Raw genomic sequence first — 461,373 nt, forward strand, 5'->3', positions numbered from 1 at the left:
CGGCCTCTTCGCTTACCAGTTACAAGCTGGGGAAAGCGAACTGCGAAGCCTCATGGCTGGCACGCTGCGGCCAACGCTGGGTAATGGCCTTGCGACGGGTATAGAAACGCACACCGTCCGGGCCGTAGGCATGCAGGTCGCCGAACAGCGAACGCTTCCAGCCGCCAAAGCTGTGATACGCAACCGGCACCGGCAATGGAACGTTGACGCCCACCATGCCGACTTCGATCTCATCGCAGAACAACCGCGCCGCTTCACCATCGCGAGTAAAGATACAGGTACCGTTGCCATACTCGTGATCGTTGATCAACTGCATCGCCTCTTCCAGGCTATTGACCCGGACGATGCACAGCACCGGCCCGAAGATCTCCTCCTTATAGATGCGCATCTGAGGAGTCACACGATCGAACAGGCAACCACCGAGGAAGAAGCCCTCCTCGTGCCCGGCCACACTCAAGCCGCGACCATCGACAATCAACGAAGCACCCGCTGCCACGCCGTCTTCTATATAGCCACTGACCTTGTCACGATGCTGCCCCGTCACCAACGGCCCCATGTCCAGCCCACAGGATGTACCCGCGCCAATCTTCAGCGCTTTGATCTGCGGCACCAGCTTGGACACCAGGGCATCCGCCACCTGGTCGCCGACACACACAGCCACCGAAATAGCCATGCAGCGTTCCCCGCACGAACCGTACGCCGCGCCCATCAGTGCGCTGACGGCATTGTCCAGATCGGCATCCGGCATCAGCACCGCATGGTTCTTTGCCCCGCCCAGCGCCTGGACGCGTTTGCCGCGCCGAGTGCCCTCGGCATAGATGTACTCGGCAATCGGCGTCGAACCGACAAAACTCAGCGCCTTCACTTCTGGCGCTTCGATCAGTGCGTCCACCGCCGCCTTGTCGCCGTGCACCACGCTCAATACGCCCTTGGGCAAACCGGCTTCCAACAACAGCTGGGCGATCAGCAGCGTCGAACTCGGATCGCGCTCGGACGGCTTGAGAATAAAGCAGTTGCCGCAAACGATCGCCAGCGGATACATCCACAGCGGCACCATCGCCGGAAAGTTGAACGGTGTGATACCGGCTACCACCCCCAACGGCTGGAAGTCTGACCACGCGTCGATGTTCGGTCCTACGTTACGGCTGTATTCGCCCTTCAGGATTTCCGGCGCTGCGCAGGCAAACTCTACGTTCTCGATGCCCCGCTTGAGCTCACCGGCCGCGTCTTCCAACGTCTTGCCGTGTTCTTCACTGATCAACTGCGCGATGCGCGACTCGTTCTGTTCCAGCAATTGCTTGAAACGAAACATCACCTGCGCACGCTTGGCCGCCGGTGTACTGCGCCAGGCCGGGAAAGCTGCCTTGGCAGCGTCGATGGCTTGCTGGATGGTCGCGCGATCAGCCAATGGCACCTTATGGATGGCCTGGCCAGTGGACGGGTTGAACACATCGGCAGTGCGAGCGCTGTCGCTCAGCAGTTCGCCATTGATCAAATGCGGGATGAGACTCATGGGGACTCCAAAATTATCCACAGGCGCCCGCGACCGGACGCCTGTTATTGAAAGCTATATAGAAGAGCGGATCAGTCGAGCTTGTTCAGCACTTCACCGACCGCGTCGAACAGGCGATCCAGATCCTGCGGCTTGCTGTTGAACGTTGGCCCGAACTGCAGGGTGTCGCCGCCGAACCGCACATAGAACCCGGCTTTCCACAACACCATGCCGGCCTCGAACGGACGCACGATGGCATCGCCGTCGCGCCCGACGATCTGGATCGCGCCGGCCAGGCCATAGTTGCGAATGTCGATGACGTTCTTCGCGCCCTTCAAGCCGTGCAATGCATTCTCGAAATACGGCGCGATTTCGGCCACGCTCTGTACCAGGTTTTCCTTCTGCAGCAGGTCCAGCGCCGCCAGGCCAGCCGCGCAAGCCACCGGGTGCGCCGAGTAGGTGTAGCCGTGGGGAAATTCCACCGCGTACTCGGGTGTCGGCTGGTTCATGAAAGTCTGGTAGATCTCGGAACTGGCAATCACCGCGCCCATGGGGATCGCACCATTGGTGACTTGCTTGGCGATGCACATCAGGTCCGGCGTCACGCCAAAGCTGTCGGCACCAAACATCGAACCGGTGCGACCGAAACCGGTGATCACTTCGTCGAACACCAGCAGGATGCTGTGCTGGTCGCAGATTTCCCGCAGGCGCTTGAGGTAACCCTCTGGCGGCACCAGCACACCGGCCGAGCCAGCCATCGGTTCGACGAACACCGCAGCGATGTTGGAGGCGTCGTGCAATTCGATCAGCTTCAGCAGCTCATCGGCCAGAGCGATCCCGCCCTCCTTCGGCATGCCACGGGAATAGGCATTACTGGCCAGCAAGGTGTGGGGCAAGTGGTCGACGTCCATCATGGCTTGGCCGAACAATTTGCGGTTGCCGCTGACACCGCCGAGGCTGGTGCCGGCGATGTTCACACCGTGATAACCACGGGCACGACCGATCATCTTGGTCTTGGTCGCCTGGCCCTTGAGGCGCCAGTAGGCGCGGACCATCTTCACCGCGGTGTCGGCGCACTCGGAGCCGGAATCGGTGAAGAACACATGATTGAGATTGCCCGGGGTCAGGCTGGTGATTTTTTCTGCCAGTTGGAACGACAGCGGATGACCGTACTGGAAACCCGGCGAGTAATCGAGGGTACCCAGTTGCTTGGCGACCGCTTCCTGGATTTCCTTGCGCGTGTGCCCGGCACCGCACGTCCACAGGCCCGACAGCGAGTCGTAGACCTTGCGCCCCTTGTCATCCACCAGCCAACTGCCTTCGGCAGCCACAATCAGGCGCGGATCGCGCTGGAAATTGCGGTTGGCGGTGTAAGGCATCCAGTGGGCATCCAGCTTGAGCTGGCTGGCCAGGGAACCGGCAGCGTGTTCGGGCATGTTCATCGACAAAACCTCGCAGGTCATAAGCGACAGGGGATCGAAAGCGTTCTTGCAGCTAAATTGCCACGGCGATAAAGTCGGTGAAATCCAACTTTTGTAACCTTCAGTCGGTGGATCACTAAACTATGAGCGTTCGTCGTCCCGATCCACTGGCCCAGGTCAGCGACTTTGATATCCGCCTGCTGCGCATTTTCCGCAGCGTGGTGGAATGTGGTGGATTTTCCGCCGCTGAAACCGTGCTTGGCATCGGCCGCTCGGCCATCAGCCAGCAGATGAGCGATCTCGAACAACGCCTCGGCCTTCGTCTGTGCCAGCGCGGGCGCGCGGGGTTTTCCCTGACCGAGGAAGGCCGCGAGGTGTATCAATCGGCGTTACAACTATTGAGCGCATTGGAGAGCTTTCGCACCGAGGTCAACGGCTTGCACCAGCATTTGCGCGGTGAATTGACCATCGGCCTGACCGACAATCTGGTCACCCTGCCCCACATGCGCATCACCCACGCCTTGGCGCAATTGAAAGAACGCGGGCCCGACGTGCAGATCCAGATCCGCATGATCGCCCCCAACGAAGTCGAGCAAGGCGTGCTCGATGGGCGCCTGCATGTCGGCGTAGTCCCCCAGGCCAGTGTCCTGTCCGGGCTGGAATATCAACCGCTGTACAGTGAACGATCGCTGCTGTACTGCGCGGTCGGGCATCCGCTGTTTTATGTCGATGACCAGCAGCTCGAAGATGCTCGCCTAAACAGCCAGGACGCCATCGCCCCCACGTTCCGCTTGCCCGCCGAGATACAGGCCCACTACCAAGCGCTCAATTGCACCGCCAGCGCATCGGACCGCGAAGGCATGGCGTTCCTGATCCTCACCGGACGCTACATCGGTTACTTGCCCGATCACTACGCCAGCCTGTGGGTCCAGCAAGGTCGGTTGCGGGCACTGAAACCTGCGGCACGGTTCTATGATTTGAGCCTGGCGTCGGTCACGCGCAAGGGGCGTCGGCCTCACTTGGTGCTGGAGAGTTTTCTCGAAAGTCTGGCGGCCACCCGCTGATCCCATGTGCCCCTTCCTTTGTGGGAGCGAGCTTGTTCGCGAGGGCGGTGTATCAGTCGCCCCCATGCTGAATGCCCCTGCGCTATCGCGAGCAAGCTCGCTCCCACAGGTGTTTAGCCAGCTTTTAGTGTGATGACACTTGTCGGATTGATGCCGGTGCGCTATCAACGCATTTGCTTGCCCACAGACCCAGCCCGGAAACGCCCATGACCTTTGAAGTCCCTGCCCACGGTGGCAAGCCCACCAGCCGCATTCGTCAAAAGAACGAAGAGACGATCCTCAAGGCTGCCGAAGATGAATTCGCCCGTCACGGGTTCAAAGGCACCAGCATGAATGCCATCGCCCTCAAGGCCGGGCTGCCCAAGGCGAACCTGCATTATTACTTCACCAATAAGCTCGGGTTGTACGTGGCGGTGCTGAGCAACATCATCGAGTTGTGGGACAGCACCTTCAATACCCTCACCGCCGAGGATGATCCGGCCGAAGCCTTGACCCGCTATATCCGCGCCAAAATGGAGTTCTCTCGTCGCCAACCCCAGGCCTCGCGCCTGTTTGCCATGGAAGTGATCAGCGGTGGCGAATGCCTGAGCGAGTATTTCAACCAGGATTATCGCACCTGGTTCAGTGGTCGGGCGGCCGTATTCCAGGCCTGGATCGATGCCGGCAAGATGGACCGGATCGACCCGGTTCACCTCATTTTCCTGTTGTGGGGCAGTACCCAGCATTACGCCGACTTCGCCACGCAGATCTGTCGCGTGACCGGTCGCAGCAAGTTGACCAAGCAGGACATGATCGAGGCTGGCGACAACCTGATCCGTATCATTCTCAAGGGCTGCGGCCTGACACCGACCCTCTAAGATCGCCATGCCTTTTACCCTTGCCGGCTTTTGCGAATATCGCGAAGAAATTCGCAAAAGCCGCTTCATCACGTTCGCCGCGCCCATCAGCAGCCCCGCCGACGCCCAGGCCTTTATCGACCGGCACAGCGACCTGAATGCCTCGCACAATTGCTGGGCCTGGAAACTCGGCGACCAATACCGCAGCAACGACGATGGCGAGCCGGGAGGCACCGCCGGGCGGCCGATCCTGGCCGCGATCGAAGCACAAGCGTGCGACCAGGTCGCGGTGCTGGTGATCCGCTGGTACGGCGGGATTCAACTGGGTACGGGCGGGCTGGCCCGGGCTTATGGCGGCGGCGCGAACAGATGCCTGCAAAACGCCGAGAAAATCGAATTGATCAGTCGCGTGGCGCTGCGCTGTTCCTGCGGGTTCGCCGAACTGGTCCTGGTGAAACTGCGTGTCGCCGAATGTGGCGGGCTGATCAATGAAGAGCGCTTTACGGCCAATGGCGTCGACCTGCAGTTGGCCGTGGGTGAAGCGCAAATCGAAACATTGCAAACGCAACTGGCCGACCTGAGCCGGGGACGGATTCTGTTAGGGCGTTGAGTTCAAACGCTTGCAACCTTTCTGGGCGCCGCGCAATCGTTCAACTTGCCCACATCCACTGTGCACCCGACTGTGGATAACCTGAGCACATCCCCCTGTAACCCTTCTGTCATGCGGGTTTGAGAGCGTTGCTCATTTTTCATCCAAAGTCCTGTCCAAGCGACAAATCCATACACAAAACAACCGCTTGCAACGGTTTATCACCTTTAGAAGAAAGCCTCGCAGTGCTTATGCCCGAGTTTTCGGCTTGCGCACAATAACTGTGGAGCAACCTGTGGATAACCCGTTCATGGCTCCTGCCACCCCAAGAAGCGCATGGCTCGCAGCCGCTTGTTCAATTTTTAACCACCCATTTCAGGGCAAACCGATGCCTGCACCCAATCCGCGCGCGCCAAGCCGGTGCAAAATGTTCCTATGGCGGGTGCCTAGGCCTCACGCAGAGGGCTCTAGCGAGAGGGCTGGAGCAATTTCCTGACCTGATGGCCAGGAAATTGCTTTATCCACAGGCATTCCTGTCATCGGCCCGAGCCTGTCATGTCCAACCCCGATTCCATCGCGCGCCTGCAATTGCGCAACATCAGCAAACGCTATCCCGGTTGCCTGGCCAACGACGCCATCGACCTGAGTATCCAGCCCGGCGAGATCCACGCCCTGCTCGGGGAAAACGGTGCGGGTAAAAGCACCCTGATGAAAATTATCTACGGTGTCACCCCTGCCGATTCGGGTGAGGTGATCTGGCAAGGCCAGCGCGTCAACCTGCGCAACCCGGCCCAGGCCCGCAGCCTGGGAATCGGCATGGTGTTCCAACATTTCTCGCTGTTCGAAACCCTCACCGTTGCGCAGAACATTGCCCTGGCAATGGGCGCGGCAGCCGGTACGCCGGCGCAGCTGGAACCCCGGATCCGCGAGGTTTCCCGGCGCTATGGCATGGCGCTGGAGCCGCAGCGGCTGGTTCACAGCCTGTCGATTGGCGAGCGGCAGCGGGTGGAGATCATTCGCTGTCTGATGCAGGACATTCGCCTGCTGATTCTCGATGAACCGACCTCCGTGCTCACACCCGTTGAAGCCGAAGAACTGTTCGTGACCCTGCGCCGACTGGCGAGCGAGGGCTGCAGCATCCTGTTTATCAGCCACAAGCTCGGGGAAGTGCGAGCGTTGTGCCACAGCGCCACGGTGCTGCGCGGCGGGCGGGTGTCAGGGCATTGCACGCCGGCACACTGCTCGGACCGGGAGCTGGCGCAACTGATGGTTGGCGAAGCGGCCGGACTGATCACGGATTACCCCAAGATCAGCGCAAACAAAACCTTCCTGCAAATCAACAAGCTGTCATGGCACAACCCGGACCCATTCGGCTGCTCGTTGCGGGAGATCGACCTGGAGGTGCGCAGCGGCGAAATCGTCGGCATCGCCGGGGTGGCGGGCAATGGTCAGGACGAATGGCTGGCGTTGCTCAGCGGAGAAACTCCGCTTGCCCGCCAGCAAGGCGAAACGATCCGATTCGACGGGCAACCCGTGGCTCATCTACGCCCCGACGCCCGTCGCCGGCTCGGGCTGGCATTTGTCCCCGCCGAGCGTCTGGGCCATGGCGCCGTGCCGCAATTGAGCCTGGCGGATAACGCCTTGCTCAGCGCGTTCCAACAGGGCCTGGTCAGCCACGGACTGATTCGCCGCAGCAAGGTCGAACACCTGGCCGAGGAGATCATCCGTCGCTTTGGCGTGAAGACACCCGACACTAAAACCCCAGCGCGCAGCCTCTCGGGAGGCAACCTGCAGAAATTCATTCTCGGTCGGGAAATCCTGCAACAACCGAAGCTGCTGGTGGCCGCTCACCCGACCTGGGGCGTGGACGTCGGCGCGGCGGCGACCATCCATCGCGCCCTGATTGCTCTGCGCGATGCAGGCGCGGCGATTCTGGTGATCTCCGAAGACCTCGACGAACTGTTCCAGATCAGCGACCGCCTCGGCGCCTTGTGCGGTGGGCGTCTGTCGGCCTTGAGGCCTACCGTCGAGACCCGGCTCAGTGACGTCGGCGGCTGGATGGCCGGCCAGTTCGACGCCCCTCAATTCCCTGCCCCCGCACCGGTTTAAACGGAGTTCTCCATGCTGCTTTCTCTCGAACCTCGCGGCCAGCAATCGCGCCTGATGCTCTGGTGCTCACCGCTACTGGCCGCCGTGTTGACCCTGGCCTGTGGCTCACTGCTGTTTATCGCCCTGGGGCACGATCCGCTGCAAACGCTGTACACCTTGTTGATCGCCCCGATCAGCGATCTGTACGGTGTGTCCGAGTGGTTGGTCAAGACCCTGCCGATCCTGCTGTGTGCCCTCGGCCTGGCAGTGGCCTATCAGGCGCGAATCTGGAACATCGGCGCTGAAGGCCAGCTGTTGCTGGGCGCCCTGGCCGGCAGTGCCTTGGCAGTGAACATCATCGACATGCAAAGCCGCTGGGCACTGGTGCTGATCCTGCTGACCGGCACCCTGGCCGGCGCCGCCTGGGCCGGGCTCACGGCGTGGCTGCGCACGCGCTTTAATGCCAATGAAATCCTCACCAGCATCATGCTCAATTACATCGCCCTGAACCTGTTGCTGTTTTGCGTTCACGGACCGTTGAAAGACCCAGCGGGGTTCAACTTCCCCGAGTCGGCAATGTTCGGTGAGGCCAGTCGCCTGCCGTTGCTGCTGGAGGATGGTCGGGTCCATGCCGGGCTGTATTTCGCCCTGCTGGCGCTGGTGGCCGTGTGGGTGTTGCTGCAGAAAAGCTTCGTCGGCTTTCAGATCAAGGTGCTGGGCCTCGATGCCCGCGCCGCCGGTTTCGCCGGTTTTCGCCAGAAACCGTTGGTGTGGCTGGCGTTGTTGATCAGCGGGGCACTGGCCGGGCTGGCCGGCGTCTGCGAAGTGACCGGGCCGATCGGTCAACTGGTGCCGCAGGTGTCGCCGGGCTACGGCTATGCGGCAATTACCGTGGCGTTCCTGGGGCGCCTCAATCCCATTGGCATTCTGTTTTCCAGCCTGTTGATGGCCCTGCTGTACATCGGTGGCGAGAGCGCGCAGATGTCGCTGAACCTTCCCCAAGCAATCACCCAACTGTTCCAGGGGATGATGCTGTTTTTCCTGTTGGCCTGCGACGTACTGATTCTGTACCGACCACGCCTGAACCTGCGCTGGGCCCGGCGCACCCGAACCACCGCCGTGCAGGCAGGAGCGCTGTGATGGATATCGACCTGTTGAGCAATATTTTCTACGCCATGGTCCGCTGCGGCACACCGTTGCTGCTGGTGGCCCTGGGTGAACTGGTCTGCGAAAAAAGCGGCGTCCTCAACCTGGGCCAGGAAGGCATGATGCTGTTCGGTGCGGTGATCGGTTTTATCGTCGCATTCAACAGCGGCAATCTCTGGCTCGGCGTGTTGCTGGCGATGGCTGCCGGCATGCTGCTGTCGGCGTTGTTCGCGCTGGTGGCGCTGGTATTCAACGCCAATCAGGTCGCCACCGGGCTGGCGCTGACGATTTTCGGTGTGGGCCTGTCGAGCTTTGTCGGGGCAGCCTGGGTCGGCAAGCCGTTGGCCGGGTTCGAGCCGCTGGCGATTCCTTACTTGAGTGACATTCCACTGATCGGGCGGATGCTGTTTGCCCAGGACCTGCTGGTCTACCTGTCCTTCGCCCTGTTTGCCCTGGTGGCGTGGATGATTGTGAAAAGCCGCGTCGGGTTGATCATCCAGGCCGTCGGGGAAAACCCCGATGCCGCCAGCGCCATGGGCCTGCCGGTGCTGCGGGTGCGAACCCTGGCGGTATTGTTTGGCGGCGCCATGGCCGGGTTGGCCGGCGCCTATCTATCGCTGGCCTACACGCCGATGTGGGCCGAAAACATGAGCGCCGGGCGCGGTTGGATCGCCCTGGCGCTGGTGGTATTCGCCAGTTGGCGGGTGTGGCGCCTGCTGCTGGGCGCCTACCTGTTCGGCCTCGCCAGCATCCTGCACCTGGTGGCCCAGGGGTTGGGCCTGGCGATTCCATCGAGTCTGCTGGCGATGCTGCCGTATGCCGCGACCATTGTGGTGCTGGTGCTGTTGTCCCGGGACGCCGTGCGCACCCGGCTGTATGCGCCGGTGTCCCTGGGGCAGCCTTGGCAGGCGGGGCATTGATACAGACCGCGGCGCGTCTATCGCGAGCAAGCTCCCACACCGGCCGGCAGTTCCGACTCAGGCCTCCTGTAGGAGCGCGCTTGCTCGCGATGAGTCTCGAACAGGCAATACCTGAACCAAGCCCCACACCACTTCGAAAAACAGGAAAACCCACAACACCGCATTGGCCCCATGAAGCAATGCATACAGCATCCAGGTTGCAAACAAAAACCGCCCCACTGCGTCATAACGCCCATACAGCGGCTGTGGGTCCCGAATTCGCAGCACCGACCACACGCAGACAATCGAACCCAGCAGATTCACCATCAGCACGTGCGCCGGCGCAAACGGCGGCAGTTCTCCAGGCAGGTCAAATAGCTGAGTCATGCTCGTCAACACACCATGCAACGCCGCAAAGCTCCACGGCGTGGCCAGCGCAGCCGACACGATAAGGTCGTACCAGGCACTGCCGCGCACCACCCGGCGATATTGCGTCAAAGTCCACATACAGCGTGCTCCAGATAATTGGGAAGCAAAGAGGCTAAAGCCTGGGGTATGCTCCAAGGTCAAGCCCTGCGGAGACCCAACATGCGCATCGGTGAACTCGCCCAAGCCTGCGCCGTCAGCCGTGACACCCTGCGCTTCTACGAGCAGCGTGGCCTGATCGCGGCGCAGCGCAGCGCCAATGGCTATCGCCACTACCCCGCCGATATGGTGCAACTGGTGCTCTACATCAAGACGGCCCAGCGCCTGGGCTTTACCCTGGGCGAGATCGGCGCCAGCGTCGCCGCCCTGTGGCAGGCGCAGGACCCCGACTGCGCCGTGACGCAATTGCTGCAAGACAAACTGAACCTGATCGAAACCCGGATCACCGAACTCGACGCGTTGCGTCACGAGCTGAAACAACGGCTGGGGCAACGTTGTCCATTAAATCCGTGACCTTCTCACTCAAGGATGCCTTCATGAATTCGGCAAAAAACGCATTGATCATCGGCGCCTCCCGAGGCTTGGGCCTCGGCCTGGTGAAGACACTGCTCAGCGATGGCTGGAACGTGACCGCCACCGTGCGCAACCCGCAGCACGCAGAGGCTTTGAAGGCCCTGGGCCCGGTGCGGATTGAAAAGCTCGACATGGACGACCAGCAAGCGGTCATTGCCTTGAGCCAACAACTCAAGGGCGAGACCTTCGACCTGCTGTTCGTCAATGCCGGCGTCAAGGGCCCGGACAACCAGAGTCCAGGCGGCGCGACGCTGGCCGAAGTCGGCCAGCTGTTCTTCACCAACGCCGTGGCGCCGATCAACCTGGCTCAACGCTTTGTCGGCCAGATCCGCGACGGCAGCGGCGTGCTCGCCTTCATGAGTTCGGTGCTGGGCAGCGTGACCATGCCCGACGCGCCGGAACTGGCGCTGTACAAGGCCAGCAAGGCGGCGCTCAACTCCATGACCAATAGCTTTGTCAGCCAATTGGGCGAGCAGGCATTGACCGTGCTGTCGCTGCACCCGGGTTGGGTGAAGACCGACATGGGCGGTGAAGGGGCGGACATCGATGTCGAGACCAGCACTCGCGGGTTGATCGACCAGGTGAATGCCTTCGCCGGCAAAGGCGGACATCACTTCGTCAACTACAGGGGCGAAACGATTCCCTGGTGACCACTCCGATAACCTGTGGAACACCAATCCCCCTGTGGGAGCGAGCTTGCTCGCGATAGCGGCTCACATCCAACCTCGATGTCGACTGACCTGTCGCTAATCGCGAGCAAGCTCGCTCCCACAGTTGATCTCGGTTGGGCGCTGGAAATGTGCCAGGCAACCTGAGTAAACTCTGCACCTCGCCCCCCAAAGGGCGACCCTGGATCAGCAGACAGGGCATCACTGAGCTGGCTAACCTGAACCCACTTTCAGAGGAGCCGGCCACCATGCCTGCGACCCGTACCTGGTTAAAAAATCCCCGCGCCATTTTCACCGCCAACGACCTCGATGCCCGTGGCGGCCTCGTCCTGCAGGACGGTGTGATCGTCGAGCTGCTGAGCGCCGGCCAGCAACCCGCGCAGCCTTGTGACAACCTCTTCGACGCGCGCGAACATGTGATCCTGCCAGGGTTGATCAATACCCATCATCACTTCTATCAGACCCTGACCCGCGCCTGGGCGCCGGTGGTGAACCAGCCGTTGTTTCCCTGGCTGAAGACCCTCTACCCGGTGTGGGCGCGGCTGACCCCGGAAAAACTGGCCCTGGCCAGCAAAGTGGCGTTGGCCGAGTTGTTGCTGTCGGGCTGCACCACGGCGGCCGACCACCATTACCTGTTTCCCGAAGGCCTGGAAAATGCCATCGACGTGCAGGTGCAGAGTGTTCGTGAACTGGGCATGCGCGCGATGCTGACCCGCGGTTCCATGAGCCTGGGCGAGGCCGACGGTGGCTTGCCGCCGCAGCAGACCGTGCAGCAGGGCCAGGTGATTCTCGACGACAGCCAGCGCTTGATCGCCGAGTACCACGAGCGCGGCGACGGCGCGCAGATCCAGATTGCCCTGGCGCCCTGCTCACCGTTTTCGGTCACGCCGCAGATCATGAGCGCCAGCGCCGAGCTGGCGGAAAAACTCGACGTACGCTTGCACACGCACCTGGCCGAAACCCTTGATGAAGAAGACTTCTGCCTGCAACGCTTCGGCCTGCGCACCGTGGATTACTTGGACAGCGTCGGCTGGCTCGGCCCGCGCACCTGGCTGGCCCACGGCATTCATTTCAACCCGGATGAAATCGCCCGTCTCGGCGCTGCCGGCACCGGCATCTGTCACTGCCCAAGTTCGAACATGCGCCTGGCCTCGGGCATTTGCCCGACCCTGGACCTGACCGCCGCCGGCGCTCCCGTGGGCCTGGGGGTAGACGGTTCGGCGTCCAACGATGCCTCGAACATGATCCTGGAAACCCGCCAGGCGCTGTACATCCAGCGTCTGCGCTACGGCGCGCAAGCGATCACGCCGGAGCGCGTGCTGGGCTGGGCGACCCGGGGCTCGGCGCAACTTCTCGGGCGCAGCGATATCGGTGAATTGGCGGTGGGCAAGCAGGCCGACCTGGCGCTGTTCAAGCTCGACGAGCTGCGCTTCTCCGGCAGCCACGATCCGATTTCCGCACTGCTGCTGTGTGGTGCGGATCGGGCGGATCGGGTGATGATCGGTGGGCAATGGCGAGTCATCGACGGGCAGGTCGAGGGGTTGGACTTGAAGGGCTTGATTGCCGATCACAGCCAGGCGGCGCGAGAATTGATCGCCGGCACCTGACCGGACGCCATCGCGGGCAAGCCTTGCTCCCACAGGTCTCGCGGCAAGGTTGCCCTCATAAACCCCCACCATTCACTGTGGGAGCAAGGCTTGCCCGCGATGCTCTTCTAGAGCCCCAGCAGGGACAACATGATGAACGTCGCGAACAACACAAAATGGGTCATGCCTTCGATGGCATTGGTTTCGCCATCGTTGAGGTTGATCGCGCTGACGATCAGGGTAATGAAGATCATCACCGTCTGCACCGGGGTCATTGCCATCTGGAACGGCTGGCCGGTGTAGAGGGCCATGGCCTCCATCACCGGCACGGTCAGGATTACGGTGGACAGCGAGGCGCCCAGCGCGATATTCACCACCGACTGCATGCGATTGGCCAGGGCCGCGCGCAGGGCGGTGAGGATTTCCGGTGCGGCGGAGATGGCGGCCACCAGGATCGCCGTGACCACCGGCGGCGCACCCGAGCCTTCCAACCCCAGGTCGATGGCCTTGGACATGACTTCGGCCAGGGCGCCGATCACCACCACGCCAAACACCAGCGCGCCGATGGAAAGCGTCAGGCTGATGGGTTGCGGTTCGTTTTCCACCGGTTCTTTCTTGCGACGTTTTTCCGGATAGCTGTAGCTGAAGAAGTAACTGTGAGGCCCGACCTGCATGCGCAGGAACAACGTGTACAGCACGATCATCGCGCCGATGGTAAAGGCCGAATACATTTTCCAGCTCTCGCGGGGAATGAACTCGGGCACCACCATCGATACGCCCATGGCGGTGAGGATCATCACGCTGTAGGTGCGCGCCGAATCGTCGTTGTAAGCCTGCTCGCCATGCTTAATCCCGCCCATCAGCGCCGCGAGCCCGAGGATGCCGTTGATGTCGAGCATCACCGCCGAGTAGATCGTGTCCCGCACCAACGTCGACGAAGCCTCGTTGCTCATCATGATCGCCAGGATCACCACCTCCACCAGTACCGCCGACAGCGTCAGGATCATGGTGCCGTAAGGGTCACCGACCTTTTCCGCCAGCAGTTCGGCGTGATGGGCCACGCGCATGGACGCCGCGACGATGAAACCGATCAGGACCAGGCCGCCGGTCAACGCCACCACCTGCCCGCTGCCCAGCAGCCAGTGCTCCAGCGGATAGGCGATACACGCGGCGATCAGCGCCAGCAACAGCAGTTTTTCTTGCTTGAGCAAAGTGAGCATCGCAGGCCTTTCACCATGGGCGGGGTCATGTGCTACTGACTATAGGGGGCGGTGAACGTTTCGTTCGGTGTGATGCACCAGGGAATGGCGGGTGGCGGGCGGGTGCACCTTTATCGATCCGGACGGCCTCATCGCGAGCAAGCTCGCTCCCACAGGTTGTGCACTGTCTTTGTGGGAGCGAGCTTGCTCGCGATGGCTGCCTCGAAAGGATCGCAGGTTTTGTTGTCCTGTTGGTCAGCATTTTGCATTGGTGCTGCACAGCCAACCTCACAACAAAATGGAGTTCGAGTTCATGCACAAACGCCCCTTGAAGAAGTTGCTTTGCGCCGTCGTCGCCGCCGTCGGCCTGGGCGCCGGCCTGAATGCCAGTGCCGCCGACCCGCTGAAGGTCGGCTTCGTCTACATCGGCCCGATCGGCGACCACGGCTGGACCTATCAGCATGAACAAGGGCGTAAGGAGCTGGCGGCGAAATTCGGCGAGCAGATCACCACCAACTACGTGGAGAACGTGCCGGAGGGTGCCGACGCCGAGCGGGTAATCCGCAACATGGCCAAGGACAAGTACGACCTGATCTTCACCACCTCCTTCGGCTACATGAACCCAACGCTCAAGGTCGCCAAGCAGTTTCCCAAGGTGATCTTCGAACACGCCACCGGCTACAAGCAGGACAAGAACCTGGGCACGTACCTGGCTCGCACTTATGAGGGCCGCTACGTCGGTGGTTTCCTCGCGGCCAAGATGACCAAGACCAAGAAGATCGGCTACGTCGCTTCCTTCCCGATCCCGGAAGTCATCCGCGACATCAACGCCATCCAACTGGCCCTGAACAAGTACAACCCTGGCACCGAGATCAAAGTGGTGTGGGTCAATTCCTGGTTCGACCCGGGCAAGGAAGCCGACGCCGCCAACGCGCTGATCGACCAGGGTGTGGACGTGGTGTTCCAGCACACCGACAGCCCGGCTCCGATCCAGGCCGCCGAGCGACGCGGCGTCTATGCGGTAGGCTACGCTTCGGACATGGCTCACTTCGGTCCCAAGGCGGTGCTGACGTCCATCGTCAATGACTGGGGCCCGCATTACATCCAGGCGACCCAAAGCGTGCTCGACCATAGCTGGAAATCCCAGGACTACTGGGGCGGCCTGAAGGAAGGCACGGTGAAACTGCCGATCAGCGACCTGGTGCCGGCAGCGGTCAAAGGCGAAGCCGAGCAGATCATCGCCGACATCGAGAGCGGTGCCTTCCACCCGTTCACCGGCCCGATCAAGGACCAGGCCGGCGTCGAGAAAATCCCGGCGGGCGCGAGCGCTACCAACGCGGAACTGGCGTCGATGAATTATTACGTCGAAGGCATGAAGGCTGAGATCCCGAAATAAACCCCAGCCCAAAAACCAACCCAAAACCCATTGTGGGAGCGAGCTTGCTCGCGATAGCGGACCGACATTCAACATTGATGTCGACTGACACACCGCTATCGCGAGCAGGCTCGCTCCCACAAGGGGCTCCATTTCAAAGTCAGGAAAGCAGTATGAACAGCCTTCCCATTATCGACATCAGCCCCCTCTACACCGACGATGCCAACGCCTGGCAATCGGTCGCCGAACAGATCGACCGCGCCTGCCGCCAATGGGGCTTTTTCTACATCAAGGGCCATCCCATCAGCCCGGCGCGCATCGCCGAGATACTGGGCTGTGCCCAGCGCTTCTTCGCCCTGCCCGTCGAAGAAAAACTTAAGATCGACATCACCCAGACCCGCCACCACCGTGGCTATGGCGCTGTCGCCACCGAACAACTGGACCCGACCAAACCCAGCGACCTGAAGGAAACCTTCGACATGGGCCTGCACTTGCCGGCCGATCACCCCGACGTGCTGGCGGAAAAACCCCTGCGCGGTCCCAACCGCCACCCGGATCTGATGGGCTGGGAAAACGTGATGGAGCAGCATTACCGCGACATGCAGGCGCTTGCCCAGACCCTGTTGCGGGCCATGACCCTGGCCCTGGGTATCGAACGGGACTTTTTCGACACCCGCTTCAACGCGCCAGTGAGCGTGCTGCGCCTGATCCACTACCCGCCCCGCGACACCGCCAGCAGCGCCGAGCAGCAAGGTGCAGGCGCCCATACCGATTATGGTTGCATCACCCTGCTCTACCAGGACGCCGCCGGCGGCCTGCAAGTACGTAACGTCAACGGCCAGTGGATCGATGCGCCGCCCATCGACGGCACCTTCGTGGTCAACCTCGGTGACATGATGGCGCGCTGGAGCAACGACCGTTATCTGTCCACGCCCCATCGGGTGATCAGCCCACTGGGAGTGGATCGGTACTCGATGCCGTTCTTTGCCGAGCCGCACCCCGACACGCTGATCCAATGCCTGCCCGGTTGCCAGGATGACGCGCACCCGCCAAAGTATCCAACGACTACCTGCGCCGAATTCCTGCTGTCGCGTTTCGCCGACACCTATGCTTACCGGCGTGAGTCGCTCGCCGTGTAGTGGATCAGCCGGTCAGGTTTTACCCGACAAGGCGGCCAGCGCCTGTAGAATGCCCGCCATTGATTCGCTGATGAGAAAAGACCATGTACGACTGGCTGAACGCCCTGCCCAAGGCTGAACTGCACCTGCACCTGGAAGGCTCGCTGGAGCCCGAACTGCTGTTCGCCCTGGCCGAACGCAACAAGATCGCCCTGCCCTGGAGCGACGTCGATACCCTGCGCAAGGCCTATGCCTTCAACAATCTGCAGGAATTCCTCGACCTGTATTACCAAGGCGCCGATGTGCTGCGCACCTCCCAGGATTTCTACGACCTGACCTGGGCCTACCTGTTGCGTTGCAAGGCGCAGAACGTGATCCACACCGAACCGTTCTTCGACCCGCAGACCCACACCGACCGTGGCATCCCGTTCGAAGTGGTGCTCAACGGCATCGCCGCCGCCCTCAAGGACGGTGAGCAGCAACTGGGCATCACCAGCGGCCTGATCCTGAGCTTTCTGCGCCACCTCAGCGAAGAGCAGGCCGAAAAAACCCTCGACCAGGCGCTGCCGTTTCGCGACGCGTTCGTCGCCGTCGGCCTGGACAGTTCGGAAATGGGTCATCCGCCGAGCAAGTTCCAGCGCGTATTCGACCGCGCGCGCAACGAAGGCTTTCTGACCGTCGCCCACGCGGGTGAAGAAGGTCCACCCGAATACATCTGGCAAGCCCTGGACCTGCTGAAGATCCAGCGCATCGACCACGGCGTGCGGGCCATCGAAGATGAGCGGCTGATGCAGCGGATCATCGACGAGCAGATTCCGCTGACCGTGTGCCCGTTGTCCAACACCAAGCTGTGCGTGTTCGACGACATGTCGCAGCACAACATCCTCGACATGCTCGAGCGCGGCGTGAAGGTAACGGTGAACTCCGATGACCCGGCGTACTTCGGCGGCTACGTCACCGAGAACTTCCACGCGTTGCACACCCACCTGGGCATGACCCAGGACCAGGCCAAGCGCCTGGCCCAGAACAGCCTGGATGCGCGGCTAGTAAAACCCTGAGCCTCACCGAATTCCTGTGGGGGCGAGCTTGCTCGCGATGGCGATGTATCAGTCGATATCAATGTTGAATATCGGACCGCTATCGCGAGCAAGCTCGCTCCCACAGGGGATAGTGTTTAATCGGCGACTGTCGCTTCGCTCAACTCCTCCAACGTCTTGCCCCGCGTCTCCATTCCGAACAACCAGACCACCCCCGCCGCTACGGCGAAGCACAGTGCGCCCAGGGCGAACACGCCACCCTGGCCGGTGATGGGAAATACCAGCCCGGTCACCAGCGGGCCGAGCAGCGAACCGACGCGACCCACCGCCGAAGCAAACCCCGAGCCGGTGGCCCGGGCCGAGGTGGGGTACAGCTCTGGCGTATAGGTGTAGAGCACCGCCCACATGCCGAACAGGAAAAACTGCATCAGCAGCCCGGTGCCGATCAACAGGCCGACGTTGCCGCCAAATACCGCGCTCTGCCCATACAGAAACGCCATCGCGCCACCGCCCAACAGCGTGATGACGCACACCGGTTTGCGCCCCCAGCGCTCCACCAGCCAGGCCGCCATCAAGAAGCCGGGAATCCCGCCCAGGGAAATCAGCACGGTGTAATACACCGACTGGGTCACCGCGAACCCCGACTGCTGCAACAACGCACTGAGCCAGGAGGTCAGGCCGTAGAAACCGAGCAAGGCAAAGAACCAGACGCTCCAGATCATCATCGTGCGCTGGCGATACAGCGGTGACCAGATCTGCGCCAGGGCCGAAAAGAAATTACCCGGCGTACTCTCAACCCTTGGCAAACGGATCGGCTCCGGCAGGTCGCGACGCCCCAGCGAGGTCCGGACCTTGTCTTCGATTCGCTTGAGCACCGTGTCCGCTTCATCACCCCGACCGGCCTGTTCCAGCCAGCGTGGCGACTCGGGAATGAAGAAGCGAATCGCCAGGACAAACACCGCCGGCACCGCCAGCACCAAAAAGATGTCGCGCCAGCCGATCACCGGCAGCAGGAAATACGACAGCACCCCCGCCGCCACGAAACCCAGCGGCCAGAAGCCATCCATCAAGGCGATGTAGCGGCCCCGACGCTTGGCCGGGATCAGCTCCGAAAGCATCGACTGGGCAATCGGAAATTCCATGCCCATGCCGATGCCCAGCAGGATGCGAAACAGCGTCAAGGTCTCGATGTCCTGGGCCGTGGAGCACAAGTAACTGGCAATGCCCCACAACACGATGCTCCACTGGAACACCGGCTTGCGCCCGAAACGATCGGCCAGCATGCCCGACAGCGACGCCCCCACCACCATGCCGAAGAAGCTCGAGCTGGCGAGCAAACCGGCCTGGGCGGTGCTCAGGCCGAACTCGGCTTTGATCGATCCCAACAGGAACGTCATCATCGCCAGGTCCATGGAGTCAAAGAAAAACGCCAGTGCGATGATGATGAAGATGACCCGGTGGTAACCGCTGATGGGTAGCCGTTCCAATCGTTCCGCCGCGCTGTAGCCGTGAGTGTCCATGCTGTCTCCCCAATCCGATAATTCCCCGGACCGAGTGTGCGCGAACCTTGCAGGCAGTTATTGCTGGATACGACCTGCCGACAGCCCTGAGCGACGCATCAGGCGCGTTCCCTAGATTGCCATCTCCACCGTGTCCTGCCGGGCGAACCGGTGGATTTCCTGCTGGCCGAGCGTCGTCACCTGCAAGGCTCGCGAATCGTTGGGCAAGGTCAGCCAACCCGACTGCATGAACAGTTGCAGCAATGCCGCCCCCAGCGCGCCCCCCAGGTGCGGACGACGCTCGCTCCAGTCCGGGCAGGGACAGGCAATGCGGGCGTTGCGATGGGCCAGGGCCTGGATGAACAGGCCACGCTCGGCCAGTTGATTGGCGCCTTTGTGGGTGACGATCACCCGTTGCTCGAACTGCTCGATCCACCCGGCATCCAGCAGGCGTTGATACGCCGCCAGGGTGCCCCCCAGGTGATCGTCGCAAAGCCTGGCCCGCATCAACGAAGCGGGAGCCGACGGCGCCTTGGTGGGCATGACTCGGCGCTTGAAGACGTCTGGAATCTGCCGCGGCGTACTGACCAGCGTCGCGCTGGCCAGCGCTTCGACGGCAGCGCCGATTTCAGGTGCTGCCAGGCGGAAAAACCGCTTGCGGCCCCGGGCTTCGACTTTCAACAGGCCTCCGGCGGACAAGCGCCCCAAGTGCGCGTTGGCCGAGGACGGCGACAACCCGGCGAGCAACGCCAACTCCTCGGCCTGGCGGGCCGTGCCGTCCATCAAGGCCCACATCATTGCGCTGCGCTTGGGGTCAGCCAGCAGCGTGGCGATCTGGCTGATGCAAGGTGCATGTTCCATGTATTCACTCCCTGTTGAATCATTCGTCTACTGCTCTGGCGCAGGCGGCCGCTAGTATAAGCGGGGCGGTCGAGCTTTCCTGTCCTCCGGAAACCTTTGGAGGCGATTGTTGCTGAGGGAAAATTCTCTATTTGCCCGCGACTAATGGCCGGCCCCCGTCGAGACCGGAAAACGAGCCGTCAACTCACCGCAGCGGTCCTGGAGCATGTCCCGTAAAAGGTTGATGGGCTTGCTTAATTGCGCCCGGTGGGCACACAGCAGATTGAGGGGCGCGCGTTCGCATTGCAGGTGCGGCAAGAGGATTTTCAAGCGCCCGGCCAGCACGTCGGTGGACACATCCAGCCACGATTTATAGGCAATCCCGGCACCCGCCACCGCCCAGCGTCGCACCACATCGGCGTCGTCACTGAAGCGGTCGCCACTGACGGTCAGGCTCACTTCCCGTTTACCGTCATGAAAACGCCACCGGTCATGGACCCGACTGCCCAGCATGTACAACAGGCAGTTGTGCTGGGCCAGTTGTTCCAGCTGATGGGGTTCACCCTGACGAGCCAGATAGTCCGGCGATGCGCACAACACCCGGCGGTTATCCGCGGCAATAGGCAGGGCGACCAGGCTCGAATCTTCCGGATCGCCATAACGCAAGGCGATGTCCACCGGTTGCTTGAACAGATCGGCCATGCGATCGCCCAGCAACAGCCGCACCGTCAGCCCGGGGTGCTCTCGCTGGAACGCATCCAGCCAGGGCAGCAGCAGGTTGCGTCCCAGGTCCGATGGGGCGGACAACTGCAACACCCCACTGACCTGATCCTGGCCGCTGGTCAACAACCGTCGACCTTCGTCCAGGCTGCTCAATGCGGCCCGGGCATAGTCGAGAAAGCCCTCCCCTTCAGCCGTCAGGCGCAGGCTACGGGTGGAGCGGGCCAACAGCCGCGCGCCGAGGTGCTGCTCAATGCGTTTCAATGCGGCACTGGCCACTGCCGCCGACAGGTCCATGACCCTGGCCGCCGCCGAAAGACTGCCCAGGTCTGCCGCCCGGACAAACAACTGCAGGTCATCGAAGCGAAGCATGACGCCTCCATTATCAAAAAAATATTGAAAGAGCCTGTTCTTTTAGCCGGTTTTATCTCGACGATAAATAGCTAAACATGGCCTTCATCGAACTCATCTCACGGAGCCGCTTCATGAAAGCCATCGCCTACTACCACTCGTTGCCCATCACTGACCCGCAATCGCTCCAGGACATCGAGCTACCGGAACCGGTCGCCGGTCCCAGGGACCTGCTGGTGGAGGTCAAGGCTATTTCGGTCAACCCGGTGGACACCAAGGTCCGCCAGAACGTCCAGCCCGAAGACGGCGCAGCCAAGGTGCTGGGCTGGGACGTGGCCGGCGTGGTCAAGGCGGTGGGCAGCGAGGTCACGCTGTTCAAGGCCGGGGATAAGGTGTTCTATGCCGGCTCCATCGCCCGGGCCGGCGGCAACAGCGAGCGACACGTGGTGGATGAGCGCATCGTCGGCCACATGCCCAAGACCCTTGGTTTCGCCGAAGCGGCGGCGCTGCCGCTGACGGCCATTACCGCCTGGGAGTTGTTGTTCGAGCGCCTGCACATCCAGGAAGGCCAAAACGATCTGGGCCAGAGCCTGTTGATCGTCGGCGCTGCGGGCGGCGTGGGTTCGATCCTGACGCAACTGGCCAGCCAACTCACCGGGCTGAAGGTGATTGGCACCGCGTCCCGTGTGCAGACCCAGGATTGGGTGCGCAGCCTGGGTGCCGACCTGGTGATCGACCACAGCCAGCCATTGAGCGAAGTGTTGAAAGAAGCGGGCCAGCCCCAGGTGACGCACGTCGCCAGCCTGACCCAGACCGACCAGCATCTGGACCAGTTGGTCGAAGCGCTCGCGCCCCAGGGCAAACTGGCGCTGATCGACGATCCCAAGGCGCTGGACGTGACCAAGCTCAAGCGCAAGAGCCTGTCGTTGCATTGGGAGTTCATGTACACCCGCTCGCTGTTCGAGACGGCCGACATGCTTGAACAGCACAAACTGCTCAACCGCGTGGCCGCCCTGATCGACGCAGGCACACTCAAGACCACGGTTGGCGAGCATTTCGGCACCATCAACGCCGAGAACCTGCGCCGGGCGCATGCCTTGCTCGAAAGCGGAAAATCCAAGGGCAAGGTTGTGCTCGAAGGTTTCTGACTGCGCTGGGCAGCAGCCCTGCAAACATGCCTGTGGGAGCGAGCTTGCTCGCGATGGGGCCAGGTCAGGCAACATTGATGTCGGCGGGTCTACCGCTATCGCGAGCAAGCTCGCTCCCACAGGTGTTGCATTAACTTGCGACTGCACCGTCAGTCCGAGAATTGACTCTTGTCACAATTGCGATCGCATTCGGGTCTACACTCGAGGCCTTTGCAACGCAATCTTTTCGTGAGGAGGTCAGCAATGAAGATCCTGATAAAAGAAGTGGCAAGATCCCAATGGCAAGTGCGCCTTGACCAGCACGTCGTCACCTTCCGTACCGAGGCTGAAGCCCAGGCCTTCGCCAACACCCTGCAAGCGCGGATCCTCGCGCCCCATCATTTCCCCGAACAGCAGCAGCGCGCGGCCGGCTGAGTCAGCCCTCGTGACCGGCCTGGGCCAGCGCCCGGGCATTTTGCAGGCGACGGGTCAGCATCGCTGCACCCACCACCAACAGCCCGCAAAGGCTGATGACCAGCGCCATTGGCACGGCGGTGCCGTCATGCAGCGCTGCCACCAACGCGGCTGCCCCGGCGGCCACGGAAAACTGCAGGCACCCCAGCATCGCCGAAGCACTGCCGGCCCGGGCGCCCTGCCCGCTCATGGCGCAAGCCGACGCGTTGGGAAGGATGCAACCCAGGCTGGCGATGCAAATGAACAGCGGGACCAGCAACGGCCACAACTGCACAGGTTGCAATGAACTGACCGCCAACAGGCTCAGCCCGGCAATCAGGTAGACCCATACCGCGCGGCTCAGCAGGAACGCCGGGCCGCGCTTGGACAGCAGCCGGGCGTTGACCTGGGCAACCAGGATGAAGCCCGCCGCGTTGGTGCCGAACAGCCAACCGAAATGCTCGGCCGGTACCCCGTAGAGCTTGATGAAAACGAAAGGTGAACCGGCGATGTAGGCAAACATCCCAGCGATAGCGATGCCCCCCGTCAGCGCATGGCCGAGGAAGACCGCGTCGGTCAATAACCGGCCATATTGGCGCAACGCCCCCGACAAGGGTTGCCGAGGCACATAGTCCGGCAAGCTTTCCGGCAGCCACAAGGCCACCGCCGTCGACGCCACCGCGCTGAACACGGTCAGGGCAATGAAGATTGACTGCCAACCATGCAGGTTCACCAGCAACCCGCCCAGCATCGGCGCGAGAATCGGCGCCAGGCCCATCACCAGCATCAACTGCGAAAACACCTTGGCCGAACCCACCGCGTCGCATTTGTCGCTGACCACTGCCCGCGAGATCACCATCCCGGCGCATCCCCCAGGGCCTGGACGAAGCGAGCGCCGATCAGCCATTCCAGGCTCGGCGCGTAGGCGCAGGCCAGGGAGGCCAGGGTGAACAAGCCGACGCCGGTCAGCAGCGGAATGCGCCGCCCGAACCGATCTGCCACCGGCCCATAGGCCAGTTGCCCAATGGACAAGCCGAGGAAATAAGCCGCCAGGGTCAACTGAATGTGTTTTTCATCGGTACCGAAGGCCGTGGCCATCGCCGGAAAGGCAGGCAGGTAGAAGTCGATCGCCAAGGGACCGAAAGCGCTCAAGGCGCCAAGAATCAGAATGGTACGAAGGTTCATCGGGCGTCCAGCTCAGGCGTCGTTCGACAGCCCGACAGTCTAGCCGTGCCGGGCGCTCTTGAACATTCCGATAGGTCGCTAACGATTAAAAAATTCAGGCGACACTGGCCTCGTAGCCTTCTTCCTTGATGGCCTCGACCACGGCATCGGCCGGCAACGAACTCTGGACCTGGACAGTCTTGCTACCCAGGTCGATGCGCACGTCGGCCGCCGGGTCCTTGGCCTGGACAGCCTGGGTGATGGCTTTGACACAGTGACCGCAGGACATGCCCTGGACATTGAAAGTTTGCATGAGATAACTCCTTGGGATTGAGGTTGCCAGCAGTCTCAAGCTTGCCATCATGGCAAGGTCAAGTTCTGACAACAACTGCCGGGCTGGCAATCGGCATCGCGCTCAGCCAAGCTGCACACATCAAGGATTTAACACCGGAGGTTCAGCCATGCGCTGGTCAGCGTTCAGCCTGTTTTGCATGCTCGGTTTTTCAGCGGTGGCGCCCCAGGCATCGGCCGCCGGCGAAGACTACGGCGTGTTGATCATTTCTCGCGAGCGCCTGGAAGTGGCGACCAATTGTGAAATCGGCATCTACATCCAGGATCAGCTCTCGGCCAGGCTGTTCCAGGAGCAAAGCACCTCGTTCAACCTGCCACCGGGCGAGGTTTCCTTGCGCCTGAAACTGCTACCGGGGCAAGCCCCGGGTTGCAACCCGGGCATGCTCGCACCGGGCTCGCAGACCATCACCCTCAGGGCCGGCGACATCTTGAAGTTCCGCATCGCCATGAATGATCAAGGCATGTACCTCAAGCAGGCTGGTCTCGGTTACTGACACACCACACTTAATTGTGTGGCTGCGAGCCACTGTGGGAGCAAGGCTTGCCCGCGATGAAAACACCACGGATTTCCGGGTGACCGCGGCGCCTGGATCGCGAGCAAGCTTTGCTCCCACAACACCAGCTCCCACATCAGAGATGCGTTCAAGCTTTTCGATTGGCGCTTGACCTTGCCCGCATGGCAAGGTTGATCCTGTAGTCATTCACTACAGGGAGCCTGACCAATGTCCGAATCCACTACGTTCGATCTACCGATTGCCGGCATGACCTGCGCCAGCTGCGCCGGGCGGGTCGAGCGGGCCTTGAGCAAAGTCACCGGTGCCAGCGCCGTCAGCGTCAACCTGGCCACTGAACTGGCACGTGTCAAGGCACCCGAAGGCAGCCTGCCGGCCCTGATGCAGGCCGTCGAACAGGCCGGCTATAGCGTCCCCGTGCAAACCCTGGAACTGAACATCGACGGGATGACCTGCGCCTCCTGTGTCGGCCGGGTCGAACGGGCGCTGGGCAAGGTCGACGGTGTGAACAGGGTCAGCGTCAACCTGGCCAATGAGCGGGCCCACCTCGAGCTGCTCGGCCAGGTGGATCCGCAAAACCTGATCGATGCGGTCAAGCGCGCCGGCTATGACGCCACTGTCTGGCAGGCCGAACAGCCCGCTGACATGCAGGCCAACCGTCTGAACCGTGAACGCCTGGTATTGGTACTGGCGATCCTGCTGTCCGCGCCGCTGGTGCTGCCCATGCTGCTGCAGCCGTTCGGCGTGCATTGGATGCTCCCGGCCTGGGTGCAGTTCGCCCTGGCGACGCCGGTGCAATTGATCTTCGGTGCACGTTTCTACGTCGCCGCGTTCAAGGCCGTGCGTGCCGGAGCCGGGAACATGGACCTGCTGGTGGCCCTGGGCACCAGCGCCGGCTATGGCCTGAGCCTTTATGAATGGGTAATCGCCCGCCCTGGCGGCATGCCGCACCTGTATTTCGAAGCCTCGGCCGTAGTGATTGCTCTGGTACTGCTCGGCAAATACCTGGAAAGCCGCGCCAAGCGGCAAACCGCCAGCGCCATCCGCGCCCTCGAAGCCTTGCGCCCGGAACGGGCGATCCAGGTGATCGATGGCCAGGAACGGGACGTTGCCATCAGCGCCCTGCGCTTGAATGACCGGGTCCTGGTCAAGCCCGGCGAACGCTTCCCGGTGGACGGCGAAGTACTGGAAGGCCAGAGCCACGCCGACGAAGCGCTGATCAGCGGCGAAAGCCTGCCGGTCCCCAAGCAGCCCGGCGACAAAGTCACCGGCGGCGCCATCAATGGCGAAGGCCGACTGCTGGTACGCACGCTGGCCCTGGGTACCGAAACCGTCCTGGCGCGCATTATTCGCCTGGTAGAAGACGCCCAGGCCGCCAAGGCCCCGATCCAGAAACTGGTGGATAAAGTCAGCCAGGTGTTCGTTCCGGTAGTGCTGGTGCTGGCCCTGGCGACGTTGATCGGCTGGTGGCTGTACGGCGCGCCGCTGGAAACCGCGCTGATCAACGCCGTCGCCGTGCTGGTGATCGCCTGCCCCTGCGCCTTGGGCCTGGCGACGCCCACTGCGATCATGGCCGGCACCGGCGTGGCCGCGCGCCACGGGATTCTGATCAAGGACGCCGAGGCCTTGGAGCGTGCCCATGAAGTCAACACCGTGGTATTCGACAAGACCGGCACCCTGACCTCCGGCACGCCGCGCATCGCCCACTCGGCCGCCCTGGAGGGTGATGAAGACGCGCTGCTGAAAATGGCCGGCGCCCTGCAACGCGGCAGTGAGCACCCTCTTGCCAAAGCCGTGTTGGACAGCTGCGCCGAGCGCGGCCTGGACGTGGCGGATGTCCGCGACAGCCAGTCCCTGGCTGGACGCGGTATCGCCGGCAGCCTCGACGGCCGCCGCCTGGCCCTGGGCAATCGACGCCTGCTGGACGAACTGGGCCTGGAGCCCGGCTCGCTGGCCGAGTCGGCACAGGCCTGGGAAACCGAAGGCCGCACGTTGTCCTGGCTGATCGAACAAGGCGCGACGCCTCGGGTGCTGGGCCTGTTCGCCTTCGGTGACACCCTCAAGCCCGGTGCACTCGCCGCAGTACAGGCCTTGAATGAACAGCACATCGCCAGCCACTTGCTCACCGGCGACAACCAAGGCAGTGCCCGGGTAGTGGCCCAGGCGCTGGGGATCTCCAATGTCCATGCCGAGGTATTGCCAGCGGACAAATCCGCCATCGTCCAACAGTTGAAGCGCCATTCGGTGGTAGCGATGGTGGGCGACGGCATCAACGACGCCCCAGCCCTGGCCGCCGCCGACATCGGCATTGCCATGGGCGGCGGCACCGACGTGGCGATGCATGCCGCGGGCATCACCCTCATGCGCGGTGATCCGCGACTGGTGCCGGCGGCGCTGGACATCAGCCGCAGGACCTACACCAAGATCCGCCAGAACCTGTTCTGGGCGTTCGTCTATAACTTGATCGGCATCCCCCTGGCGGCGTTCGGTTTTCTCAACCCGGTGCTGGCCGGCGCGGCCATGGCGCTGTCGAGCGTCAGCGTGGTAAGCAACGCGTTACTGTTGAAGTTCTGGACACCCAAGCAACTGGAGGACAAGCGATGAACATCGGTCAAGCGGCCCGCCAGAGCGGCCTGAGCGCGAAGATGATCCGTTATTACGAATCCATCGGCCTGCTCAAGACCGCCCATCGTACCGACAGCGGCTACCGGATCTACGGCACCGATGACCTGCACACCCTGGCCTTTATCAAACGCTCCCGCGACTTGGGGTTTTCCCTTGAAGAGGTCGGCAAACTGCTGACCCTCTGGCAAGACCGCCAACGCGCCAGCGCCGACGTCAAGGCCCTGGCCCGGCAGCACATCGAAGAACTGAACCAGAAAATCCGCGAACTGGCCGAACTGCGCGACACCCTGCAAGACCTGGTAGAGCACTGCCACGGTGACCACCGCCCGGATTGCCCGATCCTCAAGGAACTGGCGTCGGGGTGCTGCCAAAATTGATGCCCCACCACTAATCCCCCTGTGGGAGCAAGGCTTGCCCGCGATGGCATTGGCACATTCAGCATCAATGCAAGCTGACCCACCGCTATCGCGAGCAAGCTCAGCTCCCACAGGGGATTTTCGGCGGTCGCCGGATTTGTGTGGGAGCAAGGCTTGCCCGCGATGGCATTGGCACATTCAGCATCAATGCAAGCTGACCCACCGCTATCGCGAGCAAGCTCAGCTCCCACAGGGGATTCGTGGTGGGGTGGCTTTTGGGGCTCACAAAAAACCCGGCCATGGCCGGGTTTGTTGTCAGCCGATCATTGCATCCACGGCGGCGGTGGTTCTTCGGTCTTGCCGGGCGGGGCATCGTCGGCGGCGCGAACGGCTTGGCGGCGTTCCTCGTCCAGGCGAGCGGCCTCGATCTCACGCATGATCCCGCCGACATCCGCCAGTTCTTCCGGCTCGTCGAACTCGCCGGTCAGCACGCTGGCCGGGTGCAGGGTGCCGGCTTCGTACAGCGCCCACATTTCCTTTGCGTACTTGGTGCGCTTGAGTTCCGGGGCAAACCGGCCGAAGTAGGACGCCATGTTGCCCACGTCCCGCTCCAGCATGCTGAAGGCATGGTTGTTACCCGCAGCATCCACCGCCTGTGGCAGGTCGATGATCACAGGTCCAGTTGGCGTGAGCAGGACGTTGAACTCCGACAGGTCGCCGTGCACCAGACCGGTACACAACATCAGCACGATCTGGGAAATCAGAAAGGCGTGATATTCACGGGCCTGGTCCGGTTCCAGCACCACATCGTTCAGACGCGGCGCGGCATCGCCGTACTCGTCGGCAACCAGTTCCATCAGCAGCACGCCTTCAAGGAAGTCGTACGGCTTGGGCACGCGTACACCGGCGCTGGCCAAGCGGAACAACGCCGCCACTTCAGCGTTCTGCCAGGCGTCCTCGGTTTCCTTGCGCCCGAACTTCGAGCCCTTGGCCATGGCCCGGGCCTGGCGGCTATTGCGGACCTTGCGGCCCTCCTGATACTCGGCCGCCTGACGAAAGCTTCGCTTGTTCGCCTCCTTGTAGACCTTCGCGCAACGTAGCTCGTTACCGCAGCGCACCACATAAACAGCTGCTTCTTTACCACTCATGAGTGGGCGCAGCACCTCGTCGACCAGACCGTCCTCGATCAGGGGTTCAATGCGTTTTGGAGTCTTCATCAGCTTTTATTGTGGGTCCTTTATTACCAAACACGCGAATGACAGTCGTTATACGGCAATCCTTCCTCCACGGGGAGGGGTTGCCGACCTATGAACCTGTGATGCACACAATGTGCCGGATCACTCGACCGAGCCGAATCATAGCCGAGACCGAACCTGGCATTGCTAATTGAATGCCCAGGCATTTGCGACAAGAGCTGACAGTCATGTCTACCGTCGGTTGTAGGAGAGTGCGACGACTCAATGCTTGAACAGTTCCCCCGGCGTAAACCCGAACATCCCCTTGAACGCCGCAATGAACGCGGACGTTGAATCATACCCACAGGACAACGCGGCGCTGGTGACGCTGTCGCCCTGCTCCAGCGAGCCCAGGGACGACAACAAGCGCATGCGCTGGCGCCAGGCGCGAAAGCTCAGGCCGGTCTCGCGCTGGAACAGGCGCATCAGGGTTTTTTCCGATGTGCCCAGGCGCTCTGCCCAGGCGTGCAAGGTGACGCTCTGCTCAGGCTGTTCGATCAACTCGTTACACAGCCCCAGCAGACGGGGATGTCGCGGCAGCGGCAGGGAGAATCCCACCTCCGGCAGGGTTGCCAGTTGGTCCAGCAACACCTGCACCAACCGTTGTTCCGGGGTCTCGCCTTGCGGGTAATCGACCGGAAGCTGACAGAACACCTTGATCAACTCACGGGCCAGTGGCGTGACTTCCAGCACCCGACAGCGTTCATCGGCCCAGGGGCAGGCGTGGCGATGCACATACAGACTGCGCATTTCCGCCCGGGTGGAGGTCACCACCTGATGTTCGAGGTCGGCCGGGATCCAGATGCCCCGTTGTGGCGGGGCAAAAAAACTACCCGCGGCGGTGTGTACGCCGAGAACGCCACTGATGGCGTAGGAAAACTGCACCCAGTCATGACGATGGGCTTGCGTCCAGGAACCGGCACTCAAGCTTTCGACACGGGCGTACAGCGGCCTCGGCAAATGCGCCAGATCGGGAATGCGACGTTCGAGCTGTTGGTGTCCGTTAGGCGGCATTGATTGGCCTTATGTCGCAAGACGACTGATAGGGACGACGTTAGGCTAAGTCGACTTTTCTTACAACTTGCGGTGCCCTATGCATATCCTCAGACACCTCAAACGCGTGGTGACCGACTGGTTCCTGTGCGGCATGTTGCTCGCCACGCTGTTGGCGTACTTCTTTCCAACCTTTGGCGCCACGGGCGGGGCCATGCATGCCGAATGGGTGGTCAACATCGGCATCTTCGTGGTGTTTTTCCTGCACGGGGTCAACCTGTCCGGCGAACAGATCCGCCACGGCTTGAAGAACATCCGGCTGCACGTGATGGTGCAGGGTTTCACCTTTGGCGTGTTTCCGTTGCTCTGGCTGATCAGCCACTGGCTAGTCGGCAGCCATGTGCCGGCGCTGCTGATGCTGGGCTTCTTCTACCTGTGCGCCCTGCCCTCGACCATCTCTTCCTCGGTGGCGCTGACCGGCAGTGCCGGCGGTAACGTGCCGGCGGCGATTCTCAATGCGAGCCTATCCAGTGTATTGGGAGTTGTCCTGACCCCGTTGCTGGTCAGTTTCGTGGTCGGCAGCGGCGCCGGTGGCATCAACCTGGGTTCGACCCTGCTCGACCTGTGCATGATGTTGTTGCTGCCATTGGTATTAGGGCAGTTCCTGCGACGTTGGCTGGCCGGTTTTTTTGGCAGGTACAAGCGCTACACCAGCATCATCGACAAACTGGTGATCCTGCTGCTGGTCTACGCGGCGTTCTGCAACTCGATGGTGTCCGGCATCTGGCAGCAGCAGGGCCACGGCGTGTTACTCAGCGCCGTGATTGGCAGTGCCGTGCTGCTGGCAATCATCTTGTGGGCGACCACCCGCACCGCCCGAGCGCTGAAATTCAGCAGCGCCGATGAAGTTGCCGCAGTGTTCTGCGCCAGCAAGAAATCCCTCGCCGCCGGGGTGCCCATGGCGGCGTTGATTTTTGGCAACCATCCCGGCCTGGGGCTGATCCTGCTGCCGATCATGATCTATCACCCGCTGCAGTTGATCGTCTGCTCGATCCTCGCCGAGCGCTACGCCAGCCATCACCGGGAACTGGCGTCGCGCCAGGACGGCGCCGTCCTCAGCGCTCGATAATCGCCGTCACGCCCTGGCCGGCGGCGGCGCAGATGGAAATCAAGCCGCGACCTCGCCCGGCGGCATCGAGCAACTTGGCGAGGTTGGCGACAATTCGCCCGCCCGTGGCGGCAAACGGATGCCCGGCGGCCAGGGAACTGCCCTTGACGTTCAACCGGCCGCGATCGATGGCCCCCAGCGGCGCGTCGAGGCCCAGGCGGGTCTTGCAGTAGTCCGGGTCTTCCCAGGCCTTCAGTGTGCACAACACCTGGGCGGCGAACGCTTCGTGGATCTCGTAGTAATCAAAGTCCTGCAAGGTCAAGCCGTTGCGTGCCAACAAGCGCGGCACGGCGTAGACCGGGGCCATCAACAGCCCTTCGGCGCCATTGACGAAATCCACCGCTGCCGTTTCACCGTCGCGCAGGTACGCCAGGATCGGCAGGCCTCGGGCCTTGGCCCACTCTTCGCTGCCCAGCAACACCAACGAAGCGCCATCGGTCAGTGGCGTGGAATTACCCGCGGTCAACGTGCCCTTGGCGCTTTTTTCGAAGGCCGACTTGAGGGAAGCGAGTTTTTCCGGGGTCAGGTCCGGGCGCAGGTTGTTGTCCCGGGTCAGGCCAAGAAACGGTGTCATCAAGTCGTTCTGCCAACCTTCGGCATAGGACGCAGCCATTTTCTGATGGCTTTCCAGGGCCAACTGGTCTTGCGCCTCCCGGGGAATCTGCCAGGTCTGGGCCATCAATTCACAATGTTCACCCATGCTCAGGCCGGTGCGCGGCTCGTTGATGCGCGGCAGGTCGGGGACGAGGTGCTGGGGACGCAATTGCAGGAAGGTCTTGATCTTGTCGGCAGTGGTCTTGGCGCGATTGGCTTGCAGCAGGATCCTGCGCAGCCCTTCATTGACCGCGATAGGCGCATCCGACGTGGTATCCACGCCGCCGGCAATGCCGCTGTCGATCTGGCCCAGGGCAATCTTGTTGGCCACCAGCAGCACTGTCTCCAGCCCGGTGCCACAGGCCTGTTGGACGTCATAGGCCGGCGTCATCGGTGACAGCCGCGAACCGAGCACGCATTCACGGGTCATGTTCATATCCCGGGAGTGCTTGAGCACCGCACCGGCAGCCACCTCGCCAATGTGCAAGCCATGCAGGTTGTAGCGTTCGATCAGCCCCTCGAGGGCAGCCGTCAACATCGCCTTGTTGCTGGCGGTGGCATAGGCCCCGTTGGAACGAGCGAAAGGAATGCGGTTACCACCAATGATCGCGACGCGGCGTAGCTGTGCCATAAAGAACTCCCCTGTAGGTCTAATGCACTAAGAAAACTCAACCGCCCCCTGTGGGAGCCGAGCTTGCTCGCGATGAACGATGACGCGATCGCCCTGAAAAACGCGGTGCCTGCATCGCGAGCAAGCTTGGCTCCCACAGGGTTTCGGTGCCCTGGAAAAAGCGCTTTCGCTCAAGCTTAGGCTTTATCTGGCCGATCGAACGACTGATTGCCAATCATGGTCCACACTTGGAACCTCATCAGCCGGAGTGTGTTCCATGTCTGACCGTTATATCGACTTCGCCAATTCGCCCATTGGCCGGCGCATGGTCGGGTCCCTCGGCCTGCCATCGCCGGTACGCCTGGAACGCTGGCAGGCCGGGCGCCTGCGGCCGATCGAAGGCGCACTGCTGCTGGGCGGCGGGCCGTTGACCGAACAAATCGGCACGTTTGCCAAACGCCTGACCGACAGCATTTTCATCTACGGCGGCGAGCCGACGCTGGCCACCGAGTGGATCCCCGGCCACGGCCCGAAAATCAAGGCGGTGGTGTACGACGCCAGCCATTTGGCGCAGGCCGACCAGCTCAAGCAACTGCGGGAATTTTTCCAGCCACTGATGAAAAACCTCGACCACAGCGCCCATGTCGTCATCCTCGGTCGCGCGCCAGAAAGTCTTGCCGACCCGTTCGCCGCCAGTGCCCAGCGAGCGTTGGAGGGTTTCAGCCGTTCCCTGGCCAAAGAGTTGCGCCTCGGCGGGACACTGCAATTGCTGTACGTCGGCGACGGCGCCGAAGCCCAGCTGGAAGGTGCGCTGCGGTTTTTCCTGTCGCCCAAGAGCGCCTTCATCTCCGGTCAGGTCATTCGCCTCAACGCCTGTGACACCCAAGTCCAGGACTGGACCCGACCGCTTACGGGGCTCAAGGCACTGGTCACTGGCGCAGCCCGCGGGATCGGCGCCTCCATCGCCGAAACCCTGGCCCGCGATGGCGCCGACGTGATCTTGCTGGACGTCCCGCCAGCCAAGACCGACCTCGACGCCCTGGCGGCACGCTTGAGCGGACGTAGCGTCACGCTGGATATCTGCGCCGAAGATGCCGCCGCCCAGTTGATCGAACACCTTCCCGACGGCGTCGACATCGTGGTGCACAACGCCGGCATCACCCGGGACAAGACCCTCGCCAACATGACCCCGGAGTTCTGGGACGCGGTACTGGCCGTCAACCTCAACGCCCCGCAAGTGCTGACCAAGGCCCTGCTCGACAGCGGCACCCTGCGCGACAACGGCCGGGTCGTTCTGCTGGCCTCCATCAGCGGCATTGCCGGCAACCGTGGGCAGACCAACTATGCGGCGAGCAAGGCCGGGTTGATCGGCCTCGCCCAGGCCTGGGCGCCGCTGCTGCAGCCACGCGGCATCAGCATCAACGCCGTGGCGCCCGGTTTCATTGAGACGCGCATGACCGCCGAGATTCCCTTCGCCTTGCGCGAAGCCGGGCGACGCATGAGTTCGCTGGGCCAGGGCGGTTTGCCCCAGGACGTCGCCGAAGCCGTCGCATGGCTGGCGCAACCGGGCACGGGTGCCGTGACCGGGCAGGCCCTGCGGGTATGCGGGCAAAGCCTTCTGGGAGCGTGACCATGACAATCCAATGGCATGAGATCAGCAGCCCGCCGTCCATGTCCGGGCTGTATTCAAAAGCGGCGACACGGCGCAAGGTCACCGGTACGACCCTGCCCGAGGAAGGCCTGCGGCAAATGCTTCAGGTCGATCCGCAACGCCTGGCGGCCTATCGCAAAGTCTGCGGTTTCACTGACAACGGACTGCTGCCGCCGACCTATCCCCACGTCTTGGCGTTTGCCCTGCAAATGCAATTGCTCACTGGCCGCGACTTTCCGTTTCCGCTGTTGGGGCTGATCCACTTGAGCAATCGCATTCGTGTCTTGCGGCCCATGGGCGGGGTTGGACAGGTGCGGGCAAGCGTCAACGTCGAGAACCTGCAGGCCCATCCCAAGGGCGCGGTATTCGATCTGGTGACCGGCCTCGACGATCAACTGGGGCCGCTATGGGAGGCACGCAGCCAAATGCTTTGCAAAGGTGTCCAGCTCGACGGGGCACTTGTGGAGGATTCACCGCAGGCCAGCCGACCCTTGATTGAAGTCGCGCACTGGACTGCACCGGCGGACATCGGTCGGCAATACGCCAAGGTGTCTGGCGACTACAACCCGATACACCTGAGCGGCATCAGCGCCCGGTTGTTCGGCTTCCCCACCGCCATTGCCCATGGCCTGTGGAACAAGGCCAGGACCCTGGCTGCGTTGGATGACCACCTGCCCGAGGCCAACATCGAGATCGATGTGACCTTCAAGAAACCGGTGCGCCTGCCCAGTGAGGTCACACTACTGGCCAGCGCGGCGGGGTCCAGTGGGCAACTGCAACTGATGGGCGCTGGAGGTTTGGAGCATATGGTAGGAGAGTGGCGGCCGGTGGCCTGAACAGAATGACGGCCTCCACACCCATCCCCTGTGGGAGCGGGCTTGCTCTCGATAGCGCTGGGTCAGCTTGCATGGATGTTGAATGTGCCGCCGTCATCGCGAGCAAGCTCGCTCCCACATAGGCTCTCGAGTGTCCACAGATCTGACGTCCGCCGCCAATCCCCCTGTGGGAGTGGGCTTGCTCTCGATAGCGCTGGGTCAGCTTGCATGGATGTTGAATGTGCCGCCGTCATCGCGAGCAAGCTCGCTCCCACATTGGCTCCCGGGTGTCCACAGATCTGACGTCCGCCGCCAATCCCCCTGTGGGAGTGGGCTTGCTCTCGATAGCGCTGGGTCAGCTTGCATGGATGTTGAATGTGCCGCCGTCATCGCGAGCAAGCTCGCTCCCACATTGGCTCCCGGGTGTCCACAGATCTGACGTCCGCCGCCAATCCCCCTGTGGGAGTGGGCTTGCTCTCGATAGCGCTGGGTCAGCTTGCATGGATGTTGAATGTGCCGCCGTCATCGCGAGCAAGCTCGCTCCCACATTGGCTCTCGGGTGTCCACAGATCTGACGTCCGACGCCAATACCCCTGTGGGAGCGAGCTTGCTCTCGATAGCGCTGGGTCAGCTTGCATGGATGTTGAATGTGCCGCCGTCATCGCGAGCAAGCTCGCTCCCACATTGGCTCCCGGGTGTCCACAGATCTGACGTCCGCCGCCAATCCCCCTGTGGGAGCGAGCTTGCTCGCGATGGCGGTGTGTCAGCTTGCATTCATCGTGAATGCACCAAGTTCAACGCGGTGGGTAGTTGGCCAGGATCCGCCCCACTGTCTCGCGCACAGCGGTGTCACGGTCAGCCGGGTTGGGGGAATTGCTGAGCAGTTGTTCGTCACTGCCACGCCACACCAGCTTGCCGTCCTTGCCGTCGAGCAGGTCGATCTGCACGGTGGCGACCTTGTAGCTGATGTTGCGGGTTTCGTTGTGCATCGGCCCACCCCAATAGCCATTCCAAGGGCCGCCCCAACCACCGCCGTAGTTGGTGGTGACCTGCTGTTGGCGATCCTCGACGATCAAATAGGCCTGGACCAGGACATCGCCATGTCCGCCTGCCGCAGCCGGACGCAGGCCACGTTGGTCGAGTTGATCGGCAACCGCCTGGCGGATCCGCTGTTCGGTCAGGTCGCTTTTGATGCGTGGGTCATCAGGACGATATTGCAGCGCCGGGTCTTTCCAGCTCCAACTGCGATACGCCGCGAAATCGCGGCTGGTGTCGAAATCATGGTTGACCTGGTTAGAGGCACAAGCGCCCAACAACAGGGTGAAGGCCAGTAGAACAAGACGGCGAAACATGGATTTTCTCCGTTGCGAAATCAACTAGGAGGATACGCCGACATGGCTTTTTCCACCGCCTCGCGTATGGCGTCGGTGCGCTCGCTCTGGCTGCCCCGCTGGCCGGTCTCGGCGCTGGCGCTCCACACCGGTTGCCCCGTGCGGGCATCGAACAGATCCACCCGCACCACCACGACCTGCTCCTGATACGTACGCACCATCGGCACCGGATGGTACATGCCATAACCCGGACCATAGCGGTCATGACGGTTATAGCCGCCGTAGTAACCGGCATCATAGTCGTCCCGGACCTGGCGCAAGCGGGTTTCCAGGCGCAGTTCGGCGCTGACGAACAGGTCGGCGGGGCGGTTGTCATGCAGTGGGCGCAGGCCACGCTGGTCCAGGGCATTGCTCACCGCTTCGGCCACCTGGGCCGAATCCGCCCAGGCAGTGCCCGGTGGCAGGCGCCCGTCGCGCCAGGCCCAACTGCGATAGCGCCCGTAGTCACGGGGCGGCGCAGGGTAAGCGCTGCGGTCGAACACCGTGGCGGCCTCCGGTGGCGCCGGCGGCAGCGGATTGGACGTGGCGACATAGGGGTTGCTGCCCTGGCAGGCCGCCAGCCCCAGGCACAGCATCAACAACCCTGAACGACCTTTCATTTCGCGCTCCGGTCACACTGGACGGCAGATCCAGTGCAGATAACGTCCCAACCCGGCAAACGCCGGATGGCGACGGTGGGCCAGTTCCATTTCCAGCAACTGCGCAAGCTCCACCCGGCCCTGGAACTCCACCGGCATATAGTCATGGAAAACCCGCACGCCACTCTGGCTTTCGACCTGCCACAGGCCTTCAAGTTGCGCCGCCAACTCTCGCGGATCAAGAGGTTGTTGCGGCGTCAGGCTCTGTTTTTCGCCAGCCATGGCATTTTTGCGCAACTTGCGAAAATGCCCCTTGAGCAGGTTGCGATAGACCAGCGCATCGCGGTTGTAGAACGCCAGGGACAACCAACCGCCCGGAACCGTGAGTTGATGCAGCACCGGCAGGATAGCGTGAGGTTCGGCCAGCCATTCCAGCACCGCGTGACACAACACCAGGTCGTAAGGCTCGGTGAGCTGGCCGAGCAGGTCCTGCCACGGCGCCTGGATGAACGTGGCGCTCTGGCCCGCCTCGGCAAAACGCTGGCGGGCACCTTCAAGCATGGGTTCGGCAGGCTCGGCCAGGGTCACCTGGTGACCGCGCTCGGCCAGCCACAACGACATGTGGCCCAGGCCGGCGCCGATGTCCAGCACGCGCAACGGACGCTGTGGCAAGGTTTCCAGCAGATCGGCCTGAAGCACTGCCAGGCGGATCGCGCCCTTGGCCCCGCCGTAGATTTTTTCGGCAAAACGCGTGGCGAGCTGATCGAAATGACGGTCGCTCATTGGCCGAACCGCCGTTCGCTGTCGGCCAGCTTGCTGCGCACCACGGCGTCCATGTCCAGGCCCAGTTCGCTGCAAAGCAGCAACAGGTACAACACGATGTCACCGACCTCCTGCCCGGCGTGGGCCAGTTTGTCCGCCGGCAACTGGCGCGACTGGTCCTCGGTCAGCCACTGGAAAATCTCCACCAGTTCGGCCATTTCCACACTGGCAGCCATGGCGAGGTTTTTCGGGCTATGGAATGGCCGCCAGTCGTTACGGTCACGAATGGCATGCAGGCGTTCGGTCAATTCAACAAGGTTCATCGGGTTCTCCTGAGTGCGCATAGCTTCAGGGGGATGACCAGGGAAGGCAAGAGTCTCGGTACGAAGCGACGGTTTGCCCCATAATCGAACCAACCCGGCCGCCACAGCTCCTACAATCAGGAGCCAACGGCTCAACTCAGATCCCCTCCCATCAGGATGCACATATGCAGGCAGAAAGCTTTTTCGAATGGCTCGGCCAGGCGCTCGGTTCGGTGATCCGTTTTATCGTCGACCTGCTCAGCGGTCTCTTCAACACCCTGGCCAATGCCGGCGGCAATTTTGTCGACGGGCTGTCACGCACCCTGGGCATGGACACCTCGATCATCAGCATCATCGCGCTGATCCTCGGGTTGATGCTGCTCTACTCGGCCATCCGCGCGTTCATGCGGGCCTCGATCGTCATGGGCATCATCTGGCTGGTGCTGGGGTTGTGGTTGTTGAGTTGGATCATTCACTAAAGCCGGGATCGATACTGCGCCAGCCCCCCTTGTGGCGAAGATGCTCTGTGGGAGCAAGGCTTGCCCGCGATGAATATGAGGCGGTTTCCCGGGGAACCGCGGCGCCTGTATCGCGAGCAAGCTTTGCTCCCACCGAGCGGCGCCACAACGAGTCCGGGATCCCCTGGAGAATGATCAAACAATAACCCGCTACAATCGCGCTCCATCAAGGAGCCCGCATGTCCAACCTGACCACCGACTGGCGCGACCGTCTTACCCATCGCCGGGTCTGGGCGCTGGCTGCGCCAATGATTCTCTCGAACATTTCCGTACCGCTGGTGGCCTTGGTGGACAGCACCGTCATCGGCCATTTGCCCCATGCTCATCAGCTGGGCGCCGTGGCGGTCGGGGCAAGTTTGTATACGGTGCTGGCGTGGGCCATGGGTTTCCTGCGCATGGGCACCACGGGGTTCGCCGCCCAGGCCGCCGGGCGTGGTGATGGGGCGGCGTTGCGACAAGTGTTGCTGCAAGGACTGTTGTTGGCCATAGGGTTGGCGGTACTGCTCGGTGCCGTTGGCGTGCCATTGAGCGACGTGGCGTTGCACTTCATGCAGCCGTCCGCCGAGCTCAACCAGTTGACCCGTGACTTCTTCCACACCCGGCTCTTCGGCTTGCCGGCGGCGCTGGCCAGCTATGCGTTGGTGGGCTGGTTCCTCGGCGCCCAGAATGCCCGCGCCCCGCTGGCGATCCTGCTGGTCACCAACCTGGTCAACATCGCCCTGAACCTGTGGTTCGTGATCGGCCTGGACTGGGGCGTGACCGGGTCGGCCCGGGCGTCGGTCATTGCCGAGTGGACCGGCGCGCTGGTCGGCCTGGCCCTGGCCCGCAACACCCTGCGCGCCTGGCCCGGGCAGATCGCCTGGGCCGCCCTGGGGCTGTGGCAGAGCTGGCGCCCGCTGCTGGCGGTGAACCGGGACATTTTCATTCGCAGCCTGGCGCTGCAAGCGGTGTTTTTCCTGATCACCGTGCAAGGCGCACGCCTGGGGGATGCGACCGTGGCGGCCAATGCCTTGCTGCTCAATGGCCTGTTGCTGACCGCCCATGCCCTGGACGGCCTCGCCCATGCCGTCGAAGCGCTGTGCGGCCATGCCATTGGCGCCCGCGACCGCCTGGCGCTACGCCGATCGCTGGTGGTGGCGTGCGGCTGGTCGTTGATTGCGAGCCTGGGCTTTGCACTGTTGTTCCTGCTTGCCGGCCACCTGTTCATCGACATGCAAACCAATATCCCCGACGTGCGCGATACCGCTTACCACTACCTGCCTTACCTGGCGGCCCTGCCGCTGATTGCGGTCTGGAGCTACTTGCTCGACGGGCTGTTCATCGGCGCCACCCGTGCCCGGGAAATGCGCAACGGCATGCTGCTGACCCTACTGCTGGTGCTGCCCATTGCCTGGGCGCTGCAAGGAATGGGCAACCATGGGCTGTGGATCACCTTCCTGCTGTTCATGGCCCTGCGCAGCCTGACCCTCGGCGCTTTCGCCTGGCACTTGCAGCGGCACGACCGCTGGCTCGGCGCATCAGCCCTCTAGCGTTCAATCCTGGCTGCCCTGCCAGCGCCTGCGCAGATGCTCGAACCGCTCGCGCTGCGAATCACCCACCAGGCCTGGCACTGGCCGGGCATCGGGGTATTGCAGGCGCAGCCACAGCCAGTCATCGAGCACCGCCCGCTCGGTAAACCCCAGCGTCAGTCCCTGCTGCAAATCTTCCCAGAGGAGACGGTAATCACGCCCGGTGGCACGGGACCATTGCCAGGCGTGACGTTCCAGCAGGCATCGTTGCAACTGGTCCTGCTGTCGGTCGCTGAGGCCGTGCTCTTTCTCCAGCGCCGCCACCGGCAGCCCCGGGTTGGACAGTTGTTGCCAACCCTGGCTGCCGATCGCCCGGTCGGCCCAGGTGCCACCAAACCAGCGCAACAGGCTGATCGGGCCCAGCCAGCAACTGAGCTCTTGAGGGTCGCAACCGTCGAAGAAATAGCTGGCGATGTGCGGGTTGTAGTAGCTCAACAAAGCTTTGTGGTGCAGGCCTAGCGTCACCGTTAGCATGCGCCGCAGATGCGCCAGCAATTGCCCGGCGGGCGATGGGCTGACCAACAGCAGCCCCGGCCAGGAACGTGGGTCCAGGTGACAGAGGCTGACCAGCGCAGGCGAGTGGCGCAGCTCCACCAGCAGCGGACCGTGCTCTCGCAGCCCATGCAGCTCGGTACCTTCAAACAGGGCAAAGCAACGCACCTTGGCGAACTGCGCGTGCACAAGCTGCGCAGCAGCAGGCGCACTCGGTACGTCGAGCAACAGCCATTGCGGAGCTGATCCGGGCAGGGCAGCGGCACTCATCGGGCAACGCCCGCGCCGCGCCCCACGAGCGCACGGCAGGTGCATAGCGGTTGGGCGCAGGGGCTGAAAGGCCCGCCTTCGGGCAACAAGCACAACAAGACCAGCGGCTCGGCATCCCGGATTGCAGCCAACAGGAGCGGATCGGCAACGGATGGCCCATGTGTTTCGCCTGTGGATGACTCCTCCACAACCTCGACTGGGGCAGGCGCATTCAGAAAGGCACTGATCATTGGCCGATCCGGATCGCCTTCGATAAAGCTCACCAGCACCTCGGTGCCGTCACTCAAGGCACCCGCCACGCCCTTGGCCAGTTCGGGCGCCAAGGGCAGCCAGCAATGACTGGGGCTGGAACCTTCGCCCTGGTAGAGCCAGTCGAACTGCACCGCCACGCGCCCCGCTCCCAGCTCCGACGGCTCGTCCACCGTCACGACCCAGCCACGTTGCCGGCTCACCATGCGCGGTTTTGCCGGGACCTCGTCCGGCATGAACAGCACGCCCCGGGGAATGGCCTTGAAATGATTGCCGTACACCCCCGCCTGTGCGCGATGCTCGACCTTCGTCAGCAGCCAGCGCCGGTTCCAATCGGCAAACGGATGGGCCGTCAGCGTCAGCACCTGACCACCGTGCAGGCTCATCAAGTCGCTGCGCCCCTGGGCGACCTGCTCCCCCGACACATCGGCTTGCACACTGAAGGACCGCACCGCGGCAACCGGGTCGTCGTCCGCGTAGACCGCCTTACCGGCAGCGGGAAAACTGTGCGGATTATCAGCGAACACCAGGCAATGCTCGTCCCGGGTGTGTTCGAAATGAAAGTGGATACCCGCCTGGGCGCATACGCGTTGAAGGAACTGCAAGTCCGATTCCCAATACTGGGTACAGAAGTCCTGCGGTGGATAATCACCACTTAAGTCCAGGCACAGGCTGCGACCACTGATGCCATGGGCCTTGAGCACCTGGCGAATGATCTGCGGCACCGAGCGGGCGCTGAAGACCCGCTGGCTGAAGCGCTGCGCCAGACAGGCCAGCTTCGGCCCGATGCGCACCCGGCAGCCGGCGCCATGATGGTGTTGGACCCATTCATGAAGCTGCCCATGAATGCCCCGGCCTGGGGCCCCGAAACTCAACCAGACGCTGCGGTACAGCAGGCTCGCCAAATCCAGGTTCGCATCGGGCAACAACAGCTGCGCTTCATAGACGAAGGGCTCGCTGATCGCTTCGCTACCCGTGAAGGCCACGACGTCAACAGGCTCGGGCAGACCGGCTATCTCCAGACGAAAGGCTGGCTCGCTGGCTGGATCGGACATCGGCGTTTCTCTACAGGAGGGGCGGTCGGGGATTCTCGCCGAGAGCCATGGCCGAGTAGAGGGGCCAAGTACAAGTTAGGAAAGGGACTACACGAAATAAGGACATCGCCGGTTAAACGCACCGGAGGGAGAAAATAGCCGTGGCGTAAACAAAAACGCCCTCCGGAACTATCCGAAAAAACCCGCAACATGCGGTGTCTTTTCTGACAGCTCCGGAGGGCGGTGCCGATCAGTTAAAAGGGTGAGCCTCGCCACAAAAGAAATCCTGTGCTGGGCGAGCGCTCACTTCCCATCAAGAGGACAGATAGGACGAACGCGTCAGCCCCAGGCGCAAGGCATCGAGGAACTGGGTACGTTCGGCGGCGCTGATGCGGGCGCTGGCACACTTGTCGCGGTAGTGAGTCATCAACTCCTCCGGCGACAGGTGCACGTAGCGCAGCATGTCCTCGATGGTGTCGTGGGTTTCGATACCGGCGTGGTACACGCTGCCATCGGCGTTCTGGTAGATGTTCACCGAGTCGGTGTCACCGAACAGGTTGTGCATGTCACCGAGGATTTCCTGGTAGGCGCCCACCAGGAAGATGCCCAGCAGATAGTCTTCATCGGGTTTGAGCGCGTGAACCGGCAGGCTGGTCTCGATGCTCTGCTCGTCGACGTACTGCTTGATCTTGCCGTCGGAGTCGCAGGTCAGGTCTTGCAGCACGGCGCGGCGCAGCGGCTCTTCGTCCAGGCGATGCAGCGGCAGGATCGGCAACACCTGGCCGATGGCCCAGGTATCCGGCAGGCTCTGGAACACCGAGAAGTTGCAGATGTATTTGTCGGCCAACTTGTCGTTGAGCTCATCCAGCACCTGGCGGTGCGAGCGCTGGCGCGCCTTCAACGAGTTGTGCAGGCGACGGCAGACGGCGAAGTAGCACTGCTCGGCCAAGGCTTTTTCGGCCAGGGTCAACTTGCCGTCGGCATATTGGGTCGCCACGTCGCTCATGTAGTGGGTGGCGCGCCAGTAAGTCTCGGTGACCATCTCGATATCGGTCGGGCCCAGCAGGTCGACCAGCCATTGCACGGTTTCCGGCAGCTCCTGCTTGTTGTCGATCACCGGCACGTCGTCGTTGTGTTTCTCGACGTCGGTCACCTGTACTACCAGCATGGCGTGGTGAGCGGTCAGCGAGCGGCCGCTTTCGGAAAAGATGTTCGGATGCGGCAGGCTCTGGGCATCGCAGAACTCCTTGAGCATGCCGACCACGACACCGGCGTAATCGTCCATGTCGTAGTTGATCGAACTGGCATTGCGCGAGTGCGTGCCGTCGTAGTCCACGCCCAGGCCACCGCCGACGTCAATGTGATCCACCGGCAGGCCAAGGTTGCGCAGCTCACCGTAGTAACGGATCGCTTCCTTGAAGCCGTGCTGGTAGTCCGCCAGGTTGGCGATCTGCGAGCCCATGTGAAAGTGCAGCAGGCGAATGCCCTGGTCCAGGCCAGCCTCGCGGAAGCGCTCGACCACCGACAGCAGTTGCGCGGCCGACAAGCCGAACTTGGACTTCTCGCCACCGGTATCGGCCCACTTGCTCGACGCCAGGGACGACAGGCGCACGCGCAAACCGACCTGTGGCTTGACCTTGAGCGTTGCGGCCTCTTCGATCACCAGACCGACTTCGGACTCTTTCTCGATGACGATGAAGACGTTGTGACCGAGCTTCTGGCCCATCAGCGCCAGACGGATGAACTCGCGGTCCTTGTAGCCGTTGCAGACGATCGTCCCGCCCTTCGGTGCCAGGGCCAGGACCGCCAGCAGCTCCGGCTTGGAACCGGCTTCCAGGCCGATGGAGACGTTCTGGGTGGCGATGATGTTCTCGATCACCGCTTCCTGCTGGTTGACCTTGATCGGATAGAGCGCGGTGTACTTGCTCTGGTATTCCAGGCGCGCGATGTTGCTGTCGAAGGCGCCGGTGAGCTGGCGCACACGGTCTTGCAAGATATCGGGGAAGCGCACTAGCAAGGGCAGCGACAGGCCGCTCTGGCGCAACTGGTCGACTTGCTCGAACAGGTCGATGGGCGAGCTGTCGGGACCGTTCGGACGGACTTCGACGCGACCGGCTTCATTGATCGCGAAATACCCGGCCCCCAATGGCGAATCCCGTAAACACTGCGGCTGTCCGCAACTGTCCATTGGCTGCCATCGTCTTTGCGTGTGCGTCGTACGGACATCGAAGTCCCCTATAAAGAAGTCAAAATGCACCATCCGGTCGGAGGCTGGGGCAGTCTAGAGAGTGAAAATGACGAATTGCCTGTTAGCAAGGTAGACCCTGCTCCCAGCGATGAGTTTAGAAACCCGTTCTTAACAGGCTCTGTGAAAACCATGCGGGCGACCTCGAACGTGGGGTTCGGGTCAAGCCGAGGGTGGTTTTCACAGAGGCTGCTAGCCGCCGGATTTCTTTGCCTTGAAGCCGTGCTTGACCAGTTCCGCCAGCAGCAGCTCGACGTGATCGCCCTGGATCTCGATGATGCCGTCTTTCAACGCACCACCGGTGCCACAACGTTTCTTCAACGTGGTGGCCAGCTCCTTGAGCGCGTCTTCGGCCAACGGCACGCCGGTGATCGTGGTCACCGTCTTGCCGCCGCGACCTTTGCTTTCACGGCGCACGCGCGCAATGCCGTCACCTTCAGGGATGGCGGTCTGTTTGCAGATGCAGGCATCCACCGGCTGACGGCAATCAGGACAATGACGACCGGCGTCGGTAGAAAATACCAGGCCGCCCAGGGCGGCGAAGGATGCGGCTTTTTTGGCCACCGGCAATCCTCTTGGGAGGACAAAGACTGGTCGAGGGGGAACATGCCTCGACCGCGAAACCCCACTCAGGCAGGGGCAGCGCTACTGGACCGCAGACACGGTTCAGCTTGAAAAGTCGCGCAGTGTAACGGCAAAAAGCCGACTTGCTAAGGGCCAATCAGCGCCAATTTACAGCTTCTTTGCGACGCTGCCGCCATGGACCCGCAAATAGCGTTCAAGCGCCGCCAGAGAGTCCGGGCAGTAAGGCTTGCGCTGGATTTCATCGAGCACCTGCTCAAGGGGCAGGAAACGCGCTTCGAGGACTTCTTCAGGCTGCAGGACCAGAGGGCCGTCCCACACCGCCGAGAACGCCGAGCACCACAGGCGACTGCCAGGGTCTTCGAAATAAAAATGGTCGTGGGCGGTCAGTTCCACGCCGCTCACGCCCAGCTCTTCCGCCAGCTCACGGGCAGCCGATTCGGCATAGGTCTCATCGGCCTGCACCATGCCGCCCGCCGCCACGTCCCAGAAACCGGGGTAAATGGCCTTGCTCAGGGTACGCCGATGAACACACAGCTCACCGGACGAATTGAACAGCATGATGTAGGTGCCGCGGCCGATCAGGCCACGCTCACGCAGCTCTGAACGCACCAGGCTGCCGAGCAGGTTGTCGTGCTCATCGACCCACGCAATCAGCTCGGCATCCGAGGCCACTCGATGAGCGACCTCCCGGGGGCTTTCGCTCATGAATCAACCCTGGTTCAGCAGTTGCCGCAAGTCGATGACCGCTGCGTTGGCTCGGGAAATGTAGTTGGCCATGACCAGCGAGTGGTTCGCCAATACACCGAAGCCGCTGCCGTTGAGGATCATCGGGCTCCAGACCGGTTCCTGGGACGCTTCCAGCTCACGAATGATCTGCCGCACGCTGACCGTGGCGTTCTTTTTCGCCAGGACATCGGCGAAATCCACTTCGATGGCGCGCAGCAGGTGGGACAACGCCCACGCCTGGCCACGGGCCTCATAGAACACGTTATCGATTTGCAGCCACGGAGTCTCGACCACCTCTTCGTCCACCTGTGGCACCTGGCCCGGGGCCGGAACTTCGGTTTTCAGCGAGGTGTTGAGCTTGACCCGGCCAACGCTGGCTGACAGGCGCTGGGACAACGAACCCAGGCGAGTGCCGACATCCCCCAGCCAGTTGTTCAGGTTGTCGGCGCGGGCGTAGAACAGTGCGCTTTTCTGGCTCGGGTCGGACAGGCGCGCCTGATAGCGGCTCAGGGAATTGATACCTTCCTGGTACTCGGACTCGCTGGAGGGCAGCACCCAACTGCGGTTGTCGAAGTTGAAGCGCGGCTCGGCCTTGGCCAGGTCGGCGTCCTCGGCGGACTGCGACTGGGAACGGGCGAAGTCCTTGCGCAGGGCACGGCTCAGGTCGCGGACCTGCACCAGCACGCCGTATTCCCAGCTCGGCATGTTGTCCATCCACAGGCCAGGCGGGAAGCGGTCGTTGGAGATGTAGCCACCCGGCTTGCTCAGCAGGGTCCCGGCCACCGTCTTGAGCGTTTCGACCGTGGTGTAGCCCACCACCATCTGCCGGCCATCTTTCTCGGCCGCGGCCTGGGCGTTCTGCTGCACAGGGAACAGCGCGGGTTCCTGGCTCCAATACCAGCCGACGGCAATGGTCACCAGCAGGTAAAGGCCGATCAGCGTCGCCAGTGCGCGGCTGAAAAAAAGCCCACCCAGGTAGCTGCGGGTGTCCGATTTCGGCTCGGCGGCACGTTCAGGCGCGCTGCCCGCGCGGTTTTTCCAGTCCAGCATGGTGATATCCCTTCAATCACTTGAGTTCTCGGTTCGACCACAACCCTACGCCATCGTGCCTGATTTGAAACGCGATAATGCGGCGCCAATCATGCCGGGTGCGACAGGGCAATCGAACAGCACTATAAAGGAAGCGTTGCCATCGGCCTATGAGACTGGCCAGTCACAAACTGAATTTCGCGACTGGACAGAATATTGACGTATGACACTCATGCAAACGAAAAGAGGTGCTAGCATAGAGCCACCAGTCGATCTCAGCATGCACCCTAACTAGTAGTCAGGATATGACCGAGCCAGAAGACCCCAGCCGTGAGCGCCTCAAGCACCACTTTGCCCAGCGGGTAATTCACCAGGCTCGTCAGATCCTGGAGATTTGGCAGCGCCTGCAACGCAGCGAGTGGTCAAGCACCGACCTGTCGGAACTCAGCGAAGCCAACCTGCGCCTGCTGCGCTTTGCCGAGCGCTTCGAACAGCCCGAGCACTCCCAATTGGCCCAAGGCATCAGCCAATCGCTGCAAGCGGTGGACGCCAATCGCGGGCGCCTGAGCAGCCACCTGATCACCGAAATCAACCGTTTGATGCAGCGCTTGTCTCGTACCGGCCTGCGCCATGGCGACCAACTTGAACAAACCTTCCTGCCGCCGCTGCGCAAACCCATCTACGTGTTGCTGCAGGACCATGACCGCGCCGAGCGCCTGGCCAAGCAGTTGGAGTTCTTCGGCCTCAGCGCCCAGGCGCTGGACAGTGTCGCGGCGTTCCGCGCCTCGATGGTCGAGCGCCTGCCGGCGGCGATTGTCATGGATGTGGATTTCAGCGGCCCCGGCGCTGGCCTGAAACTGGCCGCCGAAGCCCAGGAAGGCCTGGAGCAACCGCTGCCGCTGTTGTTCTTCAGCCTGCTGGAAACCGACACGCCGACACGCCTGGCCGCGGTGCGCGCCGGTGGACAGGAATTTCTCACCGGCACCCTCGAAGCCTCGAGCCTGCTGGAAAAGATCGAAGTGCTGACCTGCGTCGCCCAGTACGATCCGTACAAAGTGCTGATCATCGATGACTCCCGTGCCCAGGCCATGCATACCGAACGCCTGCTCAACAGCGCCGGCATCATCACCCGCACGCTGATCGAGCCGATTCAGGCCATGGCCGAGCTGGCGGACTTCCAGCCCGACCTGATCATCCTCGACATGTACATGCCGGCCTGCACCGGCACGGAACTGGCCAAGGTCATTCGCCACAACGACCGCTACGTCAGTGTGCCGATCATTTACCTGTCCGCCGAAGACGACCTGGACAAGCAACTCGACGCCATGAGCGAAGGTGGCGACGACTTCCTGACCAAGCCGATCAAGCCCCGGCACCTGATCACCACGGTGCGCAACCGTGCCGCCCGGGCCCGCAATCTCAAGGCGCGGATGGTGCGCGACAGCCTCACCGGGCTGTACAACCACACGCACATCCTGCAACTGCTCGAAGACTGCAGCTTCCGCGCCCGCCGCGAAGGCAAGCCGCTGAGTTTCGCCATGCTCGACATCGACCATTTCAAACGGGTCAATGACAGCCATGGCCACCCCATGGGCGACCGGGTGATCAAGAGCCTGGCGCTGTTTCTCAAGCAGCGCCTGCGCAAGACCGACTTCATCGGCCGCTACGGCGGTGAAGAGTTCGCCATCGTCATGCCCGATACCGATATCGATGCGGCCTGCAAGGTGCTGGATGAAATTCGCCAGCGCTTTGCCGAAATCCACTACCCGGCCCAGCCCCATGATTTGTGGTGCACCTTCAGCGCCGGCGTGGTGGAGATGAGCGATGACTTCGACAGCCTGATGATGGCGAGCCAGGCGGACGAGGCGCTGTATCGCGCCAAGCATGCCGGGCGCAATCGCGTGCAGGCAGCCAGGCAAAGTGCCACTTTTTCATCGGAATCCACCGATTCGGTCATAAACCTGTAACCCAAACGCAATAACTTCAGGCACTTACGATTCTGCCCTGGGTAGACCCCTGATGCGCCTGAAGTTGCTGACCAATCTCAACACCCTTCTTTTAGTCGCCGTATGCCTGGGCCTCGGGGCCACGTTGTGGTGGTCGCAGATCGCCTTGGAGCGCCCCTATCTGCTGATGGAACGCTACCTGGGTCTGTCGCGGCAGTTTCAGGCCGAGGTGGCCCGCAACATCGAGCAATACCTGAACAGCGGCGATGCCCTGCGCCTGAGCGCCGCGACCCAGGCCCTGGAAACCTTGCGAAAGGAACTCGATGAGTTCCCGCCGGAGCTGGCCAGGACCCTGCGCCCGAGCCTGTCCAACCTCGACAGTTTCAGCAAGACCGACCTGCTGGGCGCCGGCAAACTGGCCGGTGATCCTCAGGCCCTGCTGCTCCAGGCCGAACGTGAGTTGAGTGCCAGCCTCGACCAGCTTGCCCAATACGCCCAGGGCGCCCCGGCCTACTTGCCACCGCTGTTCGCCGCTTCGCAGCACTTGGGCCGGCTTTCACTCACCCGAGACAAACTGGTCAGCAGCGGCCGCAGCGAAATGGCCGCCGACGTCGAGCGGGAGCTGCAGAACATCCGCACCCAGGCCGCCCAACTCGATGGCCTGCCGCTGCTCGGCGTGACGGCCAGCAGTGAAGCCGCCGGCGATGATTTCGCCGCGCTGATGGGCCTGCAAACCCAGGAAAAAACCGCCGCCGAAGATGCCGGCATCGCCCTCAAGCGCGAACTCAACAGCCTGCTCGGCCGCTACCCCTCCGAACTGGGACGCACCCGCGAGCTGATCCAGAAGCGCAGCGAACTGAGCAGCGCCACGCACTTGAAAATTACCGATGTACAACAGGCGATCGATGCCATGGAGCCTGCGGTTCGTGCTCAACATGGGCAGATCCAGGGTGAGGTGCGGATGATCCAGGGGGTGATGATCGGCCTGATCCTGCTGATCGCGCTGCTCATCGACACTTTGCAACGCCGCCTCGCCCGGACCTTGACCCACCTGGCGCCAGCCTTGTCGACCTGGGCGGAGGGCGATTTCAGCCGCGACATCCATGTGGGCGCCAGCAACCGCGAGTTGCAGGACATCGAAGCGTCGCTCAATCGGCTGCGGGCTTATCTGGTGGATCTGGTGGGCACCATTCGCGTCAACGCCGAGCAGGTTGCCGGCAGCAGCCGAGCCCTGGCCGAGTTAAGCGGCGAGTTGCACGGCGGTGCCGAGGACCAGGCCGGCGACACGGCGCTGATCCGCGACTCCCTGAGCGAACTGGAAGCGACGATCCAGCAAGTGGCCGGCGATGCCAGCCAGGCCGCCGACGCCAGTCGCAGCGCCGGGCAGGCGGTGGAGCAAGGGCAGAAAGTCATCGGCCTGAGCCTCACCGGCCTGCACGCACTGGTGGGGGAAGTGCAAGGCAACGCGCAGATGATCGAACAACTGGCCGAGGAATCGGCCACCATTGGCGGCGTATTGACGGTGATTCGCTCAATCGCCGACCAGACCAACCTGCTGGCCCTCAACGCCGCCATCGAAGCGGCCCGCGCCGGGGAGATGGGCCGGGGCTTTGCGGTGGTGGCCGAGGAAGTCCGCTCCCTGGCCCAACGCACGACCGGTGCCACCGCCGAAATCCAGACACTGATCGCCCGCCTGCAACTGGCCGCGCGCCAATCGGTGGATGGCATGCGCGCCCAGGTCGAACACGCCGAAGCCACCGCCAACCAGGCCCAAGCGGCCGACGGTGCGCTGGATGAAATCGTCGGCGCCATCCAGACCATCGCCGACACCGCCGTGCGCATCGCCGACGTCACCGCCCAACAGAGCGGCGCCGTCAGCGAAATCCGCGACCACAGCGAACGAATCCACCAACTGGGCGGCGACAACCTGCTGCGCATCGGCCAAGGCCGGGAACAGGGTGACAACCTGCTGGTACTGGGCGGGCGGCTGCACACGGCGGTGCAGGCATTCCGGGTGTAATCGACAGCGATCCCGACCCCATTTCCCTGTGGGAGAGAGCTTGCTCGCGATGGCGGTGCATCAGTTTGCATCAATGTTGGATGTGTCGCCGTCATCGCGAGCAAGCTCGCTCCCACATTGATTCGGGGGGACTCGGGAACTGATGTTCACCGCGAATCTCCTGTGGGAGGGAGCTTGCTCGCGAAAGCGCCGGGTCAGCTTGCACCGGTGTTGAATGTACCGCCGTCATCGCGAGCAGGCTCGCTCCCACATTGATTCGGGGGACTCGGGAACTGATGTTCACCGCGAATCTCCTGTGGGAGCGAGCTTGCTCGCGAAAGCGCCGGGTCAGCTTGCACCGGTGTTGAATGTACCGCCGTCATCGCGAGCAGGCTCGCTGCCACATTGATTCGGGGGACTCGGGAACTGATGTTCACCGCGAATCTCCTGTGGGAGCGAGCCTGCTCGCGATGGCGGTGCATCAGCGTGCATCAATGTTGGATGTGTCGCCGCCGTCGCGAGCAAGCTCCCACGAGTTCATTTCCGTCGGGATGACCGGATCACGGGCCAGGGTCACAAATTTCGCGCAAACATCGGTCATCGTGCTGGCTATTGCAGAGAACTGGACAGTCATAAAGGCTTTGCGGCATAGTCGCCAGGTTCTGATACCTGCTCACAGATAACAAGGAACAGCAGATGGCGACCCTATTGGTCCTGCATGGACCCAACCTGAACCTGCTGGGCACCCGTGAACCGGGCGTCTACGGGGCCGTGACCCTGGCGCAGATCAACCAGGACCTGGAGCAGCGGGCCCGCAACGCCGGCCATCATTTGCTCTATCTGCAAAGCAACGCCGAATATGAATTGATCGACCGTATCCATGCCGCCCGTGGCGAAGGCGTGGATTTCATTTTGATCAATCCAGCAGCTTTTACACACACAAGTGTCGCATTACGTGACGCGCTGCTGGCGGTGAGCATCCCATTCATCGAAGTGCATTTATCCAACGTGCACAAACGCGAACCTTTCCGCCATCACTCCTACTTCTCCGATGTAGCGGTGGGAGTGATCTGCGGCCTTGGCGCCAGCGGTTACCGACTGGCTCTGGAGGCCGCCCTAGAGCAGCTTGAAAGACCGGCAACGGCTTGAACAACAAGCGTTAAACGCCCCTGACCGACCCTTGGGAGTTGATGATTCATGGATATCCGTAAAGTTAAGAAATTGATCGAATTGCTGGAAGAGTCCGGCATCGACGAGCTTGAGATCAAGGAAGGCGAAGAGTCCGTACGCATCAGCCGCCACAGCAAGACCCCTGCCCAGCAGTTCTATGCACCGGCACCGATGCAGGCTCCAGCCGCCGCGCCTGCTCCAGCAGCAGCCCCGGTTGCCGCCGCAGCGCCAGCCGCACCGGCGGCACCAGTGCTCAACGGCACTGTCGCTCGTTCGCCAATGGTGGGCACGTTCTATCGCAAGTCTTCGCCATCCTCGCCGTCCTTCGTTGAAGTCGGCCAGACCGTGAAGAAAGGCGACACCCTGTGCATCGTCGAAGCCATGAAGATGATGAACCACATCGAAGCTGAAACCAGCGGTGTGATCGAGTCCATCCTCGTCGAAGACGGCCAGCCGGTTGAGTACGACCAACCGCTGTTCACCATCGTTTGAACCGCGGAGAGCCTTTGATGACTGCGAAGTTGGAAAAAGTTCTGATCGCTAACCGCGGTGAGATCGCCCTGCGGATTCTGCGTGCCTGCAAAGAGATGGGCATCAAGACCGTCGCCGTTTACTCCAAGGCCGACAAAGAACTGATGCACCTGGGCCTGGCGGACGAATCCGTCTGCATCGGTCCGGCGTCGGCTGCGCACTCCTACCTGCACATCCCGGCGATCATCGCCGCTGCCGAAGTGACCGGTGCCACCGCCATTCACCCTGGCTACGGCTTCCTGGCGGAAAACGCCGACTTCGCCGAACAGGTCGAAAACTCCGGTTTCGCCTTCATTGGCCCGAAAGCCGACACCATTCGCCTGATGGGCGACAAGGTTTCGGCCAAGCACGCCATGATCGCAGCGGGTGTACCGACCGTTCCGGGTTCCGACGGCCCGCTGCCTGAAGACGAAGAAACCGCTTTGCGCATCGGTCGCGAAGTCGGTTATCCGGTGATCATCAAGGCCGCTGGCGGCGGCGGCGGTCGCGGCATGCGCGTGGTACACAAGGAAGAAGACCTGATTTCCTCGGCGAAACTGACCCGCTCCGAAGCGGGCGCGGCGTTCGGCAACCCGATGGTCTACCTGGAAAAATTCCTGACCAACCCACGTCACGTCGAAGTCCAGGTGCTGTCCGACGGCCAGGGCCATGCGATCCATCTGGGCGACCGCGATTGCTCGCTGCAACGTCGTCACCAGAAGGTTCTCGAAGAAGCGCCGGCACCGGGCATCGACGAGCAGGCTCGCCAAGAAGTCCTGGCACGCTGCGTCAAGGCCTGCATCGACATCGGCTACCGTGGCGCCGGCACTTTCGAGTTCCTGTACGAGAACGGTCATTTCTACTTCATCGAAATGAACACCCGTGTTCAGGTGGAGCACCCGGTCTCGGAAATGGTCACGGGTATCGACATCGTCAAGGAGATGCTTAGCATCGCCGCTGGCAACAAGCTGTCGTTCACCCAGGATGACGTGGTCATCCGCGGTCACGCGCTGGAATGCCGGATCAACGCCGAAGACCCGAAAACCTTCATGCCAAGCCCAGGCACGGTCAAGCATTTCCATGCCCCGGGCGGCAATGGCGTTCGCGTCGATTCGCACCTGTACAGCGGTTATGCCGTTCCACCGAACTACGATTCGTTGATCGGCAAGCTGATCACCTACGGGGCGACCCGTGACGAAGCCATGGCGCGCATGCGCAATGCGCTGGACGAAATCGTGGTAGACGGGATCAAGACCAACATCCCGCTGCACCGCGACCTGGTCCGTGACGAAGGCTTCTGCAAAGGCGGCGTCAACATCCATTACCTGGAACACAAGCTGGGCAGCCAGCACTGACGTTTCAAGTGATGTAGAAAAGACCCCGGTCCATTGGCCGGGGTCTTTTTTTGCCTGCTTGCAGGATGCCGATCAATGGATCAGCTCAGCACGACCGTGGGGAATGCATGGGCTTCGATCTGCGCCGCAGTCGCTGGCCTGCCCTGGACAGTGCTGACGGCACCAGTGGCATTGGCGACCAGGGGATCGCTGCGCAAGCGCGTCATAAACCCGCGCGCGCGTAGCGACACCGGATCAGAGCTCTTTTTCGCACGCGCCAACACCGGTATGTAGTAGCGCTCGACCTGATTCCGAGAGGTCTTGAACACCGAGGTGACACCGCTGCGCAGGTCTAGCGACACGCCGTAGGTATTGCCGAAGCAGGAAGAATACGACCAATGATCCCAAGTGGGTCGCAGGCCCTGGCGCCTCATCACCGACCTGACCCGCCCGCCAATGTCGGCGCCCGTCAACCAGTCCCCGCCTACCAGGGAGACACGGATGTCCCGCGCCGTTCCGCCCAGGCGCTGGGTGATATCGCGAAGGCTGCGCTCGATCAGCGCGCGGATATTGTGATCGAAATGGATAACGGCCCCCGCCTTGGTGGCCGGGTTGTACAACGACGCGATCACGCACGTCTGCGCATTCAACGAGAACAGATAGTTGTCCGCCGTCGCCTCACTGAACCTCGCCACCACGGCCTCGCCCTGCAACGCACCCCTCGATACATCCGGGAAGACATGACCCGCAAACGCCTCGCGCAAATCACTCACTCGCCCAAGGACAAGCGTTTGCTCATTGCCCCCCTTCAAGCCGACTGAGTTGTGCGTCCATTGGCCATTTCCCATTCTGCGGATGGGCAGGTTGTACAGAGCGCCGGGGCGACTGGCATCCACCAGGCACAAACCGCCGAAATGAGGATCTTCCTTCACCTGGTAGTACTTGCCCCTGCTGCGTATGAAATAAGTATTGAGCGGCTGCGATGCACTGGACGGGCTGCGATAGGTCCCCTGGTAAATGCCCTCTTCGGTCACCCGCTCCAGGTTCTCGGGGGTTTTGCTGACCGCCTGTTTCGGCTTGAAGCGCATGGGCTGGATGATCGGTCCGGTTTCCTTGGCCATCAGCGGCGTCATGCGTTTCAAGCGCTGCCCGGACAATGGCATGGACTTCACGACAAGCTTCAGGCTTCTGGCCGCAGGCCCCAGTATCGAAGCGAGGGGTCCTGCTCCCAACGCGGCGAACAGTCCCCCCCAAGAGGCCATCAACCAGTGGCCCAGCGCGCTCTCCGTATCCCCCTGCCCATGCGCCTGGGCAGCTTGCTTGACACTGGCGGCAATCAAGGTTGCATCCAGCAGCAGAGCAAAGGGCGGATAAACCAGGCACACCGGCGCCGATGCAAACAGCAACCCCTTGATAACCTGCTGCCTGATCACTTCGGCACGGCTCTGGGTGACGTCTTCCACATCGGTGACAGCCCGCTCGATGTAAGCATCGAACTCTGCCTGGATATCGCTCACTCGATTGAACTCGCGCAACGTATCGACGCCGATGTTCGCCGCCGCCAGAGCCATCAGTGAACGCCTGACTGCCGTACGGGCACCGAGGCCGACCCGCTCCAGCACGTAGTCATGCAGGCGCGCGGCGACCTTTCCGGGAAAGTCCTGGTAGCGGCGAAACGCGACACCGTCCGGAGCGTCAGGCGTGTACAACCAGGACGAGCCCTTCGGATCGAAGTAGGTGAAGACGTAGACGCCCAGCACGATATGACCGCCAACGGAAAACCTGACCACCCCTTCACGCTGCACGACAGCCCCCGAATACACCGGACCGACCACCGGCATCGCTTCACTCAGGAGGGTGACTTGTCGAGTGAGCCACCAGAACTCAGTCGCGCTCAACTGGAACTGGCCCATTGCGACACGCAGGTCACGGTCCATCCGGGTCAGCAACAGGTTACGGTAGGCATTGCGACGCAGGGTGTATTCAGTGGCATGGGCGTCGAGGAACCGGGCACGGATCTGCCGCGCATACTGCTCACCCACGTAGGCCCGCCGAAGATAGGACGCCAACTCCGCACTGCGGACCTGCCCCAGGTCCTGCCCCATCGACGAGCGCACGCCTTTTCGCGGATTGTCGATGCCCCAGTTGTCGTCATAGCCGTAGATGGCCAGCTCCAGCAGGCTGGCGACTTTCGTCTTGCCATCGGCCAACCCCGGGCTGTAGTCGATCAGCACCGTTGCAGGATCGACGCCCCCCTGCACACCTTTGCTGCGCATATAAGGGGCAATGGCTTGCGTGACGATACGCTTGGCGAAATCCACGAAAACTTCGTAGCCCTCCATCTGCTGGCTGAACACCTCCTGGTGAACCAGAAGCTCCTGGCTCAGGCTGCTGATGTTTCGCCGGGATTCAAGCGGCAAGGCGGCGTACCAGCGAGGCGACTCATCCGCCTCCACCTGTGCCAGGTTGTTGTTCAGGCCCATCGCAACGAGGTCTTCCAGGCAAGCCCTGAAACCGCTCACCGCCCCCCGGGGATCCTTGCTCGAATCCCAGGTCATCGGCTTGTCCACCACGCTGGCAAAGTACTCCCGTGCCCCGCTCCGCTCGACTGGAGAAATACGCTGCAGCAAGTACGCGCGACCGGCTTCGCTACGGGTCCATGTGCCCATTTCCACGCTGACGGCCCATAACGAAGGCAACTCGATCCACTCCTGACCATCCGGCTTGTCGGGGGCATACAGCAGCAGGTCGCCTTGCAGGTCCTGACGATAGAACAGGAGAAAATCGGCGCAACGCAGAGCATTCGCAAGCACCACGCAACTGACCCGCCAGGCGCTAGTGGCTTGCGCCGGGACCTCGCTCTCCCACAAGGCTTTGACCGCCTCATGGTTCGCCTGCTTCAGGTGACCCGCACAGCGAGCAACGAATGCGCTTTGCTGCAGCCGGGCCGTGAACCAATCGAGCAGGGCGTCTTTCAGATCCCCCCGAGCATACGGTTCGTGCAGCGCTCGCCAGTACCCCGCCGGGGCATCGACGTCCGCCAGCAATTGGCTCATGAATGCGGGTGTAAGCGGCTGGTTGCGCAGCATGGCGCCGTTTTCCACCAAGAACACCGAAACGGCATCCGGCCTGACCGGGCCGGCTGCCAGCAACTCACTCAGGCTATGGGTGCGCACCGGCTGGCCCATTACACTTCGCCACTGCAATTGCACCCGAATGCTGTCAGGTTCGACCTCCATGTCCAACTCATGCCTGACATAGTCCTGGGCCAACTGCCGGGCGAACGCCCGCAATGACCCCAGGCCCTCGAGCAACCTGTCTACCAGCACCTGCGCCTGGGTGGTTCGGTCCTGGAAAAGCTCGAGTTGCCTACGGTCAGCTTCGCCCAGCCCCCGCAACCAGTCAGGCAGTTGCGAACGGGCGAGCGCTTGCAAACTCTGACGCTGCGATGCGCTCGCCAATGCGACCAGCTCGCTCATCCGACGCCAGCCCTCCTGAAGCTCTTCAAGCTGGCCCCGTAGCGCATCAACGTCCAGACCTGCCAATCGGTCCGGCTGGAAAATCATGACGACGTCGGCCATGTGATCTTCGAGCCGTTGCTTGATCAACTCCATCAAAGAGGCTTCGCCCTCGACCATTCGCCAATGCCGTCGCAGATAGGCCCGATAATGGCTGACAAGGCCCGAAGCGATGCTTTCCACCACCTGGGCGATGACTTCCTGGCGCTCGACCGCCATCCCCCGATCAGCCGCGTCGGGCCAACGGTAGGGCGCGTCCCGCTCTTCGTCGGGCATGACAGGCTGCTGGTCGATCAAGCGTTGCAACACCGTATCGAGCAGGGTGCCGATGAAGTGCGGATCGATGTTGCCTTGGTAATAATGGGTGCGCAGTTCGACCAGCAGATACTCCTCCAGCACCTCCAGCACGCTCATCTGGGCTTGCAGTCGAGGGTCGATGACTGCCTGCCAGCGCGTCAGTTTTTCCAGGACGGCTTGTACCGTTGCCGCCTGCGGGGAAGATATCGACTCCCTGCCGCTCACGTTTCTTTGCCGCTCGGCCGTGTTGTCCATCACATTCCTCCCTGTTGTGTGGACCCGCACCTTATCCGCCCGCCAGCCTCCCCATGTCATACATATATATATCGAAACACCAACCTGGACGGCGCATGACTCGCTTATCCACTTTGACGGCGACCTGGCGTACACTGCGCGCCTTTGCAGCCCCGCGCTGCCCCCCTGTAGATTTTTCCAAAGGTGCCCGCCATGCCTTGGCTGCAAGTACGTCTGGCCATCAGCCCGGAACAAGCCGAAACCTACGAAGACGCGTTTCTTGAAGTAGGCGCTGTGTCGGTAACCTTCATGGACGCCGAAGACCAGCCGATCTTCGAGCCGGAGCTCAATACCACCCCGCTGTGGTCCCACACCCACCTGCTGGCCCTGTTCGAAGGCGGCACCGAGGCGGCCAGTGTGCTGGCCCATCTCGAACTGCTGACCGGCAGCCCGCTGCCCGAGCATCACAGCGAAGTGATCGAGGACCAGGACTGGGAACGCAGCTGGATGGACAACTTCCAGCCGATGCGTTTCGGCCAGCGCTTGTGGATCGTCCCAAGCTGGCACGCCGCGCCAGAGCCGGATGCGGTCAACCTGCTGCTGGACCCGGGCCTGGCGTTCGGCACCGGCACCCACCCGACCACCGCACTGTGCCTGGAATGGCTCGACGGCCAGGACCTCAAGGGCTGCAACGTACTCGATTTCGGCTGCGGCTCGGGGATCCTGGCGATTGCCGCGCTCCTGCTGGGCGCCCGGGAAGCGGTCGGCACCGACATCGACGTCCAGGCCCTGGAAGCCTCCCGCGACAACGCCGGGCGCAACAACATCGCCGAAGGCCTGTTCCCGCTGTACTTGCCGCAGGACTTGCCACAGGTCCAGGCCGACGTATTGGTGGCCAACATCCTGGCCGGCCCGCTGGTGTCCCTGGCGCCGCAACTGTCGAGCCTGGTCAAGCCGGGCGGACGCCTGGCGCTGTCGGGCATCCTCGCCGAACAGGGCGAAGAAGTCGCCGCCGCTTATGCCGCGGACTTTGACCTGGACCCGATCGCCAATCGCGATGGCTGGGTGCGCATCACCGGACGTCGGCGCTAGAATGAGCGCCTGTATCCACCGGATTGCCGCATGACTGACAGCTTCGTCACCCAGTGCCCGCATTGCCATACCCGTTTTCGCGTCAGCCATGCTCAATTGAGCGTGGCCCGCGGGGTGGTTCGTTGCGGCTCGTGCCTGCAAGTGTTCAATGCCGCGCGACAGTTGCTGGAACAACGCACTGCCAAGCAAGCGGCGCCTGTCGTCGCGCCGACCTCCACGCCTGCTGTCGAAGCCCCGCCCCGGGCGATCAGCCAGAAACAGTGGAGCGCCGCCGAGCTGGATCTGGATGACCTGGACAAGGAGCTGGCACGCCTGGAACGCCGCGACAATCGCGCGCCAGGAAATACCGGCCGGCGCCGGGAAGACAACCTGAGCGCGCAACGCGACTCGCTCTCCAGCGAACAGCAAGCCTGGCCCGACAGCCTGTACAGCGAATCTTCCAGCGAGCGTGCCGAAGCCGTCCTCCAGGACCCCATCGAACCGTTCGAACCCCACGAACCGGCCAGACCGCCGCGCACCGAGCCATCCCTGTCCCTGGCCCTTGAACCCCTGGAGCCGGACGACGAGCCTGTCGCCACGCTCCATCTGGCGCCGGACGACGAGCCCGACGAACACCTCGAGCGCCTGTCTGCCACCGACGACCACGACGACGAACCCGAGCAACTGGCGCCATTGCGCAAGTCACGGGAACGCCAGGAGCCGGGGATACGCGCCGAAGCCCTCCACGACCTGGACGATGACCCGCTGCAACTGGACTGGCGCAAACGCCGCTCGCCCTGGGGCCGACGCTTGTTGTGGATGTTGCTGATATTGCTCGCCGCCGCAGCCCTGGGCGGCCAGTACATCGCCTACCATTTCGAAGAACTGGCCCGCCAGGACCAGTACCGGCCATGGTTCCTGCAAATCTGTCCGACCATCGGCTGCGAAGTACCGTCCAAGGTCGACATCGCCAAGATCAAGAGCAGCAACCTGGTGGTGCGCAGCCATCCGGAGTTCAGCGGTGCCCTGGTGGTGGACGCGATCATCTACAACCGTGCGCCCTTCTCCCAACCCTTCCCGTTGCTGGAACTGCGTTTTGCCGACCTCAACGGGCACCTGATCGCCAGCCGTCGCTTCAAGCCCGGCGAGTACCTGGGTGGCGACCTCGAGGACCGCGGCGAAATGCCGCCCCAGACACCCATTCACATCGCGCTGGACATCCTGGACCCTGGCGCCAAAGCGGTGAACTACAGTCTGAGCTTCCACTCCCCCGAATAAAGCCGGCCAGGGTCGGCCAATTGACGGCAGCTTTCTGACTGACCCCACCCAGACCAAACCGCTGGCGATAACAAAATAGCTGTTCAGATTTTATCCAATTCGATCTTTATCCAGTCATCGAGAGCGGGTATCATGCCAACCCTTTTTCGAAGTCTCATGATCCGGCCCCACTTCAGGGAAGTCCTATGTCGGCGGTACGCATCGGCCCATATACATTGCAGAACGGCCTGATTCTCGCCCCTATGGCGGGGGTCACCGACCAGCCCTTTCGTCAGCTGTGCAAGCGACTGGGTGCTGGATTGGTAGTTTCGGAAATGGTCACCAGCGACATGAGTTTGTGGAACACCCGCAAATCGCGTCTGCGCATGATCCACGAAGGTGATCCCGAGCCCCGCTCGGTACAGATCGCCGGTGGCGACGCACAGATGCTGGCGCAAGCGGCCCGGGCGAACGTCGAGCTGGGGGCGCAGATCATCGACATCAACATGGGTTGCCCAGCGAAAAAGGTCTGCAACAAGGCCGCAGGCTCGGCACTGTTGAAAGATGAAGCACTGGTCACCGAGATCCTGCAGGCGGTCGTCGCCGCAGTCGATGTGCCGGTGACCCTGAAGATCCGCACCGGTTGGGACCGGGAGAACAAGAACGGGCTGGTGGTGGCGAAGATCGCCGAGCAGGCGGGCATCACGGCGTTGGCGGTCCATGGCCGCACCCGTGCCGACCTGTACACCGGCGAGGCCGAGTACGACACCATCGCCGCGATCAAGCAGGCGGTGTCGATTCCGGTGTTTGCCAATGGCGACATCGACTCGCCCGAGAAGGCCCGGTACGTGCTGGACGCGACCGGTGCCGATGGCCTGTTGATCGGCCGGGCCGCCCAGGGGCGGCCATGGATTTTTCGTGAGATCGAACACTTCCTGCGCACGGGTGAAAAGCTCGCGGCGCCGCAATTGTCCGAGGTGGAACGTATTCTGCTAGAGCATCTGGCCGCGCTGCATGCCTTCTATGGAGAAGTCATGGGTGTACGCATTGCACGCAAGCATGTGGGCTGGTATCTCGCAACCCTGCCGGGCGCCAGGGAGTTTCGCGCCTGCTTCAATCGTTTGGATGGTACGCAAGCACAATGCGCCGACGTTCAGGCTTTCTTCGCTGAACGTTACAAGAGCCTGACAGGGGACGAAGGGGTGGCCGCATGACGATGATGACCGAGACTTTAGTGAGTGGAACAACACCCGTGAGCGACAACGTGAATTTGAAACAGCACCTCAATACGCCCAGCGAAGAAGGCCAGACCCTTCGCGGGAGTGTCGAGAAGGCGCTGCACAATTATTTCGCCCACCTTGAGGGCGCTGCCGTCACGGATGTGTACAACCTGGTGCTTTCCGAAGTCGAGGCGCCTCTGCTCGAAAGCGTGATGAACTACGTCAAGGGCAACCAGACCAAGGCCAGTGAGCTGCTGGGCCTGAACCGTGGCACCCTGCGCAAGAAACTCAAGCAGTACGATCTGCTGTAAGCATTCAATCAAACCAGAAAGGCGCCCGCTAAAAACGGTCGCCTTTTTTGCTGACTTCCCTTGCTTTTGATGGAAATTGAAATGACCGACCAGACCACCCGCCTGCCGATCCGCCGCGCCTTGATCAGCGTCTCCGACAAGACCGGGATCCTCGAATTCGCCCGCGAGCTGCAACAGCTGGGCGTCGAGATTCTTTCCACCGGCGGGACCTTCAAGCTGCTGCAGGACAACGGCGTTGCCGCAGTGGAGGTCGCGGACTACACCGGTTTTGCGGAAATGATGGACGGTCGGGTCAAGACCCTGCACCCGAAAATCCACGGCGGGATCCTGGGCCGTCGCGGCATCGACGATGCCATCATGAACGAACACGGCATCAAGCCGATCGACCTGGTAGCGGTCAACCTCTACCCGTTCGAAGCCACCATCAACAAGCCCGGCTGTGACCTGCCGACCGCCATCGAGAACATCGATATCGGCGGCCCGACCATGGTCCGCTCGGCGGCCAAGAACCACAAGGACGTGGCCATCGTGGTCAATGCCAGCGACTACGCCGGCGTCCTGGAAAACCTCAAGGCCGGTGGCCTGACCTACGCCCAGCGTTTCGACCTGATGCTCAAGGCCTTCGAACACACCGCAGCCTATGACGGCATGATCGCCAACTACATGGGCACCGTGAACCAGGCGGCCGACACGCTGTCGACCGAAGGCCGCAGCGAATTCCCGCGCACCTTCAACACCCAGTTCGTCAAGGCCCAGGAAATGCGCTACGGCGAGAACCCGCACCAGAGCGCGGCGTTCTACGTGGAAGCCAAGCCGGCCGAAGTCGGCATCGCCACTGCCACCCAGCTGCAAGGCAAGGAACTGTCGTTCAACAACGTGGCCGACACCGACGCCGCGCTGGAATGCGTGAAGAGCTTCGTCAAGCCAGCCTGCGTGATCGTCAAGCACGCCAACCCGTGCGGCGTGGCGGTAAGCCCGGACGCCGAGGGCGGCATCCGCCAGGCCTACGAACTGGCCTACGCCACCGACACCGAGTCGGCTTTCGGCGGCATCATCGCCTTCAACCGTGAGCTGGACGCCGAGACCGCCAAGGCCATCGTCGAGCGTCAGTTCGTCGAAGTGATCATCGCCCCTTCGGTCACTGAAGAAGCCCGCGCCATCGTTGCCGCCAAGGCCAACGTCCGCCTGCTGGCCTGCGGCCAATGGTCGGCCGACCGTGCGCCGGCCTGGGACTACAAGCGTGTCAACGGTGGCCTGCTGGTCCAGAGCCGCGACATCGGCATGATCGGCAGCGAAGACCTGAAAGTGGTGACCCAGCGCGCCCCGAGCGAGCAGGAAATCAACGACCTGATCTTCGCCTGGAAAGTCGCCAAGTACGTCAAGTCCAACGCCATCGTCTACGCCAAGAACCGCCAGACCATCGGCGTCGGCGCCGGCCAGATGAGCCGCGTGAACTCGGCCCGCATCGCCGCGATCAAGGCTGAACACGCCGGTTTGCAGGTACAGGGCGCGGTCATGGCTTCCGACGCGTTCTTCCCGTTCCGCGACGGTATCGACAACGCGGCCAAGGTCGGTATCACCGCGGTGATCCAGCCGGGTGGTTCGATGCGTGACAGCGAAGTGATCGCCGCTGCTGATGAAGCCGGCATCGCCATGGTCTTTACTGGCATGCGCCATTTCCGTCACTAACATCGATCAAATGTGGGAGCTGGATGTGTGTGGGAGCAAGGCCCTGTGGGAGCAAGGCTTGCCCGCGATGCAGGCAACTCGGTCCATCAGGCAAACCGAGGTGATGCTATCGCGGGCAAGCCTTGCTCCCACACAGCCTTGCTCCCACACCCGCTCGCTCCCACAGAAAAGCACCCCCTGTGGTGCTCAACAGAATTAGCGTCATCCGAGGTTTTTGAAATGAATGTTTTGATCATTGGCAGCGGTGGCCGTGAACACGCCCTGGCCTGGAAAGTGGCTCAGGATCCGCGTGTGCAGAAAGTTTTCGTGGCACCGGGCAATGCCGGCACTGCCATCGAAGCCAAGTGCGAAAACGTCGCCATCGACGTGCTGGCCCTGGAACAACTGGCTGATTTCGCCGAGAAGAACGTCTCGCTGACCATCGTCGGCCCGGAAGTGCCGCTGGTCGCCGGCGTGGTCGATCTGTTCCGCGCCCGTGGCCTGGACTGCTTCGGCCCGACTGCCGGTGCCGCGCAGCTGGAAGGCTCGAAAGCGTTCACCAAGGATTTCCTGGCGCGTCACAAGATCCCGACCGCCGACTACCAGAACTTCACCGAAATCGAACCGGCCCTGGCGTACCTGCGCGAGAAAGGCGCACCGATCGTGATCAAGGCCGACGGCCTCGCGGCCGGTAAAGGCGTGATCGTCGCCATGACCCTGGTCGAAGCCGAAGACGCCGTGCGCGACATGCTGGCAGGCAATGCCTTCGGCGACGCCGGCTCCCGGGTGGTGATCGAAGAGTTCCTCGACGGCGAGGAAGCCAGCTTCATCGTCATGGTCGATGGCAAGAACGTCCTGCCAATGGCCACCAGCCAGGACCACAAGCGTGTCGGCGACGGCGACAGCGGCCCGAACACCGGTGGCATGGGTGCCTATTCCCCGGCCCCGGTGGTGACCGCCCAAGTGCACCAGCGCGTCATGGACCAGGTGATCTGGCCGACCGTGCGCGGCATGGCCGAGGAAGGCAACGTCTACACCGGTTTCCTCTATGCTGGCCTGATGATCGACAAGGCTGGTAACCCAAAAGTCATCGAATTCAACTGCCGTTTCGGCGATCCTGAGACCCAACCGGTGATGCTGCGCCTGCAATCGAGCCTGGTGCTGCTGGTCGAGGCCGCACTGGCCCAGGCACTGGACAAGGTCGAAGCCCAGTGGGACCCGCGCCCAAGCGTCGGTGTCGTATTGGCGGCTGGCGGTTACCCGGGCGACTACGCCAAAGGTAGCGCAATCCAGGGCCTGGACGCCGCGGCCCGCCTGGAAGGCAAGGTCTTCCATGCAGGCACCGCGTTGAAGGATGGGCAAGTGGTCACCGCCGGCGGTCGTGTGCTTTGCGCCACCGCCATGGGCGCCAGTGTCGACGAAGCTCAGCAGCAGGCCTACAAGCTTGCCGCCGAGATCGACTGGGAAGGTTGCTTCTACCGCAAGGACATTGGCTATCGCGCCATTGCCCGCGAGCGTGGCGAAAATCTGGAGTAACCCAGCCATTCAGCCAGGCAAGGGTCTGCGGCCCTTGCCTGACTGTTCCGGCGCCGCGCATAGTTATAATCTGGCATCAACCTACGAAGGGATTTCGCCGTGCGCTGGCTCAGGATTGCCATAGGCCTTACCGTCACCTTGCTGACGTTGCTCTGCATGCTCCCGGCCCAGGCCGCGCCAGGCAGTGGCTGGGCAGTATTGCTCGACGAACAGGGCGACCTGACGCTGAGCGACATCCGTTCAGCCCGCTACACCAATCAATTCAGCCCCATCGACCTGGACCGCCTCAAGGCCGCCGAGCCCGACGGGGCATTGTGGTTGCGCTTCCGCCTGGCCCCCGACCGGCATGAACAGATCCTGCGCATCTTCGCGCCCGACCTGTCACGCCTGAACCTCTACGTGCTGGACGGCGATGTTCTGGTTGACCAGCAAATCAGCGGCAATGCCATGCCGCACACCGAACCTGTGGTACCCAGCAGCGATTTCATGCTGCCCCTGCCACGCAGCGACAAATCGCTGGACGTCTACCTGCGACTGTCCTCGCGCCATGAACTGCGCCCCTACATCACCTTGCAATCGGCAGTGGTGGCCGCGGCCGATCAGAACCAGACACTGATCTATGGGTTGCTGTTCGGCTGCATCACCATGCTGGTCCTGCACAACCTCACCCGCTATGCCTACACCCGCTCACGCAGTTGCCTGTGGCTGGCCGCCTGTGAAGGACTGCTGATGCTCAGCCTGGCGCTGTTGCTGAATTTGGGCGGCCCTTGGCTACCCGACTGGCCAGCCGTCCAGACGCCCGGGGCCTACCTGGCCTTGCTGCTGACGGCGCCCTGCGGCCTGATGTTCGCCTACCGTTTCTTCGCGCCCCTGGGGCCGCACCCGTTGAATCGGCTGCTGCTGGGGGACATCGTGCTCGTCATGCTGTGCAGCCTGCTGCTGTTGTTCGTCAACACGCTGCCGCTCAATATCATGACCTACGCCCTCGTGGCCCTGGCCGGCCTGAGTATGCTGCTCGTCAGCGCCTGGCACTGGCAAAAGGGCTACCGCCCGGCCCGGCTGTTCGTCGCGGCCATGGTGGTCTTCAACCTGGGCACGCTGATCATCCTTCCGGCACTGCAAGGGCTCACGGAGGTTCCTCCCCAAGGCTTGATCATCACCCTGCTGATCTTCATCTGCATCAGCGGCCTGTTGATGAGTGTCGCCTTGGGCGAGCGCCAGCGCTCGATCAACGAAAGCCGGTTCAGCATCAGCCGCGACCTGGCGGCGAGCAATGCCGAGATCAATGCCAAGGCCGAGTTCCTGGCCAAGATCAGCCACGAGATCCGAACTCCGATGAACGGCGTGCTGGGCATGACCGAGCTGCTGCTGGGTACGCCGTTGTCGGTCAAGCAACGCGATTACGTGCAGACGATCCACAGCGCCGGCAATGAACTGCTGACCCTGATCAACGAGATCCTCGACATCTCCCGGCTCGAATCCGGGCAGATCGAACTGGACGATGTGCAGTTCGACCTCAATGCACTGATCGAGGATTGCCTGAGTATCTTCCGTGCCAAGGCCGAACAGCAGAATGTCGAGCTGATCAGTTTCATCCAGCCCCAGGTGCCGCGAGTGATCAGTGGCGACCCGACGCGACTGCGCCAGGCGCTGCTGAGCCTGCTGGAAAACGCCCTGAAAAAGACCGACGAGGGCGAAGTGCTGATCGTCGTCGCCCTCGACGAGCGCAGTAATCAGCCGCGCCTGCGCATCGCCGTGCAGGACAGCGGGACGCCGATGGACGCTGAAGAGCGCGACACCCTGATGCATGCCGAGCTGCACAGCAAGAATTTCCTCTCGGCCACGCGCCTGGGGGGCAACCTGGGCCTGGTCATCGCCCGCCAGCTGATCGTCCTGATGCACGGAGAGTTCGGTATCAAAAGCGGCAGCAACCAGGGCAGTACCTTGTGGCTGACCTTGCCGCTGGATCCGGATCGTCTCGAACACCCGACTTCCGACCTCGATGGCCCGCTGCAAGGGGCACGGGTGTTGATCGTCGACGACAACGACACCTGCCGCAAAGTGCTGGTGCAGCAGTGCAGCGCCTGGGGCCTGAACGTCAGCGCGGTGCCCTCGGGCAAGGAAGCCCTGGCGCTGCTGCGCACCAAGGCGCACCTGCGCGATTATTTCGACGTGGTGCTGCTGGACCAGAACATGCCGGGCATGACCGGTATGCAACTGGCCGCCAAGATCAAGGAAGACCCGAGCCTGAACCACGACATCCTGTTGATCATGCTCACCGGTATCAGCAATGCGCCGAGCAAGATCGTGGCGCGCAACAGCGGGGTCAAGCGCATCCTCGCCAAACCGGTGGCCGGTTATACCCTCAAGACTACCCTGGCGGACGAGCTGAACCAGCGCAACAGGGGTCAGGCGACGAATGTGCAGGTTAACGCCGGCCCGCCCGTGCCAGTGAAGGTGCCGAGCGATTTCCGCATTCTGGTGGCCGAGGACAACAGCATTTCCACCAAGGTCATTCGCGGCATGCTCGGCAAGCTCAACCTGCAACCCGACACCGCCAGCAACGGCGAAGAAGCCCTCAAGGCCATGAAGGAACAGCGCTACGACCTGGTCCTGATGGACTGTGAAATGCCGATCCTTGACGGATTTTCCGCCACCCAGCAACTGCGCGCCTGGGAAATGGGCAACCAGCGGACCCGCACCCCCGTGGTGGCACTCACCGCACACATCCTGGCCGAGCATAAAGAGCGAGCACGCCAGGCCGGGATGGACGGGCACATGGCCAAGCCAGTGGAGCTGTCGCAGTTGCGTGAGCTGATCGAGCACTGGGTGGCCCAGCGTGATCAGCAGAACAGGTCTGCGGCGCACACATCCTAAGCGGTGACTGGACGGGCAACGGGCGCTGCCGTTCCGTTCAAAGTTCCAACGCATGCAGATGGCGGACTGTCTCGCTCATCACCGCGGCCGCGACTTTTTCTCTGAACGCTGCGTAGTGCAGCGTGCTGAATGTTACGACCGCCATTTCTTCCAGGCTGTTTTCCACCACCTCCTCTATCGGCCAGAACAGAAATCCCGAGACCGTTCTGCGGGTGCGGAACTGTTTATGGTAGAGGCCTATTTCTATTCTCCCGGCAGACTTGGCCGTGCAAGGGATCACTTGGAAGAATCCCATATCACGCAGCAGGCTAGTTCTCTCGAATACCTCAAGCGCATCGGGACTCTGCCTCAGGGTTCCTAACGCCTGGCGTGCCTGCCGGGAAAAACGTTGATCAAATGACCGGGATACTTGCCGCAAAACGCTGTCGGCCATTAACCCCTGCCCAGCCTGTCCGGCACTGACAGGGCGCGCCGAATCCCAGCCCAGATACCTGAGTTTATTCCTGTAGTAGTCAAACCAATTGCCGACCAAACCGTCCTTGTAGGCCGAACGTGTTGCCAGTTGCGCGTACAGGTTGCTCAAGTAGATATCTTCTCGATCCTGGAGGGACAGGCCCTCATCGAATGACACGATACTCCCGCCCACCACGGCAGCGCCCGGTGTGCCACTGCGGCGAAGTACCTGCCCATTGACCGGTTGCCTCCCCATGTCATTCATAAAGACACAGCCCCCGTCACCTCTTGCTCGACCGCGTCGGAAATATCAAAGATGTTCTGGGTAGCCCTATCCCCCAGTTTCTTGATAATGGCATCGCGAACGGGCGCATAGAGTGCATCAGACAAACTCGCCTGGAAGCACCGCAATTGAATTGTGCCCGGTACAGGATCGGTGGAAAAAAGCGGCCCAAGAGGATTGCCCGTAATGTGCCCGGCCTCAAACTCCACGCAGACACTGTTCAGCACAGGCCCGCGCTGGGCCAGGATGACTTGCAGCCTGACCCTGCACGGCTCCGGGGACCTAGGGCCTTGAACCCGCTCGCGCAATCGTTCAATGGCCGGCAAGCTGCAGGGTAATTGAGCGACACGATTCAACAGGCGCGTGAATTCAGTCACTTTAGTTTGATCAACATACGCCGCCATTCGCTTTTCCACCCAAGACATCATGGCGTATTTCGATGGGGTATCGAGCGTAAAGTTGTCCCACATTACTGCTTTTTGCAACCAACCATTCTGCAATACTTCCCGGTATGCCCCATACCATTCACCCGACGACGCAAGAGCCGGATATTTCTTGTCGGCTACCAGTTGCGCAAACAATACCGAATTCATTACATCGCACTTCTCCTGCTCCAGCATATCCGCTGACAACAAGACAACCGCCCCGGCATTGATAAAAACCGAACAATGATCACTCATTATAATTACCTGATTCGCTAATGGATGGCGACCACTGTGTAGTCGCCAAGGGATCACCCGAGATTAAATCTCATACTCTTCGATCTTTTTCTGCGCACGATCACCCAGCCTTGCAATGATCGTGGCTCGGGTACGGTTAATAATTGCCGGCACCATGGTCATGTGACACTCGCCGCGATACAGATCGACCGAACTGCTGTCCCAGTCCACGAACAGAATCCGGGTCTGATTCGTCCGGTTGATGAAACGCACGGCGCCCAAGGCCAGCATCACTTCACCCTGTGGGGTTTCATGACAGGTCGCCACACCAAAGCCACCCGCACCGGACTCCCTGATATTTTGATCAAACAGCTGAAGTGGCTTGCCACTGCTTTGCAGCGCAGCAATGGCATCACCGGCCACTTTAAGCATGAGCAGCGAGGTGGGGCCGGGAACTGCGGCGGCGGCCACGGCCGAACCCAGGACTCTCAACACCAGTTGATCCATCTTGAAGCTCTTGCCAGAGGCCGCAACCGAGTCGTAGTAACGTTGCAGGATAGTCCAGCCGCAATCCTGCATGACTTGAAGGAACAGTTGATACCATTCCTTGCCTTGTTCATCCCGCGGGTATTGCCTGTTAGCCACCAGCGACGCAAACAGATAGGAATGCTGGATATCCACCTGATTTTGCTCAGTCATGCCCGAGACAAATGCCAGGATACTTTCCCCGACAATCGAAGCACGGTCCGGTTTTTCCACGGCCGCTTTATATCCGACAGAATTGATTGCGACAGTGCGCGAAGAAACAAGCACGTTTTCCGGCATCACGTCATAAGTAGTCAGCCGATCAAGACGATCAGCCAGCGTTAAAACCGAATCAAACTTGACACTCATAGAATATATCCTTTATTCAATTAGAGCCCTCCATGGGCCCGAGGGAATAAAATGAGCCAACGCACCTCAGGCAACAAGTTCAAAACTGTAACCACACATAATGCCCGCCACATTAAAAACTCAACGACAGTTCGCAATAAGGCGAAGCTTTTCGGCATTTGAAAACTTCATGTTCACCGCGAGCCGACAGACACCTCGGCGCCTGATAAACTCCACGGCAATTTCATTCGTCGTGAGCTTCGACCATGCTCCATGTGCTGTTCAGCGTTTACCTGAAGATGCTGGTGCTCTACAGCCCTTTCTTCGTGTTGTCGTGTTTTATCGGCCTGACTCGCGGTTATTCACGCAAGGAACAACGCCGCCTGGCCTGGAAGGTCGCGACCGCGACGCTGGTGTCCAGCGTCTTGCTGTACCTGTTCGGACGGGTGATTTTCAGCGTGTTCGGCATCACCGTGGACGCGTTCCGTATTGGCGCTGGCAGCGTGCTGTTCATTTCGGCACTGGGCATGGCCCAAGGCAAGTCGGCCGTCCAGACTGACAGCGTTCAGCAGGACGTGACCATTGTCCCGCTGACCATTCCGTTGACCGTCGGCCCCGGCACCATCGGCGCCCTGCTGGTGATGGGCGTGAGTCAACCGCACTGGGACGACAAACTCATGGCGATCATCAGCATCGCCCTGGCCAGCTTCACCGTGGGCGTGGTGCTGTACCTGTCCAGCCGCATCGAGCGGATTCTGGGCGACCAGGGCCTGCAGATCGTCAGCCGCCTGATGGGACTGTTTGTCTGTGCGCTGGCCGCGCAGATCATCTTTACCGGGGTCAAAGGCTATCTGGTGCCGTAGCAAGGCCCGCGATCAACCCACCTCATTGATTTCCACCCCAGACGATTCGTCCGACAACTGTTTCAGCGGGACGCCGTTCTGAACGTTCTGCTGGGTGTCCAAACGCTGGACCAGGGCCGAAACGGGATAATGTCGATTCCCGCCAAAACTGAGCAGGGCTTCCCCACGCAAGTTGATATCGGCCGCATACACCTCGCGAACAATCACGCTGTGCCCACTGTCCGGATCAATGATCACCAGGTGTTCCTCGACGCGACTGAGCAACAACTGGTCAGGCTCATCCAGCTCCCAGATCAATTTGCCGGGGATGGTCGCCGTGCTGCCCAAGGCATGCCGGCAGTCGAGGATGACAGACTTGACCCGCCGCCAGGCCGCTTTTGACAGCCGGTAACTCACCGCGCCTTGCCCCATGCGCAGGATCAGGGTCGTGACATCATCCGGCATCAGCGCCAGCAGATCGTCGATCTTCATGTCCTGGCCCTCGACAACCAGCACCTCGCCTTCGCGCTGGACATAACTCAGTGGCCCCACGTGCCCCGCCTCCGGCAAGGTCAACAGCTTTCCATTCGTGCTTTCATGCAGTAATACCTGGGTCTGGCGTTGGGTTCCCAACAACTCGAAAGATTGCGCAATGGCGGTCCTGGGAACCCGGATCATACGTCCGGTCTTGGCGACGAACCATGTCAGGCTACCGGGCTCCTCCACCGACAGCAGTGCCCTGTGAAACGCCTGGGTGGTCAACTGCCTGAGCCCCTCTTGCACCCGGCCATCTTGAGCGAGCAGCCATTGATGGGTAACGCCGGCAATCGAGGCTGGCTCCCGGTCTCGTAACGCGACCACCACCCCTTCGAATGTCACGCCACGCAACCCTGCCCCTTCAACCGCCAGCTCGACAAACTGCCAGGGCGCCCACTCACGCTGCGCTCTGGGTAGCGCATTGGCCTGCAGCAAGTGTGAACCCTGACCAAACGCCACCTCCAGTTTCTGCGGATCGATAAAGGCCTGACGATAGACGTCACCCCTCGAAACATCGAATAACCACGCCGCCTCGCCATCCGGGGTAGCGCCGAGCAGGCGTACTTCCTTTGCGTCGCCCAGTCCCGCCAGCAACAGCCTGTTGCCGACGTACCAGGCACACAACTTGGCGTCTTCGTTGAAGTTGCGCAAACCGATAAGGGCAAAGCGCTCGCTTGCGTATCGCCGGGCCAGCGACTCCAATGCCTGCCACCAATGCCCCCGATCCTTGAACCACGCCTCGTTCACGCCGCCCAGCGCGAGGTCGCCCTGGCTCGTCAGGTTGAAGAACCGGCCATCGGATGTCAGCGCCACATAACCGCTCTCGACAGCGATCACATTCTCCAGCCTGTCGGACTGCAACCACCTGTTGGACCACTGCCCCTGGCCCGCGACCAAGGTTCGCTGCCTGCGGCACAGCTCCTTCGCGAGCCGGTCATACACAACAAACCTATCGCTGTCGTCCGCCAGCGGGAGCAGCGTCAGGTCCGTCATGTTCTTGATCGAGTCGGCCCAGCCACGGGGATGGCCACGTCTCGACGCAGGACGAATAATCAAGCCGTCCTTGTGGCGAACCCAGGCCATGTCCCGTAACTGCGCATCGCTCTTCCAGCAGACCGAAACGAAGGGGGCCGGTTGCCAATTGACGGTGGCAAAGGTGTCCTCGTTGCGAACAGACGGGACAAAGGGGTAATCGCTGCCCAATACCTCAGACCAATCGGCCAGTGTCTCGCTGGCGCTGAAAATGGACTCCAACGCCGGATCCAGATCCCGTGTGACCGAACTGAGCAGCAGTTGCCCTTCGTGGATCACATACACCAGTACATCGCGGGTCTGATCCTCGCGAGTGAGCTGCTGCACGACATGGATCACCCCCTGCGCATCCGCCTCGACACGCTGGATGATGGCGGTCGCATTCCTTGTGCTGCGCAACCAATAGCGATGGCTCATCAACCCGGTGACCGCGTCGGCTTGCCAGATGATCAGATTCTGTGGGTCGTAGAAATAGCAGGCGCCGCCTACCACCGCCCCCAGCACCGCCCCATCGACGCCCGGTAACTCGTCGCGAATGAACAGGAAACGGTCATCCTTGGCGTCATACCAGGCCGTGACGTAGCGAGGCTCGTCCGGCTTCTCGAACGGCACCAGGTAACGATGAACCGGCGTATACGGCATTGCCAGGCGATGCTGCCTGGCAAGGGCCCTGAAGTGCTCCTGTAACGCCTGCCGATCCATGCCCGCAGGTACATCCTGCTCGACAACCACGAGCTTGCCCGCCTCCACCTTGAACACTTGATTCTGGGCGATCCGCAGCAGCACGTCATGACGCCCCGTTCCAGTGAGCGTCACCTGGACATCACCGATGAACAGTCTCGTGTAACGCTCGAGCCGGATATCACTCTCCTGGGCCCAAGGGGCGTCCAACACCCAACTCGAGTTCAACGGGCGCGTCGTATCCAGGGTCAGGCTCACGCCGGGATGGAGCACCACCGCACAGCGCTTGCCGGCGCCCTGGATCTCATAGGTGATTTTTCCGTGCCAGCTCGGCGGCAGCACGGGTACCACCAGCGAGCGATCGACGCCATCGAGCAACACCTTGAGCACCGTCGGCCGATAATCCGGGACCAGGCGATAAAGGATGTAGTCACTGGGGAAGGAGTAGAAGGAAAACAGAAACAACCATCCTCCCTGCGCCGTCTTTTTTTCCAGGCGCCGTGCCGTGTCGAACCCGGTGTCATGGCGCAGCCTGGCGAAGGGCAATGCCTTGTACTCGTAGCGGTAACAGGTTTGCGGCGTGCAGGGCAGGACGATGGCCGAGCCTGTCGGTGGCGTGAATCGAGCTCGACCTGGCAGATTCAGCTGTCGACGGATATCAATCGCCCGCTCGTAATCGTCATCGAAGGTGGGCACCCCGAAATGATCGCGCAGCGGGTACAGTTTGGGGCTGTCCAGCATCAACTCGGCGCGGGTCAGGTCCAGCGTCTGCACGATCAGCGACGAACGCGGCAGCCATGCAGCACCGCTGGCATCGGACCGATAGGGCTGGAGATGGGCGGTTGCCACTTCATCGAAAAACAGCCCGACTTGCTTGGCTTCTTCGGCAATGGTGGCGAAGCCCTGGGCCAGCGCCGCCACCCCCACCGCCAACCCGCCCAACATCACGGCAGCACCGCCCAACAACGCTCCAGCGGTGGTGGCACCGGCGGCGTAGGCGCCCACCGACAACATCAGGCTGGCCGAGTCGAACGCCAGTTGAGTACCGAACTGAGCACGTGCAACGGCGTTTTGTGCAGTCGACAACTGGTAGATGTCGAACCCGACATTCGCCAGTTGCAGCAATCCTCCGGTCGCTTCGCTCACGCTGCTCCCCACTGCCGCCTTGACCACTGGCGCAACGGTGTGGGCAATCAGTTTCTCCTGGGCCAGTGCCTGTCGAACCAGGCCGACCAAGCCGGCGATATCGGCCACGTTGCCATGCACCAACTGCGCGTAATTGACATAGGCATGCAAGCGGACCGCCAGGCTCAGGGGCCGATCAGGCCCCTCTCGGCCCCGCAAGGCGTTCATCAGCGCTTGTATGGCGAAGCCGGCGTTCAGGGTATGGACGCTGCCCACCTCGGTCGGATCGCTCGCTATGGAGGGTCTATTGGCCAAGGCTGAAAAACGTTCCGAGAGGTAGTTCTTTATCCGCAAGAGTCGATGGTCGTTCGTGACGGCCCGCACCAGGTGCTCCGGATTTGCAGGATCGATCAGGCTTATCCGGTACGATCCGTTCGACATGACCTCCAGGGTTTCGAACAACGGCACAAAGTGGGGGGCCAACTGATTTGTCTGCCGAAGGCCGCTCGTCACATGCTCAATCTGCTCGCCCCACCAGTGACCATCCAGCACCAGCAGGCAGTTGCCCAGCCGCGGATTGCTCTGCAGCGACTGCCCACGAGCGTTGATCAACCGCTGCCGGACAGGACGCTGCACGTGGCCGGGCAACGCGCCAGGCTGCAGCAGTTTCGAGACCTGGACGGCACCCGCCAATGTCATCCGCGACACCCGCGCGCCGTCCAGTTCGATCAGGTCGAACGTCGGGCGCGCCGCATCGCCATACGCCGCGTAATGACTGGCCATCTTCTGCTGGAGGAAGAACTGCTCCAATGCCTGCCTGAACCGAGTCGAATCCTCGAATTCGAATAGCCCAAAATTCGGATCGTAGAAGTGATAAGTGCTGCGCTCGCCTTCCAGGGTCTTGGCTACCAGCATCGCGTGATTATCGGAATTGAGCATCAGCGTGCTGGTGGCTGTCCTGGCTTGCAGAATGTCCACGATCGCATGCAGGTCCGAGCGAGCCAGCGCACTGCCGACATCGCCGATCTGCACATCGCGCAACGACTCCACGCACTGTACAAAGGTCGCCGAATCGCTGGCCCCCGGCTCGATAACCCCCAGGTAGAAGCGCTCGCGCAGGGTGTTGACCGCCGCCTTGCCCTCCGACAAGGCCGCCGCCATTGCCAGGGCCAGGGGATAACAACGTCCGCCGACCCTGTCGCCTTCGCCCTGGAGCAGTAGATCCTGGGGCACCAGCTTGATCGTGTCAGCTTCGAAATCGTCCAGGACGGTACCGAGGCGCTCCACGATCCGGACACGGTATTCCAGCTGCGCCACCTGCCGGATGCGGGCCACCTGCCGGCCCCATTGGCGCAGTGTCAAAGGTTGTTCCAACGCGGCTTTCTTCAGCCCCAAGGCCGTTTCGTCATGGCCTGGCGGATCATCGGTAGCGCTGGCAAGCCCGGCCAGAAAGGCTGGGGCCTTATGCTGATACAACGCCTGCTCAATCGTCGCGTAGCGGCCAGCGGTGCCATGGGTAGCGAGGTTGTTGGCCAGGTTATCCAACTGCGGGCGAACCGCGTCGAAGCTGCGATTATCCAAGGTCTTCGCACCGGTCAAGGCACCCAGCAGCAAGCGTTGCAGGGGGCTCAGTTGCGCGACTTCGAAACGCCCTTCGGCAAATTGCTTCAGGAGCTCGGCGATGGACAACTGCCGCGTCTTCGCGTCACCCAACGAAGCAGGCGGCAACACATCGACGCCTTGGGCGAGAATCGCCTGACGCTCATCAAAGCCCAGCGGTATGGCCTTGTCGAACGTCACCACGCCGTCATGGCTAAGATTCATGCTCTGCTTGAACGGCTCACCCAGCTCATCGGCCAGGTGTTGCAACAGCTCGGTGGACAGCACATACCGCCCCTCGACCACCGGCCAGCCGTCATCGAATTGGAGGGTGCGATATTTGAGCAACTGCGCCATCTCACCCGCATAACGCGCCTTGAACTGACCCTCTTGCCAACGTTTTATCTCATCGTTGAGCCATTGCCGGGTGTCACTCTGGTTCTCTTTCCAGGAATGATCCAGCTCCTCCTCGGTGGCGCTATTGACGGTGCCGATGGCGGCAATGGCGGCCCCCTCCCGCCACTGTTCAGCGGTTCGAGGCGTAAAGTGTGCGTTCAGGTACTGCGCCAGGCCCTCACGCATGGCGCTGGGCCCGGTCAGATAGATCGTGCCTTCGCTCTGGGGACGGATGCCATCGCTGTAGTAAGCGGCGGCCGCCTCGACCAGAAAAGCGGCGCCCATTTCCGCTTCCGGCGGCAACTCATGGAACGCACCAAAAACCTGCGTCGCGGCCTGCCGCGCCAGGCCGCTCATGGCCTCGACATCGGTGAGGGCCACATTGTGTTCGTCGGCCAGGCGCGCGGTGGCATCGACGATTGCATAATTGCGCCTGAAACGCTCGAGTACGCTGTTAAGCATCGCCGCCCCTGGGTGGGCCATCAGGAAGGCGTTGCTCAACGAGTTTCGTACCGTCACGGCTCGCAGCTCGTATGGACGAGCCAGGCGCTGCGCTGGCGGGCAGAAAACGCGGTTCAACTCGGGTCGGCTTCTGGCGAAACGCTCGAGTGCATCGCGATGCTCGGCCGGGATCGCGCTGGAATAATCCGTGTATTGACCGCGCAAGGCCTGGCGGCCAGGCATCCATTCGGGATTTCGATCAAGCAACAACTGCAGCACGCCCAGGCGTGCGTCGGTCTTGAACCCGCGAATGTCCACCTCGCCCAGCGTGTCCAACAGGGGCGGCAGGTGATCGATATCGACGTAGCTGCCACCCTCGCTGAGCAAGGCTTCGATCCGCACGATATCGGAGCCACCCGCCAACATGCCGCGCAGACAGATCTCGCGTTCGTAGATGTCCCGCAAATGCAACGGCGCTTCACCGGGGGCAACGTCGCGCAGTGCCAGGCCGTCCCCAACCAAGGCCATGAGGCTGAGACGGTTTGCGTTCATCAAGGCCTTCAACCGTGCCTTATCCTGCCCATAGGCCCGAACCAGCAGATCGATTCTCGCGTCGTCGGCGCTGGCGCCGCTTTCCACCGCCTTCTTGATATGGGCGTACATCTGCTGCTTGAGGACGATGGCGCGCTCTTCATAACGGTCGCCCAACACCAACGCATCGCGGCTGGCCTGTGCGCCATTGAGCATGGCATCGGCCTTGGCGGCTTCGACGATGATCCGGTTGGTTTCATGGGCCAGCAGCGCGTCGCTGTCGTACCAGAGGTTGAGGCGATAACCCTCTGCGCCCATCACCTTTTTCCAGACATTGATGTAATCACGCTGAATCGCCCCGACGCCGCCCCCGAGCCAGACAAAATGCAGGATTTTCGGCACCTCGCTGGCCGGCAGTTTCAACTGTTCGAAACTGTTGTGCAGACGCGTTTCGAACCCTTCTATCTTGTTATACGTCTGCACCAGTTCCGCAGCCCTGGCGCCCTCCGAATTCAACGGACCTGCGGCACGACGAGGCCGGCTACTTCCCCGCAAGGCGCCTACCGCCTGCTTGAGCAGCCCCAGCGGTTCCAACATGCGTGGCGAATCCAACAAGGCGATACAACCGAAGTAATACCGAAGCACCGCATCATATTGTTCGGAGCCCTTGTAGGAAATTAATGCCTGTTCAAGATCCTTGAGTTTCAATAACCCCACAAAATCGACGTAGTTATCCGTCGGTGAAAATTTGGATTCACTCATAAACAACACTTCCATTTATTGTATAGAGACAAGAAAAACTTCACGCATCCATGCGCGGCCGGGCCATTGAGGGCTGGCTACCTGGCTAAAAATGCCAATCAACTCAAACAACAGTTCTTCCCAATGGGCGGGACAGAAACATAACGGTCATTGACACGCAGCTCAACTAACAAGGAATTCAATAAGTTTCAAATCACTCAGTGTTCAAGCTTGTTTCTTCACCACACAATAAGTGCAGTACGGGGAAGTTTTTATCCAAGCAGTCATTGAACAGACTTGCCCATGCAGAGGCCAGAACATCATGGGCTCAGGTGACGGTGGCCCGAACAGGCCACCGGGTTTGATCAAACAGGTTTGTTGCCATACCAACGCGGTGTGTACACCCAGTCGCCACCCTGGGCGCGTGGAAATACGCACGTGGTGGAGGAGCCGATCAGCACCATGGTGCGCATGTCCACTTGATCCGGGGTCAACTGCCCCAGGGTCGTGACACGCAGGGTCTGCCCCGGACGACCGATATCGCGACCCAGCACCACTGGCGTTTGCGCGGTGCGATGTTGCCCGACGATCTCCAGTGCCCGGCCCAATTGCCATGGCCGGGACCGGGAGATCGGGTTGTAGAAAGCCAGGGCCAGGTCGGCTTCAGCCGCGAGATCCAGGCGTCTTTCGATGATCGACCAAGGCTTGAGGTTGTCCGACAGCGACATCACACAGAAGTCATGCCCCAATGGCGCACCGGCCTGGGCGGCGGTGGCCAGGGAGGCCGAGACACCCGGCAGGACCTGCAAGTCGACGTTGTGCCAATGGGTATCCGTGGACTCATGCAATGCTTCCAGTACCGCGGCAGCCATGGCGAACACGCCCGGGTCGCCGGACGACACCACCACCACGGAGCGACCCTGGGCCGCCAGTTCGAAAGCATGGCGAGCCCGCTGCATTTCTTCGCGGTTGTCGGTGCAATGCTGCACCTGATCAGGCCGGAAGGGCCCGGCCATGCGCACGTAGGTTTCATAACCGAGCACATCGTTGGCACGGTCGAGTTCGGCGCGCACCGCCGGCACCATCAACTCGGCAGCGCCCGGGCCCAGGCCGATCACCGCCAGGCGCCCGCGCGCACGACCGATCTGCTGCGGATCGAGGGGCTGCTCGGTCACGGCGATAGCATGACTACCCATGACCTGTAGCGATGCGGGTTGACCGAGGGCGTCGCTCAGCCACGTTTCGAGGTTGCTAGTGGCCGCAGCAAAACGCAGCGGCACCCCTAGCGCCGAAGCCGTTTCGTGCAACTCGGCACGGGCCATGTCGCTGTCCGCCGCCAACAGGCACGCCAGCGACTGCACCGCGAGGTCAGCCTGTTCCAGTAGCGCGCCGATGTCCGGCGACGCCCCTGCACTCAACGCCACCAGCACATTGCGCGGATAAATACGCAGCTCATCCGCCGCTGGTGTTCCCGCCGCACTGTCGATACGGATCGCCAGCCGCGCCTGTTCATCCTCGGGCAACTGCGCCTGATCCAGCCACGGCGCGGAACCGTCGATGCGCACCGATTCGCCGGCCAGCAGGTCGGACACAAAGCGCTTGCCCTGCTCAAGGTCGCCGAGGCTGTAGCCGCTCGGTGGATTGAGCAGGCAAGTGCCAAAACGCAATTCGCCGCTGGTGGTGATCGCGGGGGCGACTTGCAACGCCGCCGCAATGTCACGGGCCATGACGTTGACGCCACCCAGGCCACCGAGCAGCGGCACCACCGCGCTGCCATCCTCGGCCACCGCCAGCACCGGCGGCTCGACGCCTTTTTCCAGCAGCAGTGGCGCCAGGGTGCGGATGACGATGCCGGCCGCGCACAGGGCGATGATCGGCGAACCGTGTTGATAGAGCTCGCGCAAGGTCGCACCGAACTCGAGGTACTGACGGTCCGTGTCCTCGACCCGCCCGGCCAGGCCGTGGATCACGGCTTCGGGATAGAGCTGCTGAATCCGTCGGGCCGTGGCAAGGCTGCCCGGGCCGAGGATGACGATGGCCGGAGCGCTGGAAGTCATCAACCCTGCCACCGTTCGCCCGGCACGATGATCAGCGAGAAGTACGGCGACGACATCGGCTCGACTTCATCCAACGGCACGATTTTCTGGTTGGCCATGGTCGCTCGCTCGACGTACAGCGCTCGCCCGTCCATGCCCAGCTCCTGAAGCACTTGGCGAACCTTGGGAAAATTGCGCCCCAGCTTCATGATCACCGCCGCATCGGCATCGGCCAGGCGCCGCTTGAGATCGTCGTGGGGCAAGACGCCGGAGAGCACCGACAGGCTCTGGTTGCGATAGACCAGCGGCGCACCGAGCACCGAGGCGCCGCCGAGCATCGAGCACACACCGGGAATGACTTGGGCCTCATAACGCTCGGCCAGGCGATCGTGCAGGTACATGTAGGAGCCGTAGAAGAACGGGTCGCCCTCGCAGATCACGGCCACGTCGCGACCGGCATCCAGGTGCACGGCCAACTGTTCGGCGGCCGTGTCGTAGAAGTCGGCGATCACCTCTTCGTAGGACAGCGGCGCCGGCAGCGCTTCGGTGGTGACCGGGTAGACCAGTGGCAGCAACGTCTGCGCGTCCTGCAAATGCGCCTCGATGATGCCGAAGGCGTTGCCCTTCTTGCCCTTGGCGACGAAGTACGCCACCACAGGCGATTCGCGCAGCAGGCGCAGGGCCTTGACCGTAATCAGTTCCGGGTCACCGGGGCCCACGCCGAGACCGATCAGACGTCCAGACTGCTGCATCATTCAATCTCCGTAGCGAGGGCGTTGACGGCAGCGGCGGCCATGGCGCTGCCGCCCAGGCGGCCCTGCATGATCACGAACGGCACGCCGCGGCTGTTGGCCGCCAGCATCGCCTTGGACTCGGCGGCACCGACGAAGCCCACCGGAAAACCGAGGATCAGTGCCGGTTTCGGCGCGCCGGCATCAAGCATTTCCAAGAGATAGAACAGCGCGGTCGGTGCGTTGCCGATGACCACGACGCTGCCTTCCAGGTGCGCACGCCACAACTCCAGCGCCGCCGCCGAACGGGTGTTGCCCAGCTCCAGGGCCAACGCCGGCACGCGCTCGTCGCGCAAGGTGCAGATCACCGGATTGTTGGCCGGCAGGCGCGCCCGGGTCACGCCCTCGGACACCATCCGCGCATCGCACAGGATCGGTGCGCCGGCGGCCAGTGCCTGGCGCCCGGCCGTGCCCGCGCCCTCGGAAAACTGCAAGCCATCGATGGCCTCGACCATGCCGCAGGCGTGGATCACCCGCACCGCGAGTTTTTCCAGGTCGGCCGGAATGCGCGCCAGGTTGGCTTCGGCGCGGATGATCGCGAAGGAGTTGCGATAGATCTCCTGACCGTCGCGGATGTAATCAAGCATCAAGGGGGCTCCGGGGGCGAGCGTCAAGCCAGTGGCCGAGCGCTTCAATAGTCAGATTGTGTGCCTGCAACGCGCCGAAACCCGGCAGCGTGGCATCGCGAAAGTACAGGTCATAACGACCGGGGGCGACCGCCAGCAAGGTGACGGGCGCGATATGGGCCGCCGCGCAGGAACGCGGACAGCCCGACAGATGAATCTTCAGGGCATGGCCTTGGCGTTGCAGCAGCTCGGCCAGTTGGCGGGCGTCGGCCTTGGTGTCGGCCAGGGCTTTACCGCAGCCACTGGAGCCGGTGCAGGCGATGAGCTGTGCCAGGGGCTGATCGACCGAGCACAACAGGCCCAACCCCTCAAGTCGCGCCAGCACTTCGTCGGCGTCCTCGCGGCGCACGTTGGGCAGCAGCAGGCTTTGCCAAGGTGTGAAGCGAAGGCTGCCGTCGCCCTTCTCCCGCGCCAACTGCGCCGCCCCCCGCAGCATGACCGCATCGAGCCGGCCAAGGGGCGCTGCGGCACCGACGTAGAAACGGTCGTCGTGCTGGGGATGAATACCGATATGCAGTCCGTCGATAGACCCGTCCCGTTGCCAATCCAGGCAAGTTTGCAGCGACACGCGGCGGGCCAATCGGGTCATGAATTCATCGGTGGGGATTTCAGCCAGCAAGTGACGCATGCGGATCTGGTCCGGGCGGGCCAAGTCGAGAAACAGCTCCAGCACCGCCACCATCAAGGCATGCCCCTGGGCCAGGGGCACCCTGCCCGCCGGTTTATCCAATGGGGAACCGGCCAAGCCGAAGGCCAGCCAAGGCTCGCCATCACGGACCAGGGCCGACAACCACAGGTCGTGGTGATGTTCGAGCATCGCCAACGCTTCCCCACCGTCCAACTGCACGGCGAACTTGGCCGACAACTCAGGGAAGCGTTCATGGGTTTGCAGGGTGAAGAGGATCTGGGCCGCCAACGGGCGGGTGTCGAACAGCATCTGCCGGTCGATCCCGGCCGAAGGGCTGAGCATCAGGTTGCGCACGTCATCGCCGGCCGCCTTGCGCGGGCCAAGCCCGGCGGCCAGCAATGGCTGGATCAGCGCGTCGTGCCCGGGACCGATCCCACGAATTTGCAGGTTGGCCCGGTTGGTCGCCTCGATCACGCCCCCGGCAAACCGCTCGGCCACCGACGCCACGACGTCGGCCTGATCCGCCTGGATGGCACCGCCATCGAGCTTGATCCGACAGATCCCACCGTCCAGCGCTTGGACGACACGCAGCAACCCCGGGCAACCGGAGGGGCGTACGACGTTGGAGGATGGATGTTCGTTCAAGGGAAAACCGACAAATAAGACACGCCGCATCGGCGAAGGACCGCCATTATGCCTGCTTTGCCGGGGGTCATGAAAAGCTTGCCGGTCGGATTGAAGCGAGAGGGCTCAAGAACGCGGGCTGCCTGATCCAATGAGGTTGTCTGTTATGCCGCCATCGCGAGCAAGCTCGCTCCCACAGTTTTGATCAGGTTGTGCGCGGATTCTGTGTCCACCCCAAATCCCCTGTGAGAGATTCTGTGTCCATCCCCAAATCCCCTGTGGGAGATTCTGTGTTCACCCCAAATCCCCTGTGGGAGATTCTGTGTTCACCCCAAATCCCTGTGGAAGATTCTGTGTTCACCCCAAATCCCTGTGGGAGATTCTGTGTTCACCCCAAATCCCCTGTGGGAGCGAGCTTGCTCGCGATAGCGATCTGACGGTGAAGATGATGTTGCGCCAGGCGCCTGATCCGCCGGGGCGCGGTATGATGGCGGCCCGGTTCGCGGCGGCAACACGCCTGTCGATCAACCCAATTATTCGAGGAACAGAGATGACCCCCTGGCTGACCATAGTGGGCATCGGTGAAGACGGCTTCAAGGGCCTGGGCCGAACGGCTCGCCATGCCTTGTTGCGGGCGTCACGCATTGTCGGCAGCGACCGGCAACTGGCGCTGCTTCCGCTGTGTATCCGTGGCGAACGAGCGCTGTGGCCCAGCCCGTTCTCCCTGGAGCCGCTGCTGGCGCGCCGGGGTGAACCGGTGTGTGTGCTGGCCAGCGGCGATCCGATGTTCTACGGCGTGGGCGCCAGCCTGGCGAAACAGGTGCCAAGTGATCAGATGCTGATCATCCCCGCGCCCTCCTCCTGCTCTCTGGCCGCGGCGCGCATGGGCTGGCCGTTGCAAGAGGTGGTCACGCTGTCGTTGGTGGCGCGGCCCCTGGCGGTGCTCAATGGGCATTTATCCACAGGCGTCAGACTGTTGCTGCTGAGCAACGATCGCCACAGTCCCGCCGCCGTGGCGACGTTGTTGCGCGAGCGGGGATTCGGCCCGAGCACCCTGACCGTGCTGGAGCATTTGGGCGGTGCGGCGGAACGACGGATCGACGGTTGCGCCGCGCAATGGTCCGATGACACCGTCGCCGACCTGAACCTGATCGCCCTCGAATGCCGGGCCGAACCGTCGACACAACGCCTGTCACGCCTGGCCGGTTTGCCGGACACCGCCTTCGAGCATGACGGCCAGTTGACCAAACGCGACGTGCGCGCCATCACCCTCGCCCGCCTCGCCCCGACGCCCGGCGAACTGCTCTGGGATGTCGGCGCCGGCAGCGGTTCCATCGGCATCGAATGGATGCGTGCCCACCCCAGTTGCCGGGCCCTGGCCATTGAAGCCGACGAAGGCCGCCAAGGCTTGATCGAACGCAACCGCGACACCCTCGGCGTGCCCGGCCTGCAACTGATTCGCGGCAAAGCCCCCCAGGCGCTGGAAAACCTGGAGCGACCGGACGCGGTGTTCATCGGTGGCGGCGTCACCCGTGAAGGCGTGCTCGACGCCTGCTGGGCCCAACTCAAACCCGGCGGTCGGCTCGTCGCCAACGCCGTGACCCTGCAAAGCGAAACGACCCTGATGCACTGGCGCGAACGTCACGGCGGTGAACTGACCCGCATCCACATCGCCCAGGCCCAGCCATTGGGCGAGTTCGACACCTGGCGCCAGGCCTTGCCGATCACCTTGCTGGACCTGACGAAATCTCTCGATGCGTGACGAAACCGCCGAACAACCCGCCCCCTTGCGCAGCGGCCTGACCACCGGCAGTTGCGCCACGGCCACCAGCCTGGCGGCCGCGCGATTACTGCTGCGCGGCACCGAAGCCGATGCCGTGGAAATCGTACTGCCCAAGGGCAAGCAGGTGCAGATGCGCCTGGAGTTCTGCCGACTGACCGAACAGGGCGCCGAAGCCGGGACGATCAAGGACGCGGGCGATGACCCGGACGTGACCCACGGCGCGCTGTTGTTTTCCCAGGTGCGCTTGATCGCCGAGCCCGGTGTACGTTTCGTCGCGGGTCGCGGCGTCGGCACGGTGACGCGACCAGGGTTGGTACTGAACGTCGGAGAACCGGCGATCAACCCGGTGCCGCGCAAAATGATCAACGACCACCTGGGTCGGCTGGCCGAGGAAAGCAATTACGCCGGCGGTTTCGAAGTCACGGTCAATGTCGAGGGCGGCGAAGCCCTGGCGCTGAAAACCATGAACCCACGGCTGGGTATCCTCGGCGGCTTGTCGATCCTCGGCACCAGCGGCATCGTCCGGCCGTTCTCCTGCGCGGCCTACATCGCCTCGATCCACCAGGGCATCGACGTGGCGAAAACCAACGGCTACCTGCACATTGCCGCCTGCACCGGCAACGCCAGCGAAGACACCATGCGCCGGGTCTACAACCTGCCGGAAATCGCCCTGATCGAAATGGGCGACTTCGTCGGCGCCGTGCTCAAGCATGTGCGCAAGGTGCCGGTGGAAAAACTCAGCCTCTGCGGCGGCTTTGGCAAAATCAGCAAACTCGCCGCCGGCCACATGGACCTGCACAGCCGTCATTCGAGCATCGACCTGCCACAACTGGCCGAGTGGGCCGCCGCCATCGGTGCCGATGAGGCGTTGCAGCAAGGTATCCGCGCGGCCAACACCAGCCAGCAAGCCCTGGCAATGGCCAGCGCCACCGGCATCGCCCTCGGCGACGCGGTGTGTGAACATGCGCTGGCCTTCGCCCGCAGTGTGGTACCGGCCGGGGTCCAGGTCGAAGTCTTCGCCATCGACCGCCAGGGCGGGATCGTCGGTCACGCCGGAGCCTTTCAATGAAACGCATCCTGCTGCTGGGCGGCGTCACCGAAGCCCTGGCTATCGCCCGCACCCTCGGGCCACAGCACATCTACAGCCTGGCGGGCATCGGCCGCATCCCCACCGACCTGACCTGCGAAGTACGGGTCGGCGGCTACGGCGGCGTCGAAGGGTTGGCGCACTTCATCCGCGCCGAGGGCATCGACCTGTTGCTGGACGCCACCCACCCCTACGCCGCCCAGATCAGCCATAACGCCGCCCAGGCCGCACGCGCCTGCGGCATCTCCTGTTGGGCCCTGCGCCGCCCGGTCTGGCAACCCCGGCCCGGCGATGACTGGCGTGAAGTGGCCGACTGGGCCGAACTGATCCAAGCCCTGAAACCCTTCCACCGTCCCCTGTTCACCCTCGGTCGCGAACCGCTGCAACACCTGCACGAAATTCCGCCAGGGCAATTCTGGACCCTGCGTGCGTTGGATGTTTATCCCGGCAATGAACGCTGCGAAGTGATAGGTGCCCGTGGGCCGTTTCACATCGAAAGCGAGCGTGAACTGTTCGAACGGCGACGGATCGATGTGCTGGTCAGCAAGAACAGTGGCAGCACGGCTACCGAGCCCAAGCTGGAGGTAGCGCGGGAGCGAGGGGTGCCGGTGTTGGTGTTGAAACGGCCAGTGTTGCCGGGGGTGGATCGGGGGTTTGGGACGGTGGATGAGGTGTTGCAGGGGCTACGGCAGTTGGCCTGACTGCCTGTTCTGTTGCCACGCCAAAAACAACAGATGCGACTCCCTGTCAAACGCTGTATCAGGATTGAGGACCGCTTCGTCGCACAGCGAGGGTAAGCTTCCCCGCGACAACAACACTCACTCGACGATCTGTTGCTACTGTTAACACCAGCCCTGCGACCCTACACCGCACATGGCTTTTTTACTTCTCACCCCCGATCAGGCTAAATACCGCCACCTGATCGCCCATCGAGCGGATTGCCACATGTCCCGACAACGGCTTGCATTTGCCTGGATCGCCTGCTTCGCAGTGCTGTTCAACATGCTTGCCATGCCGCTTTCCGGCAGCGTTGGCGCGATGGCGAATGCGCAGGCCCAGTCGCCGGCCGACCAGGTGTTGTGGGGCAGTTTCTGTTCCGCCAGCGGCACGAAGATGCTGGCGATTTCCTTGGGCAAACTCGAACAAGACACACCGCAAAAAGACAATCACTCGACGATGCAGCATTGCTGGTGCTGCTCAGGTTCAGCGCCGTTGGTGGCGCTCGCCGGGCATGTCCCGCAGTTGTATCTGGATGCACAGTTGGCCCATCGCGGTGCCGTCCATTCAACGCTCGACAGCCCCACGCCACGCCAGCAATGGCCCAGCCTCAATCCCCGCGCTTCGCCTCTGGCTTGATTCTTCCCGCATAAAACTGCGCCTTGAATCGTTCCGGAGAATTGCCATGTTGAACAGACTTATCCTGCTGGCTGCCCTATTGCTTCCCACAGGCTTCGCCCAAGCTCACCAGTACAAGGTGGGCGAGCTTGAAATCGCCCATCCGTGGTCCCAGGAGCTGCCGCCCAACGCACCGACCGTGGCCGCGTATTTCGTGATTCACAACGGCGGCACCACCGCCGACAAACTGCTCAGCGTCGACTCGCCGATTGCCGGCAAGGCCGAACTCCATGAGCACGTGATGCAAAACGACCTGATGAAAATGCAGCCGGTGCCCGTCGTTGATATCGCCCCCGGTGCGACCGTCACCTTCGCGCCGATGGCGTATCACGTGATGCTGCTGGACCTGAAGGACCGCAGCCTGCTCAGCGATGGCAAACGCTTTGCCATGACCCTGCATTTTGAAAAAGCGGGGGATGTCACGGTCGACGTCGCGGTGCAGAAAAAAGCCCCTGACGGCACCAACACGCACATGCACGCCCAGTAGACGTAGCCGTCCGTGCAACCGCTTCGCACCAGGCCGTCCATGCCCCGCCGTCAGCCCATGAGCCTGACACGCGGCAGCTGGATCAGCCTGTTCGCCATGCTGATGATCTTTATCGGTCCGCTGATTTCCCAGTCGATGCCGATGGATCAGCGCATGTCCATGCCTGTGTCCATGAGCATGGAGATGAGCATGGACATGACGGCGCACGAAGCGCCGGCAGCCAAACATTGCCCGCCCCAGGGCGAGCATCATGCGCTTTGGGAAAAATGCGGTTATTGCAGCCTGCTGTTCAATTGCCCCGCGCTGCCTGGCGGTCACACGTTCGCGGTCTTCGACACACCTCACACCAACACCTACACCAGCCCCTCCCCACGCCTGGGCCATGCCCGGCCAGCGTTTTTCCCCGGTGCCCGCACCCGCGCACCGCCCCTCGACGCGTAAGCCCGACACTTACCTCACCCCGGTCGCACAAGACAGCTTCAGGCTGCCCGACCGTGTCGTCTACGTCTGTTCGATGGAATCATCATGTCCAGGTTTTCTGCTGACATCGCTTTGGGCGCTGCCCAGGCTCGCTGCTCCCTGAACGAGCCACGGGTTCGTTTACGCCAAACCGTTGCCGCCCTGTGCGGACTGCTGCTCACCCCACTCGTACTCGCCGATGAGCACGACCATCACGACCATCAGGTCGAAGAACTGAGCCCGACGGTCATCACCGCCATCGCCCCCAGTTCGCCCCTGACCGTCGTCACCAACCCCAAGGACCCGCGTCAACCGGTGCCGGCCAGTGACGGCGGCGACTACCTCAAGACCATCCCTGGCTTCGCCCTGGTACGCAACGGTGGCACCAACGGCGACCCGGTGTTGCGCGGCATGTTCGGCTCACGGCTGAACATCCTCACCAACGGCAGCATGCTGTTGGGTGCTTGCCCAGGCCGGATGGATGCGCCGACCTCCTACATCTCGCCGGAAACCTACGACAAGCTCACCGTCATCAAAGGCCCGCAAACCGTGCTCTGGGGCCCCGGCGCATCGGCCGGGACCGTGCTGTTCGAGCGCGAGCCGGAACAGTTCGGCGAGCTGGGCACCCGGGTCAACGCCAGTGTGCTGGCCGGTTCCAACGGTCGTTTCGACAAAGTGGTGGATGCCGCCGCCGGTGGGTCGCTGGGGTATGTACGGGTGATCGGCAACACCGCGCATTCGGACGATTACCGCGACGGCAATAACGACAGCGTGCCGTCGCGCTATGACAAGTGGAATGGCGACATCACCCTCGGCTGGACGCCGGACGCCGATACCCTGCTGGAGCTGACGGCCGGCAAGGGCGACGGTGAAGCGCGATACGCCGGGCGTGGCATGGACGGCTCGCAGTTCAAGCGCGAAAGCCTCGGGCTGCGTTTCGAGCGCTCGAACATCGGCGAGGTGCTGGACAAGGTCGAGGCCCAGGTCTACTACAACTACGCCGACCACGTGATGGACAACTACACGCTGCGCACGCCGTCCGGCACCGGGATGATGGCTGGGCCCATGGCCTCCAACGTCGACCGCCGTACCCTCGGCGCCCGCGTCAAGGCCACTTGGCGCTGGGCCGACGTGCAGTTGATCGGCGGCCTGGACGCGCAGACCAACGAGCATCGCCAACGCAGCGCCATGGGCGTGGATACTTACAAGGACCTGCCCTACACCAAGGACGCCGACTTCCACAATTACGGCGTGTTCAGCGAGTTGACCTGGTACGCCGCCGACCGCGACAGGGTGATCACCGGCGCCCGGCTCGACCGTGCCTCGGCCAAGGACTACCGCCAGAGCATCGGTTCCGGCATGTCGGCCCGGCCCAACCCTACCGCCGATGACACCCGTGCCGACACGCTGCCCAGCGGTTTCGTCCGCTACGAACACGACCTGGACGACAGCCCCACCACCCTCTATGCCGGCGTGGGTCATGCGCAACGCTTCCCGGACTACTGGGAGCTGTTCTCGGCGAACGTCGGCCCCAGCGGCTCGCTCAATGCCTTCGACGCGATCAAGCCGGAGAAAACCACCCAGCTCGACTTCGGCCTGCAGTACAAGAGCGAAACCCTCGAAGCCTGGGCGTCGGGTTATGTCGGGCAGGTGCGCGACTACATCCTGTTCGATTACACCCCCGGCATGATGGGCACCACCTCCCGGGCCGAGAACATCGACGCGCGGATCATGGGCGGTGAACTCGGTGCGGCCTACCAGCTGACCGAGCACTGGAAGGCCGACGCCACCTTGGCCTACGCCTGGGGCAAGAACAGCAGCGACGGCAGCGCCCTGGCGCAGATGCCCCCCCTGGATGCACGCCTGGGCCTGACCTACAGCGAGGACCGCTGGAGCGCCGGCGCCTTGTGGCGCGTGGTCGCGGCACAGAATCGTGTCGACGAAAACCGCGGCAACGTGGTGGGCAAGGACTACGGCAAAAGCTCGGGCTTCGGGGTCTTCTCGCTCAATGGCGCTTATCGCATCAACAAGCACTGGAAGGTCAGCAGCGGCGTCGACAACCTGTTTGGCAAAGCCTACGCCGAGCACTTGAACCTGGCCGGCAACGCCGGGTTCGGCTACCCGGCGAGCGACCCGCAGGCCATCAACGAACCGGGGCGCACGCTCTGGACCAAGGTGGACATGAGTTTCTAAAAGCATCGCGGGCAAGCCTTGCTCCCACAGGTATTCCATTGCTGAGGGAACACAACTTGTCCCACAGGTATTCCATTGCTGGGGAGCACAACTTGCCCCACCGCAATGACAAATACTGTGGGAGCAAGGCTTGCCCGCGATCGGTTGCCCCGCAACCGAAAAACATAACAACCCCATTTGCCCTGCGGAGCGCTTTGCAATGAGCCAACCGAAACCCAATTTCTACAACCTGGCCTGGCGCTGGCATTTTTATGCCGGGCTGTTCGTGGCGCCGTTCATGGTGATGTTGGCCCTGACCGGGATCATTTACCTGTTCAAACCGCAACTCGACCCGTTGATGTACGGCAGCCTGTTGAACGTGCCCGCCGGCCATCACACCCTGGCGGCGGACGACCTGCTCAAGCAGGTTCGCCAGGCTTACCCCGAAGCTCAGGTCAAACAGTACTTGCCTCCGGTCAATGCCGAGCGCAGTGCGCAATTCGTGGTGATCGACAAGGGTCGGGAACTGAATGTGTTCATCGACCCATACCACGGTGATGTCCTCGGCGAGCAGGATGCGAAGAACAACCTGCAAGCCATGGCCCGGGCCATCCACGGCGAACTGCTGATCGGCACCGTCGGTGACCGGCTGGTGGAAATGGCCGCCGGCTGGGGCGTGGTGCTGGTGGTCTCCGGACTGTACCTGTGGTGGCCGCGCGGGCAATCGTCGGCCGGCGTGCTGTGGCCGCGCTGGAGCGCGCGCGGGCGGCTGTTCTGGCGCGACCTGCACGTGGTCGTCGGTTTCTGGGGCGCGGCATTGCTGCTGGTGATGCTGCTCAGCGGCATGACCTGGACCGGCTTCTGGGGCAAGCAATACGCAGACCTCTGGAACCGCTTCCCGGCAGCGATGTGGAATGACGTGCCCAAGTCCGACGTCGAGGCCGGCAGCCTCAACAACGCCCACCGCCAGACCGTGCCATGGGCTGTGGAAAACACCCCGATGCCGATGTCCGGCGACCATGCCGAGCACATGGGCCACGGCGGCATGCATGAAGGCCCCGCCGCCCCGACGGTCAGCCTGCAAGCGGTGCAGGACATCGCCACTGAACGCCAGGTCACGCCCGGCTACAGCATCACCCTGCCGACCACGGCCAGCGGCGTGTTCACCGTCGCCGTGTTTGCCGACGACCCGCGCAACGACGCCACGCTGCACGTGGACCAGTACTCCGGCAAGGTCCTGGCCGATGTGCGCTGGGAGCACTACGGCGTCGTTGCCCGTGCCACCGAAACCGGCGTGATGCTGCACGAAGGCAAGATGTTCGGCCCGCTGAACCAGATCATCGTGCTGCTGATTTGCCTGATGATCCTGCTCAGCGCCGTGAGTGGCCTGGTGATCTGGTGGAAGCGCCGGCCCCAGGGCAAGTTCGGCGTACCGCCGCTGCGTCACGACCTGCCGACCTGGAAGACCGGGGTGTTCATCATGCTGGCCCTGGCGCTGGTGTTTCCGTTGGTGGGGGCTTCACTGGTGGTGGTGTGGTGGCTGGACCGGCTCGTCACCCGGCTCAATCGCCAGCCTGAGATTGCCTCATCTTCAAACTGAAGCCAGTGCGTTAACGGAAGGCGGCGCGAAAGCTCTACAATCGCGCCCGCTTTCCAAGCTATAGACACCCTCCCTTGTGGGAGCGAGCTTGCTCGCGATGGCGGCACCACTTCAACAAAGATGCAAGCTGAACCAGCGCTATCGCGAGCAAGCTCGCTCCCACAGGGGATGTGCGCGCCCCCAACGACTTGAGTAGTTTCATGACCTCGCTAACCCTCTCCCACCTCGCCTGGACGCCCCTGGGCCATGGCCACTGTCATCACCAGTTCCAGCTGCGTGACGTGACGTTGCAGGTGGCGGCCGGAGAGTTTGTCGGGTTGATCGGGCCCAACGGCAGCGGCAAGACCAGCCTGTTGCGCTGCGCCTATCGCTTCAGCCGGCCGGAACAGGGCGAGGTAAAACTCGAGCATCACAACGTCTGGAAGCAGTCCTCGCGCTGGTGCGCCCAACGCATCGCCGTGGTCCTGCAAGAGTTTCCCGACGCCTTCGGCCTGACGGTGGAGGAAGTGGTCGCCATGGGCCGCATGCCCCATAAAGGTCTGTTCGACGGCGACAATCATGACGACCGCCGGCGGGTGCTCCAGGCACTGGAATCGGCCGGGCTTGCCGGCTTTGGCGACCATGCATTCGCCACCCTCTCGGGGGGTGAGAAGCAACGGGTGATCCTCGCCCGGGCACTGGCCCAGCAACCGCAGTTGTTGATCCTCGACGAACCGACCAATCACCTCGACCCCCACTATCAATTGCAGTTGCTGCAACTGATCAAGGGCCTGGGCATCGGCACCCTCGCCAGCCTCCATGACCTGAACCTGGCTGCCGCGTTCTGTGATCGCCTGTACGTGATCGAACACGGACGCATCGTCGCCAGCGGCACCCCCAAGGACGTTCTCACCGTCGAGCTGTTGCGCGAGGTGTTCGGCATCGACGCCCTGGTGGATGAACACCCGCTGTCCGGCTACCCACGAATCACCTGGATAACCCAACCATGACCTTGCGTTCCCTGCTATCGCTTGCCCTGCTGCTGGGCAGTACTCACGCCCTGGCCGAGGCCACGCGCTACCCATTGACGATACAAAGCTGCAACCGCCAGGTGGTGTTCAACGAGGCACCTCGGCACGCTGTCAGCCATGACATCAACATGACCCAGATGATGCTCGCCCTGGGCCTCAAGCCGCGCATGGTCGGCTACAGCGGCATCAGTGGCTGGAAATCGGTGACGCCCCAGATGGCGAAGATCCTTGATGGCCTGCCGGAACTGGCGGCCAAGTACCCGTCGGTGGAAACCCTGCTCAATGCCAACGTCGATTTCTTCTTCGCCGGTTGGGACTACGGCATGCGGGTGGGTGGCGACCTGACCCCGCAGACCCTGCAACCGCTGGGCATCAATGTCTACGAACTGACCGAATCCTGCGCGTTCGTGATGAAGCGTCCAGCGGCCTCGCTGGAGGACACCTACAACGACCTGCGCAACCTCGGGAAGATCTTCGACGTGCAGGATCGCGCCAACGCGCTGATCGCCACGATGCAGGCCCAGGTGGCCGAAGTGCGCAAACACCTGCCCACCCAGCAACCGCGCGTGTTCCTGTACGACAGCGGCGAAGACCGCGCCATGACCTCCGGGCGCCTGGGCATGCCCCAGGCCCTGATTGACGCGGCCGGTGGGCGCAATATCCTCGATGACGTGGAAACCAGTTGGACCCGGGTGAACTGGGAGAACGTGGTCGAGCGCAACCCGCAGGTCATCGTGATCGTCGACTACGGCGAAGTCAGCGCCGAGCAGAAACAGCAATTTTTGTTGAACAACCCGGCCCTGCAATCGGTGGAGGCGATCCAGCAACGGCGCTTCATTGTGATTCCCTACGTGCAGGCCACGCCTGGCATCGATAACGTGCTGGCGGTGCAAACCCTGGCCCAGGGTTTTCGCGGCCAATGAACGGTCGTCGCTATGGCGCCCTGCTGATGCTCCTCGGCGCACTGCTGCTGGTGTCGTGCGTGGTGTCCCTGGGCTTCGGGCCGGCGCGGGTGCCGGTGACCGTGGTCTGGGACATCCTGCTGAACAAGGCCTTCGGTGCGGGCGAGGTCCATTGGACGCCCGGCCAGGAACATATCGTCTGGCTGATCCGTGTTCCGCGACTGTTGCTCGGTGCCTTGGTCGGCGCGGGGCTGGCGTTGATCGGCGCGGTGCTGCAAGCGGTCACGCGCAACCCCCTGGCCGATCCGCACTTGCTGGGCGTCACCTCCGGCGCGACCTTGGGAGCGGTGATCGTGGTGTTGCATGTCGGTGAGATCATCGGCCTGCTGACCCTGCCGCTGGCGGCGTTCATCGGCGCACTGCTGAGCATGCTGCTGGTGCTGACCATCGCTGCCCGCCAGGGCCGCCTGGAAAGTGATCGGCTGCTGCTGTGCGGCGTGGCGGTGTCCTTCGTGATGATGGCGGCGGCCAATCTGCTGTTGTTCCTCGGTGATCATCGCGCCAGTTCGGCAGTCATGTTCTGGATGCTCGGTGGCCTGGGCCTGGCCCGCTGGGAACTGCTGGCCGTGCCGGCCGCCAGTGTGGTGCTGGGACTGGTGTTGCTGCTGGGCATGGCCCGACCGTTGAACGCGCTGATGGCCGGCGAGCAGACCGCCGTGACCCTGGGCCTGAACGCGACGAAGGTGCGGCTGTGGATCTTCTTGATCGCCTCGCTGATGACCGGCGTGCTGGTGTCCATCAGCGGTTCGATTGGTTTTGTCGGGCTGATGGTGCCGCACATTGCCCGGCGTCTGGTGGGCGCCGAGCATCGTCGGTTGTTGCCGGCCTGCGTGCTGCTGGGCAGCCTGTTCCTGGTGTGGGTGGATGTGGCGGCGCGGACGCTGATCGCCCCCGAGGACTTGCCCATCGGTGTCGCTACCGCCGCCATCGGCGGGTTGTTCTTCATCGGCCTGATGCGCCGCCGCTGAGCGCTACCTGACTTGCCAAACAACCTGTGGGAGCGAGCTTGCTCGCGATAGCGGCAGATCAATCAGATCAGAAGTGACTGACACACCGCCATCGCGAGCAAGCTCGCTCCCACAGGGGACTTGCAACCCTCTCGCCCTAATGTGGCGCACCTCCTCGCACCAGTCCCCGCAATGCGTTCATTCATGGTGCATTAGCTCGCGGGCATCCCACACCAACCCCGCATTTCCAATGCCTTTTGCCGACCGGGCACACCCCTTGCAAAAGCGCTTTCAGCGTTTGCATCTGCCCTCGAAAAAAACTCAAAAGACCACGGAGATCGCACCATGAAGCGTCGTAGCTTGATCAAGGCTTTTACACTCTCGGCAAGCATTGCCGCGATGGGCATGGCCTGGACCGTACAGGCCGCCGAGACCATCAAGGTCGGCATCCTGCATTCGCTGTCCGGCACCATGGCGATCTCCGAGACGTCCCTCAAGGACATGGCGCTGATGACCATTGATGAGATCAACGCCAAGGGGGGTGTGAACGGCAAGAAGCTTGAAGCGGTGGTCGTGGACCCGGCGTCGAACTGGCCGCTGTTCGCCGAAAAGGGTCGCCAGTTGCTGACCCAGGACAAGGTCGCGGTGGTGTTCGGCTGCTGGACGTCGGTGTCGCGTAAATCGGTGTTGCCGGTGTTCGAAGAACTCAATGGGCTGCTGTTCTACCCGGTGCAATACGAAGGCGAAGAGATGTCGCCGAACGTGTTCTACACCGGCGCCGCGCCGAATCAGCAGGCGATTCCGGCGGTGGAATACCTGATGAGCGAAGAAGGCGGCAGCGCCAAGCGCTACTTCCTGCTGGGCACCGACTACGTCTACCCGCGCACCACCAACAAGATTTTGCGCTCGTTCCTGCACTCCAAAGGGGTGGCGGACAAGGACATCGAAGAGGTCTACACCCCGTTCGGCCACAGCGACTACCAGACCATCGTGGCCAACATCAAGAAGTTCTCGGCCGGCGGCAAGACCGCGGTCATCTCCACGGTCAACGGCGACTCCAACGTGCCGTTCTATAAAGAACTGGCGAACCAGGGCCTGAAGGCTACCGACGTACCGGTCGTGGCCTTCTCGGTGGGCGAGGAAGAACTGCGCGGCATCGACACCAAGCCACTGGTAGGCAACCTGGCGGCGTGGAACTACTTCGAATCGGTGGATAACCCGGCTAACAAGAAATTCGTCGAGTCCTGGAAAGCCTACGCCAAGGCCAAGAACCTGCCAGGCGCCGACAAAGCCGTGACCAACGACCCGATGGAAGCCACCTACGTCGGCATCCACATGTGGGCGCAAGCGGTGGAAAAAGCCAAGTCCACCGACGTCGACAAAGTCCGCGAAGCCCTGGCCGGCCAGACCTTCGCCGCACCGTCGGGCTACACCCTGACCATGGACAAGACCAACCATCACCTGCACAAGCCAGTGATGATCGGCGAGATCCAGGCCGACGGTCAGTTCAACGTGGTCTGGCAGACCGAAGGCCCGATCCGCGCCCAGCCTTGGAGCCCGTTCATCGCCGGCAACGACAAGAAGCCTGACTATGCGGTGAAGAGCAACTGAGCCCATGGGTGTCGGCCCGAGCATGACGCTTGGGTCCGACACAAACCCCTGTGGGAGCGAGCTTGCTCGCGATAGCGGACTCACATTCAACAATGCGTGACTGACCCACCGCCATCGCGAGCAAGCTCGCTCCCACATTGTCCGCGCAAGGCGACTCTCTATGCCCACCGCCCTTTACCGCCTCATCCTCGCCCTGGTGCTGCTGTTGCCACTGGGAGCCCACGCCGACGACGCCGAAGACTTCGTCGCCGCCAACCCGACCCAGCAGGCCAAGCTCCTGGAAACCTGGGCCGCGCAGCCGGAGCCTGAGCGTGTCGAACTGATCAATGCCCTGCAACAGGGCCAGTTGACCGTCGACGGCCAGCCCAAGATCCTGCGCCTGAACAACCGCCTGCGCGGGCTGATTGAAACCGCACTGGCCAGCCATCAACTGCTCGCCGTCGATGCTCGCGTACGTTTGGTTGCCGCGCAGCAATTGCAAAAAAGTGCCCGCCCGGCACAACTGGCGTTTCTCGATCGACAATTGGCCGGCGAGCAGGACGAAGATGTACACGCCGCCCTGAGCCTGGCCCTGGCGAACCTGCAACTGGTGGACGCCAACCCGAACGTACGTCTGGCCGCCGTCCGGCTGCTGGGGGAAACCGGCGATCCGCTGGCCCGCACACGCCTGGAAGGTCTGCTTGAACCCGGCGTCGAAACCGATGCCGCCGTGCGCACCGCCGCTGAAACCAGCCTCAGCCAGGTCAAGCGCAAACTCCTGGTGGGCGAGTTGCTGGGCCAGGCCTTCAGCGGCATGTCCCTGGGCTCGATCCTGCTGCTCGCCGCCCTCGGCCTGGCAATCACCTTCGGCCTGCTGGGGGTGATCAACATGGCCCACGGCGAGATGCTCATGTTGGGCGCTTATTCCACCTACGTGGTGCAGTTGCTGTTCCAGCGCTTCGCCCCGAACGCCATCGAGTTCTACCCGCTGATCGCCCTGCCGGTGGCATTTTTCATTACCGCCGCCATCGGCATGGCCCTGGAGCGCACGGTGATTCGCCACCTCTACGGGCGCCCGTTGGAAACGCTGCTCGCCACCTGGGGCATCAGCCTGATGTTGATCCAACTGGTGCGCCTGGTGTTCGGTGCGCAGAACGTCGAAGTCGCCAACCCGGCCTGGCTCTCAGGCGGGATCCAGGTGTTGCCGAACCTGGTGCTGCCGTACAACCGCATCGTGATCATCGCCTTCGCGCTGTTCGTGGTGGTGCTGACCTGGCTGTTGCTGAACAAGACGCGCCTGGGCCTGAACGTGCGCGCGGTGACCCAAAACCGCAACATGGCCGCCTGCTGTGGCGTGCCCACCGGGCGGGTGGACATGCTCGCCTTCGGCCTCGGCTCCGGCATCGCCGGGTTGGGTGGCGTGGCCCTGAGCCAGATCGGCAACGTCGGCCCGGACCTGGGCCAGAGCTACATCATCGACTCGTTCCTGGTGGTGGTGCTCGGCGGCGTCGGCCAGTTGGCCGGTAGCGTGTTCGCCGCGTTCGGCTTGGGCATCGCCAACAAGATCCTCGAACCGCAGATCGGCGCGGTGCTCGGCAAGATCCTCATCCTGGCGTTGATCATTCTGTTCATCCAGAAGCGTCCGCAAGGCCTCTTCGCGCTCAAAGGACGGGTAATCGACTGATGAACCAGCCCCTGATGCTCACGGCCACGCAAAAGGCCGGTCCCAAAGTTACCCTCGCCGTCGGCGCGGTGATCCTGGCCGTGCTGTTGAGCCTGCCGCTACTGTCGCTGCTGGCGGCGGACAATCCGCTGCAAGTCTCAGCGTATACCCTGACCCTGGTGGGCAAGATTCTCTGCTACGCCATCGTCGCCCTGGCGCTGGACCTGGTCTGGGGCTACGCCGGCCTGCTCTCCCTGGGCCATGGCCTGTTCTTCGCCCTGGGCGGCTACGCCATGGGCATGTACCTGATGCGCCAGGCCGCCGGCGATGGCTTGCCGGCGTTCATGACCTTCTTGTCGTGGACCGAGTTGCCCTGGTACTGGGCCGGCACCGACAGTTTCCTCTGGGCCATGTGCCTGGTGGTGCTGGCGCCGGGTTTGCTGGCGCTGGTGTTCGGTTTCTTCGCCTTCCGCTCGCGGATCAAGGGTGTGTATTTCTCGATCATGACCCAGGCCCTGACCTTCGCCGGGATGCTGTTGTTTTTCCGCAACGAAACCGGGTTTGGCGGCAACAACGGCTTCACCAATTTCCGTTCGATCCTGGGCTTTGGTATCACTGAGCCGGGCACCCGGGCGGTGCTGTTTTTGGCCACGGTGCTGTTGCTGGTGGCGAGCCTGTTCATCGGCTGGCGCCTGGCGCGCAGCAAGTTCGGCCGGGTATTGACCGCCCTGCGTGACGCGGAAAACCGCCTGATGTTCTGCGGCTACGATCCCCGTGGCTTCAAGCTGTTCGTCTGGGTGTTGAGCGCGGTGTTGTGCGGCCTGGCCGGGGCCTTGTACGTGCCGCAGGTGGGCATCATCAACCCCAGCGAAATGTCGCCGACCAACTCCATCGAGGCTGCCGTGTGGGTCGCCCTCGGCGGGCGCGGCACGCTGATCGGGCCGTTGCTGGGCGCCGGCGTGGTCAATGGCATGAAGAGCTGGTTCACCGTGGCCTTCCCGGAGTACTGGCTGTTCTTCCTCGGCGCGCTGTTCATCGTCGTGACGCTGTATCTGCCCAAGGGTGTGATCGGTCTGCTGAAGAAAAGAGGTGAACAATGAGAGTGACAGCGAGTGCCGAATTCATGCTCGAACCCGCTTTCTTTCCGCCGCAACCCAGCCAGGACGCCGGCAGCAGCCGCGACGCCATCGGCCTCGGCCAAGCAGCTGGCGTGGGCCTGAACACACGCCACGGCACCATCCTGACCCTGGAAGACATTAGCGTCAGTTTCGACGGCTTCAAGGCCTTGAACGCTTTGAACCTGTACATCGGCGTCGGCGAATTGCGCTGCATCATCGGGCCCAACGGCGCCGGCAAGACCACGCTGATGGACGTGATTACCGGCAAGACCCGCCCCAGCCATGGCAAGGCCTGGTTCGGCGAAACCCTGGACCTGACCCGCATGAGCGAAGTGGCGATCGCCCAGGCCGGCATCGGTCGCAAATTCCAGAAGCCCACGGTGTTCGAAGCATTGAGCGTGTTCGAGAACCTGGAACTGGCGCTCAAGACCGACAAGTCGGTGTGGGCCAGCCTGCGGGCCAAACTCACTGGCGAGCAGCACGATCGCATCAGCGACGTGCTCGAGACCATCCGCCTCACCACCTCGGTCAACCGTGCCGCCGGGTTGCTGTCCCACGGGCAGAAGCAGTTCCTGGAGATCGGCATGCTGCTGGTGCAAGACCCGCAATTGCTGCTGCTCGACGAGCCGGTGGCGGGCATGACCGACGCCGAGACCGAGTTCACCGCCGAGCTGTTCAAATCCTTGGCGGGCAAGCATTCGCTGATGGTGGTGGAGCACGACATGGGCTTCGTCGGCAGCATCGCCGACCACGTGACAGTGTTGCACCAGGGCAGCGTGCTGGCCGAAGGGTCGCTGGAACAGGTGCAGGAAAATGAGCGGGTGATCGAGGTGTATCTCGGTCGTTGAGGCGACCGAAGCTGGCTTTTATGTGGGAGCGAGCTTGCTCGCGATAGCCATTGAACACTCACCATCATTGCTGACTGACCCACCGCTATCGCGAGCAAGCTCGCTCCCACAAGGGACTTGAGGAGAATCTGGAAGATGCTGCAAGTCGACAAATTGCACCAGTACTACGGCGGTAGCCACATCCTGCGCGGCCTGTCTTTCGACGCCAAGGTCGGCGAGGTGACCTGCCTGTTGGGGCGCAACGGCGTGGGCAAGACCACCCTGCTCAAATGCCTGATGGGCCTGTTGCCGGCCAAGGAAGGCGCGGTGAATTGGGAAGGCAAAGCCATCACTACGTTCAAGCCACACCAACGGGTGCATGCCGGCATCGCCTACGTGCCTCAGGGCCGGGAGATTTTCGGGCGGCTGACGGTGGAAGAAAACCTGCTGATGGGCCTGTCGCGGTTTCCCGGCTCCGAAGCCAAGGAGGTGCCGGCCTTCATCTACGAATTGTTCCCGGTGCTGCTGCAAATGAAACAGCGCCGGGGCGGTGACCTGTCCGGCGGCCAGCAACAGCAGCTCGCCATTGGCCGGGCCCTGGCCAGCCGTCCACGCCTGCTGATCCTCGACGAACCCACCGAAGGCATCCAGCCCTCGGTGATCAAGGAGATCGGCGTGGTGATCAAGAAACTGGCGGCCCGGGGCGACATGGCGATTTTGCTGGTGGAGCAGTTCTACGACTTCGCCGCCGAGCTGGCCGATCAGTACCTGGTGATGTCCCGGGGCGAGATCGTGCAGCAGGGCCGCGGAGAAAACATGGAAGCCGAGGGTGTGCGCGGGCTGGTTACGATCTAGTCTGTAGCGTCCTGACGATAATCAGAAATCATGAATCTACCTGTCTCTTCATTGACACCTTCGGCCCTCTTCACCCCCAGCTGGCATGCCGAGCTGGAACTGGGTTACGCCCGATTCGGCGATTGCACGCGCCCGGTACAGCGTCGCCATAAAGGCCCGCTGCGGGTGCAGAAGCACTTGTACGCCGAAGGCCCCGGCGTGTGCCAGCACATCATTGTCCATCCGCCCGGCGGGATAGCCGGCGGTGACCGGCTGGACATTTCAGCCCATGTCGGCCCGGGCGCCTGGGCGCAGTTGACCAGCCCCGGCGCGGCCAAGTGGTATCGCGCCGCCGGCCCGGCGTACCAGCAGTTGACCCTGAGCGTGGCCGCCGGCGCGACCCTGGAATGGCTGCCCCAGGAAACCATCGTCTTCAGCGCGGCCCAGGCCGAACTGAGCACCAGCATCGACCTGCTGGGCGACGGGCGCCTGTTCTACTGGGACATGGTTGCCCTCGGCCGCCCGGCCAGCGGCGAGCGGTTCGACCTGGGGCATTTTCAGTCGCGCCTGGACATTCGCCGCGACGGCCAGTTGCTGTGGCATGAACGCCAGCGCATTGTGGGCGGCGATGGATTGCTCGACTCGCCCATCGGGTTGGGCGGCGATCCGGTGTTCGCCACGTTGTTGGTGACCGGCGAAATCGACAGCGAGCTGCTGGAACAATGCCGTTCCCTGGGCCATGACGTACGTGGCGACCTGACCCAATTGCCCGGCCTGGTCGTGGCCCGCTGTCTGGCGAGCGAAGCGTTGCTGGCGCGGGGGTGGCTGATTGCATTGTGGCGTTTGCTCAGGCCTGCATTGCTGGGAAGAGAGGCCATGCCACCCAGGATCTGGAGTACCTGAATCTGCTTTTCTGTGGGAGCAATGGTGTGGAAGCAATGACTTTCTGTGGGAGCAAAGCTTGCTCGCGATGAACGATAACGCGGTCCTTCTGACCAACCGAGTCGCGGCAATCGCGAGCAAGCTTTGCTCCCACAGGCTCTGCTCTCACGGGTGTTGTTCCCACAGGCCCGCTCCCACAGGGGAATGTGTTTACCGCAAAATTTTTCTATCTGCCCTTATGGATTGCACATGGACCTGACCCCACGCGAAAAAGACAAGCTGCTGATCTTCACCGCCGGCCTCGTCGCCGAACGACGGTTGGCCCGCGGCTTGAAGCTCAACTACCCGGAGGCCATGGCCTATATTTCCGCGGCCCTGCTCGAAGGCGCCCGTGACGGCCAGACCGTCGCCGAGCTGATGCACTACGGCACCACATTGCTCAGCCGCGAGCAGGTGATGGAAGGCATCCCGGAAATGATCCCGGAGATCCAGGTCGAGGCGACGTTTCCCGACGGCACCAAACTGGTCACCGTCCATCAACCTATCGCCTGAGGCGCGTCATGACCTACGCCATTCGTAACGCGCTGCCCACAGACCTGCCGGCAATCCGCGAGATCTACAACGATGCGGTGCTGAACACCACCGCCATCTGGAATGAACAGCTCGTGGACTTGGGCAATCGCCAAGCCTGGCTCAGCGCTCGCCAGTCCCAGGGCTATCCGGTGCTGGTGATCGTCGATGGCGAGCAAAACGTGCTCGGCTACGCTTCATTCGGCGACTGGCGGCCTTTCGACGGTTATCGACACACCGTGGAACATTCGGTGTACGTGCGCAACGACCAGCGCGGCAATGGCCTGGGCCCAAGGTTGATGGCGGCGCTGATCGAACGTGCCAGGACCTGCGGCAAACACGTCATGGTCGCGGCCATCGAAAGCGGCAACGCGGCCTCGATTCGCCTGCACGAGCGGGCCGGTTTTACCGTCACCGGGCAGATGCCCCAGGTGGGCATCAAGTTCGGGCGCTGGCTCGACCTGACTTTCATGCAATTGATCCTCAACCCCGGTGCCCCGGCGCCTGCCGTCAACAAGGAGTGAAAAACCAATGAACGCTGCCCAGTTGCGTCGAGTCCACACCGAAAGCTTTGCGCACTATCGTCAAGGCCTGATCGATCTGTTGCTCGACGCCGTTGGGTACGGCGCCAGCGTGGGGTTCATGGCCGATCTCGATGCCGTTCAGGCCCGCGCCTATTTCGATGAGGTCCAGGCCAGCCTCAACCAGGGCCACCTGCTGCTGTGGGTGGTGGTCAAGGATGAACAGGTGCAGGCCAGCGTCCAGCTTGCCCTGTGCCAGAAGCCCAACGGCCTCAATCGCGCCGAAGTGCAGAAGCTGCTGGTCCGCGGCGAGGCCCGCCGCCGGGGCCTGGGCCAGCAATTGATGAGCGCCCTGGAGCTCGGCGCCCGTCAGCACAAGCGTGGCCTGCTGTACCTCGATACCGAGGCCGGTTCCGAGGCCGAGGCGTTCTACCGCGCCATGGGCTACATCCGCGTCGGCGAACTGCCGGACTACTGCCAGAGCCCGGACGGGACCTACACACCGACCGCCATTTACTACAAGACTTTGGGGCAACCGCAATGATTCCAGGGCAATACCAGGTCCGGCCTGGCGACATCGAACTCAACGTCGGCCGCCGCACGCTCACGCTGAACGTCGCCAACAGCGGCGACCGGCCGATCCAGGTCGGCTCGCATTATCACTTTTTCGAGACCAACGACGCCCTGACCTTCGACCGCGCCGCCAGCCGAGGCATGCGCCTGAACATCCCGGCCGGCACCGCGGTGCGCTTCGAACCAGGCCAGAGCCGCGAGGTGGAACTGGTGGATCTGGCCGGGCATCGCCGGGTGTTCGGGTTTGCCGGGCGGGTCATGGGCGACCTTTAAGTCATGGGGGCCTGCACGGACCTCATCGCGAGCAAGCTCGCTCCCACATTTGACCGCGCTTTCCTGTGGGAGCGAGCTTGCTCGCGATGAGTGAGCGAAGCGAACGGTTCCGAAATCAATTGAATCTCAAGGCAAGCATATGAAAATCTCCCGCCAAGCCTATGCCGACATGTTCGGCCCCACCGTCGGTGACAAGGTCCGCCTGGCCGATACCGAGTTGTGGATCGAAGTGGAAAAGGACTTCACCACCTACGGCGAAGAAGTGAAATTCGGCGGCGGCAAGGTGATTCGTGACGGCATGGGCCAGAGCCAGTTGCTGGCCGCCGAGGTCGTCGACACCTTGATCACCAACGCGCTGATCATCGACCACTGGGGCATCGTCAAGGCCGATGTCGGCCTCAAGGACGGGCGCATCGCGGCCATTGGCAAGGCCGGCAACCCGGACATCCAGCCCGACGTGACCATCGCCATCGGCGCCAGCACCGAAGTGATCGCTGGTGAAGGCATGATCCTCACCGCCGGCGGCATCGACACTCACATCCACTTCATCTGCCCCCAGCAGATCGAAGAAGCGCTGATGAGCGGCGTCACCAGCATGATCGGCGGCGGCACCGGCCCGGCCACCGGGACCAACGCCACCACCTGCACCTCCGGCCCATGGCACCTGGCGCGCATGCTCCAGGCCGCCGATGCCTTCCCCATGAACATCGGTTTCACCGGCAAGGGCAACGCCAGCCTGCCGGAGCCGTTGATCGAACAGGTCAAGGCCGGCGCCATCGGCCTGAAGCTGCACGAAGACTGGGGCACCACCCCGGCCGCCATCGACAACTGCTTGAGCGTGGCCGACCAGTACGACGTGCAGGTCGCGATCCACACCGACACCCTCAACGAATCGGGCTTCGTCGAAACCACCCTCGCCGCGTTCAAGGGCCGCACCATCCACACCTACCACACCGAAGGCGCTGGCGGCGGTCATGCGCCGGACATCATCAAGGCCTGCGGCTTCCCCAATGTGCTGCCCAGCTCGACCAATCCGACCCGACCGTTCACCCGCAACACCATCGACGAACACCTGGACATGCTGATGGTCTGCCATCACCTGGACCCAAGCATTGCCGAAGACGTGGCCTTCGCCGAAAGCCGCATCCGCCGCGAGACCATCGCCGCCGAAGACATTCTCCACGACTTGGGGGCGTTCTCGATGATCAGTTCCGACAGCCAGGCCATGGGTCGCGTCGGCGAAGTCATCACCCGCACCTGGCAGACCGCCGACAAGATGAAGAAGCAACGCGGCGCCCTGCCCGGCGACGGCGAAGGCAACGACAACTTCCGTATCAAGCGCTACATCGCCAAGTACACCATCAACCCGGCGATCACCCATGGCATCAGCCATGAAGTGGGCTCCATCGAAGTGGGCAAGTGGGCCGACCTGGTGCTGTGGCGCCCGGCGTTTTTCGGGGTCAAGCCGACGCTGATTCTCAAGGGCGGTGCCATCGCCGCCAGCCTGATGGGCGACGCCAACGCCTCGATCCCGACGCCGCAGCCAGTGCACTACCGACCAATGTTCGCCAGCTACGGCGGCTCGCGGCACGCCACCAGCCTGACCTTCATCAGCCAGGCCGCCGCCGAGGCGGGGCTACCGGAGCAGCTTGGGCTGAAGAAGAGAATCGCCGTGGTCAAGGGTTGCCGCGATGTGCAGAAGACCGACCTGATCCACAACGACTACCTGCCGAGCATCGATGTCGATCCGCAGACCTATCAGGTCAAGGCCGATGGGGTGTTGCTGTGGTGTGAACCGGCTGACGTGCTGCCGATGGCGCAGCGGTACTTTCTGTTTTGAATGGAATGAGGACCTGAGAGCAAGCCTTGTGGGAGCAAAGCTTGCGCCCACAGGTTGGCGCTTGCTCATTGACCGTTTTTCACTCCACCAACCGCCCCAACCGCTGCTTGAGCATGCGGTTTTCGCTGCGCAGTTGCTGCACTTCCTCCAGCAGGTCCAGCGCCAGGGCGACGCCTTCCCACTCCAGCTCCAGCTCGCGGCGCAGCTTGGCCGCACGGCGGGCCAGGACCAGTTCGTAGTCGGTGAAACGCCAATCCGTCGGGGCCGCGCCTTGGGGTTCGAGAATGCCATGGGCGACGATCTCGATCACATGGACATCCGCCAACGCGGCGGCCTCGCAGAATTCCGTCAGGGTCAGTTCAATGATCGGGTTGTTCATGGTCTGCTTCTCCCAATGCTTTAACCGTCGAGTGTAGGCGCTGTCGAATCAGAAATTTTCCCGCGGATCGAACGCAGCCTTCTTCGCCAGTTCCGCCCACAACGCCTTGACCGCCTCGTCGCTGGCCTTTGGCATCACGGCCTTGAGCTGCACGAACAGATAACCGCGCTCGCCGGCCTTGTTGCGCAGGCCGTGGCCCTTGGCGCGCATGCGCTGGCCGTTCTGGCTGCCGGCCGGGACCTTGAGGTTGATCTTGCCGGTGAGGGTCGGCACCGCCACTTCCGTACCCAGCGCCAATTCCCACGGCGCCAGGGGCAAGGTGATGATTAGGTCCTGGCCTTCGACGTCGAACTTGGGGTGCGGCGCGAAACGAATGGTCAGGTACAAATCGCCATTGGCACCACCACCGATGCCCGGCGCACCCTGACCCTTGAGGCGGATGCGCTCGCCGTCGGTCACCCCCAGTGGAATCTTCACATTCAGGCTTTTGCTGGTGTTGCTCACGTGCTGGCCGGCCGCGTTGTACTGCGGCACCTGGAAGCTGACCTTTTTCGACTCGCTCGACAGGGACTCTTCCAGGAAGATCGGTAATTCCATTTCCACGTCTTGCCCTCGACGGCCGGCGCTGCGACCTGACTGCCCACCACCGAAACCCGGCCCACGATTGCCAAAGATCGAACTGAAGAAGTCCGAGAAGTCCCCGGTGTCCTGGCCGCCAAAACCACCACGGCTCTGCCAACCCGGCGGGCCCTGGAACGGCTGGCCGTGCTGGCCGTAGCGGCGCAGGTCGTCGTATTCGGCGCGCTTGTCGGCGCTTTTCAGTGCTTCATAGGCTTCGGAGACGTCCTTGAACTTGGTCTCGGCGTCCTTTTCCTTGCTCACATCCGGGTGGTACTTGCGCGCCAGTTTGCGATAGGCGGCCTTGATCGTGGCGTCGTCGGCCGTCGGCTCGACGCCCAGGATCTTGTAATAGTCTTTGAAGTCCATTGAAGGATCACCATCCATTATCGATATAGCACCGCCATGCACAGCATGCTCGTGGTACAAGCCCCGGAGTTTGACCAATCTCAAGGTTTGTGACCGGGCGGCGCATCAGAAGTTTATCGGCAGCCGGTCGCGGTTCTTGTGCTCGCCCTGTGGCTACCAGGCCCATGCCAGCAAGTTTGGGGGTAAAAGGGCCGCTTTCAAGGCCAAGGTTTGTGAATTAGCGGATAACCGGCCTTCGAATCCGCGCCGCACTGACATACACTGCGCGGCCGTTTTTTCAACTGGAACCCGAAAGACATGAAAAACGCATCCCCGGCCCGTGCCTGCGGCATCGACTTTGGCACGTCCAACTCCACTGTCGGCTGGCTGCGCCCCGGCATGGAAACGTTGATCGCGCTGGAGGACGACAAGATCACCCTGCCTTCGGTGGTCTTTTTCAATCTCGAGGAACGTCGCCCGGTGTATGGTCGCCTGGCCCTGCACGAATACCTGGAAGGCTACGAAGGCCGGCTGATGCGCTCGCTCAAGAGCCTGCTGGGCTCCAAGCTGATCAAGCACGACACCAGCGTGTTGGGCACGGCCATGCCCTTCAAGGATCTGCTGGGGCTGTTCATCGGCCAGCTGAAGAAACGCGCCGAAGCCACCGCCGGTCGGGAATTCGAAGAAGTGGTGCTGGGGCGCCCGGTGTTTTTCGTCGACGACGATGAAATGGCCGACCAGGAAGCGGAAAACACCTTGGTAGACGTCGCCCGCGCCATCGGTTTCAAGGAAGTTTCGTTCCAGTACGAACCCATCGCGGCGGCCTTCGACTATGAGTCGACCATCGAGAAAGAAGAGCTGGTGCTGATCGTCGACATCGGCGGCGGTACCTCGGACTTCTCCCTGGTGCGCCTGTCCCCGGAGCGTCGCACCCACGACAACCGTCACGCCGACATCCTCGCCACCGGTGGCGTGCACATCGGCGGCACCGATTTCGACAAACAACTGAGCTTGCAGGGTGTGATGCCGCTGTTCGGCTACGGCAGCCGCATGAAAAGCGGCGCCTACATGCCCACCAGCCACCACATGAACCTGGCGACCTGGCACACCATCAACGCGGTGTACTCGCAAAAATCCACCCTGGCCCTGGGCAGCATGCGCTACGACATCGAAGACACCGGCGGCATCGACCGGCTGTTCAAACTGATCGAACAGCGCGCCGGGCACTGGCTGGCGATGGAAGTGGAAGAAACCAAGATCGAGCTGACCCACGCCGTCCAGCGCCACGTGCCGCTGGACCGGATCGAACCAGGCCTGAGCGTGGACCTGAGCCGGGCCTTGTTCGAGTCGGCCATCGACGGCCTTCTGGAGCGGGTACGCGGCAGCGTCACGCAGTTGCTCAACGATGCCAACGTGAGGGTCGATCAGGTTGACACGGTGTTCTTCACCGGGGGTTCCAGCGGCATCCCGGCGCTGCGCAACAGCGTCTCGGCGATGCTGCCCCAGGCGCGGCATGTGGAAGGCAACATCTTCGGCAGTATTGGCAGCGGGTTGGCGATCGAGGCGATGAAGCGCTACGGCACGCAGGCCTGACCTGACACCGAGGCGCCAGCATCGCGAGCAAGCTCGCTCCCACAGTTGACCGGGTTCTTCAGAAGGAATGCGGTTGACTGTGGGAGCGAGCTTGCTCGCGATGGCGTCAGATCAGACGCCACACCCACCGGATCAAACCATCCCCACCTGTTTCAACTCACTCTTGAGGTACGCATAGTAGATCGGTCCCGCCACCACCCCGGCAGACCGAAGGCGGCTTCGAACACCAGCATCGCCATGAGCAATTCCCAGGACTTGGCGCTGATCTGCCCGCCGACGATGCGGGCGTTGAGGAAGTATTCGAGCTTGTGGATCACGATCAGGTAACACAGCGCCGCCACGGCGACCCAGATCGACAGCGACAAGCCGACAATGGTGATCAGGGTATTGGACATCAGGTTGCCGATGACCGGCAGCAGCCCCAGCAGGAAGGTCATCACGATCAGGGTCTTGGTCAGCGGCAGCTTTATCCCGAACAGCGGCAACACCACCGCCAGGAAAATCCCGGTGAAGAAGGTGTTGAGCAGGGAAATCTTGATTTGGGCGAAGACGATGTTGCGAAACGCCTTGACCAGCAGGTTCAAGCGATCGAACAACGCGGCCGCCAAGGGCTTGCGCTTGGTCAGGTCGGGGATGCGCTGCAGGGCAACGATGGCCCCCAGCACCATGCCGATCAGCAACGTCACGAACATGTGGGCCGCGTCCTTGCCCACCAGTTGCAACTCGCTCAGGTGCTTGCTCATCCAGTCGCCAATCGCCACCCGGAACTCAGCGGCGCTGGCCGGCAGGTAGGCGTCGATGAACGGCGGCAATTGCCCACGGGCGCGATCGACCACGGTCATGAACTTGTCCAGGGACGCGCCTGGGTTTTCCGCCTCATGCAGCAGGAAACTGAAGGCACCGGCGAAGATCAACGTCAGCACACTGACCACCAGCGTGCCCAGCAACGCCACCGCCAGCCAGCGAGCACGACGGCCTTCGATCAATCGTTGCAATTGCGGGGTGAGCATGTTGACCAGTTCGAACACCAGCAGCCCGGCCAGCAAGCTCGGCAACAGGCGCAGCGGCAGCACCAGCAACAGCCCACCAAAAATGATCACCCAACTGATCACCAACAACACATGACGCTGAGAAAACGTTGGCATACAGCCTCAGGACAAAACGGCGTGAAAGGATCGGCAGTCTGCCAGCGATCCGCTGGCAGCACTAGGCATTGTGTCGGCCGACCTTGGTCGCAGTTCAGGGTTTTTTTGTAACTTTTGCGCCGCCCCCATCGCGAGCAAGCTCGCTCCCACAGTAGATCAGTGGTGCCCGGTCCATTGTGGGAGCGAGCTTGCTCGCGATAACGCCCATGGATTCAACGCTTATTTGTTCTTCAGGCAATCACTCATGAACGCCTTGCGGGCGTCCCCCTTCAGGGCCTGGGTGGTCGCCGTGGCGTTGCAGGTCTTCATGCGTGCCTGAGGCGTGCTCGGCGCAGCAGGGGTGGCCTTGAGGCAGTTACTCATGAAGGCCTTGCGCTCGTCGCCCTTGAGCGCCTTGGCGGTAGCGTCGGCGTTGCAGGTGGTCATCTTGGTCTGCTGCGCCGTCGCGGCGAAGCCCTGGGAACACAGCAGCAAACCGATCATCAATAAAGGGACACGAAGCATCTTCATGGTGGTTCTCCTGACTGCCACACGAGGGTGTGACGATGAAATGCAGTGTAGACAAAGCCTGTTACATCTTCACCAGGTTGTCCCGCACGGCCTGATCTACCGCCATCGCGAGCAAGCTCCCACTATGAACCGAGCAACACCAATCTACTGTAGGGGCTTGCCCGCGAAGAACGATAACGCGGCCCAACGGGCTACACCCCGGCCGCCTTCAACCGCTCGGCATGCTCGACAAACAAGCGGATCGGCTCGGCCCCCTTGCCCACCAGCCCCAGCGATTGGTTGACGATATCGAAGTGGTCCAGCGGATAGTCATCGCCGATGACAGTGCCCAGGTGCGAGCTGTAGCGTCCGACCATGCCGTCGCATTGCCCCGCCTCCCTCACAAACGTGCGAGCAAATAAACGGCAGCTGCGGTGAGTGCCGTCGAACAGGTTGCGCCCCTTGTCGGTCTTGCCCGGCTGCAAGGTGCCGGACCACGAGTAATAGCGCACGCCATTAACCTCTTCCGGCCCCTGCCCGCCCCAGATCTGCGGCAGGCCCTGTGGATAACGTTGATTGAACAGCGCCACCCCGACGCTGGTCAGGGAGGCATGGGAAGCGTGGATATCCACCGGCAGCTTCGGCCCGCGATAGCCGGTGTCCAGCAGGCTCATCAGGGCGTTGATCAGGCGCAGCACGGTACTGAGCACACGCCCCTTGGCACTGTCGGCCGGGTAGTGGAGTTGCAGGTAATCCGCCAGTTCGGAGCCGTGGTTGGGGCCGGCCACCGAGGTGACCGACGCTACCAGGTCCGGGCGTTTGGCGGCCGCATAGCGGGCGGTGAGGCTGCCCTGGCTGTGGCCGATCAGGTTGACTTTCTGCGCACCGGTTTGCCGCAGGATCTCCTCGATCCGTGCCAGCAACTGCTCGCCGCGCACCTCGGAAGAATGCAGCGGCGAAACCTTCACCGCCACGACGACGGCCCCGCCGCGACGCAACGCCGAAACGATCCCATACCAGTACGGATACAACACCAGGCGTATGAACCCGAGCATACCCGGGACCAGTACCAGCGGATAACGAGTGGCGCAGCGTTGCGACATGGCGACATCCTTGTGATCGAGAGGAGTCATCATCAGTACTGATGATGACCCGTCCATGACACCCGTGTCACTGCCATGGACCCGTGGTCAAAGATTGCGCCCGTTGTGCCGCGCAGCAGCCCTTTTTCAAAAAGTCCGCGCCAGCGCCAGCAAACGCTCCTCGGCTTCGGCGCAGGACAACGCAAAACTGCGCTCGGCCGACTCTTCGCCTTCTGCCGCCACCACCGTCACATCGGTGATTCCGATAAACCCAAGGACGGTGCGCAACAGCGTGTCGGCGTGATTCATGCTTTCCAACTGGCCGCCAGGCCCGAAACCGAAATCACCACGACTGGTCACGATCAGCGCCTTCTTGCCCAACACCAGCGGCTCGTAGTTCGACACGCCATTATCCAGGCTGTGGTTGAACGTCAGCCCGATGCGCACGATCTGGTCGATCCAGGCCTTCACGCCGCTGGGCACGCTGAAGTTGTGCATGGGCGCGGAGATCACCAATCGGTCATGGGCTTGCAACTCCTCGACCAAGGCATCGCTCAGGGCCAGGTCCGCTTGCATGATCAACGGTCGAGCCTGGGGTTCAGGGTAGAACGCCGCAGCGATGAACGCTTCGTTGACCGGCGCAATCACTGTCCGTCCGACTTCGCGACGGGTCAATCGGGATTGCGGATGGGCGGCCTGCCAAGCCGAAACAAAGCCCTCGGCCAAGCGCCGGGAATGAGAACGCTCGCCACGGGGACTGCCATGCACCACAAGAATCTTGCTCATCTGAATTTCCTTTTATGCGGCTACAATCAACACTGCTTGTGCCTTGCAGCTTGAAGCTCGTAGCCGCTGGCAGACAAATGAGCGTTAGTTCATCTGGATGAGTTAGTTTCATCCATCGCACTTCAGGAGATTCAGGATGTTCGCCAACCTGCCACTCAACGCCCTGCGCGCCTTCGAGGCAGCAGCGCGGCTGCTCAGTTTCAAGGCGGCTGCAGCGGAGTTGTCGGTGACGCCGACGGCGGTCTCCCATCAGATTAGATCCCTGGAGACGTGGCTGGGGCTGGTGCTGTTCGAACGCCTGCCACGCCAGGTACGCCTCACCGACGGCGGGCAGCGCCTGTTCCACAGCCTGCACGGGGCATTGCTGGAGGTAGCGCAAAGCGTCGACACCCTGCGCCCGCAACGCAGCACCAGCCACCTGACACTGTCCACCACCGCCGCGTTTGCCGCCCTGTGGCTGGTGCCTCGCCTGGGACGCTTTTATGCGCGCCACCCAAACATCAACGTGCGCCTGGATACCCATTGCGAGGTGATTGACCTGCACCAGGACGCCAGCGTCGACCTGGTGGTGCGCTATAGCCTGGATGCCTACCCGAACCTGTACGGCATGTGCCTGTTTGATGAAAGTTTCGGGGTCTACGGCTCGCCTGAACAGGTGGCCCTGGCGGCCCGGCAGATGCCGACGCTGATCAGCGTGCATTGGCACAACGCCAAGCTCTACGCCCACGGTTGGGATGCCTGGTGCGCCCAGGCCGGGGAAACCTGGCTCACCCGGCAGCCGTGCATGCGCGAGTACGACGAGGAGCATTACGCCTTGCAAGCCGCGATTGCCGGACAAGGCCTGGTGCTGGCGAGCAATATCTTGGCTTCCGAAAGCATCGCCAGCGGCTTGCTGGTCGGCTACCGCCCAGACATCCAGGTCAATGGCGCCGGCTACAGTGCCCTGTGCGTGCCAGGCCGCGAACGCCATCCGCCGGTGCGGGCGTTCTTCCAGTGGCTAGGGGAGGAAGCGCGACTGTCCGGCTATGCGCTGAAAAACTCGGTAAAACTTTTTCAGGACCGTGTCACTCAGACTTAGAGCGATCGCGCCATCAGAGCGTGACGCCCCCACCGGATCAGCCTCCAGGAGAACGAGATGAGCGACATGCACTTATCCGATGTAACCACCCTGCGCGAACGTGCACGGCAGAACGTGCAGAACGGTGCAGTGACCGAAGGCTACGGCGCCGATCGGCAGGAAGTTGTCCGCCTGCTCAACGAAGCGCTGGCCACCGAACTGGTCTGCGTGCTGCGCTACAAGCGCCACTACTTCATGGCCACCGGCCTCAAGGCCAGCATGGCGGCCAGCGAGTTCCTCGAGCACGCGAATCAGGAAGCCGAACACGCCGACAAACTCGCCGAGCGCATCGTCCAACTGGGCGGCGAGCCGGAGTTCAACCCCGACCTATTGACCCGCAATTCCCACGCCCAGTACGTGGCGGGCAACACCCTCAGGGAAATGGTGTACGAGGACCTGGTGGCCGAACGAATCGCCATCGACAGCTATCGGGAAATCATCCAGTACATCGGCGAAAAAGACCCGACCACCCGGCGCATCTTCGAAGACATCCTGGCCCAGGAAGAAGAGCATGCCGATGACATGGCCGATATTTTGGCCGACCTCTGATACCGTTATCGCGAGCAAGCTCGCTCCCACATTTTGACCGCGTTCTCTCAGACACAACACGGTCCCCTGTGGGAGCGAGCTTGCTCGCGATAGGGCCAGTAGCCTCACCACAAGAATTGGCTCCCACATTTCGACCGCACTTTCAGACACAGCGCGGTCCCCTGTGGGAGCGAGCTTGCTCGCGATGGGGTCAGTAGCTTCACTGCAAGAATTGGCTCCCACATTTCGACCGCACTTTCAGACACAGCGCGGTCCCCTGTGGGAGCGAGCTTGCTCGCGATAGGGCCAGTAGCCTCACCACAAGAATTGGCTCCCACATTTCGGCCGCACTTTCAGACACAGCGCGGTCCCCTGTGGGAGCGAGCCTGCTCGCGATGGGGCCAGTAGCCTCACTGCAAGAATTGGCTACCGGGTGGGCTTGACCGTCACCGGCGCCTTGCCCGCCTTCATCTGCTCCAGCAACGGCGCGCACTGGTTTGGCTCACCGCCGCTGGGCGCTACCAGCGCGAGCAAGCCGGCGGCCGGTGCAGCGATCACACCCAACGCCACCATCCCGGCGCCGCGCAGCATCAGCGGCACTGCCTTGACCCCGGCGGCGGGCTTGGCGAACGGGCCCCGGACGTACAACGGCGAGCGCAGGGAAATCAGGCGCCAGCCCTTGGACTCGGGGGTGACAGTCAGGTCCAACTGTTCATTCGCCATGTTCGCCGTGCCGTCGATGTAGATGATCGCGTTCTCAGTGTCGAACACGAACAGGCGCGTGGTCGCCAGGCCCGTCTTGATGTCGAAGTCAGCCGCCGCACAGTTGATCTTCACTTCTTTGTCACCAAAGATTTTCCCCACCACGTAGTTGCCGACGTTCAGCCCCGCCAGCTCCATCAGCTCACGACTGATGGCGCCATCGTTGATCAGCATTTTCAGTGTGCCGTTGGAAGTGCCCAGCAACGCCGCCACCGAATTGCCGCGCCCGGTGATGTCGGCATCGCCGTTCAGTTCGCCGAAGCTGGTTTTCATCGGTTCAAAACCGGGGAACAGCTGCTTGAGTTTGAAACCGCGCGCCGTCAGCTTCGCCTGGCCCTCAAGGGGCTGGGTATGGCCGTTGAGGCGAATCTGCGCATCGAGGCGGCCACCGGCCACGCCAAAGCGCAGGGGCTCCAGGCTCAATTGCCCATCGTTGAGCACCAGATGGGTGTAAAGGTCGGTGAACGGCAACTGCTCGCTATGGACGATGCGTTTGCCGGTGAACTCCACATCGGCGTCCATCACGCTCCAACGCTCGGTGCGAAACGCTTCCACGGGCAAGACCTTGCCCGTCGGCTGCTTGCTGGCGCCGCCCCGGGCTTTTTGCTCGGTATTGGAGTCGGCACCGATCAGCGGCGCCAGGTCGCTGAACAGCAGTTGATTGGAGACCAGCGCGCCACTGAGTTTTGGCCGGGGCTGGCTGGCGAGATAGGCCAGGTCGCCATGGATATCGCTGTCGCCGATCTTGCCGTTGAACGCCTCATAGCGAAACAGCGCCCCACCCGGCTCATGCAGCTTGGCAATCAAGCGGCCATCGGTGGCATAAGGCGGTGAATCCGGCAGGGTCACGCCGGTCAGCGGGTAGAGATGGGCGAGGCTGTTGCCGGCCAGTTTCAGGCGCAAGTCCAGGGCCCCGAGGTTCAGCGGGTCGGTGAGGGTGCCGGCCAGTTCGATGCGGGTCTCGGCGATCTTCGCCTGGGCCTGGAGCGGAAAGGGTCGGGACGCATCCTGCAATGCCAGCAAGCCGCCGACCTTACCCGAGCCGGTCAGACTTTGTCCGTGATACTGCCCGTTGACCTTGAAGGCGAACGCGTAGTCCTGCGGTGTCGTGCCCTGGTCCAGGGCTTTTTTCGCAGCCTTGTCACCGACGATATCGCTGAACGGGATGGGTTTGCCCAGAGGGTCGATCAACAGGTCGAGGCGGGTCTTGAGCGTTTGGTCGTCAAGGGTGACGTGGCCTTTGTCGAAGCCGATCGCACCGATGTCCACCGCCCAGCTGGACGGCTCGGCGTCCGGGTCTTTCGGGTCGAACTGGAAGGTCCAGTTGGCGCGCCCGTCGGCCAGGCGTTGCAGGTTGGCATCAGGCTCCGTCAGGTCAATGCGCGGAATCGCCACCCGCCGGGCCAGCAGCGCCAAGGGCGAAATACGCAACTCAACACGCTTGAGCGTGACCATTTGCGGGGTTTTCGACCAGTCCGGGTTACCCAGGCTCACATCCTCGGCCACCACATGGGGCCAAGGCAACCAGGCTCGCCAGCCCCCTTCCTCTGGCTCACGCTGCCAGGCCACCGCCAGGTTGCCATTGATGGCAAAGGGGCGGTGCAACTCCTCGGAAACCTTGGCATTGAGCGTGGGCTTGATGCGGTTCCAGTCGAAGAAGGCGATGACCAGGACCAGCACGGCCAGCAGGACAACAAGGCTGGCAAAGCTCCAGGCGAGGATTTTCGAGGTGCGCGTCATGCACAAAACTCCTGATGAACAAATCAGCGTGCGCAACTGCGACGCCTTGGAAACACGAACCAGCAGTCGGCACGTTATGAAGGGTTGGACTGGTAGAACGACCAACAGGTGCCGATGAACGGTACAAAAAAACGCAACAATCCTGACCGATCAGCCAACAAACTGTTACCGCACCCGCACTTTTGCGAGGCGTCGATGGGTACAAAATACCCACCGCAGTGCAAATCCGCACCTCGGAAAGGCCCGTTCTAGAGCCTTCGCCCCGAACAATCAATTCCGTTGATTATTACCATTGCGTTTATGAACTTTTATATCGACTTATCGAGAGTAGCATTGCCCACGTACCCACTTTATCGCCCTCCTGAGGAGCAACGATCATGAAACGCCAATTACTGATGAGCCTTTCCCTTTCACTGCTGGCCTCGACTGCCTTTGCATTGCCAGCTTCCGAACAAGCCACGCCCCAAGTCAAGGACAGCCACTCTGTCTACAGCCAAACGGTTGCCGAGGGCGGTCGCGATCGTCTGGAAGAAAAAGGCCTGGCCGAGGACGGTTATGACCGTACCAAGCAGGGCGACACCGTGGCAGCTGACGGTTCCGACCGCACTCCTGGCCAGACCCTCGCCGCTGACGGTTCCGACCGCACCCCTGGCCAGACCCTCGCCGCTGACGGTTCCGACCGCACCCCTGGCCAGACCCTCGCCGCTGACGGTTCCGACCGCACCCCTGGCCAGACCCTCGCCGCTGACGGTTCCGACCGCACTCCTGGCCAGACCCTCGCCGCTGACGGTTCCGACCGCACTCCTGGCCAGACCCTCGCCGAAGGCGGTGGTGATCGCACGATCGAACGCAACGGCACAGTGAGCTGAGCCCATGGTGGCCTCAAAAAAAGCCCGATTCCTGCAATCGGGCTTTTGACTTTTCAAGCCTTTCGTTTTCCCGCCCGACCCCTCTCTACCGTTCGACGTCGGCAAAGCCGATTTGCTAAAGTGCGTCGCTCCCGTGAATCAGAAGCCAGCCTTGCAATGCTGCCCCGCGCCGAACAGAAACAACAGACCCGAATTGCCCTGATGGACGCAGCCCGCCATTTGATGGAGTGCGGCCGGGGGTTCGGCAGCCTGAGCCTGCGGGAAGTCGCCAAGACGGCAGGCATCGTGCCCACCGGGTTCTACCGGCACTTCGACGACATGGATCAACTGGGCCTGGCACTGGTCTGTGAAGTCGGCCAGACCTTCCGCGAAACCATCCGCCTGGTACGCCACAACGAATTCGTCATGGGCGGCATTATCGATGCCTCGGTGCGGATCTTTCTCGATGTGGTGCAGGCCAACCGATCGCAGTTCCTGTTCCTGGCCCGCGAGCAATACGGCGGCTCCCTGCCGGTGCGCCAGGCCATCGCCCAACTGCGCGAAGACATCAGCTCGGACCTGGCAGCCGACCTGGCCTTGATGCCCAAGTTGCAGCACCTGGACCTGGCCGCCCTGGGTGTGATGGCCGACCTCATCGTCAAGAGCGTATTCGCCACCCTGCCGGACATCATCGACCCACCCGCCCAAGCCCTCCCCGAACACCTCACGCCCCAGGCGAAGATTACCCAGCAACTGCGGTTCATCTTTATTGGCCTCAAGCATTGGCAAGGGCTGGGTAGCACCGAATAACCCTGGTGCCCCCTTGCTCCCACAGGTTGTTTTTGCACCGGCATCAAAATAGTGCGCGACATCTCATCGCGCACCAACATGACACGCAATCCGCCCTATTCTGAAACGCCATCCCAGCTATTTCCTACATCTCTTTCGGTTGGCAAGCCCCTTGCTCTAAACACAGCACTGTTCATTGCTGGAAGCACTCCGATGTTGGTGATTCATCGCAGAATCGACACTCAACCGCGCTGGGACGCCGAGCTGCACCTGACCTTTGACGCCCGCAGCAAAAGCCGCCTGCGCTGTTTCAGTGCCGAGGGTGAAGACGTGGGATTGTTCCTGGAGCGAGGCCAGCCGCCGCTGTACGACGGTGAATGCCTGCAAGCTGAAGACGGGCGCATCGTGCGCGTTTGCGCCCGCGCCGAACAACTGCTGCATGTCACCTGCGCCAACGCGTTCGAGCTGACCCGCGCCGCCTATCACCTGGGCAATCGCCATGTTGCCCTGCAAGTGGGCGATGGCTGGTTGCGCCTGCTGGACGACTACGTGCTCAAGGCGATGCTCGAACAACTGGGCGCCCGCGTCGAACCCATCGAAGCCCCGTTCCAGCCGGAACACGGTGCCTATGGCGGCGGTCACCATCACTCCCGGCACGGCGACGAAGATTTCAACTACGCGCCGCGCCTGCATCAGTTTGGCGTGCGCACATGAACCCGGCCTGGGCGCTGCTGCGTCTGGCCAGCCCGCAGTTGCCGATTGGTGGCTACAGCTATTCCCAGGGGCTGGAGATGGCGGTGGACAACGGCCAGGTGAAGAGTCCCGACGACGCCCGTCGCTGGATCAGCGATCAACTGCTGCTGAACCTGGCGCGTTTCGAAGCGCCCTTGCTGCTGGCTCACTGCAGCGCAGCCGCCGCTGACGATTGGGATGCCCTGCTGCTGCATTGCCAAGCGCACCGCGCCAGCCGGGAAACCCGCGAGCTGTATCAGGAGAGCCGGCAGATGGGCTACTCATTGCAGCAACTGCTCGCCGGTCTGCCAGAACTCGACCTTGCCGCCCGGGACTTTCTCCAACAGCGCAGCGAGCCGCACCTGGCGCTGTGCTGGGCCATGGCAGCGCGCGCCTGGCACATCGCGCCCCAGGACGCCCTCGCCGCCTGGCTGTGGAGCTGGCTGGAAAACCAACTGGCGGTGCTGATGAAAACCCTGCCCCTGGGCCAGCAAGCCGCCCAGCGCCTGACCAGCGAACTGCTGCCGCTGCTGCAACAAGCCCAGCACGAGGCCTCGAACATTGATCCTGACCATTACGGCAGCGCCGCATTTGGCCTGTCCCTGGCGTGCATGGCCCATGAGCGCCAGTACAGCCGTCTGTTCCGTTCCTAGGAGACACTCATGAATACACAACCTCTGCGCGTCGGTATCGGCGGCCCGGTAGGTTCCGGCAAGACCGCCCTGACCCTGGCCCTGTGCCTGGCTCTACGTGAACGCTACAACCTGGCCGTGGTCACCAACGACATCTACACCCGCGAAGACGCCGACTTCCTGGTGCGCAACGAGGCCCTGGCCCCGGAGCGGATCATCGGCGTGGAAACCGGCGGCTGCCCGCACACGGCCATTCGCGAAGATGCGTCGATCAACCTGGAGGCGGTGGACCAGTTGAACCGGCGCTTCCCGGGCCTGGACCTGATCCTGGTGGAATCGGGCGGTGACAACCTGTCGGCGACCTTCAGCCCGGAGCTGTCGGACCTTACCATCTATGTGATCGACGTCTCGGCCGGTGACAAGCTGCCGCGCAAGGGCGGTCCGGGCATCTGCAAATCCGACCTGCTGGTGATCAACAAAATCGACCTGGCACCCCTGGTGGGTGCGTCCCTGGAAATGATGGACAGCGACACCCGACGGATGCGCAACGGCAAGCCCTTCGTCTTCAGCAACCAGAAGACCGGCCAGGGCCTGGACGACATCATCGCCTTCATCGAGCGCCAGGGTCTGCTGACCGCCGCCTGATCTTTCCGACTGACCACAAGGAAGCTTATCCATGACCTTCAAACGCATCCTCGGGGCCCTTGCCCTGCTGCTGACCCCAGCCTTGGCCTTTGCCCATCCCGGCCATGACGACAATGGCTTGATCGCCGGCCTCGGCCACCCCATCGGTGGACTCGACCATTTGCTGGCGATGTTGGCGGTCGGTTTGTGGGCCGCACAACAACAAGGTGCCGCGCGCTGGGCACTGCCATGCACCTTCGTCGGCACAATGCTGCTCGGCGGCCTGCTGGGCTTTGAAGGCCTGGACCTGCCGGCACTGGAAGGCGCGATTGCCGCCTCGGTGCTCGCCCTGGGCCTGGCGGTGGCACTGGCGGTGCGTCCGCCGTTGAGCCTGGCGGTCGGTGCAACCGCACTGTTTGCGCTGTTCCATGGTGTGGCCCATGGCTTGGAACTGCCGGACATGTCGAGCCCGTGGGCCTATGCGGCGGGATTCGTCGCAGCGACAGCGGCGCTGCATGGTGCCGGGTTTGCCCTGGTGCGGGTGTTGCCGCGAGTGGCAGCGCCATTGGTTCGATTGGCCGGGGCAGCTTCGGCGGCGGCAGGGGTTTGGTTGCTGGCGGGCTGACTTTTCAGCGCCTGCCGGGCCGCTATCGCGAGCAAGCTCGCTCCCACAGTTTGATCGCGTATACCGCCCCCTGTGGGAGCAAGCCTGCTTCCACACTTTGATCGGGTAAACCGGCCCCCGTGGGAGCCAGCCTGCTTCCACACTTTGATCGGGTACACCGGCCCCTGTGGGAGCCAGCCTGCTTCCACACTTTGATCGGGTACACCGGCCCCCGTGGGATCCAGCCTGCTTCCACACCTTGATCGCATACACCGGCCCCTGTGGGAGCGAGCTTGCTCGCGATGACGGACTTGCAGGCGCCATCTCTCTGGAGTCGGTCACTCTGCTACCATGTCGCGCAATCGCCCCCAGCCGTGACGACGTCCGCCAATGCCCGATGCTTCCCGCCCCGCTCCCCAGCCCGAATTGACTGCCCTGTTCGCAACGGTGCGTCAGCATTTTCACGATGTGATCGTGCCAATGTGGCAAGGCCCGGGCTGGAATGCCGAACTGGCGTTACCCTATGAATCCCTCGATGCCGAACATATACCGCTACCACCCCAGCGCTACCGCGCCATGGCCTGTGCGCGGCAGTTGTATGTGTTCGCCAGCCTGATCGGCGAAGTGCCCCAGGCCGAGGAACGGGCCGGTGCACTGTTTCGCTCACTGCAGCGTCATTTCCACGACGCCGAGCATGGCGGCTGGTTCTACAGCATCGACCCGCAAGGCGCGCCGCTGGACACTGGCAAAGACCTCTACACCCACGCCTTTATCCTGTTCGCCTGCGCTCATTACTGGGGCAAGGTCCGCGAACCGCTGGTGGAATCGGTGCTCAACGCGAGCCTGGAGGTCATTGCCCAGCGCTTTGCCAGCGCAGACGGTCTCTACGACGCCAGCCTCAAGCGCGATTGGTCGACGACCGGATCCGGCCCGTTGCAAAACCCCTTGATGCACCTGGCCGAAGCGTTCCTCGCCACCCTTTCGGTCCGCGAAGACGCCAACGTGCGCCAAGCGTTGCTGAGCCTGTGCGACGGGATGTCCAAGCATTTCATCGAGCCGCAGCAACGCGTGATGATGGAGAAGCCGCTCAAGGCTGTGGATAACTGGTTCGAACCGGGGCACCAGTTCGAATGGTATTACCTGCTGGCCTCATCGCCCTTGTTGCGCAACGGCAAGTTGCACACAGCCCTGGAGCACAGCTTTGGCCATACCGAACAACGCGGCGTCGCCCAGGACTCCGGCGCTGTGTGTGCGATGCTTGCCTTGGGATCCCAGGCCGCCCCACGCGATGCCACCCAACGTATCTGGGCCCAGGCGGAATACTTGCGGGCACTCACCTTGCGCCCGGACAACCAGGGGCTGTTGCTGCGTCAATTGCAGGCGCTGCAGCAGCATTTCCTGCATGCCAAGGGCTGGAACGAATGCCTGGACGCCGACGGCATCGTCAGCCGCCGGGACATGCCGTCCACCACGCCGTATCACCTGCTGACCTGCTATCGCGGGCTCGCCGATTATCTAGGCTGATCGGCAAATCGCTATCGCGGGCAAGCCTTGCTCCCACAGGAAATTAGACAGCCCTGCTCCCTTGGGACAAATCTGGCCGGTGGGAGACAGCCCTGCTTCCCAGAAATAAATCTGGCCGGTGGGAGCAAGGTTTGCCCGCGATAAACGATAACGCGGTCTTATGCCTTGTTGCGCTCAATGGCAAACCCGGCCCAGGTCTGGCTCACCGGCATCAACTCCAGGCTGTTGATGTTGATGTGCGCTGGCGCATTGAGCACCCAGAAAATCGTATCGGCGATGTCCTGTGGCTGGATCGGCTCGGCACCGGCGTAGGTAGCGTTGTAGCGGTCCTGGTCGCCACCGAAGCGCACCAGGGAAAACTCGCTTTCGCACAGGCCCGGCTCAATATTGCTCACCCGCACGCCCGTACCTTGCAGGTCGCAACGCAGATTCAGGGAGAACTGCTTGACGAACGCCTTGCTCGCGCCATACACGTGGCTGCCCGGATACGGGTAGTTGCCGGCGATGGAGCCCAAGTTGACAATCCCGGCCCCACGGCCGTGGGCGATCAGGCGCGGCAACAGCAAGCGAGTGCTGTAGATCAGCCCTTTCACATTGGTGTCGACCATGGTGTCCCAGTCATCGAGGTCGCACTTGGGCGCCGGGTCAACGCCCAGGGCCAGGCCGGCGTTGTTGATCAGCCCGCGCAATTTGGCGAAAGATGGCGGCAGGTTGGCGATTGCCTCTTCCATGGCCTTGCGGTCACGCACGTCCAATACCAGGCCATGGACTTCGGTCTGCTTCGACAGCTCGACACAGAGGGCATTGAGGCGTTCTTCACGACGACCGGTCAGCACCAGTTTCCAACCGGCCTCGGCAAAACGACGGGCACAGGCTTCACCAAAACCGGACGTCGCGCCGGTAATAAACAGGGTGTCAGACATCGTGTTCTCCTTGTTTGAACTTCAACAGCCATTAAATGGAAATCGGCCCACAGCATGCCCGCCCTGGCACGGTAGGGGCAAGGCTTGCACACGGCTTTTGCCCCACAACTGCTCATAAAACAACCAATCAACGCCAGGCCTTGTCCAACAAGGGCCGCAGCCGGTTGCCCGTACCTTATCCACAGGCACGTCCACAGTAATCGGGGGCAAGTGCAAAACCCACAAGCCGCTGTGCATAAGGCTTTGCGGGATATTTGGAAAATTTTTTCGCTTGACCCTGCAACTGAGGTTGTGCAACGCAAGTTATCTGCTATAAGCCAACGCGACATGGGCGATGGCTCCAAGCCAGTAACGACGGTACTCAGCGCGGTCTTTCCAGAGTTTAATCACAGACTTATCCACAGGCTTGTTCACCGTCTTTCGAGCCCATTGCGGTGTTCATAAAAGTGTTGACAACAGCCACTCCCGCTTGACTAAAAACGCCTGATCAAAAAACAACCACACGCCTGAAAGCCACGTATTCAAAGGCTTGCAGCCAGCTACTCCCACGTTACCCACAGCCAGTTCCACAGCAAACGGGGACAAGTCAAAACCGTGACAAAACAACTATTTGCGGCGACTTTATGTCGCGGTTTCGCAGGGGGTCAGGATTGTTGTCCACAATTCTTGAAAACTGGAAATCCCCCCTGTGCGAGCTTGCTCGCTATGCGGTCTGGCATTCAGCATTGATGCAAGCTGACCCGAAGTCATCGCGAGCAAGCTCGCCCCCACATTGGACTTTCCCACAGGGTGAAGGCGGGTTTGGAAAGAGAGATAAAAAAACCGGCGATCACTCGCCGGTTTTTTCATTGCAACAACCGCCTCAATGCCCGCCCAGGTACGCGTTGCGCACTTCCTCGTTGGCGAGCAACTCCTTGCCTGTGCCGGTCAGGCGAATTTCGCCGTTGACCATCACATAGGCCCGGTCCGACAGCCTGAGGGCGTGGTTGGCGTTCTGCTCCACCAGGAAGATGGTCATCCCGGTGGACGCCAGCTCACGCAGGGTGGCGAAGATCTGCTTCACCACGATTGGCGCCAGCCCCAGGCTCGGCTCATCGAGCAGCAGCAACTTTGGCCGGCTCATCAATGCCCGGGCGATGGCGAGCATCTGCTGCTCGCCGCCGGACATGGTCATGGCCCGCTGGTTGCGGCGCTCCTTGAGCCGTGGAAACAGCTCGAACATGCGCTGCATGTCTTCACTGGCGTACTTGTCACCGATGGGAATGGTGCCCATCAGCAGGTTTTCCTCGACGGTCATGTCCGGGAAAACCCGCCGCCCTTCCGGCGACTGTGCAATGCCGTTAGAGGCAATGTAGTGCGACGACTTGTGGGTAATGTCCACGCCCTGGTAGATGATCTGCCCGCCCGCGGCACGCGGCTGGCCGAAGATCGACATCAGCAGCGTGGACTTGCCGGCCCCGTTGGTGCCGATCAGGCTCACGGTCTCGCCTTCACCAATGTGCATCGAGACTTTTTTCAGGGCCTGGATTGGCCCGTAGAACACGTCCAGCTCCTTGAGTTCGAGGATAGGTCCACTCATACCAGTTCCTCTTCATCGGCACCCAGGTAGGCCGCGATCACCTTCGGATCGTTGCGAATCGCCTCGGGACCGCCCTCGGCGATCACGTTGCCGTGGTCCAGCACCACGATGTGGTCGGAAATGCTCATTACCATGCCCATGTCGTGTTCGATCAGCACCACGGTCAGATCGTGCTCGTCGCGCAGCAGCCGGATCATCGCGCTCAGTGCTTCGGTTTCCTGGGGGTTGAGGCCGGCGGCCGGTTCATCGAGGCAGATGATCTGCGGACGCGTGCACATGGCTCGAGCGATTTCCAGACGCCGCTGCTGACCATAGGAAAGCTCGCCCGCCAAGCGGTTGGCGCAATCCACCAGGTCCACCACTTCCAGCCAATAGAAGGCATGGTCCAAGGCGTCGCTTTCGGCCTTGCGGTAGCCCTTGGTGTTGAGGATACCCGCCACCATGCTGCGGTTGACCCACATGTGCTGGGCCACCAGCAGGTTTTCCAGCACCGACATTTCCTTGAACAGGCGAATGTTCTGGAAGGTACGTGCCAGGCCGGCACGGTTCACCAGATGGGTGCCGCCGAACATCTTGTAGTACAGCCGACTGGCGAAGGACTTCGGCGACACGAAATCAGTCGGGCGAAACGCCTCGCCCAACAGCTTGATGACGTTGGTTTGCTCGCCACGCACGTTGAGCTCGATCTTCCCGCCCGAAGCCTTGTAGAAACCGGTCAGGCAGTTGAACACCGTGGTCTTGCCCGCACCATTGGGGCCGATCAGGGCAAAGATCGAGTTGCGTTTGACTTGCAGGCTGACGTCGCTGAGGGCCCTGATGCCACCGAACTGCATCATCAGGTTTTCAACTTTGAGTACGACTTCGCTCATGGCGCTACCCCCTTGCGCGGCGTCACCCCGGTACGGCTGATACGGATCAGGCCGCGAGGACGCCAGATCATCATCAACACCATCAATACGCCGAACAGCAGCACCCGGTATTCAGAGAAGCTGCGCAGCAGCTCCGGCGCCACGGTGAGCACGAACGCGGCAATCACCACGCCAACCGTCGAACCCATGCCGCCCAACACCACGATGGCCAGGATCAGCGCCGACTCGAAGAAGGTGAACGAAGACGGGTTGACGAAGCCTTGGTAACTGGCAAAGAACACCCCAGCCAAGCCCGCCGTGGAGGCGCCAATGGTGAAGGCCGAGAGCTTGACCAGCACATGGTTCAGGCCCATGGAGCGGCAGGCGATTTCATCCTCGCGCAAGGCTTCCCAGGCACGCCCGACTGGCATGCGGGTCAGGCGATGCTTGATGTAGAGCACCAGCAGCACAACGATGAACAGCACAATGTAGATGAACAGGAATTTCAGGTTCGGGTTGTAATCGATACCGAAGAACTCATGGAACGGCACCCCGCCATCTTTCGCTCTTCGACCAAACTCCAGGCCGAAAAAGGTAGGCGACGGCACGGGCATGCCATTCGGTCCGCCGGTAAACGACAGCCAGTTGTTGAGTATCAGGCGAATGATCTCGCCAAACCCCAGGGTCACGATGGCCAGGTAGTCACCGTGCATTCGCAAGACCGGGAAACCCAATATGCACCCCGCCATCGCCGCCGCGATGGCCGCCAGTGGCAGTACTGTCCAGAACCCCAGCCCCAGGTATTGATAGCCCAGCGCCAGGCCATAGGCGCCGATGGCGTAGAACGCCACGTAACCCAGGTCGAGCAGCCCCGCCAGGCCGACCACGATGTTCAGGCCCAGGCCCAACAGCACATAGATCAAGCCGAGGATGACCACCGTGAGCACGTATTTGTTGGCGAAAAACGGAAACACGATGGCAATCACGATCAACGCCGGGATGATCCAGCGCAGGCGCGACTTGTAGTCCGGTGGCAGCACATGCACGCCGGAGCCGGTGCTTTCGAAACCCTGGAGCACCTTCAACCCCTTGGGCGTTTGCAGGAACAGGCTCAAGGCAAAGCGCCCGATCATCACGATCGCCACCAGCCAGCCAACGCGGGCCGGCTGCAGGTTGAAGCTGTAGCCGTCGAGCACCACACCGACAATCGGCCCGAACACGATCAGCGAGATCAGGCCAGCCAGAATCGCGTCGATGACGCTCTTTTTGATATCAATCGATTTATTGGCAGCAGACATACTTATACCTTCGCCACGAGTGGGCGACCCAACAGGCCTTGGGGACGGAAAATCAGAATCAGCACCAGCAGCGAGAAACTGAACACGTCTTTGTAGTCAGAGTTGATCAGACCGGAGAACAGCGACTCGGAGATGCCGAGGATGATCCCGCCGAGCATTGCCCCAGGCAGGGAGCCAATGCCGCCGAGTACCGCTGCGGTAAATGCCTTGATGCCAATGATGAAACCGGCATAGAAGTCGAACGTGCCGTAGTTCATGGTAATCAGCACACCGGCCAGGGCCGCCATGGCCGCACCGATGATGAACACGTAGGAGATGACCCGATCGGTGTTGATCCCCAGTATCGAGGCCATCTTGCGGTCTTGCTGGGTGGCGCGGCACATGCGTCCGAGCTTGGTGTACTTGATGATGTAGGTCAGCAAGGCCATCCCGGCGAACGCGGCAATCAGAATGAAAATCTTGGTGTAGGTGAGCTGGACGAAACCGCTGCCGATGTCGACGCGCATGGCGCCTTCGAGCAGTGTCGGCACGCCCTGTTGGCGGGCGCCCTGGCTGATCTGCGCGTAGTTCTGCAGGATCAGCGAGATGCCGATGGCACTGATCAGCGGTGCCAGCCGGGTGGAGTTGCGCAGGGGTTTATAGGCGACGCGTTCGATGACCCAGCCATAGACCCCGGTGACCACGACCGTGAACACGAGGGTGCCGAGGATCATAAGCGGAAAGGATTCAATACCGAAGTAAGCCAGCAGAGCCAGACTGATTGCCGCGAGGTAAGCGGAAATCATGTAAACCTCGCCGTGGGCGAAGTTGATCATGCCGATGATGCCGTAGACCATTGTGTAGCCGATGGCGATCAGACCATAGACCGACCCGAGGGTCAGGCCATTGATCAGTTGCTGCAGGAAAATACCATCCATAACGCAATCTCACGCAGTGAGAACCTGCACACCCTGAGGTGTGCGGTTCTTCTAAGGAAAATACAGATCTACGTCGGAGCAATGTCAGCCACGACCGGCGCGCGGCCCTTGGAAACCGGGGCTTGCCCGGTTCCAGAGGAGGCGTGGACGGTCGCTTCGGCCCTTACTTCTGTTTTTCCAGCTGGTGGTATTTGCCTTCCTTGTCCCACTGGTAAACCACGTAGTCGGAGACTTTCAAGTCGCCCTTGGTGTCCCATTCCTTCTTGCCCATTACGGTCTGGACCGAGTTGGCCTTGAGCCACTTGGACGCGTCTTCGCCCTTATTGGACTTGGCGCCATTGAAACCGGCGGCCAGGGCCTGGACCGAAGCGTAGGCGTACAAGGTGTAGCCTTCCGGCTCGGTGCCGTTCTTGCGGAACTCTTCAACCACGGCCTTGCTGTCTGGCAGCAGGCGCGGGTCGGCGCCAAAGGTCATGTACACGCCATCGACGTATTGCGCGCCGCCGGCAGTGGTGACCAGTTCGTCGGTCACGATGCCATCGTCAGACATGAACTTCACGTCCTTGAGGCCTTGCTCGCGCAACTGGCGAACCAGCGGACCGGCTTCCGGGTGCAGGCCACCGAAGTAGACCACGTCGGCACCGGCCGCACGGATCTTGGTCACCACGGCACTGAAGTCTTTTTCGCCACGGGTCAGGCCTTCATACAGCACCGCGTTCACGCCGCGCTTGGCCAACTGTGCCTTGGTGGCATCCGCCAGGCCTTGGCCATAGGTGTCCTTGTCGTGCAGCACGGCCACCTTCTTGCCCTTGAGCACGTCGACGATGTAGTCACCCGCCACGATGCCCTGCTGGTCGTCACGACCGCACATGCGGAACATCGCGCTCAAGCCGCGCTCGGTGACTGCCGGGTTGGTGGAGCCCGGGGTAATGGCGATGATGCCAGCTTCGTCGTAGACCTCCGAGGCCGGGATGGTGTTGGACGAGCAGAAGTGCCCGACCACGCCGATCACCTTGTCCTGGTCAACCAGGCGGTTGGCCACGGCCACGGCCTGCTTGGGTTCGCAGGCGTCGTCACCCGCGACCAGTACGATCTTCTCACCGTTGACGCCACCTGCCTTGTTGATGGCATCGGCTGCCGCCTGGGCACCTTTCATGTACTGCTCGCCAAATGCAGCGTTGGCGCCGGTCATCGGCCCCGCCACACCAAATTTCACATCAGCTTGAGCAAACGCAGAAACACCCAGCGCAGCTGCCACTGCGAGGGCCAGGAAACCTTTCTTGTAAAACGTCTGGGACATGAGGTGGTGCTCCAAGGTTTTTTTTAGTTGGCACTGCGACTTCATTTCACTGAAAAGCTCAGAGCAAGGGCCGTGCCATCGGTTTTTTATTCTGAAAAAAGTCGCTGCTTTATTGTTATTTCGACTGTTTCGAGCCCTTTTTCATAGGGCGTGCAACCGTCTAAACCGCACGAGGTGCAACCTTTTAATTAAATGGGTGAAACCCTCCGTGAGCCATCATTGCAACCATCGCACGAAACGGCGTGCAACCAGTGTGTAACAACCCACGTCACCGAACTGCACACTGTCGGTGCGCGATTGCTACAACCCGCACCATAACAGGCTAGACGCTACGCCGAAAAACGCGGGTTCCAGCAACAATTTTCAACACTCAAATGACGATCCGCAGGCACTGGCCCGCGTGATACAGCGAAAAGCCCGCCTCATACAGGCAGCTGCGCAACCCCACCCCGGCCAGTGGCTGCATGGGTGTGAACGGGATGGGCAGGGCCTGGGCATTGCCGTGGCACAGGTAGTCGGCGAACGCCTTGCCGACCACCGTGCCGGTGGTCACGCCCCGGCCGTTGTAGCCGGTCACGGCCACCAGCCCGGGGGCCGGCTCGAACAGACGCATCAAGTGATCGGGGGTAAAGGCAATGCAACCGGTCCAGGTGCACTCCCACTCCACCGACTTGAGGTAAGGAAAATAGTGCTGCTGCACCCGATCGGCCCAAGCCTTGAGGAACCAGGTCGGCTTGCGGTTGCCGTTGCCCAGGCTGCCCAGCAGCAAACGGCCGTCCTTGTCCCGGCGGATGCTGCTCAACACCTGGCGGGTATCCCACGAGCCCTGCCCGCCCGGCAGAATGCGTCGGGCAGCCTCGTCGGTCAGCGGGACCGAGGCGACCTGATAGTAATAACCGGGGAAGAAATTGCGCCGCAGTTCGGTCCAGTCGCCCTCGGTATAGGCGTTGGACGCGATCACCACCTGCTCGGCCAGCACCGAACCCTGGGCAGTCTGCACCGACCAGCGCTGGCCTTGGCGTTCCAGGCGCGTCACCGATGAATGGTCGAACAACTGGCCGCCAAGGTCCGTGGCGGCCTTGGCCAACCCGCTGGTGTAGGCCATCGGGTTGAGCGTGCCGGCGCGACGGTCGAGCAGTGCCGCAGCGATTTTCGACGTGCCGGTGGCCTCGACACAGGCCGGGCCGGTGAGCAATTGCACCGGGGCACCGCGGCGCTTCCATTGTTCTTCGCGACTGCGCAGGTCGGCCTCGCCCCGGGCGTTATGGGCCATGTGCAAGGTGCCTTCGCGGCGCAGCTGGCAATCAATGTTGTATTTATCGACAAGACTGAACACCAGGGCCGGCGCGGCCCCCAGCATGCGGTTGAGCTGGCTGCCCACCGCCTCGCCGAACCCGGCCTCGATGTCATCCGGCGGGATCCACAGGCCGGCGTTGACCAACCCGACGTTACGCCCCGATCCACCATTGCCCGCCCGATGGGCTTCCAGCACAACCACGCGCTTGCCTTGTTCGAGCAAATGCACCGCTGCCGACAACCCGGTAAAACCCGCACCGATAACGCAGACATCGGCCGTGACTTCACCGGTGAGCACGCTGTTTTCAGGCCTTTGCGGCGTTAGTTTTTCCCACAGACATTCTTCGCGTAACGGCATTGCCAGACTCCGAAAATGAAACCCAACCACTACACAATTCAGTGCGGGAGCGAGCGTGCTCGCGATAGTGGTGGGTCATTCAACATCCATGTCGACTGATCCACCGCCTTCGCGAGCGAGCTCGCTCCCACAAGGGTCCTGCATTGGCTTCAGTCGAACGTAATCCCCTGGGCCAACGGCAACTCCAGTGAGTAGTTCACGGTGTTGGTCTGGCGGCGCATGTAGCCGCGCCAGGCGTCGGAACCGGATTCGCGACCGCCGCCGGTTTCTTTTTCACCACCGAATGCGCCACCGATCTCCGCGCCGCTCGGGCCAATGTTGACGTTGGCGATGCCGCAGTCGCTGCCCACCGCCGACATGAATTGCTCGGCTTCACGCACGTCGGTGGTGAAGATGCAGGACGACAGGCCTTGAGGCACGGAATTGTTCAGGTGCAAGGCCTCGGCAAAGTCCTTGTAGCCGACCACGTACAGGATCGGTGCGAAGGTTTCGTGGCGCACCACATCGCTTTGCTCGGGCATCTCGACGATGGCTGGCGAGACGTAATAGGCATTCGGGAACTGGTCTTCAAGCTGGCGCTTGCCGCCAAAGACTCGCCCGCCTTCGCTCAAGGCCTGCTCTAGTGCATCCTGCATGTTGTCGAAGCTGTGCTTGTCGATCAGCGGCCCGACCAGGTTGCCTTCCAACGGATGGCCGATACGCACTTTCGAATAGGCGGCCTTGAGGCGGGTGACGATTTCTTCCTTCACCGACTCGTGGGCAATCAGCCGGCGCAGGGTGGTGCAACGCTGGCCGGCGGTGCCGACGGCACTGAACAGGATGGCGCGCACGGCCATGTCCAGGTCGGCGCTCGGTGCCAGGATCATGGCGTTGTTGCCGCCCAGTTCCAGAATGCTGCGGGCGAACCGCGCAGCGACCTTCGGTGCCACTTCACGGCCCATGCGGGTGCTGCCCGTGGCGCTGATCAACGCCACACGCGGGTCATCCACCAACGCTTCACCGGCATCGCGACCGCCGATGATCACCTGGCTCAGGTACGGGGGCGCGTCGCTGAAATTCTTCAGCACACGCTCGAACAGCGCCTGGCACGCCAGGGCGGTGAGCGGGGTCTTTTCCGACGGTTTCCAGATCACGGCGTTGCCGCACACCAGCGCCAGCGTGGTGTTCCAGGCCCAGACCGCCACCGGGAAGTTGAAGGCGCTGATCACGCCGACCACGCCCAGCGGATGCCAGGACTCACGCATGTGGTGGCCCGGACGCTCGGAGGCGATGGTCAGGCCGTACAGCTGGCGGGACAGGCCGACGGCGAAGTCGCAGATGTCGATCATCTCTTGCACTTCACCCAGGCCTTCCTGGGTGATCTTGCCGGCTTCCCACGACACCAGTTCGCCAAGGTCGGCCTTGTATTCACGCAACAGGTCGCCAAATTGACGCACCAGCTCGCCGCGACGTGGGGCCGGCACCTGGCGCCACAGGTCGAAGGCGTGTTCGGCACGGCTGACCTGCTGCTCGACTTCAGCCGCGCCTTCCCAGTTCACGGCGCCAATACGGCTGCCATCAACGGGCGAATGCACCGGTTGTGTGCCGTTCTGGTACAGGGCCGAGTCGACGCCCAAGCGATCAAGCAATGCAGCAACCATGGAAATTTCCTCACACGAAAGACAAAAGGAGTGGCAGCCGGACGAATGCGACTGATCAGACCTGTAGTTGTAGCTGGCTCGAGACTTGCCAACAAACGACCTTTAAGCGAGATATCATTCCGTTTATTCATGCTGGCCATGACCGGATAAGCAGCGCCACAAGAAATAAGGCCTCATATGCTCAACAAACGCTATTTGCCGTCGATCACGGCGCTGCAATGCTTCGAAGCGGTGACCCGCCACCTGAGCTTCACCCGTGCCGCCGAAGAGCTGAACCTGACCCAGAGCGCCGTCAGCAAACAAGTCGCGCAACTGGAGGAGCTGCTGCAGCACTTGCTGTTCCGGCGCGTGCGCCGACGCTTGCAGCTGACGCCCGCCGGTGATTTGTACCTGGGGGAAGTGCGAAAAATCCTCACGCAGGTGGAGATGTCTACGCACTACCTGCGCTCCTACGGTGGCGACACCGAAGTCCTGCGCGTTTCCACGCCTCCGACCTTCGGTGCCCGCTGGCTGGTCCCACGCTTGAAAGGCTGGCGACTGCGGCATCCGACGATTCACTTGGACCTGTGCAGCGAGCAGGAGGCCGATGACTTGCTGCAAGGGCGCAGCGACCTGGCGTTCTATTTCGGCCACGGTTCGCGACCCGGCACCGAATCCCTGAAGCTGTTTGGTGAAGAACTGGTGCCGGTCTGCGCGCCCGGCAGCCTGCCTGCGCAGCCTTTCACCGACCCGACCCAACTGGCCGAGCTGGTGCTGCTGCAAAACGCCTCGCGGCCCCAGGCTTGGCACGACTGGTTCGACCACCAGGGCTACCACACCGAACACAGCTACCACGGGCCGCGTTTCGAAACCTTCTACATGTGCATTCGCGCGGCCCAGGTCGGCTGCGGCGTCGCCCTGCTGCCGCGGTTTCTGGTGGAAGAAGAACTGGCCGACGGCAAACTGGTCATCCCCTGGCCCCACGCGATGCCCAGCACCAATGCCTATTACCTGGCCTATCCGGAACATTCGGCGGAGGTGCCCAAGGTGCGGCTTTTTGTGGAGTGGATGCTGGAGCAGATCGAGCACGCGGATGCACCGTAGGAGCTGCCGAAGGCTGCGATCTTTTGATCTTTCTCTTGAGATTCGATGAGCGGGGGAAAGATCGCAGCCTCGCTTCGCTCGACAGCTCCTACGCACCCTGCAGGGAGGATAAATAGCTTTGCCACAGAAAATACTGGCAATACCCGCCCCGGTTATGCGCCACTAGCCGCCTCACTTAAAAACCGCTGCATCCCGCTGCCCGCCGCAGCGGCCTGTCTGGAGATGCCCGCCATGAGCGAGAGCGTATTTGCCGATCGTATCGTGCAGAACCTGCTCGACACCGACTTCTACAAACTGACGATGATGCAGGCGGTGTTGCACAACTACCCCAACGTCGAAGTCGAATGGGAGTTTCGTTGCCGCAACAGCGAAGACCTGCGCCCCTACCTGGCGGAGATCCGCTTTCAGATCGAGCGCCTGGCCGAGTTGAGCCTGAGCGCCGACCAGTTGGGTTTCCTGGAGCGCATCAGCTTTCTGAAGCCGGACTTCCTGCGGTTCCTGGGCCTGTTTCGCTTCAACTTGCGCTACGTGCACACCGGTATCGAAAACGGTGAGTTGTTCATCCGCCTGCGCGGGCCGTGGCTGCACGTCATTCTGTTCGAAGTGCCGCTGCTGGCCATCGTCAGCGAGGTGCGCAATCGTTATCGCTATCGTGAAATCGTCCTGGAACAGACGCGGGAACAGCTTTATCGCAAGTTCGACTGGTTGAGCGCCAACGCCAGCGCCGAAGAACTGTCCGAACTGCAAGTCGCGGACTTCGGCACCCGTCGTCGTTTTTCCTTCCGTGTCCAGGAAGAAGTGGTGAACGTGCTCAAGCACGACTTCCCCGGGCGTTTCGTCGGCACCAGTAACGTGCACCTGTCCCGGGAGTTGGACATGAAGCCCCTGGGCACCATGGCCCATGAGTGGATCATGGCCCACCAGCAATTGGGCCCGCGGCTGATCGACAGCCAGATCGCCGCCCTCGATTGCTGGGTACGCGAGTACCGAGGCCTGCTGGGGATCGCCCTGACCGATTGCATCACCATGGACGCCTTCCTCAAGGATTTCGATCTGTTCTTCGCCAAGCTGTTCGACGGCTTGCGCCATGACTCGGGCGACCCGGTGATCTGGGCCGAAAAAGCCATTGCCCACTACCATAAGCTCGGCATCGACCCGATGAGCAAGACCCTGGTGTTCTCCGATAGCCTGACATTGCCCAAATGCCTGGAGATTTTTCGGGCATTGCGTGGTCGCATTAATGTCAGCTTCGGTATTGGCACCAACCTGACGTGTGACATTCCAGGTGTAGAGCCGATGAGCATCGTGCTTAAAATGATCAGCTGTGATGGGCAACCCGTGGCCAAGATTTCAGACGAGCCCGGCAAGACCCACTGCAAAGACCCGAATTTCGTCGCCTACATGCGACACGTTTTCCAAGTACCTGCCGCCCTTTCTGACACATCAAGCAAGGAGTGAATTCATGCAAGCCGTACAGCGTGAGATTGCTGAACAGCTCAAGGTCCAGCCGCCGTTCGCCGATGACGCCGCCCTCAAGGCCGAAATTGCCCGTCGGGTGAGCTTTATTCAGGATTGCCTGGTCAACTCCGGACTCAAGTCCCTCGTGCTGGGCATCAGCGGTGGCGTTGACTCGTTGACCGCCGGGCTGCTGGCCCAACGTGCCATGCGCGAACTGCGGGAGAAAACCGGTAACGCCGCCTACAAGTTCATCGCCGTGCGCCTGCCGTACGAAACCCAGTTCGACGAGCATGAAGCCCAAGCCTGTGTGGACTTCATCGAACCGGACGAGCGCCATACCGTCAACATCGGTCCGGCGGTCAAGGCCTTGGCCGATCAAGTCGCGGCGTTCGAAGGCAAGGCAGCGGTCTCGCGGGATTTCGTGCTGGGCAATACCAAGGCGCGGATGCGCATGGTGGCGCAATACACCATCGCGGGCACCGAGCACGGCCTGGTGATCGGCACCGATCATGCCGCCGAAGCAGTGATGGGTTTCTTCACCAAGTTCGGTGATGGCGCTTGTGACTTGGCCCCGCTCAGCGGTTTGGTGAAAAACCAGGTCCGGGCCATCGCCCGTGACTTTGGCGCGCCGGAGTCGCTGGTGGAAAAAGTCCCCACCGCCGATCTCGAAGACCTGTCGCCAGGCAAACCGGACGAAGCGTCCCACGGCGTGACCTACGCCGAGATCGATGCATTCCTGCACGGCCAACCGATTCGCGAAGAAGCGGCCAGGATCATTTGCGAGACCTATCGCAAGACTGAGCACAAGCGGGTGATGCCGTACGCCCCGTGACCGGCAATCCCTGTGGGAGCTGAGCTTGCTCGCGATAGCGGTGGTTCAGCTTGCATTGATGTTGAATGTGCCGCCGCCATCGCGAGCAGGCTCGCTCCCACAGAGGTTCCGGGGTATTGGCAGACTCTGCATTCACCACAGATCCCTGTGGGAGCTGAGCTTGCTCGCGATAGCGGTGGTTCAGCTTGCATTGATGGTTGAATGTGCCGCCGTCATCGCGAGCAGGCTCGCTCCCACAGAGGTTCCGGGGTATTGGCAGATTCTGCATTCACCACAGATCCCTGTGGGAGCTGAGCTTGCTCGCGATAGCGGTGGTTCAGCTTGCATCGATGTTGAATGTGCCGCCGCCATCGCGAGCAGGCTCGCTCCCACAGAGGTTCCGGGGTATTGGCAGACTCTGCATTCACCACAGATCCCTGTGAGAGCTGAGCTTGCTCGCGATAGCGGTGGTTCAGCTTGCATTGATGTTGAATGTGCCGCCGCCATCGCGAGCAGGCTCGCTCCCACAGGAAATGCGATTATTGGCCAGACACAAAAAAGCGCCCTGCACGGGGGCGCTTTTTTTGTGCCTGTGAAGTGATTACTTCAGGGTAACGGTGCCTTTCATCATCGAGATGTGGCCCGGGAACGAGCAGAAGAAGCCGTACTTTTCAGCGGCGTCCAGTTTCGATACGTCGAAGGTCACCGAGTCTTTCTCACCGGCACCGATGATCTTGGTGTGGGCGATGATGCGGGCATCACCTTCCTTCAGGTAGTTCTTGTCGATACCGGCGCCCAGGCCATCGGTGGCGATCGGCTGCATGTCAGCCTCTTTGCTCAGCACCCAGTTATGGCCCATGACGTTTTTCGGCAAGCTGCCCGAGTGAGTCAGCTCAACGGTGAACGTCTTGCAGCTCTTGTCGATCTCGATGGCCTTGGTGTTGAAGGACATCTGGTCGGTCGAATCGATGGTGGTCTTGCACTCCGCTGCCATCAGTTGGCTGCTGGCCAGCGTCAACAGGGATACTGCAACAAGTTTGGCAAACATCGTGAATCTCCAAGGCATGGTTAACAAAGTTCTATCAAAGGGGAAGACTGCCTGAATTTCAGACAAGTTCCTATGACCTGAATCAAACATTGTATACAACTTAAGGCTATCAACCTGATGGACACAATCAACCAGTCAGAAGCATGAAGGCTCTCTATCATCGGCCCCATACCCACCCTGGAGTACCGGTCATGAACCTCAACAGCCTGTTATGCAGTTTGCTCGCCGCCTACGCCTGTGGCGCCAGTGGTACCTACGAAAAGCCTCAACGCGAGGTTTAATCGCTTTGCGCAACCCAGGCCAGGCTTTACTCTGGATCGGTTACCGATCATGGAGTAAAGCATGTCCATCGCGTCTGTTTGTGTATTTTGCGGCGCCAGCACCGGCACCGATCCAGCGTATCGTGAAGCGGCGCAGGCCCTGGGCCGGGCGCTGGCGCAACGGAAATTGACCCTGGTCTACGGCGGCGGGGCCGTCGGCCTGATGGGGATTGTCGCCGACGCGGCCCTGGCGGCCGGCGGCGAGGTCATCGGCATCATCCCGCAAAGCCTCAAGGACAAGGAAATCGGCCACAGCGGCCTGACCCGCCTGGAAGTGGTGGACGGCATGCACGCCCGCAAGGCACGCATGGCCGAACTCAGCGATGCCTTCATCGCCCTGCCCGGCGGCCTCGGCACGCTGGAGGAGTTGTTCGAAGTCTGGACCTGGGGCCAGCTCGGCTACCACGGCAAACCGCTGGGGTTGCTGGAAGTGAACGGTTTCTACAGCAAGCTCACCGGTTTTCTCGATCATATCGTCGGCGAAGGCTTCGTCCGCGCGCCCCATCGTGACATGCTGCAAGTGAGCGAATCAGCGCAGAACCTGCTCGATGCGCTGGACGAATGGCAACCGTCAGTGCAGCCGAAGTGGACCGAACAAAAACCCAGCTAACGGCTCGGCCCCGATACAGGGCAGAATATGCGCCGCTCAACCTCACCTTCGACCCCAGAGGATCGCCCATGGCCAAACCCAATTATTCCTTCGCCAAACGTCAAAGAGACTTGGCCAAGGAGCAGAAGAAAGAGGAAAAGCTGCAGCGCAAGAAAGCCACAGCTGAAGAAGAAGCCGCACTGACTCCTGATACCGAAGGCGAAGTGGCGGCAGAAGATGATGTTGATGCACCGAAAGATCAGGCGCCCGACGCCTGATATCCCCAGGGCCCGATGATCCAGTCCGGCCCCCCGGTTCCGTGTCCAGGGCCGGCAGTCCCACTGCCGGCCCTCACAATCCCAGCGCCTTGATAATCGACAGGCGATAGCCTGCAGGTAGATTGGCCGGCAATTGGTCCGGCTCGAACAACCCGATCTGCTTGTGCTCATGGCTGATCATCGGCACGAAACCGCCCAGCAACTGGCAACGGTACGTGGAGATGAAGACGTGCTTGCCGGGAATGACCTCGAACAAGTACGAATCCAGCGGCTCCTCCACGCGCACCTCAACCGCCAGTTCCTCATCGATCTCCCGTGCCAGGCATTGCGGCGCCGTTTCGCCCAGCTCGATTCGTCCACCGGGCAGTTCCCACTCGTCCCGTTCGTTGAGCATCAGCACGACCAGGCCTTCGGGGGATTGCAGCACGCCTTTGATGGAAACCGGGAACATGGGAAAACCTCATCATTCATATGACACCCAACCTGTGGGAGCGAGCTTGCTCGCGATAGCGTCGTGTCAGTCAATGAACATGTTGACTGTAGAGTCGCCATCGCGAGCAAGCTCGCTCCCACATTTCTACACAGTGTTCATGGCTCCAGCGGCATCACCGTCACCCGCACCTCGGGATCATGATTGCCGCCCCCCAGGATCACCCCCCGCAACGGCGACACATCGGAAAAATCCCGGCCCCAGGCCAAGGTGATGTGTTCCAGGGCCGGCTGGACGTTGTTGGTCGGATCAAAGTCCACCCAACCCAATACCGGGCAATACACCGAGACCCAGGCATGGGACGCATCGGCGCCAATCAGCCTTGGTTGGCCGGGTGGCGGCTGGGTCAGCAGGTAGCCGCTGACGTAACGCGCCGCCAGCCCGCGAGAGCGCACGCAGGCCAGCATCAAGTGGGCAAAGTCCTGGCACACGCCCCGCCGCCGCTCCAGCACCTCCACCAGCGGCGTGGCCACCTGGGTCGCCTCGGCATCGAAGGTGAACTCCTCGAAAATCTTTTCCATCAGCGCCCGCACGCCAACCATCAGCGGTCGCCCCGGCGGGAAGCAGCTCTCGGAAAACTCGACGAAGCTGCGCTTGAGGTGCACATAAGGTGACTCGAAACGAAAACGGCATGCTTGCAGCAATGGCGCCGCAAGTGGCCGGCCGCTGTAGGTCAGCGCATTGCTGGTCGACTCCCAGGCCGGAGACAGGTTGAAGTCCAGTGCGGGGCGAGACAGCACCTCGACGCTCAGGCGAGCATTGACCAGCAGCTCGTCGTGGGGGCGCTCGAAGGCCAGGCGGGTCAGTGGGTTGCCAAACACATCCTGCTCATCGCGACGGGTCGTCGGCTCCGGGCTGATCAGCAACTGCTGTTCGGTGCAACGCTGCCAGTCACAGGCGCGCGGCCACAGATGGGCAAGCTGCTGGGCCAGGGACACTGGGCTGTCGTAGTGGTAATGGGTGTCGTGGAGGATCTGGTAACGAGCGTTCATCAGACGGACACCGTGCGTTGGCTGACGTCATCGACGTGGGCGAAATGACGCAAGGCCAGGCGATCGGATACCTGGCCACCGACATCGGCCACTTCCTGCAACAGGTCGGCCAGCCCATCAAGCGCTGCGCGCAGACTGGCTTCACCAAACAGGGGATTTTCCAGGCAACGCAGGTCAAAGCGAGAAAGACGCGTCACCAATTCTGGCAAGGCCGTTTCCTTCGGTGCGCCAAAATCGTCGTTCAGGCGTTTGAGCGTGCGGGCCACCAGCTTTAACTGGAAAAGCACCGCATGGGGGTTCTGTTCGTCCAGCAACAACAGGTCCATCACCGGGATCAGTTGCGCCACCGCCAGGTAGCGCGAACGGTAGGTGATGCTGCTGTTGCCCAGTTCCAGCAGCCACTCCAGCCCGGCCTGGTCGAAGACTGCATCGCTACGCAAAAACGCCGCCAGGCTGCTGCTGAGGAACTGCAAGCGTTCCAGGCGCCGGCCCATCATCAGGAAGCGCCAGCCCTCGTCGCGGGTCATGTCGTCCAAGGCAAATCCGGACAACGCCGCCAGGGACATCACTAGCCGATTGAGGAAATCCAGCAACTCACCGAAATCCGGTTCCTCGGTTTCCAGCTCCATCGCTTCGCGCTGCAACTCCACCAGCGCCTGCCAGTTCTCCCGGGACAGCTTGCCGCGAACCTGCGAGGCCGCCCACTGCAAGCGCTGCAGGTTGGAGCGCAGGCTGAACGACCAATCGTCCCCCAACAGCGCCGCCAGCAAACGCTCGTGCAGCTCGCCCTCTTCAGGCAGCAGCATCAGGCTTTCGCCCAGGGACACCGCCGACGCCAGGGCCTGCGGGTCATCGCCATCGACATAACGCCCCAGCATGATCCGCAGCAGCCGCGCGCTGTCGTCGCAGCGTTCGCAGTAACGGCCGAACCAGAACAGGTTTTCCACCACCCGCGAAGGCAGGTACGGATCGCGTCGAACCAGGTCGTGGACGCCTACGGTTCGCTGGGCCGTCCACTGTTCACCGCCGGGCGCCTGCTCGCCCAACACCCACGTATCCTTGCTGGCGCCGCCACGCTGCATCGACACCACTTCGGCGTCGGCCTCGGCGGCCACGCGGGTCAGGCCACCCGACAGCACCCGATAATCATCCTTCCCGGACACGGCATACACGCGCATGCCAATGGCCCGCGGTTGGATGTGCCCGTCTTCGGCCTGCCAGACCGGGGCCTGGGACAGTTGCGCCAACTCCTGGGCGACATAAGCATAGGGCCGAGCCTGCATGCGCGCCGCCAGTTGGCCGCGCTGCGCCTCGTTCAGGTCCCGGCCGAACACCGGGGTGAAGCTTTGGGAAGGAAACGCCGGCTTGATCAAGAGTTGCGGCAGCTTTTCCAGGGCCTGGGCCAGCACCGGCGGCTCACCGCACCACCAGGTGGCGATGGACGGCAGTATCAATTCCTCGCCGAACAGATACTGATTGATCTTCGGCAGGAACCCCAACAGGCCCGGAGACTCCAGCACGCCGCTGCCCAGGGCATTGGCCACCAGCACCCGGCCCTGGCGCACCGCTTCCAACAGTCCCGGCACGCCGAGGGCTGAATCGGTGCGCAGCTCCAGGGGGTCGCAGAAATCGTCGTCGAGCCGACGCATGATGGCGTGGACCCGGCGCAGGCCGCTGAGGGTCTTGAGATAGACCGTGGCGTCCCGCACGGTCAGGTCGCCCCCCTCTACCAACGGATAGCCAAGCTGGCGGGCCAGATAAAGATGCTCGAAATAACTTTCGTTGAACCGCCCCGGCGTCAACAGCACCACCAGTGGTGACTCACCGTCGCTGGGTGCCTGGCGTGCCAGGGTTTCCTGCAAGGTGCGGAAGAACCCGGACAGGTGTCGCACCCTCAGGTCGCGATACAGCTCGGGGAACGCGCGGGAAACGATCATGCGATTTTCCAGCGCATAACCGGCCCCCGAAGGCGCCTGGGTCCGATCCGCCGTAACCCACCAACGACCATCGGGCGTGCGCGCCAGGTCCACCGCATACAAGTGCAGGAAGCTGCCGTCCGGCGGCGCGATGCCCTGGCAGGGCCAAAGGAAATTGTTGTGCCCGAATACCAACTCTGCCGGCAGCAGCCCTTCGCTGATCAGCCGCTGAGGCCCATACAGGTCGGCCAGCACCGCATTGAGCAGCCGCGCACGCTGGGCGATCCCGGCCGACAGATGTTTCCATTCCTGCGGGTCGATCACGTGGGGCAGCAGGTCCAGCTCCCACGGCCGGTCGGCGCCCTTCGGATCGGCGTAGACGTTATAGGTGACACCGTTTTCCTGGATCTGCCGGGCCAGCAGCGCCTGGCGCTGGATCAGGTGAGCCGGCGTGCTGCGCTGCAACTGATCGAACAACCGCCGCCAGTGCGGACGCACCGCACCGTTGTCGTCCAACAGTTCGTGATAGGTGCCCGTCGTCAGCGGGTAACGGTCAAGCAGGTCAGGCATGGAAAGCTCGGCAGACGGCAATAAAAGGTGAGACTAGCGCAAGCGCATGACGCCCGGATAGGTGGAGGAGTGTGACCAGACGCTGGGGCGAGCCCCGTAGGAGCTGCCGGAGGCTGCGATCTTTTGATCTTTCACTCCAGACTCAAGTGTCTGGGGAAAGATCGCAGCCTCGTTTCACTCGACAGCTCCTACACAGCGCCTACGTTGAGGCGCCCTGAAAACGTCGCAGATCGAGCGTGAGCGGAAACTCGTCATCCATGGCCAGGCTGGGTATCGGAAGTTTCCCAGGTGTGTGTCCGAGACGGAAGAAACGCGCCATCCGCCGGCTCTCGGCCTCGTTGGCATTGACCGGCAGGCTGTCGTAGTTGCGCCCACCGGGATGGGCCACGTGATACTGACAGCCGCCCACGGAACGTTGCATCCAGGTGTCGAGCAAATCGAAGACCAACGGCGCATGCACCGGGATGGTCGGTTGCAGGCAGTTGGCCGGTTGCCAGGCGCGGAAACGCACCCCGGCGACGAACTCGCCGACCCGGCCGGTGGGTTGCAAGGGCACGGGCACACCATTGCAGGTCAGCAGGTAGCGTTGCGGCGCCAGGCCGCTGAGCTTGACCTGCAAGCGCTCCAGGGAGGAATCCACATAACGCACGGTGCCGCCCACGGCGCCCTCTTCCCCCAGCACATGCCAAGGCTCGAGGGCTTGGCGCAATTGCAGCTCGATGCCGCTGACCGCGTAATCGCCCACCTTGGGGAAGCGGAACTCCAGGTGCGCGGCGAACCACTCGGCCCGTAGCGGGTAGCCGGCGGCGTTCAGTTCATGGATGACGTCGGCAAAATCCTGCTCGATAAAGTGCGGCAACAGGAAGCGGTCATGCAGCTCGGTGCCCCAGCGCGCCAGTTTCGCTGGCGCATAAGGCTCACGCCAGAACCGCGCCACCAGCGCCCGCAGCAGTAACTGCTGGGCCAGGCTCATGCGGGCGTGGGGTGGCATCTCGAAAGCACGCAACTCCAACAGGCCGAGACGCCCGGTGGCGCCGTCCGGCGAATAGAGCTTGTCGATGCAGAATTCGGCACGGTGCGTATTGCCGGTCACGTCGATCAACAGGTTGCGCAACAGGCGATCGACCAACCACGGTGGGCATTCCTCGCCGGGCTGTGGCATTTGCGCGAAAGCGATTTCCAGTTCGTACAACGCGTCGTTGCGCGCCTCATCCACGCGAGGCGCCTGGGAGGTCGGGCCGATGAACAATCCGGAAAACAGGTAGGACAACGACGGGTGGTTATGCCAATAACTGATCAGGCTGCGCAGCAGGTCGGGACGCCGCAGAAACGGTGAGTCAGCCGGTGTCGCGCCACCCAGCACGAAATGGTTACCGCCGCCGGTGCCAGTGTGCCGGCCATCGATCATGAATTTCTCGGTGGTCAGTCGGGTCTGTCGCGCTTCTTCGTATAAAAATTCAGTGCGCTCGACCAACTCGTCCCAGGTCGCCGAGGGTTGCACGTTGACCTCGATCACACCCGGGTCGGGGGTGATGCGGAAATTGCCCAGGCGCGGGTCGCTCGGCGGCTCGTAGCCTTCCAACAAGACCGGGCAGTGCAACTCTTCAGCCGTTGCCTCGATGGCACTGACCAGTTCCAGGTAATCCTCGACCCGCTCCAGTGGCGGCATGAACAGGTAGAGCCGGCCATCGCGGGCCTCGGCACAGAAGGCGGTGCGGGTCAGCCAGTCGGCGGATTTGTCGATCTCCGGGACACGCTCCTGCTCGGCCGCCGGCTCGCCGTGACGCGCCAGTTGCTCGGTGCCGGGCAACTCGGGCAAGTCCTGGTTCGGATCGGTGGGATGGATGAACGGGTACTCGGCCGCCGTTACCCAAGGCTGGGACGCCAGTGGCAGTCGATAGCCCAGGGGCGAATCCCCCGGCACCAGGCGGCAGTGGTTGTCGCGCAGGTACCAGCGACCGCTTTGCCATTGATCGCCCTTGGCGGTACGGGCCAATGGCAGGACTTGGCCGATGACCTTGTCCAGGCCCTGGCTGAAGACCTTGCGCAACCGTGCACGCTCCAGGGCGTCCTCCAGGCGCGGGTCCTGGGCCGTGACATTGGAAGGCAATGCACCTTCGCGCCAGAGGTAATAGAAGTTGTCTTCGTAGGCCGGAAACACGAATCGCGCGGGAATTTTCAAACGCTCGGCAACGCTCGCCAGGAAACGCCCGGCCAGTTCGCCATCGGCGCCGTAGTCCTCCTGCTCATCGGCGATCAACGCACTGTTGTGCCAGATCGGCACCCCGTCGCGCCGCCAATAGCAGTTGAGCGACCAGCGCGGCAATTGCTCGCCGGGGTACCACTTGCCCTGGCCGAAATGCACCAGCCCCTGGGGCGCATAGTGCTTGCGCATGCGCTGGAACAGCTCGGCGGAGAGCCGGCGCTTGTCCGGCCCGAGGGCGGCGGTGTTCCACTCGGCACCGTCCGGGTCATCGATGGAGACAAAAGTCGGTTCACCGCCCATGGTCAGGCGCACGTCGCCCTCCAACAGGTCGGCGTCGATCTGGCGCCCCAGTGCCTGGATCGCCAGCCACTGTGCGTCGGTGTAAGGCTTGGTCACCCGCGGCGCTTCCCAGACCCGCTCGACGGACATTTCGTGGCTGAACTCACACTCGCAAGGCTCCACCAAGCCGCTGATCGGGGCCGCCGAGGACGGATCGGGACTACAGGCCAGCGGTATGTGGCCTTCACCGGCGAACAGCCCGGACGTCGCATCCAGGCCGATCCAGCCGGCACCGGGCAAGTAGACCTCGCACCAGGCATGCAGGTCGGTAAAGTCCACCTCGGTGCCGGACGGGCCATCGAGGCTTTTCACATCGGCGGTCAACTGGATCAGGTACCCAGACACGAACCGCGCCGCCAGGCCGAGGTTGCGCAACAACTGCACCAACAGCCAGGCCGAGTCGCGGCAGGAGCCGGACGCGTGCTCCAGGGTGTGCTCCGGCGTCTGCACGCCGGGCTCCATGCGGATCAGGTAGTTGATGTCTTCGCTCAAGCGCTGGTTGAGCGCCACCAGGAAATCCACCGCCGGCAATGGCGTGCGGTCGATGCCGTCCAGATACGCCTGGAACCTCGGCGTCAGCGGCAGGGTTTCCAGGTAGGGCGCCAGCTCCTTGCGCTCATCGGCGGCGTAGGCGAACGGGATCTTTTCGGCGTAGGGCTCGAGGAAAAAGTCGAACGGATTGAACACCGCCATTTCCGCCAGCAGATCGACCTCGATCCGCAGCTCCTCGGTTTTCTCGGGGAACACCAGCCGCGCCAGGTAGTTGCCCTGGGGGTCCTGCTGCCAGTTGATGAAATGCTGCTCGGGCGAAACCTTCAGCGCATAGGAAAGAATCCGCGTGCGGCTGTGGGCCGCCGGGCGCAGGCGAACGATCTGCGGGCCGAGTTCGACAGCGCGGTCGTAGCGGTAATGCGTGACGTGATGCAATGCGACATGGATCGACACGACGTGCCTCCTGCGAGCCTGGGCGTTATCGAAAGCGGCGCAAGACTTATGCCATGCAGGCAGGCCGGACACTTTCTTTGTCTACTCAAGGCAGTAGAGCACTAAAAACGCGCGATGCCCGTATTCATCTGTAAAGGAATGCACATAAATGCGGCGCGACCGGCGTGAATCGACTCAGCGACGCGGGCGGGAAGCCTTGGCGGCCTGGATGATCAGCGCGCGTTGGCGGCGGATGTCGACGAGTTTGCTGCGCATTTCCCGGTGGCGCTTGCTGTTGAGCAGTAGCAGTCCTAGTAACGGAAACAATAGACCTGTCATATAGACGATGGGATGCGGCTCGTAACCATAAGTGGGAACGACCGTGAGGAAGCAAAGCACGTAGAACGCGACGATCACCCGGAAACCCCATGACCGCCCTCGAATCATTACAAAATGACTCAAAGCCAGGACTGTGGCCAGCGTCAACGCTGCCAGAAACGAATATTTCGCCCGTTCCGGACTGCCTCGAAAATAAGTGCTCGACGCCAACGAAATCGACGCGGATAAAGCGAAACAGGCCAGAAAAAAAGCACAGATGAAGGTTGGAAAATAATGAGCGAGGAAAGCGCCCAAGGAAGACTTTCGATCCATTATTCAACTTCCCCACATAGATCTACGGCGATTGTCCGCTGCCTGTTACCGGGTGATGCCTAACGGGATTTGTGCTTGGCGATAGCGGCTCGGCGCCGGTAACGGAAAGTCCCAACACCACCGCCAATGGCCACACCCAGTGTGGACGTGCACGCGCAAATTCATCGCTGTTCTCGCGAGGACCTGCTCAAAGCTTTCCTCAGGGATTCGCGCTGATGACGAATCTCGACGAGCTGCTGGCGCATCTCCCGCTGCCTTGCGCTTTGCAATAACAACAAGCCAAGAACAGGGAACAGTACCGCCAAGCCGTAAAGCGCTCGATGGGGAGCGTAGGCAATCATTGGCAGTACAAACACCAGACAACAAACAAACACCCCAACCAGCAACCATACCCAGCGCGGCCGCCCCCAAAGGACCATCAGGTTACCGTGCGCCACCAACAGCGTAACCGCTGCACCCCCAGCATGATGTAAGCACCGCTTTGAGCTAGAGGCCACGATCGGAAATAGGTTATGAAAGCCAGCGAGATAGCCAAGGCAACTGAAATGTAAGCCGCAAAAATACCGGCAATAAACCCAATAAGATGTCTTTGGAAGAAACCTCGAAGTGTAAGTTCGTTGTTCATTCATCAAACTCTTCGTACAGGCCAATAGCGATAGTCTTGACATTGCCTGATAGGGCGCTCCCGCTCAGCCCGATAGCGGCCCCAAGCGAATCCTTGATTTGGGTAATAGTGCCGTGCTTGAGTTCGGCGGCCGTGAAGCGCTTGGGTAACTCACCGGCAAGTTGCTTCAGCTTGAGCATTTTTGACGTCAAACGAGGATCATTGATACTCAACAATTCCTTGGTCAGCTTAGCCCGCTCCTGTCGATTCAAGCCCCGCAGCACCTCACGCAGAGTTTTACCGGTAGAAGCCTTGGCAACCCTTACCATTTTGATTGTCGTCAACGCAGAGGCTCCCACGCCGACCAACGAAGCGGCATCCAAGCCGATTGAGGCGTTTTGGTACCACGCCTCACTGTCGAGCCAGTCATTCGTTTGGGGGCTGGCAATTTCGAGGCTGGTGCGAACAAGTCCATTGACGCACTGGAGGCTGCTCGCGCCCGCCGCTGTCCAGGCAATTGCCACCATCACACCACTGGCTCCGGCACTGAACGGGACCAGGATGGTTCCACTGGCAATCACGACCCAGCTGATTACCGCTCCCGCACAAGAAAGTGTCGTGTTCACCGCCTCAATGACTAGACGCGACTCACGTGGATTGCTCTGTACCTGCTGGGCAAATTGCTCCGGCGCTATATATTTCTGCGCCTCGCGCAAGATGATCCGTTTGGGCTTGATGCTGCAAATCGGCTTGAACTCACGCAGAGTCACTACATTGAACTCAGCATCGATATACACCACACCCGCGCCAACGATGCTTGGATCGGCATCAATGGCGGCGAACAGGCGCGACAGGTTGATTTGGCTATCTATGCGGCGACGGGCCATCAACTGGGAGAGGCTGTTGTCCATGCCGATGCCGGGTAACGGAGTGCTCATATGAATCGTCCTTGAGAATCGGAGGGTGCATCGTGACCAAGGCAGAACTGTGGCGAGGGGATTTAACTCCTCGCCACAAGAGGTTTTTTGCCTACTGCGGGGCATGGCCGGGCGCCACGATAACAAACGGCCAGCACCCTCGCTAGAAAGCAAAACGCCAGCACTGAGGCTGGCGTTTTACGTTGTCGCTCAAGGATCAGCGCGGCACGACAGGCTTGCGCGCCGGTTTCGGGCCTTTGCCCTTGGCGGCGTCCTTGCGTTCCTTGGCGGCCTGCTGGTTGCGGGCGAATGCCGCGGCCTTGGCTTGCTCGCGCTTGTCCCACGAGTTGCCGCCGTCGCTGGCGCGCGGTGGCAGGCCGGTGTGCTGGGTCAGGATCTTGGTGGTTTCCTTGCCCACCTTGTGGCTGCCGGCTGGCGTCGAGTTCTTGCGACGAGCGCTCTGGTAGCTGTCGGTGGCCGGCTGGTGCAACGGAATCAATTGGTTCTTGCCCGGCCCGATCAGATCGGCCCGGCCCATACGGGTCAGCGCTTCACGCAGCATCGGCCAACCCTTGGGGTCGTGATAACGCAGGAAGGCCTTGTGCAGGCGGCGCTGCTCCTCGCTCTTGACGATGGTCACCGCGTCGCTCTTGTAGGTGACCTTGCGCAGCGGGTTCTTGCCCGAGTGATACATGGCGGTCGCCGTGGCCATCGGCGACGGATAGAACGCCTGCACCTGGTCGGCGCGGAAACCGTTGCCCTTGAGCCACAGCGCCAGGTTCATCATGTCTTCATCGGTGGTGCCCGGGTGGGCGGCGATGAAGTACGGAATCAGGTACTGCTCTTTCCCGGCTTCCTTGGTGTACTTCTCGAACATCCGCTTGAATTTGTCATAGCTGCCGATGCCCGGCTTCATCATCTGGTTGAGCGGGCCTTCCTCGGTATGCTCCGGCGCGATCTTCAGGTAACCGCCGACGTGGTGGGTCACCAGCTCCTTGACGTATTCCGGCGACTCGACCGCCAGGTCGTAACGCAGGCCGGAGGCAATCAGGATCTTCTTCACCCCAGGCAAGGCCCGGGCGCTGCGGTACAACTGGATCAGCGAAGAATGGTCGGTGTTCAGGTTCGGGCAGATGCCGGGGAACACGCACGACGGCTTACGGCACGCGGATTCGATTTCCGGGCTCTTGCAGGCGATGCGGTACATGTTCGCGGTCGGGCCGCCGAGGTCGGAAATGACGCCGGTGAAGCCTGGGACCTTGTCGCGGATCTCTTCGATTTCGCGAATGATCGACTCTTCGGAACGGTTCTGGATGATCCGACCTTCGTGCTCGGTGATCGAGCAGAACGTGCAGCCGCCAAAGCAGCCACGCATGATGTTCACCGAGAAACGGATCATCTCGTAGGCCGGGATCTTCTCCTTGCCGTACGCCGGATGGGGAACACGTGCGTAAGGCATGCCAAACACGTAGTCCATTTCTTCGGTGGTCATCGGAATGGGCGGCGGGTTGAACCAGACATCAACTTCGCCGTGCTTCTGCACCAACGCACGAGCATTGCCCGGGTTGGTTTCCAGGTGAAGCACGCGGTTGGCGTGGGCGTAGAGCACCGCGTCGCCACGAACCTTTTCCACCGATGGCAGGCGAATCACGGTTTTGTCGCGGGTCATTTTCGGGCTTGCCAGGATCTGCACGACCTTGGCTTCGCTCGGATCTTCAACCGGCCCTTTTTCCTGCTCGATGGCGCAGGCCTGGGTGTCCTGGGTGTTCACGTACGGGTTGATGATCTTGTCGATCTTGCCCGGACGGTCGATGCGCGTGGAATCGACTTCGTACCAGTCTTTAGGCGTATCACGACGGATGAAGGCCGTACCGCGCACGTCGGTGATGTCTTCGATCTTGTGGCCGTAGGACAGGCGCTGGGCGACTTCGACGATCGCCCGCTCGGCGTTGCCGTAGAGCAGGATATCGGCGCAGGCGTCGATCAGGATCGAGTTGCGGACACGGTCCTGCCAGTAATCGTAGTGAGCGATACGGCGCAGCGACGCTTCGATACCACCCAGCACGATCGGCACATGCTTGTAGGCTTCCTTGCAGCGCTGGCTGTAGACCAGGCTCGCACGGTCCGGCCGCTTGCCCGCCATGCCACCCGGGGTGTAGGCGTCGTCGGAGCGAATCTTCTTGTCAGCGGTGTAGCGGTTGATCATCGAGTCCATGTTGCCGGCCGCGACACCGAAAAACAGGTTGGGCTCGCCAAGCTTCATGAAGTCGTCTTTGGACTGCCAGTTCGGCTGGGCAATGATCCCGACGCGAAAGCCCTGGGCTTCCAGCAAACGGCCAATGATCGCCATGCCGAACGACGGGTGATCGACGTAGGCGTCACCGGTCACGATGATGATGTCGCATGAATCCCAGCCGAGCTGATCCATCTCCTCCCTGCTCATGGGCAGGAACGGCGCCGGACCGAAACATTCGGCCCAGTACTTGGGATAGTCAAATAACGGCTTGGCTGCTTGCATGTCGATAACCGGTATAAAAGATGAAAAATCGCGGGCGCGGAATATAGCACAAAAAATAACCAATTCCGACGGCTATGGTCGGAAATTGGTGGCGCACTGTGGGAGCGAGCTTGCTCGCGATGGCGGTGTAACTGTCAGCACATGCGTTGAATGGGCTGTCCCCTTCGCGAGCAAGCTCGCTCCCACAGGTTATTCGTCGTCATCAAAATTGTAGCTACCCGGCGCCAAGTTCTCGAAGCGGGTGTATTTACCGATGAATGCCAGGCGGATGAAACCGATCGGGCCGTTCCGCTGCTTGCCGATGATGATTTCGGCGATGCCCTTGTGCTCCGTCTCCGGGTGATACACCTCGTCTCGGTACACGAACATGATGACGTCGGCGTCCTGCTCGATCGCTCCGGATTCCCGCAAGTCGGAGTTCACCGGACGCTTGTTGGGGCGCTGCTCCAAGGAACGGTTCAACTGGGAAAGCGCCACCACCGGGCAGTTGAATTCCTTGGCCAGGGCCTTGAGGGAACGAGAGATTTCGGAGATCTCGTTGGTCCGGTTGTCGCCGCTGGAACCGGGGATCTGCATCAGTTGCAGGTAGTCGATCATGATCAGGCCGACCTCACCGTGCTCACGTACCAGGCGACGGGTCCGGGCACGCATTTCCGACGGGCTGATACCCGCGGTATCGTCGATGAACAGCTTGCGATCGTTGAGCAGATTGACCGCCGATGTCAGGCGCGGCCAGTCATCGTCTTCCAGTTGGCCGGAACGGACCTTGGTCTGGTCGATACGCCCCAGGGACGAAAGCATACGCATGATCAGCGATTCGCCTGGCATCTCGAGGGAGTACACCAGCACGGCCTTGTCGCTGCGCAGCACGGCGTTTTCCACCAGGTTCATCGCAAAGGTGGTTTTACCCATGGACGGACGGCCGGCGACGATGATCAGGTCGGACGGTTGCAAGCCGCTGGTCTTCTCATCGAGGTCGGTGTAGCCGGTGGACAGGCCGGTGATGGCGTTGTCCGTGTTGAACAAGGTGTCGATGCGGTCGATGGCCTTGGTCAGCAGGTCGTTGACGCTGACCGGGCCGCCGGTTTTCGGCCGGGCCTCGGCGATCTGGAAGATCTGCCGCTCGGCTTCGTCAAGGATCTCGGCGGCGGTGCGGCCTTCCGGGTTGAAGGCGCTGTCGGCGATCTCGGTGCTGATGCCGATCAACTGGCGCAAGGTCGCCCGCTCGCGCACGATCTGCGCATAAGCCTTGATGTTGGCGACCGACGGCGTGTTTTTCGCCAGTTCGCCCAGGTAACCGAGGCCGCCGACCTGGGACGTCTGGCCTTCCTTGTCCAATTGCTCGGACAAGGTCACCACGTCGATCGGCATGTTCTGATCGGCCAGCTTGGCGATCGCACGGAAAATCAGGCGGTGGTCATGCCGGTAGAAATCGCCGTCGGAGACTTGATCGAGCACGCGTTCCCAGGCGTTGTTGTCCAGCATCAGGCCACCGAGCACGGCCTGTTCGGCCTCGATGGAATGCGGAGGCACCTTCAGGGCAGCGGTTTGCAGATCGTATTGCTCGGGAGCGGTGATTTCGTTCATGGCCACTTCTGGTTATGAAAATCAGCAATTGCAGAAAGACAAAGGGCACGACCTGTAAACAGGATCGTGCCCGATGTTACCGGCAAGCACCCGAGGGTGCCAGCCGACAGGTGTTGCTTAGGCTGCTACCACGACAACGCGTACGGTGGCTTCAACTTCGGCGTGCAGGTGCACGGCTACGTCGAATTCGCCTACGTTGCGGATGGTGCCGTTCGGCAGACGAACTTCGCTTTTCGCAACTTCAACGCCAGAGGCGGTCAGTGCGTCAGCGATGTCGTGAGTACCGATCGAACCGAACAGCTTGCCTTCGTCGCCAGCGGTGGCAGTGATGGTCACTTCCAGCTCGGCCAGTTGGGCAGCACGGCTTTCAGCCGAGGTTTTACGGTCTGCGGCAGCTTTTTCCAGCTCAGCACGACGCTCTTCGAACGCAGCCAGGTTGGCAGCGGTCGCAGCGGTGGCTTTGCCGTAAGGCAGCAGGTAGTTACGACCGTAACCGGCCTTAACGTTTACTTTGTCACCCAGGTTGCCCAGGTTGGTGACTTTTTCCAGAAGGATCAGTTGCATGTGAAAATCCTCTAACTTTTAACCTTCACCGTTCGCGTTGTCGGCGTCTTTCGGCGCCATACGACCGCGAAAATCAATCAGGCTGTCAACGATGGCCATGACCACGAGCAACGGACCGAGCAAGTGCATGAAAGGCAACAACGTCACGTACATCCCCACCAGCCAGAATGTGGCCAGTCGTTTCTGCGCCACCAGCCCGTGAATCAGGGCCAGGCCGGCGAAGACCAGCGGTACACTGCACAACGGCAACAGGATCAGTGCATGCAACCCGAAAAACGGAGCCACACACATGACGGCCAGCAGTGACAGCGCCACGCTCTTGGGGAATCGGATGGTGCGAAATTCGCGACCGAAACCACCGGGGTTATACAACGACGCCTGCCAATAGCGCCCAAGAATCAGGCACAGCACGCTAAAGATCTGCGACGATAACGCTATCGAGATGATCATCAGCGGAGCGCTCATGGCGGTGAAAAACGCCTTCTGGTCTGCCGAGAATGTCTCGTAGACCCCACCCATCGCCAGCGGCAGGACGTCCTCGAACGTCTGCGCCAGTGACTCGATGAAGGAACTGAATACAGTTCCCAGGCTCACCGCACACAACAACCCCACGGCCACGCTGCAAAGCAGCACGCGGTTCCAGGTATGTCCGGCGCGCAGAACCAACGCCAGGCCACAAGCCCCGAGCAACACCAGGAGTGTTGTCGGGTCCTTCAGGAAATGCCAGCTCACCAACGCTGACAGCAACCCGATACCCAGGACGCTCAAGGCGTCCGAACCACGCCGCAGGAGCACAAGGCACCCAGCGGCAGCACTCAACCAGAACAACAGCGGCAACGCCGCGGATCCGGCCACAACCAACGTGGCCTGCACACGTCCCCGCATGATGAAGTCAGCTAAGGCGCGCATGCATTCAATCCCTTACTACTCGTCGACTGCCCGGTCTCAGCGGCCGTGGCTGTCGGTGTAGGCCAGCAGGGCCAGGAAGCGGGCGCGCTTGATAGCGGTGGCCAGCTGACGCTGATAACGAGCTTTGGTACCGGTGATACGGCTTGGAACGATTTTGCCGGTCTCGGATACGTAGGCTTTCAGAGTGTTGAGATCTTTGTAATCGATCTCTTTCACGTCTTCAGCGGTGAAGCGGCAGAATTTACGACGACGGAAGAAACGTGCCATGTGATTGGCTCCTTAAAAGGTCCGTGGATTACTCGTCAGCGTTATCGCTGTTGTCGCTGTCGCTATCGCTGTCATCGCCATCGGCGCTGTCAGAGTGCTCAGGACGGTCGCGACGCTCACGGCGCTCACTGCGGTTTTCTTCAGCCTTGAGCATCTCGGATTGGCCGGTGACGGCTTCTTCGCGACGGATGACCAGGTTACGGATCACTGCATCGTTGTAGCGGAAGTTGTCTTCCAGCTCGGCCAGGGCCTTGCCAGTGCACTCAACGTTCAGCATCACGTAGTGAGCCTTGTGAACATTGTTGATTGCGTAGGCCAGTTGACGACGGCCCCAATCTTCCAGACGGTGGATTTTGCCGCCGTCTTCTTCGATCAGCTTGGTGTAACGCTCAACCATGCCGCCGACTTGCTCGCTTTGATCCGGGTGGACCAAAAAGATGATTTCGTAATGACGCATGAATGCTCCTTACGGGTTGTAGCCTGCCGCTCAAAAACGGTCAGACAAGGAGTGAATGACACTTATGGACTTGTGGACGCTAGACACATAAGTGCCTGCCATCACAGCAAGGGGCGCAATTGTAGAGAAGGGTCGAGGACGGCGCAAGGCAATTGGTGATTATTTGAACAATGGCCGATCCTTGCCCTTGCACAAAGCATTGTGGGAGCGAGCTTGCTCGCGATAGCGGCGTACCAGTCAACATGTCTGGCACTGATACTCCGTCATCGCGAGCAAGCTCGCTCCCACAGGGACTTGCTTGGGCCTTACTTTTTCGCAACCGCCTTGACGCTGCGCTGGCGCAGCGCTTCGAACAGGCACACGCCGGTCGCGACCGACACGTTGAGGCTGCTGACGCTGCCGGCCATCGGCAGCTTGACCAGGTAATCGCAGTGCTCGCGGGTCAGGCGGCGCATGCCCTTGCCTTCGGCCCCCATGATCAGGATGGTTGGGCCGGTCAAGTCCTGGTCATAGATGCTGACTTCGGCCTCCCCCGCCGTGCCAACTACCCACAGGCCGCGCTGCTGGAGCTTTTCCAGGGTGCGCGCCAGGTTGGTCACCGCCACCAACGGAATCACTTCCGCCGCGCCGCAGGCCACCTTACGCACTACCGGCGTCAAGGTTGCCGACTTGTCTTTAGGCACGATGACCGCCAACGCACCGGCCGCATCCGCCGAACGCAGGCACGCGCCAAGGTTATGCGGGTCAGTCACGCCGTCCAGCACCAGCAACAGGGGGGCGCCTTCGGTGCGATCGAGCAGTTCGTCGAGCATCGCCTCACCCCAGACCTGGCTCGGGCTTACGTCCGCAACCACACCCTGGTGAACGCCTTCGACCCACACGTCCATTTCACGACGCTCGGCCTGACCGATGGCAACCTTGTTTTGGGTGGCCAGTTCGACCAGCGCTTGCACACGCGGCTCGCTGCGACCTTCCGCCAACCACACTTGCTTGACACGTTTAGGGTGGTGACGCAGCAGTGCTTCTACGGCGTGCACGCCGTAGATTTTTTCCAGACTCATGACTTGGCCTTAGGTTTGCGCGACCCACCGCTTTTCGCTGGGGCCGAACCCGCTTTTGGCGGGCCTTTACGGTGTTTACTTGGCTTGCTCGACGGCTTTTCCGCCCCGTGGGACTTTCCCCCAGACGCCGCTTTACCACCGCTTTTGGCGTCGTTGATCAACTGCTGCTTCAACTCGCGGCTCTTGCGCAGTTCAGCATTTTTCGCCGCAGCGTCGCTGGGACGGTAGGCTTCGGGAGCCTTGTCCTTGGCAGACGAACGGCGACCGGCCTTGGCCGGCTCAGGCTCTGCGGTTTTTGCAGGAGCACCTTTACCCTTGGTCGCAGGCGCTGCGGTCCCGCTGCCACGCTTTTTACGGCCAGTCGGTGCTTCGGCGGGCTTGTCAGACATTCCGAAGTCGATCTTGCGTTCATCGAGGTCGACGCGCATGACCTGCACTTCCACGGTGTCGCCCAGACGGAAGCTGCGACCGGTGCGCTCGCCCGCCAGGCGGTGGTGCACAGGGTCAAAGTGGTAATAATCACCCGGCAAGGCGGTGACGTGCACCAAGCCCTCGACGTAGATGTCGGTCAGCTCGACAAACAAACCAAAGCCGGTCACAGCAGTGATCACGCCCGGGAACGATTCGCCCACGCGGTCTTTCATGAACTCGCACTTGAGCCAGTTCACCACGTCGCGGGTGGCTTCGTCGGCGCGGCGCTCGCTCATGGAGCACTGCTCGCCCAACTGCTCCAGGGCCGCTTCGTCGTACGGATAGATCCGTGCCTTCGGAATGGTCATGGCACCGGCACGCTTGACGTGCGGGGTGTTCTGCTTGGAATGGATCACGCTGCGGATCGCGCGGTGCGTGAGCAGGTCCGGGTAACGGCGAATCGGCGAGGTGAAGTGGGTGTACGCCTCGTAATTCAGACCAAAGTGGCCCTGGTTGTCGGCGCTGTACACCGCCTGGCTCAGGGAGCGCAGCATCACGGTCTGGATCACATGGTAATCCGGACGATCCTTGATGCTGGCCAGCAGTGCCTGGTAGTCCTTCGGCGTCGGGCCTTCCTTGCCTTTGTGCAGGGACAGGCCGAGCTCGCCGAGGAAGGCGCGCAGTTTTTCCAGACGCTCCGGCGGCGGGCCGTCGTGCACGCGGTACAACGCAGGAATCTCGTGCTTCTTGAGGAATTGCGCGGTGGCCACGTTGGCCGCCAGCATGCACTCTTCGATCAGCTTGTGCGCATCGTTACGGGTCGTCGGGGTGATTGCGGCGATCTTGCGCTCGGAACCGAAGACAATCCGGGTTTCCTGGGTCTCAAAATCGATCGCGCCACGCACGTGACGGGCACCCAGCAACACCTTGTACAGCGAGTACAGCTGCTTGAGGTGCGGCACCACGCCAGCGTATTCGGTACGCAGGGCCTTGGCTTCACTGGTCTTCGGCGCTTCCAGGATGGTGCTGACCTTGTTGTAGGTCAGGCGCGCCTGGGAGTGGATCACCGCTTCGTAGAACTGGTAGTCGGTCATTTCGCCGGTTTTGGAGATGGTCATCTCGCACACCATGGCCAAACGGTCGACTTTCGGATTCAGCGAGCACAGCCCGTTGGACAGCTGCTCAGGCAGCATCGGGATCACGCGCTCAGGGAAATACACGGAGTTGCCGCGCACCTGGGCTTCGTTATCCAGGGCCGAACCGATCTTCACGTAGCTGGACACGTCGGCAATCGCGACGAACAACTTCCAGCCGCCGGAGAACAGGCGCAGCTTGCCTGGCTTGGCTTCGCAGTAGACCGCATCGTCGAAGTCGCGGGCGTCTTCGCCGTCGATGGTGACGAACGGCAGATGGCGCAGGTCGATGCGTTTTTCTTTATCTTTCTCTTCAACTTCCGGCTTGAGCTTGGCGGCTTCCTTGAGCACAGCCTCGGGCCAGACGTGAGGAATGTCGTAGGTGCGCAGCGCAACGTCGATCTCCATGCCCGGCGCCATGTAGTTGCCGACCACTTCAACGATATCGCCCTGTGGCTGGAAGCGCGCAGTTGGCCAGTGGGTGATTTTCACCTCGACGAACTGACCCACCTTGGCGGCGCCATTACGGCCCGGGGTAATCAGCACTTCCTGCTGAACCTTCGGGTTATCCGGCACAACAAAACCGATACCACCTTCTTCGAAGTAACGGCCAACGATGGATTCGTGGGCACGGGACACCACTTCCACGATCACGCCTTCCCGGCGACCACGACGGTCCAGGCCGGACACGCGGGCCAGGGCCCGGTCACCGTCGAACACCAGGCGCATTTGCGCCGGGCTCATGAACAGGTCGTCGCTGCCGTCGTCCGGGATCAGGAAACCGAAGCCGTCACGGTGACCGGCGATGCGGCCCAGGATCAGGTCGAGCTTGTCCACCGGCGCATAGGTGCCGCGCCGGGTGTAGATCAGTTGAGCGTCGCGCTCCATGGCGCGCAGACGGCGGCGCAGGGCTTCGAGCTGGTCCTCGGTGGTCAGACCGAACTCTTCGACCAACTGCTCGCGGCTAGCAGGCGAACCCCGATCGGCGAGATGCGCCAGGATCAGTTCGCGGCTAGGAATAGGGTTTTCATATTTTTCCGCTTCACGAGCGGCCTCGGGATCGAGGGACTGCCAATCGGCCATTAGAGAGTTTTCACCTTGTCTATATGCGGGTTAGTTTGGCATAGGCTTAATGAAACGGGAAATTTCAAGCATCCGATCGCTTTTCTAACGTCATTTGGCCTGCCTTTGAAGCCCGGAAAAGCACCACTCGTGAAATTTAGCGGTTTTTTTCTCGGCAGGGGTTTACAGTTAAAAAGACGCTCCGTATAGTGCGCGCCATCGACGACGTACACACGACGCCGATATTGCCCAGATGGTGAAATTGGTAGACACGCCAGCTTCAGGTGCTGGTGACCGCAAGGTCGTGGAAGTTCGAGTCTTCTTCTGGGCACCAATTTCGAGCAACAGGTCAATGGCCTGCTGGCTCAACAAAAACCCGCGAAAGCGGGTTTTTGCATTTTCGCCCCCTGGAATTGCGCTGGGCAATTACTAAAACAAAAACAGGGGTTTACAGATCAAAACGCGCTCCGTATAGTGCGCCACATCAACAGCGGCAACGCTGAAGATGCTGCCCAGATGGTGAAATTGGTAGACACGCCAGCTTCAGGTGCTGGTGACCGCAAGGTCGTGGAAGTTCGAGTCTTCTTCTGGGCACCAATTCAAGTTTCAAGGTTGCGACCTTGAACATCACAGAAACCCGCGAAAGCGGGTTTTTGCGTTTCCGGGGCCCGGAAACGGACGCGAAAATAGCTGAGCCACCGAAATCGCTATCGCGAGCAAGCTCGCTCCCACAGGGATTCATGCCAGACACAAAATCTGCACCCACTGAAAACCAACTGTGGGAGCGAGCCTGCTCGCGATGAGGCCAGCCCAGCCGCCCGATCAAGCCCTTCCACAGGGATTCATGTCGGACACAAAATCTGCATCCACTGAAAATCAACTGCGGGAGCGAGCCTGCTCGCGATGAGGCCAGCCCAGCCGCCCGATCAAGCCCTCCCACAGGGATTCATGTCGGACACAAAATCTGCATCCACTGAATATCAACTGTGGGAGCGAGCCTGCTCGCGATGAGGCCAGCCCAGCCGCCCGATCAAGCCCTCCCACAGGAATGTCGGACACAAAATCTGCATCCATTGAAAATCAACTGTGGGAGCGAGCTTGCTCGCGATGAGGCCAGCCCAGCCGCCCGATCAAGCCCTCCCACAGGAATGTCGGACACAAAATCTGCATCCATTGAAAATCAACTGTGGGAGCGAGCTTGCTCGCGATGAGGCCAGCCCAGCCGCCCGATCAAGCCCTCCCACAGGGATTCATGCCGGACACAAAATCTGCATCCATTGAAAATCAACTGTGGGAGCGAGCTTGCTCGCGATGAGGCCAGCCCAGCCGCCCGATCAAGCCCTCCCACAGGGATTCATGCCGGACACAAAATCTGCATCCATTGAAAATCAACTGTGGGAGCGAGCTTGCTCGCGATGAGGCCAGCCCAGCCGCCCGATCAAGCCCTGAACTGCCCCAGGCTCGCCTTCAACTGCGCCGCCAAACTATCCAACACCTTGCCACTGGCGGTGGTCTCGACCACGGCCTGGGCCGCCTTCTCGGCCTGGGCATGGATGGTTTCCACCCGTCCGCGCACCGCTTGCGCGCCCTGAGCCTGATGAGCCGCGGCCTGAGTCGCCAGGCCGATAGCTGCATGCACCTGCTCTACGGACGCCTGCACCGACTGCTGCAATCGCGCGCTGTCTCGCAGCACCAACAAGCCCTCACTGGCCTGGCGCCCGGCCTGGCCGATAGCGGCCACCGCCTCGCGAGCCCCCTGCTGCAAGGCCACGATATGCGCCTGAATATCGCCCGTTGAGCTTTGGGTCTTACTCGCCAAGGCCCGCACCTCATCCGCCACCACCGCAAACCCGCGCCCGGTTTCCCCGGCACGCGCCGCCTCGATGGCCGCGTTCAAGGCCAGCAAGTTAGTCTGCTCGGCGATGCCGTGAATCACGGTCAACACCACTTCAATCTGTTCGCTCTGCTGCGCCAGGCGCTCGATCACTTTCGCTCCAGTGTCGACCTGACCGGCCAGGGCCTCGATCAAGCCACTGACCTTGGCCGAAGTGCGCGTGTTTTCATCGGTGGCCTGGCGGATCTCCACCACTTGCCGCAGGGCTGCCTGCATCGCCTGGCTTTCCGATTGAGCTTCATCAGCCATTTGCGACAGCGCCCGCAGGCTCTCGGCCACTTCATCACGCTGCATCCCGGCCGCCGCATCGGCACCGGAGTTGCGCAAGGTCATCGCGCCGATTTCCACACCGGTACGCTGGGCCACATCGCCCGCCTCGCGCACGATGGGTTGCAACTTATCCACAAAGCGATTGACCGCCGAGGCCATGTCGCCGATTTCATCCTTGCTGCTGATTTGCACACGCTTGGTCAGGTCACCCTCGCCTGCCGCCAGGTCGTTCATGGCCGCGATCAGCAACTTCAAGCGATTGACCACCCGACGCCCCAGCACCACGGCCAGCAGTACCAGCACGCCGAGGCCTACCAGCGCCAGGCCCAGGCCGATGCGCCAACGCAAGGTGCCCGCCGCGTCCCGCACGGTGCTGGCGGTATTGGTCTGCATTTGCGTCGCCGTAGCCTGGGCCGATTCCAGGCGACCGCGCATGGCGGTGGCGCTGTCGGCCGCCGCCCCCTTGAGGCTGTCGCCGACCAACTGGTCGCTGCTGGCGATCAAGGCCGAGAAGCGTTGGTCCAGCGCCTTGAGGTCGGTTTCAACGGACGCCGTGGAAACCCCCATCAAGACCTTGCCGATCTCTACGCCATTGGGGTTGATCGAGGCTTCGAGGTAATACACCGACGGATCGCTCTTCGCCGCATCCAGCACCTTGTCCAACGCCCGCTCGCCCTTGCCTTTCTCCAACAGCGCTTTATTAATCGGGTTTTCCCGGTTCAGGTAGCGCGTCAGGTGCTCACCCGCAGCGTCGTCATAGATGACGAACAGCACGTTGGGATTGCGCTGGGCCCGACGGGCGAATTCCGAGAGGGTGGGCACGTCGCTGTCCCACATGGCGCGGGGTGCGACGGAAGCCAGGAGTTGCGCCATATCATTGGCGGAGTCCCTCAAGTCCTTCTCCAAGGTCCCACGCAACTGCGCCTGCTCGTCCTTCAGGCGAGTGGACAGCCCGGCGTTCAGCCGCTGGCGGGTATTGGCGGACAGGCTGTCCAGGCTAGACGTGACCTCTCGCCCGGCCTGCTCCAGCTCGGCGGAAAGTTTCTGGCTGTCCGCCCCCAACCGCGCACCCAGGTCAGCTTCCAGCGCCGTGACGGTGCTTCGGGTCAGCGCAACGGCCACCAGCACCTGCACCAAAAGGGCGATACCCAGGGTAACGAACACAGGCCGCAATAAACGGCTTTGTAACAGTGAGAGAACGGCCGACACGTGAAATCCCTCTACCAAACGCCATTAATTTGATGGCACTCGTGAAAGCGGTGCCTTAATGGAGTTGCATAGCAAGTGTCGTGCCGCCCGACTGACAGAAACGACAAAGGGCCCAACGAGGGCCCTTTGTGTTTTACATCAGAGACTTATCAGGCAAACGGGTGACGCAGAACGATGGTTTCGTTGCGGTCCGGCCCCGTCGAAATAATGTCGATCGGCGCACCGACCAACTCTTCGACGCGCTTGATGTAGTTGCGGGCCGCCACTGGCAGCTCTTCCAGGGTCTTGGCGCCCACGGTCGATTCGGTCCAACCTGGCATCTGCTCGTACACCGGCTCCAGGCCGATGTAGCTGTCGGCATCGGTCGGTGCATCGATGACCGCGCCGTCCTGGTTCTTGTAGCCCACGCAGATGTTGATGGTTTCCAGGCCGTCCAGCACGTCCAGCTTGGTCAGGCACAGGCCCGAGATGCTGTTGACGTCGATGGCACGACGCAGGATGACGGCATCGAACCAACCGCAACGACGAGCACGGCCGGTGGTGGCACCGAACTCATGGCCACGCTTGGCCAGGAAAGCACCGACGTCGTCGAACAGCTCAGTCGGGAACGGACCCGAACCGACGCGAGTGGTGTAGGCCTTGGTGATACCCAGGATGTAGTCCAGGTACATCGGACCGAAACCCGAACCCGTGGCGATGCCGCCGGCGGTGGTGTTGGAGCTGGTGACGTACGGGTAGGTACCGTGGTCGATGTCCAGCAGCGAACCCTGGGCGCCCTCGAACATGATGTCCTTGCCAGCGCGACGCAGCTCGTGCAGCTCGGCAGTCACGTCGAGCATCATCGGCTTGAGCAGCTCGGCGTATTCCATGCACTCATCCAGGGTTTTCTGGAAGTCGATGGCCGGTTCTTTGTAGTAATTGACCAGGACAAAGTTGTGGTAGTCCAGCAACTCGCCCAGCTTGGCGGCGAAACGCTCACGGTGGAACAGGTCACCGATGCGCAGGCCACGACGGGCGACTTTATCTTCGTAAGCCGGGCCGATGCCGCGACCGGTGGTGCCGATCTTCAGCTCGCCACGGGCCTTTTCACGGGCCTGGTCCAGCGCAACGTGATAGGACAGGATCAGCGGGCAGGACGGGCTGATACGCAGGCGCTCGCGCACCGGTACGCCTTTTTCTTCCAGCTTGATGATTTCCCGCAGCAAGGCGTCGGGAGCAACCACCACACCGTTGCCGATCAGGCACTGTACGCCTTCGCGCAGCACGCCCGACGGAATCAGGTGCAGGACGGTTTTTTCACCGTCGATCACCAAGGTGTGACCTGCGTTGTGGCCACCCTGGTAGCGCACTACGGCGGCAGCATGTTCGGTCAGCAGATCAACGATCTTGCCTTTGCCCTCATCACCCCACTGGGTGCCCAGGACTACGACATTCTTACCCATAACACTTGTCCTCATTCGCGCAAACTTGGTGCCGGCCGCAGCCGGCAGGAAAACTCAAGAAGCCAGCGGCAATACTTGCCAAAGCCCGTTCTGCTGAATCAATTGCCGGTCGCAGTCCGCTTCACGGGCGGCGGCCAAAGGTTGCCCAGGCAAAGCCTGGACGACACGCTGACCCTCACTGCGCAACTGGCAGACTGCCTGCCAGAGTGCCGCATCCGTACTGTCAGGCATCCAGATACCGCCAGACGGTAGCTCGACTTCAGCACGCCCCAGGGTCACCAGGGTTTTCAAATCGGTAGAGAAACCGGTCGCCGGACGGGCGCGACCGAAGTCGGCACCGATGTCGTCATAACGGCCACCCTGGGCAATGGACTGACCCACGCCCGGGACGAACACAGCAAAGACGACACCCGTGTGGTAGTGATAACCGCGCAACTCACCCAGGTCGAAATACAGCGGCAAGTCGGGGAAACGCACCGACAGACGCTCGGCAATCGCCAGCAAGTCGTCCAGCGCCGCCAACACAGGCGCCGGCGCGTGAGCCAGGCGTTCACGGGCAGCGGCCAACACTTCACGTCCGCCACACAGGTCCACCAGCGCCCGCAGCATGCTCGACAGATCAGCCGGCAGGCCCTCGGTCAGGCTGATGACTTCGTCGATGGCCTTGCGCTGCAGGGCATCGAACAGCTGTTGCTCCACTTCGCCAGACAAACCGGCCGCACGGGCCAGGCCGCGATAGATACCAACATGCCCCAGATCCATGTGGACATCCGGCACGTCAGCCAGTTGCAGCATGGCCAACATCAGGCTGATGACTTCTACGTCGCTGCTCGGACTGGCATCGCCATACAACTCGGCGCCCAGCTGGATCGGGCTGCGCGAAGACGACAAGGCGCGCGGCTGGGCATGCAGCACACTGCCGGCGTAGCACAGGCGGCTCGGACCTTCACGGCGCAAGGTGTGGGCATCGATGCGCGCGACTTGCGGCGTGATGTCGGCACGAAAGCCCATCTGCCGGCCCGACTGCGGGTCGATAACCTTGAAGGTGCGCAGGTCCAGGTCCTGGCCCGCGCCAGTGAGCAGGGATTCCAGGTACTCGATATGCGGGGTAACGACGAACTCGTAACCCCAACTCTGGAACAGATCCAACACCTGCCGACGCGCTACTTCGATACGCGCAGCTTCCGGTGGCAGTACTTCTTCGATGCCATCTGGCAGCAGCCAGCGGTCTACCGTTGCCATTACGCCATTCCCCTATGGTCCGGGCGGCCAGCCCTTGGGCAAGCCTTGAGTGAAGCAGAAAACACTGGCCCACACGCAAAACACGCGCATGAGCGACGTGACGAATGGCCCGCAATCGGCCTCGCCCAGCGCTTTCCTCGAAAAACCTGTCGGGTCGTTCAACCCGACGCCTGCACCTTATAAACAGCAATCGAACGTGCAGACGCAAAAAAGCCGGGAATTTCCCGGCTGCCGCATCATACACACGTTTTCCCAAAGGATCACCCCGCCCGACGCTTTAGCCGCCGGGCGGAGTGCCTCAGGTCAACGTCGCATCAAGGCTTGGACTTTTCCAGGTAGTGGAAGAAGTCGCTGCTTGGGTCCAGGACCAGGACGTCGGATTTGTTCGCAAAGCTTTCACGGTAGGCACGCAGGCTACGGTAGAACGCGTAGAACTCCTGATCCTGGCCGTAGGCCTTGGCGTAGATCGAAGCGGCCTGGGCATCACCATCACCACGGACCTCTTCCGATTCACGATAGGCTTCGGCCAGCAGCACACGGCGTTGGCGATCGGCGTCGGCACGGATGCCTTCGGCCAGCTCGTTACCCTTGGCACGGTGCTCGCGGGCTTCACGCTCACGCTCGGTGCTCATGCGCTCGAACACGCTGCGGTTCACTTCCTTCGGCAGGTCGATGGCCTTGACCCGGACATCGACCACTTCGATACCCAGCTCTTTTTCCGCCATCGTGTTCAGCGAACGGGTGATGTCGGCCATGAGCGCATCACGCTCACCGGACACGACTTCATGCAGCGTGCGCTTACCGAACTGGTCACGCAGGCCCGATTCCAGACGACGGGACAGGCGCTCGTCGGCGATCTGCTTCAGGCCCGAGGTCGCGGTGTAGAAGCGCTCGGCATCCTTCACGCGCCACTTGGCATAGGCATCCACCATCACGGCTTTCTTTTCCAGCGTCAGGAAGCGTTGCGTCGGCGCATCCAGCGTCATCAGGCGAGCGTCGAACTTGCGCACCTTGTTGACGTACGGCACCTTCACATGCAGCCCCGGCTGGACATCAGGCTGGACCACACGACCGAATTGCAGCAACACCGCGCGCTCGGTCTGAGCCACGATGTAGAAGCAGTTCCAGGCAGCGATCGCCACGACGACACCGACAATAAGGGCGATCAGCGATTTATTGCTCATCAGCGACTCTCCCTGGTACGTGCTTGCTGTTGCTGCAGGTCCGCCGCCGCGCGAGCGTTGGCTTCATTGCTGGCGGCCGCCGAGCTGGTCGGTGGCGTGCTGGTGTTGCGACCGCTCTCGACCATCTTGTCCAGCGGCAGGTACAGCAGATTGCTCTGGCCGTTCTTGTTGCCGGTCACGAGGACCTTGCTGGTGTTGCTGAAGACTTCCTGCATGGTGTCCAGGTACAGACGCTGGCGGGTCACTTCAGGGGCCTTGCGATACTCGGCCACCAGCTTGGTGAAGCGATCAGCCTCACCCTTGGCACGGGAGACCACTTCGTCACGGTAACCGTTGGCATCCTCGATGATGCGCTGGGACTGACCACGGGCTTCGGGCACAACGCCGTTGGCATAGGTTTCGGCCTGGTTGCGCGAACGCTGCTCGTCTTCACGGGCACGGATTACGTCGTCGAAGGCTTCCTGGACCTCACGCGGGGCTGCCGCGCTCTGGACGTTGACCTGGGTGACGGTGATACCGGTGCGATAGGTATCGAGGAACCGTTGCAGGCGCTCCTTGATTTCGCTGGCCATCAGTTCACGACCTTCAGTCAGCACCTGGTCCATGGCGGTGGAACCCACTACGTGGCGCAAGGCACTTTCGGTCGCATGCTGCAGGCTGATTTCCGGCTGGTCGACGTTCAGCACGAAGTCCTGCAGGTTGGTGATCTTGTATTGCACGGTCAGCGGCACTTCGACGATGTTCTCGTCTTCGGTCAGCATCTGGCCCTGCTTGGTGTACGCCCGCTCACGCGTGACGTTTTCCAGGTACTTCTGGTCGATCGGCGGGAAGTAGATATTCAGGCCCGGGCCAACCGTCTCGTAGTACTTGCCGAAGCGCAGCACCACGGCCTGCTCCTGCTCGTCCACGACATAGACCGCGCTGTACAGCCAGATAGCCGCAAGCACGACCAGACCGATGCCGAGCAGGCCGAAACCGCCACCCTTGCCCGGCCGACCGCCCCCCTCGTCACCGCGTTTTTTACCACCACCGAACAAACCGTTCAGGCTTTCCTGCAGCTTTCGGAAGGCCTCGTCGAGATCCGGCGGCCCCTTGCGGTCGCCGTTGTTACGACGCTTGCCACCCCAAGGATCCTGATTATTCGAGTTGCCACCCGGCTCATTCCAAGCCATAGCGCTCTCCATCTGATAAAGCAAAGACGCACCCACGGCGCGCCGACCAATGCTACAGAATGCCTGACACCGCTTTCTCAGGCTTTTATTGCAAAGTGTGTTGCTCGATGAATTCCATCGGTTGCAGCCCTTCGCGGCTGACCAGCCGATTGAGCTCCGCCCGAGGCAGGCGAACAGCCAGCAGGCAGACGCCCTCTTCGTCGTGTTCTTCTTTTTGCACGGCCCCCAGCTCAAAGAACTGGGCCCGTAGCCGGGCGAAACGTTGCGGCAATTTCAGGGTGCCAACAAACAGATCATTGCCCAACAGCTCGGCCACAGCCTGCTTGAGCAGGTCCAGGCCGCTGCCGTCACGGGCCGACAGCCAGACCCGTTGCGGCTTGCCGTCGGCATCGCGCTGGATCTGCGGCTCCACGCCTTCGAGCAAATCGAGTTTGTTGTATACCTCGAGGATCGGCAAGTCCTGGGCTCCGATCTCGCCCAGCACCACCATCACCTGCTCGATCTGCAGCATCCGGTCCGGTTCGGCGGCATCGATCACGTGCAGCAGCAGGTCGGAGTTGCTCGACTCTTCGAGCGTAGCCCGGAAAGCCTCGACCAGCTTATGCGGCAGGTGACGGATGAAGCCCACGGTGTCGGCCAGCACGATCGGCCCGAGGTCGTCCAGGTCGAGTCGGCGCAGGGTCGGGTCGAGCGTGGCGAACAACTGGTCGGCGGCGTAGACGTCGGATTGGGTGACATTATTGAACAGGGTCGATTTGCCGGCGTTGGTATAGCCCACCAGTGAAACCGTTGGGATATCCGCGCGCTTGCGGCCGCGTCGCGACTGCTCGCGCTGGCTCCGAACCTTTTCCAACCGCCCCTTGATCTGGCGCAGGCGCACCCGTAGCAGGCGCCGGTCGGTTTCCAGCTGGGTTTCACCCGGGCCTCGCAGGCCGATACCGCCTTTTTGCCGCTCAAGGTGAGTCCAGCCGCGAACCAGCCGCGTACTCATGTGCTCAAGCTGGGCCAGTTCGACCTGGAGCTTGCCTTCATGGGTGCGGGCGCGTTGGGCGAAAATATCGAGAATCAGCCCCGTACGGTCGATCACGCGACACTCGAAGACACGTTCGAGGTTACGTTCCTGACTGGGCGTGAGGATGTGATTGAAAATCACCAGGTCAACCTGCTCGGCCTTGACCAGGTCGCGCAACTCCTCGACCTTGCCACTGCCGATCAGGAACTTGGCGGTTGGCCGATGACGCGGCACGTTGAAAAACGCGACGGTCTCGGCGCCAGCCGAAAGTGCCAATTCCTGAAACTCCTGCGGATCTTCGCGCGCCTCAGGGTCCTGTCCATCCAAGTGAACGAGTATGGCCCGTTCACCACCACCGTGGCGCTCAAAGAACAAAGGAGGCTCCTATCAGGCGTTACCCGGTTCAGCGTCACCGCCTTCGGATTCGGTTGCGCTAGGCAGACGAATTGGACGAACTGGCACGACGGTCGAGATCGCGTGCTTGTAGACCATTTGGCTGACGGTGTTTTTCAGAAGGATGACGAACTGGTCGAAAGACTCGATCGTGCCTTGCAGTTTGATCCCGTTGACCAGATAGATGGACACCCCAACTTTCTCTTTACGTAAAGTGTTCAAGTAAGGGTCTTGTAGCGAATGCCCTTTTGACATGTGCCGCACTCCTTTAAGGATCAATAATAAAAATCGGAATCAGATGGCTTGGGCCGTCACACCCCCAAGGATAGACGGCAATTGCAAGGACTCAGCTCAATATGGAGATGGTCCCAAGGTATTTCAAGGCGCGCGGCAGATTGTCGCAATCGAGACTGTCGAGCCAATGCAGGTCAGTCCAGCTGCGCAGCCAGGTGAACTGGCGTTTCGCCAATTGGCGCGTGGCAATGATCCCACGCTCCTGCATCTCGGCTGACGTCAGCTTGCCGTCTAGGTAATCCCAGACTTGTCGATAACCTACCGCACGTATAGACGGCAACCCGGCATGCAGGTCACTTCGCTCACGCAGGGCTACGACCTCGTCTATGAACCCCTGTTCCAACATTAATGTGAATCTTTGTTCAATTCGCCGATGCAGCACTTGCCGGTTCGCCGGAGCGATGGCCAGATTCGCGACAGTATAGGGCAATTGTTGCAGTCCCGAAGCGGCTGCTTCAGTACTTTGCGCAGATTGTCGTTGGCGCAGGGCCGTCATGCTCTGTCCGCTGACCCGATAAACCTCCAGGGCCCGACTGAGCCGCTGTGGATCATTGGGGTGAATACGCGCCGCCGATTCCGGGTCGATAACCGCCAATTGCTCGTGCAGGGCTTGCCAACCAAGGCGCGCAGCCTCTTCTTCGATCTGCGCACGCACCTCGGGATCGGCCGCGGGCATGTCCGCCAATCCCTCGACCAAGGCCTTGTAATACAGCATCGTGCCGCCCACCAGCAGCGGAACCTTGCCCCGCGCGGTGATCTCGGCCATGGCCTGGAGGGCATCACGGCGGAAATCGGCTGCCGAGTAGGCTTCGGCCGGGTCGAGGATGTCGATCAGGCGGTGGGGAAATTCGGCCAGCAGTTCTTTCGACGGCTTCGCGGTGCCGATGTCCATGCCCCGGTAGACCAGGGCCGAATCGACGCTGATCAACTCGCAGGGCAGGACCTTGGTCAATTCGATGGCCAGGTCGGTCTTGCCGGCGGCGGTCGGTCCCATCAGGAAAATCGCGGGTGGCAACTGGCTCATCAACGACCGCGCAAGAACAGTTTGTCCAGGTCGTCCAGGCCCAATTGGGTCCAGGTCGGCCGGCCATGGTTGCATTGACCGCTGCGTTCGGTGTTTTCCATGTCCCGCAGCAGGCCGTTCATTTCCGGCAGGGCCAGGCGCCGGTTAGCGCGGATCGCGCCGTGGCAGGCCATGGTGCCGAGCAGTTCGTTCAGGTGCGCCTGGATGCGGTCGCTGGTGCCGTATTCCATCAAGTCCGCCAGTACGTCACTGACCAGGCGATTGGCCTCGGCTTGTTTCAACAAGGCCGGGATCTGACGGATCGCCAGGGTTTCGGGCCCCAGGCGCTGCAATTCGAAGCCCAGGCGCTGAAACCAGGCCACATGTTCTTCGGCGCAATCGGCTTCGCGCTGGCTGACCGCCAGGGATTCAGGCACCAACAGCGGCTGGCCGCTCAAGCCTTCGCTGGCCATGGCGATTTTCAGCCGCTCGTACATGATCCGCTCGTGGGCGGCGTGCATGTCCACCAGGACCAGGCCCTGGGCGTTTTCCGAGAGGATATAAATGCCTTTGAGTTGCGCCAAGGCATAGCCCAGCGGCGGGATATCGCCTTGGCCGTCGGGCATCGCCGCCGCCCCGGCGTCCGGCAAGGGCTTGAAGAACTCGCGATAGGCCGCCTGGGCCTCGGCTGCCGGTACGTTGGATTGCGGGCGCGGGGTGTATTGATACTGATAGCCGCTGCCAGCACCGCTCCCGGCGGTGTTGTAGCTTGGTTGCGGCTGGGGCTGCTCCAGCAGTGCATTGGCCGCCAGGCGCATTTCGCCCTGAGGCCCGAATTCGCCGGCGTCCAACCCCGTTGGCCGGACCATGCCGCCCACCGCCGCCGGCGCCGCCAATTGATCTTCCGGACGCACGTCGCCCAAGGCACGGTGCAAGGTGCCGTAGAGGAAATCGTGGACCATGCGCCCGTCACGGAAACGCACCTCATGCTTGGTCGGGTGCACATTGACGTCCACCACGGCCGGATCGACTTCGAAAAACAGCACGAAGGTCGGATGCCGGCCATTGAACAGCACATCGCGATAAGCCTGGCGCACCGCGTGGGCCACCAGTTTGTCGCGCACCGCACGACCGTTCACGTAGAAATACTGCAAGTCCGCCTGGCTGCGGGAAAAGGTCGGCAACCCGACCCAACCCCACAGGTGCAGGCCATTGCGCTCCACCTCGATGGGCAATGCCTGCTCCAGGAAGCCTGCGCCGCACACCGCGCCGACACGGCGGGCGCGGGCCGCATCATCGTGGGCCTCGTGCAGGCTGAGGATGGTCTTGCCGTTGTGGCGCAAATGGAACGCCACGTCAAAGCGCGCCAGGGCCAGGCGCTTGATGACCTCCTGCAAGTGATCGAATTCAGTCTTCTCGGCCTTGAGGAACTTGCGCCGGGCCGGGGTGTTGAAGAACAGATCGCGCACTTCCACCGAGGTGCCCACCGGATGGGCCGCAGGCTGCACGCGAGAGGCCATGTCCCGGCCCTCGGTCTCGACCTGCCAGGCCTGCTCGGCGTCGCGGGTGCGGGAGGTGAGGGTCAGGCGCGACACCGAACTGATGGACGCCAGCGCCTCGCCCCGAAACCCCAGGCTCATGACCCGTTCGAGGTCTTCCAGGTCGCGGATCTTGCTGGTGGCGTGACGCGCCAAGGCCAGCGGCAGGTCGTCGGAAGAAATACCGCCACCGTCATCGCGCACCCGCAGCAGCTTGACGCCGCCCTGCTCGACATCCACGTCGATGCGCCTGGCCCCGGAATCAAGGCTGTTTTCCAACAGTTCCTTGATGACCGACGCCGGACGCTCGACCACTTCACCGGCAGCGATCTGGTTCGCCAGCCGGGGGCTGAGCAGCTCGATGCGGGCGTTGCTGCCGATCACTTCATCGCTCATTGCTGGACCGCCACGTCGTTGCCGGGAATGGTCAGCGTCTGGCCGATCTTGAGCTCATCGCTCTTGAGGTTGTTGGCGCTGCGCAAGGTCGCGGGGGACACCTGGTAACGCACGGCGATCATCGCCAGGGTTTCGCCAGGATTGACCCGATGGTCCCGCGGCCCCTGGGCGATCTTGCCAGAGTCGCGCAGCCAGGCGATGTAGGTGCCTGGCGGTGGGTTCTGCTGGAAGAACTGCCGCACGCCGCTGCTGATGGAACGGGCCAGCGCCTGCTGATGGTTGGAAGACGACAGTTTGGACGCTTCGTTGGCGTTGGAAATGAAGCCGGTTTCCACCAGGATCGACGGGATATCCGGCGACTTGAGCACCATGAACCCGGCCTGCTCGACGCGCTGCTTGTGCAGCGGCGTGACGCGACCGATGTTGCTCAGGACTTTCTGGCCAACGTTCAGGCTGGAGGTCAACGAGGCCGTCATCGACAAATCGAGCAATACACCGGCGAGCATCCGGTCCTTGTCGTCGAGACTGACGTTGCCGGCACCACCGATCAGGTCGGAACGGTTTTCGCTGTCGGCCAGCCAACGGGCGGTCTCGGACGTGGCGCCGCGATCGGACAGGGCAAACACCGAGGCGCCGAACGCCGCCGCGGAAGGCGCGGCGTCGGCGTGGATGGAGACGAACAGGTCGGCGCCTTTCTTGCGAGCGATTTCGGTACGCCCGCGCAAAGGAATGAAGTAGTCGCCGGTACGGGTCAGTTCGGCGCGGAAGCCCTTCATGCCGTTGACCTGGCGCTGCAATTCGCGGGCGATGGACAGCACCACGTCTTTTTCTCGCTGCCCGCGCGAACCCGAGGCGCCCGGGTCTTCGCCGCCGTGACCGGCGTCGATCACCACGATGATGTCGCGCTTGCCGGCTGGGGCCGGTGGCAGCTTGAGCGCAGGCTCGGTCGGGGTCACCGGCACCGCTGGCACCGTCGCGACATTGGGCGGCGGCGGCGCAGGTGGCGCCGCATCGGCCGGGTTGTCGAACAAGTCCACCACCAGCCGGTTGCCGTATTGGGCATTGGGGGCCAGGGTGAAGCTTTTCGGTGTGACGGCTTTTTTCAGGTCGATCACCACCCGCAGGTCGGTCGGCGTACGCTGGGCCGAGCGCATCGCGGTAATCGGCGTGTTGGCGGTTGCCACGTTCAATGGCGCGCCCAGGGACGCACCGTTGATGTCGATCACCAGGCGATCCGGGGCGGTCAGGGTGAATACGCTGTGCTGCACCGGACCCGTCAGGTCAAACACCAGACGCGTGTTGTCCGGCGCCCGCCAGAGGCGAACGCTGTTGACCTTTGTCTCGGCCACAGCATCGACGGCCAGTGCCGTAAGCAACAGTCCTACGACAGCAACCACCGCGCGAAAGCGCATACCAAACCCCATCATCAATTAGTTTTCCAATGCCAAAGCGGCACACCACGACTCGCCACGCGAGCCTTGCGGCGTCAGTTTCAGCGAACGCCCGCCGTTCTGCGCGCCAATGGTAATGGTCAGGTCGGGCTTTGGCAAAAAGCCTGCACCCTTCTGGGGCCATTCGATCAGGCACAAGGCATCATCTTCGAAATAATCGCGGATACCGAGGAATTCCAGCTCTTCAGGATCCACCAGTCGATACAGGTCGAAATGGAAGGCGCGAATGTCGCCGATCTCGTAGGGCTCGACCAGGGTGAACGTAGGGCTCTTGACGGAGCCAACGTGCCCGAGGCCGCGAATGATGCCACGGGACAGGGTGGTTTTCCCCGCGCCAAGGTCGCCTTCGAGAAAAATCAGGCCGTGGCCGGCGGTGATCTGCGCGATGCGGGCGCCAAATTGTGTCATGGCTTGTTCGTCGGCCACGTACAGGGTTACTTCAGACACGGTGAATGCTCCTCCAACAACTGACGAATGGCCGGAATCAGATCGGTGGCCGCCAACCCCCGACCCGAGCGACCGACCTGGGCACCGGCATTGGCATGCAACCAGACCGCCAGGCACGCGGCCTCGAAGCCCTCCATGCCCTGGGCCAGCAAGGCGCCGACCACGCCAGCCAGCACATCTCCCAGGCCTGCCGTAGCCATGGCCGGATGGCCCTGACTGCAAACCGCCAGGCGACCGTCCGGGCTGGCAATCAGGCTGCCAGCACCCTTGAGGATCACCGTGGCGGTGTATTTCTGACTTAATGCATGGGCCGCCGCCGGGCGATCGGCCTGCACCTGGGCTGTGGATATCCCGAGCAATCGCGCCGCCTCGCCCGGGTGCGGGGTGATGACACACTGCGCAGGCAAACCCACGTCACCGTTGCTCAGCAGGTTCAACGCATCGGCATCCCACACTTGTGGCAGCGGCGCATTGGCCGCCGCCGACAACAGGCTACGCCCCCAAGCGGCCTGGCCCAGGCCTGGCCCGACCACCAGCACGCTGGCCTGCTGGAGCAAACCCATCAGTTGGTTCGCCGAATGGGTACCCTGCACCATCACTTCCGGCAAACGCGTCAGCGCGGCGGATACGTGCTCGCTGCGGGTCGCCATCGAAACCATCCCAGCACCGCAGCGCAGGGCGCTTTCGGCGCTCATCTGGATCGCGCCGCCAAAGCCCCGGTCGCCACCGATCAACAGCACGTGACCGAACTTGCCTTTGTGGGAAGTGGCGGCGCGAGATGTCAGACGTGGCAGATTATGCGGTGAGAGCAGCCGGGCACTGGCCGGCGCCGGTTCAACAATCTCTGGGTCGGCGTGCAGGTCGTTGAACACCAGCTCACCGACCCGGTCCGCCGCTTCGCCGGTAAACAGGCCCAGTTTCAAGCCAATGAAGGTCACGGTCAGGTCGGCCACCACCGCGGTGCCCAACACCCGCCCGGTATCGGCGCACAACCCCGAGGGGATATCCACCGCCGCGACCGGCAGGCCGCTGACATTGATCGTATCGATGGCCTGCACATAAGGCTCGCGCACATCACCACTCACGCCCGTGCCCAACAGCGCGTCCAGCAATACGCCGCGCAACTCTGCCTCATCCGACCACGACTCCAACGGCACGCCGACCGCCACCGCCTCGGCGTGGGCATTGGCGGCGTCGCCTTGCAAGCGCCGAGGCTCACCCACTGTCAGCACCCGCACCGACCAGCCGGCACGCCGGGCCAGGGTGGCGACCAGGTAGCCATCGCCAGCGTTGTTGCCATGCCCGGCCAGCACCGTCAGCTCGTGGGCCTCAGGCCAGCGCCGGACGATCGCGCGCCAGGTGGCGCGGGCGGCGCGCTGCATCAATTCGAAACCGGCGGTGCCGGTCGCGATCAGTTGCGCGTCGAGGGCCCGGACCTGCGCGGCGCTGTACAGCGCGTCGGGAAAATCATCTTTAGTGTGCGGCATGCGTCTTCGGGCTCCGATGTCTGGCAGAATTATACGCATCTCAGCTCTGGTTTCTCTCGCCTCATGCCTGCCATTCCCACAGACCTCCCCGCCCTCGCCCAGTCCATCAAGGAGTGGGGCCGCGAGTTGGGCTTCCAGCAGGTCGGCATCAGCGGCCTGGACCTTGCCGAGCATGAGCAACACCTGCAACGCTGGCTCGACGCCGGCTACCACGGCGAAATGGACTACATGGGCGCCCACGGCAGCAAACGCTCGCACCCTGAGGAACTGGTGCCGGGTACGCTGCGAGTGGTATCCCTGCGCATGGACTACCTGTCGGGCGACACGCACATGGCGCAGATGCTCGGTCAACCGGAGAAAGCCTACGTCTCGCGTTATGCGTTGGGCCGCGATTACCACAAATTGATCCGTAAACGCGTGCAGCAATTGGCGGAAAAAATTCAGGCGGTCATCGGCCCCTTTGGCTACCGCGCCTTCGTCGACAGCGCACCGGTGCTGGAAAAAGCCATCGCCGAACAGGCCGGCCTGGGCTGGATCGGTAAAAACACCTTGGTGTTGAACCGCAAGGCCGGCAGCTATTTCTTCCTGAGCGAGCTGTTTGTCGACCTGCCGCTGCCGGTGGATCCGCCCCATGCCAGCGAACATTGCGGAAAATGCACCGCGTGCCTGGACATCTGTCCTACAAATGCCTTCGTCGGACCCTACGTGCTCGATGCCCGTCGCTGCATTTCCTACCTGACCATCGAGCTGAAAAGCTCCATTCCCGAGGAACTGCGGCCGTTGATCGGCAACCGGGTGTTCGGCTGCGATGACTGCCAGATCGTCTGCCCATGGAACCGCTTCGCCCGGCCCTCCGGGGAAAGCGACTTCAAGCCGCGACACAACCTGGACAATGCCGGGTTGGCCGAGCTGTTCATGTGGGACGAGGCGACTTTCCTGAGCAGCACCGAAGGGTCACCGTTGCGCCGTGCCGGTTACGAGCGCTGGTTGCGCAACCTGGCGGTGGGCCTGGGTAATGCGCCATCAACGATTCCCGTGCTGCAAGCGCTGGAGGCGCGGCGCGACGATCCCTCAGAGCTGGTGCGCGAGCACGTGGAGTGGGCGTTGCGTCAACATGCCGAGCGTCAAACCTCGTCGTTGTAGACGAACTTCGGCATTTCCCAGTGGAAGCGAATCGCCAGGAGCCGCAGCAGGAAACCGCCGAACAAGGTGATGAGGATCGCTTGTTCGCTCGGCAGTTGCAGGAAAACACACAGCAGATAACACCACGCCGCGGCAAACGAGACGCTGGCGTAGAGTTCACGACGGAAGATCAGCGGAATATCGTTGCAGAAGATGTCCCGTAGAATGCCGCCGAACACTCCAGTGATCACCCCGCTGACCGACGCCACCAGCATGCCATGGCCCATTTCCAGGGCCGTCATGCAGCCGATCAGGGTGAACGCCACCAGGCCAGCGGCGTCGAGCACCAGGAACAACGAACGCAAATGGCGCATCCAGCGCGCCAGGAACACCGTCAGCATCGCCGCTGCCGTGGTCAGCACCAGGTACTCGGGATGCTTGACCCACGTGAGCGGGTAATGACCGAGCAGCACGTCGCGCACCGAGCCGCCACCCAGCGCCGTGACGCAGGCGATCAGCACCACGCCGAACCAGTCCATGCCCCGACGCCCGGCAGACAGGGCGCCGGTCATGGCTTCGGCGGTGATGGCGATCAGATAAAGCATCAGCAACATGATGGCGGTCCGTACACAAAGGCGCGCAGTCTAGCCATTTCGGGCAGGCACCAAAAGAGGGCAGCCATCGACCATCCCAAACAAGGAATCTGTGGCCAGGAGATCTGTGGGAGCAAGGCTTGCCCGCGATGAAGGCGATGCGGTCTTTCAGGGACCGAGTCGCCTGTTTCGCGAGCAAGCTTTGCTCCCACATGCTTTGCTCTCACAAATTCCCGCGGTACTAGAGCGCCGTGCTTCAATCAGAACTTGATGAAATGCTTGCGGTAATGCTGCAGCTCGGCGATGGACTCACGAATGTCGTCCAGGGCCAGGTGGCTGCCACCCTTCTGGAAGCTGTCACGCACTTCTGGAGCCCAGCGAGCAGCCAGCTCCTTGAGGGTGGAAACGTCCAGGTTGCGGTAGTGGAAGTAGCTTTCCAGGGACTTCATGTGGGTATAGAGAAAGCGCCGGTCCTGACAGATGCTGTTGCCACAGATCGGCGACTTGCCCTTGGGCACCCACTGTTCCAGGAAGGCGAGGGTCTGGGCTTCGGCCTCGGCCATGCTGATCTTGCTCTCGCGCACCCGCTGGGTCAGGCCCGAGCCGCCGTGCTGGCGGGTATTCCATTCGTCCATGCCAGCCAGGATCTCGTCGCTGTGATGGATCGCGATCACCGGGCCTTCGGCCAGGGTATTGAGATCACTGTCGGTAACGATGGTGGCCATTTCGATGATGACGTCGGTGTCTGGGTTCAGACCGGTCATTTCCAGATCGATCCAAATCAGGTTCTGCGAATTTTGCATAGGGGGAGCTCCTCGGCTTAGCAGCGCAGTTTAGCTTAGGCAGCCCCCTGGGCGTGCTAAACTCGCGGCCGTTTTATCTAATCGCTGCATTTCTTCATACGGAACACCCATGGCCAAACGCCAACTCAATCGTCGTCAGAACTGGCGCATCGAAAAGATCCAGGGCGAGCGCGCTGCCCGCGCAGCCAAACGCGAGTCCAGTGCGGTCGAGGCCCTGGAGGGCGGCGACCTGGGCCCTGAACAAACCGGCCTGGTGATCGCGCACTTCGGTGTGCAGGTCGAGGTCGAAGCCTGCGAAGGCGAACTGGCCGGCCAGGTGTTCCGCTGCCACTTGCGGGCCAACCTCCCAGCGCTGGTCACCGGCGACAAGGTGGTCTGGCGTGCCGGCAACCAAGGCATCGGCGTGATTGTCGCGCAATTGCCGCGCCACACCGAACTGTGCCGTCCGGACAGCCGGGGCCAACTCAAGCCCGTGGCCGCCAACGTCGACATGATCGTCATCGTGTTCGCCCCGTTGCCCGAGCCCCACGCCAACCTGATCGACCGCTACCTGGTAGCCGCCGAGCACGCCGGCATCCGCCCATTGTTGCTGCTGAACAAATTCGACCTGATCGACGAACACAACGCTCCGGCGCTGAACGCCTTGCTGTCGGTCTATCGGGACTTGGGTTACCCGGTGCTGGAAGTCTCGGCCCATCACGGCAACGGCATGGAACAATTGCAACAGCAACTGGACGGGCGCATCAGTGTGTTCGTCGGCCAGTCCGGTGTCGGCAAGTCGTCGCTGGTCAACAGCCTGCTGCCGGACGTCGAGACCCGTGTCGGGCCGTTGTCCGAGCTGTCCGGCCAGGGCACCCACACCACCACCACCGCGCGACTGTTCCACTTCCCCGGCGGCGGTGAATTGATCGACTCGCCAGGCATCCGCGAGTTTGGCCTGGGCCATGTCAGCCGGGCCGATGTGGAGGCCGGGTTCATCGAGTTCAACGAGCTGATTGGCACCTGCCGCTTCCGCGACTGCAAACACGACCGCGAGCCCGGCTGCGCCCTGCTCAAGGCCCTGGAAGAAGGCCGCGTGCATCAGCAACGGATGAACAGCTACCGCTCGATCATCGCCAGCTTGCCGGAGAGCAGTTACTGATGTGGCCCTTGCCACAATGACAAACACGCCTCATGTGAACAGTGACCCATAAAAAAGCCGACAATGCTGTCGGCTTTTTTATTGGGTCATTGCGCCGGCGGCTCGGCCGGTTTCGGCGCGGTGCCGTCGAACAGGTTCAGACGTTCGCGCAGCTCATGGGCCGGCACGGGTTGTTGGTCCGCCGGCAAGGCGTTCGGATCAACCGCAGCGCCAGGCGTCGCCGGGACTTCACCCGGTCCGCCCTGGCCCTGGGTCGGATCCGGCGCGGGGTCATCGGTTTGCGAACCTTCGATGGCTTGCTGGGCCTTCTTGGTCAACACCACGATATCGATACGCCGGTTGACCGGGTTGAACGGGTCCTTGCGATCGAATAACGCCGAGGACGCATAACCAACCACCCGCGCCACCTGCTCGTCGGGATAACTGCCGGCCACCAAGGCGCGACGGGCCGCGTTGGCGCGGTTGGCGGACAATTCCCAGTTACCGAAGTCGCCCTTACCTATGTAAGGCTTGGCATCGGTATGGCCACTGATGCTGATCTTGTTCGGCACCGCCTTGATGGTGTCGGCCATGGCCAGCAGGATGTCTTCGAAATAAGGTTTCAGGCGCGCGCTGCCGGAATCGAACATCGGCCGGTTCTCGGCGTCCATGATCTGGATGCGCAAGCCATTCGGCGTGATTTCGAACAGGATCTGGTCCTTGAATTTCTGCAGCTGCGGGTTCTCCTCGACCTTGTTCTGCAATTCCTGCAGCAACAATTCCAGGCGCTCGCGCTCGACCTGCTCGGCCATCCCCTCTACCTGTTCGGAATCGACCGTCACCTTGTCGGGCTGCGGCTGGGATTTGACTTCAGGGTTGAGGGTGTTTTCCGGCGCCAGGGTCGGCGAACCGCCCAAGTCGATGATGTACGGCGTGCCGCTTTCGGAAAAGCCGACCGGGTCCTTGAAGTAACCGGCGATGGCGATCTTCTGTTCCGGGGTCGCGGTGGACAGCAGCCACAGCACCAGGAAGAACGCCATCATCGCCGTCGCGAAGTCGGCGAAGGCGATTTTCCAGGCGCCTCCGTGATGCCCGCCCGCTATGCGCTTGACGCGCTTGATGATGATCGGCTGGTTATTTTCCATAACTTAACGACCGCGAACCGCTTGTTCCAGCTCGGCAAAGCTTGGTCGGTGCGCCGGGTACAAGACCTTGCGACCGAACTCCACCGCCAGCGAGGGTGGCATGCCCGAGGCCGAGGCCACCAGGGACGCCTTGATGGCTTCGTAGATATTGAGCTCTTCCTTGGCGTCGTGGGCCAGGGAGTGTGCCAGGGGGCCGAAGAAACCATAGGCGGCCAAAATACCGAAGAAGGTACCCACCAGTGCCGCACCCACGTGCAGGCCGATGGACTTCTGGTCGCCTTCGCCCAGGGAAGCCATGGTGACCACGATCCCCAATACCGCCGCGACGATACCGAAGCCGGGCATGGCGTCGGCAATACCGTTGACAGCGTGCGACGGGTGTTCCAGATCTTCCTTGAGGCTGTACAGCTCCATGTCGAACAGCCCCTCAAGCTCGTGCGGAGCCATGTTGCCGGACGACATGATGCGCAGGTAATCACAGATGAACGCCGTCATGCGGGCGTCCTTGAGTACCGCGGGGTACTTGGCGAAAATCGGGCTGGCGGCGGCGTCTTCGATGTCGCCTTCGATCGCCATCATGCCTTCGCGGCGGCTTTTGTTGAGGATCTCGTAGATCAGCCCCAGCACCTCGAGGTAGAAGGTGTGGTTGAAACGCGAACTGAACATGCTCAGAGACTTCTTGAGCACGTGCATCGTCATGTAGCCGGGGTTGGCCTGCAAAAATGCGCCGAGCGCCGCGCCACCAATGATCATCACCTCGAAAGGCTGGATCAACGCGGCAATCTTGCCATGGGAGAGCACGTATCCGCCGAGCACGCTCGCGAACACGACAATGATGCCGATAATTTTAGCCATAGGTAGAAAGTACTTATTTAAGTCGGGTTCAAGGTCATATTCGGAAGCTGAAAAATCTCTTCTTCTACTTATCGGCAAAACTGCGCCAGACTATAGCCAGTTCCGGCGAAAAGCCAATTTTGCCCCGTTCCGGGCGTAGATACCCTATGCGATGATCACGTCCAGCCATGACTAACGAAACGAAGGTTCCAACGCCGCGACCGACCACGCTCGAAGGCTGGGTAAAGCTGCTGGACGGCGTGCACCTACCAGTGCCCCAGGCCAGCCACGACCTGGTCTGCAAGGCCATTGCCGACAGCCGCCGCTCGTTGCGTGACATCGCCGAACTGATGCAGGACAGCCCCGCCCTGGCCCTGAGCGTCATTCGCGAGGCCAACCATCATACCCATGGCAGCCTTGCAGAACCTGCGGAAAATCTCGAAGTGGCCATCAACCGCCTCGGCCTCAAGCGTACCGAAGAACTGCTCGCTCGCCTGCCGTCGTTGCCGGGGCATGAAATCCCCATCGCCTTGCGCCAGCTGCAATTGATCAGCCAACACGCCACGCAACAGGCCAATGGCTTTTTTGCCAGCCGCCTGGCGCGGCTGTGGCAGGACATTCACTGGGGCAGCCTGCTGTTTCTTTCGCCGCTCTGGCCACTGGCCCTGACTCACCCGCGGTTGCTGGGGGAATGGGAATTGCGGGTCGTCCACAAACGCGAGCCCGCGCGCAAGGTAGAGCGCGAACTGTTCGGCGTCAGCCTGCTGAAAATCTGCCTGGCGCTGGTGGAGACCTGGCGCCTGCCGATCTGGGTGATGCAAGGTTATCGCCTGCTACTCAATGAGCGCCGCGAACTGGTGCAGGTTTTGCGCATCGCCCGGGACAGCGAGCATCCGCTGCGCCAGCAGAATCGCCTGGACGACGACCCAACCCTGCGGCGCTGGCTCAATCAACCGGCCAATACCGTGTTGCTGGCCAACGGCCTGGCCCTTTCAGCGCAACAGGCCTGGGACAGCCCCCACAGCGCCCGCTGGCAATACCTCACCAGTTTGTATCTGCAGATGCCTATGGATGAGGTCCAGCAACAGCTGCACCAACAAGCCGTCACCAGCGCACGTCATGACGCCATGCCGGACCTCTGGCATCCGGCCGCGGCGTTGCTCTGGCCCTGGGGCAGCCGTCGTATCCACCCCGGCTTGCTACCGCCTCCACCACCCAGCGCCGAGGACCTGAGCCAGTGGCGCAAGCAATGTTCGGCACTGCTGGTGGAACCGAGCCCCTTCAGCAATGCCATGCACCTGACCACCTCGGCACGGGACGTGTTGGTGGCCTGCGGCATGCGCCGGGTGATGATCCTGATGGCCGATCGCAACCAGACCAGCGTGCGCGTACACCAGACCGCCGGCCTGCCCAAAGAAGCCGCGGCCATGAGCTTTACCATCAGCCAGAGCAAAATAGTGCAGCGGTTGCTGGCCCAGCAGGCCCAGGTTCGCCTGAACCCGGACAACAACGCGCAGTTTTCGGCGCTGCTGCCACCGGGCCTGCGCAGCCTGTTCCGGGGGAGCACCTGCTGCTGCGCTCCCTGACCTGCAATGGCCGGGTGATCATGCTGGTGGCGGTGGACCAGGGCGGCGGGCCGTTCTCGGACGTGACCGTGCAAGCCTTCGGCAAAACCGTGCAATGCATCGAAAGGGCCCTGCATACCTTTACCAACCGCGGCCGCTGAACTTGCTACAATCTTTTCCCTTTGCGCCCCTGGAGACCTCACATGCCTGACTTCTCTGGCTTGCCGTTGGTGATCGAGCCGAGCGAGCTGCTGCCGCGCCTCGACGCCCGCGAACTGATTCTGGTGGACCTGACCAGCGCCGCCCGCTACGGCACCGGCCATATTCCTGGTGCACGCTTCGTCGACCCCAAGCGGACCCAGCTCGGCCAACCGCCGGCGCCAGGCCTGCTGCCGGCCAAAGCCGATCTGGAAACCCTGTTCGGCGAGCTCGGGCACAACCCGGATGCGGTCTACGTGGTCTATGACGATGAAGGCGGCGGCTGGGCCGGGCGGTTTATCTGGCTGCTGGACGTGATCGGCCACTCGAACTACCACTACCTCGACGGCGGCTTGCTGTCGTGGCTGGACGAAGGCCTGCCGGTGTCCATCGAAGTGCCTGCAACCGTCGCAGGCCCGGTCAGCCTGACGCTGCACGAAGCCCCCACCGCCACCCGCGAGTACCTGCAAAGCCGTCTCGGTGCTGCCGACCTGGCGATCTGGGATGCTCGCGGCCCGCTGGAATATTCCGGTGAGAAAGTCGTCGCAGCCCGAGGCGGGCACATTCCCGGCGCGGTCAATTTCGAATGGACTGCCGGCATGGACCCAGCGCGCAACCTGCGCATCCGCAAGGACATGGCGCAAATCCTCGAACAATTGGGCATCACGCCTGACAAAGAAATCATCACCCACTGCCAGACTCACCACCGCTCCGGCTTCACCTACCTGGTAGCCAAGGCGCTCGGTTATCCACGGGTCAAAGGCTATGCCGGTTCCTGGGGTGAATGGGGCAACCACCCCGACACACCCATCGAGCTTTGAAGGTTCTTAAGGACAGTTAATGAAAAACCGTTTGTTCATCCTCACTCAATACCTGCTGCCCCACCACCTGCTGTCGCGGTTGGCCGGCTGCATTGCCGAATGCCGCGTGCGCTGGTTCAAGAACGCCTTCACCGCGTGGTTTGCCAAGCGCTACCAAGTGGACATGTCCCAGGCACTGGTAGAAGACCTGACTGCCTACGAGCACTTCAACGCCTTCTTCACCCGTGCCCTGAAAGACGGCGCACGCCCGCTGGACGACGCCCCGGGCGCGATCCTCAGCCCCGCCGACGGTGCCGTCAGCCAGCTCGGCCCGATCGAGCACGGAAGGGTCTTCCAGGCCAAGGGCCACAGCTTCAGCGTGCTGGAACTGCTGGGCGGCGATGCGGCCAACGCGGCGCCGTTCATGGGCGGCGATTTTGCCACCATCTATCTGTCCCCCAAGGACTACCACCGCGTGCACATGCCGCTGGCCGGCACCCTGCGGGAGATGGTCTACATCCCGGGGCGGATTTTCTCGGTCAACCAGACCACCGCCGAAAACGTTCCGGAGCTGTTCGCCCGCAACGAGCGCGTGGCGTGCATTTTCGACACCGAACGCGGGCCGATGGCCGTGGTACTGGTGGGCGCGATGATCGTGGCGTCCATCGAAACCGTCTGGGCCGGACTGGTGACACCGCCCAAGCGCCAGCTGAAAACCTTTCGTTATGACGAAGCCGCCCGCGCCCCCATTCATCTGGAAAAAGGCGCCGAACTGGGGCGCTTCAAGCTGGGTTCGACAGCTATCGTGCTGTTTGGTCCGGACCAGGTGAAATGGGCCGAAGGCCTGGTGGCCGGTTCGCCAGTACAGATGGGCCAGGGCCTGGCGCTGCCCAAAGCCTGATTCATCGCCTGCCTTTTGAAGCAGGTCTGTAGTGCAAGTCTTGTGGGAGCAAGGCTTGCCCGCGAAGAACGATAGCGCGGTCTAAAAAATCGCGGTGCCTGCATCGCGAGCAAGCTTTGCTCCCACAACACATTCAGGGCAACACACCTGCCTGTCAGCTGCTAGAGTTGGAAACAACACGTTTATTTCCCGCCGGAGCCCGTACACGGCATGAATGAGACCAGCCCTCTCCAGCTATTGCGCGTCCTGACCCCGACACAATCACGCCTGTCGTTCTGCGATGCTACGCCACGGGACCTCAAGCGCTGGATCGCCAACCTGCCCAAGGCCAACATCGGCGAAACCGCCCGCCTGTTGTACCAAGCCCTTGGTGAACTCAACCAACTGCTCACGCCCAGCGACAATCGCCTGCAACTGCTCGAGCTGCTGCGGCCCGAGGTGTATTACGTCTGCAAGCACCTGGAGCGGCACTTCCTGCAACAGGCCATCGTGCTGGATGATCGCTCGCGCAAGATCGTCAACCTGTGCCAGGCCCTGCAAACCCAGCTGGCGATGGGCTACAAACAGATCGTGGCGCGGATCGCGTCGAAATACACCAAGGACCGGGCCCGCCTGCTGAGCACCGCGCTGCAACGGGCGATGCATGCCCTCAACGGCCCGCTGCTGCGTGCCAGCCAGCTGTACAGCCCAGTGCCTGAAGGGCTGTGGCTCGATTTGCATCAGTTGCACCAGATCGCTTGCCAGCACCGGCTGCAGCACCTGAGCGTGAGTGACGAACTGGCGAGCCAGGTTCATCAATTGAACCCCGAACAGACCTATGTCGTTGCGCTGTTGCTGGGAGCCTCACGCAGCAATCAACTGCGCCAGAGCCAGATCGGGCGGCTGACCGAAGCGCTCGAAACCTGGAGCCAGTGGGTCAAGCTGGACCCCGCCACTACCGCTACCAGCCTGTTCGCAGTCGCTGCGCAGTTGGATGTCGGGCCACGCTACCGCTCCAAATTCCGCGCCGAACAGCAGCCGACCTTGCAGGGGTTTGATCCACAACCCCTGGTGCATGCAATCGCCACTCACCTGGAACAACCCGCCGACAACAGCCTGCCAGTTCCTGGCGGCATGAGCGTCGACACCTTGCATCACCTGCAAGCGGCCTGGGGCGAAGCGGCCGAACGCAGCTTCCAGCGCACCGAGGGCAACGGCACGCTGACGTTGTGCGTGGGCATGAGTGCGCTGCACTATTACCTCGGCGGCGAGCGCTCTTTCAGCGAGATCCTGAAGTGCTCTGGTACGCGCAAGGCGCGGTTCGAAGCCTCGCCAACCACGACCAACGACACCTGGAAGCAGGCTTTCGACGCTGCCCCGAGCGGCGACAGCGACCTGTTGCCCTATGAGGAAATCGAGTATCCGGTCAACCCAACCGATGACGATGGCACCAACTCCGACAACCAGCACCACTTCCCCACCTACGACCTGCCGATCATCAACCACAGCCCTGGCGGCTATTGCCTCGGCTGGCCCAATGAAGTGCCGGAACAACTGCAAGCCGGGGAAATGATCGGCATTCGGGACTCCAGCGACCAAGCCTGGAGCGTTGCCGTGGTGCGCTGGATCCGGCAAGTACGCAACGGCGCCATGCAAATGGGCATCGAACTGGTCGCACCGCATGCCCAGCCTTGCGGGCTGCAACTGGTCCGGGAGCCGAACGAACACGGCCATTACCTGCGAGGATTGTTGCTGCCGGAGATCAGTGCGATTGACCTGCCCCCGACCATGATCGCCCCCGCCTGCCGTTCCAGGAGGGCCAGCAAGTACTGATCAATACCAACGGACAGGAGCGCCGCGCAGGCCTGGACCGCCGAGTGACCAGCACCCACAGTTTCAATCAGTTTTCCTATCACCCGGAAGACTCATCCCAGACCGCGGATGACGGTGACCAAGAGGGGAATTTTGATTCGTTGTGGAAGTCGCTTTAAAGCCAGCCACATAACCTCTGTGGTGAGGGCGCTTGCTCCCTCACCACAGAGCGATGTACAGGCTCAGAGCTGCCCGTCACGATCCCTGAAGCCCAGCAGGTACAACACCCCATCCAACCCCAGGGTTGAAATCGCCTGCCTGGCCGACTGCTTGACCAACGGCTTGGCCCGAAATGCCACGCCCAGGCCGGCGATTGCCAGCATCGGCAAGTCGTTGGCGCCGTCACCCACGGCGATGGTCTGCTCCAGGCGCAGGCCTTCCTTCTCGGCCAGTTCACGCAGCAGATCGGCCTTGCGCTGGGCATCGACGATCGGCTCGACGGCAACGCCAGTCACCTTGCCATCCACCACTTCCAGTTCGTTGGCGAACACGTAGTCGATGCCGAGCTTGGCCTGCAACTGCTTGGCGAAGTAGGTGAAGCCGCCGGACAGGATGGCGGTCTTGTAGCCCAGGCGCTTGAGTTCGGCGAACAGCGTCTCGGCGCCTTCGGTCAGGCGCAGGGAAGCGCCAATGGAATCCAGCACGCTGACGTCCAGGCCCTTGAGCAGCGCCAGACGCTCCTTGAAACTGGCACGGAAATCCAATTCGCCAGCCATGGCTCGCTCGGTAATGGCCGAGACCTTGTCGCCCACGCCGGCCGCCTTGGCCAGTTCATCGATGACTTCGGCTTCGATCAGCGTCGAGTCCATGTCGAACACCGCCAGGCGGCGATTACGGCGGAACAGCGAATCTTCCTGGAAGGCGATATCGACGTTCAGTTCCTGGGCCACGCTGAGGAACTCGGCACGTAACGCCTGGGGATCGGCCGGCTCACCGCGCACCGAAAACTCGATGCAGCCCTTGCCCTTGTCGTCCGGGGTATCCAGCGGCATGCGCCCGGACAGTCGGTCGATGTGGTCGATGTTCAGGTCATATTTGGCGGTGATCGAGCTGACGCGCTGCAACTGCTCGGCGGTAACCTTGCGGGTCAACAAGGTAACGATGTGGCGCTTCTTGCCCTGGCCGGCCACCCAATGCCGGTAATCGTCCTCGGACACCGGGGTGAAGCGCACCTGTTGGTCGAGCTTGTAGGCAGTGAACAGGATGTCCTTGAGCACCGATTTGCCTTGTTCGGCGTCCGGAATTTCAACCAGGATGCCGAATGACAGCGTGTCGTGGATCACCGCCTGACCGATGTCGAGAATGTTCACACCACCCTGGGCCAGAACGCCGGTAATGGCCGCAGTCAGACCCGGACGGTCGCTGCCAGTGATGTTTATCAGGACGATTTCGCGCAAGGCGCACCCCCGCAGGTGGAAAAAAACCGCATTCTACCCACATTCAGTGACCATCGGGCACCGCCAGTGCTTTGCCGGTCATGGGGCTGTCGCTATACTGCGCGTCAATTTCACGGACAAAGAGCCGAGCTCAGTGAACCGGCCCACGCCAGTCAAAACCGACAACTTCTTCCTGCTGATCTTCCGTGCACTGCGCCATCGTCGCGTGCCGATTGCATTGCGCATCGCCAGCCATAACGTGATCCTGGTCGCCCTGGCCCTGGTTATCTATGCCTGCGTGATGGGTTTGCAATTCAAGCAGGCGATGCACGAGCAGGCCGATGCCCTGGGTGAAAGCCTGACCACCCAGACCGCCACGTCCGCCACCGAGCTGCTGGTGTCCAACGACATCCTCAGCCTCAATGTGCTGCTCAACAACCTGACCAAGAACAAGCTGGTGGCCCACGCCGCCATCTACAGCGTGGACAACCGCATCCTCGCCGAGGCCGGCCAGCGTCCCAAGCCGGGCCTGCTGGGCGAGTCCGGCGGCATGTACCAGAGCAAGATCACCTTCCAGGACGTGACCGCCGGGCAACTGCGCATCAGCCTGGACATGGATCAATTCCAGCAACCGATGACCATCAGCCTGCAAAGCATGGGCATCCTCAGCGCGATCCTGCTGGCGCTGGCATTGGCCTTGAGCCTGCGTCTGGGCCGACACATCTCCACGCCGCTGCTGCAATTGCGCGTCTGGCTGCGGGACATCGACGAGCACACCCCGGCCACCCAGCGCCAGGACGAAATCGGCGACCTGGCGCGGCAACTGCACGCCAGCTTCGCGCCGGAACCTGAGCCCGTGCCGGAACCTGAAGACATCGACTACGTGGACGACGACGATGCCGAGCCGGGCTTCGAAGTGCGCAACCTGCGCGACCCTGGCTTCGATGAAAGCCAGCCAATGCCTGCTTCCAAACCGGCTCCACGCCACGTGGTACGCACGGTAGAGGACGAGGAAGACGACGACGCGTTCGCCGATCTGCGGGACGAATCAGTCGATGGAGCACCTCAACCGGTCGCCAGGCCAGTCGCCTCGAACCTGCCCCGGCACAGCGCCGTACTGGCCGTGCAACTGGGCGCCCAGGACCAACTGCGCCGCCTGCCCCAGGCGCGCCTGAAGGAATTGCTCGAGCGCTACCGCGACTGCCTCGACCAGGCCGCATCGCTCTATCAGGGCGAACTGCACACCCTGAACGATGGCAGCACGCTGATGCTGTTCCACACCGAAGACAGCGGTGACGACTACCTGACCAACGCCATTTGCTGCGGTGAGTTGCTGCGCGCCTTGGGCCACCAGTTGCAGATCGAAGTCGCCGACAGCGGCATCACCCTGCAACTGCAACTGGGCCTGACCTTGGGCGACGGCTTGTTCGGCCTGAGCCAGATCGACCTGCTGCTGACCGAAACCGCCCAGGACGCCCTGGCGCTGTCGCAACACAGCCGCAATCTGCTGCTGGTGGAGCGCAAGATCAACGACGACGCCCTGATCCGCCAACGCGCCCGCATCCGCCCCATCGCCAGCCCCGAAGGCGCGTGCTGCGTGGAGCGGCTGATGGAGCCTTATCCGTCAATGCTGGAGCGGCAACTGGCGCGGATGCATGAGCGCCAGGCCTGAGTCCCGGTACTTAAAATAACGAAGCCCGCAGATGAGTGATTATCTGCGGGCTTTTTTGTTGCCGTCACTGGCCCCATCGCGAGCAAGCTCGCTCCCACAGGGGATCTCTGCATAGCCGCAGACCCAGTGTGGGAGCGAGCTTGCTTGCGATGGCGTCAGGACAGACAGCGAAAAACCAGCGTCCATCCGACCCACTTTAGCTATCAGGCTCAAACGAATACTCAAATGACACTTGCGCCGGCTCACCATGGCCAGCCACGTAGCTGCCAGTCCCACTCAAATTGACCAGACCCCCAGTACCGGCGCCCTCTACGACATTCCACGTACTGCGTGCCTTACCTTCGGAGAATGACCCCGAATGCTGGGCAACAAATGTTCCGTGCTTACCTGCCACCACCGCACAAACCCGCTCAAAACCCACAAAGCACACTGTGCCGTCAGCGCTATAGGACATCAGGTATTCGACGCTACTGGTGCCCTCGATAGCGCCGGAATAGGACTGCGTGATTTTGGCATGCGAGAGTTTTGGAGCGTCTTCAAGAGTTTGAGTCGGTTTCTCATCCCAGCCCGTGATCTGAAATGTGCAACTTGCAGTTGTTTTCATGGAATTAACTCGTCCTTGTCGTTATTGGGGGGAGGCCTGATGCGCCGGGCCCTCATCTTGCCTGACCGCTTCCAGGAAATAAGAACCCAGGCGTTACAGAAACAACAAAGCCCGCATTGATGCGGGCTTTGTCTTGTAATTCAGTCCTGGCGTCAGAACCTGAACACTTCCATGTCCGTACGAATCGGCAAGGCCATGGGAATCTTGTCCTTTTCCTTTTCCACCGGCTTGGCCGCGGCAGGAGCAGACTTACGTGGAACCTCTGCGATAGGAGGCTGGTTGGCCAGGGGCTTGAGCGACACGGACAGTTGCTCGGCCAGGCGCTGCAGAAGCACGCCTTGGGCCTGGACCTGTGCCGCCGTGGTGCCAGCATGTTGCTCTTGCAGATGAACGATACGGTTCTCACGCACCTTGCCACGACGGTCGATCAACCGCCATTGGGCATCGAGCACTGCCGGTTGGGCTTTACCCGAATCCAGGCGAGTAATCGACAGCAGTACCTGCACATCCGGGGCAAAGCCCTGAGTCGCAGGTGCCAGTACGACACGCTGGCTGTCCAGGTGCCCGGCGACCTGACGCAACAGCAATTGGTCGATGTCGGAAGACAGGCTGCCAGCCCAACGCCCGTCGGTGGCGGCCTGCAGGCTGCCGTCCGGTTGGCGTTGCAATAAGGTTTCGCGTTGCAGGTAGTCAGCGATCAGGACCGGCCCCAGCAATACAGCCATGCCTGTGCTTTGCGCAGGCTGGGCCGGAGTTCCGCTGTCCAATTGGTACAGCGACACCGGCTGGTTCATGCTGCAACCCGCCAGGCCAAGCAGGCCGGCGAGCCACAAAATAGGAAGGCGCAGAGCAGTCATCGTTCCGTCCAGGTGGCAGCCACAAGGCTTGCCACAGTGAAAAAATACTCGGTCATTATAAAGAACGCCCGGCCACGCCGACGCTTTAAAGGGCCTATCATCCGTGAATATGCGCGCCGACTCCAGCGCGAAAGTATCGATCTGCGGCATTTAATCGCAGACCGAGCCCTCTAGTACGCCTAATTGAGGTTTTCGACGAACAGCGCATCGACTCGCTGAAATCCCCTTGGAAGCTTGTTGCCCCGCCGACCGCGCTCACCCTTGTAATGCTCAAGATCGTCCGCCTTCAACGAAAGCGTGCGCTTGCCTGCCTGGAGCACAAGCGTGGCGCCTTCCGGCAACACTGCAATATCCGTGACATATTCCTCACGGCTGGCGACCCGTTCGCCGGAAATACCAATAATCTTGTTGCCCTTGCCTTTACCCAGCTGTGGCAGGTCGCTGATCTTGAACACCAGCAACCGGCCTTCGGTGGTAACCGACGCCAGCCAATTGCTCTCCCGATCGGCCACCGGCCGCGGCGCAATCACCTTGGCGTTGTTCGGCAGGCTCAACAACGCCTTGCCCGCCTTGTTCTTGGCTTGCAGATCCTCACCCTTGACCACGAACCCGTAACCCGCGTCCGATGCTATTACGTACAGCCCATCATCATCTGGCATCAGCACGCATTCAAAAGTTGCACCCGGTGGTGGCGTTAAACGACCGGTCAGCGGTTCGCCCTGGCCGCGAGCCGATGGCAGGGTATGCGCCGGCACCGAATAACTGCGTCCGGTTGAGTCGACGAACACCGCAAATTGGTTGGAACGCCCGGCCGCCAGGGCCTTAAAGCCGTCCCCGGCCTTGTAGGAAAGCCCCGTCGCGTCAATATCATGACCCTTGGCGGAGCGCACCCAGCCTTTTTCTGACAGCACGACAGTCACTTTCTCGTTCGGCAACAGATCGTGTTCGGTCAGCGCCTTGGCTTCGGCACGCTCGACGATGGGTGAGCGACGGTCGTCGCCGTAGGTTTCGGCGTCCTTGATCAGCTCGGTACGCACCAGCTTCTTGAGCTTGGTTTCGCTGCCCAGCAAGGCCTGCAGCTTGGCCTGCTCCTTGAGCAACTCATCCTGTTCGGCGCGCAGCTTCATCTCTTCCAACCGCGCCAACTGCCGCAGGCGAGTGTCGAGGATATAATCGGCCTGGATTTCACTCAGGGCAAAACGCGCGATCAGGCTGGCCTTGGGGTGCTCCTCGGTGCGGATGATGTGAATCACTTCGTCCAGGTTGAGGTAGGCGATCAGCAAACCGTCCAACAGGTGCAGGCGGCGCTCGACCTTGTCCAGACGGAACTGCAGGCGCCGACGCACCGTTTTGACCCGAAATTCCAGCCATTCCACCAACAATGCCCGCAGGTTTTTCAACTGCGGCTTGCCGTCCAGGCCGATGATGTTGATGTTGACCCGGTAGCTGGACTCCAAGTCGGTGCTGGCGAACAGGTGCTGCATCAGCGCGTCGTGGTCGACTCGGCTGTTGACCGGGATAATCACGATGCGGCATGGGTTTTCGTGGTCGGATTCGTCGCGCAAGTCAGCCACTTGCGGCGCTTTCGACGGTTTTGCCTGCATCATCGCGGCAATTTGCTCCAACACCTTGGCCCCGGAGACCTGATGCGGCAGCGCCGTGACAATGATGTCGCCGTCTTCGATGTGGTACACCGCACGCATGCGCACCGAACCGCGACCGGTTTCGTAGATTTTCAGCAGGTCGGCACGCGGTGTGATGATTTCCGCTTCGGTCGGATAGTCCGGGCCCTGGATGTGTTCGCAGAGTTGTTCCACCGTGGCTTTTGGCTCGTCCAGCAGACGCACGCACGCCGTGGCCACTTCCCGCAGGTTGTGGGGCGGTACGTCGGTGGCCATGCCGACGGCGATGCCGGTGGTGCCATTGAGCAGGATATTGGGCAAACGCGCCGGCAACACCAGGGGTTCATCGAGGGTGCCGTCGAAGTTCGGCCCCCAGTCCGCCGTGCCCTGGCCCAGCTCGCTGAGCAGCACTTCGGAATAACGCGACAACCGCGCCTCGGTGTAACGCATGGCCGCGAAAGACTTGGGATCGTCCGGCGCACCCCAGTTGCCCTGCCCGTCCACCAGGGTGTAGCGGTAGCTGAATGGCTGGGCCATCAACACCATGGCTTCATAACAGGCCGAGTCGCCGTGGGGGTGGAACTTACCGAGCACGTCACCGACGGTACGCGCCGATTTCTTGTGCTTGGAGTCCGCATCCAGCCCCAGTTCACTCATGGCATAGATGATCCGCCGCTGAACCGGCTTCAAACCATCGCCGATGTGCGGCAAGGCGCGATCCATGATCACGTACATGGAGTAATTGAGGTAGGCACTTTCGGTGAAGTCAGCCAGCGATCGGCGTTCTACGCCGTCTAAGCTGTCTGCAAGAATGTCGCTCATGCGGGCCTCATCAGTTCGTTGTCTGGCGCAGCAGCATGGTGCCGTCGCGCTGGGTAAATTCAAGTTTGTTCAGGGCGCTCATGCCCAGCAGCACTTGCGTGCCACCCAGGCCTGGCGCCACCAGGGCACGGACATCGCGCAATACGATGTCACCCAATTGCAGCCGGTCGATGCGGGTGCGATAGCCCTCGCTCAAACCGTTGGCGGTACTCAACGTCACACCGAAACCTTTTTCCAGCTTGAGGTGCTCAGCCAACTCCACTGGAATCGCCACGTCCGTGGCACCGGTGTCGAGCATGAAATCCACCGGCTGGCCGTTGATCTGGCCGCTGGCGACGAAATGCCCCTGCTGATTGCCGACCAGCTTCACCTCGATAAAACCTTCGCCTTTTTGCGAATACACCTGGGTATTGGGATTTTGCTGGCGCTGCTCCCATTGAGCAAAAAACCGCGTCGCCAGAAACAGCGCGGCGCACCAGCCCAGGATCATCAGCACCCGGCCGGCGCGCTTTCCCGGCGGCTGACTCATGGCGAGGCGCCCCAGCCACCGTCCGGCGCGGCGAAGCGCCAGATGATCGGCCGCGTTTCGCCGTCGGCGCGGGCACCGTCGTTGTTGTCCAGGCCGACCCAGGCACCTTCGGCGTCCACCACCAGCGCTTCGGCCAACCCATAGGCCTGCGGGTAACGGCGATTGTCCTGCAGCGCCTCGGCGGCGAACGACCAGCAGTGCTCCACTTGGACGGTCTGCGGGTCACGCCGACAGATCTGAAAGGCGTTGCGCTCCAGGGTAAACAGCTTGCCATTGAACAATGACAGATCAGCGAAGTCCCGCGAAACCGCCTTGGCCTTGGGGAACTGCGCCGGCTGCATCTCCAGACCCGCCTCGCTCAGCAACACGCAATTGCCATCGCAGTCCCACACCGTTTGCTGGCGCTTGACCAGCAAAAGACCGCGACGCTCGCGCTCGGCAGCCAACCACAGCTGGTCACCGGCCGGGTTGATCGCCAAGCCCTCGAACAGCGCATTGAAATGCAGCAACATGCCACTGGCGCGGGCCTGTCGGATCATTGTTGGTGCAATTTTCAACCAGGACGCCGGCCCCGCAGGCGGTACCTGCAACACGGCGGCTTGGGATTCGCTGACCACATAGCGATTGCCAGCGCTGTCGCAGCTGATACCTTCGAAATCCAGCTCGCCACCGCGCAGGAACGACGCTGCCCAGGTTCGGGACTTCAAGCCCCAGGGCAAACCACTGTCGGGAACCTGCGGCACCTCGATTTCAACCACCTCGGCCTGCCAGACCGGCGCCTCTGAGGGTGCGAGGCGATAGAGCCGGTCATCGTCGCGATCGGACACCGTCCACATCTCGCCGCCGCACAGCGCCAGCCCGGACAGGTTGCCACCGCGCATGCCATCGACGACGTGCTCGGACAACAGCTTCAGTTCCGGCGCAGGCCCTGCGACTACCACCCCCGCCCACAGCAACAACGCCAGGGCGAAACCGTTGCGCATCAGCCCACCACCTCGGCCAGGTCACCTTTGGATTCAAGCCAGGACTTGCGGTCGCCGGCGCGCTTCTTCGCCAGCAACATGTCCATCATTTCCGAGGTCGCTTCGAAATCATCCAAGGTCAACTGCACCAGACGGCGAGTGTTTGGATCCATGGTGGTTTCGCGCAGTTGCGGCGGGTTCATCTCGCCCAGGCCCTTGAATCGGGTGACCTGCGGCTTGCCGCGCTTCTTCTCGGCCACCAGGCGATCGAGGATGCCGTCGCGCTCGGCGTCGTCGAGGGCGTAGTAAATGTCCTTACCCAGGTCGATGCGGTACAGCGGCGGCATCGCCACGTAGACGTGGCCGGCATCCACCAGCGGGCGGAAATGCTGGACGAACAAGGCGCAGAGCAACGTGGCGATGTGCAAGCCGTCGGAGTCGGCGTCGGCGAGGATGCAGATCTTGCCGTAGCGCAGCTGGCTCATGTCAGCGGCGCCCGGATCGACGCCGATGGCCACCGCGATGTTATGCACTTCCTGGCTGGCCAGCACTTCGCTGCCGTCCACTTCCCAGGTGTTGAGGATCTTGCCCCGCAGTGGCAGGATCGCCTGGAACTCCTTGTCCCGCGCCTGCTTGGCCGAACCACCGGCGGAGTCACCTTCCACCAAAAACAGCTCGGAACGCATCGGGTCCTGCCCGGCGCAATCGGCGAGCTTGCCCGGCAAGGCCGGCCCTTGGGTGATACGTTTGCGCTCGACTTTCTTGCTGGCCTTGAGACGGCGACCGGCGTTGTTGATTGCCAGCTCCGCCAGGGCCAGGCCGGTTTCCGGGTTGGCGTTGAGCCACAGGCTGAACGCGTCCTTGACCACCCCGGAAACAAACGCCGCCGCCTCGCGGGACGACAGGCGCTCCTTGGTCTGGCCGGAGAACTGCGGCTCCTGCATCTTCATCGACAGCACGAAGGCAATGCGTTCCCAGACGTCTTCCGGCGCCAACTTCACGCCACGGGGCAGCAGGTTGCGGAACTCGCAGAACTCGCGCATCGCATCGAGCAAACCCTGGCGCAACCCGTTGACGTGGGTACCGCCCTGGGCCGTGGGAATCAGGTTGACGTAGCTTTCCTGAACGCTTTCGCCCCCTTCGGGCAGCCACAACAGCGCCCAGTCCACGGCTTCCTTGTTACCGGCCAGGCTGCCGCAGAACGGCTCGTCAGGCAGGCGCTCAAAACCGTTGACCGCGTCTACCAGGTAAGAACGCAGGCCGTCTTCGTAATGCCACTCGACTTTCTCGCCGGTGGCCTTGTCCTCGAAACTGACCAGCAGACCCGGGCACAACACAGCCTTGGCCTTGAGCACATGCTTGAGGCGGCTGACGGAGAATTTCGGCGAATCGAAATACTTCGGGTCCGGGGCGAAATACACACTGGTCCCGGTGTTGCGCTTGCCGACGGTACCGATCACTTCCAGCTCAGTGGCCTTGTAGCCGTCGGCGAAGGTCATCTGGTATTCGTTGCCATCGCGCTTGACCCGCACCCGCACCTGGGTCGACAAGGCGTTGACCACGGAAATACCCACCCCGTGCAGACCGCCGGAGAACTGGTAGTTCTTGTTGGAAAACTTGCCGCCGGCGTGGAGCTTGGTGAGGATCAGCTCGACGCCCGACACGCCTTCTTCGGGGTGAATGTCCACCGGCATGCCGCGGCCATCATCGCTGACTTCCAGCGAGTGATCGGCGTGCAGGATGACCTGCACCGAACGGGCGTGCCCGGCCAAGGCTTCGTCGACACTGTTGTCGATGACTTCCTGAGCAAGGTGGTTCGGCCGACTGGTATCGGTGTACATGCCGGGGCGCTTGCGCACCGGGTCGAGGCCCGAGAGGACTTCGATGGCGTCTGCGTTATAGGAGCTAGCGCTGGGAGTGGCCATGGGGTCTCGTCGTCAGTGTTCAATGAAAAAAGGGCGATGGGCTCACAGCGATGTGAAGTCGATCGCCTGGTACAAATCGGCGCCAATGCCGGCAAAACTCAACAGCGCCGGCAACTGCTGGGCAAACCCTTGGAAACTGTGGTCACCGCCGGCCTGGATGCGCAAGGCACAGGCACGGTAATACTGTTGGGCGTGGCGATAATCCAGCGTTTCATCACCGGTTTGCAACCATACCTGATACCGCTGCGGATCCTGGGGCGCCGGCACCTCCAACGAGGCCAGGGCCGTGACGTGGTCGTGGGTCAGTTCCCAGGTCTCATTGGTATACAAATTCTTTTGCGGGCCCAGGTAACCGTCGAACATCCGATGGGGGCTGACGGCCGGGTTGATCAACAGCGCCTTGAGGCCGTGGCGCTCGGCCAAGTGAGTCGCATAGTAGCCGCCGAGCGAGCTGCCGACCAGCAGCGGCCGCCCCAGTTCTGTAATCGCCTGCTCCAACTGACCGATAGCCTGGCGGGGGTGGTGATGCAAGGCGGGCACCTGCAACTGGTTGCCCAAACCCAGGCGCGTCATCACTTGCGTCAACTGACAGGCCTTGGTCGACGCCGGGGCGCTGTTGAAACCATGGATATAAAGGATCGAACCCGACATTGCCGACTCCCTGGGTGTTGGGCAAAAGCCGGAGTTTACAGGGAGATTGCGGTGGTTGGGGGGATTTGACCGTCTTGTTGCCTGCGACGACCAGTTGATCCCTGTAGAGCCGAGCGAGCTCGCGATGAGGTCTTCAAGGCCTGCGTACAAACATTCTATTGAGCTGAGTCAATTAATCGCCCCAGACTCATTGAGCTGAGTCAAAAGACCGGGGCAGACAGCTTCATACCATAGGACATCAATTTTGAAATGTCCTCTGGAGCCCCCATGCACAAGTCCTTGCTCAGCGCTTCCCTCGTCGCCCTCACGCTCGCCGCCCCATTCGCCCAGGCCCATACCGCCGGCGACATCATCGTTCGCGCCGGTGCCATTACCGTCAACCCGCAAGCCGACAGTTCCAGCGTCAAGGTCGACCGTGGCCCGCTGGCCGGTGCCGACCTGGGCGGCAAGGCGACCATGAGCAGCGACACCCAGCTGGGCTTGAACTTCGCCTACATGATCACTAACAACCTGGGTATCGAACTGCTGGCGGCCTCGCCGTTCGAGCACGACGTGAAAATCAAAGGCACCGCCCTGGGCGCGGCCAACAACAAGCTCGGTACCCTCAAACACCTGCCCCCGACCCTGAGCCTGGTCTACTACCCGCTCGACGCCAAGTCGGCCTTCCAACCTTATGTTGGCGCCGGTATCAACTACACCTGGATCTATGACGAACACGTCGGCAGCGAAGCCAGCGCCAACGGCTTCAGCAATTTCCGTGCGAGCAACAGCTGGGGCATGGCGTGGCAAGTGGGCGCTGACTACATGTTGACCGACAACATCATGATCAACGGCCAGATTCGCTACATCGACATCGACACCACCGCGTATGTGGACAACAACGCCGTGGCCGGCGGCACACGGGCCAAGGTGAACGTCGATGTGGACCCATGGATCTACATGGTGGGGTTGGGCTACAAGTTCTAAGCCGAACCTAAAGATACGAAAATCCCTGTGGGAGCGAGCTTGCTCGCGATGACGTTGGATCAGCCAATAATGATGTTGACTGACCTGCCGCTATCGCGAGCAAGCTCGCTCCCACAGGTTTGTGTTTGTGGTGGCTGGACACTCAGCGCCCCAGCAACCGCGCCAGCCCCACGCTCATCGGGGTTTGCGGTGGAAAGCTGAAGCGCTGCAACAGCCGATGGTTGTCGGCCCGCGAATGGCGGATGTCGCCGGAGCGCGCCGGGCCGTAGCTGATCGGCGGCAGATCGCCCACCACGGCGGCCAGGGCCTGGAGCATCTGCTTGAGGGTCGTGGCCTGGTTCCAGCCGACGTTCACCGCGCCCACTTCCACCTCGGGCTTTTCGATGGCCTGCACCAGCAAATCCACCAAATCTTCGACGTAGACAAAATCCCGGGTCTGCTCACCGTCGCCAAACACGGTGATCGGCAGGCCTTTCTGTGCCCGTTCACTGAAGATGCTGATGACCCCGGAATACGGCGAGGACGGATCCTGGCGCGGGCCGTAGATGTTGAAGAAGCGGAACACCACCGGTTCCAGGTCATGCTGGCGGCGATAGAAGTCGAAGTAGAACTCGCTGGCCAGCTTGTCCGAGGCATACGGCGTGAGCGGGGCCTTGGGGGTTTCTTCGTCGATGGACTCGCCTTCGCCGTTGTTGCCGTAGACCGCTGCGCTGGAGGCGAACAGCACCCGTTTCACACCGCTCTGGCGCATGGCTTCGCAGACATTCAGGGTGCCGATGAAATTGCTCTGGTGGGTGCGCACGGGGTCGTCCACCGAGGCTTGCACCGAGGCCACCGCCGCCAGGTGCGCCACGGCGCTGCAACCGGCCATGGCCCGGGCCACCAGCGCGGCATCGGCGACGTCGCCTTCGATCAGTTCGACCGCCGGGTTATCCAGCGGCAGGTTGCTGCGCTTGCCGGTGGACAAATCATCGAGGATGCGCACCGCATGTCCCTTGGCGAGCAAGGCGTCGGTCAGGTGCGAACCAATGAAACCCGCGCCGCCGGTGATTAAAACAGGGCCTTCAGCCATGGCGATAAAACCTATCCAGTAAGCCCGGGAGGGCCGCGCGCCAGGCGCGGGGCTTGATCCCGAAAGTGTGCAGAATTTTCTTGCAGGCCAGCACCGCGTGCTGCGGTTCTTCCGCGGCGTCCGGCCGTGCGGCGTGGGCCTGGGGGGTGGGCGACTCGATGGCCAGCGGATGCAGGGCACGGGCTTCGGTGAGGATCGCCTGGCCCAGCGCCAGCGGCGTAGTCGCCTCGTGGCCTGCGTAATGATAGGTGCCCCACAGCGGCGCCGCGCAATCGAGCTGCTTGAGCACCGAGATGATCACGCGCGCGGCATCGTCCACCGGCGTCGGGTTGCCCCGGCGGTCGTCGGCCAGCAACAGCTCTTCGGGCTGTTCGGCCCGGGCCAGGAAACGCCCGAGGATGCCATCGGCGCTGTCGTCCAGCAGCCAGCCGAACCGCAGCAGCACATGTTGCGGGCAGGTGGCGCGCACACTTTGCTCGATCCGCCACAGCGCCTGCCCCCGTACGCCCAGGGGCACGGGTTCGTCTTTCTCGCTGTAGGCCGTGGCGCGGGAGCCATCGAACACGCGATAGCTCGACGGTTGCAGCAAGACGATGTTGTGATGCTGGCACAGCCCGGCCAGGCGCTCGACAGCGCGCTCCTGGCTGGCCAGGCGCTGCTCGCTGACGGACTCGGCCTGGAACCAGTCGAAGTAGTACGCCAGGTTGATCAAGGCGTCCGGGCGGGTATCGTCGAGCAGTTGCGTCAGGCTCGCGGCATCCCAACCGTCTTCGGGCGGGCGGGGGGCAAGAAAACCGATGTCTTCTTCTGCACCGAGGCGAATCAGCGCCTGCCCAAGGGCATTTCCGCCGCCCAGTAACATAAGGCGCATTCGCATAAAGTCAGCAGGCCCAGTCTATTGGCACAAGAATTTGGTCGACAACGCCCGCAGGCGTTGCCGGAATCGTTGCATTTTGCGGGTTTAGTGCGCAACCGTCATCCGTAAAGTGCAGATCGCCGGGTTTGTGTGGTTCTTGAGGCCGTCATCGCGAGCAAGCTCGCTCCCACAGGGGATCTCAAGTGCCCATGGAATCCCTGTGGGAGCGAGCTTGCTCGCGATGAGGTCCTGACAGGCACCGAAGATCCCAAGCGGTACTTGCGTCCTCCCCGCCCCACCCGCCTAAACTGCCCACATGAATCTGCCCCTTGCAGCCAACCAGGCCATGACAGGCTTTCACCCCGCCGTCCGCGCCTGGTTCAGCCAGACCTTCCCGGCGGTCACCGCCGCCCAGGCCCGGGCGTGGCCGTTGATCGGCCAGCGTCGTTCGACCCTGGTGGCGGCGCCTACCGGCTCGGGCAAGACCCTGACGGCTTTTCTCGCCGTGCTCGATGACCTGGTGCATCGCGGCCTGGAACAGGGCGGCCTGCCAGACCAGACCCTGGTGGTCTACGTCTCGCCGCTCAAGGCCCTGAGCAACGATATCCAGATCAACCTGCAGAATCCGCTGGCCGGCATCACCGAACAGCTGCGGCGGATGGACCTGCCGCCCCTGCACATCACCACCGCCGTGCGTACCGGCGACACGCCGCAGAAAGAACGCTCGGCGATGCGCAAGACCGCGCCGCACATTCTGGTGACCACCCCCGAATCGCTCTACGTGCTGCTCGGCTCCGACTCCGGCCGACGGATGCTCGCCAGCACCCGCACGGTCATCGTCGACGAAATCCACGCCATCGCCACCAGCAAGCGCGGCAGCCACCTGGCCTTGAGCCTGGAGCGCTTGCAGGGGCTGTGCGCCGAACCGCTGATGCGCATCGGCCTGTCTGCCACGCAAAAGCCCATCGAAGCGGTGTCACGTTTTCTCGTCGGTGAGGGACGCACCTGTGAAATCGTCGACATCGGCCACGCCCGTCCCCGGGACCTGGATATCGAGGTGCCGCCAGTGCCGCTGTCGGCGGTGATGGCCAATGACGTGTGGGAACTGGTCTACAACCGCCTCGCCGAGCTGGCCCGGGAACATCGCACCACCCTGGTGTTCGTCAATACGCGGCGTTTGGCCGAACGCCTGAGCCGTCATCTAAGCGAGCGCCTGGGCAAGGACGCCGTGGCAGCCCACCACGGCAGCCTGGCAAAAGAATTTCGCCTCGACGCCGAACAACGCCTCAAACGCGGCGAACTGCAGGTGCTGATTGCCACCGCGTCCCTGGAGCTGGGCATCGATATTGGCGATGTCGACCTGGTCTGCCAGATCGCCTCGCCCCGTTCGATCTCGGCGTTCCTGCAACGGGTCGGTCGCTCCGGCCACCAGGTCGGCGGCACACCCAAGGGGCGCCTGTTCGCCACCACCCGTGACGACTTGATCGAATGCGCCGCCCTGCTCGACTGCGTACGCCGTGGCGAACTCGACATCCTGCACATCCCCAAGGCGCCGCTGGATGTGCTGGCCCAGCAGATCGTCGCCGAGGTCAGTTGCCAGGAATGGCCGGAGCAGGCGCTGCTGCATACATTCCGCCGCGCATCGCCCTACGCCGAACTGGACGACGATCACTATCAGGCGCTGTTGCAGATGCTCGCCGAAGGCCTCAATGGCCGCCAGGGCGTGCGCAGCGCCTACCTGCACCGCGATGCCGTGACCCGGACCTTGCGCGGACGCCGGGGCAGCAAGCTGACGGCGGTGACCAGCGGCGGCACCATCCCGGACAACGCCGACTACGCCGTATTGCTCGAACCCCAGGGCTTGAACATCGGCAGCGTCAACGAAGACTTCGCGGTGGAAAGCATTGCCGGCGATGTGTTCCAGCTGGGCAATACGTCGTATCGCATCATTCGCGTCGAGACCGGCCGCGTGCGGGTCGAGGATGCTCAAGGGCAGCCGCCGACCATCCCGTTCTGGCTCGGCGAAGCGCCAGGGCGCAGCGCCGAATTGTCCCTGGCCGTGGCGCGTCTGCAAGCCCAACTGGATCAACTGCTCGGCGCCACGCCGGGCGACCTGCAACCGGCCCTCGATTGGCTGACCGGCACCCTGCAATTGAACCTGGCCAGCGCCGAACAACTGCTGGATTACCTGGCCCCGGCACGCCTGGCCTTCGGCGCGTTGCCGTCCCAGGACACGCTGCTGATGGAGCGTTTTTTCGACGAGTCCGGCGGCACGCAGTTGATCATCCACACGCCCTTCGGTAGCCGCATCAACCGCGCCTGGGGCCTGGCCTTGCGCAAGCGCTTCTGCCGCACCTTCAACTTCGAGTTGCAGGCCGCCGCCAGTGAAGACGCCATCGTGCTCTCGCTGTCCACCAGTCACAGCTTCGAACTGGACGAAGTGTGGCGCTACCTCAACAGCCACAGTGCCGAACAGATCCTGGTCCAGGCGGTACTGGATGCGCCGCTGTTCGGCGTGCGCTGGCGCTGGAACGCTGGCGTGGCCCTGGCCTTGCCGCGCTACGCCGGCGGGCGCAAAGTCGCCCCGCAAATCCAGCGCATGAAAAGCGAAGACCTGATCGCCAGCGTGTTTCCGGACCAGATCGCCTGCCTGGAAAACCTGGCCGGCGAGCGGGAGATCCCCGACCACCCACTGGTGGAGCAGACCCTCGACGATTGCCTGCACGAAGCCATGGACAGCGAAGGCTGGCTGAGGCTGTTGCGGCGCATCGAAGCAGGGGAGATTCGCCTGATCAGCCGCGACCTGCCGGCGCCCTCGCCGCTGGCGGCAGAAATTCTCAGCGCCCGCCCCTACACCTTTCTCGACGATGCGCCGCTGGAAGAACGACGCACCCAAGCAGTGATCAACCGGCGCTGGAGCGATCCACAGGCCACCGGCGACCTGGGCGCGCTGGACGCCGAGGCCATCCAGTCGGTCCGCGATGAAGCCTGGCCGACGCCGGCCAATCTCGATGAGATGCATGAAGCCTTGATGAGCCTGGCCTGCATCGCCGACAGCGAAGCCTGCGCCCATGCGCCGTGGCTGGATTGGTTGCAGGCACTGGCCGCCAGTGGTCGCGCCAGCCACCTGCAGATCAGCGCCGAGCGTGGTCTGTGGGTGCCGCTGGAACGCCTGACCTGCCTGCAAGCCCTTTATCCACAGGCCCGCTGGCAACCGACGCTGACGGCCCTGGCCGGTTTCGATGAGCCCTGGGACAGCGACGAAGCCCTGGTGGAAGTGCTCCGCGCCCGGCTCAGTGCCTTTGGCCCGCTGCCGTTGAAGGCCATCGCCTACCCGCTGGGGCTGTCGACCTCGCAAGTCACCCAGGCCCTGGCGCAACTCGAACAGCAAGGCTACGTGCTACGCGGACGGTTTACACCGGGCACCGGGCAAGAGCAATGGTGCGAGCGACATTTGCTGGCGCGGATTCATCGCTACACGGTCAAGCGCCTGCGCCGGGAAATCGAGCCGGTGATGTTGCAGGATTTCATGCGGTTCCTGTTCGACTGGCAGCACTTGTCGTCGTCCACCCAGGGCCGGGGCACTGCCGTGCTGCCGTCGATCCTCGGCCAGTTCGAAGGCTATCCGGCCGCCGCGTCGGCCTGGGACAGCGACCTGCTGCCGGCGCGGATCAAGGACTATTCGCCCAGCTGGCTCGATGAGTTGTGCCGCAGTGGCAAGTGGGTATGGACGCGCCTGAGCGCGCGCCAGAAGCCTTCCGCCAGCGCTCTGCGCAGTACGCCGGTGGTGTTGCTGCCGCGCAGTCAGGTGGCGTTGTGGAGCAGCCTCGCCGGGCAAACAGCCCTCGATGAGTTGTCGCCCAAGGCGCAAAAAGTCCATCAGGCCCTGCGCGAACACGGCGCGTTGTTTTTCGATGAGCTGGCCCACGAGGCCCACCTGCTGCGCAGCGAACTGGAAATAACCTTGCAAGAACTGGTGGGCGCCGGGTGGGTGAATGCCGACAGCTTCGCCGGCTTGCGCGCGCTGATCACCCCCGCCAGTAAACGCCAGGCCCGCAGCAGCCGGCGCGGGCGCGGCGCGTTTGTCGGCGGCATGGACGACGCCGGGCGCTGGGCCTTGTTGCGCCGCAGTCAGCCGGTACCCGTGGACGGCGACCGTCCCGCGCCCACACCACCCGACACCCTGGAACACATCGCCATGACCCTGCTGCGCCGTTACGGCGTGGTGTTCTGGCGCTTGCTGGAGCGCGAAGCCGACTGGCTGCCGAGCTGGCGCGAGCTGCTGCGCACCTTTCATCGCCTGGAGGCGAGAGGCGAGATTCGTGGCGGGCGTTTCGTCAGCGGACTGGCGGGCGAACAATTCGCCCTGCCCGAAGCCATCCCGCTGTTGCGCGAAACCCGCCGCCGCCCTACCGACGGCAGCTTGGTGGCGGTGTGCGGGGTCGATCCGCTGAACCTGGCCGGCACCCTGTTGCCGGGGGCGAAAGTGCCGGCGCTGGCGAGTAATCGGCTGGTGTATCGCGATGGGTTGCCGGTGGCGGCGCAGATCGCTGGCAAGCAGCATCTTTGGGTGGAGTTGGATGTGCAGGGGATGGCTGACGTGAAGAACAAACTCATTCAGAAAGGTTGAAGGTGTTTGGGCGGGCCCTATCGCGAGCAAGCTCGCTCCCACCGTTGATGTGTGGTGAACACAAATTCTGCATCCCCTAAAGATCCACTGTGGGAGCGAGCTTGCTCGCGATGAGGCCCTCAGCCCCACCACAAATGTCATCAACTATTGCGGCTGCTCGGCCTCCTCCGCCGCTTGCTGCCCATCCACCAGCCGCCGAGGCAACATCACCTGCTGTGGATAAGTCTGCGCAAAGTGCACCGCAGGGTGGTTATCCACAAGCTTCTTCAGGTGCTGGTTGAACGCCCGGCTCACCGCATACTGTCCACCGGACACCGTACGGAACTGCGCCGTGAGCACCACGCCATTGAGGTCCATCTTGTCCACGCCGAAGACGTCCAGCGGTCCTTGCAGGTTGAATTTCAGGAACGGATCTTCGGCGATCGAACGCCCGGCCTCGCGAATCAGCTCGATGGCTTGGTCCACGTCGGTGTCGTAGGTGAACTGCACGGAGAAGAACGCAAAGGCAAATTGCCGGGACTGGTTGGTCACGGCCTTGATCTGGCCGAACGGCACCGAATGCACGAAGCCCTTGCCGTCGCGCAGGCGCAGGGTGCGGATGGTCAGGCCTTCGACAGTGCCGGCGTGGCCGGAGCTGAGCACCACCCAGTCGCCGATGGACAGCGTGTCTTCGATGATGATGAACAGCCCGGTGATCACGTCCTGCACCAATTGCTGGGAGCCGAAACCGATCGCCAGCCCCACCACCCCGGCACCGGCCAACAACGGCGCCACGTTGATGCCCAGGTTGGCCATGGTGGTGATTGCGCAAATCACCACCAGGATGATTTTCGCCGCGTTGCGCAACAGCGGCAGGATGGTTTTGATCCGGGTACTGGGCTGGCGGGCCCCGCGCTTGTTCAGCGGCGGTTTCAAGGCTTCCTGGATCGCCGTGTCGAGCACCACCCACGTGAGCCAGGTCATCAGGAAGATCAGGCCGATGCGACTCAAGGAATCACTGATCGCTCGACCTATGGCGTTGCGCGAGGCGAACTCGAACAGGGAAAGCCCCCAGATCCGCCCGAGGATTTCAATGAATGCCACCGCCATGACGATGCGCAGCAACGCGTGCAACAGGCTCAGCAAACGCCCCTTGTAGGCACTGTTGCGCTGGATGGCCTCGGCCTTGGGTGACTTGAAGACATGCTGGAACACCGTGCTGAGGAACACTGTGGCGATCAGCAGGATGGTGGTGAACAGCGCACAACGCAGGGCTTTCTGATTGTCCTCGCCGACACCGATCAGGCTCACCGCCGACACCAGCACCATCAACAGGATCGGCCAGTACCAGAGCCCGGAGAAAATTCGCAGCGACTCCTGCAAGGCCGGCTGTTTCAAGCGCTGGGCCAGGGGGCGGTTGCGGATAAGGTGCGCCACCGGCCGGCGCATGCGAATCACCAGCCAGCCAAAGATCACCGAGGCGAACAGACCGGTGAACACCGCGATGCTGCTGGTGATGTTACCGCCCAGTTGCCGGGCGATCTGCGGGCTGGTCAAGGCATCGCTGAGGGCGGCGAGAAAGCCGATCATGAACAATGGCCGGGGGCTCAAGCGCCGGATCATCGCCACTGCGCAGCGTTTGTGACCGGCGTTGAACATCACGATCACGCACAGCAACACCGACGTGGAGAAGATGCCACTGCTGGTGGCGTAGGCAAAGCACAGCGCCAGGGCGCGACCGACCGACACCTGCAGGAAGTGGCTGACGTACAGGGTCAGCGGCAGGCAGATCAACGCCGCCGCGGTATACGGCAGCAGATAACCGAGCAGGTCACGCAGGCGCTGGCGGGTACGCAACCAGCGGCGCCGGCCCAGATGGCGCAGCAGCAGCCGCGCCCCTGACCAGATCAGCGCAAAAGCGCCGATCCAGACGCCCGACAACAACAGGAAATCCCCCACCACGCGCCAGGACGAACGGGATGTCTGGTCCACCAACCGGTCCACCTCATCCGCCGCCCGATCCGCCCGCAAGCGCCAGGCATCCACCAGGCTCTGGTTGAGGTCGAGCTTGTCCTGGACGTCGTCGATGCTCGAACTGATGGCCCCCAATAAACCGCCCTGCACCAGCGGTGCGGGTTCGGCGGGCGGTTCATCGGGTTTGGCGGTGCCAGGGACAGCGGCGGTCCCGTAGGCGCTAGTGCCGGTCATCGCCAGCAAGAACAGCAGCAATACAGTGCTCAATCGAGACAAAACACGAGGCTCCTTCACACGGGATCGGTAAGGAACTGATCAATATTGGGTCGGCAAGTTCGCTCGCAAGGCCAATCCCCCTGTGGCAAGGGGATTTATGTGGGAGCTCCTCCACCGCCGGTAAGCCCATCGAAACTTTCCAGGCCGCACGACAGTCATCACAAAACAGAGGCTGCACGAGGTCATTGGCACGGGAGGGATACATGACGGCGATCCACATTGGTATTTCCGGCTGGCGCTACACGCCTTGGCGGGGGGATTTCTACCCCAAGGGGCTGACCCAGAAACGGGAATTGCAATTCGCCTCGCGAGCGGTCAATAGCATCGAAATCAATGGATCGTTCTACGCCCTGCAACGCCCCGAACGGTATGCCCAGTGGTATGCCGAGACACCGCCCGGCTTCGTGTTCAGCGTCAAGGCCCCGCGCTTCATCACCCACATCAAGCGCCTGCGAGACATCCGTAAGCCCCTGGCCAATTTCTTCGCCTCTGGCGTGCTGGAACTCAAGGAGAAACTGGGGGCCATCCTCTGGCAGTTTCCGCCCAGCTTCAAATTCGACCCCGAGCTGTTCGAAGACTTCCTCAAGCAATTGCCCCACGACACCGAAGGCGCCGCCGCCCTGGCCCGGGAGCACGAGCCGCGCCTGGACGGCCACGCCAGCACCACCACTGATAAAAAGCGCCCACTGCGCCATGCCGTGGAAATCCGTCATGACAGCTTTATCGACCCGCACTTCGTCACGTTGCTCAAGCGCTACGACGTGGCCTTGGTGATCGCTGACACCGCCGGCAAATGGCCCTATCGCGAAGACGTCACCAGCGATTTCGTCTACCTGCGCCTGCATGGCGCCCAGGAGCTGTATGCCAGTGGCTATACCGATGAGGCGTTGAAGCGCTGGGGCGACCGGATCGAGGCCTGGAGCCACGGCAAGCAACCCGCCGACGCCCACCTGATCGCCCCTGACAAGAAACCCCGGGCACGCAAAAGCCGGCAAGTGTTCTGCTATTTCGACAACGACATCAAGGTCCGCGCGCCCTATGACGCACGGCACTTGCTGGAGCACTTCGATCTGGACAATGAACTCGCGACCGCGCCCGGCGTGCGCCCGGCCGAGGGAGTATTGCCATGAGCATTCCAGAATCCACCGAAGCGAGCCGCGACCCGATTCAACACGCGGCCCAGGACCTTGCCCCAGTCAGCCGCTTCACCGTGCTGACGGTCAACACCCACAAAGGTTTTACCGCCCTGAACCGTCGCTTCATCCTGCCGGAGCTGCGCGAAGCGGTGCGCAGCGTGTCTGCCGATGTGGTGTTCTTGCAGGAAGTCCACGGCACCCACGAACACCATCCCCAGCGCTACAGCAACTGGCCGAGCATGCCGCAGTACGAGTTCCTGGCCGACAGCCTCTGGCCGCAGTTCGCCTATGGACGCAACGCGGTGTACCCGGCGGGCGACCACGGCAATGCGCTGCTGTCGAAATTCCAGATCATTCGCCACGACAACCTCGACGTGTCCATCAGCGGTCATGAAAACCGCGGCATGCTCCACAGCGTGCTGCGCCTGCCGGGTGATGGACAGCAAGTGCATGCCATTTGCGTGCACCTGGGGTTGCGCGAAGGCCATCGCGTCGAGCAACTGAAGCTGCTTTGCCAGCGCCTGAGCGAATTGCCGCCCGAGGCACCGGTGATTGTCGCCGGGGACTTCAACGATTGGCGCGGCAAGGCCAATGATCTGCTCGAACCGTGTGGCCTGCGGGAAGTGTTCGCCGAACAGTGGGGCAAACCGGCCCGCAGCTTTCCGGCGCGCCTGCCGATCCTGCGCCTGGACCGCATCTACGTGCGCAACCTCAAGGCCCATCGCGCCAAGGTGTTGAATGTACGCCCCTGGTCGCACCTTTCCGACCACGCACCGCTGTCGGTGGAGATCGAATTATGAGCGCGACGATGGAAAAGGTGACGGTGGAACAGGTCGACACTACGCCCGGCGAGCGCAACCCCGCGCTGGCCGATATCGAATACGGCTGGCACGGCAACAATCGCGTCAAGTTGCTGGAGAACGGCGAGGAGTATTTCCCCAGGGTCTTCGAGGCCATTCGCCGGGCCGAGACAGAAATCCTTCTTGAGACTTTCATCCTGTTCGAGGACAAGGTCGGCTACGAGCTGCGCGACCTGCTGGTGGAAGCGGCCCAACGTGGCGTGCGCATCACCGTCAGCCTCGACGGTTTCGGCTGCGGTGAACTGACCCTCGAGTTCCTCGCCTCGTTGAGCGACGCCGGGGTGCGCTTGCAGATGTTCGACCCGGCGCCCCGGCACTTGGGGATCCGCACCAACTGGTTCCGCCGCCTGCACCGCAAGATCGTGGTGGTGGACGGGGTGATTGCGTTCATCGGCGGGATCAACTTTTCCGCCGACCACCTGGGCGACTTCGGCCCCGAAGCCAAGCAGGACTATTCCGTGGAGGTCAAAGGGCCGGCCGTGGTGGATATCCATCACTTCGCGCTGTTGCAGAGTGGCCGGCCCGCCCGGGCCAAATACTGGTGGCAACGCCGCCGCAGCCGCCGCAACGAGCTGGCGTTCAACGACCACGACGGCCAGGTGCGCCTGGTCTACCGGGATAATCACGAACACCCGACCGACATCGAAGAGGTCTACCTGCAAGTGCTGCGCAGTGCCCAGCGGCGGGTGGTGATCGCCAATGCCTATTTCTTCCCTGGCTATCGGCTGCTGCGCGAGATCCGCAACGCCGCGCGGCGCGGCGTGGAAGTCCGGCTGATCCTGCAGGGCCAACCGGACATGATGATCGCCAAGCTCGCCGCACGCATGCTCTACAGCTACCTGCTCAAGGCCGGCGTGGTGATCTACGAATATTGCGAGCGACCACTGCACGGCAAGGTCGCCCTGGTGGATGAGGACTGGAGCACGGTGGGTTCGAGCAACCTCGACCCGCTGAGCCTGTCCCTGAACCTGGAAGCCAATGTGCTGATCCGCGATCGGGCGTTCAACCGCGAGTTGTTCGAACGCCTCGACTACCTGAGCCACAACCATTGCACCGCCATGCCGGAAAACCATGCGCCCCGGGGCCTGTTGTGGCGCATGACCATCGGTTTCATGGTGTTCCACTTCTTGCGCCATTTCCCGGCCTGGGCCGGCTGGCTGCCGGCTCATAAACCACGTCTGAAACCTTTTTCGCCGCCGACGGCGGTCCGGAGCGAACCCCATGAACCACTCTGAAGCGCACGCCGCGCCGAGGGATGCCCATGCGCCGGAACAGGCCAAGCCCCGATCTCGCTGGAGCCGTTGGAAAAGACCGCTGACCCTGGTGTTTTTCCTGCTGTTGATCGTGCTGTTCACCGCCTTGGCCCGGCGTATCGATTGGACCGAGGTGTTCGCCACCCTGGCCGATTTCAAAGTGCGCACCTTGATCATTGCCGCCGCGCTGACCGTCACCAGCTTCATCACCTATGCCTGCTTCGACCTGATCGGTCGCACCTACATCCGCCAGAAACTGGGTTGGCGGCAGATCTTGCCGGTGGGGGTGATCAGTTACGCGTTCAACCTCAACCTCAGCGCCTGGGTCGGTGGCATCGCCATGCGCTATCGGCTGTATTCGCGGCTGGGGGTCAGCACCGGGAACATTGCCAAGATCCTCGGCCTGAGCCTGGCCACCAACTGGTTCGGCTACATGACCCTGGCCGGGGTGGTGTTCAGCAGCGGCCTGGTGACCATGCCACCGGGCTGGAAACTCAGCAGCGATGCGCTGCAAGGCGTCGGCGCGCTGTTGCTGCTGGTGAGCGCGGGCTATCTGCTGGCCTGCCGATTTTCCAAGCGCCGGGCGTGGACGATTCGCGGCATGGAAATCAACCTGCCATCGCTGCGCATGGCGGTGCTGCAACTGGCACTGGGGGCGCTGAACTGGTCGTTGATGGCGGCGGTGATCTTCACGTTGCTGCCCGGCAAGCTGGATTATCCAGTGGTGCTCGGGGTGTTGCTGATCAGCAGCATTGCCGGGGTCATCACCCACATTCCGGCGGGGCTTGGGGTGTTGGAGGCGGTGTTCGTTGCGCTGCTGCAACATGAGGTGTCGCGAGGCAGCCTGTTGGCGGGGCTGATCGCCTATCGGGCGATCTACTTCATCCTGCCGTTACTGATTACCGTGGTGATGTACCTGGTGATCGAGGCGAAGGCCAAGGCGTTGCGGGTCAAGCCTGGCCCCAAGTGATGAGGTGCCTTGTCAGGCCCCATCGCGAGCAGGCTCGCTCCCACATTAGGTCGGCGGTGAGGAAAAAACTTGTGATCGCCCCCTTACCCCTGTCTTACCCCTGTGGGAGCGAGCTTGCTCGCGATGAGGCCCGCACCAACACCCCACAATCACCGCGCCTGGATAATGCTCAACCGCTCTCCCACCACCATTTCCGTGATCCAGTCCACCAGGATCGAGGTGTAGGCCTGCTGTGACACGGGGTCGCTCAAGGCATGATCAGCGCCGTCGATGATCCGGTGCGTCAGCGAATGGGTCTGCTGGCACGCCGCTCGGTAACTCATGATGGTGGCGTGGGGCACATGGTCGTCGGTCTCGGATTCCACCAGCAGCACATCACCGGTGAACTGCGAGCACGCGTGCAAGGCGCGATTGGTGCTGGCGTGCACCAAGGTGCTGCGGTAATCCAGCAGGTCAGTCTTGTCCAGGTCGCGCTTGGGCGTGTGCCATTGCTCGTCGCGGTACAGCGCCGGCACCCGCAAGGCCAGCCAGCGCACCGGGCGCAGCGACGTCAGGATCGAAGCCAGGTAGCCGCCATAACTGGTGCCCACCACGGCAATCGCCGAGGTATCCAAGGCCGGGTGTGCGAGCAAGCGGTCGTATGCCGCCAACAGATCCCGCAGGTTATCCTCGCGGCTGACCCGCGCTAACGGGATCCCCGCCCCGCCAGTGTGCCCGCGCAAGTCGAAGGTCAGGCACACGCAACCGAGGCCGGCGATGCCCTTGGCCCGCTCCAGGTCCCGCTCCTGGCTGCCGCCCCAGCCGTGTACGAACAATACGCCTGGGACCTTCGACTTGGGGCTCAGGAACGTCCCGTTCATGCGTTCATCGTCAATCTCGATCTGAATGGTTTCACTTCTAGCCGTCATAGGATTGAACCGTTACATATTTGAGTAGGAAATCACCATTTTCCGCCGCGCCGCGATACACCTCCCTGGCACCGGCCGGCATCGGTTGGTCGAGGTAGGTTTCCACCGAGGACACTCGCACCGCGCAGGTTTGCGGCGCTTCGACGAACACCTGCAACGCCGCCAGTTCGGCGCTGCTGGCGCCGCCCATGCGCCACGACTGTTCCAATACACCGCCACGCGGCTGGCCGGCAGCATCCAGGCCCTGGGCAATGTCGTAATTGCGCCGCGAAGCAAAAAAGTTCGGGTAGGCCTGGTTGGCGGCGTCATCGAACACTTGCGCCAGGCGCACCGCCTCGCGCACATCATCGGGCAGTTCGAGCCTGAGCAACTCGATATAGCCGCCCTGCACCACCAGCAGGTCCGATCCGCCGTACACCTCCAGCCCTTCGCTGTCGTGGGTCAGGTGTTGCACACCGCAATAGCTCAGGACCTTGCCGTTGATGAAGCTCTGCCCGACGCTCTGGGTCTTGACCTCGTTGAGGTGCTGCTCCAACGCCACCCCATCACGAAACAGCGCCTGGGCGTCAAGTCCGGCGACAATTTCATCGAACTGCGCCAGGCTCTTGACCAGCCGTTGGCCACGTCCGGCACAAGCATGGATCGGCTTGAGGCGAATCGGCCCGGTGTACAGCAAATGTTCGGCGGCCGGGCGCGCATCCTTGAGCGAAAAGACCGTCACGCCATCAAGTACCGCGCCTCGCGTGAGCTTGGCAAACAGCGGCGACCAGCCTTTGGGCGCCACCGCGTCCTTATTCAACAGACCATGGGTAATGGCCTTGGTGCAGATAAAATCATGCTCGACATACCCGCCCCACACATCCTCCGGCCCCTTGACCCCCAGGCGCATCGCGGCATCAGCGCCGATCAGCGTTTGCGTGGGCAACAGATAGAGATCATCACCGGCATGCCGCTGGGCGTCATGACTGTCGCCGTATTCCCATCCCAGGATCTGTGCCAGCCACTGGGCCAGTGCACGATTGGTCTCGACTTCATGGAGCGGCGCTTGTGGATTGACCGAATAGGCCACTACCCGCTTGTTGCGATTGACTGGTGTCATGCGTTGCCCTTTTTCCTGCGCTCGATGGCTTTGGAGAAGGGAAGTTGCAGAGATCAGGCCAACGGTGGCATCGGCAATGAGGGTTCAGCCAAGCGGGCCTATTGTGCGCAGTTGATAGCACCGGGCCTGTTTCATTCTGCACGACCCATGGCCAGCGTCCCGCAAATTGCACGATGGCCGGCAGCAGATGCAGCCCCCTGTGGCAAGGGGATTTATGTGGGAGCAAGGCTTGCCCGCGATGCAGGCGCTACGGTCTTTGCAGAAATCGAGGCGCCTGTTCGCGGGCAAGCCTTGCTCCCAAATAGCGGGGGTAAATCCCCTCGCCACAAAGCGGCAGTGTCAGCCTTTGGGAACGCTCGGCGGGCTCACCCCAAACCGCGCCCGGTAATCGCTCGGCGCCAACCCGGTGATTTTCTTGAACGTCGCGCGAAAGGCGCTCGGGTCCTGGTAACCGACGGTCCAGGCAATGTGGTCGATGGTGCCATTGGTGAATTCCAGCATTTCCCGGGCCTTGCCGACGCGCAGGTGCTGGCAGTATTCGGTGGGCTTGAGCCCGGTGGCGGCGCGAAACCTGCGCAGGAAGGTGCGTTCTTCCAGCCCTGCGCGTTCAGCCATCGCGCCGAGGGAAACCTCCACCGCGCCGCTGCTTTGCAACCAATGCTGGACCTTGAGAATCGCCGGGTCACCATGGCCGAGGATGGGCGCAAAATTACTGCCGCACTGGCTCGCGCTGTCGCTGTGCTCGATCACCAGAAATTGCGCCGTGCGCGCGGCGATGCTGGGCCCGAGCAGGCGATCCACCAGGCGCAGTCCCAGTTCCGACCAGGCCATCAGCCCGGCGGTGGTGATCAGGTCGCCGTCGTCGACGATGGGTTTGTCGGCGTTGAGCTTGATCTTCGGGTAACGCGCGGCAAAGGTCTTGGCCGAAGTCCAGTGGGTGGTGGCGCTGCGCCCATCGAGCAGGCCGCTTTCGGCCAGCAGGATCGAGCCCACGCAAACCCCGCCCAGCACCGTGCCGTCGGCATGCCGCGCCCGCAACCAATCCATCAGCGCCTGAGAGACCAAACCTGCACTGAAACCGGCAAGGGACGGTGGAATCAACAACGCCACCAGCTTGCCCGCCGGGCCTGTTTCACTGTCGAACACCCGCAGCGGAGCCTCGCCCTCCTCCGCCCGCCAGTGACTCACCCGCAGCGTTGGCAACGGCACGCTGGCATGCTCGACCGCGATCCGCTGCGCCACGGCGAACAGATCGGTCAGGCCATGCACCGCCGCCAGTTGCGCGCCAGGGTAGATGAGCACCCCAAGCTCGGCGACTGCCCTTTGCTGCGTCATTGTCAGTTTTCCCTCGCTTATTGTCGTTGCGGCCAATCCTCGAAGCAGCGGCAAACGCCAATACTGGCCTCACACCCAATCTGATCGAGCAAGCCCCCATGTCCAAGCAAGCGCTCATCGTAGTCGATATCCAGAATGACTACTTCCCCCAAGGTAAATGGCCGTTGGTCGGCGTCCAAGCCGCCGCCGATAACGCCGCTCGCTTGATCGAAGCCTTTCGCCAGGCCGGGGACAGCGTGGTGCACATCCGCCACGAGTTCACCTCCGACGACGCGCCCTTCTTCACCCCGGGCTCCGAAGGCGCCCAGTTGCACCCCAAGGTGCTCAACCGCGCCGATGAACCGGTGGTCCTCAAGCACTTCGTCAATTCGTTTCGCGAAACCGAACTACAAGCCATCCTCGACCAGCACGGCATCGAACAACTGGTGGTGGTCGGCAGCATGAGCCACATGTGCGTCGACGGCGTGGTGCGAGCAGCATCGGATCTGGGCTACGGCGTCACGGTGATTCATGATGCCTGCGCCACCCTCGACCTGGAATTCAACGGTGTCGTCGTGCCTGCTGCCCAGGTGCATGCGGCGTTCATGGCCGCGCTGGGGTTTGCCTACGCAAGTGTGGTGAGCACCGAGCAATTCCTGGCGACCCATCGCTAAATACCCGGCACCTCTGAGAAACCGCAAAAAAACCGCGCTTCGTTGGCGAAGTGCGGTTTTGTCTCAAGCATCAACGGTGTGCCTGGAAGGATCACGCATCCAGCACTTGCAGCAACCTCGGCATCGTCGCCACGAACCCCATCTGCTGCGCTTCGCGCGCCATCCCTTTCAACTTCTCGCCGCTGGCTTGATCGGCGCTGCGCAGCCACTGCCCCGCCACGTCGATCAAGCGCACATGATGGGTGATCCAGGCGCATGACGCCGACTCGGGCAATGCCGCCATCTGTTGTCCATGCCAGATCGCCTGTTCGGTATTGCCCGCCAACAGGCAGGTTTCAGCGGCGGCCACGCGAAAGCGCAAAGCGTTGTGGGCCAGGCAGGCCAGGGTGAGCTGGGCTTCGCCCTTCGCCAGGGCCTGCTGGCTGAGCGGCCCATCGTCGCTGATCATCGCCAGGCTGCCGTAGACCCACGGCCCGATGTAGCGCTGCAGCTCGAAGCGCTCGACCAGGCTCGCCGCCTCCATGATCAAGGCCTGCGCCAGCCCGCGCTCGCCCTGGCGCAACGCCACCCGCGCCAACCCCTCCAGCAGGATCGCTTCGAAACGGCTGGCGCCAAGGTTGCGCGCCAGTGCCAGGGCACAGGTCAGCTCTTGCTCCGCCAAGGCATCCTGGCCGCCCGCCACCAGCACCCAGGCCGCCGTGAGCCGCGAGAAAACCTGCGCCCGATGATTGCGCAGCCGGGTGCTGCATTCGATGGCCTCCATGGCGTCACGCAAGGCTTGCTCCGGTTGGCCCAGGTAAAGCTGCGCCGACCCTCGGGCGCTGCGATTGCCCGCCTCCACATGCGCCAGCCCATTGCGCTCGCACAGGCGTACGCATTGATCGAACACCTCGTAGGCGGTCTGCATGCGCCCTTGTGCGTAATAGGAGTCGCCAATGCCACTCAGGGCCTTGGCCTCGGTTTCCAGATCCCGGCCGATGCGGGCAAAGGACAAGGCCTCTTCATGGAGCCGGCGACACTCGACGTAATCGCCCCGTGGAAAATAGATGTTCCCGTGCAGGTGATTCAACCGGGCCAGCGCCGTATGGGCCTGCATGGCCCGGGCGATGGGCAGCATGTCCTCGATCAGGCGCTCCTCCTCGTCCAGGCAATCGAGGGTATTGAGGACCGCGGCCAGCCCCAGTGCGGCCTCGATCTGATCCTGGGGCCGCTCGGCCAATGCCAGGGCCCGCTGGAAATGCGCCCGAGCCTCCAAGGTCTGGCCCAGGCCCGAGCACGCCTGGCCGCACAGCAACGCGAAGGAAAAATCGCCCTGCGTACGCTCGGCAAACGCCGCGCACTGCCGCGCCAGCGCAAGGACACTGTCGTACTGGCAGGCCAGGCGCTTTTCGGCCATGGCGACCAACAACGCGTCGAACGCCGCCGGATCGTTGGCCCGCAGCAAATGCTGGGCATAGAGCACCCGGTCGCGCTCGCGGTAGAGGCTCGCCACCTCACCGTGCAACTGCTCGCGAAGCAACGTAGGCATCGCGTCGTAGAGGCAGTGCATGACCAGGTCGTGGACAAACAGATAGCTGCCTGGCTCGATTTCCCGCAGCAGCCCTTGGCGCATGTCCGCCGTCGGCAGATAACCGGGCTGCCCTAGCGCCTGGCGCCACAGCGTCAGCTCGAAACGATTACCCAGCACCGCGGCGTAATGCAGGGCGCGACGTTGCTCGGGGGCCAGCTTGTCAAAGCGGGTCTGGACCAAATGCCGAAGACTGTCGGGAAAAATACCTTCCTGGCTCGACAGCAGTTGCGTCAAGTACAGCGGATTACCCTGGGCGCGGGCAACACATTCAGCCCGGTAGCGCGGATCGACATCGATGAATTGCTCCGCCAGAACCGTAGCCTCCCGCGCCCGGATCGGCGCGATGTCGAGCAGGCTCATGGGGCTGGAGAAATACGAACGGATTTCGCCGCCCAGCGGGTCATCTTCGGGACGAGACGTCAGCAGCCAGACAACCGGCGCTTCGTCAGTGGCATCGAGCAGCTTGCCCAACAGCGTAAACAGCGTGGTGTCGCCCCAGTGCAGGTCTTCGAAGCAGATCACCACGGGTTGTTGCACCGCGACGCGCAGCACCACGTCGAGCAAAGCCTGGAACAGCCCCTGGGTACGGGCCTGGTTGCTCATGTCGCCATACAGGATGGGCGGCTCGGCAGACGACACGCCCGTCAGCACTTGCAGGAACATGCGGTGTTCGGCGGCCACTTTCAGGTGGAACAAGGCCGCGTCCAACAGCGACGCACTGATGGGTTGCGCCCCACCGAGGTTGAGCAGGCTGGCCACCAATTGACCCAGGGGCCACAGACTGTTGTCCATGCCGAAGTCCAGCACATCGCCGCGATGACAGGCAAAGCCACGCTGGCGAGCCATCTCGAAAAACTCGCTGACCAACCGGGTCTTGCCAATACCCGCCATGCCGCGCACATAGACGACGTGCCCATCCTGGCATTCCTGGGTGGCCTCGATCACTGCCTTGAACTGCAACAGCTCGATGGCTCGCCCCACCAACGGACGCGGCGCGTTTTCGTCGAGGCTGCGCGGGCGCAGGCATTTGCGATAGGCCTGAAACTCATCATCGCAGGCGGAAAACTCAAACCGGGTGGCGAGTTGTTCCAGCAGGTTCTGCGCAACATACACCGGCGCATTCCCATGACGATCCAGTAACGGCTTTTGCGCGAGCAAAGCGGGCTCGGCGTGGAGTTCTGGCGCTTCGGCACTCAGGCGTACAAGCCGCAGCACCAAGGCATGCCCTGGCGTGACGAATTGCTCGCGGCTCAGCGCCAACGCGCAGAGCAGGCCCCGTTCGCTATCGCTGCGATACGCCTGCGGAGAGCCGAATTGGGCGATCACCACATCCTGCGTCATCCCCAGTGGAACGCCACCGAACTGACGCACCAGCCGCTCGACTTCATCCATGAACGGCGCCCCTGGCAACCCATCGATCCGAAAAGACAGTTCAAGCACGTAGCGAATGACGCTGTCATCGACCTGTTTCAGCGCCTGTTGCGCAAAGGCCGCTTGGTGCAACTCGCTCATCGTCTGCTGGATGTGCACCAAAGCCGCCGAGGCGGGATCGCCCAGCAGCGCACTCACATCGACCCCGAAGGCCGTCGCCAGGTGCCGAGCGGTGCGATAAAGCACCGGCTTGCCGGTTTCGGCGCGCTTGATGGAGGCGATCGAGACGCACAAATGCCGATTCAGGCAGGCTTCAGCGAGGGTTTCCTGACTCAGGCCATGCTGTTTTCGCAGTCCTTTCAACGACACCGCATCCAGCAGGACACGACCGTCGGATAGCGAGGCATCACGCTTGGGCAGGGCAGCAAAGGTATTGTGTCGGGAGTCCATGTCGATAACCCTTCTACCCTGGAACAACGGCAGCCGACCGAGTGTACTCCAGCGTCCCTCGGCGGGTTAATGAAAAGATGGCATTTGGCCTGATACCAAACTGATACCGGACTGACACTGTTCTGGACTGTCCGGTTATCACGGCCCTCCCGATACTCACTCCCATCAATTGGCACCCAGTTGATACAACCTGAGCGATGGGAGAAAAGCGATGAACGATGGACTGAAGGGCACCGCAGGCGACGACGTGCGCGATATCGGCGGCTCGCAACTGCTGGGGCGTGGACTGAACCGGCTCGATTGGGCCGGTGACAGCAAGGAGTGTCACAAGGTCGGCGATACCGAGTCGGGCAAACGTGCCGTGCCGTACCGGAAAACAGCCTACAACGTAGGGAAAAACGTCACCATGTCCACCGTCGTGGCCACCGAGAACTTCTCAACCGAGACGTTTTCCTCCCGCGACGAGTTCGAAAAACATACCCAGACGAGTGTCGAAGCCTCCGGTAAATACGGCGCCTTTTCCGCTGGTTTCAAAGTCACCTTCGGCAGTGACATCAAGACGCTCGAAGAGCGCGAAGCCGCGCTCTACAGTCATACGGTGCGGTTATGGAAACTGACCTTCGAAGTCAATCCGGCCAATGCGACTGAAGCGTTCAAGAAGCGTGTCGATGACCTGCCCAAGGCCTTCGACCCAGGCAATCCGACGGCGTTTTTCAACTTCCTCGTCGATTTTGGCGCCGACATCGTCAGCGAAGTGACCGTCGGCGGCTCGCTGAACTATGCGATGACCGCACTCAAGAGTTTCCTCAGCCAGACCAATACCCTCGATGCGATGGTCAAGGCCGAATACGGCGCCTTTGTCAGCGGTAGCGCGACCACCTCGATCTCGGAAACGGTCAAGAAAAACATCGCCCATCGCAACGCCAACCTGACCACCCAGGGCGGTACGCACGCCATCGCTTTCAACGCCGTGGACCCCAGCAACTGCAACGCGGAGTTCGGCAAATGGCGTGATTCGCTGCCGGACGACCCCACGGTCGTGGAGTTGAAAATCTCGCCCGTCTATCGTTTCGTCAATGAAGGCGAGACCCGTACGGCACTGGAGCAGGCCTACCAGTGGTACACCAGCTACAAGGCGGAAATCGAAGCCAATTGGCAGGAGTCGGTGGTGGTCCTAGGCCGCTCCGGGCGGCAAACCACCCCCAAGGCCACGGCAACCGGCCCAGCCTTGCGAATGGTGTTCGTCGACAACAAAAGCAAGGAAACCAGCGAGAGTTTCCACTACCCACCCGCCGCGAATGCATCGACCACGGAATTTGAACAGTTCTGGGATGGATTGGCCCTGCTGCTGAAACAAAAAAGCGCGCAGAAACTGCTGATGGCCACTGAACGCTGGCCGCGCGACTCACGCTACTACCCGGGGTACGCCATGCGCGAGGCCCTGCTGGCCAACGGCGCCAGCGAAGTGTCGCTGGCACGTTGGGAGACGCTGACCAAGCACATGCAACCCAACCCGTTGTCCGGCCTGACCTATGTGCTGGCAGGGAATGACTTCGAGGTGCCCGGTGTCGATGGACTCATTGCCGGTTTTGGCCAGGCAGGCAAAGACCTCAACCCAACGGTGAAGATCAAGGCGCGGCTTTCCCACGACTCGTTCGGCAAGGTCAAGCTGGTCAAGACGGCAAGTACCGAGGAAGACCCTCGCACCGCGCTCTACATCGTGCGCAACAATACCGACGCCAAGCCGGCACTGGCGGTCGATCCGCAAAACCGGACCCGTATCGCCATGCAGACGCCGGACAGGCACAACCCAGGGCAATACTGGTACATGCCCGAGCTGGAAAAACCCTACCCGGAAATCAACCACCCGGTACTGCTGATCAACTACGAGACGGGAACCTGCCTGCAGGGCATGCATGACCAGGGCGACTGCCGCCTCAAGCCCATCGAACCGGGTCGCCAGCAGGACGACGTCATTTGGGACCGGCGCGGCGATGAGGTGTTTCACCTGTTGATGGTCTACTACTGGATGGACGCCTTATGCCTGACCCAGGTTGAAAAGCGCGCTGCCGTCCGGGCTTGGCGTCAACCTCACGGCATGGATTGGTTGCGCGAGCAGCATCGTCCGTATAGTTGATACCCGATAGTTACTCCCTGTGGGGAGCTTGCTCGCGATGGCGCTGGTTCAGCTTGCTTCAATGTTGAATGTACCGCTGCCATCGCGAGCAAGCTCGCTCCCACAGGTTTCGACTGCCATTCCCTATAGCCCTCTTGCGTGCGTGGTCCCCATACGATGCAAGTCTTCAACAGTGTTCCCTTTATCGGCGACGGCGTGGAAACAGCCCTCGATCCCCGTCGTTTTCCCTATCTGTTCAACGACCATGGGTTGGCGCAGCCGAGTGTCCAGGTGCGCGGCAACCCGATCCAGCTCAGCCCCGAGAACCCGGCCCTGTCCCTGGGGACTCGATATTCCGGCATCAGCTGGCGGGACCGCGAGGTTGCAACGAACACCGGTTCCTACTGGATCAAGACCTTCGATTTCCACGCCAGCGAAGTGCACTACGCACCGATCTGGGCAACCAGGGAAACGGCGCAAGCTTTTGGCATGACCCTGCTCGGCAACGGCGAATGCCTGCGTTTCGAGTACGACCAACTGATCCTGGGCCAATACACCTACGGCAAATGGGCCGGCCACCAATCGCCCTACCTGGGCCCGGCGCGCCAGCGCGAGCTGCTGACCTACAACCCGACAGACCTCGAATACCACAACTTCCCCCACGCGTTCTTTTCCCGCTACGGACGCTTGCCGCTGGTGATCAGCGTCGCGCGCTGGCGCCCTGCGGCCCGGGAGATTTATCTGGCTGACCTGTGGCTGCAGCCCGGTGATGCATTGGTCCTGCCGCCCAAGCACTACCCCGACATTGCCCCCAGTGACGCCCACGACGTCGAAAACTGGCCGGCCGTCGTGGACATGCATGGCAATCGAAACTCGGCGCTGGCTTGCTGGTTCGGGGAAAGCGAGGACTGTTTGCTGACGGAGACGATCCTGGCCAACTCGACCTTGATGAACTCTCCCCAAGGCAAACCGCACTATCACGAAGAGAAGACGCCGACACGGCATGAGTTACCGGCCAATGACCGACCGTGAGGGTAATGGCATGGCAAGTCAGGCAGAAAAAACCTGGGTTGGCGGGGGCCAGGAAGAACCCGACCTCGGGCGAACGGTTTTTTACTAGGCGTACCTGAGAAATAACGATAAAAATGGCCGGTATTTTTCCCACGAGCCAGCCGTATGAAACGCAAACGAGCGCCGCGCCTGGTCGAATCCCCGTTCCCGACCGCCACATCAGCGCCACGGCACCCGCCCATGTGGGATTGCTCAAACGACGAATCCAGGCCGGGATTCCTGGGCACCATGGTTTACGCTGCGGCGATGTTACTGGCCCTGCCCGTCTACTCGCTGGCAGTGTTTACCATGATGCTGTTCAAGGTCGAAGGCCTGTCGCCCACTCACAAGATGATTATCATGGACCCGCTGGTCATGGCGCTCATGTTCATCAGCGCATTCGCAGCCGTCTGCGTGATCAACTGGCTCGCCTCCGAGCCCGAGGTGCTTGGCTTCTGCTTTGACGAACGCCAGCAGCGCCTCACCTTCACCCAGCGCCGCCCTGCCCGGCAAACCACCGAAGAATGCATACCCTACAGCGATATCTATTACATCAAGCCCTACACCTTGACCACTTTCGCCAACGTGAACCACTTTGAGGTGGGCTACGCCGGGGCCGATGGCAAGCCGATTGCGCTTCGGTTTCGGGTGGATATAACGGTGAAGGAAATGGCGTTCCATGCCACGTGGTTGACGCAGTCGATTGGCGAGAGGATGCAGGAGCTATTGGATCTGGATTTGTAAGCCGCAGGCAGGGAAACTCGCATGCACGGTTCTTGGGGGAGCGCGTGCATGAGGCCATGAAGCCTCCTATACCCCGTGGTTCTGCCCTCCTGGACTGGGAGGGCAAGACTTCCCAGGGAATCAACGAAGTTGTTCGTGCTCCGCAATGTCGGCCAACTTTAAAGCGCAGCCGCTATGGCCATTGATTCTCAAGGCTCTCGCATCCGCGACTTTCAGGGACACCTCAAGCTGCTCCCACGCCGGACGGAAATCCCCCGTTTTAGATAGCTTCACATCAATGAAGTCCGGGCCATATTCAATGGTCCATCTGATCACCAGACAATTTCCGTTTTTCCAGTCATGACTGATGCCGTCATCTTCAAATAACACACCGCTGGAGGCGCCTGAAGGTGCAGGAAAAATCACCAGCTCACGACGCCGATCAAGAGAGGAGTCATTCAGCTTGTGGCACTCACCGGTCGGTATCGCTGTGCCCCCTCGCACCAACAAGGGCAAACGTTCCAAAGGTGCATCCAGAGAAACGTACTGGCCGCCTTCGTACCAACGACCTGTATGCCAGTCGCACCATCCTGTGGCGTTCAGGGGTAGCCACACCTCGCGCTCGCGTGCGCCTTGCTCTACAACGCTGGCGACGAGGACGTCTCGGCCAAGCAGGAACTCGTCGTTTTCCTCGAACGTTTGAAGGTCGTACTCGTGGTCAAGAAACGTTGGTCGCAGAATGGGCTCATCGTCGTGACTGGCTTGCCACAGCAACGTATAGAAATAAGGCATCAACCGGTATCTGAGCCCAATAGCGTCACGGACCGCATCGGTGACCGTTGGATGCATCCATGGCTCATTGACGGTGCCATCGTCGTTCCAGGAGTGAATGGTGAAGCGCGGATGCATCACACCATTCTGGACCCAACGGACAAACAGCTCGGGATCCGGTTTATTACCGGAGAACCCACCGACATCGTGCCCCACGTTGTACAACCCCGACAGGCTCATGCCCAGGCCCATGCGGGTGTTGTAGCGCAGTGTTTTCCAGTGGGTCCGGTTATCACCGCTCCAGGTCTGAACATAACGCTGCATGCCGGCACAACCAGAGCGAGAGATGAGGTAGGGCCGCTCTGACGGCGAAAACCGCTGTTGTGCCTCTAGAGACGCTCTCATCATCAGCAATGCCATGACGGGCCGGATATGTTTGATTGCTATCTCGCGCCCGAAGCCTTGGCAGCGCGCCTCGCCGTCCCACACTTCGAATTCATTGTTATCGTTCCACGTAGACTCAATGCCCAGCTCCAACAGCTGTGACGTGACATTTGACTGCCACCAACTGACGGTGTCCGGGTTGGTGAAGTCCAGATGAGAACCCTCATCGTCCCAGAAGACCGACCGCTCTGGCATGTCGTATTCAGAGTCGGTAATGAACATCTTTTGGCTAGCTACCTCGGCGTAGCGCGGGTGGTCCTGCAGGAGACAAGGCTTTATGTTGGCAATCAGTCTGACGCCGGCCTCCCGGTAGGCCCGGGCAAGCGCCTTGGGGTCCGGGACTTTTTCATGGTTCCAGTTGAACACATAACGCTTTTCGCCAATGGAGGTGTACCCGGATGACAGTTGAAAAGAGTCGCAGGGAATATCGTGCCGACGGCACAGATCCAGAAACTCCAGCAACTGGTCCTGGGCATTGTCGGCATCGGTGTAGTGCATGGTTGAGCCGCTGTAGCCCAGGCTCCATTTAGGCAGAAACAAGGTGCGCCCGGTCAGGCGAACGAAAGCCTTCGTCACATCCAGTATGCGCGGGCCTGCAAGTACCCAGTAATCGAGGTCGCCGGCCTCCGCTTTGTACCGACGGTAGGGTCGGTGATAATTATCCAGCTCGTTACCCAGATCAAACAGGCTGGTGTTCAGGTTGTCATAGAACATCCCGAAGCTGGCGTGTTCCTGGTGCGTGATGACAAAGGGAATATGCTTGTACAGCGGGTCGGTGCTCGCAGCGTCATATCCCATTGCGTCCAGGTTACGCATTTCAAAACGTTTGCCGGCGCGGTTCAAATCGCCGGTTTTCTCGCCGAGCCCGTAGTAGCGATGTTCAGGCGCGCGAAGCTGGTAATGCTCCAGGCCTTCACCATGAGCGTCAAGCGAATAGGCACCGGTGGGCCGATCCGAGACCAACGGCCTCCAGCGCTGGCCATCCTGGTATTCCCACTGTAACCACAGCGGATGATTCACAGTGATGCGGAGTTTTTTGGTGGTGAGCACCAACCGGTCCTGAAACGTTTCAACCTGGTACGCGGGCAAAGAGAAGTCCGCTACCGACTCGCGCGCCCGGCCCTCCCAGGCGACGTCCTCCCGAGGCGCAATGCTCCAGGTCCGATCCAGTGCCAACGCGCCTGCACGCATAAGCAGAACACGCGCCAAACCGTCTTCAAGAATATAGATTCTGAATAGATGTCGACCCTCGACCAGGAGCTCGATGTAGCCTTTTTCCTGGGCCTGTAACGTCCAGACTTTAAGTGACTTCATTGTGCACGCACCGCTTCAGGTTTGGACGCTCTGTCTGCGATAAACAAAATCATGAAAAACGCACCTATAAAATCAAAGAGCCCCATCGCAATGAACAATGGGTTGAATCCTATTTTGTCCACGCTGACACCGATGATCAGCGAGAAAATAAAGCTGGCAATCCAGGCACATGAGCCTCGCATTCCGTTCACCGTCGCCAACTCATCCCGCTCAAACGTTTCGACGACCAGTGCACTTAACATGCAGGAAATAATCTGGTGGCCAAAACCGCCGACTGAAATAAGCGCAATCGCCACATAGGGGTCCTTCACCTGAGTCATCACGGCTAACGAAAACATCAGGAACGCGCCGGTGATTGAACTGGCGACGATCGAGTTCACCCGGGTGCATTTGAAAAATCGATGGTAAGCGCGTGATAGATAACCGCTGGCGATACTGCCCAAGTCCGCGGCCAGAAACGGAACCCAGGCAAACAGTACGATTTGCTTAAGGTCCATTCCTCTTTCGTTGGCCAGATACAGCGGCACCCAAAAGCTCATGACCGCCCATGCCGGTTCTGCCATGAAGGCGGGAAGCGCGATACCGTAAAATCGCTTGTCCCGACCAATCTTTTTCAACGCTTTGAAAAATGGCATTTGCTGGCCGGTTTTTTCGCCGTCTTGTTGAATATGCTTCAACTCATCGGGTGATAAGCGCGGGTGGATGTTGGGGGCGTGGTAGAGCCATCCCCAGACGGCGGCCCAGACCAGGCCAATCCCCCCGGAAATTAGAAATGCGCCCTGCCAGCCCAGAGAGACATGAGCCAGATAGATGATGGGAGGGGCGAGCATCGCCCCCAAAGAAAAGCCGACCCCCGCCCAGCCCGCGGCGATAGGTCGTTCCTTTTTTGGAAACCAGTCCCCTATCGCCTTGGCATTGGCTGGCGTAGCCGCTGCCTCCGAAGCACCCATGAAAAAACGCAGAATTGCCAGATGTACCCAACTCGCTGCCCCGGCATGAAGAAGGCACATCACGGACCATACAACGGCGCATATCACGAAGCCGAGCTTGAGCCCGAGCGCATCGATCAGCCACCCGCAGATGGGTTGGAAAACCGTATAAGCCAGTTGGAAAGAGGCGACCACCCACGAGTATTGTTCAGTCGACATACTGAACGTGGTCTTCAGTTCCGGCGCCAATATGCCTAATGAATTGCGGGTTATGTAGTTTACGGTGACGCCGAGCAAAAACAGGGAAAGCATCCACCAACGCAGATGCGGGATGAATTTTAGCTTGGCCGAAAGTCGAGCATTGCGTTCGATATCGATAGTCATCAAGTCTTCGCCTGTCACCGGATTTTCCGGTGTTTTGTTTTTATTTGAGGCTTGACGCTATGGCACCTGCCCATCATTCGTACAGAAGCAGGCATGTATAAATTTACATTCGCCTCTACCGTAGCGTGGCAGACGCCCAAGGACGCTAGGATTGGTGGTCATTTTCTGCTATGAAAGCCTTTACATAAATTGTCTCAATGGATAAGCCGCGATGGGGAAATTACGCATTGCTGAAATCGCGGCACAGACCGGCCTGTCCATCGCAACGGTGTCGCGGGTGCTTGCTGGTAAATCAAATACCCGTCCGGCCACGAGAGAAATAGTGTTAGCGGCGGCTCGTCAGCAGGGCGTGATGGAAGGCCTCGCCAAGGGTCGTTTCCTACTCAACGGGCTGACCCTCTTCGCGCCCTCGCGGGCCTTCAACGTACGCTCTGATATCTTCTACTACAAAGTTATCCAGGGCATCACGCAGGCGGTAGCGCAGCATGATGTTCGAGTCCGCTACTGTGAGCTCGAAGAGGTCGATAGCGACGCCTTACTGTTTTTGGAAAAGATGAATCAGAAGGACACCGGTGCGGCGATCCTGATTGGTATTGATGATCCGCACATACACCAACTGGCGGCCGACCTCAGCAAGCCGACGGTGTTGATCAACTGCATCGACCGCAGCATGCGCCTGCCCTCGATATCGCCCGACCACTTTTTAATCGGTCATTATTCGATGAATTATCTATTTCAGATGGGCCATCGAAATGTACTGACCCTCCAGTGCCTCAGGCGGTACACGATGGACCTGCGAATACGAGGAATTCGTGACGCATGGAAGGAGCAAAATCTCGATTTTGTCGAAGCGAAACACCTAATCATTGCCGAAGGTTTCGGCAGTGCTGAATCTGAAGCGCGGGTGGCGGCCTTCATGGAAAACTGCGCACCCGAAGACCGACCGACTGCCATCCTGGCCGGGGGCGACTTTATGGCAGCCGGGGCCGTTAAAGCGCTCCAGCATGCTGGCTTGAGGGTTCCTCACGATGTTTCAGTGATGAGCATGGACGGGTTCAATCTGGCGGACATCAACGATATACCGCTCACCACGCTTCACGTGCCTCGCGATGAATTAGGTGCAGAAGCCATAAGGGTATTAAGACAGCAGCTTTTCGAACCGCGATCTCCTCGTGGCAATCTTCTGCTCGGTGGGCAACTCATCACCGGCAGCTCAGTGCGACGCATCAAGCACAGCGCCAAGCAAACGCCGGTCTATCAGAAGATTATTTATGACTGATTTTTACCCTGCCAAAAACGCGAAACCCCCGCAATGCGGGGGTCTCAAGCCTAAACTTTACAGAATAGTCTTAGGTAGGCATTAGAACGGAATATCGTCATCAAAGCTGTCGAAATCCGGAGCAGGCTGCGGCGCGGCCTGTTGTGGCGCCGGGCGTTCGCGTTGTGGCTGTGGCGCCGACTGCTGTGGACGAGGCGCTTGCTGCCGTGGGGCCGGGGCCGACTGCTGGTAGTTGTTGCCACCTTGTTGCTGGTCACCCTGTGGACGGCCGCCCAGCAGTTGCATGGTGCCTTGCATGTCGACCACGATTTCGGTGGTGTAGCGCTTGATGCCGTCCTTTTCCCACTCGCGGGTCTGCAGCTTGCCCTCGATGTACACCTGCGAACCCTTGCGCAGGTATTCGCCGGCGATCTCGGCCACCTTGCCGAACATCGACACGCGGTGCCATTCGGTCTTCTCGACCTTCTGGCCGGTCTGCTTGTCGGTCCACTGTTCGCTGGTCGCCAGACTCAGGTTGGTCACGGCGTTGCCGTTCGGCAGGTAACGAACTTCGGGATCCTGGCCGCAAGTACCGACCAATATGACTTTGTTAACCCCACGGGCCATAACGTTCTCCTAGGCTTCGCACGCGGTCGGGGCCGGGTTGTTCACCAGGCGCTCAAGCGTCGCGCGATCCAATAATTCGGTGTCCAGTTTGATATACACGGCCGCCTCGTCGGCGACCACCACTGCATCGGTTACTCCAACGACGGCCTTCAGACGCTCGGTCAGGCCAGCCTCACGGATCGCCTCGGGCGATAAGGGCAAGCGCAGGCTCGTCACATAGGGAGGTTCGCGCATGGTAACAGCAAAGGCGAACCAAAGTGCAGCCAGCGCGGCGCAACCCAGGAACACAACCGACAAACCGCCATGCTGGAACAGCCAGCCGCCGAGGATCCCGCCCAACGCCGAACCCAGGAACTGACTGGTGGAATAGACCCCCATCGCCGTGCCCTTGCCGCCCGCCGGTGAAACCTTGCTGATCAGCGACGGCAGCGAAGCTTCCAGCAGATTGAACGCAGTGAAGAACACCACCGTGCCAATCACCAGGGCCCGCAAGCTATCGCCAAACTGCCAGAAGAATAGCTCAGTGAGCATCAGCGTCATGACGGCGCCGAGCAAAACTCGTTTCATTTTGCGTCGTTTCTCGCCATAGATGATGAACGGAATCATGGCGAAGAACGAAATCAGCAGCGCAGTCAGGTAGACCCACCAGTGCTGCTCCTTGGGCAGGCCGGCCTTCTCGACCAGGGCCAGCGGCAAGGCTACGAAGCTGGACATCAGCATGGCGTGGAGCACGAAAATGCCCAGGTCCAGGCGCAACAGGTCCGGGTGCTTGAGCGTCGGGATCAGTGCCTGGCGCGCCACGCCGGATTCGCGGTGCTGCAGTGGCCCGGTGGAGCGCGGCACCATGAACGCCACGATCAGGATGCCCACCAACGCCATGGCACCGGTCGCCAGGAACAGGCCCGACAAGCCAAAGGCGCGGGTCAGCAACGGGCCTACGACCATGGCGACAGCGAACGACAGACCAATGGTCATGCCGATCATGGCCATGGCCTTGGTCCGATGCTGTTCGCGGGTCAAGTCTGACAGCAGCGCCATGACGGCGGCGGAAATAGCCCCGGCGCCCTGTAGGATGCGTCCGGCGATCACGCCCCAGATCGAGTCGGCATTGGCCGCCAGCACACTGCCGAGGGCGAAGACGATCAGCCCCAGATAGATGACCGGACGCCGGCCGATGCGGTCGGAAATGACCCCGAACGGGATCTGGAAGATCGCCTGGGTCAGGCCATAAGCGCCAATCGCCAACCCGATGAGGGCCGGGGTCGCGCCCGCCAGGTCCATGCCATAGGTCGCCAGCACCGGCAACACCATGAACATGCCCAGCATACGGAAGGCGAACACCAGGGCCAGACCGCTTGCTGCACGTGTCTCGCCACGACTCATGCGTTCGCTGTGGGGATCTTGCATGGAAAAACCTCATGTGAACCGGCGGCGATTCTACCAGTCCCATCGATTGAGAGGGTATATGGCGACCGTTTGCCGCGCAGTCTTCATGTATGGCTGCAATCGCACCTTCAATAGTGTGCATCCATCCAGTATTTGCCCGTATACTCCTACGTTTTCGACGCCCGCCGAGCGAGGCCACTTTGGACAAGATCCTGATTCGTGGGGCCCGTACCCACAACCTGAAGAACATCGACCTGACCCTGCCACGGGACAAGCTGATCGTCATCACCGGCCTGTCCGGATCCGGCAAATCATCCCTGGCCTTCGACACGTTGTACGCTGAAGGCCAGCGACGCTATGTCGAATCGCTGTCGGCCTACGCCCGGCAGTTCCTGTCGATGATGGAAAAACCCGACGTCGACACCATCGAAGGCCTGTCGCCGGCCATTTCCATCGAACAGAAGTCGACCTCCCATAACCCCCGGTCGACGGTCGGCACCATCACCGAGATCTACGACTACCTGCGCCTGCTGTATGCGCGGGTCGGTATTCCCCGTTGCCCCGACCATGACATTCCCCTGGAAGCCCAGACCGTCAGCCAAATGGTCGACCTGGTGCTGGCCCAGCCCGAAGGCAGCAAGCTGATGCTGCTGGCGCCGGTGATTCGCGAGCGCAAGGGCGAACACCTGATGGTCTTCGAAGAACTGCGAGCCCAGGGCTTCGTGCGGGCCCGGGTCAACGGCAAGCTGTGCGAGCTCGACGAGCTGCCGAAGCTGGATAAACAGAAGAAGCACTCGATCGATGTGGTGGTCGACCGCTTCAAGGTCCGGGCCGATCTGCAACAGCGGCTGGCCGAGTCCTTCGAGACGGCGCTGAAACTGGCCGACGGCATCGCCCTGGTTGCGCCAATGGACGACGAGCCTGGCGAGGAGATCATTTTCTCCGCGCGCTTCGCCTGCCCGATCTGCGGTCACGCCATCAGCGAACTGGAACCCAAGCTGTTCTCCTTCAACAACCCGGCCGGCGCCTGCCCGACCTGCGATGGCCTGGGGGTCAAGCAGTTCTTTGACACCAAGCGGCTGGTCAACGGCGAGCTGACCCTGGCCGAAGGCGCGATTCGCGGCTGGGACAGGCGCAACGTCTATTACTTCCAGATGCTCGGCTCCCTGGCGGCCCATTACAAGTTCAGCCTGGACAAGCCGTTCAACGAGTTGCCTGCTGACCAGCAGAAATTCATCCTGCACGGCAGCGGCTCGCAGAGTGTCGACTTCAAATACCTCAACGACCGTGGCGATATCGTCAAGCGCTCCCACCCGTTCGAAGGCATCGTGCCGAACCTGGAGCGACGCTACCGCGAGACCGAATCGGCCAGCGTGCGCGAAGAACTGGCCAAGTTCCTCAGCACCCAGCCCTGCCCGGATTGCCGTGGCACCCGTTTGCGTCGCGAGGCGCGCCACGTGTGGGTCGGCGAGAAGACGCTGCCGGCGGTGACCAATCTGCCGATTGGCGACGCCACTGACTATTTCGGCGGCTTGAAGCTCACTGGCCGCCGGGGCGAAATTGCCGACAAGATCCTCAAGGAAATCCGCGAACGCCTGCAGTTTCTGGTGAACGTCGGCCTCGATTACCTGACCCTCGACCGCAGCGCAGACACCCTGTCCGGTGGCGAAGCCCAGCGTATCCGCCTGGCCAGCCAGATCGGCGCGGGCCTGGTAGGGGTGATGTACATCCTCGACGAACCGTCCATCGGCTTGCACCAGCGCGACAACGACCGACTGCTCGGGACCCTGAAACATCTGCGGGATATCGGTAACACGGTGATCGTCGTCGAACACGACGAAGACGCCATTCGCCTGGCGGATTACGTGGTGGATATCGGCCCGGGCGCGGGCGTGCATGGCGGGCATATCGTCGCCCAGGGCACTGCCGCCGAAGTCATGGCGCACCCCGACTCGTTGACGGGTAAATACCTGTCGGGCCGGGTCAAGATCAAGGTCCCGGCCAAACGTACGCCGCGCAACAAGAAGTTGTCGCTGACCCTCAAGGGTGCTCGCGGCAACAACTTGCGCAACGTCGACCTGGAAATCCCGATCGGCCTGCTGACCTGCGTGACCGGCGTGTCCGGCTCCGGCAAATCGACGCTGATCAACAACACCCTGTTCCCCCTCAGCGCCACGGCCCTGAACGGTGCCACCACCCTGGAAGCGGCCGCCCACGACAGCATCAAAGGCCTGGAACACCTGGACAAGGTGGTCGACATCGACCAGAGCCCGATTGGCCGTACCCCGCGCTCCAACCCGGCGACCTACACCGGGTTGTTCACACCGATCCGCGAACTGTTCGCCGGCGTGCCAGAGTCCCGTTCGCGGGGCTACGGTCCGGGGCGTTTCTCGTTCAACGTCAAGGGCGGGCGCTGCGAAGCCTGCCAGGGCGATGGCCTGATCAAGGTGGAAATGCACTTTCTGCCAGACATCTACGTGCCGTGCGATGTGTGCAAGAGCAAGCGCTACAACCGCGAGACCCTGGAGATCAAATACAAGGGCAAGAACATCCACGAAACCCTCGAGATGACCATCGAGGAGGCCCGGGTGTTCTTCGACGCGGTGCCGGCCCTGGCGCGCAAGCTCCAGACGCTGATGGATGTAGGCCTGTCGTATATCAAGCTGGGGCAGTCGGCGACGACGTTGTCCGGCGGTGAAGCCCAGCGGGTCAAGTTGTCCCGCGAGCTGTCCAAGCGCGACACCGGCAAGACCCTGTATATCCTCGACGAGCCGACCACAGGCCTGCACTTCGCCGATATCCAGCAATTGCTCGACGTGCTGCACCGCCTTCGCGACCACGGCAACACCGTAGTGGTGATCGAACACAACCTGGACGTGATCAAGACCGCTGACTGGCTGGTGGACCTGGGGCCGGAAGGCGGCTCCAAGGGTGGCCAGATCATCGCCGTAGGGACGCCGGAACAAGTGGCCGAGATGAAGCAGTCCTACACCGGCTACTACCTCAAGCCGCTGCTGGAACGTGATCGGGACTGATTTCACCCGAGCACGAAAAAGCCCCTGTCATCTCATCGATGGCAGGGGCTTTTTGTTGTTTCCCTGTGGGAGCGAGCTTGCTCGCGATAGCGGTGGATCAGCCAGCACAAACGTGACTGATATACCGCTATCGGGAGCAAGCTCGCTCCCACAATAAATACATCAGAACTGCGACTGCAGGTAGTTTTCCAACCCGACCAGCTTGATCAGGCCCAACTGCTTCTCCAGCCAGTAGGTGTGGTCTTCTTCGGTGTCGTTGAGCTGGATCCGCAGGATCTCGCGGGTCACGTAGTCGTTGTGCTGCTCGCAGAGCTCGATGCCTTTGCACAGCGCTGCGCGGACTTTGTATTCCAGGCGCAAGTCGGCGGCGAGCATGTCGGGCACGGTGGTACCGACGTCCAGGTCATCGGCGCGCATGCGTGGCGTGCCTTCGAGCATCAGGATCCGGCGCATCAGCGCATCGGCGTGCTGCGTCTCTTCTTCCATCTCGTGGTTAATACGTTCGTAGAGCTCGGTAAAACCCCAATCCTCGTACATCCGCGAATGGATGAAATATTGATCACGGGCTGCCAGTTCGCCTGTCAGCAACGTGTTGAGGTAATCGATTACGTCTGGGTGACCTTGCATCGCCCTACATCTCCACAAGCTTTTAAAGGTTGTAGTTTGAACCAAGCGGACCGCAAGGTCACTGCCTCAACGCAACAAAAGCGAAGAAAATCCGAGAAAACCAGGTTAAATAACGCAAAAACCGCCCTAATGAGGGCGGTTCTGCTTCTCGTTTAGACTTAGTTAAGCGCTACACCCAAGGCTTTTGCGATGCCCTCTCCATAGGCAACATCGGCCTTGAAGAAATGCTGCAACTGACGGTCAACCACATCTGCCGACACACCGCCCATCGCACCGGCGATGTTGCTGATCAACAGCGCCTTTTGCTCATCGCTCATCAAGCGGAACAGCGCACCAGCGTGGCTGTAGTAGTCGGTGTCTTCGCGATGATCGTAACGGTCCGCCGCACCACTGAGGGCCAGTGCTGGCTCCGCATAACGCGGGGCCTGCTTCGGCGATTCCACGTAGCTGTTAGGCTCGTAGTTCGGTGCCGCCCCGCCATTGCTGCCAAACGCCATGGCTCCGTCGCGCTGGTAGGTATTGACCGGACTGCGCGGCGCATTCACCGGCAATTGCTGGTGATTGGTGCCCACACGGTAGCGGTGCGCATCAGCGTAAGCGAAGACACGGCCCTGCAGCATGCGGTCCGGCGACAGCCCCACCCCTGGCACCATGTTGCTAGGGCCAAACGCCGCCTGCTCGACTTCAGCAAAGTAATTCAGCGGGTTACGGTTGAGCTCGAGCACGCCGACTTCGATCAACGGAAACTCTTTCTGCGACCAGGTCTTGGTCACGTCGAACGGATTCTCGTAATGCGCTGCGGCCTGGGCCTCGCTCATGATCTGGATGCAAACGCTCCATTTCGGGAAGTCACCGCGCTCAATGGCGTTGAACAAGTCACGCTGGGCGTAATCCGGGTCCGTCCCCGCCAAACGTGCAGCCTCTGCCGGCGCAAGGTTCTTGATCCCTTGCTGGGTCTTGTAGTGCCACTTCACCCAGTGGCGCTCACCCTGTGCGCTGATCAGGCTGTAGGTGTGGCTACCGAAGCCGTGCATGTGGCGGTAGCCATCCGGAATACCGCGATCGGAAAACAGAATGGTGACCTGGTGCAACGCCTCTGGCGAATGCGACCAGAAATCCCACATCGCCTGGGCGCTTTTCAGGTTGCTTTGCGCAAGACGTTTCTGGGTGTGGATGAAGTCTGGAAACTTCAATGGATCACGGATGAAGAATACCGGCGTATTGTTGCCAACGATGTCCCAGTTGCCTTCCTCGGTGTAGAACTTCAGGGCGAAACCGCGCGGATCGCGTTCAGTGTCGGCCGAACCACGCTCGCCGCCCACAGTGGAGAACCGCAGGAAGGTGGGCGTCTGCTTGCCAACGGATTCGAACAGCTTGGCGCTGGTGTACTGGGTAATATCCCGGGTGACGGTGAATGTACCGTAGGCGCCCGAGCCTTTGGCGTGCACACGGCGCTCGGGGATGTTTTCGCGGTTGAAGTGAGCGAGCTTCTCGATCAGGTGAAAGTCGTCGAGCAGCAATGGGCCGCGCGGGCCGGCGGAACGAGAGTTCTGGTTATCGGCGACTGGCGCGCCGCTGGCGGTCGTAAGCGTTTTGGTCTGGCTCATGCTCAATCTTCCTAGGTCGGTCTTTGAACTGCCGGCTAATCGGCTGGAAGGGAGTATCGATCAACAACCATGACGCCGACAAATTCATTAAATTGCGGACATCCATAGAAAATATCTACCAACAACCCCCGCACCGATAGTGCCACCGACGTCCAGCTAAAACTTGTACGAATAGAGCATTCTTACGCCCACAAAAAACCGGGCACTGGGCCCGGTTCTTCGTTACAGACTGTCGTCTTACTCGGCGCTTACAGCTTCGCCGGCAGTAGCACGATCAACCAACTCGACGTACGCCATAGGCGCGTTGTCGCCAGCGCGGAAACCGCACTTGAGGATGCGCAGGTAGCCACCCTCACGGGTAGCGTAGCGCTTGCCCAGGTCGTTGAAGAGCTTACCAACGATAGCTTTCGAACGAGTACGGTCGAAAGCCAGACGGCGGTTAGCCAGGCTATCTGTCTTGGCCAGAGTGATCAGCGGCTCAGCAACGCGACGCAGTTCTTTGGCTTTCGGCAGTGTAGTTTTGATCAGCTCGTGCTCGAACAGCGACACCGCCATGTTTTGAAACATGGCCTTGCGGTGCGAGCTGGTGCGGCTCAGGTGACGACCACTTTTACGATGACGCATGGTTCATTCCTTACCAAACACAACGTTCGGTGATTACGACGATCAGGCAGTCGCCTTGTCGTCCTTCTTAAGACTTGCAGGCGGCCAGTTGTCGAGGCGCATGCCGAGGGACAGACCGCGGGAGGCCAGAACGTCCTTGATTTCAGTCAAGGATTTCTTGCCAAGGTTCGGAGTCTTCAACAGCTCTACTTCGGTACGCTGAATCAGGTCGCCGATGTAGTAGATGTTTTCCGCCTTAAGGCAGTTAGCCGAACGTACAGTCAGTTCCAGATCGTCAACCGGGCGAAGCAGGATCGGATCGATCTCGTCTTCCTGCTCAACAACCACTGGCTCACTGTCACCTTTGAGGTCGACGAACGCAGCCAACTGCTGTTGCAGGATGGTTGCAGCGCGGCGGATAGCCTCTTCAGGATCCAGGGTACCGTTGGTTTCCAGATCAATAACCAGCTTGTCCAGGTTGGTACGCTGTTCGACACGGGCGTTTTCCACCACGTATGCGATACGGCGAACCGGGCTGAACGAAGAGTCAAGCTGCAAGCGACCGATGCTGCGGCTTTCGTCTTCATCGCTCTGACGCGAGTCTGCCGGTTCATAACCACGACCACGAGCTACGGTGAGCTTCATGTTCAGGGCGCCGTTAGACGCCAGGTTAGCGATTACGTGATCGGGGTTAACGATCTCGACATCATGATCCAGCTGAATATCGGCAGCGGTAACCACCCCCGAACCCTTCTTCGACAAGGTCAGCGTAACTTCGTCACGACCGTGCAGCTTGATAGCCAGACCTTTAAGGTTCAACAGGATTTCAATTACGTCTTCCTGTACACCTTCGATGGCGCTGTACTCATGGAGCACACCGTCAATCTCGGCCTCGACTACTGCACAGCCGGGCATTGAGGACAACAGGATGCGGCGCAGCGCGTTGCCCAGGGTGTGGCCGAAACCACGCTCGAGAGGCTCGAGTGTGATCTTGGCGCGGGTTGGACTGACAACCTGCACATCAATATGGCGGGGTGTCAGGAACTCATTTACCGAAATCTGCATGGATGCACCTATTTTCTAGCCCTTACTTGGAGTAGAGCTCGACAATCAGGCTTTCGTTGATGTCGGCGGACAGATCACTGCGAGCAGGAACGTTCTTGAAAACGCCCGACTTCTTCTCAGTGTCTACTTCTACCCATTCTACGCGGCCACGTTGGGCACACAGATCGAGAGCTTGGACAATGCGAAGTTGGTTCTTTGCTTTCTCGCGAACAGCAACCACGTCACCAGCACGAACCTGGTAGGACGGAACGTTTACGGTCTGACCGTTAACGCTGATCGACTTGTGCGATACCAGCTGACGAGATTCGGCACGAGTAGAACCGAAACCCATACGGTATACAACGTTGTCCAGACGGCATTCGAGCAGTTGCAACAGGTTTTCGCCGGTTGCGCCTTTCTTGCCAGCAGCTTCTTTGTAGTAGCCGCTGAATTGACGCTCGAGAACGCCGTAGATACGACGGACCTTCTGCTTTTCACGCAGTTGGGTGCCGTAGTCGGACTGGCGGCCGCGGCGTTGGCCGTGGATACCAGGTGCTGCTTCAATGTTGCACTTCGATTCGATCGCGCGCACGCCGCTCTTCAGAAAAAGATCGGTGCCTTCGCGACGAGCGAGTTTGCATTTTGGACCAATGTAACGAGCCATTCTTTACAATCTCCTGGATTACACGCGGCGCTTCTTCGGCGGACGGCACCCGTTGTGCGGGATTGGCGTCACGTCGGTGATGCTGGCGATCTTGTAGCCACAGCCGTTCAAAGCGCGGACTGCGGATTCACGACCTGGACCTGGCCCCTTGACGTTGACGTCGAGGTTTTTCAGGCCGTATTCCAGCGCAGCTTGACCAGCACGTTCAGCAGCTACTTGAGCAGCGAACGGGGTGGACTTGCGGGAACCGCGGAAACCCGAACCACCGGAGGTAGCCCAGGAAAGAGCGTTACCTTGACGGTCGGTAATGGTCACGATGGTGTTGTTAAAAGAAGCATGGATGTGGGCGATGCCATCAACCACTGTCTTTTTAACTTTTTTACGAGGACGAGCAGCAGGTTTTGCCATGATTAAATTCCTGTCGATTCGCTGGGGCGATTACTTGCGGATCGGCTTACGCGGACCTTTACGGGTACGCGCGTTGGTCTTGGTACGCTGACCGCGTACTGGCAGACCACGACGATGACGCAGACCGCGATAGCAACCGAGGTCCATCAAGCGCTTGATTTTCATGTTGATTTCGCGACGCAGGTCACCTTCAGTGGTGAACTTCGCCACTTCGCCACGCAGCTGTTCAATCTGCTCGTCGCTCAGATCTTTGATCTTTGCCGCTGGGTTGACCCCAGTCACTGCACAAATTTTCTGTGCAGTAGTGCGACCAACACCATAGATGTAGGTCAGCGAGATAACAGTATGCTTGTTATCTGGAATGTTGACGCCTGCAATACGGGCCATTCAGTGGGACTCCAATTGACAGCTACCTACGCCCCGGAAGCCAAGAAATAGGGCGCGAGATAATATCGCTGTAATAACAAATAATCAACCCGGCAGCGCACTAGCTGCCGGGCTTAAAGCACAATCACACTCAGCCTTGGCGCTGTTTGTGACGCGGTTCCGCGCTGCAAATTACCCGAACAACACCTTCGCGGCGAATAATCTTGCAGTTGCGGCACAGCTTTTTCACCGATGCACGAACTTTCATCACCAACTCCTCGAACCTTATGGACGCTACTCAGCGCAACATGCCGCTGCCGTAGCCCTTCAGGTTGGCTTTCTTCATCAGGGATTCGTACTGGTGCGAAACGAGGTGCGATTGTACTTGGGACATGAAGTCCATCACAACCACGACCACGATCAGCAACGAGGTCCCGCCAAGGTAGAACGGTACGTTTGCCGCAACCACCAGGAACTGGGGCAACAGACAGACGGCCGTCATGTAAAGAGCACCGAACATGGTCAAGCGAGTCAGAACGCCATCAATGTAGCGCGCAGACTGCTCACCTGGACGGATGCCCGGAATAAAGGCACCGGACTTCTTCAGGTTTTCCGCTACGTCTTTCGGATTGAACATCAACGCCGTATAGAAGAAGCAGAAGAAAATAATCCCTGCACTAAACAGCAGAATATTCAACGGCTGACCAGGAGCGATCGACTGCGAGATGTCCTGCAACCAGCCCATACCTTCAGACTGGCCGAACCAGGCACCCAACGAAGCCGGGAACAGCAGGATGCTGCTCGCGAAAATAGCCGGAATTACGCCGGCCATGTTCACCTTCAACGGCAAGTGGCTAGTCTGCGCAGCAAACACCTTGCGGCCCTGCTGACGCTTGGCGTAGTGAACAGCAATACGACGCTGACCACGCTCAATGAACACCACGAAACCGATAATCGCTACTGCCAGCAGACCGATGGCAACCAGGGCGAAAATGTTGATATCACCCTGACGCGCAGACTCGAAAGACTGCCCGATCGCTCTCGGAAGACCGGCGACGATACCTGCGAAGATCAACATCGAGATACCGTTGCCAACACCACGCTCAGTAATCTGCTCACCCAGCCACATCATGAACATCGCGCCCGCCACAAAAGTGGTTACCGCAACGAAATGAAAGCTGAAGTCAGCAGTGAACGAAACGCCCTGCCCCGCCAAGCCGATGGACATGCCAATGGCTTGAACGAGAGCGAGGACGACAGTGCCGTAGCGGGTGTACTGGCTGATCTTGCGACGGCCAGCTTCACCTTCCTTCTTCAACTGCTCCAGTTGCGGGCTGACGGCGCTCATCAATTGCATGATGATCGATGCCGAAATGTACGGCATGATCCCCAGTGCAAAGATGCTCATCCGCTCCAGCGCGCCGCCGGAAAACATGTTGAACAAGCTAAGAATGGTCCCCTCATTCTGTCGAAACAGGTCCGCGAGTCGGTCCGGGTTGATACCTGGAACCGGGATGTGTGCGCCTATTCGGTAGACGATAATCGCCAGGAACAGAAAACGCAGACGAGCCCAGAGTTCAGACATACCGCCTTTGCCGAGCGCAGAGAGAGCACCTTGCTTAGCCATTTATTCCTCGAACTTGCCGCCAGCTGCTTCGATAGCCGCACGCGCACCTTTGGTGGCGCCGATTCCCTTTCCGATGGTGACAGCACGAGCAACTTCGCCCGACAGCATGATTTTCACACGCTGAACGTTCTGGTTGATCACGTTGGCATCCTTCAGGGACTGCACGGTGACGATATCGCCGTCCACTTTGGCCAGCTCGGACAGACGCACTTCTGCGCGGTCCATGGCTTTCAGGGAAACGAAACCGAACTTCGGCAGGCGACGATGCAGCGGCTGTTGACCGCCTTCAAAGCCTGGAGCAATGGTGCCACCGGAGCGGGAGGTCTGACCTTTGTGGCCACGGCCACCGGTCTTGCCCAAACCACTACCGATACCACGGCCCGGACGATGCTTTTCGCGACGGGAACCCGGCGCTGGACTCAGATCATTGAGTTTCATCGATTAACCCTCGACACGCAGCATGTAGTAAGCCTTGTTGATCATCCCGCGATTCTCGGGAGTATCCAGGACTTCTACAGTGTGACCGATGCGACGCAGACCCAAACCCTTAACGCACAATCTGTGGTTAGGGATGCGGCCGGTCATGCTTTTGATCAGCGTAACTTTTACGGTAGCCATGATCAGAAGATCTCCTTGACGCTTTTGCCACGCTTGGCGGCAATGGATTCAGGAGACTGCATTGCTTTCAAACCCTTGAAAGTGGCGTGGACCACGTTTACCGGGTTAGTCGAGCCGTAGCACTTGGCCAGAACGTTCTGAACGCCAGCAACTTCGAGGACAGCACGCATAGCGCCGCCAGCGATGATACCGGTACCTTCAGAAGCAGGCTGCATGTACACCTTCGAAGCGCCATGGGCAGACTTCATTGCGTACTGCAGAGTGGTGCCGTTCAGATCAACCTGGATCATGTTGCGGCGAGCAGCTTCCATTGCCTTCTGGATCGCAGCAGGCACTTCACGCGACTTGCCACGGCCGAAGCCAACACGGCCTTTACCATCACCCACTACGGTCAACGCAGTGAAAGTGAAGATACGGCCGCCTTTAACGGTTTTGGCTACGCGGTTAACTTGAACCAGCTTCTCGATGTAGCCTTCGTCGCGCTTTTGGTCGTTATTTGACATAACTTAGAACTCCAGCCCAGCTTCACGAGCAGCATCAGCCAGCGCCTTGACGCGGCCGTGGTACTTGAAGCCAGAGCGGTCGAAAGCCACCTGCGAGACGCCAGCGGCTTTTGCACGCGTAGCGACCAGCTGGCCAACCTTAGTGGCCGCGTCGATGTTGCCAGTGGCGCCATCACGCAGTTCTTTATCCAAAGTCGAGGCACTTGCCAGGACTTTGTTGCCGTCGGCCGAAATGACCTGGGCGTAGATGTGCTGCGACGAGCGGAACACGCAGAGACGCACGACTTCGAGTTCGTGCATTTTCAGGCGTGCTTTGCGAGCGCGACGCAGTCGAGTAACTTTTTTGTCGGTCATTTGCTATGCCCTACTTCTTCTTGGCTTCTTTACGACGGACGACTTCGTCCGCGTAGCGCACACCTTTGCCTTTGTACGGCTCTGGTGGACGGAAGTCGCGGATCTCGGCGGCCACTTGACCTACCAGCTGCTTGTCGATGCCCTTGATCAGGATATCGGTCTGGCTAGGAGTCTCAGCGGTGATGCCTTCCGGCAGTTCATAATCCACTGGGTGCGAGAAGCCAAGAGCCAGGTTCAGCACTGTGCCTTTTGCTTGCGCTTTGTAACCAACACCGACCAGCTGGAGCTTGCGCTCGAAGCCTTGGCTTACGCCTTGGACCATGTTGTTTACCAACGCACGAGTGGTACCAGCCATTGCGCGAGTCTGTTGATCGCCATTGCGAGCAGCGAAACGCAGCTCACCAGCTTCTTCAACGATCTCAACGGACGAATGGATGTTCAGTTGCAGAGTGCCCTTGGCACCCTTCACCGAAAGCTGTTGGCCTGCGAATTTGACTTCGACACCGGCTGGCAGCTTAACGGGGTTCTTAGCGACGCGTGACATGCTTATCCCCCCTTAGAACACAGTGCAAAGAACTTCGCCGCCGACACCGGCAGCGCGCGCAGCACGATCCGTCATCACACCTTTGTTGGTGGAGACGATAGACACACCGAGACCGCCACGAACTTTTGGCAGATCATCGACGGACTTGTACTGACGCAGGCCTGGACGGCTAACGCGCTTCACTTCCTCGATGACCGGACGGCCTTCGAAGTACTTCAGCTCGATGGACAGCAGAGGTTTGATTTCGCTGCTGATCTGATAACCCGCAATGTAACCTTCGTCCTTCAGGACTTTGGCAACAGCTACCTTCAAAGTAGAAGATGGCATGCTTACGACGGACTTTTCAGCCATCTGGGCATTACGGATACGAGTTAGCATGTCCGCTAACGGGTCCTGCATACTCATGGGCTAGACGCTCCTAATACACAAAAAATTAGCCTTTCGGCTAGTACGTGTCGCCGAGCGCATCCGTGCAATAAAAACACGGGCTCAGGCGAGCCGGGTATTCTAGACACACCCCACAAATGAATCAAGCCCCAATAGGGGCTTGATTCAAGTTCAAGGTCACCGACGGTCAGGATCTTGCGATCCCGAACGTCGCGACTTTGACAGTGCTTACCAGCTGGCTTTAACCAGACCTGGAACGTCACCACGCATTGCAGCTTGACGCAGCATGTTACGGCCGAGGCCGAACTTGCGGTACACGCCGTGCGGACGACCAGTCAGGCGGCAGCGGTTACGCATGCGCGAGGCGCTTGCATCACGTGGCTGCTTCTGCAGGGCTACGGTAGCTTCCCAACGCGCTTCTGGACTTGCGTTCAGATCAACGATGATAGCTTTCAGCGCTGCACGCTTGGTGGCGTACTTGGCAACGGTGAGCTGACGCTTCAGCTCACGGTTCTTCATGCTCTTCTTGGCCATTTTCCTACTCCAATCAGTTGCGGAACGGGAATTTGAAAGCGCGCAGCAGTGCGCGACCTTCGTCATCCGTCCGAGCAGTGGTGGTCAGGGTAATGTCCAGACCGCGGAGAGCATCGATCTTGTCGTAATCGATTTCCGGGAAAATGATCTGCTCTTTAACGCCCATGCTGTAGTTGCCACGACCATCGAAGGACTTGGCATTCAGGCCGCGGAAGTCGCGAACCCGAGGCAGGGAGATCGACAGCAGACGATCCAGGAACTCGTACATACGCTCACGGCGCAGGGTCACTTTGACGCCGATCGGCCAACCTTCACGGACTTTAAAGCCAGCGATGGATTTCCGAGCGTAAGTCACAACGACTTTCTGACCGGTGATCTTTTCCAGGTCAGCAACAGCGTGCTCGATGACTTTTTTGTCGCCGATCGCTTCGCCCAGACCCATGTTCAGGGTGATTTTGGTAACGCGCGGAACTTCCATCACGTTCGAAAGCTTAAGTTCTTCCTTAAGTTTCGGTGCGATTTCCTTCCGGTAAATCTCTTTTAGTCGTGCCATGGTCTTCTACCTAGCAGTGTTCAAGCATCAACCGCTTTTTGGGTCGACTTGAAGACACGAATTTTCTTACCGTCTTCTACTTTGAAACCAACGCGGTCAGCCTTGTTGGTTTCGCCGTTGAAGATGGCGACGTTGGAAGCGTGCAGTGGCGCTTCTTTCTCGACGATACCGCCCTGTACGCCCGACATCGGGTTAGGCTTGGTATGACGCTTGACCAGGTTCAGACCACCAACAACCAGACGGTTGTCAGCAAGAACCTTCAGCACCTTACCGCGCTTACCTTTGTCTTTGCCGGCGATCACGATGATCTCGTCGTCACGACGAATCTTTTGCATGTCGGATCTCCTTACAGCACTTCTGGGGCGAGCGAGACGATCTTCATGAACTTCTCAGTACGAAGTTCACGGGTCACTGGCCCAAAGATACGGGTGCCGATCGGCTCTTGCTTGTTGTTCAACAGAACAGCAGCGTTGCCATCAAAGCGGATGATGGAGCCGTCAGCACGACGGACGCCATGGCGAGTGCGGACTACAACAGCAGTCATCACTTGGCCTTTTTTCACCTTACCGCGAGGAATTGCTTCCTTGACGGTAACTTTGATGATGTCACCGATACCAGCGTAACGACGATGGGAGCCACCCAGCACCTTGATGCACATAACACGGCGAGCGCCGCTGTTATCGGCCACATCGAGCATGGATTGAGTCTGAATCATATAATTTCTCCGACCCCTAGTCCTTAGACTTCCACAGCGCGTTCGAGAACATCAACCAGCGCCCAAGACTTGGTCTTGGCCAAAGGACGAGTTTCACGAATAGTGACTTTGTCGCCGATGTGGCACTGATTGGTTTCGTCGTGCGCGTGCAGCTTAGTCGAACGCTTAACGTATTTACCGTAGATCGGGTGCTTAACGCGACGCTCGATCAGAACGGTGATGGTTTTGTCCATCTTGTCGCTGACAACACGGCCAGTCAGCGTACGGACAGTTTTTTCGGCTTCAGCCATGATTACTTACCTGCCTGCTGGTTGAGCACAGTTTTCACGCGAGCGATGTCACGCTTAACTTGCGAGAGCAGATGAGACTGCCCCAACTGGCCAGTTGCTTTCTGCATACGCAGATTGAACTGGTCGCGCAGCAGGCCGAGCAGTTGCTCGTTCAGCTGCTGTGCTGATTTTTCACGAAGTTCATTCGCTTTCATCACATCACCGTCCGTTTAACAAAGGAGGTGGCGAGCGGCAGCTTTGCAGCAGCCAGGGCGAAAGCCTCACGCGCCAGCTCTTCAGAAACACCCTCGATTTCATACAGGACTTTACCTGGCTGAATCTGGGCAACCCAGTACTCCACGTTACCCTTACCTTTACCCATCCGAACTTCGAGTGGCTTCTTGGTGACAGGCTTGTCCGGGAATACACGGATCCAGATCTTGCCGCCACGTTTTACGTGACGGGTCAGAGCACGACGCGCTGACTCGATCTGACGAGCGGTGAGACGACCACGAGCAACAGACTTCAGCGCGAACTCGCCGAAGCTGACTTTGCTACCGCGCAATGCCAGGCCACGGTTGTGACCGGTCATTTGCTTGCGGAACTTCGTACGCTTTGGTTGCAACATTTGGCGTACCCCTTACTTAGCAGCTTTTTTACGAGGCGCTGGTGCTTGTGGCTTCAGTTCTTCTTGGCGACCACCAATTACTTCGCCTTTGAAGATCCAAACCTTTACACCGATCACACCGTAGGTGGTGTGAGCTTCGTAGTTGGCATAGTCGATGTCGGCACGCAGGGTGTGCAGTGGCACACGACCTTCGCGATACCATTCAGTACGTGCGATTTCAGCACCGCCGAGACGACCGCTCACTTGGATTTTGATGCCTTTGGCACCAATGCGCATTGCGTTCTGTACAGCGCGCTTCATAGCGCGACGGAACATTACGCGACGCTCCAGCTGCTGAGCTACGCTCTGCGCAACCAGCATACCGTCGAGCTCCGGCTTGCGGATCTCTTCGATATTGATGTGCACAGGCACACCCATTTGCTTGGTCAGGTCCTGACGCAGCTTCTCAACATCTTCACCTTTCTTCCCGATAACGATACCTGGACGAGCGGTGTGGATGGTGATACGTGCAGTCTGCGCCGGACGATGGATATCGATACGGCTTACGGACGCGCTTTTTAGTTTGTCTTGGAGATACTCACGCACCTTCAGATCAGCGAACAAGTAGTCCGCATAAGTCCGACCGTCTGCGTACCAGACGGAGGTGTGCTCCTTGACGATTCCCAGGCGAATGCCAATGGGATGTACTTTCTGACCCATCTCTTCGACTCCGTTACTTGTCAGCAACCTTGACAGTGATATGGCAAGACCGCTTGACGATGCGATCAGCACGGCCTTTGGCACGTGGCATGATGCGCTTCAGCGAACGCCCTTCGTTGACGAAAACGGTGCTGACCTTCAGGTCATCAACGTCTGCGCCTTCGTTATGCTCGGCGTTGGCTACGGCCGACTCCAGCACTTTCTTCATGATCTCGGCGGCTTTCTTACTGCTGAAAGCCAACAGGTTGAGCGCTTCGCCCACCTTCTTCCCGCGGATCTGGTCGGCGACCAAGCGGGCTTTCTGGGCGGAGATTCGAGCGCCCGACAACTTAGCGGCTACTTCCATTTCCTAACCCCTTAACGCTTGGCTTTCTTGTCTGCCACGTGCCCGCGATAAGTGCGGGTACCGGCGAACTCGCCCAGTTTGTGGCCGACCATGTCTTCGTTCACGAGAACTGGGACGTGTTGGCGACCGTTGTGTACTGCGATGGTCAAACCGACCATTTGTGGCAGGATCATCGAACGACGCGACCAGGTCTTAACTGGTTTGCGATCGTTCTTTTCCGCCGCCACTTCGATCTTCTTCAGTAGGTGAAGATCAATAAAAGGACCTTTTTTCAGAGAACGTGGCACTGTCGTATCCCTCTATTTACTTGCGACGACGGACGATCATTTTGTCGGTACGCTTATTACCACGAGTCTTCGCGCCCTTAGTCGGGAAGCCCCATGGCGATACCGGATGACGACCACCAGAGGTACGACCTTCACCACCACCATGTGGGTGGTCAACCGGGTTCATGGCAACACCACGAACGGTTGGGCGAACGCCACGCCAGCGCTTGGCACCAGCTTTACCCAACGAACGCAGGCTGTGCTCGGAGTTCGAGACTTCGCCCAGGGTCGCACGGCATTCAGCCAGTACTTTACGCATCTCACCAGAACGCAGACGCAGGGTCACGTAGACACCTTCACGAGCGATCAGCTGAGCCGAAGCACCAGCGGAACGAGCGATCTGTGCGCCTTTACCTGGCTTCAATTCGATGCCGTGTACGGTGCTACCAACTGGAATGTTACGCAGTTGCAGAGCGTTGCCCGGCTTGATCGGTGCCAGGGCACCTGCGATCAGCTGGTCGCCAGCACTCACGCCTTTAGGGGCGATGATGTAGCGACGCTCGCCATCTGCGTACAGCAGCAGAGCGATGTGAGCAGTACGGTTTGGATCGTATTCGATACGCTCGACGGTGGCAGCGATGCCATCCTTGTCGTTGCGACGGAAGTCGACCAGACGATAATGCTGCTTATGACCACCACCGATGTGACGAGTGGTAATACGGCCATTGTTGTTACGACCACCAGACTTCGATTTTTTCTCGAGCAGCGGTGCGTGAGGAGCGCCTTTATGCAGCTCCTGGTTGACCACCTTGACCACAAAACGGCGGCCAGGGGAAGTCGGTTTGCATTTAACGATTGCCATGATGCACCCCTTCCTTACTCAGCACTGCTGCTGAAATCGAGATCTTGGCCTGGCTGAAGGGAGATAACTGCCTTCTTCCAGTCATTACGCTTGCCCAGACCGCGAGCAGTGCGCTTGCTTTTACCCAGAACATTCAGGGTCGTCACGCGCTCTACTTTCACGCTGAACAGGCTTTCGACGGCCTTCTTGATTTCCAGCTTGGTTGCGTCGGTAGCAACCTTGAAAACGAACTGGCCTTTCTTGTCTGCCAGAACCGTAGCCTTCTCGGAAACGTGCGGGCCAAGCAGAACTTTAAATACGCGTTCCTGGTTCATCCCAGCAGCTCCTCGAATTTCTTCACGGCCGACACGGTGATCAACACCTTGTCGTATGCGATCAGACTGACCGGATCGGAACCCTGCACGTCACGAACGTCGACGTGTGGCAGGTTGCGAGCAGCCAGGTACAGGTTCTGATCAACAGCGTCAGACACGATCAGGACGTCAGTCAGGCCCATGCCGTTCAGCTTGTTCAGCAGATCTTTGGTTTTCGGTGCTTCAACAGCGAAGTCCTGAACCACGACCAGACGATCAGTACGCACCAGCTCAGCAAGGATGGAACGCATTGCTGCGCGATACATCTTCTTGTTCAGCTTCTGGGAGTGATCCTGAGGACGAGCTGCGAAAGTCGTACCGCCGCCACGCCAGATTGGGCTACGGATAGTACCGGCACGAGCACGGCCAGTACCTTTCTGACGCCATGGGCGCTTGCCGCCACCGGAAACGTCGGAACGGGTCTTTTGCTGCTTGCTACCTTGACGGCCGCCAGCCATGTAGGCCACGACTGCTTGGTGAACCAGCGTCTCGTTGAATTCGCCGCCAAATGTCAGTTCGGAAACTTCGATCGCTTGAGCGTCATTTACATTTAATTGCATGTCAGCTTCCCCTTAACCGCGAGCCTTGGCTGCTGGACGTACAACCAAGTTGCCGCCAGTAGCGCCAGGAACAGCGCCCTTGACCAACAACAGATTGCGTTCAGCGTCCACGCGCACTACTTCGAGGGACTGCACGGTCACGCGCTCAGCGCCCATATGACCGGACATTTTTTTGCCCTTGAATACACGACCAGGAGTCTGGCACTGGCCGATAGAGCCTGGAACGCGGTGGGATACGGAGTTACCGTGGGTGTTATCTTGCCCGCGGAAGTTCCAACGCTTGATCGTACCCTGGAAGCCTTTACCCTTGGACTGACCGGTTACATCAACCAGTTGACCAGCGGCGAAGATTTCAGCGTTGATCAGATCGCCGGCCTGGTACTCGCCTTCTTCAAGACGGAATTCCATTACGGTACGACCAGCGGCAACGTTCGCCTTGGCGAAGTGGCCAGCCTGAGCTGCTGTTACACGCGAAGCGCGACGCTCGCCGACAGTGACTTGCACTGCACGATAGCCATCGGTCTCTTCAGTTTTGAACTGGGTGACGCGATTCGGCTCGATCTCAATGACCGTGACCGGAATGGAGACACCTTCTTCGGTGAAAATACGGGTCATACCGCATTTACGACCGACTACACCAATAGTCATGTTGTAAACCTCATGAGTGTACGGGGCTTTCACCCGCTATGGCCGCCCATTTCAGAGCGTTACACGACTAAGACCGAGTCTTAGCCGAGGCTGATCTGCACTTCCACACCGGCCGCAAGATCAAGCTTCATAAGTGCATCAACGGTTTTATCCGTTGGCTGGACGATGTCCAGAACGCGCTTATGAGTACGGATCTCGTACTGGTCACGCGCGTCTTTGTTGACGTGCGGGGAGACCAGAACGGTGAACCGCTCTTTACGGGTAGGCAGTGGAATTGGACCACGCACTTGAGCACCAGTACGTTTCGCGGTTTCCACGATTTCCTGGGTGGATTGGTCGATCAGGCGATGGTCAAAAGCCTTCAACCTGATACGGATTTGCTGATTTTGCATTGGATTTCAGACTCCGGCTGCTATTCCCACCGGGCGCAATACGCCCGTTAAAAGGAGGCGCAATTCTATAGACGCCCCCGATAGGTGTCAACCCAATAAAAAAGCCCCCGCTAAGCGGAGGCTTTTTCAACTCATCAAAGCTGACTCTAAAAAGAGCTTACTCGATGATTTTGGCTACGACGCCAGCGCCGACGGTACGACCGCCTTCACGGATAGCGAAACGCAGACCGTCTTCCATCGCGATGGTTTTGATCAAGGTGACAACCATTTTGATGTTGTCGCCTGGCATTACCATTTCAACGCCTTCCGGCAGTTCGCAGTTACCGGTCACGTCAGTGGTCCGGAAGTAGAACTGTGGACGGTAGCCTTTGAAGAACGGAGTGTGACGACCGCCTTCTTCTTTGCTCAGAACGTACACTTCAGCTTCGAACTTGGTGTGCGGCTTAACCGAACCTGGCTTGACCAGAACCTGGCCACGCTCAACGTCGTCACGCTTGGTACCACGCAGCAGAACGCCGCAGTTCTCGCCAGCACGACCTTCGTCGAGCAGCTTACGGAACATTTCAACACCGGTGCAGGTGGTGACGGTGGTGTCACGCAGACCAACGATTTCCAGTGGATCCTGAACCTTGACGATACCGCGCTCGATACGGCCAGTTACAACAGTACCGCGACCCGAGATCGAGAACACGTCTTCGATTGGCATCAGGAATGGCTTGTCGATAACACGAACTGGCTCTGGGATGTAGCTGTCCAGAGTTTCTACCAGACGCTTAACAGCGGTGGTACCCATTTCGTTGTCGTCTTGGCCGTTCAGAGCCATCAGAGCCGAACCGATGATGATCGGAGTGTCGTCACCCGGGAAGTCGTAAGTGCTCAGCAGGTCGCGCACTTCCATCTCAACCAGTTCCAGCAGCTCAGCGTCGTCAACCATGTCAGCCTTGTTCAGGAAGACAACGATGTACGGAACGCCTACCTGACGGGACAGCAGGATGTGTTCACGGGTTTGTGGCATCGGACCATCAGCAGCCGAGCAAACCAGGATCGCGCCGTCCATCTGGGCAGCACCGGTGATCATGTTCTTCACGTAGTCAGCGTGACCTGGGCAGTCAACGTGAGCGTAGTGACGAATCGAAGAGTTGTACTCAACGTGCGCGGTGTTGATGGTGATACCACGAGCCTTTTCTTCCGGGGCGCTGTCGATTTTGTCGAAAGCGACAACGGCCGAACCGAAAACTTCGGAGCAGACGCGAGTCAGAGCAGCAGTCAGAGTGGTTTTACCATGGTCAACGTGACCAATGGTGCCAACGTTGACGTGCGGTAGGGAACGATCAAATTTTTCTTTAGCCACGACAATTAACTCCTTGCCTAAAGGACTGAATCAGCCTTGTTTTTTGGTAACAGTCTCGACGATATGCGACGGAGCTGTATTGTATTTTTTGAATTCCATAGAGTAGCTTGCGCGACCCTGAGACATGGAACGAACGTCGGTCGCGTAACCGAACATTTCACCCAACGGAACCTCAGCACGAATTACCTTGCCGGAAACCGTATCTTCCATACCCAGAATCATGCCACGACGACGGTTAAGGTCGCCCATGACATCACCCATGTAGTCTTCAGGCGTAACGACCTCTACCGCCATGATTGGCTCAAGCAACTCACCACCGCCCTTCTGGGCCAGTTGCTTGGTAGCCATGGAAGCAGCCACCTTAAACGCCATCTCGTTGGAGTCGACGTCATGGTAAGAACCATCGAACACGGTCGCCTTCAGGCCGATCAGCGGATAGCCGGCAACAACGCCGTTCTTCATCTGCTCTTCGATACCCTTCTGGATCGCCGGGATGTATTCCTTAGGAACCACACCACCTACGACTTCGTTCACGAATTGCAGACCTTCCTGACCTTCGTCAGCAGGAGCAAAACGGATCCAGCAGTGGCCGAACTGGCCACGACCGCCGGACTGGCGAACGAACTTACCTTCGATTTCACAGTTCTTCGTGATGCGCTCACGATAGGAAACCTGAGGCTTACCGATGTTGGCTTCGACGTTGAACTCACGGCGCATCCGGTCAACCAGGATGTCCAGGTGCAGCTCGCCCATGCCAGAGATGATCGTTTGACCAGTCTCTTCATCAGTCTTGACGCGGAAAGACGGGTCTTCCTGAGCAAGCTTGCCCAGAGCGATACCCATTTTTTCCTGGTCGTCCTTGGTTTTTGGCTCAACGGCAACCGAAATAACCGGCTCCGGGAAGTCCATGCGAACCAGGATGATTGGCTTGTCGCCGTTGCACAAAGTCTCACCAGTGGTGACATCCTTCATGCCGATCAAGGCCGCGATGTCGCCAGCGCGCACTTCCTTGATCTCTTCGCGGGCGTTTGCGTGCATTTGCACCATACGACCAACGCGCTCTTTCTTGCCTTTTACCGAGTTGATCACGCCGTCGCCGGAGTTCAACACGCCCGAGTAAACACGGACAAAGGTCAAGGTACCCACGAATGGGTCGGTAGCGATCTTGAACGCCAGAGCCGAGAACGGCTCGTTGTCGTCTGCATGACGCTCCAGCTCGACAGTCTCGTCATCCGGGTCGGTACCCTTGATGGCTGGAATGTCGGTTGGCGCAGGCAGGAAGTCGATAACGGCGTCGAGAACCAGGGGAACACCCTTGTTCTTGAAGGAAGAACCGCAAACAGCCAGGACGATCTCACCAGCGATAGTACGCTGACGCAGAGCAGCCTTGATTTCCTCGTTGGTGAGCTCTTCACCCTCGAGGTACTTGTTCATCAGCTCTTCGTTGGCTTCGGCCGCAGCCTCAACCATGTTGCCACGCCACTTCTCGGCTTCTTCCAGCAACTCTGCAGGGATGTCCTTGCGAACAGGAACCATACCCTTGTCAGCATCATTCCAGTAGACCGCTTGCATGTTGATCAGATCGATCTGACCCTGGAAGTTGTCTTCGGAACCGATAGCCAGCTGGATCGGCACCGGAGTGTGACCCAGACGCTGCTTGATCTGAGCGATCACGCGCAGGAAGTTGGCGCCAGCACGGTCCATCTTGTTCACATAAACAAGACGTGGAACGCCGTATTTGTTGGCCTGACGCCATACGGTTTCCGACTGAGGCTCAACACCCGAGGTGCCGCAGAACACAACCACAGCGCCGTCGAGTACACGCAGGGAACGTTCAACTTCAATAGTGAAGTCTACGTGACCCGGGGTGTCGATAACGTTGAAGCGGTGCTCATCCTTGTACTGCTTCTCGGAACCCTTCCAGAAGGCGGTAATGGCAGCAGAAGTAATGGTAATACCACGCTCCTGCTCCTGCACCATCCAGTCGGTGGTCGCGGCGCCGTCATGCACCTCGCCCATCTTGTGACTTTTGCCGGTGTAAAAAAGGACGCGCTCGGTGGTGGTGGTTTTACCAGCATCCACGTGAGCGACGATACCGATGTTACGGTAGCGGTTAATCGGTGTAGTACGAGCCATAAAGCCCTCGCAAATTGAGTGACGCTAAAATTAGAAGCGGTAGTGCGAGAAAGCCTTGTTGGCTTCAGCCATACGGTGCACGTCTTCACGCTTCTTAACTGCAGCACCTTTACCTTCAGCAGCGTCCAACAGTTCGCCAGCCAAACGCAGAGCCATAGACTTCTCGCCGCGCTTGCGGGCGAAGTCTACCAACCAGCGCATTGCCAGGGCGTTACGACGGGACGGACGAACTTCGACCGGAACCTGGTAAGTAGCACCGCCTACACGGCGCGACTTCACTTCGACCAGCGGAGCGATGGCGTCGAGAGCTTTCTCGAAGATTTCCAGGGGATCGCTGTTCTTGCGTTCCTTAACTTTGTCCAGTGCGCCATAAACGATACGCTCGGCAACGGCTTTCTTGCCGCTTTCCATTACGTGGTTCATGAACTTGGCGAGAATCTGGCTTCCGTATTTCGGATCGTCCAGAATCTCACGTTTGGCTGCTACGCGACGTCTTGGCATTGATAAGCCCTCAAACGGTCTTCAGGTTAGCCCGGGACAGCTAATGCGTGCCCGACCTTACTCTTATCGACTCAATAAAATGAAAAACTGTAAAACGGCCGATTATTTCGGACGCTTGGTACCGTACTTCGAGCGACCCTGGTTACGACCTTTAACGCCGGAGGTATCCAAAGAACCGCGAACGGTGTGGTAACGAACACCTGGCAAGTCTTTTACACGACCGCCGCGGATCAGGACCACGCTGTGCTCTTGCAGGTTGTGGCCTTCACCGCCGATGTACGAGGAAACCTCGAAACCGTTGGTCAGACGCACACGGCATACTTTACGCAGTGCCGAGTTAGGTTTTTTCGGCGTGGTGGTATACACACGGGTGCATACGCCACGACGTTGCGGGCAGTTCTGCAGCGCAGGCACGTCGGATTTCTCGACGATACGCTTACGCGGCTGACGTACCAGCTGGTTGATAGTTGCCATCTACTAGCTCCACTGTTGTCTTGCGACGCTATTGTCTTACAAGAAAAGCAAAATGGCAGGAACGAATTCCCGCCAAATTTAGGGGATCAAGATTCTAAAGAGGATCTTGCTCCCAGTCAAGGCAAGGCCCCGACCTCCCCGCCCGCCGGATCTCGACTTTTTGTCTCGATCCGGCGGGCGGGGTGACCAGGGCCAGGCACTTAATTACCGCAGAACTCAGTTACCGCTCGAGTTCAGTGCTTCGGTCAGTGCAGCTTCCACTTCACTGGCGCTTACGCGCAACGGCTTGTCTGCTTCGCGGCGACGCTTGCGTTCGCTGTGATAGGCCAAACCGGTACCGGCCGGGATCAGACGACCCACGACCACGTTTTCTTTCAGGCCGCGCAGGTAATCGCGCTTGCCGGTTACCGCCGCTTCGGTCAGTACACGGGTGGTTTCCTGGAAGGAAGCCGCCGAGATGAACGATTCGGTGGACAACGACGCCTTGGTGATACCCAGCAGCACGCGGGTGAACTTGGAGACAAACTTGTCGTCCGCGCCCAAACGCTCGTTTTCCACCAGTACGTGAGTCAGTTCCATCTGGTCGCCCTTGATGAAACTGGAGTCGCCGGATTCAGCGATTTCAACTTTACGCAGCATCTGACGCAGGATGGTCTCGATGTGCTTGTCGTTGATCTTCACGCCTTGCAGGCGGTAAACGTCCTGGATCTCGTTCACGATGTACTTGGCCAGCGCACTCACACCCAGCAGACGCAGGATATCGTGCGGGTCGCTTGGGCCGTCGGAGATCACTTCGCCGCGGTTTACCTGTTCGCCTTCGAAGACGTTCAGGTGGCGCCACTTTGGAATCAGCTCTTCGTACGGATCAGTGCCGTCGTTCGGGGTAATGACCAGACGACGCTTGCCCTTGGTCTCTTTGCCGAACGCGATGGTGCCGCTGACTTCAGCCAGAATCGAGGCTTCTTTCGGACGACGCGCTTCGAACAAGTCAGCAACGCGTGGCAGACCACCGGTGATGTCACGGGTCTTCGACGTTTCTTGCGGGATACGCGCGATAACGTCACCGATCGCGATCTTCGCACCATCCGCAACACCGACCAGGGCGTTGGCTGGCAGGAAGTACTGAGCGATTACGTCAGTGCCTGGCAGCAACAGATCCTTGCCGTTGTCGTCGACCATCTTCACGGCAGGACGGATGTCTTTACCAGCAGCTGGACGATCTTTGGCGTCGAGTACTTCAATGTTGGTCATACCGGTCAATTCGTCGGTCTGACGCTTGATCGTGATGCCTTCTTCCATGCCCACGTAGGTCACGGTACCTTTCATTTCGGTAACGATCGGGTGAGTGTGCGGATCCCACTTGGCCACGATAGCGCCAGCGTCGACCTTGTCACCTTCCTTCACCGAAATCACGGCACCATACGGCAGCTTGTAACGCTCGCGCTCACGACCGAAGTCATCAGCGATCGCCAGCTCACCGGAACGGGACACCGCTACCAGGTGACCATCAACACGCTCAACGTGCTTCAGGTTGTGCAGACGGACGGTACCGCCATTCTTCACCTGAACGCTGTCGGCCGCGGAGGTCCGGCTTGCCGCACCACCGATGTGGAACGTACGCATCGTCAGCTGGGTACCCGGCTCACCGATGGACTGGGCAGCGATAACGCCGACCGCTTCACCGATGTTCACCTGATGACCACGAGCCAGGTCGCGACCGTAGCACTTGGCGCAGATGCCGTAGCGAGTTTCGCAGCTGATCGGCGAACGTACGATCACTTCGTCGATGCTGTTGAGTTCAATGAACTCGACCCACTTCTCGTCCACCAGGGTACCGGCAGGAACGATGACGTCCTCGGTACCTGGCTTGAATACGTCACGGGCGATGACACGACCCAATACGCGCTCACCCAATGGCTCTACAACGTCACCGCCTTCAATGTGCGGAGTCATCAGCAAGCCATGTTCGGTGCCGCAATCGATCTCGGTCACGACCAGATCCTGGGCAACGTCTACCAGACGACGAGTCAGGTAACCGGAGTTCGCCGTTTTCAACGCGGTATCCGCAAGACCCTTACGAGCACCGTGAGTGGAGATGAAGTACTGGAGTACGCTCAAACCTTCACGGAAGTTCGCGGTAATCGGGGTCTCGATGATGGAGCCGTCCGGCTTGGCCATCAGGCCACGCATACCGGCGAGCTGACGGATCTGCGCAGCAGAACCCCGTGCGCCCGAGTCGGCCATCATGTACATCGAGTTGAACGATTCCTGGTCGACTTCGTTGCCATGACGGTCGATGACTTTCTCTTTCGAGAGGTTGGCCATCATCGCCTTGGAAACTTCGTCGTTCGCCTTGGACCAGAGGTCGATCACCTTGTTGTACTTCTCGCCCTGGGTTACCAGGCCGGAGGCGTACTGACTTTCGATCTCTTTCACTTCTTCGGTGGCAGCACCGATGATGCGGGCTTTTTCATCCGGGATAACGAAGTCGTTAACACCGATGGAAACGCCGGAAATGGTCGAATAGGCAAAACCGGTGTACATCAACTGGTCAGCGAAGATCACGGTCTCTTTCAGACCAACCACGCGGTAGCACTGGTTGATCAGCTTGGAGATCGCCTTTTTCTTCATCGGCAGGTTGACGACGTCGAAGGACAGACCTTTTGGCACAACCTGGAACAACAGCGCACGGCCGACGGTAGTGTCGACGATACGAGTGTTGGTCACGCTGCCGCCGTCACGATCGTTCACGGTTTCGTTGATCCGCACCTTGACCTTGGCGTGCAGTGCGGCTTCGCCGGCACGGAACACACGGTCAACTTCCTGCAGATCCGCGAACACACGACCTTCGCCCTTGGCGTTGATCGCTTCACGCGTCATGTAGTACAGACCCAATACAACGTCCTGCGACGGAACGATGATTGGCTCACCGTTGGCTGGCGACAGGATGTTGTTGGTCGACATCATCAACGCACGCGCTTCGAGCTGGGCTTCCAGCGTCAGCGGTACGTGCACGGCCATTTGGTCGCCGTCGAAGTCGGCGTTGTACGCAGCACAGACCAGCGGGTGCAGCTGGATAGCCTTACCTTCGATCAGTACCGGTTCAAACGCCTGGATACCCAGACGGTGAAGGGTCGGTGCACGGTTGAGCAGCACTGGGTGTTCGCGAATCACTTCAGCGAGAACGTCCCAGACCTCTGGCAGCTCGCGCTCGACCATTTTCTTGGCGGCTTTGATGGTGGTCGCGAGACCACGCATTTCCAGCTTGCCGAAAATGAACGGCTTGAACAGCTCCAGAGCCATTTTCTTAGGCAGACCGCACTGGTGCAGACGCAGGGTCGGGCCTACGGTAATTACCGAACGACCGGAGTAGTCAACACGCTTACCGAGCAAGTTCTGACGGAAACGACCCTGCTTACCCTTGATCATGTCAGCCAGGGATTTCAGAGGACGCTTGTTGGAACCGGTGATAGCGCGGCCACGACGACCGTTGTCGAGCAGTGCGTCGACCGCTTCCTGCAACATACGCTTTTCGTTGCGCACGATGATGTCCGGAGCGGACAGATCAAGCAGGCGCTTCAAGCGGTTGTTACGGTTGATCACTCGACGATACAGGTCGTTGAGGTCGGAAGTCGCGAAACGACCGCCATCGAGCGGAACCAGTGGACGCAGGTCTGGCGGCAGAACCGGCAGAACGGTCAGCACCATCCACTCTGGCAGGTTGCCGGAGCCCTGGAAGGCCTCCATCAACTTCAGACGCTTGGACAGCTTCTTGATCTTGGTTTCGGAGTTGGTTTGCGGAATTTCTTCGCGCAGACGGCCAATCTCGTGCTCCAGGTCGATAGCGTGCAGCAGCTCACGGACAGCTTCGGCACCCATGCGGGCATCGAAATCGTCGCCGAACTCTTCCAGCGCTTCGAAGTACTGCTCGTCGTTGAGCAGCTGACCTTTTTCAAGGGTGGTCATGCCTGGATCGATAACGACATAGCTCTCGAAGTAGAGAACGCGTTCGATATCACGCAGGGTCATGTCCATCAGCAGGCCGATACGCGACGGCAGCGATTTCAGGAACCAGATGTGGGCAACTGGCGAGGCCAGCTCGATGTGCGCCATGCGCTCACGACGAACTTTTGCCAGTGCGACTTCAACGCCGCACTTCTCGCAGATAACACCACGGTGCTTCAAGCGCTTGTACTTACCGCACAGGCACTCGTAATCCTTGACCGGGCCAAAGATCTTGGCGCAGAACAGGCCGTCACGCTCGGGTTTGAACGTACGGTAGTTGATGGTTTCCGGCTTTTTAACTTCACCGAACGACCACGAACGGATCATCTCAGGCGAGGCCAATCCAATACGGATGGCGTCGAACTCTTCGACTTGACCCTGGTTTTTCAGCAAATTCAGTAGGTCTTTCAAGGCCTTTCCTCCTGGCGGAGCAGAGAGCGGGCAAGACAGCCCCGCTCTCGATTCGCGTCACGTGTTATTCGGTTTCCAGATCGATATCGATGCCGAGGGAACGAATTTCCTTGATCAACACGTTGAAAGACTCGGGCATGCCCGGCTCCATACGGTGATCGCCGTCCACGATGTTTTTGTACATCTTGGTCCGGCCGTTCACATCGTCCGACTTCACTGTGAGCATTTCTTGCAGAGTGTATGCAGCACCGTACGCTTCCAGTGCCCAGACCTCCATCTCCCCGAAACGCTGACCACCGAACTGCGCCTTACCACCCAGCGGCTGCTGGGTAACCAGGCTGTAAGAACCGGTAGAACGAGCGTGCATCTTGTCGTCTACCAAGTGGTTCAGCTTCAGCATGTACATGTAGCCAACGGTAACCGGGCGCTCGAACTTGTTGCCGGTACGGCCGTCGAACAGCTGCATCTGGCCGCTTTCTGGCAGGTCTGCCAGTTTCAGCATGGCCTTGATTTCGCTTTCCTTGGCACCGTCGAACACCGGGGTCGCCATTGGAACGCCGCCGCGCAGGTTCTTCGCCAAGTCCAGGATTTCCTGGTCGGTGAAGGTGTCCAGCTCTTCGTTGCGTCCGCCGATCTCGTTGTAGATCTCGTGCAGGAACTTACGCAGGTCAGCGACCTTGCGCTGCTCTTCGATCATACGGTTGATCTTCTCGCCCAGACCTTTGGCCGCGAGGCCCAGGTGGGTTTCAAGGATCTGACCAACGTTCATACGCGAAGGTACGCCCAACGGGTTGAGGACCACATCGACCGGGGTGCCATTGGCATCGTGCGGCATGTCTTCAACCGGCATGATCACGGAGACCACACCCTTGTTACCGTGACGACCGGCCATCTTGTCGCCCGGCTGGATGCGACGACGGATTGCCAGGTAAACCTTGACGATTTTCAGCACGCCTGGAGCCAGGTCATCGCCCTGCTGCAGTTTGCGCTTCTTGTCTTCGAACTTGTCGTCCAGCAGACGGCGGCGATCAACGATATAGGCCTGGGCCTTCTCGAGCTGCTCGTTCAGAGCATCTTCAGCCATGCGCAGTTTGAACCACTGGCCATGCTCAAGACCGTCGAGAACTTCGTCGGTGATTTCCTGACCTTTCTTCAGGCCGGCGCCGCCTTCGGCCTTGTGGCCGACCAGAGCGGAGCGCAGACGCTCGAAAGTTGCGCCTTCGACGATACGGAACTCTTCGTTCAGGTCCTTGCGGATCTCGTCGAGTTGAGTCTTCTCGATCGACAGTGCACGAGCATCACGCTCAACGCCGTCACGGGTGAAGACCTGTACGTCGATAACGGTACCCTTGGTGCCGGTAGGCACGCGCAGGGAGGTGTCTTTAACGTCGCTGGCTTTTTCACCGAAGATGGCACGCAGCAGTTTTTCTTCCGGAGTCAGCTGGGTCTCGCCTTTCGGAGTGACCTTACCGACCAGGATGTCGCCTGCGCCTACTTCAGCACCTACGTAAACGATACCGGCTTCGTCCAGCTTGTTCAGTGCAGCTTCACCCACGTTCGGGATGTCTGCAGTGATTTCCTCTGGGCCAAGCTTGGTGTCACGGGCCACACAGGTCAGTTCCTGGATGTGGATCGTGGTGAAGCGATCTTCCTGAACAACACGCTCGGACAGGCAGATGGAGTCTTCGAAGTTGAAGCCGTTCCATGCCATGAACGCGATGCGCATGTTCTGACCCAACGCCAGCTCACCCATATCGGTGGACGGACCGTCGGCCATGATGTCGCTGCGCTGAACCCGATCACCCTTGCTCACCAGCGGACGCTGGTTGATGCAGGTGTTCTGGTTGGAGCGGGTGTATTTGGTCAGGTTGTAGATGTCGACACCGGCTTCGCCAGTTTCAACTTCGTCATCGGCAACACGAACCACGATACGGCTGGCGTCGACGGAGTCGATCACGCCACCACGACGAGCCACGACGCAAACGCCGGAGTCACGGGCAACGTTACGCTCCATGCCGGTACCTACCAGCGGCTTGTCGGCACGCAGGGTTGGTACAGCTTGACGCTGCATGTTCGAACCCATCAACGCACGGTTGGCGTCATCGTGCTCGAGGAACGGGATCAGCGACGCTGCAACCGAAACTACCTGCTTGGGCGATACGTCCATCAGGGTGACGTCTTCCGGCGCCTTGACGGTGAACTCGTTCAAGTGACGAACAGCTACCAGCTCGTCGATCAGGACCTTCTTGTCGTTCATCGTGGCCGAAGCCTGGGCGATCACGTGATCAGCTTCTTCGATGGCGGACAGGAACACGATCTCGTCGGTAACCAGGGCGTCTTTCACCACACGGTACGGGCTCTCGAGGAAGCCGTACTGGTTGGTGCGCGCATAGGCAGCCAGGGAGTTGATCAGGCCGATGTTCGGACCTTCCGGCGTTTCGATCGGGCATACACGACCGTAGTGCGTCGGGTGTACGTCACGAACTTCGAAGCCTGCACGCTCACGGGTCAGACCGCCCGGGCCGAGCGCGGAGACACGACGCTTGTGGGTGATCTCGGACAACGGGTTGTTCTGGTCCATGAACTGGGACAGCTGGCTGGAACCGAAGAACTCCTTCACCGCCGCAGCCACAGGCTTGGCGTTGATCAGGTCTTGCGGCATCAGGCCTTCGCTTTCAGCCATCGACAGACGTTCCTTGACCGCACGCTCTACGCGCACCAGGCCAACACGGAACTGGTTCTCGGCCATCTCGCCTACACAGCGAACACGACGGTTACCCAGGTGGTCGATGTCGTCGACGATGCCCTTGCCGTTACGGATGTCGACCAGGGTCTTGAGGACAGCAACGATGTCGTCCTTGTTCAGTACACCCGAACCTTCGATTTCGGTACGACCGATACGACGGTTGAACTTCATCCGGCCGACCGCAGACAGGTCATAGCGCTCAGGGCTGAAGAACAGGTTGTTGAACAGGGTCTCGGCGGCATCCTTGGTTGGCGGCTCGCCAGGACGCATCATACGATAGATCTCGACCAGGGCTTCCAGCTGGTTGCCGGTGGAGTCGATCTTCAGGGTGTCGGAGATGAACGGACCGCAGTCGATGTCGTTGGTGTACAACGTCTCGATGCGAACGACCTGGGCCTTGGCGATTTTTGCCAGGATCTCGGTGTTCAGCTCGGTGTTGCACTCCGCCAGGATTTCGCCGGTGGCCGGATGCACGATGACCTTGGCCGTAGTGCGACCCAGGACGTAGTCCAGAGGCACCTGCAGCTCTTTGATCCCGGCTTTTTCCAGCTGGTTGATGTGGCGAGCAGTGATACGACGACCCTGCTCGACAATAACCTTGCCTTTGTCATCCAGGATATCGAGGACAGCGATTTCACCGCGCAGGCGCTGAGGCACCAGTTCCAGGCTGAGGTTTTCACCTTGCACATGGAAAACGTTGGTGGTGTAGAACGCGTCCAGCACTTCTTCGGTGGTATAGCCGAGCGCGCGCAGCAGTACCGATGCAGGCAGCTTGCGACGACGGTCGATACGCACGAATACGCAGTCTTTCGGGTCGAACTCGAAGTCCAACCACGAACCGCGGTAAGGAATGATGCGCGCGGAGTAAAGCAGTTTGCCGGAGCTGTGCGTCTTGCCACGGTCGTGGTCGAAGAACACGCCCGGAGAACGGTGCAGCTGGGAAACGATTACACGCTCGGTACCATTGATTACGAAGGTACCGTTCTCAGTCATCAGGGGGATTTCACCCATGTAGACTTCTTGCTCTTTGATGTCCTTGATCGCTTTGTTCGACGATTCTTTGTCGAAAATGATCAGGCGCACTTTTACCCGCAAAGGTACGGCGTAAGTCACACCGCGCAATACGCATTCTTTGACATCAAATGCCGGTTCGCCCAGGCGATAACCGACGTACTCCAGCGCAGCATTGCCGGAGTAGCTGATGATCGGGAAAACGGATTTGAAGGCCGCATGCAGGCCCACGTCGCGGAACTGATCTTTAGTCGCTCCCGCTTGCAAGAATTCACGATACGAATCCAGCTGGATGGCCAGGAGGTACGGCACATCCATGACGTCCGGCAACTTGCTAAAGTCCTTGCGGATACGTTTTTTCTCAGTATATGAGTAAGCCATCAGCGTTCCCCAGCTTGGTCACCTGCTTGTTTGGCCCCTCCCGACGGGAGCAGCCAGAAAATCGTGCAAACCCCATGGTTTGCGCCACCACATCGGGTGGTTACAGCTCGCTATCAGCACCGACCCAGTCGGCTGCCAATAACGGAAAAAGGCCGGTGGCAAGAGCCACCAGCCATCAGCCTGTCGCTTAACGCTCGGGCTGGAGACGCAAAGTCGATGCTTACTTCAGCTCGACTTTAGCGCCTGCTTCTTCCAGAGTGGCCTTGGCTTTGTCAGCTGCGTCTTTGGCAACAGCTTCCAGAACCATGGCAGGAGCGCCGTCAACTACAGCCTTGGCTTCTTTCAGGCCCAGACCGGTCAGTTCACGTACTGCCTTGATCACGTTTACTTTCTTCTCGCCAGCTTCGGTCAGCATGACGTTGAATTCGGTTTGCTCTTCAACAACGGCAGCAGCAGCAGCTGGACCGGCGGAAGCAGCGGCAGCGGAAACGCCGAATTTTTCTTCGAAAGCTTTGATCAGCTCAACAACCTGCAGAACGGACATTTCAGCTACGGCGTTGAGGATATCTTCTTGGGAGATAGACATTACTGTATTTCCTGAATTGGGGGACGGCCTACGCGACCATCGAAATAAACAAAAAAGCGCGAGAGAAAATGCTCAGCCTTAGGCTGCGGCAGCTTCTTTTTGCTCGCGAACTGCAGCCAGAATACGAGCCAGCTTGCTGGTAGCGCCTTGAATCACGCTCATCAGCTGCGAAATGGCTTCGTCGCGGGTCGGCAGTGTTGCCAGTACATCGATCTGATTAGCTGCGAGGAACTTGCCCTCGAACGCAGCTGCCTTGATCTCGAACTTGTCCTGACCCTTGGCGAATTCCTTGAACAAACGGGCAGCAGCGCCTGGATGTTCCTTGGAGAACGCGATCAGGGTCGGGCCGGTGAACACGTCGTTGAGAACACTGTATTCAGTGCCAGCAACAGCGCGCTTGAGCAGGGTGTTACGTACAACACGTACGTAAACGCCAGCTTCACGAGCCTCTTTACGGAGTCCGGTCATTGCGCCTACTGTTACGCCACGGGCATCAGCCACGACAGCGGACAGAGCGACTTTGGCAGCCTCGTTGACTTCAGCGACGATGGCCTTCTTGTCTTCGAGATTAATTGCCACGGGTTTAACTCCTGCTTGTTACCGTTTCATTCGATCGAAACCGAATGTCGTTTTGGTGTCTGATTCGGTAAGGAACCGGGAGCACCATCTGCGTAGGCTTGTGGTTTAAGACTTGCGTCGCCTACGGTCTTGGACAGCCCCCGCCAGGCAGGGACCCCAATTTTTTGATTGGCGCAATTACTTGCGCCAATCTGAGTCTTACGCGTCGAGCGAGCTCTGATCGATAACCAGACCTGGGCCCATAGTGGTGCTCAGGGTAACGCGCTTGACGTAGATACCTTTCGAAGAAGCTGGCTTGATGCGCTTCAGATCAGCGATCAGGGCTTCAACGTTTTCCTTCAGCTTGACGGCATCGAAGCCGATCTTGCCAACGGAAGTGTGAATGATGCCGTTTTTGTCGGTGCGATAACGAACCTGACCAGCCTTGGCGTTTTTAACCGCGGTGGCTACGTCTGGCGTTACGGTGCCGACTTTAGGGTTAGGCATCAGACCACGTGGACCGAGGATCTGACCCAACTGGCCTACAACGCGCATGGCATCCGGGGATGCGATCACTACGTCATAGTTCAGGTCGCCGCCCTTCATTTCAGCAGCCAGATCGTCCATGCCAACGCGATCAGCACCAGCAGCCAGAGCAGCTTCAGCTGCTGGGCCCTGGGTGAAGACAGCTACACGAACGGTCTTGCCAGTGCCGTGTGGCAGCACGGTAGCGCTACGAACGACCTGGTCGGATTTACGTGGGTCAACGCCCAGGTTTACAGCAACGTCGAACGACTCGCTGAACTTGACAGTCGACAGCTCAGCCAGCAGAGCGGCGGCGTCTACAAAGTTGTAGGCCTTGCCTGCTTCGATTTTGCCGGCGATAGCCTTTTGACGCTTGGTCAGCTTAGCCATTACACACCCTCCACGTTAAGGCCCATGCTACGAGCAGAACCGGCGATAGTACGCACGGCTGCATCCATATCAGCTGCAGTCAGATCCGCGTTTTTGGTTTTCGCGATATCTTCCAGCTGAGCACGGGTAACGGTGCCAACCTTAACGGTGTTTGGACGAGCGGAACCGCTGGTCAAACCTGCAGCCTTCTTCAGCAGAACCGAAGCAGGGGTGCTTTTTGTTTCGAAAGTGAAGCTACGGTCGCTGTAGACAGTGATGATCACTGGAGTCGGCAGACCTGGCTCAAGACCCTGAGTACGGGCGTTGAAGGCCTTGCAGAATTCCATGATGTTCACGCCGTGCTGACCCAGGGCAGGACCAACAGGTGGGCTTGGGTTAGCCTGAGCGGCCTTCACTTGCAGCTTGATGTAAGCGGTAATTTTCTTGGCCATGAGGCACTCCAATTACGGGTTCGAACGCCTCGAAAGGCTCCCCGGTTACTTGCGCGTTTATCCCAGTGACGACAAAACCCCACAGCCTAGGGCTGCGGGGTTGGGATGCCTGCTCAATCAGACCTTTTCGACCTGACTGAACTCTAGCTCTACCGGAGTAGAGCGACCGAAAATGAGCACTGCCACTTGGATCCGGCTCTTTTCGTAGTTAACTTCTTCAACCGTGCCATTGAAATCAGCGAATGGACCGTCGGTGACACGTACAACTTCACCTGGTTCAAACAGTGTCTTCGGCTTCGGCTTGTCGCTACCATCAGCGACACGACGCAGAATTGCTTCCGCTTCTTTATCTGTGATCGGCGCAGGCTTGTCGGCGGTACCGCCAATGAAGCCCATCACCCGAGGGGTATCCTTGACCAAGTGCCAAGTCCCTTCGTTCATATCCATCTGTACCAGCACGTAGCCCGGAAAGAACTTACGTTCACTTTTGCGTTTCTGGCCATTACGCATCTCAACCACTTCTTCAGTGGGGACCAGAATCTCGCCAAAGCCATCTTCCATGCCAGCCAGCTTTACGCGCTCTACCAGCGAGCGCATAACATGCTTCTCGTAACCCGAGTAAGCATGCACAACGTACCAACGCTTAGCCACGGGACACCCTTAGCCAACAATCAAGGAAACAAGCCAGCCGAGCAGGGAATCGAGCCCCCACAACAGCAACGCCATTACCAGAACAACAGCCACAACGATCAACGTGGTCTGCGTGGTTTCTTGGCGAGTCGGCCATACGACTTTACGAATCTCAGTGCGAGCTTCCTTAGCGAGTACAAAGAAAGACTTGCCCTTGGCTGTCTGCAGGCCTACAAAGGCAGCAACAGCAGCAATGGCGAGCAATGCAAGTACGCGGTACAGGATCGGCGAAGCAGAATAATACTGATTGCCAACAACGCCAATAACCACCAAAGCGACTACCACTAGCCACTTGAGCAGATCGAAGCGAGAGCCTTGAGCTTCAGCTTTAGGAGTCATCTATGAAGATCCTGTGAAAAGAAAGCCAGACACACTGAGTGAATCTGGCAGGTCAGGAGGGAATCGAACCCCCAACCTACGGTTTTGGAGACCGTCGCTCTGCCAATTGAGCTACTGACCTAAAACAAAATCAGGCCGACCATTATGCCGGCCCGAAAAAGACATTACAACTGTTTACTCGATGACTTTGGCTACGACGCCAGCGCCGACGGTACGACCGCCTTCACGGATAGCGAAACGCAGACCATCTTCCATCGCAATGGTCTTGATCAGGGTAACAGTCATCTGAATGTTGTCACCTGGCATTACCATTTCAACGCCTTCTGGCAGCTCGCAGTTACCGGTCACGTCAGTTGTACGGAAGTAGAACTGTGGACGGTAGCCTTTGAAGAACGGAGTATGACGACCGCCTTCTTCCTTGCTCAGAACGTAAACTTCTGCTGTGAACTTGGTGTGCGGCTTGACAGTGCCTGGCTTGACCAGAACCTGGCCACGCTCAACGTCGTCACGCTTGGTGCCGCGCAGCAGCACGCCGCAGTTCTCGCCAGCACGACCTTCGTCGAGCAGCTTGCGGAACATTTCAACGCCGGTGCAGGTCGTTTTCTGAGTATCGCGCAGACCGACGATCTCAACTTCTTCCTGGATGCGGACGATGCCACGCTCAACACGACCAGTCACAACAGTACCGCGACCGGAGATCGAGAACACGTCTTCAATTGGCATCAGGAACGGCTTGTCGATAGCACGCTCTGGCTCTGGAATGTAGCTATCCAGAGTTTCCACCAGCTTCTTCACAGCAGTGGTGCCCATTTCGTTGTCGTCTTGGCCGTTCAGAGCCATCAGAGCCGAACCAATGATGATCGGAGTGTCATCACCTGGGAAATCGTAAGTGCTCAACAGATCGCGCACTTCCATCTCAACCAGTTCCAGCAGCTCAGCGTCGTCAACCATGTCAGCCTTGTTCAGGAAGACAACGATGTACGGAACGCCTACCTGACGGGACAGCAGGATGTGCTCACGGGTTTGCGGCATCGGACCATCAGCGGCCGAGCAAACCAGGATCGCGCCATCCATCTGCGCAGCACCAGTGATCATGTTTTTTACGTAGTCGGCGTGACCTGGGCAGTCAACATGTGCGTAGTGACGCACGGCCGAATCGTATTCAACGTGAGCGGTGTTGATGGTGATACCGCGAGCTTTCTCTTCCGGGGCGCTGTCGATCTTGTCGAAGTCAACCTTGGCCGAACCGAAAACCTCGGAGCAGACGCGGGTCAGAGCAGCGGTCAGCGTGGTTTTACCGTGGTCAACGTGACCAATGGTACCAACGTTGACGTGCGGCTTATTACGTTCGAACTTTTCCTTAGCCATCGAAATCACCCCTAGGAGAAGAATTTAGCGAGTCACACAAGCCATTAAAACAAAGGCAGATATTTTCATATCTGCCTTGTTATATGGAGCTCTTGAGCGGATTTGAACCGCTGACCTCACCCTTACCAAGGGTGTGCTCTACCAACTGAGCTACAAGAGCGAAACACTTTGCACAACCTGCAAACTTGGAGCGGGTAGCGGGAATCGAACCCGCATCATCAGCTTGGAAGGCTGAGGTTCTACCACTAAACTATACCCGCGGAGCTTGCAGCTCACGCTAAAAATGGTGGAGGGGGAAGGATTCGAACCTTCGAAGTCGTAGACGTCAGATTTACAGTCTGATCCCTTTGGCCGCTCGGGAACCCCTCCTAAGCGAGCCGGCATTCTATATCATGCCAGCCTTCTGTCAAGCATTTTCTCATTAAAAACCTGAGGTTAGCTGCGTTGACGTCGCTTCGTATCGCTAACCTTTAAAGGTCTTCGCTGCGAAGCGGGCGCCATTCTATGCAAACTACCCTGCGGGTGCAACCCCTTCGCATGGCATTATTTTATGTTTTAACTCATTGAATTCTTTAGAAAGGTTTTGAAGCAACGCTTCATTCACCTTTCCCGCGCTTTCCTGGGAAACCAGAACCCAGAATCCCCCACCCTCTGGGAGATTTGGCGAGCTCGGCGCAGCAGAACGAGCTACAACACCCGAGGCAGCCAATCGCAGCTCCAACTGCCTGGCCAGCTCCGGACGAACAAAACCACCCAAGTAAACACAGGTCTTTTGCGCGTCACCGGATTTACCCAGGTCGCGCCTGACAAGTGCATCCGCCGTTTCGCTCAAAAGGTGGATATCCTGCTGCGAACCTCGGTACAAACTGAGTGGAGTCACATCCTTGGCGCGAAGTGGTGCCTCCTGCTGATGCCAGATGTAGTAGAAGACATTCAAAACCAGCAACAACAGAAACAACCACCGCATAGAAACCTCAAGACAAAGGACAGGCCATCGCCAAACCGACAAAAACCAAATCGGGCACCACCCTGGCATCAGGAACAACCCCGGAAACCAGATTGGCGTCCCCACCCGTGAGAAACACCACGAAATCCTTTCCCCAGTATTGCTGCGCCAGCTCAAGCTGAGTCAGGACAAACCCCCTGAGCATCAGCATGCAACCGCGCTCGACCGCTTCGACAGTTGTCCGACCTGGAGCGAGACTCTCATGGGCTCGCTCGGCCGCCATATCGTCATAGCGAATTCTTCGCGTATGAGTACGCAATTGGTTACGCATCAAAGGCATGCCCGGACAAATGAATCCGCCGAGGTGCTCACCGTCCGCCGCCACAAAATCAGCCGTAATGGCAGTGCCAAAATCAAGGACCAGGCACGCGCCTGAAGCAAGATGAAACCCACCAAGCAAGGCCAGCCATCGATCTAGCCCCAACCGCTCGTAATCCTGGTAGCCGTTTTTCACCCCCGCCATTTCTTGGGCAGGCACGGCACGGGTCACCGACACCCCAAACATATCAACGAGAGAGGCGACCAATGAATCAGTCTCCTCCAGGGTCCTCACGCTAACAAGACGACATTTCTCGAGCTGGAACTTTTCAGCATTACTCAGGCTCACTAGCAGATCGCTGTCGGAGCTGACCACGCCACCTTCGACCGGCGTCACCCCGTCGGCACGAAGAACACGCCATTTGATAAAGCTATTGCCGCAGTCAAGCTCAAGAATCATTACGCAACCTCAGACTGAGCTCACCACCGCTAAAGTTTTTTTCCACACCTTCTACCTTCAAACGCAGCGCACCCTGGAGATCAATGCCCAGCACAATACCGTCAATTTTATTAACACCAGCAATCAGGGAGACAGCCTTCCCCTGCCAAAGATGGTATTGCTCCCACTCCGACTGTATTGCGGCAAACCCCGATGCGTGATGAAGCCTCAGATAGTGCTCAAGCTTCGCACCCAATCGTGCCACCAGCTCATTTCGATCAAAATCCCTTCCTGCCTCAAGACACATGGATGTCCACTGCTGGTCGACCTCATCAGTCGATTGCATATTCACATTAATCCCCACACCCAGGACAACATGGCAAACGTCCGCAGGATCCCCCACCAACTCAAGCAAGATGCCGGCGATTTTTTTCTCTCCCACCAGGACATCGTTAGGCCATTTCAGCCCCGCCTCAGCGATCCCCATATCACGCAGGGCATGCATGACAGCAAGTCCGACGACCAGGCTCAGCCCTTCGATCTGCCGCATGCCGCCATCAATGCGTAGCACCAGGCTGTGATAGAGGTTTTCAGCAAACGGACTGATCCACTTCCGACCACGACGCCCACGGCCAGCGATCTGTCGTTCGGCCAAAACCATGAAAGGCGCAGCCGCCCCACGCTCGATCAAACGCAGCGCCTCGGCGTTGGTCGAGTCGATAGCGTCAAAGACATGGACAGGCCACTCATGAAGGCCTTTTGCGTAAATCTCAGCAGCATCCAAAAGCACCAGAGGCTTAGCCAACTGATACCCTCTACCTCGAACCTTATGAACAGACAGCCCTATTTCTGCTTCCAAGTGCTGCAATTGTTTCCACACAGCACTACGGCTGATACCCAGTGCAGCACCCAGCGCCTGCCCTGAATGAAAGCGACCATCCTTCAGAAGTTTTAGCAACGTGAGCATGCGGACTGCGCCCTGATAATGAGGCCCGCATGATAGCCATGCGCAAGACAGTTGCATAGAAACACAAAATGACTTTCCTGCGGGCAAAAACAAAACCCCAACTGCTTTCGCAATTGGGGTTTCGGAATTTAATCTTGACGATGACCTACTCTCACATGGGGAAACCCCACACTACCATCGGCGATGCATCGTTTCACTGCTGAGTTCGGGATGGGATCAGGTGGTTCCAATGCTCTATGGTCGTCAAGAAATTCGGTAGCCGGTGCGTGCCTTGCGGTCACGTGCCAGCGAATGGGTATGCGATAGATTTGTGTGTTGCTGTCGAGTCTCTCGAACTTTCGGTTCGTTTCGTCTTCACACACCGCAATCTGGCCTCTTTCGAGTTCACAAATTGCTTGGGTGTTATATGGTCAAGCCTCACGGGCAATTAGTACAGGTTAGCTCAACGCCTCACAGCGCTTACACACCCTGCCTATCAACGTCGTAGTCTTCGACGGCCCTTCAGGGGACTCAAGGTCCCAGTGAGATCTCATCTTGAGGCAAGTTTCCCGCTTAGATGCTTTCAGCGGTTATCTTTCCCGAACATAGCTACCCGGCAATGCCACTGGCGTGACAACCGGAACACCAGAGGTTCGTCCACTCCGGTCCTCTCGTACTAGGAGCAGCCCCTCTCAAATCTCAAACGTCCACGGCAGATAGGGACCGAACTGTCTCACGACGTTCTAAACCCAGCTCGCGTACCACTTTAAATGGCGAACAGCCATACCCTTGGGACCGGCTTCAGCCCCAGGATGTGATGAGCCGACATCGAGGTGCCAAACACCGCCGTCGATATGAACTCTTGGGCGGTATCAGCCTGTTATCCCCGGAGTACCTTTTATCCGTTGAGCGATGGCCCTTCCATACAGAACCACCGGATCACTAAGACCTACTTTCGTACCTGCTCGACGTGTCTGTCTCGCAGTCAAGCGCGCTTTTGCCTTTATACTCTACGACCGATTTCCGACCGGTCTGAGCGCACCTTCGTACTCCTCCGTTACTCTTTAGGAGGAGACCGCCCCAGTCAAACTACCCACCATACACTGTCCTCGATCCGGATAACGGACCTGAGTTAGAACCTCAAAGTTGCCAGGGTGGTATTTCAAGGTTGGCTCCACGCGAACTGGCGTCCACGCTTCAAAGCCTCCCACCTATCCTACACAAGCAAATTCAAAGTCCAGTGCAAAGCTATAGTAAAGGTTCACGGGGTCTTTCCGTCTAGCCGCGGATACACTGCATCTTCACAGCGATTTCAATTTCACTGAGTCTCGGGTGGAGACAGCGCCGCCATCGTTACGCCATTCGTGCAGGTCGGAACTTACCCGACAAGGAATTTCGCTACCTTAGGACCGTTATAGTTACGGCCGCCGTTTACCGGGGCTTCGATCAAGAGCTTCGCGTTAGCTAACCCCATCAATTAACCTTCCGGCACCGGGCAGGCGTCACACCCTATACGTCCACTTTCGTGTTTGCAGAGTGCTGTGTTTTTAATAAACAGTCGCAGCGGCCTGGTATCTTCGACCGGCGTGGGCTTACGCAGCAAGTGCTTCACCCTCACCGGCGCACCTTCTCCCGAAGTTACGGTGCCATTTTGCCTAGTTCCTTCACCCGAGTTCTCTCAAGCGCCTTGGTATTCTCTACCCAACCACCTGTGTCGGTTTGGGGTACGGTTCCTGGTTACCTGAAGCTTAGAAGCTTTTCTTGGAAGCATGGCATCAACCACTTCGTCACCCAAAGGGTAACTCGTCATCAGCTCTCGGCCTTAGAATCCCGGATTTACCTAAGATTCCAGCCTACCACCTTAAACTTGGACAACCAACGCCAAGCTGGCCTAGCCTTCTCCGTCCCTCCATCGCAATAACCAGAAGTACAGGAATATTAACCTGTTTTCCATCGACTACGCTTTTCAGCCTCGCCTTAGGGACCGACTAACCCTGCGTCGATTAACGTTGCGCAGGAAACCTTGGTCTTTCGGCGTGGGTGTTTTTCACACCCATTGTCGTTACTCATGTCAGCATTCGCACTTCTGATACCTCCAGCAAGCTTCTCAACTCACCTTCACAGGCTTACAGAACGCTCCTCTACCGCATCACTTACGTGATACCCGTAGCTTCGGTGTATGGTTTGAGCCCCGTTACATCTTCCGCGCAGGCCGACTCGACTAGTGAGCTATTACGCTTTCTTTAAAGGGTGGCTGCTTCTAAGCCAACCTCCTAGCTGTCTAAGCCTTCCCACATCGTTTCCCACTTAACCATAACTTTGGGACCTTAGCTGACGGTCTGGGTTGTTTCCCTTTTCACGACGGACGTTAGCACCCGCCGTGTGTCTCCCATGCTCGGCACTTGTAGGTATTCGGAGTTTGCATCGGTTTGGTAAGTCGGGATGACCCCCTAGCCGAAACAGTGCTCTACCCCCTACAGTGATACATGAGGCGCTACCTAAATAGCTTTCGAGGAGAACCAGCTATCTCCGAGCTTGATTAGCCTTTCACTCCGATCCACAGGTCATCCGCTAACTTTTCAACGGTAGTCGGTTCGGTCCTCCAGTTAGTGTTACCCAACCTTCAACCTGCCCATGGATAGATCGCCCGGTTTCGGGTCTATTCCCAGCGACTAGACGCCCTATTAAGACTCGCTTTCGCTACGCCTCCCCTATTCGGTTAAGCTCGCCACTGAAAATAAGTCGCTGACCCATTATACAAAAGGTACGCAGTCACCCAACAAAGTGGGCTCCCACTGCTTGTACGCATACGGTTTCAGGATCTATTTCACTCCCCTCTCCGGGGTTCTTTTCGCCTTTCCCTCACGGTACTAGTTCACTATCGGTCAGTCAGTAGTATTTAGCCTTGGAGGATGGTCCCCCCATATTCAGACAAAGTTTCTCGTGCTCCGTCCTACTCGATTTCACTTCTAAGATCCTTTCGCGTACAGGGCTATCACCCACTATGGCCGCACTTTCCAGAGCGTTCCGCTAAAATCAAAGAAGCTTAAGGGCTAGTCCCCGTTCGCTCGCCACTACTAAGGGAATCTCGGTTGATTTCTTTTCCTCAGGGTACTTAGATGTTTCAGTTCCCCTGGTTCGCCTCTTGCACCTATGTATTCAGTACAAGATAACCATCTTATGATGGCTGGGTTCCCCCATTCAGACATCTCCGGATCAAAGTCTGTTTGCCGACTCCCCGAAGCTTTTCGCAGGCTACCACGTCTTTCATCGCCTCTGACTGCCAAGGCATCCACCGTATGCGCTTCTTCACTTGACCATATAACCCCAAGCAATCTGGTTATACTGTGAAGACGACATTCGCCGAAAATTCGATCACGCTCATTGAGCCACTCACAAATTTTACCTTAGCCTGATCCGTTACCAGTGAAAGTAACGTCCAGTCTATCTTTCTATCACATACCCAAATTTTTAAAGAACGAACTAGTCAAAGACTAGAAATCAACATTCACCATCGAACCGATGGAATGCTCATTTCTAAGCTTTATACAATCGAAGCAGTAGTGGTGGAGCCAAGCGGGATCGAACCGCTGACCTCCTGCGTGCAAGGCAGGCGCTCTCCCAGCTGAGCTATGGCCCCGTATTTCTACAGGCGTTTCCCACACAAAATTGGTGGGTCTGGGCAGATTCGAACTGCCGACCTCACCCTTATCAGGGGTGCGCTCTAACCAACTGAGCTACAGACCCAATTTCGGGCTGCTTCTTTCGTCTTCTTCAATGAATCAAGCAATTCGTGTGGGAGCTCATGGAGCAGCTGCGGTCGTCGATTAAGGAGGTGATCCAGCCGCAGGTTCCCCTACGGCTACCTTGTTACGACTTCACCCCAGTCATGAATCACACCGTGGTAACCGTCCTCCCGAAGGTTAGACTAGCTACTTCTGGTGCAACCCACTCCCATGGTGTGACGGGCGGTGTGTACAAGGCCCGGGAACGTATTCACCGCGACATTCTGATTCGCGATTACTAGCGATTCCGACTTCACGCAGTCGAGTTGCAGACTGCGATCCGGACTACGATCGGTTTTGTGGGATTAGCTCCACCTCGCGGCTTGGCAACCCTCTGTACCGACCATTGTAGCACGTGTGTAGCCCAGGCCGTAAGGGCCATGATGACTTGACGTCATCCCCACCTTCCTCCGGTTTGTCACCGGCAGTCTCCTTAGAGTGCCCACCATAACGTGCTGGTAACTAAGGACAAGGGTTGCGCTCGTTACGGGACTTAACCCAACATCTCACGACACGAGCTGACGACAGCCATGCAGCACCTGTCTCAATGTTCCCGAAGGCACCAATCCATCTCTGGAAAGTTCATTGGATGTCAAGGCCTGGTAAGGTTCTTCGCGTTGCTTCGAATTAAACCACATGCTCCACCGCTTGTGCGGGCCCCCGTCAATTCATTTGAGTTTTAACCTTGCGGCCGTACTCCCCAGGCGGTCAACTTAATGCGTTAGCTGCGCCACTAAGAGCTCAAGGCTCCCAACGGCTAGTTGACATCGTTTACGGCGTGGACTACCAGGGTATCTAATCCTGTTTGCTCCCCACGCTTTCGCACCTCAGTGTCAGTATCAGTCCAGGTGGTCGCCTTCGCCACTGGTGTTCCTTCCTATATCTACGCATTTCACCGCTACACAGGAAATTCCACCACCCTCTACCATACTCTAGCTCGACAGTTTTGAATGCAGTTCCCAGGTTGAGCCCGGGGATTTCACATCCAACTTAACGAACCACCTACGCGCGCTTTACGCCCAGTAATTCCGATTAACGCTTGCACCCTCTGTATTACCGCGGCTGCTGGCACAGAGTTAGCCGGTGCTTATTCTGTCGGTAACGTCAAAACACTAACGTATTAGGTTAATGCCCTTCCTCCCAACTTAAAGTGCTTTACAATCCGAAGACCTTCTTCACACACGCGGCATGGCTGGATCAGGCTTTCGCCCATTGTCCAATATTCCCCACTGCTGCCTCCCGTAGGAGTCTGGACCGTGTCTCAGTTCCAGTGTGACTGATCATCCTCTCAGACCAGTTACGGATCGTCGCCTTGGTGAGCCATTACCCCACCAACTAGCTAATCCGACCTAGGCTCATCTGATAGCGCAAGGCCCGAAGGTCCCCTGCTTTCTCCCGTAGGACGTATGCGGTATTAGCGTCCGTTTCCGAGCGTTATCCCCCACTACCAGGCAGATTCCTAGGCATTACTCACCCGTCCGCCGCTCTCAAGAGGTGCAAGCACCTCTCTACCGCTCGACTTGCATGTGTTAGGCCTGCCGCCAGCGTTCAATCTGAGCCATGATCAAACTCTTCAGTTCAAACATCTTTGGGTTTTGAGAAAACCCTAAACTTGGCTCAGCAATCGTTGGTTACATCTTTGATTTCTCGCGGAGTAACTTGTGATGCTGATAATCTGTTGACTAGCAGTCTGACTCCACAAGCACCCACACGAATTGCTTGATTCAGTTGTTAAAGAGCGGCTGGCTGAGTCTTTCGTCTCAACCGAGGCGCGCATTCTACAGCGCCCCGTGTATCTGTCAAGCGGTTATTTTCAGAAGTTTTCAAAGTTTCCTTTTCAACTTCAACCACTTGCGCTTTCGATCTCTCGTTAGCGGGAGGCGAATTCTACAGCGTTACTCGCTGCTGTCAACACCTCTTTTTCACCGCTTTCGACCGAGAAGATCGAACCGCCGATAGAGCCAAACTACGCTGCTCTACCTGCTCCTTCCGGACTTCGATGATCTGAAGCCCAACACCCTCGAAACCTACTTAACTCATTGAATCTCAAGGAGTTTTCCGTTTCGACTGCGCCGGAAGTGGGGCGAATTATAGACTTCCAGAATCTGCCGTCAATACCTATTTTCAGCTTTATTCAGATTTCAGCGTAATACGCGCGAAAGCCTTCTTACCGGCCTGACATACATGAGTAGAACCCAGCTCATATATATAGGCGCGATCCACCACCTCACCATCTATACGCACACCACCCGACCCCAGAAGGTCTCGCGCCACCGCCGCGTTCTTGACCAGGCCCGCTTTATTAAGGACTGCCGCAATCGGCATATCCTCGGTAGCAGTCAACTCGATCTCCGGCAGATCATCCGGCAGCTCACCATCCTTCATACGATTACCCGCCGCACGATGAGCACTGGCCGCAGCCTCCTCACCATGGAACCGAGCAACAATCTCTTCGGCCAGCTTGATCTTGATGTCTCGCGGATTAGCCCCCGCCTCGACATCGGCACGCAACGCATTGATCTCATCCATGGACCGGAAGCTCAACAGCTCGAAGTAACGCCACATCAGCACATCAGGAATGGAGACCAGCTTGCTGTACATGACGCCTGGCGCTTCCTGGATACCTACGTAGTTGCCCAGCGACTTGGACATCTTCTTCACGCCATCCAGACCTTCCAGCAATGGCATGGTCAAAATGCACTGCGCCTCCTGACCATAGCCGCGCTGCAACTCACGCCCCATCAACAGGTTGAACTTCTGATCAGTACCGCCGAGCTCAACGTCCGCGCGCAACGCGACCGAGTCATAACCCTGTACAAGCGGGTAAAGGAACTCATGAATGGCGATTGGCTGATTGGTTGTATAGCGCTTGTCGAAATCATCGCGCTCGAGCATACGAGCCACGGTGTACTGGGACGTCAGACGAATGAAATCCGCAGGCCCCATCTGATCCATCCACGTGGAGTTGAAAGCCACTTCGGTCTTGGCCGGATCAAGAATCTTGAAAACCTGAGTCTTGTAGGTCTCGGCGTTATCGAGAACCTGTTCACGGGTCAGCGGTGGGCGCGTAGCACTCTTGCCGCTTGGATCACCGATCATCCCGGTGAAATCACCTATAAGGAAGATGACCTGGTGCCCCAGATCCTGGAACTGGCGCAGCTTATTAATAAGCACGGTATGACCCAGGTGCAGATCGGGCGCCGTCGGATCGAAACCAGCCTTGATACGCAGCGGCTGCCCGCGCTTGAGCTTTTCGATCAGCTCGGACTCGACCAACAGTTCTTCCGCACCACGTTTGATCAGCGCTAGCTGCTCTTCAACCGACTTCATAACAGACCCGTAAGGCTCAGATTCAAAGGGCCCCAACCATACAAGATCGCGCACCAAATACAAGGTTTGCCCGGCGCGCGGACGCCAATCCACAGAACAGAGCGTCCGCGGACTTGCTTCGCAGGGGTTTTGATTATATTTTATACAGTTATTTCATCTTCATCATGTCATTCATCTTTTCCAATTCATTTTTTCAAAAGTCAAAATTACCTATGACCACAGAACCGTCTAAAGCGCCACCGCTTTACCCAAAGACCCACCTGCTTGCCGCAAGTGGCATCGCAGCCCTCCTTAGCCTGGCGCTCCTGGTGTTTCCCTCCAGCGATGTTGAAGCCAAAAAGACGACTCTGAGCCTGGAACTGGAAAGTCCTGCTGAACAACTGACACAAGAACAAGACGCCGCCGAAGCCGTTCAAGCCACAAACGAACCGGCCGCCTCTCCTTTTGCACAGATTGAAAACAGCCCGCAGGACACCATCGAGGCAGCCGCTCAGGCACCAGTGCCTGTTGCAGAAGAAAAGAAAGGACCAGACCATCGCGAAGTGATTGTTGCCAAGGGCGACACGCTTTCCACCCTCTTCGAAAAGGTTGGCCTGCCCTCGGCTTCAGTCCATGAAATCCTGGCCAGCGACAAGCAAGCCAAGCAATTCACACAACTGCAACGTGGCCAGAAACTCGAATTCGAACTCGATCCAGCCGGACAGCTGACCAACCTGCACACCAAGCTGAGCGACCTGGAAAGCATCACCCTGACCAAAAACGACAAGGGTTATGTATTCAACCGCGTCACCGCCAAGCCCACCGTTCGCTCAGCCTATGTTCATGGCGTCATCAACAGCTCATTGTCTCAGTCGGCAGCACGCGCCGGCCTTTCCCATAGCCTGACCATGGACATGGCCAGCGTATTTGGCTACGACATCGACTTCGCCCAGGACATTCGCCAGGGTGACGAATTCGACATCATCTATGAGCAGAAAGTGGTCAATGGCAAGAGCGTCGGCAACGGCCCGATTCTCTCCGCGCGCTTCACCAACCGCGGCAAAACGTACACCGCGGTGCGCTACACCAACAAACAAGGCAACAGCAGCTACTACACCGCCGACGGCAACAGCATGCGCAAGGCATTCATCCGTACACCGGTTGATTTCGCCCGTATCAGCTCGAAGTTCTCCGCCGGCCGCAAGCATCCGATCCTGAACAAGATCCGCGCCCATAAAGGTGTCGACTATGCAGCGCCGCGTGGCACGCCAATCAAGGCTGCCGGCGACGGCAAGGTATTGCTGGCCGGACGTCGCGGAGGTTATGGCAACACCGTGATCATCCAGCACGGCAATACCTACCGCACGCTGTATGGCCACATGCAGGGCTTCGCCAAAGGCGTGAAGACGGGGGGTACCGTCAAGCAAGGCCAGGTGATCGGATACATTGGCACTACCGGCCTGTCCACCGGCCCGCACTTGCACTATGAATTCCAGGTCAACGGCGTCCACGTCGATCCACTTGGCCAGAAACTGCCGATGGCCGATCCGATCGCCAAGGCCGAACGCGCACGCTTCCTGGCTCAAAGCCAACCTTTGATGGCTCGCATGGATCAAGAGAAAGCCACCATGCTGGCTTCGAGCAAGCGCTAAACATGGCGCTCTATATCGGTGTGATGTCCGGGACCAGCCTGGATGGCTTGGATATCGCACTGATCGAACTGACCCCGGCGATCAAATTGATCGCCACGCACTACATTCCGATGCCCACCGCCCTGCGCACCGAATTGCTCGGATTGTGCAGCAGCGGGCCCGATGAGATCGCCCGCTCCGCCATCGCCCAGCAAAGTTGGGTAACGCTGGCCGCACAGGGTATCCATGCCCTGCTCGACGAAAAGAAACTCAAGCCTGAGGATGTCAGGGCGATTGGCAGCCACGGCCAGACCATCCGGCATGAACCGGCCCGTGGATTCACCGTACAGATTGGCAATCCGGCCCTGTTGAGCGAGTTGACTGGCATCACCGTGGTCAGCGATTTCCGCAGCCGTGATGTCGCCGCCGGAGGACAAGGCGCCCCGCTGGTTCCGGCATTTCACGAAGCACTGTTCGAAGAACGAGTCGGCAATCGCGCGGTGCTGAATGTCGGCGGTTTCAGCAATCTCAGCCTGATAGAGCCCGCGAAACCAGTAGCCGGTTTCGACTGCGGCCCAGGCAACGTATTGCTTGATGCCTGGATACACCAACAACGAGGCGACCATTTCGATCGGGACGGTCAATGGGCTGCCAGCGGGAAAGTCGAGCCAGTCTTGCTCAAGGCTTTGCTCAGCGATCCCTTCTTCGTCACCAAGGGTCCGAAAAGCACCGGGCGTGAAGTATTCAACCTGCCTTGGCTGATACAGCATTTGTCGCAGTTGCCAGCCTTCGCGCCGGAAGACGTGCAGGCCACGTTGCTCGAACTGACAGCCCTGACCATCGTCGAATCACTCCAACATGCCCAGCCCAATACTCAGGAGTTGCTGGTCTGTGGTGGCGGCGCGCACAACCAGACGCTCATGCAGCGCCTGGCTGACTTGCTGCCAAATGCCAAAGTCAGCAGTACGGCGGTGTACGGCGTAGACCCGGATTGGGTTGAAGCCATGGCTTTCGCCTGGCTTGCCCATTGTTGCCTTGAAGGCATTCCAGGCAACCGCCCGAGTGTCACCGGCGCACGTGGGCTGCGCATGCTCGGCGCCATCTACCCGGCCTGAATCCAATAATTGCGGACAAAAAAAAGCCGCAGGGCCTTAAGGCACTGCGGCTTTTTTATTGAGCACTCAGATCGAGAACGAAGAACCGCACCCACAGGTCGTGGTCGCGTTTGGGTTCTTGATCACGAACCGCGAGCCTTCCAGGCCTTCCTGATAATCCACCTCGGCACCTGCCAGGTACTGGAAGCTCATCGGATCGACCACCAGGCTGACCCCTTCGCGCTCGACGATGGTGTCATCTTCGGCCACTTCTTCATCAAAAGTGAAACCGTACTGAAAACCGGAACAACCGCCGCCCGTTACAAATACGCGCAGCTTCAAACGATCATTGCCCTCTTCATCGACCAGGCTCTTCACCTTGTGCGCGGCACCGTGGGTGAATTGCAAAGCCGTGGGGGTGAAGGTTTCGACGCTCATGCTGAATATCTCCCGGCGCTTACGCCGCCATAATGCGTGATGGCGGGCATTATCCGCTTCTCCTAGAAAATTGGTCAACTATTTAGAAGAGCAGCGGCCAGCTACAAGCCTTGAGCCTGTAGCTGCCAACCTGAAGCTTGTGCTGCCGTTACGGCAACATCCCGGCATGGGACAGCCCCAGGCGTTCATCCAACCCGAACAAAATGTTCAGGTTCTGAACAGCCTGGCCGGACGCGCCCTTGACCAGGTTATCGATAACCGACAACAACACCACCAGATCACCGTCCTGCGGACGATGCACGGCGATCCGGCAAACGTTCGCACCGCGCACGCTGCGGGTTTCCGGATGGCTGCCGGCCGGCATTACGTCGACGAACGGTTCGTTGGCGTAACGCTTTTCAAACAACGCCTGCAGGTCCACCGAACGATCGACGACGGTTGCATAAAGAGTGGAGTGAATGCCACGAATCATCGGCGTCAGGTGCGGCACGAAGGTCAGGCCGACATCCTTGCCCGCGGCCCGGCGCAACCCTTGGCGAATTTCCGGCAGGTGGCGGTGCCCCTTGACCGCATACGCTTTCATGCTTTCCGACGTTTCGGAATACAGCGAGCCGACACTGGCTCCGCGCCCGGCCCCACTGACACCGGACTTGCAGTCGGCAATCAGGCGCGAAGCATCGGCAAGACCGGCCTCGAGCAGCGGCAGGAACCCCAACTGAGTGGCCGTCGGATAGCAACCCGGTACCGCGATCAGTCGGGCCTGCTTGATTTTCTCGCGATTGACTTCCGGCAAGCCGTAGACCGCCTCGTCGAGCAGATCCGGCGCACCGTGGGGCTGACCGTACCATTTGGCCCATTCATCGGCGTCCTGCAAACGGAAATCCGCCGACAGGTCGATGACCTTGGTCCCGGCGGCCAGCAGGTCACCTGCCAGGGCGTGGGCGACACCATGGGGCGTGGCGAAGAACACCACATCGCAGGCGCCGAGGGTCTTGATGTCCGGAACGCTGAATGCCAGGCCGTCGTAATGGCCTCGCAGGTTCGGGTACATGTCGGCGACGGCCAGGCCGGCCTCGGATCGGGAAGTGATGACCACCACCTCAGCTTGCGGATGCTGTGCCAACAGACGCAGCAGTTCGACACCGGTGTACCCCGTGCCGCCGACGATACCGACCTTGACCATAAACCTGCCCTCAACGAACCCACTGGAAAGCCGTCGATGATAGGGGCCGCAGGGCCCGGCGACAACCGCCAAGGTGACGTGCGGACGCTCTAACCTCTACTATCGGGCTACCGTGAATCCTGGGAATAACTAAAAATGCTCTATCTGTGGCTCAAAGCACTGCACATCGTCAGCATGGTCTGCTGGTTCGCCGGCCTGTTCTACCTGCCTCGCCTGTTTGTCTATCACGCCCAAAGCGAGGACAGCGTCAGCAAGGAACGTTTCAGCATCATGGAGCGCAAGCTGTACCGCGGCATCATGGGCCCGGCGATGATCGCCACCCTCGTATTCGGCATCTGGCTGCTCAGTCTCAACGCCGGCGCCTACTTCACCCAAGGTGGCTGGATGCACGCCAAGCTCACCCTGGTCGTGCTGCTGATCGGTTACCACCATATGTGCGGCGCCCAGGTAAAGCGCTTCGCCCGTGGCGAAAACACCCGCAGCCATGTCTTTTATCGCTGGTTCAATGAAGTGCCGGTTCTGATATTGCTGGCTATCGTAATTCTGGTCGTCGTCCGACCGTTCTAACCTCCAATCAGCGTCCATTATCCGGGGTACTTGCCATGTCGTTGCCCGCTCTGCTTGAACAACGCTTGCGCCTGCCCATCGTAGCAGCGCCAATGTTCCTGATTTCCAATCCGCAACTGGTGCTGGCCTGCTGCCGCAACGGCATCGTCGGAAGTTTTCCGGCGTTGAACCAGCGCGACAGCAGTGGCTTCAAGGCCTGGCTCGAGGAAATCGAAGCAGGCCTGGCGACCCTGGAGAATCCGGCACCCTACGCCGTAAACCTGATCGTCCATCACAGCAACCCGCGGCTTCAAGCCGACTTGGCCATCTGCATCGAACACAAGGTGCCGATAGTCATCACCAGCCTGGGCGCGGTGAAGGAGTTGGTGGATGCCGTCCATGCTTATGGCGGACTGGTGTTCCATGACGTGACGACCCGGCGTCATGCCGAGAAAGCCGCCGAAGCCGGTGTCGATGGCTTGATCGCCGTTGCCGCCGGTGCAGGCGGACACGCCGGAACCTGGAGCCCGTTTTCATTGATTGCCGAGATCCGGCAGTTTTTTGATAAGACCTTGCTACTTGCGGGATGCCTGAACCACGGCCATCAGATTTTGGCCGCACAAGTGCTTGGCGCCGATCTGGCCTACTTCGGTACGCGCTTTATCGCTACGAGCGAAAGCCACGCTCCTGACGCTTATAAAGAGATGTTGCTCACATCCAGGGCCGCAGACATCGTGCATACTCCCGCTGTATCCGGAGTGCCGGCCAGCTTCATGCGCCAGAGCCTGGAGAATGCCGGTTTCGATCTGGCCGCCCTGCAGAACAAAGGCGAGGTGGATTTTGGCTCGAAACTCAAACCACTGAACGACGAAGCCAAGGCCTGGAAAACCGTATGGTCCGCAGGCCAAGGCGTGGGTGAAATCGATGATTTGCCCAGCGTCGATCAGTTGGTGGCACGCCTGGATGAAGAATACCGTCAGGCACATGCCCGGGCGGCGCAGCTTGGCGGGCAATGGCCCCGCTGAAGCGACCCTAAAAAAACAGTTACTTAACTTTCAGAGACAAGGATGCCGGGCATGAGCGAAACCCGTTTCAACATTGTATTCGACGGAGGCCTGATGCCGGGCGTCGATACCACCACAGCCAAACTCAACCTCGCCGAACTGTTCAAAAGCGATATCAGCGCCATTGAACGGCTGTTCACTGGTCGCAAGGTTGCCCTTAAAAGCAACCTGTCCCAGAGCGAAGCCCAGCAGTACCTGGAAGCGCTCAACAAGAGCGGAATCGACGCCCGAATCGAAGCCGAACCCGCCGCCCTCCAACTGAGCCTCGGCGAAGTACAGGAGTCGCCGCAACAGCCGGGTGGGCGCCATCCAGAGTCGATCGTCGACCCCGTCTCGCCCTACGCGCCTCCACGCGCCGAAGTGGGTGAAGCGCTCGCCGAGTACAGCACGCTCAAACCCTTCAGCTTCGATGGGCGTATCGGGCGCTTGCGCTACCTGGCCTGGACCATGGTGCTGACCCTGGCCATGCTGCCCCTGGTCGGCTTGGGCTTCTGGCTAGCCACGGCCTGGCTGATGGCTTCCAACTCGATCGCTGCGCTGGTCGTCGGCGGTCTGCTCGGCGTCGCCGTCGTGCTTGCCTTTGCCTTCGTGAGCATCCAGTTCAACGTCCAGCGCCTGCATGATCTCGGCTGGTCGGGGTGGTTATGGCTGATTAACCTGGTTCCATTCGTGGGCAGCATCTTCCCGTTCGTCCTCATCATCGCTCCGGGCAACACCGGCGCAAACCAATATGGTCCGCCGCCACCGCGTAATACCACGGCGGTCAAATTGCTGGCGTCGCTTTGGCTTGTCATGATCGTTCTGATTTTCCTGGCTACCTTTGCCGGCATCTTCGGAGCCCTCCAGGAGGACTACGGCAGCAGCAGCCTGAGCAGCTATGAAAGCAGTGAGTCGAGCAGCGAAACCACCGAAGAACCAGCCGCCGAGGCAGCCGAGCCCGCCTCACCTTCTGTAGACTATGAAGAAGAAGAGGAACAATAAGCGCGCTTCATGCCGGTGACAGCCCAGTCAACTGGCGGCGGGCTGTTGCTATGGAGAACTGCATGACCCGTTACGCACTGATCACTGGCGCTTCCAGCGGCATTGGCCTGGCCATGGCTGAAGCGCTTGCACGGCGCGGCCGCAACCTGATACTGGTGGCTCGACAGCGCGATCGGTTGGAAAGTATTGCAATCGAACTGACTCAGCGGTTTGGCGTAGAGGTGTTGTTCCGGGCCTGCGACCTCGGAGAACCGCTGAGGCTTTCAGGCTTTCTCCTGGAGCTGGAGGAAGGTGAGCGGCAGATCGACCTGTTGGTCAATTGCGCAGGCATCGGCACCAGCGGGCCGTTCCTGGGCCAGGACTGGATGACCGAGCAGGACCTGATCGAAGTCAACATCCTCGCCCTGACACGGCTTTGTCATGCTATCGGCAACAGCATGGCACTGCTTGGCGGCGGCCAGATCCTCAATGTCGCCTCTATCGCCGCGTTCCGACCCGGCCCCTGGATGAGTACCTATTACGCCAGCAAGGCCTATGTGCTGCACTTCTCCGAAGCCCTGCGGGTCGAGTTGAAGAAATGCGCGATCAAGGTCTCGGTGCTTTGCCCTGGCCCGACCCGGACCGGCTTCTTTTCCAGGGCGCAGATGGACGAACAGAAACTCATCGACAGCAAGTTGCTGATGAGCCCGGAAGAGGTGGCCCTGTACGCCGTGCGCGCGCTGGACCGCAACCGCGCCATCATCATTCCCGGACGCCGCAACCGCTGGCTGGCCGCACTGCCGCGACTAGGGTCGCGATGGCTGGTCCGAACCATCGCCGGCATGATCAACAAGGCTTACTGCCCGCGCTGATCCCTTCAAGTTGAACAACCAGGCGCCTCAACGGTAGCCTTCAAGACACCCGCCCTCGACGAACCCAACGGAGAAAACAGCTGTGGATACTCTGTTTACCAAGATCATCAACCGGGAAATCCCGGCGAAGATCATTTACGAGGATGACCAGGTATTGGCCTTCCACGACATCGCCCCGCAGGCGCCTGTACATTTTTTGGTCATACCGAAAAAACCGATCCGCACTCTCAACGACCTGGCCGAGGAAGACAAAGGCCTGGCTGGACACATTTTGTTCACTGCCCAGCGCCTGGCGCTTGAATTGGGCTGTGAAGAAGGTTTTCGCGTGGTGATGAATTGCAATGAACTGGGTGGGCAAACGGTCTATCACATTCATATGCATGTGCTGGGGCAGCGCCAGATGAACTGGCCACCGGGCTGATACCCCTGACCCAACGCAAATCTTCGGCGGTCGATTGGGTTAAACTGGCCGCTGTGATTTTTCCCGGAGGTAAGCATGACTACCCAACGTCACTACTCGCCGATTGACCGTCTGTTGCTGCAAGCCGATACCGCGATGCGCACGCTGCTGCCCTTCAGTGGTCAGCCGTACCGCCCATCACCGGCTATCGTGCAGCCGGACGCGCAACTGAGTGACGAGCAAACCCGCCACGTCGCCGGACTGATGCGTATCAACCACACCGGCGAAGTCTGTGCCCAGGCGCTGTATCAGGGACAGGCGCTGACAGCGAAGCTACCGCAAGTGCGTGAGGCAATGGAGCATGCCGCCGAGGAAGAAATCGACCATTTGGTCTGGTGCGAACAACGGATTCGCCAGTTGGGCAGCCATACCAGCGTCCTGAACCCGCTGTTCTATGGGATGTCATTCGGGATCGGCGCCGTTGCCGGGCTGATCAGCGACAAAGTCAGCCTCGGCTTCGTCGCCGCGACCGAGCATCAAGTGTGCAAGCATTTGAATGAACACCTCGAACAACTGCCGGCCGAGGATGAAAAATCCCGGGCGATCCTCGAGCAGATGCGTGTGGACGAGGAACACCATGCCGAGAGTGCGCTTGAGGCCGGTGGCTTCCGTTTTCCGGCCCCGGTGAAGTTCGGCATGAGCCTGCTGGCCAAGGTCATGACCAAGAGCACTTATCGGATTTGACGGCAATTGGGGACTGAATAGCTCATTCCCACGGAAATTGAAAAGGCGATTCCCTCAGGGGAGTCGCCTTTTTTATCCGAAACATCAATACGGCCCGTCGGCTATCGACTCAACCCAACTCGATGATTTCATAATCGTGGGTGATTTCGACCCCGGCGGCGCCAAGCATGATCGAAGCCGAGCAGTACTTCTCGGCGGAGAGCTCAATGGCACGCTTGACTTGGGCTTCCTTCAGGGCTCGCCCCTTCACCACGAAGTGCATGTGGATCTTGGTAAACACTTTGGGATCTTCAGTGGCGCGCTCTGCCTCCAGGAAGGCTTCGCAGCTTTCGACGGCCTGGCGGGACTTTTTAAGAATGCTGACCACGTCAAAATTGCTGCAACCGCCTACGCCCAGCAGGAGCATTTCCATCGGCCGAACACCCAGGTTCCGCCCACCGGCCTCTGGCGGGCCGTCCATGACGACCACATGACCACTGCCTGACTCACCGAGGAACATGGCTTCGCCAGCCCATTGGATGCGTGCCTTCATCGCCAAGACTCCACTGTTAAAAAAGGGTCGCCAGCTTAGCACAGCGCTCCGACATGACGTCCCTGCGTCTTAGGAGACCTGACCTGCCAGCGTGTAGGTAAATTCTCAAATCAATTAGGGACGCCTCTGTTAAGCTGGCGCGAATTCGCTGGCGCATGGCCAGCTTTTAGCGATAGCTATTCGCCCTTATAAAAAAACCAAACCACCACACAGCGCAGTCTTGCGGGATACAACCATGGTTGCCATTACTCCCACGTTCAGGATCAAGAATCTCGACAAACTCTTGATGCATTGTCAGCGCCGCCGCTATCCGGCCAAACACAACATCATTTGTGCGGGAGATCGTTCCGACACGCTGTTTTTCATCATCAAGGGCTCGGTCACTATCCTTATAGAAGATGACGACGGTCGGGAAATGATCATCGCCTACCTCAATTCCGGAGATTTTTTCGGCGAACTGGGGTTGTTCGAACAGGCGGGCAAGGAACAGGAGCGCAGTGCCTGGGTGCGGACCAAGATTGAATGTGAAGTTGCGGAAATCAGCTACGCCAAATTCCGAGAACTGTCCCTGCAAGACCCGGACATTCTTTACGTCCTCAGCGGCCAAATCGCACAGCGCCTGCGCAATACCACCCGCAAGGTCGGCGATCTCGCATTTTTCGACGTCACCGGACGTGTCGCACGTTGTCTGTTGGAGCTGTGCAAGCAGCCCGATGCCATGACCCACCCGGACGGCATGCAGATCAAGGTGACCCGCCAAGAAATTGGTCGGATTGTCGGTTGCTCGCGTGAAATGGTCGGTCGCGTTCTCAAGGATCTGGAAGAGCGCAACCTGGTCAGCGTCAAAGGCAAGACCATGGTGGTGTTCGGAACGCGTTAGGCGCTCAGCAGATTGGTCAGCAGCTCCCGGTACAAAGCGTCGAGCCGCTCCAGCGCGTGAGGTGCCGGGAATTTTTCATGCAGGGCAATATGGCTCTCGGCACGCACTCGCTGCTCCAGGCCACAGGCCTCATTGAAGCGATTGACTGCCGCGACCATGGACTCGCGCTCGTTCTCCAGCAAAAGCGCGCCATGAACCAGCCCCACCGGGCGTTGACCACCCTTGCTCTGGCGCCAGCGCTGAGCGGTGCCGACCATTTTCCGGCCGTCGAGGTTGACGTTGAAACGCCCGTCACAAAAAGCCCCCTCCACTTCTCCCAGCGAAGCCACCCCGCCCAGTTCATCCAGCAGTTGGCAGATGGGATCGCACAAGCGGCGGTACCCGGTCTCGATACGTCCGTGGTCGCCTTCGCTGCGCGGTGGCGCGTAGACCAGGGCGATATTCACGGTAGCGGCTGACTGCGGCACCGGTTCACCACCGGTCTCGCGCAACAGGACCGGCCAGCCATGGGCAGCCGATACGTCACAGGCGTGTTCGAACCCCGCCAGGCGACTCAAGCGGCGCGGCATGACCAGCGCACGATCATTTGGCTGCCAGAACAACAGGCCGAACTCGGCGTCGCCGGCGCAAATGCTAGCCAACAGATCCTGTTCGGCTTGCAGGCCAGCTTCGACGGTCAGGGAAATCACAGGCGACATGGATCAGTCCAGCGTCGAGCCGCTCACCGGCAGGCCTCGTTCAGGAAAGAACAGTCGCTGCAATTCCGCACCCGGGTTCTCGGCCCGCATGAACGCTTCGCCCACCAGGAACGAATACACATCGCTGACTTCCATCAGCTCGACATCGGCTCGGTTGAGGATGCCGCTTTCGGTGATGACCAGGCGATCGCGCGGAATGCGCGGCAACAGGTCCAAGGTGGTTTCCAGGCTCACTTCGAAAGTGTGCAGGTTGCGATTGTTCACGCCGACCAGTTTGGTATCGAGGGTTTTCAGGGCTCGTTCCAACTCGTCACCGTCGTGGACTTCCACCAGGACATCCAGCCCGACGCTTTTGGCAACGGCCGCCAGCTCGGCCATTTTCACGTCGTCCAAGGCGGAAACGATCAACAGCACGCAATCGGCGCCCAGCGCGCGCGCCTCGACGATCTGGTACGGGTCGATCATGAAATCCTTACGGATCACTGGCAGCTTGCAGGCCGCCCGCGCCTGTTTCAGGTAGTCATCGGCCCCTTGAAAAAAGTCGACATCGGTCAGCACCGAGAGGCAGGTAGCACCGCCCTTCTCGTAGCTTCGCGCGATCTCGGCCGGGACGAAGTGCTCACGAATAACGCCTTTGCTGGGGGACGCCTTCTTGATTTCGGCAATCACCGCCGGCTGTTTTTTCTTGGCCTGATTGATCAAGGCCTGGGCAAAGCCGCGCGGCGCATCCGCTGAACGCGCCAGGCTTTCCAGCTCGGCCAGACTGACCCGGGCGCTACGCTCGGCCACTTCCTGGACCTTGCGAGCCAGAATGTTTTCCAGAACCGTTGGCACGCTCATCCTTCGTTCTCCACTTTGAATACGGCGGTAAATGCACCCAGCTCTTCGAGCTTTTCCCTGGCAAGGCCAGTGTGCAGCGCATCATGGGCCAGTTCCACGCCTTGCTTGAGGCTGCTGGCGTGGTCGGCGGCGTACAACGCAGCACCGGCATTGAGCACGATCATCTCAGCGGCCTTCTGGCCATTCTCGGTCTTGCGACGCCCCAATGCATCGCGGATCAACTCCAGCGATTGGGTCGGACCGTCGACCGCCAGGCCGTGCAGGCTCTGGCTCTTCATGCCGAGGTCTTCAGGTTCGACCCAATACTCGCTGATCTGATCATTTTTTAGTTCGGCCACGAATGTCGGCGCCGCCAGGCTGAATTCATCCAGCCCATCCTTGGAATGGACCACCAGCACGTGCTTGCTGCCCAGGCGTTGCAAGACTTCAGCCAATGGCCGGCACAACGCCTGGCTGAACACACCGACTACCTGATGTTTCACGCCGGCCGGATTCGTAAGCGGGCCGAGCATGTTGAACAACGTACGCAGCCCCAACTCGCGGCGCGGCGCGGCGGCGTGTTTCATGGCGCTATGGTGGGTCTGGGCAAACATGAAACCGATGCCGACGTTATCGATGCAGCGTGCCACCTGGATCGGCGTCAGGTTCAGGTAAATGCCGGCTGCCTCCAGCAGATCGGCACTGCCGCTCTTGCCGGAGACTGCCCGATTGCCGTGTTTGGCAACGGTGCAACCGGCCGCCGCGACGACAAACGACGAAGCCGTGGAAACGTTAAAGATATTGGCGCCATCACCACCGGTGCCGACCACATCAACCACGCCATCCAGCGTCTTGAGCTCGACCTTGTCCGCCAGCTCACGCATCGCCGAAACCGCACCGACGATTTCATCGATGCTCTCGCTCTTCATGCGCATGGCCATCATGAACGCGCCGATCTGCGCATCCGTGCATTGGCCGGTCATGATTTCGCGCATCACGTCGCGCATCTCGTCGGTGCTCAGGTCGAGATGGCCGACGATACGGCTCAGGGCTGTCTTGATATCCATGAAAAGTCCTTAGCGCGTGCCGCCGGTTTGCTTGAGAAAGTTGGCGAACAGTTCGTGGCCCTGTTCGGTGAGAATAGACTCGGGGTGGAATTGCACACCCTCGATATTCAACGTCTTGTGGCGCAGCCCCATAATTTCATCGACCGAGCCGTCTTCAAGCTGGGTCCAGGCCGTCAACTCCAGGCAGTCGGGCAGCGTTTCGCGCTTGACCACCAGGGAATGGTAGCGGGTTACGGTAAGCGGATGATTGAGCCCCTCGAACACACCCTTGTCCTGGTGAAATACCGGGCTAGTCTTACCGTGCATGACTTGTCGGGCGCGCACGACGTCACCGCCGAACGCCTGGCCGATCGACTGATGCCCCAGGCAGACACCCAGGATCGGCAGCTTGCCAGCGAAATACTTGATGGCGTCGATGGAAATGCCTGCTTCGGTCGGCGTGCACGGGCCGGGTGAAACCACGATGCGCTCAGGCTTGAGGGCTTCGATTTCGGCGATGGTCAATTCGTCGTTGCGCACGACCTTGACCTCGGAGCCCAGCTCGCCGAGGTACTGCACAACGTTGTAGGTAAAAGAGTCGTAGTTATCGATCATCAGCAACATGGCGTAAGCAACCTATTGAATTCACTGACTTTAAATACAGCCTTCAGAGAGTGACCCGCGCGCTGCTGCGCTTGGCGAGGCAAGTGATGCCCCTGCGAAGCGGCTCTACAAGCGGGTAAAGAAGGCAAATCGGTACAGGTCCGGCGAGGCCGGCGGAGAATGTTCAGGCGCGCCAACGCCAGCGGGCGTGTGCCTTGATCATTTGATCCAGAAGTTTGCTGACAATCGACACAGGAAAAGTCTCGTTCATACGTCCCGGCACAGTAGCTTAGCTGGGCGGAGCACGCAATATGACCGACCCCGAAGGGCTTTGAAACAATCGCGACGTTCCAGATAGATGGCAAAACGCCGAAAGTTTTTGGTACTGTCGTTTCGTTTTCTAACAAAAATAAGATAAAAACGGACTTTCCCATGATCAAGAAGACGTTGTTCGTACCGATTGCCAGTTGCCTGCTGGCGATGGCCTGCGCCCAGGCAAGCGCCGCCCCCAACCCTTATTCCAAGTTCATCGTGTTCGGTGACAGCCTCAACGACGCTGGCCAGTTCGCCGACCCGAATGGTCCGCCCGGCTCGACCGAGCGCTATACCAACCGAACCGGTCCGATCTACACCGACGGCAGCGGCGAGGCCTACTCCGCCAACTCCACCCAGTTGCTCGGTGGGCGCCTGGGTTATTCCGCCGACGAGACCGCCGCCTCCACTTCGGCGGTCCGCGCCAGCGAGGGGCTGGCGGACGGCAACAACTGGGCGGTGGGTGGTTATCGTACCGACCAGATCCTCGAGTCGATTACCGGCGTGTCCGACACCGGTGATCGCAGCCGTCCCGGCTACCTGCAATCCAATGGCCTGCGCGCCGATCCGAATGCGCTGTATTACCTTTCCGGTGGTGGCAACGACTTCCTACAAGGTCGGGTGCTGACCCCCGAGCAGGCGAACGCCGCCGCGGACCGCCTGGCCGATAGCGTCCAGGTGCTGCAAACGGCCGGTGCCCGTTACGTGATGGTCTGGTTGCTGCCCGATCTGGGCCTGACCCCGGCCCTCAACGGTGGTCCGTTGCAAGACGCCTTTTCGCAACTGGGCAACCAGTTCAACCAACAGCTGGTCACGCGACTGCAAGGCATCGACGCTGAAATCATTCCATTGAACATTCCGCTTTTGCTGAAGGAAAGCTTCGCCGACCCGGCAAGATTTGGCCTCGCCACCGGTGAGAACCTCACCGCGACTTGCTTCAGCGGCAACGGCTGCACGGAAAACCCCACCTACGGTATCAACAGCGCCACGCCTGATCCCACCAAGCTGATCTACAACGACTCGGTCCATCCCACCGAGACAGGGCAAAAACTGATCGCCGACTACGCCTATTCCCTGCTCGCGGCACCTTGGGAACTGACGTTGTTGCCGGAAATGGCTCATTCGACCCTGCGCGCCCACCAGGACGAACTGCGCAGCCAATGGCAATCGGACTGGGAGAACTGGCAGGCGGTCGGCCAGTGGCGCGCCATCGTCGCCGGCGGTGGCCAGCACCTGGATATCGACAGCCAGGACAGCGGCGCCAGCGCCGACGGCAGCGGCTACAGCCTGAACATCGGCGGCAGCTATCGCCTCAATGAGGCCTGGCGCGTGGGCGTCGCCGCTGGCCTCTACCGTCAGGACATGGAAGCGGGCCATAACGATTCGGACTACAAGCTCAACAGCTACCTGGCGACCGCCTTCGCCCAGTTCCAGCAGAATCGCTGGTGGGCCGATGCGGCACTGACCGGCGGCAAGCTCGACTACGACAGCCTGAAGCGCAAGTTCGACCTGGGCGTCAACCAAGCGCAGGAAAAAGGCGACACCGACGGTCACCTGTGGGCATTCAGCACCCGGTTGGGCTATGACATCGCCCAACCGGGCAGCGAATGGCACTTGTCACCGTTTATCAGCGCCGACTACGCGAAGGTGGAGGTCGACGGCTATTCCGAGAAGGGCAACCGTTCCACGGCCCTGACCTTCGACGACCAGACTCGTGACTCGAAGCGCCTGGGCATCGGCTTGCAGGGCAAATACAACATCACCCGGCAGACCCAGGTGTTTGGCGAATATGCCCACGAACGTGAGTATGAAGACGACACGCAGAAGGTGAACATCGCCCTCAACAGCCTGCCGGCCAACGACTTCACGCTGGAAGGCTACACGCCACAGAGCCACCTGAATCGCCTGAGCCTGGGGGTCAGCCACAAGTTGACCAACGACTTGGCGCTGCGGGGCGGCTATACATTGCGCAAGGATGATGACTCCACCCAGCAGGGGGTGAGCTTGGGGGTCAGCCTGGATTTCTGACCGTGAAAACCTGCGGAAGCGAGCTTGCTCGCGATAGCGGACTGTCAGTCAACTGGTGGGTTGAATATGACGGCCTCATCGCGAGCAAGCTCGCTCCCACACACTGATCGAGTTGCTTGAAAGACCTGTGGGGGAGCGAACTTGTTCGCTTCCCCACAGTTGTTGAAGGGTTTTCAGTCGTTCGAAGTCTGCTCGGCCAGCGCCACCGCGCGGAACATCGCCCGGCGCTTGTTCAGGGTTTCTTCCCACTCCAGTGCCGGCACCGAGTCGGCGACGATACCGCCGCCGGCCTGCACGTGCAGTTCACCGTTCTTGATCACTGCGGTGCGAATGGCAATGGCGGTGTCCATGTTGCCGTTCCAGGCGAAGTAACCCACGGCCCCGCCGTACACGCCCCGCTTGACCGGTTCCAGCTCGTCGATGATTTCCATAGCGCGGATTTTCGGCGCGCCGGACAAGGTGCCCGCCGGCAGGATCGCCCGCAAGGCGTCCATCGCCGTCAGCCCGGCCTTCAACTGGCCGGTGACGTTGGAGACGATGTGCATCACGTTGGAATAGCGCTCGATGATCATCTTCTCGGTGAGCTTCACCGAACCGATTTCCGAGACCCGCCCGGTGTCGTTGCGCCCAAGGTCAATCAGCATCAGGTGCTCGGCGATTTCCTTGTCATCCGACAGCAGGTCCTCTTCCAGCGCCCGGTCGGCCTCTTCCGTAGCCCCACGTGGGCGAGTGCCGGCGATCGGCCGCACCGTGATGAGGTTGTCTTCTACCCGCACCAGCACTTCCGGCGAACTGCCCACGACGTGGAAATCGCCGAAGTTGAAGAAGTACATGTAGGGTGTCGGGTTGAAACAGCGCAACGCCCGGTAGAGATCGATGGGCGCCGCCTTGAAATCGATGGACATCCGCTGCGATGGCACGACCTGCATGCAGTCACCCGCCAGGATGTACTCCTTGATGGTATCGACGGCCCGTTCGTAATCGTCCTGGGTGAAACTGGAGCGGAACACCGGATCGGCCGCCGACTGCTTGCTGAAGTCCAGGCCGGGACGTGGGGCGATCGGCTGACGTAACTTTTCCAACAGTGCTTGCAGGCTTTGTTGACCCTGCTCGTAGGCATCTTCCTGGGACGGATCGGCCAGCACGATAGCGTGCATCTTGCCGGCGAGGTTGTCGAAGACGACGACCGCGTCGGACACCATCAGCAGGATGTCTGGCACGCCCAGCGGATCAGGGTTCGGGCACGTGCCGAGGCGTTTCTCCACGTAGCGCACGCAATCGTAGCCGAAGTACCCCACCAGGCCGCCGTTGAAGCGCGGCAGGCCGGCAATGGTCGGCACGTTGTAGCGGGCCTTGAACGTTTCGACGAAGGCCAGCGGGTCTTCGACTTCGAGGCTTTCGATTTCGACGCCGTCATGGGTCACGCTGATGCGATGATCATGGACCCGCAGCACGGTGCGGCACGGCAGGCCGATAATGGAATAACGGCCCCATTTCTCGCCGCCTTGCACCGATTCGAGCAAGTAGGAGTTGGGCTGGTCGGCCAACTTGAGGTAGATCGACAGCGGCGTGTCGAAGTCGGCCAGGGTTTCACAGGCAAGGGGGATGCGGTTGTAGCCGGCAGCGGCTAGACGCAGGAATTCTTCGCGGTTCATGGGGTGCCTCGTGGCAAGAGGAGCTGACAGTCAGGTATGCAAACGCGCCGGATAACCGGCCAGGATCACGTCAGGCGCGCCAACGCCAGCGGGCCAGGGCCTTGATGACTTTCATCCAGAGTTTGCGAGTGACCACCACGATGGCGTTTCCAGGAGAGGATTGAACAGCGTCGGGCAACGTTATCTCAGCGGCCGGGTCCAGGCAACCGGGAATTAACAGGCGCAAATCGTCGATCACCAGCGTCGGAAACTCTTCGGCGATCGGTCGGCCGTGGTTGTAGCCGTAACTCAGCCCCACGCACTTGACCCCTGCTGCCTTGGCCGCCAGCACATCGCTGCGCGAGTCGCCGACGAACAAGGATTGTGAGGCCGGGATGTTGGCCATTTTCATCACGAAGAACAGCGCGGCCGGATCGGGCTTTTTCTGTGGCAAGGTGTCGCCGCCGATGATCCAGCGGAAATAACGGCCGATTTTCATCTGGTCCAACAAGGGCGCGACGAAACGCTCAGGCTTGTTGGTAATCAGCGCCATTTCCACGCCCTGCTTTTTCAGCCACTTGAGGGTGGAACGCACGCCAGGGTAGACCACCGTCAGTTGGTGATTGTCTTCGTAGGCTTTATTGAACAACTCCAACGCCCGCTCGAACTCGGCATCATCGACACCTTGGGCATCGATGTCATTGGCCAGGGCCCGGCGCACCAGCATCGGCGCGCCGTTGCCGACCCAGTGGCGTACCGAATCGAGGCCGGCAGGCGGGCGGCCAAGCTCGAGCAGCATCGTGTCCACCGCCACCGCGAGGTCCGGGACCGAATCGACCAATGTGCCATCAAGGTCGAACATCACCAGACGCGGCAAGCTGCCGGGGAACAGCTGCTCGAAGCCGCTCATGGGCGCGCCAGGGCCAGTTCGGCGCGCATTTTTGCGATCACCTCTTTGTAATCCGGCGCGTTGAAGATCGCCGAACCCGCGACGAACGTATCGGCGCCGGCCGCGGCGATTTCACGGATGTTGTTCACGTTCACGCCACCGTCGATTTCCAGGCGGATATCACGACCCGAGGCGTCGATCAGCGCACGGGCTTCGCGCAGCTTGTCGAGCGTGCCCGGGATGAATTTCTGCCCACCAAAACCCGGGTTGACGCTCATGAGCAGGATCATGTCGACCTTGTCCATCACGTACTTGAGCACGTCCAGGGGCGTGGCGGGGTTGAACACCAGGCCTGCCTTGCAACCTCCTTCACGGATCAACTGCAGGGAACGGTCGATGTGCAGCGTGGCTTCCGGGTGGAAAGTGATGTAGGTGGCGCCGGCTTCAATGAAGTCGCCGACGATGCGGTCCACCGGGCTGACCATCAGGTGCGCGTCGATCGGCGCGGTGACACCGTACTTGCGCAGCGCCGCGCAGACCATCGGGCCAATGGTCAGGTTGGGCACGTAGTGGTTGTCCATGACATCGAAGTGCACGATGTCGGCCCCGGCGGCCAGAACGTTGTCCACTTCCTCGCCCAGGCGGGCGAAGTCAGCGGAGAGAATCGACGGAGCAATAGCGAAGGGCTGCATGACGCACCTGTTTTGAGCGAAATCACGATGGCGCGCATTGTATACCTCAAGATTTGGCGCGCCCACCGTGACAGTCGATCAATACGCCGCGCGGTAGATCTTCTCGATATCGGCGGCGCTCAGTTGGCGCGGATTGTTGCGCATCAAACGCTCGATCCCGGCAGCCTCCATCGCCATGGCAGGGATAACATCCGCGGTCACGCCCAGGCTACTCAGGCCATTAGGGATTTGCACCGCGGCGCACAATGCCACCATCGCCTCCACGGCTTCGTCGGCAGCCTCAAGATCGCTCAGGTGGGCGGTCTTGAGGCCCATGGCCTCGGCGATGTCGCGCATGCGCTCGACACAGGCCATCTTGTTCCACGCCATGACATAGGGCAGCAACAGCGCATTGGCAACGCCGTGGGATATGTGGAAACGCCCGCCCAACGGATAGGCCAGCGCGTGCACGGCCCCGACGCCGGCATTGCCGAATGCCATGCCGGCCATCAGGCTGGCCGTGGCCATGTCCTCACGGGCCTGCAGATGAGACGGGTTGGCATAGGCCTTGGGCAGCGCAGGGGTTATCAGCTTGATTGCGCCGATGGCCAGCGCATCGGTAATTGGCGAAGCATTGAGCGACAGGTAGGCCTCGATGGCATGTACCAGCGCATCGACACCACTGGCAGCCGTTACGCTACGCGGGCAGGTGAGGGTCATCTGCGGACTGACCAGCGCCACGTCCGGCAACAGGTAATCGCTGACGATGCCTTTTTTCAGCTGTGCGGCCTTGTCGGAGAGGATCGCCACGTTGGTGACTTCCGAACCGGTACCCGCCGTGGTGGGGATGGCAATCATGGGCGGGCCTTTGCGCGGTACCTGATCGACACCGAACATGTCTTGCAGCTCGCCGTGATAACCGGCATAGACCCCCACGCACTTGGCGATGTCGATGGCACTGCCGCCGCCGAGACCGATCAGGCCGTCGTGACCACCGTCGCGATAGGCTTGCATGCAGTCTTCGACAATGGCGATTTCCGGGTCCGGCATGACCCGGTCGAAAATCTCGTAGTCCCGTCCGCCCAGATGTTGCAGGGCCAGTTCCACGGTGCCGGACTTGACCAACGCCGCATCGGTCACGATCAGCGGGTTGTCGACGTCCAGACGCGTCAATTCCGCGGCCAGTTGCTCGATGGCAGCGGCACCGGTGATCAGTTTATGGGCGATCTTGAATGAGGAAAGACTCATGTGCGCGGCCTCTTGTTCGAGTATGGGCTGGCACAAGGATAGCTCGGTATTGGGGGTTGTCTGCCATTCAGCTCGTGAATGCGATGAAGGAACCGGTGGATAAGCCCACTTGTGGGAGCGAGCTTGCTCGCGATAGCGGTATGTCAGGCAACATCAATGCCGGATGTTGCGGCGCTATCGCGAGCAGGTTCGCTCCCACAGGGTACAGCTCTGGCCGTCAGACTTGAGTAGTACGCAGCTTCTCGCTGCGCCCACGCAACCACTCCAGAGTCAGCAACAGGATCACCGAGAAGGCGATCAACAACGTCGCCGCCGCCGCGATGGTGGGGCTGAGGTTTTCGCGGATGCCGCTGAACATCTGCCGAGGCAAGGTTGCCTGCTCGGGGCCGGCCAGGAACAGGGTCACCACCACTTCATCGAACGACGTCGCGAAGGCGAACAGTGCACCGGAGATCACGCCCGGGGCGATCAACGGCAGGGTCACCCGACGAAACGCCGTCAGTGGCGAAGCCCCAAGGCTGGCGGCTGCCCGAACCAGGTTGTGGTTGAACCCCTGCAGGGTCGCCGACACCGTGATGATCACGAACGGTACACCCAGCACGGCGTGGACCACGATCAACGAGAAGAAGCTGTTGCCCATCCCCAGCGGTGCGAAAAACAGGTAGCTGGCCACGCCAATAATCACCACCGGCACCACCATGGGCGAAATCACCAGGGCCATCACCAACGCCTTGCCTGGGAAGTCGCCACGGGTCAGGCCGATGGCCGCGAGCGTACCGAAGACCATCGCCAGCAACGTCGCCGCCGGGGCCACGATGATGCTGTTCTTCAGCGCTCGCATCCATTCGGCCGAGGCGAAGAAATCGTGGTACCACTGCAGTGAAAAGCCTTGCAGTGGGTACACCAGGAAACTGCCGGAGTTGAACGACAGTGGAATGATCACCAGCACCGGCAGGATCAGGAACAACAGAATCAGCCCGCAGAGTGTGCGCAAGCAGTAGAACCACACCCGCTCGACGGGGGACATGTAAGGACTCACCATTTTCGATCTCCCCTTAGCTCAGGCGCAGGCGACTGGCGCCCACCAGCCAGCTGTAAATCAGATAAAGCACGATGGTCGCCAGCAACAGCAGCCCGCCGAGCGCCGTGGCCATGCCCCAGTTGATGCTGGTGTTGGTGTAGAACGCGACGAAGTAGCTGACCATCTGATCGTTCGGGCTGCCCAGCAGCGCCGGCGTGATGTAGTAGCCGATGGCAAGGATGAACACCAACAGGCAACCGGCACCGACACCGGCATAGGTCTGCGGGAAGTACACCCGCCAGAAACTGGCGAACGGATGACAGCCCAGGGAAATCGCCGCACGCATGTAGGTGGGCGAAATACCCTTCATCACGCTGTAGATCGGCAGGATCATGAACGGCAGCAGGATATGGACCATGGAGATGTAGACACCGGTGCGATTGAACACCAGCTCCAGGGGTTTATCGATGACGCCCATGGCCATCAGGGCGCTATTGATCAAGCCGCCCGATTGCAGCAGCACGATCCACGCCGCCACCCGCACCAGGATCGAGGTCCAGAACGGCAGCAGCACCAGGATCATCAGCAGGTTGCTCTGGCGCGAAGGCAGGTTCGCCAGCAGGTAGGCCAACGGATAGGCCAGCACCAGGCAGATCGCGGTGATCACCAGGCCCATCCAGAAGGTCCGGGCAAAGATGTCGAGGTAGATCGACTGGTCAGGGGTGGCCGTGGCCAGTTCGCCGAGGTCATCGATGCGGTGATCGACGGCCGCCAGCAGGTAATACGGGGTGACGTTGCTGGTGTTGCGGCGGATCACCTGCCAGTACGCCGGGTCGCCCCAACGCTCATCGAGGTTTTCCAAGGCTTCTTTATAGGAAGCCGGCTCGCTGGCAAACGGCAACGCCCGAGCGGTCTTGGTCAGCAGGCTGCGATAGCCGGCCAGTTCCATGTTCAGGCGCTTGGACAAGTCGCCCAGGGTCTGATTCTTGCGGGCTTCGGCCAGGTCTTCGCTGGCAGCCTTGTACACTGGCTCGCCCGGCAAACCACGTCCGTCCCAGGCAGCGACGGCGGCGACAGTACGCGGCATCGCGCCCACCACTTCCGGGTTGCTGACGCTTTTGAACAGCAGCGCCACGATCGGCACCAGGAACACCAGCAACAGAAACAGCACCAGCGGCGCGATCAAGGCCTGGGCCTTCCAGCGGTTGATCCGCTCGGCGTGCTTGAGCCGTTGCTTGAGGGTGGGGCTGGTGCCCGCGTTCAGTGGAACGGCGATGGCCATGGCGAACTCCGCAAATCTTTTTGATCGTTACAGGGGCGGCGGGCCGCCTCTGTTCTTTTGAAACACCCGGGTCGATGAAAGAACCTGTGGGAGCGAGCTCGCTCGCGATGGCTGCGGCACATTCAAGATTGATGTGCCTGACAGACCGCTATCGCGAGCAAGCTCGCTCCCACATGGATCTCATCGGGTTTCAGACCGTTGGGTTACTTGGCCGCCCAGGAGTTGAAGCGCTGCTCCAGTTGCTCACCGTTGTCAGCCCAGAAGCTGACGTCGATCTGCACTTGGTTGGCGATGTTTTCCGGGGTGGTCGGCATGTCCTTCAGGACATCCTTGGCCAGCAACGGTACAGCCTGGGTATTGGCCGGACCGTAGGCGATGTTTTCCGAGTAGGTCTTCTGCTGCTGCGGCGCCACCGAGAAGGCGATGAATTTCTTCGCAGCTTCGGCGCGGGTCTTGTCCAGGCCACGTGGGATGGCCCAGGCGTCGAAGTCGTAGATGCCGCCGTTCCATACCACTTTCAGGTTGCTTTCTTTCTGTACCGCGGCGATCCGGCCGTTGTAGGCCGAGCTCATGACCACGTCACCGGAAGCCAGGTACTGAGGTGGCTGGGCGCCAGCTTCCCACCACTGGATATTCGGCTTGAGCTCATCGAGCTTCTTGAACGCACGGTCCTGGCCATCTTTGCCGGCCAGCACTTTGTAGACGTCTTTCGGCGCTACGCCATCGGCCATCAGGGCGAATTCCAAGGTGTACTTGGCGCCCTTGCGCAGGCCGCGTTTGCCCGGGAATTGCTTGGTGTCCCAGAAGTCGGCCCAACTGGTCGGCGCGGTCTTCAGTTTGTCGGCGTTGTAGGCCAGCACGGTCGACCACACGAAGAAGCCTACGCCGCACGGCTGGATAGCACCCTTGACGTAGTCTTCGGCCTTGCCGAACAGGGCCGGATCGAGTTGCTCGAACATGTCTTCGTCACAACCACGGGACAATTCCGGGGACTCGACTTCCACCAAATCCCAGGAAACGCTCTTGGTGTCGACCATGGCCTTGACCTTGGCCATTTCGCCGTTGTACTCGCCAGCCACGATCTTGCCATTGCCGGCCGTTTCCCACGGTGCGTAGAAGGCTTTGACCTGAGCCGCCTTGTTCGCCCCACCGAAAGACACCACGGTCAGGTCCGGGCCCGCCGCCATCGCGCTAGCCGCACCCATCATGCCCAGTGTCAGGGCTGTGAACTTCAGGGATCTCAACATTTATTGTTCTCTCCACGTGCAGGGTTGGTGTTGGTACAGCAGGGGGCGATCAATTCGCCTCTAGAAGGGGATCGAGCGCACGCACATGCTCGACTTGCCAGCCAAGCGGAACCACGTCCCCGACGGCGAGCGCGGGATCGAGCTCGGCAATCGGCTGTTTCACGAAGAAGTCGGTCTTGCCGCAGACTTCCAGGCGAACCCGGACGTGGTCGCCCAGATAGATGAATTCCGCCACCCTCCCTGAGAAGCGGTTGACACATTGTTCGCTGACGCCGTTGAGGCTCACCCGCTCCGGACGGATCGACAGGGTCACCGGCTCGCCGGGCTGGCCGACGTTCACCGCCAGGGCCTCGACCTTCTCGCCACGTCCCAGCTCCACCAGGCAGCGGTCGCCGGTCTGGCTGTGCAGGCGACCATTGAGGCGATTGTTCTCGCCGATGAAATTGGCGACGAAAGTATTCTTGGGCTCCTCATAGAGCGTGCGCGGCGGGGCGATCTGTTGAATCTCGCCCTGATGGAACACTGCCACGCGGTCGGACATGGTCAGGGCTTCGCCCTGGTCATGGGTCACGTAGACCACCGTTACACCCAGGCGCTGGTGCAGGTGTTTGATTTCCATCTGCATGTGTTCGCGCAATTGCTTGTCCAGCGCACCAAGGGGCTCATCCATCAGCACCAGCTGCGGCTCGAATACCAACGCCCGGGCCAAGGCCACCCGTTGTTGCTGGCCGCCGGACAATTGCGCCGGATAGCGTTGGGCGAAGCTGTCCAGCTGGACCATGCTCAAGACGCGTTTGACCCGATCACTCACGTCGCTCTTGTTCAAGCCACGCACGGTCAGTGGGAACGCCAGGTTCTCGGCGACAGTCATGTGAGGGAACAAGGCGTAGTTCTGGAACACCATGCCGATGTCGCGCTTGTGCGGTGGCACATTGTTGATCGAGCGCCCGGCCAGCAGGATCTCACCAGCGGTTGGGGTCTCAAACCCGGCGAGCATCATCAGGCTGGTGGTCTTGCCGGAGCCGGAAGGCCCGAGCAGGGTCAGGAATTCGCCTTTGCGAATATCCAGGTTGAGGTCTTTGACGATCAGGTTCTCGCCGTCGTAGCTCTTTTGCACACCACGAAAGCTGACCAGCACATCACTGGCCCCCGCGCTTGAATCGACCTGGCTCATACCCGCACCTTTTGTATTGATGACTGCTTGTGAATCAAGCCTAGTGGACCCTGGGGCACGCGCAAATCGGGGCGCAGGAGAGAATCACCTCAGCCAGATGGAAGAGTCGGGGTAGGGATTGCCCTACAGGGATGGCGGGATTGGGTAAATGCGGTGGCGAGTCTCAAGCCGCAAGCAGCAAGCAGGGGCGAAAAACGCTGTTGGAGTGTGTCGCAAATGGATATGCCGACACAGAACCCTGTGGGAGCGAGCTTGCTCGCGATTGCGCAGTGTCAGCCGACATCAAGATTGAATGTGCCGCCGCTATCGCGAGCAAGCTCGCTCCCACGAGGGGAAATCGCGGACGTTAGAGCAGCTTGTGCTCCATCGCGTACTTCACCAGTTCCGCCAATGAGGTGATGTTGAGCTTCTGCATCAGCCGTGCCTTGTGGGTACTGATGGTCTTGCTGCTCAGGGCCAGTTGCTGGGCGATGTCGTTGACGTTGGCACCCTGGGCCAGGCGCTCGAAGACTGAGAATTCACGCTCGGACAGCAGCGAGTGCAACGGTCGCGTGTCGGTCAGGCCGACTTCAAAGACCATCCGGTCGGCCAGGTCCGGGTCGATGTAGCGACCGCCAGCCGCGACCTTGCGAATCGCCATGAGCAACAGGGCCGGGTCGCTGTCCTTGGTCGCGTAGCCGGCGGCGCCGACCTTCAGGGCGCGGGCGGCCATTTGCGCTTCGTCATGCATCGACAGCACCAGGATGGCCGGCGGATTGTTCAGCGCCCGGATCCGTGGGATCGCCTCCAAGCCGTTGACGCCCGGCATGGAAATGTCCAGCAGCACCACCTCGCAGGGCACGTGGCGCAAGGTTTCGAGCAACTGTTCGCCATTGCTCGCCTCCCCCACTACCACCAGATCCTTGGCCAGGCCGATCAACTGTTTGATGCCTTCGCGGACGATGGTGTGGTCTTCGGCTACCAGTACACGGATCACGTTGTTCTCCAGATTCAGGATTTCATCGCGAGCAGGCTCGCAATGGCAACTTTACGCTCGACATCCTTGCCAGCAGACCCACCGCTATCGCGAGCAAGCTCGCTCCCACACTGGATCGGTAATGAACACGCCGCAATAAATGTGGGAGCGAGCTTGCTCGCGATTGGCCCCGCCCAGGCAACCCACCCCATCAGGCCTCATGCAACGGCACTCGCACCGCCAGGGTCGTCCCCTCCCCCGGCTCGCTTTCCAGGGACAACTGCCCGCCCATGATCAACACCCGCTCACGCATGCCGACCAGGCCAAAGGAAGTTGGCCGCCCCGTATCGGCGATAAATCCTACACCGTCGTCGCTGACCGTCAGACACAATTCGTCGCCCTCCTGAACCAGCGTCAGCTCTACAGTATGCGCTTGGGCATGGCGCATCACGTTGGTCAGTGCTTCCTGGAGAATCCGGAACAGGCCGATGGCCTTGGCATCGCTCAGCGCTGGCAGGTTGTCCGGCACCTGCACCAGGCATGGGATCTGCGTACGCGCCTCGAAACGCCGCGCCTGCCATTCGATCGCCGAGGCAATGCCAGCATCCAGGATCGGCGGGCGCAGCGCCGTCGCCACGTCCCGCACCAGCTGGAACAACTGGGCAATCAGGCGCTTCATGCTGTTAAGCCGCTCATGCAGGCCCGGGTCGAGTTGCGCGTAGGCCAATTCACACATGGATGTTTCTAGCTTCAACACCGTCAGCATCTGACCCAGCTCGTCGTGAACTTCCCGGGCAATGCGCGCCTTCTCCTCTTCCCGCACGCTTTCCAGGTGCGCCGACAACTCGCGCAACTGTTCCCGGGAGCTGGCCAGTTCCAGTTCGATACGCTTGCTTTCGGTGATGTCCCAGACGATTCCGTCCCAGACATAGGCGCCATCTTCGAGACGACGGGTGATCGCCTTGATCTCGGCCCAACGCTCCTGGCCTTCGCGGGTCAGGATGCGGCCCTGCCATGACCAGTCGCTGTCGGTGTCCAGCGCCTGGTCCTGGGTACGGTGGTAACCGGCCTTGTCGTCCGGGTGCACCAGGCTGCGCAGCCCGGTGTCGCTGCGGGCCAGGGTGGCGGGGGAATAGCCCACCAGGCTTTCGCTGCCTTCGCTGATGTAGGCAAAGTCGATCTGGCCGGTCACCGGCGCTCGCTCGAGGCGAAAGACCAGGCCTGGCACGTTGGCGGCGATGCCTTGCAACCGCGCTTCGCTTTCTCGCAGCGCCGCCAATGCACGTCGGCGTTCGGTCACGTCGTTGAGATAGACCACCAGGTATTCGGCGTCGCGAAAACGCAGGAAGCTCAGGGAAACGTCAGCCGGCAAGATGCTGCCATCGGCTCGCACGCATTCGGTTTCGAAACTCTGCGGCCCCTCTTCACTGGCCCGGGCGCGCTTCCACAGGTTCAGCCAGCGATCCATGTGCAAGCCCGGCTCGAAGTCGATCAAGGGGCGGTCAATGATGGCGCCCGAGGCATAGCCGAGCATGATTTCAGCCGCTCGGTTGGCGTAACGCACGTGGCTGTCCCAATTGACCCAGAGGATGCCGACCGTACTTTGATCGATGGAAAACTGCGTCAGGCGCAAGGCTTCTTCGCTGGCAGTACGCTGGGCAATGTCCTCCCTCGCGGCACGCAGGCGGCGCTCCAGTGCGCGTTGCTGGCGGCGCTGCCAGAACACGATGGCGACGCTGCTGAGCAGCAGAGCCAGAATCAATAGGGTCAAGTTCTGCCAGAAGCCTGGGGTCTCGGTCAGGCGTGGATATTTTGGCTTGAGCCAACGGCTGTGCAGTTGCTCCAGCTCCTTGGCCGGGATCGCCTGCAACCCGCTGTCGATGATCTCGGCCAGTTCCGGCCAGTCCCGGCGCGTGGCAACCCGCAGCAACTGCGGCAGGCCGATGTCGCCCACCACCGCCAGCTCGGCGAATTCGGGCTCGACCATCAACCGCCCCAACTGCGCCTCGTCGACCACCGCGTATCGGGCCTGCTGGGTCAGCAGCAATTGCAGGGCCTCACGCTCCATTGGCACGCCTTGCAAATTCAGCATTGGATAGTTGCTGCGCAGGTAATCGGCCGTGGCACTGGGCATGCGCACCGCGACCCGGGCCTGGGTGTCGAGTTTTTCCAACTCCACCCCTTCCGTCCCCTTCTGCGCGCCGACGATCAATTGCGGCACGCGCATATAGGGATCGGAAAACTGCCAGAGCTTGAGCCCGCCCGGGGATTGGGTCAGGCCCGGAGCAACGTCCACCTCGCCGGCGCGCACCGCTGCTTCCAGTTGTGCCAGGTCCTGGAAATTGCGCCAGGTGAGTTCGACGTTCAACGCCTTGCCCAGCCATTGCATCAACTCGACGTTAGTGCCGGACAAACGCTGCAGGCGCCGATCATATTGGGCATAGGGCGCCTGCAATACCAGGCCGACTCGCCATTGCGGATGTTGCACCAACCACTGGCGTTGCCCTGCATCCAATTGCACCCCCTGCGCCGACGGCGCGGGCGCGGCCCACGCCATCAAGGGAAGCCATAAACAGCCGATAACCCACAGGCAGCAAAAACGCATCATCGAAGTCTCATGCACTGACAAATACTGACCAACCCATTAGGCTGCCGGAAATACTTCTGGTCATGGAATATCCGATGCCCTCTGTTTATCGCCTGGCGTTGCCAGCATTGTGCCTGTCGCTGATCCTGCCAAGTGCCTTTTCCGTACAGGCCGGCGAAACGGCGCCCGCCGCGCAGCAACCTGCCGAGGAGAAACCCGTCGAGCGCCAACCCTTGCTCGAGCGTAGCCAGGAAGAAGCGACCGCACTTGAACGAAAAGTCCCGATCCAGGAACAACAACAGTTACAGACCGGCAGCGACGCCTTCCTGGCGCTGTGGAAACCGGCCAATACCGGCGATCCCAGGGGCGCGGTCATCATAATCCCCGGCGCTGGCGAAACAGCTGACTGGCCTCAAGTTATCGGCCCTTTGCGCAAAAAGTTGCCCGATGTCGAATGGAGCAGCCTGAGTATCACCCTGCCGGACCTGCAAAGCGACGTCATTGCACCGCGCGTGGTGCAAGCACCGCCCGAGACCAACCCGTCCGACACCGCCGCCGCACCGGACGCCACCACGGCGGCGCCGATCGAACAGGTCGCAGGCGGCGAAGCCGATGCGGCAGATCCAGTCGTTGCCCAAACCGATGAAGAACACGCCAAGGCCGACGCCGAGCGCATCTTCGCCCGCATCGATGCCGCGCTGACCTACGCCGAACAGCAAAGCGCACGCCGCATTGTGCTGCTGGGCCATGGCACTGGCGCCTATTGGGCGGCGCGTTACCTGAGTGAAAAGCAGCCCTCGCAGGTCGAGCGCTTCGTGATGGTGGCCGCCCAGCCCCCGACTACCGCCAAGCCGGCCCTGGTCGAACTGACCTCGACCTTGAAACTGGCGACCGTCGACATTTTCTACATGGACAAGCCACTGGAGCGCAACGCGGCGCTGGAGCGCTTGCAGGCGAGCAAACGCTTGAAAGGCTCGACCTTCAGCCAAGTCGCGCTCAAGGCGTTGCCCAATGTGTCGGCGGACCAGGAGCAATTGTTTCGTCGGGTTCGGGGTTGGTTGAACCCGCAGAAGGTAGGGGAGTAAGGCGCACGCCTGCTTGAGTGAAGCTCTGTTATGGCGAGGGGATTTATCCCCGCCACAACTGCTCCTGCGCAAGCTAGCGAAAATCCCGTCGTTCCCGAATCAACCGATAGGCGTTATGCAGCTCCCGGGTTTTGTCGGTGGCTTCACGCACCTGCAAGGGCGTTGCTCCGCTACCGGCAATCTTGTCCGGATGATGACGACTGAGCAGGCGTCGGTAAGCGCGCTTGATCTGTGACGGTTCGCTGGTGGCCGAAACCCCCAGCAAGCGCAGCGCCTCTTGATAGGTCACGCCGCTGTTGGGCCGCGACAGTTTCTGCGGCTCGTAGTCAGCCGCCAGCGCCTGGACCTGTTGCGGTGTCCAGCCCAACCAGCGCCCCCACTGGGTCACCAGTTCTCGCTCGCTGACACCGGCACGCCCATCGGCCCAGACCATCCGCCAACACGCGCGCAATACCCCTTCAGCAGCATAAGGCTGGACGGCCAGGCGGCGCATGTAACCGCGCAAGCGATCGTTTCCGGTCTTGCCCCGGTTGAATGCCGCGATCGCCCGGCGTTGCGCCGGTTCACTCAAGTCCAGTGCACGCATCTCCTGGCGAGCCTGCTGGATGTGGCCATCAACCACACGCCCATCACTTTTCGCCAGCCGCCCCAGCAATACAAACAACAACTCATCGTTGCGCAGCGCCGGGCGTCCGCCCAGGCGCTCACGTACCTGCGCCCAGCCCTGCAGGTTCAGGCGCCGATCCAGCGCTTGTCCCAACAAAGCTCCAAGCATGGCCCCCGGGATGCTGGCTATGGCAAAGCCCGCCCCGGCTCCAATCAGAGTCCCTGGCCACCACATATCAACCGCTCGCTTCTATCAAGGTTTCGACCTGCGCCAAACGTTCATGGGTGCCGACATCGACCCAGTGCCCTTTGAGGTGCTCGCCACTGACGCGCCCCTCGGCCATGGCCGCGCGCAACAGCGGTGCGAGCTTGAACGCACCGCCTGTGCAACCATCGAATAACCGCGGGTGCAGGACTGCAATGCCGCTATAGGTCAGGTTGTCGGCAGGTGTTTGCCCATCGTGAACCTTTCCGTCGGCGAGGATGAAATCGCCGTTCGGGTGATGCTCGGGATTGTCGACAAGCACCAGGTGCGCCAACCCTTCGAGCGGCCGGCGCAAAGCGCTGAAATCGTAGTCGGTCCAGACATCGCCATTCACCACCACAAACGCTTCATCGCCCAGCAGCGGCAAGGCCCGGAAGATTCCACCGCCGGTTTCCAGCGGCTCGCCTTCGGGCGAAAACCCAATGTTCACGCCAAACCGTGAACCGTCCCCCAGGTGATCTTCGATCTGCTGGCCGAGCCAGGCATGATTGATCACGATCTCGGTGAACCCGGCCCTGGCCAGCGCCCGCAAGTGGTATTCGATCAAGGGAACACCACCGACGCGAATCAACGGCTTTGGCGTGGTCAGGGTCAAGGGCCGCATGCGTTCGCCCTTGCCCGCCGCCAGGATCATCGCCTTCATGCCGTTGCTCCGGCCGATGGCCGCAGGCTGCCCAGCAGTTCATCGAGCGGTGCCAGTTCCGGACGACGAGCAATGACCGCTTCTATATAAGCAAAGAAACGCGGCACATCGCCGAGGTAGCGTGGCTTGCCGTCACGATGGCAAATGCGCGCGAAGATCCCGATGACCTTGAGATGGCGCTGCACGCCCATCAAGTCGCTGGCCCGCAGGAAGTCCTCGAAATCCGGCTGGACGGGAATGCCGAGGGCGCCGGCCTGCTGCCAGTAACGCTCCAGCCAACCGCGCACACGCGCCTCGGGCCAACTGAGAAAGGCGTCCTTGAACAAACAGGTCACGTCGTAGGTGACGGGGCCATAGACCGCATCCTGAAAATCCAGCACGCCGGGGTTCGGCACACTGAGCATCAGGTTGCGCGGCATGTAGTCGCGGTGCACCAACACTTTGGGTTGGGCCAGGGCGCTGTCGATCAGCAGCTCGCTGACCTGCTGCCAGAGTTGCTGCTGGGCCGAATTCAATTCGACACCCAGCTCGCGCTTGACGTACCACTCCGGGAACAATTCCAGCTCCCGGCGCAGCAACGCGACATCGTAGCTCGGCAACGGCGCAACCATCGGCAGCTGCTGGAAAGCCAGCAAGGCTTGCAGCGCATCGCGGAATAAATCGTCGGCATTTTCGCCGTTGATCACGTCCAGATAGGTCTGGTTACCCAAGTCATTGAGCAAAAGAAAGCCGCGTTCGAGGTCTTCGGCATAAATTTTTGGCACGTTAATGCCGGATTTCGCCAGCAAAAAAGCAATATCCACGAAGGGTTTGCAGTTTTCCTGGGGCGGTGGCGCATCCATTACGATCAAACTGCGACCCTCGCCTTCCCAGCGGAAATAACGCCGAAAACTCGCGTCACTGCTGGCGGCGGTCAACGTGGCCGGGGGTACGGTGCCCCAGCCCTGTTGAGTGAAAAGGATCGGCAGTTGTTCATCGAGCCAAACTTTCAGGTGTTGCAAGCGTACATCTTGGTCGGGCATTGCAAGGGTCTCCGACGGCGCTAGCCGTCAAGCGGGTCATGCTTTATTATCCAGCATCTTTTTCAGACCATCGAGAGGCGTGCGGCCCACACCGCGGGCAGATGGCACGCAGGAAGCCCGGACTAATAAGATGGCATTGAAATCCCCCGCGTTTCGTAAAAAATTTCCGTTGCTGGTTACCGGCAGTCTGCTGGCCCTGCAACCCCTGGCCTCTTCATTCGTCGTCGCGGCGCAGCAGTATGACTGCTCCGTCTCCGCTTCGGGTGCCTGGGACTGTGCGCCCAAGACACCGGCCGCCGCGTTGCCGCCGCGTCCCGTGCATGATGGCAGTGCGGTCTCCGACAGCGGCGCGGCTCCGGCTGACAGCAGCTCGGGCGAGGAAGCCGGCGAAAAGCCGATGCTCGTTACCGAAGCCAAGGGCCGTGGCCTGAAGTCGCGCAGTGCAGACTACAGTCACCTGGATTGGGTTCCACGAGAGAACCTCACCCCGGCGCAATTGGCTGAAACCGGGCCTTACTGCTCGGGTGCCTATATCGAGCCGACCCGTCCTGGCATGAACGACAAGACGGCCAAGAGCGACGCCCCCACCTTCCTCGGCGCCAAGGCGTCACGCTATCAGCAGGAAGAACAGGTGGCGACCCTGGCCGGCGACGTGGTCATGCGCCAGGGCAGCATGCAGGTCGAGGCCGATGAGGCCAGCCTGTACCAGGCGGAGAACCGCGGTGAGCTGAGCGGTAACGTACGCGTTCGCGACAACGGTGCACTGATCGTCGGCGACCATGCCGATGTACAGCTGGACACCGGCGAAGCCAAGGTCGACAACGCCGAATACGTGCTGCACAAGTCGCGTATCCGCGGTAACGCGCTGTACGCCAAGCGCGCCGAGAACGCGATCATCCGCCTCAAGGACGGTACGTACACCACGTGCGAACCGAACAGCAACGCCTGGACGCTCAAGGGCAACAACATCACCCTGAACCCGGCGACCGGCTTCGGTACAGCGACCAACGTGACGTTGCGGGTCAAGGACATTCCAGTCCTGTACACGCCTTATATCTATTTCCCGATCGACGACCGTCGCCAGTCCGGCTTCCTGCCACCGACCATCGGCAGCGGCAGCGACACCGGCTTCCTGCTGGTTACCCCGTACTACTTCAACCTGGCGCCGAACTACGACGCCACGTTGTACCCGCGCTACATGAGCAAGCGCGGCCTGTTGATGGAAGGCGAGTTCCGCTACCTGACCAAGTCCAGCGAAGGTCAGTTCGGCGCCGCGTACCTCAACGACGAAGATGACGATCGCAGCCAGCAGACCGACTACAGCAAGACCCGCTACATGTACAACTGGCAGCACAAGGGTGGCCTCGACTCCCGCGTGCTGACGGAAGTCGACTACACCAAGATCAGCGACCCCTACTACTTCCAGGACTTGCAGACCGACCAGATCGGCGTCGAGTCCAGGGACTACGTGAATCAGCAGGGCGCGGTCAGCTATCGGGGTGACACGTACACTGCCCGCCTGAACGTCCAGGCTTACCAGATGGCGACGATCTCGAACATCACGCCGTATGACCGCTTGCCGCAACTCACCTTCAACGGCGCCCTGCCGCAGCATCCGGGCGGGTTGAACTTTGCTTACAACACGGAATTCGTGCGCTTTGATCGGGATTTGAGGACTGGCAGGTATAGGGATAAGGACGGTGGTCCGTTCAATAATGACGGGACAATAGGAACGCCATTCCTGGACACCAACGTTCGGGGCCTGGCCCGCGCCACCGGTGACCGGATGAATCTGGCGCCGGTCATGAGCCTGCCAATGAGTACGAGCTATGGCTTCGTCAAGCCGTCGCTCAAATACCAGTACACGCGGTATGACCTGGACCTCGATAATCAAGGCAAGGCCGACATTGACGTGCAGGGCGCCGAGGGCGACCGCCTGAACGGCACCTACAGCAGCAGCCAAAGCCGTGGCGTTCCAATCGCCAGCATCGACAGCGGCCTGTACTTTGACCGGGACACCCAGTGGTTCGGCAAGAACTACCGCCAGACCCTGGAACCTCGCCTGTTCTATCTCTATGTACCGGAGAAAGACCAAAGCGACATCCCAGTCTTCGATACCGGCGAAAGCACCTTCAGCTATTCGTCGCTGTTCCGGGACAACCGCTTCAGCGGCTCCGACCGTGTCGGTGACGAGAACAAGCTGTCCCTGGGCGTGACCAACCGCTGGATCCAGGAAGACGGCTTCGAGCGCCAGCGCATCAGCGTCGGCCAGGCCTTCTACTTCAAGGACCGCGAAGTCCAACTGCCAGGTATCGACTTCAAGACGCGTGAAGACGCGCATTCCAGCGTCTCGCCTTATGCCCTGGAATACGAATATCGCTGGAACCGCGATTGGCGCACCACGGCCGACTACAACTGGGACCCGGACACCCACAGCCCACGCTCGGGCAGCGCGATGTTCCACTACCAGCCGCAAGACAACCCGAACAAGGTCATCAACGCCGGTTATCGCTATCGCAACGACCTGGTCCGCTACGACCAGACAACCGGTCGGTGGCAAGTGGGCGGCGGCGACTACGGCACGCCGGGTACAGCTGGCTACGTGAAGGACTACTACAAGATCAAGCAGCACGACTTCTCGGTCATCTGGCCGATCGTGCCGCAGTGGAACGCCATCAGCCGCTGGCAGTATGACTACAACCGCAATCGTACCCTGGAAGCCTTCGGTGGTTTCGAATACGACAACTGCTGCTGGAAACTGCGCGTGATCAACCGTTACTGGGTCGACTACGACGAATTCAGTCAAGACGCCCCGCAAAACGAAAAAGGCGACCACGGCGTCTTCCTCCAAATTGTTCTGAAGGGACTCGGCGGCCTCACTGGCGCCAAGGTAGAGAGCTTCCTCGACAAAGGCATCCAAGGTTATCGTGAACGTGAAGACCAAGCTTTCTGATTGTCTGCGCCCGCTGATGCTGGGCGCGTTGTTCCTGGGCACTGCGGCCAACGCCGCGGTTCAATCCATCGACAAGGTGGTGGCCATCGTCGACAACGACGTGGTCATGCAGAGCCAACTGGACCAGCGCGTCCATGAAGTGCAGCAAACCATCGCCAAGCGCGGTGGCGGCCTGCCGCCTCCGGGCGTGCTGGACCAGCAGGTGCTGGAGCGCTTGATCGTCGAGAACCTGCAACTGCAGATCGGCGAACGTTCCGGCATCCGCATCACCGATGAAGAGCTGAACCAGGCCGTCGGCACCATTGCCCAGCGCAATAACATGAGCATCGACCAGTTCCGTGCCGCCCTGGCTCGCGACGGTCTCTCCTACGAGGACGCCCGCGATCAGATCCGCCGCGAAATGGTCATCAGCCGTGTGCGTCAGCGCCGTGTGGCCGAACGCATCCAGGTGTCGGAGCAGGAAGTGAAGAACTTCCTCGCCTCGGACCTGGGCAAGATGCAGCTGTCCGAAGAACTGCACCTGGCGAACATCCTGATTCCGACCCCGGAAAGCGCTAACTCCGAAGCGATCCAGAGCGCTTATCGCCAGGCAATGGATGTCTACCAGCAGCTCAAGCAAGGCGCCGATTTCGGTCAGATGGCCATTGCCAAGTCGGGCAGCGACAACGCCCTGGAAGGCGGTGACATGGGCTGGCGCAAGCCCGCTCAACTGCCACCTCCGTTCGACCGCGAACTGAGCGCCATGGCCGTGGGCGACATCACCCAGCCGGCGCGCACGCCAGGCGGCTTCATCATCCTGAAAGTGCTGGAAAAACGCGGTGGTGGAACCCAGGTCCGTGACGAAGTGCATGTTCGCCACATCCTGATCAAGCCAAGCGAGATTCGCAGCGAAGCCGAGACCAAGCGCCTGGCGGAGAAACTCTACGATCGCATCGAAGCGGGCGAAGACTTTGCTGAGCTGGCGAAGAATTTCTCGGAAGACCCGGGCTCGGCCCTCAACGGCGGCGACCTGAACTGGGTTGACCCCAATGCACTGGTTCCGGAATTCCGCCAGGTCATGGCCGACACGCCGCAAGGCCAGCTGTCCAAGCCGTTCAAGAGCCCTTATGGCTGGCACGTGCTGGAAGTCCTTGGCCGCCGCGCCACTGACAGCACCACCCAGGCTCGCGAACAGCAGGCGATGACCGTATTGCGCAACCGCAAATACGACGAAGAGCTGCAAACCTGGCTGCGTCAGATTCGCGACGAAGCCTACGTTGAAATCAAACTTCCTGGTGCAGACCAGGCAGCGCAGTGAAACCCAAGCGTTTCGCGCTGACACCCGGCGAACCAGCCGGCATCGGTCCCGACCTGTGCCTGCTGCTCGCCTCGCAAGCCCAGCCACATCCCCTGATTGCCATCACCAACCGCGACCTGCTCCTTGAGCGGGCCGCGCAACTGGGGGTGGTTGTCGACCTGTTGCCGGTGACACCGCAGGCCTGGCCGGACGTCCCGGCGCCCGCCAACAGCCTGTACGTCTGGGATACCCCCCTGGGCGCCCCGGTCGTCACCGGGCAGTTGGACAAGGCCAACGCCGCGTTCGTCCTGCAAACCCTGACCCGCGCCGGCGAAGGCTGCCTGGACGGAGCGTTCGCCGGCATGATCACCGCACCGGTGCACAAAGGCGTGATCAACGAATCCGGGATTGCCTTCTCCGGGCACACCGAATTCCTGGCTGAGCTGACCCACACCGCGCAAGTGGTGATGATGCTCGCCACCCGTGGCCTGCGAGTGGCCCTGGTGACCACTCACCTGCCCTTGCGGGACATCGCCGACGCCATTACCCCGGAACGCCTGGAGCGGGTCGCGCGTATCCTGCACGCCGACCTGCAGGAAAAATTCGGCATCGCCCAGCCACGCATCCTCGTTTGTGGGCTCAATCCCCATGCGGGTGAAGGCGGACACCTGGGCCGTGAAGAAATCGATATCATCGAACCCACTTTGGAGCGCTTGCGCAGCGAGGGCATGGACCTGCGTGGCCCGCTGCCTGCCGACACTCTGTTTACCCCAAAATATCTGGAGCACTGCGACGCGGTGCTGGCGATGTACCACGACCAGGGCCTGCCCGTGCTGAAGTACAAAGGCTTCGGCGCAGCGGTCAACGTAACGTTGGGCCTACCGATCATCCGCACCTCCGTGGACCATGGCACCGCCCTGGACCTGGCCGGCAGCGGCAAGATCGATACCGGCAGCCTGCAAGTCGCGCTGGAAACCGCCTACCAGATGGCCGAGACCCATTTATGACCGAGCAATACCAACACCGCGCGCGCAAGCGCTTCGGCCAGAACTTCCTGCATGACGCCGGCGTGATCGATCGCATCCTGCGCTCCATCCGGGCCAAGCCCGACGATCGCCTATTGGAAATCGGCCCGGGCCAGGGCGCCCTGACCGAAGGCCTGCTCGACAGCGGCGCGCAACTGGACGTGGTGGAACTGGACAAGGACCTGGTCCCTATCCTCAACCAGCAGTTCGCCGGCAGGAGCAATTTCAGCCTGCACCAGGGCGACGCGCTGAAGTTCGACTTCAATAGCCTGAACGCCGCGCCGAACAGCCTGCGGGTGGTGGGAAACCTGCCGTACAACATCTCCACGCCGCTGATCTTCCACCTGCTGAGCAACGCAGGCCTGATCCGTGACATGCACTTCATGCTGCAAAAAGAGGTGGTCGAGCGCCTCGCCGCCGGTCCTGGCGGTGGTGACTGGGGTCGCCTGTCGATCATGGTCCAGTACCATTGCCGGGTCGAACACCTGTTCAACGTAGGCCCGGGTGCATTCAACCCGCCACCGAAGGTCGATTCGGCCATCGTCCGACTGGTGCCCCACGCCGTCCTGCCACACCCGGCCAAGGATCATCGCCTGCTGGAGCGGGTGGTGCGCGAAGCGTTCAACCAGCGCCGCAAGACCTTGCGCAACACCTTGAAACTGCTGCTCAGCAGCGCCGAAATCGAAGCCGCTGGCGTCGATGGCAGCCTGCGCCCCGAACAGTTGGACCTCGCCGCTTTCGTGCGCCTGGCCGACAAACTCAGTGAACAGGTCACCCCGCAAGTCGACGCCAACTGAACGGGTGACGATCGCTATCGGGAAGTACACCCATCTGGTCTACTACCCGATAGTTGGCCTAGACTGATCTCCTGACTCGCGCCCGCGTCCCGCTTCGCTTTTAAGGCCTTTTTGCATGTCCGATCCTCGTTACCAGGTCGACGTCAGCGTCACCACCCGTTTTCTGGCAGAACAGTCGCAACCCGAGCATGACCGCTTCGCCTTCGCCTACAGCATTACCGTGCGCAATAACGGCTCCTTGCCGGCCAGGCTACTGTCGCGGCACTGGATCATCACCGACGGCGATGGCCATGTCGAAGAAGTGCGTGGCGAAGGTGTGGTCGGCCAGCAGCCGTTGATTGACGCCGGCAACAGCCACAGCTACAGCAGCGGCACGGTGATGACCACCAAGGTCGGCACCATGCAGGGCACCTACCAGATGCTGGCCGAGGACGGCAAACGCTTCGACGCCGTCATCAAGCCCTTTCGCCTGGCCGTGCCCGGAGCCCTGCACTAATGGCCACGTATGCGGTCGGCGACCTGCAAGGCTGCCTCGACCCGCTCAAATGCCTGCTGGAACGCGTCGCCTTCGATCCTCAAAGAGACACCCTGTGGCTGGTGGGCGACCTGGTCAACCGTGGCCCGCAGTCCCTCGAGACGTTGCGTTTTCTCTACAGCATCCGCCAGTCGCTGGTGTGCGTGCTCGGCAACCACGACCTGCATCTGCTGGCTGCCTGGCAGAACATCGAACGCCTGAAAAAATCCGACACCTTGAGCGAGATCCTCGACGCCCCCGATTGCGTTGAGTTGCTGGAGTGGTTGCGCCAGCAGAAGCTCATGCACTATGACGAGCAGCGCAACCTCGCACTGGTCCATGCTGGCATCCCGCCCCAATGGTCCCTGCGCAAGGCGCTCAAGTGCGCTGGCGAAGTCGAAAAGGCGTTGCGCGACGACAATCTGTTCGCCCCCTACCTGGATGGCATGTACGGCAACGAGCCGGTCAAGTGGGACAACGACCTCACCGGCAACGCTCGTCTTCGCGTCATCACCAATTATTTCACGCGCATGCGCTTCTGCACCCGCGACGGCAAACTCGACCTCAAGGGCAAGGAAGGCATCGAGACGGCGCCGCCCGGCTATGCCCCCTGGTTCAAGCACAGTGAGCGCAAGACCCGTAACCTGAAGATCATTTTCGGGCACTGGGCGGCACTGGGCGGCCAATCCGACGAACCCGGCGTCTTCGCCCTCGATACCGGTTGCGTATGGGGCAGCGCCATGACCCTGATGAATGTCGACACTGGCGAGCAACTGCATTGCGATTGCGATGAACAGGGCCACGCCAAAACCCATTACCCGCCCCCTGCCCCATTACCGGTCGGCACTGCCGTTTGACCGGCGTTGCGCTTTAGCTACAGGAGCCCCTCATGAGCGAATTCAAACGCATCCCCCCGGAACAGGCCCAGGCCCTGCGCGAGCAAGGCGCGGTCGTTGTCGATGTCCGCGACCCAGCCACTTTTGCGGCGTTGCACATCAGTGGTTCCAGGCACCTGGATAACCACTCCATCGCCGACTTCATCCGAGCCGCCGACCTCGACGCACCAACGGTCGTGGTCTGCTATCACGGCAACTCCAGCCAGAGCGCAGCCGCTTATCTGGTCAGCCAGGGCTTCAGCGACGTTTATAGCCTGGACGGCGGTTTTGAGTTGTGGCGCGCGACTTATCCTTCAGAAACAGCGCAGGACACTCACGAATAATTTTTTATGCCGGCCAAGCCCGCGTGAACCGTGGGCTTGAGCAATGGCAGACGAACGGTCTGCCACAACTAATTACGCATTCCACCTTTACCTCTCCGATTCCGAACTATCCTTAGCCTCAGGCCATCCAAAACAGGGGAGAGCCGGTACACCGGCGCACGGGTCATCGGGAGTAAGCTTTCAGGAGCCTGCATTCTTGAAAGCATTCTGGGGGGTAAACGGCAACTGGGTTCCCAGCGGCTGTCCAGCATCGACTGATTGATCCGCCACCGGCTCCACGTATCGAGCGAGGTGACGTCATGAGCATTTTTAGCCACTTCCAGCAACGTTTCGAGTCCACGCGGCAGGAGGAATACACGCTGCAGGAGTACCTCGAACTCTGCAAGCAGGAGCGCAGCGCCTATGCATCGGCTGCGGAGCGTCTGTTGCTGGCAATCGGAGAACCGGAGCTGCTGGATACCTCGACCAACTCGAGGCTCTCGCGAATCTTTTCCAACAAGGTGATTCGCCGCTATCCGGCCTTTGCAGACTTCCACGGGATGGAAGAATGCATCGAACAGATCGTGTCCTATTTCCGCCATGCCGCCCAGGGCCTGGAGGAGAAGAAACAAATCCTTTATCTGCTCGGCCCCGTGGGTGGTGGTAAATCGTCCCTGGCCGAGAAGCTCAAGCAACTGATCGAAAAAGTACCCTTCTACGCCATCAAGGGCTCGCCGGTGTTCGAATCGCCCCTGGGGCTGTTCAATGCCACCGAGGACGGCGCGATCCTCGAGGAAGACTTCGGCATTCCACGCCGCTACCTCAATACCATCATGTCGCCATGGGCGACGAAGCGCCTGGCCGAGTTCGGCGGTGACATCAGCCAGTTCCGGGTGGTCAAGCTCTACCCATCGATCCTCAACCAGATCGCCGTGGCCAAGACCGAACCGGGCGACGAAAACAACCAGGATATTTCCGCCCTGGTGGGCAAGGTCGATATCCGCAAACTGGAAGAATTCCCACAGAACGACGCCGACGCCTACAGCTATTCGGGTGCGCTGTGCCGGGCCAACCAGGGCCTGATGGAATTCGTCGAAATGTTCAAGGCACCCATCAAAGTGCTGCACCCCTTGCTGACCGCAACCCAGGAGGGCAACTACAACAGCACCGAGGGCCTGGGGGCCATCCCGTTCACCGGCATACTGCTGGCCCACTCCAACGAATCGGAATGGCATACCTTCCGCAACAACAAGAACAACGAGGCCTTCATCGACCGGATCTACATCGTCAAGGTGCCGTACTGCCTGCGAGTGACCGACGAGGTGAAGATCTACGACAAGCTGCTGTTCAACAGCTCGCTGTCCAAGGCTCATTGCGCACCCGACACCCTGAAGATGCTTGCCCAGTTCACAGTGCTGTCACGCCTCAAGGAACCGGAAAACTCCAACATCTATTCGAAGATGCGCGTGTACGACGGTGAAAACCTCAAGGACACCGATCCGAAGGCCAAGTCGATCCAGGAATACCGCGACAACGCGGGGGTCGATGAAGGGATGAACGGGCTGTCCACACGTTTCGCGTTCAAGATCCTGTCCAAGGTCTTCAACTTCGACCCTCACGAGATCGCAGCCAACCCGGTTCACCTGCTGTATGTGCTGGAACAGCAGATCGAGCAGGAGCAATTCCAGGCCGAAACCCGCGAGCGTTACCTGCGCTTCCTCAAGGAATACCTGGCCCCGCGCTACATCGAGTTCATTGGCAAGGAAATCCAGACGGCGTACCTGGAGTCCTACAGCGAGTACGGCCAGAACATCTTCGACCGCTACGTGCTGTACGCAGACTTCTGGATCCAGGACCAGGAATACCGCGACCCGGAAACCGGCGAAATACTCAATCGCGTGGCCCTCAACGAGGAACTGGAAAAAATCGAGAAACCGGCGGGCATCAGCAATCCGAAGGACTTCCGCAACGAGATCGTCAACTTCGTACTGCGCGCCCGGGCCAACAACAACGGCAAGAACCCAACCTGGCTCAGCTATGAAAAGCTGCGGGTGGTCATCGAGAAGAAAATGTTCTCCAACACCGAAGACCTGCTGCCAGTCATCAGCTTCAACGCCAAGGCCAGCAAGGAGGACCAGCAAAAACACAACGATTTCGTCACACGCATGGTCGAACGTGGCTACACCGACAAACAGGTACGACTGCTCTCCGAGTGGTATCTGCGGGTCCGCAAATCGCAGTAAGCAGCGGCAAGCTTCTAGCTACAGCCTGCAAGGGAACGGCGTTGAGCCCATGGCTCGACGCCACGCCCCTTGCAGCTTGAGGCTTACGACTTGAAGCTCCCCCGGAGGGGCCTATGAGCTATGTGATCGACCGACGCCTTAATGGCAAGAACAAGAGCACGGTGAACCGCCAGCGGTTTCTGCGGCGTTACCGTGACCACATCAAGAAGGCCGTCGAAGAGGCGGTCAGCCGGCGTTCCATTACCGACATGGAACACGGCGAACAGATCAGTATCCCCGGTCGCGACATCGACGAGCCGGTGCTTCACCATGGTCGCGGTGGCAAACAGACCGTCGTGCACCCCGGCAACAAGGAATTCACCAGTGGCGAGCACATCCCCCGCCCCCAAGGCGGAGGCGGCGGCAAGGGGCCCGGCAAGGCCGGCAATTCCGGCGAGGGCATGGATGAGTTCGTGTTCCAGATCACCCAGGAGGAATTCCTCGAGTTCATGTTCGAGGACCTGGAGTTGCCGAACCTGGTCAAGCGTAACCTGACCGGCACCGACACCTTCAAGACCGTGCGTGCCGGCATCAGCAATGAAGGCAATCCATCACGCATCAACATCATCCGTACCCTTCGCTCAGCCCACGCACGGCGTATCGCGCTGTCGGGCAGCAGCCGGGCAAAATTGCGCGAGGCCAAGGAAGAACTGGCCCGCCTGAAACGCGAAGAACCCGACAACTTCGGCGACATTCAGGACCTTGAAGCGGAAATCGAGAAACTCAGCGCCCGCATCCACCGCGTACCGTTCCTCGACACATTCGACCTCAAGTACAACCTGCTGGTGAAACAGCCAAACCCCAGTTCCAAGGCGGTGATGTTCTGCCTGATGGACGTGTCCGGTTCCATGACCCAGGCCACCAAGGACATCGCCAAGCGTTTCTTCATCCTGTTGTACCTGTTCCTGAAGCGAAACTACGACAAGATCGATGTAGTGTTCATCCGCCATCACACCAGCGCCAGGGAAGTGGACGAAGAGGAATTTTTCTACTCCAGGGAAACCGGCGGCACCATTGTCTCCAGCGCCTTGAAACTGATGCAGGAGATCATGGCCGAACGTTATCCCGCCAATGAATGGAACATCTATGCGGCCCAGGCCTCGGACGGCGACAACTGGAACGACGACTCACCGATCTGCCGTGACATCCTGATCAACCAGATCATGCCATTCGTCCAGTACTACACTTATGTGGAGATTACTCCACGCGAACACCAGGCCTTGTGGTACGAATACGAACGGATTGCCGAAGCTTTTTCCGACACATTTGCCCAACAGCAACTGGTCTCGGCCGGGGATATCTACCCGGTCTTCCGTGAACTCTTCCAGCGCAGGTTAGTGACATGACCGCCAAAAAAGAGCAGAAGCGCCAGCCCATTTCCACCGGCTCCGAATGGACGTTCGAGCTGATCCAGGCCTACGACCGCGAAATCAGCCGTATCGCGGACCGCTATGCCCTCGACACCTACCCGAACCAGATCGAGGTGATCACCGCCGAGCAGATGATGGACGCCTACGCGTCGGTTGGCATGCCGCTGGGCTATCACCACTGGTCATACGGCAAGCACTTCCTCAGTACCGAGAAATCCTACAGCCGCGGCCAGATGGGGCTGGCCTACGAGATCGTCATCAACTCCGATCCATGCATTGCCTACCTGATGGAAGAAAACACCATCTGCATGCAGGCCCTGGTGGTCGCGCATGCCTGCTATGGGCACAACAGCTTCTTCAAGGGCAACTACCTGTTCCGCACGTGGACCGACGCCAGCTCGATCATCGATTACCTGGTGTTCGCCAAGCAGTACATCATGCAATGCGAGGAGCGCCATGGTATCGACGCGGTCGAGGACCTGCTGGACTCCTGCCACGCCCTGATGAACTACGGCGTGGACCGCTACAAGCGGCCCTATCCGATTTCCGCCGAAGAAGAACGCCGGCGCCAAAAGGACCGCGAAGAACACCTGCAGAAACAGATCAACGACCTGTGGCGCACCATTCCCAAAGGTGCAGACAAGTACAACGAAAAAGACAATGCCCGGTTCCCTGCCGAGCCGCAGGAGAACATTCTCTATTTCATTGAAAAACACGCGCCACTGCTGGAGCCGTGGCAGCGGGAAATCGTGCGCATTGTGCGCAAGATTGCCCAGTACTTTTATCCACAGCGCCAAACCCAGGTCATGAACGAGGGTTGGGCCACGTTCTGGCACTACACGCTGATGAACGACCTGTACGACGAGGGCCTGGTCACCGACGGCTTCATGATGGAGTTCCTGACGTCCCACACCAGCGTGGTGTTCCAGCCTGGCTTCGACAGCCCTTACTACAGCGGTATCAACCCTTACGCACTGGGCTTCGCCATGTACCGAGACATCCGGCGCATGTGCGAGAACCCTACCGAGGAAGATCGTCGCTGGTTCCCGGAAATCGCCGGCTCGGACTGGTTGTCTGCCATTAAATTCGCCATGAGCAGTTTCAAGGACGAAAGCTTCATCCTGCAGTACCTCTCGCCCAAGGTGATTCGCGACCTGAAGTTGTTCAGCATCCTCGATGACGATCAGAAAGATGACCTGCTAGTACCTGCCATTCACGATGAGGGCGGCTACCGCATCATCCGCGAAACCCTGGCGGCGCAGTACAACCTGGGCAATCGCGAACCCAATGTGCAGATCTACAGCATCGACCGCCGCGGGGATCGCTCGCTGACCCTGCGGCACCAGGCGCACAATCGCAAACCACTGGGCGACTCCACCGACGAAGTGCTCAAGCACCTGCATCGCCTCTGGGGTTTCGATATCCACTTGGAAACCCTGCAAGGCGACCAGGTGATGAAAACCCATCACGTCCCCCCAGAAGCGAACAAGCCGAAGGAGACTATGGTCGCCTGGACCTGGCCGTCATTCATCTTTGATCCCGTTTTCGCCTCCGGACGTCCGACGCAAAGGTTATCCTGTCGGACCAACGGAGGTTTTTTATGCAGATCTATAAAGTCGGCGGCGCCGTTCGCGACCGCCTGCTGGGCATTCCCGTCACCGATATCGATCGGGTCGTGGTGGGGGCCACCGCCGAGGAAATGCTCGCCAAGGGATTTCGCCCGGCGGGGGCCGATTTTCCGGTATTCCTCGACCCGAAGAGCGGCGAGGAGTACGCCCTCGCCCGCACCGAACGCAAGAGCGGCCGAGGCTATGGCGGCTTCGTGTTCCATGCCAGCCCTGAAGTGACCCTGGAGGAAGACCTGGTTCGTCGGGACTTGACGATCAACGCCATGGCCGAAGATGACCACGGCAAACTGACCGATCCGTACCACGGCCAGCGCGACCTGGAAGCCCGGGTGCTACGCCACGTTTCCCCTGCTTTCGCCGAAGATCCGCTCCGAGTCCTGCGGGTTGCCCGCTTCGCCGCGCGTTATGCTCCGCTGGGTTTCAAGGTGGCGGACGAAACCCTTGAACTGATGCGCCAACTCAGCGATTCCGGCGAGCTGGAAGCACTGACGGCCGAGCGCAGCTGGAAAGAAATTTCCCGCGCCCTCATGGAAAAGCAGCCACAGGTATTTATCCAGGTGTTGCGCGACTGCACGGCCCTCAAGGTCCTGATGCCAGAGGTCGATGCGCTGTTTGGCGTGCCCCAGCCTGAAGCCCATCACCCGGAAATCGACACCGGCGTCCATACCCTGAGCGTGTTGGAACAAGCCGCCCTGCACCGACAACCGCTGACGGTCCGCTGGGCCTGCCTGCTCCATGACCTGGGCAAAGGCCTGACGCCTCAACACGAATGGCCGCGACACATTGCCCATGAACACACGGGGTTGAAGCTGATCAAAGCGGTCAACGAGCGCTTCAAGGCGCCTCGAGACTGTCAGGAACTGGCGTTATTGGTTGGCCAATACCACACCCATGGTCATCGCGCGCTGGAGCTCAAGGCGTCTACTTTGCTTGAGCTGCTGCAGAGTTTCGATGTGTACCGTCGACCTCAGCGCTTCGAGGAATTCATCGCAGCCTGCGAGATGGATGCACGGGGGCGCAAAGGACTTGAAGAGCGAAGTTATCCACAGGCTGATTATCTGCGCGGCGCAGCGGCAGCCGCCCGCGCAGTGGCGGTGCAGCCCTTGCTGGAGAAAGGCTTCAAGGGGCCGGAGCTGGGTGAGGCGATCAAGCGCGAGCGTCTCAAGGCGTTGAAAGGCTACAAGGAAGCGGCGAGCTGACGGGAGGTCGTGTCGGTTGGCATTTTTGCTGGATGTTCCGCCGTCATCGCGAGCAAGCTCGCTCCCACAGGGGAGCTTGCTCGCGATAGCGGCAGGCGCCTCAGCGCAGATTCGATGGCGTCAGCTGCTGGCCGCGCCACTCGAAAGCCACTGGCGCCAGCACCTGGTCGATCTGCGATTCTTCCCACAAAGTGGCGAAGCTTTTGCCCACACCTGGGTGAATCCGATCCGGCGCGATCAACGACAAAGGCCATAGGACGAAGGCGTTCTTGAGGATTTCCGCGCGCGGCAGGATCAACCCATCGAAGTTGCCGACCTGTTCGCCATACAACAACACGTCGATATCCAGCGGCAGCCCCTTGCGGTCCGGCGCATAGCGACCGTTGTCCGCCTCGATGAACTTGAGACGACGATCGAGCTCCATCAGCGGCAGGTCCGTGAAGGCTGAGACGACGAAATTGAAGAATGGCCCGCTCTTGATACCCACCGGCTGGCTCTCGAACACAGCCGAACAGCGCATGTCCACCAGGAAACCGGCCAAGGCTTCCAGTCCGGCGCACAGATGGGTTTTACGCTCGATATTGCTGCCGAGCCCGAGAAAAACCTGAGTCAGCGACATCCGCGCTCGATCTCCACGCCAACGCCGCTGGCCGCCGGTACGGCGCCGGGCTTGGTCACTTTCAGACGCAACCAGGTGATCTTGAACTCATCCATGAGCTCCTGGGCCAGTCGCTCGGCAAAGGTCTCGACCAATTGGAACTGCGCCTGCTCGGCAAACGCCTGGATGCGTGACGATACGCTGGCGTAGTCGAGCGCCAAGGTCAGGTCGTCGCCCGCGGCGGCCGGGCGGTTGTCCCAGGCGAAGCTCAGGTCAAGCCGCAGGCACTGTCGGATGCCTCGCTCCCAGTCGTAGGCCCCGATTACCGTGTCGACTTCCAGGCCCTCGATAAACACTCTGTCCAAGCACTCTTCTCCGCAGCACGACAAGGGCGCAATGCGCCGTTAGAATCAGGGCGTCCTCGCCCGGAATGGTTAGCATGTTTTGGTTACTGGCGATTCTCGCCTACCTGCTCGGCTCGCTGTCCTTCGCCATTTTGCTCAGCCGCCTGACCGGTCGCCCGGATCCGCGAATGAGTGGCTCAGGCAATGCCGGCGCCACCAACATGCTGCGCCTGGCCGGACGCAAACTCGCCATCCTGACCCTGCTGGGCGACCTCTGCAAAGGCCTTGTCCCGGTATTGATCGCCAGCCTCGCAGGGCTCTCGTTGCAGCAACAGGCCTGGATCGGCGTCTGCGCCGTCATCGGCCATCTATTCCCGCTGTACTTTCGCTTTCGTGGCGGCAAAGGTGTCGCCACCGCCGCCGGCATGCTGCTGGGCCTGTACCCGCCCGCCGCCCTGCTGGCTGTCTGTGCCTGGCTGCTGACGTTCTACCTGACCCGCACCAGCTCCCTGGCCGCGCTGATCGCCACACCGCTGACCCTGCCGTTGCTGGCCTGGCAGGAACCGGCGGCCTTACTGCCAATGAGCGCACTGGTAGCGCTGATCGTCTGGCGTCACCGGGGCAATCTACGCGACCTGTTCGCCGGGCGCGAACGGCATTTTTAAATCACTCTTCACAGCGGCGCCAACTGCTCCATCGGCCACCGCGCCTGTACGCTGATCGCCAGGCTTTCATGCTGGCCGGCCTGCAAACGCTGGCAACCGGCAAAGGCAATCATCGCGCCGTTATCTGTACAGAACTCCGGCCTGGCGTAGTAAACGTCGCCCTTCATGTCGCCGAGCATTTTCTCCAGCGATGTCCGCAAGGCCTTGTTCGCGCTCACGCCGCCAGCGATCACCAGGCGCTTGAGCCCGGCCTGTTTAAGGGCGCGCTTGCACTTGATGGTCAAAGTCTCCACCACGGCCTGCTGGAACGCCAGCGAGATGTCGCAACGGGCTTGCTCACTGTCGTCCCCGGCGCTGACGCGCTGCTGCCAGGTATTCAGGGCGAAGGTCTTCAACCCGCTGAAACTGAAATCCAGGCCGGGACGGTCGCACATCGGCCGCGGGAATACGAAACGCCCATCGACCCCTTGCGTTGCAAGCCGGGAGATTTCCGGCCCACCGGGATAATTGAGGCCCATCATTTTTGCAGTCTTGTCGAACGCTTCGCCGGCAGCATCGTCGAGCGTCTCGCCGAGCAGCTCGTATTGGCCGATGCCATCGACCCGAATGAGCTGCGTATGGCCGCCCGATACCAACAAAGCGACGAACGGAAATTGCGGCGGCTGCGACTCCAGCATCGGCGCCAACAGGTGGCCTTCCATGTGATGCACGCCCAGGGCCGGAATCCCCCAGGCAAAGGCCAGCGCCTGGGCACAGGAAGCGCCCACCAGCAACGCGCCCACCAGGCCCGGGCCAGCGGTGTAGGCGATGCCGTCGATCTCGGTCGGCACGCAGCCAGCGTCGGCCAGGACCTGGCGGATCAAGGGCAGCATGCGCTTGACGTGATCGCGGGAGGCAAGCTCGGGCACCACCCCGCCATAGGCGCGGTGCAGGTCGATCTGGCTGAACAGCGCATCGGCCAGCAGGCCGCGCTCACTGTCGTAAAGTGCGACACCGGTTTCGTCGCAGGAGGTTTCTAATCCCAGTACTAGCATGGGTTTGCGCCTTGTAGAGGCTGAATTCGAAGGCGCGCATAATAGTCGCCGCGTTGTGCCCCGACCAGCGGTTTTCGATCAGAGGCTTTGCATTCCGAGCGTTGAGGGGTTAACATCCGCAACCCTTAAAAACCGACGTCTTCAAGTGCTCTTTTGCCGCGAGGATGTTGACCCCGGTAATGAATGAAGGTAGCTCTGGATGCCAGCCGTCAAAGTAAAAGAGAACGAACCCTTCGACGTAGCTCTGCGTCGTTTCAAGCGCTCCTGCGAAAAAGCCGGTGTTCTGGCTGAAGTTCGTAGCCGCGAATTCTACGAGAAGCCGACTTCTGAGCGTAAGCGCAAGGCAGCAGCCGCTGTTAAGCGTCACGCCAAGAAAGTTCAGCGCGAACAGCGCCGCGCCGTACGTCTGTACTAATACACAGACGTCCGTAGCAAGCTTCTGCCAAGCCCGGCCTTCAAGCCGGGCTTATGGCATTTGCGGAATAACGCTTGATGCTTCACTGTCAAAGCCGCAGACGCGACCAAGACAACCTGCTTCACCGCGTCAGACCTGGCTCTTTTGCCAGCGGTGCACGTCTTTCCTGACGAGCCTTCCAAGGCTACCGACGAGCACACCCTGATTCCTCTAACGACGATCAGCCCAAGGCACCTGCCTGCGTGTCCGCTTCATGAGCTATCCGAGGCCTGAACAGCCGTTACCGGACTCAGCGCAACACATTCAAACAGTCGAATACTGATAGTTATTAACGTCAGTGGATTATCGGCAGATACACTTCCCGACAGCGATGATGCAGACGACCCGGTCGAGCCACCGATTTAGCGTGCCTCAAACCCAGACCCGGTTACGCCTGCCGATTTCGGGTCCATATTTCGCGCAGTGATGATGAGAACGCCATGGCCGGGCTGATTCCCCAGAGCTTTATTGACGACCTCCTGAACCGCACCGACATCGTCGACGTGGTCAGCTCTCGCCTGCAAATGAAGAAAGCGGGCAAGAACTACACGGCCTGCTGCCCGTTCCATAAAGAGAAAACACCTTCTTTCAGCGTCAGCCCCGACAAGCAGTTCTACTATTGCTTCGGCTGCGGCGCTGGCGGCAATGCCCTCGGCTTCCTGATGGACCACGACAACCTGGACTTCCCCCAGGCCGTCGAAGAACTGGCCAAAGCCGCGGGCATGGAAATACCCCGGGAGGAAAGCGGTCGACAGCACAAGCCACGCCAACCGACCGATTCTCCGCTTTACCCACTGCTGACGGCGGCGGCGGACTTTTATCGCCAGGCCCTCAAAAGCCATCCGGCACGCAAGGCCGCGGTGGAGTATCTCAAGGGCCGCGGCCTGACTGGCGAAATCGCCCGGGACTTCGGCCTCGGCTTCGCCCCGCCCGGCTGGGACAACCTGTACAAGCACCTAAGCAGCGATACGCTGCAACAGCGCGCCATGATCGACGCTGGCCTGCTGATCGAAAACGCCGAGACCGGCAAGCGCTACGACCGCTTCCGCGACCGGGTCATGTTTCCGATCCGCGACACACGCGGGCGGATCATCGCCTTTGGTGGTCGGGTACTGGGCGACGACAAGCCCAAATACCTGAACTCCCCGGAAACCCCAGTGTTCCATAAGGGCCAGGAACTCTACGGCCTGTACGAAGCACGCAAGAACAACCGCAACCTCGATGAAATCATTGTCGTCGAAGGCTACATGGACGTTATTGCCCTGGCCCAGCAAGGCCTGCGCAACGCCGTAGCGACCCTGGGCACGGCCACCAGCGAAGAGCACATGAAGCGCCTGTTTCGCGTGGTGCCCAACGTGCTGTTCTGCTTCGACGGCGACCAGGCCGGCCGTAACGCCGCCTGGCGCGCACTGGAGGCCACCTTGCCGTGCCTGCAGGACGGACGCCGGGCACGCTTTCTGTTCCTGCCCGAGGGCGAGGATCCGGACACCCTGGTGCGCTCCGAAGGTACCGACGCGTTCCGTGCGCGGATCAATCAGCACGCACAACCGTTGGCCGACTATTTTTTCCAGCAATTGACCGAAGAAGCCGACCCACGCTCCCTCGAAGGCAAGGCCCACATGGCCACCCTCGCGGCACCGCTGATCGACAAGGTGCCCGGCGCCAACCTGCGCACACTCATGCGCCAGCGCCTGACCGAGATCACCGGCCTGAACAGCGAAGCGGTCAATCAACTGGTGCACAGCGCCCCCCAGGAGGCGCCGCCGGCTTATGACCCGGGCATCGATTACGACGCGATGCCGGATTTCGCCGACTATCATCAACCCCAGCAGGATTACGCCCCCCAGCAGGAATGGACACCGAAAAAACCCGGTAGCGGCGGCAAAAAATGGGACAAGAAACCCTGGGACAAGAACGGCAAGCGCGGCGATCGCGACCAGCCACGTGCCCCGCGCGTGCCGGCCGCCGTCGAACCACCAACACTGGCCGCCTTGCGCACCTTGCTGCATCACCCGCAACTGGCGGAGAAAGTAGAAGACGCCGGGCACTTCGCCGCCGAGGACCACAGCAATACGCAATTGCTGGTCGCACTCCTGGAAGCCGTGCAGAAGAACCCCAAGCTAAACTCTTTCCAGTTGATTGCACGGTGGCACGGCACCGAGCAGGGGCGCCTGTTGAAGGCCCTGGCCGAGAAGGAATGGCTGATTGAGGGAGACAACCTTGAACAACAGTTTTTCGACACCATTACTAGCTTGTCCGCCCGCCAACGCGAGCGAAACCTGGAACAACTTCTGCGAAAAGCTCGCCAGAGCGAGTTGACCAGCGAAGAGAAAAACCAATTGCGCGACTTACTCAGCCGCAATGTTTGCGCATCAAACCCGACCTCAACTGGCGCGTGAGGTCACAGCTCAGGTATAATCCTCGGCTTGTTTTTTGCCCGCCAAGACCTTCAGTGGATAGGGTGTTATGTCCGGAAAAGCGCAACAGCAGTCTCGTATCAAAGAGTTGATCCTATTGGGTCGTGAGCAGGGCTACCTGACTTACGCGGAGGTCAACGACCACCTGCCGGAGGATATTTCAGATCCGGAACAGGTGGAAGACATCATCCGCATGATCAACGACATGGGGATCAACGTATTCGAGGTTGCTCCAGATAAGGATGCCCTTATGCTGGCCGACGCCGATACCGACGAGGCGGCCGCTGAAGAAGCGGCCGCAGCGTTGGCAGCGGTCGAGACCGACATTGGTCGCACCACCGACCCCGTGCGCATGTACATGCGTGAAATGGGTACGGTAGAGCTCCTCACGCGTGAAGGCGAAATCGAAATCGCCAAGCGTATTGAAGAAGGCATCCGTGAAGTGATGGGCGCAATCGCGCACTTCCCTGGCACGGTTGACCATATTCTCTCCGAGTACACCCGCGTCACCACCGAAGGTGGCCGCCTGTCCGACGTCCTGAGCGGCTATATCGATCCGGACGACGGCATTGCGCCGCCTGCCGCCGAAGTGCCGCCGCCGATCGACGCGAAAGCTGTCAAGGCCGACGACGACACCGATGACGACGACGCCGAAGCGAGCGACGACGAGGAAGAAGCCGAAAGCGGTCCGGATCCGGTCATCGCAGCACAGCGTTTCGGCGCTGTGGCCGACCAGATGGAAATCACCCGCAAGGCGCTGAAAAAGCACGGCCGCAACAATAAGCAGGCGATTGCCGAGCTGTTGGCACTGGCCGAGCTGTTCATGCCGATCAAGCTGGTACCGAAGCAGTTCGAAGGCCTGGTCGAGCGTGTTCGCGGCGCCCTGGATCGCTTGCGCCAGCAAGAGCGCGCGATCATGCAGCTTTGCGTGCGTGACGCCCGCATGCCGCGTGCTGATTTCCTGCGCCAGTTCCCTGGCAACGAAGTCGACGAAAGCTGGACCGATGCACTGGCCAAGGGCAAGAGCAAATACGCTGAAGCCATTGCCCGCCTGCAACCGGACATCGTTCGTTGCCAGCAGAAACTCAGTGCGCTGGAGGCCGAGACCGGCCTGAGCATCGCCGAGATCAAGGACATCAACCGTCGCATGTCGATCGGCGAGGCCAAGGCCCGTCGCGCGAAGAAAGAGATGGTCGAAGCGAACTTGCGTCTGGTGATCTCCATTGCCAAGAAGTACACCAACCGCGGCCTGCAATTCCTCGACCTGATCCAGGAAGGCAACATCGGCCTGATGAAGGCGGTGGACAAGTTCGAATACCGTCGCGGCTACAAGTTCTCGACTTATGCCACCTGGTGGATCCGTCAGGCGATCACTCGCTCGATCGCCGACCAGGCCCGCACCATCCGTATCCCGGTGCACATGATCGAGACGATCAACAAGCTCAACCGTATTTCCCGGCAGATGTTGCAGGAAATGGGTCGCGAACCGACGCCGGAAGAGCTGGGCGAACGCATGGAAATGCCTGAGGACAAGATCCGCAAGGTACTGAAGATCGCCAAAGAGCCGATCTCCATGGAAACCCCGATCGGTGATGACGAAGACTCCCATCTGGGTGACTTCATCGAAGACTCCACCATGCAGTCTCCGATCGATGTCGCCACTGTCGAGAGTCTCAAGGAAGCGACTCGCGAAGTACTCTCCGGCCTCACTGCCCGTGAAGCCAAGGTACTGCGCATGCGCTTCGGCATCGACATGAATACCGACCACACCCTTGAGGAAGTTGGTAAGCAGTTCGATGTAACCCGTGAGCGGATTCGTCAGATCGAAGCCAAGGCGTTGCGCAAACTGCGCCACCCGACGCGAAGCGAGCATCTGCGCTCCTTCCTCGACGAGTGACCTTAAAAACCCCCGGCCCTGCCGGGGTTTTGTTATGCACAGATAAAATCCCCTTCGTTACGCTCCTCACCACCCTGTGGTCCGTCTACACTCGAATCATCCTCCCAAAGCCATGACGAGACAGTGATGCCCAGACTGACGGCCGCGCTTTTGCTGTCATTGATGACCTGGACCGCAACAGCTGGCGCGTTGACGCTCACCGACGAGGAGCTCCGCTGGCTCAAGGACCACCCCGACCTGCGCCTGGGTATCGATGCCTCATGGCCGCCGTTTGAGTTTCGTGACGACCAGGGCCGCTATCAGGGCCTGGCTGCCGACTACGTCGACATCATTCGCGAACGGCTGGCCATCAAGCTCACGCCCATCGAGCCGGTCAGCTGGACCGCCGTGCTCGAGCAAGTCGCACAGGGCAAAATCGACCTTTTGCCGGGCATCATGTCCACGCCGGACCGCCAGAACTACCTGGCGTTTACTCGGCCTTACCTGGATTTCCCCATTGTCATCCTGGCCCATCGCGGTGGCGCCCAGCCGCACAACCTCAAGGAACTGTACGGGCTGAAAATCGCCGTGGTGGAGAACTATGCCCCCCATGAATTGCTGCGCAATCACCATCCCGACCTGAACCTCGTGGCGCTGCCCAACGTCAGTTCAGCCTTGCAAGCCCTGGCAACCGACGAAGTGGACGCGGTAGTGGGTGATCTGGCCTCCAGTGTCTGGAACCTGCGCCAACTCAAGCTCGAAGGCCTCTATGTCAGCGGGGAGACGCCGTATCGCTATCAGCTGGCAATGGCCGTCCCTCGAGACAACAAGATATTGGTGGGTATCCTGGACAAGGTCATGGCGGACATGAGCCCGGCCGAAGTTGCCGAGATCCAGCAGAAATGGATTGGCAATGTGCATGACTACCGCCAGCTCTGGTCAGACTTGCTGGTTTACGGCTTGCCTGCGTTGCTGCTCCTGGTCGGCATACTGGCGGTGGTGATTCGCATCAACCGCCGACTCAGCTCGGAAATCGCCCGGCGGGTCGAGCTGGAACAGGAGCTGCGCAGCAGCGAATACCATTACCGCGGGCTGGTGGAGAGCCTGTCAGCCATCGCCTGGGAGGCAAGGGTCAGCGATTTCACTTACAGCTACGTGTCACCCCACGCCGAAGACTTGCTCGGCTATCCCCTTTCCCATTGGCTGATCCCAGGCTTCTGGCGCAACATCATTCATCCCGCCGACCTGATCCGTGCCCAGACTTACTGCGATCATGAAGTGCTGGCGGGTCGCGACCACTGCATCGATTATCGGGTGATCACCTCCGATGGCCGCTGCCTTTGGGTGCGCGATATTGTCAGCCTGATCGAACACGGGCACGAACCGGTGCTGCGGGGGCTGATGATCGACATCAGCGAAGCCAAGCGCACCGAGGAAGCGCTGCGCCTTTCAGAGCAGAAATTTGCCTCGGTGTTCCGCCAGTGCCCCGACATCCTGGTGATTGCACGGTTATTGGACGGTTGCCTGCTGGAGGTCAACAAGGCCTTCGAAGAGCAGATCGGCCTGAGCGCCGCCGAGGTGGTGGGACACAGCGCAACCGAACTGAATATCTGGGGCATCCAGGGCGTGGGGCCGGGCCTGTTGCAACGCTTGCAGGCCGGCAGCATCCGCAATCTGGAAATGCCCTTTCGCCGTAGCAATGGCCAGGTGTTCACCGGGCTGATCTCCGCCGAGCCATTCGATCTCGACACGACGCCAGCCCTGGTCGTGGTGGTGCGGGACATCAGCCAGCTCAAGGAGACCCAGCAGCAATTGCAGACATCCGAAGAGAAGTTCGCCAAGGCATTCCACGCCTCGCCCGATGGCTTGCTGCTGTCCCGGCAAAGCGACGGCTTGCTGATTGAAGTCAACGAAGGTTTCAGCCGCATTACCGGTTTCAACAGTGCCCTGTCGGTGGACCGCTCCACCTTGGACCTGGGCATCTGGGTCAATCTCAACGAGCGCAAGCAGATGCTCGATCTGCTGAAACGGGACGGCTTCGTCAGGGATTTCAGCTGCCATATCCGTCGCAACGACGGGCAGATCCGGCTCTGCGAAGTCTCCAGTCGCCCGCTGCCCATCGGCAACGAAGACTGCATGCTGACCATCGCCCGGGACATCACCGAACGCCATCTCATGCAGGAGAAACTGCAACAGGCCGCCACCGTGTTCGAAAGCACTGCCGAAGGTGTGCTGATTACCGATACGCAACAGCACATCAGCGCCGTGAACCGGGCCTTCACCGAAATCACCGGCTACAGCGAAACCGAAGCCTTGGGCCATACGCCTCGGTTGTTGGCTTCCGGCCTGCATGACAGCGCGTTTTATGCCGCGATGTGGCACCAGTTGACGGCGGAAGGTCACTGGCAGGGAGAGATCTCGAACCGGCGCAAGAACGGCGAGCTGTACCCCAGCTGGCTGACCATCAGCGCGGTGCGCAATCGGGACCGACAGATCACCCATTTCGTCGCGGTCTTCGCCGATATCTCCAGCCTCAAACACGCCCAGGCCCGGCTCGATTACCAGGCGCACCACGATCCACTGACCGGCTTGCCCAATCGCACGCTGTTCGAAAGCCGCTTGCTGACAGCCTTGAACAACCAGCAGGAAAATGGCGGCCAGGGTGCGGTGCTGTTCCTGGACCTGGACCGCTTCAAGCACATCAATGACAGCCTCGGGCACCCGGTCGGCGACCTGCTGCTCAAGGGCATTGCCGTGCGCTTGCGCGAGCAACTGCGCGACATCGACACCGTGGCGCGCCTGGGCGGCGACGAGTTCATCATCCTGCTGCCTGGCTTGCAGCAGCCCAGCGACGCCGAGCACATCGCCCAGAAACTGTTGAACTGCTTCGCTGCGCCGTTCCAGGCCGGCGAGCACGAGTTCTTCATCAGTGCCAGCATCGGCACCAGCCTCTACCCGCAGGACGGCTGCGACGTCGCCACACTGGTGAAGAATGCCGACGCGGCGATGTACCGCTCCAAGGCCAAAGGACGCAACCGGGTGGAAAGCTACACCCGCGACCTCACCGCTCAGGCCAGTGAGCGAGTGGCCTTGGAGCATGAGCTACGGCGGGCGATTGAACGCAACGAGTTGTCATTGTCCTTCCAACCCAAAATCAGCCTCGTCGACAACCAACTGGTGGGTGCCGAAGCATTGATCCGCTGGACTCACCCCACGTTTGGCGACGTGCCGCCGGAGCACTTCATTCCCTTGGCGGAAGAAAACGGCATGATCCTGCAAATCGGCGACTGGGTACTGGAGCGCGCCTGCCGGCAGCTGTGCGAATGGAATGACACCTACGACAGCCTCGGCCCCCTGTCGGTCAATCTGGCCGGAGCCCAGCTGCGCCAACCCAATCTACTGGGGCGCATCGAACAACTGCTGCGCGAGCACCAACTCGAACCCGGCCTATTGCAACTGGAAATTACCGAAAATTTCATCATGAGCCAGGCCGAAGAGGCCCTGACGGTGCTGCACCAGCTGAAAAAACTCGGCGTGCAATTGGCCATCGACGACTTCGGCACGGGCTATTCCTCCCTGAGTTACCTCAAGCGCCTGCCACTGGACATCCTCAAGATCGACCAATCCTTCGTCCGCGGCCTGCCCGACGACCCCCACGACGCGGCTATCGTGCGGGCAATCATTGCCCTGGGCCGCAGCATGCAATTCACCATCATCGCCGAGGGCGTCGAAACCCTGGCCCAACAGCAATTCCTGACCGAGGAAGGTTGCGAACAGATTCAGGGCTACATCGTCAGCCTGCCCCTGTGCGCCGATGAGTTTGCCGCAACGTTTCTTCGTATGACCGTTTCGGATTTTTCGGATAGCACAGCCGAGAAACCGTCGTTATAATCCGCGGCCTACTGAGGGCCTATAGCTCAGTTGGTTAGAGCAGAGGACTCATAATCCTTTGGTCCACGGTTCGAGTCCGTGTGGGCCCACCAAACAATCAAAGGCTTACGTCTAACCGGCGTAGGCCTTTTTTATTGGGCGCTGATTTTCGTGTCTACATAAAGTCTGTAAGGCGGGCCTACCACCTGTCGAGGCGCAGATTCCGCCAGTGCCGGGTCCACCACACTGACATGCCTAGCGTGCTGTTCTCAAAACAAAACCGACGCGCTCGATGTGTTGTTACCGGGGAGTTGGCTTGCTGGCGATGAGTCCCGTGCAGACGTCAAATACCCTGGAGCCTCACATCAAAGACCGTTTGCATCTTAGTCACCGCTTGTAGAAAATCATCGTCTTTTTGCACGAATGGATACGCGCATGAAGTTCGAGAAGACCACGCAGTACAGGTCCGAGGAAGGGATCGTCTTCAATCTGTCTCAAATCACCCTCATGGAAAGCGACCGAGGTCGCCTGCGCGAGCTGCACTTTGGCGAAGCAAAACGCGCCCATTACCAAGTCAACGGCATGGTCGTCGATATGTACGACCGAATGCAGGCTCGAAACCTGCCATGCCTGCTGACAGTCTGCATTTCCAATCCCCTCACCCGGCAGCAGGCCGATGCTATCAACACTATGCGCGGCAACGTTGCCAAGGGAATTGCTGCGGCCTCAGGTGGCGTTGCCGGGAGGGTAGGTGCGTTGGGCGGGCCGCTCATTGGCTGGGCTTCAGGTGCAGTCGTGACGACAGGTGTCAACTGGTACCTCAAAGGGGCCCTGCCAAACCTGCATGCAGGTGACGTGCTGGTCAGCATTGAGGGAGAGGTCCATGGAGGGATTGGCCCACAGCGCTCTGTCGTGACGCTGGTCATCAAGGTCTGAGGAACTGCACATGCCCTACATCATGCAAACTGTCGTCCTTCTGGTGCTGGGCGCGATCCTCGTTCAGTTTCTGAAACCATACCCGCTGCGCAAGTGGCTGGGTTTGGCGCTGCTGGCAACGGGTTTGGTCAGCATCTTCAAGGTTGGTGAGCAGCAGGTGCTGGGTTTTGACCTGGAGCTGCTAGCACTACTGGCCGTGCCGCTGGGCGTGGTGCTTTTCCTGACACGGCGGCGGTTCACGGAGGGGGACTGAAGTCCGGGCACGATTTCTCGGTACCGTCTCTGACCCAAACTTTGAACATACTGGTAGCTCCTAACGTAGGTTAGATGCCGCAAAAATCACTGCCGAGGATCCTCCCGCTGTCGCCATCAGGCGTCGCAACCTGCAGTAAGGTCGCCATCAGTCGAACACTACCTGGATTTCGTCAAGCGTGGGCATTGCAGCCGGCACTACCGCGAACTCACAATCCAAGGCCCCCAGAATTCGCGCATAGGCAAGCATGCCTACTGACAGGTCGCCCTTTTCAACGGCAATGACTTTCTGCCGGGTAATACCCGCCAAGGAAGCGAGATTGGCTTGGGTCAGACCACGATGCAGGCGGCGTTGCCGGACCTGTTCGCCGAGACGCGTTGAGATAAGTGTATAGTCCATGTCTCGTATACGTGACAAATTACTGTAGATGTAACGTATACCTAACCTGCCGAAAAATCAAAACAGCTGCGTCATCCGGGATTCCATCCTCCGTTAGTATCTTTTGCTCCATTACAATAAAACCTTCCCCTCACCGAGACCGCCCATCATCGCCACCTCCAGCCTCCCCCGACTGTTTCTTGAACTGTTCTGGCAACTCGGCATCCTGCTGGTGCCGGCCTTTTTCGTCACCGTGCTGCCGCCCCCATTGGCTTTGCTGGCGGTGGTGTTCTTCGGGCTGCTGATGGGCCTTGCCGCTCGCCTGGGCTTCTTGGCAATGGGCCGAGGCATTGCCCGGGTGACGGTCGGCGCCGTGTTTGGCCTGGGTTTCAGCCTGGGCCGCGCGTTACCCGAGTGGTGGGGCATCTTGGTGGCGATCGTCGGCATCATCGTCGGGCTCGCCTGCGTCAGCAGTTGGGAGCGCCGCCTTGGGTTGGCGCCCGTTTCCAGCAAAGGGCCGAGTGCCTGGGGTGGGAACGAGCCGCTGCTGACCCCTGAGGGCGAGCCGATCCGGGCGTTCAACCACGGCGAAATCGCCATGGGCGGCCCGACTTATTGCGACTATCTGTTCCCCGACGGTGTGCTCCTGCATGGCCTTGGTTCTTCGGCGGTGTTCTCCAGCGACGGGCGTTATTTCGCGGCACCGGTACCGTCCCGGCAAACATGGGGACTGGTGGTGCTCGACCGTCAGCAACGCCAGTTGTACCGCTGCGCCGACAGCGAACTCTGGGAGCTGGACGCTTTTGACCTCGACCTGTTGAGTGGACGCCATAGCCCGCTGGTGGATAACAGCGCTCGCGAAACCCGGCTCGATGAGCTGTTGCAAACGGCCAGCGTCACTCACCTGGTGCCGGTCGCCGATCTGTGGCTGGAAGCCGACTGTCGTCCTGAGCCGACCTTTGAGCGGCGCTCCGCTGATGGCCGGCAGTGCCTGCTGGGCAACCTATCATTGCCCTCGACCTTTCGTGACCTGGCCCAGCCACTGGATCCCCTGCTGTCGCCGCGCTACACCGTCAGCGTCAACGGGCAACCGTCCGACCTACTGATGGCCGCAGACGCACCGTTGATATGGAGCACCGATCAACGCGCCCTGGTGTGCCTGGCCCAGGAGCAAGGCGGTGAGGCGCAGGACGACCAGTATTGGTTGTGGCAGCTCGACACCGGCTGGCGCGTCCTGCCCTCACCTTGGGTAAAGAGTGCCACGGAACCGTCCTTCTACTGGCATGAGTTGCAGGGCCTCGACGCCGAACATGTGCGTATCGGCACGTACCTCGACTATCCGCGCCCAGGTTCCGGCCGCTACGGCTATCGCCTGGACAGTATCCACGGCGATACCGAAATCCAGGCCGGCCATGACGCCCAAGGCCGCGTACAAGTCGCTGAATTCAAACTGACCCGCATGACCCTTGCAATGCCGTTGGACAGTCCAGGGGGGCGAGGTGACTCGTTTATCGAGACGCAGCCGATGTTGGACGGTGTGCGTGCTCAGTTGATCTGGCTTGGCGACAATCGCGAGGGGCTCGGGGCTATCGCTGTCAGATCGGTGACTGGCACTTGCCAGGAAGTTGGCTGTTGGATCACCGCGTTTCAGACTGCGGACGCTACCTGGCACTGCTGCCTTTTGAAGGCTCAACGACAGTGACCACTCGCGGGGTGATTGCAGACGTGAAGGATCGACGCCTGCTGGAGGGGCCCGCCATGTGGGTGGAGCGCATACTCGATTTTCGTGATGGCCGGCTGAGCCTGGCGGTGGTTGCCGGTCGTCTTGACCAGGACCTGGACAGCAGCGCGCTGCAACGCTTCAACATCCCTGCGCCGCCGATCGGTGGCGATCCATCGTTCTTTCGTCCCGACGAACACTCCCGGCTGTTCTACAACACCGTGGAGCTGCAGGTGACAAACTCACAACTGCACCGCGTCGCTCCCTGGCGCCTGGTGGATCGTCCGCAAGTGGCCAACGCCGACGGTGACTTCATCCAGCCCGCCCCCGACCATCAGGATGCCGCCTGGCTGTTCGGCAGCGAAACGGAATATGCCGACAGTTGGGTGCGCGCGCAGACACCGCGGCTCGGCGGCCACCTGCTGACAGCCTCAGGCTGCGCACTGGTCGATCTGGCACCATCAATGATCTGGTCGACGGATAGCCGCTATCTGGCCCTGACCTGCATGGCAACCGATGTGACAGAACAGTGTGGAAGTTACCGAGGCTGGCAATTGCTGCTCCTGGATGTCCAGGAGCACACGTTGCGGGTGCATCCACAGTGGCTGGGCAACCGGCCGCTGTTTGAAAGCTTCCACGCCGAGCAGCTGCATGTACGGTGTTTCGAGCGCGATTGGGAAGCGCAAGACAATGACGATCCAGGCTCAGTGCAGTCGTTCCCACTGGACCTCTTGTTGCAGTTGCCCACCGAACAGCTGGTTTGCCAGGACAGTTTCTGGTTCAGGACTTCACAGGTACACCAGGCCCCCGCCTGGCACGCACTGGCCTTGCCTGCCATTAGCTATTTCACAGGTGAGCGGCTGTAACATGCTCGCCATCGAATGCCTGCGCCGGAGCCCACTTTGACTGATACCCGCCCTCCCGTCCTCGACGAAATCGATCGACAACTGATCGCGGCGCTGCAAATCAACGCCCGGGAAAGCGTCGCCATGCTCGCCCGGCAACTGGGTATCGCCCGCACGACCGTGACCTCGCGGCTGGCGCGGCTGGAAAAAACCAAGGTGATTACTGGGTACGGCGTGCGCCTGGGCCAACGGGTGATTGACGGCGGCTTGCAGGCGTATGTTGGCATCAAGGTCCAACCACGCTCCGGCAAGGACGTGCTGCGGCGCTTGAGCGCCATGGCCCAGGTCCAGCAGCTGTGCGCGGTCAGCGGTGAGTTCGACTATGTCGCCTGGCTGCGCACGGACTCGCCGGAACAGCTGGACCAGTTGCTGGACCAGATCGGCAGCGTGGACGGTGTGGAGAAGACCACCACTTCGATCATCCTCAGCAGCAAGATCGATCGAGGCCAGCCGGTCTAAGTCCTACAGGGAACAACGCGTAATCAAGTCGGAAAATTTCTACGTCATTGTCAAAGCCCTCTCTCCAATACTTCCAGATGCTCGTCATAGAGACGTTCAGCCAAAGGCACTCAAAATGCGAGTTTCTGTGGGAGCGAGCTTGCTCGCGATGACATTGGTTCAGTCACATCTTCATGACTGACAAGCCGCTATCGCGAGCAAGCTCGCTCCCACAGGGAACCCGTTTTGTCATTACGCTTTATAAGCACGTCAAAGTGACTGAAAGCAGTTAAAAACGACGACATATTGTGTCTTATTAACGTATTCCACACTCCCTAGAATGGCTGGCATCTTTCCTATACTCAGACGCGAACACCGCGTCGAGTCGCCCACCAAGGTCAGCCATGAACAAGAACAATCGCCACCCAGCAGACGGTAAGAAGCCCATCACCATTTTCGGGCCGGACTTTCCTTTCGCCTTTGACGACTGGATCGAGCATCCGGCTGGCCTGGGCAGCATTCCCGCCCACAACCACGGTACCGAAGTGGCGATCGTCGGGGCCGGGATCGCCGGTCTGGTGGCGGCGTACGAGCTGATGAAGCTGGGTCTCAAACCCGTGGTCTACGAGGCATCCAAGATGGGTGGGCGCCTGCGCTCACAAGCGTTCAATGGCGCCGAGGGGGTGATTGCCGAGCTGGGCGGCATGCGTTTTCCGGTGTCATCCACTGCGTTCTACCATTACGTCGACAAGTTGGGCCTGGAGACCAAACCGTTCCCCAACCCGCTGACACCGGCTTCCGGCAGTACGGTCATCGACCTCGAAGGCCAGACCTATTACGCACAGAAACTGGCGGACCTTCCCGCACTGTTCCAGGAAGTTGCCGATGCCTGGGCCGATGCGCTGGAGGATGGCTCGCGCTTCGGAGACATCCAGCAGGCGATCCGCGACCGCGACGTGCCGCGCCTGAAGGCGTTGTGGAACACCTTGGTACCCTTGTGGGATGACCGCACGTTCTATGACTTCGTCGCCACCTCAAAGGCCTTCGCCAAGCTCTCGTTCCAGCACCGCGAAGTGTTCGGCCAGGTCGGTTTCGGCACCGGCGGCTGGGACTCGGACTTCCCCAATTCGATGCTGGAAATCTTCCGCGTCGTAATGACCAACTGCGACGACCACCAGCACCTGGTGGTCGGTGGCGTCGAGCAGGTGCCCCACGGCATCTGGAACCACGTGCCGGAACGTTGCGTGCACTGGCCGCAAGGGACCAGCCTGAATTCGTTGCACCTGGGCGCCCCACGCAGCGGCGTGAAGCGCATCGCCCGCGCGGCTGATGGCCGGTTCAGCGTGACCGACGTCTGGGACAACACCCGCGAGTACGCCGCCGTGCTGGTCACCTGCCAGAGTTGGCTGCTGACCACCCAGATCGAATGTGAAGAAGCGCTGTTCTCGCAAAAAATGTGGATGGCCCTGGACCGCACCCGCTACATGCAATCGTCGAAGACCTTCGTGATGGTCGACCGGCCGTTCTGGAAGGACAAGGACCCGGAGACCGGCCGTGACCTGATGAGCATGACCCTGACCGACCGGCTGACCCGTGGCACCTATCTGTTCGACAACGGGGACGACAAGCCGGGGGTGATTTGCCTGTCGTATTCCTGGATGAGCGACGCGCTGAAAATGCTCCCGCACCCGGTGGAAAAGCGCGTGAAGCTGGCCCTCGATGCCCTGAAGAAAATCTATCCCAAGGTGGACATCGCCGCCCGGATCATCGGCGATCCGATCACCGTATCCTGGGAAGCCGACCCGCATTTCCTCGGCGCGTTCAAGGGCGCCCTGCCCGGCCACTATCGCTACAACCAGCGCATGTATGCGCATTTCATGCAGGACGACATGCCGGCCGAACAACGCGGGATCTTTATCGCCGGTGATGACGTCTCATGGACACCGGCCTGGGTCGAAGGCGCGGTACAGACCTCACTCAATGCCGTGTGGGGAATCATGAAGCACTTCGGCGGTGAAACTCACGCCGAGAACCCGGGTCCAGGTGATGTGTTCCGCGAGATCGGTCCGATCGCACTGCCTGAATAAAACGGCCCGAATAAAAGGAGTTATTGATGCGTGTAGCCCTCTACCAATGCCCGCCGCTGCCACTGGATCCGGCCGGCAACCTGCAACGCCTGCACCAGGTGGCGCTGGAAGCCAGGGGCGCCGATGTGCTGGTGCTGCCGGAGATGTTCATGACCGGCTACAACATCGGCGTCGACGCGGTGAATGTATTGGCCGAGGTCTACAACGGCGAATGGGCGCAACAGATCGCCCGCATTGCCAAGGCCGCTAACCTGGCGATTGTCTATGGCTACCCTGAGCGCGGCGAAGACGGGCAGATCTACAACGCCGTGCAGCTGATCGACGCCCAGGGCGAGCGCCTGGCCAACTACCGCAAGAGCCACCTGTTCGGCGACCTCGATCACGCCATGTTCAGCGCCGGCGACGCCGCATTGCCCATCGTGGAGCTCAACGGCTGGAAGCTCGGCCTCCTGATCTGCTACGACCTGGAATTTCCGGAAAATGCCCGACGCCTGGCCCTGGCCGGCGCCGAGCTGATCCTGGTGCCAACCGCCAACATGCAACCCTACGAGTTCATCGCCGACGTCACTGTGCGGGCCCGGGCCATCGAGAACCAGTGTTTCGTGGCGTACGCCAACTACTGCGGCCACGAAGGTGACCTGCAGTATTGCGGCCAAAGCAGCATCGCCGCACCGAATGGCAGCCGCCCGGCGCTAGCGGGGCTGGATGAGGCCTTGATCGTTGCTCAACTGGACCGCCAACTGATGGAAGACTCCCGCGCGGCCTACAACTACCTGCACGATCGCCGTCCTGAGCTTTACGGCGAGCTGCACAAACACTGATTGAGGATTGAGAACGCAGCCTAATCCGCTAGCATGAGCGCATCTTTGTTCTGGAAGCGCTCATGCCGGCCCCCGACTCCCTCCGCCCCCACACTGAAACCCTGGCCAACGGCTTGCGGGTGACATTGCGTCACGTCCCAGGCCTTAAGCGCAGCGCTGCAGTACTGCGAGTCGCGGCTGGCAGCCATGACGCGCCCCTGGCCTGGCCGGGATTGGCGCACTTGCTCGAGCATCTGTTCTTCCTCGGCACCGAGCGTTTTCCCGCTGGGGAGAACCTGATGGCCTACGTGCAGCGGCACGGCGGCCAGGTCAATGCACGTACCAGCGAACGCACCACGGATTTTTTCTTCGAATTGCCACCCGCAACCTTCGCCGACGGACTGGAACGACTCGGGGACATGCTCGCCCAGCCGCGCCTGGACGAAGCCGATCAGTTGCGCGAACGGGAGGTGGTGCACGCGGAGTTCATCGCCTGGTCCCAGGATGCCGCAGCCCAGCGACAGCTTGCCTTGTATGACGGCGTATCGTCGACCCATCCGCTGCGGGGTTTTCATGCCGGCAATCGCGATAGCCTGGCAGTGACGCAAGCCCAATTCCAAAGCGCCCTGCACGACTTCTATCGCCGCTTTTACCAGAGCGGCCAGATGACCCTGAGCCTGGCCGGCCCGCAAAGCATCGACGCCTTGAAAGCGCTGGCTGAACAGTTCGACAGCCACATACCTGCCGGCGAAGCGCTTGCCAGGCCGGCACCACCAAGCTTGATGGCATCATTGCAGTCGAGTTATCAACAGGCCCGCGAGGGTTACCTTGATCTGCTGTTCGCCTTCGAAGATTTGCACGCCGCCTCGCCTCAAGCCCTGGAATTTCTCTGTACGTGGCTGAACTCCAGCAAACCGGGCGGCTTGCTCGCCACGTTGCGTCGGCGCGGCCTGGCCGACAGCCTCAACGCCACCGCGCTGTATGAGTTTGCCGGGCAGGCGCTGCTGCACATCGAACTCAAGCACGCCAACGCCCAGACAGCGGCGCAGATCCAGCCGTTGCTGCGCGACTGGCTGGGGTTCTTTGTCGCCCAGGACGACTGGGCGCCGTTGCGCCAGGCGTTCACCGCACTGTTGCGGCGTCGGCAAGAGACAGGATCGGCCTTGCAGGTGGCCCGCTGGGACTGCGAAGGGCGTGATGGGTCGCTGTTGGCAGGCGACCTCCTGAGGCTCAGGGAAATCCTCAAGCAACTGCACCCTGCCGATAACGTCGCGGGGCAATGGCAACTGCCCGCGCCCAATCCGTTCCTGCAAACGCCAAGCGAAGCGCCCCGCGCCGGGCTGATACGCGGCCAGACCAGCGCCCACCGCGGCTTGCGAACCTTCGCCCAGGACCGCTCCCGGGGTCGACGGGACCGCTCGCCCATGCAGTTCAGCCAGGCGCTGCCAGACAACGGTCGTGAAGGCGCGGTGTACCTGCGTTGGCAACTGACGACCCAGGCAACGCCGGACTTTCAAGCCAGGCTCGACCGGCACCTGCAGGATGTGCGAGAGGATGCTGGCCAGGCCGGTGTGGACGTCAGCTTCGAGCCCTCTGGTCATCAATGGCTACTGAAACTGGTCGGCTTGCAGGCGACGATTCCGTTGGTGCTCGAACACGTTCTGAGCAAACTTGCGCAACCACTGTCAATGGCGCAAGTCGCTCACGAACCCCCGCCGATGCCGATTCGGCACCTGTTGAAGGCGTTGCCGAATCACTGCCGGCACGAACGGCAAGCATCAGCGTTGCCAGTGCCCGACAGCGACCAAAGCGTGTGGACAACGGCCCGATGGGACGGGCTGTCCATCGGCCTGTCGGCGGCCACCCAAGGGGCGTTGGGCCCGGCGTTGGCCCGGGTGCCGGGCATCGCCGGCGATGAGGCTAGCCTGGCGCCGGCGCCTCACGGGCAACGCCTCTGGCATACGCTCCAGACTCACGGCAAAGAACCGGCCGTGTTGCTGTTTTGCCCGACAGCCACCCCGACACTGGCCGACGAAGCCGCCTGGCGGTTGCTGGCACAGCTGTGTCAGACGCCGTTCTACCAGCGCCTGCGCGTGGAGTTGCAGTTGGGTTATGCGGTGTTCAGTGGATTGAAGCAAATCGATGGGCAAACCGGGCTGTTGTTCGGCGTCCAATCGCCCAGCCTCCAGGCGACGCAACTGAGCGCCCACATCGAACAATTCGTGGCGGGGCTACCGGCGTTGCTCCAGCAGCTCGATGATGTCTCCCTGACCGGCCAGCAGCAGGCGCTTGCCGCCCAACTCCAGAGCACCGCCCTGCCCTGCGCCCAGGCCGTCGAACTGCTCTGGCAGGGCAAGCTGGCCGGCCGCCCGTCGGATTATCTTGAGCAACTGTCCGCTGCCATCGTGTGCCTGGATCGCACCCGGCTACAACTGGCCGCCCAACGCCTGATCGAGGCTGAAGGGGATGGTATTGCCTGAGCAACGGAGCCTGCCCGGGCGAACACTGGCAAGCGGTGCAATGATCATTGCAGCGGCTGTAATGAGCTTTCTTCGAGAATCGCGGCGAACGAATATGTCAGATTTAGTAACATAGGCACCTAAGCATCTGAACATCTCCGAACGGAGGTGGACTATATGTATAGGTCTCACCCGTTCCATCTAACGAAAGCATCCCAACCAAAGGAGTATTCCCATGTTCTGGTCCAAACCCGCATATATCGACCTGCGTATCGGCTTCGAAGTCACCATGTACTTCGCCAGCCGTTGAATGCTGCAGGCGGTTAAGCACGCAGCACTACGCCTCGGCCAGCCGAGGCGTTTTTATTTCGGTTTGCAGATGGAGCAGCCATGTTCGTCCAGATTCTAGGTTCCGCCGCCGGCGGTGGTTTCCCCCAGTGGAACTGCAACTGCGCCAATTGCGCAGGTTTTCGCAACGGTAGCCTGCGGGCGCAGGCGCGCACCCAATCGTCCATCGCGATCTCCGATGACGGTGTGAGTTGGGTCTTGTGCAACGCCTCTCCGGACATCCGCGCCCAACTCCAGGGCTTCGCCCCGATGCAACCGGGCCGGGCCCTGCGCGACACCGGCATTGACGCGGTCATCCTGATGGACAGCCAGATCGACCACACCACCGGCCTGCTCAGCCTGCGTGAAGGTTGCCCGCATCAAGTCTGGTGCACCGACATGGTCCATGAAGACCTGAGCACCGGTTTCCCGCTGTTCAACATGCTCACCCACTGGAACGGCGGGCTGAGCTGGAATCGCATCGAACTCGACCAGAGCTTCACCATTGCCGCCTGCCCGAACCTGCGCTTCACCCCACTGCCCCTGCGCAGCGCCGCACCGCCCTATTCACCGCACCGCTTCGACCCGCACCCGGGCGACAACATCGGCCTGATCGTCGAAGACCTGCGCACGGGCGGCAAGCTGTTCTATGCCCCGGGCCTGGGCAAGGTCGACGAGTCGTTGTTGGCGATCATGGCCGGCAGCGATTGTTTGCTGGTGGACGGCACGATGTGGGACGACGATGAAATGCAGCGCCGTGGCGTCGGCACTCGCACCGGTCGGGAAATGGGCCACCTGGCCCAGAATGGCCCCGGCGGGATGCTGGAAGTGCTGGAGCAACTGCCCGAGCAGCGCAAAGTCCTTATCCATATCAACAACACCAACCCGATCCTGGACGAAGACTCGCCCGAGCGGGCTGAACTGGTACGCCGGAAGGTTGAAGTGGCTTACGACGGAATGAGTATTGAGTTGTAGGAAAGGCAGCACGATTGTGGGAGTGGGGTTGTGGTGTGTCAGTCAAGATTGATGCTGGCTGACAGGACGCTATCGCGAGCAGGCTCGCTCCCACAGTTAGTCCGAGTGGTAGTGGATATCTGATTCACAGCAAAACCAGTGTGGGAGCGAGCTTGCTCCAGGCGGCGATCCGACGATGGGGCCAGCCCTGACGCCACAGAACCCACAGGCATTCCCTGGAGACCGAAATGACTGATACCCCCCTGTCCCCACCAAGTTCGAAGCAGCCCTGCGTGCCAAGGGCGCGTACTACCACATCCATCACCCCTATCACGTGGCGATGTATGAAGGCCGAGCCACGCGCGAACAGATCCAGGGCTGGGTCGCGAACCGTTTTTACTACCAGGTGAACATCCCGCTCAAGGATGCCGCGATTCTGGCCAACTGCCCGGATCGGGAGATCCGCCGCGAGTGGATCCAGCGCCTGCTCGACCACGACGGCGCGCCCGGCGAAGACGGCGGCATCGAAGCCTGGCTGCGGCTGGGCCAGGCGGTGGGCCTGGACCCCGATCAACTGCGCTCCCAGGAGCTGGTGCTGCCCGGTGTACGTTTCGCCGTGGATGCCTACGTCAACTTTGCCCGCCGGGCCAGTTGGCAGGAAGCCGCCAGCAGCTCGCTGACCGAACTGTTCGCTCCGCAGATCCATCAATCGCGCCTCGACAGCTGGCCGCAGCACTACCCGTGGATCGACCCGACCGGTTACCAATACTTCCGCACTCGTCTGGGCCAGGCCCGGCGCGATGTGGAGCACGGCCTGGCGATTACCTTGCAGCACTACACCACCCGCCAAGGGCAGGAGCGCATGCTGGAAATTCTCCAGTTCAAACTGGACATCCTCTGGAGCATGCTCGACGCCATGAGCATGGCCTACGAATTGAACCGCCCGCCCTACCACAGCGTGACCGGGCAACGGGTGTGGCACAAAGGGATCACCTTATGAGTTTCGACCGCAGCAAGACCCCGCGCTGGCGCCCCGGCTATCGCTTCCAGTACGAACCCGCACAGAAGGGTCACGTGCTGCTCTATCCTGAAGGCATGATCAAGCTCAACGACAGCGCTGCGCTGATCGGCGGCCTGATCGACGGTGAACGGGATGTCGCGGCCATCGTCGACGCGTTGGCGAAGCAGTTTCCCGACGTCCCGGAGCTCGGTGACGACATCGAGCAATTCATGGAGGTCGCCCGTGCACAGCACTGGATCGAACTTGCCTGACACCCCTGGCCTTGCGCCCAAGCCTGAAGTCGGCTTGCCGCTGTGGCTGCTGGCGGAGCTGACCTATCGGTGCCCGTTGCAATGCCCGTATTGCTCCAACCCGCTGGATTTTGCCGAGCAAGGCAAGGAACTGAGCACCGAGCAATGGTTCAAGGTCTTTCGCGAGGCCCGAGAGATGGGTGCCGCGCAACTGGGTTTTTCCGGCGGAGAGCCATTGGTGCGCCAGGACCTGGCCGAGTTGATCGGCGAAGCGCGCCGGCTGGGTTTCTACACCAACCTGATCACCTCCGGCATCGGCCTGACCGAGCAGAAAATCAGCGACTTCAAGAAGGCTGGCCTGGATCATATCCAGATCAGCTTCCAGGCCAGCGACGAGCAGGTGAACAACCTCCTGGCCGGCTCGAAGAAAGCCTTCGCGCAAAAACTGGAGATGGCCCGGGCGGTGAAGGCTCACGGTTATCCGATGGTGCTGAACTTCGTAACCCATCGGCACAACATCGACAAGATCGATCGCATCATCGAGTTGTGCATTGCCCTGGAAGCCGACTTCGTCGAGCTCGCCACCTGCCAGTTCTACGGCTGGGCGCAGCTCAACCGCGCCGGCCTGCTGCCGACCAGGGAACAACTGGTGCGCGCCGAGCGCGTCACCAACGAGTACCGCGCCAAGCTGCAAGCGCAAGGCAATCCATGCAAGCTGATCTTTGTCACGCCGGACTATTACGAAGAACGCCCCAAGGGCTGCATGAACGGCTGGGGCAGCATTTTCCTGACCGTCACGCCGGACGGCACGGCATTGCCCTGTCACGGAGCCCGCCAGCTGCCGGTGCAATTTCCCAACGTGCGCGACCACAGCATGCAGCACATCTGGTACGACTCGTTCGGTTTCAACCGCTTTCGCGGTTATGACTGGATGCCTGAACCGTGCCGCTCCTGCGATGAAAAAGAAAAGGACTTCGGCGGCTGCCGCTGCCAGGCATTCATGCTCACCGGCGATGCCAGTAATGCCGACCCGGTGTGCAGCAAGTCCGAACATCACGGGGTGATCCTGCAGGCGCGTGAAGACGCCGAGCACGCCACACAAACCATTGAACAGTTGGCCTTTCGCAATGAACGAAACTCGCGCCTCATCGCCAAAGGCTGAGCCTTTTAGCGCCGCCCAGGCCGTTGCCGCCGGCACCGACTTCGCCGAACTGCAGCTCGGGCCTTTGGGCCTGTTCTGGAATGAGTACCGCCCCGCAGACGGCGCCTGCCGGATCTGGCATTGGCAAGACGCCATGCCCCGCTGCCTGACACCGGACGGGTTCAGCGCGCGCAGCCGGGTCTATGAATACGGCGGCGGGTCATTCTGCCTGAGCCATGACGGTGTGCTGTTCGTCAATGAAGCCGACCAGCAGCTGTACCACCAATCCCTGAACGACAAACGCCCCGTGGCGCTGACCTCGGGTGACTGCCGTTATGGGGATCTGAGCTTCGCCGATGGCCAGGTATTGGCGGTGGAAGAACAGGCCAACCAACATCGCCTGGTGTCGATCGGCTTGGCAGATCATCAGCGGCATCTGCTGGCCGAAGGCGCAGATTTCTACGCGTCCCCCACCGTGAGCCCGGACGGCCAGCGGCTTGCCTGGATTGAGTGGAGCCGCCCACATCAACCCTGGACCGCAACGCGGTTGATGCTGGCCGAGCGCAACGCTGCGGGGTGGGGGGAACCGCGCTGTGTCGCGGGCAACGGTGAAGAAGAGTCCATCCAGCAACCGCGCTTCGATGCGGCCAGTCGTCTTTATTGCCTGACTGATCGCGGTGGTTATTGGCAGCCTTGGACAGAGTCGGCCCAGGGCCTGGAGCCGCTGCCTGCCGCCCAAGCCGATCACGCCCCAGCGCCGTGGCAACTGGGTGGCTGCACCTGGCTGCCACTGGGCGCACACACGTACCTGGCCAGTTGGACCGAAGCGGGTTTCGGGCGCCTGGGCCTGTGCCACAGTGACGATGCCGGTGAGGACTTCACCGGCACCTACACCCGCTTTCGCAGCCTGGCGCTGGATGAGCGGTTCATCTACGCCGTTGCAGCCTCGCCGACCCGCCCATCGGCGGTCATTGCCATTGAGCGGCATAGCCACGAAGTGGCCGTGCTGGCCGGCGGAATCACGCCATTGCCCGTCGAACAGATCAGCCGTCCTAGAACCCTGCGCTATCCATCTGCCTCAGGGGAAGCCCACGGGTTCTTCTACCCGGCCATGAACACGCCCGCGAAGCCTCCATTGGTGGTGTTCATTCACGGCGGCCCCACCTCGGCCTGTTATCCCCTGTTCGACCCGCGTATCCAGTATTGGACCCAGCGCGGCTTTGCCGTCGCCGATCTCAACTACCGCGGCAGCAGCGGTTATGGCCGGGCCTATCGGCAAGCGTTGCATTTGAATTGGGGTGTGGTGGATGTCGAGGACGCCTGCGCGGTGGTCGCCTATCTCGACGAACAAGGCCTGGTCGACGGCCGTCGTGCATTTGTTCGAGGCGGCAGTGCCGGTGGCTACACGACCCTCTGCGCCCTGGCATTCCATGATGTATTCCGGGCCGGCGCCAGCCTCTATGGCGTGAGCGACCCTGTCGCCCTCAGCCGTGCCACGCACAAGTTCGAAGGTGATTACCTGGACTGGCTGATCGGCGATCCGCAACAGGACGTCGAACGCTATCACGCCCGCACCCCACTGCTGCACGCTGGGAACATCCGCGTGCCGGTGATCTTTTTCCAAGGTGAGCTGGACGCGGTGGTGGTACCGCAGCAAACCCGCGACATGGTCAGTGCTCTACAGGCCAATGGCGTCACGGTGGAGGCGCACTACTACCCGGATGAGCGCCACGGTTTTCGCAAGGCCGCGAACCAGGCCCATGCGCTGGAGCATGAGTGGTTGTTCTATCGCAAGGTGATGGATAGCGACCTATAGGATGCCAAAAACCTGTGAGAGCGAGCTTGCTCGCGATAGTGGTGTGTCAGTCTATGGAAATGTCGACTGGGCCATGGCTATCGCGAGCAAGCTCGCTCCTACAGGGGTTTCCATAGATCAATTCAGCGCTTGGCGATGATATACACCGCATGCACGATGCCCGGGATATAACCCAACAGCGTCAGCAGGATATTCAGCCAGAAAGCTCCGCCAAAACCGACCTGCAGGAACACCCCCAGTGGCGGCAGCAGGATGGCGATAATGATGCGAATGAAATCCATGGATGACTCCTGATTGGCGATGGCTACATTGCCACATAGCTCATTGACCCACGACCGCTCGTCAGGGTTCAGTGAAAAAACAATCAGGCAGGACTAGGCAGCCGAACGGCTAAATCCGCACACGACAAAAAACGCAGGCAAAAGAAAACCCCGCCGAAGCGGGGCTTTGCAGACTGTTTCCCTGACATCCATTTCACTCCGCCGTCCTGGCAGAATCCTACGTGTCCGTGTTGTTACTTTGCGCGTCCTGCGCTACGTCCATGGAAGCTAGATTAGCCCTGGATCCAATTCGCCGGTAGAGGGAAAACGCCAGCACGATGTGTAAGCTAATGCTTACACATCGTCATGATTTCAGAACTGGCCGGCTTCCAGCAGGAACAACGACTCGCTGCCCGCCTTGACCGAAGCGCTCAAGGAATGAATACGCGGCAACAGCCGGGCGAAATAGAATCGCGCCGTGCCCAGTTTGCTCGCGTAGAAATCATCTTGTTTTTCTTTGCCCAAGGCCGCCCTGGCCATCAGAGCCCACATGTAGGCATACGCGGTGTAGCCGAACGCCTGGAGGTACTCCACCGACGCCGCGCCGATTTCGTTCGGGTTGTTTTTCGCCCGGTCCAGCAGCCAGTCGGTCAAGTCGTCCAGCGTGTCGACAGCGCTGTTCAACGGTTTGATGAACTCCGCCAGATCGCTGTTGGCGGTGGCGGTGAAATGGCGGATTTCATCGGCAAACAACTTGTAGAACGCACCGCCGCTGCCGACGATCTTGCGCCCCACCAAGTCCAGCGCCTGGATACCGTTGGTGCCTTCGTAGATCTGGGTGATACGCACATCGCGCACCAGTTGCTCCTGGCCCCATTCACGAATGTAACCGTGGCCGCCGAAAATCTGCTGGCCATGAACGGTGGTTTCCAAGCCCAAGTCGGTCAGGAAGGCCTTCGCAACCGGAGTCAGCAGTGCCACCAGGTCTTCGGCGCGCTTGCGGGTGGTCGGGTCTTCGCTGAACTTGGCGGTGTCCAGTTGCATCGCCACGTAGGTGGAAAAGGCCCGGCCGCCCTCGTTCGAGGCTTTCATGGTCAACAGCATCCGACGCACGTCGGGGTGGACGATGATCGGGTCGGCAACCTTGTCCTTGTTTTGCGCGCCGGTTGGCGAACGGCTTTGCAGACGGTCACGGGCGTATTCAATGGCGTTCTGGTAGGAGCGTTCACCGGTGGCCAGGCCTTGGATACCGACGCCCAGACGCTCGTAGTTCATCATGGTGAACATCGCCGCCAGGCCCTTGTTCGGCTCGCCCACCAGATAACCCACGGCTTCGTCGAAGTTCATCACGCAGGTGGCGGACGCCTGGATGCCCATCTTGTGTTCGATCGACCCGCAGTTGGCCGCGTTGCGCGCGCCCAGGCTGCCGTCGGCATTGACCATGAACTTGGGCACCAGGAACAGCGAAATGCCCTTGGGGCCGGCCGGAGCGTCCGGCAGTTTCGCCAGCACCAGGTGAATGATGTTCTCGGTGAGGTCGTGTTCGCCGCCAGTGATGAAAATCTTCGTGCCACTGACCTTGTAGGAACCGTCGGCCTGGGGCTCGGCCTTGGTGCGGATGATCCCCAGGTCCGTACCGGCGTGGGGCTCGGTCAGGCACATGGAACCGGCCCAGACGCCGGCGTACATGTTCGGCAGGTACGCCGCTTTCAGTTCTTCACTGGCGTGGGCGTTGATCGACAGGCAGGCGCCGGCGGTCAGCATCGGGTACAGGCCGAAGGACAGGCTGGCGGAGTTGACCATTTCCTCGACCTGGGCCGAAACGGCCTTGGGCATGCCCATGCCGCCGTAAACCGGGTCGCCACCGACACCGACCCAACCGCCTTCAGCGTAAGTCTTGTAGGCCTGTGGGAAACCTGCCGGCGTGGTGACGGCGCCGTCGGCCCAGTGGCAACCTTCTTCGTCAGCGGCGCGGCTGAGGGGCGCGATGCTTTTGCTGGTGACTTTGCCGGCTTCTTCAAGGATCGCTTCGACCGTTTCGGCATCCACGGTGTCGGCCAGCGCCGGCAATTGGGCCCAGAGTTTCGCGACCTCGAACACTTCATTGAGGACGAAGCGCATATCGCGCAGGGGCGCTTTGTAGTCAGCCATGGCAAACCTCGCAGGATCTAAACAGTTGGTTCGTAAAAGACGGTTTTCGCAATGACCTGAGTGTACCTCAACAACTTTTGCGACACATAGGGTCAACCCATGACCGTTTTGTTATTTTTAGTCACCATAAAAAATCACAGGCTTCGTCAGCTCCTACAGGGAATACGCATTTCCATGTCGGAGCTGGCGGAGCCTGCGATCTTTGGCATTCCCTCTCTATCAAAGCGCAAACAACTCCGCCGGCAGCTTCATCAGGCAATCACTCCCAGCCTCCACGGCAGCCCGATGGGCGGTCGTGCGCGGCAGCAGGCGCTTGAAGTAAAACTCACACGTCGCCAACTTGCCCTGGCAGAAATCCCCATCACCTCGGCCGCTGTCGAGATGCGCCTGGGCCACCACGGCCATGCGCAACCACAGGTAGGCCAGGATGATGTAGCCGCTGTACATCAGGTAATCCACGGAGGCGGCCCCCACTTCATCGGGGTTCTTCATGGCAGCCATGCCGACCCGAGTGGTCAGTTCGCCCCATTGCTGGTTGAGCCCGTCGAGTTGCTCGATGTAATCCTTGAGCTGCGGATGCCCGGCATTGGCGGCGCAGAATTTATGGACGATCCGGGTGAAGCCACGCAGCAGCTTGCCCTGGCTACCCAATACTTTGCGCCCCAGCAGATCCAGGGCCTGGATGCCATTGGTGCCCTCGTAGATCGGTGCGATGCGGCAATCTCGCACCAACTGCTCCATGCCCCACTCACGAATGAAGCCGTGACCGCCGAACACTTGCATGCCGTGGTTGGTCACCTCCAGCCCGGTGTCGGTCATGAAGGCCTTGCAGATCGGGGTGAGGAACGCCAGCAGGTCCTCGGCCTCCTGACGGGCGGTTTCGTCCGGACTCAGGTGTGCGGTATCGAGCAATTGCGCGGTGAAATACGTCAGCGCCCGGTTGCCTTCGTTGAAGGCCTTCATGGTCAGCAACATCCTGCGCACATCGGGATGGACGATGATCGGATCGGCGACTTTCTCCGGCGCCTTGGGGCCGGTCAGCGCGCGCATCTGCAAACGGTCGTTAGCGTATTTGATCGCGCCCTGAAAGCTCGCCTCGCCCAGGCACAGGCCCTGCATGCCGGTCCCAAGTCGGGCGTGATTCATCATGGTGAACATGCAGTTCAGACCCTTGTTCGGCTCACCGATCAGAAACCCCTTGGCCCCATCGAAATTCAGCACGCAGGTGGCTGATGCCTTGATGCCCATCTTGTGTTCGATCGAACCACAGGACACGCCATTGCGCGCCCCGGCCTCACCCGTGGCGTCGGGCAGGAACTTGGGCACGATGAACAGCGAGATGCCTTTGGTCCCGGCGGGCGCGTCCGGCAACTTGGCCAGCACCAGGTGGATGATGTTATCGCTCATGTCGTGTTCGCCGGCGGAAATGAAGATCTTGCTGCCGGAGACCGCGTAGCTGCCGTCGGCCTGGGGCACGGCGCGGGTCTTGATGATGCCCAGGTCGGTGCCGCAGTGGGCTTCGGTCAGGCACATGGTGCCGGTCCACTGGCCGGCGGTGAGCTTGCTCAGGTAAGTCTGTTTCTGCTCTGCCGTGCCGTGGGCATGGATCGCCGACATGGCGCCATGAGTCAGGCCCGGGTACATGCCCCAAGAGGTATTGCTGGAGCCGATCATCTCGCTGATGACCAGGCCCAGGGAGCTGGGCAAGCCTTGGCCGCCATACGCCGGGTCCGCCGCCAGCCCATGCCAGCCGCCCTCCACGTACTGTGCGAAAGCCTGCTTGAAGCCTGTCGGCGTGGTGACTACCCCGTTGTCGAAATGGCAACCCTCTTCGTCACCGGAGCGATTGAGCGGCGCCAACACGTTCTCACAGAACCGGGCGCCCTCTTCGAGGATCGCGCTGACCATGTCCGGGCTGGCATCGCTGGCGCCCAGTTCGGCATAGCGACCATGGAAATCGAAAACGTGATCGATCAGAAAGCGCATGTCGCGCAGCGGGGCTTTGTACTCGGGCATGGTGGTTTTCTCCGGTAGCAGATCGTTGCAACCTACTGCCGCCTACCCGGGCCCACAATCACAGTCCAGACGCTGAATGCGCCGTCATCACTCAACCCGTGGCAGTCTCCATGCGCACCGCACCGCGGCGGTTCTGCCCGAAGGCAACCACACAGTTACGCCCCGCGCCCTTGGCGTTATAGAGCGCCTGGTCGGCGGACTTGAGCACTTCTTCAGGCGTGCGTTGCTCAAGGCGTTCCGCAACGCCGATGCTGACCGTCACCGATACGCTGGACGCACCGGCACCAGCACGACGCTGACGGCCTTGTTGGTCATCCTGGGGGCGACTGTCGGGGTTGCGCAGCTGGATGGCGTACGTCTCGATGGACTGGCGGATGACTTCCAGATGGGGCATGCACTCGTCGATGGTCTTGCCTGCGAACACCAGGGCAAATTCCTCACCGCCGTAGCGATACGCCCTACCGCCACCGCCGATTTTCGACAATTTGCTGGCCACCAGGCGCAGGACCTGGTCACCCACATCGTGGCCGTGGGTGTCGTTGAATTTCTTGAAGTGGTCCACGTCGCTCATCGCCAGCACATAATTGCGCCCCAGGCGCTGCATGCGTTCGTTAAGCGCCCGACGGCCTGGCAGGCCGGTGAGTTCGTCACGGAAGGCCATTTGATAAGCCTCATGGGCGACCGCCGCGGCGATCATCAACATGACCTGGCTGCACATGATGTTCAGCGTGAACGGCAGGATGAAGGTTTTCGGCAACATCCAGAACAACCCCAGCATCCCCACCAATTGCGCAGCATGCAGTGGCCGGGGGTTGCGCCAATATTGCCAGGCCAACAGCAGGAACGCGGCGGCAAACATCGGGTAAGACAATTGGATCAAGCTCATCCAGGCGCCGTGCAACGCGGGCCAGCGGATCTCCGAAAGCCACAACAGCAAGGCCTGGGGAAAACTCTGCTCCAGCGCCAACGCCACGCTGCCAAAGGCCAGCAACACCGCGAAGCGCGCCACCATGTCCTGGAACAGATGGGTGCGCTCCTGCCACGCCGCGAACAGCCCGAACAACAACGGCAGCAACAGGCAAACGAGATGGAACACCACCGCCGCGTCTTCACGCACCTTGCCGTTATCGCGATAGAAGTCAGTCTGGGTGTCCAGCAGGAAATAGGCGATGTACACCGTGACCATCAGAAACAGTTCACGTTGACGTCGGTAGACCGCGCAATACGCCCCGCCCAGCAACAACACCAGCGTCGGGAGCACGTTGAACAGCGAGGTGAAGAAAACGTTGAGGTCCTTGACGTAGGCAGCCGCAAGCCCCGCCAGCAACAGCAGCAATGACGGTAGGAAATGGCTTAGGCGTACAGCGGAAGAACGCGGCAAGGGTAAAGCTCCAACCCGGCTGATCAAAGATGGCATTGTGCCTGCAACTGGAGCCATAAGGCACGCCAGATGTGACAGATGTCACACTGCCATCGCTGTAACGGCAGGGGGAAAGGTTTTCTTAGGGGCGAGTTGGATGAATATTGTTTCAGGATCCTGTTGATCCCTGTGGGAGCGAGCTTGCTCGCGATAGCGGTGTGTCAGCCATGAAGGTGCTGACTGAACAAACGCCATCGCGAGCAAGCTCGCTCCCACAAGGGCCTGCGGTGGATACAGTTTTTGTGGCAGACATGAAAAAGCCGCTGCGTCCCGAAGGAAGCAGCGGCTTTTTTAGAAGAACCGCGTAAGGCTTAGTAACCCAGCGCGAAGTCTTCTTCTTTCATGTCCATCAGGTTGTTGGCGCCCGACAGCATGGTTGCCACGTGGGTACGGGTACGCGGCAGGATGCGCTGGAAGTAGAAGCGCGCGGTCTGCAGCTTGGCGGTGTAGAAGGCTTCTTCGGTGGTGCCGGCTGCGAGTTTTTCCGCCGCCAGGCGCGCCATGTCAGCCCAGAAATAGGCCAGGCAGGCATAACCGGAGTACATCAGGTAGTCCACCGACGCGGCGCCGACTTCTTCGCGATCCTTCATGGCTGCCATACCGACCTTCATGGTCAGTTCGCCCCATTCCTTGTTCAGCGCAGCCAGGGGTTCTACAAACTCCTTGAGCGCGTCGTTGCCTTCGTTGCCCTGGCAGAACTTGTGGACGATCTTGGTGAAGCCCTTGAGTGCTTCGCCCTGGGTCATCAGCACTTTACGGCCCAGCAGGTCGAGGGCCTGGATGCCAGTGGTGCCTTCGTACAGCATCGAGATGCGGCTGTCGCGAACGTTCTGCTCCATGCCCCACTCGGCGATGAAGCCGTGGCCGCCATAGATCTGTACGCCGTGGTTGGCCGATTCGAAGCCAACTTCGGTCATGAAGGCCTTGGCGATTGGCGTCATGAACGCCAGCAGCGCATCGGCCTTTTTCTTCTCTTCTTCATCCACGCCGTACTTGACGATGTCGACCTGCTTGGCGGTGAAGTAGACCATCGCCCGGTTACCTTCGGCGAAGGCCTTCATGGTCAGCAGCATGCGACGCACGTCAGGGTGGACGATGATCGGGTCAGCGGCCTTGTCTGGCGCTTTCGGGCCGGTCAGGGAACGCATTTGCAGGCGGTCACGGGCGTATTTCAAGCCGCCCTGGAAACCGATCTCGGCGTGGGCCAGGCCTTGCAACGCGGTGCCCAGGCGTGCGGTGTTCATGAAGGTGAACATGCAGTTCAGGCCTTTGTTCGCCGGGCCGATCAGGTAACCGGTGGCCGCGTCGAAGTTCATCACGCAGGTGGCGTTGCCGTGGATACCCATCTTGTGTTCCAGGGAACCGCAGCTCACCGCGTTGCGCTGGCCGATGGAACCGTCGGCGTTAGGCAGGAACTTGGGAACGATGAACAGCGAAATGCCCTTGGTGCCAGCCGGTGCGTCCGGCAGGCGTGCCAGCACGATGTGGACGATGTTGTCGGCCATGTCGTGTTCGCCGGCCGAAATGAAGATCTTCGTACCGGAAACCTTGTAGGAACCGTCGGCCTGAGGCTCGGCCTTGGTGCGCAGCATGCCCAGGTCGGTGCCGCAGTGGGGTTCGGTCAGGCACATGGTGCCGGTCCACTCGCCGGAAACCAGCTTGGTCAGGTAAGCCTCTTGCTGTTCGGGCGTACCGTGCTCGGAAATCGTGTTCATCGCGCCATGGGACAGGCCCGGGTACATGCCCCACGACCAGTTGGCTTCACCGACCATCTCGCTGACCGCCAGGCCCAGGGACTCCGGCAAGCCTTGACCACCGTGCTCGACGTCGTGGGCCAGGCTTGGCCAGCCGCCTTCAACGAATTGCTTGTAGGCTTCCTTGAAACCCGTCGGGGTCTTCACGCCGGACTCGCTCCAGGTGCAACCTTCGATGTCGCCCACACGGTTCAGCGGAGCCAGCACCTGCTCACAAAACTTGGCGCCTTCTTCGAGAATGGCGTCAACCATGTCCGGAGTTGCGTCCTGGCAAGCCGGAAGGCTCTGATAATGCGCTTCGTAACCAAGCAGTTCGTCACGAACGAAGCGAATATCACGCAAGGGGGCCTTGTAGTCAGGCATAGCGATAAACCTCTGCTGATGTAACCGGGAATGAACGACCGCGTGGATTTGTTGTGACGGTCAAACAGTTGTTTGAAACATACGTTTACGCCGAAATCTTGTCAAGCACCGATCTTTTGCCGTTCGTCATCAGCCTGAGAAAAATGTCGGACACGGGAAATCCATCGCGCTGAAGATTCCGCAATGCGCGTAGGAAAAGACTAGTTGAGCAATAAGGCGTTAGAGACAAGAACGCCGCGAATAATCGCGGCGTTTTTGTAAATCTGAAGAGCAGGATCAGGCGAAGGTATCGATCAACGTACCGAGCATTTCGTCGGATGCCTTGGCCACATTCACGCCCAGCTGCACCTGGAACTTGCCTTGGGACATTTCGACCATGTTAATGGCTTGGTCCGACTGTTGGCTGCGATCCACCGAGCGCAGGCGATCAACCTGTACTTCGGACGACTGGCTGGTGACCGAACGCTCGATCGTGGTGTTGGCAATCTGGCCGGCCGCCTGATCGACACGGTTCTGCCCTGTCTGAATCGTGCTCAGACCGGCATAGAACGCGGTGTTACCTGAGATTTCCATGGCAGAGCTCGTCTTCTTGAAGGGTCGACAATGGCCATTGAATCAGAACCCCACGGAAAAGACCCGACAAAAACACTAATGGCACAGTGCCTTGTCATAGTGAAAACCTTCCCTTGGATGATTAATCCAGCAAATCCAGGTGCAGATGCGCAGCCACGATGTCGGCAGTGATGCCTTTGATCCTCGGCACTCGCCCCAGGCACGGTGCTGGGAGACGTTCGGCCAGGGTGGCGAGATTTTCTTCCAGGCGCGAGGTCTTGGGGTCGATGATGTTCGCGACCCAACCGGCAAGTTGTAAGCCATCACGGGCGATAGCCTCGGCGGTCAACAAGGCGTGGCTGATGCAGCCCAGACGCACGCCCACCACCAGGATCACCGGCAAGCCCAGCGCTATCGCCAGGTCGGAAAGATTGTCCTGGCCGGCCAGCGGCACGCGCCAACCGCCCGCGCCCTCGATCAAAGTGAAATCGGCGCCCAGCGCCAGCACTTCGCGCATCGGGCCTAGCAACGACTGCACCGTCAACGCAACGCCCGCTTCCCGGGCAGCCAAGTGCGGCGCTATGGCCGGTTCGAACGCCACCGGATTGACCTGTGCATAAGTCAACGGTATCGAGCATTCGGCCAACAAAGCCGAGGCATCGGCGTTGCGCAGCCCCTTGGGCGTCACGTCGCAGCCAGAGGCCACAGGTTTTCCGGCGGCCGTGCTCATGCCTGCCTGCCGCGCAGCATGCAGCAGGCCTGCCGCGACGGTGGTCTTGCCTACATCGGTGTCGGTACCGGTAATGAAATAGGCCTGGCTCATAGCGGTTTCTCCAAAACGGCGTAGACCACCTGATAAGTCGCCGGCAGTCCTTGCGCCTGACGAAACTGCTCATAGGCTTCGACCAGCGCCAGGATCCGCGCCCTGCCGGTCAAGCCGCCGGGGCGACCGGGGTTCAGATTGTGGGCACCCAAGGCTTTCAATTCGTGAGTCAGACTGCGCACGTCGGGGTAATGCAACACATGGGGACGGTTTTCCAGACTGACGACATTCAGCCCACTGTCCGCGCAAAGGTGTTGATACGCCTCGAACGCACGGAAACGGTTGACGTGAACCAAGCCATCCACCTGACGCCAACTGTCGCGCAATTCGTACAAAGTGCCCACGCAGAGGCTGGTGAAGGCCAACACTCCACCTGGTTTCAACACACGATGGGCCTCGCTCAGCACCGCGGCAAAATCCGCACACCACTGCACCGCCAGGCTGGAGAACACCAGGTCGCAGCTCGCCGCTTGCAAAGGCAGTCGCTCAGCATCACCCGCCACAAAATGCGCCGCGCCACCCTGGGGACGAGCATGGTTGAGCATGCCCTCGGCGATATCCAGCGCCAGGCCTGTGCTCGCGCCGAAACGCGCGCCCAGGGCCCGAGTGAAATAGCCGGTGCCGCAGCCCAGATCCAGCCAACGTTGCGGCATGAATGAAGGCGGCAAGCGCCCGAGCAACTGTTGGCCCACGTCGCGCTGCAGCTCGGCCACGCTGTCATAGCTGGTGGCCGCCCGGGAAAACGAAGCCGCCACCTGGCGCTTGTCGGGCAAGGCACCGGGCAATTTGGGAAGAGACAAATCAGTCATCGCCGGACTCATGCAAAAAAGCCTGGATCGCCCCGGCGACACCGTGCGGGTCCTCCAGGAGGAATCCGTGGCCGGCCTGTTCGATCAGGCCGATTTCAACATCCGGCAGCAAGACCAGCAACTCACCCGCGGCTTCGGCTGGCACCAGGGCATCGAGCCCGGCAAACAGATGCAGTTGCGGGCCACGAAAGCGCTGCAACGCGGCGCGTGTGTCCAGTTGCGCCAGCACTTCAAGCCCAGCCATCAAGACCTCGGGTGAAGTACTCGGCGCCCCGGCCAACAACAACCGGGACAACCCGCGTGGATCGCTGCAGCCCTGGGCGCACAGCAGACTGAAGCGCTTGAGGGTCTGGCGCGGGTCGGCCGCACAGCCAGCGAGAAAGCCATCGAAGGTTTCTCCATGCATCGCGCTCGGCCATTGCTCATGGGCGACAAAGGACGGATTGCTCGCCAGGGTCAGCAAGCCGCAGCAACGCTCACCCCGACGCGCCGCCAGCGCCGAGGCCAGCATGCCGCCCAGGGACCAACCGCCCAGCCAGGCGTCCTGGGGCACGGTGGCGTCCAATTCGTCGAGCCATTCATCCGGATCGTTCGATACCAACGCCAGCAACGGTTCGATTTCCACCCGCAGGTGCTCGTCGAGCCCGTGCAGGGCCGCCGCCAGCGGCTCCAGCGGTGAAACGCCCAGGCCCCAACCGGGCAGCAGAATCAGTCGATCACGCATGGCTTGGCTCCGGGCCCAACAGGGCAAAACACTCGGCCAGTGCAGTCAACAATAGCTGCACCTGGGCCTCGCTGTGGGCGGCGGTCAGGGTCACGCGCAAACGGGCGCTGCCAGCCGGTACGGTGGGTGGGCGGATCGCCGTGACCATCAGCCCACGCTCGCGCAACATTTGCGACAAACGCATGGCCCGTCCCGCATCGCCAATCAGGATCGGCTGGATCGGCGTGAAGCTGTCCATCAATTGCAGGCCGATCTGCTCGGCGCCCTGGCGGAACTGACGAATCAACACCTGCAAGTGCTCGCGCCGCCAATGCTCGCTGCGCAGCAGCTCAAGGCTCTTGAGCGTGGCGCAGGCCAGGGCCGGCGGTTGGCTGGTGGTGTAGATGTAGGGACGGGCGAACTGGATCAGGCTTTCGATCAATTCCTCGCTACCGGCGACGAACGCCCCGGCGGTGCCGAAGGCTTTGCCCAAAGTGCCCACCAACACCGGCACGTCATCCTGGCTCAAGCCAAAATGCTCGACGATACCGCCGCCATGGGCCCCCAGTGGGCCGAAACCGTGGGCATCGTCGACCATCAGCCAGGCGCCCTTGGCCTTGGCTTCGCGAGCCAGGGCCGGCAGGTCGGCAATGTCGCCGTCCATGCTGAACACGCCGTCGGTGACCACCAGGGTATTGCCGGTGGCTTTCTCCAGGCGGCTGGCCAAACTCTGGGCATCGTTGTGCAGGTAACGGTTGAAACGCGCACCGGACAACAGCCCGGCGTCGAGCAGCGAGGCATGATTGAGGCGGTCTTCCAGCACCGTGTCGCCCTGCCCCACCAACGCGGTGACCGCGCCGAGGTTGGCCATGTAGCCGGTGGTGAACAGCAACGCCCGTGGGCGGCCGGTCAGGTCGGCCAAGGCTTCTTCCAAGGCGTGATGAGGGCCGCTGTGGCCGATCACCAAATGGGAGGCGCCACCCCCGACACCCCAACGGAGAGCCCCGGCGCGCCAGGCTTCGATCACTTGCGGGTGATTGGCCAGGCCCAGGTAATCGTTGTTGCAGAACGCCAGCAACGGCTGGCCGTCCACCACCACTTCCGGGCCCTGCGGGCTTTCGAGCAGCGGGCGCTGGCGATAGAGGTTGTCGGCACGACGGGCAGCCAGGCGTGCGGCGAGATCGAAGGGCATGCAGGCCTCAACTATTTAAAGACTGGCCAAAAACCTTGTGGGAGCGAGCTTGCTCGCGATAGCGGTGTACCAGTCGACACAAATGTTGAAGGTTCCATCGCCATCGCGAGCAAGCTCGCTCCCACAGTTTCTTGCATTCCAATCAGGGAATCGGTGAGCAATCAAACAGCGGCGTTGTAGAACTGCTCGCTGCTCTTCTGCTCCACCAGCGCCTGTTCAATCGCCGCCTGGTGCACTTCGTCGGCATGTTCTTCGCGGGCTTCAGGCTGGATGCCCAGGCGTGCGAACAACTGCATGTCCTTGTCGGCTTGCGGGTTGGCGGTGGTCAGCAGCTTGTCGCCGTAAAAAATCGAGTTGGCACCGGCCAGGAACGCCAGGGACTGCATCTGCTCGTTCATCGCTTCACGGCCGGCGGACAAGCGCACATGGGACTGGGGCATCATGATCCGCGCCACGGCGAGCATGCGGATGAAATCGAACGGATCGACGTCCTCGGCATTCTCCAGCGGCGTGCCGGCGACTTTGACCAACATGTTGATCGGCACCGATTCCGGGTGCTCCGGCAGGTTCGCCAGCTGGATCAGCAGGTTCGCGCGGTCGTCCAGGGATTCGCCCATGCCCAGGATGCCGCCGGAGCAGATCTTCATTCCCGAATCACGCACATAGGCCAGGGTCTGCAGGCGCTCGCTGTAGGTGCGGGTGGTGATGATGCTGCCGTAGAACTCCGGCGAGGTATCGAGGTTGTGGTTGTAGTAGTCCAGGCCGGCCTGGGCCAGCGCTTCGGTCTGCTCCAGGTCGAGGCGGCCCAGGGTCATGCAGGTTTCAAGACCCATGGCCTTCACGCCTTTGACCATTTCCAGCACATACGGCATGTCCTTGGCCGACGGATGCTTCCAGGCCGCGCCCATGCAGAAACGGGTCGAACCGATGGCCTTGGCCCGTGCAGCCTCTTCGAGGACCTTCTGCACTTCGAGCAATTTCTCTTTATCCAGGCCGGTGTTGTAGTGACCGGACTGCGGACAATATTTGCAATCTTCCGGGCAAGCGCCGGTTTTGATCGACAGCAGCGTGGAAACCTGGACGCGGTTGGCGTCAAAGTGCGCGCGGTGCACGGTCTGCGCCTGGAACAGCAGGTCATTGAATGGCTGGACGAAGAGTGCTTTGACTTCGGCCAAAGACCAGTCATGACGCAGGTTGGCAGTGGTGCTGGCGCTCATGGGCATTTCCTTGATTATGCTTGGCTGGCACCTGGGGCATGGAATACCCACAGGCGCGACACGGATGTTCGGCATATTTAAGGAAGAGTCATGCGCTGTCAACCACGATACAAAGGTCCGGTTTACATCTGGTTAAAAAACAAACAATACTGCCTGCTGTGCGGCGAAAGTACCGATACGTCGCAACCTATCTGCACACCCTGTGAAAGCGAGCTGCCCTGGCTCGGTGATCAATGCAGCGTCTGCGCCTTGCCGCTGCCCATGGCTGGACTGCGTTGCGGACAATGCGCCTCGCGACCGCCGAGCTTCGAACGGGTCCTGGCGCCCTGGGCCTACGACTTTCCGGTGGACAGCCTGATCACCCGTTTCAAGCACCAGGCGAAATGGCCCCTGGGCCGGCTGCTGGGCGAACTGCTGGCGCAGTCGCTGCAACATCATTTCGACGAAGGGCTGGAGCGGCCCGACGCGCTGGTACCGGTGCCACTGGCGACCCGCCGTTTGCGTCAGCGCGGTTTCAACCAGGCAGCGCTGCTGGCTCGCTGGCTCAGTGGGCCGTTGGCGATCCCTTGCGAAGAACACCTGCTGCGACGCACCCAGGACACCCCCGCCCAACAGGCACTCGATGCCAAGGCCCGGCGGCGGAACCTGCGTCAGGCTTTTGCCCTCGCACCCCAGGCTGTGTTGCACAACCGTCACTTGGCGTTGGTCGACGACGTGCTCACCACGGGCGCCACTGCCCAGGCACTGGCCGCCCTGCTGCTCGATGCCGGCGCTGCGCGGGTCGATGTGTACTGCCTGGCTCGCACGCCGAAACCCGGAGAGTCGGCTTGACGCGCCACGCCCAACGCGCCAACGTCCGCTCATCGACCTTTGCACGCAGTTTTCCGTCATGTCCTTACCCACGCTTCTGACCCAGCACATCGTTCGGCGACCACAACGCATCGCCCTGTTGCAGCACATCGCCGAACAAGGTTCGATCACCCGCGCCGCCAAAAGCGCGGGGCTGAGCTACAAGGCGGCGTGGGATGCCATCGATGAGTTGAACAACCTGGCGGACCAACCGTTAGTGGAGCGCAGTGTTGGCGGCAAAGGCGGTGGCGGAGCCAAGTTGTCGGCCGAAGGCCAACGCGTGCTGCGCCTGTATCAGCGCCTGCAAGCCCTGCAAGTGCAACTGCTGGAAGCGAGCGAGGACGCCGGCGACCTGGGCCTGCTCAGTCGCCTGATGCTGCGCACCAGTGCCCGTAACCAATTGCATGGCAAGGTCCTGGGCATCGACGCCCAGGGGCACAACGACCGGGTACGCCTGGAGCTGGCCCGGGGCCTGGTCATCGAAGCCCGGATTACCCACGACAGCACGCTGCGCCTGGAGCTGGATGTCGGCACCGACGTGGTGGCGCTGATCAAGGCCGGCTGGCTGCAATTGCACCCTGTCGAGCAAGCGGAAAAACCGGGAATCAATACGCTACGCGGCCTGATCGAACAGGTCGACGCCGCCGAAGACGGCCCCAGCGAAGTGCGCATCAGCCTGCCCAACGGCCAGACGCTGTGCGCCCTGGCCGACCCGCTTGAGCTACAAAAACAGCATCTAAAAAGCGGTTCACCGGTGCAAGTGACGTTTTCAGCGACAAATGTGCTGCTCGGCACGCCGCTGTAGCGTGTTGCAACAATAGTTTCATCGACCCGCTTTAAGGTGACTGCCAAAACCAGCAGGGAGCCTGATGATGAGCCTATTAGAAGAAAACCAATCCACCGACCTGGAAAAGATCGTCGGCCTGAGCCGTCGCAGCTTCATCGGCGCGGGCGCCCTGTGCGGCGCGGCGATGTTCCTGGGCGGCAACCTGCTGAGCCGCAGCGCGCTGGCCGCCGCCGTGAGCGAAGGCAACAGCCGGCTGCTGGGTTTCAAGGGCATTGCCGCCGCCACCGCCGACACCATTACGTTGCCGCCAGGCTACAAATCCTCGGTACTGATCAGTTGGGGCCAGCCGCTGCAGAAAAATGCACCGGCCTTCGACCCCAGTGGCAACGGCACAGCCCGCGCACAGGAAGTGCAGTTCGGCGACAACAACGACGGCATGAGCCTGTTCGAATTCCCCGGCGACAAGAACCGGGCGCTGATGGCGATCAACAACGAATACACCAACTACCGCTACCTCTTCCCCCACGGCGGCCAGCCGCAGTCGGCCGAAGACGTGCACAAGGCCCAGGCCAGCGAAGGTGTCTCGGTGATCGAGATCCAGCGTCGTCGCGGTGCCCAGTGGCAGTTCGTCCAGGAATCGCGCTACAACCGCAGGATTCATGGCAACACGCCAATTCGCCTGCGCGGCCCGGCCGCCGGCCACGATTTGCTGAAAACCAGTGCCGACAAGAGCGGCAAGAAAGTGCTGGGCACTTTCCAGAACTGCGCCAACGGCATGACGCCGTGGGGCACTTACCTGACCTGCGAAGAAAACTTCACCGACTGCTTCGGCAGCAGCAAGTCCGACTTGCAGTTCGATGAAGCGCAAAAGCGCTATGGCGCCACCGTCACCAGCCGCGAGATCAACTGGCACCTGTACGACCCACGCTTTGACCTGGCGAAGAACCCCAACGAGCTCAATCGCCATGGCTGGGTGGTGGAAATCGATCCGTTCGACCCTGAGTCCACACCCGTCAAGCGTACGGCCCTGGGCCGCTTCAAGCACGAAAACGCCGCCTTGGCACAAACCAATGACGGTCGTGCCGTGGTCTACATGGGCGACGACGAGCGGGGTGAGTTCATCTACAAGTTCGTCAGCCGCGAGCGCATCAACCCTCGCAACACCAAGGCCAACCGCAACCTGCTGGACCATGGCACCTTGTACGTGGCGCGCTTCGATGCTGGCGACGGCAACCCGGACCACCCCAAAGGCAAAGGCCAGTGGATCGAGCTGACCCACGGCAAGAACGGCCTCGACGCCAGCAGCGGCTTCGCCGACCAGGCGCAAGTGTTGATTCATGCACGCCTGGCCGCCAGTGCCGTGGGCGCCACCCGCATGGACCGCCCTGAGTGGATCGTGGTCAGCCCCAGGGACGGCCAGGTCTATTGCACCCTGACCAACAACTCCAAGCGCGGCGAAGACGGCCAGCCGGTAGACGGGCCGAACCCTCGGGCCAAGAACGTCTACGGGCAAATCCTGCGCTGGCGCACCGACCGCGACGACCACGCCTCCAAGACCTTCGACTGGGACCTGTTCGTGGTCGCCGGCAACCCGACGGTACACGCTGGCACGCCGAAGGCCGGGTCGTCCAATATCAATGCGCAGAACATGTTCAACAGCCCCGATGGCCTGGGCTTCGACAAGGCTGGCCGGCTGTGGATCCTCACCGACGGCGACTCCAGCAACGCTGGCGACTTCGCCGGCATGGGCAACAACCAGATGCTCTGCGCCGACCCCAACAGTGGCGAAATTCGCCGTTTCATGGTCGGGCCGGTGGGCTGCGAAGTGACCGGGATCAGTTTTGCACCGGACCAGAAAGCCTTGTTCGTCGGGATCCAGCATCCCGGGGAAAACGGCGGCTCGACCTTCCCCGAGCACTTGCCCAACGGCAAGCCGCGGTCTTCGGTGATGGTGATTACCCGGGAAGATGGCGGGGTTATCGGCGCCTGATCAGGCCTCATCGCGAGCAAGCTCGCTCCCACAATGGATCTTCAGCGTACCGCCGATCCCTGTGGGAGCGAGCTTGCTCGCGATAGCCTCGGCACAGCCCCCCTATCTGCCGCTGTCTGCGCTACCATGCTGGGTCGGACGCGGCAGCCCTGCCGCTGCGCAGGAGTCAGCATGTCCCATCCGTTTGAAACCCTCACGCCCGACCTGGTACTCGATGCCGTTGAAAGCATCGGCTTTCTCAGCGACGCCCGCGTGTTGGCCCTCAACAGCTATGAGAACCGCGTCTATCAGGTGGGCATCGAAGATGCCGAGCCACTGATCGCCAAGTTCTATCGTCCCCAGCGCTGGACCAACGAAGCGATCCTGGAAGAGCACAGCTTTACCTTCGAACTGGCCGAATATGAAGTGCCCGTGGTCGCGCCACTGATCCACAACGGCACCAGCCTGCACGAACACGCCGGGTTTCGTTTCACCCTGTTCCCCCGTCGCGGCGGCCGTGCACCGGAGCCGGGCAACCTCGATCAGCTCTATCGCCTGGGACAATTACTCGGGCGCCTGCACGCAGTCGGAGCAACCCGTGCGTTCGAACATCGTGAAGCCCTGGGCGTGAAGAACTTCGGCCACGATTCACTGGCCACCGTGCTGGCAAGCGGCTTCGTCCCTCGTAGCTTGCTGCCGGCCTACGAGTCGGTCGCCCGGGACCTGCTCAAGCGCGTCGAAGAGGTCTACGCCGCCACCCCTCACCAGAACATCCGCATGCACGGCGATTGCCACCCGGGCAACATGATGTGCCGCGACGAGGTGTTCCATATCGTCGACCTCGACGACTGCCGCATGGGCCCGGCGGTGCAGGACTTATGGATGATGCTCGCCGGTGATCGCCAGGAATGCCTGGGACAATTGTCGGAATTGATGGACGGCTACCGTGAGTTCCACGACTTCGACCCGCGGGAATTGGCGCTGATCGAGCCATTGCGGGCCCTGCGCCTGATGCACTACAGCGCCTGGCTGGCGCGGCGCTGGGACGACCCGGCCTTCCCACGCAGCTTCCCGTGGTTCGGCAGCGAACGCTACTGGGGTGACCAGGTGCTGGCGTTGCGCGAGCAACTGGCGGCGCTCAATGAAGAGCCGTTGAAGTTGTTCTGATTGCCGCTGCGGGTCCCCTGTGGGAGCGAGCTTGCTCGCGATTGCGATCGAACACAGACATCTGTGTCGACTGCCGCACCGCTATCGCGAGCAAGCTCGCTCCCACAAGTAAACTCGGTGATTGTTCACAAGCTTCCCAACACAGCCAGACAAATCTCCTTACAATCACTCCTTTGTTAGCTGCCTAAGCAAGGACTCTGCATGCAAGCCGCCAACCCGCGTCGCGGGTACATCCTGGGCCTGAGTGCCTACATCATCTGGGGTCTGTTCCCGATCTACTTCAAGGCCATCGCCAGCGTACCGTCGGTGGAGATCATCATCCACCGGGTACTGTGGTCGGCCCTGTTCGGCGCGGCGTTGCTGATGGTCTGGAAACACCCCGGCTGGTGGCGCGAACTGCGGGACAACCCACAACGCCTGGCGATCCTTGCCCTGAGCGGGACGCTGATCGCAGCCAACTGGCTGACCTACGTCTGGGCAGTGAACAACGAGCGTATGCTCGAAGCCAGCCTGGGTTACTACATCAACCCGCTGGTGAACGTATTGCTGGGCATGCTGCTCCTCGGCGAGCGCCTGCGCCGCATGCAATGGCTGGCGGTGGGGTTGGCGGCGGTCGGTGTGGCGCAGCAGGTCTGGCAAGTGGGCAGCCTGCCGTGGGTATCCTTGGTGCTGGCGCTGACCTTCGGTTTCTATGGGCTGATCCGCAAGCAGGCACCGGTCAAGGCGTTGCCAGGGCTGGTGGTGGAAACCTGGATGCTGGTGCCAATAGCCATCGCCTGGTTGCTGTTCAATCCCACGGCCATCAGTGCCCAGGCGGCATTCTGGACCACCTCCGAAGCCTGGTGGCTGGTGGCGGCCGGCCCCGTGACGCTGGTGCCGTTGGTGTGTTTCAACGCCGCAACACGGCATTTGCCCTACACTACCATCGGTTTTCTCCAGTACATCGCGCCGACGCTGGTGCTGTTGCTCGCCGTTACGCTGTTTGGTGAGCACCTGTCGTCCAGCACGCTGGTGGCGTTCCTGTTTATCTGGGCCGGGCTCGCGGTGTACAGCATCGATGCGGTGATCAGCATGCGCCGGCGCACCTGATCAAAAAACGAACAAACCTCTACAGGCCACGTCTGGCGTGGCCTGCGCTCATCCTTCCCAAGGTTATCCACAGCGTGATCCCCGCCGTTTGTGCACAAGCCCTTGAAAACTGGTGATTTTTTGAGCATTCCTCGCTGAGGCCCGGCGGGCCTGGGCTGGAGCCGGGTCTCTACAGGTTATCCACAGGCAGGCGCAGTTTTTCCTTGGATAACCTTTATTACGCTTCGTCGCTGAGCTTGAGCTCCACCATCAACTCATCGGCCAGGGTCTCCAGGCGTTCCTGCAACGTCTCCAGCGAAAGGGTCAACGGCACTCCCAGGATCGCTTCGGCGTGGAACAGCAGCTCGCTGCTCATCGGTGCCGGCCGGACGTCGGTCACCAGGCGCTCGACGTTGACGCCCTGCTCGCTCAACAACCGGGTGATGTCCCGCACGATGCCGGGCCGGTCGTTGCCCACCAACTCCATGGCGATGGGTTTCCAGGTGCAGGACTCCTCAAGGGCGCTTTCAGCGATCAACACGCGGATGTCGTGAGTCGATAGCCCCTGCAAGGCTTCGATCAGAGCCTCATGGGCCTCGGCCGGGGCACTGATCCGCAGGATCCCGGCAAACTGCCCGGCCAGGCGCGACATGCGACTTTCCAGCCAGTTACCGCCGTGTTCGGCGATGCAATCGGCAATGCGCTCGACCTGACCGGGCTTGTCCGGGGCGAAAACAGTGATGACGAGGTGGTCCATGGCGCAGTCCTCTTATTGGGGAAGGGACAGTATAGGCAGCTGATCGTGAGCAGACTGCAGGCCTGAGGATTTATCCCTCAGCCCTGTGGGAGCAAAGCTTGCTCGCGATGAAAGTAACTCGATCCCCCTGGAACCGAGGCGCCTGTATCGCGAGCAAGCTTTGCTCCCACAGGATGACAATAGAGACATCGTGTACAAAATTTAAGAATTATCTGGAACAATCCATAAGTTTTTTGAGAACATCCTGTGTCCCGACGTGACCGTAACACTTTAGTCGGTCGCGGAACGACGCAATTAGTCTAATTTTCACAACCGCAATCGATCATGTAGTATGCCGCAGCGAGCACTACATAACGTTGTACCGATGTCTGCTCAAGGCGCAGTCGCATCCCTGAAAAGCCCCGTCAGCAAGGCTTACACCCAGCCGCCAGCGATGGCATGTACTGGTTCCGGGGTTTGTGCTTTAAATGTCCCGAGGCTTCATTGTCAAAATCGAAGAGCTGAAAAGCGAAATAGCTGAGCAGAGTGAGGCAAGCAATGACTGAACACGTTCAAGTCGGTGGCCTGCAGGTCGCCAAAGTCCTGTTCGACTTCGTGAATAACGAAGCCATTCCCGGAACCGGCCTCACCGCCGACGCGTTCTGGGCCGGTGCCGACAAGGTCATCCACGACCTGGCGCCGAAGAACAAAGCCCTACTCGCCAAACGCGATGATTTCCAGGCGCGGATCGATGCCTGGCACCAGGCCCGTACCGGCCAGGCCCACGACGCCGTGGCTTACAAAGCCTTCCTGCAAGACATTGGATACCTGCTGCCAGAAGCGGCGGATTTCCAGGCCACGACGCAAAACGTCGATGACGAGATCGCCCGCATGGCCGGCCCGCAGCTGGTGGTGCCGGTGATGAACGCCCGCTTCGCCCTCAACGCCTCGAACGCCCGCTGGGGTTCGCTGTATGACGCGCTGTACGGCACCGATGCCATCAGCGAAGCCGATGGCGCGGAAAAAGGCAAAGGCTACAACAAGGTCCGCGGCGACAAGGTCATCGCCTTCGCCCGTGCCTTCCTCGACGACGCCGCGCCCCTGGCGGCCGGCTCCCATGTCGACTCCACCGCTTACAAAATCGTCGACGGCAAACTGGTGGTCACCCTCAAGGGTGGCAGCAACAGCGGCCTGCGTGACGATGCCCAGTTGATCGGCTTCCAGGGCGATGCCTCGGCACCGACCGCCGTGCTGCTGAAACACAACGGCCTGCACTTCGAAATCCAGGTCGATGCCAGTACCCCGGTCGGCCAGACTGACGCCGCTGGCGTCAAAGACATCCTGATGGAAGCCGCGCTGACTACCATCATGGATTGCGAAGACTCGGTCGCCGCCGTCGATGCCGATGACAAGGTGGTGATCTACCGCAACTGGCTCGGTCTGATGAAAGGCGACCTGGCTGAAGAAGTCGCCAAAGGCGGCCAGACGTTCACCCGCACCATGAACGCCGACCGTGTCTACACCGCCGTTGACGGTTCGAGCGTGACCCTGCACGGCCGCTCACTGTTGTTCGTGCGTAACGTCGGCCACTTGATGACCATCGACGCGATCCTGGACAAGCACGGCAACGAAGTGCCGGAAGGCATTCTCGACGGCCTGATCACCAGCCTGGCGGCGATCCACAGCCTCAATGGCAACACCAGCCGTCGCAACAGCCGCACCGGCTCGGTGTACATCGTCAAGCCGAAGATGCACGGTCCGGAAGAAGCCGCGTTCACCAACGAGCTGTTCGGTCGCGTCGAGGACGTGCTGAACCTGCCGCGCAACACCCTCAAGGTCGGGATCATGGACGAGGAGCGCCGTACCACGGTCAACCTCAAGGCCTGCATCAAGGCCGCCAGCGAGCGCGTGGTGTTCATCAACACCGGCTTCCTCGACCGTACCGGCGACGAAATCCACACCTCCATGGAAGCCGGCCCGATGGTGCGCAAGGCCGACATGAAAGCCGAGAAGTGGATCGGCGCGTATGAGAACTGGAACGTCGACATCGGCTTGAGCACGGGTCTGCAAGGCCGCGCACAAATCGGCAAGGGCATGTGGGCGATGCCGGATCTGATGGCGGCGATGCTCGAACAGAAAATCGCTCATCCGCTGGCCGGCGCCAACACCGCCTGGGTACCGTCGCCGACCGCCGCGGCCCTGCACGCGCTGCATTACCACAAGGTCGATGTGTTCGCTCGTCAGGCCGAACTGGCCAAGCGCGCGCGTGCATCGGTGGACGACATCCTGACCATCCCGCTGGCCGTCAACCCGAACTGGACACCGGAGCAAATCAAGAACGAACTGGACAACAATGCCCAGGGCATCCTTGGCTACGTGGTGCGCTGGATCGACCAGGGCGTTGGCTGCTCCAAGGTGCCGGACATCAACGACATCGGCCTGATGGAAGACCGTGCGACGCTGCGTATCTCCAGCCAGCACATCGCCAACTGGCTGCGCCACGGCATCGTCACCCAGGACCAGGTGATGGAAAGTCTCAAGCGCATGGCGCCGGTGGTCGACCGCCAGAACGCCAGCGACCCGCTGTACCGTCCGCTGGCACCAGACTTCGACCGCAACATCGCCTTCCAGGCGGCGGTCGAACTGGTGATCGAAGGCACGAAGCAGCCTAACGGCTACACCGAGCCGGTGCTGCACCGTCGTCGGCGCGAGTTCAAGGCAGCCAATGGGTTGTGATTGAGCGCTAGTGCTGCAACGAAAAAGCCCTGGTCGAAAGACCGGGGCTTTTTCATTTGCAGTCTATGACCGCTCTTGTGGCGAGGGAGCTTGCTCCCGCTGGGCTACGCAGTAGCCCCCAAAAAAACAGGGCCGCTTCGCGCCCCAGCGGGAGCAAGCTCCCTCGCCACAAAAGCTTTCTCGCCAGGCTAAAGCTCCATCCCCAACTCATGCTTGACCAACCCCAGCAGCTTGTCGGTATCGATCGGCTTGAGCAAAAAGTCCACCACGCTCAGGTGCATGGCTTCGATGGCGTCCTTCACGTCGGCATCGCCCGACACGATGATGATCGGCAGCGCCGCCCGCGGAGACTCTCGCACCAGGCGAACCAGTTCCAGGCCATCGACATTGCCCATCCGCAGGTCGGTGATCAACAGGCCAATCGATGGCTTGGTTTCCAGCATCTTGAGTGCCGTTTCACCACTGGCGGCGGTCATGCAGTGAATCCCGTCCAACGCCAGGATCTCCGACAACAGCTCACGAGCGTCCTTGTCGTCATCGACGATCAAGACGCGCTGCGGCGGCAGGTCAGGCTCCAGCATGACGGCACTCAGCGCCTCGCGCTCGGCGTCACTCAAAATATCGTGGTCGGACATGGTGCTCTCTACGTTCTTTAAATCGATCCCCTGGCACAGTGGTCAGACATCGTTCTGCGGCGCTTCAATGTGCACTTCGTCGGATTTTTTTCCAAGAACATTTAATGAAGATTTTTCTGACGCCTGGCGTAGGATTTTTCCGTAAGTCCAGCCCTAAGCAGCGACCTAGACTTACGTCCAATGGGCACCCCGCGCTGAGGGGCCGACCATGGGAGAACAGATCCGACCACAACAATTCAAAAAAGACTGCGTAATGGTTATGAAAAAAGCGGACGCCTTCACCCAGGCCGGGAAAACCGCGGTGTTGCAAAACATCCAGGGGACATTGCAGTTTCTCCAGCGTTTTCCACCGTTCAACCAGATGGAAAACGCCCACCTGGCCTATCTGGTGGAGCAATGCCTGCTGCGTTTTTATGCGCCGGGCGAAACCATCATCAAACCAGCCGACGGCCCGGTGGAGCACTTTTACATCGTCAAGCAAGGCCGGGTGGTAGGTGAGCGTCCGCATTCGGCCAAGGGTGGCACTGAAACCACCTTCGAAATCACCACCGGCGAATGTTTCCCCCTCGCCGCGCTGCTGGGCGAACGGGCCACGCGCACCGAACACCGGGCCGGCGAAGACACGTTCTGCCTGCAGTTGAACAAACTGGCCTTCATCAAGCTGTTCGCCCTGTCCGGCCCGTTTCGCGACTTCGCCCTGCGCGGGGTCAGCAGCCTGCTCGACCAGGTCAACCAACAGGTCCAGCAAAAGTCCGCACAAACCCTCGGCACCCAGTACTCTCTCAACACGCGGCTGGGCGAACTGGCGATGCGCCATCCGGTCAGTTGCAGTCCGGACACGCCGCTGCGCGAAGCCGTGAAGCTGATGCACGACCAGCAAGTCGGCAGCATCGTGGTGGTGAATGAACAGAAAGCCCCGGTGGGGATTTTCACCCTGCGCGACCTGCGGCAGGTGGTGGCCGATGGGTCCGGGGATTTTTCCCAAGCCATCGTAGGACACATGACCCAGGCACCGTTTTTCCTCTCGCCGGACCACAGCGCCTTCGACGCGGCCATCGCCATGACCGAACGGCACATCGCCCACGTCTGCCTGGTCAAGGACCATCGCCTGTGTGGCGTGGTGTCGGAGCGCGATCTGTTTTCCTTGCAGCGCGTTGACCTGGTGCACCTGGCCCGGACCATCCGCAACGCGCCCCGGGTGGAGAACCTCGTGGCCCTGCGCGGCGAGATCGGCCAACTGGTGGAGCGCATGCTGGCCCACGGCGCGTCGTCGACCCAGATCACCCACATCATCACCCTGCTCAACGACCACACCGTGTGCCGGGTCATCGAGCTGACCCTGATCGACAAGGGTGACCCAGGCGTGCCGTTCAGTTGGCTGTGCTTCGGCAGTGAAGGCCGGCGCGAACAAACCCTGCACACCGACCAGGACAACGGCATTTTGTTCGAGGCCCGGGACGCCGCCCACGCCGCGCAGATCCGCGGCCTGCTGCTGCCCATCGCTCAGCAGATCAACCAGAGCCTGGCCTTGTGCGGCTTCACCTTGTGCAAGGGCAACATCATGGCCGGCAACCCCGAGCTGTGCCTGTCCCGCGCTGAATGGGCCCGGCGCTTTTCGGCATTCATTCGCGAAGCAACCCCGGAAAACCTGCTGGGCTCGTGCATCTATTTCGACCTGCGGGTGGTCTGGGGCGATGAGCAAGGCTGCCAGCAGTTGCGCCGGCAGATCCTCGATCAAGTGGCCGATAACCGTTTGTTCCAACGCCTGATGGCCGAAAACGCCCTGCGCCAGCGCCCGCCCGTGGGCCGCTTCAGGGATTTCGTACTAAGTCGCAAGAACGGCGAAAAAGCCACCCTCGACCTGAAAGTGCAAGGCCTGACGCCCTTCGTCGACGGTGCCCGTCTGCTGGCGCTGGCCAATGGCATCGAAACCAACAATACCCTGGAGCGCTTGCGGCAATTGGTCGACAAGCAAGTGATCGAACCGCTCGATGGCGCAGCCTACGAAGAGGCCTATCACTTCATCCAACAGACCCGCATGCAGCAACATCAATTGCAAACCCGCGAGAACCTGGCCTATTCCAACCGCGTCGACCCCGACAGCCTCAACCATCTGGACCGACGCATCCTGCGCGAATCCCTGCGCCAGGCCCAACGCCTGCAAAGCAGCCTGACGCTGAGGTATCAGTTGTGAGCTTTTTTTCCTGGTTGCGCCCAGCCCAGCCAATGTTGTCCGAGGAAATGCAAAGACGCCTGGAACGCCTGCCGACGGCTTCAGTCTTGGGTGAATGCGACCTGCGGCAACAACGCTGGGTCGTGCTGGACCTGGAAACCACCGGGTTGAACCTGAACAAGGACCAGGTGCTGTCCATTGGCGCGGTGGTCATCGAAGACGGCGCCATCGACTTCAGCCAGCAGTTCGAACGCACCCTGCAATGCGATAAGCAGAAACTGGGGCCCAGCGTGTTGATCCATGGCCTGGCGCCCAGTGCCATTGCCGCCGGCAGCGACCCGGCCGAGGCGCTGCTGGCGTTCATGGAATTCGTCGGTGACAGTCCGCTGCTGGCCTTTCACGCGCCATTCGATTCCCACATGCTCGGGCGCGCCTTGAAAGACTACCTGGGCTATCGCCTGCAGCATCCGTTCCTCGATGTGGCCGACCTGGCCCCGATGCTTTGCCCCCAGGCCAACCTGCGCAAGTCAGGCCTGGACGAGTGGATCGATTGGTTCAAACTGCAGGTTTTCGACCGCCATAACGCCAGCGCCGACGCCCTGGCCACGGCAGAACTGGCCCTGATCCTGTTCAGCCGTGCCCGCCAGCAACAGATCCTGGGCCCGCTTGACCTGCAACAAAGGCTGAGCCAGTGGAAACGGCGGCAGCAGGCGCCTTCGCTCTAAATCCTCTACTCCAAAGGTGGTTCATCTGTGGGAGCAAGGCTTGCCCGCGATGGCATCGCCTGGAATTGACAGACCGCCCGAGTCGCCTGCATCGCGGGCAAGCCTTGCTCCCACACACTCATTTGGGCCCACCGGATCGAGTCCGACCAGCGCCAATTGCTTTCCCGCCTCCGCCTCTGTCACAATCGCGAACAATTCTCGTTACTTAAAACGTCGGTGATGCGCCGTGTCGTCAGTCCCAAGCCCCCACAGTGATCTGGTTGGTGCGTTGTACCGCGACCATCGCGCTTGGCTATTGGCATGGCTGCGCCGCAACGTGGCGTGTGCGCAACGGGCCGAGGACTTGAGCCAGGACACCTTTGTACGCTTGCTGGGTCGCGAGGAGCTGAAAGCGCCCCGCGAGCCGCGGGCGTTTCTGGTGGCCATCGCCAAGGGCCTGTTGTTCGATTATTTCCGTCGAGCGGCGTTGGAGCAGGCCTACCTCACCGAACTGATGCTGGTGCCCGAAGCCGAGCAGCCCTCGGTGGAAGAACAGCAAATCATCCTCGAAGACCTCAAGGCCATCGATCGCCTGCTGGGCAAACTGTCGAGCAAGGCCCGCGCAGCCTTCCTCTATAACCGCCTCGACGGCCTCGGCCACGCCGAAATTGCCGAACGCCTGGGTGTTTCGGTGCCGCGCGTACGACAATACCTGGCCCAAGGCATCCGACAGTGCTACATCGCCCTGTATGGTGAGCCGACATGAGCCAGAGCCAGGCCCATGCCAAACCGGTCTCGGCCAGCGTGCTGGATGCCGCCATCGCCTGGCAGTTGTCCCTGGACTCGAGCAGTGCCCAGGAGCGTGAAGCCTTCGCCCAATGGCATGCCGCCGACGAAGAGCACGCCCGGGCCTGGCGACAGCTGGGCATGCTTGACCAGCGCTTCAGTGTGGCCTCCGGGCCGGCGCGCGCCGCGTTGCTGCAATCGCGGGCGAGCATTCGCCGACGGATACGCAAGGTCGGCAGCGGCCTGGCCAGTGTTGTCGCCGTCATCGGACTGGCGTTGTTTGCCGGAGATCGTTACCTGCCACTGGATTACTGGCTGGCCGATCAGCGCACCGCGACAGGCGAACAGCGCACCCTGCGCCTGGCCGACGGCACGCTGATCAACCTCAATACCCACAGTGCCCTGGACGTGCGTTTCGATGACAAGCAGCGCCGCATCATCCTGCAGGAAGGCGAGATCCTGGTGGAAACCGGTCACGACGACCCACGTCCGTTCATCGTCGAGACCCGTGAAGGCAGCCTGCGCGCCTTGGGCACACGATTTCTGGTCAAGCGTGAAGACGAAGGCACGCGCCTGAGCGTGTTGAAATCCGCTGTGGCCGCGCACCCGCAGGCCACGGACAAGGAACAGATCCTGCGTGAAGGCCAACAAGTGCTGATGCGCCGCGACGGCCTAGGCCCAGCCATTGCCTTGAACCCCGGCGCCGATGCCTGGACCCGCGGCATGCTGGTAGTGGACAACGCGCGCCTCGAAGACCTGGTCCACGAACTGGGGCGTTACCGGCGTGGCTACTTGGGGATCGCGCCACAAGTGGCAGACCTGCGCATCACCGGCAGTTTCCCACTGCACGACACCGACCTGGCCTTGACCGCCCTGCTGCCGACCTTGCCGGTGCAGGTCGAGCATCACACGCGGTGGTGGGTGGTGGTGGGGCCACGGGCTGAAGCCAAGCCCTGAAGCACGCTGTATCAGTGATGGCCTCATCGCGAGCAGGCTCGCTCCCACAGTGGAACAGCGGCGAACACACAACAGGGGATCACCGAAGACCAAATGTGGGAGCGAGCCTGCTCGCGATGAGGCCATCTACCTCACCATAAAAAACCAAGCCAACCCGCAAAGCGAATCTAAATTATTTTCATCCAGCCCTATCACTTTTGAATTTTCATCCGGCACCCAGGCAATTGAGAAATATTTCCATTCAGGAGCCGCCGTAATGTCCCGCCCGCTAGACACCCTGTTGCGCCCCAGCCTGTTGACCATCGCCATTGCCTTCGCCACGCCCTTCGCCTGCGGCCCGCTGTTGGCCGCCGAACAGGCCTCGAGCGTGCGCACCTACAACCTGCCCGCCGCACCACTGGCCAGCACCTTGAACCAGATCGCCAGCCAGGCTGGCCTCGCGCTGAGCCTGAATCCGTCCCTGGCCTCGGGCAAGACCTCGGCCCCGGTCCAAGGCCAGTTCGACGCCACGGGCGCATTGCGCGAAGCCTTGCGCGGTACCGGCCTGCAACTGGAACATAGCAGCGCCGGCACCTACAGCCTGGTGGCCGTGCCTGAAGGCGTCATGGCCTTGCCGGAAACCAGTGTGATCGGTGCCGGCCTCAGCGAAACCGCGTGGGGCCCGACCGAGGGCTACGTCGCCACCCGTACCGCCGCCGGGACCAAGACCGATACGCCGATTGTCGAACTGCCGCGCTCAGTCTCGGTGGTCACGCGCCAACAGATGGAAGACCGTTCGGTCCTCAACCTCAATGACGCCCTGCGCTACACCGCTGGCGTGCAGAGCAGCGGCTACGGCTCGGACTCGCGCAACGACTGGCTGCTGGTCCGCGGTTTCATACCGACCCAGTTCCTCGATGGCCTGCCGCTGCCCAAGGGCAACTACATCACGCCGAAAATCGAGCCCTGGAACCTTGAGCGCATCGCGGTGCTGCGTGGCCCGGCCTCTTCGGTCTACGGCCAGACGCCCCCGGGTGGCATGCTGGACATGGTCAGCCGCCGCCCGCAGGCCGAAAGCAGCAATGAGGTCGAGCTGCAGGCCGGCAGCTACGAGCACAAGCAGATCAACTTCGACAGCACCGGCAAGGTCGATGACGAAGGCCAGTTCCTCTACCGGGTCAGCGGCACCGTGCGCGACAGCAATGCCCAGGTCGATCATATTCCGGACAAACGCTACAACCTCGCGCCAAGCCTGACCTGGAACATCAACGACGACACGCGCCTGACCTTCCTGTCCCAGTACACCCGCGACGACACCGGCATCACTGGGCAGTTCTTGCCACTGCAAGGCACCAAGCTCTCCTCGCCAGCGGGCAAGATTTCCCACCACAAGAACCTCGGCGACCCGGACTGGGAATTCTACGACCGTACCTACTACGCCCTCGGCTATGCGTTTGAACATCGCCTGAACGACACCTGGCAGTTCCGCCAGAACTTGCGCTACACCAAGAGCGACCTGGAAACCCAGGGCATCTCCGCCGGCGGGCAATTCTGGCCGGCGGGTCCTGATGAAGCGGTGAGCGCCGATGGCACCGTCAAGCGCAGTGCCAGTGTCATTGACGAAGACATCAGCCAGTTCGCCGTGGACAACAACTTCCAGGCCGATTTCCAGACCGGCTCCCTCGACCACACCCTGCTGCTGGGCCTGGACCACCAACGCTCCAACAGCAATTCGCGCTGGTTGTGGGGTTCGACCGGCGTGCCGACCAGCAACATCCACAACCCGATCTACGGACAGGATTTCTCCAACGTCCAGTACTTCACCATGTACGACTACAACCAGAAGACCAACCAGACCGGCCTGTACGTCCAGGACCAGATCGCCCTGGACAACTGGCGCCTGACCCTCGGTGGCCGTGAGGACTGGATTCACACCGGAACCGAATTCCACAACCAGAACAACGTCACCAACACCCAGCGCGACAAGAAATTCAGCGGCAACGCGGCGCTGAGCTATGTCTTCGATAACGGTGTGACGCCGTACATTTCCTTCGCCCAGTCGTTCCAGGCGGCAGCCGGTTCAACCGTCAACAGCACCGAAGCGTTCAAACCCACCGAAGGCGAACAATACGAAGCGGGGATCAAGTACCAGCCACCCGGCACCAAGACCTTGCTGACCGCGGCGGTGTTCGACCTGACCCAGAAAAACAACTCTGTCACCGAAAACAACGTCACCCGCCAGGTGGGCGAAGTCCAGGTGCGTGGCCTGGAGTTGGAAGCCTCGGGCGATGTGACCGACAACCTGAAGCTGATCGGTTCCTACACCTACAACGACAGTGAAATCACCAAGGGCACGACGGCGGAAAAAGGCAAGCGCATGGCCCAGGTGCCGCGTAACCAGGCCACTGCCTGGGCAGACTACACCTGGCATAACGGCCCACTGGATGGCTTCGGCGTCGGCGCCGGTGTGCGTTATGTCGGCGACACCTACGGCAACACCACCAACACCGACTGGGGTCATGTCGGGTCCTACACCGTGTACGACGCCTCGGCCCATTACGACCTGGGCCGTTTGAACAAGACCCTCAAGGGGGTCACGGTGGCGGTGGACGCGAAGAACCTCTTCAACAAGGACTACCTGTCCACCTGTGATGGCTTCTATTGCTACTACGGCGACCAGCGCAACGTCGTCGCCAGCGTGAACTACAAATGGTAAACGGTTAGCATTTGCAAAACCTTTTGAGGGCCACCTGCTGCTGAGGTTGATCAGTCAAACGAAATCCCTGTGGGAGCGAGCTTGCTCGCGAAAGCAGAGTGTCAGTCAACATCAGTGCAACTGACGCACCGCCATCGCGAGCAAGCTCGCTCCCACACAAGCTTGCCCCACAGGTTTCGCGGCTTGACTGACTGGCCCAGGCATCGTGTCCCTCTTGCATCCGGATCGATCATGAAAAGCAAAACCATCCGCCGCTGGTCCTTCGTCCACACCTGGACCAGTCTGATCTGCACGGCGTTCCTGCTGATGCTGGCGATCACCGGGCTGCCGTTGATCTTCCACCATGAAATCGAACACCTGCTGGGAGACTCCCCGCAGCTTCGGGAAATGCCCGCCGATACACCACCGCTGGACCTGCAACAACTGGTGGAAAAAGCCAAGGCCCATCGCCCGGGTGAAGTGGTCCAGTATTTTGGCTGGGACGATGACGATCCCGACGGCGTCATCACCATCATGGCGCCGACACCGGGCACCGAACCCAATGCCTCCCACACCTTCATGCTTGATGGGCGTACCGGCGAGGCCCTGGAAATGCCTTCCGCCAATGGCGGCTTCATGATGGTCATGCTGCGCCTGCACGTGGACATGTTCGCCGGGCTGCCGGGCAAGTTGCTGCTGGCCTTCATGGGCCTGCTGTTCGTGGTTGCCATCGTCTCCGGAGTGGTTTTGTACCTGCCGTTCATGCGCCGTTTGACGTTCGCCACGGTGCGCCAGGACAAATCCACGCGCCTGCGCTGGCTCGACCTGCACAACCTGATCGGCGTGGTCACGCTGGTCTGGGCGCTGACCGTCGGCGTCACCGGCGTGATCGCCGCATGCGCCGACCTGATCATCGCCGCGTGGCGCAACGACAGCCTCAGCGCCATGGTCGAACCTTACCGCAACGCCCCGCCGCTGACCCAACTGGCGCCGGCCAGCCGGCTGCTGGACATCGCCAAGGACGTCGCGCCGGGCATGGAGCCGAGTTTCATTGCCTTCCCAGGCACGCTGTTCTCCAGCGAGCACCACTACAGCGTCTTCATGAAGGGCGACACCCACCTGACCTCGCACCTGCTCACGCCCGTGCTGATCGATGCCACCACCCTGGACGTCACGGCCGTCGCCGAACGGCCGTGGTACATGGACGTCATGAGCCTGTCCCTGCCGCTGCACTTCGGCGACTACGGTGGCCGGCCGATGCAGATCTTCTGGGCGACCCTCGATGTACTGACCATCATCGTCCTCGGCAGCGGCGTTTACCTGTGGCTGGTGCGGCGCAAAGCGGCCAAGCGTGTAACCGTTGGTACGCAGGTCCTCTCGTGAGGCCTCGGCAGTCGAGTTTCTGGAAGGTGTTTGGCCTGCCCGTGGTGATCGGCGTTCTTTGCGCCGCCGGGCTCTTCAGTGCATTGCTGGGTGACGGCGTGTGGGACGCCTTCAGTTGGCTGGGGTTGGGCATCCCCTGCGTGTTGGCGGTGTGGGGACTGGTCCCGCGCCGCTGAGTCATCCGGGCGCGCACTTGCCAAAGTGAGCGCCCTCTCTGCTCGTCATACGACAACCGCAGACACACCGAGTGTTTCAGGCCGCCCAACCTTTGACATATTTGTTGACAAATTATTCCTTGCCCTCCTATAAAGGCGCGTGTTGTACGACAACCTACAACACGATATGCGACGCCAAATCCAAAAATAATTGATGGTGAAGTGATGAAAATCAAAGGCATCCGCTGGTGGATGGTTGGCCTGGTCACGGCCGGCCTGATGGTCAACTACCTGGCTCGCAATACCCTCTCGGTGGCCGCCCCCACCCTGATGAGCGAAATGAACATCTCCACCGAGCAGTATTCCCATATCGTCGTGGCCTGGCAGATCTGCTACGCGTTGATGCAACCGGTGGCCGGCTACATCATCGACGCCATCGGCACCAAGACGGGCTTCGCCATTTTCGCGTTCGCCTGGTCCATCGCCTGTGCCGCAGCGGCCATGGCATCGGGCTGGCAGGGCCTGGCATTTTTCCGCGGGCTGCTTGGCCTGACGGAAGCCGCCGGGCTGCCGGCTGCGGTAAAGACCTCTACCGAATGGTTCCCGGCCAAGGAACGCTCGGTGGCCATCGGCTGGTTCAACATCGGTTCATCAATCGGCGCCGTGCTGGCTCCGCCGCTCGTGGTCTGGGCGATCCTGAACAGTGGCTGGGAGCTGGCGTTCCTGATCGTTGGCGGCCTGGGCGTGGCCTGGACGTTCCTCTGGATGATCTTTTACAAGCATCCGCGCGACCAGAAGCTGCTGAGCGACACCGAGCGTGATTACATCCTCAGCGGCCAGGAAGCTCACTTCCAAGACCCGACGCCGAAGAAAGGCAGCTGGAAACGCATCATCGCCAGCCGCAACTTCTACGCCATCGCCAGTGCCCGGATCCTCTCCGAGCCGGCCTGGCAAACGTTCAACGCCTGGATCCCGCTGTACCTGATGACCGAGCGGCACATGAACATCAAGGAGATCGCAATGTTCGCCTGGCTGCCGTTCCTGGCGGCCGACCTGGGTTGCGTGCTGGGCGGTTACCTGAGCCCGTTGCTCCATAAATACTGCAAGGTGTCGCTGTTTACCTCGCGCAAAATGGTCCTGTTGTTCGGTGCGTCCTGCATGATCGGCCCAGCCTGCATCGGCCTGGTCGCCAGCCCTTACACCGCCATCGCCCTGCTGTGCGTCGGCGGCTTTGCCCACCAGACCCTGTCCGGCGCACTGTACGCCATCACGTCCGATTCGTTCGGCAAGAATGAAGTCGCCACCGCCACCGGCATGGGCGGGATGTTCGGTTACCTGGGCGCCGCCGCCTTCACGCTGCTGTTCGGCGTCATGGTGACCAAGATCGGCTACAGCCCTCTGTTCGTGCTATTGGCGATCTTCGATGTCATCGCCGCATTCATCGTCTGGACTGTCGCCCGGGAACTCAAGCACCAACCGGCAACGCCGTCGTCCGAGCCGCAAGCACTGCAACCGGCCGTCTGAGGCACCTTGCGGCCGGGCCCCTTCGGCTCGGTCGCACGAACGCGCTATGCTGCGCAGCAAGCCCCACTGATCGAGACGTTGCCATGTCCACCCCCAGCATGACGCTGTTCCACAACCCCGCTTCGCCCTTCGTTCGCAAGGTCATGGTGCTGCTGCACGAAACCGGCCAGCAAGACCGCGTGGCGTTACAGCTCAGCCAACTCACACCGGTCAAGCCAGACCGAGCCCTGATCGATGACAACCCATTGAGCAAGATCCCGGCCCTGCGCCTGGCCAACGGGACGGTGATCCATGACAGCCGCGTCATCCTCGACTATCTCGATCACCAGCACGTCGGCAACCCGCTGATCCCCCGGGACGGCGCGGCCCGCTGGCGGCGCCTGACCCTGGCCTCCCTGGCCGACGGGATCATGGATGCGGCGGTGATGATCCGCTACGAAACCGCCCTGCGTCCTGCGCAAAAACACTGGGACGAATGGCTCGATGCGCAACGGGACAAGATTCGCCGGGCCCTGGGCCTGCTCGAAGCCGAAGCGATTGCCGAGCTGGCCTGCCACTTCGACGTGGCCTCCATCAGCGTGGCCTGCGCCTTGGGCTACCTGGACCTGCGCCATCCCGACCTGGAATGGCGCAAGGCCAACCCGCAATTGGCAGCGTGGTTTGCCGAGGTGAGCCTGCGGCCTTCGATGCTCGAGACGGTGCCCAGGGTTTAGTGCTGCGTTCGCCGTACCGGCCTCATCGCGAGCAAGCTCGCTCCCACAGGGGACTGCGGCGTTCTTTGTGGGAGCGAGCTTGCTCGCGATAGGGGCACACCGGATCCAGAGGAAACAGCCCAGCAATCAGCGCCACCAACTTCTCCCCCTCACGCTGGTCCTCACGCAACCCCAGCGACCGGCTCATTTCACCTCTCCCAACTCAAAGCTCATCGCAGCCGCCGGCTTCGACCCAACTCCGTACCAATCCAACTTACGGGTTAACACCATGAATACGCCCAGCAAGCCGAACAGCAACAGCGAGCCCATCAACAACGCATAGTCCTCAGCACTCAGCAGGCCGTAGAGCAAACCGTACAAGCCCGCCAGCCCTGCCGAGAATCCCAGGCCGTGGCTCACGCTGCGCAGCACATGGCAGACATAAAACCCGATCAGCAATACACAGGCACTGGCCGACACCAGGTACGCCAGGGTGAAGCCGATGTGCTCCGACAGTGACAACAGCAGCAGGTAAAAGAACGCCAGCGCCACGCCCACCAAGGCGTACTGGACCGGGTGCACTGCCAGGCTCTTGAGCACTTCAAAGAGGAAGAAGCCGGCGAAGGTCAGGGCGACAAACAACAGCGCATACTTGATCGCCCGGTCGCTCTTGAGGTACTGGTCCACCGGGTCGATAAAGCTCACCCCGAACGCCCGACTGCGGAACGCTTCACAACTATCGCTCGGCTCGCAGGCTTGCAGTGTTTCCAGAAGGTTGGTGGAGAAAAACGACGTCTGCCAGTCGGCACTGAAACCCTGCTCATTGATCTCACGATTGGTGGGCAAGTAGTTGCCGATGAAGCTCGGATGCGGCCAGTCGGCCGACAGGTGCACCTTGGTGGATTTGCCCACTGGCAGAATCTGGAACTCGCCAGTGCCTTGCAGGCGCAGGTCAAAACCAAAGGTCAGCTCAGGGCCGCCCTGGGCGGTGATCATTGGCAGCGGCACATGCACGCCCTGTCCCAGCCAGCCGAGACGCGAGCCTGGCAGGAAGTCGACGGTCTGCTGGTTCAGCGTCAGGGTCAGCGCATTCTCGATGCCGCGAATATCGCTGATGCCGACGCTCAGGTACGGCTCGTCGAAGCGGTAATCGGCGAAGTCCTTGGCGGCGACACCGTAGCGTTCAGGCACCTTGAAACGACCATCGATCCGGTTATCGGCATGGAACAACCGCGCTTCGTAGATGCCCCGGGCACGGGTTTCGGTGCGGACCTGGCCGTCGAGTTCAAACTGCTCCGGTAAAAAATACAACTCGCCCGTTCGCTCGACGGTTTCCAGGAAACGCACGCCGGTCTTCTCATTGGTATTCCAGACCTTCACGCTCTTGCGAAACGGCACCACGATCATCGGCCCGATCAGTTGCTGGCTGTAGCTGGAGCTACGGGCGATGTCCTGCAACACACCGTCACGCAGTTCCTGGCGCTCGTCGATGAGGCCGTTGATCATCAACAGCGGGATCATCAGCAAAAGAATCAGCAGGGCAATCATGCCCAGTTTTATGGCGAGGCTGCGGTTCATGTGGGGCTCTCCCTGTTCGTATGGGGGAGAGTCTGGGGTGGCTGTGTGAGGGGTTTATGGGGGGAATGTGGAGATTGTATGGAGAACCGGGCCCTGCGGGATGTGCTTTGTCAGCCAGCAAACACGCTTTCAGGGCAACCGCAGCACCACCTCAACCCCACCCTCGACATTGCCAATCCCGAATGCCCCTCCATGCAACTGCACCACTTCCTCCACGAAGTTGAGCCCCAGCCCGGTGCTCTTGCGGCCGCTGTCTGGGCGCGGCAAGGAGTAGAAGCGCTCGCTCAAGCGTGGCAGCGCATAGTCGGGAATCGGCGCGGCCTGATTGAACAGGCGAATCTCGATCCGATTGCCGCTGCGCTCGGCGCTGATGCGTAGCAGGCCGTTGACGGGGGTGAAGTCCAAGGCATTTTCCAACAAATTGCCCAAGGCCTGGCGCAACAGGAACGGCTCGCCGGTCAGCACCAGGTCGGCTGCGATGTGCTGTTCAACCCTCAACTGACGACTTTCGATCCAGCCGCCACGCGCTTCCAGCAACTCATCCATCAACGCCGCCAGCGGCACCGCCACTTCTTCTTCCAGCCCCTGGCGCTGCTCGATCTGGGCCAGGTTGAGCAACCGTTCGATCAACTGCTGCATGCGGACACTTTCGTTGCCGATGTTACTGACGAAGCGCTGGTGCTGGGCGGCGGGCATGTCGCTTTGCAGCAGCTCGGCGGCGCCGCGAATCGCTGCCAGCGGGCTCTTGAGTTCGTGGGTCAGCGTGTGCACGTAACGCTCGACGTAAGCCTTGCCTTCCAGTTGCGTGCGCATGTGTTCCACGGCGCCCGCCAGTTGCTCGAACTCACCACCGCGATAATGCGGCACCTCCACCCGTTGCCCCTGGCTGACGGCCTGGGCATAACCGGTCAAGCGACGCAGCGCCGAACTGAGCCACCACGACAGCAAGGCCCCCAGCACCAGGCCGAGGACAATCAACCCGGCGCCATACAGCAGCAAGCGTCGCTCCGTGCGGTCGATGTAAGGCTGCAGCGAACTGTTGGGCTTGGCGACGGTGACGGCGCCGATGATCCGACCGTTGTCGCGGATCGGCGCGCCGACGTGCATCACCGAAGACGCCGGGTCATCCGGATCGCTGCGGCTCGAGCGAGCGCCGTAGTGGCCGCGCAGGGTCAGGTAGACGTCGTTCCAGCGCGAATAATCCTGGCCCACCGCCACGCCACTGGAGTCGAGCACCACGGTGCCCTTGGCATCGGTGACGTAGATGCGGTGGCTGACCTGGTTTTTCGGCAAGCCCCAGATCGTCGCCGCCGGCTGGCGCTCGCCATAGGCCTTGAGCAACTGCGGCCAGCGATTCTGGTTGAGGGTGCCGGCCTTGAAATCGTCCCGCAGGATCTCCGCCATCAGGTTGGCCGTGTCCACCAGGGTTTCCTCGGTGGACTGGCGCACCCCAGGGCGTATCTGCTCGATCACCGTGCCGAGCACGAAATAGCCGGTCAGGGCGATAAACAGCACATAGACCAGGAAAATCCGGATCCCCAGCGACATCAGCTGTGCCCCGGACTGTAGCTGTAGCCCAGGCCTCGATGCGTCTGGATCGGCTCGGCCTCGCCCCGGACCAGGCGCAGCTTGGCGCGCACGCTCTTGATGTGGCTGTCGATGCTGCGCTCGTAGCCAGCATCGCTGGCCACACCCAGGGCGTCGAGCAGTTGTTCGCGGCTGAAGACCCGTTCGGGTTGCTCCAGCAGACAATTGAGCAGGCGGAATTCGTGACGGGTGAGGTTCAGCGGTTTGCCGCGATAGTTGATCTGCACACGGTCGGCATCGACCTGAAACAGCGCCATGCCCGGCTCCACCGCCGGCCTCGGCGCCACGCGTTTAAGGATCGCCCGGACCCTGGCCGCCACCTCGCGGGGGCTGAAGGGTTTGACCACATAATCGTCGGCACCGATCTCCAGGCCCACCACCCGGTCGATCTCGCCATCCCGGGCTGTCAGAAAGATGACCGGAACGTCGCTGAAACGTCTGAGATTTTTACAAGTCTCGAACCCGCTGATGTCCGGCAGGCCCACGTCGAGGATGATCAGGTCCGCCGGCGTGTTTTTCTGGTGATCGAGGGCGGCGGCGCCGAGGCTCAGCCAAGTGGTGTCAAACCCCTCGCCTTGCAGGGCAAACACCAGTGTATCGGCGATGGCGGCTTCGTCTTCGACAATCAGGATATGAGGCATGGCTTGCGAGCCCGGCAGTAAAGTTGCCGGAACGGTGCCCCAAGGCTTGGGGCACGTCAATCGGGGAAATCAGCAGTCGGGCTTGTCTGCCGTGAAGCGGCGGGCCGGGTTCACCGCTGCGCCGAACTCGCGCAGGGCCTTGGCGCCGATCAACAGCGGGTAGTTGAAGCTGCTGCGGTCGGTCAAGTTGACCTCCACGGTGCGCTTGACGTTGCCCAGGCACAGCTCCAGGTCGACTACAGGGCGCTTGGTGGGCGCGATTTTTTCGTCGTCGTCTTCATCCTCTTCGGAACGGGTCTTGATCTTGCTGATGCGCGCAATCTTGTGCTCGTAGACCTTGTTGCTCGCGTCCTTGGTCGCCAGGCGGAACCGCACCCAATCATCACCGTCGCGGGTAAAGGTCTCGATGTCCTTGGCCGACAGCGAGGCGGTCAGCGCACCAGTGTCCATCTTGGCCTTGAGCACTTCGCCACCGATTTCCGGCAGCGCGATGTATTCGTAGCGCCCGTACAGGGTCGGCTCGGCGGCCAGCACTGGAAGGGCCACAAGGGAAAGCAGGGCGAGAAGGGATTTCATGCAATAGGGCTTCCTGTGTGAGGTGGGAATTTAGACCGTGACCGGTGAATTCGTTCGGTTGCTCGCCACAACAGCGAACCCAGCATACCGGCCAAAAGGTGAAACATTCGTCCACATCGATTTGGCCTGTCGCCTGAAGCTGCTTATCATGGCCCGCCCACCTGCTTGCAAGAGTCATGTATGCGCCGCCTGCTCACCGGCTGTTTAGTCACCCTGCTGTTGTTGCTCAATACCCTGGTGCTGTTCGGACCGCTGATGGTGTTCGCACTGCTCAAGCTGGTCCTGCCCGGGCGCTTTCGCGACTACGCCTCGTGGGCGGTGATGTGGATCGCCGAGACCTGGGCCGAGATCGACAAGCTGATCTTTGCCCTGTGCATCCCTACCCGCTGGGACATCCGCGGCGGCGCAGACCTGCGCGGCGATACATCCTACCTGGTGATCAGCAACCACCAATCCTGGGTCGACATCCCCGCCCTCGTCCAGACCTTCAACCGACGCACCCCGTTCTTCAAGTTCTTCCTCAAGAAAGAACTGATCTGGGTGCCGTTCCTGGGACTGGCCTGGTGGGCCTTGGATTATCCGTTCATGAAGCGCTACACCAAGGCGTTCCTGGCGAAAAACCCGGAACTGGCCGGCAAGGACCTGGAAATCACCAAGGCCGCCTGCGAGCTGTTCAAGCGTCAACCGGTCACCGTGGTCAACTACCTCGAAGGCACGCGCTTCACCGCCGCCAAGCGCCAACAGCAACAATCCCCGTTTACCCACCTGCTCAAGCCCAAGGCCGGCGGCGTGGCGTTCGTGCTGGCGGCGATGGGTGAACAACTGGATGCGGTACTGGACGTGACGGTGGTGTACCCGCAGGAGTGGATTCCCGGGTTCTGGGATTTGATCAGCGGAGCCGTGCCCCGGGTCATCATCGACATCCAGACCCGCGAATTGGACCCGGCGCTGTGGCAGGGCGACTACGAAAACGATCCGGTGTTTCGCCAGCAGGTGCAGGACTGGGTTAATCAGCTGTGGATGGAGAAGGATCGGCGGATTGCGGCGTTGCGCAGCGACGCAAAGATTTCCTAACAGTTCTGGTAGTAGGCAGCGGCTGGAAAACCGCCGATGCTGGAGGTCTGGATTTGCTGGACCTCGCACGGAGCTCGGTGCATGCCTGCTACCTCTCACGAAACCGTATCGTGTCGCTATCACTACGACCCACTGGATCGCCTAGTCGATTGCGCGCCTTTCGATGAGGTCAGCATTCAGCGTTTCTACTGCAAGAGTCGATTGGCTACTGAGATACAGGGGGCGGTGCAACACAGCGTCTTCCAACACGATAACCAATTGTTGGCGCAACTGCGGCGCGAGGATGTAAGGGGGGACGCCACCCTGCTGGCGACCGATCAACAGCGTTCGGTATTGAACGCGCTCGATGCAACTCGACCGCATCCTCTCAGCTACACACCCTACGGCCATCGCCCGGCGGAAAACGGTTTGCTCAGTTTGCTTGGGTTTAACGGCGAACGGCCGGATCCGGTGACCGGGCATTATTTGTTGGGGAATGGGTATCGGGGGTTTAACCCGGTGTTGATGCGATTTAATAGTCCGGACAGTTGGAGTCCGTTTGGGGAGGGTGGGTTGAATGCGTATGCGTATTGCGCCGGGGACCCGAGAAATTGGATAGACCCATCAGGGCATTTCTGGGGTATCGGGAAAAGTTTCAGAAGACTATTCAATCTGACACCAAAAGTTCCTAAGAACGCAACCCCAGCAAAAACTGCCTCTCGCACCCAGCACGCGAAAACCTCAAGTTCGGATCCATTATTTTCGGCACTTGATCAAGCTCGATTCAACACGGCAAGAAATAGAAAATTAACGATACCTACGGATGGAAGACCCAACGAATTAATTAAAATATCCGACGACTTGGAGTTTCTCCGTCAACAACGAATAGATAACGCATTGTTACCCCTGAATGACTTTCGCGGTCCGCAGCTTGCTGCTTGGGAAAGAAAAGCGCGGCAAGTAGCAAACGCATCAATAACAAGATCGTTAAGAGAAGAGTATTCCAGCGTCGCGCGTTGGTTCCATAACAGTGCCCAACCCGCCCCCATTTCCCAGCCCCGCAAGCCCAAGGTACGCTTCTCAGGATTCGATGAAATAGCGGAATTCACGAGCGATGTGAGACAACCTGCGCAAGAGTGGCAAAACGTCATTCGCAACCGTTAAGACGGAGCCGGTAATCTTTGACGTTAGCACGCCAAAAAACTAGCAGTTCTGATAGTAGCCAGTGGTGGGGAAACCGCCGATGCTGGAGGTCTGGATTTGCTGGACCTCACACGGAGCTCGGTGCATGCCTGCTACCTCTCACGAAACCGTATCGTGTCGCTATCACTACGACCCACTGGATCGCCTAGTCGATTGCGCGCCTTTCGATGAGGTCAGCATTCAGCGTTTCTACTGCAAGAGTCGATTGGCTACTGAGATACAGGGGGCGGTGCAACACAGCGTCTTCCAACACGATAACCAATTGTTGGCGCAACTGCGGCACGAGGATGTAAGGGGGGACGCCACCCTGCTGGCGACCGATCAACAGCGTTCGGTATTGAACGCGCTCGATGCAACTCGACCGCATCCTCTCAGCTACACACCCTACGGCCATCGCCCGGCGGAAAACGGTTTGCTCAGTTTGCTTGGGTTTAACGGCGAACGGCCGGATCCGGTGACCGGGCATTATTTGTTGGGGAATGGGTATCGGGCGTTTAACCCGGTGTTGATGCGATTTAATAGTCCGGACAGTTGGAGTCCGTTTGGGGAGGGTGGGTTGAATGCGTATGCCTATGGTTTGGGGAACCCAGTGACCTATCAGGACCCGACCGGACACTTCTCATTAGGATCCATCAGTCGGGCATTATCTACCCTTTTGGATAATGTGGGGGGGATCAGGATAAAAGCGGTAAAAAACGCGGAAAAGGTTGCCACGAATGTAGATATTTTCGAAGATGTCTATAAGCAGAAACTGCGTTTAAACATAATGGCCCACGGCGGTCCCCCTATTGGCGACAAACCCTATATTCTGTGGGAAGAAAAGTTTATCTCTCCGGCCCAGTTGCATAGACACCTCGTTACACACGGAGTGGCTTTTGAAAACTATGACAGCATAAGAGTACTGGCCTGCCATTCTGCCGACACTGCCCACTCCTTCGGCGCAACCTTTGCAAAATTGACCAATAAACCCGTCAAAGCATTCTCAGGTACTGTCGCGACTAGACTTCGCACCTCAGCGGGAAATAAAGTATCTGTAGGTGCGCGCCACACAGATACAAAGGAAATGGAGATATTTAAGAACAATGGGCCTTTCGGGCGACTTTTCCGCCCCTACCGTCCAAAGACATTCCAGCCCGACTCGAATTCAATAAGAGGTTATTAATGAGACTGGTCTGTTATCCACCTTGACTCCAGATACCGCCCAGGTTCTGCAACAGCGAACTGCCCACGCCCTGCTGTCCAAGATATTGGAGAATCACCGGAGCAAACTGCCCGATCATGCCGCTGTCCATGCCCAGCGCACTGAAGGCAGTGTTCAGGTCGTTGGTGTCCTTAACGTTACCCAGCAAGCCGTCGAGCAGTGCATTTTTATCCGATCCGCCACCGAGCAAACCGCCCAGGCCATTGAGCCCACCGATGGCGCTGTTGCCGGCGATCTGATCGAGGCCTGGCACGCTTTGGCTCAATTCGGAAAACTGCGGCTCGCTGAGCCGGTTCTTCGCCAATCCCAACATCGCACCGGCACCGCCGATGGCCTGTTCCGGCGTGATCTTGAGTTCCGAGCCCAGGGTATTGAGCAACCCGGCGGCTTTCGGCGCGGCGGCCACGGCGCCCTCTGCCTGCTCGCCTTGATTACCCTGCATCGCCGATACCACATTGGCCGCATCACTGAGGCTGAACTGCGCGAAGGCCGGGCCGGTTGCCAGCGTGAGCAGGCAAGACAGTGCAAAACCGCGTGAAACCTTCATCCGAACACCCTCTTGAACCCTGAAAAAACCGCCCATGAGGGACGGCGCAAAATCGAGCGTTGGACTGGGGTGGACAAGGATTGTTCCACCATGCGACTGACTTCTGAATCCGATTCGTTTTCACGAAACACTGGGTGTGTTATCGCCAAGTGCGATTAAATTACGGTCAGCTGATTCCAAATCGCCATAGACAACTGTCAGCACTGACAGTAGCCCTTCCCCTGACATAGCCGCAAACATGTCGCCGATAGAAAAAATCGGGGGATAGGAAAATGCGAAACTCAATGACTGGCGGCGGCGCCGGAATATTCCTGCTGATGATCGGCCATGTCCACGCCGGTGAAATAACCTGTCCGGCCGTGACGCAAATTCATCACAACACCGAATCGGTGGAAGTTCAGGATCATCGCGAGTGGCAGAGCCAGAGCCTGGTAGAAGTAGTCAACCCAGCGCTGTGGCAATTCAAGGGGGCAGAGTTCGCGGTCCATCAACCTGACGTAGACAGCCAGGCACCGACCAGGGCGACCATTACTTGCAAGTACGGTGAGCTGAATCTCACGCTGGAATATCTCCAGGCCCAAGAACCGACATCGTTGCCGTGGGCGGATAATCGTTGCGAAAGCCCGGACACCCCTATGTGCAGACTCATCAATGCCGACTATTTCAGCTTGAGTTTCTGACCCTGAAAAGCCATGGTTTTACTTGCGCCAACGAGCCTCTGTTCAAAGGCCCCTGCCCTTGGCTGATCAGGTACCGTACAGTGCGGCTACTTCCAGCAGAGCTTGCTTATGAATGTAAAGATCGGCGGAGCGACCCTCGCGGTCATCCTGACAGGCATGCTCATTGCCCTGGGCGTCAACGAATGCCAGCGCGGCCCCCTGAACCCGGAGCTTGCCGATGGCATCAGCGAGGAGCAGAAGACTTGGCTGACCATCGAGCACCGCATCAAGCGCTCCGACCCGGCGCTGACCGAGGTGAGCCGTGACCAGCAAGCGCTGACCGTGCTTTACCGTCCAGGCGCCTGTGCGGATGACTGCGAGCCTTGGGTTCCACACATGCTGCGCGTTGTCGGCCACGGCCTGGCAGCGCTCAATGGCGCGCCAGGGGGCAAGCAATACACGCAAGTGACGGTCAAGGCGCGACTGCTGGCCGATGATGATGTGGAACTGGTCTACGACATGCAGGGTTTCGATGCGATCAAGACGCAGCAAGATGGCTACGTCACCTTCGCCAGCATGCCCCGCAGCCTGAATTTCAGCGGCGAGGCCTTGGCCCAGGCGCAAGACTATTGCCAAGGCCCTAGCGCCCAGGGTTTCTACCCTGAATTTTGTGAGCGGATCCGCAAAGCGGTAGCCCATCAATAAGCGTGGCGAGCGAGCTTGCTCGCGCTCGAGTGCGAAGCGCTCGCCGTCGGTATCTGAAAGCGGGAGCTGCTGCGCAGCCCAGCGGGAGCAGACCCCTCGCCACAATGAGGGCGGTGTTCCTGCCTGAATACTCACGACCAAAAATCCCACAATTACTTGGGAAATCACCCGCAACTTCTAACCTTGCACCGCTCTACAGGCGATGCCTATAGTTCGTCCCGGTCGTCCAGTGGACGACCCGGGTTTGGCGACTCGGAAAACTACGGTCAGAACTCCTTTTTTAATCCATGAGGCTCTAGCCATGAACCGATACATGCCCCTCACCGGCGTCGACTGCACCCCCGCCGCCCTGCTCATCGATACCCAAGCCCCCCTCGACGTCCTCCACGAAACCGCCGCCTACCGCATCCGCGCCGTGACCCAACTGTTGGAAAACATCGCCTTTCGCGAAGAGCTCAGTTCCGACGCCGTCGTCCTCCACGATTTCGCCCTGCTCCTGGCAATTCCGTTACGCGATGGCTGTGACGTGCTGGACGTGATCGGTCGACGGTTGCAGGCTCAAGCCATGGCATGACTGCTGCGGCAGTCATCCAACGATCAACGCACAATCCCTTATCTCTTCTCGGTATTGCCTACTGTCAACTCTGACAGTAGGCAACTGTCTGTGCCGGTTCTAATCTCCAGCCGAGACAACGAAAAACAAGGCTCTGGGCAAACCACAGTCCCCGTGCCTTTCTTCATTCGGGCAAGCAGGACAATAAAAATGAACGACCGAATCAAAGGAACCGTTAAATGGTTTAACGATGCAAAGGGCTATGGCTTCATTACCTGCGGCAAAGGAGGCGAGGAACTGTTCGTTCATTACTCAGCGATAGCCGGCGAGGGTTATAGAACATTGAAACAGAAGCAAACGGTCTTCTTTGAAATCGAGAAGAGCGACAAAGGCATGCAAGCCACGAGAGTAACGCCGGATTAACCATCGGTTCACGCAGGAGTCAATCCATGCCGGCGAACCGCAAAACGCTGCTCTGCCGCTACCATTACGACCCACTGGATCGCCTGGCCGATTGCATGCCATCGGCCACGGCCCGCACCCAGCGCTTCTACCTGAAAGAACGCCTGACCACCGAGATCCAAATCCAGGTACGACGATCGATTTTCCAAATGGACGACCAACTCCTGGCCAAACAACGGAGCCTGGATGGCACCGTCGAAACCACCTTGCTCGCCACCGACCAGCAACGCTCGGTATTGCACGTGCTCGATGCAACACAACCTCACCCTCTCGCCTACACACCCTACGGCCATCGCCCTGCGGAAAATGGCCTACTCAGCCTGCTCGGCTTCAACGGCGAACGGCCGGACCCGGTGACGGGGCATTATTTATTGGGTAATGGGTATCGGGCCTTCAACCCAGTGTTGATGCGGTTTAACAGTCCGGACAGTTTGAGCCCGTTTGGGAAGGGTGGACTGAATGCGTATACCTATTGCGGCGGGGATCCGCTTAATAGGCGGGATCCGACAGGACACTTCTTTTTTCCTAAAGGGTTTAACCCTCTCAAAGGGCTGAGAAATTTGTTGGGTCAAAAAAAATCCCCCAATAAAGCTGAAGCCCCCTCACCGACCAAACAGTATGCTGTGGGTTACCATGGCACTACAGATAGCAGCGCACAAAATTTGCTCAACCGCGGAGTTCTGGATGGATATGCAGGGGCCAACAGCAAACTGGAAAACTTGGTACTGGGTGAAGGATTCTACATAGCCACAGATCCCCAAGTTGCAAAGGAATACGCTCGTTCATTGCTCTCAAAAAGCGAACGAACAGTCGTACTGAAAGTATACGTAACCGATATGCCTTCAAAAGCACTCGACATTGATTATTACCGAGGCGAGGGGATAAGCGAGGGGATAAAGTCTTTCCGCCCTCATACCTATAAGGATATTTCATTTAAATATTATGGTTCTTTCAGGCGCAACCCTATGACGGCTCAAGTCCATCAGGTCCGCCAATGAATAGGCTTCGGACCTTCGGTGCATGCATGCGGCGAGCAATGAAAATATCGATTAATAAAAAAGGGCGACATCACTGTCGCCCTTTTTTCCGTCTTGCCCTTTTACCGCTTACGCCGCACTAAACAACTTATGCGGATCAATCACAAACTTCTTCGGCACACCCGCATCGAACTCGCCATAGCCCTTAGGCGCGTCATCCAGGCTGATCACCTGCACGCCAACAATTTCAGCAATGTTGATACGGTCCCACATGATCGCCTGCATCAGTTGGCGGTTGTACTTCATCACCGGCGTCTGGCCGGTGTGGAAGCTGTGGGATTTGGCCCAGCCCAGGCCGAAGCGGATGCTCAGGCTGCCCATTTTGGCCGCAGCATCGACGGCGCCCGGGTCTTCGGTGACGTAGAGGCCAGGAATGCCGATTTTGCCGGCCACGCGAACCACGCCCATCAACGAGTTGAGGACGGTGGCCGGGGCTTCGTGCTTGACGCCGTCGTGACCATGGCCACGGGCTTCGAAGCCTACGCAGTCAACGGCGCAATCGACTTCCGGTTCGCCCAGCAGCGCGGCAATTTGCTCGTGCAGCGGGGTGTCGGTGGACAGGTCGACGATTTCAAAGCCTTGCGCCTTGGCGTGAGCCAGACGGATGGAGTTGACGTCACCGATGATCACCACGGCAGCACCCAACAGGCGTGCGGAAGCGGCAGCCGCCAGGCCAACCGGGCCGGCACCGGCGATGTATACGGTGCTGCCAGGGCCAACGCCAGCGGTGACGGCGCCGTGGTAGCCGGTCGGCAGGATGTCGGAGAGGCAGGTCAGGTCGCGGATTTTCTCCATGGCCTTGTCACGGTCCGGCAGTTTCAGCAGGTTGAAGTCGGCATACGGCACCAGCACGTATTCGGCTTGGCCGCCGGTCCAGTCGCCCATGTCCACGTAACCGTAGGCACCACCGGCACGGGCCGGGTTGACGGTCAGGCAGACGCCGGTGTGTTGCTCTTTGCAGGAACGGCAGCGCCCGCAAGCCACGTTGAACGGCACCGACACCAAGTCGCCGATTTTCAGGTTCTCGACGTCGCTGCCCTTTTCGATCACTTCACCGGTGATCTCATGGCCCAGGACCAGGCCCGTCTGGGCGGTGGTACGGCCGCGCACCATGTGTTGGTCGGAGCCGCAGATGTTGGTGGAGACCACGCGCAGGATGACACCGTGCTCAATCTTCCTGCCGCGCGGGTCCTGCATTTTTGGATAGTCGATTTTCTGTACTTCGACCTTGCCGTTGCCGAGATACACGACACCACGATTACCAGACATGCTTTCACCTCGCTGTTGTTTTTGTGGAACTGCGTTGCCCAGGCAGGCAGCGCGTTGATTGCTCGGGTAGTGCTTGTGTCTTGTTTCTTTGTTGTCTGGGAGGGCCTCATCGCGAGCAAGCTCGCTCCCACATTGGCTTTTCAGTGAAGCTGGGATCTGTACACCGGCACAAATCCTGTGGGAGCGAGCTTGCTCGCGAATGGGCTGCGAAGCGCCCCCTAAAATCTAAAGAACGACAGTGCGATTGGCGTTCAGGAACACCCGTCGCTCAATGTGATACCCCACGGCCCGGGCCAGGGTCAGCCCTTCGATGTCCCGGCCCTTGGCGATCAAATCTTCGGGATAGTGGCTGTGGTCCACCACTTCCACACCTTGGGCGATGATCGGACCTTCGTCCAGGTCGTTGTTGATGTAATGCGCCGTGGCACCGACCAGTTTCACGCCTTTGTTGTAGGCCTGGTGATACGGCTTGGCGCCCTTGAAGCCCGGCAGCAGCGAGTGGTGGATATTGATCGCCTTGCCGTCGAGCTTGCGGCACAACTCCGGCGACAGCACTTGCATGTAGCGCGCAAGGATCACCAGCTCGGCGCCGGTGTCTTCGATCACTTGCCACACCTGCCGCTCCTGGGAAGGCTTGTCGTTCGGGTCCAGGGGGAAATGGTAGTAGGGAATCTGGTGCCAGTCGGCCAGCGGCTTGAGGTCGGGGTGGTTGGACACCACGGCCACCACGTCCATCGACAACTGGCCGATGCGCTGGCGGTAGAGCAAGTCGTTGAGGCAGTGATCGGCCTTGGAGACCATGATCACCACTTTGGGCCGGTAGTTGGGCGGCGTCAGTTCGAAGACCATGCCGAAGGCTTCGGCACGCTCGGCCAGGCCGGTGCGGAAACTCTGCTCGTCAAAACCATCCGGTTGGCGAAACTCCACGCGAATGAAGAAACGCCCCGAGAGCCGGTCGTCGAAGGAGTGGTGCTCGGTGACGTAGCAGCCCTGCTCGAACAGAAAGCGGGTCACCGCGTCCACCGTGCCGAGCACGCTTGGGCAGTCGGCAGTCAAGATCCATGTGTCTGGGGCGCGGCTCATTACGGTGACTCCTGTTTGTTATGGATAACCCCCCGCCGGACACAAAACCTGTGGCGGAGGATTTATCTGTGGGAGCAAAACTTGCTCGCGATAAAAACAACGCGGGCTATCTGGAATTCAAGCGCCCGCATCGCGAGCAAGCTTTGCTCCCACAGTTTTGCGTCCACAAGGATTGCGGTGCTTCAGGCCTGCACGCTCAACCCATACTCAGCCGCGGCATCCTGCAACCACAGCCACCAGTAATCGGAGAAGCTGCGACGAATCAGCAGTTCCCAGGTGTCTTCGGCGGTGTGGCGGATCACCAGTTGCGACTTGGCAAACACCGTGCCCACGGCCTTGCCCACCGGGAAGTTGCTTGGGTGAACATCGTAGCTGGTGGACTTCATCAGCACGTCGCGCACGTTAGGGCCGGACAGTTCGAGGATCTGCTGGCCGCCGCTGACGTTGACGATCTGGATATGCAGGTCGCCCAGGGCTTCACGCAGTTTCTGCTCGGCGGCGAATTCTTCGCCGGTCGGGACGACCAGCAACCACTCATCCGGCCCTATCCACTGCAAACTGGTCTCGCCCTTGACGATGACGCTCAGCGCGCCCGGCAACTCGATGCCCAGGGCCTTGTGAATGCCTGCGGCGAAAGCCGCATCGTGACCGTCGCCACGAATGGTCAGGTGGCCGAGCAGTTTTTTCTCGCGCACGGTCACGCCGGCGTTCTTGCGACCCTTGCCCACCAGGCTTGCGAGGTCGGCATGGTGCAGCGACGACTCGGCTTTGGCCCCAGTGGTCGGGCGTTGTTGGTAAACATTGGCGGCTGTCATATGGAGCACCTGTCTGAATGCTGTTGAGTCCAACGCTTGTGGTGGCTGTGAGGCCGTCATCGCGAGCAAGCTCGCTCCCACAAGGGTTACGCGATCAACTGTGGGAGCGAGCTTGCTCGCGATGATGCCGGCGCGGTATCACCGGCTTCCCACAGGACCTCAAGCCACTAAATGTTCTGCCGATCCCCCTTCGGATCGAAGAACACCGAAGACACGATCTCTGCCTCGATCACGCTGCCATCGGCCAATGGCGCGAACACTCGCTCGCCCATCCGCTTCAAGCCGCCCCTGACCACACCCATGGCAAATGAATAACCCAGGGAGTTGTGGGCATAGCTGGAGGTCACGTGGCCAACCATGGTCATCGGGATCGCCTGCTTGGTGTTGAACACCAGTTGCGCGCCTTCCGGCAGCCAGACATTCGGGTCGATCGGCTTGAGGCCTACCAGTTGCTTGCGGTCTTCGCGCACGCAATCTTCGCGATTCATGCCACGCCAGCCGATCCACGAGAACGGTTTGGTCCGGCCTACGCACCAGCCCATGTTCAGGTCGTCCGGGGTCATCGAGCTGTCAGTGTCCTGGCCGACAATGATGAAGCCCTTCTCGGCCCGCAGTACGTGCATGGTCTCGGTGCCATACGGGGTCAGGTTGTATTTCTTCCCGGCTTCGACGATCTGCTCGAGCACGCCCATGGCGTAGTCGGCCTGCACGTTGACTTCGTACGACAATTCACCGGTGAACGAGATCCGGAACACCCGCGCCGGCACGCCGCCCACCAGGCCCTCCTTCCAGGTCATGAACGGGAAAGCGTCCTTGTCCAGGTCGATGTCGGTGACTTCGCTCAGCAGCTTGCGGCTGTTGGGGCCCGACAGGGTCATGGTCGCCCAGTGGTCGGTGACCGAGGTGAAGTACACCTTCAGGTCCGGCCATTCGGTCTGGTGATAGATCTCCAGCCATTGCAGCACGCGGGCCGCACCGCCGGTGGTGGTGGTCATGATGAAATGGTTGTCGGCGACGCAGGCGGTCACGCCGTCGTCGAAGACCATGCCGTCTTCCTTGCACATCAAGCCGTAGCGAGCCTTGCCCACGTCGAGCTTGGTCCAGGCGTTGGTGTAGACGCGGTTAAGGAACTCGCGGGCGTCCGGGCCCTGGATATCGATCTTGCCCAGGGTCGAGGCGTCCAGCAGGCCGACGCTGTCGCGCACGGCCTTGCATTCGCGCTTGACCGCGGCATGCATGTCTTCGCCGTTCTTCGGGAAATACCAAGGGCGTTTCCACTGGCCGACGTCTTCGAACTCGGCACCGTTCTTCACATGCCAGGCATGCAGCGCGGTGAAACGCACCGGCTCGAAAATGTGCCCACAGTGCCGGCCAGCCACCGCGCCGAAGGTCACCGGCGTGTAGTTCGGACGGAACATGGTGGTGCCCATCTGCGGGATGCTCACGTTCAGCGAACGGGCCGCGATGGCCAGGCCGTTGACGTTGCCCAGCTTGCCCTGGTCGGTACCGAAGCCCAGTGCGGTGTAGCGCTTGACGTGTTCCACCGACTCGAAGCCCTCGCGGGTGGCGAGCTCGATGGCGGCGGCAGTGACGTCGTTCTGCAGGTCGACGAATTGCTTCGGCGCCCGTGCGGTGGCTTTTTCGTGCGGCACCTGGAACAGCGCCAGAGTTGGCTCTTCGTGACGGCTCAGGGCTTTGGGCAACACGCCCTCCACGGCCTTGAAGCCGGCTTCGTTAGCCGCGCGCACGCCGCCCTCGAAGCCATCGGCCAAGCTATCGCCGAGGCTGTAGACACCGTTCACACCACCGACGCATACACGCTTTTGAGGTGCTTCACCCGGTACGAAACCGAGGATGTCTTCACGCCAGATCGGCTTGCCGCCCAGGTGCGAAGCCAGGTGGACCACCGGGCTGTAGCCGCCGGAACTGGCCACCAGGTCGCAGTCCAGCCATTCGCCAGGACTGGTGACTTTGTGGGCACGCACGTCGATCGCAGCAACACGTGCCCCGGTGACGCGCTTGCTGCCACGGGCCTCGATCACGGCGCTGCCGGTGAGGATGCGAATGCCCTTGGCGCGGGCTTCTTCCACCAGCGCACCACGCGGATTGCTGCGCGCATCGGCGACAGCCACCACTTGCAGGCCGGCGTCGAACCAGTCCAGGGCCACGCGATAGGCGTGGTCGTTGTTGGTGCTCAGCACCAGTTTCTTGCCCGGAGCCACGCCGTAGCGACGCACGTAGGTGGACACCGCACCGGCCAGCATGTTGCCCGGCACGTCGTTGTTGCCATAGACCAGTGGACGCTCGCAGGCGCCGGTCGCCAGGACCACGCGCTTGGCGCGGACGCGGTTGATGCGCTGGCGGACCTGGCCGATGGGCGCGCGGTCACCGAGGTGGTCGGTGAGGCGCTCATGGATGGTCAGGAAGTTATGGTCGTGGTAACCGTTCACCGTGGCACGCGGCAGCAACACCACTTCGGGCATCGAACGCAGTTCAGCCACTGCAGCGGCGACCCATTCGGTCGCTGGCTTGCCGTCCAGGCTTTCGCGGGAATCGAGCAGGCTACCGCCGAACTCTTCCTGTTCATCGGCCAGGATGACACGCGCACCGCTGCGGGCCGCGGCCAGTGCGGCGGCCAGGCCAGCAGGACCGGCGCCGACGATCAGCACGTCGCAGTGACGGTTCATGTAGTCGTAAGTGTCCGGATCGTTCTCGGTCGGCGAGCGACCCAGGCCCGCGGCCTTGCGGATGTACTTTTCGTAAGTCATCCAGAACGATTGCGGGTACATGAAGGTTTTGTAGTAGAAGCCCGGCGGCATCAGCTTGCCGCCGACCTTGCCGAGAATGCCCATCATGTCGTTGTTCACGTTCGGCCAGCCGTTGGTGCTGGTGGCGACCAGACCCTGGTACAACGCCTGTTGCGTGGCGCGCACGTTAGGAATTTGCGTGGCTTCGGTGGCACCGATCTGCAGCACGGCGTTCGGCTCTTCGGCACCGGCGGCGAAGATGCCGCGAGGACGCGAATACTTGAAGCTGCGGCCAATGATGTCGACACCGTTGGCCAGCAGCGCAGCGGCCAGGGAATCGCCCTCGAAGCCTTTGTAGGTCTGGCCGTTGAAGGTGAAGCTCAGCGCTTTGTTGCGGTCGATCCGTCCACCGTTGGACAGGCGATTGATCTGGCTCATACCTTCTCTCCCAGAGCCTGTGCGGCCGCTTTCGGACTGTCAGCCTTGTCGGTGAATTGCGGCTTTTGGCCGATCTTGTAGGTTTCGAGAATCTCGTAGGTCACGGTGTCACGCGTCGCGTTGAAGTACTGGCGGCAACCGGCGACGTGATCCCACAGCTCATGGTGCAACCCGCGCGGGTTGTCACGGAAGAACATGTAGTCGCCCCACTGTTCGTCGGTGCAGGCGTTCGGATCCAGTGGACGCGGGATATGTGCCTGGCCGGATGCATGGAATTCCTCTTCGGAGCGCAGTTCGCCGCAGTGAGGACAGAAGATGTGCAACATAGGGATTTCTCCTGTTAGTGGGCGACGGCAGCAGCGCCGTGTTCGTCGATCAGTGCGCCGTTGTGGAAACGGTCGATGGAAAACGGCGCGGCCAGCGGATGCATTTCACCCTTGGCCAGGCTTGCAGCGAAGACGTTGCCCGAGCCCGGGGTGGCCTTGAAGCCGCCGGTACCCCAACCGCAGTTGAAGAACATGTTCGGCACCGGGGTCTTGGAAATGATCGGGCAGGCGTCCGGCGTGGTGTCGACGATGCCGCCCCACTGGCGGTTCATGCGCACCCGCGAGAGCACCGGGAACATTTCGACGATGGCCTGGATGGTGTGTTCGATCACCGGGTACGAACCACGCTGGCCGTAGCCGTTGTAGCCGTCGATACCGGCACCGATCACCAGGTCGCCCTTGTCGGACTGGCTGATGTAGCCGTGCACGGCGTTGGACATGATCACGCTGTCGATAATCGGCTTGATCGGCTCCGACACCAGCGCTTGCAGCGGATGGGACTCGATCGGCAGGCGAAAGCCCGCGAGCTTGGCCATGTGCCCGGAGTTACCGGCCGTCACCACGCCGACACGCTTGGCGCCGATGAAGCCCTTGTTGGTTTCCACGCCGATGCACACGCCGTTTTCCTTGCGGAAACCGATCACTTCGGTCTGCTGGATCAGGTCCACGCCCAGGGCGTCCGCCGCCCGGGCAAAGCCCCAGGCCACGGCATCGTGACGGGCCACGCCGCCGCGACGCTGGACGGTGGCACCCATCACCGGGTAGCGGGTGTTCTTCGAGCAATCCAGGTACGGGATCTCGTCGGCCACTTGCTTGGCATTGAGCAGCTCGCCGTCCACGCCGTTGAGGCGGTTGGCACTGACGCGACGCTCGGAATCACGGATGTCCTGCAGGGTGTGGCACAGGTTGTAGACGCCACGCTGGGAGAACATCACGTTGTAGTTCAAGTCCTGGGACAGGCCTTCCCAGAGTTTCATCGCGTGCTCGTACAGGTGGGCCGATTCGTCCCACAGGTAGTTGGAGCGCACGATGGTGGTGTTGCGCGCGGTGTTACCGCCGCCCAGCCAGCCCTTCTCGACCACGGCCACGTTGGTGATGCCGTGTTCCTTGGCCAGGTAGTAGGCGGTTGCCAGGCCATGCCCGCCACCGCCGACGATGACCACGTCGTAGACCTTTTTCGGGGTCGGCGTGCGCCACATCCGCTGCCAGTTTTCGTGATGGCTGAGAGAGTGTTTGAAGAGGCCGAAGCCTGAATAGCGTTGCATAGTCATTACTCCAAAACCGACTCAGCGATAAACCGGGAAGTCCGCGCACAAGGCCGCCACTTGCTGCGCGACATTGGCCTCGACATCGGCATCGCCGAGGTTGTCGAGAATGTCGCAGATCCAGCCGGCCAGCGTGACGCACTGGGTCACCTTGAAGCCACGCGTGGTCACCGCCGGGGTGCCAATGCGCAGGCCCGAGGTCACGAACGGCGATTGCGGGTCGTTCGGCACGGCGTTCTTGTTGACGGTGATGTGGGCACGGCCCAGGGCAGCATCGGCGTCCTTGCCGGTCAGGCCCTGACGGATCAGGCTGACCAGGAACAGGTGGTTATCGGTACCACCGGACACTACATCGTAGCCGCGCTTGATGAACACGCCAGCCATGGCCTGGGCGTTATCGATCACTTGCTGCTGATAAGCCTTGAAGCCAGGCTCCGCCGCTTCCTTGAAGCACACCGCCTTGCCGGCGATCACGTGCATCAACGGGCCGCCCTGGGCGCCGGGAAATACCGCGGCGTTGAGCTTCTTCTCGATCTCTTCGTTGGCCTTGGCCAGGATCAGGCCGCCACGTGGACCGCGCAGGGTCTTGTGGGTGGTGGTGGTGACCACATCGGCATAAGGCAGTGGATTAGGGTACAGACCGGCGGCGACCAGGCCAGCCACGTGGGCCATGTCGACGAACAACAGGGCACCGACCTTGTCGGCGATCTGGCGGAAGCGTGGGAAGTCCAGGGTCTTGGAGTAAGCGGAGAAACCGGCAACAATCATCTTCGGCTTGTGCTCGACCGCCAGGCGCTCGACTTCGTCATAGTCGATCAGGCCGGTGGTGGTGTCGATGCCGTATTGCACCGCGTTGTAGAGCTTGCCCGAGGACGACACCTTGGCACCGTGGGTCAAATGACCGCCGTGGGCCAGGCTCATGCCCAGGATGGTGTCGCCGGCCTGCAGCAAGGCCAGGTACACGGCGCTGTTGGCCGAAGAACCGGAGTGCGGCTGGACGTTGGCGTAATCGGCGCCGAACAACTGCTTGGCGCGCTCGATGGCCAGGGCTTCGACTTTGTCCACGTGCTCGCAGCCACCGTAGTAGCGCTTGCCCGGGTAGCCTTCGGCGTACTTGTTGGTCAGGCCGCTGCCCTGGGCCTGCATCACGCGCTTGCTGGTGTAGTTCTCTGACGCGATCAGCTCGATGTGATCTTCCTGGCGTTGCTCCTCAGCGTTCATCGCCGCCAGCAGTGCATCATCGTAGCCTTGGATTTGGTCTTGCTTGCTGAACATCGCGTCTCTCCCAGCGGCGGCGGTGCGCCTTTCGTCTCGGTGAGGCACGGACCATTCGGTCGTGCCCTTTGGATGCGATGGTATGGCTGGCGCAGGCAGGTCAAATGCCTATGGACGCCACGCAAAGGTGCGTTTACGACATGCGGTCAAAGAGTAGGGGAGCAAGGCCGGCGGGATAGCACCGTGGGAGCAAAGCTTGCTCGCGATCCAGGCACCTCGGTTCATGGGAGACCGCGTCGCTTTCATCGCGGGCAAGCCTTGCTCCCACAGGCTTGGCTCGCAAAATGTTGCTCCTTGAGAGTTATGCCGCGACATGGCGAACCGCGAGCAAGACCAGGAAATGCGTGGGATAAAGGCCATATGCCCAGCGGCGCATTGGCGGAGGATGAAAACGACCAGCGTGTCGCAAAAGCACCAGCCCCAGCCATGGCGCAAACAGACACGCCACCAACCCGCCGATCGCCACCCCATCCCCCAGCCACGCCGCGCCATACAGCACCCGCCATTGATTGGCCGCCACGCACACCAACCCCGGCCACACCGCCAAATACCAGGGCCGGCGCAACACCAGCAGCATCGCCAGCGGCAGCAGCACGCCGAAAAAACCGAACATCAGTTGCGTGGTAAACAGCACCGCCAACAGCAACGCCACCGCAGCCAGGCCGCGCGCAGCCCATGTCGGTGCCTGCCAGCCGCGCGCCACCAGCAGGCCCAAGACCAGGGTCGGCATGACGTTCAGCGTGGCAGGCTCGGGAAAAAACAGCCGGTAAGGTATCTCGCTGACAGCACTGAACAACAGCAACCAGCCCAGGTAACGCCACGGGCGGGCACTGGCCCCGCTGCGCCCCAGGTTCGCCGCCATCGCCAGGCAGAACCACGGAAAAGCCAAGCGCCCCGGCACGTACAGCCAATCGACGGAGAACCCGACATATCGCAGATGATCGAACACCATCGCTAACAGAGCCAGCCACTTGAGCAGGTCCAGCGCCCCGTCGCGCCGGCTCATGTGTAAAACGGCTCGATGAGTTTGATACTTTCCGACAGAAACATCCGGTGTGTTCCCCCGCTAATCTTGGGTAAAGTGCGCACCAGTATTGACCACGGCGTTGCCCACTCAAGCGCGCCGGACCATGATTGACCACGGCGCTGCCCACTCAAGCGCGCCGGACCATGATTGACCACGGCGCTGCCCACTCAAGCGCGCCGGACCATGATTGACCACGGCGCTGCCCACTCAAGCGCGCCGGACCATGATTGACCACGGCGTCGCCCACTCAAGCGCGCCGGACCATGATCGACCACGGCGCTGTGGACCCAAGCACGCCGAAAACCAGGGAACGCCCCACCCGGGCATTCCGCCAGGGATCTCTTTACCCAGGACTCTCTATTCAAGGAGCAAGGCCATGACCGACAAGAGTCAACAGTTTGCCAGCGACAACTATTCCGGCATTTGCCCCGAAGCCTGGGCGGCCATGGAAGAAGCCAACCATGGCCACCAGCGCGCCTACGGCGACGACGAGTGGACCCACCGCGCGGCGGACGATTTCCGGGTCTTGTTCGAAACCGACTGCGAAGTGTTCTTCGCGTTCAACGGCACGGCGGCCAACTCTTTGGCATTGTCCTCACTGTGCCAGAGTTACCACAGCGTGATCTGCTCGGAAACCGCCCACGTCGAAACCGACGAATGCGGCGCACCGGAGTTCTTCTCCAACGGGTCCAAGCTGCTGGTGGCGCGCACCGAAAACGGCAAGCTGACCCCCGAGTCGATCCGTGAGATCGCCCTCAAGCGCCAGGACATCCACTACCCCAAGCCCCGGGTCGTGACCCTGACCCAGGCCACGGAAGTCGGCAGTGTCTACACCCCGGAAGAAATCCGCGCCATCAGCGTCACCTGCAAGGAACTGGGGCTGAACCTGCACATGGACGGCGCGCGTTTTTCCAACGCCTGCGCCTTCCTCGGCTGCTCCCCGGCCGACCTGACCTGGAAGGCCGGCGTGGACGTATTGTGCTTCGGCGGCACGAAAAACGGCATGGCGGTGGGTGAAGCGATCCTGTTCTTCAACCATGACCTGGCCGAAGACTTCGACTATCGCTGCAAGCAGGCCGGGCAACTGGCCTCGAAGATGCGTTTTCTCTCCGCGCCCTGGGTCGGCTTGCTGCAGAACCAGGCCTGGCTCAAGCACGCCCGCCACGCCAACCACTGCGCCCAATTGCTGGCAGAGCTGGTCAGCGACATTCCCGGCGTGGAACTGATGTTCCCGGTCCAGGCCAACGGCGTGTTCCTGCAACTCTCGGAACCGGCCATCGCCGCGCTGACCGCCAAGGGCTGGCGTTTCTACACATTCATTGGCAAAGGCGGCGCACGCTTCATGTGCTCGTGGGATACCGAAGAAGCACGGGTGCGGGAATTGGCGGCGGATATTCGGGAAGTGATGGCGGGCTAGGAAAGCCGCCCCAAGCCTGTCATGCCCCCCCGGGCTTACTGTGGGAGCAAAGCCTGTGGGAGCAAGGCTTGCCCGCGATGAAATCGACGCGATCTCCTTTGGATCGAGTTGTCTGCATCGCGAGCAAGCTTTGCTCCCACAGGAGGGGCTCACCGCTACTTGGATGGACAGATCAGAAATCGATCCGCACATCCCCCTTCGGCACGCTGCAGCACGACAGGATGTAGCCCTCGGCCTCGTCGTCCTCGGTGATCCCGCCGTTGTGATCCATTTCCACTTCCCCGCCCAGCTTCAGCACCTTGCAGGTGCCGCAGATGCCCATGCCGCAGGCCTTGGGAATCATCATGCCGAGCTTGGCAGCCGCGGCGTGCACGGTTTCGCCCGGCCCCACGCGAATGCTCTTGCCCGAGGAGGTGAACTCCACCAGGTGCAGGTCCGCCGCGTCGACTTCCGGGGCGTCGGCTGCTTGTTCGGCCTGTTCCACGGCGTCGGCGCGGGCTTCCGGTGGCGTGGCACCGAAGGACTCCTCGTGGTAACGCTTCATGTCGTAGCCGGCCGCTTCCAGCAGGCGCTTGACCGCGGTCATGTATGGGGTCGGGCCGCAACAGAACACCTCGCGCTCGAGGAAGTCAGGCACCATCAATTCCAGCATCTTGTGGTTCAGATAACCGCGATAACCAGCCCAGGGCTCGCCCAGGCCATGTTTTTCGCAGATCAGGTGCAAGCTGAAGTTGTCGATCCGCGACGCCATGTGCTCCAGCTCACGGTGATAGATGATGTCCTTGGGCGAGCGGGCGCTGTGGATAAAGGTCATGTCGACATTGGCGTTGGTGTCGTAGAACCAGCGCGCCATGGACATGCACGGCGTGATCCCCACGCCACCGCTCAGGTACAGGACTTTCGGGCTCGGGAAATCGATGGCATTGAACAACCCCACCGGCCCGTGCACCGCCAGCTCCTGGCCTTCGTGCAGGGTGTCGTGCAACCAGTTGGACACCTTGCCCCCCGGCACGCGCTTGATGGTCACCGAGAAACTGTAGGGCACCGACGGCGAGCTGGAGATGGTGTAGGAGCGCATGATCGGCTGGCCTTCGATTTCCAGCTCCAGGGTGACGAATTGCCCCGGCTTGAAAAAGAACATGATCGGCTGGTCGGCCATGAAGCAGAAGGTGCGCACATCCCAGGTTTCCTGGATGACTTTGACGCAACGTACGATATGTCGGCCATTGGCCCAGGTCTGGGTCGTGACCGGGTTCAGGAAGTTGTTGGACATGCTGATCTCCACGGCCGACTGTCGGCCTTCATGTTGGCGATTGTGCGCAGGCGCCTGGGTGACCATTTACCTATCTGCGACATTCACATACTTATCGCGACCAGCCCCCAACTACCGGGGCTTGCGCGTCGGGAACAGATTGGGCCATGTCGCCCATGGATAAGGTTGCGCCCCTGCGCGGCCCCACACTCGCCCCAACAGATAAACAAAGTTTTCTGCCTTGCGTAGCACAACCGATTAGTCATTTTTCGCCGGCCACGTAGAGGGCCATGAGGATAAAACGATGGACGTCACCACCACCCTGAGCCTGGGCGATCCGCTGGAACCCGCACGCAAGGCCACCGCGCAAATGCTGCAAGAGCGCGAACGTACCTTCTCGTTGCCGCAACCGTTCTACAGCGATGAGCGCTTGTTTGATATCGATATGCAGGAAATCTTCCAGAAGGAATGGTTGATCGCCGGCATGACCTGCGAAATCCCGGCCAAGGGCAACTACCTGACCCTGCAAATCGGCAAGAACCCGATCATCGTGATTCGTGGTGCCGAGGGCGTGGTGCATGCCTTCCATAACGTCTGCCGCCACCGCGGTTCACGCCTGTGCACCAGCGACAAGGGCAAAGTCGCCAAGCTGGTCTGCCACTACCACCAGTGGACCTACGAGCTGGACGGTCGCCTGCTGTTCGCCGGCACCGAGATGGGCGCCGACTTCGACATGAAGCAGTACGGCCTCAAGCCGGTGAACGTGAAGACCGCGGGGGGCTACATCTTCATCAGCCTGGCCGAGAACCCGCCGGCCATCGATGACTTCCTGTCGACGCTGAACCATTACATGGAACCGTACGACATGGAGAACACCAAGGTGGCGGTGCAAACCACCTTGATGGAAAAAGCCAACTGGAAGCTGGTACTGGAAAACAACCGCGAGTGCTACCACTGCAACGCCTCGCACCCCGAATTGCTCAAGACCCTGCTGGAATGGGACGACGTCACCGACCCGCGGGCCGACCAGGCCTTCAAGGACCACGTGGCCGCCTCCGCCGCCGCTTGGGACGCCGAGAAGATCCCTTACGCCCACGCCAGCTTCGGCCTGCGTAACCGTATCGTGCGCATGCCGCTGCTCAAGGGCACCGTGTCGATGACCATGGACGGCAAGCAAGGCTGCGCCAAGCTGATGGGCCGCATCAAGAACCCGGACCTGGGCTCGATGCGTATCCTGCACCTGCCACACTCGTGGAACCACTGCATGGGCGACCACATCATCGTGTTCACCGTGTGGCCGATCAGCGCCCAGGAAACCATGGTCACCACCAAGTGGCTGGTGCACAAGGACGCGGTCGAAGGCGTGGATTACGACGTCGCGCGCATGCGTGAAGTCTGGGACGCCACCAACGACCAGGACCGTCGCCTGGCCGAAGAAAACCAGCGCGGCATCAACTCCACCGCCTACCAGCCAGGCCCGTACTCCAAGACCTATGAGTTCGGCGTGGTGAACTTCGTCGACTGGTACAGCGAGCGCCTGCTCAACAACCTGGGGGCGGAACCGGCGCCGTACCTCAAGGGCGTGCCGGTCCAGGGCTAAAGTCAAAAGCATCGCGAGCAAGCTCGCTCCCACAGGGTTCTATGTCGTTCACAAAACCTGTGGGAGCGAGCTTGCTCGCGATAGCGGCTCGACATTCACCGACTACTTGGAAGACCACCGCACGCTGCCATCCTCCCCGTAGAACGTCTCGACAATCTCCTCCCCCTTCAGCCGCACCTTCACATACCCGTTCAACACCCGCTGCGGATACACCTCGTCTCCCGCCAACTGCGTTTCCGACCACAGCACCCGGGCGTGTCCATTCAACTCACTGGTAGTGCCGTAGGGAATCGCCCCGTGCCCGGCGCAGCGCGCATGCAATCCGCCTTGCGGCGCGTAGCAGATGCCGTTGTGCAAATGCCCCCAATACCAATAATCCGGCTCTCGGCCCAAGGCATCGCACACCGGTTGGTAAAGCGCCGTCTTGTTGTGCCCGGAAATATCGAAACCCTGGTGATGACTGAGCACCATGAGTTTCTTGCGCTTGGGCAGGGTTTTCATCCACTCGATCTGCTGGGTGTTGAGGGTGCCGTCCATGTACAGGTTCATGGCGTCCGAGGCGTAGGCGCTGTCGAGGCCAACCACCAACCAGTCGTCGTTGTACAAGGCAAAGTAACTGGTGCCCTGCTGCACCGGGAAACGCTTGGACAGTTCCTTGAAATAGCCGTGGGCACCGCTGTACATCTCGTGGTTGGAATTGAGCGTGAACGAGCCGTGTTTGCCCTGGGGCCAGCCGACCATGTCGACGTCTTCCTGGGAATGGGTGCCGGCGTAATACACATCACCCAGATGGATGGTGAAATCGGCCAGGGCCAGTTGCATCTGGTTGGCCACCGCCACTGCCGGGGCATGACTGTCAAATGGCCCGGTGCCCCAGTCGCCAGCGATAGCCAGCACGACGTCGTTGTCCATTTTCACCAACGCCGGGTTGGTGGCGAACGGCGCGTGGTGGCGCAGGTTCTCGATCCACTTGAGCAGCGCCTCGCTCCACAACAGGTCCAGCAGTTCCCATTTGCGACAGCCCAGCAAGGTGCCGTCCTTGAGCACCCGGGTCGGTAGCTCGTCCTCGCTTTGCGGCAAGGGCGTGGCATTGCCGATCTTGAGGATCGACAAGCCGTGGGACAACTCCCATGGCACAGCCGGTTCGTCGTCCGGCAATTCGCCATGCTTGATGACGTGCTGGGCCTGGTCATGGCCTCGCTGCAGCAGCTTGACGATGGCCTCGAACTCTTCAGGCTCGAGCTCGTTGACGAGTTTCTGCCAGGACATCTCCAGCCGCGTGACCAACCCGTGCAAACGGACCTTGAGCTTGTCGAACTCATGTTCCCAATGGTGCAGTAATGACATGTGAACGCTCCTTCGCAATGCCCTGGGCTACAGGGTCTTCATGAATTCGATCAGGGCCCGTTTGTCGACGTCCGACAGCTGCGTGCCATACAGGTGGCCGCCGTTGTGGTTGCCTTCCAGACGGGTGTCATATTTGAAATCCGCCGACGCCTTCATCTGCGCGCCACTGGTGACGAAGCCGACCTTCTCCTGGTCGTAGAGGTCGGAGCCAGTGAAGAACACTTGCGGACGCTGCTCCGGCGCTTGCAGCAAATCCCACAGAGTCGGCACCGAACCATTGTGCAGGTACGGCGCGCGCAGCCAGATGCCGTCGGTGGGCGTGTTGCTGTAGCTCTGGGTCTTGCGATAGGCGTTGAAGTCGAATGGCGGCTTCTTGAAGCCGTGGAACGCCGTCACCAGCCCGACGGTGAAGGAGTTCAGGCGATGGGGATCAGTGCCCAACTGGTCGATGTTGGTGGTGACCTGACCGGTGTCGCTGCGGCCAAAATCGTGACAACTGGCGCAGTTTTTCTCCCAGATCGGTTTGCCCTGGGCGACTTTCGCCTGGTCCAGGGCGAACGGCCAGGCCGGCGCCTTGTGGCCCAGCAGCCAGTTAGTCACGCGGTTGAAGCTGGGCGGCAGCACCGATTGCGGCGTCGCGCCCACGGCCATGGCCGCTGCGTAGTTGCGTTCGTGGATCTTGTTGTTATTGCCGTCCCAGTGCAGGTACATGGATTCGCGCGGTTTCTGGTTCCAGACCTGCGGCAGGTCCACAGTGCCGATGGTGGAGTCATCCGGGAAGCCGAACACCACCATTTTGGTCGGGTTGAAGGTGTCGGTCCGCCCTGGCCCCTGGGCCGGACGCAGCTTCTGCCAGGCGTAGGCCTGCTTCTGCTTGAGCAGCGCACTCTTGGCCATCGGGATGATCAGATAACGGTTGTACAGCTTCTCGAAAAAACCCAGTTGGAACTTGCCATTGATCGCCGCCATCACCGCATCGGGGGTGAATTTCGGGTCGCTGGCGCAATCGTAGGCGAACCACTGGAAGGCTTGCAGTTGCAGGGTATTGGCCGGTGCGGTGGCGACCGGAATCGCTACGTCACTGGCGTTGGCCCGATAGGAGCCGGTGTGACACAGCGCGCAGTTGGGCTCTACCGTGGGGTAGCCGAGCTGCCGCTTGGCCATGCCGATGGGCAGGTCGTTGCCGTTTTCATAGAGAAAACCGAACACCTCGTAACCGCCAGGCTTGGGCAGTTTTTCCGGGCACATCTGCGGCAGCACGGCGAACAGGTAGTAGGGAATCCGCGCCTCGATGCCCAGGCCGATGGCGGCGTATTTGTAATGGTCTTCGTCGGAGGCGAAGTCCGGTTGCGGCACTTCCCGGATCATCTGGTACCAGGTCTGGTAGCCGATGAAGCCCAGCACCAGCAGCACCAGCAGCGTGCCGACCTTGAAACCGTGGCTCTGCCAGCGCAACGCCCAACCGGCGCGCCATTCCCGCCAGCCGGCGCAGAGCAAGGCCAGCGGACGATTGGCCTCTGGGCTACCCAGGTACAGCAGCACACCCAGGATCAGGAACATGCTCAAGTCGCCCATCAACATCGGCACGAACAACGAGCCCTGGTTGTTGGTGTTGATCAGGTAGATCCAGAATACAACCGCCACCAGCCGCGACAGCACGCACAACCACGAATGCACCACGAAACGCGGCGCGTTGAAGCCCGAGGGCATGTAGAACAGGCTGATCCCCACCAGCAACATGCCGGCGTTTTCCAGCCAGGGATCGGACAAAACGGGGGGCAGGCCGATCATGGACGTCAGCAATGCCGGCGCGAACAGCGCCGGGATCGCGAAGAACATGTTCATGACAATCCCGACCCAGATGATGCGTTGGAACCAGCGGATGTAGGTGTTCATGGGCATCCTTTTTCCTTATTCCGGACTCACGAGATGCAGCGCTCTGATGATTGTCATCGCGAGCAAGCTCGCTCCCACATGGGTGTGCGATCTCCTGTGGGAGCGAGCCTGCTCGCGAAGAAGTCGACTCGGTCCTAACCCAGCGCCGTCTTTTCCAGGTGTTCGAGAATGATCGGATACACATCCACCACCGCATCCTTGCCGAACATGCAGTCGATATGCCCATACCCCGGCACTTCATGGCGGCTGAACAACTGCGGGCCGTGCATCTCGCACAGTCGTTCGTAGGTCTTGAGGGTGCTTTGTGGCAGGTAGCACTGGTTATCGGCGCCGCTGATAAAGCAGATCGGCAACTTCAACCGATCGAAATGGGGCATGTAGACGTCGTTGCCCTTGAAGTCCACCAGGTGCCCCTTGCGCACGATCAGCGCCAGGTGCTCGAAGGTCTGGATGTTCGACTCGCCGAACAACTCATGCAGGTTGTCGTGCAGGGTTTCGTTGAGGGTGTCGTGGCGGTACAGCGACGCATACATGAAGGTGATGCGATGGCAGACCGGGTTGGTGCAATAGCCCTGGGCCTCGATCCGGGCATAGCCGTTAAGGGCCTTGTCGTAGAGTTTGTTGAACCAGCTTTCCTTGGTGTCGGCGTAGGCCGTGAGGGACTTGATGCCGATGGCATCGAGCATCCCCGGCAAATGCAAACCGGCTTTCAGGCCGGTGGCGGTGGCAACCACCGTGTCGGCGGCGATCTGCGAGCAGACCACCGAACGCACACCCTGCAAGCCCGCCAGCATCGACATGAAGAACGTCGTCGCACCGTAGCAATGCACCACGCACTGCACGTCACGGGCCAGGGTCGCTTGCTGGATCTGCTCGATGGCGGCCTTGAAATCGTACTGGGCCACCTGGTCGCCGTTCCATTCATTTTTGCTGGCCGGCAACAGGATGCTTACCCGCAAATCCAATAACCAGACGTCGTATTCGTGCTTGCAGAGGTATTCCAGCAGGTTGGTGTGGATGGTGTCAGTGGAGAAAATATTCGAGCCCACGCCCAGGCCATGGACCAACATCACCGGGCCTTTGGTGCCGGCCTGGTAACGGGTCAGGCGCAGCTCGACGTTGTCTTCGGTCTGGAAGAAATGCACGGCCGGCGCCGGCGCGTCCAGTGGTCGTTTCAACCGGGGTGGCGCGTCCGGGTTGAAGTAGACGTCGCCGGCAAAAACCCCACCGTAGCTTTCCCACAGGATCCCGGCGAAGAACTTGCCAAACCGCGCCAATGCCTCCACACGCTCACGCTCATTGCGGGCGTTGAGCACTTTCATGGTGGTCATTTGCTTGGCGAAATCGGCCGGCAGAATGTGCATCACCCCGGAGCCGATCACTGCGCCGGTCTTGTCCGGCCCGCGATAAAGCGTGACGTAAAGGGTGCTGGTGTCGTGCCAGATGTTCAGCACGCCGTTGTCCTCGGGCACGGTCTTGAAAGCGCTGAAGTAATAGTCGCTGCCGTCTTCGGCGGTCAGCTTCATGTCGTAGTTCATGTGCCGCACGCCGACCTGTTCCTGGTACTGCTCGAACAGGTTGAACACCCCATTGCTGGCGACCAGCGGTTGCGCACTGAGTAACGGCGCATCCAGGGTGCCCACCAGGGTTGCCGCATGTTCCGGCTCCTTGATCAGCCGGTTGAGGTCGGCGGCGGTGATGGTCAGCGTGAACTCGATGGGCGAGTTGTCAGCCTTGCCACGCTTGGCCGCCGCTTCGTACAGGCCCAGATCAGTGCCCTGGGGTTGAGTGAAGGCAGTGGAAAAGTAGCCCTTCATGGTTTCAGTGAACTGCACGCCGAGCGTCGGCGCCGCCACCGCTTTGCGCGGGGCCGAGGGCAGCGTGTAGTCGATGATCCAGCCCCGATCAGCCGCCAACAGGCCCATGTTGCGTTCGCTCACCGCCGAGATGGTCAGCAACGGGTTGACCGCCAACGACGTCGGGATCACCGCGCCGTCGGTCACGTACAGGCCCGGGTAGACATCGGTGCCGCTGGTGCCACTGAACACCTGGCCTTTGTGGTTGACCACGCCTTGGGTCGCATCCTCGCCCATCACGCAACCGCCCAAGGGATGGACCGAGACGATGCTGTGCTTGAGCAGCTTGGTCCAGATCGGGTTCTCCACCCAGATCCCACCCAGGGCCTTGGTGCTCTGGTGCAGCCGCTCGTTGCCGAGGGTGACGTTCTCCTGTTCGCCGACGCCGGGCCAGTCGATGCGCAACTGATCCTTGCTGTCGAGCAGCATGCGACCCTTGGCGTTGTCATGACTCATGATCAAGTAGGTCTGCATGTTGTGCAGCGCGCCGTAGTAAGGCCCGCGCAAGAAGCTCTCGGTCTCGCGCCCCTTGTACTTGAGGCTCGCACCGAAACCGGTGTCGGTGGGCACGCCGATCATGTCGGCAAACGCCGCCATGCTCGGCACCATGGCCCGGCCGAGGGCACCGGGAATCGAACCCTCCTCGATGACCATGCGGCTGCGCCAGTCGCCCTCGGTGCGCATGTCGATGATCGAGGTGATGCACGGCCCCACCGGCGCCAGTTCCTTGGCCGAATGCGCACCGAAACCGATGCCGTTGATGACCTGGTCGCAGTTGTGGCCGAAGCCGAGGATGTCGCCGTTGCCGCTCATGTTCTCGCCCAGTTGGCTGGACATGGACAGGCCCTTGTCCCGCGAGCGCAGCATGATTTCGGTGGAGCCCAGGGTGCCGGCGGACACCACCACGATGTCAGCCCGCACGAACAGGGTCGGCGCCGAGAACATCTCGCGGCCGCTGTCCAGGTATTGGAAGTGCACGATCCAACCATCGCCGTCGCGCTCCAGGTGCCGCACCTCGGCCTGGCAGAAAATCTCGGCGCCGTGGTTCCAGGCATCCGGCAGGTAGTTCATCAGCGTGGTGTTCTTGGCCTTGTTGTTACAACCCGAGACGCAATCGCCACAGCCATTGCACGGCAGTTGTTCGACGCCGACGTGGTTAAGGTTGTTGGGCAGCTTGTCGAAAGTCACGTTGATCGGGGGCGTGTAGAAATGCGCGCCTTGCTTGAGGTAATCGGCGGACTTCTTGTGGGCATCAAGCTTGGGCAGGTTCGGCTCCGACGCCGGATAGGCGTTGGGCTTGAGCATCTCCCGGGCCCGTGCGTAGCCGTCCTTGAGCAGCGTGTCGCGGTGCTCACGGACCGCCTGGGGCCAGCGCGGGTCCTCGAACACGCCAGGCTCGGGCTCCAGCGAAACGTTGGCATTGATCAGCGACGTGCCACCCAGGCCGCAACCGACCACCACGTTCTGCTGGGCGTTGACGTGCAGGTCGAACAGCCCGGTACGCGAACCGATGTGGCCATCCGGATCGTGGACTTGCAGTTCCTCGGTGGCCGCGAGCAGGGTATTGGGGTATTCGCCGGGCTGGATTTCCCGGCCACGCTCCAGCAGGCACACCTTGCGCCCGGCCCGGGACAGACGCGAGGCAGCAATGCCGCCCCCATAGCCCGAACCGATGACGATCACGTCGTAATGCTCCTGGATGTCACTGATGGGTGTCGAGATCCGTGTCATGTTCAAGTCCTCTCAGGCAGAAGGGGCAACTCTGCGGTTGCCTGCAAATCGACAGGCGCACGAACGCCTGGCCACCGTCCCTCGCAAGGTCCGGCGACAGTCAGCGGGTGCTACAGGGGAAAAACCGGGCGCTATAGACGCGCACGCTGATTGACGGCGCGACGATGAATGCGTTTGTGCAACAAGGTGGGAGGTGTCGGGACGCAGGTCGCCGATGACTGCGGGTGTGAGCGGGGGTCCTTGCTATCCATCATGCGTTCTCCCTGAACCTGATGTGGATAAAGTGGCGATGTCCTTGTGCCATGGAGTGAAGACAGCCCACAGACCCTCGTCAAGGGCGTGACTTAGAACTGTATGAAATTTGACCTATCGCGATTTGCGCTATGCCCGCCGTGGCTTGCAGCGTTTGACGAACAAGTTATCCACATGGCGACCCACAGCAAATGGGGACAAGTGTGCGGATGCCCGTTATTTTTCCATCGGCAAAGTGAATAAAAACCGTGACTTATGAACAATGACGGTTTTTACGGCCTATCGGTTGTTTTTTGATCAAAAGCCTGTAAGCCATAGCTGACAAGGCGTGTAGCTGTAAGCGAACACCTTATCCACAGAAGCGCCAACAGTGTTTGGGGGTAATTTTGACACTTCTGTGGAAAACCCTTTGAACGGCTTGTAAAACCGGGTTTTCCGGAGGTTTTCCTGATAAAAACAGTCAATCGATCATTTTATGATCAGCCCGCTGAACGCCCCGTCCCGTATGGCTTGCAGCGTACAGCGAACATCTTATCCACAGAAGCGCCAACAGAGATTGGGGGCAAGTTTCGACTGGAACGGCCTCTCATTCACATAGAAAAGCCAATAAAAACCGTGGGTTAAGCTGGCTATTTTTTGAGCGTAAGCCTGCAGGGCCTGGTTTGTATGGGGCGCAGCGAGGGGCGAACAGGTTATCCACAGAGGCGCGCACAGGGATTGTGGGTAACACCGCAACACCTTATGGGAGCGAGCCTGCTCGCGATGACGGGTTGTCAGCCACCATCATTGCTAACTGACAGACCGCTATCGCGAGCAAGCTCGCTCCCACAATGATTGGGTGTAGGCACAACGTCCAAACGCACCGCCAATCCCCTGTGGGAGCGAGCTTGCTCGCGATGGCGGAAGGTCGGTTGACGACGATGCAGGGCAGATTTAGCGAACCACCCCTTCCTCCACCAACAACTTGAGAATCGCCTCGGCCCCTGCCTCAGGGCTCATGCCCTTGAGCACCTGCCCGCCTCCGCCGCTGGCCTTGGCCGTGGCGGCTTTCATGCGGTCGGCGCCGCTCTTGGCCTTGATCACTTTCAGGCGTTTGGGGCGTGGCTTGGCCGGTTGCAGGGTTGCCACCGCCAGCAAGGTGTCGTCGATCACTTCGACTTCCTCGGCATGCAATGCCCCACGCCGGGCTGGGCCGTAGGCGCTTTGCCGGGGTTTTGGCGCAGCGTTATCCACAGTGGCCAGGAACGGCAGGCGCACTTTGAGGCGTCGCCGTTGGCCGCGGGGTAGGGCTTGCAGTACCAGGGCCACACCGCCATCGATGGACTCGACCTGGGCCAGCCCCACCACCAACGGCCAACCGAGGTTTTCCGCCAGCAAAAATGGAAGCATCCCCGAGCCTTCACCGGTTTCCGCCTGGCTGCCGGTGAGCACCACTTGGGCGCCAGCGTCACGCAGGTAGTCGGTCAGGGCCGGCAGGGCGTCGGCCCCGTCGGGGTTTTCCAGGACATGGAGTTCGTCCAGGCCCATGCCCAGGTAGGCGCGCAGGGCCGGCTCGGCCACGTCACCGGCGTGCAACACTTGCAGGTCGCTGCCGGCCAGTTGCAGGCCCAACTCCACGGCCCGGGCATCCTGTTCAGCGCGCCGGGGCCGCCCGGACGTGGGGTGGGCGCCGATGGACACGAGGCTGATCACTTGGGTACTCATCAACTTATCCTTCTTAAGCCGCATCGCGCCTAGCTTCGTTGCGGTAAGCCTCTACCGCCGCGATCAAGGCCTGGAGAATCGCCGCGCTGTCACCGATCACCGACAGGTCCGCCCGTTTGATCATGTCGCAACCCGGATCAAGGTTGATTGCCACCACTTTGTCGCAGGCACCAATGCCCTGCAGGTGCTGGATCGCCCCGGAAATCCCCACGGCCACGTAGACTCGCGCGGTAACCCAGGTGCCGGACGCACCGACCTGGCGATCGCGGGCCATGAAGCCGTCGTCCACCGCCACCCGCGAAGCGCCTTCGGTGGCGCCCAGGGCCGCTGCGGTCTTGTGGAAAAGATCCCAGTCCTTGACCCCGTTTCCGCCGGAGAAAATGAATTCGGCTTCGGCCATCGGGATCGCAGCCGGGTCCACCGCCACTGCGCCAAGGTCTTCAATGCGCGACAAGCTGCGGGCCACGCTTGTGGATAACTCCACCGGCAGGGCTTCGTGACGGGTTTCGCTGACCGGTTCAGCGCATTCGGCCGCCGCCAGGATCAAGCGCGCCAATGGCCGCGCCAGGTCTTGCAGGCCGGCACCGGCGCGGCCGATGCACTCTTCACCCTTGACCTGCCAGACCCGAGTGGCCGGGCGTTCGCCCAGGGCCGCGGCCAAACGCCGACCCAGTTCGCCACCACCGGTGCGGCTGTCAGGTAACAGCCAATGGCGTGGACTGAACTGGTTATCCACAGCCCGCAGGCCTTGCACGCGTTGTTCCGGTGCATAACCGCTGAATGCCTCGCCGTCGAGCACCAGCAAGCGGTCGACACCGGCCGTGGCGAAGGTACTTTCCTTGTGCTCGCCGAAGACCACCGCCAACACCGCGCCTTCGCTACCGGCAAGCTGGTGGGCCAGGCCCAGCAGATCGCGGTCGTGGCTGCTGAGGCGGCCACCGACCATGTCCGGCACCACACTGATGTAGAACGCCGGTTGCGGCACCTGATGCAACGGCAGTTGCACCTCGGCGGCGGCAGTACGCTTGGTCGCGCCACCCTGCTGGGCGCCGCTGCGGTCGATGCGCTTGATGCCGTTGGGGCCAATGAAACCAACACCATGAACGTTCTTGCGGATGATGCCGTTGGGGCCCATCCAGCTATGCTGCACCGGTTGCATGGCCGCGTGCAGCGGGTGCAGGCGGTTGCGGGCGATCCACTCGGCGCGAGGGTCGCGGCGGATGATGTCGCTCATGAGTGCACCTCCGCGGGTTCACGTTTGGTCGGGGCCACGGGTTTGTTCGGGGCCGCGTCTTCGAGCAGCGCATCGGCCACCAGTTCGGCAATGTCCTTGATCATCGGCCGCGGCTCGACCACGCCTTCCAGCATCGCGGTGCACTGTGGACAACCCACGGCCACCAGTTCGGCGCCGGTCTCGCGGATGTCTTCCATGCGCATGTCAGGGATCCGCTGCTTGCCCGGAATGTCCGTGATCGGCGCGCCACCACCACCGCCGCAGCAACGCGAACGGAACCCGGAACGCTGCATCTCCTTGACCTCGATACCCAGCGCACGCAGCACTTGGCGCGGCGCCTCGTATTCGCCGTTGTAGCGACCCAGGTAGCACGGGTCGTGATAGGTCACGCTGTCACCCTTGTGCTGGCCCAGATTCAGTGCGCCTGCGTCGATGATCTCCGCCATGTAGGTGCTGTGGTGCTGCACCAGGTAGTTGCCATCGAAAGCGCCGTATTCGTTTTTCAGCACGTGAAAACTGTGCGGATCGCAGGTGACGATGCGGTTGAAGTTGTATTTGGCCAGGGTCTGGATGTTGCGCTTGGCCAACAGCTGGAACGTCGCCTCATCACCCAGGCGCCGGGCCACGTCGCCGCTGTCGCGTTCCTCGAGGCCGAGCACGGCGAAGTCGATCTTCGCCGCCTTGAGCACTTTGACGAACGCGCGCAGGGTGCGCTGGTTGCGCATGTCGAAGGCACCGTCGCCGACCCAGAACAGCACGTCGGTGGATTTCTTCTCGCTGAGCAGGTTCAGGTTCAAGTCCGCCGCCCAGTTCATCCGCCCGCCTGGGGCGAAGCCGCCAGGGTTGTCGGTGGCGATGAGGTTTTCCAGCACCTCGGCGCCTTTGTTCGGCGTTGCGCCCTTTTCCAGGGTCAGGTGACGACGCATGTCGACGATGGCATCGACGTGCTCGATCATCATCGGGCATTCCTCGACGCAGGCCCGGCAGGTGGTGCAGGACCACAGGGTCTCGGCGTCCACCAGGCCGTTGACGATCGGCTGATGTGGGTTACCGCTGTGCTCGCCCACCGGTTTGCCGGGGTATGGGCTGCCGGCGAATTTCGCATCGGTGCCGCCGGCCAGGCCGACGACCATGTCCTGGATGAGTTTTTTCGGGTTCAGCGGCTGGCCAGCGGCAAAGGCCGGGCACGCGGCTTCACATTTACCGCACTGCACGCAGGCGTCGAAGCCAAGCAGTTGGTTCCAGGTGAAATCCTTGGGTTTTTCCACCCCTAGCGGTGCAGTCGGGTCGTTCAGGTCCAGCGGTTTGAGACCGGTGGAACGACCGCCGCCAAAGCGCTCGGCGCGACGGTGCCAAGCCAGGTGCAGGGCGCCGGCAAAGGCGTGCTTCATCGGCCCGCCCCAGGTCATGCCGAAGAACAACTCCGAAACGCCCCACAGCACACCAACACCGAGCACTGCCGCCACCAGCCAGCCACCGAAGTTTTCCGGGAGGATACCGGCCACCGGCAGGGTCACCAGGAAAAACGACGCCGAGAAGGCCAACAGGCTTTTCGGCAGGCGCATCCAGGGGCCCTTGGACAAACGGGCCGGCGGATTGCGCCGACGCAGGTAGACGAAGATCGCACCGACGAACATCACCGCCGACATCAACAGCAATGCGTAGCCAAGGAAACGGTTATGCAGGCCAAAGCCGTGGACCAGGATCGCCAGCACCACCGACGCGACCGCGCCACCGGCCGTGGCGACGTGGGTATTGGCAATGTATTTGTCCCGCGCCACCACATGGTGCAAATCCACCATGTAGCGCTTGGGCATGGCCAAGAGACCGCCGATCAGGTCGACCTTGGCCGGTCGTCCGCGGCGCCACATGTTCACCCGCCGCAAGGCGCCAAGGACCGCGAGGCCCAGGGCGGCGAACAGCAGGATGGGAAGAAGGGTGTTCAACATAGGTGTTGCTCCCAAAGACTTCAGGGTCTTGCAGGTCGAGATGCCTTACCCGGCTCCTGTGGGAGCGAGCTTGCTCGCGATTGCATTCTGTCAGTCCTGTTTGAATTGACTGACCCACCGCTTTCGCGAGCAAGCTCGCTCCCACAGGATCATGTGCAAGCTGTTAGAAGTCCTTGCACAACCGCAGGGCGTCATAGATGGCCGCGTGGGTATTCCGCTGGGCCACGCAGTCGCCGATGCGGAACAGCAGGTAACCATCGCCGCTCTGCTCCAGGCACGGCTGGGGCTTGATCGCGAACAGGGCTTCAACGTCGATCTGACCCTTGTTGCGCGAACCTTCCTTGAGGGCGTAGTAGATTTCTTCGTCCGGACGCACGCCGTTCTCTACCACCACCTGATCCACCACGCGCTCTTCCTTGGCCCCGGTGTATTCGTTTTCCAGCACCGCCACCAGCTTGTCGCCCTCGCGGTAGACCTTCTCCAGCATCATGTCCCCGGTCATGATCACTTCTTTCGGGTACATGCTGCGGTAGTAGGTAGGGAACGAGGTCCCGCCAATGGCTACGCCCGGCTTGATGTCGTCGGTGACGATCTCGACCTGGCTGCCTTTGTCGGCGAGGAAGTCCGCCACCGACATGCCGGTGAACTCACAAATGGTGTCGTAGACCAGCACGTTCTTGCCCGGCGCGACCTTGCCGTCGAGCACGTCCCAACTGCTGACCACCAGCCCTTCGGCGGCGCCCCAGTGCTCGTTCTGCTCCAGGAACGGATGCCCGCCAACCGCCAGCACGACCACGTCCGGACGCACGTCCATGATGGTTGCCGCGTCAGCCGCCACGCCCAGGCGCAGGTCGACTTTCAACCGCGCCAGCTCCAGTTGGAACCAGCGGGTGATACCGGCGATCTGGTCCCGTTGCGGGGCTTTCGAGGCGGTGGTGATCTGCCCGCCGATGAATTCTTTCTTCTCGAACAGGGTCACGTCGTGCCCACGTTCGGCCGCCACGCGAGCGGCTTCCATACCCGCAGGACCGGCACCGACCACCACCACCTTGCGTTTCGGCCCGGTAGATTTTTCGATGATGTGCGGCACGCCCATGTATTCACGGGAGGTCGCGGCGTTCTGGATGCACAGTACGTCCAGCCCTTGGTACTGGCGGTCGATGCAGTAGTTGGCGCCGACGCACTGCTTGATCTGGTCGATCTGGCCCATCTTGATCTTGGCGATCAGGTGCGGGTCGGCGATGTGGGCGCGGGTCATGCCGACCATGTCGACGTAACCGCCCTCCAGGATCCGCGTGGCCTGGTTCGGGTCCTTGATGTTCTGCGCGTGCAGCACCGGGACCTTGACCACTTCCTTGATACCGGCGGCCAGGTGCAGGAACGGCTCCGGTGGATAACTCATGTTCGGGATAACGTTGGCCAGGGTGTTGTGGGTGTCGCAACCCGAACCCACCACGCCGATGAAATCCAGCATGCCGGTATCGTCGTAGTACTTGGCGATCTGCTTCATGTCCTCGTGGGACAGGCCGTCCGGGTGGAACTCGTCACCGCACAGGCGCATGCCCACGCAGAAATCGTCGCCCACTTCGGCACGCACGGCCTTGAGCACTTCCAGGCCGAACTTCATCCGGCCCTCGAAAGTGCCACCCCACTCGTCGGTACGCTTGTTGACCCGCGGGCTCCAGAACTGGTCGATCATGTGCTGGTGCACGGCCGACAGCTCGACGCCATCCAGGCCACCGGCCTTGGCGCGCTTGGCGGCGCTGGCGTAGTTGCCGATCACCCGCCAGATTTCTTCCGGCTCGATGGTTTTGCAGGTGGCGCGGTGCACCGGCTCACGTACGCCAGACGGCGACATCAGGGTTGGCCAGTTGAAACCGTCCCAGCGCGAGCGCCGGCCCATGTGGGTAATCTGGATCATGATCTTGGCGCCATGCTTGTGCATGGCGTCGGCCAGGTTCTGGAAATGCGGGATGATGCGGTCGGTGGACAAGTTCACCGAGCTCCACCATTCCTGCGGGCTGTCGATGGCCACCACCGACGAGCCACCGCAGATCGCCAGGCCGATGCCGCCCTTGGCCTTCTCTTCGTAATACTTGACGTACCGATCGGTGGTCATGCCGCCGTCGGTGGCGTAGACCTCGGCGTGCGCGGTGCTGAGCACGCGGTTGCGGATGGTCAGCTTGCCGATCTGGATCGGCTGGAACATTGCTTCAAAAGCCATGGCGCAATCCTCGACTTACAACGGCTTGACGATGAACAGGCCGTCGTCGTGGCCTTCTTCGGAACCGCCGTAGACCTGCTCGGCCACGGTGCGGATCTTGCTGCCGCGAGCGGCGAGGATCTGGTCCATGGCGCCGGCGAACCAGCCGGTGAACATGTAGTCGACCTTGCGCCCGACCTTGCCGTACACATAGACGAACGCCGAGTGTTCGAGCTTGACGCTGCAAGTGCCTTTATCGAGATCGATGTCCTGGATCTTGAACAGGCCCCAGCCGCGCTGCGACAGGCGCTTCATGTAGTGTTCGAACACCGCGACGCCTTCCAGGCCATGGCATTCGGCTTCTTTTTCACACCAGTGCCAGGCGGATTTGTAGCCAGCCTTGTAGAGAATCTCGGCGTAGGCCTCGGCGCCCAGCACTTCTTCGATGCCCATGTGGTTATTGACGAAAAAGTGACGCGGCACGTACAGCATCGGCAGGGCGTCGGAGGTCCAGACACCGGTTTCGCTGTCGACTTCGATAGGCAGTTGCGGGGCGATCTTGGCCATGAAAACTTGACTCCGGAAATTCGTGGTATTGCCTGCGGCGCAGAGGGCCGCAGGTAGAGGATTGGCGGTGCGGCGGCGTTTATTCGCCCCAGACGTCTTTCAAGACGTTGACCCAGTTTTCGCCCATGATCTTGCGCACCACCCGCTCGGAGTGGCCGCGCTTGAGCAGCGTCTCGGTGAGGTTCGGGAACTCGCCCACGGTGCGGATGCCCAGGGGGTTGATGATCTTGCCGAAGCTGGTCAGACGACGGGCGTAGCCCTTGTCGTGGGTCAGCATTTCGAAGAAGTCCTGGCCGTGGCCCTGGGTGAAGTCGGTGCCGATGCCGATGGCGTCTTCGCCGACGATGTTCATGGTGTATTCGATGGCTTCGGCGTAGTCGTCGATGGTCGAATCGATGCCCTTGGCCAGGAACGGCGCGAACATGGTCACGCCGACGAAACCGCCGTGGTCGGCGATGAACTTCAGTTCTTCATCGGATTTGTTGCGCGGGTGTTCTTTCAGGCCGGACGGCAGGCAGTGGGAATAGCAGACCGGTTTCCTGGATTCGAGGATGACTTCTTCGGAAGTCTTGGAACCGACGTGGGACAGGTCACACATGATGCCGACCCGGTTCATCTCGGCGACGATTTCGCGACCGAAGCCCGACAGGCCGCCGTCGCGCTCGTAGCAACCGGTGCCCACCAGGTTCTGGGTGTTGTAGCACATCTGCACCACACCGACGCCGAGCTGCTTGAAGATCTCGACATAGCCAAGCTGGTCTTCGAAGGCGTGGGCATTCTGGAAGCCGAAGATAATGCCGGTCTTGCCCTGCTCCTTGGCGCGACGGATGTCGGCGGTGGTTTTCACCGGGATCACCAGGTCGCTGTTCTCGCGGATCAGTTTCTGGCTGGCGGCGATATTGTTGATGGTGGCCTGGAAGCCCTCCCACACCGACACGGTGCAGTTGGCGGCGGTCAGGCCGCCCTTGCGCATGTCCTCGAACAGGTCGCGGTTCCACTTGGCAATGATCAGCCCGTCGATAACGATGCTGTCAGCGTGCAGTTCGGCTGGGCTCATCAGGCAGTCCCCTTTTGTCAGCGATTCATGCGCCGAATCGTGTGCCGGCGCTTTGGGGCCAGCATATGCCGGAGGGCCGTGGCGACCCGGTGCAAAAACGACAGGGGAATTGCCGAAAGCGTCAATCCACGACAATGGACTGCAACAGGCCCACCCTGCCCGTCTGTTCTTTAGCCGACGCTTGCGCCAGAATCCGCCGCATCACTGGTTTTCACTGGACTCGAGCGGCAACGCAATGAAATCACTCTTCCTGGCTTTGGCACTGATCAGCACCGTCGCACATGCGACCGAAGACACCGAGCAAAACCCTTGCGACGCGGTGGAAAACGACGTCCAGACCCTGGCCTGCTCGGCCTACGGCAAGACCGCCGCTGAACAATTGCTGAGCGAAAACCTGCAAAGCCTCAACGAGCGCCTGCAAACCCGCTACGCCAGCGACAAGACCCAGCTCAACGACATCACCACCAAGGTCAAGGCCGCCCAGCAACTGTGGCTCAAACAACGCGAGGCCGACTGCGCCATCGCCGCTTTCCCGGCCAAACCCGGCAGCGAAGCCTATAAAATCGCCGAAAACGACTGCATGGCTCAGGTCAGCGATGACCGATCCGAGTTTCTGGAGTCGATTGGGCAGGAGTGAGGCAATATCCAGACACCTTTCACGCGTTGGCCCTGGAGTGGATATAAGTCAGGATTCGCAAATCTTATAAAAGACTTATATCCTTCCATGAACACTATTCACTGGACCAGAAAAGCCGTTAAGCAGCTTTTGAAATTGCACTCAGCCCATCAGGCTCAGGTTCGGGACGCCGTTACGGCGCTCGCCCAGATGCCTGACGTGGTGAACGTCAAAGCACTTGTCGGTCATGACTATGCCTATCGTCTTAGGGTAGGCCGTTATCGAGTCATATTCGATTGGGACGGGGCGATCAAGGTCGTCAGCATTCAAGAGGTCAAGAAACGCGATGAACGTACCTACTGATATTCAGATCATCAACGATGCGGATGGGAGCCCGGCATTCGTGGTCATCCCCTATGCCCAATACATTGCCCAAAACAGACTGCAACCCGATCTGATTCCCCATGAAGTCGTCAGCCGAATCGTCGACGGCGCCACGCCCATCCGTGCATGGCGCGAGCACTTGAATCTGACGCAGGATGAAGTTGCCAGGCGCCTGGGCATTTCTCAACCGGCGTTCGCGCAGCAGGAATCCGTTGCCAAGCCTCGCCGGGCAACCCGCGAGAAAATTGCCGCGGTCTTTGGTATCCATGCCGATCAGTTGGAGCTGTAAGCTGCACGCCACCCTTGAACGAAGAGAACCACATGAAAACCTGCGGCATCGAGATAAAGGGCAGCGAAGCGATCATCGCCGTTGCCGCGCTGGAACAGCAGGCGCTGACCCATGTCGCGTTGAACACCAAGAAAATCGCCCTGGACGATGATGACGAAGCCGCCAACGTCAAGGCATTCGCCGCCCAGGTGCGGGCATTCGTGGCCGAGCAGGGCATCGAGCGCATCGCCATCAAGAAGCGCAGCAAGAAAGGCGAGTTCGCCGGTGGGCCGACGACGTTCAAGATCGAAGGCGTTTTCCAGTTGCTGGAAGGCTGCGAAGTGACGTTGCTGTCACCGCAGACCATCAATGCACAGGCCAAGAAACACGATTTCGCCCTGCCGGCCACGCTGAACAAGTATCAGCACGAGGCGTACAAGGCGGCATGCTCGGCGTTGATGAAGAAATAGACTTTCTCCAGCCGGATACGGTACCTGTGGCGAGGGAGCTTGCTCCCGCTGGGGCGCGAAGCGGCCCTTTTTGGGCCTGCTGCACAGTCCAGCGGGAGCAAGCGCCCTCGCCACACGCTGTTTGGGCTCGCTACCCCTTGCGATCCCCCTTCAACCAATCGGCAAGCGCCTTGTCCTCCAGCGCATATCCACCGCGGCTGGACTTCCACACCAATTCCTTATTGCGGGCCAGGTCGGGACGACGAAGGCCTGTCAAACCAGCTCCCTCCCATCCCCCTGGCGACGCCGATCCTCCCGCGGGCAGCGCGCGAACCGGGCCCGATAGCTGCGGGTGAAGTACGACGGTGACTCAAAACCGCAGGCAATGCTCACCTCCAACACACTCATGTCGGTCTGGCGCAGCAGCTGCCGGGCCTTTTCCAGGCGCAGGCGCAGGTAGAAGTTGCTCGGGGTGTCGTTCAGGTGCAGGCGGAACAGCCGTTCGAGTTGGCGACGGGTGACGCCGATCGACTCGGCCAGCGCCAAGGTACTCAGGGGTGGTTCGCTGTGGGTTTCCATCTCGCCGATGACATGCGCCAGCTTTTTATTGCGAATGCCGTAGCGGTTGGCGATTTCCATGCGCTGGTGATCTTTGCGCGGGCGGATGCGGCCGAGCACGAACTGCTCACTGACCTGGATCGCCAGTTCCGAACCGTGGGCCTGGCCGATCAGGTCCAGCATCAGGTCGATGGACGCGGTGCCGCCGGCGCAGGTGATGCGACGGCGGTCGATTTCGAACAGTTCCTGAGTCACGCTGAGCTGTGGATAAGACTCCTTGAACGCTTCGATCGCTTCCCAATGCAAGGTCACGCGGTGCCCTTGCAACAACCCCGCCTCGGCCAGGACCACGCTGCCGGTGTCGATGCCGCCCAGGGTCACGCCTTCGTTGTCCAGCCGATGCAGCCAGCGCTCCAGGGCCTGGGTGGTGAATTTCAGCGGCTCGAACCCCGCCACCACCCAGAGCGTGGCGCCCTTTTTCAGCGGCTCCAACGCGGCATCGGCGTTGACCGACATGCCATTGCTCGCCAGCACCGCCCCGCCATCGACACTCAGCACATGCCAGCGGTACAGCTCGCCACGAAAACGATTGGCGACCCGCAACGGCTCGATGGCCGAAATGAAGCCGATGGCCGAGAAACCCGGCATCAACAAGAAGTAGAAATCCTGGGACATGGAACGCACTCGGTTGGCGGGCAGCGTGCGGACCTTGATACGCCAGTTGCAAGCGTCGTTCAAGCGCACAGGTCGCTGCAGTGCAAGAGCACGTCGCCGCTGTGCGTTTTGCCCCGCCCGGGGCTGCGTAATTTGGCATCACCGGCGCGCAGACTCCGGGCCCCATAACAATAAGCTGCCGAGGAACCTGACAATGAAACGACTGATCAGCTACTGCGTTCTTGCACTCAGCGCTACCCAACTCCTGAGCCCGGCCGCCATGGCAGCCGAGCCCGCCGCATGCCAGAACGTGCGCCTGGGCGTGGTCAACTGGACCGACGTCATCGCCACCAGCGCCCTGACCCAAGTGATGCTCGATGGCCTCGGCTACAAGACCAAGCAGACCAGTGCCTCCCAGCAAATCATCTTCGCCGGTATCCGCGACCAGCGCCTGGACCTGTTCCTGGGCTACTGGAACCCGCTGATGACCCAGACCATCACCCCGTTCGTCGAGGCCAAGCAGGTCAAGGTGCTGGAGCAGCCCAGCCTCAAGGACGCCCGCGCGACCCTGGCCGTGCCAACCTACCTGGCCGACAAGGGCCTGAAGACCTTCGCCGACATCGCCAAATTCGAAAAGGAGCTGGGCGGCAAGATCTACGGTATTGAGCCCGGTTCCGGCGCCAATACCCAGATCAAGGCAATGATCGCCAAGAACCAGTTCGGCCTGGGCAAATTCCAACTGGTGGAGTCCAGCGAAGCCGGCATGCTCGCCGCCGTGGACCGCGCCGTGCGGCGCAAGGAAGCCGTGGTGTTCTTCGGCTGGGCGCCGCACCCGATGAACGTCAACGTACAAATGACCTACCTCACCGGCAGCGACGACGCTCTCGGCCCGAACGAAGGCATGGCCACCGTGTGGACCGTCACCGCGCCGGACTACGCCCAACAATGCCCGAACGTCGGCCGCCTGCTGAGCAACCTGACGTTCAGCGCCGAAGATGAGAGCCGGATGATGCAGCCGTTGCTCGATCACAAGGACCCGCTCGAATCGGCCCGGCAATGGCTCAAGGATCATCCGCAAGACAAGCAGCGCTGGCTCGAAGGCGTGACCACCTTCGACGGCAAGCCCGCCGCCGACAACCTGAAACTCACCAGCAACTGAATAACCGTTATCCATCTGCGTAGCGCCAAACGGCTGCGCAGTGACTCACCACGCCTGAAGGAATCCGCACCATGAACCACGACGTCATCATCACCTGCGCACTCACCGGTGCTGGCGACACGACCGCCAAGAGCCCTCACGTGCCGGTCACCCCGAAACAGATTGCCGCCGCTGCCGTCGAGGCGGCAAAGGCCGGGGCCACGGTGGTCCACTGCCACGTCCGCGACCCACAGACCGGCAAGTTCAGCCGCGACGTGGCGCTGTACCGCGAAGTGATGGAGCGCATCCGTGAGGCGGACGTGGACATCATCGTCAACCTCACCGCCGGCATGGGTGGCGACCTGGAGATCGGTGCGGGCGAACGGCCGATGGAGTTCGGTCCCAACACCGACCTGGTCGGTCCGCTGACCCGCCTGGCCCACGTCGAAGAGCTGTTGCCGGAAATCTGTACGCTGGATTGCGGCACCCTGAACTTCGGCGACGGCGACACCATTTACGTCTCCACCCCGGCGCAACTGCGGGCCGGCGCCAAGCGCATCACTGAGCTGGGGGTCAAGGCCGAGCTGGAGATCTTCGACACCGGTCACCTGTGGTTCGCCAAGCAACTGATCAAGGAAGGCCTGCTGGACAACCCGCTGTTCCAACTCTGCCTGGGCATCCCGTGGGGCGCGCCGGCCGACACCACCACCATGAAAGCCATGGTCGACAACCTGCCGGCAGGCGCGGTGTGGGCCGGCTTCGGCATCGGCCGCATGCAAATGCCGATGGCCGCCCAAGCGGTGCTGTTGGGGGGCAACGTGCGGGTCGGGCTGGAGGACAACCTCTGGCTGGACAAAGGCGTGCTCGCCACTAACGGCCAACTGGTGGAGCGCGCGGGGGAAATTCTCAGCCGCCTCGGCGCCCGCGTGCTCACCCCGGCTGAAGGGCGCAAAAAGATGGGCCTGACCCAGCGCGGCTAACCAAACATCTACCTCCCCTACAGGGGAAACAACCTGTGGGAGCAAGGCTTGCCCGCGATGACGGTATGTCAACCGACATCCCTGTTGACTCTACTGCCGCTATCGCGGGCAAGCCTTGCTCCCACAGGAGATCCTCGAACTATTCTTCAGGAAATCACCATGAGCTTTATCACCGACATCAAGACCTTCGCCGCCCTGGGCAGCGGTGTGATCGGCAGCGGCTGGGTCAGCCGCGCCCTGGCCCATGGCCTGGACGTCGTCGCCTGGGACCCGGCGCCGGGCGCCGAAGCGGCGTTGCGCAAGCGCGTCGCCAACGCCTGGGGCGCGCTGGAGAAACAGGGCCTGGCGCCCGGTGCCTCCCAGGATCGACTGCGCTTTGTTGCAACCATCGAAGAATGCGTGCGCGACGCCGACTTCATCCAGGAAAGTGCCCCCGAGCGCCTGGAACTGAAGCTCGACCTGCACAGCCAGATCAGCGCCGCCGCCAAGCCGAACGCGTTGATCGGTTCCAGTACCTCGGGGCTGTTGCCGAGCGAGTTCTACGAAGGCGCTACCCATCCGGAGCGCTGCGTGGTCGGGCACCCGTTCAACCCGGTCTACCTGTTGCCGCTGGTGGAAGTGGTCGGCGGCAAAAACACCGCGCCCGAAGCCGTGCAAGCGGCGATGCAGGTGTACGAATCCCTCGGCATGCGGCCACTGCACGTGCGCAAGGAAGTGCCCGGCTTCATTGCCGACCGCCTGCTCGAAGCGCTCTGGCGCGAAGCCCTGCACCTGGTCAACGATGGCGTGGCCACCACCGGGGAAATCGACGATGCGATCCGCTTTGGCGCCGGCTTGCGCTGGTCGTTCATGGGCACGTTCCTGACCTACACCCTGGCCGGCGGCGATGCCGGGATGCGCCACTTCATGGCCCAGTTCGGCCCGGCGCTGCAGTTGCCGTGGACCTACCTGCCAGCGCCAGAGCTGACCGAAAAGCTGATCGACGATGTGGTGGACGGCACCCGCGAGCAACTGGGCCGCCACAGCATTTCGGCTCTGGAACGCTATCGTGATGATTGCCTGCTGGCGGTGCTAGAGGCGGTGAAGACTACCAAGGCCAAACATGGCATGGCCTTTACCGAATAAACCCTGGTTTTTGGGCCAGCAGCGCTGGCCCCGTCGCGAGCAAGCTCGCTCCCACAGGAATTTCGTGGTGTGAACATTATTTATTTCACTCGGAAGATCCCCTGTGGGAGCGAGCTTGCTCGCGATAGCGCCAGCCCAGTCACCACAACTGTCGGAACCAGGATCATGCCCATCCTTACCACCTACCAAACCCGCATCCTCCCCGAATGGGTCGATTACAACGGCCACCTGCGCGATGCCTTCTACCTGCTGATCTTCAGCTACGCCACCGACGCGCTGATGGACCGGCTCGGCCTGGACAGCCAGAACCGCGAGGCCAGCGGCCACTCGCTGTTCACCCTCGAACTGCACCTGAACTACCTGCACGAAGTGAAGCTCGACGCCCAGGTCGAGGTGCATACGCACATCATCGGGCACGATGCCAAACGCCTGCACCTCTACCACAGCCTGCATCTGGTCGGCGGCGATAAAGCGCTGGCCGGCAATGAACAGATGCTGCTGCACGTCGACCTGGCCGGCCCCCGCTCGGCGCCCTTCACGCAACAGGCCCTGGGCCGGCTCGACGCTTTGCTCGAAGAACAATCCGACCTGCCACCGCCGACCTACATCGGCCGGGTCATCGCCCTGCCTCCCGCCCGATAAGCCTTGCACAGGAGATCGCATGAGCACCGCCGCCGTTGTTGCCGACTTCCGCCGTTATCCCCTGATCTTCCCATTGACCACCGCCACACCGTTGGCCGACCGGGTGCAAGTGACGTGGGCCGATGGCCGGGCCAGCCCCTTTCATCACCCGTGGCTGCGGGACAACTGCCCTTGCCCACAATGCGTCTACAGCGTCACCCGCGAGCAGGTGCTGGAAATCGTCGATGTACCTGAAGACCTGACACCCACGGCGACTCGCCTCGACGACGAAGGCTGCCTGTGTGTGGCGTGGCAGGACGGTCACCAGAGCCGTTTCGACCCAGGCTGGTTGCGCGCCCACGCCTACGATGATCAGTCCCGAGCCGAGCGCCTGGCGAACAAGCCCCGGCGCCAACTGTGGCGGCACGACCTGCAATTGCCAGTGTTCGACTACCCGGCGCTGATGGACGATACCGATGCGTTGTTGCAATGGTTGCTGGCGGTGCGCGACATCGGCCTGACCCAGGTGCGCGGCGTACCCATCGAACCCGGCTCGCTGAAACGGATTGCCCAGCGCATTTCCTTCATCCGCGAGAGCAACTTCGGCGTGCTGTTCAACGTGCAGTCCAAGGCCGATGCCGACAGTAATGCCTACACGGCTTTCAACCTGCCGCTGCACAGTGATTTGCCGACCCGGGAATTGCAGCCGGGGCTGCAATTCCTGCATTGCCTGGCGAATGACGCCGACGGTGGCGAGAGCATTTTTGTCGACGGTTTCGCCATCGCCGAGGCCCTGCGCCAGGAAGATCCCGAGGCCTTTGCCGCGCTGTGTGAAATCCCGGTGGAGTTTCGCAACAAGGACCGCCACAGCGACTACCGCTGCCTCGCGCCGATCATCGCACTGGACGCCCTGGGACAGGTCTCGGAGATCCGCATGGCGAACTTCCTGCGCGGGCCGTTCGACACCTCGGTCGAGCAGATGCCCAAGCTTTACCGCGCCTACCGCCGCCTCATCGCCCTGACCCGCGAGGCACAATTTCGCTTGGTACAGCGCCTCGAACCCGGCCAACTCTGGTGCTTCGATAACCGCCGCACCCTCCACGCCCGCAACGCCTTCGACCCGGCTTCCGGGGCCCGGCATTTCCAGGGGTGTTATGTGGATCGGGATGAGTTGTTGTCGCGGATTCTGGTGTTGCAGCGTTAGACCGCGTCATCGTTCATCGCGAGCAAGCTCGCTCCCACAGGTTTTGTGAACGACACAGCCCCCCTGTGGGAGCGAGCTTGCTCGCGATAGCGGCCTATCAGCCCCCCGGATTCACACAGGCAAAAAAATCCCCGATCCAGCCGTGACAGGATCGGGGCAGGTTGCGTTACTGGAGGAGCCGTCGCGCGAGGGTGACCAAACCATCGTGATTCAGCTTGAGGTCAGTGTGCCCAGTCCAGCCCCGTGCAAGTTAGCCGAAAACGACGTTTCCATAGTCATTCATGACATGGCGACCATTTGCCCTTGCCGCCGCTTCGGGTGGCTACCAGAATCGAGACACGACCCCAATCCCTGAACAAGGAAAAGCGTCATGATGTACGCCGATTTGATCGACCAGGAAGACCTGCTGGGCCACCTCAAGGCCCTGGGCCTGCAAATACCCAGTGGCTCCACCGCCGAGCAGGCGTGCGAGTGTGCCGTGCGGGGACTGGACACCGTCCGTGCCAATGATTTGCGGCGGATGGTCAAGGAGATGTACACCAGCAGCGCCACTATCCTGCCGGCCGTGCGCCAGGCGATTGATAAGCAACTGTTGCCAGCGTTGATGCAGTACCAGCAGAACCATAGCGCCTGATAGAACCCAATCGCGAGCAAGCTTTGCTCCCACGGATCTCTGGAGTGAGCACTGCCTGCTTCACCCAGAAGATCCCCTGTGGGAGCAAAGCTTGCTCGCGATGAAGGCGCCTAGGTCTAGAGCCTCACACTGGCAAACGTCGACTCATTACGCGCCTGGCTCAGCGCCGACAGCGGCCCGGACAATGGCGACAGCACCAGCGCCTGCGGCAGCGGCATCATCGCCACCTGTTGCGTGGTGTTGGAACCAACGCGTTCGTCGCGCGGCGGAATGCCGAAGTATTCGCGGTAGCACTTGGAGAAGTGCGGGGTGGAGACGAAGCCGCACACCGAGGCCACTTCGATGATCGACATCGGCGTCTGCTTGAGCAGTTGCCGTGCACGAATCAGCCGCAGCTTGAGGTAATAGCGCGACGGCGAGCAGTGCAGGTATTTCTGGAACAACCGCTCCAACTGGCGCCGGGACACGGCGACGTACACCGCCAGTTCGTCCAGGTCGATCGGCTCTTCGAGGTTGGCCTCCATCAGTGCGACGATTTCCTGCAACTTCGGCTGGTTGGTGCCGAGCATGTGCTTGAGTGGCACACGCTGGTGGTCCTGTTCGTTGCGGATGCGCTCGTAGACAAACATTTCCGAGATCGCTGCCGACAGTTCACGACCGTGATCGCGGCTGATCAGGTGCAGCATCATGTCCAGCGGCGCGGTGCCACCGGAGCTGGTGAAGCGGTTACGGTCGAGGGTGAACAGACGAGTGCTCATCGACACCCGCGGGAAGGCTTCCTGCATCGCCGCCAGGCATTCCCAGTGCACGCTGCAATCGAATCCGTCCAACAGGCCGGCGCAGGCCAGGGCCCAACTGCCGGTACAAACCGCGCCGAGGCGACGGGATTGGCGGGCCTGGCTCTGCAGCCACGACACGTGTTCGCGGGTCACGGTGCGCTGGATGCCGATGCCGCCACAGACGATGACAGTATCCAGGGCCGGCGCCTTGTGCATGGAGGCGTCGGGGGTGATCTGCAGGCCGTCACTGGCCCAGACTTGGCCGCCATCGACGGTGAGGGTGGTCCAGCGATACAGCTCGCGACCGGACAACTGGTTGGCCATGCGTAGCGGTTCTACCGCGGACGCCAGGGAAATCAGCGTGAAATTGTCCAGCAGCAAAAAGCCGATGGATTGAGGCGCACGGTTCTGGGGTTGGGCCCCGGAGTTGGACGTCGTCATCGCGGTATCTCCTCACACAAAGCGGGTGATGGCCTCAGGCGGAGGCTCTTTTTATTGGTTATTGCCCTCGTTCTCACAAAGGAGCTGGGCTTTACAGCAATAGAGCAATTGCCATGCCTAAAATTGAATACGCGTTCAATAAATCCTGAAAACGACATCACGACCTGTCTATATAAGGCGTGCATCGAGTACGGATTATGAGCGCCATCAATGGCGGCAGACACCTGCCACAGCGGGCCGTGAGCAGTTCGGTAGCACTTGTGGGTACTGGGCTGCGCCGCTTGCGCAACGCGTATCACCACAGGTGCGGATGACGGACGGTCGAGCGCGATTCAGCGGTTGGCTCGACAACAGGGCGCTTGTCTGTTTGCGACGCGCTAAAAGGTGGCGCGCTTGCAGATCGGTGTTCATTTTGTGAGCGGTTTTCGATCTTGTGGATGAAGGGAAAATCCGTGGGAGCAAAGCTTGCTCGCGATGAAAACGACGCGCCCCTTCCGGCATCGTGGCGCCTGTTTCGCGGGCAAGCCTTGCTCCCACAGAAAATCCCTTGCCACAGTGCGCTGTGCAGACTTGGCCTCAGCACTCCACCGCACTGACCGCCAAGCCGCCGCGCGAGGTCTCTTTGTATTTGTCGTGCATGTCGGCACCGGTATCACGCATGGTGCGGATCACCCGGTCCAGGGAAATGAAATGCTGGCCATCCCCGCGCAAGGCCATTTGGGCAGCGTTGATGGCCTTGACCGCAGCGATCGCATTGCGCTCGATGCACGGCACCTGCACCAGGCCGCCCACTGGATCGCAGGTCAGGCCGAGGTTGTGTTCCAGGCCGATTTCCGCCGCGTTGCACAGTTGTTCCGGGGTGGCCCCGAGAATCTCCGCCAGGCCCGCCGCCGCCATGGCGCAGGCCGATCCCACCTCGCCCTGGCAACCGACTTCGGCGCCGGAAATCGATGCGTTCTTTTTGCACAGGATCCCGACGGCCGCCGCACCAAGGAAATAATCCACGACGTTGGCGTCGGTGACCGCTTCGCTGAACTTCATGAAGTAATGCAGCACCGCCGGAATGATCCCCGCCGCCCCGTTGGTCGGCGCCGTGACCATGCGCCCGCCGGCGGCGTTCTCTTCGTTGACCGCCAGGGCGAACAGGTTGACCCACTCCATGGCGCTGAGGGTCGAGCCAATGACGTTGGGTTTGTTCAGTTCTTGCAGGCTGCGGTGCAACTTGGCCGCCCGCCGACGCACATTCAAACCGCCCGGCAGGATGCCTTCATGCTTGAGGCCCTGCTCGACGCAATCCTGCATGGCCCGCCACAGTTTCATCAGGCCGCTGCGAATCTCTTCCTCGGAACGCCAGACCTTTTCGTTGGCCAGCATCAACTGGGCCACCCGCAGGTCGTGGGTGCAGCACAGTTGGAGCAACTCTTCGGCGCTGGAAAAATCGTAAGGCAGCTCGGTGCGATCCAGGTCCACCACGCCGCTGGAGGCCTGGGCCTGGTCGACGACGAAACCACCGCCAACCGAGTAATAAGTTTCACGGTGCAGCTCGCCGTCGGCGCCCTCGGCCACCAGCGTCATCGCATTGGGATGGAACGGCAGGTTCTCGTCGATCAGGCGCATGTCCCGGGACCAGATAAACGGTACCGGCAGGCGACCGTCGAGCAGCAGGGTCTGGGTTTCGCGCAAACGCTCGATGCGCGGGCCGATCTGCGACGGGTCGATTGCGTCTGGCCACTCGCCCATCAAGCCCATGATCACGGCGTTGTCGCTGCCGTGGCCGATACCAGTGGCCGACAGCGAACCGAACAACTGCACCTCGACCCGGCGCACATCATTGAGCAAGGCTTTGTCGCGCAATGCTCCAACGAACAATGCCGCCGCACGCATCGGGCCCACGGTGTGGGAACTGGACGGGCCGATACCGATCTTGAACAGGTCGAAAACGCTGATTGCCATTGCCGAAAACCTCCAGAACAGGCACATCCGGGCGCAGGAGCGTCCGGTGACGGAGCTGCTACGCTCAACGCCGGGATGGCCGCATCATCCGGTTTTTGCCTTGGTGGCCGACGTCTGACACCGACGCAATCATGCCCGCCAACGCCGCCCCGTCCTGACCCCGGTTTTGCGCCGTTTTTCTGCGTATCAGAGGCCAGCCAGGGGCGGAAAAAATCTGTAAACGACGTCACCGACACTGGATGCGACCCTCCCTGTACTGGATACGACCCACCCTGTAGGCGTCAGATTTGCACTGGTACATGATCGGTTACGGCTCGTTTGCAAGGCCGCGTGTCAGAGAGTGCCCACGCGCCACCAACCGCAACATCCAATAAGCGCGGTTGTCCTGACCGGACACCGCCGATAAAACACCAGGAGTCCACCCATGAAAGGTTCCACATCGTTGTTGTTGGCCGCCATGCTGAGTCTTCCGATGCTGGCCAACGCTGCTGAACCCGAACAGTGCAGCACCGTCAACTTCTCCGACGTCGGCTGGACCGACATCACCGTGACCACCGCCACCACCAGCGTGGTGCTCGACGCCCTCGGCTACAAGACCAAGACCACCATGATTTCCGTGCCGGTGACCTACAAGTCCCTGGCCGACGGCAAGAACATGGACGTGTTCCTCGGCAACTGGATGCCGACCATGGAAAACGACATCAAGGCCTACCGCGAAGCCGGCACCGTGGAAACCGTGCGCACCAACCTCAAGGGCGCCAAGTACACCCTGGCCGTGCCTCAGGCTTTATATGACAAAGGCCTGCACGACTTCGCCGATATCCCCAAATTCAAGAAAGAGCTGGACGGCAAGATCTACGGGATCGAACCCGGCAACGACGGCAACCGCCTGATCCAGAGCATGATCGAAAAGAACGCCTTCGGCCTGAAGGACGCGGGTTTCAAAGTCGTGGAGTCGAGTGAAGCCGGCATGCTCTCGCAGGTCGACCGCGCTTCCAAGCGCGGCACCGACGTGGTGTTCCTCGGCTGGGCGCCACACCCGATGAACACCCGCTTCAAGATCCAGTACCTGACCGGCGGCGACGACTTCTTCGGCCCCGACTTCGGTGCCGCAACCGTCGCGACCAACACCCGCAAGGGCTACAGCCAGGAATGCAGCAACGTTGGCCAGCTGTTGAAAAACTTGGAGTTCACCGTCGACATGGAAAGCACGCTGATGGGCAACGTGCTCGACGACAAAATGAAGCCAGAGGCTGCCGCCAAGGCCTGGCTGAAGAAAAACCCACAGGTACTCGATACCTGGTTGGCTGGCGTGACCACCATTGACGGTAAACCGGGGCTGGACGCCGTGAAAGCCAAGCTTGCGCAGTAACTGCTTATGTTATGCCGGGCGGGTTCGCTCGCCCGGGCTGTTTATTCCCTTGCATGCGGACGTTCACTACCATGCTCATTGATCAGAAAATACCCTTAGGCCAGTACATTGCAGGCTTCGTCGAATGGTTGACGCAACACGGCGCCAGCACCTTCGACGCAATCGCACTGTTCCTGGAAACGATGATTCACGGCGTGACGTTTGCGCTGACCTGGTTCAATCCCCTGGCCCTGATCGGCCTCATTGCGCTATTGGCGCACTTCATCCAGCGCAAATGGGGCCTGACCGTATTCGTCATTGCGTCCTTCCTGCTGATCCTCAACCTGGGTTACTGGCAAGAGACCATGGAAACCCTCGCCCAGGTGCTGTTCGCGACCCTGGTTTGCGTAGTGATCGGCGTGCCGCTGGGCATTGTTGCCGCGCACAAGCCGATGTTCTACACCCTGATGCGTCCGGTGCTCGATCTGATGCAGACCGTACCGACCTTCGTTTACCTCATTCCTACCCTGACCCTCTTCGGGCTGGGTGTAGTCCCAGGCCTGATTTCCACGGTGGTGTTCGCGATTGCCGCGCCCATCCGTCTGACCTACCTGGGCATCCGCGACGTACCGGACGAACTGATGGACGCCGGCAAAGCCTTCGGCTGCTCCCGTCGCCAACTCCTGTCGCGCATTGAACTGCCCCATGCGATGCCCAGCATCGCGGCCGGTATCACCCAGTGCATCATGCTGTCGTTGTCGATGGTGGTGATCGCGGCACTGGTGGGCGCCGATGGCCTGGGCAAACCCGTGGTCAACGCACTGAACACCGCCGATATCGCCCTGGGCTTCGAAGCCGGCCTGGCGATCGTGCTGCTGGCGATCATGCTCGACCGAATCTGCAAACAACCCGACGCCAAAGTAGGGGGTGACGCATGAGCATAATTCGTTTCGAAGACGTTGACGTGATCTTCTCCAGGGATCCACGCGAAGCCCTCAAGCTGCTTGACCAGGGCATGACCCGCAACGAAATCCTGAAGAAAACCGGGCAAATCGTCGGCGTGGAAAAAGCCAGCCTGGACATCGAGAAAGGCGAAATCTGTGTCTTGATGGGCTTGTCCGGCTCGGGCAAATCCAGCCTGTTGCGCTGCATCAACGGCTTGAACACCGTCAGTCGCGGCAAGCTGTTTGTTGAACACGAAGGCCGGCAGATCGACATCGCCTCCTGCACCCCCGCTGAACTGAAGATGATGCGCACCAAGCGCATCGCCATGGTGTTCCAGAAGTTCGCCCTGATGCCTTGGCTGACGGTGCGCGAGAACATCAGCTTTGGTCTGGAAATGCAGGGCCGCCCTGAGAAAGAACGCCGCAAGCTGGTGGATGAGAAGCTGGAGCTGGTGGGCCTGACCCAATGGCGCAACAAGAAGCCCGACGAATTGTCCGGCGGCATGCAGCAACGGGTCGGCCTGGCCCGCGCCCTGGCGATGGACGCCGACATCCTGCTGATGGACGAACCCTTCTCCGCCCTCGACCCGCTGATCCGCCAGGGCCTGCAGGACGAACTGCTGGAGCTGCAACGCAAGCTGAGCAAGACCATCGTGTTCGTCAGCCACGACCTCGACGAGGCCCTGAAGCTGGGCAGCCGTATCGCGATCATGAAGGACGGCCGGATCATCCAGTACAGCAAGCCGGAAGAAATCGTGCTGAACCCGGCGGACGACTACGTGCGCACCTTCGTCGCCCACACCAACCCGCTCAACGTCCTGTGCGGTCGCAGCCTGATGCGCACCCTGGACAACTGCAAGCGCATCAACGGTTCGGTGTGCCTGGATCCGGGCGGTGACTCCTGGCTCGACCTCGCCGAAGGCAACACCATCAAGGGCGCCCGGCAGAACGGCGCGGCGCTGGACCTGCAAAACTGGGTACCAGGCCAAGCCGTCGAAGAGCTGGGTCGGCGTCCGACCCTGGTGGACTCCAATATCGGCATGCGCGACGCGTTGCAGATTCGCTACCAGACCGGCAACAAACTGGTACTCCACGATAACCAGCAAGTCGTCGGGATTCTGGGCGACAGCGAGCTGTACCACGCCCTGCTGGGCAAGAACCTGGGCTAAGCCAACGCCAACAAAAACGCCGCGAGATGAATGCGGCGTTTTTGTCTGGGTGGTGCTGACGGCTGACAAGCTGGATCTGGAATGCAAATAACTGTGGCGAGGGGATTTATCCCCTCGCCACAACCGCATTGCAGCTATCAAGTGCATTTGGCCTACAGGCCAACCGACGAGTGTTATAAAGACATCCCCAAAAGTCCTCGCCCCAGCAAATAGCGACGACTTGTCATAGAACTTATTTTTTGTTGATTGAACGTTCAATCAAAACAAAATAGACTGGCTTTCGTTCCGGCAGACGACATTCGTGCGCCGGATGGCCTAAGGAGATGTGCTAGATGCCCAAGGTCGGTATGCAACCCATCCGCCGCCAACAACTGATCGAAGCCACGTTGCAAGCGGTCGATCAAGTCGGCATGGGGGACGCCAGCATTGCGCTGATCGCCCGTTTGGCCGGTGTCTCCAACGGCATCATCAGTCACTACTTTCAGGACAAGAATGGCCTGATCGCGGCCACGGCCCAGTACCTGATGACTGTCCTGAGCGAGAACGTCACCGCGCGCCGCCAGGCGCTGGAGGACACAAGCCCCCGGGCCCACCTCAAGGTGATCATCGAAGGCAACTTCGACGCCAGCCAGGTCAATGGCCCGGCAATGAAAACCTGGCTGGCCTTCTGGGCCACCAGCATGCACCACCCGTCTTTGCACAGGTTGCAGCGGATCAACGATCACCGTCTGTATTCCAACCTGTGTAGCCAGTTCCGCCGCGTGTTGCCCGTTGACCAGGCGCGCAGCGCGGCACGGGGCCTGGCGGCGCTGATTGACGGCTTGTGGCTGCGCGGAGCGCTGTCGGGAGACGCGTTCGATACCGCCCAGGCGCACCAGATCGCTTACGAATACATGGATTTCCAACTGGCCAAAGCAGGGGCACCAGAGCACACAGAACCGCTCGACTCCTGAACCGTCGCCGAACCGCGTAGTCAGCTATAAACGACACGCTCCGGTGGCCAGCCAACCACTTATGCACTTGCGAGGACTTTATGGCCCGTTTCGAACTGCAAAAACTCTACATCGATGGCGCGTACAGCGATGCCAGCGGCGACGCCACTTTCGAAGCCATCAACCCTGCCAACGGCGAGGTCCTTGCCCAGGTGCAGCGTGCGACGTTCGAGGACGTCGAGCGCGCCGTGGTCAGCGCCGAAAAGGGCCAGAAAGTCTGGGCCGCCATGACCGCCATGCAGCGTTCGCGCATCCTGCGCCGGGCCGTGGACATCCTGCGCGAGCGCAACGATGAGTTGGCCGCCCTGGAAACCCTGGACACCGGCAAGGCCTACTCCGAAACCCGCTACGTCGACATCGTCACCGGCGCCGACGTGCTGGAATACTACGCCGGCCTGGTACCTGCCATCGAAGGCGAGCAGGTGCCGCTGCGCACCACTTCATTCGTCTACACCCGTCGCGAGCCCCTGGGCGTAGTGGCCGGTATCGGCGCGTGGAACTACCCGATCCAGATCGCCCTGTGGAAATCCGCCCCGGCCCTGGCAGCCGGTAACGCGATGATCTTCAAGCCGAGCGAAGTCACCTCGCTGACCACCCTGAAACTGGCCGAGATCTATACCGAGGCCGGCGTTCCAGCAGGTGTGTTCAACGTCCTGACCGGCAGCGGTCGTGAAGTCGGCACCTGGCTGACCGAACACCCACGCATCGAAAAAATCTCCTTTACCGGCGGCACCGACACCGGCAAGAAAGTCATGGCCAGCGCCTCGAGCTCTTCGCTCAAGGACGTGACCATGGAACTGGGCGGCAAGTCGCCGCTGATCATCTTCGACGACGCCGACCTGGATCGCGCCGCCGACACCGCGATGATGGCCAACTTCTACAGCTCCGGCCAGGTCTGCACCAACGGCACCCGCGTGTTCGTGCCGAGCCACCTCAAGGCGGCCTTCGAAGCCAAGATCGCCGAGCGCGTGGCACGCATCCGCATCGGTAATCCTGAGGACGAAAACACCAATTTCGGTCCGCTGGTGAGCTTCGCCCACATGGAAAGCGTGCTGGGCTACATCGACAAAGGCAAAGCCGAAGGCGCGCGCCTGTTGTGCGGCGGCGGTCGTTTGACCGACGGCGAATTGGCCAAGGGCGCTTTCGTGGCCCCGACCGTGTTCACCGATTGCACCGACGAGATGACCATCGTGCGTGAAGAAATCTTCGGCCCGGTGATGAGCATCCTCACCTACGACACCGAAGAAGAAGTGATTCGCCGCGCCAACGACACCGATTTCGGCCTGGCCGCCGGCGTCGTGACCCGCGACCTGAACCGCGCCCACCGCGTGATCCACCAGCTCGAAGCTGGCATCTGCTGGATCAATGCCTGGGGCGAATCGGCGGCTGAAATGCCGGTCGGTGGCTACAAGCAATCGGGCGTGGGCCGGGAGAACGGCATCAGCTCGCTGAACAACTACACGCGCATCAAATCGGTACAGGTCGAGTTGGGCGACTACGCGTCGGTGTTCTAAGCCGCCGTTGCCTATGCGGCCGCCATCGCGAGCAAGCTCGCTCCCACAGGAGCTCCCATTCCAATGTGGGAGCGAGTTTGCTCGCGATCGAGTGCGAAGCACTTGCCAGGCCTGGCCTGAACCCAACTTCAAAAGAGGGTGCATTTCATGTCCCAAGAATTCGATTACATCATCATCGGCGCCGGTTCGGCCGGTAACACCCTGGCTACCCGCCTGACCGAAGACGAAGGCGTCACCGTCCTGCTGCTCGAAGCCGGCGGACCAGACTATCGCCTGGACTTTCGCACGCAAATGCCCGCCGCCCTGGCGTTCCCGCTGCAGGGCCGGCGCTACAACTGGGCCTACGAGACCGACCCGGAGCCACACATGAATGGCCGCCGCATGGAATGCGGTCGCGGCAAGGGCCTGGGCGGTTCTTCGCTGATCAATGGCATGTGCTACATCCGCGGCAACGCCCTGGACTATGACAACTGGGCCAAGCTGCCGGGCCTGGAAGACTGGAGCTACCTCGATTGCCTGCCGTATTTCCGTAAAGCCGAAACCCGCGACATCGGCCCGAACGACTACCACGGCGGCGATGGCCCAGTCAGCGTGACCACGCCCAAGGCCGGCAACAACCCGCTGTTCCACGCCATGGTCGAAGCCGGCGTGCAGGCCGGTTACCCGCGTACCGAAGACCTCAACGGCTACCAGCAGGAAGGTTTCGGCCCGATGGACCGTACCGTCACGCCCAACGGCCGCCGGGCCAGCACCGCGCGCGGTTACCTGGACATTGCCAAGAAGCGCTCGACCCTGACCATCGTGACCCACGCCCTGACCGACAAGATCATCTTCGAAGGCAAGCGTGCGGTCGGCGTGCGTTACCTAGTAGGCGCCGCCGAAGAGCGCGTCGAAGCCCGGGCCCGCAAGGAAGTGCTGCTGTGTTCCGGCGCCATCGCCTCGCCGCAGATCCTGCAGCGCTCCGGTGTCGGTCCCGCCAAATTGCTGGAGAGCCTCGACATCCCGGTGGTCCACGATCTGCCTGGCGTGGGTGAAAACCTGCAGGACCACCTGGAGCTGTACCTGCAATACGCCTGCACCCAACCGGTTTCGCTGTACCCGTCGCTGCTCTGGTACAACCAGCCGGCCATCGGCGCCGAGTGGTTGTTCAACGGCACCGGCATCGGCGCCAGCAACCAGTTCGAGGCCGGCGGCTTCATTCGCACCCGTCCTGAATTCGATTGGCCGAACATCCAGTATCACTTCCTGCCGGTGGCGATTAACTACAACGGCAGCAACGGTGTGAAGGAACACGGTTTCCAGGCGCACATGGGCTCCATGCGCTCGCCAAGCCGCGGCCGGATCCAGGCCAAGTCCAAGGACCCACGCCAGCACCCGAGCATCCTGTTCAACTACATGGCGACCGAGCAGGACTGGCAGGAATTTCGCGATGGCATCCGCCTGACCCGCGAGATCATGCAGCAGCCGGCGCTCGATCCGTTCCGTGGCCGCGAGATCAGCCCGGGCATTGAGGTGCAGACGGACGAGCAGTTGGACCAGTTCATCCGCGAGCATGCCGAAACCGCTTTCCACCCGTCTTGCTCGTGCAAGATGGGCACCGACGACATGGCGGTGGTGGACGGCGAAGGCCGCGTGCATGGCATGCAAGGGTTGCGCGTGGTGGATGCCTCGATCATGCCGATCATCACCACCGGCAACCTGAACGCGCCGACGATCATGATCGCCGAGAAAATCGCCGACAAGATCCGCGGCCGCACGCCCCTGCCACGCAGCACCGCGCCGTACTTCGTGGCCGGCGATGCGCCGGTGCGCGGCAAGCCAATGCGTGAAGTGGGGCCTAGCGCCCAGTAAGGCGCTGCACCGCCATCGCGAGCAAGCTCGCTCCCACAGGGGTTCGGCGGCGGACACAGATCTTGTGCCCACTGAAGCCCCCATTGTGGGAGCGAGCTTGCTCGCGATAGCGGTGGGTCAGCTTGCACCGATGTTGAATGTGCATCTTCGCGAGCAGGCTCGCTCCCACAGGGGTTCTGCGGCGAATACAAATCTTGTGCCCACTGAAGCCCCCATGGTGGGAGCGAGCTTGCTCGCGATAGCGGTGGGTCAGCTTGCACCGATGTTGAATGTGCATCTTCGCGAGCAGGCTCGCTCCCACAGGGGGTTCTGCGGCGAATACAAATCTTGTGCCCACTGAAAGCCCCCATGGTGGGAGCGAGCTTGCTCGCGATAGCGGTGGGTCAGCTTGCACCGATGTTGAATGTGCCGCCGTCTTCGCGAGCAGGCTCGCTCCCACAGGGTTCTGCGGCGGATACGAATCTTGTGCCCACTGAAGACCTCATTGTGGGAGCGAGCTTGCTCGCGATGGCGTCCGCCCTGACCCCCCCAGATTTCTATCCGCCTTGATCCCTCCCCCGCCCAGGCCTAATCTAGAGCCGCCGCGTCAACGCGCCGCACCTCGCAGCAATCGCCACTCCAGACAAGGAGGTTCCATGTTCGACTTCCACCCCCAGCTCAAGCAGCGATTTGCTGCCTTGCGCACGGGCGCTGAATTCTTTTCCCTGCGTTACGTGCGCGAGTCCGGCCAGCACCTGTCAGTGCGCAAGAATGTCGCCGAACCGCCCAGCCTGGGCCGTGATGAAGGGGCGATGCTCACCGTGCGGGTCAACGGGGTCGAGGCGTATGCCGCTACCAACGACCTGTCCCAGGCCGGCCTGCAAGCGGCACTCGAACGCGCCGAGCAACACGCGCGCGGGCTCAAGCCCCATGCCCTGCTGGACCTGCGTGAACAAGCGGTGTCCAGCGAACGCGCCGATTACTTCTCGCCGAATTTCGACCAGGCCTTCCCTCCACTGAGCGATTGCTACCAACTGCTCGGCGACGAGTCAGCCGCAGTGCCTCAGGACGAGCGCCTGGTGAACTGGCAAGCCAGCATCGGCCTGACCCAGGTCGAGCAGATCTACCTCAACAGTGCCGGCGCCGAACTGCGCCAGGCCCAACGCTTCATCTACCCGGCCCTGGAAGTCACCGCTTTCGACGGCCACGACAGCCAGACCCGTACCCTGGGCCGGGAAAATTTCGGCCAGCAAGGTGGCTTCGATGTCATCAGCCGCAGCGGCCTGATCGGCGCCGGGCTGAAAATCGCTGACCAGGCCCTGCAATTGCTGTTGGCACCGAACACCCCGCATGGCCCACGCGACCTGCTGCTGATGCCTGACCAGATGATGTTGCAGATCCACGAATCCATCGGTCACCCGCTGGAACTGGACCGCATCCTGGGAGACGAGCGTAATTACGCGGGCACCAGTTTCGTCAAGGCCAGCGATTTCGGCCATCTGCAATACGGCTCCAGCCTGTTGAACGTGACCTTCGACCCGGATATTCCCGAGGAGCTGGCCAGCTACAGCCATGACGACGACGGCACTGCCGCCAGCAAACAGTTCCTGATTCGTGAAGGCCTGTTGCTGCGTCCACTGGGCGGCGCGCTGTCACAATTCCGCGCCGGCCTTGCCGGTGTCGCCAACAGCCGCGCCTGCGGCTGGAATCGTCCGCCCATCGACCGCATGGCGAACCTGAACATCGAACCTGGCGACCAGTCCCTGGAACAACTGATCCAGGGCACCGAGCACGGTGTGCTGATGCGCACCAACCGCTCCTGGTCCATCGACGACGCTCGCAATAAATTCCAGTTCGGCTGCGAGTGGGGCCAGTTGATCGAGAACGGCGAGCTTAAAGGCGTGGTGAAGAACCCCAACTACCGGGGTATTTCCGCGCAGTTCTGGAAGAGCCTGCGCGCCGTGGGCGATGCCAGTACCTCCCAGGTCCTGGGCACGCCGAACTGTGGCAAGGGCGAACCGAACCAGGTCATCCGCGTCGGCCATGCTTCGCCGGCCTGTGTGTTCAGTAACGTTGATGTGTTTGGGGGGGACGCCTGATATGAGCACCGTCAATAATCAGGCCGGGGCATTCAAGGTATTGGTCGACTGGCTGCGCGCTGCCCTGCATGAGCAGGAACAGTTCACCTTGGGTTACGCCGCCGAGTCCTCGGCCTTCGTGCGCTTCAACCACGCCAAGGTGCGCCAGGCCGGGCAAGTGCAGCAGGCCAGTATCAGTTTCAAATTGATCGACGCCGGACGCCACGCCGACTTGCAGATCACCTTGTCCGGCAACACCGAGACCGACCTGCAACGCCTGTCCGAAGGCCTGCAACAGCTACGCGAAACCTTGCCACTGCTGCCCCGCGATCCGTACCTGCTGCTCAACCACAACCACTGGCAAAGCCATAACGTGCAGGACCATCCACTGCCGGACACCGAGCAGGCCGTGGCTGAAATCAGCCGCGCCGCCGAAGGCCTGGACCTGGTGGGGTTCTATGCGGCCGGGCCCATCAGCCGGGGTTTCGCCAGTTCGTCGGGAGCGTTCGGCTGGCATCAGGCCAACAGCTTCAACTTCGATTTCAGCCTGTTCCATGAAAACGGCCAGGCAGTGAAAGCCAGCTATGCCGGGCATGCGTGGAGCAGCGAAGGATTTGCCCGGCGCTTCGAGCAGGCCCGCGAGCAACTGGCGTTTCTCGGCCTCCCGTTGCGCACGTTGCCGCCCGGTGAATACCGCGCCTACCTGGCACCGGCCGCGCTGGAAGAGATCATGGGCATGCTCAGCTGGGGCGGGTTCTCGGCCCGGGCGATTGCCAGCAAGCAGAGCCCGCTGCAAAAGTTCTACGCCAACGAAGCCAGCTTGAGCCCCATCGTGTGGCTGAGCGAGCAGGTCAGCGGCTCCTTGAGCCCGGCGTTTTCCGACGAAGGTTATCCCCGCGATGACCTGGCGCTGATCGCCAAGGGCACGGCCAATGCGCGGCTGGTCAATTCCCGCAGCGCCGCCGAGTATGGCCTCGCCGCCAATGGCGCCAGCAGCTACGAATACCCCACCGCGCTGGACATGAACGAAGGCTTGCTCGAGCAAAAGGACATCCTCGAACGCCTCGGCACCGGGCTGTATATCAGCAACCTCTGGTACCTGAACTACTCGGACCAACCGGCCGCCCGCCTGACCGGCATGACCCGCTTCGCCACGTTCTGGGTCGAGAACGGCCAGATCGTAGCGCCAGTCAGTACCATGCGCTTCGACGACAGCGTCTACAGCCTGCTCGGCTCGCAACTCGAAGGCCTGACCCGAGAGCGCGAACTGCTGCTGTCGGCCAGTACCTATAGCCAGCGGGCCACGGCCTCGATGCTGTTGCCGGGAGCGCTGGTCAAGCGGTTGACCTTGACGCTGTAAAAAGCATCGCGGGCAAGCCTTGCTCCCACAGGGTGGTCATCGTTCCTTGTGGGAGCATGGCTTGCCCGCGATGCAGCCACTACGGACACCCTGACCCAAACAAGAGGCCCCATGCCCAACCGTGCCCCGCTCGACGCCGTCACCGCCCGCTGGCTTCCGTGGGTGGTGGCGATCGCCTTCTTCATGCAGTCCCTGGACGGGACCATCCTCAACACCGCCCTGCCCGCCATGGCCAGTGACTTGGCGGAAAACCCGCTGCGCATGCAGGGCGTGATCATTGCCTACATGCTCACCGTGGCGTTGCTGATCCCGGCCTCGGGTTGGATCGCCGACCGCTTCGGCACCAAGAAGATTTTCTTCGGGGCGATCCTGTTGTTCAGCTTCGGCTCGTTGCTGTGCGCCCTGTCCAATTCGTTGAGCATGCTGATCGGTGCCCGGGTCATCCAGGGCCTGGGCGGCGCGTTGATGTTACCGGTGGGCAGGCTGGTAGTGCTGCGGGCGTATCCGCGCTCGGAACTGGTGCGGATCATGGGGTTCATCACCATCCCCGGCCTGCTCGGCCCACTGATCGGGCCGACCATGGGCGGCTGGATGGTCGAGTACCTGACCTGGCACTGGATCTTCATCATCAACCTGCCGGTGGGCGTGATCGGCTGTTATGCGGTGTGGAAGTTCATCCCCGACCTGCGTGGCAGCGAGCGCACGCGGTTCGATGGGGTGGGGTTCCTGCTGTTCGGCGCGGCGATGGTGCTGATCACCATCGCCATGGAAGGCCTGGGTGAACTGCACCTGCCGCATCTGCGCGTAATGTTGCTGCTGTTTGGCGGCATGGCCTGCCTGGCAGCCTATTGGCTGCGGGCCGGGCACGTCGAAAACGCGCTGTTCCCGCCGTCCCTGTTCAAGACCCGGACCTTCGCCGTGGGCATTCTTGGCAACCTGTTCGCGCGCCTGGGCAGCGGCGCCCTGCCGTTCCTGGTGCCGCTGCTGCTGCAAGTCGCCCTGGGCTATTCACCGTCCCAGGCCGGGATGAGCATGCTGCCCCTGGCGGCGGCGGCCATGGTCGCCAAGTCCGTGGCCCGACCGCTGATCGAACGCCTGGGCTATCGCATCGTCCTGACCGGCAACACCCTGGCCCTGGGGGTGATGCTGGCGAGCATGGGCCTGGTCAGCGAACAGACACCGTACTGGCTGCTGCTGGCGCAACTGGCGGTGCTGGGGGCCATCAACTCGCTGCAATTCACCGCGATGAACACCGTGACCCTGATCGACCTGGATGACGCCAGCGCCAGCAGCGGCAACAGCCTGCTGTCGGTGGTGGCGCAGCTGTCCCTGAGCCTCGGCGTGGCCTGCGCCGGCGCCCTGCTCGGCGGTTTTACCGCCCAGGTGGGCAACGATGGGGTGGAGACAGTGCTGGGGGCGTTCCAGCTGACCTTCGTGACCGTGGGCATCATGGCGATGCTGGCGGCGACGATCTTTTCCCAGTTGTCGAAGCAGGACGGACGACGGCCCCGGCGCTCGGATGAACACATCGAGCACTGAGTCGCTTCGTGTCTTGGAGATTCTTGTGGGAGCAAGGCTTGCCCGCGATACAGGCGACTCGGTTTTCCTGGGGGAAATGCGTCGCCTGCATCGCGAGCAAGCTTTGCTCCCACAGTTCCAGAGCTCCAGAGCTCCCAAGTTTATCGAATTGCCAGCCCCCCAGGGCAGGCCCTGCCCCCCACAGCTCGTCCAGAACTTTCGAAGAAAGTGGCACGAGGCTGCTACACTGCGCGACATTTTGTTTTGCAGGCCAGTCCCGTGACCACCATTGCCACCGCTTTTAATACTTTGCCGCTGTCCGCCGCCATGCTGGCTAACCTCGAATCACTCGGTTATGCCCAGATGACGCCGATCCAGGCGCAAAGCTTGCCGGTGATCCTCAAGGGCATGGACCTGATCGCCCAGGCCAAGACCGGCAGCGGCAAGACCGCGGCTTTCGGCATCGGCCTGCTGAACCCGATCAATCCGCGCTTCTTCGGCTGCCAGGCGCTGGTCATGTGCCCGACCCGTGAGCTGGCCGACCAGGTCGCCAAGGAAATCCGTCGCCTGGCCCGCGCCGAAGACAACATCAAGGTCCTGACCCTGTGCGGCGGCGTGTCCTTCGGCCCGCAGATCGCCTCCCTCGAACACGGCGCCCACATCATCGTCGGCACCCCTGGACGCATCCAGCAACACCTGCGCAAGGGCTCGCTGGTCCTGGACGGCCTCAACACGCTGATCCTCGACGAAGCCGACCGCATGCTCGACATGGGTTTCTACGACGCCATCGAAGACATCATCCAGCAGACCCCCGAACGCCGCCAGACGCTGTTGTTCTCCGCCACCTACCCGGTGGGCATCAAGCAACTGTCGTCCAAGTTCATGCGTAACCCGCAGCAAGTGAAGGCCGAGGCGTTCCACTCCGACGCGCAGATCGAGCAGCGCTTCTACGAGATCTCCCCCGAGGAACGCATGGACGCAGTGGTCAAGGTCCTGGCGCATTTTCGCCCGGCCTCTTGCGTGGCGTTCTGCTTCACCAAGCAGCAGGTCCAGGAAACCGTCGATCACCTGACGTCCAAGGGTATCTCGGCCGTCGGCCTGCATGGCGACCTGGAACAGCGCGACCGTGACCAAGTGCTGGCGATGTTCGCCAACCGCAGCACCTCAGTGCTGGTGGCCACCGACGTCGCCGCCCGCGGCCTGGACATCGATGCCCTGGACATGGTCATCAACGTTGAACTGGCCCGGGACTCGGAAATCCACATCCACCGCGTCGGCCGCACTGGCCGCGCCGGTGAGAAAGGCATCGCCATCAGCCTGGTGGCGCCGTCCGAAGCCCATCGTGCCCAGGCCATCGAGCAACTGCAGAAGTCGCCGCTGAGCTGGGACCAACTGGACAACCTCAAATCCCAGGGCGGCGGCCCGCTGTTGCCGGCCATGAGCACCCTGTGCATCGGCGCCGGGCGCAAGGACAAAGTCCGCCCCGGTGACATCCTCGGCGCCCTGACCGGCGAGGCCGGCATCCCCGGCGCCCAGGTCGGCAAGATCGCGATCTTCGATTTCCAGGCCTATGTAGCCGTGGAACGCGGCATCGCCAAACAGGCCCTGCAACGCCTGAACGATGGCAAGATCAAGGGCCGCTCGTTGCGGGTGCGGATTCTGTAACACGATCGCCCGGGCAACAGAAATCAAACTGTGGGAGCGAGCTGTGTGGGAGCAAGGCTTGCCCGCGATGAAAACGCCGCGGTCTCTTGAGGACCGCAGCGCCTGGATCGCGAGCAAGCTTTGCTCCCACACAGCTCGCTCCCACATTCAGTTATGTAGGAAAGCTGAGAGGACACCGTTTTGCGCTCTACCGAAGTCGTGATCATTGGCGCTGGCGCCGCGGGGTTGATGTGCGCGCTGACTGCCGCCGCCCGCGGGCGGCAGGTGATGTTGCTGGACCACGCCAACAAGGCCGGCAAGAAAATCCTCATGTCCGGCGGTGGACGCTGCAATTTCACCAACATGTACACCGAGCCAGGCAATTTTCTCTCGCAGAACCCGCACTTCTGCAAATCGGCCCTGGCCCGCTATACCCAGTGGGATTTCATCGCGTTGGTGGCCAAGCACGGCGTGCCCTATCACGAGAAAAAGCTCGGCCAGTTGTTCTGCGATAACAAGTCCAGCGACATCCTCGGCCTGCTGCTCGATGAGTGCGACCAGGCCGGCGTCAGCCTGCATCTGGACACCTCGATCACGCAGATCGAAAAAACCGACGGCGGCTACCTGCTGCAAACCACCCTCGGCGCCATCGCCTGCCAGTCCCTGGTGATCGCCACGGGCGGGTTGTCGATCCCGACCCTGGGGGCGACCGGTTTCGGCTATCAGGTGGCAAAACAGTTTGGCCATGAACTGCTGCCGACCCGTGCCGGGCTGGTGCCGTTCACCATCACCGACCAGCTCAAGACCCTGTGCACCGAACTCTCGGGCACCTCGGTCGATTGCTTGGTGAGCTGTAACGACCAGAGTTTTCGCGAGAACATCCTGTTCACCCACCGCGGCCTGAGCGGCCCGGCGATCCTGCAGATTTCCTCGTTCTGGGAACCGGGGGACACGGTGCAAATCAACCTGCTGCCCGACCACGACGTGCCGCAGTGGCTGCAACAGCAACAGGCCGAACGCCCCAACAGCGAACTCAAGACGCTGCTGGGCGAGTTGTTCACCAAGAAAATGGCCAACCTGCTGGCCGACACCTGGTTCGTCTCCAAACCCATGAAGCAGTACACCCATGCCGAACTTGCAGACATCGCCGAGAAACTGGCGAGCTGGAACGTCGTCCCCGCCGGTACCGAAGGCTACCGCACCGCCGAAGTCACCCTGGGCGGCGTCGACACCCGGGAAGTCTCGTCCAAGACCATGGAGTCGCTGAAGAGCCCTGGGCTGTACTTTATTGGCGAAGTCCTGGACGTCACCGGGCACCTGGGCGGGTTCAACTTCCAGTGGGCGTGGGCGTCGGGGTATGCGGCGGCGCAGTACGTCTGAATCAACACAACTCGAATGCGAGTAATAACCCTGTGGGAGCGAGGTTGCTCGCGATAGCGGTGAATCAGCGGCATTGATGTCGACTGACCCACCGCTATCGCGAGCAAGCTCGCTCCCACAAGGGTTTGTGGAACCTTGCGGAACACTTTTTGCTGTCGGATGTGATCGCCGCCATTGCGTCGGCGTCATTACTGCCTCAATTTAGCGTCATTGCCCGTCAGGCCTGTGCACTTCATGTCAGCGAACTCGTTTAGCCAGTCTTTGCGTCGCCTTTGGGCGTTGGATAAGTTCAGTTATAGCGTGCGGGTCTTCATCGCCCTGACCGGTAGCATGGGGCTGTGCTGGTACCTGGATGAAATGGCGCTGCTGATTCCCTTGTTCCTGGGCATCATCGCCAGCGCCCTGGCCGAGACGGACGACAGTTGGCAGGGCCGCCTCAACGCGCTGGCCGTGACCCTGGTGTGTTTCACCGTCGCGGCGCTGTCGGTGGAGTTGCTGTTCCCGTATCCCGTCCTGTTCATCATTGCCCTGGCCCTGGCGAGCTTCGGCCTGACCATGCTGGGCGCCCTGGGTGAGCGCTATGGCGCGATTGCCTCGGCCACCCTGATTCTGTCGGTCTATACCGTGATCGGCGTGGACCAACGCGGTGGCGCCATCACCGATTTCTGGCATGAACCCCTGCTGCTGGTGGCCGGCGCCGCGTGGTACGGCCTGCTCTCGGTGCTGTGGCAGGCGTTGTTTTCCAACCAACCGGTGCAGCAAAGCCTGGCGCGGCTGTTTCGCGAATTGGGGCGCTACCTGAAACTCAAATCGTCGCTCCTGGAACCGATCCGCCAACTGGACGTTGAAGCAAGGCGCCTGGAACTGGCCCAGCAGAACGGCCGGGTGGTCGCTGCGCTCAACAGCGCCAAGGAAATCATCCTGCATCGCGTGGGCAATGGCCGGCCGGGGTCGAAAGTCAGCCGGTACCTGAAGCTGTACTTCCTGGCCCAGGACATCCACGAACGTGCCAGCTCTTCGCACTACCCCTACAATGCCCTGGCCGAGGCCTTCTTCCACAGCGACGTGCTGTTCCGCTGCCAGCGCCTGCTGCGCCAGCAAGGCAAGGCCTGCCAGGCACTGGCCGAGTCGATCCAGCTACGCCAGCCGTTCGTCTACGACGACACCTTTGCCGAGGCCCTCAACGACCTGCACGCCTCCCTCGAACACCTGCGCATCCAGAGCAACCCGGCCTGGCGCGGCTTGTTGCGTTCGTTGCGGGCACTGTCGGTGAACCTTGCCACCATGGACCGCCTGCTCAGCGACGCGAGCAACCCCGACGCCCTGGCCGACGCCACCGACAGCAGCCTGCTGGACCGCTCGCCGCGCAACTTCAAGGACGTCTGGCTACGCTTGCGCACCCAGCTCACGCCGACCTCGTTGCTGTTCCGACATGCCCTGCGCTTGCCCCTGGCCCTGAGCGTCGGCTACGCCATGGTGCATATGATCCACCCTTCCCAGGGCTATTGGATCATCCTCACCACGCTGTTCGTGTGCCAGCCCAACTACGGCGCCACCCGGCGCAAGCTTGGCCAACGGATCATCGGCACCGCCATCGGCCTGACAGTGGCCTGGGCGCTCTTCGATCTGTTCCCCACCCCCTTGGTGCAATCGTGCTTCGCCATTGCCGCAGGGGTGGTGTTCTTTACCAACCGCACCACCCGCTACACCCTGGCGACGGCGGCGATCACCGTCATGGTGCTGTTCTGCTTCAACCAGGTGGGCGACGGCTACGGGCTGCTGCTGCCGCGGTTGTTCGATACCTTGCTCGGCAGCTTGATTGCCGGGCTGGCGGTGTTCCTGTTCCTGCCTGACTGGCAGGGTCGGCGGCTGAACAAAGTGCTGGCCAACACGCTGACCTGCAACAGCATCTACCTGCGCCAGATCATGCAGCAGTACGCCGCCGGCAAGAGCGACGACCTGGCCTATCGCCTGGCCCGACGCAACGCCCACAACGCCGATGCCGCGCTGTCCACCACGCTGGCCAACATGCTGATGGAGCCGGGGCATTTCCGGAAGGAAGCCGATGTAGGGTTCCGTTTCCTGGTGCTGTCCCACACCCTGCTCAGCTACCTGTCGGGCCTGGGCGCCCACCGTGGTACCGAACTGCCGACGCAGGTACGCGAGCAATTGATCGATGGCGCGGGGGTGAAGCTGGCAACGAGCATCGACGAAATCGCCCAGGGCCTGGCGAGTAAAACACCGATTGTGGTCCAAAGCGACGAAGAGGAAGCCCTGGCCAGCGAGCTTGAGCAGATGCCTGATGAAATCGACGAAGGACAGCGACTGGTGCAGACGCAACTGGGTTTGATCTGCCGTCAGCTCGGCCCGTTGCGGACCTTGGCGGCGCATCTGATCAAGGACACCAGCGAGGCTTGAGGGTTGCGGTGTTTGGGCGGGCCTCATCGCGAGCAGGCTCGCTCCCACAGTGGATTGTCAGCGTACACAGACTTCGTGTTACAGCAGGTCCATGTGGGAGCGGGCCTGCTCGCGATGGGGCCAGTCCAGGCACCCTACATTCCATGCGCCTTCAATAACCGCGCATAACTGCCATCCGCCTTCATCGCCGCGATCTCCCGATCGAAGCCGGCCACGATCTGCTCATGCTCCGGGTTCTTCAGGCTGACCAGAATGTGCAGGCTGTTTTCACTCAAGGGCTTGGGCAGGAACTCCACGGCGCTGCGCACCTTGGCCGATTCGCGGGCCAGGTAATAGCGGGCGACGTACTCGTCTTCCAGGGTCAACTTCACGCGATCGGCAGCCAGCATGCGCACCGCCATCGCGAAGTTATGCACAGGGACTTTCTGCATTTGCAGGTCTTCGTCGAAGTCCTTGGAATAGGCGTAGCCACGAACCACGGCGATAGGATAGACACGCAGCTGTTCCAGGCTGTCAAACTGGACCGTTTCGTCCTTGCGCTTGATGAAACGCACACGGTTGAGCAGATACTCGGACGAGAACTGGCCGATGTGAGTGCGATCCTCGCTGTACCAGGCGTTGACCAGCACGTCATAGCGACCCTCGCTGATGCCCAGCATCGCCCGGGCCCAGGGCACCTGTTCGAAGTCCGTGGCATAACCGGCCCGCGCCAGGGCCGTGCTGACGATATCGGTCGCCAGGCCACCATTGACCAAGGTGGAATCGGTAAAGGGCGGCCAGCCATCGGCGACCAGGCGCAACTTCTGCGCGCAAGCTTCGTAGCTCAGCAACAGCAATCCGATCAATGCAAGAGCTCGATGCAATCGCGGCATGCCAAACGTCCTTGACGGGTTCAAAGCCCGGTTTGTTTTTAGCCGACACTCAACAGGCATCCTCAGACACCCCGTCCTAACGTTAGCTCATTGGAACCGCTACGCAGCGCTGTCACGAAGATTACACAAAGACGACAGCACCGCGACAAAGGAATGATGGCATTTTGGCCTTTATCACAGATTTTCCAGTCGACCGAGAAAGAGACTTCCGGGCCAAGCGCGCTTAATATCGGCATCAGGTTCTTCAGGAAATTCAAAAAATGGATATCGAATGGGTCTGTAAACATCACAGTGACCTGAGCAAGGAGCAGCTGTACGCCATCCTCAAATTGCGTGCCGAAGTGTTCGTTGTCGAACAGAACTGCGCCTACCCGGACGTTGACGGCCTGGACCTTGAAGGCGACACCTGCCATTTGATGGCCTGGCAGGGCAACCACCTGGTGGCCTACCTGCGCTTGCTCGACCCGCACTCGCAAAACAGTGACGTGGTGATCGGGCGCGTGATCATCGCACCGCAAGCACGCGGCCAAGGGCTGGGTCACACGTTGATGGAACAGGCACTCAAGCAGGCCGAGAAGCATTGGCCTGGTACGTCGATCTCATTGTCGGCCCAGGCGCATTTGCAGGGGTACTACGCACGGTACGGGTTTGAGGTGGTGGGTGTGGAATATCTGGAAGATGGGATTCCACACATTGGCATGCACCGGCCTTAAGGCCGCCATCGCGAGCAAGCTCGCTCCCACAGTGGATCTTCAGTGAACACAATATCTGCAAACGAAGACCATTAAATGTGGGAGCGAGCTTGCTCGCGATGAGGCCAGCCCAGACACCGACATCATTCAAGGGTATCCAAGCACCGCCTTGATCTGCGGCAGATTCCCCTCGATCCACCCCCGATCGATCGCCCCCCAATCGCGAATCCGATACCGCCCGGCATGATTGCGCGCGCCGTCCTCTTGCTCGAACTCACAGACGATATCCAGATCAGCCAGCGCGGCGATGGTGTCCTGGGCGGTGCGCCGGGGCATGCCGGTGCTTTCGGTGAGGGCCGGGACGTTGCTGGCAACACCGCTGTCGATCAGGTAAGCCACGTACAAGCGACGATAGAAGCTGGTCTTGGTCTTGCTGACATCCATTCGGTCATTCCTTGTGGGGTTGCAGGTCTCGCCAGGTCAGGTACACCCGCATGTCGAATTCCAACTGGTGATACCCCGGCAGCATGTGCTCGCAGAGTTGGTAGAACGCCTTGTTGTGGTCCGACTCCTTGAAGTGCGCCAGCTCGTGTACCACGATCATCTTCAGGAACTCGGGCGCCGCGTCCTTGAACAACGCAGCGATACGGATTTCCTTCTTGGCCTTGAGCTTGCCGCCCTGCACCCGCGACACCGCGGTATGCAGGCCGAGGGCGCGGTGGGTCAGGTCCAGGCGGCTGTCGAACAGCACCTTGTCGATGGCTGGCGCGTTACGCAGGTATTGCTGCTTGAGGTCCAGCGCATAACCGTACAGGGCCTTGTCGCTCTGGATTGGGTGCCGACCCGGATAGCGTTGCTGCAGGTAATCGCCCAGTCGGTCCTGGGCGATCAATTGCTGCACTTGGGCTTGCAGGGCGGCGGGGTAGGCCTGGAGGTATTTGAGCGCGGTCATCAAGGGGCAACACAGTCACAAGAGGCCGCCAGTGTAGCGAATTCAAGCCTGCACCGCGCTCCAGTCGAACGGAGTGGCGAAGGCATCGGTGTCTTCGGCCATCAACGGCCGCGCCACGAGGAACCCCTGCACGTACTCACAGCCATGGGCCTGCAGCCACTCATATTGCTCGCGGGTTTCCACCCCTTCGGCAATCACCCGCAAGCCCAGCTGCTTGCACAGGTCAATCACCGAGGCGGCCAACGCGGCATCCCGGGGCGATCCCGGTACGCGGGCGATCAAATGCCGGTCGAGCTTGAGGGTATCGAGTTCAAGGTCGCGCAGATGCGTCAGTGAACAGGGCCCCGAGCCAAAGTCATCCAATGCCACCCGCACCCCGAGGTGACGCAGCAGGCGCAATTGCTTTTGGGTTTCATCGGGATTGCGCATCAGCGCATCCTCGGTCACCTCGACCTCCAGTTGCCGAGGTTTCAAGGCATGACGCTCCAGGACCTGGCGCAACTCGGTCACCAGGTTGGGCATGCCGAACTGGGTACTGCTCAGGCTCACCCCCAACACCAGGTCGTCAGCGAACAAGCGCTCCCAGACTTTGCGCTGAGCCGCGCTGCGATGATAAATCCAGCTACCCAGGCGACTGATCAACCGCGCCTCTTCCAGCAGGGGCAGGAACAGCCCCGGCGGAACATCACCGACGCTGGGGTGCTGCCAGCGCAACAGCGCCTCGAACCCGCGGATCCGCCCGTCGGCGATGCTCACCTGTGGCTGGTAGACCATATTGAAATCGCGATTCTCGATGGCCGAGCGCACGCTCTCTTCGAGCATCAGCCGTGAACGGGCTCGACCGTTCATTTCGTGGTCGTAAAAACGGTATTGCTGGCGACCGGCACGCTTGGCTTCGTACATGGCGATGTCGGACGCCCGCAGCAACCCATCGAGATTGGCGCCACAATCCGGGTACGTCGCGATGCCGATGCTGGCCCCCAGAGCCACGTCCATGCCTTCGATCTGCTGGCAGATCGCGACCCGCTCGATGAGTTTCTCGGCGATCTTGGCCGCTTGCTCGGGGAACTCCAGGTCCAGCAGCGCCGTGAACTCGTCGCCGCCCAGGCGCGCCAGGATATCGAATGGCCGCAGACACGCCTTCAACTGCTCCGACACCCAGCGCAATACCCGGTCCCCGGCATCGTGCCCCAGCGAGTCATTGACCCGCTTGAAACCATCGAGGTCCAGGTACAGCAACACCCAGTTGCTTTCCAGGCGCTCGCTGCGCATCAACAGGTTTTCCGCGGTCTGGTAGAACCCCCGGCGGTTGAGCAACCCGGTCAGCGGGTCCGTGACGGCCTGGTATTCGAGTTGCTGGTGCAGGTGGCGAACCACCGACATGTCCTGGAGGGTCACCACCATCGCCTTCTGCTCCGAGGGCAACGGCGCACAGGACAAGGCCACCGACACCTGCTGGCCAGGCGCCGTGCGCAGGACTGCGTCATGCAGTCGCCAGGTTTCACCACGACGGTAGGCGTTGTAGATATCGCAATCGCCCCATTCAGGGATGTGCGGTTTCTGCAGGAAATCCAGGAATGGCATGCCCTGCAATTGCTCGGCGGTGGCATTGAGCAAGCGGCAGGTAGACGGATTGGCAAAGCGGATACAGCCATTCTCATCCACCACCAGGATGCCTTCGGCGGCGTTGTCCAGTACCGAGGCATTGAAGGCCCTGGCCGCTTCGAGATCCTGGCTCAGGCGCTGCAAGGCCCGGCGATTGCGCTGGTGCTCGAGCAACGCCTGGACCTTGGGCTTGAGGATTTGTGGATCGAAAGGTTTGAACAGGTAATCCACGGCCCCACTGGCATAACCCTTGATGACCGCGTCCTGGGATTGCTCGTTGGCGGTCAGGAAAATGATCGGTGTGAGCCGCGTACGCTGGCTGCCGCGCATCAGGCGCGCCACTTCGAAACCATCCATGTCAGGCATCTGCACATCCAGCAGAACCAGGTCGATGTCGTGTTCAAGCAGCAGGTTAAGCGCCTCGACCCCCGAGGACGCGGTCATGACTTGCCAATCCGGACGCTGCAACAAGGCTCGCATGCTGAGCAGGTTTTCAGGGTAATCATCAACAATCAAAAGGACAGAGCTGTCTTCGCCGAGCGGTGGTTGCGCGCATTCCATGCTGCTTCTCTTATCGGGCGCCACGTCCGTTCTTACGTAGCAAAGCGGACAAATACTGTCCCCTCACTCTAGACCGGGATTTTGAAAAGCAGTAGGTGTCAACGCGCCATCATCCGGACAAAGCCCGAAATAGCCGACTAACGGTCACCCTCCTCAGGCACAAAAACTGCAATGACACCGCCGACGAACAATTGACGTCAAACATCCGCCGAACGGTTAATAAAAAAAGCCCAGTCCAGCGTTCCGAACGCTTCAAACGGGCGGTTTAAAGCCCCCGCTACGGCATTTATCTTTTACATCCGATACGCAGGACCTGGACATGATCGATCTCGCAACCTGGAACTTGAGCATCCCCGAGGGCAGCCCGGCGATGACCATCGAAACCCCTCGGCTGGCACAGGGGTTCAAAGACCAATACTTCAACGCCGAAACCGGCACCGTCTTCTTTTGGGCGCCCGTGACCGGCACCAAGACAGCCAACGCGATTTACCCGCGCAGCGAACTGCGCGAAACCTATAGCGACGGCACCTTGCGCAATTGGCTTTACCCGGCGGCGGACAACATCCTGCGCGCCACCGTGACCGTCAACCAGGTGCCCAGCACCGGCAAGATCGTGATCGGCCAGATCCATACCAAGGACAGCACCAGTCCGATGGTGAAACTGGAATACCAATACAAAACCTCCAGCTCCACCGGAAATATCGTCGCCAAGGTGCGCATGCGTCCTGACGACGAGGAGGGCCAAGTCATCACCATCGCCACGGGCGTGACACTCAACCGCAGTTTCTCCTACATGATCCACCTGAGCCCGAAGGGCGCGCTGGGTATTACTGCGGCGGGTTACAACTGGCGAACCACCGTTGACCCAAGCTGGAAAGTCAAACCGCTCTATTTCAAGGCGGGCGTGTATGTGCAGGACAACACCGGCTATGTCACCGAAGGCGGGAAAGTGACGTTCAGCCTGCTGGAAATCAAACACACCACCCTGTAATGACCGCCTCACCTGCAACGGCACCCGATTAGGGGTGCCTTTTTTTTGTCTGTCGCCGGCAAAAGAGCCAAAAAGCCATCGCTCATTCGTTCCGTTAAAAAACCAGGTAATCGACCAGCGGTCGTTTGTCTCGGGCACAAAAGCGGAAAACGCCACTCTGACGGTCTGCTGACGCCAACCCTCCGTCGGGACGATCGTGCCAATTACTCGTCTGCGCCCCCTTCGGGCCCTCAGCAAAAGCGCGTCTTAGAGCCTCCGGCTGTGGCGTAAATCATTTCTTCTTCTCAGAAAGGATCCGAACATGGTCGATCTTGCAACCTGGAACTTGAGCATCCCCGAAGGCAGCCCGCCGAAAACCATCGAAACCCCGCGGCTGGTGGATGGGTTCCGGGACAAATACTTCAACTCCGAGGGCAGCACGGTGTATTTCTGGTCACCCGTGACCGGCACCAAGACTGAAAATGCGATCTACCCGCGCAGCGAATTGCGCGAGACCTACAAGGACGGCACCTTGCGCAACTGGCTGTACCCCGATGCCGACAATCAATTGCGTGCGAAGCTGGTCGTCAACCAAGTGCCCAGCAGCGGCAAGATTGTCATCGGTCAGATCCATGCCAAGGACAGCAGCAAACCCTTGGTGAAGCTGGAGTACCAATACAAAGAGGACAGCGCCACCGGCAACATCGTCGCCAAGGTCCGCATGCGCCCCGATGACAATAAGGGCCGGGTCATCACCGTTGCCACCGGTGTGAAACTTAATCAGGCGTTCAGTTATCGGCTCCACCTCGATCGTACCGGTGACCTGGGCATTACCGCAGCCGGTCGTAGCTGGTACACCACCATCAGCGCCACTTGGCGGGTCAAACCGTTGTATTTCAAGGCAGGCGTGTATGTGCAGGACCACACCGGCTACACCAGCGAAGGCGGAAAAGTGACGTTCAGCGTGCTGGATATCGATCACAACACCTGAAATTTCACTTCCGATAATCTCGTAGGAAACGCCCTCTTGTGGCGAGGGGATTTATCCCCGCTGGGCTGCGACGCAGCCCCTCTTTCCGCCAGACCCACCGTATGCACCGGCTTTGCGGTGGCTGCGCCGCCCGAGCGGGAGCAGGCTGCCTCGCCACAGGGGCTGGTGCGTCCTACAGGTCGATTTTGGCCTCGAAAATCTCCTCTATAGTTCGGTGGGTCTGCTGGCTTTGGTCGGTGGGCAGGGGTTTCGCAGCCCTGGTGAGTTAGAATCACGACCGTCAAAAATCGACATAGGCGAATCCTGCCTGCGTTCGGCTTTTCATGGCGGCTGTGTGTGGGAGATCTTCGGGTCTGCCGGGTTTCTCTAACTCCTCGGTCTGCGAACCCGCACATGGCTGCCACCCAATTTGTTTCGCAGCAGACGGTGGCAAGTACTTTTTCTTGAGTTAGAGGTTTGTCATGAAAACAGAACAATTGCTTAGCCGCTTCAGCCCCCTCACTCCGATCGCCACCACCCAACCCATCCTGTTCATCGACAGCACCGCGCCACTGACCGAACTCCATGCCTGCGCCAGCGAACGTTTGCATGTCACGCTCGACTACTTGACGCTCATGGCCTGCGCAACCCTCCGCGATTCGGCCGCCAGCGACTTCAACACCCTCACCAACGTTGCTCGGATCCTGGTCCAGGATGTCACCGATGTATTCGGTGTCATTGAACAACGCGGCCTCGAAGACCAGTAAAGCCCTCCTGGTGGGAGATGATCCCCTGTGGGAGCGAGCTTGCTCGCGATAGCGGTGGGTCAGCGGCAAAGGTGTTGGCTGACACAGCGCTATCAAGATCTGTGTGTATATCCGTTTTCTTTGTCACGGCGGCTGGCGGTTCCGCTCTTACAGCGGGTCACTTTCGAAAAGCGCGAAAGTAACCAAAGCGCTTTATGCCCCACCACTCGGCACCTCGCCTAGGCTCGGTGTTCCCTCACTCCGGCATTGCTCCGTGGGCCCGCCGCGAAGGGCCATCCATGGCCCAGCGCGGCTATCCCGGCATCCATGCCGGGATGCCCACTGCGCAATGCCTGCGTTCGGCCAGCGTGGTTAACGGGGCGCCAAAATCTACGTCCACCGCGAGGCGGCCTAGTAGCCGACCTGGTTCTGGGTGTGGTCCGCGTTTCTCCTGT

The 461,373-nt window shown here is 61.0% G+C and carries 388 protein-coding genes, 9 tRNA genes, 3 rRNA genes and 7 pseudogenes; 186 read left to right on the top strand and 221 right to left on the bottom strand.

What is annotated here, in order from left to right; translation table 11 throughout:
* Nucleotides 1–19: 19 nt before the first annotated feature.
* Both KI237_RS26165 and aptA read right to left on the bottom strand, forming a co-directional pair.
* Complete coding sequence (locus tag KI237_RS26165) at nucleotides 20–1,513, bottom strand: CoA-acylating methylmalonate-semialdehyde dehydrogenase (RefSeq protein WP_212797659.1); 1,494 nt, start codon at nucleotides 1,511–1,513, stop codon at nucleotides 20–22.
* 71 nt (nucleotides 1,514–1,584) lie between these two features.
* Nucleotides 1,585–2,934, bottom strand: coding sequence for an omega-aminotransferase AptA (gene aptA / locus KI237_RS26170; protein WP_212797660.1), 1,350 nt, complete (start codon nucleotides 2,932–2,934; stop codon nucleotides 1,585–1,587).
* Nucleotides 2,935–3,056: 122 nt separating this feature from the next.
* On the opposite strand from aptA, the gene KI237_RS26175 reads away from it, so the two are divergent.
* The 6 genes from KI237_RS26175 to KI237_RS26200 all read left to right on the top strand — a co-directional run bounded on the left by KI237_RS26175 (nucleotide 3,057) and on the right by KI237_RS26200 (nucleotide 9,556).
* On the top strand, nucleotides 3,057–3,977 hold the full coding sequence (locus KI237_RS26175) for a LysR family transcriptional regulator (RefSeq protein ID WP_212797661.1): 921 nt from the start codon (nucleotides 3,057–3,059) through the stop codon (nucleotides 3,975–3,977).
* A gap of 206 nt (nucleotides 3,978–4,183) precedes the next feature.
* Nucleotides 4,184–4,834 carry a TetR/AcrR family transcriptional regulator gene (locus tag KI237_RS26180; protein ID WP_212797662.1) on the top strand — a complete coding sequence of 217 codons (651 nt, stop codon included), beginning with the start codon at nucleotides 4,184–4,186 and terminating at the stop codon, nucleotides 4,832–4,834.
* 7 nt (nucleotides 4,835–4,841) lie between these two features.
* Nucleotides 4,842–5,423, top strand: coding sequence for an IMPACT family protein (locus KI237_RS26185; RefSeq protein ID WP_212797663.1), 582 nt, complete (start codon nucleotides 4,842–4,844; stop codon nucleotides 5,421–5,423).
* 534 nt (nucleotides 5,424–5,957) lie between these two features.
* On the top strand, nucleotides 5,958–7,511 hold the full coding sequence (locus KI237_RS26190) for an ABC transporter ATP-binding protein (RefSeq protein WP_212797664.1): 1,554 nt from the start codon (nucleotides 5,958–5,960) through the stop codon (nucleotides 7,509–7,511).
* Nucleotides 7,512–7,523: 12 nt separating this feature from the next.
* Nucleotides 7,524–8,630 carry an ABC transporter permease gene (locus KI237_RS26195; RefSeq protein WP_003197504.1) on the top strand — a complete coding sequence of 369 codons (1,107 nt, stop codon included), beginning with the start codon at nucleotides 7,524–7,526 and terminating at the stop codon, nucleotides 8,628–8,630.
* Nucleotides 8,630–9,556 carry an ABC transporter permease gene (locus KI237_RS26200; protein ID WP_013692177.1) on the top strand — a complete coding sequence of 309 codons (927 nt, stop codon included), beginning with the start codon at nucleotides 8,630–8,632 and terminating at the stop codon, nucleotides 9,554–9,556. Before KI237_RS26195 ends, KI237_RS26200 begins: the two co-directional genes overlap by 1 nt.
* 57 nt (nucleotides 9,557–9,613) lie before the next feature.
* On the opposite strand, the gene KI237_RS26205 is transcribed toward KI237_RS26200, so the two are convergent.
* Nucleotides 9,614–10,042, bottom strand: a complete 429-nt coding sequence (locus KI237_RS26205) for a hypothetical protein (protein WP_212797665.1) — start codon at nucleotides 10,040–10,042, stop codon at nucleotides 9,614–9,616.
* Between the two features lie 81 nt (nucleotides 10,043–10,123).
* Here KI237_RS26205 and KI237_RS26210 point away from each other — a divergent pair, with 81 nt between their 5' ends.
* From KI237_RS26210 to KI237_RS26220, 3 genes are all read left to right on the top strand, one after another.
* Nucleotides 10,124–10,474 (top strand): MerR family transcriptional regulator, encoded by a 351-nt coding sequence (locus KI237_RS26210; protein WP_212797666.1) that lies wholly within the window; start codon nucleotides 10,124–10,126, stop codon nucleotides 10,472–10,474.
* Nucleotides 10,475–10,497: 23 nt separating this feature from the next.
* Entirely contained in the window at nucleotides 10,498–11,184 is a 687-nt protein-coding gene (locus tag KI237_RS26215; RefSeq protein WP_212797667.1) for an SDR family oxidoreductase, read from the top strand.
* Between the two features lie 266 nt (nucleotides 11,185–11,450).
* On the top strand, nucleotides 11,451–12,809 hold the full coding sequence (locus tag KI237_RS26220; protein ID WP_212797668.1) for an 8-oxoguanine deaminase: 1,359 nt from the start codon (nucleotides 11,451–11,453) through the stop codon (nucleotides 12,807–12,809).
* A gap of 107 nt (nucleotides 12,810–12,916) precedes the next feature.
* On the opposite strand, the gene KI237_RS26225 is transcribed toward KI237_RS26220, so the two are convergent.
* On the bottom strand, nucleotides 12,917–14,008 hold the full coding sequence (locus tag KI237_RS26225) for a calcium:cation antiporter (protein ID WP_212797669.1): 1,092 nt from the start codon (nucleotides 14,006–14,008) through the stop codon (nucleotides 12,917–12,919).
* Nucleotides 14,009–14,300: 292 nt separating this feature from the next.
* Here KI237_RS26225 and KI237_RS26230 point away from each other — a divergent pair, with 292 nt between their 5' ends.
* The 3 genes from KI237_RS26230 (at nucleotide 14,301) to KI237_RS26240 (ending at nucleotide 17,538) form a co-directional block, all read left to right on the top strand.
* Nucleotides 14,301–15,383: a BMP family ABC transporter substrate-binding protein gene (locus KI237_RS26230; RefSeq protein WP_212797670.1), complete on the top strand. Its 1,083-nt coding sequence runs from the start codon at nucleotides 14,301–14,303 to the stop codon at nucleotides 15,381–15,383.
* 152 nt (nucleotides 15,384–15,535) lie between these two features.
* A complete protein-coding gene (locus KI237_RS26235; protein WP_212797671.1) occupies nucleotides 15,536–16,501 on the top strand; it encodes a 2-oxoglutarate and iron-dependent oxygenase domain-containing protein in 966 nt (321 codons plus the stop codon).
* A gap of 83 nt (nucleotides 16,502–16,584) precedes the next feature.
* Complete coding sequence (locus tag KI237_RS26240; protein WP_212797672.1) at nucleotides 16,585–17,538, top strand: adenosine deaminase; 954 nt, start codon at nucleotides 16,585–16,587, stop codon at nucleotides 17,536–17,538.
* Between the two features lie 116 nt (nucleotides 17,539–17,654).
* Here the strand turns inward: KI237_RS26240 and KI237_RS26245 are convergent, their stop codons facing one another.
* The 3 genes from KI237_RS26245 to vimR form a co-directional block, all read right to left on the bottom strand.
* Entirely contained in the window at nucleotides 17,655–19,037 is a 1,383-nt protein-coding gene (locus KI237_RS26245; protein WP_212797673.1) for an MFS transporter, read from the bottom strand.
* 111 nt (nucleotides 19,038–19,148) lie between these two features.
* The gene (locus tag KI237_RS26250; protein ID WP_212797674.1) at nucleotides 19,149–19,877 is read right to left on the bottom strand and encodes an ArsR/SmtB family transcription factor; all 729 of its coding nucleotides are present in this window, start codon (nucleotides 19,875–19,877) and stop codon (nucleotides 19,149–19,151) included.
* A gap of 141 nt (nucleotides 19,878–20,018) precedes the next feature.
* Complete coding sequence (gene vimR / locus KI237_RS26255) at nucleotides 20,019–20,948, bottom strand: transcription regulator VimR (RefSeq protein WP_212797675.1); 930 nt, start codon at nucleotides 20,946–20,948, stop codon at nucleotides 20,019–20,021.
* Between the two features lie 113 nt (nucleotides 20,949–21,061).
* Between vimR and KI237_RS26260 the strand changes: the two genes are divergently transcribed.
* Together KI237_RS26260 and KI237_RS26265 are read left to right on the top strand one after the other, a co-directional pair.
* Nucleotides 21,062–22,075: a zinc-binding alcohol dehydrogenase family protein gene (locus KI237_RS26260; protein ID WP_212797676.1), complete on the top strand. Its 1,014-nt coding sequence runs from the start codon at nucleotides 21,062–21,064 to the stop codon at nucleotides 22,073–22,075.
* A 243-nt stretch (nucleotides 22,076–22,318) separates the two neighbouring features.
* Nucleotides 22,319–22,489 carry a hypothetical protein gene (locus tag KI237_RS26265; protein WP_212797677.1) on the top strand — a complete coding sequence of 57 codons (171 nt, stop codon included), beginning with the start codon at nucleotides 22,319–22,321 and terminating at the stop codon, nucleotides 22,487–22,489.
* 1 nt (nucleotide 22,490) lies between these two features.
* On the opposite strand, the pseudogene KI237_RS26270 reads toward KI237_RS26265, so the two are convergent.
* Nucleotides 22,491–23,605, bottom strand: a pseudogene (locus KI237_RS26270) (multidrug effflux MFS transporter).
* 181 nt (nucleotides 23,606–23,786) lie between these two features.
* Nucleotides 23,787–23,984: a heavy-metal-associated domain-containing protein gene (locus KI237_RS26275; protein WP_212797678.1), complete on the bottom strand. Its 198-nt coding sequence runs from the start codon at nucleotides 23,982–23,984 to the stop codon at nucleotides 23,787–23,789.
* A gap of 148 nt (nucleotides 23,985–24,132) precedes the next feature.
* Here KI237_RS26275 and KI237_RS26280 point away from each other — a divergent pair, with 148 nt between their 5' ends.
* The 3 genes from KI237_RS26280 to cueR all read left to right on the top strand — a co-directional run bounded on the left by KI237_RS26280 (nucleotide 24,133) and on the right by cueR (nucleotide 27,536).
* Complete coding sequence (locus KI237_RS26280) at nucleotides 24,133–24,516, top strand: hypothetical protein (RefSeq protein WP_212797679.1); 384 nt, start codon at nucleotides 24,133–24,135, stop codon at nucleotides 24,514–24,516.
* A gap of 228 nt (nucleotides 24,517–24,744) precedes the next feature.
* On the top strand, nucleotides 24,745–27,138 hold the full coding sequence (locus KI237_RS26285) for a heavy metal translocating P-type ATPase (protein WP_212797680.1): 2,394 nt from the start codon (nucleotides 24,745–24,747) through the stop codon (nucleotides 27,136–27,138).
* Nucleotides 27,135–27,536: a Cu(I)-responsive transcriptional regulator gene (cueR, locus tag KI237_RS26290; protein WP_212797681.1), complete on the top strand. Its 402-nt coding sequence runs from the start codon at nucleotides 27,135–27,137 to the stop codon at nucleotides 27,534–27,536. Before KI237_RS26285 ends, cueR begins: the two co-directional genes overlap by 4 nt.
* Nucleotides 27,537–27,838: 302 nt before the next feature.
* Here the strand turns inward: cueR and KI237_RS26295 are convergent, their stop codons facing one another.
* Together KI237_RS26295 and KI237_RS26300 are read right to left on the bottom strand one after the other, a co-directional pair.
* Nucleotides 27,839–28,732 (bottom strand): PA4780 family RIO1-like protein kinase, encoded by an 894-nt coding sequence (locus tag KI237_RS26295; RefSeq protein WP_072410317.1) that lies wholly within the window; start codon nucleotides 28,730–28,732, stop codon nucleotides 27,839–27,841.
* A gap of 240 nt (nucleotides 28,733–28,972) precedes the next feature.
* Nucleotides 28,973–29,764, bottom strand: a complete 792-nt coding sequence (locus KI237_RS26300; protein WP_212797682.1) for an AraC family transcriptional regulator — start codon at nucleotides 29,762–29,764, stop codon at nucleotides 28,973–28,975.
* Between the two features lie 79 nt (nucleotides 29,765–29,843).
* On the opposite strand from KI237_RS26300, the gene KI237_RS26305 reads away from it, so the two are divergent.
* Entirely contained in the window at nucleotides 29,844–30,872 is a 1,029-nt protein-coding gene (locus tag KI237_RS26305) for a bile acid:sodium symporter family protein (RefSeq protein WP_212797683.1), read from the top strand.
* On the opposite strand, the gene KI237_RS26310 is transcribed toward KI237_RS26305, so the two are convergent.
* Entirely contained in the window at nucleotides 30,859–32,136 is a 1,278-nt protein-coding gene (locus tag KI237_RS26310) for an acetyl-CoA C-acetyltransferase (RefSeq protein WP_212797684.1), read from the bottom strand. The genes KI237_RS26305 and KI237_RS26310 overlap by 14 nt on opposite strands.
* Before the next feature lie 256 nt (nucleotides 32,137–32,392).
* Here KI237_RS26310 and KI237_RS26315 point away from each other — a divergent pair, with 256 nt between their 5' ends.
* On the top strand, nucleotides 32,393–33,745 hold the full coding sequence (locus KI237_RS26315) for a 3-oxoacyl-ACP reductase (RefSeq protein WP_212797685.1): 1,353 nt from the start codon (nucleotides 32,393–32,395) through the stop codon (nucleotides 33,743–33,745).
* Nucleotides 33,746–33,747: 2 nt separating this feature from the next.
* On the top strand, nucleotides 33,748–34,602 hold the full coding sequence (locus KI237_RS26320) for a MaoC family dehydratase (RefSeq protein WP_212797686.1): 855 nt from the start codon (nucleotides 33,748–33,750) through the stop codon (nucleotides 34,600–34,602).
* Between the two features lie 773 nt (nucleotides 34,603–35,375).
* On the opposite strand, the gene KI237_RS26325 is transcribed toward KI237_RS26320, so the two are convergent.
* Genes KI237_RS26325 through KI237_RS26340 form a run of 4 tightly spaced genes read right to left on the bottom strand, consistent with a single transcriptional unit; the run spans nucleotide 35,376 to nucleotide 37,635 of the window.
* Complete coding sequence (locus KI237_RS26325; RefSeq protein WP_212797687.1) at nucleotides 35,376–35,933, bottom strand: DUF4136 domain-containing protein; 558 nt, start codon at nucleotides 35,931–35,933, stop codon at nucleotides 35,376–35,378.
* 20 nt (nucleotides 35,934–35,953) lie between these two features.
* Nucleotides 35,954–36,571, bottom strand: coding sequence for a DUF4136 domain-containing protein (locus tag KI237_RS26330; RefSeq protein WP_212797688.1), 618 nt, complete (start codon nucleotides 36,569–36,571; stop codon nucleotides 35,954–35,956).
* Nucleotides 36,572–36,583: 12 nt separating this feature from the next.
* Nucleotides 36,584–37,333 (bottom strand): methyltransferase, encoded by a 750-nt coding sequence (locus KI237_RS26335; protein ID WP_212797689.1) that lies wholly within the window; start codon nucleotides 37,331–37,333, stop codon nucleotides 36,584–36,586.
* Nucleotides 37,330–37,635, bottom strand: a complete 306-nt coding sequence (locus KI237_RS26340) for a MazG-like family protein (protein ID WP_024780720.1) — start codon at nucleotides 37,633–37,635, stop codon at nucleotides 37,330–37,332. Before KI237_RS26340 ends, KI237_RS26335 begins: the two co-directional genes overlap by 4 nt.
* 164 nt (nucleotides 37,636–37,799) lie before the next feature.
* Between KI237_RS26340 and KI237_RS26345 the strand changes: the two genes are divergently transcribed.
* Nucleotides 37,800–38,093 carry a hypothetical protein gene (locus tag KI237_RS26345; RefSeq protein ID WP_018607618.1) on the top strand — a complete coding sequence of 98 codons (294 nt, stop codon included), beginning with the start codon at nucleotides 37,800–37,802 and terminating at the stop codon, nucleotides 38,091–38,093.
* A gap of 218 nt (nucleotides 38,094–38,311) precedes the next feature.
* Nucleotides 38,312–39,661, top strand: a complete 1,350-nt coding sequence (locus KI237_RS26350) for an MATE family efflux transporter (RefSeq protein WP_212797690.1) — start codon at nucleotides 38,312–38,314, stop codon at nucleotides 39,659–39,661.
* Nucleotides 39,662–39,664: 3 nt separating this feature from the next.
* Here the strand turns inward: KI237_RS26350 and KI237_RS26355 are convergent, their stop codons facing one another.
* The 6 genes and pseudogenes from KI237_RS26355 to KI237_RS26380 all read right to left on the bottom strand — a co-directional run bounded on the left by KI237_RS26355 (nucleotide 39,665) and on the right by KI237_RS26380 (nucleotide 46,351).
* Complete coding sequence (locus KI237_RS26355) at nucleotides 39,665–40,462, bottom strand: DUF4123 domain-containing protein (protein WP_212797691.1); 798 nt, start codon at nucleotides 40,460–40,462, stop codon at nucleotides 39,665–39,667.
* Nucleotides 40,459–41,766, bottom strand: coding sequence for a type VI secretion system Vgr family protein (locus tag KI237_RS26360; protein WP_212797692.1), 1,308 nt, complete (start codon nucleotides 41,764–41,766; stop codon nucleotides 40,459–40,461). Before KI237_RS26360 ends, KI237_RS26355 begins: the two co-directional genes overlap by 4 nt.
* A gap of 292 nt (nucleotides 41,767–42,058) precedes the next feature.
* Nucleotides 42,059–43,971: pseudogene (gene speA / locus KI237_RS26365) on the bottom strand (arginine decarboxylase).
* Between the two features lie 211 nt (nucleotides 43,972–44,182).
* Nucleotides 44,183–44,554, bottom strand: coding sequence for a translation initiation factor Sui1 (locus KI237_RS26370; protein WP_058543875.1), 372 nt, complete (start codon nucleotides 44,552–44,554; stop codon nucleotides 44,183–44,185).
* Nucleotides 44,555–44,722: 168 nt separating this feature from the next.
* The gene (locus tag KI237_RS26375) at nucleotides 44,723–45,280 is read right to left on the bottom strand and encodes an NUDIX hydrolase (RefSeq protein WP_024617882.1); all 558 of its coding nucleotides are present in this window, start codon (nucleotides 45,278–45,280) and stop codon (nucleotides 44,723–44,725) included.
* A 3-nt stretch (nucleotides 45,281–45,283) separates the two neighbouring features.
* Nucleotides 45,284–46,351: a DUF2333 family protein gene (locus tag KI237_RS26380; RefSeq protein WP_003197431.1), complete on the bottom strand. Its 1,068-nt coding sequence runs from the start codon at nucleotides 46,349–46,351 to the stop codon at nucleotides 45,284–45,286.
* Nucleotides 46,352–46,635: 284 nt separating this feature from the next.
* Between KI237_RS26380 and KI237_RS26385 the strand changes: the two genes are divergently transcribed.
* Both KI237_RS26385 and KI237_RS26390 read left to right on the top strand, forming a co-directional pair.
* Nucleotides 46,636–48,297, top strand: a complete 1,662-nt coding sequence (locus tag KI237_RS26385; protein WP_212797693.1) for a GGDEF domain-containing response regulator — start codon at nucleotides 46,636–46,638, stop codon at nucleotides 48,295–48,297.
* Nucleotides 48,298–48,349: 52 nt separating this feature from the next.
* Nucleotides 48,350–50,296, top strand: coding sequence for a methyl-accepting chemotaxis protein (locus KI237_RS26390; protein ID WP_212797694.1), 1,947 nt, complete (start codon nucleotides 48,350–48,352; stop codon nucleotides 50,294–50,296).
* Nucleotides 50,297–50,756: 460 nt separating this feature from the next.
* Here KI237_RS26390 and KI237_RS26395 read toward each other — a convergent pair whose 3' ends face one another.
* Nucleotides 50,757–50,909: a hypothetical protein gene (locus tag KI237_RS26395; protein WP_212797695.1), complete on the bottom strand. Its 153-nt coding sequence runs from the start codon at nucleotides 50,907–50,909 to the stop codon at nucleotides 50,757–50,759.
* Between the two features lie 62 nt (nucleotides 50,910–50,971).
* On the opposite strand from KI237_RS26395, the gene aroQ reads away from it, so the two are divergent.
* Genes aroQ through accC form a run of 3 tightly spaced genes read left to right on the top strand, consistent with a single transcriptional unit; the run spans nucleotide 50,972 to nucleotide 53,310 of the window.
* Nucleotides 50,972–51,424 carry a type II 3-dehydroquinate dehydratase gene (gene aroQ / locus KI237_RS26400; protein WP_109752257.1) on the top strand — a complete coding sequence of 151 codons (453 nt, stop codon included), beginning with the start codon at nucleotides 50,972–50,974 and terminating at the stop codon, nucleotides 51,422–51,424.
* Between the two features lie 48 nt (nucleotides 51,425–51,472).
* Nucleotides 51,473–51,937, top strand: a complete 465-nt coding sequence (gene accB / locus KI237_RS26405) for an acetyl-CoA carboxylase biotin carboxyl carrier protein (protein WP_212797696.1) — start codon at nucleotides 51,473–51,475, stop codon at nucleotides 51,935–51,937.
* A 17-nt stretch (nucleotides 51,938–51,954) separates the two neighbouring features.
* Nucleotides 51,955–53,310 carry an acetyl-CoA carboxylase biotin carboxylase subunit gene (gene accC / locus KI237_RS26410; protein WP_212797697.1) on the top strand — a complete coding sequence of 452 codons (1,356 nt, stop codon included), beginning with the start codon at nucleotides 51,955–51,957 and terminating at the stop codon, nucleotides 53,308–53,310.
* A gap of 80 nt (nucleotides 53,311–53,390) precedes the next feature.
* Here accC and KI237_RS26415 read toward each other — a convergent pair whose 3' ends face one another.
* Nucleotides 53,391–57,359 carry a type III effector 1 gene (locus tag KI237_RS26415; RefSeq protein WP_212797698.1) on the bottom strand — a complete coding sequence of 1,323 codons (3,969 nt, stop codon included), beginning with the start codon at nucleotides 57,357–57,359 and terminating at the stop codon, nucleotides 53,391–53,393.
* 192 nt (nucleotides 57,360–57,551) lie between these two features.
* Here KI237_RS26415 and prmA point away from each other — a divergent pair, with 192 nt between their 5' ends.
* From prmA to KI237_RS26450, 7 genes are all read left to right on the top strand, one after another.
* On the top strand, nucleotides 57,552–58,430 hold the full coding sequence (gene prmA / locus KI237_RS26420) for a 50S ribosomal protein L11 methyltransferase (RefSeq protein ID WP_212797699.1): 879 nt from the start codon (nucleotides 57,552–57,554) through the stop codon (nucleotides 58,428–58,430).
* A 30-nt stretch (nucleotides 58,431–58,460) separates the two neighbouring features.
* Entirely contained in the window at nucleotides 58,461–59,687 is a 1,227-nt protein-coding gene (locus KI237_RS26425; protein ID WP_212797700.1) for a DUF3426 domain-containing protein, read from the top strand.
* Nucleotides 59,688–59,872: 185 nt separating this feature from the next.
* On the top strand, nucleotides 59,873–60,880 hold the full coding sequence (gene dusB, locus KI237_RS26430; protein ID WP_212797701.1) for a tRNA dihydrouridine synthase DusB: 1,008 nt from the start codon (nucleotides 59,873–59,875) through the stop codon (nucleotides 60,878–60,880).
* Nucleotides 60,877–61,197, top strand: coding sequence for a DNA-binding transcriptional regulator Fis (gene fis, locus KI237_RS26435; RefSeq protein ID WP_003186237.1), 321 nt, complete (start codon nucleotides 60,877–60,879; stop codon nucleotides 61,195–61,197). The genes dusB and fis overlap by 4 nt, the downstream gene beginning before the upstream one ends.
* A gap of 81 nt (nucleotides 61,198–61,278) precedes the next feature.
* Nucleotides 61,279–62,886: a bifunctional phosphoribosylaminoimidazolecarboxamide formyltransferase/IMP cyclohydrolase gene (gene purH / locus KI237_RS26440; RefSeq protein ID WP_212797702.1), complete on the top strand. Its 1,608-nt coding sequence runs from the start codon at nucleotides 61,279–61,281 to the stop codon at nucleotides 62,884–62,886.
* A gap of 219 nt (nucleotides 62,887–63,105) precedes the next feature.
* Nucleotides 63,106–64,401: a phosphoribosylamine--glycine ligase gene (gene purD / locus KI237_RS26445; protein WP_212797703.1), complete on the top strand. Its 1,296-nt coding sequence runs from the start codon at nucleotides 63,106–63,108 to the stop codon at nucleotides 64,399–64,401.
* Nucleotides 64,402–64,500: 99 nt separating this feature from the next.
* Nucleotides 64,501–67,278, top strand: a complete 2,778-nt coding sequence (locus KI237_RS26450) for a hybrid sensor histidine kinase/response regulator (protein ID WP_212797704.1) — start codon at nucleotides 64,501–64,503, stop codon at nucleotides 67,276–67,278.
* A 37-nt stretch (nucleotides 67,279–67,315) separates the two neighbouring features.
* On the opposite strand, the gene KI237_RS26455 is transcribed toward KI237_RS26450, so the two are convergent.
* From KI237_RS26455 to KI237_RS26465, 3 genes are all read right to left on the bottom strand, one after another.
* Nucleotides 67,316–67,861, bottom strand: coding sequence for a hypothetical protein (locus KI237_RS26455; protein ID WP_249410668.1), 546 nt, complete (start codon nucleotides 67,859–67,861; stop codon nucleotides 67,316–67,318).
* Between the two features lie 131 nt (nucleotides 67,862–67,992).
* Nucleotides 67,993–68,694, bottom strand: coding sequence for a hypothetical protein (locus KI237_RS26460; protein ID WP_212797705.1), 702 nt, complete (start codon nucleotides 68,692–68,694; stop codon nucleotides 67,993–67,995).
* Between the two features lie 63 nt (nucleotides 68,695–68,757).
* A complete protein-coding gene (locus KI237_RS26465; RefSeq protein WP_212797706.1) occupies nucleotides 68,758–69,567 on the bottom strand; it encodes a hypothetical protein in 810 nt (269 codons plus the stop codon).
* Nucleotides 69,568–69,812: 245 nt separating this feature from the next.
* On the opposite strand from KI237_RS26465, the gene tspR reads away from it, so the two are divergent.
* Nucleotides 69,813–70,409: a type III secretion system genes modulator TspR gene (gene tspR / locus KI237_RS26470; protein WP_109752236.1), complete on the top strand. Its 597-nt coding sequence runs from the start codon at nucleotides 69,813–69,815 to the stop codon at nucleotides 70,407–70,409.
* Nucleotides 70,410–70,421: 12 nt separating this feature from the next.
* On the opposite strand, the gene KI237_RS26475 is transcribed toward tspR, so the two are convergent.
* From KI237_RS26475 to cobG, 5 genes are all read right to left on the bottom strand, one after another.
* Nucleotides 70,422–77,492 carry a TcdA/TcdB pore-forming domain-containing protein gene (locus KI237_RS26475; protein WP_212797707.1) on the bottom strand — a complete coding sequence of 2,357 codons (7,071 nt, stop codon included), beginning with the start codon at nucleotides 77,490–77,492 and terminating at the stop codon, nucleotides 70,422–70,424.
* 344 nt (nucleotides 77,493–77,836) lie between these two features.
* Complete coding sequence (cobJ, locus tag KI237_RS26480) at nucleotides 77,837–79,528, bottom strand: precorrin-3B C(17)-methyltransferase (RefSeq protein ID WP_212797708.1); 1,692 nt, start codon at nucleotides 79,526–79,528, stop codon at nucleotides 77,837–77,839.
* On the bottom strand, nucleotides 79,528–80,259 hold the full coding sequence (locus tag KI237_RS26485) for a precorrin-2 C(20)-methyltransferase (RefSeq protein WP_212800699.1): 732 nt from the start codon (nucleotides 80,257–80,259) through the stop codon (nucleotides 79,528–79,530). Before KI237_RS26485 ends, cobJ begins: the two co-directional genes overlap by 1 nt.
* On the bottom strand, nucleotides 80,259–80,885 hold the full coding sequence (locus KI237_RS26490; RefSeq protein ID WP_212797709.1) for a precorrin-8X methylmutase: 627 nt from the start codon (nucleotides 80,883–80,885) through the stop codon (nucleotides 80,259–80,261). The genes KI237_RS26485 and KI237_RS26490 overlap by 1 nt, the downstream gene beginning before the upstream one ends.
* Nucleotides 80,878–82,197: a precorrin-3B synthase gene (gene cobG, locus KI237_RS26495; protein WP_283246278.1), complete on the bottom strand. Its 1,320-nt coding sequence runs from the start codon at nucleotides 82,195–82,197 to the stop codon at nucleotides 80,878–80,880. Before cobG ends, KI237_RS26490 begins: the two co-directional genes overlap by 8 nt.
* Nucleotides 82,198–82,726: 529 nt before the next feature.
* On the opposite strand from cobG, the gene cbiE reads away from it, so the two are divergent.
* The 22 genes from cbiE to ureC all read left to right on the top strand — a co-directional run bounded on the left by cbiE (nucleotide 82,727) and on the right by ureC (nucleotide 104,769).
* Nucleotides 82,727–83,938, top strand: coding sequence for a precorrin-6y C5,15-methyltransferase (decarboxylating) subunit CbiE (gene cbiE, locus KI237_RS26500; protein ID WP_212797711.1), 1,212 nt, complete (start codon nucleotides 82,727–82,729; stop codon nucleotides 83,936–83,938).
* Nucleotides 83,931–85,028: a cobalt-precorrin-5B (C(1))-methyltransferase gene (locus KI237_RS26505; protein WP_212797712.1), complete on the top strand. Its 1,098-nt coding sequence runs from the start codon at nucleotides 83,931–83,933 to the stop codon at nucleotides 85,026–85,028. The genes cbiE and KI237_RS26505 overlap by 8 nt, the downstream gene beginning before the upstream one ends.
* Nucleotides 85,025–85,747, top strand: a complete 723-nt coding sequence (locus KI237_RS26510) for a cobalt-precorrin-6A reductase (RefSeq protein ID WP_212797713.1) — start codon at nucleotides 85,025–85,027, stop codon at nucleotides 85,745–85,747. Before KI237_RS26505 ends, KI237_RS26510 begins: the two co-directional genes overlap by 4 nt.
* Before the next feature lie 244 nt (nucleotides 85,748–85,991).
* Nucleotides 85,992–86,402 (top strand): DUF2946 domain-containing protein, encoded by a 411-nt coding sequence (locus KI237_RS26515; RefSeq protein WP_212797714.1) that lies wholly within the window; start codon nucleotides 85,992–85,994, stop codon nucleotides 86,400–86,402.
* A gap of 46 nt (nucleotides 86,403–86,448) precedes the next feature.
* On the top strand, nucleotides 86,449–86,928 hold the full coding sequence (locus KI237_RS26520) for a copper chaperone PCu(A)C (protein WP_212797715.1): 480 nt from the start codon (nucleotides 86,449–86,451) through the stop codon (nucleotides 86,926–86,928).
* Between the two features lie 57 nt (nucleotides 86,929–86,985).
* Entirely contained in the window at nucleotides 86,986–87,369 is a 384-nt protein-coding gene (locus tag KI237_RS26525; protein ID WP_212800700.1) for a DUF2946 domain-containing protein, read from the top strand.
* 84 nt (nucleotides 87,370–87,453) lie between these two features.
* The gene (locus KI237_RS26530) at nucleotides 87,454–89,580 is read left to right on the top strand and encodes a TonB-dependent copper receptor (protein WP_212797716.1); all 2,127 of its coding nucleotides are present in this window, start codon (nucleotides 87,454–87,456) and stop codon (nucleotides 89,578–89,580) included.
* Between the two features lie 199 nt (nucleotides 89,581–89,779).
* Entirely contained in the window at nucleotides 89,780–91,159 is a 1,380-nt protein-coding gene (locus tag KI237_RS26535) for a PepSY-associated TM helix domain-containing protein (RefSeq protein WP_212797717.1), read from the top strand.
* 200 nt (nucleotides 91,160–91,359) lie between these two features.
* Nucleotides 91,360–92,148: an ABC transporter ATP-binding protein gene (locus KI237_RS26540; protein WP_212797718.1), complete on the top strand. Its 789-nt coding sequence runs from the start codon at nucleotides 91,360–91,362 to the stop codon at nucleotides 92,146–92,148.
* Nucleotides 92,145–93,092, top strand: a complete 948-nt coding sequence (locus tag KI237_RS26545; RefSeq protein WP_212797719.1) for an ABC transporter substrate-binding protein — start codon at nucleotides 92,145–92,147, stop codon at nucleotides 93,090–93,092. The genes KI237_RS26540 and KI237_RS26545 overlap by 4 nt, the downstream gene beginning before the upstream one ends.
* Entirely contained in the window at nucleotides 93,089–94,099 is a 1,011-nt protein-coding gene (locus KI237_RS26550) for a FecCD family ABC transporter permease (protein ID WP_212797720.1), read from the top strand. Before KI237_RS26545 ends, KI237_RS26550 begins: the two co-directional genes overlap by 4 nt.
* A 324-nt stretch (nucleotides 94,100–94,423) precedes the next feature.
* Complete coding sequence (urtA, locus tag KI237_RS26555) at nucleotides 94,424–95,689, top strand: urea ABC transporter substrate-binding protein (RefSeq protein WP_063323138.1); 1,266 nt, start codon at nucleotides 94,424–94,426, stop codon at nucleotides 95,687–95,689.
* A gap of 160 nt (nucleotides 95,690–95,849) precedes the next feature.
* Nucleotides 95,850–97,352: an urea ABC transporter permease subunit UrtB gene (gene urtB, locus KI237_RS26560; RefSeq protein ID WP_212797721.1), complete on the top strand. Its 1,503-nt coding sequence runs from the start codon at nucleotides 95,850–95,852 to the stop codon at nucleotides 97,350–97,352.
* Complete coding sequence (gene urtC, locus KI237_RS26565; RefSeq protein WP_212797722.1) at nucleotides 97,352–98,431, top strand: urea ABC transporter permease subunit UrtC; 1,080 nt, start codon at nucleotides 97,352–97,354, stop codon at nucleotides 98,429–98,431. The genes urtB and urtC overlap by 1 nt, the downstream gene beginning before the upstream one ends.
* Nucleotides 98,428–99,297, top strand: coding sequence for an urea ABC transporter ATP-binding protein UrtD (gene urtD / locus KI237_RS26570; protein WP_212797723.1), 870 nt, complete (start codon nucleotides 98,428–98,430; stop codon nucleotides 99,295–99,297). Before urtC ends, urtD begins: the two co-directional genes overlap by 4 nt.
* 135 nt (nucleotides 99,298–99,432) lie before the next feature.
* A complete protein-coding gene (urtE, locus tag KI237_RS26575) occupies nucleotides 99,433–100,131 on the top strand; it encodes an urea ABC transporter ATP-binding subunit UrtE (RefSeq protein ID WP_018611889.1) in 699 nt (232 codons plus the stop codon).
* 30 nt (nucleotides 100,132–100,161) lie between these two features.
* Nucleotides 100,162–101,013, top strand: a complete 852-nt coding sequence (locus tag KI237_RS26580; protein WP_212797724.1) for an urease accessory protein UreD — start codon at nucleotides 100,162–100,164, stop codon at nucleotides 101,011–101,013.
* Between the two features lie 228 nt (nucleotides 101,014–101,241).
* A complete protein-coding gene (gene ureA / locus KI237_RS26585) occupies nucleotides 101,242–101,544 on the top strand; it encodes an urease subunit gamma (RefSeq protein ID WP_003197350.1) in 303 nt (100 codons plus the stop codon).
* Between the two features lie 8 nt (nucleotides 101,545–101,552).
* On the top strand, nucleotides 101,553–102,086 hold the full coding sequence (locus KI237_RS26590) for a GNAT family N-acetyltransferase (RefSeq protein WP_212797725.1): 534 nt from the start codon (nucleotides 101,553–101,555) through the stop codon (nucleotides 102,084–102,086).
* Between the two features lie 7 nt (nucleotides 102,087–102,093).
* A complete protein-coding gene (locus KI237_RS26595; RefSeq protein ID WP_212797726.1) occupies nucleotides 102,094–102,627 on the top strand; it encodes a GNAT family N-acetyltransferase in 534 nt (177 codons plus the stop codon).
* A complete protein-coding gene (locus tag KI237_RS26600) occupies nucleotides 102,624–102,929 on the top strand; it encodes an urease subunit beta (protein WP_212797727.1) in 306 nt (101 codons plus the stop codon). The genes KI237_RS26595 and KI237_RS26600 overlap by 4 nt, the downstream gene beginning before the upstream one ends.
* A gap of 139 nt (nucleotides 102,930–103,068) precedes the next feature.
* Complete coding sequence (gene ureC / locus KI237_RS26605; protein WP_212797728.1) at nucleotides 103,069–104,769, top strand: urease subunit alpha; 1,701 nt, start codon at nucleotides 103,069–103,071, stop codon at nucleotides 104,767–104,769.
* A 79-nt stretch (nucleotides 104,770–104,848) separates the two neighbouring features.
* On the opposite strand, the gene KI237_RS26610 is transcribed toward ureC, so the two are convergent.
* Together KI237_RS26610 and KI237_RS26615 are read right to left on the bottom strand one after the other, a co-directional pair.
* Complete coding sequence (locus KI237_RS26610) at nucleotides 104,849–105,148, bottom strand: chaperone modulator CbpM (protein WP_212797729.1); 300 nt, start codon at nucleotides 105,146–105,148, stop codon at nucleotides 104,849–104,851.
* A 48-nt stretch (nucleotides 105,149–105,196) separates the two neighbouring features.
* Nucleotides 105,197–106,135 (bottom strand): DnaJ C-terminal domain-containing protein, encoded by a 939-nt coding sequence (locus tag KI237_RS26615; RefSeq protein WP_212797730.1) that lies wholly within the window; start codon nucleotides 106,133–106,135, stop codon nucleotides 105,197–105,199.
* Nucleotides 106,136–106,432: 297 nt separating this feature from the next.
* On the opposite strand from KI237_RS26615, the gene KI237_RS26620 reads away from it, so the two are divergent.
* Nucleotides 106,433–107,707 (top strand): Hsp70 family protein, encoded by a 1,275-nt coding sequence (locus KI237_RS26620; RefSeq protein WP_212797731.1) that lies wholly within the window; start codon nucleotides 106,433–106,435, stop codon nucleotides 107,705–107,707.
* A 132-nt stretch (nucleotides 107,708–107,839) separates the two neighbouring features.
* Here KI237_RS26620 and KI237_RS26625 read toward each other — a convergent pair.
* From KI237_RS26625 to KI237_RS26640, 4 genes and pseudogenes are all read right to left on the bottom strand, one after another.
* Nucleotides 107,840–108,852 (bottom strand): annotated as a pseudogene (locus tag KI237_RS26625) (AI-2E family transporter).
* Between the two features lie 219 nt (nucleotides 108,853–109,071).
* Nucleotides 109,072–109,362, bottom strand: a complete 291-nt coding sequence (locus KI237_RS26630) for a PsiF family protein (RefSeq protein ID WP_212797732.1) — start codon at nucleotides 109,360–109,362, stop codon at nucleotides 109,072–109,074.
* Nucleotides 109,363–109,553: 191 nt separating this feature from the next.
* The gene (locus KI237_RS26635; RefSeq protein WP_212797733.1) at nucleotides 109,554–110,444 is read right to left on the bottom strand and encodes an esterase/lipase family protein; all 891 of its coding nucleotides are present in this window, start codon (nucleotides 110,442–110,444) and stop codon (nucleotides 109,554–109,556) included.
* Nucleotides 110,445–110,570: 126 nt separating this feature from the next.
* Nucleotides 110,571–111,209 (bottom strand): FMN-dependent NADH-azoreductase, encoded by a 639-nt coding sequence (locus KI237_RS26640; protein ID WP_212797734.1) that lies wholly within the window; start codon nucleotides 111,207–111,209, stop codon nucleotides 110,571–110,573.
* A 136-nt stretch (nucleotides 111,210–111,345) separates the two neighbouring features.
* On the opposite strand from KI237_RS26640, the gene KI237_RS26645 reads away from it, so the two are divergent.
* Together KI237_RS26645 and KI237_RS26650 are read left to right on the top strand one after the other, a co-directional pair.
* The gene (locus KI237_RS26645; RefSeq protein ID WP_212797735.1) at nucleotides 111,346–112,287 is read left to right on the top strand and encodes a LysR substrate-binding domain-containing protein; all 942 of its coding nucleotides are present in this window, start codon (nucleotides 111,346–111,348) and stop codon (nucleotides 112,285–112,287) included.
* A gap of 57 nt (nucleotides 112,288–112,344) precedes the next feature.
* Nucleotides 112,345–112,875 carry a ferritin-like domain-containing protein gene (locus KI237_RS26650; protein ID WP_212797736.1) on the top strand — a complete coding sequence of 177 codons (531 nt, stop codon included), beginning with the start codon at nucleotides 112,345–112,347 and terminating at the stop codon, nucleotides 112,873–112,875.
* Between the two features lie 405 nt (nucleotides 112,876–113,280).
* Here KI237_RS26650 and KI237_RS26655 read toward each other — a convergent pair whose 3' ends face one another.
* On the bottom strand, nucleotides 113,281–115,356 hold the full coding sequence (locus tag KI237_RS26655; protein ID WP_212797737.1) for an AsmA family protein: 2,076 nt from the start codon (nucleotides 115,354–115,356) through the stop codon (nucleotides 113,281–113,283).
* Between the two features lie 377 nt (nucleotides 115,357–115,733).
* On the opposite strand from KI237_RS26655, the gene KI237_RS26660 reads away from it, so the two are divergent.
* The 7 genes from KI237_RS26660 to KI237_RS26690 all read left to right on the top strand — a co-directional run bounded on the left by KI237_RS26660 (nucleotide 115,734) and on the right by KI237_RS26690 (nucleotide 121,109).
* Complete coding sequence (locus tag KI237_RS26660; RefSeq protein ID WP_212797738.1) at nucleotides 115,734–116,225, top strand: hypothetical protein; 492 nt, start codon at nucleotides 115,734–115,736, stop codon at nucleotides 116,223–116,225.
* A 156-nt stretch (nucleotides 116,226–116,381) separates the two neighbouring features.
* On the top strand, nucleotides 116,382–117,014 hold the full coding sequence (locus tag KI237_RS26665; protein ID WP_212797739.1) for a TetR family transcriptional regulator: 633 nt from the start codon (nucleotides 116,382–116,384) through the stop codon (nucleotides 117,012–117,014).
* Nucleotides 117,015–117,206: 192 nt separating this feature from the next.
* Nucleotides 117,207–117,707 (top strand): urease accessory protein UreE, encoded by a 501-nt coding sequence (gene ureE / locus KI237_RS26670; RefSeq protein WP_212797740.1) that lies wholly within the window; start codon nucleotides 117,207–117,209, stop codon nucleotides 117,705–117,707.
* Nucleotides 117,704–118,378: an urease accessory protein UreF gene (locus KI237_RS26675; RefSeq protein WP_212797741.1), complete on the top strand. Its 675-nt coding sequence runs from the start codon at nucleotides 117,704–117,706 to the stop codon at nucleotides 118,376–118,378. The genes ureE and KI237_RS26675 overlap by 4 nt, the downstream gene beginning before the upstream one ends.
* Before the next feature lie 9 nt (nucleotides 118,379–118,387).
* Nucleotides 118,388–119,002: an urease accessory protein UreG gene (gene ureG, locus KI237_RS26680; RefSeq protein WP_003197309.1), complete on the top strand. Its 615-nt coding sequence runs from the start codon at nucleotides 118,388–118,390 to the stop codon at nucleotides 119,000–119,002.
* Nucleotides 119,003–119,033: 31 nt separating this feature from the next.
* A complete protein-coding gene (locus KI237_RS26685; RefSeq protein WP_212797742.1) occupies nucleotides 119,034–119,606 on the top strand; it encodes a HupE/UreJ family protein in 573 nt (190 codons plus the stop codon).
* Between the two features lie 369 nt (nucleotides 119,607–119,975).
* Nucleotides 119,976–121,109 carry an AGE family epimerase/isomerase gene (locus KI237_RS26690; protein WP_212797743.1) on the top strand — a complete coding sequence of 378 codons (1,134 nt, stop codon included), beginning with the start codon at nucleotides 119,976–119,978 and terminating at the stop codon, nucleotides 121,107–121,109.
* A 158-nt stretch (nucleotides 121,110–121,267) separates the two neighbouring features.
* On the opposite strand, the gene KI237_RS26695 is transcribed toward KI237_RS26690, so the two are convergent.
* The 8 genes from KI237_RS26695 to amaB all read right to left on the bottom strand — a co-directional run bounded on the left by KI237_RS26695 (nucleotide 121,268) and on the right by amaB (nucleotide 131,268).
* Nucleotides 121,268–122,032, bottom strand: coding sequence for an SDR family oxidoreductase (locus tag KI237_RS26695; RefSeq protein WP_212797744.1), 765 nt, complete (start codon nucleotides 122,030–122,032; stop codon nucleotides 121,268–121,270).
* An 862-nt stretch (nucleotides 122,033–122,894) separates the two neighbouring features.
* Complete coding sequence (locus KI237_RS26700; RefSeq protein ID WP_212797745.1) at nucleotides 122,895–123,611, bottom strand: ABC transporter ATP-binding protein; 717 nt, start codon at nucleotides 123,609–123,611, stop codon at nucleotides 122,895–122,897.
* Complete coding sequence (locus tag KI237_RS26705; protein ID WP_212797746.1) at nucleotides 123,608–124,480, bottom strand: ABC transporter ATP-binding protein; 873 nt, start codon at nucleotides 124,478–124,480, stop codon at nucleotides 123,608–123,610. Before KI237_RS26705 ends, KI237_RS26700 begins: the two co-directional genes overlap by 4 nt.
* Nucleotides 124,477–125,757, bottom strand: coding sequence for a high-affinity branched-chain amino acid ABC transporter permease LivM (livM, locus tag KI237_RS26710; RefSeq protein WP_212797747.1), 1,281 nt, complete (start codon nucleotides 125,755–125,757; stop codon nucleotides 124,477–124,479). Before livM ends, KI237_RS26705 begins: the two co-directional genes overlap by 4 nt.
* A gap of 2 nt (nucleotides 125,758–125,759) precedes the next feature.
* Nucleotides 125,760–126,674, bottom strand: a complete 915-nt coding sequence (locus tag KI237_RS26715; protein WP_053181516.1) for an ABC transporter permease subunit — start codon at nucleotides 126,672–126,674, stop codon at nucleotides 125,760–125,762.
* Between the two features lie 163 nt (nucleotides 126,675–126,837).
* The gene (locus tag KI237_RS26720) at nucleotides 126,838–127,974 is read right to left on the bottom strand and encodes a branched-chain amino acid ABC transporter substrate-binding protein (protein ID WP_212797748.1); all 1,137 of its coding nucleotides are present in this window, start codon (nucleotides 127,972–127,974) and stop codon (nucleotides 126,838–126,840) included.
* A 370-nt stretch (nucleotides 127,975–128,344) separates the two neighbouring features.
* Nucleotides 128,345–129,628 (bottom strand): L-pipecolate oxidase, encoded by a 1,284-nt coding sequence (amaA, locus tag KI237_RS26725; RefSeq protein ID WP_212797749.1) that lies wholly within the window; start codon nucleotides 129,626–129,628, stop codon nucleotides 128,345–128,347.
* 149 nt (nucleotides 129,629–129,777) lie between these two features.
* Nucleotides 129,778–131,268, bottom strand: a complete 1,491-nt coding sequence (amaB, locus tag KI237_RS26730) for an L-piperidine-6-carboxylate dehydrogenase (protein ID WP_212797750.1) — start codon at nucleotides 131,266–131,268, stop codon at nucleotides 129,778–129,780.
* Between the two features lie 177 nt (nucleotides 131,269–131,445).
* Between amaB and KI237_RS26735 the strand changes: the two genes are divergently transcribed.
* From KI237_RS26735 to nadE, 3 genes are all read left to right on the top strand, one after another.
* Nucleotides 131,446–132,351, top strand: a complete 906-nt coding sequence (locus tag KI237_RS26735; RefSeq protein WP_212797751.1) for a LysR family transcriptional regulator — start codon at nucleotides 131,446–131,448, stop codon at nucleotides 132,349–132,351.
* A 231-nt stretch (nucleotides 132,352–132,582) separates the two neighbouring features.
* A complete protein-coding gene (gene pncB, locus KI237_RS26740; RefSeq protein ID WP_212797752.1) occupies nucleotides 132,583–133,809 on the top strand; it encodes a nicotinate phosphoribosyltransferase in 1,227 nt (408 codons plus the stop codon).
* Nucleotides 133,810–133,813: 4 nt separating this feature from the next.
* Entirely contained in the window at nucleotides 133,814–134,641 is an 828-nt protein-coding gene (gene nadE, locus KI237_RS26745) for an NAD(+) synthase (RefSeq protein WP_212797753.1), read from the top strand.
* Nucleotides 134,642–135,221: 580 nt separating this feature from the next.
* Here nadE and azu read toward each other — a convergent pair.
* Nucleotides 135,222–135,668 (bottom strand): azurin, encoded by a 447-nt coding sequence (azu, locus tag KI237_RS26750; protein WP_212797754.1) that lies wholly within the window; start codon nucleotides 135,666–135,668, stop codon nucleotides 135,222–135,224.
* 342 nt (nucleotides 135,669–136,010) lie between these two features.
* Here azu and KI237_RS26755 point away from each other — a divergent pair, with 342 nt between their 5' ends.
* Together KI237_RS26755 and KI237_RS26760 are read left to right on the top strand one after the other, a co-directional pair.
* Entirely contained in the window at nucleotides 136,011–136,598 is a 588-nt protein-coding gene (locus KI237_RS26755; protein ID WP_212797755.1) for a cytokinin riboside 5'-monophosphate phosphoribohydrolase, read from the top strand.
* A gap of 68 nt (nucleotides 136,599–136,666) precedes the next feature.
* Nucleotides 136,667–136,855 carry a hypothetical protein gene (locus KI237_RS26760; RefSeq protein WP_057448273.1) on the top strand — a complete coding sequence of 63 codons (189 nt, stop codon included), beginning with the start codon at nucleotides 136,667–136,669 and terminating at the stop codon, nucleotides 136,853–136,855.
* Nucleotides 136,856–136,928: 73 nt separating this feature from the next.
* On the opposite strand, the gene KI237_RS26765 is transcribed toward KI237_RS26760, so the two are convergent.
* The 15 genes from KI237_RS26765 to rnr form a co-directional block, all read right to left on the bottom strand.
* Nucleotides 136,929–137,306 carry an NUDIX hydrolase gene (locus tag KI237_RS26765; protein WP_212797756.1) on the bottom strand — a complete coding sequence of 126 codons (378 nt, stop codon included), beginning with the start codon at nucleotides 137,304–137,306 and terminating at the stop codon, nucleotides 136,929–136,931.
* A 137-nt stretch (nucleotides 137,307–137,443) separates the two neighbouring features.
* Nucleotides 137,444–138,337, bottom strand: coding sequence for a transglutaminase family protein (locus KI237_RS26770; protein WP_212797757.1), 894 nt, complete (start codon nucleotides 138,335–138,337; stop codon nucleotides 137,444–137,446).
* Nucleotides 138,337–140,823, bottom strand: coding sequence for a circularly permuted type 2 ATP-grasp protein (locus KI237_RS26775; RefSeq protein WP_212797758.1), 2,487 nt, complete (start codon nucleotides 140,821–140,823; stop codon nucleotides 138,337–138,339). Before KI237_RS26775 ends, KI237_RS26770 begins: the two co-directional genes overlap by 1 nt.
* A 199-nt stretch (nucleotides 140,824–141,022) precedes the next feature.
* Entirely contained in the window at nucleotides 141,023–144,313 is a 3,291-nt protein-coding gene (locus KI237_RS26780; protein ID WP_212797759.1) for a transglutaminase family protein, read from the bottom strand.
* A 174-nt stretch (nucleotides 144,314–144,487) separates the two neighbouring features.
* The gene (locus KI237_RS26785; RefSeq protein WP_212797760.1) at nucleotides 144,488–144,943 is read right to left on the bottom strand and encodes a hypothetical protein; all 456 of its coding nucleotides are present in this window, start codon (nucleotides 144,941–144,943) and stop codon (nucleotides 144,488–144,490) included.
* 418 nt (nucleotides 144,944–145,361) lie between these two features.
* Complete coding sequence (locus tag KI237_RS30660) at nucleotides 145,362–145,568, bottom strand: hypothetical protein (protein WP_249410669.1); 207 nt, start codon at nucleotides 145,566–145,568, stop codon at nucleotides 145,362–145,364.
* Nucleotides 145,565–146,485 (bottom strand): Ssp4 family T6SS effector, encoded by a 921-nt coding sequence (ssp4, locus tag KI237_RS26795; protein WP_212797761.1) that lies wholly within the window; start codon nucleotides 146,483–146,485, stop codon nucleotides 145,565–145,567. Before ssp4 ends, KI237_RS30660 begins: the two co-directional genes overlap by 4 nt.
* 196 nt (nucleotides 146,486–146,681) lie before the next feature.
* Nucleotides 146,682–148,982 (bottom strand): YgiQ family radical SAM protein, encoded by a 2,301-nt coding sequence (locus tag KI237_RS26800; protein WP_041475693.1) that lies wholly within the window; start codon nucleotides 148,980–148,982, stop codon nucleotides 146,682–146,684.
* A gap of 189 nt (nucleotides 148,983–149,171) precedes the next feature.
* Nucleotides 149,172–150,569 carry a replicative DNA helicase gene (gene dnaB, locus KI237_RS26805; RefSeq protein ID WP_135843431.1) on the bottom strand — a complete coding sequence of 466 codons (1,398 nt, stop codon included), beginning with the start codon at nucleotides 150,567–150,569 and terminating at the stop codon, nucleotides 149,172–149,174.
* Between the two features lie 117 nt (nucleotides 150,570–150,686).
* Entirely contained in the window at nucleotides 150,687–151,133 is a 447-nt protein-coding gene (gene rplI, locus KI237_RS26810; protein ID WP_003197251.1) for a 50S ribosomal protein L9, read from the bottom strand.
* An 18-nt stretch (nucleotides 151,134–151,151) separates the two neighbouring features.
* Nucleotides 151,152–152,042, bottom strand: a complete 891-nt coding sequence (locus KI237_RS26815) for a YybS family protein (RefSeq protein WP_212797762.1) — start codon at nucleotides 152,040–152,042, stop codon at nucleotides 151,152–151,154.
* A gap of 36 nt (nucleotides 152,043–152,078) precedes the next feature.
* Nucleotides 152,079–152,309 (bottom strand): 30S ribosomal protein S18, encoded by a 231-nt coding sequence (gene rpsR / locus KI237_RS26820; RefSeq protein ID WP_002551829.1) that lies wholly within the window; start codon nucleotides 152,307–152,309, stop codon nucleotides 152,079–152,081.
* Nucleotides 152,310–152,337: 28 nt separating this feature from the next.
* The gene (gene rpsF / locus KI237_RS26825; RefSeq protein WP_003186395.1) at nucleotides 152,338–152,766 is read right to left on the bottom strand and encodes a 30S ribosomal protein S6; all 429 of its coding nucleotides are present in this window, start codon (nucleotides 152,764–152,766) and stop codon (nucleotides 152,338–152,340) included.
* A 305-nt stretch (nucleotides 152,767–153,071) separates the two neighbouring features.
* Nucleotides 153,072–153,827 (bottom strand): 23S rRNA (guanosine(2251)-2'-O)-methyltransferase RlmB, encoded by a 756-nt coding sequence (gene rlmB / locus KI237_RS26830; protein ID WP_212797763.1) that lies wholly within the window; start codon nucleotides 153,825–153,827, stop codon nucleotides 153,072–153,074.
* Nucleotides 153,824–156,454, bottom strand: coding sequence for a ribonuclease R (gene rnr, locus KI237_RS26835; protein WP_212797764.1), 2,631 nt, complete (start codon nucleotides 156,452–156,454; stop codon nucleotides 153,824–153,826). Before rnr ends, rlmB begins: the two co-directional genes overlap by 4 nt.
* Nucleotides 156,455–156,680: 226 nt before the next feature.
* On the opposite strand from rnr, the gene KI237_RS26840 reads away from it, so the two are divergent.
* A tRNA-Leu gene (locus tag KI237_RS26840) sits at nucleotides 156,681–156,767 on the top strand.
* Between the two features lie 176 nt (nucleotides 156,768–156,943).
* Nucleotides 156,944–157,030 (top strand) — tRNA-Leu (locus KI237_RS26845).
* A gap of 841 nt (nucleotides 157,031–157,871) precedes the next feature.
* Here KI237_RS26845 and KI237_RS26850 read toward each other — a convergent pair.
* From KI237_RS26850 to KI237_RS26905, 12 genes are all read right to left on the bottom strand, one after another.
* Nucleotides 157,872–159,806 carry a methyl-accepting chemotaxis protein gene (locus tag KI237_RS26850; RefSeq protein WP_212797765.1) on the bottom strand — a complete coding sequence of 645 codons (1,935 nt, stop codon included), beginning with the start codon at nucleotides 159,804–159,806 and terminating at the stop codon, nucleotides 157,872–157,874.
* Between the two features lie 149 nt (nucleotides 159,807–159,955).
* On the bottom strand, nucleotides 159,956–161,248 hold the full coding sequence (locus KI237_RS26855; protein WP_003186407.1) for an adenylosuccinate synthase: 1,293 nt from the start codon (nucleotides 161,246–161,248) through the stop codon (nucleotides 159,956–159,958).
* A gap of 54 nt (nucleotides 161,249–161,302) precedes the next feature.
* A complete protein-coding gene (locus KI237_RS26860; RefSeq protein ID WP_212797766.1) occupies nucleotides 161,303–162,490 on the bottom strand; it encodes an ATP phosphoribosyltransferase regulatory subunit in 1,188 nt (395 codons plus the stop codon).
* Between the two features lie 314 nt (nucleotides 162,491–162,804).
* Complete coding sequence (gene hflC / locus KI237_RS26865) at nucleotides 162,805–163,674, bottom strand: protease modulator HflC (protein ID WP_212797767.1); 870 nt, start codon at nucleotides 163,672–163,674, stop codon at nucleotides 162,805–162,807.
* Nucleotides 163,674–164,846 carry an FtsH protease activity modulator HflK gene (gene hflK / locus KI237_RS26870; RefSeq protein WP_212797768.1) on the bottom strand — a complete coding sequence of 391 codons (1,173 nt, stop codon included), beginning with the start codon at nucleotides 164,844–164,846 and terminating at the stop codon, nucleotides 163,674–163,676. The genes hflC and hflK overlap by 1 nt, the downstream gene beginning before the upstream one ends.
* An 85-nt stretch (nucleotides 164,847–164,931) precedes the next feature.
* Nucleotides 164,932–166,233 (bottom strand): ribosome rescue GTPase HflX, encoded by a 1,302-nt coding sequence (gene hflX / locus KI237_RS26875; RefSeq protein ID WP_122567306.1) that lies wholly within the window; start codon nucleotides 166,231–166,233, stop codon nucleotides 164,932–164,934.
* A gap of 12 nt (nucleotides 166,234–166,245) precedes the next feature.
* A complete protein-coding gene (hfq, locus tag KI237_RS26880; protein WP_003186419.1) occupies nucleotides 166,246–166,506 on the bottom strand; it encodes an RNA chaperone Hfq in 261 nt (86 codons plus the stop codon).
* A 91-nt stretch (nucleotides 166,507–166,597) separates the two neighbouring features.
* Entirely contained in the window at nucleotides 166,598–167,569 is a 972-nt protein-coding gene (miaA, locus tag KI237_RS26885) for a tRNA (adenosine(37)-N6)-dimethylallyltransferase MiaA (RefSeq protein ID WP_212797769.1), read from the bottom strand.
* Nucleotides 167,569–169,482 carry a DNA mismatch repair endonuclease MutL gene (mutL, locus tag KI237_RS26890; RefSeq protein ID WP_212797770.1) on the bottom strand — a complete coding sequence of 638 codons (1,914 nt, stop codon included), beginning with the start codon at nucleotides 169,480–169,482 and terminating at the stop codon, nucleotides 167,569–167,571. The genes miaA and mutL overlap by 1 nt, the downstream gene beginning before the upstream one ends.
* Nucleotides 169,479–170,909 carry an N-acetylmuramoyl-L-alanine amidase gene (locus tag KI237_RS26895; RefSeq protein WP_283246279.1) on the bottom strand — a complete coding sequence of 477 codons (1,431 nt, stop codon included), beginning with the start codon at nucleotides 170,907–170,909 and terminating at the stop codon, nucleotides 169,479–169,481. Before KI237_RS26895 ends, mutL begins: the two co-directional genes overlap by 4 nt.
* Before the next feature lie 3 nt (nucleotides 170,910–170,912).
* Nucleotides 170,913–171,380: a tRNA (adenosine(37)-N6)-threonylcarbamoyltransferase complex ATPase subunit type 1 TsaE gene (gene tsaE, locus KI237_RS26900; RefSeq protein WP_003197219.1), complete on the bottom strand. Its 468-nt coding sequence runs from the start codon at nucleotides 171,378–171,380 to the stop codon at nucleotides 170,913–170,915.
* Complete coding sequence (locus KI237_RS26905) at nucleotides 171,368–172,867, bottom strand: NAD(P)H-hydrate dehydratase (protein ID WP_212797771.1); 1,500 nt, start codon at nucleotides 172,865–172,867, stop codon at nucleotides 171,368–171,370. Before KI237_RS26905 ends, tsaE begins: the two co-directional genes overlap by 13 nt.
* A 63-nt stretch (nucleotides 172,868–172,930) precedes the next feature.
* Between KI237_RS26905 and queG the strand changes: the two genes are divergently transcribed.
* Nucleotides 172,931–174,010, top strand: a complete 1,080-nt coding sequence (gene queG / locus KI237_RS26910) for a tRNA epoxyqueuosine(34) reductase QueG (protein ID WP_212797772.1) — start codon at nucleotides 172,931–172,933, stop codon at nucleotides 174,008–174,010.
* Here the strand turns inward: queG and KI237_RS26915 are convergent.
* Together KI237_RS26915 and orn are read right to left on the bottom strand one after the other, a co-directional pair.
* On the bottom strand, nucleotides 173,992–174,606 hold the full coding sequence (locus KI237_RS26915; protein WP_177343157.1) for a trimeric intracellular cation channel family protein: 615 nt from the start codon (nucleotides 174,604–174,606) through the stop codon (nucleotides 173,992–173,994). The genes queG and KI237_RS26915 overlap by 19 nt on opposite strands.
* A 236-nt stretch (nucleotides 174,607–174,842) precedes the next feature.
* Nucleotides 174,843–175,385, bottom strand: coding sequence for an oligoribonuclease (orn, locus tag KI237_RS26920; RefSeq protein WP_212797773.1), 543 nt, complete (start codon nucleotides 175,383–175,385; stop codon nucleotides 174,843–174,845).
* 109 nt (nucleotides 175,386–175,494) lie between these two features.
* Here orn and rsgA point away from each other — a divergent pair, with 109 nt between their 5' ends.
* Entirely contained in the window at nucleotides 175,495–176,526 is a 1,032-nt protein-coding gene (gene rsgA / locus KI237_RS26925) for a small ribosomal subunit biogenesis GTPase RsgA (protein ID WP_212797774.1), read from the top strand.
* An 86-nt stretch (nucleotides 176,527–176,612) separates the two neighbouring features.
* Here the strand turns inward: rsgA and motB are convergent, their stop codons facing one another.
* Nucleotides 176,613–177,650, bottom strand: coding sequence for a flagellar motor protein MotB (motB, locus tag KI237_RS26930; protein WP_212797775.1), 1,038 nt, complete (start codon nucleotides 177,648–177,650; stop codon nucleotides 176,613–176,615).
* Between the two features lie 3 nt (nucleotides 177,651–177,653).
* The gene (motA, locus tag KI237_RS26935; RefSeq protein WP_212797776.1) at nucleotides 177,654–178,505 is read right to left on the bottom strand and encodes a flagellar motor stator protein MotA; all 852 of its coding nucleotides are present in this window, start codon (nucleotides 178,503–178,505) and stop codon (nucleotides 177,654–177,656) included.
* Between the two features lie 167 nt (nucleotides 178,506–178,672).
* Between motA and KI237_RS26940 the strand changes: the two are divergent.
* The 4 genes and pseudogenes from KI237_RS26940 to KI237_RS26955 all read left to right on the top strand — a co-directional run bounded on the left by KI237_RS26940 (nucleotide 178,673) and on the right by KI237_RS26955 (nucleotide 183,918).
* A pseudogene (locus KI237_RS26940) lies at nucleotides 178,673–180,210 on the top strand (HDOD domain-containing protein).
* Between the two features lie 42 nt (nucleotides 180,211–180,252).
* Entirely contained in the window at nucleotides 180,253–181,068 is an 816-nt protein-coding gene (locus KI237_RS26945) for a rhodanese-like domain-containing protein (RefSeq protein WP_212797777.1), read from the top strand.
* Nucleotides 181,069–181,087: 19 nt separating this feature from the next.
* Nucleotides 181,088–181,948, top strand: coding sequence for an archaetidylserine decarboxylase (gene asd, locus KI237_RS26950; RefSeq protein WP_057448249.1), 861 nt, complete (start codon nucleotides 181,088–181,090; stop codon nucleotides 181,946–181,948).
* A 210-nt stretch (nucleotides 181,949–182,158) separates the two neighbouring features.
* Nucleotides 182,159–183,918, top strand: a pseudogene (locus tag KI237_RS26955) (cyclic-di-GMP receptor FimW-related protein).
* 63 nt (nucleotides 183,919–183,981) lie between these two features.
* On the opposite strand, the gene serB reads toward KI237_RS26955, so the two are convergent.
* A complete protein-coding gene (gene serB, locus KI237_RS26960) occupies nucleotides 183,982–185,196 on the bottom strand; it encodes a phosphoserine phosphatase SerB (RefSeq protein WP_003197189.1) in 1,215 nt (404 codons plus the stop codon).
* Between the two features lie 133 nt (nucleotides 185,197–185,329).
* Here serB and KI237_RS26965 point away from each other — a divergent pair, with 133 nt between their 5' ends.
* A complete protein-coding gene (locus KI237_RS26965; protein ID WP_212797778.1) occupies nucleotides 185,330–186,847 on the top strand; it encodes an AhpA/YtjB family protein in 1,518 nt (505 codons plus the stop codon).
* Nucleotides 186,848–187,043: 196 nt separating this feature from the next.
* Here the strand turns inward: KI237_RS26965 and KI237_RS26970 are convergent, their stop codons facing one another.
* The 7 genes from KI237_RS26970 to KI237_RS27000 all read right to left on the bottom strand — a co-directional run bounded on the left by KI237_RS26970 (nucleotide 187,044) and on the right by KI237_RS27000 (nucleotide 194,819).
* Entirely contained in the window at nucleotides 187,044–187,451 is a 408-nt protein-coding gene (locus KI237_RS26970) for a DUF3224 domain-containing protein (RefSeq protein WP_212797779.1), read from the bottom strand.
* A 152-nt stretch (nucleotides 187,452–187,603) separates the two neighbouring features.
* A complete protein-coding gene (locus tag KI237_RS26975; protein WP_212797780.1) occupies nucleotides 187,604–188,308 on the bottom strand; it encodes a PqiC family protein in 705 nt (234 codons plus the stop codon).
* Nucleotides 188,309–188,487: 179 nt separating this feature from the next.
* Nucleotides 188,488–190,752 carry a DNA topoisomerase IV subunit A gene (gene parC / locus KI237_RS26980; protein ID WP_212797781.1) on the bottom strand — a complete coding sequence of 755 codons (2,265 nt, stop codon included), beginning with the start codon at nucleotides 190,750–190,752 and terminating at the stop codon, nucleotides 188,488–188,490.
* Between the two features lie 10 nt (nucleotides 190,753–190,762).
* Entirely contained in the window at nucleotides 190,763–191,281 is a 519-nt protein-coding gene (locus KI237_RS26985; RefSeq protein WP_212797782.1) for a retropepsin-like aspartic protease family protein, read from the bottom strand.
* Complete coding sequence (locus KI237_RS26990; protein ID WP_212797783.1) at nucleotides 191,278–192,264, bottom strand: esterase-like activity of phytase family protein; 987 nt, start codon at nucleotides 192,262–192,264, stop codon at nucleotides 191,278–191,280. Before KI237_RS26990 ends, KI237_RS26985 begins: the two co-directional genes overlap by 4 nt.
* The gene (gene parE / locus KI237_RS26995; RefSeq protein ID WP_212797784.1) at nucleotides 192,264–194,168 is read right to left on the bottom strand and encodes a DNA topoisomerase IV subunit B; all 1,905 of its coding nucleotides are present in this window, start codon (nucleotides 194,166–194,168) and stop codon (nucleotides 192,264–192,266) included. Before parE ends, KI237_RS26990 begins: the two co-directional genes overlap by 1 nt.
* A 42-nt stretch (nucleotides 194,169–194,210) precedes the next feature.
* The gene (locus KI237_RS27000; protein ID WP_212797785.1) at nucleotides 194,211–194,819 is read right to left on the bottom strand and encodes a YqiA/YcfP family alpha/beta fold hydrolase; all 609 of its coding nucleotides are present in this window, start codon (nucleotides 194,817–194,819) and stop codon (nucleotides 194,211–194,213) included.
* A 267-nt stretch (nucleotides 194,820–195,086) separates the two neighbouring features.
* Here KI237_RS27000 and KI237_RS27005 point away from each other — a divergent pair, with 267 nt between their 5' ends.
* Entirely contained in the window at nucleotides 195,087–195,785 is a 699-nt protein-coding gene (locus tag KI237_RS27005; RefSeq protein ID WP_212797786.1) for an OmpW/AlkL family protein, read from the top strand.
* 142 nt (nucleotides 195,786–195,927) lie between these two features.
* Here KI237_RS27005 and pgnE read toward each other — a convergent pair whose 3' ends face one another.
* Together pgnE and KI237_RS27015 are read right to left on the bottom strand one after the other, a co-directional pair.
* Nucleotides 195,928–196,857, bottom strand: a complete 930-nt coding sequence (pgnE, locus tag KI237_RS27010; protein WP_212797787.1) for a UDP-N-acetylglucosamine epimerase PgnE — start codon at nucleotides 196,855–196,857, stop codon at nucleotides 195,928–195,930.
* On the bottom strand, nucleotides 196,850–197,734 hold the full coding sequence (locus tag KI237_RS27015; RefSeq protein ID WP_212797788.1) for a sugar nucleotide-binding protein: 885 nt from the start codon (nucleotides 197,732–197,734) through the stop codon (nucleotides 196,850–196,852). The genes pgnE and KI237_RS27015 overlap by 8 nt, the downstream gene beginning before the upstream one ends.
* Nucleotides 197,735–198,029: 295 nt before the next feature.
* On the opposite strand from KI237_RS27015, the gene KI237_RS27020 reads away from it, so the two are divergent.
* Nucleotides 198,030–202,343, top strand: coding sequence for a DEAD/DEAH box helicase (locus KI237_RS27020; RefSeq protein WP_212797789.1), 4,314 nt, complete (start codon nucleotides 198,030–198,032; stop codon nucleotides 202,341–202,343).
* 144 nt (nucleotides 202,344–202,487) lie between these two features.
* Here KI237_RS27020 and KI237_RS27025 read toward each other — a convergent pair whose 3' ends face one another.
* Nucleotides 202,488–204,572 carry a mechanosensitive ion channel family protein gene (locus KI237_RS27025; protein ID WP_212797790.1) on the bottom strand — a complete coding sequence of 695 codons (2,085 nt, stop codon included), beginning with the start codon at nucleotides 204,570–204,572 and terminating at the stop codon, nucleotides 202,488–202,490.
* Between the two features lie 203 nt (nucleotides 204,573–204,775).
* On the opposite strand from KI237_RS27025, the gene KI237_RS27030 reads away from it, so the two are divergent.
* From KI237_RS27030 to KI237_RS27045, 4 genes are read left to right on the top strand one after another with little or no spacing between them, the layout of a single operon-like run.
* Nucleotides 204,776–205,702, top strand: a complete 927-nt coding sequence (locus tag KI237_RS27030) for a DUF72 domain-containing protein (protein ID WP_212797791.1) — start codon at nucleotides 204,776–204,778, stop codon at nucleotides 205,700–205,702.
* On the top strand, nucleotides 205,699–206,508 hold the full coding sequence (locus KI237_RS27035) for an endonuclease/exonuclease/phosphatase family protein (RefSeq protein WP_212797792.1): 810 nt from the start codon (nucleotides 205,699–205,701) through the stop codon (nucleotides 206,506–206,508). The genes KI237_RS27030 and KI237_RS27035 overlap by 4 nt, the downstream gene beginning before the upstream one ends.
* Entirely contained in the window at nucleotides 206,505–207,803 is a 1,299-nt protein-coding gene (gene clsB, locus KI237_RS27040) for a cardiolipin synthase ClsB (protein WP_502937070.1), read from the top strand. Before KI237_RS27035 ends, clsB begins: the two co-directional genes overlap by 4 nt.
* Nucleotides 207,790–208,791 carry a lysylphosphatidylglycerol synthase domain-containing protein gene (locus KI237_RS27045; protein WP_212797793.1) on the top strand — a complete coding sequence of 334 codons (1,002 nt, stop codon included), beginning with the start codon at nucleotides 207,790–207,792 and terminating at the stop codon, nucleotides 208,789–208,791. The genes clsB and KI237_RS27045 overlap by 14 nt, the downstream gene beginning before the upstream one ends.
* Before the next feature lie 149 nt (nucleotides 208,792–208,940).
* Here KI237_RS27045 and KI237_RS27050 read toward each other — a convergent pair whose 3' ends face one another.
* From KI237_RS27050 to KI237_RS27060, 3 genes are all read right to left on the bottom strand, one after another.
* Entirely contained in the window at nucleotides 208,941–209,699 is a 759-nt protein-coding gene (locus KI237_RS27050; protein WP_212797794.1) for an alpha/beta hydrolase family protein, read from the bottom strand.
* Nucleotides 209,689–210,798: a DUF3182 family protein gene (locus KI237_RS27055; RefSeq protein ID WP_212797795.1), complete on the bottom strand. Its 1,110-nt coding sequence runs from the start codon at nucleotides 210,796–210,798 to the stop codon at nucleotides 209,689–209,691. The genes KI237_RS27050 and KI237_RS27055 overlap by 11 nt, the downstream gene beginning before the upstream one ends.
* A 339-nt stretch (nucleotides 210,799–211,137) precedes the next feature.
* A complete protein-coding gene (locus tag KI237_RS27060) occupies nucleotides 211,138–212,133 on the bottom strand; it encodes a GlxA family transcriptional regulator (protein WP_212797796.1) in 996 nt (331 codons plus the stop codon).
* 98 nt (nucleotides 212,134–212,231) lie between these two features.
* Here KI237_RS27060 and KI237_RS27065 point away from each other — a divergent pair, with 98 nt between their 5' ends.
* On the top strand, nucleotides 212,232–212,786 hold the full coding sequence (locus KI237_RS27065) for a cysteine hydrolase family protein (RefSeq protein ID WP_212797797.1): 555 nt from the start codon (nucleotides 212,232–212,234) through the stop codon (nucleotides 212,784–212,786).
* Between the two features lie 91 nt (nucleotides 212,787–212,877).
* Here KI237_RS27065 and KI237_RS27070 read toward each other — a convergent pair whose 3' ends face one another.
* Complete coding sequence (locus KI237_RS27070) at nucleotides 212,878–216,177, bottom strand: AAA family ATPase (RefSeq protein WP_212797798.1); 3,300 nt, start codon at nucleotides 216,175–216,177, stop codon at nucleotides 212,878–212,880.
* Nucleotides 216,178–216,388: 211 nt separating this feature from the next.
* Here KI237_RS27070 and KI237_RS27075 point away from each other — a divergent pair, with 211 nt between their 5' ends.
* From KI237_RS27075 to KI237_RS27085, 3 genes are all read left to right on the top strand, one after another.
* Nucleotides 216,389–218,314 (top strand): MAC/perforin domain-containing protein, encoded by a 1,926-nt coding sequence (locus KI237_RS27075; RefSeq protein WP_212797799.1) that lies wholly within the window; start codon nucleotides 216,389–216,391, stop codon nucleotides 218,312–218,314.
* A 156-nt stretch (nucleotides 218,315–218,470) separates the two neighbouring features.
* A complete protein-coding gene (locus KI237_RS27080; protein ID WP_212797800.1) occupies nucleotides 218,471–219,325 on the top strand; it encodes a hypothetical protein in 855 nt (284 codons plus the stop codon).
* Between the two features lie 144 nt (nucleotides 219,326–219,469).
* The gene (locus KI237_RS27085; protein ID WP_212797801.1) at nucleotides 219,470–220,087 is read left to right on the top strand and encodes a hypothetical protein; all 618 of its coding nucleotides are present in this window, start codon (nucleotides 219,470–219,472) and stop codon (nucleotides 220,085–220,087) included.
* Between the two features lie 120 nt (nucleotides 220,088–220,207).
* On the opposite strand, the gene KI237_RS27090 is transcribed toward KI237_RS27085, so the two are convergent.
* Both KI237_RS27090 and KI237_RS27095 read right to left on the bottom strand, forming a co-directional pair.
* Nucleotides 220,208–222,595 (bottom strand): glycoside hydrolase family 31 protein, encoded by a 2,388-nt coding sequence (locus KI237_RS27090; RefSeq protein ID WP_212797802.1) that lies wholly within the window; start codon nucleotides 222,593–222,595, stop codon nucleotides 220,208–220,210.
* A complete protein-coding gene (locus tag KI237_RS27095; RefSeq protein WP_212797803.1) occupies nucleotides 222,592–223,908 on the bottom strand; it encodes an MFS transporter in 1,317 nt (438 codons plus the stop codon). Before KI237_RS27095 ends, KI237_RS27090 begins: the two co-directional genes overlap by 4 nt.
* Before the next feature lie 211 nt (nucleotides 223,909–224,119).
* Here KI237_RS27095 and KI237_RS27100 point away from each other — a divergent pair, with 211 nt between their 5' ends.
* On the top strand, nucleotides 224,120–225,187 hold the full coding sequence (locus tag KI237_RS27100) for a LacI family DNA-binding transcriptional regulator (RefSeq protein WP_212797804.1): 1,068 nt from the start codon (nucleotides 224,120–224,122) through the stop codon (nucleotides 225,185–225,187).
* A gap of 81 nt (nucleotides 225,188–225,268) precedes the next feature.
* On the opposite strand, the gene KI237_RS27105 is transcribed toward KI237_RS27100, so the two are convergent.
* Nucleotides 225,269–225,793 carry a single-stranded DNA-binding protein gene (locus KI237_RS27105; protein WP_025215748.1) on the bottom strand — a complete coding sequence of 175 codons (525 nt, stop codon included), beginning with the start codon at nucleotides 225,791–225,793 and terminating at the stop codon, nucleotides 225,269–225,271.
* Between the two features lie 9 nt (nucleotides 225,794–225,802).
* The gene (locus KI237_RS27110) at nucleotides 225,803–227,200 is read right to left on the bottom strand and encodes an MFS transporter (protein WP_212797805.1); all 1,398 of its coding nucleotides are present in this window, start codon (nucleotides 227,198–227,200) and stop codon (nucleotides 225,803–225,805) included.
* Between the two features lie 179 nt (nucleotides 227,201–227,379).
* Between KI237_RS27110 and uvrA the strand changes: the two genes are divergently transcribed.
* A complete protein-coding gene (gene uvrA / locus KI237_RS27115) occupies nucleotides 227,380–230,214 on the top strand; it encodes an excinuclease ABC subunit UvrA (RefSeq protein WP_212797806.1) in 2,835 nt (944 codons plus the stop codon).
* 162 nt (nucleotides 230,215–230,376) lie between these two features.
* Here the strand turns inward: uvrA and bfr are convergent, their stop codons facing one another.
* From bfr to tyrS, 56 genes are all read right to left on the bottom strand, one after another.
* Nucleotides 230,377–230,841, bottom strand: a complete 465-nt coding sequence (gene bfr / locus KI237_RS27120) for a bacterioferritin (RefSeq protein ID WP_058543338.1) — start codon at nucleotides 230,839–230,841, stop codon at nucleotides 230,377–230,379.
* Nucleotides 230,842–230,999: 158 nt separating this feature from the next.
* The gene (locus KI237_RS27125; protein ID WP_212797807.1) at nucleotides 231,000–232,448 is read right to left on the bottom strand and encodes a catalase; all 1,449 of its coding nucleotides are present in this window, start codon (nucleotides 232,446–232,448) and stop codon (nucleotides 231,000–231,002) included.
* A gap of 237 nt (nucleotides 232,449–232,685) precedes the next feature.
* On the bottom strand, nucleotides 232,686–233,072 hold the full coding sequence (gene rplQ / locus KI237_RS27130; protein WP_003176402.1) for a 50S ribosomal protein L17: 387 nt from the start codon (nucleotides 233,070–233,072) through the stop codon (nucleotides 232,686–232,688).
* Between the two features lie 42 nt (nucleotides 233,073–233,114).
* Nucleotides 233,115–234,116, bottom strand: a complete 1,002-nt coding sequence (locus tag KI237_RS27135) for a DNA-directed RNA polymerase subunit alpha (RefSeq protein ID WP_003186012.1) — start codon at nucleotides 234,114–234,116, stop codon at nucleotides 233,115–233,117.
* 22 nt (nucleotides 234,117–234,138) lie between these two features.
* On the bottom strand, nucleotides 234,139–234,759 hold the full coding sequence (rpsD, locus tag KI237_RS27140; RefSeq protein ID WP_003176404.1) for a 30S ribosomal protein S4: 621 nt from the start codon (nucleotides 234,757–234,759) through the stop codon (nucleotides 234,139–234,141).
* Between the two features lie 18 nt (nucleotides 234,760–234,777).
* Nucleotides 234,778–235,167, bottom strand: a complete 390-nt coding sequence (rpsK, locus tag KI237_RS27145) for a 30S ribosomal protein S11 (protein WP_002555466.1) — start codon at nucleotides 235,165–235,167, stop codon at nucleotides 234,778–234,780.
* Between the two features lie 30 nt (nucleotides 235,168–235,197).
* On the bottom strand, nucleotides 235,198–235,554 hold the full coding sequence (gene rpsM, locus KI237_RS27150) for a 30S ribosomal protein S13 (RefSeq protein ID WP_003186020.1): 357 nt from the start codon (nucleotides 235,552–235,554) through the stop codon (nucleotides 235,198–235,200).
* A 130-nt stretch (nucleotides 235,555–235,684) separates the two neighbouring features.
* Nucleotides 235,685–235,801, bottom strand: a complete 117-nt coding sequence (rpmJ, locus tag KI237_RS27155) for a 50S ribosomal protein L36 (RefSeq protein ID WP_002555468.1) — start codon at nucleotides 235,799–235,801, stop codon at nucleotides 235,685–235,687.
* A gap of 30 nt (nucleotides 235,802–235,831) precedes the next feature.
* Nucleotides 235,832–237,160 carry a preprotein translocase subunit SecY gene (gene secY / locus KI237_RS27160; RefSeq protein ID WP_003186029.1) on the bottom strand — a complete coding sequence of 443 codons (1,329 nt, stop codon included), beginning with the start codon at nucleotides 237,158–237,160 and terminating at the stop codon, nucleotides 235,832–235,834.
* Complete coding sequence (gene rplO, locus KI237_RS27165; RefSeq protein WP_003186032.1) at nucleotides 237,161–237,598, bottom strand: 50S ribosomal protein L15; 438 nt, start codon at nucleotides 237,596–237,598, stop codon at nucleotides 237,161–237,163. It abuts the gene before it with no gap.
* A gap of 3 nt (nucleotides 237,599–237,601) precedes the next feature.
* Entirely contained in the window at nucleotides 237,602–237,778 is a 177-nt protein-coding gene (rpmD, locus tag KI237_RS27170) for a 50S ribosomal protein L30 (protein ID WP_010438202.1), read from the bottom strand.
* A 2-nt stretch (nucleotides 237,779–237,780) separates the two neighbouring features.
* Entirely contained in the window at nucleotides 237,781–238,281 is a 501-nt protein-coding gene (rpsE, locus tag KI237_RS27175; RefSeq protein WP_003186035.1) for a 30S ribosomal protein S5, read from the bottom strand.
* 3 nt (nucleotides 238,282–238,284) lie between these two features.
* The gene (gene rplR / locus KI237_RS27180; RefSeq protein ID WP_003186037.1) at nucleotides 238,285–238,635 is read right to left on the bottom strand and encodes a 50S ribosomal protein L18; all 351 of its coding nucleotides are present in this window, start codon (nucleotides 238,633–238,635) and stop codon (nucleotides 238,285–238,287) included.
* 10 nt (nucleotides 238,636–238,645) lie between these two features.
* Nucleotides 238,646–239,179, bottom strand: a complete 534-nt coding sequence (gene rplF / locus KI237_RS27185) for a 50S ribosomal protein L6 (RefSeq protein ID WP_003186039.1) — start codon at nucleotides 239,177–239,179, stop codon at nucleotides 238,646–238,648.
* A gap of 12 nt (nucleotides 239,180–239,191) precedes the next feature.
* Nucleotides 239,192–239,584: a 30S ribosomal protein S8 gene (rpsH, locus tag KI237_RS27190; RefSeq protein WP_003186040.1), complete on the bottom strand. Its 393-nt coding sequence runs from the start codon at nucleotides 239,582–239,584 to the stop codon at nucleotides 239,192–239,194.
* A 210-nt stretch (nucleotides 239,585–239,794) separates the two neighbouring features.
* Complete coding sequence (gene rpsN / locus KI237_RS27195) at nucleotides 239,795–240,100, bottom strand: 30S ribosomal protein S14 (protein WP_003186042.1); 306 nt, start codon at nucleotides 240,098–240,100, stop codon at nucleotides 239,795–239,797.
* A 13-nt stretch (nucleotides 240,101–240,113) separates the two neighbouring features.
* A complete protein-coding gene (gene rplE / locus KI237_RS27200; protein ID WP_003186044.1) occupies nucleotides 240,114–240,653 on the bottom strand; it encodes a 50S ribosomal protein L5 in 540 nt (179 codons plus the stop codon).
* A gap of 20 nt (nucleotides 240,654–240,673) precedes the next feature.
* Nucleotides 240,674–240,988 carry a 50S ribosomal protein L24 gene (rplX, locus tag KI237_RS27205; protein ID WP_003186046.1) on the bottom strand — a complete coding sequence of 105 codons (315 nt, stop codon included), beginning with the start codon at nucleotides 240,986–240,988 and terminating at the stop codon, nucleotides 240,674–240,676.
* An 11-nt stretch (nucleotides 240,989–240,999) separates the two neighbouring features.
* Nucleotides 241,000–241,368, bottom strand: a complete 369-nt coding sequence (gene rplN / locus KI237_RS27210; protein WP_002555479.1) for a 50S ribosomal protein L14 — start codon at nucleotides 241,366–241,368, stop codon at nucleotides 241,000–241,002.
* Between the two features lie 23 nt (nucleotides 241,369–241,391).
* Complete coding sequence (gene rpsQ / locus KI237_RS27215; RefSeq protein ID WP_003176419.1) at nucleotides 241,392–241,658, bottom strand: 30S ribosomal protein S17; 267 nt, start codon at nucleotides 241,656–241,658, stop codon at nucleotides 241,392–241,394.
* A gap of 2 nt (nucleotides 241,659–241,660) precedes the next feature.
* Complete coding sequence (rpmC, locus tag KI237_RS27220) at nucleotides 241,661–241,852, bottom strand: 50S ribosomal protein L29 (protein WP_002555481.1); 192 nt, start codon at nucleotides 241,850–241,852, stop codon at nucleotides 241,661–241,663.
* Nucleotides 241,852–242,265: a 50S ribosomal protein L16 gene (gene rplP / locus KI237_RS27225; RefSeq protein WP_003186052.1), complete on the bottom strand. Its 414-nt coding sequence runs from the start codon at nucleotides 242,263–242,265 to the stop codon at nucleotides 241,852–241,854. The genes rpmC and rplP overlap by 1 nt, the downstream gene beginning before the upstream one ends.
* Before the next feature lie 12 nt (nucleotides 242,266–242,277).
* Nucleotides 242,278–242,964: a 30S ribosomal protein S3 gene (rpsC, locus tag KI237_RS27230; protein WP_003176422.1), complete on the bottom strand. Its 687-nt coding sequence runs from the start codon at nucleotides 242,962–242,964 to the stop codon at nucleotides 242,278–242,280.
* Nucleotides 242,965–242,977: 13 nt separating this feature from the next.
* Entirely contained in the window at nucleotides 242,978–243,310 is a 333-nt protein-coding gene (rplV, locus tag KI237_RS27235; protein WP_003103908.1) for a 50S ribosomal protein L22, read from the bottom strand.
* Nucleotides 243,311–243,321: 11 nt separating this feature from the next.
* Nucleotides 243,322–243,597: a 30S ribosomal protein S19 gene (gene rpsS / locus KI237_RS27240; RefSeq protein ID WP_002555486.1), complete on the bottom strand. Its 276-nt coding sequence runs from the start codon at nucleotides 243,595–243,597 to the stop codon at nucleotides 243,322–243,324.
* A gap of 16 nt (nucleotides 243,598–243,613) precedes the next feature.
* Nucleotides 243,614–244,438, bottom strand: coding sequence for a 50S ribosomal protein L2 (rplB, locus tag KI237_RS27245; protein ID WP_003186055.1), 825 nt, complete (start codon nucleotides 244,436–244,438; stop codon nucleotides 243,614–243,616).
* A 14-nt stretch (nucleotides 244,439–244,452) separates the two neighbouring features.
* Nucleotides 244,453–244,752, bottom strand: coding sequence for a 50S ribosomal protein L23 (gene rplW, locus KI237_RS27250; RefSeq protein WP_002555488.1), 300 nt, complete (start codon nucleotides 244,750–244,752; stop codon nucleotides 244,453–244,455).
* Nucleotides 244,749–245,351, bottom strand: coding sequence for a 50S ribosomal protein L4 (gene rplD / locus KI237_RS27255; RefSeq protein ID WP_003186057.1), 603 nt, complete (start codon nucleotides 245,349–245,351; stop codon nucleotides 244,749–244,751). Before rplD ends, rplW begins: the two co-directional genes overlap by 4 nt.
* A gap of 12 nt (nucleotides 245,352–245,363) precedes the next feature.
* Nucleotides 245,364–245,999, bottom strand: a complete 636-nt coding sequence (gene rplC, locus KI237_RS27260; protein ID WP_003186059.1) for a 50S ribosomal protein L3 — start codon at nucleotides 245,997–245,999, stop codon at nucleotides 245,364–245,366.
* Between the two features lie 80 nt (nucleotides 246,000–246,079).
* Complete coding sequence (gene rpsJ / locus KI237_RS27265; RefSeq protein WP_003186070.1) at nucleotides 246,080–246,391, bottom strand: 30S ribosomal protein S10; 312 nt, start codon at nucleotides 246,389–246,391, stop codon at nucleotides 246,080–246,082.
* Nucleotides 246,392–246,548: 157 nt separating this feature from the next.
* Complete coding sequence (gene tuf, locus KI237_RS27270) at nucleotides 246,549–247,742, bottom strand: elongation factor Tu (RefSeq protein WP_003186071.1); 1,194 nt, start codon at nucleotides 247,740–247,742, stop codon at nucleotides 246,549–246,551.
* 30 nt (nucleotides 247,743–247,772) lie between these two features.
* Entirely contained in the window at nucleotides 247,773–249,878 is a 2,106-nt protein-coding gene (gene fusA, locus KI237_RS27275) for an elongation factor G (protein ID WP_212797808.1), read from the bottom strand.
* 30 nt (nucleotides 249,879–249,908) lie between these two features.
* Nucleotides 249,909–250,379 (bottom strand): 30S ribosomal protein S7, encoded by a 471-nt coding sequence (gene rpsG / locus KI237_RS27280; RefSeq protein WP_003186074.1) that lies wholly within the window; start codon nucleotides 250,377–250,379, stop codon nucleotides 249,909–249,911.
* Nucleotides 250,380–250,481: 102 nt separating this feature from the next.
* Nucleotides 250,482–250,853 (bottom strand): 30S ribosomal protein S12, encoded by a 372-nt coding sequence (gene rpsL / locus KI237_RS27285; RefSeq protein ID WP_003186084.1) that lies wholly within the window; start codon nucleotides 250,851–250,853, stop codon nucleotides 250,482–250,484.
* 216 nt (nucleotides 250,854–251,069) lie between these two features.
* Complete coding sequence (gene rpoC / locus KI237_RS27290) at nucleotides 251,070–255,269, bottom strand: DNA-directed RNA polymerase subunit beta' (protein ID WP_212797809.1); 4,200 nt, start codon at nucleotides 255,267–255,269, stop codon at nucleotides 251,070–251,072.
* A gap of 64 nt (nucleotides 255,270–255,333) precedes the next feature.
* Complete coding sequence (gene rpoB, locus KI237_RS27295) at nucleotides 255,334–259,407, bottom strand: DNA-directed RNA polymerase subunit beta (protein WP_212797810.1); 4,074 nt, start codon at nucleotides 259,405–259,407, stop codon at nucleotides 255,334–255,336.
* Nucleotides 259,408–259,627: 220 nt separating this feature from the next.
* The gene (gene rplL / locus KI237_RS27300; protein WP_212797811.1) at nucleotides 259,628–259,993 is read right to left on the bottom strand and encodes a 50S ribosomal protein L7/L12; all 366 of its coding nucleotides are present in this window, start codon (nucleotides 259,991–259,993) and stop codon (nucleotides 259,628–259,630) included.
* 78 nt (nucleotides 259,994–260,071) lie between these two features.
* Entirely contained in the window at nucleotides 260,072–260,572 is a 501-nt protein-coding gene (rplJ, locus tag KI237_RS27305; RefSeq protein WP_212797812.1) for a 50S ribosomal protein L10, read from the bottom strand.
* A gap of 198 nt (nucleotides 260,573–260,770) precedes the next feature.
* On the bottom strand, nucleotides 260,771–261,466 hold the full coding sequence (gene rplA / locus KI237_RS27310; RefSeq protein ID WP_003186095.1) for a 50S ribosomal protein L1: 696 nt from the start codon (nucleotides 261,464–261,466) through the stop codon (nucleotides 260,771–260,773).
* Nucleotides 261,466–261,897 (bottom strand): 50S ribosomal protein L11, encoded by a 432-nt coding sequence (gene rplK / locus KI237_RS27315; protein ID WP_212797813.1) that lies wholly within the window; start codon nucleotides 261,895–261,897, stop codon nucleotides 261,466–261,468. Before rplK ends, rplA begins: the two co-directional genes overlap by 1 nt.
* A gap of 117 nt (nucleotides 261,898–262,014) precedes the next feature.
* Nucleotides 262,015–262,548: a transcription termination/antitermination protein NusG gene (gene nusG, locus KI237_RS27320; protein ID WP_003186097.1), complete on the bottom strand. Its 534-nt coding sequence runs from the start codon at nucleotides 262,546–262,548 to the stop codon at nucleotides 262,015–262,017.
* 9 nt (nucleotides 262,549–262,557) lie between these two features.
* Nucleotides 262,558–262,926 (bottom strand): preprotein translocase subunit SecE, encoded by a 369-nt coding sequence (gene secE / locus KI237_RS27325; protein WP_003206102.1) that lies wholly within the window; start codon nucleotides 262,924–262,926, stop codon nucleotides 262,558–262,560.
* Nucleotides 262,927–262,971: 45 nt separating this feature from the next.
* A tRNA-Trp gene (locus KI237_RS27330) sits at nucleotides 262,972–263,047 on the bottom strand.
* A 53-nt stretch (nucleotides 263,048–263,100) separates the two neighbouring features.
* On the bottom strand, nucleotides 263,101–264,294 hold the full coding sequence (gene tuf / locus KI237_RS27335) for an elongation factor Tu (RefSeq protein WP_003186103.1): 1,194 nt from the start codon (nucleotides 264,292–264,294) through the stop codon (nucleotides 263,101–263,103).
* Between the two features lie 84 nt (nucleotides 264,295–264,378).
* Nucleotides 264,379–264,454, bottom strand: a tRNA-Thr gene (locus KI237_RS27340).
* 26 nt (nucleotides 264,455–264,480) lie between these two features.
* Nucleotides 264,481–264,554, bottom strand: a tRNA-Gly gene (locus KI237_RS27345).
* Nucleotides 264,555–264,578: 24 nt separating this feature from the next.
* Nucleotides 264,579–264,663: transfer RNA gene (locus KI237_RS27350), tRNA-Tyr, on the bottom strand.
* 142 nt (nucleotides 264,664–264,805) lie between these two features.
* On the bottom strand, nucleotides 264,806–265,261 hold the full coding sequence (locus KI237_RS27355; protein WP_212797814.1) for a hypothetical protein: 456 nt from the start codon (nucleotides 265,259–265,261) through the stop codon (nucleotides 264,806–264,808).
* A gap of 7 nt (nucleotides 265,262–265,268) precedes the next feature.
* Nucleotides 265,269–266,018: a pantothenate kinase gene (locus KI237_RS27360; protein ID WP_212797815.1), complete on the bottom strand. Its 750-nt coding sequence runs from the start codon at nucleotides 266,016–266,018 to the stop codon at nucleotides 265,269–265,271.
* Nucleotides 266,008–266,964, bottom strand: coding sequence for a bifunctional biotin--[acetyl-CoA-carboxylase] ligase/biotin operon repressor BirA (gene birA, locus KI237_RS27365; RefSeq protein ID WP_212797816.1), 957 nt, complete (start codon nucleotides 266,962–266,964; stop codon nucleotides 266,008–266,010). The genes KI237_RS27360 and birA overlap by 11 nt, the downstream gene beginning before the upstream one ends.
* Before the next feature lie 132 nt (nucleotides 266,965–267,096).
* Nucleotides 267,097–267,212 (bottom strand): 5S ribosomal RNA (gene rrf / locus KI237_RS27370).
* Between the two features lie 158 nt (nucleotides 267,213–267,370).
* A 23S ribosomal RNA gene (locus tag KI237_RS27375) occupies nucleotides 267,371–270,262 on the bottom strand.
* 245 nt (nucleotides 270,263–270,507) lie between these two features.
* Nucleotides 270,508–270,583, bottom strand: a tRNA-Ala gene (locus KI237_RS27380).
* A 30-nt stretch (nucleotides 270,584–270,613) separates the two neighbouring features.
* A tRNA-Ile gene (locus tag KI237_RS27385) sits at nucleotides 270,614–270,690 on the bottom strand.
* A gap of 81 nt (nucleotides 270,691–270,771) precedes the next feature.
* A 16S ribosomal RNA gene (locus tag KI237_RS27390) occupies nucleotides 270,772–272,308 on the bottom strand.
* Together the 16S, 23S and 5S rRNA genes with 2 tRNA genes alongside form the textbook arrangement of a ribosomal RNA operon.
* 550 nt (nucleotides 272,309–272,858) lie before the next feature.
* Nucleotides 272,859–274,058: a tyrosine--tRNA ligase gene (gene tyrS / locus KI237_RS27395; RefSeq protein WP_212797817.1), complete on the bottom strand. Its 1,200-nt coding sequence runs from the start codon at nucleotides 274,056–274,058 to the stop codon at nucleotides 272,859–272,861.
* Between the two features lie 212 nt (nucleotides 274,059–274,270).
* Between tyrS and KI237_RS27400 the strand changes: the two genes are divergently transcribed.
* Both KI237_RS27400 and KI237_RS27405 read left to right on the top strand, forming a co-directional pair.
* Nucleotides 274,271–275,689, top strand: a complete 1,419-nt coding sequence (locus KI237_RS27400) for a peptidoglycan DD-metalloendopeptidase family protein (protein WP_212800703.1) — start codon at nucleotides 274,271–274,273, stop codon at nucleotides 275,687–275,689.
* Nucleotides 275,690–275,691: 2 nt separating this feature from the next.
* On the top strand, nucleotides 275,692–276,783 hold the full coding sequence (locus KI237_RS27405; RefSeq protein ID WP_212797818.1) for an anhydro-N-acetylmuramic acid kinase: 1,092 nt from the start codon (nucleotides 275,692–275,694) through the stop codon (nucleotides 276,781–276,783).
* Between the two features lie 66 nt (nucleotides 276,784–276,849).
* On the opposite strand, the gene erpA is transcribed toward KI237_RS27405, so the two are convergent.
* On the bottom strand, nucleotides 276,850–277,200 hold the full coding sequence (erpA, locus tag KI237_RS27410) for an iron-sulfur cluster insertion protein ErpA (RefSeq protein WP_003177727.1): 351 nt from the start codon (nucleotides 277,198–277,200) through the stop codon (nucleotides 276,850–276,852).
* A gap of 148 nt (nucleotides 277,201–277,348) precedes the next feature.
* A complete protein-coding gene (gene argC, locus KI237_RS27415; protein ID WP_212797819.1) occupies nucleotides 277,349–278,383 on the bottom strand; it encodes an N-acetyl-gamma-glutamyl-phosphate reductase in 1,035 nt (344 codons plus the stop codon).
* Between the two features lie 135 nt (nucleotides 278,384–278,518).
* On the opposite strand from argC, the gene hemJ reads away from it, so the two are divergent.
* The 6 genes from hemJ (at nucleotide 278,519) to coq7 (ending at nucleotide 282,969) form a co-directional block, all read left to right on the top strand.
* The gene (gene hemJ / locus KI237_RS27420; protein ID WP_212797820.1) at nucleotides 278,519–278,950 is read left to right on the top strand and encodes a protoporphyrinogen oxidase HemJ; all 432 of its coding nucleotides are present in this window, start codon (nucleotides 278,519–278,521) and stop codon (nucleotides 278,948–278,950) included.
* A gap of 35 nt (nucleotides 278,951–278,985) precedes the next feature.
* A complete protein-coding gene (locus KI237_RS27425) occupies nucleotides 278,986–279,954 on the top strand; it encodes an NAD(P)H-dependent flavin oxidoreductase (RefSeq protein WP_212797821.1) in 969 nt (322 codons plus the stop codon).
* 51 nt (nucleotides 279,955–280,005) lie between these two features.
* Nucleotides 280,006–280,974: a DUF805 domain-containing protein gene (locus KI237_RS27430; RefSeq protein WP_212797822.1), complete on the top strand. Its 969-nt coding sequence runs from the start codon at nucleotides 280,006–280,008 to the stop codon at nucleotides 280,972–280,974.
* Between the two features lie 62 nt (nucleotides 280,975–281,036).
* Nucleotides 281,037–281,825: an SDR family NAD(P)-dependent oxidoreductase gene (locus KI237_RS27435; RefSeq protein WP_212797823.1), complete on the top strand. Its 789-nt coding sequence runs from the start codon at nucleotides 281,037–281,039 to the stop codon at nucleotides 281,823–281,825.
* A gap of 82 nt (nucleotides 281,826–281,907) precedes the next feature.
* Nucleotides 281,908–282,246 carry a histidine triad nucleotide-binding protein gene (locus KI237_RS27440; RefSeq protein WP_003206124.1) on the top strand — a complete coding sequence of 113 codons (339 nt, stop codon included), beginning with the start codon at nucleotides 281,908–281,910 and terminating at the stop codon, nucleotides 282,244–282,246.
* 75 nt (nucleotides 282,247–282,321) lie between these two features.
* Nucleotides 282,322–282,969 carry a 2-polyprenyl-3-methyl-6-methoxy-1,4-benzoquinone monooxygenase gene (gene coq7, locus KI237_RS27445; RefSeq protein WP_014340488.1) on the top strand — a complete coding sequence of 216 codons (648 nt, stop codon included), beginning with the start codon at nucleotides 282,322–282,324 and terminating at the stop codon, nucleotides 282,967–282,969.
* A gap of 109 nt (nucleotides 282,970–283,078) precedes the next feature.
* Here the strand turns inward: coq7 and KI237_RS27450 are convergent, their stop codons facing one another.
* The gene (locus KI237_RS27450; RefSeq protein ID WP_003206127.1) at nucleotides 283,079–283,501 is read right to left on the bottom strand and encodes an OsmC family protein; all 423 of its coding nucleotides are present in this window, start codon (nucleotides 283,499–283,501) and stop codon (nucleotides 283,079–283,081) included.
* A gap of 235 nt (nucleotides 283,502–283,736) precedes the next feature.
* On the opposite strand from KI237_RS27450, the gene crp reads away from it, so the two are divergent.
* Entirely contained in the window at nucleotides 283,737–284,381 is a 645-nt protein-coding gene (crp, locus tag KI237_RS27455) for a cAMP-activated global transcriptional regulator CRP (RefSeq protein ID WP_212797824.1), read from the top strand.
* Here crp and KI237_RS27460 read toward each other — a convergent pair.
* From KI237_RS27460 to KI237_RS27475, 4 genes are read right to left on the bottom strand one after another with little or no spacing between them, the layout of a single operon-like run.
* Nucleotides 284,378–285,079, bottom strand: a complete 702-nt coding sequence (locus KI237_RS27460; RefSeq protein ID WP_212797825.1) for a lipoate--protein ligase family protein — start codon at nucleotides 285,077–285,079, stop codon at nucleotides 284,378–284,380. The genes crp and KI237_RS27460 overlap by 4 nt on opposite strands.
* 3 nt (nucleotides 285,080–285,082) lie before the next feature.
* A complete protein-coding gene (gene trpC / locus KI237_RS27465; protein WP_212797826.1) occupies nucleotides 285,083–285,919 on the bottom strand; it encodes an indole-3-glycerol phosphate synthase TrpC in 837 nt (278 codons plus the stop codon).
* On the bottom strand, nucleotides 285,916–286,965 hold the full coding sequence (gene trpD, locus KI237_RS27470; RefSeq protein WP_212797827.1) for an anthranilate phosphoribosyltransferase: 1,050 nt from the start codon (nucleotides 286,963–286,965) through the stop codon (nucleotides 285,916–285,918). Before trpD ends, trpC begins: the two co-directional genes overlap by 4 nt.
* Before the next feature lie 9 nt (nucleotides 286,966–286,974).
* A complete protein-coding gene (locus KI237_RS27475; RefSeq protein ID WP_212797828.1) occupies nucleotides 286,975–287,568 on the bottom strand; it encodes an aminodeoxychorismate/anthranilate synthase component II in 594 nt (197 codons plus the stop codon).
* A 411-nt stretch (nucleotides 287,569–287,979) separates the two neighbouring features.
* Between KI237_RS27475 and estP the strand changes: the two genes are divergently transcribed.
* Nucleotides 287,980–289,887, top strand: a complete 1,908-nt coding sequence (gene estP / locus KI237_RS27480) for an esterase EstP (protein WP_212797829.1) — start codon at nucleotides 287,980–287,982, stop codon at nucleotides 289,885–289,887.
* A 173-nt stretch (nucleotides 289,888–290,060) separates the two neighbouring features.
* On the opposite strand, the gene trpE is transcribed toward estP, so the two are convergent.
* From trpE to KI237_RS27530, 10 genes are all read right to left on the bottom strand, one after another.
* Complete coding sequence (gene trpE, locus KI237_RS27485; protein ID WP_212797830.1) at nucleotides 290,061–291,542, bottom strand: anthranilate synthase component I; 1,482 nt, start codon at nucleotides 291,540–291,542, stop codon at nucleotides 290,061–290,063.
* A 70-nt stretch (nucleotides 291,543–291,612) separates the two neighbouring features.
* Nucleotides 291,613–292,431 carry a phosphoglycolate phosphatase gene (locus KI237_RS27490; protein ID WP_212797831.1) on the bottom strand — a complete coding sequence of 273 codons (819 nt, stop codon included), beginning with the start codon at nucleotides 292,429–292,431 and terminating at the stop codon, nucleotides 291,613–291,615.
* A complete protein-coding gene (rpe, locus tag KI237_RS27495; RefSeq protein WP_058542831.1) occupies nucleotides 292,428–293,102 on the bottom strand; it encodes a ribulose-phosphate 3-epimerase in 675 nt (224 codons plus the stop codon). Before rpe ends, KI237_RS27490 begins: the two co-directional genes overlap by 4 nt.
* 78 nt (nucleotides 293,103–293,180) lie before the next feature.
* Complete coding sequence (locus KI237_RS27500) at nucleotides 293,181–294,329, bottom strand: iron-containing alcohol dehydrogenase (RefSeq protein WP_212797832.1); 1,149 nt, start codon at nucleotides 294,327–294,329, stop codon at nucleotides 293,181–293,183.
* A 217-nt stretch (nucleotides 294,330–294,546) separates the two neighbouring features.
* Entirely contained in the window at nucleotides 294,547–295,371 is an 825-nt protein-coding gene (locus tag KI237_RS27505) for an ABC transporter permease (RefSeq protein ID WP_212797833.1), read from the bottom strand.
* 13 nt (nucleotides 295,372–295,384) lie between these two features.
* Nucleotides 295,385–296,632: an ABC transporter permease gene (locus tag KI237_RS27510; protein ID WP_212797834.1), complete on the bottom strand. Its 1,248-nt coding sequence runs from the start codon at nucleotides 296,630–296,632 to the stop codon at nucleotides 295,385–295,387.
* 203 nt (nucleotides 296,633–296,835) lie between these two features.
* Nucleotides 296,836–297,879: an ABC transporter substrate-binding protein gene (locus tag KI237_RS27515; protein WP_212797835.1), complete on the bottom strand. Its 1,044-nt coding sequence runs from the start codon at nucleotides 297,877–297,879 to the stop codon at nucleotides 296,836–296,838.
* A gap of 49 nt (nucleotides 297,880–297,928) precedes the next feature.
* The gene (locus KI237_RS27520; RefSeq protein ID WP_212797836.1) at nucleotides 297,929–299,053 is read right to left on the bottom strand and encodes an ABC transporter ATP-binding protein; all 1,125 of its coding nucleotides are present in this window, start codon (nucleotides 299,051–299,053) and stop codon (nucleotides 297,929–297,931) included.
* A 346-nt stretch (nucleotides 299,054–299,399) separates the two neighbouring features.
* Nucleotides 299,400–300,029, bottom strand: coding sequence for a response regulator (locus KI237_RS27525; RefSeq protein ID WP_003206156.1), 630 nt, complete (start codon nucleotides 300,027–300,029; stop codon nucleotides 299,400–299,402).
* A gap of 190 nt (nucleotides 300,030–300,219) precedes the next feature.
* On the bottom strand, nucleotides 300,220–302,616 hold the full coding sequence (locus KI237_RS27530; protein ID WP_212797837.1) for a PAS domain-containing sensor histidine kinase: 2,397 nt from the start codon (nucleotides 302,614–302,616) through the stop codon (nucleotides 300,220–300,222).
* Between the two features lie 74 nt (nucleotides 302,617–302,690).
* Here KI237_RS27530 and KI237_RS27535 point away from each other — a divergent pair, with 74 nt between their 5' ends.
* On the top strand, nucleotides 302,691–303,680 hold the full coding sequence (locus KI237_RS27535) for an alpha/beta hydrolase family protein (RefSeq protein ID WP_212797838.1): 990 nt from the start codon (nucleotides 302,691–302,693) through the stop codon (nucleotides 303,678–303,680).
* A gap of 73 nt (nucleotides 303,681–303,753) precedes the next feature.
* Here KI237_RS27535 and KI237_RS27540 read toward each other — a convergent pair whose 3' ends face one another.
* From KI237_RS27540 to KI237_RS27550, 3 genes are read right to left on the bottom strand one after another with little or no spacing between them, the layout of a single operon-like run.
* On the bottom strand, nucleotides 303,754–304,521 hold the full coding sequence (locus KI237_RS27540; protein WP_212797839.1) for a TerB family tellurite resistance protein: 768 nt from the start codon (nucleotides 304,519–304,521) through the stop codon (nucleotides 303,754–303,756).
* A gap of 1 nt (nucleotide 304,522) precedes the next feature.
* Entirely contained in the window at nucleotides 304,523–305,194 is a 672-nt protein-coding gene (murU, locus tag KI237_RS27545) for an N-acetylmuramate alpha-1-phosphate uridylyltransferase MurU (protein WP_212797840.1), read from the bottom strand.
* Nucleotides 305,191–306,216, bottom strand: a complete 1,026-nt coding sequence (locus tag KI237_RS27550; RefSeq protein WP_212797841.1) for an aminoglycoside phosphotransferase family protein — start codon at nucleotides 306,214–306,216, stop codon at nucleotides 305,191–305,193. The genes murU and KI237_RS27550 overlap by 4 nt, the downstream gene beginning before the upstream one ends.
* Nucleotides 306,217–306,346: 130 nt before the next feature.
* Here KI237_RS27550 and KI237_RS27555 point away from each other — a divergent pair, with 130 nt between their 5' ends.
* The 11 genes and pseudogenes from KI237_RS27555 to KI237_RS27605 all read left to right on the top strand — a co-directional run bounded on the left by KI237_RS27555 (nucleotide 306,347) and on the right by KI237_RS27605 (nucleotide 320,458).
* Nucleotides 306,347–309,169: an LPS-assembly protein LptD gene (locus KI237_RS27555; RefSeq protein ID WP_212797842.1), complete on the top strand. Its 2,823-nt coding sequence runs from the start codon at nucleotides 306,347–306,349 to the stop codon at nucleotides 309,167–309,169.
* On the top strand, nucleotides 309,150–310,466 hold the full coding sequence (gene surA / locus KI237_RS27560; RefSeq protein ID WP_212797843.1) for a peptidylprolyl isomerase SurA: 1,317 nt from the start codon (nucleotides 309,150–309,152) through the stop codon (nucleotides 310,464–310,466). Before KI237_RS27555 ends, surA begins: the two co-directional genes overlap by 20 nt.
* The gene (gene pdxA / locus KI237_RS27565) at nucleotides 310,463–311,452 is read left to right on the top strand and encodes a 4-hydroxythreonine-4-phosphate dehydrogenase PdxA (RefSeq protein WP_212797844.1); all 990 of its coding nucleotides are present in this window, start codon (nucleotides 310,463–310,465) and stop codon (nucleotides 311,450–311,452) included. The genes surA and pdxA overlap by 4 nt, the downstream gene beginning before the upstream one ends.
* Entirely contained in the window at nucleotides 311,449–312,267 is an 819-nt protein-coding gene (rsmA, locus tag KI237_RS27570) for a 16S rRNA (adenine(1518)-N(6)/adenine(1519)-N(6))-dimethyltransferase RsmA (protein WP_212797845.1), read from the top strand. Before pdxA ends, rsmA begins: the two co-directional genes overlap by 4 nt.
* 115 nt (nucleotides 312,268–312,382) lie before the next feature.
* Entirely contained in the window at nucleotides 312,383–312,763 is a 381-nt protein-coding gene (gene apaG, locus KI237_RS27575) for a Co2+/Mg2+ efflux facilitator ApaG/CorD (RefSeq protein ID WP_212797846.1), read from the top strand.
* The gene (locus tag KI237_RS27580) at nucleotides 312,763–313,638 is read left to right on the top strand and encodes a symmetrical bis(5'-nucleosyl)-tetraphosphatase (protein WP_212797847.1); all 876 of its coding nucleotides are present in this window, start codon (nucleotides 312,763–312,765) and stop codon (nucleotides 313,636–313,638) included. Before apaG ends, KI237_RS27580 begins: the two co-directional genes overlap by 1 nt.
* Nucleotides 313,639–313,670: 32 nt before the next feature.
* Nucleotides 313,671–314,000 carry a thiosulfate sulfurtransferase GlpE gene (glpE, locus tag KI237_RS27585; protein ID WP_212797848.1) on the top strand — a complete coding sequence of 110 codons (330 nt, stop codon included), beginning with the start codon at nucleotides 313,671–313,673 and terminating at the stop codon, nucleotides 313,998–314,000.
* A gap of 299 nt (nucleotides 314,001–314,299) precedes the next feature.
* Nucleotides 314,300–316,222, top strand: a complete 1,923-nt coding sequence (locus tag KI237_RS27590) for a PrkA family serine protein kinase (RefSeq protein ID WP_212797849.1) — start codon at nucleotides 314,300–314,302, stop codon at nucleotides 316,220–316,222.
* Between the two features lie 113 nt (nucleotides 316,223–316,335).
* Nucleotides 316,336–317,607 (top strand): YeaH/YhbH family protein, encoded by a 1,272-nt coding sequence (locus KI237_RS27595; RefSeq protein ID WP_003206179.1) that lies wholly within the window; start codon nucleotides 316,336–316,338, stop codon nucleotides 317,605–317,607.
* Nucleotides 317,604–319,168: pseudogene (locus tag KI237_RS27600) on the top strand (SpoVR family protein). The gene KI237_RS27595 and the pseudogene KI237_RS27600 overlap by 4 nt, the downstream one beginning before the upstream one ends.
* A 63-nt stretch (nucleotides 319,169–319,231) precedes the next feature.
* The gene (locus tag KI237_RS27605) at nucleotides 319,232–320,458 is read left to right on the top strand and encodes a multifunctional CCA addition/repair protein (protein ID WP_212797850.1); all 1,227 of its coding nucleotides are present in this window, start codon (nucleotides 319,232–319,234) and stop codon (nucleotides 320,456–320,458) included.
* Between the two features lie 100 nt (nucleotides 320,459–320,558).
* Here KI237_RS27605 and folK read toward each other — a convergent pair whose 3' ends face one another.
* Both folK and folB read right to left on the bottom strand, forming a co-directional pair.
* A complete protein-coding gene (folK, locus tag KI237_RS27610) occupies nucleotides 320,559–321,077 on the bottom strand; it encodes a 2-amino-4-hydroxy-6-hydroxymethyldihydropteridine diphosphokinase (RefSeq protein ID WP_212797851.1) in 519 nt (172 codons plus the stop codon).
* A complete protein-coding gene (folB, locus tag KI237_RS27615) occupies nucleotides 321,068–321,421 on the bottom strand; it encodes a dihydroneopterin aldolase (RefSeq protein WP_039590767.1) in 354 nt (117 codons plus the stop codon). The genes folK and folB overlap by 10 nt, the downstream gene beginning before the upstream one ends.
* Nucleotides 321,422–321,495: 74 nt before the next feature.
* On the opposite strand from folB, the gene plsY reads away from it, so the two are divergent.
* Nucleotides 321,496–322,065, top strand: coding sequence for a glycerol-3-phosphate 1-O-acyltransferase PlsY (gene plsY, locus KI237_RS27620; RefSeq protein ID WP_212797852.1), 570 nt, complete (start codon nucleotides 321,496–321,498; stop codon nucleotides 322,063–322,065).
* 8 nt (nucleotides 322,066–322,073) lie between these two features.
* Here the strand turns inward: plsY and tsaD are convergent, their stop codons facing one another.
* Nucleotides 322,074–323,099 (bottom strand): tRNA (adenosine(37)-N6)-threonylcarbamoyltransferase complex transferase subunit TsaD, encoded by a 1,026-nt coding sequence (gene tsaD, locus KI237_RS27625; RefSeq protein WP_212797853.1) that lies wholly within the window; start codon nucleotides 323,097–323,099, stop codon nucleotides 322,074–322,076.
* Nucleotides 323,100–323,298: 199 nt separating this feature from the next.
* Here tsaD and rpsU point away from each other — a divergent pair, with 199 nt between their 5' ends.
* The 7 genes from rpsU (at nucleotide 323,299) to KI237_RS27660 (ending at nucleotide 332,905) form a co-directional block, all read left to right on the top strand.
* Nucleotides 323,299–323,514: a 30S ribosomal protein S21 gene (rpsU, locus tag KI237_RS27630; protein ID WP_002551877.1), complete on the top strand. Its 216-nt coding sequence runs from the start codon at nucleotides 323,299–323,301 to the stop codon at nucleotides 323,512–323,514.
* Nucleotides 323,515–323,993: 479 nt separating this feature from the next.
* Nucleotides 323,994–325,952 carry a DNA primase gene (dnaG, locus tag KI237_RS27635; RefSeq protein WP_212797854.1) on the top strand — a complete coding sequence of 653 codons (1,959 nt, stop codon included), beginning with the start codon at nucleotides 323,994–323,996 and terminating at the stop codon, nucleotides 325,950–325,952.
* Between the two features lie 67 nt (nucleotides 325,953–326,019).
* Nucleotides 326,020–327,867, top strand: a complete 1,848-nt coding sequence (gene rpoD / locus KI237_RS27640) for an RNA polymerase sigma factor RpoD (RefSeq protein WP_212797855.1) — start codon at nucleotides 326,020–326,022, stop codon at nucleotides 327,865–327,867.
* A 126-nt stretch (nucleotides 327,868–327,993) separates the two neighbouring features.
* On the top strand, nucleotides 327,994–331,737 hold the full coding sequence (locus tag KI237_RS27645) for a bifunctional diguanylate cyclase/phosphodiesterase (protein WP_212797856.1): 3,744 nt from the start codon (nucleotides 327,994–327,996) through the stop codon (nucleotides 331,735–331,737).
* Between the two features lie 15 nt (nucleotides 331,738–331,752).
* Nucleotides 331,753–331,829: transfer RNA gene (locus KI237_RS27650), tRNA-Ile, on the top strand.
* A gap of 322 nt (nucleotides 331,830–332,151) precedes the next feature.
* A complete protein-coding gene (locus KI237_RS27655; protein ID WP_212797857.1) occupies nucleotides 332,152–332,652 on the top strand; it encodes a hypothetical protein in 501 nt (166 codons plus the stop codon).
* A 10-nt stretch (nucleotides 332,653–332,662) separates the two neighbouring features.
* Entirely contained in the window at nucleotides 332,663–332,905 is a 243-nt protein-coding gene (locus tag KI237_RS27660; RefSeq protein WP_054594326.1) for a hypothetical protein, read from the top strand.
* A 147-nt stretch (nucleotides 332,906–333,052) separates the two neighbouring features.
* On the opposite strand, the gene KI237_RS27665 is transcribed toward KI237_RS27660, so the two are convergent.
* Nucleotides 333,053–333,304: a helix-turn-helix transcriptional regulator gene (locus tag KI237_RS27665; protein ID WP_212797858.1), complete on the bottom strand. Its 252-nt coding sequence runs from the start codon at nucleotides 333,302–333,304 to the stop codon at nucleotides 333,053–333,055.
* Nucleotides 333,305–333,407: 103 nt separating this feature from the next.
* Between KI237_RS27665 and KI237_RS30665 the strand changes: the two genes are divergently transcribed.
* From KI237_RS30665 to KI237_RS27720, 12 genes and pseudogenes are all read left to right on the top strand, one after another.
* Nucleotides 333,408–334,985: a hypothetical protein gene (locus tag KI237_RS30665; protein ID WP_249410670.1), complete on the top strand. Its 1,578-nt coding sequence runs from the start codon at nucleotides 333,408–333,410 to the stop codon at nucleotides 334,983–334,985.
* Nucleotides 334,982–335,869 (top strand): hypothetical protein, encoded by an 888-nt coding sequence (locus tag KI237_RS30670; protein WP_249410671.1) that lies wholly within the window; start codon nucleotides 334,982–334,984, stop codon nucleotides 335,867–335,869. The genes KI237_RS30665 and KI237_RS30670 overlap by 4 nt, the downstream gene beginning before the upstream one ends.
* A 36-nt stretch (nucleotides 335,870–335,905) precedes the next feature.
* Complete coding sequence (locus KI237_RS27675) at nucleotides 335,906–336,367, top strand: Lrp/AsnC family transcriptional regulator (protein WP_018607342.1); 462 nt, start codon at nucleotides 335,906–335,908, stop codon at nucleotides 336,365–336,367.
* Nucleotides 336,368–336,750: 383 nt separating this feature from the next.
* Nucleotides 336,751–338,433, top strand: coding sequence for a flavin monoamine oxidase family protein (locus KI237_RS27680; protein ID WP_212797859.1), 1,683 nt, complete (start codon nucleotides 336,751–336,753; stop codon nucleotides 338,431–338,433).
* A 26-nt stretch (nucleotides 338,434–338,459) separates the two neighbouring features.
* Nucleotides 338,460–339,254 carry a carbon-nitrogen hydrolase family protein gene (locus KI237_RS27685; RefSeq protein ID WP_212797860.1) on the top strand — a complete coding sequence of 265 codons (795 nt, stop codon included), beginning with the start codon at nucleotides 338,460–338,462 and terminating at the stop codon, nucleotides 339,252–339,254.
* Between the two features lie 62 nt (nucleotides 339,255–339,316).
* A pseudogene (pqqF, locus tag KI237_RS27690) lies at nucleotides 339,317–341,757 on the top strand (pyrroloquinoline quinone biosynthesis protein PqqF).
* A gap of 170 nt (nucleotides 341,758–341,927) precedes the next feature.
* Entirely contained in the window at nucleotides 341,928–342,002 is a 75-nt protein-coding gene (gene pqqA / locus KI237_RS27695; RefSeq protein ID WP_212800704.1) for a pyrroloquinoline quinone precursor peptide PqqA, read from the top strand.
* Between the two features lie 80 nt (nucleotides 342,003–342,082).
* Nucleotides 342,083–342,994 carry a pyrroloquinoline quinone biosynthesis protein PqqB gene (gene pqqB / locus KI237_RS27700; protein WP_212797862.1) on the top strand — a complete coding sequence of 304 codons (912 nt, stop codon included), beginning with the start codon at nucleotides 342,083–342,085 and terminating at the stop codon, nucleotides 342,992–342,994.
* A 268-nt stretch (nucleotides 342,995–343,262) separates the two neighbouring features.
* A complete protein-coding gene (gene pqqC / locus KI237_RS27705) occupies nucleotides 343,263–343,973 on the top strand; it encodes a pyrroloquinoline-quinone synthase PqqC (RefSeq protein ID WP_212800705.1) in 711 nt (236 codons plus the stop codon).
* A complete protein-coding gene (gene pqqD, locus KI237_RS27710) occupies nucleotides 343,970–344,245 on the top strand; it encodes a pyrroloquinoline quinone biosynthesis peptide chaperone PqqD (RefSeq protein WP_212797863.1) in 276 nt (91 codons plus the stop codon). The genes pqqC and pqqD overlap by 4 nt, the downstream gene beginning before the upstream one ends.
* Nucleotides 344,217–345,386 (top strand): pyrroloquinoline quinone biosynthesis protein PqqE, encoded by a 1,170-nt coding sequence (pqqE, locus tag KI237_RS27715; RefSeq protein ID WP_212797864.1) that lies wholly within the window; start codon nucleotides 344,217–344,219, stop codon nucleotides 345,384–345,386. The genes pqqD and pqqE overlap by 29 nt, the downstream gene beginning before the upstream one ends.
* Nucleotides 345,352–347,181, top strand: a complete 1,830-nt coding sequence (locus tag KI237_RS27720; RefSeq protein WP_212797865.1) for a S9 family peptidase — start codon at nucleotides 345,352–345,354, stop codon at nucleotides 347,179–347,181. The genes pqqE and KI237_RS27720 overlap by 35 nt, the downstream gene beginning before the upstream one ends.
* 122 nt (nucleotides 347,182–347,303) lie before the next feature.
* Here the strand turns inward: KI237_RS27720 and KI237_RS27725 are convergent, their stop codons facing one another.
* The 11 genes from KI237_RS27725 to bioB form a co-directional block, all read right to left on the bottom strand.
* Entirely contained in the window at nucleotides 347,304–347,462 is a 159-nt protein-coding gene (locus KI237_RS27725) for a YqaE/Pmp3 family membrane protein (RefSeq protein WP_003177654.1), read from the bottom strand.
* A 351-nt stretch (nucleotides 347,463–347,813) separates the two neighbouring features.
* Complete coding sequence (locus KI237_RS27730) at nucleotides 347,814–349,592, bottom strand: acyl-CoA dehydrogenase C-terminal domain-containing protein (RefSeq protein WP_212797866.1); 1,779 nt, start codon at nucleotides 349,590–349,592, stop codon at nucleotides 347,814–347,816.
* A 219-nt stretch (nucleotides 349,593–349,811) separates the two neighbouring features.
* Nucleotides 349,812–351,608 carry an acyl-CoA dehydrogenase C-terminal domain-containing protein gene (locus KI237_RS27735; protein ID WP_212797867.1) on the bottom strand — a complete coding sequence of 599 codons (1,797 nt, stop codon included), beginning with the start codon at nucleotides 351,606–351,608 and terminating at the stop codon, nucleotides 349,812–349,814.
* A gap of 91 nt (nucleotides 351,609–351,699) precedes the next feature.
* Nucleotides 351,700–352,989, bottom strand: coding sequence for a GGDEF domain-containing protein (locus KI237_RS27740; RefSeq protein ID WP_212797868.1), 1,290 nt, complete (start codon nucleotides 352,987–352,989; stop codon nucleotides 351,700–351,702).
* A gap of 350 nt (nucleotides 352,990–353,339) precedes the next feature.
* A complete protein-coding gene (locus tag KI237_RS27745; protein WP_212797869.1) occupies nucleotides 353,340–355,145 on the bottom strand; it encodes a phenylacyl-CoA dehydrogenase in 1,806 nt (601 codons plus the stop codon).
* A gap of 276 nt (nucleotides 355,146–355,421) precedes the next feature.
* Nucleotides 355,422–355,718: a pyrroloquinoline quinone biosynthesis protein PqqE gene (locus KI237_RS27750; RefSeq protein WP_212797870.1), complete on the bottom strand. Its 297-nt coding sequence runs from the start codon at nucleotides 355,716–355,718 to the stop codon at nucleotides 355,422–355,424.
* Between the two features lie 121 nt (nucleotides 355,719–355,839).
* Complete coding sequence (bioD, locus tag KI237_RS27755; protein WP_212797871.1) at nucleotides 355,840–356,520, bottom strand: dethiobiotin synthase; 681 nt, start codon at nucleotides 356,518–356,520, stop codon at nucleotides 355,840–355,842.
* A complete protein-coding gene (gene bioC / locus KI237_RS27760) occupies nucleotides 356,517–357,329 on the bottom strand; it encodes a malonyl-ACP O-methyltransferase BioC (RefSeq protein WP_212797872.1) in 813 nt (270 codons plus the stop codon). The genes bioD and bioC overlap by 4 nt, the downstream gene beginning before the upstream one ends.
* The gene (locus tag KI237_RS27765; protein ID WP_212797873.1) at nucleotides 357,322–358,053 is read right to left on the bottom strand and encodes an alpha/beta fold hydrolase; all 732 of its coding nucleotides are present in this window, start codon (nucleotides 358,051–358,053) and stop codon (nucleotides 357,322–357,324) included. The genes bioC and KI237_RS27765 overlap by 8 nt, the downstream gene beginning before the upstream one ends.
* Nucleotides 358,046–359,224 carry an 8-amino-7-oxononanoate synthase gene (bioF, locus tag KI237_RS27770; protein ID WP_212797874.1) on the bottom strand — a complete coding sequence of 393 codons (1,179 nt, stop codon included), beginning with the start codon at nucleotides 359,222–359,224 and terminating at the stop codon, nucleotides 358,046–358,048. The genes KI237_RS27765 and bioF overlap by 8 nt, the downstream gene beginning before the upstream one ends.
* 161 nt (nucleotides 359,225–359,385) lie before the next feature.
* A complete protein-coding gene (gene bioB / locus KI237_RS27775) occupies nucleotides 359,386–360,441 on the bottom strand; it encodes a biotin synthase BioB (RefSeq protein ID WP_212797875.1) in 1,056 nt (351 codons plus the stop codon).
* A 90-nt stretch (nucleotides 360,442–360,531) separates the two neighbouring features.
* Here bioB and KI237_RS27780 point away from each other — a divergent pair, with 90 nt between their 5' ends.
* The 5 genes from KI237_RS27780 to rarD all read left to right on the top strand — a co-directional run bounded on the left by KI237_RS27780 (nucleotide 360,532) and on the right by rarD (nucleotide 366,302).
* Nucleotides 360,532–361,272 carry a ComF family protein gene (locus KI237_RS27780; RefSeq protein ID WP_212797876.1) on the top strand — a complete coding sequence of 247 codons (741 nt, stop codon included), beginning with the start codon at nucleotides 360,532–360,534 and terminating at the stop codon, nucleotides 361,270–361,272.
* A 58-nt stretch (nucleotides 361,273–361,330) separates the two neighbouring features.
* Nucleotides 361,331–362,095, top strand: a complete 765-nt coding sequence (locus KI237_RS27785; RefSeq protein ID WP_212797877.1) for a TOBE domain-containing protein — start codon at nucleotides 361,331–361,333, stop codon at nucleotides 362,093–362,095.
* A 67-nt stretch (nucleotides 362,096–362,162) separates the two neighbouring features.
* The gene (locus KI237_RS27790; RefSeq protein WP_212797878.1) at nucleotides 362,163–364,067 is read left to right on the top strand and encodes a PhoX family protein; all 1,905 of its coding nucleotides are present in this window, start codon (nucleotides 362,163–362,165) and stop codon (nucleotides 364,065–364,067) included.
* Nucleotides 364,068–364,238: 171 nt separating this feature from the next.
* Entirely contained in the window at nucleotides 364,239–365,213 is a 975-nt protein-coding gene (locus KI237_RS27795; protein ID WP_212797879.1) for a serine/threonine protein kinase, read from the top strand.
* Between the two features lie 201 nt (nucleotides 365,214–365,414).
* The gene (gene rarD, locus KI237_RS27800) at nucleotides 365,415–366,302 is read left to right on the top strand and encodes an EamA family transporter RarD (protein ID WP_212797880.1); all 888 of its coding nucleotides are present in this window, start codon (nucleotides 365,415–365,417) and stop codon (nucleotides 366,300–366,302) included.
* Between the two features lie 217 nt (nucleotides 366,303–366,519).
* Here rarD and KI237_RS27805 read toward each other — a convergent pair whose 3' ends face one another.
* The gene (locus KI237_RS27805; protein ID WP_212797881.1) at nucleotides 366,520–367,038 is read right to left on the bottom strand and encodes a glycine cleavage system transcriptional repressor; all 519 of its coding nucleotides are present in this window, start codon (nucleotides 367,036–367,038) and stop codon (nucleotides 366,520–366,522) included.
* A 537-nt stretch (nucleotides 367,039–367,575) separates the two neighbouring features.
* Here KI237_RS27805 and KI237_RS27810 point away from each other — a divergent pair.
* Nucleotides 367,576–369,753, top strand: coding sequence for a malate synthase G (locus KI237_RS27810; RefSeq protein ID WP_212797882.1), 2,178 nt, complete (start codon nucleotides 367,576–367,578; stop codon nucleotides 369,751–369,753).
* A 188-nt stretch (nucleotides 369,754–369,941) separates the two neighbouring features.
* On the opposite strand, the gene KI237_RS27815 is transcribed toward KI237_RS27810, so the two are convergent.
* Entirely contained in the window at nucleotides 369,942–370,388 is a 447-nt protein-coding gene (locus KI237_RS27815) for a response regulator (protein WP_212797883.1), read from the bottom strand.
* Nucleotides 370,389–370,647: 259 nt separating this feature from the next.
* Between KI237_RS27815 and KI237_RS27820 the strand changes: the two genes are divergently transcribed.
* The 9 genes from KI237_RS27820 (at nucleotide 370,648) to KI237_RS27860 (ending at nucleotide 381,457) form a co-directional block, all read left to right on the top strand.
* Nucleotides 370,648–372,582, top strand: a complete 1,935-nt coding sequence (locus KI237_RS27820) for a putative nucleotidyltransferase substrate binding domain-containing protein (protein ID WP_349305805.1) — start codon at nucleotides 370,648–370,650, stop codon at nucleotides 372,580–372,582.
* The gene (locus KI237_RS27825) at nucleotides 372,579–373,286 is read left to right on the top strand and encodes a 3'-5' exonuclease (RefSeq protein WP_212797885.1); all 708 of its coding nucleotides are present in this window, start codon (nucleotides 372,579–372,581) and stop codon (nucleotides 373,284–373,286) included. The genes KI237_RS27820 and KI237_RS27825 overlap by 4 nt, the downstream gene beginning before the upstream one ends.
* Before the next feature lie 226 nt (nucleotides 373,287–373,512).
* Nucleotides 373,513–374,031, top strand: a complete 519-nt coding sequence (locus tag KI237_RS27830; protein WP_212797886.1) for an RNA polymerase sigma factor — start codon at nucleotides 373,513–373,515, stop codon at nucleotides 374,029–374,031.
* On the top strand, nucleotides 374,028–375,008 hold the full coding sequence (locus KI237_RS27835) for a FecR domain-containing protein (protein WP_212797887.1): 981 nt from the start codon (nucleotides 374,028–374,030) through the stop codon (nucleotides 375,006–375,008). Before KI237_RS27830 ends, KI237_RS27835 begins: the two co-directional genes overlap by 4 nt.
* A 256-nt stretch (nucleotides 375,009–375,264) precedes the next feature.
* Entirely contained in the window at nucleotides 375,265–377,703 is a 2,439-nt protein-coding gene (locus KI237_RS27840; RefSeq protein ID WP_212797888.1) for a TonB-dependent siderophore receptor, read from the top strand.
* Between the two features lie 231 nt (nucleotides 377,704–377,934).
* A complete protein-coding gene (locus KI237_RS27845) occupies nucleotides 377,935–379,065 on the top strand; it encodes a PepSY-associated TM helix domain-containing protein (RefSeq protein ID WP_212797889.1) in 1,131 nt (376 codons plus the stop codon).
* Nucleotides 379,062–379,241: a hypothetical protein gene (locus KI237_RS27850; RefSeq protein WP_212797890.1), complete on the top strand. Its 180-nt coding sequence runs from the start codon at nucleotides 379,062–379,064 to the stop codon at nucleotides 379,239–379,241. Before KI237_RS27845 ends, KI237_RS27850 begins: the two co-directional genes overlap by 4 nt.
* 204 nt (nucleotides 379,242–379,445) lie before the next feature.
* Nucleotides 379,446–380,744: an MFS transporter gene (locus KI237_RS27855; RefSeq protein ID WP_212797891.1), complete on the top strand. Its 1,299-nt coding sequence runs from the start codon at nucleotides 379,446–379,448 to the stop codon at nucleotides 380,742–380,744.
* 83 nt (nucleotides 380,745–380,827) lie between these two features.
* On the top strand, nucleotides 380,828–381,457 hold the full coding sequence (locus tag KI237_RS27860; RefSeq protein ID WP_212797892.1) for a glutathione S-transferase: 630 nt from the start codon (nucleotides 380,828–380,830) through the stop codon (nucleotides 381,455–381,457).
* A gap of 183 nt (nucleotides 381,458–381,640) precedes the next feature.
* Here the strand turns inward: KI237_RS27860 and creD are convergent, their stop codons facing one another.
* The 4 genes from creD to rloA2 all read right to left on the bottom strand — a co-directional run bounded on the left by creD (nucleotide 381,641) and on the right by rloA2 (nucleotide 385,818).
* The gene (gene creD / locus KI237_RS27865) at nucleotides 381,641–383,014 is read right to left on the bottom strand and encodes a cell envelope integrity protein CreD (RefSeq protein WP_212797893.1); all 1,374 of its coding nucleotides are present in this window, start codon (nucleotides 383,012–383,014) and stop codon (nucleotides 381,641–381,643) included.
* Between the two features lie 129 nt (nucleotides 383,015–383,143).
* Entirely contained in the window at nucleotides 383,144–384,562 is a 1,419-nt protein-coding gene (creC, locus tag KI237_RS27870; protein WP_212797894.1) for a two-component system sensor histidine kinase CreC, read from the bottom strand.
* Entirely contained in the window at nucleotides 384,562–385,242 is a 681-nt protein-coding gene (gene creB, locus KI237_RS27875) for a two-component system response regulator CreB (RefSeq protein ID WP_212797895.1), read from the bottom strand. The genes creC and creB overlap by 1 nt, the downstream gene beginning before the upstream one ends.
* A gap of 69 nt (nucleotides 385,243–385,311) precedes the next feature.
* Entirely contained in the window at nucleotides 385,312–385,818 is a 507-nt protein-coding gene (gene rloA2, locus KI237_RS27880) for a retropepsin-like aspartic peptidase RloA2 (RefSeq protein ID WP_053188779.1), read from the bottom strand.
* A 180-nt stretch (nucleotides 385,819–385,998) separates the two neighbouring features.
* On the opposite strand from rloA2, the gene yihG reads away from it, so the two are divergent.
* The 3 genes from yihG (at nucleotide 385,999) to KI237_RS30680 (ending at nucleotide 389,236) form a co-directional block, all read left to right on the top strand.
* Entirely contained in the window at nucleotides 385,999–386,892 is an 894-nt protein-coding gene (yihG, locus tag KI237_RS27885; protein WP_212797896.1) for a 1-acylglycerol-3-phosphate O-acyltransferase, YihG family, read from the top strand.
* An 81-nt stretch (nucleotides 386,893–386,973) separates the two neighbouring features.
* On the top strand, nucleotides 386,974–388,035 hold the full coding sequence (locus KI237_RS30675; RefSeq protein WP_249410672.1) for an RHS repeat-associated core domain-containing protein: 1,062 nt from the start codon (nucleotides 386,974–386,976) through the stop codon (nucleotides 388,033–388,035).
* A gap of 124 nt (nucleotides 388,036–388,159) precedes the next feature.
* Nucleotides 388,160–389,236 carry an RHS repeat-associated core domain-containing protein gene (locus KI237_RS30680; protein ID WP_249410673.1) on the top strand — a complete coding sequence of 359 codons (1,077 nt, stop codon included), beginning with the start codon at nucleotides 388,160–388,162 and terminating at the stop codon, nucleotides 389,234–389,236.
* A gap of 13 nt (nucleotides 389,237–389,249) precedes the next feature.
* Here KI237_RS30680 and KI237_RS27900 read toward each other — a convergent pair whose 3' ends face one another.
* Nucleotides 389,250–389,822 (bottom strand): DUF2780 domain-containing protein, encoded by a 573-nt coding sequence (locus KI237_RS27900; RefSeq protein ID WP_212797897.1) that lies wholly within the window; start codon nucleotides 389,820–389,822, stop codon nucleotides 389,250–389,252.
* Nucleotides 389,823–390,094: 272 nt separating this feature from the next.
* Here KI237_RS27900 and KI237_RS27905 point away from each other — a divergent pair, with 272 nt between their 5' ends.
* From KI237_RS27905 to KI237_RS27925, 5 genes are all read left to right on the top strand, one after another.
* Nucleotides 390,095–390,502 carry a DUF3757 domain-containing protein gene (locus KI237_RS27905; protein ID WP_212797898.1) on the top strand — a complete coding sequence of 136 codons (408 nt, stop codon included), beginning with the start codon at nucleotides 390,095–390,097 and terminating at the stop codon, nucleotides 390,500–390,502.
* A 108-nt stretch (nucleotides 390,503–390,610) separates the two neighbouring features.
* Nucleotides 390,611–391,186 carry a hypothetical protein gene (locus KI237_RS27910; protein ID WP_212797899.1) on the top strand — a complete coding sequence of 192 codons (576 nt, stop codon included), beginning with the start codon at nucleotides 390,611–390,613 and terminating at the stop codon, nucleotides 391,184–391,186.
* Between the two features lie 301 nt (nucleotides 391,187–391,487).
* Nucleotides 391,488–391,760, top strand: a complete 273-nt coding sequence (locus KI237_RS27915; protein ID WP_212797900.1) for a hypothetical protein — start codon at nucleotides 391,488–391,490, stop codon at nucleotides 391,758–391,760.
* Nucleotides 391,761–391,949: 189 nt separating this feature from the next.
* Complete coding sequence (locus KI237_RS27920; RefSeq protein WP_212797901.1) at nucleotides 391,950–392,162, top strand: cold-shock protein; 213 nt, start codon at nucleotides 391,950–391,952, stop codon at nucleotides 392,160–392,162.
* 26 nt (nucleotides 392,163–392,188) lie between these two features.
* Complete coding sequence (locus tag KI237_RS27925; protein WP_212797902.1) at nucleotides 392,189–393,199, top strand: RHS repeat-associated core domain-containing protein; 1,011 nt, start codon at nucleotides 392,189–392,191, stop codon at nucleotides 393,197–393,199.
* Nucleotides 393,200–393,307: 108 nt separating this feature from the next.
* On the opposite strand, the gene fdhA is transcribed toward KI237_RS27925, so the two are convergent.
* From fdhA to KI237_RS27965, 8 genes are all read right to left on the bottom strand, one after another.
* The gene (gene fdhA, locus KI237_RS27930) at nucleotides 393,308–394,507 is read right to left on the bottom strand and encodes a formaldehyde dehydrogenase, glutathione-independent (protein ID WP_003177608.1); all 1,200 of its coding nucleotides are present in this window, start codon (nucleotides 394,505–394,507) and stop codon (nucleotides 393,308–393,310) included.
* 225 nt (nucleotides 394,508–394,732) lie between these two features.
* A complete protein-coding gene (purU, locus tag KI237_RS27935) occupies nucleotides 394,733–395,590 on the bottom strand; it encodes a formyltetrahydrofolate deformylase (protein WP_212797903.1) in 858 nt (285 codons plus the stop codon).
* Nucleotides 395,591–395,772: 182 nt separating this feature from the next.
* Nucleotides 395,773–396,405: a sarcosine oxidase subunit gamma gene (locus KI237_RS27940; RefSeq protein WP_212797904.1), complete on the bottom strand. Its 633-nt coding sequence runs from the start codon at nucleotides 396,403–396,405 to the stop codon at nucleotides 395,773–395,775.
* A gap of 167 nt (nucleotides 396,406–396,572) precedes the next feature.
* Nucleotides 396,573–399,590 carry a sarcosine oxidase subunit alpha gene (locus KI237_RS27945; RefSeq protein WP_212797905.1) on the bottom strand — a complete coding sequence of 1,006 codons (3,018 nt, stop codon included), beginning with the start codon at nucleotides 399,588–399,590 and terminating at the stop codon, nucleotides 396,573–396,575.
* Complete coding sequence (locus tag KI237_RS27950; RefSeq protein ID WP_212797906.1) at nucleotides 399,587–399,916, bottom strand: sarcosine oxidase subunit delta; 330 nt, start codon at nucleotides 399,914–399,916, stop codon at nucleotides 399,587–399,589. The genes KI237_RS27945 and KI237_RS27950 overlap by 4 nt, the downstream gene beginning before the upstream one ends.
* Nucleotides 399,917–399,930: 14 nt before the next feature.
* Nucleotides 399,931–401,181, bottom strand: a complete 1,251-nt coding sequence (locus KI237_RS27955; RefSeq protein WP_003206307.1) for a sarcosine oxidase subunit beta — start codon at nucleotides 401,179–401,181, stop codon at nucleotides 399,931–399,933.
* 21 nt (nucleotides 401,182–401,202) lie between these two features.
* Entirely contained in the window at nucleotides 401,203–402,456 is a 1,254-nt protein-coding gene (gene glyA, locus KI237_RS27960; protein WP_047228145.1) for a serine hydroxymethyltransferase, read from the bottom strand.
* Between the two features lie 301 nt (nucleotides 402,457–402,757).
* Nucleotides 402,758–403,462 (bottom strand): TraX family protein, encoded by a 705-nt coding sequence (locus KI237_RS27965; RefSeq protein WP_212797907.1) that lies wholly within the window; start codon nucleotides 403,460–403,462, stop codon nucleotides 402,758–402,760.
* Between the two features lie 397 nt (nucleotides 403,463–403,859).
* On the opposite strand from KI237_RS27965, the gene KI237_RS27970 reads away from it, so the two are divergent.
* The gene (locus KI237_RS27970; RefSeq protein WP_212797908.1) at nucleotides 403,860–404,900 is read left to right on the top strand and encodes a threonine aldolase family protein; all 1,041 of its coding nucleotides are present in this window, start codon (nucleotides 403,860–403,862) and stop codon (nucleotides 404,898–404,900) included.
* 172 nt (nucleotides 404,901–405,072) lie between these two features.
* On the opposite strand, the gene gbcB is transcribed toward KI237_RS27970, so the two are convergent.
* Nucleotides 405,073–406,173 carry a glycine betaine monooxygenase reductase subunit gene (gene gbcB / locus KI237_RS27975; protein ID WP_092333406.1) on the bottom strand — a complete coding sequence of 367 codons (1,101 nt, stop codon included), beginning with the start codon at nucleotides 406,171–406,173 and terminating at the stop codon, nucleotides 405,073–405,075.
* Nucleotides 406,174–406,456: 283 nt separating this feature from the next.
* Between gbcB and gbca the strand changes: the two genes are divergently transcribed.
* On the top strand, nucleotides 406,457–407,752 hold the full coding sequence (gbca, locus tag KI237_RS27980; protein WP_212797909.1) for a glycine betaine monooxygenase oxygenase subunit: 1,296 nt from the start codon (nucleotides 406,457–406,459) through the stop codon (nucleotides 407,750–407,752).
* 102 nt (nucleotides 407,753–407,854) lie between these two features.
* On the opposite strand, the gene KI237_RS27985 is transcribed toward gbca, so the two are convergent.
* From KI237_RS27985 to KI237_RS28025, 9 genes are all read right to left on the bottom strand, one after another.
* Nucleotides 407,855–409,099, bottom strand: a complete 1,245-nt coding sequence (locus KI237_RS27985; protein ID WP_212797910.1) for a metallophosphoesterase family protein — start codon at nucleotides 409,097–409,099, stop codon at nucleotides 407,855–407,857.
* A 27-nt stretch (nucleotides 409,100–409,126) separates the two neighbouring features.
* A complete protein-coding gene (locus KI237_RS27990) occupies nucleotides 409,127–410,995 on the bottom strand; it encodes a c-type cytochrome (RefSeq protein WP_212797911.1) in 1,869 nt (622 codons plus the stop codon).
* A gap of 134 nt (nucleotides 410,996–411,129) precedes the next feature.
* Nucleotides 411,130–414,582, bottom strand: a complete 3,453-nt coding sequence (locus KI237_RS27995) for a GMC oxidoreductase (RefSeq protein WP_212797912.1) — start codon at nucleotides 414,580–414,582, stop codon at nucleotides 411,130–411,132.
* Nucleotides 414,583–415,767: 1,185 nt separating this feature from the next.
* Entirely contained in the window at nucleotides 415,768–416,538 is a 771-nt protein-coding gene (gene etfB / locus KI237_RS28000; protein WP_212797913.1) for an electron transfer flavoprotein subunit beta, read from the bottom strand.
* A gap of 13 nt (nucleotides 416,539–416,551) precedes the next feature.
* A complete protein-coding gene (gene etfA, locus KI237_RS28005) occupies nucleotides 416,552–417,772 on the bottom strand; it encodes an electron transfer flavoprotein subunit alpha (RefSeq protein ID WP_212797914.1) in 1,221 nt (406 codons plus the stop codon).
* Nucleotides 417,769–419,721, bottom strand: a complete 1,953-nt coding sequence (dgcB, locus tag KI237_RS28010) for a dimethylglycine demethylation protein DgcB (RefSeq protein WP_212797915.1) — start codon at nucleotides 419,719–419,721, stop codon at nucleotides 417,769–417,771. Before dgcB ends, etfA begins: the two co-directional genes overlap by 4 nt.
* A gap of 163 nt (nucleotides 419,722–419,884) precedes the next feature.
* On the bottom strand, nucleotides 419,885–421,945 hold the full coding sequence (gene dgcA, locus KI237_RS28015) for a dimethylglycine demethylation protein DgcA (RefSeq protein ID WP_212797916.1): 2,061 nt from the start codon (nucleotides 421,943–421,945) through the stop codon (nucleotides 419,885–419,887).
* A 15-nt stretch (nucleotides 421,946–421,960) separates the two neighbouring features.
* Entirely contained in the window at nucleotides 421,961–422,491 is a 531-nt protein-coding gene (locus KI237_RS28020) for a DUF5943 domain-containing protein (protein WP_212797917.1), read from the bottom strand.
* A 79-nt stretch (nucleotides 422,492–422,570) separates the two neighbouring features.
* The gene (locus KI237_RS28025) at nucleotides 422,571–423,548 is read right to left on the bottom strand and encodes a dipeptidase (RefSeq protein ID WP_212797918.1); all 978 of its coding nucleotides are present in this window, start codon (nucleotides 423,546–423,548) and stop codon (nucleotides 422,571–422,573) included.
* 235 nt (nucleotides 423,549–423,783) lie between these two features.
* On the opposite strand from KI237_RS28025, the gene KI237_RS28030 reads away from it, so the two are divergent.
* From KI237_RS28030 to KI237_RS28045, 4 genes are all read left to right on the top strand, one after another.
* Complete coding sequence (locus tag KI237_RS28030; protein WP_212797919.1) at nucleotides 423,784–424,185, top strand: lysozyme inhibitor LprI family protein; 402 nt, start codon at nucleotides 423,784–423,786, stop codon at nucleotides 424,183–424,185.
* A gap of 87 nt (nucleotides 424,186–424,272) precedes the next feature.
* Entirely contained in the window at nucleotides 424,273–424,527 is a 255-nt protein-coding gene (locus KI237_RS28035; protein WP_212797920.1) for a type II toxin-antitoxin system RelE family toxin, read from the top strand.
* Nucleotides 424,511–424,837: a helix-turn-helix domain-containing protein gene (locus KI237_RS28040; RefSeq protein WP_212797921.1), complete on the top strand. Its 327-nt coding sequence runs from the start codon at nucleotides 424,511–424,513 to the stop codon at nucleotides 424,835–424,837. The genes KI237_RS28035 and KI237_RS28040 overlap by 17 nt, the downstream gene beginning before the upstream one ends.
* Nucleotides 424,838–424,869: 32 nt before the next feature.
* On the top strand, nucleotides 424,870–425,286 hold the full coding sequence (locus tag KI237_RS28045) for a DUF3010 family protein (RefSeq protein WP_212797922.1): 417 nt from the start codon (nucleotides 424,870–424,872) through the stop codon (nucleotides 425,284–425,286).
* A 252-nt stretch (nucleotides 425,287–425,538) separates the two neighbouring features.
* Here KI237_RS28045 and KI237_RS28050 read toward each other — a convergent pair whose 3' ends face one another.
* Nucleotides 425,539–426,498 carry a GlxA family transcriptional regulator gene (locus tag KI237_RS28050; protein ID WP_212800706.1) on the bottom strand — a complete coding sequence of 320 codons (960 nt, stop codon included), beginning with the start codon at nucleotides 426,496–426,498 and terminating at the stop codon, nucleotides 425,539–425,541.
* A 193-nt stretch (nucleotides 426,499–426,691) separates the two neighbouring features.
* Here KI237_RS28050 and KI237_RS28055 point away from each other — a divergent pair, with 193 nt between their 5' ends.
* From KI237_RS28055 to KI237_RS28080, 6 genes are all read left to right on the top strand, one after another.
* On the top strand, nucleotides 426,692–427,636 hold the full coding sequence (locus KI237_RS28055) for a choline ABC transporter substrate-binding protein (protein ID WP_212797923.1): 945 nt from the start codon (nucleotides 426,692–426,694) through the stop codon (nucleotides 427,634–427,636).
* A 71-nt stretch (nucleotides 427,637–427,707) separates the two neighbouring features.
* Nucleotides 427,708–428,595, top strand: coding sequence for a 3-dehydrocarnitine:acetyl-CoA trimethylamine transferase CdhC (cdhC, locus tag KI237_RS28060; RefSeq protein WP_212797924.1), 888 nt, complete (start codon nucleotides 427,708–427,710; stop codon nucleotides 428,593–428,595).
* 159 nt (nucleotides 428,596–428,754) lie between these two features.
* Complete coding sequence (locus KI237_RS28065) at nucleotides 428,755–429,720, top strand: L-carnitine dehydrogenase (RefSeq protein ID WP_212797925.1); 966 nt, start codon at nucleotides 428,755–428,757, stop codon at nucleotides 429,718–429,720.
* Nucleotides 429,721–429,885: 165 nt separating this feature from the next.
* On the top strand, nucleotides 429,886–430,362 hold the full coding sequence (locus KI237_RS28070; protein WP_212797926.1) for a thioesterase family protein: 477 nt from the start codon (nucleotides 429,886–429,888) through the stop codon (nucleotides 430,360–430,362).
* Nucleotides 430,363–430,381: 19 nt separating this feature from the next.
* Nucleotides 430,382–431,545, top strand: a complete 1,164-nt coding sequence (locus tag KI237_RS28075; protein WP_212797927.1) for a gamma-butyrobetaine dioxygenase — start codon at nucleotides 430,382–430,384, stop codon at nucleotides 431,543–431,545.
* Between the two features lie 370 nt (nucleotides 431,546–431,915).
* A complete protein-coding gene (locus KI237_RS28080; protein ID WP_018612353.1) occupies nucleotides 431,916–432,179 on the top strand; it encodes a hypothetical protein in 264 nt (87 codons plus the stop codon).
* Nucleotides 432,180–432,295: 116 nt separating this feature from the next.
* Here KI237_RS28080 and gbdR read toward each other — a convergent pair whose 3' ends face one another.
* Both gbdR and KI237_RS28090 read right to left on the bottom strand, forming a co-directional pair.
* Nucleotides 432,296–433,399 (bottom strand): choline metabolism transcriptional regulator GbdR, encoded by a 1,104-nt coding sequence (gene gbdR, locus KI237_RS28085; protein ID WP_003177576.1) that lies wholly within the window; start codon nucleotides 433,397–433,399, stop codon nucleotides 432,296–432,298.
* A 576-nt stretch (nucleotides 433,400–433,975) separates the two neighbouring features.
* Nucleotides 433,976–435,352: an L-serine ammonia-lyase gene (locus KI237_RS28090; RefSeq protein ID WP_212797928.1), complete on the bottom strand. Its 1,377-nt coding sequence runs from the start codon at nucleotides 435,350–435,352 to the stop codon at nucleotides 433,976–433,978.
* Nucleotides 435,353–435,776: 424 nt separating this feature from the next.
* Here KI237_RS28090 and KI237_RS28095 point away from each other — a divergent pair, with 424 nt between their 5' ends.
* The 12 genes from KI237_RS28095 (at nucleotide 435,777) to yccS (ending at nucleotide 453,550) form a co-directional block, all read left to right on the top strand.
* Complete coding sequence (locus KI237_RS28095; RefSeq protein WP_212797929.1) at nucleotides 435,777–436,724, top strand: choline ABC transporter substrate-binding protein; 948 nt, start codon at nucleotides 435,777–435,779, stop codon at nucleotides 436,722–436,724.
* A 71-nt stretch (nucleotides 436,725–436,795) separates the two neighbouring features.
* Nucleotides 436,796–437,641, top strand: coding sequence for a choline ABC transporter permease subunit (choW, locus tag KI237_RS28100; RefSeq protein WP_212797930.1), 846 nt, complete (start codon nucleotides 436,796–436,798; stop codon nucleotides 437,639–437,641).
* Complete coding sequence (choV, locus tag KI237_RS28105; RefSeq protein ID WP_003206357.1) at nucleotides 437,638–438,816, top strand: choline ABC transporter ATP-binding protein; 1,179 nt, start codon at nucleotides 437,638–437,640, stop codon at nucleotides 438,814–438,816. Before choW ends, choV begins: the two co-directional genes overlap by 4 nt.
* Before the next feature lie 332 nt (nucleotides 438,817–439,148).
* The gene (gene betI, locus KI237_RS28110) at nucleotides 439,149–439,769 is read left to right on the top strand and encodes a transcriptional regulator BetI (protein ID WP_003206359.1); all 621 of its coding nucleotides are present in this window, start codon (nucleotides 439,149–439,151) and stop codon (nucleotides 439,767–439,769) included.
* Between the two features lie 80 nt (nucleotides 439,770–439,849).
* On the top strand, nucleotides 439,850–441,322 hold the full coding sequence (betB, locus tag KI237_RS28115) for a betaine-aldehyde dehydrogenase (RefSeq protein WP_212797931.1): 1,473 nt from the start codon (nucleotides 439,850–439,852) through the stop codon (nucleotides 441,320–441,322).
* 147 nt (nucleotides 441,323–441,469) lie between these two features.
* Nucleotides 441,470–443,173: a choline dehydrogenase gene (gene betA, locus KI237_RS28120; protein WP_212797932.1), complete on the top strand. Its 1,704-nt coding sequence runs from the start codon at nucleotides 441,470–441,472 to the stop codon at nucleotides 443,171–443,173.
* A 635-nt stretch (nucleotides 443,174–443,808) separates the two neighbouring features.
* Nucleotides 443,809–445,251 (top strand): TldD/PmbA family protein, encoded by a 1,443-nt coding sequence (locus KI237_RS28125; protein WP_212797933.1) that lies wholly within the window; start codon nucleotides 443,809–443,811, stop codon nucleotides 445,249–445,251.
* Between the two features lies 1 nt (nucleotide 445,252).
* Nucleotides 445,253–446,590 carry a TldD/PmbA family protein gene (locus KI237_RS28130; RefSeq protein WP_212797934.1) on the top strand — a complete coding sequence of 446 codons (1,338 nt, stop codon included), beginning with the start codon at nucleotides 445,253–445,255 and terminating at the stop codon, nucleotides 446,588–446,590.
* Between the two features lie 90 nt (nucleotides 446,591–446,680).
* Nucleotides 446,681–448,129: a multidrug transporter subunit MdtD gene (mdtD, locus tag KI237_RS28135; protein WP_283246323.1), complete on the top strand. Its 1,449-nt coding sequence runs from the start codon at nucleotides 446,681–446,683 to the stop codon at nucleotides 448,127–448,129.
* 306 nt (nucleotides 448,130–448,435) lie between these two features.
* Nucleotides 448,436–449,773, top strand: coding sequence for an ATP-dependent RNA helicase DbpA (gene dbpA, locus KI237_RS28140; protein ID WP_232199893.1), 1,338 nt, complete (start codon nucleotides 448,436–448,438; stop codon nucleotides 449,771–449,773).
* A 180-nt stretch (nucleotides 449,774–449,953) separates the two neighbouring features.
* Complete coding sequence (locus tag KI237_RS28145; protein WP_212797936.1) at nucleotides 449,954–451,132, top strand: BaiN/RdsA family NAD(P)/FAD-dependent oxidoreductase; 1,179 nt, start codon at nucleotides 449,954–449,956, stop codon at nucleotides 451,130–451,132.
* A gap of 234 nt (nucleotides 451,133–451,366) precedes the next feature.
* The gene (yccS, locus tag KI237_RS28150; protein ID WP_212797937.1) at nucleotides 451,367–453,550 is read left to right on the top strand and encodes a YccS family putative transporter; all 2,184 of its coding nucleotides are present in this window, start codon (nucleotides 451,367–451,369) and stop codon (nucleotides 453,548–453,550) included.
* A gap of 134 nt (nucleotides 453,551–453,684) precedes the next feature.
* Here the strand turns inward: yccS and KI237_RS28155 are convergent, their stop codons facing one another.
* Nucleotides 453,685–454,422 (bottom strand): substrate-binding periplasmic protein, encoded by a 738-nt coding sequence (locus tag KI237_RS28155; protein WP_212797938.1) that lies wholly within the window; start codon nucleotides 454,420–454,422, stop codon nucleotides 453,685–453,687.
* Nucleotides 454,423–454,682: 260 nt separating this feature from the next.
* Between KI237_RS28155 and KI237_RS28160 the strand changes: the two genes are divergently transcribed.
* The gene (locus tag KI237_RS28160) at nucleotides 454,683–455,135 is read left to right on the top strand and encodes a GNAT family N-acetyltransferase (protein ID WP_212797939.1); all 453 of its coding nucleotides are present in this window, start codon (nucleotides 454,683–454,685) and stop codon (nucleotides 455,133–455,135) included.
* Between the two features lie 126 nt (nucleotides 455,136–455,261).
* Here the strand turns inward: KI237_RS28160 and KI237_RS28165 are convergent, their stop codons facing one another.
* Genes KI237_RS28165 through KI237_RS28175 form a run of 3 tightly spaced genes read right to left on the bottom strand, consistent with a single transcriptional unit; the run spans nucleotide 455,262 to nucleotide 458,232 of the window.
* Nucleotides 455,262–455,558 carry a winged helix-turn-helix domain-containing protein gene (locus KI237_RS28165; protein ID WP_212797940.1) on the bottom strand — a complete coding sequence of 99 codons (297 nt, stop codon included), beginning with the start codon at nucleotides 455,556–455,558 and terminating at the stop codon, nucleotides 455,262–455,264.
* Nucleotides 455,559–455,562: 4 nt separating this feature from the next.
* Nucleotides 455,563–456,066 carry a M48 metallopeptidase family protein gene (locus tag KI237_RS28170; protein ID WP_212797941.1) on the bottom strand — a complete coding sequence of 168 codons (504 nt, stop codon included), beginning with the start codon at nucleotides 456,064–456,066 and terminating at the stop codon, nucleotides 455,563–455,565.
* A gap of 42 nt (nucleotides 456,067–456,108) precedes the next feature.
* Nucleotides 456,109–458,232: a putative bifunctional diguanylate cyclase/phosphodiesterase gene (locus KI237_RS28175; RefSeq protein WP_212797942.1), complete on the bottom strand. Its 2,124-nt coding sequence runs from the start codon at nucleotides 458,230–458,232 to the stop codon at nucleotides 456,109–456,111.
* Nucleotides 458,233–458,551: 319 nt separating this feature from the next.
* Here KI237_RS28175 and KI237_RS28180 point away from each other — a divergent pair, with 319 nt between their 5' ends.
* From KI237_RS28180 to KI237_RS28190, 3 genes are all read left to right on the top strand, one after another.
* Nucleotides 458,552–459,223 (top strand): polysaccharide lyase family 7 protein, encoded by a 672-nt coding sequence (locus tag KI237_RS28180; RefSeq protein WP_212797943.1) that lies wholly within the window; start codon nucleotides 458,552–458,554, stop codon nucleotides 459,221–459,223.
* 301 nt (nucleotides 459,224–459,524) lie between these two features.
* Nucleotides 459,525–460,193, top strand: coding sequence for a polysaccharide lyase family 7 protein (locus tag KI237_RS28185; RefSeq protein ID WP_212797944.1), 669 nt, complete (start codon nucleotides 459,525–459,527; stop codon nucleotides 460,191–460,193).
* Between the two features lie 461 nt (nucleotides 460,194–460,654).
* Complete coding sequence (locus KI237_RS28190; protein WP_212797945.1) at nucleotides 460,655–460,939, top strand: fructose-bisphosphate aldolase; 285 nt, start codon at nucleotides 460,655–460,657, stop codon at nucleotides 460,937–460,939.
* Nucleotides 460,940–461,373: the final 434 nt, after the last annotated feature.

It is taken from the genome of Pseudomonas sp. St316 (assembly GCF_018325905.1).
In the GTDB taxonomy this organism is placed as follows: domain Bacteria; phylum Pseudomonadota; class Gammaproteobacteria; order Pseudomonadales; family Pseudomonadaceae; genus Aquipseudomonas.

Excerpts from the sequence above, each read along its gene's own strand:
- tuf (WP_003186103.1), bottom strand. The coding sequence starts at position 264,294 with ATGGCTAAGGAAAAGTTCGAACGTAATAAGCCGCACGTCAACGTTGGT.
- rloA2 (WP_053188779.1), bottom strand. The coding sequence starts at position 385,818 with ATGAAATCCCTTCTCGCCCTGCTTTCCCTTGTGGCCCTTCCAGTGCTG.
- KI237_RS26855 (WP_003186407.1), bottom strand. The coding sequence starts at position 161,248 with ATGGGTAAGAATGTCGTAGTCCTGGGCACCCAGTGGGGTGATGAGGGC.
- rplN (WP_002555479.1), bottom strand. The coding sequence starts at position 241,368 with ATGATTCAGACTCAATCCATGCTCGATGTGGCCGATAACAGCGGCGCT.
- rplC (WP_003186059.1), bottom strand. The coding sequence starts at position 245,999 with ATGACTATTGGTGTAGTCGGTCGTAAATGCGGTATGACCCGTATTTTC.
- creC (WP_212797894.1), bottom strand. The coding sequence starts at position 384,562 with ATGTCGCTGGGGATCCGGATTTTCCTGGTCTATGTGCTGTTTATCGCC.
- KI237_RS27685 (WP_212797860.1), top strand. The coding sequence starts at position 338,460 with ATGCGTGTAGCCCTCTACCAATGCCCGCCGCTGCCACTGGATCCGGCC.
- KI237_RS26705 (WP_212797746.1), bottom strand. The coding sequence starts at position 124,480 with ATGAGCGAAGTCGTACTCAAAGTTGAAAACCTGATGATGCAGTTCGGT.
- hfq (WP_003186419.1), bottom strand. The coding sequence starts at position 166,506 with ATGTCAAAAGGGCATTCGCTACAAGACCCTTACTTGAACACTTTACGT.
- rpsU (WP_002551877.1), top strand. The coding sequence starts at position 323,299 with ATGCCAGCCGTCAAAGTAAAAGAGAACGAACCCTTCGACGTAGCTCTG.
- KI237_RS27955 (WP_003206307.1), bottom strand. The coding sequence starts at position 401,181 with ATGCAACGCTATTCAGGCTTCGGCCTCTTCAAACACTCTCTCAGCCAT.
- parE (WP_212797784.1), bottom strand. The coding sequence starts at position 194,168 with ATGGCCACTCCCAGCGCTAGCTCCTATAACGCAGACGCCATCGAAGTC.
- murU (WP_212797840.1), bottom strand. The coding sequence starts at position 305,194 with ATGAAGGCGATGATCCTGGCGGCGGGCAAGGGCGAACGCATGCGGCCC.
- KI237_RS27500 (WP_212797832.1), bottom strand. The coding sequence starts at position 294,329 with ATGAGTCTTTCCTCATTCAAGATCGCCCATAAACTGATCACCGGTGCC.
- KI237_RS26180 (WP_212797662.1), top strand. The coding sequence starts at position 4,184 with ATGACCTTTGAAGTCCCTGCCCACGGTGGCAAGCCCACCAGCCGCATT.
- KI237_RS26175 (WP_212797661.1), top strand. The coding sequence starts at position 3,057 with ATGAGCGTTCGTCGTCCCGATCCACTGGCCCAGGTCAGCGACTTTGAT.
- KI237_RS26485 (WP_212800699.1), bottom strand. The coding sequence starts at position 80,259 with ATGCAGCAGTCTGGACGTCTGATCGGTCTCGGCGTGGGCCCCGGTGAC.
- KI237_RS26645 (WP_212797735.1), top strand. The coding sequence starts at position 111,346 with ATGTTCGCCAACCTGCCACTCAACGCCCTGCGCGCCTTCGAGGCAGCA.
- glpE (WP_212797848.1), top strand. The coding sequence starts at position 313,671 with ATGAGCGAATTCAAACGCATCCCCCCGGAACAGGCCCAGGCCCTGCGC.
- KI237_RS28050 (WP_212800706.1), bottom strand. The coding sequence starts at position 426,498 with ATGTCCCAGGATTTCTACTTCTTGTTGATGCCGGGTTTCTCGGCCATC.
- KI237_RS26295 (WP_072410317.1), bottom strand. The coding sequence starts at position 28,732 with ATGAAGACTCCAAAACGCATTGAACCCCTGATCGAGGACGGTCTGGTC.
- betA (WP_212797932.1), top strand. The coding sequence starts at position 441,470 with ATGTCCCAAGAATTCGATTACATCATCATCGGCGCCGGTTCGGCCGGT.
- cdhC (WP_212797924.1), top strand. The coding sequence starts at position 427,708 with ATGAACCACGACGTCATCATCACCTGCGCACTCACCGGTGCTGGCGAC.
- urtE (WP_018611889.1), top strand. The coding sequence starts at position 99,433 with ATGCTGCAAGTCGACAAATTGCACCAGTACTACGGCGGTAGCCACATC.
- rplR (WP_003186037.1), bottom strand. The coding sequence starts at position 238,635 with ATGACCGACAAAAAAGTTACTCGACTGCGTCGCGCTCGCAAAGCACGC.
- KI237_RS26210 (WP_212797666.1), top strand. The coding sequence starts at position 10,124 with ATGCGCATCGGTGAACTCGCCCAAGCCTGCGCCGTCAGCCGTGACACC.
- KI237_RS26735 (WP_212797751.1), top strand. The coding sequence starts at position 131,446 with ATGCTCAACAAACGCTATTTGCCGTCGATCACGGCGCTGCAATGCTTC.
- KI237_RS27060 (WP_212797796.1), bottom strand. The coding sequence starts at position 212,133 with ATGACGCAGCAAAGGGCAGTCGCCGAGCTTGGGGTGCTCATCTACCCT.
- betB (WP_212797931.1), top strand. The coding sequence starts at position 439,850 with ATGGCCCGTTTCGAACTGCAAAAACTCTACATCGATGGCGCGTACAGC.
- choV (WP_003206357.1), top strand. The coding sequence starts at position 437,638 with ATGAGCATAATTCGTTTCGAAGACGTTGACGTGATCTTCTCCAGGGAT.
- trpC (WP_212797826.1), bottom strand. The coding sequence starts at position 285,919 with ATGAGCGTGCCAACGGTTCTGGAAAACATTCTGGCTCGCAAGGTCCAG.
- KI237_RS27550 (WP_212797841.1), bottom strand. The coding sequence starts at position 306,216 with ATGCCCGACCAAGATGTACGCTTGCAACACCTGAAAGTTTGGCTCGAT.
- KI237_RS26620 (WP_212797731.1), top strand. The coding sequence starts at position 106,433 with ATGAAAAACGCATCCCCGGCCCGTGCCTGCGGCATCGACTTTGGCACG.
- KI237_RS26600 (WP_212797727.1), top strand. The coding sequence starts at position 102,624 with ATGATTCCAGGGCAATACCAGGTCCGGCCTGGCGACATCGAACTCAAC.
- KI237_RS26665 (WP_212797739.1), top strand. The coding sequence starts at position 116,382 with ATGCTGCCCCGCGCCGAACAGAAACAACAGACCCGAATTGCCCTGATG.
- KI237_RS26325 (WP_212797687.1), bottom strand. The coding sequence starts at position 35,933 with ATGTTTCGCCGTCTTGTTCTACTGGCCTTCACCCTGTTGTTGGGCGCT.
- ureG (WP_003197309.1), top strand. The coding sequence starts at position 118,388 with ATGAATACACAACCTCTGCGCGTCGGTATCGGCGGCCCGGTAGGTTCC.
- pqqB (WP_212797862.1), top strand. The coding sequence starts at position 342,083 with ATGTTCGTCCAGATTCTAGGTTCCGCCGCCGGCGGTGGTTTCCCCCAG.
- KI237_RS27450 (WP_003206127.1), bottom strand. The coding sequence starts at position 283,501 with ATGAAGGCACGCATCCAATGGGCTGGCGAAGCCATGTTCCTCGGTGAG.
- KI237_RS27080 (WP_212797800.1), top strand. The coding sequence starts at position 218,471 with ATGCAAGTCTTCAACAGTGTTCCCTTTATCGGCGACGGCGTGGAAACA.
- KI237_RS27555 (WP_212797842.1), top strand. The coding sequence starts at position 306,347 with ATGGCATTGAAATCCCCCGCGTTTCGTAAAAAATTTCCGTTGCTGGTT.
- pqqD (WP_212797863.1), top strand. The coding sequence starts at position 343,970 with ATGAGTTTCGACCGCAGCAAGACCCCGCGCTGGCGCCCCGGCTATCGC.
- KI237_RS26650 (WP_212797736.1), top strand. The coding sequence starts at position 112,345 with ATGAGCGACATGCACTTATCCGATGTAACCACCCTGCGCGAACGTGCA.
- KI237_RS26770 (WP_212797757.1), bottom strand. The coding sequence starts at position 138,337 with ATGAACGCTCGTTACCAGATCCTCCACGACACCCATTACCACTACGAC.
- KI237_RS27965 (WP_212797907.1), bottom strand. The coding sequence starts at position 403,462 with ATGAGCCGGCGCGACGGGGCGCTGGACCTGCTCAAGTGGCTGGCTCTG.
- KI237_RS26580 (WP_212797724.1), top strand. The coding sequence starts at position 100,162 with ATGAATCTACCTGTCTCTTCATTGACACCTTCGGCCCTCTTCACCCCC.
- KI237_RS27985 (WP_212797910.1), bottom strand. The coding sequence starts at position 409,099 with ATGTCATTACTGCACCATTGGGAACATGAGTTCGACAAGCTCAAGGTC.
- urtC (WP_212797722.1), top strand. The coding sequence starts at position 97,352 with ATGAACCAGCCCCTGATGCTCACGGCCACGCAAAAGGCCGGTCCCAAA.
- KI237_RS27925 (WP_212797902.1), top strand. The coding sequence starts at position 392,189 with ATGCCGGCGAACCGCAAAACGCTGCTCTGCCGCTACCATTACGACCCA.
- KI237_RS27805 (WP_212797881.1), bottom strand. The coding sequence starts at position 367,038 with ATGGACCACCTCGTCATCACTGTTTTCGCCCCGGACAAGCCCGGTCAG.
- KI237_RS26260 (WP_212797676.1), top strand. The coding sequence starts at position 21,062 with ATGAAAGCCATCGCCTACTACCACTCGTTGCCCATCACTGACCCGCAA.
- KI237_RS26265 (WP_212797677.1), top strand. The coding sequence starts at position 22,319 with ATGAAGATCCTGATAAAAGAAGTGGCAAGATCCCAATGGCAAGTGCGC.
- KI237_RS27720 (WP_212797865.1), top strand. The coding sequence starts at position 345,352 with ATGAACGAAACTCGCGCCTCATCGCCAAAGGCTGAGCCTTTTAGCGCC.
- KI237_RS26610 (WP_212797729.1), bottom strand. The coding sequence starts at position 105,148 with ATGAACAACCCGATCATTGAACTGACCCTGACGGAATTCTGCGAGGCC.
- fis (WP_003186237.1), top strand. The coding sequence starts at position 60,877 with ATGACGATGATGACCGAGACTTTAGTGAGTGGAACAACACCCGTGAGC.
- KI237_RS27360 (WP_212797815.1), bottom strand. The coding sequence starts at position 266,018 with ATGATTCTTGAGCTTGACTGCGGCAATAGCTTTATCAAATGGCGTGTT.
- KI237_RS27035 (WP_212797792.1), top strand. The coding sequence starts at position 205,699 with ATGAGCATTCCAGAATCCACCGAAGCGAGCCGCGACCCGATTCAACAC.
- KI237_RS26800 (WP_041475693.1), bottom strand. The coding sequence starts at position 148,982 with ATGCAAGCAGCCAAGCCGTTATTTGACTATCCCAAGTACTGGGCCGAA.
- motB (WP_212797775.1), bottom strand. The coding sequence starts at position 177,650 with ATGGAAAATAACCAGCCGATCATCATCAAGCGCGTCAAGCGCATAGCG.
- KI237_RS26380 (WP_003197431.1), bottom strand. The coding sequence starts at position 46,351 with ATGCTGGACTGGAAAAACCGCGCGGGCAGCGCGCCTGAACGTGCCGCC.
- cueR (WP_212797681.1), top strand. The coding sequence starts at position 27,135 with ATGAACATCGGTCAAGCGGCCCGCCAGAGCGGCCTGAGCGCGAAGATG.
- prmA (WP_212797699.1), top strand. The coding sequence starts at position 57,552 with ATGCCTTGGCTGCAAGTACGTCTGGCCATCAGCCCGGAACAAGCCGAA.
- rplB (WP_003186055.1), bottom strand. The coding sequence starts at position 244,438 with ATGGCAATCGTTAAATGCAAACCGACTTCCCCTGGCCGCCGTTTTGTG.
- plsY (WP_212797852.1), top strand. The coding sequence starts at position 321,496 with ATGTTTTGGTTACTGGCGATTCTCGCCTACCTGCTCGGCTCGCTGTCC.
- KI237_RS28075 (WP_212797927.1), top strand. The coding sequence starts at position 430,382 with ATGAGCACCGCCGCCGTTGTTGCCGACTTCCGCCGTTATCCCCTGATC.
- KI237_RS26320 (WP_212797686.1), top strand. The coding sequence starts at position 33,748 with ATGACAATCCAATGGCATGAGATCAGCAGCCCGCCGTCCATGTCCGGG.
- KI237_RS26335 (WP_212797689.1), bottom strand. The coding sequence starts at position 37,333 with ATGAGCGACCGTCATTTCGATCAGCTCGCCACGCGTTTTGCCGAAAAA.
- KI237_RS26785 (WP_212797760.1), bottom strand. The coding sequence starts at position 144,943 with ATGGATCGAAAGTCTTCCTTGGGCGCTTTCCTCGCTCATTATTTTCCA.
- KI237_RS26760 (WP_057448273.1), top strand. The coding sequence starts at position 136,667 with ATGGCCAAACCCAATTATTCCTTCGCCAAACGTCAAAGAGACTTGGCC.
- KI237_RS26640 (WP_212797734.1), bottom strand. The coding sequence starts at position 111,209 with ATGAGCAAGATTCTTGTGGTGCATGGCAGTCCCCGTGGCGAGCGTTCT.
- rpsH (WP_003186040.1), bottom strand. The coding sequence starts at position 239,584 with ATGAGTATGCAGGACCCGTTAGCGGACATGCTAACTCGTATCCGTAAT.
- KI237_RS26860 (WP_212797766.1), bottom strand. The coding sequence starts at position 162,490 with ATGGCAACGGTAGACCGCTGGCTGCTGCCAGATGGCATCGAAGAAGTA.
- KI237_RS27030 (WP_212797791.1), top strand. The coding sequence starts at position 204,776 with ATGACGGCGATCCACATTGGTATTTCCGGCTGGCGCTACACGCCTTGG.
- KI237_RS27405 (WP_212797818.1), top strand. The coding sequence starts at position 275,692 with ATGGCGCTCTATATCGGTGTGATGTCCGGGACCAGCCTGGATGGCTTG.
- KI237_RS27000 (WP_212797785.1), bottom strand. The coding sequence starts at position 194,819 with ATGTCGGGTTCGATCCTTTATATCCATGGTTTCAACAGCGCCCCGGCG.
- KI237_RS26630 (WP_212797732.1), bottom strand. The coding sequence starts at position 109,362 with ATGAAGATGCTTCGTGTCCCTTTATTGATGATCGGTTTGCTGCTGTGT.
- amaB (WP_212797750.1), bottom strand. The coding sequence starts at position 131,268 with ATGGTTGCTGCATTGCTTGATCGCTTGGGCGTCGACTCGGCCCTGTAC.
- KI237_RS27645 (WP_212797856.1), top strand. The coding sequence starts at position 327,994 with ATGCCCAGACTGACGGCCGCGCTTTTGCTGTCATTGATGACCTGGACC.
- KI237_RS27745 (WP_212797869.1), bottom strand. The coding sequence starts at position 355,145 with ATGCCTGACTACAAGGCCCCCTTGCGTGATATTCGCTTCGTTCGTGAC.
- KI237_RS26235 (WP_212797671.1), top strand. The coding sequence starts at position 15,536 with ATGAACAGCCTTCCCATTATCGACATCAGCCCCCTCTACACCGACGAT.
- KI237_RS26590 (WP_212797725.1), top strand. The coding sequence starts at position 101,553 with ATGACCTACGCCATTCGTAACGCGCTGCCCACAGACCTGCCGGCAATC.
- KI237_RS26545 (WP_212797719.1), top strand. The coding sequence starts at position 92,145 with ATGACCTTGCGTTCCCTGCTATCGCTTGCCCTGCTGCTGGGCAGTACT.
- rpoB (WP_212797810.1), bottom strand. The coding sequence starts at position 259,407 with ATGGCTTACTCATATACTGAGAAAAAACGTATCCGCAAGGACTTTAGC.
- dnaB (WP_135843431.1), bottom strand. The coding sequence starts at position 150,569 with ATGAACGAAATCACCGCTCCCGAGCAATACGATCTGCAAACCGCTGCC.
- livM (WP_212797747.1), bottom strand. The coding sequence starts at position 125,757 with ATGTCTGCTGCCAATAAATCGATTGATATCAAAAAGAGCGTCATCGAC.
- KI237_RS26695 (WP_212797744.1), bottom strand. The coding sequence starts at position 122,032 with ATGTCTGACACCCTGTTTATTACCGGCGCGACGTCCGGTTTTGGTGAA.
- KI237_RS27065 (WP_212797797.1), top strand. The coding sequence starts at position 212,232 with ATGTCCAAGCAAGCGCTCATCGTAGTCGATATCCAGAATGACTACTTC.
- KI237_RS27995 (WP_212797912.1), bottom strand. The coding sequence starts at position 414,582 with ATGACACGGATCTCGACACCCATCAGTGACATCCAGGAGCATTACGAC.
- cobJ (WP_212797708.1), bottom strand. The coding sequence starts at position 79,528 with ATGACTTCCAGCGCTCCGGCCATCGTCATCCTCGGCCCGGGCAGCCTT.
- KI237_RS27510 (WP_212797834.1), bottom strand. The coding sequence starts at position 296,632 with ATGGCCATCGCCGTTCCACTGAACGCGGGCACCAGCCCCACCCTCAAG.
- KI237_RS27820 (WP_349305805.1), top strand. The coding sequence starts at position 370,648 with ATGAAAAAAGCGGACGCCTTCACCCAGGCCGGGAAAACCGCGGTGTTG.
- fusA (WP_212797808.1), bottom strand. The coding sequence starts at position 249,878 with ATGGCTCGTACTACACCGATTAACCGCTACCGTAACATCGGTATCGTC.
- KI237_RS27810 (WP_212797882.1), top strand. The coding sequence starts at position 367,576 with ATGACTGAACACGTTCAAGTCGGTGGCCTGCAGGTCGCCAAAGTCCTG.
- creD (WP_212797893.1), bottom strand. The coding sequence starts at position 383,014 with ATGAACCGCAGCCTCGCCATAAAACTGGGCATGATTGCCCTGCTGATT.
- KI237_RS27990 (WP_212797911.1), bottom strand. The coding sequence starts at position 410,995 with ATGAACACCTACATCCGCTGGTTCCAACGCATCATCTGGGTCGGGATT.
- KI237_RS27785 (WP_212797877.1), top strand. The coding sequence starts at position 361,331 with ATGTCCTTACCCACGCTTCTGACCCAGCACATCGTTCGGCGACCACAA.
- KI237_RS26280 (WP_212797679.1), top strand. The coding sequence starts at position 24,133 with ATGCGCTGGTCAGCGTTCAGCCTGTTTTGCATGCTCGGTTTTTCAGCG.
- rplF (WP_003186039.1), bottom strand. The coding sequence starts at position 239,179 with ATGTCACGCGTCGCTAAGAACCCCGTTAAGCTGCCAGCCGGTGTCGAA.
- hflC (WP_212797767.1), bottom strand. The coding sequence starts at position 163,674 with ATGAGCAATAAATCGCTGATCGCCCTTATTGTCGGTGTCGTCGTGGCG.
- clsB (WP_502937070.1), top strand. The coding sequence starts at position 206,505 with ATGAGCGCGACGATGGAAAAGGTGACGGTGGAACAGGTCGACACTACG.
- amaA (WP_212797749.1), bottom strand. The coding sequence starts at position 129,628 with ATGCCGTTACGCGAAGAATGTCTGTGGGAAAAACTAACGCCGCAAAGG.
- KI237_RS27400 (WP_212800703.1), top strand. The coding sequence starts at position 274,271 with ATGACCACAGAACCGTCTAAAGCGCCACCGCTTTACCCAAAGACCCAC.
- rpsM (WP_003186020.1), bottom strand. The coding sequence starts at position 235,554 with ATGGCCCGTATTGCAGGCGTCAACATTCCAGATAACAAGCATACTGTT.
- KI237_RS26895 (WP_283246279.1), bottom strand. The coding sequence starts at position 170,909 with ATGATGGGGTTTGGTATGCGCTTTCGCGCGGTGGTTGCTGTCGTAGGA.
- orn (WP_212797773.1), bottom strand. The coding sequence starts at position 175,385 with ATGCAAAATTCGCAGAACCTGATTTGGATCGATCTGGAAATGACCGGT.
- aroQ (WP_109752257.1), top strand. The coding sequence starts at position 50,972 with ATGGCGACCCTATTGGTCCTGCATGGACCCAACCTGAACCTGCTGGGC.
- rpsJ (WP_003186070.1), bottom strand. The coding sequence starts at position 246,391 with ATGCAAAATCAGCAAATCCGTATCAGGTTGAAGGCTTTTGACCATCGC.
- yihG (WP_212797896.1), top strand. The coding sequence starts at position 385,999 with ATGCGCCGCCTGCTCACCGGCTGTTTAGTCACCCTGCTGTTGTTGCTC.
- rsgA (WP_212797774.1), top strand. The coding sequence starts at position 175,495 with ATGGCCAAACGCCAACTCAATCGTCGTCAGAACTGGCGCATCGAAAAG.
- KI237_RS27135 (WP_003186012.1), bottom strand. The coding sequence starts at position 234,116 with ATGCAGATTTCGGTAAATGAGTTCCTGACACCCCGCCATATTGATGTG.
- KI237_RS27090 (WP_212797802.1), bottom strand. The coding sequence starts at position 222,595 with ATGAAGTCACTTAAAGTCTGGACGTTACAGGCCCAGGAAAAAGGCTAC.
- KI237_RS27020 (WP_212797789.1), top strand. The coding sequence starts at position 198,030 with ATGAATCTGCCCCTTGCAGCCAACCAGGCCATGACAGGCTTTCACCCC.
- purD (WP_212797703.1), top strand. The coding sequence starts at position 63,106 with ATGAATGTTTTGATCATTGGCAGCGGTGGCCGTGAACACGCCCTGGCC.
- ssp4 (WP_212797761.1), bottom strand. The coding sequence starts at position 146,485 with ATGAGCACTCCGTTACCCGGCATCGGCATGGACAACAGCCTCTCCCAG.
- rplD (WP_003186057.1), bottom strand. The coding sequence starts at position 245,351 with ATGCAATTAAATGTAAATGACGCTCAAGCGATCGAAGTTTCCGAACTG.
- KI237_RS26690 (WP_212797743.1), top strand. The coding sequence starts at position 119,976 with ATGCCCGATGCTTCCCGCCCCGCTCCCCAGCCCGAATTGACTGCCCTG.
- KI237_RS26765 (WP_212797756.1), bottom strand. The coding sequence starts at position 137,306 with ATGTTCCCGGTTTCCATCAAAGGCGTGCTGCAATCCCCCGAAGGCCTG.
- KI237_RS27725 (WP_003177654.1), bottom strand. The coding sequence starts at position 347,462 with ATGGATTTCATTCGCATCATTATCGCCATCCTGCTGCCGCCACTGGGG.
- KI237_RS26905 (WP_212797771.1), bottom strand. The coding sequence starts at position 172,867 with ATGCCGCACACTAAAGATGATTTTCCCGACGCGCTGTACAGCGCCGCG.
- tyrS (WP_212797817.1), bottom strand. The coding sequence starts at position 274,058 with ATGAAGTCGGTTGAAGAGCAGCTAGCGCTGATCAAACGTGGTGCGGAA.
- KI237_RS27535 (WP_212797838.1), top strand. The coding sequence starts at position 302,691 with ATGCCCTCTGTTTATCGCCTGGCGTTGCCAGCATTGTGCCTGTCGCTG.
- parC (WP_212797781.1), bottom strand. The coding sequence starts at position 190,752 with ATGAGCGACATTCTTGCAGACAGCTTAGACGGCGTAGAACGCCGATCG.
- KI237_RS26350 (WP_212797690.1), top strand. The coding sequence starts at position 38,312 with ATGTCCAACCTGACCACCGACTGGCGCGACCGTCTTACCCATCGCCGG.
- KI237_RS28070 (WP_212797926.1), top strand. The coding sequence starts at position 429,886 with ATGCCCATCCTTACCACCTACCAAACCCGCATCCTCCCCGAATGGGTC.
- KI237_RS27490 (WP_212797831.1), bottom strand. The coding sequence starts at position 292,431 with ATGAGCGGCTTCGAGCAGCTGTTCCCCGGCAGCTTGCCGCGTCTGGTG.
- gbcB (WP_092333406.1), bottom strand. The coding sequence starts at position 406,173 with ATGTCCAACAACTTCCTGAACCCGGTCACGACCCAGACCTGGGCCAAT.
- erpA (WP_003177727.1), bottom strand. The coding sequence starts at position 277,200 with ATGAGCGTCGAAACCTTCACCCCCACGGCTTTGCAATTCACCCACGGT.
- argC (WP_212797819.1), bottom strand. The coding sequence starts at position 278,383 with ATGGTCAAGGTCGGTATCGTCGGCGGCACGGGGTACACCGGTGTCGAA.
- KI237_RS26510 (WP_212797713.1), top strand. The coding sequence starts at position 85,025 with ATGAAACGCATCCTGCTGCTGGGCGGCGTCACCGAAGCCCTGGCTATC.
- rplL (WP_212797811.1), bottom strand. The coding sequence starts at position 259,993 with ATGTCTATCTCCCAAGAAGATATCCTCAACGCCGTAGCTGAAATGTCC.
- KI237_RS26275 (WP_212797678.1), bottom strand. The coding sequence starts at position 23,984 with ATGCAAACTTTCAATGTCCAGGGCATGTCCTGCGGTCACTGTGTCAAA.
- dgcA (WP_212797916.1), bottom strand. The coding sequence starts at position 421,945 with ATGGCTTTTGAAGCAATGTTCCAGCCGATCCAGATCGGCAAGCTGACC.
- rlmB (WP_212797763.1), bottom strand. The coding sequence starts at position 153,827 with ATGAGTCTGGAAAAAATCTACGGCGTGCACGCCGTAGAAGCACTGCTG.
- KI237_RS27795 (WP_212797879.1), top strand. The coding sequence starts at position 364,239 with ATGTCCCATCCGTTTGAAACCCTCACGCCCGACCTGGTACTCGATGCC.
- KI237_RS27005 (WP_212797786.1), top strand. The coding sequence starts at position 195,087 with ATGCACAAGTCCTTGCTCAGCGCTTCCCTCGTCGCCCTCACGCTCGCC.
- crp (WP_212797824.1), top strand. The coding sequence starts at position 283,737 with ATGGTTGCCATTACTCCCACGTTCAGGATCAAGAATCTCGACAAACTC.
- KI237_RS27680 (WP_212797859.1), top strand. The coding sequence starts at position 336,751 with ATGAACAAGAACAATCGCCACCCAGCAGACGGTAAGAAGCCCATCACC.
- KI237_RS28190 (WP_212797945.1), top strand. The coding sequence starts at position 460,655 with ATGAAAACAGAACAATTGCTTAGCCGCTTCAGCCCCCTCACTCCGATC.
- KI237_RS26720 (WP_212797748.1), bottom strand. The coding sequence starts at position 127,974 with ATGTCCCAGACGTTTTACAAGAAAGGTTTCCTGGCCCTCGCAGTGGCA.
- KI237_RS26530 (WP_212797716.1), top strand. The coding sequence starts at position 87,454 with ATGTCCAGGTTTTCTGCTGACATCGCTTTGGGCGCTGCCCAGGCTCGC.
- miaA (WP_212797769.1), bottom strand. The coding sequence starts at position 167,569 with ATGAGCCAGTTGCCACCCGCGATTTTCCTGATGGGACCGACCGCCGCC.
- KI237_RS27970 (WP_212797908.1), top strand. The coding sequence starts at position 403,860 with ATGACCGACAAGAGTCAACAGTTTGCCAGCGACAACTATTCCGGCATT.
- KI237_RS27435 (WP_212797823.1), top strand. The coding sequence starts at position 281,037 with ATGACCCGTTACGCACTGATCACTGGCGCTTCCAGCGGCATTGGCCTG.
- rnr (WP_212797764.1), bottom strand. The coding sequence starts at position 156,454 with ATGGCCGATTGGCAGTCCCTCGATCCCGAGGCCGCTCGTGAAGCGGAA.
- KI237_RS26185 (WP_212797663.1), top strand. The coding sequence starts at position 4,842 with ATGCCTTTTACCCTTGCCGGCTTTTGCGAATATCGCGAAGAAATTCGC.
- KI237_RS26355 (WP_212797691.1), bottom strand. The coding sequence starts at position 40,462 with ATGAGTGCCGCTGCCCTGCCCGGATCAGCTCCGCAATGGCTGTTGCTC.
- KI237_RS27655 (WP_212797857.1), top strand. The coding sequence starts at position 332,152 with ATGAAGTTCGAGAAGACCACGCAGTACAGGTCCGAGGAAGGGATCGTC.
- KI237_RS26985 (WP_212797782.1), bottom strand. The coding sequence starts at position 191,281 with ATGAGTCAGCCGCCGGGAAAGCGCGCCGGCCGGGTGCTGATGATCCTG.
- KI237_RS27430 (WP_212797822.1), top strand. The coding sequence starts at position 280,006 with ATGAGCGAAACCCGTTTCAACATTGTATTCGACGGAGGCCTGATGCCG.
- KI237_RS26990 (WP_212797783.1), bottom strand. The coding sequence starts at position 192,264 with ATGCGCAACGGTTTCGCCCTGGCGTTGTTGCTGTGGGCGGGGGTGGTA.
- KI237_RS27355 (WP_212797814.1), bottom strand. The coding sequence starts at position 265,261 with ATGCGGTGGTTGTTTCTGTTGTTGCTGGTTTTGAATGTCTTCTACTAC.
- KI237_RS26310 (WP_212797684.1), bottom strand. The coding sequence starts at position 32,136 with ATGGCACAGCTACGCCGCGTCGCGATCATTGGTGGTAACCGCATTCCT.
- KI237_RS30675 (WP_249410672.1), top strand. The coding sequence starts at position 386,974 with ATGCCTGCTACCTCTCACGAAACCGTATCGTGTCGCTATCACTACGAC.
- KI237_RS26305 (WP_212797683.1), top strand. The coding sequence starts at position 29,844 with ATGCATATCCTCAGACACCTCAAACGCGTGGTGACCGACTGGTTCCTG.
- KI237_RS26360 (WP_212797692.1), bottom strand. The coding sequence starts at position 41,766 with ATGTCCGATCCAGCCAGCGAGCCAGCCTTTCGTCTGGAGATAGCCGGT.
- KI237_RS27475 (WP_212797828.1), bottom strand. The coding sequence starts at position 287,568 with ATGTTGCTGATGATCGATAACTACGACTCTTTTACCTACAACGTTGTG.
- KI237_RS28080 (WP_018612353.1), top strand. The coding sequence starts at position 431,916 with ATGATGTACGCCGATTTGATCGACCAGGAAGACCTGCTGGGCCACCTC.
- KI237_RS27530 (WP_212797837.1), bottom strand. The coding sequence starts at position 302,616 with ATGATGCGTTTTTGCTGCCTGTGGGTTATCGGCTGTTTATGGCTTCCC.
- KI237_RS28170 (WP_212797941.1), bottom strand. The coding sequence starts at position 456,066 with ATGACCGCGCTCAAATACCTCCAGGCCTACCCCGCCGCCCTGCAAGCC.
- KI237_RS28095 (WP_212797929.1), top strand. The coding sequence starts at position 435,777 with ATGAAAGGTTCCACATCGTTGTTGTTGGCCGCCATGCTGAGTCTTCCG.
- rpe (WP_058542831.1), bottom strand. The coding sequence starts at position 293,102 with ATGCAGCCCTTCGCTATTGCTCCGTCGATTCTCTCCGCTGACTTCGCC.
- KI237_RS27860 (WP_212797892.1), top strand. The coding sequence starts at position 380,828 with ATGTCCACCCCCAGCATGACGCTGTTCCACAACCCCGCTTCGCCCTTC.
- pgnE (WP_212797787.1), bottom strand. The coding sequence starts at position 196,857 with ATGGCTGAAGGCCCTGTTTTAATCACCGGCGGCGCGGGTTTCATTGGT.
- KI237_RS26385 (WP_212797693.1), top strand. The coding sequence starts at position 46,636 with ATGACCGAGCCAGAAGACCCCAGCCGTGAGCGCCTCAAGCACCACTTT.
- KI237_RS27425 (WP_212797821.1), top strand. The coding sequence starts at position 278,986 with ATGTCGTTGCCCGCTCTGCTTGAACAACGCTTGCGCCTGCCCATCGTA.
- KI237_RS27105 (WP_025215748.1), bottom strand. The coding sequence starts at position 225,793 with ATGGCCCGTGGGGTTAACAAAGTCATATTGGTCGGTACTTGCGGCCAG.
- KI237_RS27095 (WP_212797803.1), bottom strand. The coding sequence starts at position 223,908 with ATGACTATCGATATCGAACGCAATGCTCGACTTTCGGCCAAGCTAAAA.
- KI237_RS26195 (WP_003197504.1), top strand. The coding sequence starts at position 7,524 with ATGCTGCTTTCTCTCGAACCTCGCGGCCAGCAATCGCGCCTGATGCTC.
- queG (WP_212797772.1), top strand. The coding sequence starts at position 172,931 with ATGCCTGCCATTCCCACAGACCTCCCCGCCCTCGCCCAGTCCATCAAG.
- azu (WP_212797754.1), bottom strand. The coding sequence starts at position 135,668 with ATGTTTGCCAAACTTGTTGCAGTATCCCTGTTGACGCTGGCCAGCAGC.
- KI237_RS26395 (WP_212797695.1), bottom strand. The coding sequence starts at position 50,909 with ATGACTGTCCAGTTCTCTGCAATAGCCAGCACGATGACCGATGTTTGC.
- birA (WP_212797816.1), bottom strand. The coding sequence starts at position 266,964 with ATGCTCACGTTGCTAAAACTTCTGAAGGATGGTCGCTTTCATTCAGGG.
- rpsE (WP_003186035.1), bottom strand. The coding sequence starts at position 238,281 with ATGTCAAATAACGACCAAAAGCGCGACGAAGGCTACATCGAGAAGCTG.
- KI237_RS26300 (WP_212797682.1), bottom strand. The coding sequence starts at position 29,764 with ATGCCGCCTAACGGACACCAACAGCTCGAACGTCGCATTCCCGATCTG.
- mutL (WP_212797770.1), bottom strand. The coding sequence starts at position 169,482 with ATGAGCGATGAAGTGATCGGCAGCAACGCCCGCATCGAGCTGCTCAGC.
- KI237_RS26535 (WP_212797717.1), top strand. The coding sequence starts at position 89,780 with ATGAGCCAACCGAAACCCAATTTCTACAACCTGGCCTGGCGCTGGCAT.
- KI237_RS26425 (WP_212797700.1), top strand. The coding sequence starts at position 58,461 with ATGACTGACAGCTTCGTCACCCAGTGCCCGCATTGCCATACCCGTTTT.
- rarD (WP_212797880.1), top strand. The coding sequence starts at position 365,415 with ATGCAAGCCGCCAACCCGCGTCGCGGGTACATCCTGGGCCTGAGTGCC.
- KI237_RS27855 (WP_212797891.1), top strand. The coding sequence starts at position 379,446 with ATGAAAATCAAAGGCATCCGCTGGTGGATGGTTGGCCTGGTCACGGCC.
- rplV (WP_003103908.1), bottom strand. The coding sequence starts at position 243,310 with ATGGAAGTAGCCGCTAAGTTGTCGGGCGCTCGAATCTCCGCCCAGAAA.
- KI237_RS28125 (WP_212797933.1), top strand. The coding sequence starts at position 443,809 with ATGTTCGACTTCCACCCCCAGCTCAAGCAGCGATTTGCTGCCTTGCGC.
- KI237_RS27665 (WP_212797858.1), bottom strand. The coding sequence starts at position 333,304 with ATGGACTATACACTTATCTCAACGCGTCTCGGCGAACAGGTCCGGCAA.
- bioD (WP_212797871.1), bottom strand. The coding sequence starts at position 356,520 with ATGAGCCAGGCCTATTTCATTACCGGTACCGACACCGATGTAGGCAAG.
- KI237_RS26520 (WP_212797715.1), top strand. The coding sequence starts at position 86,449 with ATGTTGAACAGACTTATCCTGCTGGCTGCCCTATTGCTTCCCACAGGC.
- bioC (WP_212797872.1), bottom strand. The coding sequence starts at position 357,329 with ATGACTGATTTGTCTCTTCCCAAATTGCCCGGTGCCTTGCCCGACAAG.
- KI237_RS26655 (WP_212797737.1), bottom strand. The coding sequence starts at position 115,356 with ATGACGCGCACCTCGAAAATCCTCGCCTGGAGCTTTGCCAGCCTTGTT.
- tsaD (WP_212797853.1), bottom strand. The coding sequence starts at position 323,099 with ATGCTAGTACTGGGATTAGAAACCTCCTGCGACGAAACCGGTGTCGCA.
- rpmD (WP_010438202.1), bottom strand. The coding sequence starts at position 237,778 with ATGGCTACCGTAAAAGTTACGCTGATCAAAAGCATGACCGGCCGCATC.
- KI237_RS26715 (WP_053181516.1), bottom strand. The coding sequence starts at position 126,674 with ATGGATGGTATTTTCCTGCAGCAACTGATCAATGGCCTGACCCTCGGG.
- KI237_RS26615 (WP_212797730.1), bottom strand. The coding sequence starts at position 106,135 with ATGGACTTCAAAGACTATTACAAGATCCTGGGCGTCGAGCCGACGGCC.
- dgcB (WP_212797915.1), bottom strand. The coding sequence starts at position 419,721 with ATGTTGAACACCCTTCTTCCCATCCTGCTGTTCGCCGCCCTGGGCCTC.
- KI237_RS28035 (WP_212797920.1), top strand. The coding sequence starts at position 424,273 with ATGAACACTATTCACTGGACCAGAAAAGCCGTTAAGCAGCTTTTGAAA.
- rpsD (WP_003176404.1), bottom strand. The coding sequence starts at position 234,759 with ATGGCTCGTTACATTGGTCCAAAATGCAAACTCGCTCGTCGCGAAGGC.
- purU (WP_212797903.1), bottom strand. The coding sequence starts at position 395,590 with ATGAGCCGCGCCCCAGACACATGGATCTTGACTGCCGACTGCCCAAGC.
- KI237_RS26505 (WP_212797712.1), top strand. The coding sequence starts at position 83,931 with ATGCGTGACGAAACCGCCGAACAACCCGCCCCCTTGCGCAGCGGCCTG.
- KI237_RS26250 (WP_212797674.1), bottom strand. The coding sequence starts at position 19,877 with ATGGAACATGCACCTTGCATCAGCCAGATCGCCACGCTGCTGGCTGAC.
- KI237_RS26540 (WP_212797718.1), top strand. The coding sequence starts at position 91,360 with ATGACCTCGCTAACCCTCTCCCACCTCGCCTGGACGCCCCTGGGCCAT.
- KI237_RS27050 (WP_212797794.1), bottom strand. The coding sequence starts at position 209,699 with ATGACGGCTAGAAGTGAAACCATTCAGATCGAGATTGACGATGAACGC.
- KI237_RS26245 (WP_212797673.1), bottom strand. The coding sequence starts at position 19,037 with ATGGACACTCACGGCTACAGCGCGGCGGAACGATTGGAACGGCTACCC.
- KI237_RS28160 (WP_212797939.1), top strand. The coding sequence starts at position 454,683 with ATGGATATCGAATGGGTCTGTAAACATCACAGTGACCTGAGCAAGGAG.
- KI237_RS28130 (WP_212797934.1), top strand. The coding sequence starts at position 445,253 with ATGAGCACCGTCAATAATCAGGCCGGGGCATTCAAGGTATTGGTCGAC.
- hemJ (WP_212797820.1), top strand. The coding sequence starts at position 278,519 with ATGCTCTATCTGTGGCTCAAAGCACTGCACATCGTCAGCATGGTCTGC.
- cbiE (WP_212797711.1), top strand. The coding sequence starts at position 82,727 with ATGACCCCCTGGCTGACCATAGTGGGCATCGGTGAAGACGGCTTCAAG.
- KI237_RS26200 (WP_013692177.1), top strand. The coding sequence starts at position 8,630 with ATGGATATCGACCTGTTGAGCAATATTTTCTACGCCATGGTCCGCTGC.
- accC (WP_212797697.1), top strand. The coding sequence starts at position 51,955 with ATGACTGCGAAGTTGGAAAAAGTTCTGATCGCTAACCGCGGTGAGATC.
- tspR (WP_109752236.1), top strand. The coding sequence starts at position 69,813 with ATGCTCCATGTGCTGTTCAGCGTTTACCTGAAGATGCTGGTGCTCTAC.
- KI237_RS27815 (WP_212797883.1), bottom strand. The coding sequence starts at position 370,388 with ATGTCCGACCACGATATTTTGAGTGACGCCGAGCGCGAGGCGCTGAGT.
- dnaG (WP_212797854.1), top strand. The coding sequence starts at position 323,994 with ATGGCCGGGCTGATTCCCCAGAGCTTTATTGACGACCTCCTGAACCGC.
- KI237_RS26285 (WP_212797680.1), top strand. The coding sequence starts at position 24,745 with ATGTCCGAATCCACTACGTTCGATCTACCGATTGCCGGCATGACCTGC.
- rplO (WP_003186032.1), bottom strand. The coding sequence starts at position 237,598 with ATGAAACTCAATGATCTGAGTCCAGCGCCGGGTTCCCGTCGCGAAAAG.
- folK (WP_212797851.1), bottom strand. The coding sequence starts at position 321,077 with ATGTCGCTGACTCAGGTTTTTCTCGGGCTCGGCAGCAATATCGAGCGT.
- rpsR (WP_002551829.1), bottom strand. The coding sequence starts at position 152,309 with ATGGCACGTTTCTTCCGTCGTCGTAAATTCTGCCGCTTCACCGCTGAA.
- KI237_RS27780 (WP_212797876.1), top strand. The coding sequence starts at position 360,532 with ATGCGCTGTCAACCACGATACAAAGGTCCGGTTTACATCTGGTTAAAA.
- KI237_RS27505 (WP_212797833.1), bottom strand. The coding sequence starts at position 295,371 with ATGGTGAGTCCTTACATGTCCCCCGTCGAGCGGGTGTGGTTCTACTGC.
- rplI (WP_003197251.1), bottom strand. The coding sequence starts at position 151,133 with ATGCAACTGATCCTTCTGGAAAAAGTCACCAACCTGGGCAACCTGGGT.
- KI237_RS28065 (WP_212797925.1), top strand. The coding sequence starts at position 428,755 with ATGAGCTTTATCACCGACATCAAGACCTTCGCCGCCCTGGGCAGCGGT.
- KI237_RS26205 (WP_212797665.1), bottom strand. The coding sequence starts at position 10,042 with ATGTGGACTTTGACGCAATATCGCCGGGTGGTGCGCGGCAGTGCCTGG.
- ureA (WP_003197350.1), top strand. The coding sequence starts at position 101,242 with ATGGACCTGACCCCACGCGAAAAAGACAAGCTGCTGATCTTCACCGCC.
- KI237_RS26465 (WP_212797706.1), bottom strand. The coding sequence starts at position 69,567 with ATGAGTGTCAAGTTTGATTCGGTTTTAACGCTGGCTGATCGTCTTGAT.
- KI237_RS26375 (WP_024617882.1), bottom strand. The coding sequence starts at position 45,280 with ATGAGCGAAAGCCCCCGGGAGGTCGCTCATCGAGTGGCCTCGGATGCC.
- KI237_RS26230 (WP_212797670.1), top strand. The coding sequence starts at position 14,301 with ATGCACAAACGCCCCTTGAAGAAGTTGCTTTGCGCCGTCGTCGCCGCC.
- KI237_RS26675 (WP_212797741.1), top strand. The coding sequence starts at position 117,704 with ATGAACCCGGCCTGGGCGCTGCTGCGTCTGGCCAGCCCGCAGTTGCCG.
- yccS (WP_212797937.1), top strand. The coding sequence starts at position 451,367 with ATGTCAGCGAACTCGTTTAGCCAGTCTTTGCGTCGCCTTTGGGCGTTG.
- bfr (WP_058543338.1), bottom strand. The coding sequence starts at position 230,841 with ATGCAAGGTCACCCAGACGTAATCGATTACCTCAACACGTTGCTGACA.
- KI237_RS27520 (WP_212797836.1), bottom strand. The coding sequence starts at position 299,053 with ATGAGCCAGGTCGATTCAAGCGCGGGGGCCAGTGATGTGCTGGTCAGC.
- KI237_RS27735 (WP_212797867.1), bottom strand. The coding sequence starts at position 351,608 with ATGCCCGAGTACAAAGCCCCGCTGCGCGACATGCGCTTTCTGATCGAT.
- KI237_RS28175 (WP_212797942.1), bottom strand. The coding sequence starts at position 458,232 with ATGGAATGCGCGCAACCACCGCTCGGCGAAGACAGCTCTGTCCTTTTG.
- choW (WP_212797930.1), top strand. The coding sequence starts at position 436,796 with ATGCTCATTGATCAGAAAATACCCTTAGGCCAGTACATTGCAGGCTTC.
- rplW (WP_002555488.1), bottom strand. The coding sequence starts at position 244,752 with ATGAACCAGGAACGCGTATTTAAAGTTCTGCTTGGCCCGCACGTTTCC.
- KI237_RS27590 (WP_212797849.1), top strand. The coding sequence starts at position 314,300 with ATGAGCATTTTTAGCCACTTCCAGCAACGTTTCGAGTCCACGCGGCAG.
- aptA (WP_212797660.1), bottom strand. The coding sequence starts at position 2,934 with ATGAACATGCCCGAACACGCTGCCGGTTCCCTGGCCAGCCAGCTCAAG.
- KI237_RS28055 (WP_212797923.1), top strand. The coding sequence starts at position 426,692 with ATGAAACGACTGATCAGCTACTGCGTTCTTGCACTCAGCGCTACCCAA.
- rpsL (WP_003186084.1), bottom strand. The coding sequence starts at position 250,853 with ATGGCAACTATCAACCAGCTGGTACGTCAGCCGCGTAAGCGTATCGTC.
- rpsK (WP_002555466.1), bottom strand. The coding sequence starts at position 235,167 with ATGGCAAAACCTGCTGCTCGTCCTCGTAAAAAAGTTAAAAAGACAGTG.
- etfA (WP_212797914.1), bottom strand. The coding sequence starts at position 417,772 with ATGAGCGACATCATCCGCCGCGACCCTCGCGCCGAGTGGATCGCCCGC.
- KI237_RS27515 (WP_212797835.1), bottom strand. The coding sequence starts at position 297,879 with ATGTTGAGATCCCTGAAGTTCACAGCCCTGACACTGGGCATGATGGGT.
- KI237_RS26490 (WP_212797709.1), bottom strand. The coding sequence starts at position 80,885 with ATGCTTGATTACATCCGCGACGGTCAGGAGATCTATCGCAACTCCTTC.
- KI237_RS27125 (WP_212797807.1), bottom strand. The coding sequence starts at position 232,448 with ATGAGCCAGACCAAAACGCTTACGACCGCCAGCGGCGCGCCAGTCGCC.
- KI237_RS27945 (WP_212797905.1), bottom strand. The coding sequence starts at position 399,590 with ATGAGCCAGATCAATCGCCTGTCCAACGGTGGACGGATCGACCGCAAC.
- accB (WP_212797696.1), top strand. The coding sequence starts at position 51,473 with ATGGATATCCGTAAAGTTAAGAAATTGATCGAATTGCTGGAAGAGTCC.
- KI237_RS28030 (WP_212797919.1), top strand. The coding sequence starts at position 423,784 with ATGAAATCACTCTTCCTGGCTTTGGCACTGATCAGCACCGTCGCACAT.
- KI237_RS27730 (WP_212797866.1), bottom strand. The coding sequence starts at position 349,592 with ATGGCTGACTACAAAGCGCCCCTGCGCGATATGCGCTTCGTCCTCAAT.
- KI237_RS28165 (WP_212797940.1), bottom strand. The coding sequence starts at position 455,558 with ATGGATGTCAGCAAGACCAAGACCAGCTTCTATCGTCGCTTGTACGTG.
- KI237_RS27905 (WP_212797898.1), top strand. The coding sequence starts at position 390,095 with ATGCGAAACTCAATGACTGGCGGCGGCGCCGGAATATTCCTGCTGATG.
- KI237_RS28020 (WP_212797917.1), bottom strand. The coding sequence starts at position 422,491 with ATGGCCAAGATCGCCCCGCAACTGCCTATCGAAGTCGACAGCGAAACC.
- fdhA (WP_003177608.1), bottom strand. The coding sequence starts at position 394,507 with ATGTCTGGTAATCGTGGTGTCGTGTATCTCGGCAACGGCAAGGTCGAA.
- KI237_RS26970 (WP_212797779.1), bottom strand. The coding sequence starts at position 187,451 with ATGAAAACAACTGCAAGTTGCACATTTCAGATCACGGGCTGGGATGAG.
- KI237_RS26660 (WP_212797738.1), top strand. The coding sequence starts at position 115,734 with ATGAAACGCCAATTACTGATGAGCCTTTCCCTTTCACTGCTGGCCTCG.
- hflK (WP_212797768.1), bottom strand. The coding sequence starts at position 164,846 with ATGGCTTGGAATGAGCCGGGTGGCAACTCGAATAATCAGGATCCTTGG.
- trpD (WP_212797827.1), bottom strand. The coding sequence starts at position 286,965 with ATGGATATCAAGACAGCCCTGAGCCGTATCGTCGGCCATCTCGACCTG.
- dusB (WP_212797701.1), top strand. The coding sequence starts at position 59,873 with ATGTCGGCGGTACGCATCGGCCCATATACATTGCAGAACGGCCTGATT.
- rplX (WP_003186046.1), bottom strand. The coding sequence starts at position 240,988 with ATGCAAAAGATTCGTCGTGACGACGAGATCATCGTGATCGCCGGCAAA.
- KI237_RS27015 (WP_212797788.1), bottom strand. The coding sequence starts at position 197,734 with ATGCGAATGCGCCTTATGTTACTGGGCGGCGGAAATGCCCTTGGGCAG.
- KI237_RS27580 (WP_212797847.1), top strand. The coding sequence starts at position 312,763 with ATGGCCACGTATGCGGTCGGCGACCTGCAAGGCTGCCTCGACCCGCTC.
- KI237_RS27460 (WP_212797825.1), bottom strand. The coding sequence starts at position 285,079 with ATGTCGCCTGTGATTTCCCTGACCGTCGAAGCTGGCCTGCAAGCCGAA.
- rplP (WP_003186052.1), bottom strand. The coding sequence starts at position 242,265 with ATGTTGCAACCAAAGCGTACGAAGTTCCGCAAGCAAATGACCGGTCAC.
- KI237_RS27075 (WP_212797799.1), top strand. The coding sequence starts at position 216,389 with ATGAACGATGGACTGAAGGGCACCGCAGGCGACGACGTGCGCGATATC.
- KI237_RS26595 (WP_212797726.1), top strand. The coding sequence starts at position 102,094 with ATGAACGCTGCCCAGTTGCGTCGAGTCCACACCGAAAGCTTTGCGCAC.
- KI237_RS26340 (WP_024780720.1), bottom strand. The coding sequence starts at position 37,635 with ATGAACCTTGTTGAATTGACCGAACGCCTGCATGCCATTCGTGACCGT.
- KI237_RS27660 (WP_054594326.1), top strand. The coding sequence starts at position 332,663 with ATGCCCTACATCATGCAAACTGTCGTCCTTCTGGTGCTGGGCGCGATC.
- rplE (WP_003186044.1), bottom strand. The coding sequence starts at position 240,653 with ATGGCACGACTAAAAGAGATTTACCGGAAGGAAATCGCACCGAAACTT.
- coq7 (WP_014340488.1), top strand. The coding sequence starts at position 282,322 with ATGACTACCCAACGTCACTACTCGCCGATTGACCGTCTGTTGCTGCAA.
- ureC (WP_212797728.1), top strand. The coding sequence starts at position 103,069 with ATGAAAATCTCCCGCCAAGCCTATGCCGACATGTTCGGCCCCACCGTC.
- bioF (WP_212797874.1), bottom strand. The coding sequence starts at position 359,224 with ATGCCCTTCGATCTCGCCGCACGCCTGGCTGCCCGTCGTGCCGACAAC.
- KI237_RS27845 (WP_212797889.1), top strand. The coding sequence starts at position 377,935 with ATGAAAAGCAAAACCATCCGCCGCTGGTCCTTCGTCCACACCTGGACC.
- rpsC (WP_003176422.1), bottom strand. The coding sequence starts at position 242,964 with ATGGGTCAGAAAGTACATCCCATTGGCATTCGCCTGGGAATCGTCAAG.
- KI237_RS27045 (WP_212797793.1), top strand. The coding sequence starts at position 207,790 with ATGAACCACTCTGAAGCGCACGCCGCGCCGAGGGATGCCCATGCGCCG.
- glyA (WP_047228145.1), bottom strand. The coding sequence starts at position 402,456 with ATGTTCAGCAAGCAAGACCAAATCCAAGGCTACGATGATGCACTGCTG.
- KI237_RS26775 (WP_212797758.1), bottom strand. The coding sequence starts at position 140,823 with ATGCCTGACCTGCTTGACCGTTACCCGCTGACGACGGGCACCTATCAC.
- KI237_RS26550 (WP_212797720.1), top strand. The coding sequence starts at position 93,089 with ATGAACGGTCGTCGCTATGGCGCCCTGCTGATGCTCCTCGGCGCACTG.
- KI237_RS28185 (WP_212797944.1), top strand. The coding sequence starts at position 459,525 with ATGGTCGATCTTGCAACCTGGAACTTGAGCATCCCCGAAGGCAGCCCG.
- ureE (WP_212797740.1), top strand. The coding sequence starts at position 117,207 with ATGTTGGTGATTCATCGCAGAATCGACACTCAACCGCGCTGGGACGCC.
- KI237_RS26315 (WP_212797685.1), top strand. The coding sequence starts at position 32,393 with ATGTCTGACCGTTATATCGACTTCGCCAATTCGCCCATTGGCCGGCGC.
- rplA (WP_003186095.1), bottom strand. The coding sequence starts at position 261,466 with ATGGCTAAGCTGACCAAGCGTCAAAAGGCTATCGCCGGCAAAATCGAA.
- KI237_RS26700 (WP_212797745.1), bottom strand. The coding sequence starts at position 123,611 with ATGAGTGGACCTATCCTCGAACTCAAGGAGCTGGACGTGTTCTACGGG.
- KI237_RS27085 (WP_212797801.1), top strand. The coding sequence starts at position 219,470 with ATGAAACGCAAACGAGCGCCGCGCCTGGTCGAATCCCCGTTCCCGACC.
- KI237_RS27595 (WP_003206179.1), top strand. The coding sequence starts at position 316,336 with ATGAGCTATGTGATCGACCGACGCCTTAATGGCAAGAACAAGAGCACG.
- bioB (WP_212797875.1), bottom strand. The coding sequence starts at position 360,441 with ATGAGCGCCAGCACCACTGCCAACCTGCGTCATGACTGGTCTTTGGCC.
- KI237_RS26225 (WP_212797669.1), bottom strand. The coding sequence starts at position 14,008 with ATGCTCACTTTGCTCAAGCAAGAAAAACTGCTGTTGCTGGCGCTGATC.
- KI237_RS27790 (WP_212797878.1), top strand. The coding sequence starts at position 362,163 with ATGAGCCTATTAGAAGAAAACCAATCCACCGACCTGGAAAAGATCGTC.
- creB (WP_212797895.1), bottom strand. The coding sequence starts at position 385,242 with ATGCCTCATATCCTGATTGTCGAAGACGAAGCCGCCATCGCCGATACA.
- KI237_RS27900 (WP_212797897.1), bottom strand. The coding sequence starts at position 389,822 with ATGAAGGTTTCACGCGGTTTTGCACTGTCTTGCCTGCTCACGCTGGCA.
- KI237_RS26755 (WP_212797755.1), top strand. The coding sequence starts at position 136,011 with ATGTCCATCGCGTCTGTTTGTGTATTTTGCGGCGCCAGCACCGGCACC.
- rplQ (WP_003176402.1), bottom strand. The coding sequence starts at position 233,072 with ATGCGTCATCGTAAAAGTGGTCGTCACCTGAGCCGCACCAGCTCGCAC.
- KI237_RS26815 (WP_212797762.1), bottom strand. The coding sequence starts at position 152,042 with ATGCGCGCCTTAGCTGACTTCATCATGCGGGGACGTGTGCAGGCCACG.
- betI (WP_003206359.1), top strand. The coding sequence starts at position 439,149 with ATGCCCAAGGTCGGTATGCAACCCATCCGCCGCCAACAACTGATCGAA.
- rpsF (WP_003186395.1), bottom strand. The coding sequence starts at position 152,766 with ATGCGTCATTACGAAATCATCTTTTTGGTCCACCCGGATCAAAGCGAG.
- KI237_RS28155 (WP_212797938.1), bottom strand. The coding sequence starts at position 454,422 with ATGCCGCGATTGCATCGAGCTCTTGCATTGATCGGATTGCTGTTGCTG.
- etfB (WP_212797913.1), bottom strand. The coding sequence starts at position 416,538 with ATGAGTACCCAAGTGATCAGCCTCGTGTCCATCGGCGCCCACCCCACG.
- urtB (WP_212797721.1), top strand. The coding sequence starts at position 95,850 with ATGCCCACCGCCCTTTACCGCCTCATCCTCGCCCTGGTGCTGCTGTTG.
- KI237_RS26685 (WP_212797742.1), top strand. The coding sequence starts at position 119,034 with ATGACCTTCAAACGCATCCTCGGGGCCCTTGCCCTGCTGCTGACCCCA.
- KI237_RS28090 (WP_212797928.1), bottom strand. The coding sequence starts at position 435,352 with ATGGCAATCAGCGTTTTCGACCTGTTCAAGATCGGTATCGGCCCGTCC.
- KI237_RS27765 (WP_212797873.1), bottom strand. The coding sequence starts at position 358,053 with ATGCGTGATCGACTGATTCTGCTGCCCGGTTGGGGCCTGGGCGTTTCA.
- KI237_RS27910 (WP_212797899.1), top strand. The coding sequence starts at position 390,611 with ATGAATGTAAAGATCGGCGGAGCGACCCTCGCGGTCATCCTGACAGGC.
- KI237_RS27915 (WP_212797900.1), top strand. The coding sequence starts at position 391,488 with ATGAACCGATACATGCCCCTCACCGGCGTCGACTGCACCCCCGCCGCC.
- KI237_RS26515 (WP_212797714.1), top strand. The coding sequence starts at position 85,992 with ATGTCCCGACAACGGCTTGCATTTGCCTGGATCGCCTGCTTCGCAGTG.
- trpE (WP_212797830.1), bottom strand. The coding sequence starts at position 291,542 with ATGAACCGCGAAGAATTCCTGCGTCTAGCCGCTGCCGGCTACAACCGC.
- KI237_RS26975 (WP_212797780.1), bottom strand. The coding sequence starts at position 188,308 with ATGACTGCTCTGCGCCTTCCTATTTTGTGGCTCGCCGGCCTGCTTGGC.
- KI237_RS26635 (WP_212797733.1), bottom strand. The coding sequence starts at position 110,444 with ATGTCGCAACGCTGCGCCACTCGTTATCCGCTGGTACTGGTCCCGGGT.
- KI237_RS26190 (WP_212797664.1), top strand. The coding sequence starts at position 5,958 with ATGTCCAACCCCGATTCCATCGCGCGCCTGCAATTGCGCAACATCAGC.
- KI237_RS26460 (WP_212797705.1), bottom strand. The coding sequence starts at position 68,694 with ATGAGTGATCATTGTTCGGTTTTTATCAATGCCGGGGCGGTTGTCTTG.
- KI237_RS26330 (WP_212797688.1), bottom strand. The coding sequence starts at position 36,571 with ATGAAAGGTCGTTCAGGGTTGTTGATGCTGTGCCTGGGGCTGGCGGCC.
- rpmC (WP_002555481.1), bottom strand. The coding sequence starts at position 241,852 with ATGAAAGCGAATGAACTTCGTGAAAAATCAGCACAGCAGCTGAACGAG.
- KI237_RS27940 (WP_212797904.1), bottom strand. The coding sequence starts at position 396,405 with ATGACAGCCGCCAATGTTTACCAACAACGCCCGACCACTGGGGCCAAA.
- KI237_RS26215 (WP_212797667.1), top strand. The coding sequence starts at position 10,498 with ATGAATTCGGCAAAAAACGCATTGATCATCGGCGCCTCCCGAGGCTTG.
- apaG (WP_212797846.1), top strand. The coding sequence starts at position 312,383 with ATGTCCGATCCTCGTTACCAGGTCGACGTCAGCGTCACCACCCGTTTT.
- KI237_RS27950 (WP_212797906.1), bottom strand. The coding sequence starts at position 399,916 with ATGTTGCACATCTTCTGTCCTCACTGCGGCGAACTGCGCTCCGAAGAG.
- KI237_RS27750 (WP_212797870.1), bottom strand. The coding sequence starts at position 355,718 with ATGGAAATCTCAGGTAACACCGCGTTCTATGCCGGTCTGAGCACGATT.
- KI237_RS26475 (WP_212797707.1), bottom strand. The coding sequence starts at position 77,492 with ATGAGTGAATCCAAATTTTCACCGACGGATAACTACGTCGATTTTGTG.
- rpmJ (WP_002555468.1), bottom strand. The coding sequence starts at position 235,801 with ATGAAAGTTCGTGCATCGGTGAAAAAGCTGTGCCGCAACTGCAAGATT.
- gbdR (WP_003177576.1), bottom strand. The coding sequence starts at position 433,399 with ATGACGACGTCCAACTCCGGGGCCCAACCCCAGAACCGTGCGCCTCAA.
- KI237_RS26220 (WP_212797668.1), top strand. The coding sequence starts at position 11,451 with ATGCCTGCGACCCGTACCTGGTTAAAAAATCCCCGCGCCATTTTCACC.
- rpoD (WP_212797855.1), top strand. The coding sequence starts at position 326,020 with ATGTCCGGAAAAGCGCAACAGCAGTCTCGTATCAAAGAGTTGATCCTA.
- KI237_RS27055 (WP_212797795.1), bottom strand. The coding sequence starts at position 210,798 with ATGACACCAGTCAATCGCAACAAGCGGGTAGTGGCCTATTCGGTCAAT.
- KI237_RS27835 (WP_212797887.1), top strand. The coding sequence starts at position 374,028 with ATGAGCCAGAGCCAGGCCCATGCCAAACCGGTCTCGGCCAGCGTGCTG.
- KI237_RS28180 (WP_212797943.1), top strand. The coding sequence starts at position 458,552 with ATGATCGATCTCGCAACCTGGAACTTGAGCATCCCCGAGGGCAGCCCG.
- gbca (WP_212797909.1), top strand. The coding sequence starts at position 406,457 with ATGGACGTCACCACCACCCTGAGCCTGGGCGATCCGCTGGAACCCGCA.
- rpsQ (WP_003176419.1), bottom strand. The coding sequence starts at position 241,658 with ATGGCTGAAGCCGAAAAAACTGTCCGTACGCTGACTGGCCGTGTTGTC.
- KI237_RS26345 (WP_018607618.1), top strand. The coding sequence starts at position 37,800 with ATGCAGGCAGAAAGCTTTTTCGAATGGCTCGGCCAGGCGCTCGGTTCG.
- urtA (WP_063323138.1), top strand. The coding sequence starts at position 94,424 with ATGAAGCGTCGTAGCTTGATCAAGGCTTTTACACTCTCGGCAAGCATT.
- KI237_RS27110 (WP_212797805.1), bottom strand. The coding sequence starts at position 227,200 with ATGCAAGATCCCCACAGCGAACGCATGAGTCGTGGCGAGACACGTGCA.
- KI237_RS28025 (WP_212797918.1), bottom strand. The coding sequence starts at position 423,548 with ATGAGCCCAGCCGAACTGCACGCTGACAGCATCGTTATCGACGGGCTG.
- KI237_RS27605 (WP_212797850.1), top strand. The coding sequence starts at position 319,232 with ATGCAGATCTATAAAGTCGGCGGCGCCGTTCGCGACCGCCTGCTGGGC.
- nadE (WP_212797753.1), top strand. The coding sequence starts at position 133,814 with ATGCAAGCCGTACAGCGTGAGATTGCTGAACAGCTCAAGGTCCAGCCG.
- KI237_RS26415 (WP_212797698.1), bottom strand. The coding sequence starts at position 57,359 with ATGGACAACACGGCCGAGCGGCAAAGAAACGTGAGCGGCAGGGAGTCG.
- secE (WP_003206102.1), bottom strand. The coding sequence starts at position 262,926 with ATGACTCCTAAAGCTGAAGCTCAAGGCTCTCGCTTCGATCTGCTCAAG.
- KI237_RS27540 (WP_212797839.1), bottom strand. The coding sequence starts at position 304,521 with ATGTGGTGGCCAGGGACTCTGATTGGAGCCGGGGCGGGCTTTGCCATA.
- KI237_RS26390 (WP_212797694.1), top strand. The coding sequence starts at position 48,350 with ATGCGCCTGAAGTTGCTGACCAATCTCAACACCCTTCTTTTAGTCGCC.
- KI237_RS27070 (WP_212797798.1), bottom strand. The coding sequence starts at position 216,177 with ATGGACTCCCGACACAATACCTTTGCTGCCCTGCCCAAGCGTGATGCC.
- KI237_RS26525 (WP_212800700.1), top strand. The coding sequence starts at position 86,986 with ATGAGCCTGACACGCGGCAGCTGGATCAGCCTGTTCGCCATGCTGATG.
- KI237_RS27920 (WP_212797901.1), top strand. The coding sequence starts at position 391,950 with ATGAACGACCGAATCAAAGGAACCGTTAAATGGTTTAACGATGCAAAG.
- KI237_RS28040 (WP_212797921.1), top strand. The coding sequence starts at position 424,511 with ATGAACGTACCTACTGATATTCAGATCATCAACGATGCGGATGGGAGC.
- rpsG (WP_003186074.1), bottom strand. The coding sequence starts at position 250,379 with ATGCCAAGACGTCGCGTAGCAGCCAAACGTGAGATTCTGGACGATCCG.
- rplK (WP_212797813.1), bottom strand. The coding sequence starts at position 261,897 with ATGGCCAAGAAAATTACCGCTTACATCAAGCTGCAAGTGAAGGCCGCT.
- estP (WP_212797829.1), top strand. The coding sequence starts at position 287,980 with ATGATCAAGAAGACGTTGTTCGTACCGATTGCCAGTTGCCTGCTGGCG.
- KI237_RS27100 (WP_212797804.1), top strand. The coding sequence starts at position 224,120 with ATGGGGAAATTACGCATTGCTGAAATCGCGGCACAGACCGGCCTGTCC.
- KI237_RS30680 (WP_249410673.1), top strand. The coding sequence starts at position 388,160 with ATGCCTGCTACCTCTCACGAAACCGTATCGTGTCGCTATCACTACGAC.
- rsmA (WP_212797845.1), top strand. The coding sequence starts at position 311,449 with ATGACCGAGCAATACCAACACCGCGCGCGCAAGCGCTTCGGCCAGAAC.
- KI237_RS26945 (WP_212797777.1), top strand. The coding sequence starts at position 180,253 with ATGCCTGACTTCTCTGGCTTGCCGTTGGTGATCGAGCCGAGCGAGCTG.
- KI237_RS26240 (WP_212797672.1), top strand. The coding sequence starts at position 16,585 with ATGTACGACTGGCTGAACGCCCTGCCCAAGGCTGAACTGCACCTGCAC.
- KI237_RS30660 (WP_249410669.1), bottom strand. The coding sequence starts at position 145,568 with ATGAACAACGAACTTACACTTCGAGGTTTCTTCCAAAGACATCTTATT.
- rpsN (WP_003186042.1), bottom strand. The coding sequence starts at position 240,100 with ATGGCCAAGAAGAGCATGAAGAACCGTGAGCTGAAGCGTCAGCTCACC.
- pncB (WP_212797752.1), top strand. The coding sequence starts at position 132,583 with ATGAGCGAGAGCGTATTTGCCGATCGTATCGTGCAGAACCTGCTCGAC.
- vimR (WP_212797675.1), bottom strand. The coding sequence starts at position 20,948 with ATGCTTCGCTTCGATGACCTGCAGTTGTTTGTCCGGGCGGCAGACCTG.
- dbpA (WP_232199893.1), top strand. The coding sequence starts at position 448,436 with ATGCTGGCTAACCTCGAATCACTCGGTTATGCCCAGATGACGCCGATC.
- KI237_RS26165 (WP_212797659.1), bottom strand. The coding sequence starts at position 1,513 with ATGAGTCTCATCCCGCATTTGATCAATGGCGAACTGCTGAGCGACAGC.
- purH (WP_212797702.1), top strand. The coding sequence starts at position 61,279 with ATGACCGACCAGACCACCCGCCTGCCGATCCGCCGCGCCTTGATCAGC.
- secY (WP_003186029.1), bottom strand. The coding sequence starts at position 237,160 with ATGGCTAAGCAAGGTGCTCTCTCTGCGCTCGGCAAAGGCGGTATGTCT.
- asd (WP_057448249.1), top strand. The coding sequence starts at position 181,088 with ATGAAAAACCGTTTGTTCATCCTCACTCAATACCTGCTGCCCCACCAC.
- KI237_RS27840 (WP_212797888.1), top strand. The coding sequence starts at position 375,265 with ATGTCCCGCCCGCTAGACACCCTGTTGCGCCCCAGCCTGTTGACCATC.
- urtD (WP_212797723.1), top strand. The coding sequence starts at position 98,428 with ATGAGAGTGACAGCGAGTGCCGAATTCATGCTCGAACCCGCTTTCTTT.
- KI237_RS28045 (WP_212797922.1), top strand. The coding sequence starts at position 424,870 with ATGAAAACCTGCGGCATCGAGATAAAGGGCAGCGAAGCGATCATCGCC.
- motA (WP_212797776.1), bottom strand. The coding sequence starts at position 178,505 with ATGGCTAAAATTATCGGCATCATTGTCGTGTTCGCGAGCGTGCTCGGC.